443 protein-coding genes, 1 tRNA gene, 4 pseudogenes and 1 riboswitch (1 of these 449 running past the window's edge) are annotated in these 452,396 nt (G+C 59.6%); of the genes and pseudogenes, 257 read left to right on the top strand and 191 right to left on the bottom strand.

Annotated elements, in window-relative coordinates:
- Positions 1-70, top strand: partial view of a hypothetical protein gene (locus ACXHRN_RS19530; protein WP_488637968.1) — the 3' portion only. Its footprint begins 215 nt before the window's first position; 70 of the gene's 285 nt are visible here — the last part of the coding sequence; its start codon lies off the left edge, out of view; it ends in the stop codon at positions 68-70.
- A gap of 320 nt (positions 71-390) precedes the next feature.
- Here the strand turns inward: ACXHRN_RS19530 and ACXHRN_RS19525 are convergent, their stop codons facing one another.
- Together ACXHRN_RS19525 and ACXHRN_RS19520 are read right to left on the bottom strand one after the other, a co-directional pair.
- A complete protein-coding gene (locus tag ACXHRN_RS19525; RefSeq protein WP_488637967.1) occupies positions 391-1,524 on the bottom strand; it encodes a hypothetical protein in 1,134 nt (377 codons plus the stop codon).
- Positions 1,525-1,590: 66 nt separating this feature from the next.
- Positions 1,591-2,670 (bottom strand): winged helix-turn-helix domain-containing protein, encoded by a 1,080-nt coding sequence (locus ACXHRN_RS19520; protein ID WP_488637966.1) that lies wholly within the window; start codon positions 2,668-2,670, stop codon positions 1,591-1,593.
- A gap of 149 nt (positions 2,671-2,819) precedes the next feature.
- Here ACXHRN_RS19520 and ACXHRN_RS19515 point away from each other — a divergent pair, with 149 nt between their 5' ends.
- Both ACXHRN_RS19515 and ACXHRN_RS19510 read left to right on the top strand, forming a co-directional pair.
- Positions 2,820-3,089 carry a winged helix-turn-helix domain-containing protein gene (locus ACXHRN_RS19515; protein WP_488637965.1) on the top strand — a complete coding sequence of 90 codons (270 nt, stop codon included), beginning with the start codon at positions 2,820-2,822 and terminating at the stop codon, positions 3,087-3,089.
- Between the two features lie 23 nt (positions 3,090-3,112).
- Positions 3,113-4,339: a tetratricopeptide repeat protein gene (locus ACXHRN_RS19510; protein WP_488637964.1), complete on the top strand. Its 1,227-nt coding sequence runs from the start codon at positions 3,113-3,115 to the stop codon at positions 4,337-4,339.
- Here the strand turns inward: ACXHRN_RS19510 and ACXHRN_RS19505 are convergent.
- Positions 4,272-5,009: a gamma-glutamylcyclotransferase gene (locus ACXHRN_RS19505; RefSeq protein ID WP_488637963.1), complete on the bottom strand. Its 738-nt coding sequence runs from the start codon at positions 5,007-5,009 to the stop codon at positions 4,272-4,274. The two genes, ACXHRN_RS19510 and ACXHRN_RS19505, sit on opposite strands and share 68 nt — an antisense overlap.
- Before the next feature lie 572 nt (positions 5,010-5,581).
- On the opposite strand from ACXHRN_RS19505, the gene ACXHRN_RS19500 reads away from it, so the two are divergent.
- On the top strand, positions 5,582-6,793 hold the full coding sequence (locus tag ACXHRN_RS19500) for a reprolysin-like metallopeptidase (RefSeq protein WP_488637962.1): 1,212 nt from the start codon (positions 5,582-5,584) through the stop codon (positions 6,791-6,793).
- Positions 6,794-7,140: 347 nt separating this feature from the next.
- Here the strand turns inward: ACXHRN_RS19500 and ACXHRN_RS19495 are convergent, their stop codons facing one another.
- Together ACXHRN_RS19495 and ACXHRN_RS19490 are read right to left on the bottom strand one after the other, a co-directional pair.
- Positions 7,141-8,277 carry an alpha-hydroxy acid oxidase gene (locus ACXHRN_RS19495; protein WP_488641951.1) on the bottom strand — a complete coding sequence of 379 codons (1,137 nt, stop codon included), beginning with the start codon at positions 8,275-8,277 and terminating at the stop codon, positions 7,141-7,143.
- A gap of 185 nt (positions 8,278-8,462) precedes the next feature.
- Complete coding sequence (locus tag ACXHRN_RS19490; protein ID WP_488637961.1) at positions 8,463-9,287, bottom strand: FadR/GntR family transcriptional regulator; 825 nt, start codon at positions 9,285-9,287, stop codon at positions 8,463-8,465.
- A gap of 264 nt (positions 9,288-9,551) precedes the next feature.
- Here ACXHRN_RS19490 and ACXHRN_RS19485 point away from each other — a divergent pair, with 264 nt between their 5' ends.
- Both ACXHRN_RS19485 and ACXHRN_RS19480 read left to right on the top strand, forming a co-directional pair.
- A complete protein-coding gene (locus ACXHRN_RS19485) occupies positions 9,552-10,817 on the top strand; it encodes a DUF3422 family protein (protein ID WP_488637960.1) in 1,266 nt (421 codons plus the stop codon).
- Between the two features lie 26 nt (positions 10,818-10,843).
- Positions 10,844-12,253, top strand: a complete 1,410-nt coding sequence (locus ACXHRN_RS19480) for a DUF6880 family protein (RefSeq protein ID WP_488637959.1) — start codon at positions 10,844-10,846, stop codon at positions 12,251-12,253.
- Here the strand turns inward: ACXHRN_RS19480 and ACXHRN_RS19475 are convergent.
- Positions 12,250-13,146 (bottom strand): LysR family transcriptional regulator, encoded by an 897-nt coding sequence (locus ACXHRN_RS19475; protein ID WP_488637958.1) that lies wholly within the window; start codon positions 13,144-13,146, stop codon positions 12,250-12,252. The two genes, ACXHRN_RS19480 and ACXHRN_RS19475, sit on opposite strands and share 4 nt — an antisense overlap.
- 162 nt (positions 13,147-13,308) lie before the next feature.
- Between ACXHRN_RS19475 and ACXHRN_RS19470 the strand changes: the two genes are divergently transcribed.
- The 6 genes from ACXHRN_RS19470 (at position 13,309) to ACXHRN_RS19445 (ending at position 18,792) form a co-directional block, all read left to right on the top strand.
- Positions 13,309-14,748: an FAD-binding oxidoreductase gene (locus ACXHRN_RS19470; RefSeq protein WP_488637957.1), complete on the top strand. Its 1,440-nt coding sequence runs from the start codon at positions 13,309-13,311 to the stop codon at positions 14,746-14,748.
- A gap of 202 nt (positions 14,749-14,950) precedes the next feature.
- Positions 14,951-16,144, top strand: coding sequence for a glycolate oxidase subunit GlcE (gene glcE, locus ACXHRN_RS19465; protein WP_488637956.1), 1,194 nt, complete (start codon positions 14,951-14,953; stop codon positions 16,142-16,144).
- Positions 16,145-16,147: 3 nt separating this feature from the next.
- Entirely contained in the window at positions 16,148-17,446 is a 1,299-nt protein-coding gene (gene glcF, locus ACXHRN_RS19460; RefSeq protein WP_488637955.1) for a glycolate oxidase subunit GlcF, read from the top strand.
- Between the two features lie 54 nt (positions 17,447-17,500).
- A complete protein-coding gene (locus ACXHRN_RS19455; RefSeq protein WP_488637954.1) occupies positions 17,501-17,968 on the top strand; it encodes a hypothetical protein in 468 nt (155 codons plus the stop codon).
- Positions 17,969-17,980: 12 nt separating this feature from the next.
- Positions 17,981-18,424: a hypothetical protein gene (locus ACXHRN_RS19450; protein ID WP_488637953.1), complete on the top strand. Its 444-nt coding sequence runs from the start codon at positions 17,981-17,983 to the stop codon at positions 18,422-18,424.
- A gap of 131 nt (positions 18,425-18,555) precedes the next feature.
- Entirely contained in the window at positions 18,556-18,792 is a 237-nt protein-coding gene (locus ACXHRN_RS19445) for a hypothetical protein (RefSeq protein ID WP_488637952.1), read from the top strand.
- 119 nt (positions 18,793-18,911) lie between these two features.
- Here the strand turns inward: ACXHRN_RS19445 and ACXHRN_RS19440 are convergent, their stop codons facing one another.
- The 3 genes from ACXHRN_RS19440 to ACXHRN_RS19430 all read right to left on the bottom strand — a co-directional run bounded on the left by ACXHRN_RS19440 (position 18,912) and on the right by ACXHRN_RS19430 (position 21,325).
- Positions 18,912-19,577 carry an outer membrane protein gene (locus ACXHRN_RS19440; protein ID WP_488637951.1) on the bottom strand — a complete coding sequence of 222 codons (666 nt, stop codon included), beginning with the start codon at positions 19,575-19,577 and terminating at the stop codon, positions 18,912-18,914.
- 163 nt (positions 19,578-19,740) lie between these two features.
- A complete protein-coding gene (locus ACXHRN_RS19435) occupies positions 19,741-20,439 on the bottom strand; it encodes a L,D-transpeptidase (RefSeq protein ID WP_488637950.1) in 699 nt (232 codons plus the stop codon).
- A 139-nt stretch (positions 20,440-20,578) separates the two neighbouring features.
- The gene (locus ACXHRN_RS19430) at positions 20,579-21,325 is read right to left on the bottom strand and encodes a L,D-transpeptidase (RefSeq protein ID WP_488637949.1); all 747 of its coding nucleotides are present in this window, start codon (positions 21,323-21,325) and stop codon (positions 20,579-20,581) included.
- Between the two features lie 211 nt (positions 21,326-21,536).
- Here ACXHRN_RS19430 and ACXHRN_RS19425 point away from each other — a divergent pair, with 211 nt between their 5' ends.
- Entirely contained in the window at positions 21,537-22,148 is a 612-nt protein-coding gene (locus ACXHRN_RS19425) for a DNA-3-methyladenine glycosylase I (RefSeq protein WP_488637948.1), read from the top strand.
- 9 nt (positions 22,149-22,157) lie between these two features.
- The gene (gene recO / locus ACXHRN_RS19420; protein ID WP_488637947.1) at positions 22,158-22,889 is read left to right on the top strand and encodes a DNA repair protein RecO; all 732 of its coding nucleotides are present in this window, start codon (positions 22,158-22,160) and stop codon (positions 22,887-22,889) included.
- 42 nt (positions 22,890-22,931) lie between these two features.
- Here recO and ACXHRN_RS19415 read toward each other — a convergent pair whose 3' ends face one another.
- Positions 22,932-24,932: a PhoX family protein gene (locus ACXHRN_RS19415; RefSeq protein ID WP_488637946.1), complete on the bottom strand. Its 2,001-nt coding sequence runs from the start codon at positions 24,930-24,932 to the stop codon at positions 22,932-22,934.
- Positions 24,933-25,090: 158 nt separating this feature from the next.
- On the opposite strand from ACXHRN_RS19415, the gene ACXHRN_RS19410 reads away from it, so the two are divergent.
- The 4 genes from ACXHRN_RS19410 to ACXHRN_RS19395 all read left to right on the top strand — a co-directional run bounded on the left by ACXHRN_RS19410 (position 25,091) and on the right by ACXHRN_RS19395 (position 30,546).
- Positions 25,091-27,919, top strand: coding sequence for a DUF2339 domain-containing protein (locus ACXHRN_RS19410; protein WP_488637945.1), 2,829 nt, complete (start codon positions 25,091-25,093; stop codon positions 27,917-27,919).
- A gap of 96 nt (positions 27,920-28,015) precedes the next feature.
- Positions 28,016-29,020 (top strand): acyltransferase family protein, encoded by a 1,005-nt coding sequence (locus ACXHRN_RS19405; protein WP_488637944.1) that lies wholly within the window; start codon positions 28,016-28,018, stop codon positions 29,018-29,020.
- A 21-nt stretch (positions 29,021-29,041) separates the two neighbouring features.
- Entirely contained in the window at positions 29,042-29,701 is a 660-nt protein-coding gene (locus ACXHRN_RS19400) for an HD domain-containing protein (protein WP_488637943.1), read from the top strand.
- The gene (locus ACXHRN_RS19395; protein WP_488637942.1) at positions 29,698-30,546 is read left to right on the top strand and encodes an MOSC domain-containing protein; all 849 of its coding nucleotides are present in this window, start codon (positions 29,698-29,700) and stop codon (positions 30,544-30,546) included. Before ACXHRN_RS19400 ends, ACXHRN_RS19395 begins: the two co-directional genes overlap by 4 nt.
- On the opposite strand, the gene ACXHRN_RS19390 is transcribed toward ACXHRN_RS19395, so the two are convergent.
- Positions 30,533-31,531, bottom strand: coding sequence for an aldo/keto reductase (locus tag ACXHRN_RS19390; RefSeq protein ID WP_488637941.1), 999 nt, complete (start codon positions 31,529-31,531; stop codon positions 30,533-30,535). The genes ACXHRN_RS19395 and ACXHRN_RS19390 overlap by 14 nt on opposite strands.
- A 202-nt stretch (positions 31,532-31,733) precedes the next feature.
- On the opposite strand from ACXHRN_RS19390, the gene ACXHRN_RS19385 reads away from it, so the two are divergent.
- Positions 31,734-32,954 carry an MFS transporter gene (locus ACXHRN_RS19385; protein WP_488637940.1) on the top strand — a complete coding sequence of 407 codons (1,221 nt, stop codon included), beginning with the start codon at positions 31,734-31,736 and terminating at the stop codon, positions 32,952-32,954.
- Here ACXHRN_RS19385 and ACXHRN_RS19380 read toward each other — a convergent pair.
- Both ACXHRN_RS19380 and ACXHRN_RS19375 read right to left on the bottom strand, forming a co-directional pair.
- Complete coding sequence (locus ACXHRN_RS19380) at positions 32,923-33,702, bottom strand: hypothetical protein (protein WP_488637939.1); 780 nt, start codon at positions 33,700-33,702, stop codon at positions 32,923-32,925. The two genes, ACXHRN_RS19385 and ACXHRN_RS19380, sit on opposite strands and share 32 nt — an antisense overlap.
- A gap of 1 nt (position 33,703) precedes the next feature.
- On the bottom strand, positions 33,704-34,147 hold the full coding sequence (locus ACXHRN_RS19375; protein ID WP_488637938.1) for a GyrI-like domain-containing protein: 444 nt from the start codon (positions 34,145-34,147) through the stop codon (positions 33,704-33,706).
- A gap of 187 nt (positions 34,148-34,334) precedes the next feature.
- Between ACXHRN_RS19375 and hisS the strand changes: the two genes are divergently transcribed.
- From hisS to hisG, 3 genes are all read left to right on the top strand, one after another.
- The gene (gene hisS / locus ACXHRN_RS19370) at positions 34,335-35,912 is read left to right on the top strand and encodes a histidine--tRNA ligase (RefSeq protein ID WP_488637937.1); all 1,578 of its coding nucleotides are present in this window, start codon (positions 34,335-34,337) and stop codon (positions 35,910-35,912) included.
- 294 nt (positions 35,913-36,206) lie between these two features.
- Entirely contained in the window at positions 36,207-37,331 is a 1,125-nt protein-coding gene (locus tag ACXHRN_RS19365) for an ATP phosphoribosyltransferase regulatory subunit (protein WP_488637936.1), read from the top strand.
- Complete coding sequence (hisG, locus tag ACXHRN_RS19360) at positions 37,328-38,020, top strand: ATP phosphoribosyltransferase (RefSeq protein ID WP_488637935.1); 693 nt, start codon at positions 37,328-37,330, stop codon at positions 38,018-38,020. Before ACXHRN_RS19365 ends, hisG begins: the two co-directional genes overlap by 4 nt.
- Here the strand turns inward: hisG and ACXHRN_RS19355 are convergent.
- Positions 38,017-38,457, bottom strand: coding sequence for a MarR family winged helix-turn-helix transcriptional regulator (locus tag ACXHRN_RS19355; RefSeq protein WP_488637934.1), 441 nt, complete (start codon positions 38,455-38,457; stop codon positions 38,017-38,019). The two genes, hisG and ACXHRN_RS19355, sit on opposite strands and share 4 nt — an antisense overlap.
- Positions 38,458-38,588: 131 nt before the next feature.
- Here ACXHRN_RS19355 and ACXHRN_RS19350 point away from each other — a divergent pair, with 131 nt between their 5' ends.
- The 3 genes from ACXHRN_RS19350 (at position 38,589) to ACXHRN_RS19340 (ending at position 41,930) form a co-directional block, all read left to right on the top strand.
- Positions 38,589-39,299 carry a DUF1428 domain-containing protein gene (locus ACXHRN_RS19350; RefSeq protein WP_488637933.1) on the top strand — a complete coding sequence of 237 codons (711 nt, stop codon included), beginning with the start codon at positions 38,589-38,591 and terminating at the stop codon, positions 39,297-39,299.
- Between the two features lie 334 nt (positions 39,300-39,633).
- On the top strand, positions 39,634-40,713 hold the full coding sequence (locus ACXHRN_RS19345; protein ID WP_488637932.1) for a radical SAM/SPASM domain-containing protein: 1,080 nt from the start codon (positions 39,634-39,636) through the stop codon (positions 40,711-40,713).
- Complete coding sequence (locus ACXHRN_RS19340; protein ID WP_488637931.1) at positions 40,713-41,930, top strand: glycosyltransferase; 1,218 nt, start codon at positions 40,713-40,715, stop codon at positions 41,928-41,930. Before ACXHRN_RS19345 ends, ACXHRN_RS19340 begins: the two co-directional genes overlap by 1 nt.
- Here ACXHRN_RS19340 and ACXHRN_RS19335 read toward each other — a convergent pair whose 3' ends face one another.
- The 3 genes from ACXHRN_RS19335 to ACXHRN_RS19325 form a co-directional block, all read right to left on the bottom strand.
- Positions 41,931-43,046 (bottom strand): glycosyltransferase family protein, encoded by a 1,116-nt coding sequence (locus tag ACXHRN_RS19335; protein ID WP_488637930.1) that lies wholly within the window; start codon positions 43,044-43,046, stop codon positions 41,931-41,933.
- 181 nt (positions 43,047-43,227) lie between these two features.
- On the bottom strand, positions 43,228-44,208 hold the full coding sequence (locus tag ACXHRN_RS19330) for a bifunctional riboflavin kinase/FAD synthetase (protein WP_488637929.1): 981 nt from the start codon (positions 44,206-44,208) through the stop codon (positions 43,228-43,230).
- An 18-nt stretch (positions 44,209-44,226) separates the two neighbouring features.
- Positions 44,227-45,075: a TIGR01459 family HAD-type hydrolase gene (locus ACXHRN_RS19325; RefSeq protein ID WP_488637928.1), complete on the bottom strand. Its 849-nt coding sequence runs from the start codon at positions 45,073-45,075 to the stop codon at positions 44,227-44,229.
- Here ACXHRN_RS19325 and ACXHRN_RS19320 point away from each other — a divergent pair.
- On the top strand, positions 45,034-45,498 hold the full coding sequence (locus ACXHRN_RS19320; RefSeq protein ID WP_488637927.1) for a hypothetical protein: 465 nt from the start codon (positions 45,034-45,036) through the stop codon (positions 45,496-45,498). The two genes, ACXHRN_RS19325 and ACXHRN_RS19320, sit on opposite strands and share 42 nt — an antisense overlap.
- Before the next feature lie 7 nt (positions 45,499-45,505).
- On the opposite strand, the gene ACXHRN_RS19315 is transcribed toward ACXHRN_RS19320, so the two are convergent.
- From ACXHRN_RS19315 to ACXHRN_RS19295, 5 genes are all read right to left on the bottom strand, one after another.
- Positions 45,506-45,631 carry a hypothetical protein gene (locus ACXHRN_RS19315; RefSeq protein ID WP_488637926.1) on the bottom strand — a complete coding sequence of 42 codons (126 nt, stop codon included), beginning with the start codon at positions 45,629-45,631 and terminating at the stop codon, positions 45,506-45,508.
- A 107-nt stretch (positions 45,632-45,738) separates the two neighbouring features.
- Positions 45,739-46,074 (bottom strand): DUF982 domain-containing protein, encoded by a 336-nt coding sequence (locus ACXHRN_RS19310; RefSeq protein ID WP_488637925.1) that lies wholly within the window; start codon positions 46,072-46,074, stop codon positions 45,739-45,741.
- A 153-nt stretch (positions 46,075-46,227) separates the two neighbouring features.
- Positions 46,228-47,607: a chromate efflux transporter gene (gene chrA, locus ACXHRN_RS19305; RefSeq protein WP_488637924.1), complete on the bottom strand. Its 1,380-nt coding sequence runs from the start codon at positions 47,605-47,607 to the stop codon at positions 46,228-46,230.
- A complete protein-coding gene (locus ACXHRN_RS19300) occupies positions 47,604-48,431 on the bottom strand; it encodes a chromate resistance protein ChrB domain-containing protein (RefSeq protein ID WP_488637923.1) in 828 nt (275 codons plus the stop codon). The genes chrA and ACXHRN_RS19300 overlap by 4 nt, the downstream gene beginning before the upstream one ends.
- A 109-nt stretch (positions 48,432-48,540) precedes the next feature.
- Positions 48,541-49,560, bottom strand: a complete 1,020-nt coding sequence (locus ACXHRN_RS19295; RefSeq protein WP_488637922.1) for an SDR family oxidoreductase — start codon at positions 49,558-49,560, stop codon at positions 48,541-48,543.
- 106 nt (positions 49,561-49,666) lie between these two features.
- Here ACXHRN_RS19295 and ACXHRN_RS19290 point away from each other — a divergent pair, with 106 nt between their 5' ends.
- From ACXHRN_RS19290 to ACXHRN_RS19275, 4 genes are all read left to right on the top strand, one after another.
- A complete protein-coding gene (locus ACXHRN_RS19290) occupies positions 49,667-50,245 on the top strand; it encodes a TetR/AcrR family transcriptional regulator (protein ID WP_488637921.1) in 579 nt (192 codons plus the stop codon).
- Between the two features lie 162 nt (positions 50,246-50,407).
- Positions 50,408-50,704, top strand: coding sequence for a co-chaperone GroES (groES, locus tag ACXHRN_RS19285; protein ID WP_488637920.1), 297 nt, complete (start codon positions 50,408-50,410; stop codon positions 50,702-50,704).
- Positions 50,705-50,764: 60 nt separating this feature from the next.
- On the top strand, positions 50,765-52,402 hold the full coding sequence (gene groL, locus ACXHRN_RS19280) for a chaperonin GroEL (RefSeq protein WP_488637919.1): 1,638 nt from the start codon (positions 50,765-50,767) through the stop codon (positions 52,400-52,402).
- A gap of 673 nt (positions 52,403-53,075) precedes the next feature.
- The gene (locus ACXHRN_RS19275) at positions 53,076-53,492 is read left to right on the top strand and encodes a hypothetical protein (RefSeq protein WP_488637918.1); all 417 of its coding nucleotides are present in this window, start codon (positions 53,076-53,078) and stop codon (positions 53,490-53,492) included.
- Positions 53,493-53,551: 59 nt separating this feature from the next.
- Here the strand turns inward: ACXHRN_RS19275 and ACXHRN_RS19270 are convergent, their stop codons facing one another.
- A complete protein-coding gene (locus ACXHRN_RS19270; RefSeq protein ID WP_488637917.1) occupies positions 53,552-54,256 on the bottom strand; it encodes a glutathione S-transferase family protein in 705 nt (234 codons plus the stop codon).
- 237 nt (positions 54,257-54,493) lie between these two features.
- On the opposite strand from ACXHRN_RS19270, the gene ACXHRN_RS19265 reads away from it, so the two are divergent.
- Positions 54,494-54,943 carry a DoxX family protein gene (locus tag ACXHRN_RS19265; RefSeq protein ID WP_488637916.1) on the top strand — a complete coding sequence of 150 codons (450 nt, stop codon included), beginning with the start codon at positions 54,494-54,496 and terminating at the stop codon, positions 54,941-54,943.
- Positions 54,944-54,996: 53 nt separating this feature from the next.
- Here ACXHRN_RS19265 and ACXHRN_RS19260 read toward each other — a convergent pair whose 3' ends face one another.
- Positions 54,997-55,839 (bottom strand): NAD-dependent epimerase/dehydratase family protein, encoded by an 843-nt coding sequence (locus ACXHRN_RS19260; RefSeq protein WP_488637915.1) that lies wholly within the window; start codon positions 55,837-55,839, stop codon positions 54,997-54,999.
- A 325-nt stretch (positions 55,840-56,164) separates the two neighbouring features.
- On the opposite strand from ACXHRN_RS19260, the gene ACXHRN_RS19255 reads away from it, so the two are divergent.
- Genes ACXHRN_RS19255 through ACXHRN_RS19245 form a run of 3 tightly spaced genes read left to right on the top strand, consistent with a single transcriptional unit; the run spans position 56,165 to position 59,294 of the window.
- The gene (locus ACXHRN_RS19255; RefSeq protein ID WP_488641950.1) at positions 56,165-57,385 is read left to right on the top strand and encodes an FkbM family methyltransferase; all 1,221 of its coding nucleotides are present in this window, start codon (positions 56,165-56,167) and stop codon (positions 57,383-57,385) included.
- The gene (locus ACXHRN_RS19250) at positions 57,382-58,467 is read left to right on the top strand and encodes an FkbM family methyltransferase (protein ID WP_488637914.1); all 1,086 of its coding nucleotides are present in this window, start codon (positions 57,382-57,384) and stop codon (positions 58,465-58,467) included. Before ACXHRN_RS19255 ends, ACXHRN_RS19250 begins: the two co-directional genes overlap by 4 nt.
- Positions 58,468-58,481: 14 nt before the next feature.
- Complete coding sequence (locus ACXHRN_RS19245) at positions 58,482-59,294, top strand: cephalosporin hydroxylase family protein (protein ID WP_488637913.1); 813 nt, start codon at positions 58,482-58,484, stop codon at positions 59,292-59,294.
- Positions 59,295-59,536: 242 nt separating this feature from the next.
- Here the strand turns inward: ACXHRN_RS19245 and ACXHRN_RS19240 are convergent, their stop codons facing one another.
- The 12 genes from ACXHRN_RS19240 to ACXHRN_RS19185 form a co-directional block, all read right to left on the bottom strand.
- Positions 59,537-60,616, bottom strand: coding sequence for a radical SAM/SPASM domain-containing protein (locus tag ACXHRN_RS19240; protein WP_488637912.1), 1,080 nt, complete (start codon positions 60,614-60,616; stop codon positions 59,537-59,539).
- A 106-nt stretch (positions 60,617-60,722) separates the two neighbouring features.
- Positions 60,723-61,955 (bottom strand): glycosyltransferase family 2 protein, encoded by a 1,233-nt coding sequence (locus ACXHRN_RS19235; protein ID WP_488637911.1) that lies wholly within the window; start codon positions 61,953-61,955, stop codon positions 60,723-60,725.
- Positions 61,956-62,049: 94 nt separating this feature from the next.
- Complete coding sequence (locus ACXHRN_RS19230) at positions 62,050-63,264, bottom strand: glycosyltransferase family 2 protein (protein WP_488637910.1); 1,215 nt, start codon at positions 63,262-63,264, stop codon at positions 62,050-62,052.
- A gap of 69 nt (positions 63,265-63,333) precedes the next feature.
- A complete protein-coding gene (locus ACXHRN_RS19225; RefSeq protein ID WP_488637909.1) occupies positions 63,334-64,530 on the bottom strand; it encodes a glycosyltransferase family 2 protein in 1,197 nt (398 codons plus the stop codon).
- Positions 64,531-64,614: 84 nt separating this feature from the next.
- A complete protein-coding gene (locus tag ACXHRN_RS19220; protein WP_488637908.1) occupies positions 64,615-65,841 on the bottom strand; it encodes a methyltransferase domain-containing protein in 1,227 nt (408 codons plus the stop codon).
- Positions 65,838-66,401 (bottom strand): dTDP-4-dehydrorhamnose 3,5-epimerase family protein, encoded by a 564-nt coding sequence (locus ACXHRN_RS19215; protein WP_488637907.1) that lies wholly within the window; start codon positions 66,399-66,401, stop codon positions 65,838-65,840. The genes ACXHRN_RS19220 and ACXHRN_RS19215 overlap by 4 nt, the downstream gene beginning before the upstream one ends.
- On the bottom strand, positions 66,398-67,471 hold the full coding sequence (rfbG, locus tag ACXHRN_RS19210) for a CDP-glucose 4,6-dehydratase (RefSeq protein ID WP_488637906.1): 1,074 nt from the start codon (positions 67,469-67,471) through the stop codon (positions 66,398-66,400). The genes ACXHRN_RS19215 and rfbG overlap by 4 nt, the downstream gene beginning before the upstream one ends.
- Before the next feature lie 5 nt (positions 67,472-67,476).
- Positions 67,477-68,247, bottom strand: coding sequence for a glucose-1-phosphate cytidylyltransferase (rfbF, locus tag ACXHRN_RS19205; RefSeq protein ID WP_488637905.1), 771 nt, complete (start codon positions 68,245-68,247; stop codon positions 67,477-67,479).
- Positions 68,248-68,400: 153 nt separating this feature from the next.
- Positions 68,401-68,682: a DUF7957 family protein gene (locus tag ACXHRN_RS19200; protein ID WP_488637904.1), complete on the bottom strand. Its 282-nt coding sequence runs from the start codon at positions 68,680-68,682 to the stop codon at positions 68,401-68,403.
- 45 nt (positions 68,683-68,727) lie between these two features.
- Positions 68,728-69,894 carry a pyridoxal phosphate-dependent aminotransferase gene (locus tag ACXHRN_RS19195; RefSeq protein WP_488637903.1) on the bottom strand — a complete coding sequence of 389 codons (1,167 nt, stop codon included), beginning with the start codon at positions 69,892-69,894 and terminating at the stop codon, positions 68,728-68,730.
- Positions 69,895-69,989: 95 nt separating this feature from the next.
- On the bottom strand, positions 69,990-72,038 hold the full coding sequence (locus ACXHRN_RS19190; RefSeq protein WP_488637902.1) for an oxidoreductase: 2,049 nt from the start codon (positions 72,036-72,038) through the stop codon (positions 69,990-69,992).
- A 261-nt stretch (positions 72,039-72,299) separates the two neighbouring features.
- Positions 72,300-73,853, bottom strand: a complete 1,554-nt coding sequence (locus tag ACXHRN_RS19185) for a trimethylamine methyltransferase family protein (RefSeq protein ID WP_488637901.1) — start codon at positions 73,851-73,853, stop codon at positions 72,300-72,302.
- Positions 73,854-73,947: 94 nt separating this feature from the next.
- On the opposite strand from ACXHRN_RS19185, the gene ACXHRN_RS19180 reads away from it, so the two are divergent.
- Both ACXHRN_RS19180 and ACXHRN_RS19175 read left to right on the top strand, forming a co-directional pair.
- Complete coding sequence (locus ACXHRN_RS19180; protein WP_488637900.1) at positions 73,948-74,859, top strand: LysR substrate-binding domain-containing protein; 912 nt, start codon at positions 73,948-73,950, stop codon at positions 74,857-74,859.
- Positions 74,860-74,969: 110 nt separating this feature from the next.
- Positions 74,970-75,209: a porin gene (locus ACXHRN_RS19175; protein ID WP_488637899.1), complete on the top strand. Its 240-nt coding sequence runs from the start codon at positions 74,970-74,972 to the stop codon at positions 75,207-75,209.
- Between the two features lie 40 nt (positions 75,210-75,249).
- Here the strand turns inward: ACXHRN_RS19175 and ACXHRN_RS19170 are convergent, their stop codons facing one another.
- From ACXHRN_RS19170 to ACXHRN_RS19155, 4 genes are all read right to left on the bottom strand, one after another.
- Positions 75,250-75,471, bottom strand: coding sequence for a hypothetical protein (locus ACXHRN_RS19170; RefSeq protein WP_488637898.1), 222 nt, complete (start codon positions 75,469-75,471; stop codon positions 75,250-75,252).
- 262 nt (positions 75,472-75,733) lie between these two features.
- Positions 75,734-77,104, bottom strand: a complete 1,371-nt coding sequence (locus tag ACXHRN_RS19165) for a putative bifunctional diguanylate cyclase/phosphodiesterase (protein ID WP_488637897.1) — start codon at positions 77,102-77,104, stop codon at positions 75,734-75,736.
- A 133-nt stretch (positions 77,105-77,237) separates the two neighbouring features.
- A complete protein-coding gene (locus ACXHRN_RS19160; RefSeq protein WP_488637896.1) occupies positions 77,238-78,869 on the bottom strand; it encodes a PAS domain-containing protein in 1,632 nt (543 codons plus the stop codon).
- A gap of 228 nt (positions 78,870-79,097) precedes the next feature.
- Positions 79,098-80,864 (bottom strand): monovalent cation:proton antiporter-2 (CPA2) family protein, encoded by a 1,767-nt coding sequence (locus ACXHRN_RS19155; RefSeq protein ID WP_488637895.1) that lies wholly within the window; start codon positions 80,862-80,864, stop codon positions 79,098-79,100.
- Between the two features lie 130 nt (positions 80,865-80,994).
- On the opposite strand from ACXHRN_RS19155, the gene ACXHRN_RS19150 reads away from it, so the two are divergent.
- The 8 genes from ACXHRN_RS19150 to ACXHRN_RS19115 all read left to right on the top strand — a co-directional run bounded on the left by ACXHRN_RS19150 (position 80,995) and on the right by ACXHRN_RS19115 (position 87,409).
- Positions 80,995-82,341, top strand: coding sequence for a TldD/PmbA family protein (locus ACXHRN_RS19150; RefSeq protein ID WP_488637894.1), 1,347 nt, complete (start codon positions 80,995-80,997; stop codon positions 82,339-82,341).
- A gap of 11 nt (positions 82,342-82,352) precedes the next feature.
- On the top strand, positions 82,353-83,162 hold the full coding sequence (locus ACXHRN_RS19145; RefSeq protein WP_488637893.1) for a 3'(2'),5'-bisphosphate nucleotidase CysQ: 810 nt from the start codon (positions 82,353-82,355) through the stop codon (positions 83,160-83,162).
- Between the two features lie 118 nt (positions 83,163-83,280).
- Positions 83,281-83,523, top strand: coding sequence for a DUF4170 domain-containing protein (locus tag ACXHRN_RS19140; protein ID WP_488637892.1), 243 nt, complete (start codon positions 83,281-83,283; stop codon positions 83,521-83,523).
- Between the two features lie 21 nt (positions 83,524-83,544).
- The gene (gene waaA / locus ACXHRN_RS19135; RefSeq protein ID WP_488637891.1) at positions 83,545-84,870 is read left to right on the top strand and encodes a lipid IV(A) 3-deoxy-D-manno-octulosonic acid transferase; all 1,326 of its coding nucleotides are present in this window, start codon (positions 83,545-83,547) and stop codon (positions 84,868-84,870) included.
- Between the two features lie 5 nt (positions 84,871-84,875).
- A complete protein-coding gene (locus ACXHRN_RS19130; RefSeq protein WP_488637890.1) occupies positions 84,876-85,589 on the top strand; it encodes an HAD family hydrolase in 714 nt (237 codons plus the stop codon).
- Positions 85,590-85,695: 106 nt separating this feature from the next.
- The gene (gene lpxK / locus ACXHRN_RS19125; RefSeq protein WP_488637889.1) at positions 85,696-86,733 is read left to right on the top strand and encodes a tetraacyldisaccharide 4'-kinase; all 1,038 of its coding nucleotides are present in this window, start codon (positions 85,696-85,698) and stop codon (positions 86,731-86,733) included.
- Between the two features lie 62 nt (positions 86,734-86,795).
- Complete coding sequence (locus tag ACXHRN_RS19120) at positions 86,796-87,113, top strand: type II toxin-antitoxin system RelE/ParE family toxin (protein ID WP_488637888.1); 318 nt, start codon at positions 86,796-86,798, stop codon at positions 87,111-87,113.
- Positions 87,110-87,409, top strand: coding sequence for a helix-turn-helix domain-containing protein (locus ACXHRN_RS19115; RefSeq protein ID WP_488637887.1), 300 nt, complete (start codon positions 87,110-87,112; stop codon positions 87,407-87,409). Before ACXHRN_RS19120 ends, ACXHRN_RS19115 begins: the two co-directional genes overlap by 4 nt.
- Positions 87,410-87,451: 42 nt before the next feature.
- Here the strand turns inward: ACXHRN_RS19115 and ACXHRN_RS19110 are convergent, their stop codons facing one another.
- On the bottom strand, positions 87,452-88,057 hold the full coding sequence (locus ACXHRN_RS19110) for a TetR/AcrR family transcriptional regulator (RefSeq protein WP_488637886.1): 606 nt from the start codon (positions 88,055-88,057) through the stop codon (positions 87,452-87,454).
- 72 nt (positions 88,058-88,129) lie between these two features.
- On the opposite strand from ACXHRN_RS19110, the gene ACXHRN_RS19105 reads away from it, so the two are divergent.
- Positions 88,130-88,582, top strand: coding sequence for a VOC family protein (locus ACXHRN_RS19105; RefSeq protein ID WP_488637885.1), 453 nt, complete (start codon positions 88,130-88,132; stop codon positions 88,580-88,582).
- Positions 88,579-88,959: a nuclear transport factor 2 family protein gene (locus tag ACXHRN_RS19100; protein WP_488637884.1), complete on the top strand. Its 381-nt coding sequence runs from the start codon at positions 88,579-88,581 to the stop codon at positions 88,957-88,959. Before ACXHRN_RS19105 ends, ACXHRN_RS19100 begins: the two co-directional genes overlap by 4 nt.
- Before the next feature lie 15 nt (positions 88,960-88,974).
- Here the strand turns inward: ACXHRN_RS19100 and ACXHRN_RS19095 are convergent, their stop codons facing one another.
- From ACXHRN_RS19095 to ACXHRN_RS19085, 3 genes are all read right to left on the bottom strand, one after another.
- Positions 88,975-89,208 carry a DUF2093 domain-containing protein gene (locus ACXHRN_RS19095; protein WP_488641949.1) on the bottom strand — a complete coding sequence of 78 codons (234 nt, stop codon included), beginning with the start codon at positions 89,206-89,208 and terminating at the stop codon, positions 88,975-88,977.
- Positions 89,209-89,275: 67 nt separating this feature from the next.
- Positions 89,276-91,078, bottom strand: a complete 1,803-nt coding sequence (gene mutL / locus ACXHRN_RS19090; protein ID WP_488637883.1) for a DNA mismatch repair endonuclease MutL — start codon at positions 91,076-91,078, stop codon at positions 89,276-89,278.
- A 44-nt stretch (positions 91,079-91,122) separates the two neighbouring features.
- The gene (locus ACXHRN_RS19085; protein WP_488637882.1) at positions 91,123-94,620 is read right to left on the bottom strand and encodes a hybrid sensor histidine kinase/response regulator; all 3,498 of its coding nucleotides are present in this window, start codon (positions 94,618-94,620) and stop codon (positions 91,123-91,125) included.
- A gap of 225 nt (positions 94,621-94,845) precedes the next feature.
- On the opposite strand from ACXHRN_RS19085, the gene mscL reads away from it, so the two are divergent.
- Positions 94,846-95,256, top strand: coding sequence for a large conductance mechanosensitive channel protein MscL (gene mscL, locus ACXHRN_RS19080; RefSeq protein WP_488637881.1), 411 nt, complete (start codon positions 94,846-94,848; stop codon positions 95,254-95,256).
- A 6-nt stretch (positions 95,257-95,262) separates the two neighbouring features.
- Here mscL and ACXHRN_RS19075 read toward each other — a convergent pair whose 3' ends face one another.
- The 3 genes from ACXHRN_RS19075 to ACXHRN_RS19065 form a co-directional block, all read right to left on the bottom strand.
- Positions 95,263-96,144: a patatin-like phospholipase family protein gene (locus ACXHRN_RS19075; protein ID WP_488637880.1), complete on the bottom strand. Its 882-nt coding sequence runs from the start codon at positions 96,142-96,144 to the stop codon at positions 95,263-95,265.
- Between the two features lie 227 nt (positions 96,145-96,371).
- Positions 96,372-96,929, bottom strand: coding sequence for a 16S rRNA (guanine(966)-N(2))-methyltransferase RsmD (gene rsmD, locus ACXHRN_RS19070; RefSeq protein ID WP_488637879.1), 558 nt, complete (start codon positions 96,927-96,929; stop codon positions 96,372-96,374).
- A complete protein-coding gene (locus tag ACXHRN_RS19065; protein ID WP_488637878.1) occupies positions 96,910-98,775 on the bottom strand; it encodes a pseudouridine synthase in 1,866 nt (621 codons plus the stop codon). Before ACXHRN_RS19065 ends, rsmD begins: the two co-directional genes overlap by 20 nt.
- Positions 98,776-98,862: 87 nt before the next feature.
- On the opposite strand from ACXHRN_RS19065, the gene ACXHRN_RS19060 reads away from it, so the two are divergent.
- Entirely contained in the window at positions 98,863-99,294 is a 432-nt protein-coding gene (locus ACXHRN_RS19060) for a nucleoside deaminase (protein WP_488641948.1), read from the top strand.
- Here the strand turns inward: ACXHRN_RS19060 and ACXHRN_RS19055 are convergent, their stop codons facing one another.
- From ACXHRN_RS19055 to ACXHRN_RS19045, 3 genes are all read right to left on the bottom strand, one after another.
- Complete coding sequence (locus ACXHRN_RS19055; protein ID WP_488637877.1) at positions 99,295-100,101, bottom strand: GGDEF domain-containing protein; 807 nt, start codon at positions 100,099-100,101, stop codon at positions 99,295-99,297.
- A 101-nt stretch (positions 100,102-100,202) separates the two neighbouring features.
- Entirely contained in the window at positions 100,203-100,670 is a 468-nt protein-coding gene (locus ACXHRN_RS19050; protein ID WP_488637876.1) for a hypothetical protein, read from the bottom strand.
- Between the two features lie 44 nt (positions 100,671-100,714).
- A complete protein-coding gene (locus tag ACXHRN_RS19045) occupies positions 100,715-101,323 on the bottom strand; it encodes a hypothetical protein (RefSeq protein WP_488637875.1) in 609 nt (202 codons plus the stop codon).
- Positions 101,324-101,379: 56 nt separating this feature from the next.
- On the opposite strand from ACXHRN_RS19045, the gene ACXHRN_RS19040 reads away from it, so the two are divergent.
- Positions 101,380-101,502 carry a hypothetical protein gene (locus tag ACXHRN_RS19040; protein ID WP_488637874.1) on the top strand — a complete coding sequence of 41 codons (123 nt, stop codon included), beginning with the start codon at positions 101,380-101,382 and terminating at the stop codon, positions 101,500-101,502.
- A gap of 41 nt (positions 101,503-101,543) precedes the next feature.
- Here the strand turns inward: ACXHRN_RS19040 and ileS are convergent, their stop codons facing one another.
- Complete coding sequence (gene ileS / locus ACXHRN_RS19035) at positions 101,544-104,405, bottom strand: isoleucine--tRNA ligase (protein ID WP_488641947.1); 2,862 nt, start codon at positions 104,403-104,405, stop codon at positions 101,544-101,546.
- 429 nt (positions 104,406-104,834) lie between these two features.
- Between ileS and parS the strand changes: the two genes are divergently transcribed.
- Both parS and ACXHRN_RS19025 read left to right on the top strand, forming a co-directional pair.
- Complete coding sequence (gene parS, locus ACXHRN_RS19030) at positions 104,835-105,248, top strand: type II RES/Xre toxin-antitoxin system antitoxin (protein WP_488637873.1); 414 nt, start codon at positions 104,835-104,837, stop codon at positions 105,246-105,248.
- Positions 105,249-105,680 (top strand): RES family NAD+ phosphorylase, encoded by a 432-nt coding sequence (locus ACXHRN_RS19025; RefSeq protein ID WP_488637872.1) that lies wholly within the window; start codon positions 105,249-105,251, stop codon positions 105,678-105,680. It begins immediately after the preceding gene.
- Positions 105,681-105,704: 24 nt separating this feature from the next.
- Here ACXHRN_RS19025 and ACXHRN_RS19020 read toward each other — a convergent pair whose 3' ends face one another.
- The 3 genes from ACXHRN_RS19020 to ACXHRN_RS19010 are packed head-to-tail and all read right to left on the bottom strand — an operon-like array spanning position 105,705 to position 107,508.
- Positions 105,705-106,145 carry a DUF6691 family protein gene (locus ACXHRN_RS19020; RefSeq protein WP_488637871.1) on the bottom strand — a complete coding sequence of 147 codons (441 nt, stop codon included), beginning with the start codon at positions 106,143-106,145 and terminating at the stop codon, positions 105,705-105,707.
- 9 nt (positions 106,146-106,154) lie between these two features.
- Positions 106,155-106,571, bottom strand: a complete 417-nt coding sequence (locus tag ACXHRN_RS19015; protein WP_488637870.1) for a YeeE/YedE family protein — start codon at positions 106,569-106,571, stop codon at positions 106,155-106,157.
- 58 nt (positions 106,572-106,629) lie between these two features.
- Positions 106,630-107,508: an AraC family transcriptional regulator gene (locus ACXHRN_RS19010; protein WP_488637869.1), complete on the bottom strand. Its 879-nt coding sequence runs from the start codon at positions 107,506-107,508 to the stop codon at positions 106,630-106,632.
- Positions 107,509-107,536: 28 nt separating this feature from the next.
- Here ACXHRN_RS19010 and ACXHRN_RS19005 point away from each other — a divergent pair, with 28 nt between their 5' ends.
- Positions 107,537-107,944 (top strand): DUF2000 family protein, encoded by a 408-nt coding sequence (locus ACXHRN_RS19005; protein WP_488637868.1) that lies wholly within the window; start codon positions 107,537-107,539, stop codon positions 107,942-107,944.
- Here ACXHRN_RS19005 and ACXHRN_RS19000 read toward each other — a convergent pair whose 3' ends face one another.
- Positions 107,945-108,784, bottom strand: coding sequence for a DUF6030 family protein (locus ACXHRN_RS19000; protein ID WP_488637867.1), 840 nt, complete (start codon positions 108,782-108,784; stop codon positions 107,945-107,947).
- Positions 108,785-108,979: 195 nt separating this feature from the next.
- On the opposite strand from ACXHRN_RS19000, the gene ACXHRN_RS18995 reads away from it, so the two are divergent.
- Positions 108,980-111,892, top strand: a complete 2,913-nt coding sequence (locus ACXHRN_RS18995) for an aminotransferase (RefSeq protein WP_488637866.1) — start codon at positions 108,980-108,982, stop codon at positions 111,890-111,892.
- 39 nt (positions 111,893-111,931) lie between these two features.
- Here the strand turns inward: ACXHRN_RS18995 and ACXHRN_RS18990 are convergent, their stop codons facing one another.
- The 7 genes from ACXHRN_RS18990 to ACXHRN_RS18960 form a co-directional block, all read right to left on the bottom strand.
- Positions 111,932-112,429: a hypothetical protein gene (locus tag ACXHRN_RS18990; RefSeq protein ID WP_488637865.1), complete on the bottom strand. Its 498-nt coding sequence runs from the start codon at positions 112,427-112,429 to the stop codon at positions 111,932-111,934.
- 148 nt (positions 112,430-112,577) lie between these two features.
- Positions 112,578-113,216 (bottom strand): TetR/AcrR family transcriptional regulator, encoded by a 639-nt coding sequence (locus ACXHRN_RS18985; RefSeq protein WP_488637864.1) that lies wholly within the window; start codon positions 113,214-113,216, stop codon positions 112,578-112,580.
- Positions 113,213-113,725, bottom strand: coding sequence for a hypothetical protein (locus tag ACXHRN_RS18980; protein WP_488637863.1), 513 nt, complete (start codon positions 113,723-113,725; stop codon positions 113,213-113,215). The genes ACXHRN_RS18985 and ACXHRN_RS18980 overlap by 4 nt, the downstream gene beginning before the upstream one ends.
- Entirely contained in the window at positions 113,718-116,570 is a 2,853-nt protein-coding gene (locus tag ACXHRN_RS18975) for a 2Fe-2S iron-sulfur cluster-binding protein (RefSeq protein ID WP_488637862.1), read from the bottom strand. Before ACXHRN_RS18975 ends, ACXHRN_RS18980 begins: the two co-directional genes overlap by 8 nt.
- On the bottom strand, positions 116,567-116,839 hold the full coding sequence (locus ACXHRN_RS18970; RefSeq protein ID WP_488637861.1) for a sarcosine oxidase subunit delta: 273 nt from the start codon (positions 116,837-116,839) through the stop codon (positions 116,567-116,569). Before ACXHRN_RS18970 ends, ACXHRN_RS18975 begins: the two co-directional genes overlap by 4 nt.
- 14 nt (positions 116,840-116,853) lie before the next feature.
- Positions 116,854-118,107 (bottom strand): sarcosine oxidase subunit beta family protein, encoded by a 1,254-nt coding sequence (locus tag ACXHRN_RS18965; protein ID WP_488637860.1) that lies wholly within the window; start codon positions 118,105-118,107, stop codon positions 116,854-116,856.
- Positions 118,108-118,347: 240 nt separating this feature from the next.
- Positions 118,348-120,762 carry a GcvT family protein gene (locus ACXHRN_RS18960; RefSeq protein ID WP_488637859.1) on the bottom strand — a complete coding sequence of 805 codons (2,415 nt, stop codon included), beginning with the start codon at positions 120,760-120,762 and terminating at the stop codon, positions 118,348-118,350.
- A gap of 443 nt (positions 120,763-121,205) precedes the next feature.
- Between ACXHRN_RS18960 and ACXHRN_RS18955 the strand changes: the two genes are divergently transcribed.
- The 7 genes from ACXHRN_RS18955 to ACXHRN_RS18925 all read left to right on the top strand — a co-directional run bounded on the left by ACXHRN_RS18955 (position 121,206) and on the right by ACXHRN_RS18925 (position 128,620).
- Positions 121,206-122,486, top strand: coding sequence for an NAD(P)/FAD-dependent oxidoreductase (locus ACXHRN_RS18955; RefSeq protein ID WP_488637858.1), 1,281 nt, complete (start codon positions 121,206-121,208; stop codon positions 122,484-122,486).
- A gap of 86 nt (positions 122,487-122,572) precedes the next feature.
- Positions 122,573-123,460 carry an ABC transporter permease gene (locus ACXHRN_RS18950; protein ID WP_488637857.1) on the top strand — a complete coding sequence of 296 codons (888 nt, stop codon included), beginning with the start codon at positions 122,573-122,575 and terminating at the stop codon, positions 123,458-123,460.
- The gene (locus ACXHRN_RS18945; RefSeq protein ID WP_488637856.1) at positions 123,457-124,269 is read left to right on the top strand and encodes an ABC transporter permease; all 813 of its coding nucleotides are present in this window, start codon (positions 123,457-123,459) and stop codon (positions 124,267-124,269) included. The genes ACXHRN_RS18950 and ACXHRN_RS18945 overlap by 4 nt, the downstream gene beginning before the upstream one ends.
- Positions 124,270-124,310: 41 nt before the next feature.
- The gene (locus tag ACXHRN_RS18940) at positions 124,311-125,387 is read left to right on the top strand and encodes an ABC transporter substrate-binding protein (protein ID WP_488637855.1); all 1,077 of its coding nucleotides are present in this window, start codon (positions 124,311-124,313) and stop codon (positions 125,385-125,387) included.
- Positions 125,388-125,459: 72 nt separating this feature from the next.
- A complete protein-coding gene (locus tag ACXHRN_RS18935) occupies positions 125,460-126,080 on the top strand; it encodes a cupin domain-containing protein (RefSeq protein ID WP_488637854.1) in 621 nt (206 codons plus the stop codon).
- Positions 126,073-127,152: an ABC transporter ATP-binding protein gene (locus ACXHRN_RS18930; protein ID WP_488637853.1), complete on the top strand. Its 1,080-nt coding sequence runs from the start codon at positions 126,073-126,075 to the stop codon at positions 127,150-127,152. Before ACXHRN_RS18935 ends, ACXHRN_RS18930 begins: the two co-directional genes overlap by 8 nt.
- Before the next feature lie 40 nt (positions 127,153-127,192).
- On the top strand, positions 127,193-128,620 hold the full coding sequence (locus ACXHRN_RS18925) for an aldehyde dehydrogenase family protein (RefSeq protein WP_488637852.1): 1,428 nt from the start codon (positions 127,193-127,195) through the stop codon (positions 128,618-128,620).
- A gap of 38 nt (positions 128,621-128,658) precedes the next feature.
- On the opposite strand, the gene ACXHRN_RS18920 is transcribed toward ACXHRN_RS18925, so the two are convergent.
- Positions 128,659-131,211: an EAL domain-containing protein gene (locus ACXHRN_RS18920; protein ID WP_488637851.1), complete on the bottom strand. Its 2,553-nt coding sequence runs from the start codon at positions 131,209-131,211 to the stop codon at positions 128,659-128,661.
- A 239-nt stretch (positions 131,212-131,450) separates the two neighbouring features.
- On the opposite strand from ACXHRN_RS18920, the gene ACXHRN_RS18915 reads away from it, so the two are divergent.
- From ACXHRN_RS18915 to ACXHRN_RS18900, 4 genes are all read left to right on the top strand, one after another.
- A complete protein-coding gene (locus ACXHRN_RS18915) occupies positions 131,451-132,497 on the top strand; it encodes a LacI family DNA-binding transcriptional regulator (protein ID WP_488637850.1) in 1,047 nt (348 codons plus the stop codon).
- 136 nt (positions 132,498-132,633) lie between these two features.
- A complete protein-coding gene (locus ACXHRN_RS18910) occupies positions 132,634-133,827 on the top strand; it encodes a CaiB/BaiF CoA transferase family protein (protein WP_488637849.1) in 1,194 nt (397 codons plus the stop codon).
- Positions 133,828-133,932: 105 nt separating this feature from the next.
- The gene (locus ACXHRN_RS18905; protein WP_488637848.1) at positions 133,933-134,241 is read left to right on the top strand and encodes a Dabb family protein; all 309 of its coding nucleotides are present in this window, start codon (positions 133,933-133,935) and stop codon (positions 134,239-134,241) included.
- Between the two features lie 3 nt (positions 134,242-134,244).
- The gene (locus ACXHRN_RS18900) at positions 134,245-135,504 is read left to right on the top strand and encodes a glycerate kinase type-2 family protein (RefSeq protein ID WP_488637847.1); all 1,260 of its coding nucleotides are present in this window, start codon (positions 134,245-134,247) and stop codon (positions 135,502-135,504) included.
- Between the two features lie 7 nt (positions 135,505-135,511).
- Here ACXHRN_RS18900 and ACXHRN_RS18895 read toward each other — a convergent pair whose 3' ends face one another.
- Positions 135,512-136,198: a TetR/AcrR family transcriptional regulator gene (locus tag ACXHRN_RS18895; protein WP_488637846.1), complete on the bottom strand. Its 687-nt coding sequence runs from the start codon at positions 136,196-136,198 to the stop codon at positions 135,512-135,514.
- Between the two features lie 152 nt (positions 136,199-136,350).
- On the opposite strand from ACXHRN_RS18895, the gene ACXHRN_RS18890 reads away from it, so the two are divergent.
- The 6 genes from ACXHRN_RS18890 to ACXHRN_RS18865 all read left to right on the top strand — a co-directional run bounded on the left by ACXHRN_RS18890 (position 136,351) and on the right by ACXHRN_RS18865 (position 145,581).
- Positions 136,351-137,565: an efflux RND transporter periplasmic adaptor subunit gene (locus tag ACXHRN_RS18890; protein WP_488637845.1), complete on the top strand. Its 1,215-nt coding sequence runs from the start codon at positions 136,351-136,353 to the stop codon at positions 137,563-137,565.
- Positions 137,562-140,711: an efflux RND transporter permease subunit gene (locus tag ACXHRN_RS18885; RefSeq protein WP_488637844.1), complete on the top strand. Its 3,150-nt coding sequence runs from the start codon at positions 137,562-137,564 to the stop codon at positions 140,709-140,711. The genes ACXHRN_RS18890 and ACXHRN_RS18885 overlap by 4 nt, the downstream gene beginning before the upstream one ends.
- A gap of 56 nt (positions 140,712-140,767) precedes the next feature.
- A complete protein-coding gene (locus ACXHRN_RS18880) occupies positions 140,768-141,439 on the top strand; it encodes a TetR/AcrR family transcriptional regulator (RefSeq protein ID WP_488637843.1) in 672 nt (223 codons plus the stop codon).
- A gap of 119 nt (positions 141,440-141,558) precedes the next feature.
- Positions 141,559-141,885: an SH3 domain-containing protein gene (locus ACXHRN_RS18875; RefSeq protein ID WP_488637842.1), complete on the top strand. Its 327-nt coding sequence runs from the start codon at positions 141,559-141,561 to the stop codon at positions 141,883-141,885.
- A 92-nt stretch (positions 141,886-141,977) separates the two neighbouring features.
- Entirely contained in the window at positions 141,978-142,724 is a 747-nt protein-coding gene (locus tag ACXHRN_RS18870; RefSeq protein WP_488637841.1) for a creatininase family protein, read from the top strand.
- Positions 142,725-142,977: 253 nt separating this feature from the next.
- On the top strand, positions 142,978-145,581 hold the full coding sequence (locus ACXHRN_RS18865; protein ID WP_488637840.1) for a bifunctional diguanylate cyclase/phosphodiesterase: 2,604 nt from the start codon (positions 142,978-142,980) through the stop codon (positions 145,579-145,581).
- 52 nt (positions 145,582-145,633) lie between these two features.
- Here ACXHRN_RS18865 and ACXHRN_RS18860 read toward each other — a convergent pair whose 3' ends face one another.
- Together ACXHRN_RS18860 and ACXHRN_RS18855 are read right to left on the bottom strand one after the other, a co-directional pair.
- Positions 145,634-146,200, bottom strand: a complete 567-nt coding sequence (locus tag ACXHRN_RS18860) for an RNA polymerase sigma factor (RefSeq protein WP_488637839.1) — start codon at positions 146,198-146,200, stop codon at positions 145,634-145,636.
- A gap of 1 nt (position 146,201) precedes the next feature.
- Positions 146,202-146,405 carry a NepR family anti-sigma factor gene (locus tag ACXHRN_RS18855; RefSeq protein ID WP_488637838.1) on the bottom strand — a complete coding sequence of 68 codons (204 nt, stop codon included), beginning with the start codon at positions 146,403-146,405 and terminating at the stop codon, positions 146,202-146,204.
- Between the two features lie 215 nt (positions 146,406-146,620).
- Here ACXHRN_RS18855 and ACXHRN_RS18850 point away from each other — a divergent pair, with 215 nt between their 5' ends.
- From ACXHRN_RS18850 to ACXHRN_RS18820, 7 genes are all read left to right on the top strand, one after another.
- A complete protein-coding gene (locus ACXHRN_RS18850) occupies positions 146,621-146,785 on the top strand; it encodes a DUF1328 domain-containing protein (RefSeq protein WP_488637837.1) in 165 nt (54 codons plus the stop codon).
- 456 nt (positions 146,786-147,241) lie between these two features.
- Complete coding sequence (locus tag ACXHRN_RS18845; RefSeq protein WP_488637836.1) at positions 147,242-147,400, top strand: DUF3309 family protein; 159 nt, start codon at positions 147,242-147,244, stop codon at positions 147,398-147,400.
- A gap of 81 nt (positions 147,401-147,481) precedes the next feature.
- Positions 147,482-147,829 carry an ElaB/YgaM/YqjD family protein gene (locus tag ACXHRN_RS18840; RefSeq protein WP_488637835.1) on the top strand — a complete coding sequence of 116 codons (348 nt, stop codon included), beginning with the start codon at positions 147,482-147,484 and terminating at the stop codon, positions 147,827-147,829.
- 2 nt (positions 147,830-147,831) lie between these two features.
- Positions 147,832-148,239, top strand: coding sequence for a hypothetical protein (locus tag ACXHRN_RS18835; protein WP_488637834.1), 408 nt, complete (start codon positions 147,832-147,834; stop codon positions 148,237-148,239).
- Positions 148,240-148,277: 38 nt separating this feature from the next.
- Positions 148,278-148,526, top strand: coding sequence for a hypothetical protein (locus ACXHRN_RS18830; RefSeq protein WP_488637833.1), 249 nt, complete (start codon positions 148,278-148,280; stop codon positions 148,524-148,526).
- Positions 148,527-148,677: 151 nt separating this feature from the next.
- On the top strand, positions 148,678-149,487 hold the full coding sequence (locus tag ACXHRN_RS18825; protein ID WP_488637832.1) for a response regulator: 810 nt from the start codon (positions 148,678-148,680) through the stop codon (positions 149,485-149,487).
- A 99-nt stretch (positions 149,488-149,586) separates the two neighbouring features.
- Positions 149,587-150,597, top strand: a complete 1,011-nt coding sequence (locus ACXHRN_RS18820) for a sensor histidine kinase (RefSeq protein WP_488637831.1) — start codon at positions 149,587-149,589, stop codon at positions 150,595-150,597.
- Between the two features lie 87 nt (positions 150,598-150,684).
- Here the strand turns inward: ACXHRN_RS18820 and ACXHRN_RS18815 are convergent, their stop codons facing one another.
- Both ACXHRN_RS18815 and ACXHRN_RS18810 read right to left on the bottom strand, forming a co-directional pair.
- Complete coding sequence (locus ACXHRN_RS18815) at positions 150,685-150,984, bottom strand: helix-turn-helix domain-containing protein (RefSeq protein ID WP_488637830.1); 300 nt, start codon at positions 150,982-150,984, stop codon at positions 150,685-150,687.
- 35 nt (positions 150,985-151,019) lie between these two features.
- A complete protein-coding gene (locus ACXHRN_RS18810; protein WP_488637829.1) occupies positions 151,020-151,478 on the bottom strand; it encodes a YbaK/EbsC family protein in 459 nt (152 codons plus the stop codon).
- 321 nt (positions 151,479-151,799) lie between these two features.
- Between ACXHRN_RS18810 and ACXHRN_RS18805 the strand changes: the two genes are divergently transcribed.
- From ACXHRN_RS18805 to visR, 27 genes are all read left to right on the top strand, one after another.
- Positions 151,800-152,549, top strand: a complete 750-nt coding sequence (locus ACXHRN_RS18805) for a FadR/GntR family transcriptional regulator (RefSeq protein ID WP_488637828.1) — start codon at positions 151,800-151,802, stop codon at positions 152,547-152,549.
- A 341-nt stretch (positions 152,550-152,890) separates the two neighbouring features.
- The gene (locus ACXHRN_RS18800) at positions 152,891-153,982 is read left to right on the top strand and encodes an LLM class flavin-dependent oxidoreductase (protein WP_488637827.1); all 1,092 of its coding nucleotides are present in this window, start codon (positions 152,891-152,893) and stop codon (positions 153,980-153,982) included.
- 88 nt (positions 153,983-154,070) lie between these two features.
- Positions 154,071-155,675, top strand: coding sequence for an extracellular solute-binding protein (locus tag ACXHRN_RS18795; protein WP_488637826.1), 1,605 nt, complete (start codon positions 154,071-154,073; stop codon positions 155,673-155,675).
- Between the two features lie 75 nt (positions 155,676-155,750).
- Positions 155,751-156,608, top strand: a complete 858-nt coding sequence (locus tag ACXHRN_RS18790; protein ID WP_488637825.1) for a carbohydrate ABC transporter permease — start codon at positions 155,751-155,753, stop codon at positions 156,606-156,608.
- The gene (locus ACXHRN_RS18785; RefSeq protein ID WP_488637824.1) at positions 156,605-157,585 is read left to right on the top strand and encodes a carbohydrate ABC transporter permease; all 981 of its coding nucleotides are present in this window, start codon (positions 156,605-156,607) and stop codon (positions 157,583-157,585) included. Before ACXHRN_RS18790 ends, ACXHRN_RS18785 begins: the two co-directional genes overlap by 4 nt.
- Positions 157,586-157,599: 14 nt before the next feature.
- On the top strand, positions 157,600-158,724 hold the full coding sequence (locus ACXHRN_RS18780) for an ABC transporter ATP-binding protein (RefSeq protein WP_488637823.1): 1,125 nt from the start codon (positions 157,600-157,602) through the stop codon (positions 158,722-158,724).
- Positions 158,711-159,793, top strand: a complete 1,083-nt coding sequence (locus ACXHRN_RS18775) for an ABC transporter ATP-binding protein (RefSeq protein WP_488637822.1) — start codon at positions 158,711-158,713, stop codon at positions 159,791-159,793. Before ACXHRN_RS18780 ends, ACXHRN_RS18775 begins: the two co-directional genes overlap by 14 nt.
- Before the next feature lie 20 nt (positions 159,794-159,813).
- On the top strand, positions 159,814-160,350 hold the full coding sequence (locus ACXHRN_RS18770) for a flavin reductase family protein (RefSeq protein WP_488637821.1): 537 nt from the start codon (positions 159,814-159,816) through the stop codon (positions 160,348-160,350).
- Between the two features lie 32 nt (positions 160,351-160,382).
- On the top strand, positions 160,383-162,338 hold the full coding sequence (locus ACXHRN_RS18765) for an acetoacetate--CoA ligase (protein WP_488637820.1): 1,956 nt from the start codon (positions 160,383-160,385) through the stop codon (positions 162,336-162,338).
- Positions 162,339-162,360: 22 nt separating this feature from the next.
- Positions 162,361-163,563 carry a beta-ketothiolase BktB gene (gene bktB / locus ACXHRN_RS18760; protein WP_488637819.1) on the top strand — a complete coding sequence of 401 codons (1,203 nt, stop codon included), beginning with the start codon at positions 162,361-162,363 and terminating at the stop codon, positions 163,561-163,563.
- On the top strand, positions 163,556-164,308 hold the full coding sequence (locus tag ACXHRN_RS18755; protein ID WP_488637818.1) for an SDR family NAD(P)-dependent oxidoreductase: 753 nt from the start codon (positions 163,556-163,558) through the stop codon (positions 164,306-164,308). Before bktB ends, ACXHRN_RS18755 begins: the two co-directional genes overlap by 8 nt.
- A 7-nt stretch (positions 164,309-164,315) precedes the next feature.
- The gene (locus ACXHRN_RS18750; protein WP_488637817.1) at positions 164,316-165,521 is read left to right on the top strand and encodes an acyl-CoA dehydrogenase family protein; all 1,206 of its coding nucleotides are present in this window, start codon (positions 164,316-164,318) and stop codon (positions 165,519-165,521) included.
- Positions 165,518-166,564, top strand: a complete 1,047-nt coding sequence (locus tag ACXHRN_RS18745) for a phosphotransferase family protein (RefSeq protein ID WP_488637816.1) — start codon at positions 165,518-165,520, stop codon at positions 166,562-166,564. Before ACXHRN_RS18750 ends, ACXHRN_RS18745 begins: the two co-directional genes overlap by 4 nt.
- A 121-nt stretch (positions 166,565-166,685) precedes the next feature.
- Positions 166,686-167,324: a glutathione S-transferase family protein gene (locus ACXHRN_RS18740; protein WP_488641946.1), complete on the top strand. Its 639-nt coding sequence runs from the start codon at positions 166,686-166,688 to the stop codon at positions 167,322-167,324.
- Positions 167,325-167,918: 594 nt separating this feature from the next.
- Complete coding sequence (locus ACXHRN_RS18735; RefSeq protein ID WP_488637815.1) at positions 167,919-169,568, top strand: methyl-accepting chemotaxis protein; 1,650 nt, start codon at positions 167,919-167,921, stop codon at positions 169,566-169,568.
- Between the two features lie 145 nt (positions 169,569-169,713).
- Positions 169,714-170,013 carry an STAS domain-containing protein gene (locus tag ACXHRN_RS18730; RefSeq protein WP_488637814.1) on the top strand — a complete coding sequence of 100 codons (300 nt, stop codon included), beginning with the start codon at positions 169,714-169,716 and terminating at the stop codon, positions 170,011-170,013.
- Complete coding sequence (cheY1, locus tag ACXHRN_RS18725) at positions 170,010-170,375, top strand: chemotaxis response regulator CheY1 (RefSeq protein ID WP_477877580.1); 366 nt, start codon at positions 170,010-170,012, stop codon at positions 170,373-170,375. Before ACXHRN_RS18730 ends, cheY1 begins: the two co-directional genes overlap by 4 nt.
- Positions 170,376-170,389: 14 nt before the next feature.
- On the top strand, positions 170,390-172,675 hold the full coding sequence (locus ACXHRN_RS18720; protein WP_488637813.1) for a chemotaxis protein CheA: 2,286 nt from the start codon (positions 170,390-170,392) through the stop codon (positions 172,673-172,675).
- Between the two features lie 34 nt (positions 172,676-172,709).
- Positions 172,710-173,177 carry a chemotaxis protein CheW gene (locus ACXHRN_RS18715; RefSeq protein ID WP_488637812.1) on the top strand — a complete coding sequence of 156 codons (468 nt, stop codon included), beginning with the start codon at positions 172,710-172,712 and terminating at the stop codon, positions 173,175-173,177.
- 2 nt (positions 173,178-173,179) lie between these two features.
- Positions 173,180-174,082: a protein-glutamate O-methyltransferase gene (locus ACXHRN_RS18710; RefSeq protein ID WP_488641945.1), complete on the top strand. Its 903-nt coding sequence runs from the start codon at positions 173,180-173,182 to the stop codon at positions 174,080-174,082.
- A complete protein-coding gene (gene cheB, locus ACXHRN_RS18705) occupies positions 174,079-175,143 on the top strand; it encodes a protein-glutamate O-methylesterase CheB (RefSeq protein WP_488641944.1) in 1,065 nt (354 codons plus the stop codon). Before ACXHRN_RS18710 ends, cheB begins: the two co-directional genes overlap by 4 nt.
- On the top strand, positions 175,144-175,533 hold the full coding sequence (locus ACXHRN_RS18700) for a response regulator (protein WP_488637811.1): 390 nt from the start codon (positions 175,144-175,146) through the stop codon (positions 175,531-175,533). It abuts the gene before it with no gap.
- Complete coding sequence (cheD, locus tag ACXHRN_RS18695; RefSeq protein ID WP_488637810.1) at positions 175,530-176,081, top strand: chemoreceptor glutamine deamidase CheD; 552 nt, start codon at positions 175,530-175,532, stop codon at positions 176,079-176,081. Before ACXHRN_RS18700 ends, cheD begins: the two co-directional genes overlap by 4 nt.
- Before the next feature lie 19 nt (positions 176,082-176,100).
- Positions 176,101-176,493, top strand: a complete 393-nt coding sequence (gene cheT / locus ACXHRN_RS18690) for a chemotaxis protein CheT (RefSeq protein ID WP_488637809.1) — start codon at positions 176,101-176,103, stop codon at positions 176,491-176,493.
- 223 nt (positions 176,494-176,716) lie between these two features.
- Positions 176,717-178,426 (top strand): flagellar basal-body MS-ring/collar protein FliF, encoded by a 1,710-nt coding sequence (gene fliF / locus ACXHRN_RS18685; RefSeq protein ID WP_488637808.1) that lies wholly within the window; start codon positions 176,717-176,719, stop codon positions 178,424-178,426.
- A 597-nt stretch (positions 178,427-179,023) separates the two neighbouring features.
- Positions 179,024-179,749, top strand: a complete 726-nt coding sequence (gene visN / locus ACXHRN_RS18680) for a transcriptional regulator VisN (protein ID WP_488641943.1) — start codon at positions 179,024-179,026, stop codon at positions 179,747-179,749.
- A 16-nt stretch (positions 179,750-179,765) separates the two neighbouring features.
- Positions 179,766-180,494 (top strand): transcriptional regulator VisR, encoded by a 729-nt coding sequence (gene visR, locus ACXHRN_RS18675; protein WP_488637807.1) that lies wholly within the window; start codon positions 179,766-179,768, stop codon positions 180,492-180,494.
- Here the strand turns inward: visR and ACXHRN_RS18670 are convergent.
- The 6 genes from ACXHRN_RS18670 to motA are packed head-to-tail and all read right to left on the bottom strand — an operon-like array spanning position 180,482 to position 185,621.
- Positions 180,482-180,943, bottom strand: a complete 462-nt coding sequence (locus ACXHRN_RS18670) for a hypothetical protein (RefSeq protein WP_488637806.1) — start codon at positions 180,941-180,943, stop codon at positions 180,482-180,484. The genes visR and ACXHRN_RS18670 overlap by 13 nt on opposite strands.
- Before the next feature lie 5 nt (positions 180,944-180,948).
- Entirely contained in the window at positions 180,949-182,031 is a 1,083-nt protein-coding gene (gene flhB, locus ACXHRN_RS18665; protein ID WP_488637805.1) for a flagellar biosynthesis protein FlhB, read from the bottom strand.
- 35 nt (positions 182,032-182,066) lie between these two features.
- A complete protein-coding gene (locus tag ACXHRN_RS18660; RefSeq protein WP_488637804.1) occupies positions 182,067-183,101 on the bottom strand; it encodes a flagellar motor switch protein FliG in 1,035 nt (344 codons plus the stop codon).
- 42 nt (positions 183,102-183,143) lie between these two features.
- Positions 183,144-183,746 (bottom strand): flagellar motor switch protein FliN, encoded by a 603-nt coding sequence (gene fliN / locus ACXHRN_RS18655; RefSeq protein ID WP_488637803.1) that lies wholly within the window; start codon positions 183,744-183,746, stop codon positions 183,144-183,146.
- Positions 183,747-183,795: 49 nt separating this feature from the next.
- Positions 183,796-184,746: a FliM/FliN family flagellar motor switch protein gene (locus tag ACXHRN_RS18650; RefSeq protein WP_488637802.1), complete on the bottom strand. Its 951-nt coding sequence runs from the start codon at positions 184,744-184,746 to the stop codon at positions 183,796-183,798.
- 2 nt (positions 184,747-184,748) lie between these two features.
- Positions 184,749-185,621, bottom strand: a complete 873-nt coding sequence (motA, locus tag ACXHRN_RS18645; protein ID WP_488637801.1) for a flagellar motor stator protein MotA — start codon at positions 185,619-185,621, stop codon at positions 184,749-184,751.
- Positions 185,622-185,859: 238 nt separating this feature from the next.
- Here motA and flgF point away from each other — a divergent pair, with 238 nt between their 5' ends.
- From flgF to ACXHRN_RS18455, 38 genes are all read left to right on the top strand, one after another.
- The gene (gene flgF, locus ACXHRN_RS18640) at positions 185,860-186,585 is read left to right on the top strand and encodes a flagellar basal-body rod protein FlgF (RefSeq protein ID WP_488637800.1); all 726 of its coding nucleotides are present in this window, start codon (positions 185,860-185,862) and stop codon (positions 186,583-186,585) included.
- Between the two features lie 48 nt (positions 186,586-186,633).
- Positions 186,634-188,007, top strand: a complete 1,374-nt coding sequence (gene fliI / locus ACXHRN_RS18635) for a flagellar protein export ATPase FliI (protein ID WP_488641942.1) — start codon at positions 186,634-186,636, stop codon at positions 188,005-188,007.
- Position 188,008: 1 nt separating this feature from the next.
- Positions 188,009-188,584: a flagellar protein gene (locus ACXHRN_RS18630; protein ID WP_488637799.1), complete on the top strand. Its 576-nt coding sequence runs from the start codon at positions 188,009-188,011 to the stop codon at positions 188,582-188,584.
- 92 nt (positions 188,585-188,676) lie between these two features.
- Positions 188,677-189,060, top strand: coding sequence for a flagellar basal body rod protein FlgB (flgB, locus tag ACXHRN_RS18625; protein ID WP_488637798.1), 384 nt, complete (start codon positions 188,677-188,679; stop codon positions 189,058-189,060).
- A gap of 3 nt (positions 189,061-189,063) precedes the next feature.
- Entirely contained in the window at positions 189,064-189,483 is a 420-nt protein-coding gene (flgC, locus tag ACXHRN_RS18620) for a flagellar basal body rod protein FlgC (protein WP_488637797.1), read from the top strand.
- Positions 189,480-189,803: a flagellar hook-basal body complex protein FliE gene (gene fliE / locus ACXHRN_RS18615; protein ID WP_488637796.1), complete on the top strand. Its 324-nt coding sequence runs from the start codon at positions 189,480-189,482 to the stop codon at positions 189,801-189,803. Before flgC ends, fliE begins: the two co-directional genes overlap by 4 nt.
- Before the next feature lie 9 nt (positions 189,804-189,812).
- Positions 189,813-190,601 carry a flagellar basal-body rod protein FlgG gene (gene flgG / locus ACXHRN_RS18610; protein WP_488637795.1) on the top strand — a complete coding sequence of 263 codons (789 nt, stop codon included), beginning with the start codon at positions 189,813-189,815 and terminating at the stop codon, positions 190,599-190,601.
- Positions 190,602-190,617: 16 nt separating this feature from the next.
- Positions 190,618-191,106, top strand: coding sequence for a flagellar basal body P-ring formation chaperone FlgA (flgA, locus tag ACXHRN_RS18605; protein ID WP_488637794.1), 489 nt, complete (start codon positions 190,618-190,620; stop codon positions 191,104-191,106).
- Positions 191,103-192,221: a flagellar basal body P-ring protein FlgI gene (locus ACXHRN_RS18600; protein WP_488637793.1), complete on the top strand. Its 1,119-nt coding sequence runs from the start codon at positions 191,103-191,105 to the stop codon at positions 192,219-192,221. The genes flgA and ACXHRN_RS18600 overlap by 4 nt, the downstream gene beginning before the upstream one ends.
- On the top strand, positions 192,218-192,751 hold the full coding sequence (locus ACXHRN_RS18595; protein ID WP_488637792.1) for a MotE family protein: 534 nt from the start codon (positions 192,218-192,220) through the stop codon (positions 192,749-192,751). The genes ACXHRN_RS18600 and ACXHRN_RS18595 overlap by 4 nt, the downstream gene beginning before the upstream one ends.
- The gene (gene flgH / locus ACXHRN_RS18590) at positions 192,748-193,464 is read left to right on the top strand and encodes a flagellar basal body L-ring protein FlgH (protein WP_488637791.1); all 717 of its coding nucleotides are present in this window, start codon (positions 192,748-192,750) and stop codon (positions 193,462-193,464) included. Before ACXHRN_RS18595 ends, flgH begins: the two co-directional genes overlap by 4 nt.
- A gap of 15 nt (positions 193,465-193,479) precedes the next feature.
- Positions 193,480-194,001: a flagellar basal body-associated FliL family protein gene (locus ACXHRN_RS18585; protein ID WP_488637790.1), complete on the top strand. Its 522-nt coding sequence runs from the start codon at positions 193,480-193,482 to the stop codon at positions 193,999-194,001.
- A 2-nt stretch (positions 194,002-194,003) separates the two neighbouring features.
- Positions 194,004-194,759 carry a flagellar type III secretion system pore protein FliP gene (fliP, locus tag ACXHRN_RS18580; RefSeq protein ID WP_488641941.1) on the top strand — a complete coding sequence of 252 codons (756 nt, stop codon included), beginning with the start codon at positions 194,004-194,006 and terminating at the stop codon, positions 194,757-194,759.
- 326 nt (positions 194,760-195,085) lie between these two features.
- Positions 195,086-196,048 (top strand): flagellin N-terminal helical domain-containing protein, encoded by a 963-nt coding sequence (locus ACXHRN_RS18575; protein WP_488637789.1) that lies wholly within the window; start codon positions 195,086-195,088, stop codon positions 196,046-196,048.
- A 367-nt stretch (positions 196,049-196,415) separates the two neighbouring features.
- Positions 196,416-197,378 (top strand): flagellin N-terminal helical domain-containing protein, encoded by a 963-nt coding sequence (locus ACXHRN_RS18570; protein ID WP_488637788.1) that lies wholly within the window; start codon positions 196,416-196,418, stop codon positions 197,376-197,378.
- Positions 197,379-197,756: 378 nt separating this feature from the next.
- Positions 197,757-198,719 (top strand): flagellin N-terminal helical domain-containing protein, encoded by a 963-nt coding sequence (locus ACXHRN_RS18565; protein WP_488637787.1) that lies wholly within the window; start codon positions 197,757-197,759, stop codon positions 198,717-198,719.
- A 307-nt stretch (positions 198,720-199,026) separates the two neighbouring features.
- Positions 199,027-199,674, top strand: coding sequence for a hypothetical protein (locus ACXHRN_RS18560; RefSeq protein ID WP_488637786.1), 648 nt, complete (start codon positions 199,027-199,029; stop codon positions 199,672-199,674).
- Positions 199,671-201,080, top strand: a complete 1,410-nt coding sequence (locus ACXHRN_RS18555; RefSeq protein WP_488637785.1) for a MotB family protein — start codon at positions 199,671-199,673, stop codon at positions 201,078-201,080. The genes ACXHRN_RS18560 and ACXHRN_RS18555 overlap by 4 nt, the downstream gene beginning before the upstream one ends.
- A gap of 2 nt (positions 201,081-201,082) precedes the next feature.
- On the top strand, positions 201,083-202,384 hold the full coding sequence (motC, locus tag ACXHRN_RS18550) for a chemotaxis protein MotC (protein ID WP_488637784.1): 1,302 nt from the start codon (positions 201,083-201,085) through the stop codon (positions 202,382-202,384).
- Entirely contained in the window at positions 202,381-203,775 is a 1,395-nt protein-coding gene (locus tag ACXHRN_RS18545; RefSeq protein WP_488637783.1) for a flagellar hook-length control protein FliK, read from the top strand. Before motC ends, ACXHRN_RS18545 begins: the two co-directional genes overlap by 4 nt.
- A complete protein-coding gene (locus ACXHRN_RS18540) occupies positions 203,702-204,280 on the top strand; it encodes a transglycosylase SLT domain-containing protein (RefSeq protein WP_488637782.1) in 579 nt (192 codons plus the stop codon). Before ACXHRN_RS18545 ends, ACXHRN_RS18540 begins: the two co-directional genes overlap by 74 nt.
- A 281-nt stretch (positions 204,281-204,561) precedes the next feature.
- The gene (locus ACXHRN_RS18535; RefSeq protein WP_488637781.1) at positions 204,562-205,233 is read left to right on the top strand and encodes a response regulator transcription factor; all 672 of its coding nucleotides are present in this window, start codon (positions 204,562-204,564) and stop codon (positions 205,231-205,233) included.
- 119 nt (positions 205,234-205,352) lie between these two features.
- Positions 205,353-206,648: a flagellar hook protein FlgE gene (locus ACXHRN_RS18530; protein ID WP_488637780.1), complete on the top strand. Its 1,296-nt coding sequence runs from the start codon at positions 205,353-205,355 to the stop codon at positions 206,646-206,648.
- 22 nt (positions 206,649-206,670) lie between these two features.
- Positions 206,671-208,164: a flagellar hook-associated protein FlgK gene (gene flgK / locus ACXHRN_RS18525; protein ID WP_488637779.1), complete on the top strand. Its 1,494-nt coding sequence runs from the start codon at positions 206,671-206,673 to the stop codon at positions 208,162-208,164.
- A 6-nt stretch (positions 208,165-208,170) separates the two neighbouring features.
- Complete coding sequence (locus ACXHRN_RS18520; protein ID WP_488637778.1) at positions 208,171-209,223, top strand: flagellar hook-associated family protein; 1,053 nt, start codon at positions 208,171-208,173, stop codon at positions 209,221-209,223.
- 132 nt (positions 209,224-209,355) lie between these two features.
- On the top strand, positions 209,356-209,703 hold the full coding sequence (gene flaF / locus ACXHRN_RS18515; RefSeq protein WP_488637777.1) for a flagellar biosynthesis regulator FlaF: 348 nt from the start codon (positions 209,356-209,358) through the stop codon (positions 209,701-209,703).
- Positions 209,700-210,149, top strand: a complete 450-nt coding sequence (gene flbT, locus ACXHRN_RS18510) for a flagellar biosynthesis repressor FlbT (protein ID WP_488637776.1) — start codon at positions 209,700-209,702, stop codon at positions 210,147-210,149. The genes flaF and flbT overlap by 4 nt, the downstream gene beginning before the upstream one ends.
- Positions 210,140-210,580 (top strand): flagellar hook assembly protein FlgD, encoded by a 441-nt coding sequence (gene flgD, locus ACXHRN_RS18505; RefSeq protein WP_488637775.1) that lies wholly within the window; start codon positions 210,140-210,142, stop codon positions 210,578-210,580. Before flbT ends, flgD begins: the two co-directional genes overlap by 10 nt.
- Before the next feature lie 143 nt (positions 210,581-210,723).
- Positions 210,724-210,990: a flagellar biosynthesis protein FliQ gene (fliQ, locus tag ACXHRN_RS18500; RefSeq protein WP_488637774.1), complete on the top strand. Its 267-nt coding sequence runs from the start codon at positions 210,724-210,726 to the stop codon at positions 210,988-210,990.
- A gap of 127 nt (positions 210,991-211,117) precedes the next feature.
- Positions 211,118-213,208, top strand: a complete 2,091-nt coding sequence (gene flhA, locus ACXHRN_RS18495) for a flagellar biosynthesis protein FlhA (RefSeq protein WP_488637773.1) — start codon at positions 211,118-211,120, stop codon at positions 213,206-213,208.
- The gene (locus tag ACXHRN_RS18490) at positions 213,205-213,951 is read left to right on the top strand and encodes a flagellar biosynthetic protein FliR (RefSeq protein ID WP_488637772.1); all 747 of its coding nucleotides are present in this window, start codon (positions 213,205-213,207) and stop codon (positions 213,949-213,951) included. The genes flhA and ACXHRN_RS18490 overlap by 4 nt, the downstream gene beginning before the upstream one ends.
- A gap of 4 nt (positions 213,952-213,955) precedes the next feature.
- The gene (locus ACXHRN_RS18485) at positions 213,956-214,363 is read left to right on the top strand and encodes a hypothetical protein (protein WP_488637771.1); all 408 of its coding nucleotides are present in this window, start codon (positions 213,956-213,958) and stop codon (positions 214,361-214,363) included.
- A 92-nt stretch (positions 214,364-214,455) separates the two neighbouring features.
- Positions 214,456-215,007, top strand: a complete 552-nt coding sequence (locus ACXHRN_RS18480) for a rod-binding protein (protein WP_488637770.1) — start codon at positions 214,456-214,458, stop codon at positions 215,005-215,007.
- Between the two features lie 52 nt (positions 215,008-215,059).
- Complete coding sequence (locus ACXHRN_RS18475) at positions 215,060-215,440, top strand: hypothetical protein (RefSeq protein WP_488637769.1); 381 nt, start codon at positions 215,060-215,062, stop codon at positions 215,438-215,440.
- A gap of 6 nt (positions 215,441-215,446) precedes the next feature.
- A complete protein-coding gene (locus ACXHRN_RS18470; RefSeq protein WP_488637768.1) occupies positions 215,447-216,004 on the top strand; it encodes a hypothetical protein in 558 nt (185 codons plus the stop codon).
- A 465-nt stretch (positions 216,005-216,469) separates the two neighbouring features.
- A complete protein-coding gene (locus ACXHRN_RS18465) occupies positions 216,470-217,282 on the top strand; it encodes a WecB/TagA/CpsF family glycosyltransferase (protein ID WP_488637767.1) in 813 nt (270 codons plus the stop codon).
- A gap of 126 nt (positions 217,283-217,408) precedes the next feature.
- Positions 217,409-218,137, top strand: a complete 729-nt coding sequence (locus ACXHRN_RS18460; protein ID WP_488637766.1) for a hypothetical protein — start codon at positions 217,409-217,411, stop codon at positions 218,135-218,137.
- Between the two features lie 207 nt (positions 218,138-218,344).
- Positions 218,345-219,244: a bifunctional methylenetetrahydrofolate dehydrogenase/methenyltetrahydrofolate cyclohydrolase gene (locus ACXHRN_RS18455; protein ID WP_488637765.1), complete on the top strand. Its 900-nt coding sequence runs from the start codon at positions 218,345-218,347 to the stop codon at positions 219,242-219,244.
- A 7-nt stretch (positions 219,245-219,251) separates the two neighbouring features.
- On the opposite strand, the gene ACXHRN_RS18450 is transcribed toward ACXHRN_RS18455, so the two are convergent.
- The 13 genes from ACXHRN_RS18450 to ACXHRN_RS18390 all read right to left on the bottom strand — a co-directional run bounded on the left by ACXHRN_RS18450 (position 219,252) and on the right by ACXHRN_RS18390 (position 235,449).
- Positions 219,252-219,512, bottom strand: a complete 261-nt coding sequence (locus ACXHRN_RS18450; RefSeq protein WP_488637764.1) for a type II toxin-antitoxin system RelE/ParE family toxin — start codon at positions 219,510-219,512, stop codon at positions 219,252-219,254.
- Positions 219,513-219,537: 25 nt separating this feature from the next.
- Positions 219,538-219,795 (bottom strand): ribbon-helix-helix domain-containing protein, encoded by a 258-nt coding sequence (locus ACXHRN_RS18445; RefSeq protein ID WP_488637763.1) that lies wholly within the window; start codon positions 219,793-219,795, stop codon positions 219,538-219,540.
- Between the two features lie 65 nt (positions 219,796-219,860).
- Positions 219,861-220,376 carry a GNAT family N-acetyltransferase gene (locus ACXHRN_RS18440; protein ID WP_488637762.1) on the bottom strand — a complete coding sequence of 172 codons (516 nt, stop codon included), beginning with the start codon at positions 220,374-220,376 and terminating at the stop codon, positions 219,861-219,863.
- A gap of 37 nt (positions 220,377-220,413) precedes the next feature.
- Complete coding sequence (locus tag ACXHRN_RS18435) at positions 220,414-220,902, bottom strand: GNAT family N-acetyltransferase (protein ID WP_488637761.1); 489 nt, start codon at positions 220,900-220,902, stop codon at positions 220,414-220,416.
- Complete coding sequence (gene edd / locus ACXHRN_RS18430; RefSeq protein ID WP_488637760.1) at positions 220,903-222,720, bottom strand: phosphogluconate dehydratase; 1,818 nt, start codon at positions 222,718-222,720, stop codon at positions 220,903-220,905.
- 63 nt (positions 222,721-222,783) lie between these two features.
- Complete coding sequence (gene pgl, locus ACXHRN_RS18425) at positions 222,784-223,482, bottom strand: 6-phosphogluconolactonase (protein ID WP_488637759.1); 699 nt, start codon at positions 223,480-223,482, stop codon at positions 222,784-222,786.
- 29 nt (positions 223,483-223,511) lie between these two features.
- Positions 223,512-224,981: a glucose-6-phosphate dehydrogenase gene (gene zwf / locus ACXHRN_RS18420; RefSeq protein WP_488637758.1), complete on the bottom strand. Its 1,470-nt coding sequence runs from the start codon at positions 224,979-224,981 to the stop codon at positions 223,512-223,514.
- Positions 224,982-225,127: 146 nt separating this feature from the next.
- Positions 225,128-226,414, bottom strand: a complete 1,287-nt coding sequence (locus ACXHRN_RS18415) for an NAD(P)/FAD-dependent oxidoreductase (protein ID WP_488637757.1) — start codon at positions 226,412-226,414, stop codon at positions 225,128-225,130.
- Positions 226,415-226,514: 100 nt separating this feature from the next.
- Entirely contained in the window at positions 226,515-226,859 is a 345-nt protein-coding gene (locus tag ACXHRN_RS18410) for a type II toxin-antitoxin system RelE/ParE family toxin (RefSeq protein ID WP_488637756.1), read from the bottom strand.
- Positions 226,846-227,136: a ribbon-helix-helix domain-containing protein gene (locus tag ACXHRN_RS18405; protein WP_488637755.1), complete on the bottom strand. Its 291-nt coding sequence runs from the start codon at positions 227,134-227,136 to the stop codon at positions 226,846-226,848. The genes ACXHRN_RS18410 and ACXHRN_RS18405 overlap by 14 nt, the downstream gene beginning before the upstream one ends.
- Positions 227,137-227,229: 93 nt before the next feature.
- Positions 227,230-229,749, bottom strand: a complete 2,520-nt coding sequence (locus ACXHRN_RS18400; protein ID WP_488637754.1) for a methyl-accepting chemotaxis protein — start codon at positions 229,747-229,749, stop codon at positions 227,230-227,232.
- A 287-nt stretch (positions 229,750-230,036) separates the two neighbouring features.
- Positions 230,037-232,571, bottom strand: a complete 2,535-nt coding sequence (locus ACXHRN_RS18395; RefSeq protein ID WP_488637753.1) for a methyl-accepting chemotaxis protein — start codon at positions 232,569-232,571, stop codon at positions 230,037-230,039.
- Between the two features lie 346 nt (positions 232,572-232,917).
- Entirely contained in the window at positions 232,918-235,449 is a 2,532-nt protein-coding gene (locus tag ACXHRN_RS18390; RefSeq protein WP_488637752.1) for a methyl-accepting chemotaxis protein, read from the bottom strand.
- Between the two features lie 28 nt (positions 235,450-235,477).
- Here ACXHRN_RS18390 and ACXHRN_RS18385 point away from each other — a divergent pair, with 28 nt between their 5' ends.
- Entirely contained in the window at positions 235,478-235,780 is a 303-nt protein-coding gene (locus ACXHRN_RS18385) for a hypothetical protein (RefSeq protein WP_488637751.1), read from the top strand.
- 10 nt (positions 235,781-235,790) lie between these two features.
- On the opposite strand, the gene ACXHRN_RS18380 is transcribed toward ACXHRN_RS18385, so the two are convergent.
- Complete coding sequence (locus ACXHRN_RS18380) at positions 235,791-235,940, bottom strand: hypothetical protein (protein ID WP_488637750.1); 150 nt, start codon at positions 235,938-235,940, stop codon at positions 235,791-235,793.
- A 154-nt stretch (positions 235,941-236,094) separates the two neighbouring features.
- On the opposite strand from ACXHRN_RS18380, the gene ACXHRN_RS18375 reads away from it, so the two are divergent.
- On the top strand, positions 236,095-237,537 hold the full coding sequence (locus tag ACXHRN_RS18375; RefSeq protein ID WP_488641940.1) for a glutamine synthetase family protein: 1,443 nt from the start codon (positions 236,095-236,097) through the stop codon (positions 237,535-237,537).
- A 389-nt stretch (positions 237,538-237,926) separates the two neighbouring features.
- On the top strand, positions 237,927-238,796 hold the full coding sequence (locus tag ACXHRN_RS18370; protein ID WP_488637749.1) for a LysR family transcriptional regulator: 870 nt from the start codon (positions 237,927-237,929) through the stop codon (positions 238,794-238,796).
- A gap of 117 nt (positions 238,797-238,913) precedes the next feature.
- Here the strand turns inward: ACXHRN_RS18370 and ACXHRN_RS18365 are convergent, their stop codons facing one another.
- Complete coding sequence (locus tag ACXHRN_RS18365; protein ID WP_488637748.1) at positions 238,914-240,158, bottom strand: flavin-containing monooxygenase; 1,245 nt, start codon at positions 240,156-240,158, stop codon at positions 238,914-238,916.
- A 214-nt stretch (positions 240,159-240,372) separates the two neighbouring features.
- On the opposite strand from ACXHRN_RS18365, the pseudogene ACXHRN_RS18360 reads away from it, so the two are divergent.
- Positions 240,373-240,621: pseudogene (locus ACXHRN_RS18360) on the top strand (LysR family transcriptional regulator); the annotation flags it as partial.
- Here the strand turns inward: ACXHRN_RS18360 and ACXHRN_RS18355 are convergent.
- The 4 genes from ACXHRN_RS18355 to aceA all read right to left on the bottom strand — a co-directional run bounded on the left by ACXHRN_RS18355 (position 240,622) and on the right by aceA (position 243,861).
- Complete coding sequence (locus ACXHRN_RS18355) at positions 240,622-241,104, bottom strand: cupin domain-containing protein (RefSeq protein WP_488637747.1); 483 nt, start codon at positions 241,102-241,104, stop codon at positions 240,622-240,624.
- A 164-nt stretch (positions 241,105-241,268) separates the two neighbouring features.
- Positions 241,269-241,991, bottom strand: a complete 723-nt coding sequence (locus tag ACXHRN_RS18350; protein WP_488637746.1) for a pentapeptide repeat-containing protein — start codon at positions 241,989-241,991, stop codon at positions 241,269-241,271.
- Positions 241,992-242,279: 288 nt separating this feature from the next.
- The gene (locus tag ACXHRN_RS18345) at positions 242,280-242,516 is read right to left on the bottom strand and encodes an SMc00767 family acetate metabolism repressor (RefSeq protein ID WP_488637745.1); all 237 of its coding nucleotides are present in this window, start codon (positions 242,514-242,516) and stop codon (positions 242,280-242,282) included.
- Between the two features lie 55 nt (positions 242,517-242,571).
- Positions 242,572-243,861, bottom strand: coding sequence for an isocitrate lyase (gene aceA / locus ACXHRN_RS18340; RefSeq protein ID WP_488637744.1), 1,290 nt, complete (start codon positions 243,859-243,861; stop codon positions 242,572-242,574).
- Between the two features lie 239 nt (positions 243,862-244,100).
- Here aceA and ACXHRN_RS18335 point away from each other — a divergent pair, with 239 nt between their 5' ends.
- The 5 genes from ACXHRN_RS18335 (at position 244,101) to ACXHRN_RS18315 (ending at position 249,780) form a co-directional block, all read left to right on the top strand.
- Entirely contained in the window at positions 244,101-245,522 is a 1,422-nt protein-coding gene (locus ACXHRN_RS18335; protein ID WP_488637743.1) for a helix-turn-helix domain-containing protein, read from the top strand.
- A 129-nt stretch (positions 245,523-245,651) separates the two neighbouring features.
- On the top strand, positions 245,652-246,749 hold the full coding sequence (locus ACXHRN_RS18330; RefSeq protein ID WP_488637742.1) for a polyamine ABC transporter substrate-binding protein: 1,098 nt from the start codon (positions 245,652-245,654) through the stop codon (positions 246,747-246,749).
- Positions 246,750-246,885: 136 nt separating this feature from the next.
- Complete coding sequence (locus ACXHRN_RS18325; protein WP_488637741.1) at positions 246,886-248,043, top strand: ABC transporter ATP-binding protein; 1,158 nt, start codon at positions 246,886-246,888, stop codon at positions 248,041-248,043.
- 11 nt (positions 248,044-248,054) lie between these two features.
- The gene (locus ACXHRN_RS18320; protein ID WP_488637740.1) at positions 248,055-248,954 is read left to right on the top strand and encodes an ABC transporter permease; all 900 of its coding nucleotides are present in this window, start codon (positions 248,055-248,057) and stop codon (positions 248,952-248,954) included.
- Between the two features lie 10 nt (positions 248,955-248,964).
- Positions 248,965-249,780: an ABC transporter permease gene (locus ACXHRN_RS18315; protein WP_488637739.1), complete on the top strand. Its 816-nt coding sequence runs from the start codon at positions 248,965-248,967 to the stop codon at positions 249,778-249,780.
- 9 nt (positions 249,781-249,789) lie between these two features.
- Here ACXHRN_RS18315 and ACXHRN_RS18310 read toward each other — a convergent pair whose 3' ends face one another.
- Positions 249,790-250,071 (bottom strand): DUF6460 domain-containing protein, encoded by a 282-nt coding sequence (locus ACXHRN_RS18310; RefSeq protein ID WP_488637738.1) that lies wholly within the window; start codon positions 250,069-250,071, stop codon positions 249,790-249,792.
- A gap of 132 nt (positions 250,072-250,203) precedes the next feature.
- On the opposite strand from ACXHRN_RS18310, the gene ACXHRN_RS18305 reads away from it, so the two are divergent.
- Entirely contained in the window at positions 250,204-252,156 is a 1,953-nt protein-coding gene (locus tag ACXHRN_RS18305; protein WP_488637737.1) for an acetoacetate--CoA ligase, read from the top strand.
- Between the two features lie 15 nt (positions 252,157-252,171).
- Here ACXHRN_RS18305 and ACXHRN_RS18300 read toward each other — a convergent pair whose 3' ends face one another.
- The 3 genes from ACXHRN_RS18300 to ACXHRN_RS18290 form a co-directional block, all read right to left on the bottom strand.
- Positions 252,172-252,699 carry a hypothetical protein gene (locus ACXHRN_RS18300; protein ID WP_488637736.1) on the bottom strand — a complete coding sequence of 176 codons (528 nt, stop codon included), beginning with the start codon at positions 252,697-252,699 and terminating at the stop codon, positions 252,172-252,174.
- A 156-nt stretch (positions 252,700-252,855) separates the two neighbouring features.
- Positions 252,856-253,149: a hypothetical protein gene (locus ACXHRN_RS18295; RefSeq protein ID WP_488637735.1), complete on the bottom strand. Its 294-nt coding sequence runs from the start codon at positions 253,147-253,149 to the stop codon at positions 252,856-252,858.
- Between the two features lie 134 nt (positions 253,150-253,283).
- Positions 253,284-254,567: a YbfB/YjiJ family MFS transporter gene (locus ACXHRN_RS18290; RefSeq protein ID WP_488637734.1), complete on the bottom strand. Its 1,284-nt coding sequence runs from the start codon at positions 254,565-254,567 to the stop codon at positions 253,284-253,286.
- Between the two features lie 70 nt (positions 254,568-254,637).
- Between ACXHRN_RS18290 and ACXHRN_RS18285 the strand changes: the two genes are divergently transcribed.
- On the top strand, positions 254,638-255,576 hold the full coding sequence (locus ACXHRN_RS18285; protein ID WP_488637733.1) for a LysR family transcriptional regulator: 939 nt from the start codon (positions 254,638-254,640) through the stop codon (positions 255,574-255,576).
- Here the strand turns inward: ACXHRN_RS18285 and ACXHRN_RS18280 are convergent.
- On the bottom strand, positions 255,573-256,028 hold the full coding sequence (locus ACXHRN_RS18280; protein ID WP_488637732.1) for a GFA family protein: 456 nt from the start codon (positions 256,026-256,028) through the stop codon (positions 255,573-255,575). The two genes, ACXHRN_RS18285 and ACXHRN_RS18280, sit on opposite strands and share 4 nt — an antisense overlap.
- Positions 256,029-256,234: 206 nt before the next feature.
- On the opposite strand from ACXHRN_RS18280, the gene ACXHRN_RS18275 reads away from it, so the two are divergent.
- Together ACXHRN_RS18275 and ACXHRN_RS18270 are read left to right on the top strand one after the other, a co-directional pair.
- A complete protein-coding gene (locus ACXHRN_RS18275; protein WP_488637731.1) occupies positions 256,235-256,585 on the top strand; it encodes a hypothetical protein in 351 nt (116 codons plus the stop codon).
- Between the two features lie 237 nt (positions 256,586-256,822).
- The gene (locus tag ACXHRN_RS18270; protein ID WP_488637730.1) at positions 256,823-257,632 is read left to right on the top strand and encodes an endonuclease/exonuclease/phosphatase family protein; all 810 of its coding nucleotides are present in this window, start codon (positions 256,823-256,825) and stop codon (positions 257,630-257,632) included.
- A gap of 163 nt (positions 257,633-257,795) precedes the next feature.
- Here the strand turns inward: ACXHRN_RS18270 and ACXHRN_RS18265 are convergent, their stop codons facing one another.
- The 4 genes from ACXHRN_RS18265 to ACXHRN_RS18250 are packed head-to-tail and all read right to left on the bottom strand — an operon-like array spanning position 257,796 to position 261,028.
- Positions 257,796-258,689, bottom strand: coding sequence for an SMP-30/gluconolactonase/LRE family protein (locus ACXHRN_RS18265; RefSeq protein ID WP_488637729.1), 894 nt, complete (start codon positions 258,687-258,689; stop codon positions 257,796-257,798).
- 1 nt (position 258,690) lies between these two features.
- Entirely contained in the window at positions 258,691-259,323 is a 633-nt protein-coding gene (locus ACXHRN_RS18260) for a 2-dehydro-3-deoxy-6-phosphogalactonate aldolase (RefSeq protein ID WP_488637728.1), read from the bottom strand.
- Between the two features lie 14 nt (positions 259,324-259,337).
- On the bottom strand, positions 259,338-260,258 hold the full coding sequence (locus ACXHRN_RS18255) for a 2-dehydro-3-deoxygalactonokinase (protein WP_488637727.1): 921 nt from the start codon (positions 260,256-260,258) through the stop codon (positions 259,338-259,340).
- The gene (locus ACXHRN_RS18250; RefSeq protein WP_488637726.1) at positions 260,258-261,028 is read right to left on the bottom strand and encodes an SDR family NAD(P)-dependent oxidoreductase; all 771 of its coding nucleotides are present in this window, start codon (positions 261,026-261,028) and stop codon (positions 260,258-260,260) included. Before ACXHRN_RS18250 ends, ACXHRN_RS18255 begins: the two co-directional genes overlap by 1 nt.
- Before the next feature lie 479 nt (positions 261,029-261,507).
- On the opposite strand from ACXHRN_RS18250, the gene ACXHRN_RS18245 reads away from it, so the two are divergent.
- The 5 genes from ACXHRN_RS18245 to ACXHRN_RS18225 all read left to right on the top strand — a co-directional run bounded on the left by ACXHRN_RS18245 (position 261,508) and on the right by ACXHRN_RS18225 (position 267,958).
- On the top strand, positions 261,508-262,278 hold the full coding sequence (locus ACXHRN_RS18245; protein ID WP_488637725.1) for a LuxR family transcriptional regulator: 771 nt from the start codon (positions 261,508-261,510) through the stop codon (positions 262,276-262,278).
- 629 nt (positions 262,279-262,907) lie between these two features.
- Positions 262,908-263,249 carry a hypothetical protein gene (locus ACXHRN_RS18240; RefSeq protein ID WP_488637724.1) on the top strand — a complete coding sequence of 114 codons (342 nt, stop codon included), beginning with the start codon at positions 262,908-262,910 and terminating at the stop codon, positions 263,247-263,249.
- Between the two features lie 424 nt (positions 263,250-263,673).
- A complete protein-coding gene (gene apbC / locus ACXHRN_RS18235) occupies positions 263,674-264,843 on the top strand; it encodes an iron-sulfur cluster carrier protein ApbC (RefSeq protein ID WP_488637723.1) in 1,170 nt (389 codons plus the stop codon).
- Between the two features lie 211 nt (positions 264,844-265,054).
- Entirely contained in the window at positions 265,055-266,035 is a 981-nt protein-coding gene (locus ACXHRN_RS18230; protein WP_488637722.1) for a magnesium transporter CorA family protein, read from the top strand.
- A gap of 15 nt (positions 266,036-266,050) precedes the next feature.
- Positions 266,051-267,958 carry a potassium transporter Kup gene (locus ACXHRN_RS18225; RefSeq protein ID WP_488637721.1) on the top strand — a complete coding sequence of 636 codons (1,908 nt, stop codon included), beginning with the start codon at positions 266,051-266,053 and terminating at the stop codon, positions 267,956-267,958.
- A 589-nt stretch (positions 267,959-268,547) separates the two neighbouring features.
- Here the strand turns inward: ACXHRN_RS18225 and ACXHRN_RS18220 are convergent.
- Positions 268,548-268,736 carry a hypothetical protein gene (locus ACXHRN_RS18220; protein WP_488637720.1) on the bottom strand — a complete coding sequence of 63 codons (189 nt, stop codon included), beginning with the start codon at positions 268,734-268,736 and terminating at the stop codon, positions 268,548-268,550.
- A 317-nt stretch (positions 268,737-269,053) separates the two neighbouring features.
- On the opposite strand from ACXHRN_RS18220, the gene ACXHRN_RS18215 reads away from it, so the two are divergent.
- The 6 genes from ACXHRN_RS18215 to ACXHRN_RS18190 all read left to right on the top strand — a co-directional run bounded on the left by ACXHRN_RS18215 (position 269,054) and on the right by ACXHRN_RS18190 (position 273,190).
- Positions 269,054-270,283, top strand: coding sequence for a cell wall hydrolase (locus tag ACXHRN_RS18215; protein ID WP_488637719.1), 1,230 nt, complete (start codon positions 269,054-269,056; stop codon positions 270,281-270,283).
- Positions 270,284-270,553: 270 nt separating this feature from the next.
- A complete protein-coding gene (locus ACXHRN_RS18210; protein WP_488637718.1) occupies positions 270,554-270,910 on the top strand; it encodes an AtpZ/AtpI family protein in 357 nt (118 codons plus the stop codon).
- Between the two features lie 42 nt (positions 270,911-270,952).
- The gene (locus tag ACXHRN_RS18205; protein ID WP_488637717.1) at positions 270,953-271,714 is read left to right on the top strand and encodes a F0F1 ATP synthase subunit A; all 762 of its coding nucleotides are present in this window, start codon (positions 270,953-270,955) and stop codon (positions 271,712-271,714) included.
- A 73-nt stretch (positions 271,715-271,787) separates the two neighbouring features.
- Positions 271,788-272,012: a F0F1 ATP synthase subunit C gene (locus tag ACXHRN_RS18200; RefSeq protein ID WP_487384469.1), complete on the top strand. Its 225-nt coding sequence runs from the start codon at positions 271,788-271,790 to the stop codon at positions 272,010-272,012.
- A gap of 78 nt (positions 272,013-272,090) precedes the next feature.
- Positions 272,091-272,684, top strand: coding sequence for a F0F1 ATP synthase subunit B (locus ACXHRN_RS18195; protein WP_488637716.1), 594 nt, complete (start codon positions 272,091-272,093; stop codon positions 272,682-272,684).
- A 14-nt stretch (positions 272,685-272,698) separates the two neighbouring features.
- A complete protein-coding gene (locus ACXHRN_RS18190) occupies positions 272,699-273,190 on the top strand; it encodes a F0F1 ATP synthase subunit B (RefSeq protein ID WP_488637715.1) in 492 nt (163 codons plus the stop codon).
- Between the two features lie 66 nt (positions 273,191-273,256).
- Here ACXHRN_RS18190 and bluB read toward each other — a convergent pair whose 3' ends face one another.
- From bluB to ACXHRN_RS18175, 3 genes are all read right to left on the bottom strand, one after another.
- Positions 273,257-273,982 (bottom strand): 5,6-dimethylbenzimidazole synthase, encoded by a 726-nt coding sequence (bluB, locus tag ACXHRN_RS18185; RefSeq protein ID WP_488637714.1) that lies wholly within the window; start codon positions 273,980-273,982, stop codon positions 273,257-273,259.
- Positions 273,983-274,026: 44 nt separating this feature from the next.
- Positions 274,027-274,206, bottom strand: a riboswitch (cobalamin riboswitch).
- A 48-nt stretch (positions 274,207-274,254) separates the two neighbouring features.
- The gene (rnhB, locus tag ACXHRN_RS18180; RefSeq protein ID WP_488637713.1) at positions 274,255-274,905 is read right to left on the bottom strand and encodes a ribonuclease HII; all 651 of its coding nucleotides are present in this window, start codon (positions 274,903-274,905) and stop codon (positions 274,255-274,257) included.
- 170 nt (positions 274,906-275,075) lie between these two features.
- A complete protein-coding gene (locus ACXHRN_RS18175; protein ID WP_488637712.1) occupies positions 275,076-276,233 on the bottom strand; it encodes a PA0069 family radical SAM protein in 1,158 nt (385 codons plus the stop codon).
- Between the two features lie 123 nt (positions 276,234-276,356).
- Between ACXHRN_RS18175 and ACXHRN_RS18170 the strand changes: the two genes are divergently transcribed.
- A complete protein-coding gene (locus tag ACXHRN_RS18170; RefSeq protein ID WP_488637711.1) occupies positions 276,357-276,875 on the top strand; it encodes a glycosyl transferase in 519 nt (172 codons plus the stop codon).
- 2 nt (positions 276,876-276,877) lie between these two features.
- Here the strand turns inward: ACXHRN_RS18170 and ACXHRN_RS18165 are convergent, their stop codons facing one another.
- The 5 genes from ACXHRN_RS18165 to ACXHRN_RS18145 form a co-directional block, all read right to left on the bottom strand.
- Positions 276,878-277,195, bottom strand: a complete 318-nt coding sequence (locus ACXHRN_RS18165) for a transcriptional regulator (protein WP_488637710.1) — start codon at positions 277,193-277,195, stop codon at positions 276,878-276,880.
- Between the two features lie 173 nt (positions 277,196-277,368).
- The gene (gene glyS / locus ACXHRN_RS18160; protein ID WP_488637709.1) at positions 277,369-279,573 is read right to left on the bottom strand and encodes a glycine--tRNA ligase subunit beta; all 2,205 of its coding nucleotides are present in this window, start codon (positions 279,571-279,573) and stop codon (positions 277,369-277,371) included.
- Positions 279,574-279,721: 148 nt separating this feature from the next.
- Positions 279,722-281,032: a GGDEF domain-containing protein gene (locus ACXHRN_RS18155; RefSeq protein WP_488637708.1), complete on the bottom strand. Its 1,311-nt coding sequence runs from the start codon at positions 281,030-281,032 to the stop codon at positions 279,722-279,724.
- Between the two features lie 234 nt (positions 281,033-281,266).
- Complete coding sequence (locus tag ACXHRN_RS18150) at positions 281,267-283,228, bottom strand: DUF2207 domain-containing protein (RefSeq protein WP_488637707.1); 1,962 nt, start codon at positions 283,226-283,228, stop codon at positions 281,267-281,269.
- A gap of 16 nt (positions 283,229-283,244) precedes the next feature.
- The gene (locus ACXHRN_RS18145) at positions 283,245-283,799 is read right to left on the bottom strand and encodes a LemA family protein (RefSeq protein ID WP_488637706.1); all 555 of its coding nucleotides are present in this window, start codon (positions 283,797-283,799) and stop codon (positions 283,245-283,247) included.
- Positions 283,800-283,997: 198 nt separating this feature from the next.
- Here ACXHRN_RS18145 and ACXHRN_RS18140 point away from each other — a divergent pair, with 198 nt between their 5' ends.
- Both ACXHRN_RS18140 and ACXHRN_RS18135 read left to right on the top strand, forming a co-directional pair.
- Positions 283,998-284,195: a hypothetical protein gene (locus tag ACXHRN_RS18140; RefSeq protein ID WP_488637705.1), complete on the top strand. Its 198-nt coding sequence runs from the start codon at positions 283,998-284,000 to the stop codon at positions 284,193-284,195.
- A gap of 105 nt (positions 284,196-284,300) precedes the next feature.
- Complete coding sequence (locus ACXHRN_RS18135; RefSeq protein ID WP_488637704.1) at positions 284,301-285,158, top strand: carbon-nitrogen hydrolase family protein; 858 nt, start codon at positions 284,301-284,303, stop codon at positions 285,156-285,158.
- 6 nt (positions 285,159-285,164) lie between these two features.
- Here ACXHRN_RS18135 and ACXHRN_RS18130 read toward each other — a convergent pair whose 3' ends face one another.
- The gene (locus ACXHRN_RS18130) at positions 285,165-286,118 is read right to left on the bottom strand and encodes a glycine--tRNA ligase subunit alpha (RefSeq protein ID WP_488637703.1); all 954 of its coding nucleotides are present in this window, start codon (positions 286,116-286,118) and stop codon (positions 285,165-285,167) included.
- Positions 286,119-286,271: 153 nt separating this feature from the next.
- Between ACXHRN_RS18130 and ACXHRN_RS18125 the strand changes: the two genes are divergently transcribed.
- Positions 286,272-286,565, top strand: a complete 294-nt coding sequence (locus tag ACXHRN_RS18125) for a ribbon-helix-helix domain-containing protein (protein ID WP_488637702.1) — start codon at positions 286,272-286,274, stop codon at positions 286,563-286,565.
- Between the two features lie 317 nt (positions 286,566-286,882).
- Here the strand turns inward: ACXHRN_RS18125 and ACXHRN_RS18120 are convergent, their stop codons facing one another.
- The 5 genes from ACXHRN_RS18120 to ACXHRN_RS18100 all read right to left on the bottom strand — a co-directional run bounded on the left by ACXHRN_RS18120 (position 286,883) and on the right by ACXHRN_RS18100 (position 289,432).
- Positions 286,883-287,083, bottom strand: a complete 201-nt coding sequence (locus ACXHRN_RS18120) for a hypothetical protein (protein ID WP_488637701.1) — start codon at positions 287,081-287,083, stop codon at positions 286,883-286,885.
- Positions 287,084-287,092: 9 nt separating this feature from the next.
- On the bottom strand, positions 287,093-287,959 hold the full coding sequence (locus tag ACXHRN_RS18115; protein ID WP_488641939.1) for a S49 family peptidase: 867 nt from the start codon (positions 287,957-287,959) through the stop codon (positions 287,093-287,095).
- Positions 287,960-288,033: 74 nt separating this feature from the next.
- Entirely contained in the window at positions 288,034-288,405 is a 372-nt protein-coding gene (locus ACXHRN_RS18110) for a hypothetical protein (RefSeq protein ID WP_488637700.1), read from the bottom strand.
- On the bottom strand, positions 288,402-289,217 hold the full coding sequence (locus ACXHRN_RS18105; protein WP_488637699.1) for a tRNA1(Val) (adenine(37)-N6)-methyltransferase: 816 nt from the start codon (positions 289,215-289,217) through the stop codon (positions 288,402-288,404). The genes ACXHRN_RS18110 and ACXHRN_RS18105 overlap by 4 nt, the downstream gene beginning before the upstream one ends.
- A complete protein-coding gene (locus ACXHRN_RS18100; protein WP_488637698.1) occupies positions 289,214-289,432 on the bottom strand; it encodes a putative signal transducing protein in 219 nt (72 codons plus the stop codon). The genes ACXHRN_RS18105 and ACXHRN_RS18100 overlap by 4 nt, the downstream gene beginning before the upstream one ends.
- A 109-nt stretch (positions 289,433-289,541) precedes the next feature.
- On the opposite strand from ACXHRN_RS18100, the gene ACXHRN_RS18095 reads away from it, so the two are divergent.
- The 5 genes and pseudogenes from ACXHRN_RS18095 (at position 289,542) to ACXHRN_RS18075 (ending at position 294,912) form a co-directional block, all read left to right on the top strand.
- Positions 289,542-290,558 carry a polyprenyl synthetase family protein gene (locus ACXHRN_RS18095; RefSeq protein WP_488637697.1) on the top strand — a complete coding sequence of 339 codons (1,017 nt, stop codon included), beginning with the start codon at positions 289,542-289,544 and terminating at the stop codon, positions 290,556-290,558.
- Positions 290,559-290,671: 113 nt separating this feature from the next.
- Positions 290,672-292,540 (top strand): annotated as a pseudogene (locus tag ACXHRN_RS18090) (tetratricopeptide repeat protein); the annotation flags it as partial.
- A gap of 485 nt (positions 292,541-293,025) precedes the next feature.
- A complete protein-coding gene (locus ACXHRN_RS18085; RefSeq protein ID WP_488637696.1) occupies positions 293,026-293,901 on the top strand; it encodes a 4-(cytidine 5'-diphospho)-2-C-methyl-D-erythritol kinase in 876 nt (291 codons plus the stop codon).
- 9 nt (positions 293,902-293,910) lie between these two features.
- Positions 293,911-294,459, top strand: a complete 549-nt coding sequence (gene moaB, locus ACXHRN_RS18080; RefSeq protein WP_488637695.1) for a molybdenum cofactor biosynthesis protein B — start codon at positions 293,911-293,913, stop codon at positions 294,457-294,459.
- A pseudogene (locus tag ACXHRN_RS18075) lies at positions 294,456-294,912 on the top strand (2-thiouracil desulfurase family protein). The gene moaB and the pseudogene ACXHRN_RS18075 overlap by 4 nt, the downstream one beginning before the upstream one ends.
- Here ACXHRN_RS18075 and ACXHRN_RS18070 read toward each other — a convergent pair.
- Both ACXHRN_RS18070 and purD read right to left on the bottom strand, forming a co-directional pair.
- Positions 294,899-295,357, bottom strand: coding sequence for a plant virulence effector HPE1-like domain-containing protein (locus ACXHRN_RS18070; protein WP_488637694.1), 459 nt, complete (start codon positions 295,355-295,357; stop codon positions 294,899-294,901). The pseudogene ACXHRN_RS18075 and the gene ACXHRN_RS18070 overlap by 14 nt on opposite strands.
- An 83-nt stretch (positions 295,358-295,440) precedes the next feature.
- Positions 295,441-296,718, bottom strand: a complete 1,278-nt coding sequence (purD, locus tag ACXHRN_RS18065; protein WP_488637693.1) for a phosphoribosylamine--glycine ligase — start codon at positions 296,716-296,718, stop codon at positions 295,441-295,443.
- A 214-nt stretch (positions 296,719-296,932) separates the two neighbouring features.
- On the opposite strand from purD, the gene ACXHRN_RS18060 reads away from it, so the two are divergent.
- From ACXHRN_RS18060 to ACXHRN_RS18050, 3 genes are all read left to right on the top strand, one after another.
- Entirely contained in the window at positions 296,933-297,736 is an 804-nt protein-coding gene (locus tag ACXHRN_RS18060) for a MipA/OmpV family protein (protein WP_488637692.1), read from the top strand.
- 54 nt (positions 297,737-297,790) lie between these two features.
- Complete coding sequence (gene ubiA / locus ACXHRN_RS18055; protein WP_488637691.1) at positions 297,791-298,747, top strand: 4-hydroxybenzoate octaprenyltransferase; 957 nt, start codon at positions 297,791-297,793, stop codon at positions 298,745-298,747.
- A 294-nt stretch (positions 298,748-299,041) separates the two neighbouring features.
- Entirely contained in the window at positions 299,042-301,078 is a 2,037-nt protein-coding gene (locus ACXHRN_RS18050; protein WP_488637690.1) for a calcium-binding protein, read from the top strand.
- Between the two features lie 65 nt (positions 301,079-301,143).
- Here ACXHRN_RS18050 and ACXHRN_RS18045 read toward each other — a convergent pair whose 3' ends face one another.
- Positions 301,144-301,710 (bottom strand): DUF6101 family protein, encoded by a 567-nt coding sequence (locus ACXHRN_RS18045; RefSeq protein WP_488637689.1) that lies wholly within the window; start codon positions 301,708-301,710, stop codon positions 301,144-301,146.
- Positions 301,711-302,005: 295 nt separating this feature from the next.
- On the opposite strand from ACXHRN_RS18045, the gene ACXHRN_RS18040 reads away from it, so the two are divergent.
- From ACXHRN_RS18040 to modC, 4 genes are all read left to right on the top strand, one after another.
- Positions 302,006-304,171: a DUF1217 domain-containing protein gene (locus tag ACXHRN_RS18040; protein ID WP_488637688.1), complete on the top strand. Its 2,166-nt coding sequence runs from the start codon at positions 302,006-302,008 to the stop codon at positions 304,169-304,171.
- Between the two features lie 185 nt (positions 304,172-304,356).
- On the top strand, positions 304,357-305,142 hold the full coding sequence (gene modA / locus ACXHRN_RS18035) for a molybdate ABC transporter substrate-binding protein (RefSeq protein ID WP_488637687.1): 786 nt from the start codon (positions 304,357-304,359) through the stop codon (positions 305,140-305,142).
- Between the two features lie 12 nt (positions 305,143-305,154).
- Entirely contained in the window at positions 305,155-305,847 is a 693-nt protein-coding gene (gene modB / locus ACXHRN_RS18030) for a molybdate ABC transporter permease subunit (protein WP_488637686.1), read from the top strand.
- On the top strand, positions 305,844-306,938 hold the full coding sequence (modC, locus tag ACXHRN_RS18025; protein ID WP_488637685.1) for a molybdenum ABC transporter ATP-binding protein: 1,095 nt from the start codon (positions 305,844-305,846) through the stop codon (positions 306,936-306,938). The genes modB and modC overlap by 4 nt, the downstream gene beginning before the upstream one ends.
- Here modC and ACXHRN_RS18020 read toward each other — a convergent pair.
- From ACXHRN_RS18020 to ACXHRN_RS17995, 6 genes are all read right to left on the bottom strand, one after another.
- The gene (locus tag ACXHRN_RS18020; protein ID WP_488637684.1) at positions 306,914-307,285 is read right to left on the bottom strand and encodes a winged helix-turn-helix domain-containing protein; all 372 of its coding nucleotides are present in this window, start codon (positions 307,283-307,285) and stop codon (positions 306,914-306,916) included. The genes modC and ACXHRN_RS18020 overlap by 25 nt on opposite strands.
- Positions 307,285-308,700, bottom strand: a complete 1,416-nt coding sequence (locus ACXHRN_RS18015; RefSeq protein WP_488637683.1) for an FAD-binding oxidoreductase — start codon at positions 308,698-308,700, stop codon at positions 307,285-307,287. Before ACXHRN_RS18015 ends, ACXHRN_RS18020 begins: the two co-directional genes overlap by 1 nt.
- A 10-nt stretch (positions 308,701-308,710) precedes the next feature.
- Positions 308,711-309,688 carry an L-threonylcarbamoyladenylate synthase gene (locus tag ACXHRN_RS18010; protein ID WP_488637682.1) on the bottom strand — a complete coding sequence of 326 codons (978 nt, stop codon included), beginning with the start codon at positions 309,686-309,688 and terminating at the stop codon, positions 308,711-308,713.
- Between the two features lie 87 nt (positions 309,689-309,775).
- Entirely contained in the window at positions 309,776-310,387 is a 612-nt protein-coding gene (locus ACXHRN_RS18005) for a DUF6656 family protein (RefSeq protein WP_488641938.1), read from the bottom strand.
- Positions 310,388-310,503: 116 nt separating this feature from the next.
- Positions 310,504-311,469, bottom strand: coding sequence for a glycoside hydrolase family 25 protein (locus ACXHRN_RS18000; protein WP_488637681.1), 966 nt, complete (start codon positions 311,467-311,469; stop codon positions 310,504-310,506).
- A gap of 167 nt (positions 311,470-311,636) precedes the next feature.
- Complete coding sequence (locus ACXHRN_RS17995; RefSeq protein WP_488637680.1) at positions 311,637-312,140, bottom strand: cupin domain-containing protein; 504 nt, start codon at positions 312,138-312,140, stop codon at positions 311,637-311,639.
- A gap of 123 nt (positions 312,141-312,263) precedes the next feature.
- Between ACXHRN_RS17995 and ACXHRN_RS17990 the strand changes: the two genes are divergently transcribed.
- On the top strand, positions 312,264-312,863 hold the full coding sequence (locus tag ACXHRN_RS17990) for a short chain dehydrogenase (RefSeq protein WP_488637679.1): 600 nt from the start codon (positions 312,264-312,266) through the stop codon (positions 312,861-312,863).
- Positions 312,864-312,939: 76 nt separating this feature from the next.
- On the opposite strand, the gene ACXHRN_RS17985 is transcribed toward ACXHRN_RS17990, so the two are convergent.
- Positions 312,940-313,932 (bottom strand): transporter, encoded by a 993-nt coding sequence (locus ACXHRN_RS17985; RefSeq protein ID WP_488637678.1) that lies wholly within the window; start codon positions 313,930-313,932, stop codon positions 312,940-312,942.
- A 200-nt stretch (positions 313,933-314,132) separates the two neighbouring features.
- Here ACXHRN_RS17985 and ACXHRN_RS17980 point away from each other — a divergent pair, with 200 nt between their 5' ends.
- From ACXHRN_RS17980 to ACXHRN_RS17965, 4 genes are all read left to right on the top strand, one after another.
- Entirely contained in the window at positions 314,133-315,914 is a 1,782-nt protein-coding gene (locus tag ACXHRN_RS17980; protein WP_488637677.1) for an acyl-CoA dehydrogenase, read from the top strand.
- Positions 315,915-315,924: 10 nt separating this feature from the next.
- Positions 315,925-316,683: a crotonase/enoyl-CoA hydratase family protein gene (locus ACXHRN_RS17975; protein WP_488637676.1), complete on the top strand. Its 759-nt coding sequence runs from the start codon at positions 315,925-315,927 to the stop codon at positions 316,681-316,683.
- Positions 316,684-316,756: 73 nt separating this feature from the next.
- On the top strand, positions 316,757-317,014 hold the full coding sequence (locus ACXHRN_RS17970; RefSeq protein ID WP_488637675.1) for a type II toxin-antitoxin system RelB/DinJ family antitoxin: 258 nt from the start codon (positions 316,757-316,759) through the stop codon (positions 317,012-317,014).
- 1 nt (position 317,015) lies between these two features.
- Positions 317,016-317,288, top strand: coding sequence for a type II toxin-antitoxin system YafQ family toxin (locus ACXHRN_RS17965; RefSeq protein WP_488637674.1), 273 nt, complete (start codon positions 317,016-317,018; stop codon positions 317,286-317,288).
- 3 nt (positions 317,289-317,291) lie between these two features.
- Here the strand turns inward: ACXHRN_RS17965 and ACXHRN_RS17960 are convergent, their stop codons facing one another.
- Both ACXHRN_RS17960 and ACXHRN_RS17955 read right to left on the bottom strand, forming a co-directional pair.
- On the bottom strand, positions 317,292-318,542 hold the full coding sequence (locus ACXHRN_RS17960; protein WP_488637673.1) for a class I SAM-dependent RNA methyltransferase: 1,251 nt from the start codon (positions 318,540-318,542) through the stop codon (positions 317,292-317,294).
- Complete coding sequence (locus ACXHRN_RS17955) at positions 318,539-319,282, bottom strand: TlyA family RNA methyltransferase (protein ID WP_488637672.1); 744 nt, start codon at positions 319,280-319,282, stop codon at positions 318,539-318,541. Before ACXHRN_RS17955 ends, ACXHRN_RS17960 begins: the two co-directional genes overlap by 4 nt.
- Before the next feature lie 387 nt (positions 319,283-319,669).
- On the opposite strand from ACXHRN_RS17955, the gene ACXHRN_RS17950 reads away from it, so the two are divergent.
- The 4 genes from ACXHRN_RS17950 (at position 319,670) to dxs (ending at position 325,329) form a co-directional block, all read left to right on the top strand.
- A complete protein-coding gene (locus ACXHRN_RS17950; protein ID WP_488637671.1) occupies positions 319,670-320,755 on the top strand; it encodes a calcium-binding protein in 1,086 nt (361 codons plus the stop codon).
- A gap of 158 nt (positions 320,756-320,913) precedes the next feature.
- On the top strand, positions 320,914-321,837 hold the full coding sequence (locus ACXHRN_RS17945) for a pirin family protein (RefSeq protein ID WP_488637670.1): 924 nt from the start codon (positions 320,914-320,916) through the stop codon (positions 321,835-321,837).
- Between the two features lie 194 nt (positions 321,838-322,031).
- The gene (locus tag ACXHRN_RS17940; RefSeq protein WP_488637669.1) at positions 322,032-323,219 is read left to right on the top strand and encodes a serine hydrolase domain-containing protein; all 1,188 of its coding nucleotides are present in this window, start codon (positions 322,032-322,034) and stop codon (positions 323,217-323,219) included.
- Positions 323,220-323,412: 193 nt separating this feature from the next.
- A complete protein-coding gene (dxs, locus tag ACXHRN_RS17935) occupies positions 323,413-325,329 on the top strand; it encodes a 1-deoxy-D-xylulose-5-phosphate synthase (protein WP_488641937.1) in 1,917 nt (638 codons plus the stop codon).
- A gap of 46 nt (positions 325,330-325,375) precedes the next feature.
- On the opposite strand, the gene ACXHRN_RS17930 is transcribed toward dxs, so the two are convergent.
- The 5 genes from ACXHRN_RS17930 to ACXHRN_RS17910 all read right to left on the bottom strand — a co-directional run bounded on the left by ACXHRN_RS17930 (position 325,376) and on the right by ACXHRN_RS17910 (position 330,363).
- Positions 325,376-325,771 carry a hypothetical protein gene (locus ACXHRN_RS17930; RefSeq protein WP_488637668.1) on the bottom strand — a complete coding sequence of 132 codons (396 nt, stop codon included), beginning with the start codon at positions 325,769-325,771 and terminating at the stop codon, positions 325,376-325,378.
- A 117-nt stretch (positions 325,772-325,888) separates the two neighbouring features.
- Positions 325,889-326,896 (bottom strand): DUF4424 domain-containing protein, encoded by a 1,008-nt coding sequence (locus ACXHRN_RS17925; RefSeq protein ID WP_488637667.1) that lies wholly within the window; start codon positions 326,894-326,896, stop codon positions 325,889-325,891.
- 127 nt (positions 326,897-327,023) lie between these two features.
- Positions 327,024-328,952: a methyl-accepting chemotaxis protein gene (locus ACXHRN_RS17920; protein ID WP_488637666.1), complete on the bottom strand. Its 1,929-nt coding sequence runs from the start codon at positions 328,950-328,952 to the stop codon at positions 327,024-327,026.
- A gap of 222 nt (positions 328,953-329,174) precedes the next feature.
- A complete protein-coding gene (locus ACXHRN_RS17915) occupies positions 329,175-329,429 on the bottom strand; it encodes an exodeoxyribonuclease VII small subunit (RefSeq protein WP_488637665.1) in 255 nt (84 codons plus the stop codon).
- 7 nt (positions 329,430-329,436) lie between these two features.
- Positions 329,437-330,363, bottom strand: coding sequence for a histone deacetylase family protein (locus ACXHRN_RS17910; RefSeq protein WP_488637664.1), 927 nt, complete (start codon positions 330,361-330,363; stop codon positions 329,437-329,439).
- A 197-nt stretch (positions 330,364-330,560) separates the two neighbouring features.
- On the opposite strand from ACXHRN_RS17910, the gene ACXHRN_RS17905 reads away from it, so the two are divergent.
- Positions 330,561-331,145 carry a biotin transporter BioY gene (locus ACXHRN_RS17905; protein ID WP_488637663.1) on the top strand — a complete coding sequence of 195 codons (585 nt, stop codon included), beginning with the start codon at positions 330,561-330,563 and terminating at the stop codon, positions 331,143-331,145.
- Positions 331,146-331,173: 28 nt separating this feature from the next.
- The gene (locus ACXHRN_RS17900) at positions 331,174-331,611 is read left to right on the top strand and encodes a DUF1284 domain-containing protein (RefSeq protein ID WP_488637662.1); all 438 of its coding nucleotides are present in this window, start codon (positions 331,174-331,176) and stop codon (positions 331,609-331,611) included.
- On the opposite strand, the gene ACXHRN_RS17895 is transcribed toward ACXHRN_RS17900, so the two are convergent.
- The 4 genes from ACXHRN_RS17895 to ACXHRN_RS17880 form a co-directional block, all read right to left on the bottom strand.
- Positions 331,589-332,203 (bottom strand): histidine phosphatase family protein, encoded by a 615-nt coding sequence (locus ACXHRN_RS17895; protein ID WP_488637661.1) that lies wholly within the window; start codon positions 332,201-332,203, stop codon positions 331,589-331,591. The genes ACXHRN_RS17900 and ACXHRN_RS17895 overlap by 23 nt on opposite strands.
- A gap of 13 nt (positions 332,204-332,216) precedes the next feature.
- Entirely contained in the window at positions 332,217-333,035 is an 819-nt protein-coding gene (gene fabI / locus ACXHRN_RS17890; RefSeq protein WP_488637660.1) for an enoyl-ACP reductase FabI, read from the bottom strand.
- A gap of 167 nt (positions 333,036-333,202) precedes the next feature.
- Positions 333,203-334,378 (bottom strand): DnaJ C-terminal domain-containing protein, encoded by a 1,176-nt coding sequence (locus ACXHRN_RS17885; RefSeq protein WP_488637659.1) that lies wholly within the window; start codon positions 334,376-334,378, stop codon positions 333,203-333,205.
- 65 nt (positions 334,379-334,443) lie between these two features.
- Entirely contained in the window at positions 334,444-334,800 is a 357-nt protein-coding gene (locus ACXHRN_RS17880; protein ID WP_488637658.1) for an RT0821/Lpp0805 family surface protein, read from the bottom strand.
- A 148-nt stretch (positions 334,801-334,948) separates the two neighbouring features.
- Here ACXHRN_RS17880 and pdxH point away from each other — a divergent pair, with 148 nt between their 5' ends.
- A complete protein-coding gene (gene pdxH / locus ACXHRN_RS17875) occupies positions 334,949-335,563 on the top strand; it encodes a pyridoxamine 5'-phosphate oxidase (RefSeq protein ID WP_488637657.1) in 615 nt (204 codons plus the stop codon).
- Positions 335,564-335,622: 59 nt separating this feature from the next.
- Here pdxH and ACXHRN_RS17870 read toward each other — a convergent pair whose 3' ends face one another.
- The 4 genes from ACXHRN_RS17870 to ACXHRN_RS17855 form a co-directional block, all read right to left on the bottom strand.
- Entirely contained in the window at positions 335,623-337,392 is a 1,770-nt protein-coding gene (locus tag ACXHRN_RS17870) for an adenylate/guanylate cyclase domain-containing protein (RefSeq protein ID WP_488637656.1), read from the bottom strand.
- Between the two features lie 169 nt (positions 337,393-337,561).
- Positions 337,562-338,980, bottom strand: coding sequence for a DUF1254 domain-containing protein (locus ACXHRN_RS17865; RefSeq protein WP_488637655.1), 1,419 nt, complete (start codon positions 338,978-338,980; stop codon positions 337,562-337,564).
- Positions 338,981-339,141: 161 nt separating this feature from the next.
- Positions 339,142-340,194, bottom strand: coding sequence for a polysaccharide deacetylase family protein (locus ACXHRN_RS17860; RefSeq protein ID WP_488637654.1), 1,053 nt, complete (start codon positions 340,192-340,194; stop codon positions 339,142-339,144).
- Positions 340,195-340,265: 71 nt separating this feature from the next.
- The gene (locus ACXHRN_RS17855; RefSeq protein ID WP_488637653.1) at positions 340,266-340,526 is read right to left on the bottom strand and encodes a DUF1344 domain-containing protein; all 261 of its coding nucleotides are present in this window, start codon (positions 340,524-340,526) and stop codon (positions 340,266-340,268) included.
- Positions 340,527-340,870: 344 nt separating this feature from the next.
- Between ACXHRN_RS17855 and aroC the strand changes: the two genes are divergently transcribed.
- From aroC to ACXHRN_RS17835, 4 genes are all read left to right on the top strand, one after another.
- Positions 340,871-341,968, top strand: a complete 1,098-nt coding sequence (gene aroC, locus ACXHRN_RS17850) for a chorismate synthase (protein ID WP_488637652.1) — start codon at positions 340,871-340,873, stop codon at positions 341,966-341,968.
- A 12-nt stretch (positions 341,969-341,980) separates the two neighbouring features.
- The gene (gene ribB, locus ACXHRN_RS17845) at positions 341,981-343,090 is read left to right on the top strand and encodes a 3,4-dihydroxy-2-butanone-4-phosphate synthase (RefSeq protein WP_488637651.1); all 1,110 of its coding nucleotides are present in this window, start codon (positions 341,981-341,983) and stop codon (positions 343,088-343,090) included.
- 2 nt (positions 343,091-343,092) lie between these two features.
- The gene (locus tag ACXHRN_RS17840) at positions 343,093-344,181 is read left to right on the top strand and encodes a sulfotransferase domain-containing protein (RefSeq protein ID WP_488637650.1); all 1,089 of its coding nucleotides are present in this window, start codon (positions 343,093-343,095) and stop codon (positions 344,179-344,181) included.
- Positions 344,182-344,376: 195 nt separating this feature from the next.
- Entirely contained in the window at positions 344,377-345,327 is a 951-nt protein-coding gene (locus ACXHRN_RS17835; protein ID WP_488637649.1) for a hypothetical protein, read from the top strand.
- A 14-nt stretch (positions 345,328-345,341) separates the two neighbouring features.
- On the opposite strand, the gene ACXHRN_RS17830 is transcribed toward ACXHRN_RS17835, so the two are convergent.
- The 3 genes from ACXHRN_RS17830 to ACXHRN_RS17820 all read right to left on the bottom strand — a co-directional run bounded on the left by ACXHRN_RS17830 (position 345,342) and on the right by ACXHRN_RS17820 (position 347,926).
- Positions 345,342-345,881 carry a hypothetical protein gene (locus tag ACXHRN_RS17830; protein ID WP_488637648.1) on the bottom strand — a complete coding sequence of 180 codons (540 nt, stop codon included), beginning with the start codon at positions 345,879-345,881 and terminating at the stop codon, positions 345,342-345,344.
- A 25-nt stretch (positions 345,882-345,906) separates the two neighbouring features.
- Positions 345,907-347,322: a metalloprotease TldD gene (gene tldD / locus ACXHRN_RS17825; RefSeq protein WP_488637647.1), complete on the bottom strand. Its 1,416-nt coding sequence runs from the start codon at positions 347,320-347,322 to the stop codon at positions 345,907-345,909.
- Positions 347,323-347,404: 82 nt separating this feature from the next.
- The gene (locus ACXHRN_RS17820) at positions 347,405-347,926 is read right to left on the bottom strand and encodes an invasion associated locus B family protein (RefSeq protein WP_488637646.1); all 522 of its coding nucleotides are present in this window, start codon (positions 347,924-347,926) and stop codon (positions 347,405-347,407) included.
- A 322-nt stretch (positions 347,927-348,248) separates the two neighbouring features.
- On the opposite strand from ACXHRN_RS17820, the gene coxB reads away from it, so the two are divergent.
- The 13 genes and pseudogenes from coxB (at position 348,249) to rnhA (ending at position 357,988) form a co-directional block, all read left to right on the top strand.
- Positions 348,249-349,133, top strand: a complete 885-nt coding sequence (gene coxB / locus ACXHRN_RS17815) for a cytochrome c oxidase subunit II (protein ID WP_488637645.1) — start codon at positions 348,249-348,251, stop codon at positions 349,131-349,133.
- Positions 349,134-349,159: 26 nt separating this feature from the next.
- Positions 349,160-350,863 carry a cytochrome c oxidase subunit I gene (ctaD, locus tag ACXHRN_RS17810; protein ID WP_488637644.1) on the top strand — a complete coding sequence of 568 codons (1,704 nt, stop codon included), beginning with the start codon at positions 349,160-349,162 and terminating at the stop codon, positions 350,861-350,863.
- A gap of 63 nt (positions 350,864-350,926) precedes the next feature.
- A complete protein-coding gene (locus tag ACXHRN_RS17805) occupies positions 350,927-351,886 on the top strand; it encodes a heme o synthase (protein WP_488637643.1) in 960 nt (319 codons plus the stop codon).
- A gap of 2 nt (positions 351,887-351,888) precedes the next feature.
- Positions 351,889-352,026: a hypothetical protein gene (locus ACXHRN_RS17800; protein WP_488637642.1), complete on the top strand. Its 138-nt coding sequence runs from the start codon at positions 351,889-351,891 to the stop codon at positions 352,024-352,026.
- A 2-nt stretch (positions 352,027-352,028) separates the two neighbouring features.
- Positions 352,029-352,637 (top strand): cytochrome c oxidase assembly protein, encoded by a 609-nt coding sequence (locus ACXHRN_RS17795; RefSeq protein ID WP_488641936.1) that lies wholly within the window; start codon positions 352,029-352,031, stop codon positions 352,635-352,637.
- 54 nt (positions 352,638-352,691) lie between these two features.
- On the top strand, positions 352,692-353,576 hold the full coding sequence (locus tag ACXHRN_RS17790) for a cytochrome c oxidase subunit 3 (protein WP_488637641.1): 885 nt from the start codon (positions 352,692-352,694) through the stop codon (positions 353,574-353,576).
- A gap of 80 nt (positions 353,577-353,656) precedes the next feature.
- Positions 353,657-353,938 carry a GNAT family N-acetyltransferase gene (locus ACXHRN_RS17785; RefSeq protein ID WP_488637640.1) on the top strand — a complete coding sequence of 94 codons (282 nt, stop codon included), beginning with the start codon at positions 353,657-353,659 and terminating at the stop codon, positions 353,936-353,938.
- Between the two features lie 37 nt (positions 353,939-353,975).
- Positions 353,976-354,359, top strand: coding sequence for a DUF983 domain-containing protein (locus tag ACXHRN_RS17780; protein ID WP_488637639.1), 384 nt, complete (start codon positions 353,976-353,978; stop codon positions 354,357-354,359).
- Between the two features lie 31 nt (positions 354,360-354,390).
- Positions 354,391-355,092, top strand: coding sequence for an SURF1 family protein (locus ACXHRN_RS17775; RefSeq protein ID WP_488641935.1), 702 nt, complete (start codon positions 354,391-354,393; stop codon positions 355,090-355,092).
- A 40-nt stretch (positions 355,093-355,132) separates the two neighbouring features.
- Positions 355,133-355,480: pseudogene (locus tag ACXHRN_RS17770) on the top strand (DUF1304 domain-containing protein); the annotation flags it as partial.
- 95 nt (positions 355,481-355,575) lie between these two features.
- Positions 355,576-356,568, top strand: a complete 993-nt coding sequence (gene ispH, locus ACXHRN_RS17765) for a 4-hydroxy-3-methylbut-2-enyl diphosphate reductase (RefSeq protein ID WP_488637638.1) — start codon at positions 355,576-355,578, stop codon at positions 356,566-356,568.
- A gap of 5 nt (positions 356,569-356,573) precedes the next feature.
- Positions 356,574-357,551, top strand: coding sequence for a homoserine kinase (locus ACXHRN_RS17760; protein WP_488637637.1), 978 nt, complete (start codon positions 356,574-356,576; stop codon positions 357,549-357,551).
- On the top strand, positions 357,548-357,988 hold the full coding sequence (gene rnhA, locus ACXHRN_RS17755) for a ribonuclease HI (RefSeq protein ID WP_488637636.1): 441 nt from the start codon (positions 357,548-357,550) through the stop codon (positions 357,986-357,988). The genes ACXHRN_RS17760 and rnhA overlap by 4 nt, the downstream gene beginning before the upstream one ends.
- On the opposite strand, the gene ACXHRN_RS17750 is transcribed toward rnhA, so the two are convergent.
- Positions 357,975-358,361: a helix-turn-helix domain-containing protein gene (locus ACXHRN_RS17750; protein ID WP_488637635.1), complete on the bottom strand. Its 387-nt coding sequence runs from the start codon at positions 358,359-358,361 to the stop codon at positions 357,975-357,977. The two genes, rnhA and ACXHRN_RS17750, sit on opposite strands and share 14 nt — an antisense overlap.
- Positions 358,349-358,678 (bottom strand): type II toxin-antitoxin system HigB family toxin, encoded by a 330-nt coding sequence (locus ACXHRN_RS17745; protein WP_488637634.1) that lies wholly within the window; start codon positions 358,676-358,678, stop codon positions 358,349-358,351. Before ACXHRN_RS17745 ends, ACXHRN_RS17750 begins: the two co-directional genes overlap by 13 nt.
- A gap of 115 nt (positions 358,679-358,793) precedes the next feature.
- Here ACXHRN_RS17745 and ACXHRN_RS17740 point away from each other — a divergent pair, with 115 nt between their 5' ends.
- The gene (locus tag ACXHRN_RS17740; protein ID WP_488637633.1) at positions 358,794-360,986 is read left to right on the top strand and encodes an esterase-like activity of phytase family protein; all 2,193 of its coding nucleotides are present in this window, start codon (positions 358,794-358,796) and stop codon (positions 360,984-360,986) included.
- 64 nt (positions 360,987-361,050) lie between these two features.
- Here the strand turns inward: ACXHRN_RS17740 and ACXHRN_RS17735 are convergent, their stop codons facing one another.
- The 4 genes from ACXHRN_RS17735 to ACXHRN_RS17720 form a co-directional block, all read right to left on the bottom strand.
- Positions 361,051-363,141, bottom strand: a complete 2,091-nt coding sequence (locus ACXHRN_RS17735) for a putative bifunctional diguanylate cyclase/phosphodiesterase (protein WP_488637632.1) — start codon at positions 363,139-363,141, stop codon at positions 361,051-361,053.
- Between the two features lie 179 nt (positions 363,142-363,320).
- Positions 363,321-364,595 carry a flavin monoamine oxidase family protein gene (locus ACXHRN_RS17730; protein WP_488637631.1) on the bottom strand — a complete coding sequence of 425 codons (1,275 nt, stop codon included), beginning with the start codon at positions 364,593-364,595 and terminating at the stop codon, positions 363,321-363,323.
- A 155-nt stretch (positions 364,596-364,750) separates the two neighbouring features.
- Complete coding sequence (locus ACXHRN_RS17725; protein ID WP_488637630.1) at positions 364,751-365,236, bottom strand: redoxin family protein; 486 nt, start codon at positions 365,234-365,236, stop codon at positions 364,751-364,753.
- Positions 365,237-365,280: 44 nt separating this feature from the next.
- On the bottom strand, positions 365,281-366,090 hold the full coding sequence (locus tag ACXHRN_RS17720; protein ID WP_488637629.1) for a protein-disulfide reductase DsbD domain-containing protein: 810 nt from the start codon (positions 366,088-366,090) through the stop codon (positions 365,281-365,283).
- Positions 366,091-366,213: 123 nt separating this feature from the next.
- On the opposite strand from ACXHRN_RS17720, the gene ACXHRN_RS17715 reads away from it, so the two are divergent.
- Positions 366,214-366,822 carry a YqgE/AlgH family protein gene (locus ACXHRN_RS17715; protein ID WP_488637628.1) on the top strand — a complete coding sequence of 203 codons (609 nt, stop codon included), beginning with the start codon at positions 366,214-366,216 and terminating at the stop codon, positions 366,820-366,822.
- Positions 366,823-366,870: 48 nt separating this feature from the next.
- Here ACXHRN_RS17715 and ACXHRN_RS17710 read toward each other — a convergent pair whose 3' ends face one another.
- From ACXHRN_RS17710 to thrC, 6 genes are all read right to left on the bottom strand, one after another.
- Positions 366,871-367,497, bottom strand: coding sequence for a KTSC domain-containing protein (locus ACXHRN_RS17710; protein ID WP_488637627.1), 627 nt, complete (start codon positions 367,495-367,497; stop codon positions 366,871-366,873).
- Between the two features lie 84 nt (positions 367,498-367,581).
- A complete protein-coding gene (locus ACXHRN_RS17705) occupies positions 367,582-368,289 on the bottom strand; it encodes an LAPAL motif-containing putative phage structural protein (RefSeq protein WP_488637626.1) in 708 nt (235 codons plus the stop codon).
- A 179-nt stretch (positions 368,290-368,468) separates the two neighbouring features.
- On the bottom strand, positions 368,469-371,318 hold the full coding sequence (locus tag ACXHRN_RS17700) for an EAL domain-containing protein (protein ID WP_488641934.1): 2,850 nt from the start codon (positions 371,316-371,318) through the stop codon (positions 368,469-368,471).
- 62 nt (positions 371,319-371,380) lie between these two features.
- Positions 371,381-371,992, bottom strand: coding sequence for a GNAT family N-acetyltransferase (locus ACXHRN_RS17695; protein WP_488637625.1), 612 nt, complete (start codon positions 371,990-371,992; stop codon positions 371,381-371,383).
- A gap of 28 nt (positions 371,993-372,020) precedes the next feature.
- On the bottom strand, positions 372,021-373,316 hold the full coding sequence (locus ACXHRN_RS17690) for a M16 family metallopeptidase (RefSeq protein ID WP_488637624.1): 1,296 nt from the start codon (positions 373,314-373,316) through the stop codon (positions 372,021-372,023).
- A gap of 19 nt (positions 373,317-373,335) precedes the next feature.
- Complete coding sequence (thrC, locus tag ACXHRN_RS17685; protein ID WP_488637623.1) at positions 373,336-374,733, bottom strand: threonine synthase; 1,398 nt, start codon at positions 374,731-374,733, stop codon at positions 373,336-373,338.
- Between the two features lie 244 nt (positions 374,734-374,977).
- Here thrC and ACXHRN_RS17680 point away from each other — a divergent pair, with 244 nt between their 5' ends.
- A complete protein-coding gene (locus ACXHRN_RS17680) occupies positions 374,978-375,550 on the top strand; it encodes a hypothetical protein (RefSeq protein ID WP_488637622.1) in 573 nt (190 codons plus the stop codon).
- Positions 375,551-375,841: 291 nt separating this feature from the next.
- On the opposite strand, the gene ACXHRN_RS17675 is transcribed toward ACXHRN_RS17680, so the two are convergent.
- A complete protein-coding gene (locus ACXHRN_RS17675; protein ID WP_488637621.1) occupies positions 375,842-376,531 on the bottom strand; it encodes an HAD family hydrolase in 690 nt (229 codons plus the stop codon).
- Positions 376,532-376,724: 193 nt separating this feature from the next.
- Here ACXHRN_RS17675 and ACXHRN_RS17670 point away from each other — a divergent pair, with 193 nt between their 5' ends.
- Positions 376,725-378,353, top strand: a complete 1,629-nt coding sequence (locus ACXHRN_RS17670; protein ID WP_488637620.1) for an acyl-CoA synthetase — start codon at positions 376,725-376,727, stop codon at positions 378,351-378,353.
- A gap of 1 nt (position 378,354) precedes the next feature.
- A complete protein-coding gene (locus ACXHRN_RS17665) occupies positions 378,355-379,110 on the top strand; it encodes an enoyl-CoA hydratase (RefSeq protein ID WP_488637619.1) in 756 nt (251 codons plus the stop codon).
- 229 nt (positions 379,111-379,339) lie between these two features.
- Here ACXHRN_RS17665 and ACXHRN_RS17660 read toward each other — a convergent pair whose 3' ends face one another.
- Positions 379,340-380,341, bottom strand: coding sequence for an NAD(P)H-quinone oxidoreductase (locus ACXHRN_RS17660; RefSeq protein ID WP_488637618.1), 1,002 nt, complete (start codon positions 380,339-380,341; stop codon positions 379,340-379,342).
- Between the two features lie 64 nt (positions 380,342-380,405).
- Positions 380,406-382,220 (bottom strand): EAL domain-containing protein, encoded by a 1,815-nt coding sequence (locus ACXHRN_RS17655; protein WP_488637617.1) that lies wholly within the window; start codon positions 382,218-382,220, stop codon positions 380,406-380,408.
- A gap of 247 nt (positions 382,221-382,467) precedes the next feature.
- Here ACXHRN_RS17655 and betC point away from each other — a divergent pair, with 247 nt between their 5' ends.
- The 4 genes from betC to betA all read left to right on the top strand — a co-directional run bounded on the left by betC (position 382,468) and on the right by betA (position 388,201).
- Positions 382,468-383,997, top strand: a complete 1,530-nt coding sequence (gene betC, locus ACXHRN_RS17650) for a choline-sulfatase (RefSeq protein WP_488637616.1) — start codon at positions 382,468-382,470, stop codon at positions 383,995-383,997.
- A 290-nt stretch (positions 383,998-384,287) separates the two neighbouring features.
- A complete protein-coding gene (locus tag ACXHRN_RS17645) occupies positions 384,288-384,548 on the top strand; it encodes a DUF1344 domain-containing protein (RefSeq protein WP_488637615.1) in 261 nt (86 codons plus the stop codon).
- A 253-nt stretch (positions 384,549-384,801) separates the two neighbouring features.
- Entirely contained in the window at positions 384,802-386,265 is a 1,464-nt protein-coding gene (gene betB / locus ACXHRN_RS17640) for a betaine-aldehyde dehydrogenase (RefSeq protein WP_488637614.1), read from the top strand.
- A gap of 286 nt (positions 386,266-386,551) precedes the next feature.
- Positions 386,552-388,201 carry a choline dehydrogenase gene (gene betA / locus ACXHRN_RS17635; RefSeq protein ID WP_488637613.1) on the top strand — a complete coding sequence of 550 codons (1,650 nt, stop codon included), beginning with the start codon at positions 386,552-386,554 and terminating at the stop codon, positions 388,199-388,201.
- Positions 388,202-388,205: 4 nt separating this feature from the next.
- Here the strand turns inward: betA and ACXHRN_RS17630 are convergent, their stop codons facing one another.
- The 5 genes from ACXHRN_RS17630 to ACXHRN_RS17610 all read right to left on the bottom strand — a co-directional run bounded on the left by ACXHRN_RS17630 (position 388,206) and on the right by ACXHRN_RS17610 (position 392,475).
- Positions 388,206-388,502 (bottom strand): type II toxin-antitoxin system RelE/ParE family toxin, encoded by a 297-nt coding sequence (locus tag ACXHRN_RS17630; protein ID WP_488637612.1) that lies wholly within the window; start codon positions 388,500-388,502, stop codon positions 388,206-388,208.
- Complete coding sequence (locus ACXHRN_RS17625) at positions 388,499-388,771, bottom strand: YlcI/YnfO family protein (protein WP_488637611.1); 273 nt, start codon at positions 388,769-388,771, stop codon at positions 388,499-388,501. Before ACXHRN_RS17625 ends, ACXHRN_RS17630 begins: the two co-directional genes overlap by 4 nt.
- 102 nt (positions 388,772-388,873) lie before the next feature.
- A complete protein-coding gene (locus ACXHRN_RS17620; RefSeq protein WP_488637610.1) occupies positions 388,874-390,292 on the bottom strand; it encodes an MFS transporter in 1,419 nt (472 codons plus the stop codon).
- Between the two features lie 200 nt (positions 390,293-390,492).
- The gene (locus ACXHRN_RS17615) at positions 390,493-391,572 is read right to left on the bottom strand and encodes a hypothetical protein (RefSeq protein WP_488637609.1); all 1,080 of its coding nucleotides are present in this window, start codon (positions 391,570-391,572) and stop codon (positions 390,493-390,495) included.
- A 147-nt stretch (positions 391,573-391,719) separates the two neighbouring features.
- On the bottom strand, positions 391,720-392,475 hold the full coding sequence (locus ACXHRN_RS17610; protein ID WP_488637608.1) for a DeoR/GlpR family DNA-binding transcription regulator: 756 nt from the start codon (positions 392,473-392,475) through the stop codon (positions 391,720-391,722).
- A 137-nt stretch (positions 392,476-392,612) separates the two neighbouring features.
- Here ACXHRN_RS17610 and ACXHRN_RS17605 point away from each other — a divergent pair, with 137 nt between their 5' ends.
- Positions 392,613-392,972: a DUF4406 domain-containing protein gene (locus tag ACXHRN_RS17605; protein WP_488637607.1), complete on the top strand. Its 360-nt coding sequence runs from the start codon at positions 392,613-392,615 to the stop codon at positions 392,970-392,972.
- Positions 392,973-393,031: 59 nt separating this feature from the next.
- Here ACXHRN_RS17605 and ACXHRN_RS17600 read toward each other — a convergent pair whose 3' ends face one another.
- Both ACXHRN_RS17600 and ACXHRN_RS17595 read right to left on the bottom strand, forming a co-directional pair.
- Positions 393,032-393,688 carry a glutathione S-transferase family protein gene (locus ACXHRN_RS17600; RefSeq protein ID WP_488637606.1) on the bottom strand — a complete coding sequence of 219 codons (657 nt, stop codon included), beginning with the start codon at positions 393,686-393,688 and terminating at the stop codon, positions 393,032-393,034.
- Positions 393,689-394,093: 405 nt separating this feature from the next.
- Complete coding sequence (locus ACXHRN_RS17595; protein WP_488637605.1) at positions 394,094-394,774, bottom strand: ArsR/SmtB family transcription factor; 681 nt, start codon at positions 394,772-394,774, stop codon at positions 394,094-394,096.
- Positions 394,775-394,846: 72 nt separating this feature from the next.
- On the opposite strand from ACXHRN_RS17595, the gene ACXHRN_RS17590 reads away from it, so the two are divergent.
- The 4 genes from ACXHRN_RS17590 to ACXHRN_RS17575 all read left to right on the top strand — a co-directional run bounded on the left by ACXHRN_RS17590 (position 394,847) and on the right by ACXHRN_RS17575 (position 398,334).
- Positions 394,847-395,176, top strand: coding sequence for an NIPSNAP family protein (locus ACXHRN_RS17590; protein ID WP_488637604.1), 330 nt, complete (start codon positions 394,847-394,849; stop codon positions 395,174-395,176).
- Positions 395,173-395,520 (top strand): antibiotic biosynthesis monooxygenase family protein, encoded by a 348-nt coding sequence (locus ACXHRN_RS17585; RefSeq protein ID WP_488637603.1) that lies wholly within the window; start codon positions 395,173-395,175, stop codon positions 395,518-395,520. Before ACXHRN_RS17590 ends, ACXHRN_RS17585 begins: the two co-directional genes overlap by 4 nt.
- A gap of 115 nt (positions 395,521-395,635) precedes the next feature.
- On the top strand, positions 395,636-397,081 hold the full coding sequence (locus tag ACXHRN_RS17580; RefSeq protein ID WP_488637602.1) for a hypothetical protein: 1,446 nt from the start codon (positions 395,636-395,638) through the stop codon (positions 397,079-397,081).
- 119 nt (positions 397,082-397,200) lie between these two features.
- Complete coding sequence (locus ACXHRN_RS17575; RefSeq protein WP_488637601.1) at positions 397,201-398,334, top strand: DNA methyltransferase; 1,134 nt, start codon at positions 397,201-397,203, stop codon at positions 398,332-398,334.
- Between the two features lie 127 nt (positions 398,335-398,461).
- On the opposite strand, the gene ACXHRN_RS17570 is transcribed toward ACXHRN_RS17575, so the two are convergent.
- Entirely contained in the window at positions 398,462-399,649 is a 1,188-nt protein-coding gene (locus ACXHRN_RS17570; protein WP_488637600.1) for an MFS transporter, read from the bottom strand.
- Positions 399,650-399,801: 152 nt separating this feature from the next.
- Entirely contained in the window at positions 399,802-400,818 is a 1,017-nt protein-coding gene (locus ACXHRN_RS17565; RefSeq protein ID WP_488637599.1) for a CorA family divalent cation transporter, read from the bottom strand.
- 168 nt (positions 400,819-400,986) lie between these two features.
- Here ACXHRN_RS17565 and ACXHRN_RS17560 point away from each other — a divergent pair, with 168 nt between their 5' ends.
- Entirely contained in the window at positions 400,987-401,976 is a 990-nt protein-coding gene (locus tag ACXHRN_RS17560; RefSeq protein ID WP_488637598.1) for a bile acid:sodium symporter family protein, read from the top strand.
- 173 nt (positions 401,977-402,149) lie between these two features.
- Here ACXHRN_RS17560 and ACXHRN_RS17555 read toward each other — a convergent pair whose 3' ends face one another.
- Positions 402,150-403,010, bottom strand: a complete 861-nt coding sequence (locus tag ACXHRN_RS17555; RefSeq protein ID WP_488637597.1) for a LysR family transcriptional regulator — start codon at positions 403,008-403,010, stop codon at positions 402,150-402,152.
- A gap of 143 nt (positions 403,011-403,153) precedes the next feature.
- Between ACXHRN_RS17555 and ACXHRN_RS17550 the strand changes: the two genes are divergently transcribed.
- A complete protein-coding gene (locus ACXHRN_RS17550; RefSeq protein WP_488637596.1) occupies positions 403,154-403,303 on the top strand; it encodes a hypothetical protein in 150 nt (49 codons plus the stop codon).
- A 202-nt stretch (positions 403,304-403,505) separates the two neighbouring features.
- Here ACXHRN_RS17550 and ACXHRN_RS17545 read toward each other — a convergent pair whose 3' ends face one another.
- From ACXHRN_RS17545 to ACXHRN_RS17525, 5 genes are all read right to left on the bottom strand, one after another.
- Complete coding sequence (locus ACXHRN_RS17545) at positions 403,506-404,744, bottom strand: glycosyltransferase family 4 protein (RefSeq protein ID WP_488637595.1); 1,239 nt, start codon at positions 404,742-404,744, stop codon at positions 403,506-403,508.
- A gap of 71 nt (positions 404,745-404,815) precedes the next feature.
- Positions 404,816-406,081 carry a nucleotide sugar dehydrogenase gene (locus ACXHRN_RS17540; RefSeq protein ID WP_488637594.1) on the bottom strand — a complete coding sequence of 422 codons (1,266 nt, stop codon included), beginning with the start codon at positions 406,079-406,081 and terminating at the stop codon, positions 404,816-404,818.
- Positions 406,082-406,837: 756 nt separating this feature from the next.
- A complete protein-coding gene (gene smc / locus ACXHRN_RS17535; protein ID WP_488637593.1) occupies positions 406,838-410,296 on the bottom strand; it encodes a chromosome segregation protein SMC in 3,459 nt (1,152 codons plus the stop codon).
- 84 nt (positions 410,297-410,380) lie between these two features.
- On the bottom strand, positions 410,381-411,148 hold the full coding sequence (locus tag ACXHRN_RS17530; protein ID WP_488637592.1) for a DsbA family protein: 768 nt from the start codon (positions 411,146-411,148) through the stop codon (positions 410,381-410,383).
- 158 nt (positions 411,149-411,306) lie between these two features.
- A complete protein-coding gene (locus ACXHRN_RS17525; RefSeq protein WP_488637591.1) occupies positions 411,307-411,813 on the bottom strand; it encodes a DUF721 domain-containing protein in 507 nt (168 codons plus the stop codon).
- A 299-nt stretch (positions 411,814-412,112) separates the two neighbouring features.
- Here ACXHRN_RS17525 and mutY point away from each other — a divergent pair, with 299 nt between their 5' ends.
- The 3 genes from mutY to ACXHRN_RS17510 are packed head-to-tail and all read left to right on the top strand — an operon-like array spanning position 412,113 to position 414,185.
- The gene (gene mutY / locus ACXHRN_RS17520; RefSeq protein ID WP_488637590.1) at positions 412,113-413,207 is read left to right on the top strand and encodes an A/G-specific adenine glycosylase; all 1,095 of its coding nucleotides are present in this window, start codon (positions 412,113-412,115) and stop codon (positions 413,205-413,207) included.
- Between the two features lies 1 nt (position 413,208).
- Entirely contained in the window at positions 413,209-413,820 is a 612-nt protein-coding gene (locus ACXHRN_RS17515; protein ID WP_488637589.1) for an HAD family hydrolase, read from the top strand.
- The gene (locus tag ACXHRN_RS17510) at positions 413,817-414,185 is read left to right on the top strand and encodes a nuclear transport factor 2 family protein (protein ID WP_488637588.1); all 369 of its coding nucleotides are present in this window, start codon (positions 413,817-413,819) and stop codon (positions 414,183-414,185) included. Before ACXHRN_RS17515 ends, ACXHRN_RS17510 begins: the two co-directional genes overlap by 4 nt.
- Before the next feature lie 35 nt (positions 414,186-414,220).
- On the opposite strand, the gene ACXHRN_RS17505 is transcribed toward ACXHRN_RS17510, so the two are convergent.
- The gene (locus tag ACXHRN_RS17505; RefSeq protein WP_488637587.1) at positions 414,221-414,526 is read right to left on the bottom strand and encodes a type II toxin-antitoxin system RelE/ParE family toxin; all 306 of its coding nucleotides are present in this window, start codon (positions 414,524-414,526) and stop codon (positions 414,221-414,223) included.
- Position 414,527: 1 nt separating this feature from the next.
- The gene (locus ACXHRN_RS17500; RefSeq protein ID WP_488637586.1) at positions 414,528-414,809 is read right to left on the bottom strand and encodes a type II toxin-antitoxin system ParD family antitoxin; all 282 of its coding nucleotides are present in this window, start codon (positions 414,807-414,809) and stop codon (positions 414,528-414,530) included.
- Positions 414,810-415,036: 227 nt separating this feature from the next.
- Here ACXHRN_RS17500 and ppdK point away from each other — a divergent pair, with 227 nt between their 5' ends.
- Both ppdK and ACXHRN_RS17490 read left to right on the top strand, forming a co-directional pair.
- The gene (gene ppdK, locus ACXHRN_RS17495; protein ID WP_488637585.1) at positions 415,037-417,709 is read left to right on the top strand and encodes a pyruvate, phosphate dikinase; all 2,673 of its coding nucleotides are present in this window, start codon (positions 415,037-415,039) and stop codon (positions 417,707-417,709) included.
- Positions 417,706-418,347: a hypothetical protein gene (locus tag ACXHRN_RS17490; protein ID WP_488637584.1), complete on the top strand. Its 642-nt coding sequence runs from the start codon at positions 417,706-417,708 to the stop codon at positions 418,345-418,347. Before ppdK ends, ACXHRN_RS17490 begins: the two co-directional genes overlap by 4 nt.
- A gap of 24 nt (positions 418,348-418,371) precedes the next feature.
- Here the strand turns inward: ACXHRN_RS17490 and ACXHRN_RS17485 are convergent, their stop codons facing one another.
- The gene (locus ACXHRN_RS17485) at positions 418,372-419,268 is read right to left on the bottom strand and encodes a DMT family transporter (RefSeq protein ID WP_488637583.1); all 897 of its coding nucleotides are present in this window, start codon (positions 419,266-419,268) and stop codon (positions 418,372-418,374) included.
- 188 nt (positions 419,269-419,456) lie between these two features.
- Between ACXHRN_RS17485 and ACXHRN_RS17480 the strand changes: the two genes are divergently transcribed.
- The 3 genes from ACXHRN_RS17480 (at position 419,457) to ACXHRN_RS17470 (ending at position 421,348) form a co-directional block, all read left to right on the top strand.
- Positions 419,457-420,059, top strand: a complete 603-nt coding sequence (locus tag ACXHRN_RS17480) for a T6SS immunity protein Tdi1 domain-containing protein (protein WP_488637582.1) — start codon at positions 419,457-419,459, stop codon at positions 420,057-420,059.
- 263 nt (positions 420,060-420,322) lie between these two features.
- Positions 420,323-420,748 (top strand): hypothetical protein, encoded by a 426-nt coding sequence (locus tag ACXHRN_RS17475; protein WP_488637581.1) that lies wholly within the window; start codon positions 420,323-420,325, stop codon positions 420,746-420,748.
- A 21-nt stretch (positions 420,749-420,769) separates the two neighbouring features.
- On the top strand, positions 420,770-421,348 hold the full coding sequence (locus ACXHRN_RS17470) for an OmpA family protein (protein ID WP_488637580.1): 579 nt from the start codon (positions 420,770-420,772) through the stop codon (positions 421,346-421,348).
- 32 nt (positions 421,349-421,380) lie between these two features.
- Here ACXHRN_RS17470 and ACXHRN_RS17465 read toward each other — a convergent pair whose 3' ends face one another.
- Positions 421,381-422,304: an AraC family transcriptional regulator gene (locus ACXHRN_RS17465; RefSeq protein WP_488641933.1), complete on the bottom strand. Its 924-nt coding sequence runs from the start codon at positions 422,302-422,304 to the stop codon at positions 421,381-421,383.
- 156 nt (positions 422,305-422,460) lie between these two features.
- Between ACXHRN_RS17465 and ACXHRN_RS17460 the strand changes: the two genes are divergently transcribed.
- From ACXHRN_RS17460 to ACXHRN_RS17445, 4 genes are all read left to right on the top strand, one after another.
- On the top strand, positions 422,461-423,189 hold the full coding sequence (locus tag ACXHRN_RS17460) for an SDR family oxidoreductase (protein WP_488637579.1): 729 nt from the start codon (positions 422,461-422,463) through the stop codon (positions 423,187-423,189).
- Between the two features lie 89 nt (positions 423,190-423,278).
- Positions 423,279-423,587, top strand: a complete 309-nt coding sequence (locus tag ACXHRN_RS17455) for an SDR family NAD(P)-dependent oxidoreductase (protein ID WP_488637578.1) — start codon at positions 423,279-423,281, stop codon at positions 423,585-423,587.
- Positions 423,588-423,715: 128 nt separating this feature from the next.
- Positions 423,716-424,300, top strand: a complete 585-nt coding sequence (locus tag ACXHRN_RS17450; protein ID WP_488637577.1) for a TetR/AcrR family transcriptional regulator — start codon at positions 423,716-423,718, stop codon at positions 424,298-424,300.
- On the top strand, positions 424,297-425,133 hold the full coding sequence (locus ACXHRN_RS17445; protein ID WP_488637576.1) for an EamA family transporter: 837 nt from the start codon (positions 424,297-424,299) through the stop codon (positions 425,131-425,133). Before ACXHRN_RS17450 ends, ACXHRN_RS17445 begins: the two co-directional genes overlap by 4 nt.
- A 14-nt stretch (positions 425,134-425,147) precedes the next feature.
- On the opposite strand, the gene ACXHRN_RS17440 is transcribed toward ACXHRN_RS17445, so the two are convergent.
- A complete protein-coding gene (locus ACXHRN_RS17440; RefSeq protein WP_488637575.1) occupies positions 425,148-425,546 on the bottom strand; it encodes a hypothetical protein in 399 nt (132 codons plus the stop codon).
- Positions 425,547-425,928: 382 nt separating this feature from the next.
- On the opposite strand from ACXHRN_RS17440, the gene ACXHRN_RS17435 reads away from it, so the two are divergent.
- Positions 425,929-426,834 (top strand): DUF1499 domain-containing protein, encoded by a 906-nt coding sequence (locus tag ACXHRN_RS17435; protein ID WP_488637574.1) that lies wholly within the window; start codon positions 425,929-425,931, stop codon positions 426,832-426,834.
- 6 nt (positions 426,835-426,840) lie between these two features.
- On the opposite strand, the gene ACXHRN_RS17430 is transcribed toward ACXHRN_RS17435, so the two are convergent.
- From ACXHRN_RS17430 to ACXHRN_RS17420, 3 genes are all read right to left on the bottom strand, one after another.
- Entirely contained in the window at positions 426,841-428,061 is a 1,221-nt protein-coding gene (locus ACXHRN_RS17430) for a glycosyltransferase (protein WP_488637573.1), read from the bottom strand.
- Between the two features lie 64 nt (positions 428,062-428,125).
- Positions 428,126-429,034: an MBL fold metallo-hydrolase gene (locus ACXHRN_RS17425; RefSeq protein ID WP_488641932.1), complete on the bottom strand. Its 909-nt coding sequence runs from the start codon at positions 429,032-429,034 to the stop codon at positions 428,126-428,128.
- 2 nt (positions 429,035-429,036) lie between these two features.
- Positions 429,037-429,333, bottom strand: a complete 297-nt coding sequence (locus ACXHRN_RS17420; RefSeq protein ID WP_488637572.1) for a cupin domain-containing protein — start codon at positions 429,331-429,333, stop codon at positions 429,037-429,039.
- Between the two features lie 190 nt (positions 429,334-429,523).
- On the opposite strand from ACXHRN_RS17420, the gene ACXHRN_RS17415 reads away from it, so the two are divergent.
- Positions 429,524-429,597 (top strand) — tRNA-Gln (locus ACXHRN_RS17415).
- Between the two features lie 92 nt (positions 429,598-429,689).
- On the opposite strand, the gene ACXHRN_RS17410 is transcribed toward ACXHRN_RS17415, so the two are convergent.
- The 3 genes from ACXHRN_RS17410 to ACXHRN_RS17400 all read right to left on the bottom strand — a co-directional run bounded on the left by ACXHRN_RS17410 (position 429,690) and on the right by ACXHRN_RS17400 (position 431,502).
- A complete protein-coding gene (locus ACXHRN_RS17410; protein ID WP_488637571.1) occupies positions 429,690-430,289 on the bottom strand; it encodes a hypothetical protein in 600 nt (199 codons plus the stop codon).
- Between the two features lie 9 nt (positions 430,290-430,298).
- Positions 430,299-431,033 carry a GIY-YIG nuclease family protein gene (locus ACXHRN_RS17405; RefSeq protein ID WP_488637570.1) on the bottom strand — a complete coding sequence of 245 codons (735 nt, stop codon included), beginning with the start codon at positions 431,031-431,033 and terminating at the stop codon, positions 430,299-430,301.
- A 163-nt stretch (positions 431,034-431,196) separates the two neighbouring features.
- Positions 431,197-431,502, bottom strand: coding sequence for a hypothetical protein (locus ACXHRN_RS17400; protein WP_488637569.1), 306 nt, complete (start codon positions 431,500-431,502; stop codon positions 431,197-431,199).
- A gap of 313 nt (positions 431,503-431,815) precedes the next feature.
- Here ACXHRN_RS17400 and ACXHRN_RS17395 point away from each other — a divergent pair, with 313 nt between their 5' ends.
- Positions 431,816-432,712, top strand: a complete 897-nt coding sequence (locus ACXHRN_RS17395) for a fructose bisphosphate aldolase (RefSeq protein ID WP_488641931.1) — start codon at positions 431,816-431,818, stop codon at positions 432,710-432,712.
- Positions 432,713-432,874: 162 nt separating this feature from the next.
- On the opposite strand, the gene ACXHRN_RS17390 is transcribed toward ACXHRN_RS17395, so the two are convergent.
- The gene (locus tag ACXHRN_RS17390; protein ID WP_488637568.1) at positions 432,875-433,594 is read right to left on the bottom strand and encodes a GntR family transcriptional regulator; all 720 of its coding nucleotides are present in this window, start codon (positions 433,592-433,594) and stop codon (positions 432,875-432,877) included.
- 381 nt (positions 433,595-433,975) lie between these two features.
- Between ACXHRN_RS17390 and ACXHRN_RS17385 the strand changes: the two genes are divergently transcribed.
- The 14 genes from ACXHRN_RS17385 (at position 433,976) to ACXHRN_RS17320 (ending at position 447,941) form a co-directional block, all read left to right on the top strand.
- Positions 433,976-434,686 (top strand): GntR family transcriptional regulator, encoded by a 711-nt coding sequence (locus ACXHRN_RS17385; RefSeq protein WP_488637567.1) that lies wholly within the window; start codon positions 433,976-433,978, stop codon positions 434,684-434,686.
- Positions 434,683-435,594, top strand: coding sequence for a dihydrodipicolinate synthase family protein (locus ACXHRN_RS17380; RefSeq protein ID WP_488637566.1), 912 nt, complete (start codon positions 434,683-434,685; stop codon positions 435,592-435,594). Before ACXHRN_RS17385 ends, ACXHRN_RS17380 begins: the two co-directional genes overlap by 4 nt.
- Positions 435,587-437,104 (top strand): aldehyde dehydrogenase, encoded by a 1,518-nt coding sequence (locus ACXHRN_RS17375; RefSeq protein WP_488637565.1) that lies wholly within the window; start codon positions 435,587-435,589, stop codon positions 437,102-437,104. Before ACXHRN_RS17380 ends, ACXHRN_RS17375 begins: the two co-directional genes overlap by 8 nt.
- The gene (locus ACXHRN_RS17370; protein WP_488637564.1) at positions 437,101-438,447 is read left to right on the top strand and encodes an NAD(P)/FAD-dependent oxidoreductase; all 1,347 of its coding nucleotides are present in this window, start codon (positions 437,101-437,103) and stop codon (positions 438,445-438,447) included. The genes ACXHRN_RS17375 and ACXHRN_RS17370 overlap by 4 nt, the downstream gene beginning before the upstream one ends.
- A 78-nt stretch (positions 438,448-438,525) precedes the next feature.
- Positions 438,526-439,377, top strand: a complete 852-nt coding sequence (locus ACXHRN_RS17365; RefSeq protein WP_488637563.1) for a glycine betaine ABC transporter substrate-binding protein — start codon at positions 438,526-438,528, stop codon at positions 439,375-439,377.
- 91 nt (positions 439,378-439,468) lie between these two features.
- Entirely contained in the window at positions 439,469-440,572 is a 1,104-nt protein-coding gene (locus tag ACXHRN_RS17360; RefSeq protein ID WP_488637562.1) for a quaternary amine ABC transporter ATP-binding protein, read from the top strand.
- Positions 440,573-440,582: 10 nt separating this feature from the next.
- Positions 440,583-441,428, top strand: coding sequence for an ABC transporter permease (locus ACXHRN_RS17355; protein ID WP_488637561.1), 846 nt, complete (start codon positions 440,583-440,585; stop codon positions 441,426-441,428).
- The gene (locus ACXHRN_RS17350) at positions 441,428-442,276 is read left to right on the top strand and encodes an ABC transporter permease (RefSeq protein WP_488641930.1); all 849 of its coding nucleotides are present in this window, start codon (positions 441,428-441,430) and stop codon (positions 442,274-442,276) included. The genes ACXHRN_RS17355 and ACXHRN_RS17350 overlap by 1 nt, the downstream gene beginning before the upstream one ends.
- 27 nt (positions 442,277-442,303) lie before the next feature.
- On the top strand, positions 442,304-443,302 hold the full coding sequence (locus tag ACXHRN_RS17345; protein WP_488637560.1) for a 4-hydroxyproline epimerase: 999 nt from the start codon (positions 442,304-442,306) through the stop codon (positions 443,300-443,302).
- On the top strand, positions 443,262-444,098 hold the full coding sequence (locus tag ACXHRN_RS17340; protein ID WP_488637559.1) for a pyrroline-5-carboxylate reductase family protein: 837 nt from the start codon (positions 443,262-443,264) through the stop codon (positions 444,096-444,098). The genes ACXHRN_RS17345 and ACXHRN_RS17340 overlap by 41 nt, the downstream gene beginning before the upstream one ends.
- Before the next feature lie 15 nt (positions 444,099-444,113).
- Positions 444,114-445,115, top strand: coding sequence for a GlxA family transcriptional regulator (locus ACXHRN_RS17335; protein ID WP_488637558.1), 1,002 nt, complete (start codon positions 444,114-444,116; stop codon positions 445,113-445,115).
- Between the two features lie 333 nt (positions 445,116-445,448).
- Positions 445,449-445,676 carry a hypothetical protein gene (locus ACXHRN_RS17330; RefSeq protein WP_488637557.1) on the top strand — a complete coding sequence of 76 codons (228 nt, stop codon included), beginning with the start codon at positions 445,449-445,451 and terminating at the stop codon, positions 445,674-445,676.
- 241 nt (positions 445,677-445,917) lie between these two features.
- Positions 445,918-446,898: a cyclic di-GMP phosphodiesterase gene (locus tag ACXHRN_RS17325; RefSeq protein ID WP_488637556.1), complete on the top strand. Its 981-nt coding sequence runs from the start codon at positions 445,918-445,920 to the stop codon at positions 446,896-446,898.
- A gap of 278 nt (positions 446,899-447,176) precedes the next feature.
- Positions 447,177-447,941, top strand: coding sequence for a transporter (locus ACXHRN_RS17320; RefSeq protein ID WP_488641929.1), 765 nt, complete (start codon positions 447,177-447,179; stop codon positions 447,939-447,941).
- A 307-nt stretch (positions 447,942-448,248) separates the two neighbouring features.
- On the opposite strand, the gene ACXHRN_RS17315 is transcribed toward ACXHRN_RS17320, so the two are convergent.
- From ACXHRN_RS17315 to ACXHRN_RS17305, 3 genes are all read right to left on the bottom strand, one after another.
- Positions 448,249-449,013, bottom strand: a complete 765-nt coding sequence (locus tag ACXHRN_RS17315) for a hypothetical protein (RefSeq protein WP_488637555.1) — start codon at positions 449,011-449,013, stop codon at positions 448,249-448,251.
- A gap of 123 nt (positions 449,014-449,136) precedes the next feature.
- Positions 449,137-449,565: a DUF4864 domain-containing protein gene (locus ACXHRN_RS17310; RefSeq protein WP_488637554.1), complete on the bottom strand. Its 429-nt coding sequence runs from the start codon at positions 449,563-449,565 to the stop codon at positions 449,137-449,139.
- A gap of 189 nt (positions 449,566-449,754) precedes the next feature.
- Positions 449,755-450,750, bottom strand: a complete 996-nt coding sequence (locus ACXHRN_RS17305; protein ID WP_488637553.1) for an aldo/keto reductase — start codon at positions 450,748-450,750, stop codon at positions 449,755-449,757.
- A gap of 120 nt (positions 450,751-450,870) precedes the next feature.
- Here ACXHRN_RS17305 and ACXHRN_RS17300 point away from each other — a divergent pair, with 120 nt between their 5' ends.
- Positions 450,871-451,929: a DMT family transporter gene (locus tag ACXHRN_RS17300; protein ID WP_488637552.1), complete on the top strand. Its 1,059-nt coding sequence runs from the start codon at positions 450,871-450,873 to the stop codon at positions 451,927-451,929.
- Between the two features lie 47 nt (positions 451,930-451,976).
- Here the strand turns inward: ACXHRN_RS17300 and ACXHRN_RS17295 are convergent, their stop codons facing one another.
- Positions 451,977-452,327, bottom strand: a complete 351-nt coding sequence (locus ACXHRN_RS17295; protein ID WP_488637551.1) for a hypothetical protein — start codon at positions 452,325-452,327, stop codon at positions 451,977-451,979.
- Positions 452,328-452,396 lie beyond the last annotated feature (69 nt).

Raw genomic sequence — 452,396 nt, 5'->3', positions numbered from 1 at the left:
TGATGTCGTGGGGGCGAGGCAACCGTCCGAAGCGCTGCAATACCATCTGGTCCGGGGTTTCTCGTCATGATGACGGGAGAGCTTAGCGGTCTGAGCGTCGGGCTCGCAATGGGGGCGGCTTCAATGATCTCAGTGGGTCCGAACAACCTCATGCTCTTGAGAGAGGGATTTGTCGGCGGACGCAACATCCTCGTGGCTTTTGTTGTTATGTCGAGCTACATTGCGCTGGTGGTAGCTGCACTTTGGCTGGCCTCCACCTCGACGCAAGTTCAAGGCGGGGTCCGCTCGATGCTGTCGTGGGGCGGCTTGGGGGCTTTGACCGTAAGCGGTGTGCCACTCACACCTGGGCGGATAAGCCGGGCACTCGAACCGATCTGGTCGTCCGGCAATTCATCTCAGGCACCCGGCTGCTCGCGCATCGGTCCTCTGGACCAAGAGGAAAAGTCCCTTCTTTCCGTTGACCAACAAGGCTCGATTTTCGATGGGGAGCTGAAAGAGGTAGATGACATTCCCCGCGATCTCGCGGCTCTGGTCGACCAAATCCCAGCTGTTCTCGGCGTTCAACGTGTAAAGACCGTCGTTACCCGCGTTTGCCACCATAACGCCATCCGGAAACTCCGTCGGCGAGTTGTAAACTCGCGAGGGCAAGTCGACAGACATTTGCCTGTCGTGTACCTTGACCAAAGTGCGGAAGGAAGTCTCGACGCCTTCAAAGTTTTCTTCGGTGCTAGCTCCTTGCTGGGCCGGAGGGCGTGTCGGGTCCTCAGGAGGCCACGGCACGATAAGGTTTTGCCCATTCCGCTTCAGGAAGATTCTGCCGTCCGCAGTGACACGAGCGGCCTGAAGGCCTCCAAAACCTTTGTCGAAAATCGTCAAGTTGCCGCTATCGTCCCTCGCGTAGATATAACCTTCGGCGGTGAACAAAAGCAGCTTCAGTTCGGGCAGGTCGAACACTCGTCCCGGCGACTTCCCACCGACGCGCGTATCCCAGTACAGCCGCTTGATCTCCCCAGTGGGCCTGAGCAGATAAAGGCCCGAGTTGTCCGAGATGACCGTGCCTCCGAAACGTGCCACGTACGCCGCTGAAAAAGGATGAACGAACGGCTTTCCGTCGGCCGCGTAGAGGCGCTCGAACTGGGTCTCACCTGGTCGAAGCCTGAAAACTCCGAGTTTCCAGCTCACGCCAATCACGTCTCCTGTCGATGTGTCGGAGGCATACTGGTCTTGATAATGGTTGGGGAAATCACCTCCGAACGGGACGTACGCCCCTGCCGCGTCGATCGTCCATACACCACCACGGTTTAATGGGAAAATAATCGGATGATCCAAGCCACGCACGGCGACGACCTTCGACGTCAGCCGAAACGACTGGTAGATGTCGGCTTTGGTTGGCTCGCCGTGTTTGACTGGAACGAGACATAGCGTCGATGAGTTGCCCGATAAAATACTGGTGGAAATTGCCTGCGTTGGCAGCAGAACCGCGATGATGGCGGCAATGAAGAAGGCTTCTCGACGGCGTATCAATCTGAGCACCTCGGGGTCACAAGCGGCATGCCAGCGTTGTCGCATAAGTCTGGCGGGCGGCGTCCGTCACGCTACACCGGTTGGCATCACACGCCATGGGCATAATTTACTTATGGTTGATGCAAGGAATAGTCGACGATCGCGCGACGAAAGCCGGAGAGGGTCAAAAAAGAGCGATCTGCGCAGATGTCGACAAAAATAAGGACTCGGTATCAAATGCCACCAGCCGTACAGCGTTATGGCAACTATGGGGCCGACAGCGGTCATTGGCGGAAGCATGCGATAGCATTCTTGTTGGCATCCACGCAAGAAGCGTTTCCCACGGATCAACATATCGAGCGCCTGAAGGCTTGTTGTCGGTTTTCTCGCAATAGATCGAAGCGCAGACTCTTCGATGCCTCCAACCAGACGCGTTACAATCCGACGCGCGATCACAGCATCGATTTGGGTTAGTTCCTCGACCGGGCATTCGAATTGCTCGACCCACATCTGTTTACAAGTCGAAGCATGTGTCAGCGACACCGATATCCGGCATCGGGACTCGATCACCCCGAAATTTCTCTCCGCGAGGTATTCGGCTCCAAGTCGATCACCAACAATGTTGGGAGGCGGCCGATTGGACGGCGGGAATTGAGACGTCGACGCTCTTGCGATGACCGCCATCGTCTTGAAACCTGCTAATCCGTGGATGATCTCTTCGACGATGCCATCGATCAGTACAGGATCGAGATCGCCTTGGGCGGAGAACGGAAGAACCGCCAGGGTCTGTTCATGATGCGAGTGGCCACCGCCGTCACCGGGCCTGGTGTTGGTCGTATCGGGAGCGGCATTGGTCGTGCCGTCAGGTTCGACCAGAATGTACCCCCGTTTATAAACATTCTTGTTCAGCCGTTGATTCATATCGCCCAGAACGACACGAAGATCGCGGATGCACTGGGTGAGAGAATCCTCCGATACGATGACATCAGGCCAAACTATGCTGAGCAGTTCGTCCTTGGAAACAACGCGCCCGCAGTTGTTGGAGAGATGAATTAGTAGGCTCAACGTTTTGGGTCGAACATCCACCAGTCTGCCATCGCTGGTTAGCGTGCCTCGATTGAGATCAAGAATGCATGATCCGATCCGACGTGTTGCATCCTCGTTCATCTTCAATCTGCTCCTTGGAAGCTTCGAGATAGTCTAGCCTTCCTGCGCTAAGACGAAAGGACCATCGCGTATCCCACGCAGCATTCCATATCGCGGGATTGACGATCTTTTGAACCTCGGTCATTTTCGATGGAACCAGGATTGTCACGATGTCCAATCAAGCCACATCGCAAATCCACGCTTTCGGACGCTTCCAGTTTGACCGGGAGCGAGGATTGTTGCTGGAACAGGGTATTCCGGTAAGTTTGCGGCCTAAAGCAATGCTGCTACTGACGACTCTTCTGGAGAAGTCAGGCACTGTAGTTTCCAAGGGTGACCTGATGGAAACCCTTTGGCCAAATGTGTATGTCGGCGAAGATTCCCTGACACAGGCGGTCCGGGACCTGCGCAAGACGATCAGCACGACGGCGCTGTTATAAAGACCGTTCCAAAGCGTGGATATATGTTCGCAACGGCAACGAAAAATTCGCCAACTTTCGAGCCGGAGCCGAAGGTCGCAGTCCTTCGATTTTCAAACCTCGGGCCTGAATCCGACACGCCAATTGTTGACGGCATTGCGGAAGATATTCTGAACGCCCTCGCGAAGTTCGGCACCTTCGGTGTTCTCGGCCGGAATACCAGCTTTTCCTTGGGAACTTCAGAACTTTCTGACGAAAACAACATCGCAAGGCGGGCCGGTGCCAGATATTACGTCAGCGGTAGCGTCAGGGTTGGAGAACGCCTGACAGTTTCAGTCAGTCTGTTAAACGTGCAATCCGGTGACGTTCTGTGGAATGATCGCTTTTCGGCAAGCGGACCAGACATTTTCGAAGTTGTCGAACAGGTTGCGCTCCGCGTCGTCAACAGGCTCGTTGCACGCTTGGCCGACGTCACGATCACAAAGGCTTCCCCGGTTCCTACTAAAAACCTGGCTGCCTATGAGCTTCTTCTCAGGGGACTTGCAAAGCTGCGGGGTTATGCCGATGGAGATAATGAAGCTGCCCGAGATTACTTCTTGCGTGCTTTGGAGAGCGACGCCGAGTACGCAATAGCGCACGCCCATCTCGCACTTACCGAGGTGGTGATAGCGGGCTATTCTCGTGCGGGACCGACGGTGATACAGGAGGCTACCAAGCGGGCGCAGCACGCTGTTACGCTGCGGCCTGAAGAGCCGCGATGCCAACGAATACTCGGCCTGATATCGGCGATTGCCCGTCGTTTTGAAGCCGCAGAACATCATATCCGGATTTCTTTGAGCCTTAACCCTTACGATGCAAACACAATCTGCGACCTTGGCTATCTGCTAACGGTTCGCGGGCGAGCATCGGACGGGATTGCGGCAATCGAAAGGGCGATTGCCATAAACCCGGTTCACCCATCCTGGTATTTTGACGACCTTTCACTTGCGCAATATTCGGCTGGCCAATACGCGGAAGCTGCTGCGACAATCAGAAAAATCCAGGATGTACCGCTTTGGATGATGCCCCGCTTAGCGGCCGCCTATGCGCAGGCCGCGCAAATTGACCGGGCAAATGAGGTGATTGAAGATATCTTGTCCCAGTCCCCCAATTTTTCCTTTGCGAATTTCGCCCAAGAAGTGGCGTTCGAGCATGAAGCCGACCTCAAACGGCTGGAACAAGGTCTGTCGCTTGCGCTGGATGCGTGGAGAGATCGAGCCTCGCCGTCTTAACCAGGCCGTTCTCGATCTGCTCAGCGACCAGTTCCTGCAATCTCCATAGATTTCGGTCTCGAATCTTCAATTGTTCCAAATGATAGACAGTTTGATAGAGATACTCCGCTCCGGAGCCAATATGGCCGCATGCGGACGAGAGCGCTTCCGCGATTTTCTCAAGAGATTGTTTGGGTGCGAGATACTCACCTCCTGGATTAACCCAGAAACACAGTGCCGTAAGTTGATTGCCGCCAATGGTGCAATTAATCCAGCGAACGAAGTTCAAGCCTGCATGGTCATCGACCTCTCTCGTTAAAAGATCGACCAGAGTGTTGTGCTGGTTATGGTCTGGCAGCCGATATGCGATGCCACGACATTTGCCGCCGGGACGTAGCCCCATCATCAGCCCTGGCTGAGCAGGGCTTCCGCGCCATCGAGTAAGCGGAATACAGAACGACCGATGAAATCCGCAGGCAATTGCTGGCCTCGTCTCAACAGCTTCAAAAGTCGGTTTCCAGATCAGCGAGCCGTATGCAAAAACCCATAATGCCTGATCTCTCCGCTGGCCCGTCAGGCGTTCGGCGGTCGCCGCGAAATCGGCCTCAGTAAGGAGATTTGTAGCGGAGTCAGGGCCTGGATCAGCCTCCGCTCTCATAGTCCGGGCCACCAGTATAGGTGTGAGCTTCAAATGAGTTTCTCCGTCGATCTACGTTCGGTAGAGATAACCCCATAGGGTTACGTGAATCCTGAAGGAAAAATGATGTTACTCTGAAAGCTGTTGTTTGGGTGCAGAGAAACTCGCCGAGGCAATGGGCGGGCGGTTCGTCTACCAGACTTTGCTCCACACGTAAAAGTCTACGTCACTTCAAGCTTATCGCAATCCTCTGCATGCCGTTCGTGAGATGATCTGTGAACCATCCCTCAACTGGAATTTCCACGAGGTTGTGCCATGATGGTTCCGCTTATAGGGAGTTGCCGCGTCAACGATTGCTCTTGATTGCATCAATGTAAGCGGCGGAGCCAAAGTGTGAAAGACCGATTGATTTGGCAATGCAAAGCGTTGTCATCGGCCTAATTGAGATTTGTCGATCATCGTATACCGAGCAGGCGACGGCGTTACTCAGCATAACTCTGAGCGCTTCATTTGTTGCGCACCATATCAGTCGCAATCTTACCCGCCGTTCGGAGCGGCAGTAGCATTCTCATACTCTCTTCTTTGTACAGCATGCAAATCAGCGGAACAAAAAGGAGGATATTACAATGCCAACAGGTAGCCAGAAACTAGCGGTCCTTCTCTGCAAATTTGACGATACGGCGGACATCGAGCCGGAACCCGTCGACTATTTCACTGATCTGTTCGTGACCAAAGGAACAGGTGGTCTGAACGACTATTGGACAGATGCCTCGCTTGGCGGGATCAATCTGGACACGACGGAGGTCTTCGGATGGCGGACGTTTCAACAAAGTAAGGACGATTTTCTCAGCACCAGGCCTGACCGGTGGAGCAAGATTCAGGGAGCCATAGATGCTTTTGGCATCGATACCAGCGAGTTCGATGGATTTGTCGCCTTGTACAACGTGAGTGTGGGCGATGGCGGCAATGCTGGTAGCGGAGTGCTTGGCGGACCCGGAGACTACAATGTGACATTTCTCGCTCATGAAACAGGGCACGTTTTCGGCCTCGATCACTCATATGATCAGTCGACGCGCAAGACCAACACCTGGTCCGCGCCCGGTGAATACTGGGACCAGTACGACATCATGAGCGCCATGAATGTGTTCTCCCACAATCACCCACGCTTTGGTCAGCGCGGGCCTTTGCTTTGCGCGCCCAATTTAGACAGGATGGCTTGGCTCCCGCGTTCGAGAGTGTGGACCAAGCCCAACAACGGCAGTTTTTCGGAATGTATCGACCTGGTTCCTCTGGGCCACCCGGAGATTCCGGGTTACCTCGCGGCACAAATTGGCCAGTTCTATATTGAACTGCGCATTCCAGACCGGTGGGATGCCGGAATTCCGCAGAGAGCGAGCGTGCTTATTCACTCCCTGTATGGCAGCAACGCAAAAGTAATCGCATCGGATGCTGCAAACTTTGTGAATGACTGGCAGGCGGGCCAAACGTTCGGGCCGCCGCAGTTGGAGATGGTTATCGCAGGAGGTACTCGCATCCAAATCGCCAATATCGACCCCATTAACATGAGGGCTCGAATCTGTATTACCCATCAAGTGGGACGCGATGACAAGGAAGGCGTCTTGTTTGTTGGGAGGCTTGCTGTCGGGGATGGATGGGTCTTGCTGAAGGATGTGCTCTTCAGAATACCGCCGAAAGGAGGACCGCTTCGAGAACTGCTCGACCAAGCAGTCCAGATCGGCTCTCAAGGCATGCGCAGCGATGTCGCGAGGAGCGGACTGTCAGACGATATTGAGTCTATCGCAAAGTTAATCGCGGCGGCAGAGAGAGGGAGCACCTAGGGCTCATCTACGATGAAACAGTCAACTTTAAACGAAGACGGCGCTGCCGTCTCGTAAAAGCATCTCTGCTCTGCATCGCGTTTCTCGCTCATCGGCTCCGATTTCGCCTACGGCCTGCCCTTTTTCGAACAAGTGTATCAGCCTCTGTGCAAAGGTCGCTCAGAAATCCTGCCAATAGCCGCGTTTGGAAGAGCGCATACTGATCGCAAAGCAACCGACAAACCCATCGTGTGCCAGACGGTTGAAAAGCTCCTCTTCAGGGGCCGTGTCGTCAATGACTCAGCCATTGTGACACGAAACCTGGGATTCGTGACTTTTCTAAGCAGGCGTCTCAGCGCGTGGGAATATCAATCTGCAAGAATGTCGCGGTTAATCTCGCTGATGTTGCGCTTGCCGCACAGCGCCATGGTGATGTCCATCTCGCGCTGGATGATTTCCAGCACCCGCGTGACGCCCGCCTTGCCGCCGGCACCGAGGCCGTAGAGGAACGGCCGGCCGATATAGGTGCCCTTGGCGCCGAGCGCGACCGCCTTCAGCACGTCCTGGCCGGAACGGATGCCGCCATCGACATGCACCTCGATCTTGTCACCAACGGCATCGACGATCCTCGGCAGCATCGAGATGGAGGAATGCGCGCCATCGAGCTGACGGCCGCCATGGTTCGACACGATCACGGCATCGGCGCCGCTGTCGGCCGCGGCGCGCGCATCTTCGACATCCAGCACACCCTTGAGAATCAGCGGATCGCCCCACTTTTCCTTGATCCAGGCCACGTCCTTCCAGGAAAGCTGCGGGTCGAACTGCTCGGCGGTCCAGGCGGATAGCGACGAAAGATCCGATACATTCTTGGCGTGGCCAGCGATGTTGCGGAAGGTACGGCGCTGGGTCTGCAGCATTTCCAGACACCAGAACGGTCGCGTCGCCATCTGCCAGATATGCTTGGGCGTGAATTTCGGCGGCGCAGACAAGCCGTTGCGGATGTCCTTGTGGCGCTGGCCGAGGATCTGCAGGTCGAGCGTCAGCACCAGCGCCGAGCATTTCGCCGCCTTGGCGCGGTTGATGAGGTTCTCGACGAACTCGCGGTCCTTCATCACATAGAGCTGGAACCAGAACGGCTTCTTGGTGACCGAAGCGACATCTTCGATCGAGCAGATGCTCATGGTCGACAGCGTAAACGGCACGCCGAACTCTTCCGCCGCCCGTGCCGCCAGCATCTCGCCATCGGCATGCTGCATGCCGGTCAAGCCGGTAGGCGAAAGCGCCACGGGCATCGACACTTTCTGGCCGATCATTGTCGACTCGAGTGACCGGCCGGTCATGTCGACCAGCACGCGCTGGCGAAGCTTGATCTTGGCGTAATCGTCCTCGTTGGCCCGATAAGTGCTCTCGGTCCAGGCGCCGCTGTCGGCATAATCGAAGAACATCTTCGGCACCCGCCTGCGCGCGCGTTCCTTCATTTCGGCGATGGTGAGGACCGATTTCATATCTCTGCTTCCTATCGAGTCTTGTGGCCCGCCATCTGGCGCGGTGCCGTTCTGGGATGGTGTGAGTTCGTGGCCCATCGGCGCAAGCGCAATGGCGCGGCTGGTATCAAGGCTGACGGCCTCTTCGAAGAGCATGTCGCGGGCAGGCGTATCAGCATTCACGTCATCGATTTTCACGGTCGATTTCATGTCTGTGCTCCTTTTGCGCTTCTCTTGTCCGGCGATGGGCCGGGCTTGGTTGCCTCTCTCTGGATTTTCCTCAAATTGGCGACTTGCTGCCTTTCCTGCGAAAGCAAGGCATCTGTGGCCGATACTGCCACATAGTCGATATGCGCTTCTGCCGCCTGCCTCGCGGCGGCGGGATCGCCCGCGACGATCGCCGCAACGATGGCTTCATGCTGGGCCAGCAGCTTTTCGCGCGCGCCCGGCAGATCGAAGATCAGCCGGCGATGATGGAAGATCCCCTCGCTCAACAGCCGGTAACAGGCGCGCAGCGTGTGCATGAGAATGAGATTGTGCGCGGCTTCGCCGATGGCATTGTGCAGGTCGACGTCGGCGTCCATTTCACCGTCGAAATCGCCGCTTTCATGCACCGTCTTCATCTCGGCGATAATTGCGGCCAGCCTTTCGCGATCGGCAGGCGTTGCGCGGCGCGCCGCAAGCTCCGAGGCGTGCCCTTCAAGCTCGCGCCTATACTCCAGATAGTCACGCGTGGCCCGCTCATGGCGGGAGACGAGCTGGGCGACAGGCTTGGAAAACACTTGGCCGATGAGATCGGCAACATAGGTACCGCCGCCGTGGCGGCTGACGATCAGCTGCCGGTTTTCGAGCTCCTTCAGCGCATCGCGCAGCACGGGCCGTGATATGTCGAGCTTCTCGGCCAACTCCCGCTCGCTCGGCAGCCGGTCGCCACTCGAAAGCACACCGTCGAGCAACAGCAATTCGATCTGCTGCACGGCCTCGTCGGCCGTCCGCATATGATCGATCCCCTGGAACAGCTCTTCGCCCATCGTCATCTCCTGCGACAGTTTTTAGCAGGAAATGGAAAAGTGGTCAATTTATTTGTCCACTTGTTGGATTGGCGTCGATCCTTGCAGATTTAACATCCATATTAAAATTGCATGGTTGTTATCGATCCTTCCGCCAATCCTACGGATTTTTCCGCTAATCCTGCGGCAAAGCGCCGCTTTTCTTTTGCCATGTTCTTCGCCAGACTATGCTCGGGGAACTCGGGCCAATCGCGCTCGCTAAAATTCGCTCTGGGGGCAGTGCATATGGGCAATCGTGCCTTTTCTTTTCCGCAAGCGCCGGATCGGGCGCGGGCACTGGGTGAAATTCACGCTCGGCCCTATGTGCTGGTCACGGCGCCGCGTGTCATCATCCAGCTGGCCTTCATGATGGATGGCGGCTCGGGTGTCGACCATGCTGTCATGGCGGAGATGTCGCGGCAGCGTGGTGTCACGCCTCCCGGACGCGATGCGCGCCACCATGCGATGGCTTGGGGACCGGGTACTTTGCGCTGGGAGCAACATACCGAATTCTCGACCTGGTTCTGGGATGGGCCACTGCCGGACAAGTTCGGCGGCGAGGTGATCTCGCATCCCTTTGGCGATGGCTTCCAGCCGCCGGGATCGCTGATCTCCGGCATCAGGCTGGAAATCCGCCCGGATGGACCTGAAGTGGAAACGGCAATCGCCGCCTTCGATCCCGCCAGCCTCTGTTACAGCCAGGTCAAGGATGGCCAGGCGCTGATCTACACCGACTTCCGTCAGAACGGCGATGGCCTGACGCAGATCCTCGTCGTTGACCGCGGCATGACGCAACTCGGCACCGGCGCGCTGGTTCAACGTTTGCTGGAGATCGAGACCTATCGGACGCTGGCGATGCTCGGGCTGCCGCTGGCGCAGACGTTGTCGCCGGAAATCCGCCGCATCGAGGACGGTCTGACGGCGATCACCCAGAAGATGAAGTCGGAAGCCCGCGAAGAAGCCGATAAGATGCTATCGGAAATCACTCGCATGGCTGCCGATCTGGAAGCCAATGCAGCGCTGGCGCTTTATCGCTTTGGTGCGTCGCGTGCCTATTACGGTATCGTCCAGGAACGCATCAAGACGCTCGCCGAAACCTCCATGCCGGGCTTCGAAACGCTGGGCGCCTTCCTCGAACGGCGGCTGGCGCCGGCGATGCGCACCTGCCAATCGGTGGAGGAGCGGCAGGCCAACCTGTCGCGCAAGCTGACCCGCGCCAATGCTCTGGTGCGCAGTTGGATCGATGTCGAGCTGGAGCGCCAGAATGGCGCGCTGCTGGGGGCGATGAACCGCCGAGCCGAGATGCAGCTTCGCTTGCAACAGACGGTCGAAGGCCTGTCGGTGGCCGCGATTTCCTATTATGTGGTGGGGCTGTTCGGCTATCTGGCGAAGTCGTTGAGCCATTTCCTGCCGCTTGACCCCGGTACGCTCACCGGCTTTTTCGTGCCTGTCGCCGTGCTGGCCGTCTGGTATGTTGTGCGCCGAATCCGTAAGGGTCACGATAGCGGCTGAGGCGGCTCAGGGGATTGTTCGGCGGCATGGCAAAAAAGGTGAAGGCGAGGCTCGACGCCAAGGGCCTGACGGGGCTCGGGATCGAGAAGCTCGTCGATATACTGCTTGAGGAGTCCGTCGCCAACAAGGCGCTGAAGGCCCGGTTGCAAGCCGCGCTCGCAGGTATCTCGGGGCCGGAAGACATCATCCTCCTGATCGACAGACGGCTTGATGCGCTCGAGACGGCGCGGACCTCGATCAACAGCGCGCGGGCGCGTGACCTCACGGTCGAACTCGCTGCCTTCATCCGCAACATCCAGTCGGAGCTCGGCAGCATCGATCAGTTCGCGGCTTTCGAACGGCTGATGCGCGTCATGGCCTTGCGCACAGCGATTGAGCACCGCCTCAAGTCTGACAGCGCCCGGCTGATGAAAGTGTTTTCCGATCTTGAAACTGTGATCGCCGAGCTTGTGCCGACGCTGCCGGAAGAGGCACAGGCGAACGCTGTTGCGATCTTGGAGAAAGAGCGAAAGCGAGATCGCTACGGCGAGCGCAGCGAATTCTTCGGTGTCGTGCTTTGCGGCATCGCCAAACCAGCCGCCGATGTCTGGCAGGCGGTTCTCGAAGGCCAGTTGCAAGCGGGCGAGACCGGGCCGTTCCTGTCGCGACTGCTGCAGCGGCTTTATCTCAGGAACGGTGATCTCGACGCCTATATCGCTCTGGAAAAAGCGAGGCCGGACAACCGTCAGGATAGTTTTGCCGTCGCCGCGATGCTCCATCAGGCCGGGCGGCTCGGCGAAGCACTCGACTGGGCGCGCAAGAAGACGACGGGAATTCGCACGCTGCCAGTCAATGGCGTCGCCACCAGCGTCGGGCCGGATTACCAGGCGCGGGAACGCAGGCTGCTTGAGGCCGAAATTCTTGATGGGTTGAAGCAACGTGATGCAGCCCAGGCGATCCGTTGGCAGGAATTCCTCAAGACACTCGATGCGTCGATCCTGCGTCGCTACATCGCCAAGCTCGACGATTTCGCCGAGTTCGACGAACTCGACAAGGCGTTTGCTGCCGCGCTGGAAAGCCAGGAGATCTATGCGGCGCTGGATTTTCTGGTCGAATGGCCAAGGCTTGATCTCGCAGCCGGACATGTGCGGAAACATGCCAAGAAATGGGATGGACGGGAATACGAGTATCTCATGCCTGCAGCCGATGCGCTTGTCAGCAACGACCCCGTCGCCGCGACCATTCTCTATCGTGCCTTGCTTAACGCCATCCTGATCCCCAGCAATGGCGAAGCCTATCCGCATGCCGCGCGCTACTTCACAGCACTTGCAGACTTGTCATCCCTACTGCCGGAGCAACTGCCGTTCGAGGCCCACTCGACTTTCGTCGACGATATAAGACGGCGGCATGGGCGGAAGCATTCGTTTTGGGAACTGCTGCCTGCGCAACTTCGCTAGGTTTCCCAATAGGGCTCCGGCCCATAGAGATCGGCCAGGAAATCGATGAACACGCGCACCTTGGCGGCCAGGAATTGCCGCGAGGGATAGACGGCATAAAGCCCGACACTGGCCGAGCCCTCCCATTGCGGCAGCACCCGCACTAACTGCCCCGACCTCAGCTCCGGTCCGATATCCCAGGTCGAGCGCAGCGCGATGCCGAGACCGGCCAGCACCGTTTCGCGGATCACCTCGCTGGAATTGGTGGCAAGCGGCCCCTCCGGCTTCAATGTCACCGGACCGTCCGGCCCGATCAGTTGCCAATGGGCATTGTTGTGGGCGGCAATGCAGACATGTTTTTCCAGATCGGCAATCGCCGTCGGCATGCCATTCGCCCGTACATAGTCGGCACTGGCGCAAAGGACGCGCTTCACCGGCGCCAGCCTGCGGGCAACGAGGCTGGAATCACCGAGTTCGGCGATGCGGATCGCCACGTCGAAGCCCTCGGCAACGATATCCTGGAACTCGTCGGTGAGTATGAGTTGGACCCGCAGCGCCGGATAGAGATCGAAAAAGGCCTTGAGATGCGGGGCGATATGCATGCGGCCGAAGGACGTCGGCGCCGAGATCTTCAGCCTCCCGCGCACCTCGCCGGATTTTCCGGAAACGAAAGCCTCGGCGTCCTCCAGCCCTGCGAGTGCCGCCACCACGCGCTCATGAAAGCCTTCGCCTGCCTCGGTGAGCGATATCTGCCGCGTCGTGCGCTGGAAGAGCCGTGTGCCCAGCCGTTCTTCGAGTCGTTTGATGCGCTTGGAGATGATCGCCGGCTGAAGTCCGAGTTCGCGGCCCGCCGCCGACATTGAGCCGCTCGCGACCACACGCGCAAAAATTTCCAGATCCGCGAGATTTGCCATGCCGCCCCTTGCTCTAAAGTGGCATAATCAATGCAGATTTGTTCCTGTTCATGCAAGAGTGTTGAGCCGAGAAAAAGAGACGCAAGGATAGGCACAAGGGGATATAATCATTGACGAAACAGGCCGGATCAGGAAACTGGCTGATACGAGGGAGGCAGAGACATGAATGAAGCACTGGCGTTCCTGCCGCCCGACGCGAGGGTTCTCGCTCGCCGCGACATCATCATAGCTGATCTCAGCGAACTGGTCGGTCCGGAGGGTATCGTCTCCGATGCTTTCGAGCTGGTGCCTTTCGAGACCGATGGCTTCATTGCCGTTCGCAACCTGCCGCTCGCCGTCGCCCTGCCGCGCACCACGGCGGAGGTCTCCGAACTGCTCAAATATTGCGCCCGCTACGACATCCCCGTTGTGCCGCGTGGGGCAGGGACCTCGCTTTCCGGTGGAGCGATCCCCCAGGCGGATGCGCTGGTCATCGCGCTCACCCGAATGAACCGCATCTTGGAGGTCGATTTCGAAAACCGTGCTGCGGTCGTTCAGGCCGGGGTTACCAATCTGGCGATATCCGATGCGGTGGCCGCCGACGGCTTCTTCTATGCGCCCGATCCCAGCTCGCAGCTCGCCTGTACGATCGGCGGCAATGTCGGCATGAATTCCGGCGGCGCCCACTGCCTGAAATACGGTGTCACCACCAACAATCTGCTGGGTGTCAAGCTGGTGTTGTTCGATGGCACCATCATTGATCTAGGCGGCAAGGCTCTGGATGCGAGCGGCCTTGATATGCTCGGCGTCGTCTGTGGCTCGGAAGGCCAGCTTGGCATCGTCACCGAGGCAACAGTGCGGTTGCTTGCCAAGCCGGAAGGTGTCAGGCCGGTGCTGTTCGGCTTCGAGACGGCGGAAGGCGCAAGCGCCTGCGTGTCCGATATCATCGGCGCCGGCGTCATTCCTGTCGCCATCGAATTCATGGACAAGCCGGCAATCGAGATCTGCGAGGCCTTCGCTCATGCCGGCTATCCCATGGATGTCGAGGCGCTGCTGATTGTCGAGGTCGAGGGTTCCGAGACCGAGATGGACATGATGCTCAAGGGCATCATCGACATCGCCCGCCGCCACGGTGTCAAGGCCATCAAGGAAAGCCAGTCGGCCATGGAGGCTGCCGCCATCTGGAAAGGCCGCAAATCCGCCTTTGGTGCTACCGGCCGCATTGCCGACTATATCTGCATGGACGGCACCGTGCCGCTATCGGAGCTGACGGCAGTGCTGAAAGGCACCTACGAAATCTGCGAGCGTCATGGCCTGCGCGTCGCCAATGTCTTCCACGCCGGCGATGGCAACATGCATCCGCTGATCCTCTACAACATCAACGATCCCCTTGAGTCCGCCGCCGCCGAGGCCGCGGGCAACGATATCCTGCGGCTCTGCGTCGATCACGGCGGCTGCCTGACCGGCGAGCACGGCGTCGGCATCGAAAAGCGCGACCTGATGCGGCACCAATACTCGGAAGCCGATCTTGCCCAGCAGATGCGGCTGCGCGCGGCGTTTGATCCGAAATGGATATTGAACCCGTCCAAGGTGTTCCCGCTTGAAGGGCGGACGGCGGGATGAGAGCAAAACACTCCCTCATTCCTGTGCTTGTCACAGGAATCCAGCCGGCTTGCGTCGGCAAGCCGAAAAGGTTCTTTGCATCTCACACGTTGCAAGCGGCAATTACGCCGGTCCTCAAGGCTTCCTTCGTGGCGCGGACGCGCCACTGCTGGATTCCTGTGACAAGCACAGGAATGAGGGAGTTTGTGGAAGGGGCAATGCCATGCTAACCCCCCATACCGAATCCGAAGCCGCCGACCTCATCCGCGCCGCCTCCGCTGCAAATACATCCATCGAAATCATCGGTTCCGGCACCAAACGTGGTCTCGGCAAGCCAGTCGAGGCGCAGGAGACACTGTCTTCCTCCGCTCTCGCCGGCATCACATCCTATAACCCCGCCGAAATGGTGATCTCGGCCAGATCCGGCACACTTCTCTCGACCATCACCGCAGCGCTCGATGAAAACCGCCAGATGTTGGCTTTCGAGCCGCCCGACTACCGCGGCATTCTCGGCACGGAAGGCGAGGCGACGATCGGCGGTCTGTTTGCCTGCAACCTGTCCGGCCCCCGGCGCTTCCAGGCCGGCGCGGCGCGTGATCATCTGCTCGGCGTTCGTTTCGTCAATGGCCACAACGACGTGGTCAAGGCCGGCGGCCGGGTGATGAAGAATGTCACCGGCCTCGACCTCGTCAAGCTGATGGCCGGATCGTTCGGCACGCTCGGTTTCATGACCGAACTCACCTTCAAGGTCTTGCCGAGACCCGAGACGTCGGCGACCGTCGTCATGTCGGGCCTCGATGACGAGGACTCCAGCTGGGCGATGTCGCACGCGCTGTCGAAATCCGTGGAAGTCTCGGGTGCCGCACATTTGCCGGACAGCTGCAAATGGCGTTTTCTGGGCAATCGGTTGCCGGAGGGTGCAGCCACAGTGCTGCGGCTCGAAGGTCTTGCTTTTTCAGTTGCGGAACGGGTGGAAAGGCTGAAGGCCCTTCTCAAGGGCGCGCCGGTGACGGTGCTTGCACAGGACGAGAGCACCGCGCTCTGGCAAGAGATTGCCGACGTCAAACCTTTCCATGCCGATGGCAGGAACCGGCCATTGTGGAAAATCTCGGTTCCTCCGACCTCGGGCCATCAATTGCTGTCGGCGCTACGCATGGAAACCGGCGTTGACGGCTATTATGACTGGCAGGGCGGGCTGCTCTGGCTGCGGATGGAGGCCGAACCGGAAGCCGAGATGCTGCGCGACATGATCCGCCATTTCGGCGGCGGCCACGCGACGCTGGTTGCCGCGACCGATGAACAGCGTAAAACCGTCCCGGTATTCGAGCCTGCACCAGTCGCCGTGGCGGCATTGAACGCCCGCATCCGGGAAAAATTCGACCCGGCGAGCATCTTCAATCCGGGGCGGATGGGGTAACACATGCAAACCAATTTTTCCCCCGCGCAACTCACCGATCCGAAGACTGCCGAAGCCGAAGGCATTCTGCGCAAATGCGTCCATTGCGGCTTCTGCACGGCGACCTGTCCCACCTATGTGACGCTCGGTAACGAACTCGATAGCCCGCGCGGCCGCATCTATCTCATCAAGGACATGCTGGAGAACGATCGGCCGGCGGACGAGAAGGTGGCGCTGCACATCGATCGCTGTCTGTCCTGCCTTGCCTGCGTGACGACCTGTCCGTCCGGCGTCGATTACATGCATCTGATCGACCACGCCCGCATCCATGTCGAAAAGACCTACAAGCGGCCGCCGATGAAGCGGCTGCAGCGGGCGCTGCTGGCTTTCTTCATGCCTTCGGCCAGCCGGTTCCGTTTCGCCATGACGCTTGCCAAGCTCGGTCGGCCCTTCGCCCCGCTCATGAAGCGCGTGCCGGCGTTCAAGGCTTTCGGAGCCATGGTCGAGCTTGCCCCGCGCTCGCTGCCGCCGAAGTCGCGGTTTTCCGAACCTGGCACCTTTCCAGCCAAGGGCGCCAGAAAGAAGCGCGTGGCCATGCTGACTGGCTGCGTCCAGCCGGTCATCGATCCCGGCATCAACGAAGCCTCGATCGAGTTGCTCACCAATCTCGGCATCGAGGTGGTGCTGCCCAAGGGGGAGGCCTGCTGCGGCTCGTTGCGCCATCATATGGGCCATGAGCAGCCGGCGCTCGCCTCGGCCCGCAACAACATCGACGCGTGGATCGCAGAAATGGATGGAGCCGGCCTCGATGCGATCGTCATCACGGCGTCGGGCTGCGGCAACACGATCAAGGACTACGCCCACATGTTCAAGGCCGACCCCGCATATGCCGAAAAGGCAAAACGCGTTTCGGCGATCGCGCGCGACGTGGCGGAATATGTCGATGGCCTCGATCTGCCTGAACAGCCCTCCAAGGGTCTGGTCGTCGCCTATCATGCGGCCTGTTCGCTGCAACATGGCCAGCGTATCACGGTCCAGCCCAAGGCGCTGCTGCGCAAGGCGGGTTTTACGGTGCGCGATCCGGCGGAGGGGCATCTCTGTTGCGGCTCCGCCGGCACCTACAACATGCTGCAATCCGATATCGCGGACCAGCTCAAGGCCCGCAAGGTGAAGAATATTGAGGCGCTCAAGCCGGATATCATTGCCGCCGGCAATCTTGGCTGCCTTACCCAGATCGGCACCTCGACGAACATCCCGGCCGTGCATACGATCGAGCTTCTCAATTGGGCCTATGGCGGCAAGAAGCCTGCAAAGTTGAATTAATTGCGCGTGTCGCACGTGTTACCGGCAATCACTTCGATTGAACGGGACGTGAAGATGAAATCGTCACTGACATATTGCGCGCTGGCGCTGGGCATCGCCTGCATTCCACTAAAGGCATCAGCGACCGGCAATCTCGATTGCATGATCAATGACGAGAATCTCGATTTCACCTTCGAGTCGCTGTTCAGCTACTCCGGCAGCAGCCCGCTGTTTCAATCAAAGGTCAGCTTCGAATCCAAGCATCCCCAAACTTTCGCGTCGCTGAAGAAGCTGGAAATGGACGCTCTGCCGGTGATCCAGCAATGGTTCGAAGGCAAGGATCTCCGACTGCAGTTCTACAAGGAGACCGAGGGCGACGACGTGCCCTTTGCGGCCGTGAAACTGACGATCCAAACCGTCGTCGGTGAGGACGGGAACAGCTACAGCGGCACATACAAGCTCGAGATCACGCCCGCCGTCGTGCCCGGCAAGGAGAGCGAAGTCATCAAGATCGAGGGGCCGGCATCCTGCTCGGCCGGCTGAGGAGATCAAGTGATGAAGTATCTGGCCGCAGCCATTTTCGGGGCAGGGCTCCTTGCCACGCCACTGCATGCCTTTGCTACCGGCGGCGTCTGGTGCGACGTCGAGGATAAGAACGTCAAGTTCCATTTCAAGGCATCCCAGGCCCGCGACGGCACAGGTGGCTGGTGGGGTATCGAGGGCGGAGTGGAGAGCCTGAACACGACGCTGCCGACGGATATCGCCAAGTTCACTATCAAGGACGAGAATCTTACCGAGCGCTGGTGGGATGGCGATGACGTGCGGCTCATCGTGCAGAAGAACAATGCCGACAATCAGCCGTGGGCCAGCATCCGCGTGACCGTGCTCGCCAAGGCTTACGAGGAAGCCACCTACCGCGGGCCTTACACGCTTGAAATATGGAATGCGGACGGGAGCCATATCACCAGGACGGGCGTTGTCGAATGTTCTGCGGACTAACGAATGTCGAGCCTGTTCCCGTGGAAACAGCGCGGGCAGTGTGGGTGTGGGAAAAAGGTTTCAACGGATGGAAATGACCATCCAGACAAATGAAACCAGAAGCAAATCAAATCACTCCGAGGAGAACTCAAATGAAAAAGTACATCATCGCTGCCGTTGCCGCAGTCGTCGCCACCGTATCGCTGTCGTCCGTTGCCGAAGCCGGCTGGCGCCGCCATCATGGCTGGTATGGCCATCACCACTACTGGGGCGGCCCGCGCATCGTCATCCGCCCGGCCTACTACAACGACTATTGCTTCATCAAGAAGGTCCGCCGCTACGACGATTGGGGCAACGTCTACATCAAGCGCGTTCGCATCTGCGGCTGATGTCTACCCCTTCGCATACCTGACCATCCGGCGCTTCCCCTGCAACCCGGATGGTCAGCGCTCTGATCCTCCCCAGAACTCGCCCGGTTCCTCCAGAACCGGGCTTTTTCATTCAGGTCTCAGAAATGATAGGATACGCCGAGATTGAGGGCATGCGTCAGGATGTTGGTCTTCAGCTGGTCGCCAGAGTCGATGTCGACATTGACGCGGGAATAATTGAGCTTGTATTCGCTGAAGGCAGAGATGTGATTGGTGAATTTGTAGTCGATGCCGGCCATCAGCTGGCCTGTGACGCCGCCGACCTGGTAATTCCAGGTCTTGCCGGAAGGACGGATGACCTCGACATGTGGCACGTTGGCACCGACGCCGATGCCGAGATAAGGCGTCCAGGCGCGATCGGGTGACTTGAAGCGATAAAGCACGTTGGCGGTGACGAGATTCAGCCCATCGGTGAATTCGAAATGCGTCCAACCGGGAGTCTTGGTCTTGAGCGTTTCCTTGTCGGCATAGACCTTGCTGTGGCTGTAATCGAGCGCCAGGCCGATATTGTCGTAGCCGAAATCCTCCAGCCAATAGGTTCCGCGAACACCCCAGTAGGGCGGCATGGAGAAGGATTTGCCCTGCCAGCCACTGACGAATTCGGTGCCGTCGGTCACGGTAACCGTGCTGTGGGGTGCGGTCTGATAACCGCCGTAAACAGACAGGACAGGATCGGCAGATGCACTCTGGGCGGCAAACAGAAACGGCGCGACGGCAAGCGCACCCAAAGATAGAATACGACGCATGACGTTGCTTTCCCCTTCTCCAGTTTCGAAGCCGCCCGATATGGACGTCTATTGATACAGCCATGTGTCAGGCTGCCGAATCGAAATTGGCCCCAATTAGAATCGTAGTAAAAAAGGCTCCGGACGCAAGCGCCGGAGCCCCGATATCATCGTAAAATTTACCTCAGTCGAAAGACGAGAACAACGTGCGGAAGTAGTCCACGCCGTGGTCGGCAAATTGCACGTTGCCCTGGCGATTGCCGGGGCCGACGACGATCACCTTGGCACCGAGTCGGGCCTTGTCGTAGAGGTTCTCGACATCCTTGTTCATCATGCGGATGCAGCCGGACGACATGTTGAGGCCGATCGACCAAGGCTGGTTGGTGCCATGGATTCGGAAGCCCGAATCGTTGCGGCCCTTGTAGAGGTAGAGTGCGCGTGCGCCGAGCGGGTTGTCGATGCCGCCTTCCTGATAGTCGGGCAGCATGTGACCCTTGGCGGCTTCGCGGCGGATCATTTCCTTCGGCGGTGTCCAGCCCGGCCATTCGGCCTTGCGCTGCACTTTGACGACACCCGACCAGCCAAAGCCTTCGCGGCCGACGCCGATGCCGTAGCGCGTCGCCTTGTTGTTGCCCTCGACATAGTAGAGAAACTTGTTGTTGGTATCGACGATGATCGTGCCCGGCCTTTCGTTGGTCACGAGCTTGACGACCCGGCGCTTGAACTTCGCGGCGACCGGCTTCTGGATGGCAACCAGCGTGACGTCGCTCTGGACCGCGCCGGCGGGTGCATTGGAATTGGTGAATGCGCTCGCGTCCTGCACGGTGATAAAACCGGTTGCAGCAATGACGCCGGCAGCGATGACGTGTTTCAGTCCGAGCATGCGGAGATCCCCTCAAATCGATATCGACCGAAACTACCGGCTTTGCCGATAATTTCAAGAACGCTTACGTTTCAGACGCCCCAAGCAATCACTCACATTGACGTGAAATCGCGATTTTGCTCCGACTTGTTGGCTGGTGTCACATTACGATCACACGTGTGCCCACGTTGACACGCTCGTATAGATCGACGACGTCCTGGTTGCGCATGCGAATGCAGCCCGAGGAAACGGCATACCCGATCGTCCAGGGCGCGTTGGTACCGTGGATCCGGTAGAGCGAGGAGCCAAGATACATGGCGCGCGCGCCGAGCGGGTTGGCTTCGCCGCCTTCCATATGGTCGGGAAGGTAATGTCCCTTGGCGGCCTCGCGGCTGATCATTTCTTTCGGCGGCGTCCATTCCGGCCATTCCGACTTGCGGGTGATCTTGTGGGAGCCGGCCCACTCGAAGCCCGGCTTGCCGACGCCGACGCCATAGCGCCGTGCCTTGCCATCGCCGAGGACGAGGTAGAGGAAGCGGTTGTTGGTGTCGATCACGATCGTGCCAGCTTTCTGCTCGGTCGGATATTCGACCATCTGCGGCAGATATTGCGGGTCGATCTTGCTGTAATCCTGCTGCTGCTCGGTGCTATAAGAGACCTGCTGAACCTGCGACTGGTCGGCCTGCTGGCGCTGGCGGGCGAGGCGGCGCTGCAGGCGATAATCCTGAACCTTTTGTATCCGGCGGACGACCACCGGGCGCACCGGACCGGCCAACTGAGTGACCCACTGGCCGGCCACGCCGGACTCGATCAGCACCGGCCGCACGACCTTGTAGCGATCGTCGGCATGGGCCGATGTCGCGAGCACCAGAACGCTGGAAGCAAGAAGAAGCAATCTTTTCATCATCGGGCCTACTCTATACTTGGGAGCCTGAATACTTGGGGAGCCTGAAGTCATGAACTGACCTTGCACGCGGATCGGCAAGCGAATGGTAAACGATCGTTCATTAAACCCCGCGGCAAAAGGGAAACCTTTTGTCAGGGTTACTGCCAGGTTTGGAAATACGGTTAGGCAATGGTAAATCCGGGCGGAGCGAGAAAAGTGAATTGGATTCGGCATGAGCGACAGCGGTTTGATCACCAGCGATGACGGCAAGACGCGCTGCTTCTGGCACGGCGGATTAGAGGACTACCAGCGCTACCACGACGAGGAATGGGGCTATCCCGTCCACGATGACCGCCGGCTGTTCGAGAAGATCTGCCTCGAGGGTTTTCAGTCCGGCCTTTCCTGGCTGACGATCCTGCGCAAGCGCGAGAATTTTCGCGCCGGATTTGCCAATTTCGAGATCGACAAGGTCGCGGCTTTCGACGACGGCGATATCGAGCGGTTGCTCGGCGACAAGGGCATCGTCCGTCATCGCGGCAAGATCGTCTCGACGATCAACAACGCCAGGCGGGCGATTGAACTGAGACAGGAATTCGGCACGCTCGACGCCTTTTTCTGGAAACATGCACCGCTGCCGGGCGAGCGGCCCGACCTGATCGACCTCACCTGGCTGCGCGCCAATCCGGTGTCGCCGGCCTCGACACGCCTTTCCAAGGACCTGAAGAAACGTGGCTGGAGCTTCGTCGGTCCGACGACGGTCTATGCTTTCATGCAGGCGATGGGGCTGGTCAACGACCACCTCGAGGGCTGTTTCTGCCGTGCCAAAGCGCTTGACATGAAGTAAGATAGAGCCATGCAATGGCAGGACGAGGCGATCATTCTGGGCATAAGGCGGCATGGCGAAACCAGCGTCATCGCCGAGGTGATGACCCGTGGCCGTGGCCGCCATCTCGGACTGGTGCGCAATGGCCGCTCGCGGACCATGCAGCCAGTGCTGCAGCCCGGCAATCTGGTCGAAGTGACCTGGCGCGCGAGGCTCGACGAGCATCTCGGCAATTTCTCCCTCGAACCGCTGAATTTCCGCGCCGCGGTGCTGATGGAAAATGCCGCCAGCCTGCACGGCGTCCAGGCGTTGGCGGCGCTTCTCAGGCTGCTGCCGGAGCGCGACCCGCATCCACATCTCTTCGACATGCTCAACATCGTGCTCGATCACCTGAACGAGCCGACCGGCGCCGGTGAGCTTTACGTGCGCTTCGAGCTTGCCGTGCTCAACGATCTCGGCTTCGGCCTTGACCTCTTGGAATGCGCCGCCACGGGCTCGCGCGAACAGCTGGAATATGTCTCGCCGAAATCCGGCCGCGCCGTCAGCCGGGAAGCGGGACTTCCCTACAAGGACAAGCTCTTTCACCTGCCGGAATTTTTGCGTGACACCTCGCACGAGGCAGCCAACCGCGACAGCCTGATAGAGGCTTTCCGTCTGACCCGCTATTTTCTCGACCGCCACGTCTATGGCCCGCGCGGGCTGGAACCGGGCACGGCGCGAGAGGGGTTCATGAGGGCTGTGCTGGATAGTTTGGCGGCCTGATCTCCCCGCCGAAGCGGGGAGAATGGACACAGAGCAAGAGGATCAGGCGATCTTGCCGCCGCCCTGCTTGGTGATAGCCACGACGGATGGACGTGGCTGCATGCCGTCCTTGAAGTCCGGCCAGCGGGTGGCAGGCGTCTCGAAGGTCGGCAGACCAGCGTCACCCGGATGCTGGACAGACACGAAGAACGTGTCCGAGGTCGGGTTGAAGCAGGGACCGCACATCTCAGCACCCACCGGCACGCGGAAGAACAGTTTCGAGGTGCCGCGCAATTCGCCTTCGGTCTCGATTGCCCAGATACCATCCGTGCGACCGGTCTCCTTCTTGTTGTTGCCGTCGGTGGCGACCCAGAGACGGCCTTCGGCGTCGACGGCGCAATTATCCGGCATGCCGAACCAGCCGTTCTTGGTCGTTGAGGTCGAGAAGGATGCGCCGACATCGGCAACCGAAGGATCGCCGCATTTCAACAGCACTTCCCAGGTCGACTTGGTCGAGGCGAAATCGCTGTCGGTCTCGGTGATTTCGATGATGTGGCCGAACTTGTTCTTGGCGCGTGGATTGGCGGCATCGAGCTGCTCGTCCTTGCGCTTGGAGTTGTTGGTCAGCATGCAATAGACCTTGCCGGTCTTCGGGTTGGGCTGCACGTCTTCCGGCCGGTCCATCTTGGTGGCGCCGAGCAGGTCAGATGCCAGGCGGGCATGGATCACCACATCGGCCTGCGAGGCAAAGCCGTTCTCCGCCGTCAACGGTCCCTGGCCGTGGACCAGCGGCATCCACTCCATCGTGCCGTCTTCGCTGAACTTCGCGACATGCAAGGTGCCGTCGTCGAGCAGCTTCATATTGGCGGCGCGGTCGTCCGGGTTGAACTTGCCTGCACTGACGAACTTGTAGACATAGTCGAAGCGTTCGTCGTCACCGCAATAGACGACAACGCGGCCGTCCTTATTGACGATCGACTCGCAGCCTTCATGCTTGAAGCGACCGAGTGCTGTGTGCTTGACCGGCTTGGATGTCGGATCGAATGGATCGACTTCCATCACCCAGCCGAAGCGGTTGGCTTCGTTGGGCTCCTTCTCGATGTCGAAGCGATCGTAGAACTGGCTCCATTTGTATTCGTTGCCGGGAATGCCGAGCCGCTTGTAGGCGGCATATTCCGGATGGCCTTCCTTGAGTTCGCCGGCGAAGTAGTTGTTGATGTTCTCTTCCGACATCAGCCAAGTGCCCCAGGCGGTGACGCCGCCGGCGCAATTGTTGATCGTGCCGAGCACGGCGGTGCCGGTGGGATCGGCCTTGGTCTTCATGCGGTCATGGCCGGCGGCCGGACCGGCAATGCTGATCTCGGTCTTTGAGGTGATGCGGCGATTGAACTTGCCGTCCAGCACCGGTTGCCATTTGCCGTCGACCTTCTTGATTTCGACGATGGTGCCGCCATGCGCGGCCATCTCGATATCCACGAGGTCCTTTGTATGCTCACCCATGATGACGGCGTCTTCTTCCTTGCCGTCGACAGTATGCTTGCCGATCGTTGCCCAGGCGGGGAACATCAGTTCGGCATTGGTATATTCATGATTGACGACCAGCAGGCCGTGGTCGGGATTGCCCTCGAGCGGAATGAAGCCGACATAGTCGTTATTGTAGCCGAACAGCTTTTCCTGGTCGGCGGCGCTCTGCTTCAGCGGGTCGAATTCCGGGCTGTCGGCAAACAACTTGTCGCCCCAGCGCAGCAGCACATCGGCGTCATAGCCGGGCGCGACATGGTGCTTTTCATCGATACCGACTTCGATTTCCTCGAAGTCGAAAGCAGGCTTGGTCGCTGCGCGGGCCTGGTCTGCGGCAATCAGCGCCAGCGGGCTAACGGTCGTGGCGATTGCGGCGACGGCCAGCGAACCGCCGATAAAGCCGCGACGCGAGAAGCGACGGTTGATGATGTCGCCCATGGTCGGGTTGGTGGAACAGTTCGAGCCGTAATCTTCCTTGGCTTCGCGCAGGTCTTGCGGGGTCTGGGAAAAGTCGAGATTGTGGTCATTGGCGAGATGGTCCATGATATCGCTCCTGTGGGGGAAGTTTACCAAAACCTTCTATGCGTTGCCGGGTGACACCTGTGTGACGGGTGGCTAAATAAATACCATCCGTCAAACGTCTCCCGCTTGAAAATTGATAATGCGCGCATTGCGCATTTCCGGAAAGTGCGCCCGCCGTCATGTTCGAACTCATTGCCCTGATTTCCATCGTCCTTGCCATCGCAGCCATATCGAGTGCACGCGGCGCCCGGGCCCGGCTCGATACCGAGCTCGCCACGATCAAGCTTGAATTGAAGCGGTTGGAGGGACTTGTCGGCACTGCGCCTGCACGCGAACCCGCCGCCGAGACGGTGGAAGAGATTGCCGATGCAGTGACGAGCCCCGAAGCCGGGGCCGCACTCGCTGCTGAGATCCCTGCCGAACAGATCACCGACGCTGTCGATGCACAGGAAGCGCTAGAGACGCCCGGCGAAGAGCCACAGCCGATCGCTGCCGCCGTCGCTGCACCGGCCAAACCCAAGGAATCCTTCGAGTCGAAGCTCGCCGCCCGCTGGAGCGTCTGGGTCGGCGGGCTCGCACTGGCTTTCGCCGGTATCTTTGCAGTCAAGTATTCCATCGATCAGGGTCTTCTGAGCCCTCAGGTTCGCCTGACCCTTGCCGCACTCTTCGGCGTCGTGCTGATGGGCGTGGGCGAGTGGGTGCGTCGCCGCACCGACACGACCACCGTCAAGACATTCGCCAATGCGATGATCCCGGGCATCCTGACCGCCGCCGGTACACTAACGCTGATGGGCGCGGTGTTCGTCGCGCATGGCGTCTATGAGTTCATCGGCCCTGCTGCGGCCTTCCTTCTGCTCAGCCTGATTTCGCTCGCCACGCTGGCGCTGTCACTGCTGCACGGGCAGGGGCTTGCGGGTCTCGGCCTGGTCGCCTCCTTCGTCACGCCGCTTCTTGTCACTTCCGCAGCGCCGAGCCCTTGGCCGCTGTTCGGGTTCCTGTCCGTCGCCTGGATCGCCAGCACGTTTGCCGCCAAAATTCGCCATTGGCGCGTCACGCCGGCCATCGCCAATGTCGGCCTGTCCGCCTGGGCATTCCTTTATACCGTTGGTTCCAAGCCGTTCGAGGTCGCCCCGGTCGCACTGGCGATGCTGATCATGATCGCCGGCCTTGCCTTCATCTGGCCCGGGCGCTGGGTGTTCGTTTCCGCCGAACCCGATGTCGACCCGATCGACGGGCAGGTGCCTGCAGCCAAGCCTGCGCGCGTGCCGGGCCCATGGGAGCAGGTGTTGCTGCCGCGCCATATCGCCAATACGTTGACCGCAGCGCTCGGGGCGATGGTCGTTGCCGTCGTCTTCCTGGCACCGGATCTGTTCAGCACCGGCTACATCTTTGCGGGGTTCATAGCTCTCATCGTCGCGCTCGCGCTGTTCGGCGCTTCGCGCAGCTATGCCACCTATCCGGCCATCGGCTCGGCGCTCGCGGCGATTGGTGGCATTCGCATCGTCATTTTCGGCACGGCATCGATGGGGTTCAATGCACCGGATGCCAACGGCCTGCCGGCCTATATCGATCCGACCTGCGTGTCGTGGATCGCGCTGGGGCTCGGCCTGTTTTTCGCCGCGCTCGGCATAGCGGTCAATGTTCTCAAACATGGCGAGCAGTCACCGCATGCAAAAATCTGGACGGCCATCGCGACCGTGACGCCCTTGCTGCTGGCGACCATAAGCTTCGTGTTCTTCGGCAACTACAGCTTCGACCTCAAGCATGGTCTGTTTGCCATCGTCCTCGGCATCTTCTATCTCGGCGCCGCGCAAATCGCCTTCCGCGGATCGGAATTCGAGGACCGCTACGTCTTCACCCGCGATCTGTTCGTTGCCGCATCCTGGGCTGCATTCGTCTATGCGCTGATTGTCATGACCAACGATATGGTGACCACGATTGGCGCAGCCGTGCTTGGCTTCGTCTATCTGCTGGCGCAGCGTGTCCGCAATTGGCCGATCCTGCCCTGGGCGATGGCGGCAGCGGCGATCTTCGTTGCAGGCCGCATCGCCTGGCAGCCCACCATCGTCGGCGTCGATCATCTCGGCAAGACGCCGGTCTTCAATGCGTTGCTGGCCGGCTACGGCATCCCGTCACTGTTGCTGATCATCTCCGCATGGATGCTGCGCGACAGCAAGGACGGCCGCATCCGCAGCGTCATGGAAGCGCTTGCCAGCCTGTTCAGCCTGCTGACCATCGGCATTCTCGTCCGCCACGCCATGAATGGCGGCACGCTGAACGACGCCGTGCCGACGCTTGCCGAGCAGGCGATCTACACGCTGCTGACCGTTGGCGCGTCGGCCACGCTGATGGCCATCGACCTCAGGCGGCCCAGCATCGTCTTCCGCACCGGCTCGATGGCGGTCGGCTATATCTCGATGCTGTCTGTGATCTCCGCGCACTATGTCGGCCTCAATCCGTACTTTACTGGCGAGCTGACCGGCAAGATCCCGTTCTTCAACCTGCTGTTCCTCGCCTATCTTCTGCCCGGCCTCGCCTATGGTCTCACAGCGTGGTTCGCGCGGGGCCGTCGTCCGATGCATTATGTCATCGCGCTGGCTTTGACGGGGGCGAGCCTGCTGTTTGCCTATGTCACGCTCTCGGTCCGGCGCGTCTTCCACGGAGACGGCATTGCTGACTGGAAGGGCTTCCTGCAGCCGGAGCTCTACACCTATTCCGTCGTCTGGCTATTGCTGGGTGTGGCGCTGCTGGTGGTCGGCTATCGGTTCCGCGCCAAAAGCATCCGCATCGCCTCAGCCGCCCTGGTGCTGATTGCGGTGGTCAAGGTCTTCCTGGTCGATATGTCCAATCTCGAAGGCCTGTTCCGGGTCCTGTCCTTCATCGGGCTCGGTGTCGCGCTCATCGGCATCGGCCGCTTTTACCAGACGATCCTGTCGGGCCTCGCCGCGGAGGCCCCCAAGACGACCGATATCGAACCACCTGCGGAGCAGGAGCACGGCGCCGGTTGACCGGACGTTAACCCGCGCGGGTTTAGTCTGCCCTGAACAAATGACCGCGCCTTCATGCGCGAATGGCAAGCAGGGTTTCGATCGATGGCTCGGGATATGCGGATTGCAAGCCTCGACGGCTTGCGGGGCCTGGCGGCATCTGCCGTCGTCTATGCGCATGTCGAGTTCTTCTATCCGACCACCAATCCCTGGCTGAAGCTCGACACGGGCGACGAAGCCGTGGCGATCTTTTTTGCGTTGAGCGGCTTTCTGATGGCGCTGCTTTATGGTGATCGCCAGTTCAACGCCAAGGACTACCTCGTTCATCGCTTCGCGCGCATTTATCCGGTCTATCTCGCATCGGTACTGGTCGTGGTGTTGCTTTCAGCGATCTATGGCAGCGCGTATCTCTATCCGATCGACGGCGCGGAACAGGTCATGCGCCACATCCTGATGTTCGGCTCGACCGGCGTCTTCTGGTCGATCCCGCCGGAGATCCAGTTCTATCTATTCTTTCTGCTCATCTGGCTGTGGTTTCTCGACCCGAAAAAATATCAATGGATCGCGGTGGCGACCGCAGCATTGCTGATCATTGACTCCTATTTCGGTTTTCCCGGACCCGGTATCTTGCTCAGCTCGAAACTGCCCTACTTCCTGTTCGGGACTTTGGCCGGCAGGCTGTATGCCCACCAGAAAAGCCATCCCGATGGCGCCTTGACGGGCATCGTCACGCTGGGACTGCTGGTATTCTTCTTGCTGGCGCGCGGCTTCTTCCCGCTGACGACGTCTTTCTGGGGGCTGTCCTCGGCCTTGACGGGTGCTGTGATCGTCTATCTTGCCGCCTGCGGCTCGCCGGTCTCCGCCTTTGTCCTGGCTTCCCGGCCGCTGACATTCGTCGGCAAGATCAGCTTTTCGCTCTACCTCTTCCATCTGCCGGTAATCTTCCTCGGCATGCGCGTCCTCGATGGCCTGATGCCTCTGGAGGCGTCCTTGATCCTCTCGATTGCTCTCGCCTACGCCTTCGCCTGGTTGAGCTACATGGTCATCGAGGATCCCGCACGCCGTTTCTTCACCGGCCTCTGGCGCACGCGGCGGCAAAGATTGCCGGTTGCGGCAGAATAGCTTTCCGGTAAAACATCGCTCATGCAGAGTGATGACATCTCCCGAATCTTCGCGCCGTTCGAAGACCTCGCCCGAAGGCTGATGCCATACGCCGTCGCCACGGACGATGGCGCGCATGATATCGGCCATATCGGACGGGTGTTTGCCAACGCCATGCGCATCCACGCCAGCGAAGGTGGCGATGCGGAAGTGCTGGCGGCGGCCGTGCTTCTGCATGATTGCGTTTCAGTCGAGAAGAACTCGCCGCTGCGTGCCCAGGCTTCGCGCCTTGCCGCCGAGAAAGCCAGCGGCATCCTGGCCGACATGGGGTGGCAGCCCAGCAGGATCGAAGCCTGCGCGCACGCCATCACCACGCACAGTTTCTCCGCCGGCATTCCACCCGAGACCACCGAGGCAAAAATCCTGCAGGATGCAGATCGGCTGGATGCGATAGGGATGATCGGCGTTGCACGTCTTTTCTACATCGGCGGCCGCATGGGGTCGACGCTCTATGATCCGGCAGACCCGAGGGCCGACGGTCGCGAACTTGACGACAAGACTTTCGCACTCGACCACTTTGCGGCCAAGCTCTTCAAGCTTGCCGATGGTTTCCAGACCGTGACCGGCCGCGCATTCGCCGAAGAGCGGCACCGGCGGCTGGTTCATTTTCACGACCTCATGCTCGAGGAAATAGGCATATGAAGGTTTCATCTCTCCATATCTACCCGCTGAAAAGCGGCCGCGTCATCGACCGTACCGAGGCAGAGGTGACGCCGTGGGGGCTCGCCGGCGACCGCCGCTACATGATCACCGACCCGGACGGCCGGTTCATCACCCAGCGCGAATTGCAGCCGCTGGCGCAAGTCACAGCAACCGCTCATGACGGTGTCCTGACGCTTTCCAAGGTTGGCGAGGCGCAAAGCATCCTGGCCTCGTTCGATCCGAGCCGCCGCATCGACGTCGATATCTGGGACAGCAAATTGACAGCGGCCGTGGCGCTGGACGGCGTCAATCATGCGCTCAGCAAATGGTTCGGTATTCCCGTCCTGCTTGTGCATGCCGACGATATCAGCAACCGCCAATGCAGCCCTGGCTGGGCGGGCGTAGGCGTGTCGACCGGTTTTGCCGACGGCTATCCGGTTCTGATCACCACGACCGGCTCGCTGAACGCGCTGAACGAAGCAACACTCGCCGCCGGTGATGCAGGGTTCGGCATGGACCGGTTTCGCCCCAATATCGTTATCGAGGATGACCGGCCCTTCGCCGACGATCGGTGGGCATCTGTCGAGATCGGCGGTATCCGCTTTGATCTCGTCAAACCCTGTGCCCGCTGCATCATGACCACGCAGGACCAATTGACCGGCGACCGGGGCGGCCCCGACCCGATGCCGGCGATGCGCAAGCTGCGCGTGTCGATGGATCGCCGCGTGCCTGGCGTGCTGTTCGGCTGGAATGCAGTCGCACGCAGCACCGGCCGCCTGGCTGTCGGCGACACGGCAACTGTGATTGCCGATCGTCCCGAGGGCTGGCCGCTCAGGCAGCGTTAGAAAATGGCCTGAGCGCCGCATCGATCTCGGACATCACGCCGGACGGAAGCGGACCCTTGTCCAGCGCGCCGGCATTTTCCTCGACCTGAGCGACGGTGCGGAAGCCCGGTATCGGCAAGGTCCTGGCTGATTTTGCCCACAGCCAGCCAAGCGCACCCTGCGTCAAGGTGCGGCCGCCAGTTCGCAGAAGTTCGCGAACCGCATCCAGCCGTGCCGCAAATTCCGGCGCGATCCTGCCATCTTTGAAGTAGGTCATCCAGTCGAGAGCAGCGCCGCGCACGTCCTTTTCACCCACCACCTGGTCGGATTTGAACTTGCCGCTCAGCAGTCCCATCGCCAATGGACCGCGATTGATCGAAATCAGCCCACGCTCTTCGATAATCTTGAGGAGGTCGCTGGCGGGCTCGAAGACGTTCATGGTGTGTTGCACCGACACGAAGCCATCGCGGGTGGCATGTCGAGTCGCGCGGTCGGGATAGTCGGTGCTCCAGCCGAAGGCATCGATCTTGCCTTCGCTGCGGAGTGCTCCAAGCGTGTCGAAGACGCCGTCCGACTGCTCCAGTGGAAAGTCGTTGAGATGGAATTGCAGCAGGTCGAGCCGCTCGCGACGCAAGCGACGAAGCGAAGTCTCGACCGAGGCACGGATAAAAGCCTCGTCGGCAAATGCGCCTGTCGCCTGCTTGGTCGTGGCATCCGTGGCGAAACCGAATTTGGTGGCAACGAAAATGTCGTCGCGCCCGGCCAGCGCCTGGCCGAGCACCTCCTCGGAGTGACCGGCGCCATAATTCGACGCGGTGTCGAAGAAGCGGATACCGAGATCGACGGCGCGATGGATCGCAGCGATCGATTCCTGATCATCGACCTCACCCCAGCCAAGCGGCACGTCGCCGGCAAAGAAAGGCCCGCCAATGGCCCAGCAACCCATGCCGAGGCGTGGGATCGGTGTGCCGTTCCAGAGGGTGATGTTGTTTTCCAGTGGGGTCATGGTGGGTGTCCTTCGTTCGTGTCGGCGCACCCTAGGCGGTCGCCCGTTCTGCTGGAACGGCCAAATTCGCAACGCGTTTTTCAAAATTGAAAAGCGCCATCAAGTCGATCCATCAGCGAAACTGATTTTGGTCTTCAGAAAAACTTGCTTTTCTGGTTGTCGCTCACCGCCTATGGATGACGGCTGAACATCGGAGAACTGCATGAACGCTGCGAGCCGCACCCAAACCCTGCCATGGGCAATTATTGTCGCCGGCTCCATCATCGCCATGATCACCTTTGGGCCACGCTCGGCTATGGGCTTCTTCCAGTTGCCGTTGCTCGGTGATACCGGCTGGGATCGCGAGACATTCGGCCTGACGCTCGCGCTGCAGAATCTCTTCTGGGGGCTCGGTCAGCCATTCTTCGGCGCGTTTGCCGACAAGTTTGGCACGGCCAAGGTGCTGGTGATGTCGGCGGTGCTCTATGCCTGTGGTCTTCTACTGATGGCCCATCCCGCCAGCCCGGCGATGCTGCATCTCGGCGGCGGCGTGCTGATCGGCCTTGGTGTGGCGGCGGGCTCCTTCAGCGTCATCCTCTCGTCCTTCGCCCGCAATGTGACGCCCGCTCAGCGTTCGATGGCCTTCGGTATTGCCACCGCTGCCGGTTCGGCTGGTATGTTCGTCTTCGCACCGCTGGCGCAGGGGTTGATCACCACCGTCGGCTGGCGCGAGGCGCTGACGATCATGGCGGTGCTGATGATCGCCGTTCCCTTCCTTGGTATCGTGCTGCGCGGCAATGCCCAATCCGGTTCGCAAAGCCATGCCGCTTTCCAGCAGACGGCCGGCGCCGCCATGCGCGAGGCGCTGGGACATCGCTCCTATCTGCTGCTGATCTCGGGTTTCTTCGTCTGTGGCTTCCAGGTGGCATTCATCACGGCGCATTTTCCGGCATACCTGCTGGATATCGGCATCGACAAGACCTATGCGGTGATCGGCATGGCGCTGATCGGTGCCTTCAACATCATCGGTTCGCTCGCCGCCGGCGTCATCGGCCAGTCCTATTCCAAGCCGTGGTTTCTGGCGCTGATCTATCTCGGCCGCTCGATCGCGGTGACCATCTTCATCCTGCTGCCGATCACACCGGCTTCGGTGATCATCTTCTCAGCTGTTATGGGCCTGCTCTGGCTGTCGACCGTGCCGCCGACCAACGGTCTGGTCGCCACCATGTTCGGCACACGCCACCTCGGCCTCTTGGGCGGCATCGTGTTCTTCTCCCACCAGATCGGCTCGTTTCTGGGCGTATGGCTGGGCGGTTACCTCTATGATCGCTTCGGCACCTACGACCCCGTCTGGTGGCTGGGCGTGGCGCTGGGCCTGTTTGCCGCCGTCGTTCACATCCCGATCAAGGAAGCTATTGTGCCGGGCCGGCCGGTGGCAGCCTGATCGCCATCACACGGTGCACCGCCTTGTAGGTCGGATCCAACTCCCCGAATGGCGCGACGGTCCAAGGCCATTCGGCTTCAGGCGCGGGGAGGGCGATGCCGTGCATCAGGTCGTCTCGCTCCAGAATTTGGCCGGACCGATCGATGATCTCGTAAGAGATGTCGGCGAGCAAACAGGTGGTCGCCTCCAGCGATGAAAGCCCGTCGATATGAGCGCGGAGAAGGCGTGGGACGATGCCTTCCGACTTGCCGTCTGCCTTCACCATGCGTCCCACTCCGACCCCAATCTGCGACAAAAGATTGGCGGAGATGACCAGATCGAGGTCGGCGATGTCGTGCAGGAATGCCAGCGGCTGCGGCTCCGAACTCTTATCAGCGTGGAACTCGCGATATCCTGAAAGATCCCGAGACTCGAATGTGAGGTTTCTCAGCCCCTTCATCGCCACCCACGCTCGGACGCTTGCAAGGTGCTGCAGGTCGTAAAGCCTCACCTCATCGAAATGCCGAGACAGTGTCTCGATCGGCACGTCTCGCAATAGGCCGGACCCGAGCACGACAGCCACGCGGTTGCTCGCCAAGCTCTCGATCGTGCGCAGGACCACCTTTTTACAATTGCTCTCGTGCTCGGCCCAATCGCGGGCACAGCGACGTGCGCGCGCCCAGAGCCTGACGGACGAGTTGATCTCCGCGGCATGCTTGCGCGGCGAGACAAGATAGGACGCGGCAAAATTGATCGCTTCGAGGAGCATCTCAGGCGAGCCGCAGCACATCCGGCGCCAGCGCGACGTGCAATTCGTGGCGCCCGGCGGGCAGGTCGCGCATATAGCCGAAGTCGAGCTTGAAATCCGTTGGACGAAGCCCGGCTTTCTCCGCATAAGCGTAGAGGGTGCCAAAGGCGGCGGCAATTTCCTGCAATGGCCCGTCATGGATGAGCCTGACATAGCGCTGCGCCGGGATGACAAGCCGGCTCATGCCGTCAGGTGTTCTCGTGCGCGATGCAGCGAGGAAGCCCACGAACTCGCGATAGACGCCGTCCATTCGTCCCAGGGACACCTCAAGGAACGATGTCGCATCGGTTTCGGCCGCAAACAGCCTTGCCCATGCTGCCGGCACCTGATGCCGCAACTCTTCCCAGCCCGCCCTTACCTCGATGCCGATGGCAACGAGTTCCGGAAGCTCGACGATCTCGATCATGGATTTGGGTCTTTCAAGTGAACGGCATTGAGTCGAACCTTTGTGCGACGCTAGGCGGGCTGCGTTGCCGCCGTCAAGCATCAATCTGGCTTGCGGCGGCGATGGCGCGATCTATCCCCTTGCCGCATATTCCTCAATCCGTTAGAGCAAACCGCAAAACATCACTGAATTTCCCGGATTGCCCGCCATGAATGACAAGCCCAAGAAACCGCAGAAGCTCAAGGCCCGCCTGCCGCGTGGTTTCGCCGATCGCGAGGCGTCCGACATCCGCGCCGTCAACGAGATGACCGCCAAGATCCGCGAAGTCTATGAGCGCTACGGTTTCGATCCGGTCGAGACCCCGCTATTCGAATATACCGATGCGCTGGGCAAGTTCCTGCCGGACGCCGACCGCCCCAACGAGGGCGTGTTTTCGCTGCAGGATGACGACGAACAGTGGATGAGCCTGCGCTACGATCTGACGGCGCCGCTCGCCCGCCATGTCGCTGAGAATTTCCAGGAAATCCAGCTGCCCTACCGTACCTATCGTGCCGGCTATGTCTTCCGCAACGAAAAGCCAGGCCCCGGCCGCTTCCGCCAGTTCATGCAGTTCGACGCCGATACGGTGGGCGCCGCCGGCGTCCAGGCCGATGCCGAGATGTGCATGATGATGGCCGATACGCTGGAAGCACTGGGCATCAAGCGCGGGGATTATGTGATCCGGGTGAATAACCGCAAGGTGCTGGATGGCGTGCTCGAAGCCATCGGATTGGGTGGTGAAGACAAGGCCGGTGCTCGCCTCAACGTCCTGCGCGCCATCGACAAACTCGACAAGTTCGGCCCCGAAGGCGTAACACTCCTGCTCGGCGCTGGCCGCAAGGATGAGTCCGGTGACTTCACCAAGGGTGCGGGGCTGGACGACGCACAGAGCGCATCGGTACTTCACTATGTCCAGTCTGCGCCCATGCAATTGGTGAGCGGACGTGGTTCGGAAATGCGATATGAAAGAGACACAGAGTCTCGCAATACGGATGTCGTTCGTCGCATAAGGGAAACATTCGGAGAAGACAACGAACTGCTGGCTCAAGGTCTGAACGAGCTAGAATCCATTTCTGAAATGGCCGCGATAGCAGGCTATGATCGCCGCAGAATTCAGATCGACCCCTCCGTCGTGCGTGGCCTCGAATACTACACCGGCCCGGTCTACGAAGCCGAACTCCTCTTCGACGTCACCAACGAAAAAGGTGAAAAGGTCGTGTTCGGCTCGGTCGGCGGCGGTGGTCGTTATGATGGCCTCGTGTCGCGCTTCATGGGGCAGCCAGTTCCGGCAACCGGTTTTTCCATTGGCGTCTCGCGCCTGATGACGGCGCTGAAGAATCTCGGCAAACTAGGTGCGGATGAAATCATCGCACCCGTCGTCGTCTGCGTCATGGACCGCGATACAGAAAGCCTCGGCCGCTACCAGAAAATGGTGCAGGAGCTTCGCCACGCCGGCATCCGCGCCGAGATGTATCAGGGCAATCCGAAGAATTTCGGCAACCAGCTGAAATATGCCGACCGTCGCGGTTCGCCCTTGGCGATCATCCAGGGCGACGACGAGCGTGCCCAGGGGCTGGTGCAGATCAAGGACCTGATCGAGGGCAAGCGGCTCTCGGGCGAGATCACCGACAATGTTGCATGGCGTGAGGCGCGCGTTGCGCAGGTCTCGGTGCCGGAAAGCGATCTGGTCGCCAGGGTTCGTAAGATGCTGGCGGAGCAGGCGGAAGACCGGAAGCGAGCCGGGTGAGATGCGGATCGCAGGTTTCCAAGATTGCGGTTCGTTGACCAGCCTCTCGTTGGTTATGGTGTGCCACCCCTCACCAACTTCGGCCAAGCGATCAGCTTCGCCTCTCGCGGCCTGCGTATCCTCTCCCACAAGGGGAGAGGTAAACGCGCGGCAGCGCTTCGCCTTAGGCGGAGCTGGCGATTGTGCCACCCTACCTCTTCCCCTGTGGGAGAGGATAGCAAGCCCATGCGAAGCAGCGCTGAGCATCTGGGCGCGCTTGGTGAGGGGTGGACTCACGGTCAATAGGAGCTCGCCATGCCCCTGATCAACCTCCCCACCTTCGCCCCAGACCTGCTCGCCCTCTTCGAAACATTGAAGACCGAGCGCGTTGACACACCAGTCATCCAGCCCGCTGAACCATTCCTCAACATGGCGGGTGAGGATCTGCGTCGCCGCATCTTCATGACTGAGAGCGAGACAGGCGAGAGCCTGTGCCTTCGCCCGGAATTCACCATCCCGGTCTGCCTGCGGCATATCGAGACTGCCACCGGCACGCCGAAACGCTACTCCTATCTCGGCGAAGTGTTTCGCCAGCGCCGTGAAGGCGGCAATGAGTTTTACCAGGCAGGTATCGAGGATCTCGGCACCAAGGACGTTGCCAGCGCCGATGCCCGCGCTGTTTCCGATGCGATTACGACGCTGAAGACACTGCTGCCCGGCCGTCCGCTCGCCGTCGTCATGGGCGACCAGTCGGTGTTCGAGGCGGTTGTCGAAGCGCTCGGCCTGCCTTCGGGTTGGCAGCGCCGCATGATCCACGCTTTCGGTGAGGCAAGCAAGCTGGATGCCTTGATCGCCCGGCTGGCAAAGCCTGAGAGCGTCAGCGATCTCGGCCCGGATGTCGAGGCAATGCTCGCGTCGAACGACGAAACAGCGCTTGTCTCCCATATCGACCAGATCATGCAGCAGACCGGCTATTCCAGCAATGCCAGCCGCTCGCCGACATCGATTGCGCGCCGCCTGCGCGAGAAGCGCGCACTGGCGCGCACCGCGCTCGATCCCGCCAAGCTCGACGTGCTCAAGGAATTCCTGTCGCTGAATGTCAGCCTCAAATATGCACCTGACGTGTTTGCGAGTTTTGCCCGCAGCGCCCGCCTGACCCTCGATGGCGCGGTCAATCGCTTCGACGCGCGGGTGGCGGCACTCGCCAATATTGGCGTCGATCTGTCGACGGTCACATGGCGCGCCGCCTTCGGCCGTCCGCTCGATTACTACACGGGTCTCGTCTTTGAAGTGACGATGCGGGACGATCACAATGTGCTCGCCGGCGGCGGCCGTTTCGACCGGATGATGACACTGCTCGGTGCCGAGGAGGTAATCCCGGCGGTCGGTTTCTCGCTCTGGCTGGACCGGATCGAGACGGCGAGGGGAGACCGCATATGATCACCATCGCACTGCCTTCCAAGGGCCGCATGAAGGATGACGCCTCGGCGATCTTCGAACGCGCAGGCATGAAGATCGTGGCCGTCGGCAATGATCGCTCTTATCGCGGCCGGGTCGAAGGTGTCGATGATATCGAGATCGCCTTTCTGTCAGCTTCCGAGATTGCCCGCGAACTGGGCGCCGGCTCGATCGATTTCGGCGTCACCGGCGAGGATCTCGTCCGCGAGGACCTGGCCGAGGCCGACAAGCGGGCCGAATTCTGCGCGCGACTGGGCTTCGGCCATGCTGATGTCGTGGTGGCGGTGCCCGAGATCTGGCTCGATGTCGACACGATGGCCGATCTCGGCGATGTGGCCGCCGATTTCCGCGCGCGCCACGGCCGCAGGCTGGCCATCGCCACCAAATACTGGCGGCTGACCCAGCAGTTTTTCTCGTCGCAACATGGTATCCAGCTTTACCGGATCGTCGAAAGCCTCGGCGCCACCGAGGGCGCTCCCGCCGCCGGGCAGGCTGATATCATCGTCGATATCACCTCCACCGGCTCGACGCTGACGGCCAATCACCTGAAGATCCTGTCGGACGGCATCATCCTCAGGTCCGAGGCCTGCCTCGTGCGCTCGCGCAAAGCGGAACATGAGGGCAATGCGCGGATTGCCGAGATCGTTGCTGCGGTGAACGCAGCGATCTAGGCCAGCGCGCGCAAACCGGAGCGCAGCAGAGCCGGGTCCGTATCGACCAGCGACCGGTCCACCTCTTCATGCGTGCGGATCCAGATAGGCAGTGCTGCTTTGAGCGTCGCACTTCCGGCTTCCGTCAGTTTCAGCAGCCGGCTGCGACGGTCTTCCGGATCGACCTCCGTTTTCAGCAATCCTCGGCTCTCAAGCGGCTTCAGATTGGCCGTCAGTGTTGTGCGGTCCATGGCGAGCAGTGACGCGACCGATCCCATGGAAGGCGGCTTCGGGCGGTTCAATGACATCAGCAAAGAGAACTGGCCACTCGTCAGGCCGACCGGCTTGAGCACAAGGTCGAAGCGCCGTGCAAGCGCCCGTGCTGCACGTTGCGTGGCAAGGCACAGGCAGTGATCGCGGACATGAATAGTGGTTTCGAACGGGACGTGATTTGACATGCCGGAATTATGTTGATATCAACCCATTCTGTCAAGACTACCCCCCGAAAGGGAAGATATCGGGCTTTGCCATCCCGCGCGTTGCCCGAACATCACCAAGCCGAACTCTCTCGGCCTCAAAGGAGGAAAGCATGACTTACGTAGATGGTTTCGTCGTGGCTGTGCCCGCGGCCAACAAGGAACTCTATCGCCAGCAGGCGACAGCGGCGCTTGAGCTCTTCAAGGAATATGGCGTTACGCGCATGGTCGAGAACTGGGGCGACGACGTGCCCGACGGAAAAGTCACCGACTTCAAGGGTGCGGTGAAAGCCAAGGAGGACGAGGTAGTCGTGTTCTCGTGGCTCGAATATCCGAGCAAGGCGGTTCGCGACAAGGCGAACGAGAAGATGATGAGTGATCCCCGCATGCAGAATTTCGGCGACATGCCCTTCGACGGCAAACGCATGATCTACGGTGGCTTCAGCACGATCATTGAAGAAAGCGGAACGGGCAAGGTTGGCTATGTCGATGGAGCACTCTTGCCGGTGTCCGCGAGCAAGAAGGACGCCTATCTTGCCCTTGCCGCAGAGCAGGCGGCCGTGATCAAGGAGTGCGGCGCCACCCGTGTCGTGGAGGCCTGGGGCGACGATGTCCCCGACGGCAAGATCACCGACTACAAGGGGGCAGTGAAGGCAAGCGGCGACGAGAAAGTCGTCTATTGCTGGGTCGAGTGGCCCTCAAAGCAGGTGCGTGACGACGGTTGGAAGAAGATATTTGCCGATCCCCGCATGCATCCTGCAAGTGTTCCCTATGACGAGCAGCGCCGCGTCTTCGGCGGGTTCTCACCGATTTTGGATGCATAAATTACTGCAGACCTGATATTCCCGCGCGCTGGTGGCGGCGAGACCTCCATGGGTTTCGTCGCCGCTGGGGATTCTGGCAATAGTGCCACCGGGTGATTTCCCACCCTCCAAAATTTACCAAAAAATAACCATATCGTCTCAGATTGTACTCAACGCGAATGACCGCGGACTCTCTTTCCAGAAGGCGCATCAGGCGGCCGTAGAATGGATGCGGAACGTTCCGTTCGGTCAGCTTCGCACCATCGTCTCCTGCCTAGATATGCTCCACTGAGAATATTGAAGCATTGTATCGATTCGGCCTTGAACCGCATCGAAACCAGAGACGGACAGGCCCATGAAAGCTGCACTGAAGCCTCGAATCAACATGGAAGGGCGCACCGCCCTCGAGACCGTCATTCCGATCGAAACGCCGTTCATCGTCTTCATCGACCCGGCGAGTTCGTGCAATTTCAAATGCACCTTCTGCCCCACCGGCCATCGCGGCCTGATCGCCGAGACCGGCCGTTATCAGGGCGCGATGAAATATGAGGTGTTCACCAAGGCGATCGACGACCTCGCCGCCTTCGGCAAGCCGATCAAGGTGCTGCGCATGTATAAGGATGGCGAGCCCTTCCTCAACAAGCGCCTCGCCGACATGATCAGATATGCCAAGCAGAGCGGCTATGTCGATTACATCGACACGACGACGAACGGCACTTTCCTGACGCCGGAGCGCCTCGCGCCGGTCATCGAGGCAGGCCTCGACAAGATCAACATCTCCGTCGACGGCATGACCAAGGAAACTTATCAGGAATTCACCGGCTTCAACTTCGACTTCCAGAAGTTCATCGAAGGCGTCAAGTGGCTCGACGCCAACAAGGGCAACATGGAAGTGTCGATCAAGATCCCAGGCGAACTGATCACCGAAGATCAGCGCCAGGAATTCTTCGACACGTTCGGCGACTATTGCGATCGTATTTTCATCGAGAACTTTGCGCCTTGCTGGCCGAACTTCGATGTCGAGGAACGCTCGGGCATCAAGATCGGCGAGAAGGGTATCTATCAGCAGACCTTGAAGCCCACCGATACCTGCCCCTACATCTTCTACGCCATGAGCGTGAATGCCGACGGCCTGGTCTCGTCCTGCTTCCTCGATTGGGGCCGCAAGCTGATCATCGGCGATGTCCGCACGGAATCGCTCAAGGAGATCTGGAACTCCGACAAGATGAACGCGCTGCGCCTTCAGCACCTCGAAGGCCGCCGCTGCGAAAACAAGGTCTGCGGCTCGTGCGGCCAGCTGACCCACTGCCTGCCGGACAATATCGACGACCATCGCGACATGCTGCTCGACAAGTTCCGCAGCCTCGTCACGATCAATCCGAACGTTCCTGCTCCGGGTGGTCTGGTCATGCCGGTGCCGGTCGCGGCTGAGTAATGCATGTCCTGCATGTAACCGCCCATCTGGGCGGCGGGGTCGGCAAGGCCCACGCCGCGCTCAGGGCGGCCATGCCCGCGGGTATCCGCCAGACCTATCTGCTGTTGGAAGAACCGCGCGACCGCCGCTATGCCGATGAAATTTCGGCCCATGGCGGCGAAATCGTCTTTGCGCATGACCTGGGACATGTGGCCGAATTTTGCGCCGCAGCCGATATCGTCCAGTTCGAATTCTGGAACCACCCGAAGCTGTTCGAATGCCTGGCACTGACGGATTTTCCTCCGATGCGTTCGGTGTTCTGGTCGCATATTTCAGGCCTGTTCAAGCCGGTCATCGCGCCCGAGTTCCTCACGGCTGCGGATCGGTTCGTGTTTACGACGCCGGCATCGATGGTGCTGGGCGAGGGGCTGTCTGAGGCTCAACGCTTGAGCCTGTCGAGCATTGGTAGCGGGTTCGGGTTTGAAGCCGGCAGGGCAGAGGGGGGTAACAACGGCACAACGGCGCATCATCCCATTGCCTACCTCGGCACCGTCGACTTCATCAAAATGTATCCCGGCTTCTTCGACGCCATCGCCGCGCTACAGCACGAAACGTCCGCTGCCATCTGGGGCGGCTACGATCCCGAGGGCGAAGTCGCCTCAAAGGCCAAGGCGATGCGCCACCCCGAGCGGATTCACTTCATGGGGCAGACCGCCGACCCACAGGCGGCCCTCCTGCAAGCCAGCATCTTCTTCTATCCGCTCCAGCCGGATCACTACGGCACAGCAGAAAATGCACTGATCGAGGCGATGTCTCTGGGGCTCGTGCCCGTCGTGCTGGCCAACCCGGCGGAGTGCGCTATCATCGAACACGGCGTCACAGGCTTCATCGGCCACACGATTGCCGAATGCGTCGAAATCCTCGACGTGCTGCTCGCGTCGCCAGACACATTGGTCAGAGTGGGGAAGGCGGCCGCAGCCCATATCGCTGCTCATTACACCGCCGAACGTTCTGCCAGCGCCTTTGCAGGTCTCTGGCAGGAGGTAGTGGCGGGGCCGAAACGCCAACCGCAGTTTGGCGGCATTGTCGGCGTCACACCGCTCGACTGGTTCCTCGCCAGTCAGTATCTGCCGGGAGAAGCGCGCGCTTCGATTGCCGACACCGGCAAGCTGTCGAAGGGCACGCTCTCGCATTTCAGGTCAGCGTTTCTGCATCATCCGTGCTGGAATACGGGCTGATCAGATTGCCTTGGCGCCGCAGATAATGCCGACAGGCACGAGGAAGTTGCGGATCACCTTGTAGAATTCCTGCGCGTCCGCTGCACCGGCAATATGCCGGTCGATCATCAGCACATTGCCATGCAGGCCGCGGCGCTTGTCGAGCGGCCGCTCACCGGCGAATTGCGGTCGGAAAAGCTGGGCGTGTGCGCCGCCTTCCCACTGCTGCAGGCCCTGGAAATAGGCGTTGCACTTGTTGTTGAAGGCTTGGGGGTCGGTCTCGAACATGCAGTCGTAAATGCAGGCGCGGATGAAGTTCTCTTGCGCGCCGGTCCAGAGCGCACCCATTTCTCCAAACACAGCATGCTGGATTTCGGCGATTGCCGCCGTCAGGCCGATGCCCGGATGGAATGGGAAATCGGCGCGCCGGAAGGGCTCGGCGGGCGCTTTGTACGGCTTGATGTTGATGACAGAGAGCGGGCGCGAGCAGAAGGCAAATTTCTCGCCCATCAATACGGCGCGTGCGGTCCACTCCCACTGCGCCACCGCATGCTCGCGACCGGAAGCACCTATCGTCTGGGCGATGCTCTGTGCAAGTTCACGGTTGAGGACGCCGTGGTACAGGCCAAACGGCACCTTCGGCGCGTTGCCGCTGTTTTCCCAGAGGAAGAAGGATTTCAGGATTTCGGTCTTGTCGAACTCGACAATATCATACTTGGTCGGGATGGCGACCGACGACGCCTTGCCGGGCTCGGCGAAGGGCGAAATCTGCAGAGCATTCCAGGCAACGGCATCAAGGGTACCGAGGCCAGCCTTGGCGAAGTCGGCGACATTCAGGGTTTCTGGCTCGAAGATGTCATCCGGACGGATCAGCGTCAGCCAGGTGCCGGAAGCGGAGGTGACCGCCTTGTTCCAGAGCGCCAGCGTCGGCAGATCTTCGCTGCCAGCTGCAACCACTTTCACCCTCGGGTCGAGTGTCGCAAGCGCGTCGAGTTCGAGCTGCTCGGCAATGCTTGCGGCGGCAGGAGCAACCAGGACTTCGATATCGAGGCCCGGCTTGGCCGCGACCGCCTCGATGATGGCAACCGGGCTCTTCTCGTGAGCTTCGATTGGTATCAGGATGGAAAGGCCTGTCATGTCAAGCACTCCTTTGTAAGGTTGGGCAGAAGTGTGAAAATCGGGATCCGGAAGGCGGTCCGTCTCACCGATATTCCGGGAGGTACGCCCGGTTCACATCAACTGCCCATGCTATCTCCCTAAAGAGGAAATCTTGAGCGAGGCTTTTCGAAACGATTTAAGCTGAAAAAACAAAGGATTCTTAGAAGGCCAGGGTCTGGTCGATGATGCTGAGCGGGCTCACGCCGGAGAGCAATGCCCTGGCTTCCTCGACATCACGGTTCATCTGCTCGACCAGAGGATCGAGCCCATCGAACTTCATCTCCGGTCGCAGAAACCCAAAGAACGACACCGAACATTGCTGGCCGTAGAGGTCGCCGGAATAGTCGAACAGCATGGTTTCCAGCAGCGCCGCGCCGTGGTCGGTGACCGTCGGCCGATAGCCGAAACTCGCAACCCCGTCATAGAGCCGTCCGTCCTCAAGGCGAAAGCGCACGGCGTAAATTCCGGCACGCAACTGCACCTCGGGCGGCAGCGCCATGTTGGCGGTTGGGAAACCAAGAGTACGGCCGAGTTTCTTGCCGTGGATGACTTCGGACTGCACCGTGTAGCGATAGCCGAGTTGGCCGGCCGCCTCGGCCACTTCTCCATCGGCGATCAGCACCCTGATATGGCTCGATGAGATCACGTCGGTATTTTCGTCGCGGAAGGCGTCGATCAGGCTGACGCCGAAACCATGCCGGCCGCCCGATTGCAGCAGGAAGGCCGGACCACCCTCGCGTCCATTGCCGAAATGGAAGTCGAAACCGGTGACGATTTCCTTGGCATCGATCCAGTCGATCAGGATCGACTGGATGAATTCTTCCGCCGATCGCGAAGAAAAGGCGCGATCGAAAGGATATTCGAGCACAGCGTTGAAGCCTAGGCTTTCGAGAATGCGGGCTTTCAGCGGCGCGGGTGTCAGCCGGAAGACCGGCTTTTCCGGCGTGAAGACGCTGCGCGGATGCGGTTCGAAAGTCAGCACGAGTGAGGGAATATTCTTGTCGGCTGCAATTTCGAGCGCGCGCGACAGCACGGCCTGGTGGCCACGATGAACGCCGTCGAAATTGCCGATCGCCAGCACGCCGCCGCGAAGAGAGTCCGGCAGTTCGCCTCTTTGTTCATTGCGGTGAAAAACCGTCATCGGTGCGTCTCCCGGCGATTACTGAAGCCGCGGGATCCACCAGCGCGGATACGCCTGATGGCTTTGCAGAAAGATGTCGAGCGCATTCTCATCGGTCTTGTCGCCGTTCATGTAGTCGCGGGCATGGATACCGGCCGATATATAGAGCAGTTCGAGTCCCTCGGAAATCGCGCCCTTCACATCAGTCGGCATGCCGTCGCCGACTGCCAGCACGCGCGCCTTGTCGAACGGACCGCGATGGCCACGCGCTTCTTCAAGCGCTGCCGTATAGATGGGTGTATAGGGCTTGCCCGCGATGCGGACCGTGCCGCCCAGTTGTTCGAAAAGTGCTGCGACCGAGCCGGCGCACGGGATCAGCCGGTGGCCGCGCTCGACGACGAGGTCTGGATTGGCGCAGATCATCGGGATGCCGCGGGCGACGAGGCGCGTCAGCAGGTCGCGATACATTTCCGGTGTTTCGTTCTCGTCGTCATAAAGGCCGGCGAGGACGATGATTTCTGCCTCGTCTTCGCCGACGAGCTCGGTGCCGAGGCCTTCGAGCAACGGCGTGTCGCGATCGGCGCCGATGAAGAAAACCTTCTTCGGCCCCTCGGCGATCAGCTTGCGGGTCACATCGCCCGACGTGACGATGCGGTCATACGCTTCGCGCAAAACCCCCAATCCATCGAGCTGGATGGAGACGCCTTTGTTGGGGCGCGGTGAATTGGTGATCAGCACGACGGTGAGGCCGGCTTCGCGTGCTGCCTGCAGCGCCAGCGATGCTTCTGGAAAGCCGCTGATGCCATTGTGAAGCACTCCCCAGACATCGCATAGGATGACATCGTAATGGGACACGATGTCTCTGATAGATCCAATGCGCTCTGCCATGAATTGCTCCGGGTGTTCTGTGCGCTCCAAATCGCAAAATGGAGCGGCGATGACAAGGGAGAAAGTGGCAGTGCAGCAATAAAAGGCCCGAAGCCGGGAGAGAAGTCTGAAATACGCTTGCTCCGACTGGAGCGCCCGACTTATGCTCCTGCCATGAGATTGATCCGGATCGTATTCTTGCTGGCCTTTGCAGTCGTTCCGGCTTTTGGCGCGTACGCTCAGAATCCCTGCGGCATGTCGCCGGATGATTGGTGCACCAAGTCTGAAGATGGGGCCTGTGGAAAGCATCTGACGGCCGAACAGTGTCGCAACGACAAAGCCTGCATCGGCATGCGCTATTCCGGAGAGTCCGTCATCGCATGCCATTGGGACGAACGCGGTTTTGCCGATAACTGCCCGACGGTCGGCTGCATCGCCAGGTAACGAGCGTCTAGGAGATTTTCGCCGCCATGCGCTGGACGAAGTTGCCGACCTTGTGGAGCAAGCGGGAATCGTTCTGTGTGACGTCCCACGTAACAAACACGGCGATTAGAACGATCAAAATAACGTACCTCATCCGAGCCTCCAATCACGTTGCTGCGCTTTTTCAAGATTAGCGCTCATATCGACTGCCGGAAAACGTGTTTCCACCTCCCGATAGAGTAAGCCTGAAGTTTAGAATGCCTATGTCTCCGGCTTCTCGCGGTTGGAAAACGCCAGTTCATCACAAATCGCGGCAATTTCATATTCGAATTCAGTCAACACGGATGGACCAAGCGACACTTGAACATTCAGCGCCGCATCTCGTGCTGCGTCAATCAGATAAAAGCGCGCATCATCGTCGTCGAGTTCGCCTTTCAAGGCTCTCGCACATCCCTTAAGCGCACGAATGTAATAATAGCCCGCCTTTTTTGGCCAGTCGCGTAGAAGGCACATCGCAGCATCACGTGTGTCGGCAATGCGCCTGACCTGTCTTTGTCGTCCGATTATTTCCAGAGTAACAACTCTATTCCATCCCATCCGACACCTGCTTCCGCTCGTACGACTCGAACAACAGTGACGGAAGCATATGTAGCAGTTTTAACTTGCGCGAAGATGTGTATTTAAGCTGGAGTAAGTTGAAATACTTAAGTGCGCGTGGCTAAACTCCAATCGAGTTTCGCGGAAGATGCTTCAAATCCCAGCGCTGTGCGCTGCAAGCCCCAAAGCTGCGCAAACGGCCAGCGTGACGAAGGCACCCACCTTGAAACGAAACAGCAGCAAAGCTGCAAGCGCGGTCAATCCGCAGGCCGTGGGATCTATCGACTGCCATTCCGGCCAGAGCATTTGCAGTGGTCCGGATGATACAGTCGTTACCCGGGCAAACAGCGTGTGCACGCCGAACCAGATGGCCAGATTGAGGATGACACCGGTGACGGCCGCCGAGATTGCGGCGAGCGCACCGGACAGCGCGAGGTTTTTCCGCAGCTTCTCGATCCATGGCGCGCCGAGGAATATCCACAGGAAGCAGGGCACGAATGTCACCCAGGTTGTCAGCACCGCGCCCGCAACGCCGCCGGCCAAAGGTGCAAGCGCTCCAGGCGAACGGTAGGCGGCCATGAAGCCGACGAAGGTCAGCACCAGCACCAGCGGCCCTGGCGTGGTCTCGGCGAGGCCCAGCCCATCCAGCATCTCGCCGGGTTGCAGCCAGTGATAGTGATCGACCGCCTGCTGGGCGACGTAGGAGAGCACTGCATAGGCGCCGCCGAAGGTCACGACTGCCATCTTCGAGAAGAATGTACCTATGCTCCAGTAGCTGCTGCTGGCCGCACCCAGGCCCGCCAGCAGGATGAAGGGCAACACCCACAGAACCAGCCAGAGCAAGGTCGCGCGCAGGGCCGATGCCAAGCTGGCCGGGCTTTCGGGCGTATGCGCGTCGATGACGGCGGGCAGATCCGGGGCGGCAGACTTGTGGCCGGCGGGAGAAAAGCGGTTGGGCGCATAGCGAAAGCCGAGATAGCCGATAATGCCGGCCGCCAGCACGACAAGCGGAAAGGGGACCGCAAAGAAGAACAGCGAAATGAAGGCCGCAAGCGCCAGAAGCTGCATCACCCGGTTTTTCAGCGAGCGCTTGCCGACGCGCACCACTGCCTCAAGCACGATCGCCAGCACCGCGGCCTTGAGGCCGTAGAACAATCCCACGAGCAGGTCGGTCTGTCCCCACAATGCGTAACTGGTGGAAAGGCCAAGGATGACCAGAAAACCGGGCAGCACGAAGAGCAGGCCCGCCACCAGTCCGCCGCGCCATCCGTGCAGCAGCCAGCCGATATAGGTGGCGAGTTGCTGCGCTTCCGGTCCGGGCAGCAGCATGCAGAAATTCAGCGCATGCAGGAACCGGCTTTCGGAGATCCAGCGTCGTTCGTCAACGAGCTCTCGATGCATGAGGGCGATCTGACCGGCCGGACCACCGAAGCTCAGGCAGCCGATCTTCGCCCAGACTTTGAACGCCTCGGCGAATGTCGGATAGGCCGGCGGTGCGTCCGCTACGGCAGCGACAGGGCTGGACTCGTTCATGGTCGCGCGCCTTTGCCGCCATGAGATACCCAATTGTGTTTCTCGTCCATTGCGTCCCGCGCCCAGCGATAGAGGGCGTCGTAGATCAGCATGCCATCCTCGAGTTGCTCTAGATCTGAGGAATGCATTCGCGACAGGCCAAGCGAGATGGCAAGCAGGCCCGCCGATTGGGGGCTGAGATCAAGCCGGTCGGTATCCGCCCCGCGCACGATCTCCGCAAGAGTGAGCAGTGCCGGTGTCTTCAGCCCGAATTCCTCCAGCATCATGTCGAATGTGCAGGTGTCGCCACGATGGCTCCAGTAGGTTCCGTCTATGTCGAACGGCGTCGCATCGAATTTTTCGGCAACGGCCTCCACTTCGCTCGCCGAGACGAACAGGAACCGGGCGAGCGGATCGACAAACCTGCGGATCAGCCAGGGACAGGCGATGCGGTCGATCTTTGGCCGTGACCGGGTGACCCACAGAGTGCGGCCGGTTGGCTTGCTCCCCGGCAGGCTGGAGATCGGCACCAGCGGGAGGTCGGCCGCCGCCCACGCCTCGATGCCACCCTCGAGGATCTCCGCTTGTGAGCCGAGAATGCGCAGATGGGCTGCGACGCCTTCGCTGAGCTTCTTGCCCTTGCTGCACACCACGATGACCTGAACCTGCGCGAACTCTTCACCCCAGTCGCTGGTCTCGCGATAATCGCGGTGAAACGAGGATGGCACGAGAAACGGGCGTTCGTCGATGCCATCGGCATCGCGCACGTCGATGAGGGTGGGGGCCTGGGAAGAGCCGAGAAGCCGGAAGAGTTTTTCGGACGAAATTGCGCCAAAGGATGCCATGGTTTTGCTCCGTGTAAAGTTGGTCGAACGGATGCGAAACTGTGGCATGGCGCCTCGTGGAGCGCTCGCGAACTCCATGATGTATTTGTGCCGAAATGCCGGAGGGTTGTCAATGTGTGGCTGGCATCTCGATCAGGCTTTCCGCACAGTCGATGATCGTCTCAGGGCCAGGGCGCGGCGAGAAGTCCAGCACGCGACGCGCCTTGTCCGAGTTCAGGAGAAACTTGCGCCCGATCAGCGGCGCAAGTGTTCTCAATTGCGGCAGGAATGGCAAAAACAGTTTGACGAGGAAATTCGGCAGGCGGCGTGTCGGTGTTTTCGAGCCGAGACTACCCGGATGCCCGCGCAGGGTTTTGGCGATCTCTTCCATCCACATGAAATCACCGGCCGCGATGAAGCGTTCGCCTGCCGCTTCCGGTGAGATCATGGCGCGGATATGCAGGTCGGCAAGATCCCGCACATCCACCACCCAAAAGCCCAGTCTCGGCATTGCTGCCGGGCGCCCCTCAAGCAGGTCCCTGATGATCTTGACCGAGCCGAGATTGTCGGCGGAGAGAACCGGACCGAAAACCGCGCCGGGAAGCACTGTGGCCAACTCCGTGGCCCCGCCATTTCGTTCCATGAAGTCCCAGGCGGCGCGTTCGGCAAGGATTTTCGACACGCGGTAGGCGTCGAATTGCCGGTCGTCGTGATCGGCCCAGATCGTTTCGTCACTGACGAGGCCGGAATCAAGCGGAGGCCTGGCCGCCGCCGCTGCCGATGTCATCACGACGCGTTTTACGTCAGCCTTTACGGCAGCCCGCAGCACGCGCCGGGTACCCTCTCGTGCCGGCCCGACAAAAGCATCCCTGTCGCCTGGTTTCCCATCTCCGAGCGGCGATGCGACATGGAGAACGTAGTGACATCCAGCCATTGCCACATCCCAACCCGCGTCGTCGAGCAGGTCAGCGGCGAAGAAGGAAAGGCCGTCCGTATGTCCTGCCGCAGAGGCGATCTCGACCCGGATCGCTGGCTCTTTCGACAGATTGCGCAGTGTGGACCGCACAGCGTAGCCACGCTTCAGCAATTCGACGATGCACCATTTGGCGATGAAGCCACTGCCGCCTGTAACCAGAACCATTTCCTGCATCTCAACTCCTCAGTCTGCTGGGCCGCGCATTGACCCCATGTATGCGGGTGTATACTCTGTAAGATCGACAAAGTCTACACTTGTATATTTATGATTGGACCTCCCTATGGAAGAGACCTCGCATCGTCCGCGAAATGCTGCAGCGACACGGCTGGCGATTCTGGAATCGGCACGCGCCGCCTTCATAAAATCCGGCTACGAGGGGGCCGGTGTCCGCGAGATTGCAGAAGGCGCCGGTGTAACAGCCATGCTGATCAACCGCTATTTTGGTTCGAAGGAAGGACTATTTGCCGAAGTGCTGGCGCGGGCCAACGAGAACCCGATCATCGCCACGCCTGAAACGTTGCGTGCACCCGACCGCGCGCGCAAGATCGCCAACGCATTGGTTGATGTAACAGCACCCGGCGCGACTGCGCTCGATGGCTTTCTGATCATGCTGCGCTCGGTCTCCAACGAACGGGCGCTGGAGATCGCGCGGTACGTCATCGAGAGCCATCATCAGATGAACGTCACTTCGGCACTTCAAGGAAAATTGGCGCCGCAGCGAGCTGCCATACTTTTGTCGTTGGTCGCGGGCATTCAGATCATGCGGCAGATGATCAGCCTGCCGGCATTGGGCGCGGAGGCTGACGATGACCTGGCGCAAATACTCGAGCCGCTGATTGCAAAGCTGATAGACGGCTAACCTCCGCTTCATTCACCAATCCCAATTTTTTGTGGGGGCCATCCTTGACTCTCATTCGGGCCGGTCCTAAATCCACCCCGCTAGCACTCCAAGGAGAGGAGTGCTAACAAACCCATCCTCCGGGTCACCCCCGGCAATGTCATTCGATCGAGGAAACAGACAATGGCAAGCATCAATTTCCGTCCGCTTCATGACCGCGTGGTCGTACGTCGCGTCGAGTCCGAAGAAAAGACCAAGGGCGGGATCATCATCCCTGACACCGCCAAGGAAAAGCCGCAGGAAGGCGAAATCGTCGCCGTCGGCACCGGCGTTCGTGACGACAAGGGTGCGCTCGTTGCACTCGACGTCAAGGCTGGCGACCGCGTCCTGTTCGGCAAGTGGTCGGGCACCGAAGTCAAGCTCAATGGCGAAGACCTTCTGATCATGAAGGAATCCGACATCATGGGCGTCATCGGCTGATTGCCGGTTACCCTTTATTCCATGACAACCAATGGGCAATGAGCCCAGGAGTTTCGTAAAATGGCTGCAAAAGAAATCAAGTTTGGCCGTACCGCACGCGAAAAGATGCTGCGCGGCGTCGACATTCTCGCTGACGCGGTGAAGGTCACCCTCGGCCCGAAGGGTCGTAACGTTATCATCGACAAGTCCTTCGGCGCTCCGCGCATCACCAAGGACGGTGTTTCGGTCGCCAAGGAAATCGAACTCGAAGACAAGTTCGAAAACATGGGCGCCCAGATGGTCCGCGAAGTTGCTTCGAAGACCAACGACATCGCCGGCGACGGCACCACGACTGCAACCGTTCTGGCCCAGGCGATCGTTCGCGAAGGCGCCAAGGCCGTTGCTGCCGGCATGAACCCGATGGATCTGAAGCGCGGTATCGACCTCGCTGTTTCGGAAGTCGTCAAGGATCTCCAGGCCAAGGCCAAGAAGATCAACACGTCTGAAGAAGTCGCACAGGTCGGCACGATCTCCGCAAACGGCGAAAAGCAGGTCGGTCTCGACATTGCTGAAGCCATGCAGAAGGTCGGCAATGAAGGCGTCATCACGGTTGAAGAAGCCAAGACTGCCGAAACCGAACTCGAAGTCGTCGAAGGCATGCAGTTCGACCGCGGCTACCTCTCGCCGTATTTCGTCACCAACGCCGAGAAGATGATTGCAGACCTCGAAGACGTCTACATCCTCCTTCACGAAAAGAAGCTCTCGAACCTCCAGGCCATGCTGCCGGTTCTCGAAGCTGTCGTTCAGACCGGCAAGCCGCTGGTGATCATCGCTGAAGACGTCGAAGGCGAAGCTCTTGCTACGCTCGTCGTCAACAAGCTGCGTGGCGGCCTCAAGATTGCTGCCGTCAAGGCTCCGGGCTTCGGCGATCGCCGCAAGGCCATGCTCGAAGACATCGCCATCCTGACGGGCGGCACCGTGATCTCCGAAGACATCGGCATCAAACTCGAAAACGTCACCCTCGACATGCTCGGCCGTTCCAAGAAGGTCTCGATCTCCAAGGAAAACACCACGATCGTCGACGGCGCCGGCAAGAAGTCGGACATCGAAGGCCGCGTTGCCCAGATCAAGGCTCAGATCGAAGAAACCACCTCTGACTACGACCGCGAAAAGCTGCAGGAACGTCTTGCCAAGCTCGCCGGTGGCGTTGCCGTGATCCGCGTTGGCGGCTCGACGGAAATCGAAGTCAAGGAAAAGAAGGACCGCATCGACGACGCGCTCAACGCGACGCGCGCTGCTGTTCAGGAAGGCATCGTCCCGGGCGGCGGTACCGCTCTGCTGCGTTCTTCCGTCAAGATCACCGCAAAGGGTGCAAACGACGACCAGGAAGCCGGCATCAACATCATCCGCCGCGCTCTGCAGTCGCTGGTTCGCCAGATCGCTGAAAACGCAGGCGACGAAGCCTCGATCGTTGTCGGCAAGATCCTCGACAAGAACGAAGACAACTGGGGCTACAACGCCCAGACGTCTGAATATGGCGACATGATTGCCATGGGCATCGTCGACCCGGTCAAGGTTGTTCGCACGGCCCTGCAGAACGCAGCTTCGGTTGCTTCGCTGCTGATCACCACCGAAGCCATGATCGCCGAGCTTCCGAAGAAGGATGCTCCGATGGGCGGCGGCATGCCGGGCGGCATGGGTGGAATGGACATGATGTAATAAGGCGTCAGCCTTATCTTCATGCTAGATTGAAGGGCGCCTCAAAAGGGCGCCCTTTTTCGCAGGAATTGTCTGCAGGTGTATTTTCGGACTCCACGAGTTTTGTAAATATGCAGCGCTGCCGGCAAATATTAGTCGGCCTATATCTCAGATTTTATCTATACTTAGTCTTTATATCACTGGTTGAATTGCATGCATGCGAATGATTTTGCGTGAAATGATCTAAGGCAACCGTGAAATCGGTTCATCAATTCAGCAAAGAATAAACGTTTACGATGATGGTTTCGTACGGACCGGAATGAAGTTCAAAGCGTGCTATTCACAGTGTGGCTGAAACTACATTGGCTTTTCCACATGAATTATGTGGAATTACAATTTATGTTGCTGTTAATGAAAAAGGTCTTATAAAGAAAAGTCGCGAATCGAGGGGGAAATAGGGCGTTTCAAGTTCGTCGGGCTCGCGCTCTGAAGTCGACTTTCCACCACGTTATCGAAGAGGATCGATGCTCTGTCGACGACATGGATCCAAAGAATAGAGGGATTGTCGACTTCGACGCAGTTTATGATCGCGTCAGAAAATGCCTTGTAGTCATATTCTTCTTGCCGACGGTTTGCCTGGCCAATTGGGGCCGAAACCTAGTGACAGGTATTTGAAGTGTTTAGAATATCAAAAATGAAAGCGCCTTCAACCGCCGGCCAGGCCCGCCCCACTTCCGATTTGGCAGAAGGGCTGGAAGTTTTGAATTTCTGTGTGACCGAAAACTGGACGGGGGACCTGGGCAACGGCTTGTTCCAGATCGGCAGGATCGGCGGCTATTTTCACGGTCTGCAGGAAGGCGAGTGCGGCCTGCTGACGCTGCTGCGTTGCTACGAGCCCAATGACCGGGTCAACATTCTCGAGCTTCTGGAAAACGCCTCATCTTCGCCGTCGTCTTTCTGCTTTTCCACCTACATTGTCTGCGGCCCGGGCGAACGCCAGCCGCTGATGTGCGTCGGCGAGTCCGGTGGCTTTGGCGAAAGCAGCAACGGCACGATGCGCGGTATCTTCATCTTCCCGCGCATGGCACCGGATATTCACGGAACCCATTGAACGTCCGGAAATGAAAAATCCCCGAGTGGGGATTTTCCTTTTGTGGAGTATAGGGTGGCTCAGCCGCGCGCCGGGATGTTGACGGCCTTCTGGCTTGCCGGACGTTCCTGGCAGCGGTCGACATAGGCCAGTACTTTCGGAAAACGGTTGATGCCAACCAGGTCGCCGGCCTCATAGAAGCCATTGATCGTCCGCAGCCACGGCCAGAGTGCAATATCGGCGATCGTGTAGTCTTCGCCCATCATATAGGTCCGGCCGGTCAGTCGACCCTCGATGACGCCGAGCAGGCGAACGGCCTCGTCGATGTAACGCTGGCGCGGGCGAGGATCCTCGATATCCTTGCCGGCGAACTTGACGAAGAAACCGACCTGACCGAACATCGGGCCAACGCCACCCATCTGGAAGAACACCCACTGCAGCGTCTCGTAACGGCCGGCAGCGTCGGCGGGCAGAAACTTGCCGGTCTTCTCGGCAAGATATTGCAGAATTACGCCCGACTCGAACAGGCTGATCGGCTTGCCGTCCGGGCCATTCGGATCGACGATCGCCGGGATCTTGTTGTTCGGATTCAGCGACAGGAATTCCGGCGTCATCTGGTCGTTTTTGCCGAAATCGACGAGATGCGGCTCGTAGGCGAGGCCGGTCTCTTCCAGCATCGCGGAAACCTTGATGCCGTTTGGTGTGGGAAGCGAATAGAGTTGGATGGCATCCGGGTTGGTTGCGGGCCAGCGCTTGGAAATTGGAAAAGCGGAAAGATCAGCCATAAAATCAGATCCTTGAGGGGGTTGAGCGGACATAGAAGGAGAAGATGGAAAAAGGTGTGGCGCTCAGAGAGATAGGCGCAGGTCCAGCGGCTCGCAAGGATAGGGAATGTAAAATTCACAAATAAGCAAGTCGAAGATCGTTCGCTATTGCTTGACAATATGTGCACATTCGACGGTCTATCGGTTACAATGAGAAAATGCTTATCTCCCGTCATCAACTCAACGGGAGCTACCCCAGTGTCCAAGTCCATTATCATTCTCATCGCTCGCATCCTTCTTTCGTTCATCTTCATTCTTTCCGGCTTCGGTAAGCTCACTGATCCTGCTGCCACTGCCGGCATGATCACCGGTGCCGGCCTGCCAGCAGCAACTGCGCTCACCTATCTCGCCGGCATTTTCGAACTCGTCACCGGCCTCGCGGTGCTCGTCGGCTTCCAGACCAAGATTGTTGGCTGGGCACTTGCCGCGTTCTGTGTGTTCACCGGCGTTGTCTTCCATAGCGGCACCGTCAACATTCCTGGCTGGCCGGAAGGCGCCCTGGGCTGGATCAACACGCTGAACCAGATCATGATGATGAAGAACTTCACGCTGGCTGGTGCTTACATCCTGCTCGCCACTGTCGGTGCAGGCAGCATCTCGGTCGACGCCCGCCTCGGCCTCGGCAACCGCGACGCCGTCACTGCGTAATTGAGATCGAAACCTGAACCAAGGCCTGCCGGCCAGAAACCGGCGGGCTTTCTTTATTTCTGCAATTTCACATTGGGAATACCGACGACAACTTCTGGATCGCGCGGATGGGCGACGGCATGGCCGAATTCCAGGAGGTCGCGCCGGCCATAGATATCGGCGATCCCTTCGGCGATCTCCCGGATCGTCACCGCTTTGCCCGAACAGACATTGGCAATGCCCGTCTGGCCAGTGCAGGCGAGCGTGGCGATCAACTCACCGGCGCGTTGCACGTCGAGAAAATCCCTGACCTTGTCGCCCGATGACAGTTGCATCGGCTCGCCACTGGAGAGCTTGCGGTGTAACGCCGGGAAAAGCCGCGCCGGATGTTCGCCCTCGCCATAGAGATAGAAGAGCCGCGCCCAGGTAAGCGCCGTCGACGTGCCCGCGAACCGTCGTTTCAAAATATGATAGAGCGCAAGCTTTGCCGCCGCATAGAGCGTCACCGGTCCGACCTCAGATTGCGCGCTGATCGCCCCATTTGGCAGCCGGTACTCGAAGCATGTACCCACACCAATGAAATGCCCTACGCCGGCTTTCACGCAGCCTTCTGCGAGCAGCACCGTGCCGAGCACGCAATCGACGTTACGCGCTGAATCCAGATATTTGCCCGGCTCGACATACCAGGCCGAGTGGATGACGGTATCGATGCCTTCGAGATGAGCCGCCCACCAGTCCGCGGTCTCACCGAACACATCAGCGGTTTCGACCACCGCGACATTCTCATGCGCCAGCCCCGCACGCTCCAGCCCGCCCGGCCGCAGCACAAGCGTCAGTCGGTGTCCTTGGGCGAGCAGCGCCTTGGCGATCTGCCGGCCAACAAAGCCGGATGCCCCGGTCAGGAGGATGTGCGTCATATGCTGTCTCGCGCCGCTAGTCGTTTTCTGATGGCGAAGCGATAATCTCCTCCGTCATTCCTGTGCTTGTCACAGGAATCCAGCACGCTCAAGTCCTTGAGCGCGAGAGACTCCTTTCACGGCGCGGACGCGCCGCTGCTGGATCGCCTGCATGATCCCCTGGAACAAGTCCGAGGAGGCAGTGACGGAAGAGAGATTTGCGCCAGCAGCATAGCGTATCCCCAAAAAAACGCCCTTCTGGCGTCATGTAGCCATTTCACATTAGCTCCGGGCAAGCGTTGCTGGAATATTCCATTAGACGAAGCAGGGAAAGATTCGGGTGCGCATGCCGGCAAAGGCAAAAAGGCAGCAGCAAGCAACGACGTGGCATGTCGCGCGGCATTTCTATGCCTTGCCTGACGTGGCGCGCTCACGCGAGTTGCTGGAGGAGATCGATGCCGACGTGCCAACGCGCGTTCCGGTCTCGCTCGACATGCCGATCGGCCTCTATGGCGCCGGAAATCTAGGCCGGATGGCACGCGATTTCCTCAAGGCGGTCTGGTACGACTTCGACTTCGTCGTTGACCGCAACGCTGATAGCCTTCGCGATGACCCCGCCTGGGATGGCAAGCCGATCTATCGTCCAGAGGATGTTCCCGAGACGCTGAAGCGCAGTCATCAGGTGCTGGTGACGGTGGCAACCGCGCCGCAGGCGCCGCTCGAAACCTATCTAGCCGAACTCGGTTTCCAGCACATCGTGCCGTTTTATGACTTCTCCGAACGCTTCCGGCATCTGCATCCGCTGTCGAACGGCTGGCTCGCACAAGCATTCTCGGAGACAGACAAGGAGATGGCCGGCGCCGCCCTTGCAGGCTTTGCCGATGACATCTCGCGCGCCCACCACCTGCAGTTCCTGGCTTGGCGCCGGCTGCGCCAGGAGTGGACATTCGAGCCTGCAGCCGTCACCGGCAACGACCGCTTCTTCATCCCTGAGGTGATCGACAGTCTTCGCGCCGGTGAGGTGTTTCTCGATGCCGGCGCCCATCACGGCTCGGTATCGCTGGACTTCGATCGCCGACGCCCTGACTGGACGCGGATAGTGGCAATCGAACCAGACCCGGCCAATGGCGAGGTGCTCGAGCAGGCCTTTGCCGAGCGCTGGCCGGCTGAGCAGGGCAGGCGGCCGACCATTTTGTCGCCCGCGCTTGGTGCTCACAGGCACAAGGCGGCGTTTCACGACGGCCTCGGCTATGCCTCGCAACTCTCGGATTCCGGCCGGTCGCAGGTCGAGGTGACGACAATCGACGCGCTCGGCATCGAACCGACCTTCATCAAGCTGCATCTCGAAGGCGCCGAACTGCCGGTGCTCAAGGGTGGCTGGCAGACCATTCGCGAGCACCGGCCGATCATCGCGGCAACCATCTACCACAATGACGACGGCATCTGGAAAACCCCGATCTGGCTGATGCAAGCAGTGGAGAACTATCGCTTCCTCTTCCGGCTGCACAGCTGGTGCGGTACTGGTGCGGTACTCTATGCGATTCCGAATGAAAGGATCTCATCATGATCCCGGAAATCGAAGCACTGGCGGCCAAGGCCGCATCGACGCTGGCATCGGTACCCGCAGGCATTCTCTCGGGCGCGCAGGCGGCTGCGCTTTATGGCATGGGCTTTCTCGGCCGTTGGGCGCTGCCGGATCTCACTGGTGGCGGCATTCGTTTTGACCGTTGCTACGACGGCAACCCGGCTATGGCAGGCAAGTCGATCGAGGGTGTGCCGGTCCACTCTGCCGATGCGGTCGATGTCGAAAAGCCGGGCTTCGTGTTCATCTCGGCGAGGCATGCGGTGCTGCCGATCTCGGCGCGGCTTGAAGAACTGGGCATCGCCCATATCTCCTGCGATGCCTTTTACGTGGCGCGCGATTTCGGTGATTTCCGCGATATCCACGACGGAATGCTGGATGACGAAAGCTCACGGCTGGTGCTGCGTGCCGTGCTGTCGACCATGCTGACCGGCGACCGCACCTATGTCATGTCGATTTTCGAGAAGGACCAGTACTTCGCTCTGCCGCAATTCTCAGGCACTGAGAAGGAAACCTTTGTCGATGCCGGCGCCTATGTCGGCGACAGTCTGGAACGGTTCGTGTGGACGCAATACGGCATCTTCAACAAGGTCATAGCCTTCGAACCCGGCCCAAAACAATTCCGGGCGCTCAAGACACGTGCGCGACGACTGATGACCGAATGGGCGCTCGACGAAGACCAGATCATCCTCGTGCCCGCGGCGCTGGGTGAAGCCGTCGCTGTCGCCAAGGCCGAAAGCCAGAGCGGCCAAATGACCAGCCTGGCGCTCGAAAAAACCGGCGACCAGGAAATCCGCATCGAGACGCTCGATGGTTTCCTTCAGGGAGAGGCCATCACATTCCTCAAGGCCGATGTCGAGGGCATGGAAATGCCGCTGCTGCGCGGCGCTGCGGAGATGATCCGCACATGCCGCCCGAAACTCGCCATCTGCGTCTACCACTATCCATCGGATATTCCGGTGATCAGCCATTATTTGAAATCGCTCGTGCCGGAGTATCGTTTCGCGCTGCGCCATCATTCGCCGCAGTTCATGGAAACGGTGCTCTATGCATGGGTCGATGCTTGAAAGGGAGAATGAACATGGATCCTGTCGAACATTTCCGCGAACTCGTCGCCAACAACATCAAGAGTATCGGCGAGGACCGCGATTTTCTCGGCCTGTCCAATATCTGGGTGCGGGAATCGATCCGCCACGGCTATGCGCAGAATTTCACCTGGCTCGGCCGCCCGGTCATCCAGGTGCCGCAGGATCTCTATGCGATTCAGGAGATCATCTGGTCGTACCGTCCGGATCTGATCATCGAGACGGGCATCGCTCATGGCGGTTCGCTGATCACCTCGGCCTCGATGCTGGCCATGCTCGATTATTGCGACGCGGTGGTCGCGGGCACCACGCTCGACCCGAGGGCCAGCCGCCGCAAAGTGGTGGGCGTCGATATCGACATCCGCCCGCACAATCGCTCGGCGATCGACGCCCATCCAATGAGCCACAAGATTCACCTGCTGCAGGGCTCGTCGGTCGCGCCGGAGATCATGGAGCAGATCGCCAAGCATGCCGAGGGCTACAATCGCATCATGGTGTTCCTCGATTCCAACCACACCCATGAACACGTGCTGGAAGAACTCGAACTCTACGCACCCTACGTGACCAAGGGGTCCTACTGCGTCGTCTGGGATACCGGCGTCGAAGACCTGCCGGACGAAATGTGCAACGATCGTCCCTGGGGCAAGGGCGACAACCCGAAGACCGCGGTCTGGGAATATATGAAGCGCCTCTCCGGCGAAGGCCGTACGGCCAAGGATGGCGAAAAGCTGATCCTTGAGATCGACCACACGATCGAACACAAGATCGCCATCACCGCCTCGCCGGACGGGTTCTTGAAACGGCTGTGATTGCAGAGGGCAAGGCGGTCCGCCGACTTGCAGCGCAAACGAAAAGCCTGGATCTCGCCGATCCAGGCTTTTTTCGTCCTGCCCAAACAAACCCCTCACCCCGCCTCCGCTTCGCTCGGCGGACCTCTCCCCAAGGGGAGAGGAGGACGGCGAAGGTCCGGCATACTCCCTCTTCTCCCCTTGGGGAGAAGGTGGCGCGAAGCGCCGGATGAGGGCTTCACGCGTAGGTCGAGGAAAAACGACTACTCCGCAGCAATCAGCGCCTGCGCTGGCGGGATAATCGCCAGATTGAGTTCGTCCACCGTCGTCGACGGCAGCTGCGAGAGATCGACCGCCGTGCGGTTGCCGCAGCCGGCGCAGAGCTTGATGTCGCCGCAGCGGCCGTTCAGGTGCTTCTTGCGGATCTCATAAAGCGCGATGGAATCGACCACTTCCAGCAGCGAGCCGCCAAGATGGCTCTTCTCCGCCGGGATCTCGTCCATGATATGGCCCACAGTCAGGCCATTGAAGACGTCGGAGCAGCAGCCCGAAACCTTGCCATTGTGCATGACATAGAGAAGGTAGAACGGGATCTCGCAAGGCGCTGCCATGCCGTCCTTGCCATCGAGCATGCCCTTGCCGACATCGACCAGCGGCTGCTGCTTGAGGTGCACGAAATTCGAGCTGCGGGCTGCGGCAGCAAATTCGTTGAACACCGACTCCGAGTCCGCTTCCGTGATGCCGTAGGAATTATCCTCCTCGGCCTGGAAATACTTGATGTAGAGCCCGGCTGTCTGCCGCTCCTCGATGACCGGAATGACGGCTTTCAGGTTGTCGAGCACGCGCATTGCATAGTCGCCGACCTTGACCTCACGATACTTGTCGCGATCCAGCGTATCGACGCTGATATGGAACTCGTCGATGCCGGCATCGATCAGCTCGTTGGTCTTCTTGACGTCGAGCAGGATGCCGTTGGTGATGACGCGCACCTTGGTCGCCAGGCCCTCGCGTTTGACGCGGGAAATCATCGCGGCCAGCTTCTTGTTGAGCAGCGGTTCGCCATTGCCGTGGAATTGCAGCATCGCCAGCGGCCCGCGCTCGGCGACATAGATCCTGAGGTCGTCAACCAGCTTTTCCCAGGTCTCTTCCTTCATCACACCGGCATGTTCGCGGAATTTCGGCGCCCGGCCCGAATGGGCATCGCAGAACGAACATTTGAGATTGCAGGAGGAGGCAGCCTCGACCACCAGCGTCAGGATCTGGCGATTCCTCAGCGACACTGTGAGGTTCTTGGCTCGGATCGCCATATAGTCGGGATCTTTGGCCTGTTGGAATGTCAGCATGTCCTGCGCCCCTTCGAGAATGAAGGTGCCTTGCACCCTGCTTCTGCCTGCGTCTCGGCTGCGATCATAGGCATCAAATTGCGAATAAACCTTTTAGAAAGCATGCTCATGCGCGTCTTTTCTCAGCCGGCGCAACGCGATAACGCTGCAGATCGACGACGAGGTCGGCCACTGGCTCGATCATGGTGGAGGCAAGCTCATAGTAGGACCTGCAACTATCGAAAGCCGGGTGATCGTCGGTCACGAAAATGCTCTCGTTGAGATAGCCGCAAAACGTCGGAGCGGTGGGCTTCGGCTGATAGACGGGCTTGAAATGCTTGAGATATTTGCCGCCCTTCCAGGTCCCCAGGGCTTGGCGATAGCCGTTGGCAATCAGATCGAATTGCGCCCGATCATCAATCCTGTTGCATTGAATTTCGCATGAATTGACGAAGTTCCGCTCATAGCCGTGGAAGCTGTGGCCATAGCGCTCTGCAAACCAGTGCTGCGTCATCAGGATGCAGGCCGCGAGACCCAGCCGGGAGCTGAAGGGATAGCCTTCATAGCACGCCATGCGGTCCATCGGTGTCGCATGCTCCTTGTCGAAGATGTCCTGCTTCTTGCGCATCATTTCGGGGTTGGAGGTGGCGGCGGAATTGCTTTCCGGGCACACGCCCATCACCGACAGGGGGCGGCGGCAATGCACGAAGCGCTTGCCATGCATGATCACCTTGAAAATGTTGTCGTAGTCGATCACCGGATGCTCGAAGTATCTGCCACCGCCGAGCGCCTTGATACGATCAAGCAGCGGGCGCGACAGCGCTCCGTGATAGATACCGAAGCCGCAGCCGAGCACCTCGCGTGCATTCTCCCAGCGAAAGGCACGCTCCATCAGGTGCGCCTTCGGCACCTCATGAAGCTCCGACTTCATATGCACCGGATTGGAAAGAACAGGCTTATCTTCGTAAGGCCAGGTGTAATAGAGTTTCGTCCAATCGATCGCCTCGACGTCGGGAGCCTGCTCCTCGATCCGAGCAATCAAATCGGCGATCTCCGGATCGGCATAATCGTCGTCGCCGATCACCATCGCCCAGCGGGCGGTTGTGGCTTCAAGTGCTACTTCCCAATTTTCCATCATTGGGCGAACGACCGGTCCTGCGGAGACGTATCTTACGCGCGGATCGGCGAGGTAGGGTTCGATGAAGCGGTCCATCACCGATGGATCATCGGAATTATCAACGAACACGAATTCGACATCGGCGCGCAGCGAAGCCGTCAGCGCCTTGATCGTCGCCTGGAAATAGACTTGCCGGTTGCGCGATGGCACGCAGATGGACAGAACGGGCGTGGTGGCCTGCATGAAAGAGCTCCGATAGAGCCGGAGAATAGGAAGGCAGGCTTATGTGAACCTGTAGGTGCCGTTGTTGGTGCCGTGTTGCTTCGAGGTGCCGACGTCATGCCGCTTCGACCATCTTCGATTGACCGAGATGGTAAGTCAGATCGCTCATTGGCACGATCATCGATTGCGCAATCGAATAGAGCTCCGCAGGCGTCTGGCAGTTGCCGATATCCTCGTGGACGAAGATGCTCGATCCCGCCAGACCCGTAAACACGCCCGCCGTCCGGCGTTCCAGAAAACGCGGTGCGAAGGCTGCGAGGTATTTGCCGCCTTTCCAGGCGGCAAAAGCACGACGGCAGAGTTCGACATGCTGATCGAAGGTCTGCCGTTCCATCGCATGGCTGCAGTCATTGGCCAGCGCGAGCGCGAAATTCTCTTCCCAGCCGTCGATCGTCACGCCGTATTTGTTCTTGAACCAGTGCTGGGCCGCCAAGATGGAGCAGGCGACGCCAAGATTTGCCTTGAATGGAAAGTTGAGCATGAAGTCATCGGATTCGAAGACGTTGCCCTTCTCCTTGACGAAGGTTTCGTAGTTTTCGAGGGCCTTCTCGAACCGCCCGACGGCGGCCGAATTGCTGCTGGCGGTCGCGCCCATCACCGATACGGGCCGGGCGATATAGACAAAGGCATTTGCCGTGAACAGCAGCTTGAAGGAGCAATCGAAATCAACGGTCGGATGCTCAAAATAGCGACCGCAATATTTCGCCTTGATGCGTTCCATCGCCGGCCGGGCAACGGCACCATGGTAGATGGTGAAGGGCGACGCGGGCACATGCGAGGCGCCTCTCCACTCGAACATATCCTTGATCAGGTCATCGCGTTTTGCCACCTGCACAATGCTTTTCAGCGACAGCGCCAAATTGCCGGGATAGGGGCGGTAATCCGGCCACTTGTAGGTTAGTCGGTTCCAACCGATCACCTCAGCCGCAGGCTTCCTCGCGACGATCTCCTTGATAACATCGACGACTTCGGGGTCGACGAAATCATCGTCGCCGATGAAGATGATCCAGTCGCCCGATGTCGCCTGCATCGCCCGTTCCCAGTTGTCCTGCATCGGCAGGACCTCCGGGACCGACGGCAGGTAGTGCACGCGCGGGTCATCGATCTCAGCCATGAAGGCGTCCATGAGAGACGGGTCATCGGAATTGTCGGCAAACACGAATTCGATGTCCGGCCGCGTATGGGAGATCAGGTCGCGGATCGTCTGCTGAAAATAGACCTGACGGTTGCGTGACGGGACGCAAATGGAAAGGACAGGGGACGTAATCATGATGAGGCTCCGTTGTCTCATCCTATGGAGGCAGCCTTTACTGAAACTGAAGCTGCCCGTGTCCGGGCCTCACACCTGGAACTCAAATTCTACGGTAGCGGGGTCGGGCAATATCTGCTGCGCAATCGCATAGAATTGCGCCGGCGTCACGACGTCGGCGATCTCCAGGTTGATGGAGATGTCGCGCCTATTCACACCAAAAAAGCAGAGATCACTTTTAGGCTCGGCGTAAACGGGCTTGAAGTAACGCAGGTACTTTCCGCCTTCCCACGCTTCAAAGGCCGCACGACAGATTTCGACATGCCGTTCGAACTCCTGCCGATCGCGAAAGAGCTTGCACTCGGCCGCCATGGCCCGAATGAAGTTGCCCTCCCAGTTCTCGAACCTGAAACCGTACTTCCGCTTGAACCACTGCTGTGCCGACATGATGCTGCCGGCGACGCCTGTCTTCTGCGTGAAAGGAAAACCGGCTTCGATCGCGGCCAAATCGAAAACATCGCCGTTTTCCTTGAGATAGGCCTCGCGCGCTGCCTCCGAGGCCTTTGCGTTGCCGACCGCCGCCGAATTGCTTTCCTTGCACACGCCGAGCACCGACATCGGCCTGTCGATGAAGATCAGGCTGCTGGATGAGGCGAGCAGCTTGTGGGAAAAGTCGTAATCCACGACCGGATGTTCGAAGCACCTGTTCGAGTATTGCGCCTTGATGCGCAGGATTGAATTGCGATGGACGGCGCCGTGATAGATTCCATACGGACAGTGCAGGACATGGCTTGCCCCCAGCCAGCCGAACAACCTGTCCATCATCGCGTGATGAGGACTGCGGACGACCCGGTTGGCCATTGAAAACGTTGCCGTCTGCATCTCGCGGCGCGGCTCGCCACCCCAGGCGAACGCTGTGCGGTTCCAGGCAATGGCGTCGACCTTTTCGGCGCGTTGCTCGATCCGTTCGATAAGATCCACGAGATCCAGATCGATGTAGTCATCGTCGCCGATGACGCATACCCATTCGCCGCTGGCGACATCGACTGTCCGTTCCCAATTGTCCATCATCGACAGCGTCCGCTCCGCCGACGGCAGGTAGCGAATGCGCGCATCGGCGGTCCCGGCCATAAAATTGTTCATGATCGAGGCATTGTCCGAATTGTCGGTGAACACGAATTCGATATCGGTGCGGTCGCTGCGGATCAGATCGCAAATGGTCTGCTGGAAACACATCTGCCGATTGCGCGACGGCACGCAGATCGTAAGTTTTGGTGTCTCAGACATCGCTTGGCGTGCGGGGCTCCCCGGCAGCGGCGGCATCCGCCGCTTCGTCGGTCACCACGCGTTCGCCGAGATCGATCGGCTGCGTCAGTGCTCCGTCAGCACCGGCACTGCTGTCACGAACTTCCCACCCCAACCGCTGATATAGGAAAGCTGGTTGATTATTTCGCTCTGGATATTCCATGGCAGTATGACCACCCTGTCCGGTTTTTCGGCTTTGAGCCGTGTTTCATCAGCGATCGGGATGCGGCTTCCCGGTAGATAGAGCCCCTGCTTGGCAGGGTTCTTGTCCACCACGAAAGACAGCAGGTCCGGCTTGATGCCGGCGAAGTTGAGGAGCGTGTTGCCCTTGGCGGCTGCGCCATAGGCTGCGACCCTCAAACCTTTTCCGTGGCATTCGATCAGGTAGGACACGAAGTCGTCCCGGACCTTCTGGGCCTCGGTCTGGAAATTCGTGTAGAAGGACTTGCTCAGAATGCCGGCCGTTTCCTCGGTCGCCATCATGCTAGCCACCGACGCTTGCACCGGCCTTGTTTGCGCGTCCGCGCGAGCCGCAAACACTCTGAGGCTGCCGCCGTGCCAGGGCGTCGTCTCGACATCAAAGACCTTCAGCCCATTGGCCTCGAAGATCCGCCGGACAGATGTCAGCGACAGATAGGAATAGTGCTCGTGATAGGCCGTATCGAACTGGCGCTCGGTGACCATGTTCATCAGATGCGGGAACTCGAACGTCGCCACGCCTTCGGCTGCGAGCAGATGCGCAAAGCCGGCCACGAAATCGTTGATGTCAGGCACATGGGCGAGCACATTGTTGGCGGCCATCAAGTCCGCTCGCCAGCCCTTGGCGACAAGTTCGTCGGCAAGGGCGACACCGAAGAAATCCTCGACGATCTCGATGCCTTTTTCACACGCCGCGGCCGCCGTGCTGGCGGTGGGCTCGACGCCAAGGCATTGAATGCCACGCGCCTTGGCAAACTGTAGCAGGTAGCCGTCGTTGGCTGCGATTTCGATGATCCGCGAGTTCTGATCGAGCGAGAACCGCTCGGCCATATCGTTGACATACGCCTTGGCGTGATTGAGCCATGATGTCGAAAACGAGCTGAAATACGCGTAGCTGTCGGAGAAGAACGTTTCCCGCGAGGCGAAATCCTCGGTCTGAACCAGCAGGCAGTGGCTGCAGGTGCGGATGACCAGCGGGTACCAGAGTTCCGGGCGCGACAGCCCCTCGGCGCTGACATAAGAGTTGGACGGCGGCGCTGTCCCCAGATCCAGGAACGGCCAGAAGTCGCTGTGACCGCAGTGACGGCATTTCATAGTGTCAGTCCCGTAAATGCATCGTCGATCAAGGCGTGCGCCTGATCGCGTGGTGAAAGGTTCTCGATTGGCCGCGGCCAGGCGATGTCGAGGCGCGGATCGAGCGGATTGAGCCCGCCTTCGGCATCGGCGCGATATGGTGCAGAATGCGTGTAGATCAGCGTTGTGTTGTCTTCCAGCGTCTGGAAGCCGTGTGCAAAGCCTTCGGGGATCAGCAGCGAGCAGCTGTTTTCTGACGAAAGCTCAACTGCGAAGGACCGCAGGAATGTCGGCGAGCCCTTTCGGATATCGATCGCGATATCGACGATTTTTCCAGCGATGCAAGTCACGAGCTTGGCCTCTGCAAACGGAGGATGCTGGAAGTGAAAGCCGCGCACCGTTCCCGCTTTGGCCGTCTGCGTCTCATTGACCTGGAACACGCCACCTGGCCAGCGGAGGCCTATCATATCCTCGGCATCGAACAGTCGTGAGAGATGCCCGCGGGCATCTCCGATTACCCGACGCTTCAGAAGCAGCAGTCCGGCAAGCGGCGTCTCAGTCCGTTGGAAGCGGTCGCTCAAGCGATCGCCTTTCTGAGGGCCGGCTCGACATAAGCCTCGAATGCGTCGATATCGGCGTGGCAGAGGTCGAGCGCCGAACGCCCCGACTGGAAACCTTTGTACCATTTCCACGTCCGGTCGATTGTCTCCTCAAGCGAAAAGCGGCTTTCGAAGCCGAGTTCCCGTTCGGCCTTGGAACTGTCCAGCGTGAGCAGGCCCGCCTCATGCGGCCCTTCCTGCCCATCGCCCCAGACGATGTTGGAAATGTCGAAATGGTTCTGCGAAAGTTCGAGCAGGCGGCGCACGGTCGCAGCATTGGCGGCATCCGGGCCGAAATTATAGGCCGGTCCGACGTCCGGCTGGTGCCAGAGCTTTTCCGCGAGCTGGATGTAGCCCCACAGCGGATCGAGCACATGTTGCCAAGGGCGAATGGCGCCGGGACGACGAATATCGAGTGGCTTGTTCAGCGCGAAGGCGCGAATCGCATCCGGGATCAGCCGGTCTTCAGCCCAGTCGCCGCCGCCAATGACATTGCCGGCGCGTGCCGACGCCAGGCCTGTGCCGCACGGCAGGAAGTAAGAGCGACGATAGCTCGCGGTGACGATGTCCGCGGCTGCCTTGGATGCACTGTAGGGATCGTGGCCGCCGAGGGGATCGGTTTCGCTGAAGGCGTTGCCGCTTTCCGGATTTTCATAGACCTTGTCGGTGGTGACGATGACGATCGACCGGATATCCGCCGTGCCACGCAGAGCGTCGAGCAGGTTGACCGTACCCTGCACATTGGTCTCGAATGTGTCCAACGGTTCGCGATAACCGGCCCGCACCAGCGGCTGGGCGGCAAGATGCAGCACGATCTCGGGCTTGACGTTGAGCACACGGTTGAGAACCGCATGCCGGTCGCGGATGTTGACGATGTCGTCGCGATTGCCGCGCCCTTCCGAGAGAGTGCGCGTTAGCGCCGGTCCTTTCGGCGGATCGAGCGACAGGCCATGCACATCGGCGCCAAGCCGCGTCAGCCAGAGCTTTAACCACGCGCCCTTGAAGCCTGTATGGCCGGTGAGCAGGACGCGCTTGCCGTTCCAGAAGCTCATGGCGCTCACCATACCTTCCAGGGCGGCTTACCGGACGCCCAGAGATTTTCGAGCTGGATCTTGTCGCGCAGCGTGTCCATCGGCTGCCAGAAACCCTCATGGAACCAGGCCTTCAACTGGCCTTCGTCGGCCAGTCCGCCCAAAGGCTCGGCCTCGAAGCTGGTCGAGTCTTCTGCAATGCGCGAAATCACCTTCGGGTTGAGTACGAAGAAGCCACCGTTGATGAAGCCGCCTTCGCCCTCGGGCTTTTCGACAAAGCCGTTGACATCGTCGCCGTCGAAACGCAGCGCGCCAAAGCGCGCCGGTGGCCGAACGGCAGTCACCGTGGCGAGCTTGCCATGCTTCTTGTGGAAGGCGATGGTCGCCGAGACATCGGTATCGGAGACGCCGTCGCCGTAGGTGAAGCAGAAATCCTCGTCCGGATCGAGATAGGAAGCAACCCGCTTCAGGCGGCCGCCGGTCATCGAATTCTCGCCGGTGTCGACGAGCGTCACGCGCCAGGCTTCGGCGTTCTGGCGATGAAATTCCAGGCGATTGGCGGCCAGGTCGAAGGTGATGTCGGACATGTGAAGTCCGTAATTGGCGAAATATTCCTTGATCATGTAGCCCTTGAAGCCGCAGCAGATCACGAAATCGCGGATGCCATGGGCGTAGTAGATCTTCATGATGTGCCAGAGGATCGGGCGCGAACCGATTTCCACCATCGGTTTCGGGCGCGTCTGCGTTTCCTCGGCCAACCGGGAGCCCAAACCACCTGCCAGGATTACCGCCTTCATCTACGCCTCTTCATGCCGAATCGTTCCCCGCGGTCATGCGGGGTCTTTTCAGCACTTTGGCGGGTGAAGCTTTCGCGGGACTAGAGACGGCTCAGTAGTCCTGTCTGCAGTTGGGTAGTCGTTTTGCGGTCGCCGTGCTTGCTCGGATACAACTTATTTCGTGAAAACGGCCTCGCCGATTTTGCCTGTGTGTATGTCGATATCGACTATGTAGCCGCTCCAAGTGTGAGCTGTCAGGATACCGCCGCTGAAGTTCGCTGACGTAAAGCAGTCCGTCCATCCTCCGGGCGGAATTGCTGTCCACTCAATTTTGTGGTCTCTACTCATTTTTACGAGATTGGCGCTATCTGAAGGGTCGGTGTCTGACCAAGCATAAAGGACGATTGTTCCCGCTTCGTTTGGCAGACTTATTTGAGCAATAATCTCTTTGGGCATGTGATGCTCTCGGCAGTCAAAACCAATATCGAAAAGCACAATTCACTAGATTCGCCTTATGTAATCCGCCAGCCGCTCCGCCGCGACCCGGACCTGCGCGGGATCCCTCAAAAAGCACGCCCGCAAGAACATCTCGCCGCCAGGCCCAAATGCCGTGCCCGGCGCGAGTCCGACGCCCGCCCGGTCGACGATGTCGAACGCAGCCTTCTTCGCATCGCTGACGCCATCGATCTTCAGGAATGCATAAAGCGCGCCATCGGGCTTCAGCGTTTCCACCCGGTTGGTCGAGATCAGCGCATCGCAAAGGATGTCGCGCGAGGTCTTGGCCTTGTCGAAATTGCCCTGGATCAGGCTGTCGCCGTGATCGAGCGCTGCAATGGCGCCCTTCTGCATGAACTCGGCGACGCCCGAAGTGGCGTATTGCACGAGGTTTTCGAAGACCTGTCCTGTTTCGGGCGGTGCGACGATCCAGCCGACCCGCCAGCCGGTCATCGACCAGTTCTTGGAGAAGGAGTTGACGAACAGGATCTTGTCGTCCGCGTCCATGACATCAAGAAAGGATGGTGCGCGGGTGCCGGCGAAGGAATAGAGCGCATAGATTTCGTCTGCGATGATCCAGAGATTGTGCTTGCGTGCCAGCGCGAGGATTTCGCGGAGGTCGTCGTGGGTTGCGGTCCATCCGGTGGGATTGGATGGCGTGTTGATGAACAGTGCCTTGGTCCTGGCTGTGATCGCCGACTTGATCCGGTCGATGTCGAGGCTCCAGCGTCCATTGCCGAACTGCAACCGCGCAGGAACAGCGCGAGAGCCCGAAACTTCGATGGCGGCGGCAAAATTCGGCCAGGCGGGGGAGAGATAGACAGCCTCGTCGCCGGGCTGGCAGACCGCCTCGATCGACAGCTTGATGGCCTGCATGCCGGAGCCGACGACGTAGAAATGCTCAGCCGACAGGCGCTTGCCGAAATGCCTGAAGTAGTAATCCGAAAGCGCCCGGCGCAGATCCGGAATGCCGCGATTATAGGTGTAGAATGTATCACCGGCCGAAAGCGAGGCAGCGGCAGCATCGGTAATGAACTTCGGCGTCGCCATGTCGCCCTCGCCGACCCAGAGCGGGATGAGCCCGTCGCGGCCACGGGCATAATTGACGATTTCGACGATGCCGCTCTCGGGTGCGAGGCGGGCTTGCGGGCTCAGACTTTCGAGGAGGGGCATGCAGGGGCTCCGGAGATGATGTCCCCTGATAACGCGATTTCCGCACAAAATCCCATGAGAAATGTTGAAGGGATCGTCAGCAGTGTGAATAGACGCTACACCAGCGAACAGATCCTCAGCGCTTCGTAAATCCCGGCATGGATATTGCGACTGGCCACCGCGTCACCGATCCGCACAAGATCGAACTTGCCTTCCGGATTTCGGTCTTCAATCGGATATTTCCGTGCGATCAAGGCCTTGTAATCCAAGGCGCCGAGATTACGCGACAGCGGCTTCAGCGCCTTGTAGAGCCCGTCATTGGCCTCTGTGGCATGTTCGACCGCCACCTGCGCGACGCGCCGCTCGATCCGTGATGCCCGGTCGTAGTCGGAGCCCAGCGTGGCGACCAGGCTGTTGCCGTCACGGCGCACGGCAAGCAGCCGCGTGTTGATCGTTACCCGTACATTCGGCTTGGCGAAGGCCCGTGCATAGGGCACGTGGTTCATGCCACCCATTTCAGGCGCAAAGAAGCGCTCCGGCGATACGACTTCCAGTTCGATGCCCTGGTTGGCGATCAGTTCTGCAGCGGTCATGCCAGCATGCGCGCCGTTGTCGTCGAACAGGAGGACAGGCCCTTCCGGCTTCACTGTGCCGGCGATGATATCCCAGCTGGAAACAACGAGCCCGTCGCCTTCCGATAGCGGTGGGTTCTGCGGCATGCCGCCGGTGGCGATGACAACGAGATCGGCATCGCGGGACAGCACGTCGTCTTCCTCGGCATAGGTGTTGTAGTGGATAGGAACGCCCAGCCGGGCGAGTTCCTCGACGCGCCAGTCGACGATGCCAATCATCTCCTTGCGGCGCGGGTTGCGGGCCAGCAGCTGTATCTGGCCGCCGGCCTCGTCCATCGCTTCCAGCACCTCGACCGCATGGCCGCGCGAGGCGAGGACGCGGGCGGCCTCAAGTCCAGCAGGGCCGGCACCGATCACCAGTGCCTTGCGGATCTTGCCCTCGGTCCTGGTAATGACTTGCGGGATCAGCGCTTCGCGGCCGGTCGCCGCATTGTGAATACAGAGCGCCTCGCCACCTTCATAGATTCTGTCCAGACAGTATGTCGCGCCGACGCAGGGACGGATCTCGGCTTCGCGGCCCGATCTGATCTTGTTGACGATATGCGGGTCTGCGATATGGGCGCGCGTCATGCCCACCATGTCGAGCTTGCCCTCAGCAATTGCGTGACGGGCAGTGGCGACATCGGCGATGCGTGCGGCATGGAAGACCGGGAATTTCGTCTCCGCACGCACTTCGCCTGCAAAGTCCAGATGCGGCGCCGAGCGCATGCCCTGGATCGGGATCACCTCGTTCAAATCAGCGTCGTGGTCGATGTGGCCCTTGATGATGTTGAGGAAATCGATCTTACCCGATTTGGCAAACCGCTTGGCGATCTCGACGCCCTCGGCGCGCGACAGCCCGATATCCCAATCCTCGTCCGCCACCATGCGGATGCCGACGATGAATTCCGGTCCGACGCGCTTGCGCACGGCATCGACCACCAGATTGGAAAAACGCATCCGGTTGTCGAGCGAACCGCCGAATTCGTCGTCACGCTTGTTGGTGGCCGGCGACCAGAACTGGTCCATCAGGTGGCCGTAGGCTTCGAACTCGATGCCATCCAAACCCGCGGCCTGCATGCGCTCGGCCGCATCGGCATAGTCAGAGATGATCCGCTCGATATCCCAGTCCTCGATCTCCTTTGGAAAGGCGCGGTGTGCGGGCTCGCGAATAGGCGAGGGGGCTAGCACGGGCAGCCAGTCACCCTTGTTCCAGCCGGTGCGGCGGCCGAGATGGGTGAGCTGGATCATTACAGCGCAATCGTGCTCATGACAGTCGTCGGTCAGCTTCTTCAGCCATGGCACGATCTCGTCCTTGTAGGCCAGCAGGTTGCCGAAGGCGGGTGGCGAATCCGGCGCGACGCTGGCCGACCCGGCCGTCATCGTCATTGCGATGCCGCCCTTGGCCTTTTCGAGGTGATAAAGCCGGTAGCGGTCCTTCGGCATGCCATCATCGGAATAGGCCGGCTCATGCGCCGTCGACATGATGCGGTTCTTGAGCGTGAGGTGCTTGAGCTTGTAGGGCTGCAGGAGGGGGTCGTTGGATTGGGTCATGTCTTGGCTCAAGTTTCATTTATGCGTGAGGATTTCACCCCTCACCAACTTCGGCCAAGGGCTCGCGACGCTCGCCCGGCCTGCGTATCCTCTCCCACAAGGGGAGAGGTAGACTTGCCGTAAGGCTTGCCACGAATGAAAGCGATGCTGGTGGCACTCTGCCTCTCCCCTTGTGGGAGAGGATAGCAAGCCCGTGAGAGGCGTAGCCGATCACTTGGGTGCGCTTGGTGAGGGGTAAATCCCGCACAAGTTCACTTCAAATCAATGCCATGCATCCGCCACATCGTTCTTCTTTCTATTCATATAGTCCTGCAATTCGTCGTCGATGGCGATGTCCAAAGGCGGCGCTTCGTATTCGGCTAGCGTCCGCTTCCATTTCTTGTTGGCGCGGGTGGCCATGTCGGTCGAGCCGCCTTTGTCGCTCCATTTCTCGAACGGTTCGTTGTCGGAAAGCTCGGTGTCCCAGAAGGCTGTCTGGTAGTTGCGCAATGTGTGCTGGCTGCCTAGGAAATGGCTGCCGGGGCCGACCTCCTGGAAGGCGTCGAAGGCCAGCGCATTGTCGTCGAACTCCACCCCCTTGAGATAGGCATGCAGCGCGCCGCAGAAATCCGCATCCATGACGAATTTCTCGTAGGACATCGACAGCAATCCGTCGAGAAAGCCCGCTGAATGCAGGATGAAGTTGGCGCCACAATGCACGGCCGACAGCATCGAAACGACGCCTTCCTGCATCGCCTGGCCATCGGGAAGCTTGGAGTTGGAGAAATTGCCCGCGCATCGGAGCGGCAGCTTGAGCCGCCGCGCCAGTTGACCCACCACCATCGATCCGATCGCGGGCTCGGGGGTGCCGAAGGTTGGCGATCCCGACCGGAGCGACATGGAGGACAGGAAATTGCCGAAGATCACCGGCGCACCTTTGCGCTCGAGCTGCGTCAGGGCACAACCGACGAGAGTCTCGGCCCAGCTCTGGGCGATTGCGCCGGCATTGGTCACAGGACCCATGGCGCCGCCCAGAATGAACGGCACGATCACGGCTGCCTGGTTGGCGCGGGCATAGGCGCGCATTGCCTTGGTCATCGTGCCGTCCCAGACCAGCGGCGAGTTGACATTGACGTTGCCGAGGATGACGCAATTCTTGTCGACGAAATCGCGGCCGAACACGATCCGCGCCATGTCGATGGATTCGTCGGCGCGATTTTCCGCCGTCACCGAGCCCATGAAGGCACGGTCGGAATACTTTATGTGGGAATAGACCATGTCGAGATGGCGCTTGTTGACAGGCAGGTCGACCGGCTCGCAGATCGTGCCGCCGGAATGGTGCAGCCATGGGCTTGAATAAGCCAGCTTGATGAAGTTCTGGAAGTCCTCGATCGTGCCGTAGCGGCGGCCCTTGTCGAGATCCATCACAAAAGGAGAGCCATAGGCGGGCGAGAAAATCACCGACTTGCCGCCGATCTCGACGCTGCGGGCAGGGTTACGGGCATGCTGGGTGAAGGAGGCGGGCGCCGAGGAGACGATTTCGCGCAGCATAGCCGGCTCGAACTTGACGTTCAACCCGTTGATCTTGGCGCCGGCCTTGCGCCAGAGCTCGAGCGCTGCCGGATCGTCGCGGAACTCGATGCCGATTTCGGCGAGGATCCGCTCGCCGGTCTTCTCGACCCGCTGCAAGCCTTCTTCGCCCAATATGTCATAGGTGGGGATGTTGCGGACAATGTAAGGCACGCCGATCGGCTTGGCGGAGGGATCGCGCCGTTTGCCACGTTCGCGCCGGGTTGGTGCCGCCTCGATGGTTTTGTCCGCTTCAGCTACCGTCATGGCGATAAACTCCCCTGTTGTTGACCGGGAGATTATCGGCGTTTCCCACCGATGTATCCTTCCAATTTTTGGGGAGAAGATATAAATTCTCCTTATGCAAAACCTTAAGAGACTGCTGCCCTCCGCATCCTCGCTCGTCGTCTTCGAGGCCGCTGGCCGGCATGAGAATTTCACCCGCGCTGCCGACGAGCTAGGCATGACCCAAGCAGCAGTTTCGTATGCGATCCGGACGATGGAGGATCAGCTCGGCGTGCCGCTGTTTCATCGCAGCCATCGGGCCGTGGAATTGACGGAAGCTGGCGCCCGCTTTCATGCCGATGTCTCGGCGGGGCTGACGCGGATCCAGAAATCCGCAGAAACCATCCGTGCCAAGGGCCGCGAGACCAACGTCACGCTGGCTGCCTCAACGGCCTTCGCCTCGATGTGGATGCTGCCACGTATCAACCTGTTGCGTGAGGACCTGCCGGAGATCGACCTGCGCATCCAGACGTCGGTGCGTGATCTCGATCTGGAGGAAGAGGCGATTCCGCTCGGTATCCGCGGAGGTGACCCCGCAAATTGGCCGCAATACCATACGGCGATCATCGCGCCGGAGGTGGTCAATGCTGTCGCCAGTCCCGCCTACTTCGATGCGCTCAGGGCGTCGCCGTCGCTTTCCGAGATGACCGATCTGCGGCTGATCCACCTGGAGGAACCGGTGCGAGAGGCCTGCGATTGGAAGGAGTGGTTCGAAAGTGCCGGCATCGAGTATCGGCGGCCGTATCGCCCGCTTGTCATCAACGACTATGTGCTGGTCATCCAGGCGGCGTTGGCGGGCGAGGGGATCGCACTCGGCTGGCAGCACCTCATCGATCCGCAGATCAGATCCGGCGCGCTGGTGCCGGTCGGCAATTATGTGCTGGAAACCGGCAATGCCTTCTATGTCGTCTGGCCGCGATCACGCGAACTCAGTTCGCCGGCAAGGAAGGTACGCGATTGGCTCGTCCAGCAAGGGGCAGGGCAATGATGATCGGCCTTTCCTCAACCATCAGATTGCCCTATTCTGACCAATACTGATGACCTTCTCTTTGCCTGAGGGCTGACATGCACATCAAAAGTCTTTTACTCGGCAGCGTAATGGCTCTCGTTGCCCTCTGCGGCGCAAGTGCCGAAGACGCTGTTGTGGCCGATGACCCGCTAGGCACCGGAACGGTCAACGTCTGCGATGCCTACGGAACGGGCTACACCCATGTTGCCGGTGCGGGAACCTGTGTGAAAGCCAGCGGCCAGGTCCGATATGAAAAGAGCTTTGGTTCGCGCACAACGCGTGGAAGCCATGGTCGCGTGACGCTGGATTTTGAAACCCGCAGTGACTGAGTGATGGCTGGGCTTGGCGATCCGAAATATCAACGCCAGCTCAATTGCTGTTGGCAGCCTTGATATGCTTTTTCGGCTTTTCGGCCAGGTAGATCACGTAATTCTCCGCAGCATCGGCGATTGCAATCGCTGCTTCCGCTTCTCGCCATCCGGCTCTGACTGCCTGGACCACGAGGTCGCGCATTGCCGCCTGGAATACAAACTCGCAGTCGCGGGCTCGCTCGCTTTGATAGACGGAAAATTTTGGTGCCCTGATCTCCATGGCCAAATCCTGCCAGCAAGGACGAGAAATGCAAGAAAGAGCTAATAAAACGGTTACCAGGCACGGTTACCGCGCACGTATGTGCCAAAAACGTGTCACGGCCGGCCTTTGGGCCGGATGAATTTGCTTCATTATGGGCGGCTTTTGGCTTGGTGATACATTTTGACACGACACGGGCCAAAAGCCGTGGTCCTGACGAAAATTCCGGCGAGCTAACAGTAAAACGCTTTGGAGGAAGTTTGGCACACTCGCTGGAGTGACATCAGGCGCTCTTCGCCGTTTGCTCTTCCGCGCCCTCTCCGTCGATATATTTGCGGGCGATGTAATCCAGCGTTGCCTCTGCATCGACGGGGCGGCCGTAGAAATAGCCCTGGCCCATGCCGCAACCGAGTGCCTTGAGGCGCAGTGCTTCGGAAAAATCCTCGATACCTTCTGCGACCACTTCCAGTTCCAGGCCGCGGCACATGGCGATGATCGCCTTGACGATGTGCTCCGAGGCATTGTCGGTGGTGATGCGCGAGACGAAGGCGCGGTCGATCTTGACCTTGTCGAAGGCGAAGTCGCGCAGGCGGCCAAGGCTCGACTGTCCCGTGCCGAAATCGTCGAGCGCGATGCGGACGCCGGCGGCACGCAACTCGGTGACGATCTTGTGGGCCGTGTCCGGGTCGGTCATCATCGCCGTCTCGGTGATTTCGAGTTCAAGGCGGCGAAGGTCGAGGCCGGTGCGGTTGATGATGGCGAGAATGTTGAAGGCCGTAGACGGATCCATCAGCTGCGCCGAGGATAGGTTGAAGGACAGGAACAGTTCCTTGGGCCAGGAGAGGGCGGCTTCTGCCGCCTTGCGCAGCAGCGTCTCCGACAGCGCATCAATGAACCCGCGTTCTTCCGCCAGCGGTACGAAGACCGAAGGCGAGACAAAGCCGAGGTCGCGGTCGATCCAGCGCGCCAATGCCTCGAAGCCCACGACCGTGTCATTCATCAGGTCGACGATCGGCTGGAAATGTACGTCGACTTCATCGGCGATGATGGCGTTGCGCAATGCTTGTTCGAGCTGCGTCGCACGCTTCATCTGTTCGGCGATTTCGGTGGAATAGACAGTGATCTGGCTGCGGCCGCGACGTTTGGAACGATAGAGCGCGGTCTCGGCGCTTTTGACGAGATCGTCGAAATCTTCGCCGGCAAACGGGTGGATGGAAAAGCCGAACGAAGCGGAAAGCCGGACATTGCGCTCGCCGAGGTCGTAGGGCGCCGAGAGCACTTCCTTCAACATCATGCCGGTCTTTTCGGCGCTGCGGCGTTCGAACACCAGCGGGAAGAGAAATGCGAATTCATCGCCCTCATAGCGCACCACGGTCGCGCCATCGGGGATGCAGGCCTTGAGGCGGTGAGCGACCTGACAAAGGATCTGGTCGCCGGAGGATGGTCCGAAGAGGTCGTTGATGGGCTTGAAGCCGTCGAGATTGGCGATGCAGATGGTGAAAGGGGCAGGATCGTCGGCACGTTCGGTGATCAGCTGGCGAACTTTTTCACGGAATCTGTAGCGATTTCCAAGCCCCGTCAATGGATCGGTGAACGCCAATGTCTGTAGTTCATTCTGGCTTGCCGGCGATATGCCCGCATCAGCGACAGTCATCTGCAAATTCCCTGCAAGCAATTCATTTCAATTTTAAAGAGTGGTACGAAAGTATTAAAAATTGCCTTTCCCGGAACACCTATTTTTCCGGGCGCGGCTCAAAAAAATCTGGAAATCCGTAAAATATGCAATCTCAGGCGGCCGTTTTTGTGGATGCTGCCGCCAAATTGCGAAACTCGAACAGATGCTTGCGGATCATTGCGTCCACGGCGTCAGGGCTGAGCGGCTTGACCATCACATCCGTGAAATCTGAGGACCCGCACTGCTGCTCGCCCTCGATCGCGCGTTTGGAGAGCAGGGCGATCATCGCAGGCTTTTTGGGCGCGCGGAGATAGGCCTCGGTTACCTGCCCGGCAAATGCATCGAACGCCATGTCTGGCAGGGTGACATCGGCAAAGATCATCGATGGACGAACTTCCGCAATTCGCGCAAGCCCTTCCTCGCCATTGGCCGCAAGCACGTAGTCTAGGCCGAGGCTGCCGAAAATCTGTTCGACGGCCAACTGGTTGATCGGGTTGTCCTCCACGACGAGGATTTCGATTTTCGGCGGGCTAGCCGCCGCACTTTCGCCGGCTGTTACCTGCGGCTGGCTCGCACCGGTCAGGGACGCCGGTGCTGTGGAAAAGACGGCGTCTTCGTCGGCGCGGAGGGTCTTGTGCTTGATGCCGAACTGTTCGGCGATATCTGCAAAACCGCTGCCGGCATCTGCGGTAATAACGATGAGATCGATATCGAGCCCCGCGGCACGCGCCGCCGGCACAAACGCAGACAGTTCGGCCTCGCTACGGACGACACAGGTGTCTGCGTTGTCATGTTTCCTTGCAGTCGCAGGTATCTCCCCCGTGGCCGAAACATAGACGATCCGTTTGCGCTCGATGATAGCGGGCTCCTTGCCTTCGATCGTGACCTGTTCACCGACGGCGCCGACGCGCAATGCGAGGTCAGCGCGAGGCGGAGTTGACCCGGCCCACTCGCCGCCGGTTGGAATTTCCTCGAAACTCATGGCGAGGTAGGGTTGACCCGGTTTGCCGATCCGCCGTGCGCGATGCAGGATCGTCCTCACCCCGCCTTCGGGATGACTGACGGTCATGACGACCTGCCGCTCGTTGCCGCTGGCAAACAGCATGCGGTCGTCGGCATCGAGCGATGTCGCCAGATCGTGTTCGAACAGGTCCCAGATGCCGCGACCGAGCACGGCCTCGGGCGTGGTGTTCAGCATCGCGCAGAAGCGCTGGTTGACGGCGGCGAAATTGAGATGGCGATCCTTGACGGCAATGGCGACCGGCAGCGCGTCGAGGACCTCTTCGGTCAGCCTCACACGCTCCTGCTCCTGCCGCCAGAGAATTTCCTTCTTCTTGTACTCGGAAACATCGAGCAGGATCGTCAGGCCGAGGCCCGAGGGAAACCGGCGGCTGACCATGCGTAGCCAGCGGCCAGGACCACACTGCTCGATCGTGTCGACCCGTTCCTTCCAGGCGACGGCGACCCGCTCGGCGATCCAATCGTCGCGGTTGACGGACGGCTTCTGGACATCGGCAATGCCGAGGCGGCAGCCGGCGTCGAAGAGTGCACTGTAGAGGTCGCGTGCCCGCTTGCCGGGCTTGATGGCTTCGTCGGGAATGGGGAAGAGATGTTGCAGGCGGACGCTGGCAAAACTCACCTCGTCACGCTTGTCGGTCACAAACAGGGCAGCGCCCAAGGCTTCGCAGAAGACCTCAAGCAAATTGCATTGCATGATGGCGTCAAATGACGCGGCATCGCTCATCGCGGGGGCTCCCTGTTGCCCATAGGCTATTCTTATGAATGTTGCATGCTGGGTTGGGCCTGAAGCGGGAAACGGCAGGCCGAATACAGGATCACCCCAGCTGGTGGTCCAAGCCTGAACGGGAGTAAGGCGTCCCGTTTCCTGCGGTCATTTCAAGTTGCCTTATAAATTACATGATAAAATTAATCTCGGTTTAATAAAACCATCGCGCGAACAAGAAAGAGATGTCTACTCCGCGGCTTCCTGGCGCGGCTTGATCAAGGGCTCGGGCTGCACAGGCTGGTTGAACAGCATTTCGCGGCCGGCGCTGATGCCTTCCACGGATTGGAGCTGCAGGCGTGCTTCGTCCCGCTTGCGGATATCGTCGGTGAACTCCGCCGCTTCGGATTCGGCAATGCCGAGTCCCTCAAGCGTTTTCTGGCCGAACAGCAGCCCCGATTCCAGTGTTTCGCGCAGCTCATATTCGACGCCCTTGGCTCTCAGCGCCAAGGCATGGACGCGGTCATAGGCGCGCACGAAAAGTCGTGCGTCCGGATATTCGGACTGAACGAGATCGACGATACGATCGGTCACCTCGACCTTTTGAGTACAGACCGCGATGATCTTTGCCTTCTCGATACCACCGGCCACCAACACGTCCTTGCGGGTGCCATCGCCAAAATAGATACGAAACCCGAAGCGCGAGGCCTGGCGGATACGATCGGCGGATTGATCGATGATCGTCACGCTGCGGCCGCCGGCCAGCAGGATCTGCGCCGCGATCTGGCCGAAGCGCGAAAAGCCGATCATGAACACGTCGGCACCTGCGCCCTCGAAATCCTCGTCGAGTTCCTCGCGACTTTCCGGCTTTGCAAAGAAGGCGGGAATGGCCGCGACCAGCGGCGTCAGAGCCATGGTGACGGTGACGATGGCGATCAGCAGCGAGGCGGTCGCCTGCGGGAACACGCCGGATGCGGCGGCGGCCGTAAACAGCACGAAACCGAATTCACCACCTTGGCTCAGCAGGGTCGCATTCTTGAGCGCGTTGACGGGTGGCGAGCCGGCAATGCGGCAGATCAGGTAAATCACCAGCGTCTTGGCAAGCATGATCAACGGCACCGCGATCAGGATGAGCAGCCAGTTGTCCAGCACCACCTGCAATTCCAGCGATAGGCCCACGGCCATGAAGAACAGGCCGAGCAGGATACCGCGGAACGGCTCGATGTCGGCTTCCAACTCATGGCGATAGGAGGATTCGGCGAGCATTAGCCCGGCGAGGAAGGCGCCCATCGCCATCGATAGCCCAGCCATTTCCATGACCGTCGCCGCGCCCAGCACGACGAAAAGAGCGGCGGCGATCATCGCCTCGCGCGCGCCGGTGCGGCCGATGATCTGGAAAAGCGGCGTCAGCAGGTAGCGCCCGACCAGAACGAGACCGATCACGGCGCCGATGGCGATGCCGGCACTGACAAGGCTGAAGCCACCATGCTCGCTTTGCGGGGCGATGAACGCAGTCAGCGCCAGCAGCGGCACGATGGCAAGATCTTGAAACAGCAGGATCGAAAACGACCGTTGCCCATAATGAGTATTGAGGTCGCCTCGATCTTCGAGGATCTGCAGCGCGAACGCGGTCGAGGAAAGGGCCAAGCCGAAGCCTGCGACCACCGCGCCTCGCCAATCAAGCAATCCGGAATAATAGGCAAGGGCAGTCAGCAATGCGCCGGAAATCAGCACCTGCGCCGTACCAAGACCAAAAATATCCCTCCGCAACTGCCAGAGCCGCGAGAGCTTCAGTTCCAGACCGATGATGAACAGCAGGAAGACGACGCCCAATTCGGCGACCGAGAGGATTTCACCTCCACCACTGATCGCATGCGCGATCGGGCCGATCACGACGCCCGCGGCGATATAGCCAAGCACCGTGCCAAGGCCAAGTCTCTTGAACAGCGGAGCCGACACGACGGCACCCCCAAGCAGGAGCAGGGCTTCGCTGAAGAGTGCATGCGGCTCGGACATCAGGCGGTGTTATCCCCAAAAACAGAGTAATGTGAGCTCCGGCACTGGCGCAGGCCGAGAAAGATAAGTAGTGCGACCCTTGATGATTTTGCAAGCGCACAATAAATGAAATGCATGAGAAAGGCCTTCCATGCTTGAGCCCATTGATTCCCAGAATTTGATTTCCCGCGCATCAGAGCTTGTCGACCTCGCCCGCAAGGCGGGCGCGACGGCTGCCGATGCCGTCGTCGTTCGTTCCAAGTCGCGCTCGGTCTCCGTCCGCCTCGGCAAGGTGGAAGGCGTCGATGCCTCCGAAAGCGATGACTTTTCGCTACGCGTCTTCGTCGGCTCCCGCGTCGCCAGCGTCTCGGCCAATCCGGGCTTTGACCTGACGGTGCTGGCCGAACGCGCCGTGGCGATGGCCAAGGCCTCGCCTGAAGATCCATTCGCCTGCCTCGCCGATGCCGCCGACCTGTCGCACAACCATCCCGATCTCGGCCTCTTCGATCCCACAGAGGTCTCTTCGGCTGAATTGACCGATGCCGCGCTCGAAATGGAAAGCGCGGCACTGGCGGTAAAAGGCGTGACCAATTCCGCTGGTGCCGGCACGTCCGCCTCCATGGGCGGCTTGGTGCTGGTCACCTCGCACGGCTTTTCCGGCTCCTACATGGCAACGCGCTTTGGCCGCGGGATCAGCGTCATCGCCGGCGAGGGCACGGGGATGGAGCGCGACTACGAAGGCGATTCCCGCCTACATTTCGCCGATCTCGATCCGTCCGACGAAATCGGCCGCAAGGCCGCCGAGCGCGCCGTCAAGCGGCTCAATCCGCGCAAGGCCGATACCGGCACCGGCATCACCGTGATCTACGATCCGCGCGTGTCGCGCGGCCTCGTCTCGCATGTGGCGTCCGCCATCAATGGCGCGTCGATCGCCCGCAAGACATCCTTCCTCAAGGACCGGATGGGAGAGCAGATCCTGCGGCGCGGCCTGGTGATCAGCGACAATCCACTGATCTACAAGGGCTCCTCGTCCCGCCCCTTCGATGGCGAAGGCGTGCAGGGCCAGCCGATGCTGATGGTGGAGGACGGCGTGCTCAAGCATTGGTTCCTGGCAACCTCGGCAGCCCACGAACTTGGCCTGAAAACCAATGGGCGCGGTGTTCGCGGCGGCACATCGGTCTCGCCGTCGTCGACCAACCTGGCGCTCGAGCCGGGTGAAGCAAGTCCGGAAGAAATGATTGCGTCTGTCAAAAACGGCTTTTATCTCACCGAACTGATCGGCCATGGCGCCAATGTGGTCACCGGCGAATATTCGCGTGGCGCTTCCGGCTATTGGATCGAGAACGGCGAGCTGACCTATCCGGTCTCGGAAATCACCATTGCCTCGAACATGAAGGACATGTTCCTCAACATGATCCCGGCCAACGACATCGACCGAAAATTCGGCACAGCCGCCCCGACAGTGATGATCGAGAACATGACCATCGCCGGACGGTGAGAAAGACCAATGTGACCTTGAGCCCATCCTTCGCTGACGCGCGCGAAAGCGCCGATATCGCTATATTGGTCGATGCGGCGCTGGCGGCCGGGCGCGAGGCGATGAAGTTCTTCAAGAACGACGTGAAGATCTGGTGGAAGAACGAAGGCACATCGCCGGTCACGGCGGCGGACCATGCGGCCAACGATATCCTCGAGGCGCAACTGCGCGGCGCGCGGCCCGATTACGGCTGGCTGTCGGAAGAAAGCGAGGACGCCAAGGCACGGCTCTCTGCACACCGCGTGTTCATCGTCGATCCGATTGACGGCACGCGCGCTTTCATGACCGGCAAGGACACCTGGGTCGTCAGCGTTGCCGTCACCGAGGCGGGCCGTTCCGTGGCGGGCGTGCTCTATGCGCCTGCACTTGATGAGCTTTACGTCGCAACATCGGACGGCCTGGTCGAGAAGAACGGCAAGCCGCTGGTCCTCTCACCGTCGGCTGGTGCCATCCGCATCAGCGGCGCCGATGACAGCATCAATTCGCTGAGCTTGCCGTCCAATGCTCCACTGGAGCGCATCGGTCGTATTCCATCGCTTGCCTATCGCCTGGCGATGATTGCCGATGGCCGTCTTGACGCGACCATCGTCAAGCCGAGTGCTCATGATTGGGACCTGGCTGCAGCCCACCTGATCCTCGCCAACGCCGGCGGTCGGCTGACGGATCGTGCCAATATCGAACCGCTTTACAATCTGGCTGTGCCGAAACACGGCACCCTCGTGGCCTCCCGCGCCGACCTGCACGATACGCTTTTGGCAGCGCTTCCCCCGCACAAAGGCTGAAAATCTGGGACTTGTGGGCGTGGCGACCTGATTTCGTAGACTTGGCCATTGACCCCAACTTACGAATGCCGCAATTCCATGAGGAAAGAGCCGCTTCCCGGACTACAAGGCAAATACTATGACCGAAACCCCAAAACCCAAACAATTGCTACATCTCGTCTTTGGTGGCGAACTGACCAAGCTTGGCTCCACCGAGTTCAAGAATCTCGACGAACTCGACATCGTCGGCATCTATCCGGATTACGCCTCGGCCCACATCGCCTGGAAGTCCAAGGCGCAGCAGACGGTCGACAACGCCCATATGCGCTATTATATCGTGCACATGCACAAGCTCCTCAATCCGGACAGCGGCAAGTCCTGATCCGGGCGAGAAAGGCATTTCATGAGCAGTCTTCGCGCGCGCTTCGCACTTTCGGCCTATCGTTGGGCCGGTGTTGCCGCCTATCCGGCGATCAACACGATGATGGCGTTGCGCACGGCTCGTGGCAAGGAGCAGCGTAGCCGCAAATCCGAGCGCTACGGCTATCCGAGCGCCGGCCGCCCGGAAGGGCCGCTGGTATGGATCCATGCGGCCAGCGTTGGCGAAACCAATGCCGTCGTGCCGCTGATCAAGGAAATCTCGCGCCGAGGCATCACGGTGCTGCTGACAACGGGGACCGTGTCGTCTGCCAAGGTTGCGCATTCCAGGCTCGACGCGGATGTCATCCACCAGTATGTGCCGATCGATCTCTTGCCCGTTGTCCGCCGCTTTCTCGAGTATTGGCAGCCCGATCTGGCATTGTTTGCCGAATCCGAGATCTGGCCGGTGACGATCACCGAGCTCGGCCGTCGCCATATCCCGCAGATCCTCGTCAACGCCCGCATGTCTGATCGCTCGTTCCGCCGCTGGTCTTCGGTCAAGAACATCGCCTCGACGCTGTTTGAAAATCTGGCGCTTGTGATTGCCCAATCCGAACTCGATGCCAGCCGTTTCCAAGAGCTTGGCGCGCTGCCGGTGCTGGTCTCGGGCAATCTCAAGGCCGATAGCGGCCTGCCCGAGCCCGATCAACTGTCGTTGGCGCGCTGCCACCAGCAGATCGGCAAGCGCCAGACATGGGCGGCGATCTCCACCTTCGATGGCGAGGAAAAGGCGGCAGCCTTCGTCCATCGCGCGCTGAAATCCCGCCTCGACATGCTGACCATTATCGTTCCCCGGCATCCCGAGCGCGGCGACGACATCGAAAAGATGTTGATCGAGGAAGGGCTGAACGTCGCCCGCCGCAGCCGCAACGATACGATCGTCGCTGATACGGATGTCTATCTCGGCGACACGATTGGCGAAATGAGTCTTTATCTCAACCTCACCGAGGTCGCCTTCGTTGGTCGCTCGCTGACAGCTGAAGGCGGGCAAAACCCGCTGGAGCCGGCGATGATGGGCTGCGCGATCCTGTCGGGCGGCCATGTCGGCAATTTCCGCGACAGCTACCAGATGCTGGCCCGCAACGGCTCCGCCCGCATGGTGCGTGATACCGAAATGCTGGCCAAGGGCGTCTACTACCTGATGACCAACGAGCCGGCCCGCCACCAGATGATCGACGCCGGCCTTCAAACGGTCCACCAGATGCGCGGCGCGCTGAACGCGACCTTGCGCGGCCTGGAACCCTACATCAACCCGCTGACCATGAAAGCCCGGCTGATGCCGCGCAATGGCGCAGCCGCAGGACGCTGAGACTGATGGCGAAGATTTCCGCAATTTTGTTCGACAAGGACGGCACGCTGCTCGATTTCGACAAGAGCTGGGAGCCGGTCAACCGCAAGGCGGCGCTTTATGCCGCCCGTGGCGACCAGGCGCTTGCCGATCGGCTGATGATCGTCTGTGGCATGGATCCGATCACCGGCAAGACCGAAGGTGGAAGTTTGTTTGCCGCTGCTGCTCCCAGCGAGATTGTCGAGGCGATGATCGCTGCCGGCGCCCCCTTTACAGCCGAAGAATTGACCCGAGACCTCGATAAGATTTACGCCGAAGGTGCTGTGGACGCTGTCGCGGTTACCGATCTTCAGGCTCTGTTTTCACGCCTTAAGGGCAGGGGACTCGTGCTCGGCATTGCCTCCTCCGACAACGAGGCCTCCATCCGCAGGATGGCCGAGGGCATGGGCATCATGCCCTATCTCGATTACATCGCCGGCTACGACAGCGGCCATGGCGTCAAGCCCGACCGCGGCATGATCGATGGCTTTGCCACGGGCCACGGTCTCGAGCATGCGGCGATTGCGATGGTGGGTGACAATACCCACGACCTGCATATGGCCCGAAATGCCAAGGCGGGGCTCGCGGTTGGCGTGCTCTCCGGCACCAGCGGCCATGACTTGCTCGCGCCGCACGCAGATCACGTGCTCGCCAGCATTGATGAACTTGAGGCGCTTCTCGACAGTCTTGCCGCTGCCTGAGTAACCCTAATCCGCCAAGCACCTTGCATTGTTTCGTTTTTTCGCGTTTTGTCGCGTAAACGAACGGCTAACTATCAAGGGGCGCCGCATCTCGCGGGGCGGAGTCATGGTATCTGACGCACCACCATTCTGGTGGAAGAAGAAAGCGGACTGGCGGGCCTGGCTGATGGCGCCAGCCTCATGGATCTACGGCGCGATCGCCGGCCGCAATCTCAAGAAAGCCAAGCGGCTGGAAATCGAAGTGCCGGTCATCTGCGTCGGAAACTTCACCGTCGGTGGTGCCGGCAAGACGCCCACCGTGATCACGCTCGCCCGCGCGGCCGCCGCCAAGGGTCTCAAGCCCGGCGTTCTCAGCCGCGGCTATGGCGGCGGCATCGACAAGACGACGATCGTCGATCCACATCATCATCGCGCCAGGGATGTCGGCGACGAACCCTTGTTGATTGCTCGCGAAGCACTGACCGTGATCTCTCGCAAGCGGGTCGAGGGCGCCCGACTGTTGATCAAGGAAGGCGCTGACATCATCATCATGGATGACGGCTTCCAGAGCGCCAAGCTGCATTTCGATTATGCGTTGATGGTGATCGACACCGTTCGCGGCATCGGCAATGGCCTCATCGTGCCGGCGGGGCCCGTGCGTGCGCCGACCAAGCTGCAGCTCAAATATGCCACGGCACTCCTCAAGGTCGGCAAGGGCGAAGCCGCCGATCCTTTCATCCGCATCGCGGCGCGCTCCGGCAAGGCAGTCTACGAAAGCCTGATCAAGCCCGTGGGGACCGCGGGTGATGTTGTGGGCAAAAAGGTGCTGGCCTTTGCCGGTATTGCCGATCCGCAGAAGTTCTACCGCACGGTCGAGGAATGCGGCGGCGAGATTGTCGTCAAGCAATCCTTCGGCGATCATCATCATTTGAGCGACGACGAGATCGAAGACATCTTGGCAACGGCCGAAACCGAGCAGTTGGAGATCGTCACCACGGCCAAGGATGCGGTGCGCTTGATCGGCCATCATGGCCCGGCCCAGACCCTGCTGGCCAAGGCGCGCGTGATCGATGTGGAAATGGCGTTCGAGTCTCCCGGGATACCAGCCCAGATCATCCGCGAAGCAATCGCCGCATTCAGGAAGCGGCGCGTGCTGCGGGCTTAACCCATCCGGGACGGAATTAGACATCGAGATAGACGCGACTTAACATTTTTGCTAAGGTTCCTATGTGGGTTGTCGAGTATATTCCCAGCGCTGCGCAGGAGCGTGCCGAGCTTCCGGCGGATATGCGTGCCAGATTGTTCCGTATGGTGGAAGCGATCGGTGCGAAGGGTTTTGCCAGTTTACCACGAGACTGGATAAAGCCGCTCGGCGACAAGCTTTGGGAATTGAGAATTACGGGCAAGGACGGAATTGCTCGCGCAATCTACGTTACTGCGAGTGGACAGCGAATTGTCATACTCAGAATTTTCATCAAGAAAACTCAGAAAACGCCACCGCGGGAGATCGCACTTGCGCGGCAAAGAGCGAAGGAAGTGCAATGAGAACGGTTAAGGCGGAAGATATCCACGCCAAGGAGATGGCCGAGGATCCCGAGTATCGGGCGGCCTACGAGGCGCTCGAGGAAGAATTTGCCTTGGTCAATGAAATGATCAAGGCACGCGCACGTTCACGACTTTCGCAGGCGGAAATCGCAAGCCGGATGGGCACGACTGAAAGTGCCGTTTCGAGGCTCGAAAGTGGTAGGGTCAAACCTTCGACCCGAACCCTGGAGCGCTATGCGCGCGCAACGGGGCACAAACTGCATATCAGCTTCGAGCCTGTCTCCAACGATGGATGAAATTGCCGTTGGGGCCGGCAAGTCGCAAGAAACGGCGCGGGCCTAGTCGGTCGGCGCCAGCGAGGACCACAACGTATCGATAATCGCCTGGCCGAACGATGGCGACAAGGGTTGATGGCCGACCAGCAGCCGATAGAAGACCGGCGCATCGAGCATGTCGAGCACAACCTCGACATCCACCTTCAGCGCGATTTCGCCCTTGGCCTGTGCCTCGACCAAAATCGTCCGGGCCTTTTCCCGATATTGCAGGATGACGCGTGACCGGAAGGCTTTGGCCAGCTCGCTTTCCTGGTCCGCCGCCGCCATGGCATGCGCAATCTGGCGGCCTCGCATCGTGGTGAAGGTCTCCAGGAGCTGTTCAACATGCGCCCGCAGGCGCATCTTCGCCGTGCCACCCTTTTCGACTGCCGGCTCCAGCGGCGTATCCGCCATCAGCGCGGCCATAGCGAGTTCCTGGGCGTTTCGCCAATAGCGATAGATTGTCGGCTTGCCGACGCGTGCGCGTTCGGCGACGGCCTCGATCGTCAGCCGGCCCAGTCCATCGGCCATCAGCATCTCATGCGCCGTCTTCAGGATCGCCTTTCGTGCGACTTCGCTTCGTGGGCGGCCGGGCTTTGAAACAGATGGTTCTGAATGATCTTGACTCATTATAAAACGTACCGTAACGTAATTATATTCAACATTCAAGGTGCTGATATGACCCAAATGGTTGTGCGGAGCATGAGTGCATATCTTGCCATCAAGGGCGCATCGGAGGCGATTGAATTCTATAAGCGCGCTTTCGGAGCTGTGGAGGAGTTTCGCCTGATCGATCCGGTCGACGGTCGGGTCGGCCACGCAGAATTGTCGCTCGGTGGATATCGCCTCTTCCTCAGCGACGAATATCCCGATTTTGGCGCCCTGAGTCCCGACACGCTCGGCGGCACGTCGGTGAAATTTCATCTCGATGTCGATGATGTCGATGGCTTCACCGCCCACGCCGTCACTTGCGGTGCCATTCTCTTGCGCCAGCCGAAGGACGAGTTCCATGGCTACCGCACCGGCATGATCACCGATCCGTTCGGCTACAGCTGGTTCGTTGCGACCAAGGTGAAAGATATCAGCGCTGAAGACATGCAGCGCCAATGGAACAACATGGCCACGGAACATGGCTTCGACACGGAGAAAGCATGATGAGCTCGGCTTCGTTTGATGAATTCGTGGCGATCGAGAACGCCTTCAATGCTGCGATGGTCTCCAACGATATCAGTGAGATTGCGGATTGCATCGCTGATGAGTGGGTGCTGGTGACGCCCGAAGTCGGGCCCGTCAGTAGAGACGGCATGCTCGCGGCGATCGGCGGTGGCTTGCTCAGTCACGACACGATGACCAAGGAGATCGTGCGGGTTGAGGTCTATGGCGATGTCGCTGTTGTCACCGGCCGAGGTCGCAATACCGGTATGTTCAAGGGCCAGCCGATCAAGGCCGATGAATGGATCACTGATGTCTATCGCAAGGTCGAAAGCCGGTGGTTATGCGTTCTAACTCACCTGACGCCCGCTAAGAGCTGACCCAGAAGCGTGTTACTATGCGTGCTGGGTTGGCAGGTTGCCGGCCCGGCGCTCCGCTTCGAGCGAGGCTTCGGCATCAGCATAGGGCTGCTGGCGATCGACACTCCAGTATTTGAGTTCGTCGATCGGGATCACCTTGCCGGTCACCGCGCAGGTGACGAAACCGCCGGGCAGCAGGATCTGGAAATCGCCGTCGAGATACCGGATCTTGGCCTCGCGGCTGCCGCTTCCTTCGTGACGGTTCATCATCATTCTTCCTCTGATCTGCTGGTTCGGTCGGTATACCGCCGCCAAATGCGGATTGCAAATCTGTGCTCTAGCTGCGGCCAAACAGTCTCTCAATGTCCGACAGCTTCAGCTTGATATAGGTGGGCCGTCCGTGGTTGCACTGTCCGGAGCCCGGCGTGGCCTCCATCTGCCGCAACAGCGCATTCATCTCCTCGACCCTGAGCCGCCGGCCTGAACGCACCGAGCCGTGGCAGGCCATTGTGGCGGCGACGTGTTCGAGCCGCGCATGCAGCGTTGACGATGTGTCCCATTCGCCAATCTCGTCGGCAAGTTCGCGGATCAGTCCCTGCGCATCGACCTCGCCCAGCATCGACGGCGTCTCGCGGATCAGGATCGCGCCAGGGCCGAAGCGTTCGTAGTGCAGGCCCAGCGACTTGAGGCTTTCGGCATGCTCCATCAGCCGGTCGCAATCCTCCTCGGGAAGATCGGCGATTTCGGGGATGAGCAGCGCCTGCGACGGCACCGCCTTGGCAGCCAGCGCCTTGCGCATGTCTTCGAACACCAGCCGCTCATGGGCAGCGTGTTGGTCGACGATGACCATGCCGTCATCGGTCTGGGCGATAATGTAGTTTTCATGCACCTGCGCCCGTGCGGCGCCCAGCGGATGGCTCTCGACGGGCTCGGCAACTGTTTCGGCCACGGTGACCGATGCCGCATCGGCGCGCGCAGAGGGTGTTGCCATGTCGGCAAACATCGGCGCTATGGCTTCCATCAGACCGCCGGCCGTGGCTGCTGAAAACGGCCGGAAAGGCGATGCCGAGGGCTGCCAGTTCTGCGCCGGCTGCGGCCGGAAGCCGGGCCGGAAGGCGCCCATCATCGACCGTGCCGCCGTTGTAGAGGAGCGGTCACCATCGCGTGCCAGCGCTTCGCGGATTGCGCCGACGATCAGCCCGCGCACGAGGCCCGGATCGCGGAAGCGCACGTCGGATTTCGCCGGATGCACATTGACGTCGACCAGTGCGGGGTCGAGCTGGATGTCCAGCACCGCCACCGGATAGCGGCCCGAGGGGATTGTCTCGGCATAGGCGCCGCGCAGCGCCGACGCGATCAGCTTGTCGGCGACCGGCCTACCGTTGACGAAGGCGAACTGATGGGCGGCGTTTCCGCGATTGAACACCGGCAATCCGGCATAGCCCGTCAGCCTGATGTCTTCGCGCTCGGCATCCAACGCAATGGCGTTTTCCTCGAAATCCTTGCCGATCACCTGGGCGATGCGGGCGAGTCTGTCGTCGCCGGTTGCTGCAAATTCGAGCGTCGCGCGGTCTGTCCCTGACAGGGTGAAGCGAACATGCGGAAAGGCAATCGCCATCCGGCGGGTGATTTCAGTGATGGCGCCGGCCTCGGCTTTCTCCGTCTTGAGAAATTTCAGCCGCGCTGGTGTCGCAAAGAACAGGTCACGTACTTCTACGATCGTGCCGGTGTTGGCCGCACGCGGCCGTAGTTCCGAAACCTTGCCGCCGGTCACGGTAATTTCGGCGCCATCGGCGTCATCGCGCGTGCGGCTGGTGATCGACAGCTTGGCGACCGAACCGATCGATGGCAGTGCCTCGCCACGAAAACCCAGCGTGCGGATATTGTCGAGGCCATTGTCGAGCTTGGAGGTGCAGTGCCGACGTACGGCAAGCTCGAGGTCGCCGCGCGACATGCCGGAGCCGTTGTCGGTAACACGAAGAAGGCTCTTGCCGCCGCCGGATGTGGCGATCTCGACGCGCGTGGCACCGGCATCGACGGCGTTTTCGATCAATTCCTTGGCAGCACTGGCGGGTCGCTCGATGACCTCGCCGGCGGCAATCTGGTTGATCAGTGTTTCGGGCAGCAGCTTGATTTGCATCCACTCATTTTCGCGGATTCGCGACCATAAGCATAGCGGCAATTTCACTCCGCCGCCGCTTTCCCCAGGCTGGCGAAGCGGCTGAGTGCGGCACGCAAGGCGGCGGGCTTGATCGGCTTGTTGAGCAGGTTGATACCAGCCCGTTCCGCTTCGGCGCACACCTCGGCCGTGCGGTCGGCGGTGATCAGGATCGCCGGCACTTGACCAAGGGCCTGGCGCATCGCCGCGATCACCTCGATGCCGGTTGCCTTGTCGAGGTGGTAGTCGGCGATCACCACGCCGAACCGCTTGCCAGACGCGACAAGGGCATCCGCCTGCTCTCGCCCGGTGGCAGTCTCGACCGCACATCCCCAGCCGGTGAGCAGGATCCGCATGCCATCGAGAATGCTCTGTTCGTTGTCGATGCAAAGCACTGAAAGTTGATCGAGCTTGGCGATCGGCCCGGGAGGTGCAGCAGGAATCACATCCGCCACCTGCGGCGCCGACTCCGAACGATCGAGGGGAATACGCACCCGAAACACCGTGCCCTTGCCAAGTGTCGACTGTAGCTCGACGGGATGATTGAGCACGCGGGCGATGCGATCGACAATGGAAAGACCCAACCCGAGTCCTGCCGATGTCCTAGCGCCTTCATCCAGCCGGGCGAATTCCTTGAACACTGTCTTGAACTTCGATTGCGGGATACCGATGCCAGTATCATGGACCTGGATCCACGCCTCGCTGCCGCGCCGCCGCACGCCGACCAGTACCTTGCCATCGACCGTGTATTTGATGGCGTTGGATACGAGATTCTGCACCAGCCGGCGCAATAGCGTCGGATCGGACCGGACCCTGAGCGTGCTCGGCAGGACCACCAAGTCGAGGTTCCTCGCCCGCGCTAGAGGCTGATAGTCGGTCTCGATCCGCTTGAGGAAAGTGCCGAGCGGCACAGCAGCTAATCGCGGCTTCATCGCGCCGGTATCGAGGCGCGATATGTCGAGCACCGCGCCGAGAATGGTTTCTACCGATTCAAGCGCCGAGTCGATGTTGAGCACCAGGTCGCTGTTCTGCGAATGGCCCAGCCGCTCCACCAGCGACGACGAGTAGAGGCGTGCGGCATTCAGCGGCTGCAGGATGTCGTGGCCTGCAGCCGAGAAGAACCGCGTCTTGCCGATATTGGCGTCCTCGGCGGCGGCGCGCGCTTCGGCAAGCTGGCGGTTGACATCGGTCAGTTCGCGCGTCCGCTCATCGACCCGCTGCTCCAGCGTCTCGTTGGCCACCTCCAGCGCGCGGCTTGCCCGCACCCGCTCGGTGATATCGGTGCAGGTAGCCACCACGCCGCGATCGGGCATCGGGTTGGAGCGCAGCTCGACGATCCGTGCGCCGCCATCGAGATAGAGCTGGAACGGTGTGTCGGGCGTCAGGATCTGCTCCATGACATCGACTTCCTCTCCTTCACGGACATCGCCGCGCTCGGCGAGCAGCATGATGATGCCGGACAAGGGAAAGCCGACTTGTCCAACGGACTCCGGCAGATCGAGCAAGGCACGGAAGCGCCTGTTCCAGATCGACAGCCGATTTTCGCCATCGAATACCGCGATCCCCTGGTCCATCTGCGAAAGCGCTGTCTGCAGCACGCCCTGATTATATTGCAGGGCCTCGCTGGCTTGGTCGAGCAGTTGCGCCGTCTCCGAGGGATGCTCGTCCATGCGCCGCATGGTCAGCGAGAGCACCAGCCGTGCCGACGACGAGCCGATCGCCGAGCCGAGCAACTGCTCGGCGAAATTCAGCAGGTCGGAATCGGCATAGCGGCGATCGTTCAGCACCTTGCCGGTGGAATATTCGTAGCTCGCGAAGGACCGTGCCATCCGTTCCTCGCCGAGATAGCGGCCGATCGCGGTCTTGAGATCGCCCACGGTCAAGTTGGTGCGCCAGCTTCGCAGCAGCGGTTTGGCATTGGCGTCGCGCGGAATGAACACGGCGGCTTGCTGGCGCTCGATCAGGTTGGAGTTGCGCGTCATCGATGCCAGAACAAAGGCGGCGATATTGGCGAGGAGGCTGAGCAACGCCGAATTGATGAATGGATCGCTGCCCGATCCCGAGAAGAAATTGGAGGATGGCAACAGGGTATCGAGGATGGCGCCGGCATCTCTGGATGTGTCGGTGCCGCCGAGGCTGGGGATGAACAGCAACCATGCCCAGACAGTGAAACCGGCGATCAAACCGGCAATCGCACCGCGCGCATTCGCCCGCCGCCAGATCAGTCCTCCCAGCATCGCCGGGGCAATCTGCGAGATCGCGGCAAAGGCGATCAGGCCGATCGAGGCAAGTCCGTTCTCCGAAGCGGAAGAGCGATAGTAGCCGTAGCCGAGCAACAGCACCGCAAAGATTGCGCCGCGCCGCACCGAAAGCACAAGCCGACCGAGGTCTTCGCCCGCGCCGATGAGATTGCGACGCAGCAGGATGGGCATGACGATGTCGTTGGAGACCATGATGGCCAGCGCTACAGATTCGACAATCACCATGGCGGTGGCCGCCGAGAATCCGCCGATGAAGGCGATCAGCGTCACGGTCGACATATTGGCTTTGAGGGGCACTGTCAGGATGTAGAGATCGACGTCGCCCACGCCGTTGAACAAGATCACGCCGCCGATCGCGATCGGCAGCACGAACAGGTTGATGGCGATGAGATAGAGCGGGAAGAACAGCCGGGCGAGTTTGAGTTCGCTGGTGGTGCGGTTTTCGACCACCATAACATGGAACTGCCGGGGCAGCATGATAATGGCGAAGGCGGAGAGCGCCGTGATCATGATCCATCGGCTGAGCGGCGTCTGGTGAAATAGCGCCTCGGCGGCCGGCGCATGCGCTTTGGCCATTTCTAAGAGATGCGCAGGCCCGTCGAACAGGCTGTAGACGACGGTGATGCCCACCGTCAGCACCGCCACCAGCTTGATCACCGACTCGGTGGCGATGGCCAGTATCAACCCGTCCTGGTGCTCTGTGGCGTCTGCATGCCGCGTGCCGAACACCACGGCGAAGAAGGCCAGCGACAGCGACACAAGCAGCGGCAGGTCGATGAGTTGGTGATTATCGAGGCCAATCGCATAGCCTGACGTATCGACGAGCGCCGCCACGGAATTGGACACCGCCTTCAGCTGCAGCGCGATATAGGGCACCGCGCCGGCCAGCGCGATGATGGCGACGATCATCGCCACGACGGGGTTTTTGCCATAGCGGGCGGCGACGAAATCGGCGACCGAAGTCAGCTTTTCGGCCTTGGCGATAGCAGTCATTCGCCTGAGCAGCGGCAGGCCAATGGTGAACATCAGCACCGGGCCGATATAGATCGCCGCGAATTCGAAACCCTTGCCGGCCGCCAGCCCGACGCCGCCGAAATAGGTCCAGGAGGTGCAGTAGATGGCAAGACTTAGCGCATAGACCACAGGACGGCCGCGGCCAGCACCGCCGCTCGCTTTGGCCCTGCGGTCGCCGATCGAGGCCACCGCGAACAGCAGCGCGAGATAGGCGAATGCCGAGCCGAAGATGACCCAGCCTGGCAGCATGAAACCTCCCTTGGCGAGAACACTCTACGCTCGCTTCGGAAACAATAGAGGCAACAATGCCAACTGCAAAGCCATGCTTTGGTCGAGGACGGTAGGTCGAAATTATCGCTATGTCTTTGATAGTCGTAAAAGATCGGCCACATCGCGCGTTTTGCTTGCGATGGCCTTGCTTATACGCTTTACTTCACACGGGTAGGTAGCCCGGACCAATAGCAGGAGAGCCTTATGTTGAATGAATTCAAGGCGTTCATCGCGCGCGGAAATGTTCTGGACCTGGCAGTCGGTGTGATTATCGGTGCAGCTTTTGGCGCAATCGTCAAGTCGCTGACAGAGGATTTGATCATGCCGATCATTGGTGCGATCACTGGCGGCGGCTTTGATTTTTCCAACTATTTCATTCCCCTGTCGAGCAAGGTCACGGCACTATCACTGGCTGCCGCGCGCCAACAAGGCGCCGTCTTCGCCTACGGCAGCTTCATTACTGTCTTGATCAATTTCCTGATCGTCGCATGGTGCATCTTCCTCCTCATCAAAGCCGTCAACCGTGCCATGCCCAAGAAGGAGGCCGAAGCGCCGACCGGCCCGGCCGAAGAAATCGTGTTGCTGACTGAAATTCGCGACGCGCTGCGGAAGTAAGCTTTTTCAGATGCCAGCGGGCGAGAGGCGTGCGGACATCTCCGCGTCGATCGCCCGCTTCACGTCATCCTTGATCCCGGCGGAGATTTCCAGCACTTCGCCGGCCTTCATGAAATCCATGACAGCAAATCTGCCGACATTCGGACGCAGGAAAATGTCGGGCGCCTGGCTCTTCAGCTTTTCTGATATGATCGACTGCATCATCAACTGGCTGGCGCCGAACAGGCTTTCGATGCGGTTGGGCATGCGATCGATCTCGCCTTCCGGACCACCGACGACATCGATGCCGATGATGATATCGGCCCGGCCGAACAGGTGCTCGAACGGCACGGGGTTGAAAATGCCGCCATCGATCATGATGCGACCCTTGTGCCTGACTGGCATGAACACCGCGGGAATGGCAGCGGAGGCAGCCAGCGCTTCGATCAGGTCTCCGGTGCCGATGACAGTCTCGCACTGGCCGTAGTAGTCGGTCGCGGTCACCTGCAGCGGGATCGACAGTTCTTCAAACGTTTTGGGCAGAGTATCGGGCAGGAAGGCATTCAGCACGCGCTCCAGATTGTACTGGCCGAGCCGGAAGCCATTGGTCACCATCTCCTTGACGGTGGTCGGCCGCATCGACCAGATGCGGTTCATCACCTCGCGAGGCTTGCCGACCGATTGCAGCGTGAATTCACGGATCTCGCTGCCAGTCATCCCGGCTGCCATGCCGGCGCCCATGATAGCTCCGATCGATGAGCCTGCGATCGCCACGGGCACGATGCCGAGTTCATCAAGCGCTTCAATCACATGGATGTGGGCCAGTCCGCGCGCACCGCCGCCGCCAAAAGCGATGGCGACCGTGGGCGAAGGCGAGGAGGCGTTGGTTGCTGGAATATCTATCTTCATTCGCGCTGGCTGCAACTCTCTCGACGATGCCGTTTAGTGCGCCGAAAGCCCCTCATCCGGCCTTTCGGGCCACCTTCTCACCGTTGGAGAGAAGAGGAAACTGACGGTCGCGTCCAGCTTACACAACTTTGCGCAAGTGTGAACTCAGTTGTTGCCTGGTACGGTCGTTGCATATTTCTCTTCTCCTCAGCGGTGAGAAGCTGGCCGAAGGCCGGACGGGCGGGCGCTTAAATGCTGTACCGGTAGAAATGCATCCGCGTGTCACCGAATTCTCTGACATCCTTCAAGACGAAAGGTGCTGCCACATCTGGTTCAATATTGGCGCGCTCCTCCAGGATTGCGAGCGCACCGTCCACCAGCCAGCCACCCGAGGCTGCCGCGTGGAAGCATTTCTCGCCCATTCCGTGGCCATAGGGAGGATCAGCGAACAGGAAATCGAACGGATCCATCGTACCGACGACACCAAGATCTATGGCATCGCGGCGGAAGATCCTGGCGCGGCCTTGAAGGCCCAGCGTTTCGATATTGGTTCTCAGCAGGCCGCGGCCTTCAACCGAGGTCTCGACGAACAGTGCCTGTGCTGCACCACGCGATAGCGCTTCGAGCCCGACGGCGCCGGTGCCGGCGAAACAGTCGATCACCCTGCCTCCGTCGAGCACATCCGCGTAGCTGTGGCTCAGGATGTTGAACAGGCTTTCGCGCGTCCGATCGGTGGTCGGACGAATGTCGCTGCTTTTGGGTGTTGCGAGCGGCCGCCCGCGGAACTCACCCCCGACGATCCGCACTGTTCTTCTTTCCTCTGCCGCCCGCAGGTCCCTTGCGGGGCCCATCGCCGCCACGGGGAGCGTCGCCGCGCGGGCGATCACCAGCCGGCTTGCCGCCGCGCGGGCCGTTGCCCGCAGGCTTGCCCGAAAATGCGCGTGGACCCTTCGGAGCACCTTCACGCTTTTCCCCGAACGGCTTGTCGCCGCGTGGAGGCCGCGCTTCGGCACGCTTGCTATCGGTGGAGCGCTCCGGACGGGCGCGGCCGCCTTCTGATCTGGCGTCATCCCGCTTACCTTCGAACGGCTTCCGACCTGCCGGCTTACCGGCGGGGCGTTCGCCACGTTCCGGGCGATCGGATCTTTCTGGACGCTCCGGTCGGCCAGCGCCGGCGCGGGCCGGGCGGGCTGATCTTTCGCGGGCGGGTGCCTCTGCTACACTGTCGCCATCCTTGCGCAGGCGCAGCACCTTGCGGCGTGTGCCAGTCGTGTCTGCCGCAGCTTCCTCACTGGCTTTTTTCACGGCGACGGGACGGGCACCGGGCGCCATCCATACATTGGCGGTGCGGGTGGTGCCGAGCGGCAGCCGCTTCTGCTTCTTGTCGTCATCGCGGCCTTGCGGGGCACCGCCCTTGCGATCTCCATCGCGGCCACGCGCCTCATCCCGGTCGCGTCCGCGCGGCGGACCCTTGCGGTCACCGTCGCCGTCGCGGCTGCGGGGCGGGCGATCGGCACGATCCGGACGCTCGGAGCGCTCAGGACGCTTGGTGTCGATGCGGGAAAGATCGCGCTCGCGGCGATCTCCTCTATCGCCCCTGTCTTCACGGCTCTCGCGCTTGGGACGTTCGGTCTTTTCGGCGCGTTCGCCTCGCTGCCAGGTCTGGGCAGGCTCATTGTCTTCCCGCTGGGCCGGATCGTGGATTGGCGCTTCGAAATTGGCGTTGGCTTCGGCGATCAGACGAGGGCCGAGCTGGTCGCGCAGCGTCCGGCTCTTGATTTCGACGACTTCGCCGTCATTGAGTTCGCCCAGCTGAAACGGGCCGTAGGAAATGCGGATCAGCCGGTTGACGTCGAGGCCGAGCGCACCGAGCACATTCTTGATCTCGCGGTTCTTGCCTTCGCGAAGACCCATGGTGATCCAGACATTGTGGCCCTGCTGGCGGTCCAGAGTTGCTTCGATGGCGCCGTAGAACACGCCCTCAACTGCGATGCCTTCCTTGAGCTCATCGAGCTTGGCCTGGTCGATCTCGCCATAAGCGCGGACGCGGTAGCGGCGCAGCCAGCCGGTGGTCGGCAGTTCCAGCATGCGCGCCAGCCCGCCATCATTGGTCAGCAGCAACAGGCCTTCCGTGTTGATGTCGAGGCGACCGACCGAGATCACCCGTGGCAATTCAGCCGGCAGGTTGTCGAATACGGTGGGGCGGCCTTCGGGATCGTGATTGGTGGTCACCAGGCCAGCAGGCTTGTAATAGATCCACAGGCGCGTGCGCTCGATGGAGCCAATCTGCTGGCCGTCGACTTCGATCATGTCGGACGGCGTGCAGTTGATCGCTGGGCTGTCGAGTACCTTGCCATTCAGCGACACGCGACCTTCAAGGATCATCCGCTCGCAATCGCGGCGCGAGGCGACGCCGGCGCGCGCCATGATCTTGGAGATGCGTTCGCCTTCGCCGGAGACCTCGATATGGGCCGGGTTCTTTTCAGGCGCAGATCGTGGCTTTGCGCCAAAGCTTTTCTTTGCCGGGGGCTTGCCGCCGGGCCGTGCGCCGCGTGCGGGTTCCTTGCCGTCAGCCCGAAAGGGCTTGCGACCTTCGCCGTCGCCCTTGAAGGGTTTGCGGCCGCCTTCACCCGGTGTTCTCGTATTTTTCATTTCACTTGCCTCTTAGTTACTCGTCTCCTATCAGGACATGAGGTCGGGGTTAAGAGGAAATACCGCGTGAAACCGGCAAATCGCTTCATGGAAATGGCTTTGGACGAAGCGCGAGCGGCTGCAAGCCGTGGCGAAGTGCCGATCGGCGCGGTCATCGTCCATCAGGATCGAGTTTTGGCGCGCGCCGGAAACCGCACCCGCGAACTCAGTGACATCACTGCGCATGCGGAAATCGAGGTGATCCGTGCCGCCGCAAAAGTCATCGGCAGCGAGCGATTGGTGGATGCCGATCTCTATGTAACGCTCGAGCCCTGCACGATGTGCGCGGCCGCGATCTCGTTTGCCCGGGTCCGGCGGCTCTATTATGGTGCGGGCGATCCCAAGGGTGGCGCGGTCGACAACGGCGTGCGGTTCTATCAGTCGCCCACCTGCCATCACGTGCCGGAGATCTATGGTGGTATCGCGGAGATAGAAGCGGGCGATATCCTCAAGAGTTTTTTTCATGAACGGCGAGACTGATCAGGCAGCTTCCGAGTCTTGGCTATCCGCTTCGGGATCGTTCATGACGACCGTGTTGCGACCGCTGCGTTTGGCGACGTACAGGCGGCGGTCCGCTTCACTTGCAGCATGTGTGGCGTCGAAGCGCGATGACAGGCAAATTCCGCCAATGCTGAGGGTGACGGGGATGGCAACCCCCTCGGCGTCCAGTGCAATGGCTTCCGCGGCAGCACGCAGCCGCTCGGCGATCGCACCTGCCTCGCCCTCGTTGGCGCGGTCGAGGTAGATGGCGAATTCCTCGCCGCCGATCCGGCCCCAGAAATCCTGCGGACGCAGCACCGAACCGACCGCCTGGGCTATTTCCTTCAGAGCAGCATCGCCGTAGCGATGGCCAAAGCTGTCATTGATGCGCTTGAAGTGGTCGGCATCGGCAATCAGCAGGGCGCTCGGGCGATTGTCCTGGCTGGCGGCATCCAACAGCGAGAAGAAGGTCTCGCGGTTGAGCGCGCCCGTCATGGCATCGCGGCGGGCCTGTTCCTTGAGTATCGCATGAGTCTGCATCAGCTCGTTGTGCATGATGTCGAGATCGGAATGCAGTCTGGCGAGTTCGTCGCGGGCGTTCGTCAGCATTTCCTGCTGGTGGAATTGCCAGGCGCTGGCCGGAAAGGCGATGGCCAGCGGGCAGATCACGCTCATCCAGAAGCCGGGGCCATCAGGATGGCCGCCCAGAATGGGTACGAGGATCAACGCGGCCGCAAGCGACACGGCCATCGATGCAATTGCGGCCAGGCTGGCCTTCCAGACAGTTTTCTTGCTGATCCCGAACATATCAGGCAGCCTAAAATGCGAGTGTTAACAGCAAGTATCCAGCACGAGAATGCAGCGCTGATTTAGGGGCGTTCCATGCAATTTTCCGTGAACGCCATTCGTTACTGGCGCCGCAGACATGACTGGCCTGAGATCGGCACGATGCCTGCCGGCTTGTACTTTTCGATCGCGCTGCGAGCGGCCAATCCGATCAGGCAGGCAAGCTCATCCTCGCGGTCGCCATTCGGGGTAACGAGCGACGCGGCAACACCGAATTTCGGCGTTCCTTCGTAGGGGATATCGTAGTTCTCGGGGCTGATGCCGACGGTGATGGTCACGGTATAGAGCCATTCCTTGCCCTTGGCGGTCTGCACCCATCGGCCGACATCGGAACTGGTTGTGATGTTGACGACGATATCAGCGCCCGGACCGCGCATCGCCTTGAAACCGGCGTCGTCAAAAACCTTGGCAAGCGGCGGCACGAGGTAATTGGCGTAGCCACTTGCCATCTGACTGCTGCTCATCTGGATGATGTATTTCTTGCCGTCCAGCGGTCCCGCCGAGGCGGCGGGAGCAAAAAGCGAAAGCATGGCGGCAACGACCGCTAATCCGGGGATAAATTCCCCGGCACGCATCAATCCCAGACCTGCCACCACTTGCGGCCGGTACCGGCAACCTCAGCTTCTTTCTTGCGGCGCGCATCCTTTGCGCGTTCGGATTCGCCGAGATTCTGCAGCTTCGCCGGGTCATCGACCTTGCGGTAGTCGAGCGGGGGATCGCTCATGAAGCGACGGCGGTCGGAATAGCGGCCATCCTGGATCGCACGCGCATCACGATAGGCAGCACGCTGCTGCTCGGGCGAAAGAGCCTTGCCCTCGGTGACCGAGACGGCGAGCGGCGAACGATAGTTGCCGTTATTGGCGTTGTCGTCAGCTTCCTTCTTCAGGCGCGAGCGTGCCTGTTCGGGGCTTTCCAACCATTGTGGATTGTCCTTCGACGCCAGATTTTCCGCTGGCGCCACCAGCACCGTTTCATCCGCGGGCTTCACGAGTGAGCCGCGCGGCTGATAGGCCAGCGCCTGTGGACGCTTCGGCGAAAGCGACGCTGCATCGCCGAGATCGTCGACCAGCTGTTCGGTGGCGTTCTTGTCGGTGCCGTATTTCGGGCCCATGCAGCTCGACATACTTAGTGTGGCAGCAGCAAGCACGACAAACGAGCCAGCCACGCGATACATCTGTTTCATGCTCTACAAGCCTTTCCGGCGCGAGAAGCGCAAGATCCATAGGTTCCGATTTTGCGGTGAAGCAGAAATCCGGCCAATTTCAGGCAGCTTTTACCGGAGATGGGGAAAAAGCGCAATTCTTTCCGTCCGACTATCTGCCGCCTGTCCCCGGTCGCGAGGCCGATCTGCTGCATTTTTGACAGCGGATGCGCCTGTCGCGCACCCGCTTATCTCTTTCATATCAGACGGCAAGTGCCGCCAGTTCCCTCAGTGCTGCCGCATCGCGCGCGGAAACATCCGGGTACTCCGGATCGGAACCGACGTCCTGCGTGATCCGCCAGGAGCGGGCGCATTTTGTGCCTTCGGCGAGTGCGGGGACAACGCTGACCTGCGAATTGTCTTCACCGCGGAATGCATCGGCCGGGCCTTCGCCCAACACGACCCGGATATCCGAAGTGATGCAGATCTCGGCGAAATCGAGATCCTCAAGCGCGTTGTGCAGGTCGGCGCTGGCGACATAGACGATCGGCGCCGCTTCCAGCGACGAACCGATGCGCTTGTCCTTGCGTTCGATTTCCAGTGCTCCCGTGACGGCACGGCGAACGGTGCGAACCTTCTTCCACTTCTCGGCCAAGGCTTCGTTCATCCAATTGGCCGGAATTTCCGGGAACTGTTCGAGATGCACCGACACAGCCGACGGGTCTCGCGACAGCCACGCTTCTTCGGTGGTGAACGGCATCATCGGCGCAAACCATAGCACCAGGCAGTCGAATAGCTTGCGGATCACATAGAGTGCCGAACGACGGCGCAGGCTCGATGGCGCGTCGCAATAGAGCGTGTCCTTGCGGATGTCGAAATAGAAGGCCGACAGCTCGACATTGGCAAAATCGGTCAGCGCGCGGGCGATCCGCTTGAAATCGAAATCGTCATAGCCTTCGCGAACCATGGCGTCGAGTTCGGCCAGCCGATGCAGCATCAGCTTTTCGAGTTCCGGCAGATCGGTATAGGCAATCTCGTCGCCATGGTCGTGGGCGAGCGTACCCAGCATCCAGCGGACGGTGTTGCGGATCTTGCGGTAGTTGTCGATGTTGGTCTGCAGGATTGTCTTGCCGAGGCGCTGGTCTTCCCAATAGTCGGTGTTCATCACCCACAGGCGCAGGATATCGGCGCCGGACTGTGCCATGACGTCCTGCGGGAACACCTGATTGCCGAGCGATTTCGACTGCTTGCGGCCGTCTTCCGCCATGGTGAAGCCATGGGTGACGACAGCATCGTAGGGCGCACGGCCGCGCGTCGCGCAGCTTTCGAGCAGCGACGAATGGAACCAGCCGCGATGCTGGTCTGAGCCTTCGAGATAGACATCGGCCGGCCACTTCAGGTCGGGACGGTCTTCGAGCGTGAATGTGTGCGTCGAGCCCGAATCGAACCAGACGTCGAGAATGTCGGTGACCATCTGCCACTGCTCGCCGTCATGCTCGTTGCCGAGGAAACGCTCCTTGGCGCCGGCGGCAAACCAGGCATCGGCACCTTCGTTTTCGAAGGCTTCGAGGATGCGGGCATTGACCTTCTCGTCTTTCAGCACATTGCCCTGCGCGTCGGCAAACACGCAGATCGGCACACCCCAGGCGCGTTGACGCGACAGAACCCAGTCCGGGCGCTGCTCGATCATGGCGCGAAGGCGGTTCTGGCCAGCCGGCGGCACGAAGCGGGTCGCGTCGATCGCCGAAAGTGCGCGCGAACGCAACGTCGTGCCGTCGCCGAGTTCCTTGTCCATATAGACGAACCACTGCGGCGTGTTGCGGAAGATAACCGGCTTCTTGGAGCGCCAGGAATGCGGATACTCGTGCTTCAGGCGGCCTCGTGCGAACAGCGCGTTGCGCTCGATCAGCTTCTCGATGACCCGCTTGTTGGCGTCGCCCTTCTTGCCGTTGTCATCGATGACGCGGGCCGCCGGCAGATCACCTTCAGCTGTGAAGCCGGGAGCGTCCTCGGTGAGGAAGCCGGCGTCATCGACGGTGAAGGGGATACGCGATGAGATGCCGCGTGCTTCAAGGTCGCGGGAGTGATGGGTCCAGATCTCGAAGTCGTCGCGGCCGTGGCCGGGTGCGGTGTGGACAAAGCCGGTGCCGGCATCGTCGGTGACATGGTCGCCATCGAGAAGCGGCACGTCGAATTCATAGCCGCCGCCGAGGCCCTTGAAGGGGTGGGCGCAGGTGATCGCAGCCAGTTCATTACCAGTCACGTCGCGAACCAGATTGAGCGTGATCTTGGCCTTGGTAGCACAATCCTCGGCAAGCCGCTTCGCGAAGATCAGCTTTTCGCCCGGACGCGGGCCGAAATCATTTTCGGCGGCCGTCACTTCATAAAGGCCGTATTCGACACGGTTGGAGTAGGAGATCGCGCGGTTGCCGGGGATCGTCCAAGGGGTTGTGGTCCAGATGACGACGGATGCTGAGAGCAGGTCGCCAACCTCATCCGGCACCGTCATCGAAGGAACTGTGTCGCGTGCTATAGGCAAGTTGTCCAAAGCATTAGCAGAACTTGGATCCACCGGAAACTTCACCCAGATCGTGTCGCTCTCATATTCCTGATACTCGACCTCAGCCTCGGCCAGCGCGGTGCGCTCGACCACCGACCACATGATTGGCTTGGAGCCGCGATAAAGCTGGCCGCTCATGGCGATTTTGATCAGTTCGCCAGCGATGCGCGACTCGGAATGGAAGGCCATGGTCGTGTAGGGGTTTTCGAAATCACCCTCGATGCCCAGGCGCTTGAATTCCGACGACTGCTTGTCGATCCAGCCTTGCGCAAATTCGCGGCATTCCTGGCGGAACTCGTTGACCGGAACCTCGTCCTTGTTCTTGCCCTTGGCGCGATAGGCTTCCTCGATCTTCCATTCGATCGGCAGGCCGTGGCAATCCCAGCCGGGCACGTAGTTGGAATCGTAGCCGCGCATCTGAAACGAGCGGGTGATGACGTCCTTCAGCACTTTGTTCAGCGCGTGCCCGATATGGATGTTGCCGTTGGCATAGGGAGGGCCGTCATGCAGCACGAATTTCTCGCGGCCGGCCGCCGAGGCGCGCAATTTTTTGTAGAGGCCCATCTGCTGCCAGCGAGCCACCAGTTCGGGCTCTTTCTGCGGCAGGCCGCCGCGCATCGGAAAATCCGTCTGCGGCAGGTAAAGGGTGGAGGAATAGTCGTTCTTGTCGGCGGAATCGTTCATGGTCATACCGTGGCTTGTGCGGCACCCCTATCGGGCGCGCGAAAAATCTGAAATCTCGGGATTTCGGCTTCGTGTGGCGTAACGCCAATCGGCCCGGACCTTTGCGCTGAGCCGATCAGGCAGCAAAGGCCGGGCTAATAATTCGGGATATGATCCAAAGCCGCGCGCTATTCATGGGGCGGGTATTTATGCGGTTTTGACGGCAAAGGGAAGAGGTATCGTGATTTCGGAATTATCGAAAATCTTCGGCAACTTGCTTGCCGGGCCATTTGCGCATATATTCTTGGGCATGTGGCCATGGAGGATCACTTGGACAGAGTCGATGTAGGCGCGGAACGCACAGCTGATATCGGTGACTTGCTTAGCAGGGCTGCAGGCGGCCAAATTGAAAACTTTAATGGGCGATCGATCGAAAAGCTGAAATCCTTCGGTTTCTCGATGGATGAGCTGTATCGGTTTGTCGCGCCGCGTCGAACACTTGCGCGGAGAATACAGAAGAATGAGGCTCTCTCTTTGAGAGAAAACGATAGCGCCCAGCGCATTATACGGATCAGCGAGCTTGCCGAGCGGGTCTTCGGCAATACCGAGAAGGCGCAGCGTTGGCTGCGCAAGCCCAGTCGCGCGCTCAACGGCGTTGTTCCGATCGATCTGTTGGAATCGGAAACTGGCGCTCATCTCGTCGAGGAGGAACTCTATCGTATCGACTTCGGAATATATGCCTGAATGTACCTCTGGCGGATCTCCAATTATGTCGACTTGTCAGGCAGGGGCGGCGTCATAGCCGCTGGACGTTGGCACAATGTCGGTCAACCCGTCGTCTATTGCTCGGATCATCCGGCAACAGCATTGTTGGAAGTCCTCGTTCATGTCGACGCGGAAGACCTGCCCGATCAATATCAGCTTCTGAAAATCCATTGCCCTGATGAGATCTTCGTCATCGACGCAGAGATCAACGCGTCGGACATCGACGACATATCAAAAACACGTGCCTATGGCTCACGCTTCCTCGCTGACGATCAGCTATGCATCCTTTCTATCCCCTCAGTTGTAATGCCTGCGGCACGCAATTATCTCATAAACCCGGCATCAAGGCAGGCGGGCCTGATCACGATCGAGACCGCACAACGCTACTTCTTCGACAAACGCCTGAAATGAAAACATGGCTGCGGGGCCTCACACTCAGCTAAACCCTTGCCATCCTGCCGACTCGCGTCGCATCGATCCCCCGGCAATCAGCATCCCAACGATCATCGCCGCGACGAATACGACGCTGTCGAGATTGAACAGACCGAGCGCTGGGATCGCCCCGCCCGGGCAGAAGCCGGCAATGCCCCAGCCGATGCCGAAAACGGCTGCGCCGCCGATTAGTCTGGTGTCGATGAGCTTGCTCTTGGGCAGGTGAAATTCAACGCCCAGCACCGGTGCCTTTCGGCTGCGAAAAATCCAGAAATAGCCGGGGATCGCCACTGCAAGGCCGCCGCCCATCACGAAGGCAAGGCTGGGGTCCCAATTGCCGGCGATATCGAAGAAATTCAACACTTTGGCCGGATTGATCATGCCGGAGATTGCGATGCCGAGGCCGAAGAGGGCGCCGAACAGCAGTGCGGATAAGATCTTCATTGTCGTGCCTTAAATTAGATGCCGGATGACGAACACGGTGATGAATGCCGTGGCCATGAAGGTGACGACGGCTGCCAGCGAACGCCGTGAAAACCGCGCCAGGCCGCAAATACCATGACCGGACGGGCAGCCGGCGCCGAAGGTGACGCCGATGCCGACGAGAATGCCGCCGCCGATCAGCATCACGGGTGTCGCGGGCACGGCGAACTCGATCGTGCCGCCGAGCTGCCGATACGCGAAAGGCGCGATCACGGCGCCGAGCAGAAACGCTGCACGCCACGCCCAGTCCTTGGCCACAGGCGGCACGATGCCACCGAGTATGCCGGTCATGCCGGCGATGCGGCCGTGGAACGCCATCAACAGCACGGCGGAGAGGCCGATCAGCGCGCCGCCGAGCGCGGAATAAAGTGGGGTAAACTCAGTCATGTCCATTCCCGAAGCCATTCTTGCTTATCTACATTATACTAATTATCGAGAAAGTGGACTATCCCGCTTTCAGCCCCTTGGACGCAAGCGCCGCCCAGCGCCCCGGCGTCATGCCGTAGGTCTTCTTGAAATGCCGGGTGAGATGCGCCTGATCGGCAAAACCGGTCTCGGCCGCAATGTCGGCCAGCGGCATGCCGCGACCGATTTTCTCGCGTGCTGACGCCAGCCGGCGCATGATCATGAAACGATGCGGCGTCGTGCCATAGAGCGCGCGGAAATGCCGGGCAAGTGCGAAGCGGTCGAGGCCGGATATGTCTTCCAACTGGCTCGAGGCGATATTCTCATTGGCATGCGCGGCGAGGAAGTCTCGCACCTTCATAAGTTCGCGCACCGGTAACAGCGGTGCACTCTTCGCGAGCTCGGAGGACAGTTCGGTCAGCATCGGCGCAAGCAGCGCCAAAAAACCGTCGGCTTCGAGGTCTTCCAGCCGGTCATCCATCGTCGAAAGCACCGAGGCGAGCAGGCGTGCAAGACGCGGATGGCTGACGACGGGATCGGCGATAAACGGCAGGCTGCGTCCGCCGTTGGCAAGCGCTGGCGCCAGCAGCGCCGGTTCGAGATATAGCATGCGGTATTTCAGCCCCGCCTCGTCACCGGCGGCACCGTCATGCACCTCGTCGGGATGTAGGATGATGCAGTCTCCCGGCAGGCTGAAGCGCTTTTCGCCGCGGTAGCGAAAGGTCTGCACGCCGGACATAGTGATCCCCAGCGCATAAGTGTCGTGACGATGCGGCGCAAAGGCCTCGCCCTCGAACTGCGCCTCCATGCGCTCCAGACCGGGCAGGCTGAAGTCATGGATGATGTGCTCGCGCCCGCCATTCGTGCACAAACGTTCAAGACCGCTTTCGCCGCTGTGGACTAGCTTGGCGTCATCCATCGGCAGACCCAATTGGAGTGTTCATTTCGTGTTCGATACCAAAATCGTCGTCATCTTGCGGGACAATCTCGCGACTTGGCAAGCCTTGAATGTCACGGCCTTCCTGATGACCGGCATTGTCTCGCAAAATCCCAAGTTGCTCGGCGAGCCCTATCGCGACCGCGCAGGCCACATCTACAATCCGATGAGCATACAGCCCGTCGTCGTCCTCTCCGGCGATCAGGCTGTGCTTGCCAATGCCCAGCGCCGCTGCCTCGAACAGGAGATCGTTGCATCGGCCTATGTCGAGGAGATGTTCTCGACAGGACATGATGTTGCCAACCGCGAGGTTTTCGCGCAGTTTTCGCCTGATGATGCCAAGCTGGTGGGGCTCGCTTTCCGCGCGCCGAAGAAGATTGCCGACAAGATCAGCAAGGGCGCGAAAATGCACGCCTGATCAGGTCTTGGCTTTGGCTTTGGGCTCCGGTTGGGCGATCGCCGGCCCGCCATATTCCGGCAGCAGCGGATAGAACTTCTCGCGGTCGAAGAAGGCATCGGTGCGCCGTTGCGCCGGGTTCAGCGCTGCCTTGCCGAAGATTAGATTGTAACGTCCGGCATCAGAGAACTCACTGGAAAACTTGGCGCTGACGCCTGAGATATTGGATGCAAAAGGTGTCAGCGCCGCAATCTTGTGCTTCTCGTCATCGATCTCCTTCCAGCCGGTCGCCTTGGCAAACTCCGTCAGCACATTGGTGGCCATGGCTGTCAGCTCTTTGCGCGCAGCCTCGGATGTGAAGATGAACTTGACCCTGGCAGAAAGAAGCGTGCCATCCGGCGCGCCCTTGATCATCAAAAAGAAGCTTGAGGGATCATCGGGCTTTTCAGCATTCGGGATCATCTTCTCGTTCCAGCACTCATTGACCTTCTTGGAGTAGCTGCCGGGCTGCCATTTGCTCATCGGGAAGCCGGAGCGATTGAAGAGTTCGCAGAGGCTTTCACCATCCTTGTGCATGTTCCGCAGGAAGCCGCTGTCCTTGCCCTTGATTTCGGGCATGAAGACATAGGTATCGAGCATCACCTCGACACCCTTCAGCCGCTTGCCCTTGAATTTCTCCATGGTGCCGGGCTTGGGGATCACCATTGTCTGCATCACCGGGATACCCAGCGCCCGCGCCAGCCGGTTGTAGTTGCGATGATTGTTGGCAAGCAGAACGGTTGCCGCGATGGCCGCGCCAATAACAAGAAACAGGAACCAGAAGAACAGGGTCCCGCGTTTGCGCCGAGGTATGCTTTCCATGGTTCTTTCGACGGGATTCATGCAGACCGGACGTTTGGCAGCTGCATAAGTCTAAAGTCGCCTCGGAAAGATGACAAGCTGCGAACAGATTTTAATGTGCGTTGCAGCATGGGCATCGGTTGCTCTCCAATCGTGCTTTGCTCTAACATCGCAATTCATTCTAAAAAGATAATTGTGGCGGGAGCGAAACCAATCATGCTGGAAAAGAGTGCCTTTGGACGTGCGGAACTGCCTCGGCCAGACGTAAGCGCCGCCGATGCCGAAGCTATTTTCCGCAACGACTACGGCCTCGAAGGCAAAATCGTCGAACTCGGCAGCCAGCAGGACCGCAATTTCCGCATCGATACCGGCAAGGGCCGCTATGTCCTGAAGATTTGCCACGCCGAATATCGCAAGGTCGAACTCGAAGCGCAGAACGCCGCCATGCGCCATCTTTCCGGAGTCAGAGGCGCCCCCTCGGTGCCGCAGCCGATCGTGGCAAAGGATGGTTCGGAGATCCTGTCGCTCGACATCAAGGGCCAGCCCTGCCAGGTCCGGCTGCTGACCTATCTGGAAGGCGAGCCGCTGACCCGCCGCAAGTTCCTTCCCGAAGCAAGCGTTGCGGCCTTGGGTCGTGTCTGCGGCGAGACAGCAAGAGGGCTGGAGACGTTCCGCCATCCCGGGCTTGACCGGCAGATCCAGTGGGATCTTCGCCATGCAATCACCATTGCCGATGCGCTGATGGCCTCGGTTCCCGATCAGGCAAAGCGCGCGCGGATCATGCAAGTTCTCGTGGCGGCTGACGAACTGGTGAAGCCGCATTCGCCAGACTTTCGCTCTCAGGCTATCCACCAGGATATCACCGACGACAACGTGGTGGCGGTGATGGATGCTGACGGCCGGCCCATCCCCAATGGCGTCATCGATTTCGGCGACCTGATGACGGGCTGGCTGATCGCCGATCTCGCCGTCTGCTGCGCATCGCTGCTGCATCATGCCGGCGGCGATCCGTTCTTCATCCTGCCGGCGGTCAAGGCCTTTCACGAGGCCCATCCGCTCAACGAAGCCGAAGCGGCCGCGCTCTGGCCGCTGATCGTGCAGCGCGCGGGCGTGCTAATTGCCTCGAGCGAGCAGCAATTGGTGCTGGAACCGGACAACGATTATGTCCTCGGCAATATCGACCACGAACGGATGATCTTCGAGGTCGCGACCTCGCTGCCGATGGGCGTGATGCAGGCTGCAATCCTCGATGCTGTCGGTCTATCGAGGGCCGCAAAGCTGCCGCAATTGCATCGACTGCTGCCTGATGTCGACCCAGCCAGAATCGACATCGTGCCGCTTGATCCATTGAGTCCGCATTTCGATCAGGGCAACTGGCATCAGCCGGGAATCGATCAAAGAGTTCTGCATGAGACCGCTGGAGAAACCGGTGTCGCGCTCGCTCGCTACGGCGAGTACCGCCTTTCGCAGACCCGCCATCACAGTGACACCCCTTCGGCAACCCAGTCGCTGTTCATCGAACTGGCGCTGCCGGCCGCAACGCGCATCTCGGCGCCTTTTTCCGGTGCCATCGAGTTCGATGGCGGACAGCTGCGCCTCGTCAGCCATGATCTGGTGCTGATCCTTCAGGGCGTCGACACTGTCTTGGAGACCGGCATGAAGGTTGCCGCCGGGCTTGAACTGGCCGTCGCCGCCGGCGCCGGGCATCTGAAAATCCAGCTATGCACCGACCCGTCGATTGTTCCGCCTGAATTCGTCATGCCGCATCAGGGCAAGGCATGGTCGGTACTCTGCCCGTCACCCTCGGCCCTGTTGGGTGGCGATTTCGACGCGCCGAAACTTCAGAGCGAAGCACTGCTGGAAACACGCCAGGCACATTTCGCCAAGCCGCAGAAGAACTATTACCGGCGCCCGCCGCAAATAGAGCGCGGCTATCGCGAGCAAATGTATGCCATGGATGGCCGCACCTATCTCGACATGGTCAACAATGTTGCGATAGCGGGCCATGGTCATCCAAGGCTGGCGCAGGCGGCTGGCCGGCAGTGGTCGCTGCTCAACACCAATTCGCGCTTCCACTACGCTGCGGTGGCCGAATTCTCCAAGCGGCTGGCCGATCTGGCGCCGGAAGGTCTGGATACGGTCTTCCTCGTCAATTCGGGCTCCGAGGCGGTCGACCTGGCATTGCGGCTCGCCTGGGCACATTCGGGCGCGCGCAATATGCTCAGCCTGCTCGAGGCCTATCACGGCTGGACCATGGCGAGTGACGCCGTCTCGACCTCCATCGCCGACAATCCGCAGGCGCTGACGACGCGGCCAGCTTGGGTGCACGCGGTCATGTCGCCCAACACCTATCGCGGCCCGTTCCGCGGGCCGGATTCCGCCCTGGGATACATTGCGGCGGCGGAAGCTGCCCTGAAGAATATCGATGCCAAGGGCGAGAAGCTCGCCGGCTTCATCTGCGAAACCGTCTATGGCAATTCCGGCGGCATCCCGCTGCCCAAAGGCTATCTGAGGGAAGTCTACCGCATGGTCCGCGAGCGCGGCGGTGTTGCTATCGCCGACGAAGTGCAGGTCGGCTATGGCCGCCTCGGGCATTACTTCTGGGGTTTCGACGAACAGGGCGTGACGCCGGATATCATCACCATTGCCAAGGGCATGGGCAATGGCCAGCCGCTGGGCGCGGTGATCACGTCAAGGGCGATCGCTGACTCTTTGGAGCGCGAAGGCTACTTCTTCTCCTCGGCCGGCGGCAGCCCGGTTAGCTCGGTGGTCGGCATGACGGTGCTCGACATCATGCGCGACGAGAAGCTGCAGGAAAACGCCCGCGATGTCGGCGACCACCTCAAGGGCCGGCTCGAAGCGCTGGGACAGCGCTTCCCGATCATTGGCGCCGTGCACGGCATGGGGCTTTATCTCGGTCTCGAATTCGTCCGCGACCGCCAGACGCTGGAGCCGGCGAGGATGGAGACGGCAGGCATCTGCGACCGCCTGCTCGACCTCGGCGTGATCATGCAGCCGACCGGCGATCACCTCAACGTACTGAAGATCAAGCCACCGCTCTGCCTGAGCAAGGAAAGTGCGGATTTCTTTGCCGATATGCTGGCGAAGGTGCTGGACGAGGGGTGGTGACCCGTCCTCCCCGATTGCAGCCAACCCACGAGTTTTCAACTAGGGACGAATTCCCAGAATTCCGTAGAGTCTGTCCCGCACTTTCTGTGGGTTTTTCATCGCTTCAACATAGGCGCTGCGCTCTTTCAACAAAATCTTAGTCCGGGCCATTCGTTCGGGACCGCAGGTCTTGTCTTTGTTTTTCTGTGCCTCTTCCAGCGCCTTGGAGAAGATGGCTGATTGATCCGCGGCCTGGCCGAAGCATTCTGCAATCGGCTTCTTAATCTCGATCATTCCGTACTCAACCTGATCAAGTTGCTCCGCGAGCTTGGCATATCCGCATGCACGAAGTACGAAATGATCGTCGGCGATCCTGTAAGCGCGTCCTTTACTGTATCTCTCAAAGCAACCTTGCTTCCAGTTGGTCGGGTCGCCACACAATAGGCTATGAATGGATAGCAGTTGTTTCTCAGAGACATCACACTCCACTCCGTGAGAGGATGTGGCGCCGATTAATGAAAAGAGCATCAGGAGTAAGAAGAACAATTTTGTCCGCATAACAGCTTCCGGCTCCAGAGCTTTTGTTTGATGTCATAACAGGGCTGGACAGCCGGCCGCGAATATCTGCCGGTTCACTTGCAGCCGTTGATGTCTTTGGCGGTCGAAATTCCGGGCCTTCGCTAGTATGTGCGCGGTCGCTTTGAGTCTACCCTTGAATCCGAAGAGTCAGCCTTCTTGACACTTCGATATCCTCTGGCGTCGGCTCCTGGCCGCTGAAACTCCTGAGATAGGCGGTCACATGGAAATGGCGGGTTTCGAGGTCCTCATCGATTTCAAGGAAATAGTGGCCGATTTGGGTGAAGTAGAGCACCCGAGCGCGAATTAGCGCATCCTCATCCTCGTAGCCGTGCCGACGGTACATAGCCGCAATCGCCTCCAGCCGTTGCGCGTCGCCCTGTTTGACCACCTCCTTCACGGCATCTGAGCGCCGTGCCCAAAGCCGGACCGCCATGTCAAGCTTGTGGTCGAATAGATTCTCATCGGTCCAGCATTCGAAGACGTTGACAATGCCGCGAATGATGTTCGGCGCCGGCCGCATGGCGCGTTCGATGATCGGTCCGGTATTTTCTTCCAACCAGTGTTCCAGCAACTGGTCGTGCAGGTCCTGCAGGCTTTCGAAGAACCAGTAGAAGCTCGAACGCGAGACGTTGAGCTCCTTGGCGATCACCTGGATCTTCACATGGTCGATGCCGTCCGTCACCAGCGTGGCGATGGCGTGGTTGAGCCAATCCTCCTTGGTGGATTTGCCCTGCACTTCGCCTGAGGTGACAGCGAGCGTCGTCAATCCCGCGCCTCCAGCCACTGCCAGATGAAAGGCGCAAAACCGCGCTCGACATGCAGGCGCAGCTTGCCTTCGTGGTAATAAACGATCGCCGCCTGTCCGGCAAACGTGGTCGCGGCGCTTGGGCTCTGGATGCTCGGATCGACGAACATCGCCTCCTGCAGCAGCGCCTCGATGCCATCACCTTCGAATTCGAAGACATGATAGGTGGCGCTGACATCGGTTGCGGCATAGCCCTCCGGATGCCAGCCGGGACCGAGCGCATCGGCCGAGCCGTTGACGACCAGCACGCGGTCACGCGCCACCCGCAGCGAATAGCTCTGGCCCGAAACCTCCTGAAACAGTCCCGCGTCAGTGTCCGGCAGCCCAGCCTTGGCGGCAAACGCCGCAAGATTGCCGCTGACGAGATGCTGGCTTTGCAAGGCCACGGTCTTCGCAGTCAAGTTTTCACGGTCCAGTGAAACATCTGTCCACGCGGGAACGGCCGGCCAGCTTGAAGTCAAATCACGCATTGAGGCGTCCTCCTTCCGGATCGAAGGCGCAGGGGCCTGTTATGCGGGCCTTCCGCATCTCGCCGAAATGCCTGATATCGATGATCTCGCCGTGGCGAGCAATGCCGCGCTCGATCAGCGCCAGCGCAATCGGCCGTCCCAGCGTCGGGCTCATGTAGCTCGACGTGACATAGCCGATAGAGCGGTTCTTGCCGCGCTCCCATTCGACGCCATGTCCACCCGCCGGCAACGGTGGGCCGTCGTCGATGACTTCGAGGCCGATAAGCTCCTTGCGGTCGGTGCGCTGCGCATCTTCCAGCATCAGCGAGCGCTTGCCGATGAACTCGACCTTCTTGTTCTTGAGCGGACCATGCAGCCCCATGTCGGCAGGCCGTGTCAGGCCGTCGGTGTCCTTGCCGACGATGATGTAGCCCTTTTCGGCACGCAGCAGCAGCAGCGCTTCCGAGCCCAGCAGCACGGCGTCGAATGCCTGACCGTTTGCCTTCAATTCGGCCCACAGCGTCTCGGCGCGGTCGGCTCGAATGGTGATTTCATACGAGCGGTCGCCTGTGAAGCTGACGCGGGTGATGCGGATCGGATCACCATGGTAGCTGCCATGGGTCAGCGACATATGCGGCAGGGTCTCGTCATCGAGCGCGGCGGCGCCGAAGTCGATCATCGACAGCAGGTCGCGCGAGCGCGGCCCGGTCACGGTCAGCGTGGCGTAGTTTGCCGTGGCGTTGTGGATGAACACACGCGTGCGATCGAAGCGATCCTGCCGCCAGTCTTCGAGCATCGAATAGACGCCAGCGACATGCGAGGATGAGCAGGAGACGACGAAGTGGTCGTCGGCCAGTCGCACCAGCACACCGTCGTCGTAGACGATGCCGGTCTCGGTGAGGATGAAGCAGTACCGGCATTTGCCCGGCTTCAAGGTCGAGACCGTGTTGTAGAACATGAAATCAAGGAATTCAGCTGCTTGCGGGCCGATCACCTCGATCTTGCCGAGTGTCGAGCCGTCGAACAGTGCCACTGACGCGCGCGCCGCCAGCACTTCGCGGGCGATCTCGTCGTCGGCAGTGCCGGTGCCGAAATAGGCCGGGCGCAGCCAGCCGCCGTAATCCCAGAACACCGCGCCATCGGCACGATGGACATTTTCAAGCGGCAGGCGCTTGACCGGATTGAAGAAGTTGCCCGAGCGTTTGCCGGTAAAGCTGGCCAGCGGCACCGGCGTAAAGGGCGGCCGATAGGTGGTGGTGCCGACTTCAGGAATGGTTCGGTTGGTCAGCGTTGCCATCAGTGCAAGACCATTGAGGTTGGATGTCTTGCCCTGGTCGGTGGCCATGCCGAGCGTTGTGTAGCGCTTGAGATGTTCCACCGAGGTGAAATTTTCACGCGCGGCGAGTTCGACATCCTTGGCGGTCACGTCGTTCTGGAAGTCGATCCAGACGCGGCCTTTTTGGCCGGGCTCGGGCCATGCGGGCGAGATGGCATAGTTTTCAGCCTTATCCGTCGAGACGATGTCAGAGAGCAACAGCTTGCCATTCGCCGCACCCACCACCGTCAACCCGCTGACTTCCGTACCCGGCACGAAGGTCTGCAGGTTCTCATCCCAATTCAGCTTGCCCCTGGCCTGCCCATAGAGATGGATCGTCGGCGTCCAGCCGCCTGAAACCAGCACGGCATCGGCAGAAATCCTCGTGCCATCGTCCAGCACCACGCCGACGACCTCCCTCTTGCCGAGGGCCTGCACGACGCGTTTTCCCGCAATCAAGGTAAGTCCAGGCTGACCATGGGCAAGCTTGGCGTCGGTGCGATGATCCACGATCGTCACCTTGGCGCCGGCTGCGGCAAGTGCCACACCGACTTCAATAGCGGAGGAATTGTTGCTGGCGATGACGACATTCTTGCCGACCGCGACCGCTTGCTGACGCAGGTAGTAGAGACCAGCATCCGCCGACATGATGCCGGGGAGGTCGTTATTGACAAAGGGCATGGGACGCTCGATGGCACCTGTCGCGAGCACGACCTGCTTCGGCCGGACACGCCATAGCGTATCCCGCCTGATAACATCGGGCTGCTTGCCATCGGAATGCCGCTGGTTGAGACCAACAGTATTGTGGTCATAGATGCCGAACGCAGTCGTATCGGTCAAAAACACGGCGCCTAGCGCCTTCAGTCGGTCGACCGTCGCAGCGACCCACTCGGCAACCGATTTGCCGTCGATCCTGGCATCCTGATCCCGATGCAGCAGCGAACCGCCGGCAACCGGCTTCTCGTCGGCGATCATCACCTTCTGGCCGGCTTCGGCTGCCGCCAGCGCAGCCCTCAAGCCGGCAGGCCCCATGCCGATCACCAGCAAGTCCGGATGCGCGTTACGCTGCGTTGCCAAGCCTGTTCTTTGCCATTTGGTATCGACCTTGCCGAGGCCCGCCATTTCGCGGATGCGCGGCTCGAACAGGTGCCAGTTCGGAAACATGAAGGTCTTGTAGTAGAAGGCGGCCGGAATGAAGCGCGAGAACCGGTCGAGATAGGCAAACTTGTCGCCCGCCGCATCCGGCGCATTGTTCACGCTGCGGACCACGAGACCATTCTTCGCAGCGACCACCGTGGCGCGATTGTTGGGCGAGCCGCTGATGCTGCCGGACAGGTCGATCAGCGCATTCGGCTCCTCCGAGCCATGACCCCAGATGCCGCGCGGCCGATGATACTTGAAACTGCGACCGATGAGCTTGATGTTGTCGGCAATCAGCGCCGAGGCGACGGTATCACCTTCGAAACCCTCAACGATCTGACCGTCGAACATGAACCTCAGTGGACGAGAACGATCGATCGAGCCGCCCGTGGACAAACGAAACGCACTCATGCGGCGTCTCCTTCCGGCAGAAGAGCGGTCGAGGAGGTGACTGCGTGTGTCACGGTATCGCGCGTCATCGTGAAAACTTCCATGCAGGTGAGATGCTTCCAGATTTCCTTCGCTTCGCCGCGCGGATTGTTGTGGGCAAAGAGATAGTCGGTCCAGGTCTCTGTGGTCACGTCCGTGAAACCTTCGGGCCGCAGGTTGCCGAGATCACCGGCGAAGTGGAATTCGACTTCGGGCCGCAGGCCGCAGAAAGGGCAGGGGAAGAGTTGCATCCTATTGTCCTTTCTCAGTGCGCGATGCCGGAGCCGGCGGCTTCGTCGATCAGCCGTCCGGTGCGGAAGCGGTCGAGGTCGAAGGGTCGGGACAGGTCGTGGTGCTTGCCGGTTGCCATCAGGTGCGCAAGCGTCACCCCGCCGCCCGGAATGGCCTTGAAGCCGCCCGTGCCCCAGCCGCAATTCAGATAGAGGCCCGGCAGCGGGCTTTCGCCGATGATCGGCGAGGAATCCGGCGTCACGTCGACAACGCCGCCCCATTGCCGCATCAGCTTGAGCTGGCCGAGCGCCGGGAACATCTCCAGAAGGCCCGAGATCACCGTTTCAAGCGCCGGCATGTTGCCGCGCTGGGCATAGGACGGCACGCGGTCGATGCCGCCGCCGATCACGAACTCGCCCTTGGCCGACTGGTTGACATAGGTGGCGGTGGCAGGCGCCAGCACGGTGCAGCCGAGCGCCGGCTTGACGGGTTCGGAGACACAGGCCTGCAGCGTGTAGGAAATGATCGGCACGCGGAACCCTGCTTTCGCGGCCATTTGCGATGAGTGGCCGGCAACGGCGAGGCCGACGCGATCCGAAAGGATACGGCCCTTCGGCGTCACCACGCCGCGGCAACGCCCGCCCTCGATGATGAAGTCCAGCACCTCGCAATTCTGGATGATATCGACTTTGAGCCTGTCGGCGGCGCGGGCATAACCCCAGGCGATTGCGTCGTGGCGAGCGGAGCCGGCGCGACCCTGCCAGACGCCGCCCAGTACCTGGAAGCGGGCATTCGGCGAAAGGTCGTAGAGCGGCACCAGCCTTTTGATATCCGCGACGCTGAGCAGTTCGGAATCGATGCCATTGATCTGCATGGCATTGACAAGGCGGGAGGCAATTTCCATCTCGCCCTTGGAATGCACCATGGTCAGCACGCCGTGCTGCGAGAACATGATGTTGTAGTTGAGTTCCCTGGACAGGTCCTCGTAGAGCTTCAGCGAATATTCGTAGAGCGCCGCGCTCTCGGGATAGAAGTAGTTCGAGCGGATCGTCGTCGTGTTGCGGCCCGTATTGCCGCCGCCGAGCCAGCCCTTGTCGATGACGGCGACATTGGTCATGCCATGGTTCTTGGCGAGGTAATAGGCCGTGGCCAATCCGTGGCCGCCTGCGCCGACAATGATGGCGTCATAGCGCGATTTTGGCTCAGGCGAACGCCAGGCCTGCTCCCAGCCCTTCTGGTTGGCGAGGCCTTCCTTGATCAGGGAGAGGGCTGAGTAGTGTTTTGTCATGAGCGGGCCTCACTGGCGTGCAATTCGGCGAGGCGTCTTTCACCCCTCACCAACTTCGGCCAGGGGCTCGCGATGCTCGCCCGGCCTGCATATCCTCTCCCACAAGGGGAGAGGTAGATTTGCGGCGGTGTCTGATCTTTGCCTCTCCCCTTGTGGGAGAGGATAGCAAGCCCATGCGAAGCAAAGCTGAGCATCTGGGCGCGCTTGGTGAGGGGTAAGCTCCAACGCTGGCCGGCCATCTTAAGCCCGCAGCACTTTCCCCATCGGGTCATAAGGCGACGGCTCGATGATGCGGCAGCCACGCTCCTCGCCGACGATATGCGTCAGGAATTCCGTGCCCGGCACAGCAAATTCGCGATCGACCAGCGCCATGGCGATCGACTTGCCGATCGTGTAGCCGTAGCCACCCGAGGTGACGTAACCGACCAGCTTGCCGTCCTTCCATATCGGCTCGTAGCCCGACGCATCCGCATCGACGGCATCGACCTCGATCGTCACCTGCAATTGCTTGGCCGACTGCGTTTCCTTCTCGGCGACCGCTGCCTGCTTGCCGACGAAATCGGCCTTGTCGAAATCGATGAAACGATCGAACAGCGTCATCTGCGGCGTATAGCCCTGCGTGAATTCCCGGGACCAGATACCGTAGCTCTTCTCCAGACGCATCGACAGCGATGCGCCAAAACCGATGTCGCGCAGGCCGAGGTCGGCGCCGGCCTTCATCAGTGTCTCACGTACCGTGCGGTGCTGGCTCGCCGGAACGTTGATCTCGTAGCCCATCTCGCCGGTCACCGACATGCGGCCGACCTTGGCGCGGACGAGACCGATATCGATGGTCTTGGCGGCGAGGAACTTGAAGTTGGCGTTGGACACATCGTCCTCAGTCGTGCGCTGCAACACCTCGCGCGAAAGAGGCCCGCAGAGCGAGAAGCCGACCCAGGCATCGGAGAGGTCGTTGACCACGACGCCTTCCATCGGGAACAGGTCGAACCAGCGCATGTGCCATTCGCGCAGGTAATAGGAGCCCATGATCCAGTAGGTATCATCGCCCCAGTTGAAGATGGTCAGGTCGCCCTTGAGCTTGCCGTTGGGCGCCAGCATCGGTGCCAGCACCGAGCGGCCCGGCTTGGGGATCTTGCAGGCAAACACCTTGTCGAGCCATTCGAACGCCTTCGGCCCCTTCACCTCGTAGCGGGAGTAGCCCGAAATATCGATCAGCCCGACCTTTTCGCGCGTATGCAGCACTTCCTGGCCGACGATATCGAAGGCGGTCGAGCGGCGCAGCGTGTGGTTTTCGACATAGTCCTTCGGGGCATAATAGAGCGGCACTTCGAGGCCCCAGGAGGAGCCCCAGCGTGCGCCGGCCTCGGTCATCACGTCATAGGAGGGCGAGACCTTTAGCGGTCGGCCGGCCGGAAGCTGCTGGTTGGGATAGGTCATCACGAACCGGCGGGAGTAGAACTGACCGGTGGTTTCCTTGATATATTGGCGGTTGGCGGTGTGGGCGCCGTAGCGGGCGATATCCATGCCGAAGATGTCGTCTTCCGGCTCGCCATGGATCATCCATTCGGCGAGCGCCTTGCCGACGCCGCCACCCTGCATGAAGCCGGCCATGACGCCGCAGGCCAGCCAGTAGTTCGGCACGCCACGCGACGGGCCGACCAGCGGGTTGCCGTCGGGCGTGAAGGTGAACGCACCATTGACCCAGCGCTTGATACCAGCACGTTCGAGGATCGGATAACGCTCGTAGGACAGCGTCAGTTCGTGCTCGATGCGGTCTGCGTCTTCCTGGATCAGGTCGAAACCATAATCCCACGGCGCGCCGTCCATATTCCAGTGGCGGTGGTCGAGCTCGTAGATGCCGAGCAGGATGCCCTTCTGCTCCTGGCGGAGATAGGAGAATCCGTCGAGGTCGACCATGGTCGGCAGCTCTTGCTTCAGTTCCGCGACCTCAGGGATCGCCTCTGTCACCAGATACATGTGTTCGAGCGGAGATACCGGCAGCTCCAACCCAGCCATGCGGCCGACCTGCTTGGCCCAGAGACCGCCGGCATTGACGACATGCTCGGCATTGACCGTACCCTGCTCGGTGACGACATCCCAGGAATTGTCCGGGAGTTGCTTGAGTTCGATGACGCGGTTCTTCTCGACGATCGAGGCGCCGCGCATGCGGGCAGCCTTGGCATAGGCGTGCACGACGGCTGACGGATCGATATGGCCTTCGCGATCGGCATAGAGGCCGCCGATGATGCCGTCCGGCTTGACGATCGGGCAGCGGTCGAGGATCTCCTCGACCGAGATCATCCGCACGTCATCGATGCCGGTCGACTGGAAAACACGGTAGGACGCTTTCAGCGCATCCCAGCGGTCCGGGTTGCAGGCATAGGAAATGCCGCCGGTCGTGTGCATGCCGATATTGACGCCGGATTCCTTTTCGACCTCGCTCAAGAGATCGATCGTGTAAGCGTGCAGCGTCGCGACATTGGGATTGGAATTGAGTGCATGGAAGCCGCCGGCCGCGTGCCAGCTGGAGCCCGAGGTCAGAACATTGCGCTCGATCAGCAGCGTGTCGTTCCAGCCATACTTGGCGAGATGATAGAGAACCGAGGCGCCAACCACGCCGCCACCAATGACCACGACCTTGTAATGCGACTTCACGACATGCTCCCTCTGCGCCCGTATGGCGGCAATTCGTAGAATATATGTACATGGATGTCTACAAAGATTCCGACCCAGAGGCTGTCCTATTTCGGACGGTTTAATGACGCTGGCGGCGTCGTCGGTCAACATGGCCGCAGACCAGCAAAGAATAACGGTAATGCCGGAGCCATTTATGGACATATATGTCCAAGTGCTGAAGAACTGATATGGTGAAATGCGAAAGATGTCCGGCATTCGCGTTCCAGCCCGAATGAATTTTGAAGTTCAGCACAAAGCGCGGGTTGAGTAACCGATATTCAGAATTGCAATCCGTGTTTTTTGCGGGTGTGTCGGCGACTCGACTCTTCGGTTCTGCCGGTTTAAACTGAAGCTATCTTTTCAGAATTGTGAAATTGCACTATCATTTCTGCATATTTTAATCCGTTTTGGAGAACTGCGCCGTGCCCGCGTTTAGCGAACCAGTATGGGCGGAACTGACCAAACCCACTCATGTCGATGCATCTGCAAAGACAGGACACCCTGTCGATCTTGCCGTCGTCGGCGGTGGGATCATGGGGTTGGCGACGGCTTTCCATGCTGCCAGGAGCGGTCTTAGGGTTCAGGTTCTCGAGGCCGGAACGATGGGTGAAGGCGCCAGCGGATTGAATGGCGGCCAGGTGATTCCCGGACTCAAATATGATCCGGAAACACTGATCGAAAAGTTTGGGCAAAAACGAGGCGAGGCACTGGTCGATTTTGCCTCTCGCACTGCGGATGCAGTCTTCGATCTGATCCGCGATGAAAAATTGGAGGTGCCGCACAACCGCAACGGCTGGATCCAGGCATGCCACACCGAGACGGCGCTCAAAGCAGCGGAGTCACGCTTCCGGCAATGGAATGCGCGGGGCGCCGATGTCGCAATGCTCGACGATGCCGGCATGGAGAAGCTGATCGGCACCAGCAACTATCATGGCGGCTTTCTCGATCGCCGGGCGGGCGTCATCAACCCGCTTGCCTACGTCTTCGAATTGGCACGCATTGCCCGCGCTGCTGGTGCCGATATCAGTGAAAATGTCGAAGTGCGCAGACTTGAGAAGCGCGCCGACGGCTGGACGCTGACCCTTTCCGACGGCCATGAGATGCGGGCAAGATCCGTCGTGGTGGCGACCAACGCCTATTCCGGCCGCCTTATTCCCGGCCTTGCCCGCAGTCTGGTGGCGCTGCATTCCTTCCAGATCGCCACGGAACCGCTTTCGGAGCATGTCGCCCGCGATATTCTCCCGCAGGGCCAGGCCGTGTCGGATTCCCGGCGCATCCTCGTCTATTTTCGCAGGACACAGGATCGCCGCCTGATCATTGGCGGCCGTGGACCGATGTCGCGGCCACGGCATATCGACGACTGGGCGCATCTCGAGCGTGCCATGTCGCGGCTGTTTCCGTCACTCTCCGATGTCGTCGTAGACAAGCGCTGGTATGGCCGCGTGGCGATGACATCAGACCATCTGCCGCATCTGCACGAGCCGGAAAAGGGCCTGCTGACCTTCGTCGGTTGCCAGGGTCGCGGTGTCGGCCTGATGACGGCGATGAGCAAGCGCATCGTCGATTACATCGTATCGGGCGATCCGGCCACGTTGCCGTTCGCCATCACCCCGATCAAGCCCATCCCGTTTCATTTTCTCAGGAATGTCGGCGTGGCCGGCATGATCGCCTGGTACCGCATGCTGGATGCGATCGAACAATAACCGGGGCTAAGACGCCAGCGAATTTTCTTGACAGTTTCTCAGAAATGAAAATGATGGTTTGAATTTCATTTTTCAGAAATTCCACCATGGCAAATGTCGAGACATCGTCTTCGAAAATATCGAGCGGATCGCGGGCCGGGTTTCTGCTTGGCATGACGCTGCCCGGTGGCATTGTCACCTTCATCCTCATCCTGTTCGCACTCGGCCTCGTGGTCTTCCTCGGCTTCCGTATCAATGGCGGCGCATTGATGGGCGATGGTTTCACGCTCTCGAACTTCGTGACCGTCGTCAGCGATCCGCTTTATGTCACCGTCACGTTACGCTCGCTGCTGATTGCCGGACTGGTCACGATCGCAACGGTGGTGACGGCTTATCCGGTCGCCTATTACCTCGCCTTTCACGCCGGACGCCGGCGCAGCCTGATCCTGTTTCTCGTCACGCTGCCCTTCTGGACGAGCTATCTGCTCAGGGTCTTCGCCTGGAAGATCGTGCTCGCCTATAACGGCGTGCTCAATTCCTTCCTGACCGGCACCGGCCTTCTCAGCGAGCCGTCACTCGCCTTCCTCAACACCCCGGCGGCGGTGATTATAACGTTAGCACATGCTTACGCACCATTTGCCATCCTGCCGATCTATGTTGCGCTCGAGACGATGCCGAAATCACTGATCGAGGCGGCGGCCGATCTCGGCGCCAAGCCGATGCAGGCCTTCCGCCGGGTGGTGCTGCCTTATTCCATGCCGGGCGTGCTGGCCGGGGCGCTGGTGGTGTTCGTGCCGACGATCGGCGATTACGTCACTCCGGCGCTGGTCGGTGGGCCGTCGAGCACCATGATCGGTTCGCTGATCCAGGCGCAGTTCGGCAAGGCCAATGATTGGCCCTTCGGTGCCGCGCTGTCGGTCTCGGTCATGCTGATGATCCTGGTCGTGCTGGTGGTGATCCGCAGCGCCGACAGAAAATTCGGGAGCCGGGCATGAGCGCGCGGGCAATGGGCGAGGGCAGCGGACGCTGGTGGCTGAGCGCTTATGTGATCGGCTACCTGATATTCCTCTATTTACCAGTCGCGCTCATTCCGCTGTTTTCATTTAATAATTCCATTCAGGCGGCGTTTCCGCTCCAGGGTTTCACGCTCGAATGGTATCGCACGCTGGCCAGCGACGAGGCGCTGCAGAATGCGCTCATGAACAGCATCGGCGTCGGCGTCGCGGCAGCCACAATCGCCACGCTCTGCGGCACCACCATCGCCTACATGGATGTGTTTGTCCGCACGCCGCTGGCCAGGACAATCTCCGGCATCGCGCGGCTGCCGATCCTCATCCCGGGTGTGATTATCGGCATTGCATTGCTCATTCTCGTCAACCTCGCCGGGCTCGGCCCGTCGCGCATTGCCATCGTTGCCGGCCATGTTTTGGCGGGGTTGCCAACCACGGTGGTGATCATGCGTGGCCGCTTCGCTGGCATTCCGCGTAGCATTGCAGAGGCGGCCGAGGATCTTGGCGCCAGGGAAGCGCTTGTGTTCTTCCGCATCCTGCTGCCGCTGAGCCTGCCGGCAATCGGCTCGGCCTTCATGCTCGCCTTTCTCACCAGCTTCGACGAGTTTATAATCGCCTTCTTCCTGGCCGGCACGGAGCCCACCCTGCCGCTCTACATCTGGGCGCAGCTGAGATTTCCGAAATCGCTGCCGATCGTCATGGCACTCGGCAGCGCCATCCTGGCGACTTCGGTCGTCATCGTCGCGCTGGCCGAATGGCTGCGCCAACGGGGCATGACCACCAAGACCAAGTGACAGCACATAACAATAACAAAACCACCAAGAGGAGAATGAAAATGAACAGGGAAAAAGCAGACAAAAAGGGCCTCGTCCGCAAGACTGGCCTCAGCATCCTCGCTGCCGTCATCGCCTCGGTCTCCGGCCCGGCGCTGGCCGACGGCAAGCTTAAATACTTCACATGGTCGGGCTATGAGCTGCCCGAATTCAACAAGAGTTTCCTCGCTGCCCACCCGGATGGCGTCGAGTTCTCGATGTTCGGCGACGACGACGACGCCTTCACCAAGGTGAAGGCCGGCTTCCGGCCCGACGTCGCCCACCCCTGCTATGACAAGGTGGCGCGATGGAACAAGGAAGGGTTGTTGCAGCCGATCGACACCAAGCGCATCAAGAACTGGGACAGCATCTTCCCGACCTTCCGCAACCTGCCCGACATCCAGGCTGGTGACGGCAAGGTGTGGATGGTGCCCTGGGACTGGGGCAACACGTCGATCCTTTATCGCACCGATCTGGTCAAGAACCCGGAAAAAAGCTGGAACCTGCTGTGGGACAAGCAATATGCCGGCCGCATGGCGACGATCGATGCCGTCCACGACACGCCGCTGGTTGCCGCTGTGCTGGCGGGCGTCAATCCGTTCGACATGAGCGCGGCTGACATGGACAAGGTCGCCGACAAGCTGCGCGAACAGCGGCCGCTTTTGACCAACTACACCACCGACATGACGTCGGTCGAGCAGTCGCTGGCCAGCGGCGCCTTGGTCGCCGCCATGACCTGGAATGCGTCTGCCGTCGCGCTTAAGAAACAGGGCGTGCCGGTCGAATTCATGAAGCCCAAGGAAGGCATGCTGACCTGGACCTGCGGTTACGTGCTCCTGAAGGACGCGACCAATGTCGACCTCGCCTATGACTTCATCAACAGCCGTCTGGAAACCGATGCGGGCAAATACCTCATCGAAGCCTATGGTTACGGCAGTTCGACAAGCACGGCTTTTGCGGCGGTGCCGAAAGCAACTCTCGACAATCTGCAACTGCCCGCAAATCCCGATGAAATGCTGAAAGGCACGATCTTCACGGGGCCGATGAAGCAGGCCGGCGAACTCGCCAAGATGTTCGAAAAGGTCAAGGCTGGCGGTTGATTCAAAGCGGCCGCGCGGGCAACCGTCCGCGCGGTCACATATATCCAGAAGAAACCAGGCGGTTGGGTGTGAATGAGTGATGACATGGCAGATGTGGTCGAAAAGCCGGGCCGCGATATCAGCGAAGCCGATATTCGGGTCGGGCGCCGCGTGCGTGCATTGCGTCTCGAGCGGAACCTTTCGCTCAGCGATCTCGGCGCCAAGGCCGGCATATCGATCGGCGCCCTCAGCCAGATCGAGCGAGGCCTCTCGTCGCTCAGGGTCAAGGTGATCTGGCCCTTGGCGGCAGCTCTTTCGGTCGAGCCAAGTGCATTGATTGGCGACGGCAACGAGTCCTCCAGCGATCTCTATTGCGTCCGCGCCCATGCGCGCCGGTCGCTTCCAGTCCATTCCGAAGGCATCGCCAAACAGCTTCTGTCACCTCCGGGCGCGACGCTGACCGGCATGATCGTCACTGTCGAGCCCGGCGGCGGCACGGCCGAGGCCTATGCCCATGCCGGCCATGAATTCGGCATCGTGATGACCGGCGAAGTGGAATTGACCGTTGATGGCACGACATACACACTGAAGCAGGGCGATAGCTTTGCTTTCAAAAGCACGCTGATGCACGCCTTCCGCAACAACGGGCGGGTACGAGGTGAAATCCTCTGGGTCAATACGACCAAACCATCAGAGGTGCGAGACAATGCCTGATAGCCTCTTGCGGTTGAAGTCCGTACGGAAGGAGTTTCCCGGCGGTGTGATCGGTCTGGACTCCATCGACCTCGACATTGCGACGGGTGAGTTCCTCACCCTGCTCGGTCCGTCCGGCTGCGGCAAGACCACCACGCTACGCGTGATCGCCGGCTTCGAAAGTCCTTCCAGCGGCGAGGTTCTGCTCGACAACCGGGATATCACCCCGCTGCGCGCCTATGACCGGCCGGTCAATACGGTCTTCCAGGACTACGCGTTGTTTCCACACATGGACGTCTCGGAAAACATCGAATTCGGTCTGTCGCTCAGGAAGATTCCCGCCGCCGACCGTGCCAGAAAAGTCACCTCGGCGTTGGACATGGTCGGTCTTGGAGACAAGAAGAAGGCGCGGGTTTCGGAGCTGTCGGGCGGCCAGCGCCAACGTGTCGCACTTGCCCGCGCTATCGTCTGCGAGCCGCGCGTGCTGCTGCTCGATGAGCCGCTCTCGGCGCTTGATGCCCATCTGCGCGAACAGATGCAGGTGGAACTGAAGCGACTGCAGACCAGTCTTGGCACCACGTTCGTGATGGTCACTCACGACCAGACCGAGGCTTTGTCGATCTCCGACCGCATTGTCGTCATGAACAAGGGACGCATCGACCAGATCGCCTCGCCGGCGGAGCTCTATGACCGGCCGGCTACGAAATTCGTGGCGGGCTTCATCGGCACAATGAACCTGCTTCCCGCCCGTTTTGTCGGCATAAGTGATGGCCGGATGCGGTTCGAAGCCGATGGGCTGAACGTTTTGACACCGGCAGAAGGCCCGCCACCGGCGCAGGGTGAGAGGCTCACCATTGGCATTCGGCCGGAAGATTTGATTGCCGTACCGGAAGCCTCGCCGGAGACCACGGAGGCGCACATTGTCAGCGTCGTCTTCCACGGCAAGACACTGAGGATGCATGCGGAAATCGGCAAAGGCACCAAAATCGTCATCGACATGCCACGCCAGGGCGAGATCGCAACGGCCGCTGCAGGCACCGTCTTAAACATCGCTTTGAGGCAGGGCGCCACTTGCCCGGTGCTCAGAGCCTGATACAAGATCCAACCATAATCAAGAAAATGGGAGTTTTCGCATGTCCAATCACCTGAAATTCTACATCAACGGCGAGTGGGTGTCGCCTGTCGTACCGGCAACGCTGGACGTCATCAATCCGGCCACGGAAGAGGCCTACACGCAGATTTCGATGGGCACGAAGGCGGATGTGGACAAGGCCGTTGCTGCCGCCAAGGCCGCTTTCCCGACGTTCTCCAAGACCTCGCATGCTGATCGCATCAAGCTCCTGAAGCGCATTCTTGAAGTCTACAACGAGCGTTTCGAAGATATCGCTGCGGCGGTTTCCGACGAAATGGGCGCGCCGATGAGCTTTGCGCTTGAGGCACAGGCCTGGGCCGGCCGCGCGCACATGGAAGCGACGATTGCCGCACTGGAAAACTACAGCTTTTCTGAAAAGCGTGGCTCGACCATGGTGGTCAAGGAGCCGATCGGCGTCTGCGCGCTGATCACGCCGTGGAACTGGCCGCTCAACCAGATCGTCTGCAAGGTTGCGCCCGCGCTCGCCGCCGGCTGCACTGTCGTGCTCAAGCCTTCCGAAATCGCCCCGATCAGCGGCATCGTGTTTGCCGAAGTCATGCATGCGGCGGGCGTGCCGAAGGGCGTGTTCAACCTCGTCAACGGCAACGGCCCTGACGTCGGCCAGGTCATGTCCGGCCATCCGGACGTCGACATGGTGTCGTTCACCGGTTCGACCCGCGCCGGCATCATCGTCGCCAAGACCGCGGCCGATACCGTCAAGCGCGTTGCTCAGGAACTCGGCGGCAAGTCGGCCAACATCATTCTCGAAGATGCCGATTTCGAGACCGCCGTGGCCAAGGGCGTCGAGGGCTGCTTCGGCAACACCGGGCAGTCCTGCGACGCGCCGACCCGCATGCTGGTGCCCAAGGCGCGCCACGATGAAGCACTCAAGATCGCCAAGGTCGCGGCCGAAGGCTTCAAGACCGGTGACCCCAAGGCGGACGACACCAATCTCGGCCCGGTCGTCAGCCAGTTGCAGTATGACAAGATCCAGCGCCTGATCCAGACCGGCATCGACGAAGGCGCAACAGTCGTGACCGGCGGCGTTGGCCGTCCGGAAAACCTCAACCGTGGCTACTACATCCGTCCGACCGTGTTCGGCCACGTGACACCTGACATGACCGTTGCCCGCGAGGAGATCTTCGGACCGGTTCTGTCGGTCATTTCTTACGAAGATGACGCCGACGCCATCCGCATCGCCAATGACACGGTCTATGGTCTGGCTGCCTACATCCAGTCGGAAAACATCGAGCATGCTCGCGCTGTCGCCAAGGAAATGCGCGCCGGCACGGTCAACCTCAACTACCCGGATTGGGATACGTTCTCGTCCTTCGGCGGCTACAAGCAGTCGGGCAACGGCCGCGAATATGCCGATTTCGGCATCCATGATTTCCTGGAAATCAAGAGCATCGTCGGCTACGGCGATTGATCTGATGTGATTGGTGGCGGGTGGGAAACTGCCCGCCGCTAGCTTTCCGTCCGCCATTTCTGTTGGCAGACGAAGCTTTCGATGCCGGCAAACGGCATCGGCCGGGCAAGCGCATAGCCCTGCAATATGTCGCAGCCGAGATCCTGCAGGATGCGGATATGCTCCCAGCTTTCGACGCCCTCTGCGACAACCTTGATCCCCAGTGACCTGCCGATCTCGATGATCGAGCCCACCAGCCGGCGCTGCTCGGGCGTCTCGACCAGCGGCTTGATCAGCGCACGGTCGATCTTCAACGTTCCCGGCCCGACCTTTAGCAGACTCATGATCGAGGCATGCCCGGTGCCGAAATCGTCGATCTCGATGCTGATGCCCATCGAACGCATAGCCTCGAGGTTCTTGAGCACCACATCGTCGCAGTCATCGAGGAAGATGGTTTCCAGCAGCTCGAAAGACACGGTGCCCGGTTCGATCTTCAGGCTAGACAGCTTGGATGCCAGGTTTGCGTCGTAGAGCCGGCGGGTGGAAACGTTGGCCGAAATTCTCGGCACCGGAATGCCAAGCTTCTGCCATATCGCAAAATCGTCGAGCGCTTTTTGCAGGATCATGCTGTCGATCGACTCCACGGCATCGAGGTCCTCCGCGATGGCCAGGAAGCGGTCCGGTGTCAGGATGCCCTTGACCGGATGGTTCCAGCGCGCCAGCGTCTCGGCGCCGACGATGTCGAGATTCTCGGCGAAGAACTGCAGCTGGTAATAGGGAATGAATTCCGAGTTTTCCAATGCCACCAAAATCTCGTCGGAGATGCGCTTGGTGTTGAGGACGTGGTTCTGGATGTCGATCGAAAAGAACTCGTGCCGATTTCGGCCGCTGCCCTTGGCGCGATAAAGCGCGATATCCGCATTGAGCAGCAGCTGCCTTGCATCGGCAGCCGGATCGCGGTCGAATGCGATGCCGATGCTGGCGCCGATGCGGCAGGTCATGCCGTTAAAATGCACCGGCTCGCGCATGCGATGAATGATCTTGTCGGCCAGCCGCGCGAGCTTGTCCTGGGCGCCGTCAAAATCGGCGAGGATGACGAACTCGTCGCCGCCGATACGCGCGACAAATCCTTCAGGCCCGACATTCTCACGTAAGACCTTGGCCGCGTGCAGCAGCATGGAATCGCCGGCCTGGTGGCCGAGCGTATCGTTGATCTGCTTGAAGCGGTCGAGATCGATATGCAGGATGGCGAGGCCAAGTCCGGATTGCGGGTCGCGATGGGCAAGCTTATCATCGAGGTAGCGGCGGTTCGGCAGGTCGGTCAGGAAATCGTGCAACGCGTTGTGCTCGATCTTCGCCTTTGCCGTTTCCAGTTCGGAGTTGCGCGCCTCGGCCAACAGCTTGGCGCGTTCGAGTTCCTGGCGGATGGTGATGTCGTCGGTCACATCCCAGTTGGCGCCGATCAGCTTCAGATGGCCGGAATTGTCCTCGAAGGGCGCGACGCGGGCGCGAATATGCCGGATCGCGCCATCCTTGCGAATGATGCGGAACTGGTTGGAGAAGTCGTTCCTGTCGTTGACACCATCATCGATGTGCTCTAGCGCCAGCGCGCGATCTTCCGGATGGATGATGTATTGCCAGTCATCCGCGCCCTGCAGATTCGGGGCACCTTCCATGTCCATGATCTGAAGCAGACGGTCATCAATCAGCACGGTCTGCTCGGTCAGGTCGGCCTCGAAGACACCGATGCGGGTGACTTCGAAGGCCAGTTCCAGCCGACGCGAGACATGGGCGAACTGTTCCTCGATCTGTTTGCGGGCGGTGATATCGAGGTCGGTGCCGACGACGCGGCTCGGCTTGCCGTCAGCATCCCATTCGATGCAGGAACCGCGGCATTCGATCCAGACCCAGCGGCCACTCTTGTGCCATTCGCGATATTCAAAAATGGAGGAGGAGATTTCGCCGTCGTTTTGCCTGCGGATGCACTCCAGCACATGCTCGCGATCGTCGGGATGCACCGATTGCAGCCATTGGTCGGTCTCGGCGCTCACCTCTTCGTGCGGTTCCATGCCGCGCAGCAGCTTCCACGTATCGGAATAATACATGGTGCCTTTCTTGAAATCGTGATCCCAGACGCCGAGCGTCGAAGACACCAGCGCACTGTTCCAGCGCTCTTCCCAGATGTGACGCTCAAGTTCCTCGCGCTTGCACTGGTCGATATCGGTCAACTGCACAAGCATGTCGGCAACGAAATCGGCGCCGACCCAATGCACCGCTGAAACGTTGACTTGCATCCACACCGGCATGCCATTGCGGATGAAACGGATCTCGGCGCTCAGCGCCTTGCGATCCGTGAGCTTGTGGCGGGTCAGGGTGAAATGCAGCCGGCCGGCATCTTCGGCAAAGGCCAGTGCGTGAAGCTGCGCATGCGGAGCCGACGCAAGGGCTTCGCCTACGAGCTCGGAGGCCATGACATTGGCATAGCGGATGCGGAAATCGGAAGAGAGCAGTATGGTGCCGACGGGCGCGTTTTCGATCAGCGTCGCAAGAAAAGTCTCGCCGCCGGGCACGCTGCTCGAGATTTGCTCCGTCTTAACGCTTGGCGACGACAATCTACTCTCACTGTCAGGTTTGACGCGGTTATATGTTGAATCGTTTAAGTTCGTCTTAACCGCATGTTATATCTATTGGAAAAAGCCGACATTGTTCGTCCGGTATCATCGCTGCAAACATCGGGATTTTAACCTCACGCCGTATTTTTTCTTGCCTATATGATGAATATCCTGATGATCACACGTGATTTGGACATGGCATCCGAATGCACGACGTCATGCTGGAGGCCCCGATCGCAGTGAGTGAAGTTCCCATCGTTCCCCGCAAAGCCCGGCGGAAATCTTCCGGTGTGACGATGGCGGAAGTTGCCGCCGCCGCCGGTGTTTCCATGCAGACGGTTTCCCGTTTCCTGCGCTTTCCCGATACGGTGACGGCTGAGACCAGCCGATCGATAAAGCAGGCGATCGACAAGACCCACTACGTCCACAATCTTGCCGCCAGCCATTTGGCATCGGCGCGCAGCAATGCGGTGGCGGCAATCATCCCGACACTCTCGGCCTCGGTGTTTGCCGAGACTATCCAGCATTTTTCCGAGTGCTTGCATGCTGCCGGCTACCAGATCTTCCTGGGAAACACCGACTACAGTTCCGACCGAGAGGAAGAAGTTATCCGCAGCCTGCTCGGGCGTCGTCCGGACGGCCTCTTCGTCATTGGCACAAGACATACCAAGTCGGGCACCGAGCTATTGAAACGGGCCGGCATCCCGGTTGTCGAAGGCTGGGACATGACCTCGCGACCGGTCGACCGGCTGGTGGGTTTTTCCAATTCCGATGCGATCGCCGAGATGGCGCGTTATCTCAACGAAAGCGGCCGGCGACGGATCGTTTTTGCCGGCGTCTTGCGGCGTGGTGACAACAGAGCCAGCGAGCGCAGGGACGGTTTCGTCGAGGCCATGCAGGGGCTTTGCCCCGGCGAGCCACCGCGTCTCGTCATTGCCCATGAATCCGACCTCGGCATGGCAGCCGGCGTGAACCTGCTGCTGGAATGCCGCAAGCAATATCCGGACGCCGACGCCATCATGTTCTCAAGCGACGTTCTGGCTTCGGGTGCGGTGCTCGAATGCGCGCGTTGCGGCATAGATGTCCCCGGCGAGATCGCCATCACCGGTTTCGGTGATTTCGAGCTGGCGCGTCATCTCAATCCCTCGCTGACGACAGTTGCCATTCCCGCCGCAGAGATCGGCCGCGAGGCTGGCCGGCTCTTGCTCGAAGGTATTCAAGGCAAGCTGTCGACCGACAAGCGCATCGATGTCGGCTTTCAACTGATGATCCGCCAAAGCTCATAGAACGATAGCCGTTGCTTACCTAGGAATGTTCTTCGTGAGAAAATGTTAGCGCTCACTCTTGACTTGATCTCTGCTTGTCGTACCCTGCTGAAAAACTGGGGGCTCAGCCTCTCGACAAGATTTGGAGGAAATATCGATGGGTGTATTGTCGGGATATCGCGTGCTGGATTGCTCGATTGCCATGGCGGGTCCGTTTGCGGCCCAGCGGCTGGGTGATCTCGGCGCCGATGTCGTCAAGGTCGAGCCGGTAACCGGCGAGTGGCAGCGGCATGTGGCGGCAGGCGGTGCGACCGGCAACAAGGTCAATGTGTCGTTCCTGTCGCTCAACCGCAACAAGCGCTCGCTGGCCATCGATCTGAAGGCCCCCGAAGGCAAGAAGATCCTGATGGAACTGGTCAAGACAGCCGACGTCTTCCTGCAGAACTATCGGCCCGGTGTCGCTCAGCGGCTCGGTGTCGATTATGACAGCCTTTCGGCGATCAATCCCAAGCTCGTCTATGCCTCGATTTCGGGCTATGGCGAATCCGGCCCTTATGTGAACTGGCCGGGACAGGATCTTGTGCTGCAGGGCCTTTCGGGCGCCATGCTGTCGGCCGGCCGCGAAGGCGAACCGCCAACGGCGGCCGGACAATATCTCGTTGACGCGATCACCGCCTACACAGCCTTCGAAGGCGTGTTGGCCGCGCTCCTACACCGTGAACGGACGGGCGAGGGGCAACTGGTTCAGGTCAACATGCTCGACGCGATCACCACGATCCAGATGCAGGAGCTCTCGGTCTTCACCGTCGGGGGGAAGCAGCAGAAGCGCTCGGCCGAGCCGCATGCGCATGTCTTCATCCGCGCGCCTTATGGTGCTTTCGCGACGACCGACGGGTTCATCATCATCTCGTTTCCGAAGCTGAAGACGCTGGGCGAGGTCATTGGCGAGGAGAGCTTCCTCGCCATGAATGACGAGGTCGACACCTGGACCCGTCGCGACGAGATTTTCGCCAAGACCCGCGACAAGATCAAGACGAAAAGCTCGGCCGAATGGCTGGCCGCCCTGCGCGCCGCCGACATCTGGTGCGGCCCGGTCTATGGCTATGCCGATCTCGTCAAGGATCCGCAGATCGTCCACAACGGTACGTTTGTTGAATACGACCATCCGACCGAAGGCCACGTGAAGACGCCGGGCTTTCCGATCAACTTCTCCAAGACGCCGTCCACGGTCGATCGCGGGGCGCCGGTCACCGGACAGGATTCCAGCGATATCCTCAGGGAAGCCGGCTATGACCAGGCAACAATTGATCGGCTAGCGGCTGAAGGCGTGATTGCCATGGGCGAGGTTTGATCAAGCGGCGGATAATTTTGACGCTCGCGACACTTCGCGCGCGATCAAAGCTTGACTGATAAGGCGGATCGGATGGACTCACCGACAGGATTTCGGGAGGGAAACATGATTCGCCATTTCGTCGCCGTAAGATTCAAGGACAGCGTCACTCCAGAGACCAAGGCCGCCTTGTTCAGCGAGCTTGACGCTCTGCGCCAGCATGTCGAGGTCAAGGCTTTCCATGCCGGGCCGAACATCTCGCCGGAAACGCCTGTGGTGCATGGCTTTCTCGATGCCTTCTGGTTCGATTTTGCCGATGAGGCGGCGCGCGACGCTTATCTCGTCCACCCCGCCCATCAGGTGGTGGGCGCGAAACTAGTCGCCAACGCCGTCGATGGCCCCAACGGCATCCTCGTCGTCGATATGAAGGTCTGACCGATGCTCGAGGCGAAACCATTCCTGACTTCTCTTTTTAACAAAGCGGTGGAGGCTGCTGATCCCGAACGGGCCATCTTGCCCTTCCTGCCCGAAAAGCCAAAGGGCCGCACTGTCGTCATCGGTGCCGGCAAGGGCTCGGCGCAGCTTGCCGCTGCACTCGAAAAGCATTGGGATGCACCACTCGAAGGCATGGTCGTCACCCGCTACGGCTATGGCTGCCCGACCAGTCGTATCAAGGTTTTCGAATCCGCCCATCCGGCACCCGACGAGAACGGCATCGAAGGAGCGCGGCTTCTATTTAAGACACTGGAAGGCCTGACGGCGGACGATCTGGTGATTGCGCTGATATCGGGTGGAGGTTCGGCACTATTGCCATCGCCGCCGGAAGGGCTGACGCTGGCTGACGAGATCGCGCTCAACAAGGCACTCTTGGCATCCGGCGCGCCCATCTCCGCAATGAATACCATCCGCAAGCATGTTTCCGGCATCAAGGGCGGCAGGCTGGCCAAGGCTGCGTATCCCGCCCAAGTCGTGTCCCTTATTGTGTCGGACATTCCGGGAGACAATCCTGCGCATGTTGCCTCGGGTCCAACGGTGCCGGATCTTTCGACGCCGGAAGATGCGCTGGTTGAGATCAGCCGCTATCGCATCGAGCTGCCCGAAGCGGTGCTCGCACACATCGCCTCTGCACGCTCGCACGCGCCTCTACCTTCCGATCCGGCCTTCAGCCGCAACACCTATCATCTCGTCGCTTCCGCCGCCGTGTCGCTGGAAGCCGCTGCTGCCGAGGCCGAAAGGCAGGGCATCTCGGCCCATATTCTGTCCGATGCGATCGAAGGCGAGGCGCGGGAAGCCGGCCGCATGCATGCCGCGATCGCCCGCGAGGTGCTCAATCGCGACCGGCCGTTCAACAAGCCGACGCTGCTGCTTTCGGGGGGAGAGACCACAGTCACCCTGCGTGGCAAGGGCAAGGGCGGCCGCAACTCGGAATTCCTGCTGGCTTTCGCGCTTGGTATCGCAGGGTTTCAAGGCATCGAGGCGATGGCCGCCGACACCGATGGTATCGATGGCAGCGAGGACAATGCCGGAGCCTTTGCCGACAGTACGACTGTCGCGCGATTGATCGCCGCCGGGCAGAACCCGGCCGGATTGCTCGACAACAACAATGCCTGGACTGCTTTCAACGCCATCGGTGACCTCTTCGTGCCGGGGCCGACCGGCACGAATGTCAACGACTTCAGGGCGATCCTGATCCGTTAGCCGGCCCTTATGCCCCGGCCTTTATACCATTGACGAAGTAGCGAATGCACTGGCGCATATAGGCCTTGCGATCGCCATGGTCGGGCCACTCGGCCCCGGTCCCGGTCTTCAATGCCACGGCTCCGAACATCATATCCATCAGGATCGATGCCGCAGCGGTGGGGTCGGCGACCTTGATCATCCCGAGTTCGTTCGCCTTTGCGAGCCACGTCGTCAGCTGTGCCTTGGTTCGGTCGGCCCCATGCGAGCGCACGATTGCCCCAAGTTCCGGCGATTGCCGCGCCTCGATGATTGCCAGCTGGATGAAGCCGATCCGCTGGCGCTCGAGTTCCGGATCGATATCGATCAGGAAGACCTTTTCAAGCTGCTCCTCGATCGATTTCGCCGGATCATGTTCGGGAAAGCTCAGCATCATGTGTCGATGCGCCTCGACCATTCCGGCAAACAGATCCGTCTTGCCCGGAAAAAGCCGATATAGTGTGCGTTTCGATACGTGGCACTCGGCGGCGATGTCGTTCATCGTGGTTGCGGCATAGCCGTGGCGGACGAACAGCGCGAGCGCGGAGTGGACGATGAGGGTTCTTTGCGCCTCATCGGACCGAACCTTCGGGCGTCCGCGACCGCGTCGCGGCTCGCCCTCCTCGATCGGGAGTGTATCTATGGGTACTTCAATTTCATCATGTGCCAGCTTCATGCTGCGCGCCCCCAAGGCCATTGACAACTAATCTTCATCGATTAATAACGGTACTCGCAGGTTTCGTAAATCATGTTTTCACGGAACGAAGCTTGCGGGCCCTGCGTCACGTATAATCGCGTATGGTTAATGGCAGGTATCTGAAGGAATTTATGATGTCGCGACTGATGAAACTCTCGGCGATTGTTCTTTTGATGGCAGCATCGGCCTGCAGCGACCAGGCCACGACACCCAAGGGATCACCCGGCTTCGATCCGAATGCCGCCATCGAAGTCGGCGTCGTAACGCTGAAGGCGCAGTCGGTGGCGCGCTTCACCGAACTGCCGGGCAGGGCCGTTTCTTTTGCGACAGCGGAGATCCGGCCCCAGGTCGACGGCATCGTCCGCGAGCGTCTCTTCAAGGAAGGCGGGCCGGTCAAGGCCGGCGATACGCTGTTCATGCTCGACGATGCGAAATTCCGGGCGACCTACGCCGCTGCCGCCGCCGTCGTCCAGAAAGCGGAGGCCAGTTTGCAGGGGGCCAATGACACATTGGCCCGCAATGAGGCGCTGGCGCAATCCAACGCTGTCAGCACCCAGGTCTTGCAGGATGCCAAGACCGCGCAACTTCAGGCCAACGCCGATGTCGAATCCGCCAAGGCTGCTCTCGAGACGGCGCGCATCAACCTCGATGATGCGACGATCACGGCGCCGATTCCCGGCATCATCGGCAAGTCGAGCGTCAGCGTCGGCGCGCTCGTCACCGCAAACCAGACGGATGCGCTGGCAACCATTCGCCAGGTCGATCCGATCTACGTCGATCTGGTCGACAGCAGCGCCAACCTTCTGCGCATTCGCGACCTCGTCCGGGCCGGTAAGCTCGCCCGGCTATATGACACGCCGCCCAAGGTGACTTTCATGCTGGAAAATGGCGAGACCTATGACAAGCAGGGCGAAATGTCGCTTTTCGATATTGTCGTCAGCGAGACGACGGGAACGTTCTCACTGCGAGCGACAGTCGCAAATCCGGATCGTGTCATCATGCCGGGCATGTTCCTGCGTGCCAGCGTTGATCTTGGTCTGATGCCCGGTGCGTTCGTTGTGCCGCAACGCGCGGTCAGCCGCGATGCTGCCGGCGAGGCAACCGCCTTTTTCGTCGGCAAGGATGGCAGGGCGCAGCAGCGCGTGCTGGAGACCGACGGCGTTGCCGGCAATGACTGGATCGTTTCCAAGGGTATAGCCGACGGCGACAAGTTGATCGTCGATGGCTTCCAGAAGATCCGCACCGGCTCTCTCGTCAAGCCGCTGGAAGTGGAAATCGATGCCGATGGCGTCATCAAGCAGACCCTGCCTGCCGCCGCAGCCGACGACAGCGAGGCCGGCAAATGACCTTGGAGAACACGTCCCAGCCGTTCCGCAAGAACGCGCTTGCAAGCTTTTTCATTGCCCGGCCGATCTTCGCGATCGTGCTGGCCGTAGCCACGCTGCTTTCGGGCGTGCTTGGCATCTATTCGCTTTCGATTTCCCAATATCCGGACATCGCCCCGATCACCGTGCGCATTAGCGCCACGTATACAGGCGCGACCGCCGAAGCGGTCGAGAATTCGGTAACGACCAAGATCGAAAACGCAATGACCGGCCTCGACGGCCTGCTCTATATGGAATCGAGCTCCACCACCGGTTCGGCATCCGTATCGCTGACCTTTGACAACACTGCCGATCCGGAATTCGCCCAGGTCGAAGTACAGAACAAGTTGGCCCGCATCCAGTCGCAATTGCCCGACGCGGTGCAGACGGCGGGTGTCACTGTCTCCCGCGCGCCCTCGGGCATCCTGATGATTGGCAATATCGTTTCCACCGATGGGCGCTACACGTCTGCCCAACTCGCCGATATCATGTCGAGCCGCATCGAGGATCAAATCCAGCGTGTCGAGGGCGTCGGTTCCATCCAGTCATTTTCATCAAGCTATGCCATGCGCATCTGGCTCGATCCGATGGCGATGCAGAAATACCAGTTGATCCCGAGCGACGTATTGTCGGCGATCTCGGGTCAGAATGTTCAGGTCTCGGCCGGCTCGATCGGCGCGACGCCAGTCGTCAAGGGCCAGCAACTCACTGCGACCGTTGTCGCCCAGACCCAGCTCGATACGGTTGACAAGTTCAAGACGATCCGCCTGAAAACGGCAACCGACGGCTCGATCGTACGCCTGCGGGATGTCGCTCGCGTCGAACTCGGGCTGGAAACCTACGGCAAGACCGCCACCTTCAACGGCAAGCCGGCATCCGGCTTCGGCGTCCAGCTCGCGAGCGGCGCCAATGCGATTACCACGGCGCGGGCTGTGCATGCCGAGCTCGACAAGCTCGCACCGTCGCTGCCCGAGGGCGTCGAAGTCGCTTATTCCTACGAGACGACGCCATTTGTCGAACTGTCGATCGAAAAGGTGGTCGAGACGCTGATCGAGGCGATCGTGCTCGTCTTCATCGTGTTGCTGGTCTTCCTGCAGAATTTCCGCGCTACCCTCATTCCGATGATTGCTGTACCGGTGGTGCTGCTGGGGACTTTCGGCGTGCTCGCGGCGTTTGGTTACTCCATCAACATGCTAACGATGTTTGCGATGGTGCTGGCGATCGGCCTGCTCGTCGACGATGCAATCGTCGTTGTCGAGAATGTCGAACGCATCATGACCGCTGAAGGGCTCTCCGCGCGCGAGGCGACCGAGAAGTCGATGGGCGAGATCACCAGCGCGCTCATCGGTGTCGCGCTGGTCCTGACCGCAGTTTTCATCCCCATGGCATTCTTCTCAGGTTCCGTCGGCGTCATCTACCGGCAGTTCTCGATGACCATCGCCAGCGCCATGATTCTCTCGGTGCTTGTCGCCATCATCCTGACGCCGGCCTTGTGCGCTATGATGCTGAAGCCGAGTCACGGCACCGGCATTTCACGCTGGTTCGGCTGGTTCAACCGCGGTTTCGAACGCGCGACCAATGGCTATGTCGCAACGGCACATTCGGCAATCCGTCGGCCGCTGCGTTCCTTTCTCATCTTTGCAATTCTGCTGGGCGGGGCCTATGCGCTGTTCACCAAGCTGCCGACCTCGTTTCTGCCGGAAGAAGACCAGGGCGTGCTGATGACCCAGATCGCCCTGCCGTCCGGCGCCAATGCGGCCCGCACCCAGGCGGTCATCAACATGGTCGAAAAATACTATCTCGAACAGGAAAAGGATGCCGTCCAGAGCGTGTTCATGACGCTCGGCTTCAGCTTCAATGGTACTGGCGAGAATGCCGCCATGGGTTTCGTGCGGTTGAAGGATTTCTCCCTGCGCACCGATAGCAGGCTTTCGGCAGCGGCGGTCTCGGCGCGTGCCTCGGCGTATTTCAGCAAGATCCGCGACGCCCAGATTTTCGCACTCGCTCCACCTGCCATCCAGGGTCTCGGCCAGACCAATGGCTTCTCCATGTATCTGGTGGATAGTGGCAATCTCGGGCGTGCAGCCCTGACTGAGGCCAGCGCGAAGCTCTTAGAGAAGGCCGGCAATACGACGACCGTTGCCAATGCCCGCACCAATACGCGCGAACCCGAAAGCCAGCTGAAGATCGACATCGACCAGGAAAAGGCCGGCGCGATGGGCGTTGACATCGCTGCGGCCAATGCACTGCTCTCGACCGCCTTCTCCGGTACCTATATCAACGACTTCGTCTACAATGGCGAGATCAAACCGGTCTATGTTCAGTCGGACGCACCTTACCGCATGCAGCCGGATGACATCTATCGTTGGTATGCCCGCAACATGTCAGGCGAAATGGTTCCTTTCTCTGCCTTCACCACCACGAGCTGGATGGAGGGCCCCACGTCGCTTTCGCGCTTCAATGGCACGGTAGCAATCGGCATCAGCGGCTCTGCAGCCCAGAATGCCAGTTCGGGCGATGCGATGTCGACCATGGTGGGCTTGGTAAACGAGATCGAGGGTGGTTTTACATCCTCATGGACGGGGCTCTCGTTCCAGGAAAACCTGGCTGGCTCCCAGGCGACCATGCTCTACGCTGTCTCGCTGCTCGTCGTCTTCCTGTGCCTGGCGGCCCTCTACGAGAGCTGGTCAATCCCGCTTGCCGTACTGGCCGCGGTACCGATTGGCGTGTTCGGCGCGTTGCTGGCGGCATGGCTGTTCGATCAATCCAACGACGTCTACTTCAAGGTCGGCCTGCTCACGACGATCGGGCTGAGCGCCAAGAACGCCATTCTGGTCGTGGAGTTTGCCCGTGAGCTGCAACACGGCGGCAAATCAGTGCTGGATGCTGCGTTGGCGGCCGCGCGCATCCGTCTCCGGCCGATCATCATGACATCGCTTGCCTTCATCCTCGGCGTGCTGCCACTGGCAATCGCCTCCGGTGCCAGTTCGGGAGCCCAGAACGCCATCGGCATCGCCGTGATGGGCGGCATGATCGCGGCCACGGTGATCGGAATCTTCTTCGTTCCGCTGCTGTTCGTCTCGGTGTCGTGGCTGTTTGGCCGACGGGAAGCTGTCATCAACAAATGATGCGGGAAACCGCAGCAGGCGGTTTCCATCGCCTGCTTTTCATGCCACACAGAATCATGGTGAAACGGACTGAGCCACAGAGGGAAGGGCTCGCCGTCAGGAGGAACCTTCCCGCACATGAGCGTAAGCAGGCGATGCTGGATGCTGCACTGGATATTTTTTCCGAAAAGGGCATGAGCATCACCGTCCAGGAGCTGGCAGACCGGGTCAAAGTCACCCAGCCCCTTGTCCATCGCTACTTTCCTGCCAAGACCGATCTCATTGCCGCGGTCATGGATACGCTTCAGAATGCGCATTGGGACCCCGAATGGAATGCGACGTTGACCGATCGCACCCGTCCCCTCAATGAGCGCATCGTCACCTTCTACCGCAGCTATCTGCCGCATATCTTCAACGATCGCTGGTATCGCGGCTTTCTCTTTGCGGCGCTCGAGGATCCGGTCTTTGCGCAAACCTACATCGCCCACATGAGCGGCGAGTTGTTTGACGTCATCATCAGCGAGACCCGCATCCATTTCGGATTTCCGTCCGTGCAGGAGGTTCCGGTTTGCGAGCGCGAGATAGAGCTGGTCTGGGGCATGCATTCGACATCCGTCTATGTCGGCATCCGCCGCCACGTCTATCACGTGGCGGTATGCGCCGATATCGATACGACGGTCTATGACCAGATGCGCGCCTACCTGATGATCGCGCCCGTGGTCATGGCAGAGATCATGCCGAAGGGCTGATGTCGTCGGCTGGAAGAATCTTCGCTCATGGAACCATTTCCTCCTGTCAAGCATTCTTGTCGCAGAAATTGCGAATTCGCTGAACTGACGGGAAACGTCGGTCATCGGGAGAAACGAAGATGCTTATCCGTACGCTCTCTGCATCGATTCTGGGTATCGCATTGCTGGCCAGCGCAGCACACACCGAAGATTCCGTTCGCTCGGAAGACATCGCGCTGGCGAAGAATTCCATGCGCCTGCTGGGCGGTCCGTCGATGGACTATCCGCGCATCGGCATCATCACCTGGGGCCAGGGTGTCACGGTGTTGGGTTGTCAGGCCGGCGGCGAATGGTGCGAGGTTATCGCCGATGGCCAGCGCGGCTGGGTGCCCGGTGCAAAGCTGACCTGGCCGACCAACGCACGTAAACAGATGGATCCGGCGAGCGAGCTTCGGGTGACCATCTGACGCGATCAGATCCACACTATTAATCTTGACGTGGGCACACCCTTCCGTGAGGCTGAAGCTGATACTGTTTCAGTCTTATTGAGGAGATTTTCATGCGTTTCGAATTGATGCTTCCACACCAGATCCGCCAGGCGATATCGGAGGACTGGCCGGTCGTCATGCAACTCGGCGTGCTCGAATATCACGGCGAGCATATGGCGGTCGGCATGGACACGCTCGCCGTCACCAAGATCATCGACATCCTCGAACGCGAAATGCCGATGGTGGTGATGCCAGCCTGGTATTATGGCGCGGCGAGCTATGCGGTCGCCGGCCCGGAGGGCAAGGGCTCCCTGCATGTGGATGCCGAGAAGATCGTGCCGGTGGCGAAGGAAATATTCACGGGCTTGCTGCGTATCGGCTTTCGCAATATCCATGGTTTCATTCATCACCAGACCGAGAATTTCCTCACCGGCATGCCGACCGATCTTGCCTTCAAGTTCGCCGCACGACAGGCGATCTTCACATTTCTCGAGCGCGAGTGCGGCGAGGGTTGGTGGGGCGATGAAAAGCTCGCCGACTATTATGCCAAACAGGCAACCGGCAGCGATCCGTTCAACTGGATCAAGTTCCGCCCGTTGCTGACCCCGGAAATCAAGAAACACTATCCTTTCGACCACGCCGGCATCGGCGAGACATCGCTGATGATGTCGCTTTGCCCCGAGGCGGTCGATATGTCGAAATTCTCCGACAGCGAATGGTATACGCGCAGCGCCGCCGAAGCCTCGGTTGAATTGGGCGACAAGGGACGTGATCTCATCCTCGCCGAATTGCGCGATGTTTTGTCCGCGAAAGGCTGATTGCCAGCCAACGCCCGCAAACGCGTGGTTTCGGGCGTTTCTCCTTATTTTTCTTATATCTAACGCAAGGGATTCTTAAGGGAACTGTGTCAAATTCGTGACTGGGACGCTCTCATTGGGCCTGCATTTTTAAGTTTAGCGTGGTGCGGTCGCGTAAATGTCTAAGACAAATGTGTTACGGGGTAACGGTCCATCACCGTTCCAGCGTTTTTTTGCGTTACAGTATTTACCGGCGATCATAGCCATTATCGCAATGATCGGCATCCTCGTATACGCCGATTGGCTGAACCAGAACGGCGCGATCCGCAACAAGCGCAATGCAGTCGCCGAACAGATCGGCTTGATCCGCACCAAGCTCGAAGGCAATATCAACGGCAACATCCAACTGGTACGCGGCCTCGTCGGCGCACTCGAAGTCGATCCGGACATGGATCAAGGCGGCTTCACGCGCCTTGCCAGTAACGTGTTGGAAGGCACCTCACAATTTCGCAATATTGCCGTCGCCCCGAACTTCGTCGTGACGATGGTCTATCCCTATGGCGAAAACCAGAAAGTCATCGGCCTCGACTATATGAAGAACGACAGCCAGCGCGCCGCGGCGCTGCAGGTCAAGAGAACCGGCAAAGTCGTGGTGACCGGCCCGGTGAAGCTGGTACAGGGTGGTGATGGCCTGATCGCGCGTTTTCCCATCAACACGCGTGCCGCCTATGGCCAGACCCAGTTCTACGGCATCGCGTCGGCGGTCATGGATCTGAATACGCTCTACAGCGACAGTGGACTTCTGTCGTCGCAGCTTCCCGTCGATGTTGCGCTTTCCGTCATAAACAGCGCTGGAGAAACGACCCGGACTTTCTTTGGTGAACCTGCGGTGCTGAGAAGCGATCCTGTTCTTGCCACGATTCATATCGGTCATGAGAATTGGCAACTGGCGGCCGTGCCCAAGGCTGGCTGGGACCTGTCGCTCTATGAAATCTGGCGCTTCCGGCTGCTGTTGCTGTTCGGAGAACTCATCATCGTCCTGCCGATGCTGTGGGCTGGACGACTGATCGAGGAACGCCAGCGCAACGTCCACAAGCTTGCGCTGCATGAAGATGAAATGAAGGCGTTGTCCCATCGGCTGGAGACCGCGCTGGAAACCTCCAAGATCGGCGTTTGGGACTTCAATGTCACCACAGACCAACTGATCTGGGATGAACGCATGCGCGTTCTCTACGACGTGCCCCCTGCGCAGGCTGCGGTCGGCTATGAGGATTGGCGCAGCGTACTGCATCCCGATGACCTGCCTGCGGCGCAAAGCGAGTTCGCTCGGGCGATCGACACGGAAAGCAATTACCGCAGCGAATTCCGCGTGGTCTGGCGCGACGGCACTACCCATAACATCAGGGCGATCGGCACGGCCTATCGCGACATCCGCGGCAACCAGAAGATCGTCGGGGTCAATTGGGATGTCACCGAGGACTTCAAGCTGCAGGCCGATCTGCGCAGCGCCAAGCGTCAATCCGACGAGCAGAACAAGGAACTGGAACTGGCCCGGATGCGGATGGAAAGTGCAGCATTGCACGACGCGCTGACTGGTCTGCCCAACCGCCGCTATCTCGACCAGGTCATGCTCGAGGCGGATGGCGCGCATGGCGGCGCGACAGACATCACAGTCCTGCACATCGACCTCGACCGCTTCAAGGATATCAACGATACGCTTGGCCATGCCGCCGGCGACCTCATCCTGCGCCACGCAGCGAGTACGCTGCGCCAGAATATCCGCGACGACGACTTCCTCGCACGCATCGGTGGCGATGAATTCGTCGTCGTTTCCCGCAGCGAGCCGAAGGGGGACTATTTCGCTGATATGGCCGCGCGCCTGATCGAGGCCATTTCCAAGCCTGTCGACTACGAGGGCCACGAATGTCGCATCGGTGCCAGCATCGGTATCGCCTCGCGGCTGGACGAAAACGAGCGCGTCGAGCAACTGCTCGTCAACGCCGATATTGCGCTCTATGAAGCCAAGCGCCGTGGCCGCAATCGCGTCGAACGCTTTACCGATTCGCTGCGGCTGGTCGCCGTCAACACCAAGAAGACGGCCGATGAGATCCTGCGCGGCCTCGAGCAGAACGAGTTCGTCGCCTATTTCCAACCGCAATTCGATGCCCATACATTGGAGATCGTCGGTATCGAGGCGCTGGCGCGCTGGGATCATCCGACCAAGGGCATCCTGGGACCGGACGCCTTCCTCAGCATCGCCGAAAGCCTCAAGGTGGTCGCTGCTATCGACGATATCATTCTCAACCAGGCGCTCCTGCAGCATTATCGTCTGACGGCCAACGGCCTCGATATCCCGAAAGTGTCGGTCAATGTCTCGGCCCAGCGGCTGCGCGACGAAACCCTGATCGACCGTATCAAGGCCACCAATTTCCGCCCGGGGACACTGTCTTTCGAACTGCTGGAATCGATATCGCTCGACGGTCATGACGGCGAGCTGATCCCGCAGATCGAGAAGATCCGTGCGCTGGGCATCGAGATCGATATCGACGATTTCGGCACCGGCTACGCGTCCATCGTCACCCTCTTGAAGCTGACGCCACGCCGGCTGAAAATCGATAGGCAGCTGATTTCGCCGATCGTCGATTCACCGGCGCAACAGCAACTGGTGAGTTCGATCATCGATATCGGCCGTTCGCGGGGCATCGAGATCGTTGCCGAAGGTGTGGAAACCATGGAGCATGCTGCGATCCTGCGCGATCTCGGCTGCCATGTCCTGCAGGGCTATGCGCTCAGCCGACCGCTAAGCCCGGCCGCGCTTCTGACCTTTGCCAAGGAGCGCCGTTGGCTCGAAGGCCGGGTAGTGGCCAGAACCGGCTAAGGGCTTTTATTTTCGTTGGAACCGAACCGCGTCGCACGTTTAAGCGTAACGATCAGCCGACGAAGGTACGGCCGGTCACGGCGAGCGAACCTGAATCCGGCCCGAAGTCGGACTCTCCCTCGACATTCAGCAATTCGGCGAGACGGGTGCGCGCGCGATTGACGCGACTTTTGATCGTGCCGATGGCGCATCCGCAGATTTCCGCCGCTTCCTCATAGGAAAAGCCGGAAGCGCCGATGAGAATAATCGCTTCCTTCTGGTCGTCCGGCAACTTGTCGAGCGCCACCTTGAAATCCTGGAGATCGAGCGCGCCATACTGTCCCGGATGGCTCGAAAGCTGTTCGGTATAATATCCGTCGGAATCCTGGATTTCGCGGCCGCTTTTGCGGATCTGGCTGTAGAACTCGTTGCGCAGGATGGTAAACAGCCACGCCTTCATGTTGGTGCCGGGTTCGAAGGATGTCTTCTTGGCCCAGGCCTTCATGATCGTGTCCTGCACAAGATCGTCGGCGCGGTCATGCCGACCGGTAAGCGACACAGCGAAGGCGCGGAGGCTGCCGAGGCACCCCAGCATTGCCCGCTTGAAGTCCCTTTCAACGGCATCTTCCACTTCAGCCATTCTATTTGAGCTCCTCGACAGAGGGTTCCCTGATATCAAGTCGCTGGGCGCGTTCCGCTTGATCGAGTTTTTCAAGCAGGTCGAGAAGGCGCTCAGGGATCGCCTCCTCCTGCAGGGAGTCATAGTATTGACGTAGTTTCTTGGGGATTTCTCCCATCGGGCCGGGCAGTCCGGTTCCCTCCAATTCTCTAAAATCATCGGTCATTGCGTCTCTTGCTCGCAGTTCTGCCAAGTTATTTTTCGCTGAGGAACGTACTAGTCATCGAATGGTTCCACGCGCGGTCGCGTTCGTGTTAAAAAATCCCATGGAAAGGTAGGGGGTAAAAAACAGAGCCTGCGGCATGAGGCATATTGCTTGTAAACGGGAACCATAGCGTAGCTGGTGCATTTTGTCTCCGACAGTGATGAAAGGAGACGACCATGCTTTACTATGCGCTTTTATTCCTCGTGGTTGCAATCATTGCCGGTGTCCTCGGTCTTTCAGGCGTGGCCGGCGCTTCAGCGGGTATCGCCCAGATTCTATTCTTCCTGTTCCTCGCCTTCCTCGTCGTGTCCCTGATCGTCAGGGCGATCCGCAGCGTCTGACGAAGGTAAGGCAGGTTCGATAAAGGCCGGGCACTTCGCTCGGCCTTTCTGTTTGGCCTCGGCGATCCCGTAAAACTTGACATTCGAAGCGAGCGCTTCAGAGGACAAGCGACGCATCGGGCATGACAGTTCCCAAGTAGGAGGGAATCCCGCTGGAAAAAATTCCGATCTTTTTTGAGGTGGCGGAACCTTTTTCTCGACGGGCCGTTTTGGCAACAGCAAGCCGCAGATTCCCCTCATCTTCCGCTTGCTCAGGCGCCTCCTCCGCCCCGCCCCTTGCACTGTAGGCGCCTTATTGAGTGAACCGCTCCCGTCCCGCGGAGCGGTTCTCTCCTTCCTTTCCAAATCCAACAGTTCGATCTCGATCGTCGCGGTCGCTGCAGGGGAACAAAACTCCGGTCTCCGCGTTTCCGTTACCTCAACTGGCGGATGAATTTCTGAAGATGGAGCAACGCCGTGGCGGTTTCGACATTGCTTATTGTTGTGCTGATCCTATTGTTGATCGGTGTCCTGCCGGCATGGCCGCACTCGCGCAATTGGAACTACGGTCCCACCGGAATTGTTGGTGTTCTGCTGGTGGTCGTCGTCGTGCTGATGTTGATGAGGGTTGTCTAGCAACGCCCGACGCACGCACCAGATTTCGAAGCAGGCCGGCGCCCCAGACCGGTTGAAGCAACAACGAGCAAGGAGAAAGACATGGCAACGCCCACCAAGATTTTGCAGGACGCAATCAAGTCCAGCGGCACTCGCACCACGTCTGAAGATGTCGATGAGCGGATCGAAGAACTTCGCAACGAAATTGCAGCGCTCACCAAGACGCTCGCCTCTTTTGGCGCAACCAAGGTCGACGACTACAAGGCCGGTCTCGACCGGCTGGCTGCGGACGCAGCTGCCACCTCGGCGCGTGCATTTGAAGCTGCACGCAGCGAGGCAGTATCGCTTGAGGAGAGTCTCGAAACCCAGATCCGCGCCCGTCCGCTGCAGGCCGTCGGCATTGCCGTTGGCATCGGTTTTCTCGCAGCGCTCCTGACCAGGCGCGGCTGACCATGGGCGCACTCATTTCTGCGCTGACGTCTCGGCTTGAGTCATCCGGTGAACGGGTGATGCTGACTGTGGTGGGATATCTGGCGGTTATGCTGCTGCTTGTCGCCGCCTTCATCGCCCTGGTCTATGCCGGGGCGACGGCGGTGTCCCAGGCCTATGGCCCTGTGATCGCCGCATTGACGGTGGCCGGCTGTGCGATTCTGGGAGCACTGGTGATCATGGCCTGGCTCAACATGCGCAGAAGGCGGCTTGCGAGGCAGGCTCGGCTTCGTCATGGAATTGAGCCCGCCACTTTGACTGCGGCAACCACCGTCTTGCCCATGTTGGTTCGGGCCAGCCCGATGGGAACGCTGATTGCGGTCGCTGCAGCCGCCTACGTTATTTCGAAAGCCAGCCAGCGGCCCGATTGATCGGGCTTGATTGGCGCGTATCTCGAAAGGAAAGCAAGATGCTTAAGAAATTCAAGAATGAGCAGGTCGTCTCGATCCTGAAGAACCCTGAACTGTCGCGTTCGGACCGGATCAGGAAGCTGATGAAGTTGCGGGACGATGCGCGCGCCGAACAAAGGCTCGCATCTGAAGGCGGCGCGATCGATGATGACGGCCTCAACTCCAACCTTCGCGACGTCGAACTGGCCCTCGACCGGCTCGGCGAGACGCCGGCGGAAGCCGAAGGCAAGGGGCCGGCAACGCTCTGATGGCGGCATCCCGCAGATGGCGGATAGACCGAGGCGCGGCCGGCGATATTTGCCGGTCGCCAAAAAATTCGCAAGTGTTGGAACCCGATGAGAATCCACGCGTTGTGGATCGAGTAAAAGTGAGTTTCAGTTTCTTCACGGGAGAAATTTTATGACGCTGACTGAGCGCGTAGCCGCCCACCTGCCATTCTTGCGGCGCTTTTCTCGTGCGATTACGGGTAGCCAGACGTCAGGCGACGCATTTGTCGCTGCAACGCTCGAGGCCCTGATCGCCGACCTTTCGATTTTCCCCATGGCATCCTCCGATCGCGTGGCGCTTTACAAGCTCTACGTGCACATCCTGAAGTCTGCATCGATCGAGGTTCCGCAAACCCTTTCACCCTATGCCTGGGAAAAGAAGGCGATGGCCAATCTTTCCTCGCTGCCGACCGCCGCGCGGAATGCCTTCCTGCTGGTGTCCGTCGAGGATTTTTCGCGAGGCGAGACCGCAGAAATTCTTGGCGTCTCGCTCCATGAGGTGAAGAAACTGCTCGAAGAGGCGTCGAACGAGATTTCCGCCCATATCGCCACGGAGATCATGATCATCGAGGACGAGCCGCTGATCGCGCTCGACATCGAGCAGATCGTCATGGATCTCGGTCACACAGTCGGTGGCATCGCACGCACCCACAGCGAGGCGCTGGAACTCTATCGCAGGACCAGTCCGGGCATGATCCTCGCCGACATTCATCTCGCCGACGGCAGTTCGGGCATCGATGCGATCAACGATATCCTGAAGGTAGCAAGTATTCCGGTGATCTTCATCACCGCATTTCCCGAGCGCCTGTTGACGGGCGAACGGGCCGAGCCGACATTCCTGGTCACCAAGCCCTACAATCCCGACATGCTCAAAGCCTTGATCAGCCAGGCACTGTTCTTCAAGGAGAGTGCGTCATCGGCGCAGCGAGCATTGTCTGCCTGAGTGCAGTGTTTTTGGGGCGAATGCGGCGACCATCCGGATGCCGCACAAAAGGAATACCGGCAACCTGGCAAAACAGCAGGGGTGGTTTCGAGGTGGGTTGTGGTACAACGATTTCTCTGGCACGCAAAGCATCTGAATGCGGATGCGTTGAACCCGTTTTTCATCAAAGCCCTGCTTGACATGAATGCCAGCCTGATCTTGCAGGACTCCGACGATGCCTATCTATGCGTGACCGGCCTTCCCGACATCTGGAAGGTCCACACCACGGACACCCCCGCCGACCGGACTATTTTTGGCGAAGCGATCGCCGATATGCTCAACAGCGCCAAGTGCCGTGTGCGCCAGACGGGCCAGACCGAAACGATCGAGATATCGCTCGATGAGAACAGGGTGTTCGAGTTTCGCATCGTCGTGTTCCTTGTTGGCGATGACCACCCGCAGATCATCACCATCATCATCGACCGGTCTGAGGAAAGGCGGCGCGAAAAGGTGCTTCAGTCGCTGCTGAGGGATGTCAGCCATCGATCGAAGAACCTGCTTGCCATTATCCAGAGCATCGTCACCCAGACCTCGCAATATACTCACTCCATTGACTCCTATGTCCAAAAGCTGAGGGGGCGGATATTCTCGCTTTCGCGCTCGCAGGATCTGGTAACCGACTCCGGCTGGCGTGGTGCCTTCGTCCAGGATCTGCTCAATCAGCAGGTTTCCGCCTATATGCCCGGCGGGCAGGAACTGGTGGCGTTCGAGGGTGACAACATCCTGCTGTCGCCGAATGTCTCGATGCATCTCGGCCTTGCGTTCCACGAACTGCTGATCAATGCGATCAACTACGGCACGTTCCTTGCGGCCGGCGATACGATCCGTGTTGTCTGTTCGATTTTCGAGCAGAACGACAGCCGCCACATCAGTATGGATTGGGACGAGCCGGTCAATCCCCGCTATCAGACAGTCGCCGTCGAGCAACTGATTCCGGTGAGGCGGCTGGGCACTGCGATCCTGGAGCGTGTCGTGCCGGCTTCGGTCAACGGACGTGCCGAATATTCGATCTCCGGGTTGAATGTGCATTACGGGCTGGTGTTTCCCGCCGAGACGGCGAGCATCAACTGAGACCGCCGATCAGCCAGTCTCGTCTTTCCTATTCGCAAACGTCAGATAAACGGCCGGTTGCGAACTTCGCTCAGGCAAGCTCTGAATTCAGGGAACCTCGTCAAAGCCGGTCGGACCGCCTTCGTTTTCGAGGTTGGAAATACGACGCTGCTCCGAGCCGGTGAATTTCAGCCGCACGCCGATGCCGCCGCCGTTTTCGGGGATGAACAAGGCCCCAAGCGATTCCAGCGCGGCTTCGAGCGCCTTGATGGTCGCCTCGTCGGGTTCCGACAGCTTGTTCTCGAACTCGCGGATGGCGTCTTCACTGATGCCAGAGGTCTCGGAGAGAATGGCACGCGATACGTCGGTCAGGGCGCGCGCAGCACGGCATTGCGAGGCGGTGATCATTTTATCTCTCCATTGCAGTCGAGGCCCGCCACGCTTTATTGGCAGACATCGATCCATTCGGCGCCAGCCAGCGTCGCCAGCCGGCTCGGTGAAATCCGCACTGCGGCGTTGGTGCCACCCGCAGCCGGCACGACCTCATCATAGGCCTGAAGCGAGGTGTCGCAAAACACCTTCATCGGCTTCGGCAGACCAAACGGGCAGACGCCGCCAACCGGATGGCTGGTTTCCATCTCCACCTCGTCGAAGCCGAGCATGCGGGGCTTGGTGGCAAACCGTGCCTTGAATTTCTTGTTGTCCAGCCGCGCCGTACCATTGGCAACCACCAGCACGATCTCGTCGCCGATCCTGACTGCCAGCGTCTTGGCGATCTGTCCGGGTTCGACGCCATGGCCCTGCGCAGCAAGCTCGACCGTCGCGGTGGAGACGTCGAGTTCGATGACTTCAAGATCGGGGGCGTGTTCTGCGAAAAAGGCCTTGACGGATGCGACGCTCATGAAAAATCAATCGGCATGAAAGTTGGCGTTGGAAAATCTATAGCCGCAATTGAGAAATGCGCCAACCGGGAAAGCTGGCACATTTTCTGGAACTGTTCACGGCAGTGGACGGTCAGGCGACAAGGCCAGACGAGGTGTTCTCCGCGAGGCCGCTGCCGGGATGCGACGAGCCACGCAAGAATAGGTCCTGCTCCCATCCTCTATCGAGGACCGGGGGATTTGCAGCGTAACTTTCAATGTATTATCAACTGCACCTATGACGCATTGCGACCAATAGATGCTATTATCATCATGACGAATTCGGGAATCTCAGGCGGTATTATGGAAGTAAAGACGCTTTTCGGCGCAATCGACGCAATGCCGAATTACAAGCGGGTTACACTCGCCATTGAAGAGCAGATCATCAGCGGGAATATCAAGCCGGGAGACGCGTTACCAACGGAACATGTCCTGGCCGAGCAGCTCGGCGTCAATCGTTCGACGTTGCGCGAGGGCTTGAGGGCACTGGAAAATGCCGGTTTCATCAAGCGTGCGGGCGCCAAAAAACTGATCGTCAGCATTCCCGAAAGCTCCGAGATCGCGCAATATACCAGTCGCGCGATGAGCTTGTTCAGCGTCACCTTCGCCGAGCTTTGGGAAATGTTGATCGCGCTCGAACCGCTTTCTGCGCGCTATGCAGCCGAGCGCGCTCCAAAGGAGATTCTCGCCCTGCTTGCAAGAAATGTGCAGCAGACGGAAGAACTGCTGCACGACGATGCTGCAATCATCCGCCTCGATGTCGAGTTCCACAGCCTCGTATCGCAAGCCACCCGGAACCGGGTTCTGGTACTGTCGGAAGAGCCGCTCGGCCTGCTGCTCTATTCTTCGACCAAGCGCCTCTATCGCAGCTCGCCCAAGGCGCGTTACCGGCTGCTCGAAGCGCACCGCAAGATTTATGAGGCGATCGCCAGCGGCGATGCCGAGACGGCCGAAATCTGGATGCGCAAGCATATCGAGGATTTCAAGCGCGGTCATGTGATCGCCGGCTTCGATTTCCATGGGCCGGTGCGGTTGCCCGCCATCGACAACTAAAGCATGTTGCGCAAAAGTGTGCAGCGGTTTTGCGCTTAAAACATGCGTCAAAACCAAGAACTAAAGTGCCACAAGCGAATCCGAAGGATCGCGACGCACTTTAGCGCCGCGCCAAGCGCTTAATCTCCTATCAAATCTTCCCGACATCGGATGCTCAGCCTTGCTTTGGCAGGCGAGGGCGCGACCGCATTTTCGCCTTCAGCGTTGCGACGCGAAAAGTCGTTGTCGGCAGAATTTTCCGTATTGACCCATTGTCGGACAATGGGAATGTGTGATAATGGAATTTCCACGAGTTGAGGAGCTCGCGGAGATTTCAGTAGTCGCATAGGGAGGAACGCGCGATGAACCTTGGCTATTTCATGATGCCTAACCATCCGGAGCATCGGCGCTATGCGGATGCGCACGCGCACAATCTCGATACTTTGGAATTCATCGACGGCATGGGCTACAGCGAGGCTTGGGTCGGCGAGCATTATACTTGCAAGCGCGAGCCGCTTTCCTGCCCTGACATCCTGATTGCCCAGGCTTTCGTCAAGACCAAGCAGATCAGGCTGGGTGCGGGCGCATTCCTGCTGCCATATCATCTGCCGGCGGAACTGGCGCATCGTATCATGTGGCTCGATCACATCTCGGGCGGTCGCTTCATGGTCGGCATCGGCGCAGGTGGCCTGCCAACCGACTGCGACTTGTTTGGCGTCGATGGCGCTGCGGGTGAAAATCGCGACATGATGGTCGAGGCTTTCGATCTGATGGTGAAGTTCTGGACCAGCGACGGTCCGTTCCAGCACGTCGGCACCTACTACAAGGGTGGTCGTCCCAAAGGCATGCCGGAAATGGGTCTTGCCTATCACATGGAGCCGCTCACCAAGCCCTATCCAGATATCGCCATCGCCGGCCTCAGTGCTTCGTCGCCGACACTACGGTTTGCCGGCCTGCGTGGCTTCCTGCCGATGAGCCTGGCCTGGAGCCCTGATTATCTCGTCTCGCATTGGAAGGCTTTCGAGGAGGGCGCGGAAGCTTCCGGCAAGGCTGCCGATCGCTCGCGCTGGCGCATCGGTGTTGAAATGTACGTCGCCGACACCGATGCCGAAGCCCGCAAACGCTGCCTCAACGGCTCGATGGGCGAAAGCTGGAGGAACTACATGCTGCCGCTGCTTGCCAAGCTCGGCGCGATCGGTGCCTGCAAGCACGATCAGTCGGTTCCGGATTCCGATGTCACTGTCGAATATCTTGCCGACCATGTCTGGGCCGTGGGAAGTCCGAAAACGGTTGCCGACAGGCTTGCGCGCCTGCGCGACAAGGTCGGCGATTTCGGCACCCTCCTGCATGTCGGCTATGACCATCTGGAGGAGATGTCGTCGTATCGCGAGTCGCTCACGGCATTGAAAACCGAAGTACTTCCTGAGCTTAACAAAGAAGCGAAGGCTGCCTGACAATCCGCTCGTCGACCGGGAGGAGCATTGCTGGAGGGCGGTGCCGGTCGAGGCTGGTTGTGAACCAACTTAACCACGGGAGGAACTAATGAGTGATTCTAAGAGCATAACCAGCGTGCTGCGGCCAAGCCGGCGCACCTTTATGGCCAGCACCGGCGCGGTCGCGCTTGGCGCCTTCGCGCCGCCAGGACTGTTCAGTGCCCGCAACGCCTATGCCGAGGGCCTCGGCTCCGGCATGACCGGCGGCCCGACCAATTTTGCCGGCTCCGAACTCTACCAATACAATTCCGGCATGTCCGAAGGCCGCGCGATCGACGGTATCAAGGCGCTCAAGGCTGCCGGCAAAGCGCCGGAAAAGCTGACTTTGCTGTTCGTCGCATCCTGCGTGCCGCAGCTCGTTAGCCCGCCGCCCGGTGGCGGCGAATCCGTCAAGGAGACCTGGGAGCGCGAAACGGGCATCAAGCTCGATATCGTCAGCACCGAAGCAGGCGAGATCTGGAAGAAGGTCCTGCAGGACGTCACCACCGGCGACGGCACCTATGACCTCTATACCCATTCATGGAACAATGTTGGCGACCTCGTCAGCTCCAAGGGCGCACTCAACCTCGACGAATATGTCGCGAAGTACCAGCCGGATTGGGGTGACCCGGAGCGCGGCACGCCGACACCGCAAATCCGTGAACTGCTCTACAAATACAACGGCTCGAACTACGTGGCGTCTCTTGATGGGGATTTTGTCTGCTGGCAGTACCGCAAGGACCTGATGACAGACGCGACCCACATGGCAGCATTCAAGTCCAAGTTCGGCTATGACATTCCCGCCCAACCGACCACCTGGGACGAGATCGACAACATTTCCGAATATTTCCACGGCCAGGGCATGGGGCACGCCAACCTGCTTGGACCGTTCTGGGGCCTGTCGAACTTCTATGCCCGCTTCGCCTCGATGAAGGCGCCTAACAACCATTGGCTCGATGAAGACGCCAACCCGACGCTGACGACGCCCGAAGGCATCAAGGCAGCCGAAGCCCACATCAAAAGCGCCCAGTGGACATCAAAGGACAACCTCACCTGGGGTTGGGCCGAGCAGTATGGTGCCATGGCCAATCTCAAGGCCTGCATGGCCATGACCTATTCCAACATGGCCGCCATCAACGACAAGATGAAGGATGGCAAGCCGGCCACGCCGCTGACCGGAAAGCTCTCGGCGTGGAAGCCGGTCGGCAGCAAGGTCGATGGCAAGCTGGTGCGCCGATCGGTCATCTACTTCAACGTCACCGCGTCGATCGCGTCGAAGTCCAAGAACCCGGAAGCCGCCTATCTCTTCCTGCAATATATCAGCTCGACCCGCACCTACGGTCGCCTGTGCGGCAATCCCGTAGGCGGTTGCGATCCGTTCCAGCTGGCCAACCTTGCGGATCCGAATGTCCGCAAGAACGTCAACGAGTACATGATGGAGCCGATCAAGGACACGATCGCCCACGCGGTGCCGTCGATCAACTTTGCTGGCCAGGCAGCGCTCGACAACGCGCTCGACGAGAACCTGCAGGCCGCGTTGACCGGCAAGATGACTGCGGAAGAAGCAATGGTCGCGACCGAGAAAGCCTGGAAGAAGATCATCTCCAAGCGCAAGGACGAGACCGTTGCGGCAATCCGCGCGCAGGCGGCGGCATGGCCGACATCTGTCGAATAGCACGAACAGCAAATGGTGGCCGCGCTCTCCAAGGCGCGGCCCTCTTTCAGTCTATGCAGCCGGAGCGGGTCGCCGATGAAAGTTAGAGATATATTGCGCCATGTGGTGATCGTGCTCGCGATTTTGGTAGCGCTTTTTCCGATCGCCTGGATGGCCAGCATGGCCTTCAAGCCGCCGCTGGAATGGACCAGCGCGGCCGGCACCGTAACATGGCTGCCCAAGGCGCCGACATTGGCAAATTTCGAATACATCTTTACCGGCAAGAGCGAGGCCTATGGCACATCGACCATGATGGAGCGCACGGCGCTGCGTCCGCTCCTGGCCAGCGTACTGGTCTCTTCCGTTGCCACCCTCATCGCCACCGTCGTCGGCTCTCTTGCTGCCTATGGCTTTTCCCGCCACAGATGGGGCAAGAACCTGCCGTTTTCGCTGATACAGCTCAGGATGTTTCCGCCGCTGGCGGTGATGATCCCGATCATGATCATGTGGGCCTATCTCGACCTGATAGACACCTGGTGGGGCCTGGCTCTGATCTACGGGATCGTGACACTGCCCTTCGGATTCTGGCTGATGCTGACTTTTCTCGATGAGGTTCCGGTCGAGCTCGAAGAAGCAGCGATGATCGAGGGCGCGAGCCCCTGGGGCATTTTCTACAAGATCACGCTGCCGCTGGTGAAGCCGGCGATTGCCACCACGGCGCTGTTCGTCTTCATCCTCAACTGGTCGGACTACATCATGGCGCTGCTGCTGACGCGCAAGGAGTGGATCACCATTCCGGTGTTCATGAATGATCTGAACACCGCCCAGACCGGCCAGCTCTACGGCGCCAAGGCTGCGCTCGGCCTCATTGCGATCGTTCCACCATTGATCCTGGGCATCCTGATCCAGAAGCATCTCGTCCGCGGTCTGACATTCGGAGCGCTGAAGCAATGAGCAGCACGAGCACGACCAACACAGTCACCGCCGGCAAGCTCGTCGAGGCGATGGGCAAGAAGAAGAGCGACCAGATCGGCTTGCTCACCACCTTGCCTGCTCAGCTGCTGTTGATCTTCATCATCGTCTTTCCGACCATTGTCACGGTCTATATCAGTCTGACCTGGTGGACGCCGCTTGATGGTATTCCATGGACGGAGGCCTATCAATCCTTTGCCTGGTTCGACAACTACGTCGAGCTTTTCAGTGATCAGAAGCTGATCAATGCGCTGCTGCGCACGCTGTTCATCGTTTGCATCGCCGTTGCTTTCGAGTTCGTGCTCGGCTTCGGACTGGCCTTGCTGTTCGTCGACAAATTCAGGATGCGCCCACTCTATTATACGCTGATCCTCATGCCGATGATGGTCGTCCCGGCCGTCGCGGGCTACATGTTCCTGATGCTGTTCCAGAGCACGGGGCCGATCAACCAGATCGTTTCAGCGGTCATTGGCCATCCCTTCGAGGTGGTCTGGCTCGCCGACGAGAACCTCGCGCTCGTCGCCGTCATCGTCGGCGAGGTCTGGCAGTGGACGCCGATGGTGTTCCTGATCCTTCTCGCTGGCCTGATGTCGGTGCCGGAAGACCAGATCAAGGCCGCCCGTCTTCTCGGCGCCAATACCGGTCAGGTGCTGTGGCGGATCTCGATCCCGCGCATCAAGGCAGTCATGGCAATCGCCATCGGCATCCGCTTCATCGAAGGCCTGAAGCTGTTCGACATCATGTACATCATGACCAAGGGCGGCCCGGGTGTCGCGACTGAAACCCTGTCGCTCTACATCTACAAGCGCACCTATGGCGATCTCGAATGGGCCTATGTCTCGGCGCTGGGTCTGGCGATCGTGCTGACCATGTCGCTGATCGCATTGGGCCTGGTCGCCACGGTCAAGGCGAATAACCGGCGGCGGGCCCTGGGCCTCACGCCAGCCGGCAACGCGTAGGAATTTGCAAGACAATGGCCTCCATTGAACTCATCAATCTCAGCAAGACCTTTGGCGCTGCCACTGCCGTCGACAATCTCACGCTGAATGTTCGCGATAACGAATTCGTGGCGCTGCTTGGGCCTTCCGGCTGCGGCAAGTCGACGACCATGAACATGATCGCCGGCATTGAACATCCGACGTCTGGCGAAATCCGCTTCGACGGACGCGACATCTCTGGTTTGCCCGCCAACAAGCGGGGCATAGGTTTCGTCTTCCAGAACTATGCGATCTTCACCCATCTCAGCGTCAGGGAGAACCTGGCTTTTGCGTTGAGAGTGCGCGGAATTCCGCGCCCGGAGATCAACAGGCGCGTGGCCGACATCGCCGAACTCATGCGGCTGTCCGACAAGCTCGACAGGCCGTCGTCACGACTAAGCGTCAACGAGATGCAGAAGCTGGCGATCGGTCGCTCTGCCATTGCCGAGCCGGCGATCTTCCTGCTCGACGAGCCGCTTTCGAATGTGGATGCCGCATTCCGCGCCTTCATGCGCACGGAGTTGAAGCATCTGCAGCACGCACTCAAGCAGACGATGGTGTACGTCACCCATGACCAGATCGAGGCCATGAGTCTGGCGGACCGGATTGCCGTCATGAACAACGGCGTGCTGCAGCAATTCGGCACGCCCGAGGAAGTCTATAACGCGCCCGCCAATACATTCGTCGCCAATTTCATGGGCAGCCCGAGCATGAACCTCATTCCCGCCTCGGCAGGCGAGGCGAATGGCAACCTGGAGCTCTCCTTCGAGGATGCGGGTACATTGGCGCTCACTGCGGGCGGGGCGCTTGCGGCGCGCCTCCAGTCGTCCCGCATGAAGGGCGTCACCTTCGGCGTCCGGCCCGAGGATGCGGAGCTCGCAAATGTCGACGATCCTCGGCCCGGGCTGGCGCTGCCCGCCACCTTCGTCGAGCCGATCGGGCCGCGCACGACAATTCATTTTGGAGACGGCAGCGTGCGCATGAAGGTCATCACCGAAAAGCGCTTCAGGACGGGGCTTGGCGAGATGCACAAGATCGTCATGCCGGAAGGCAAATGCCATCTTTTCGACCGGCAGAGCGGCTTGGCGCTTCAATCGGGAGCCCAGCATGTCAACGCTTGAGCTTATCGGTGTCACCAAGGCATTCGGCAGCACGATTGCAGTCGATGCCATCGACCTGAAGATTGAAAACAACGAATTCTTCTGCATCTTCGGCCCGCCGAGTTCTGGCAAGAGCACGATTCTGCGGTTGCTGCTGGGGCTCGCGCATGCCGATCAAGGGCAGGTGCTGATCGGCGGCAAGGACGTCACCGACGTGCCCCCGGCGGCCCGCGATCTCGCCATGGTGTTCCAGAATCTCGCGCTCTTTCCGCATCTGACGGCGCGACAGAACATGGAATTCCCGCTCCGGGAGCGTCATGAGCCACAGGCCGTCATCGACGCCCAGATCAAGAATGTCGCCGCAAAGCTGCACATCACTCCGTTGCTCGAGAAGCTGCCGGGTCAGCTGTCCGGCGGCGAGCGCCAGCGGGTCGCCATCGGCCGGGCGCTGGTACGCAAACCGAGCGCCTATTTGATGGACGAACCGATTGCGGCGCTTGATGCACGCTTGCGCGAGGAAATGCGTGTCGAGCTCAAGCGCTTGCAACGTGAGGTCGGCCATACGCTGGTTTATGTGACGCATGACCAGGAAGAGGCGATGTCGATCGCCGACCGGATGGCGATCGTACAGAACGGCCGGATCGCACAGATCGGTTCGCCCGATGAGATCTACAATCAGCCAGCTTCGCGCTATGTGGCAGAACTCGTCGGCTCGCCGCCGATGAATTTCGTCGAAGGCAAGATCATGTCAGGCCTCTTCCGCGCCGACAAGCTCGATCTGGAGGTCAAGCTCGACAATGGCTTGCCGGACCGGGACATCGTCCTCGGCATCCGGCCTGAGGATCTTTCGCTCTCGGACGGCATCGGTGTTCAAGGCGTAAGCTCGAGCTTTGCCGTCTACGAGATGGAGCCGCTCGGCGCCTATTCCATCGTCGACATCATCGCCGGCGACACCATTTTCAAGGCACAGGTGCGCGGCCACGCAAAATTCGAACTCGGCCAGAAAGTGGCGCTGCGCGTCGAGCCAGCACATTGCCACGCGTTCGATCCGGCGAGCGGCGTCAACCTTCTTCGCAAGGTGCCGGCATGATCAATGTTCGGGAGGTAGCGATGGACATGCAAGAACAGCCGAAACCTGCCGCAGTGCTGCAGACCGATTTCAAAAAAGGGATGCGCAGGCTTTCCTCGTCTGTATCGATCATCACCGCAGGCGGTGCTGAAGGCCGCAACGGCATGACCGCGACGGCCGTCTGCTCCGTCAGTGCCGAGCCGCCCATCCTGCTTGTCGGCATCAATCTTGGCGCCAGTATTCACGACCAGATCGTTCGGACCGGCAGCTTCGGCGTCAACATCCTGCGGCCAAAGCATCGCTATCTCGCAGACCGGTTTTCCTCGGGCCTATCGGGGGAGGCCCGCTTCGAGCTGGGGCAATGGTCGCACGGTGCGCTCGGCGTGCCGGTCATGGCCGATGCGCTTGCGAGTTTTGCCTGCGAAGTCATCAACGTAGTCACTGTCGGGACTCATGATATCTTCTTCGGCCAGGTGGTCGGCATCGACGTATCCGAGGGTACGCCGCTTCTTTATGGGGGCGGGCAATATGAGATCTCCCTCGCGGTGACACCGCTCGCCTATCACGCAACACTCTGACAACCCAGTCAACGCCCGAGGTCATCATCGATATGCCAGCCAAGCAGCCATTGTGGACACCCTCCGCCGAACGTGTGCGGTCCACCGCCATGTCGGATTTCATGAGGGTTGCCTGCGGCACGGCGGGCACGACGTTCTCCGACTACGAGGCGTTGCATGCCTGGTCGATCGAGGATCGCGAGTCTTTCTGGTCGCTGGTCTGGGATTACTGCGGCATTCGCGGCGAAAAAGGTGATGTCGTTCTTGTCGATGGCGACCAGATGCCCGGAGCCTCGTTCTTTCCCGGTGCCCAATTGAACTTCGCCGAGAACCTTCTCTGGAAAACCGGGCCCGGTGACGCGATCGTCTTTCGTGGCGAAGACAAAGTCACGCGACGTCTTTCCTGGGATGAATTGCGCACGCTGGTCTCGCGACTCCAGCAGGCTTTTGCTCAAGCCGGTGTCGGCGTCGGTGACCGGGTGGCGGCCATGCTGCCGAATATGCCGGAGGCGATCGCCTGCATGCTGGCAGCCGCTTCGCTCGGTGCGATCTGGTCGTCCTGTTCTCCGGATTTCGGCAAGCAGGGTGTGCTCGACCGCTTTGCGCAGATCGAGCCGAAGCTGTTTATCGCCTGCGACGGCTATCACTACAATGGCGCGACTTTCGAGGTAACCGACAAGGTGGCTGCGATTGCAGCCGAGCTGAAGCCGCAGCAGACGATCCTCGTCTCGTGTGTCGGTGATGCCAGCGCGGTTGCCGCCACTATCCCTGGCGCAATCGGTCTTGATGGATTGATCGCCCCGTTCGCCGCGGCGCCGTTGCGCTTTGAGCGCCTGCCATTTGCCCATCCGCTTTACATCCTGTTCTCGTCGGGCACGACGGGCATTCCCAAATGCATCGTCCATTCGGCCGGCGGCACGCTGATCCAGCACGTCAAGGAACATCGGCTGCATGCCGATATTCATGACGGCGACAAGCTCTTCTACTTCACCACCCTCGGCTGGATGATGTGGAACTGGCTGGCGACAGCGCTCGCGTCGGGTGCGACGATCTTCCTTTACGACGGCTCGCCGACCTATCCCGATGCGAGTGCGCTGTTCGATTATGCCGACGCGGAAGCGATTACCCATTTCGGCACCTCGGCCAAGTTTCTCGATGCCCTGCGCAAGACCAACTGGCGGCCGATCGACAGCCACAGCCTCGCGTCGATCCGGACGATCTTCTCGACCGGCTCGCCGCTATCGTCGCTGTCGTTCGACTATGTCTACGCCGCCGTGAAGAGGGACGTGCATCTCGCCTCCATATCCGGCGGGACCGACATCGTGTCCGGCTTCGTGGTCGGCGTGCCGATAAAACCCGTCTGGAGCGGCGAGATACAGGGTGCCGGTCTCGGCATGGCGATGGATGTCTGGAATGATAGCGGCGTGCCTGTCACGGCGGACAAGGGCGAACTGGTCTGCACCAAGGCATTCCCTTGCATGCCGGTGATGTTCTGGAACGATCCCGGCGGCACCAAGTATCACGACGCCTATTTCGACAACTTCGACAATGTCTGGTGCCACGGAGATTTCGCCGAATGGACCGAACATGGCGGCATGATCATCCACGGCCGCTCCGACACCACGCTCAACCCGGGCGGCGTCAGGATCGGCACGGCCGAGATCTACAGCCAGGTCGAGCAAATCCCTCAGGTCATGGAGGCCGTGTGTATAGGCCAGGCCTGGGATAATGACGTTCGTACGGTGCTGTTCGTCCGGCTCGCTGCGGGCATCGCTCTCGACGACGCGCTTCGCAACACGATCCGTCGAACGATTCGGGACAACCTGTCGCCACGGCATGTGCCGGCCCGCATTGTCGCGGTGGCGGACATTCCGCGCACCAAATCCGGCAAGATCAGCGAGCTCGCCGTGCGCAACATCGTCCACGGGCTTGCGGTCAAGAATCAGGATGCCCTCGCCAATCCGGAAGCTTTGAAACTGTTTGAAGGTCTCGCTGATCTCAGCGCCTGATCTTTTCTAGGAAGGAAATGCAATGGACCGCCAAGTTGTCATCGTTTCAGGAGTTCGCACCGCCATCGGCAGTTTCGGTGGCTCGCTTGCCGAGAAGCCGCCGACGGAACTGGCTGCTGCAGTGGCGAGAGAGGCGATTGCGCGCGCCGGATGCCAGCCATCGGATATCCAGCAGACGGTATTCGGCAATGTCATCCACACCGAGCCGAAGGACATGTATCTTTCCCGCGTCGCGGCGATCCATGCAGGCATTCCTGAAACGTCGCCGGCGCTGACGGTCAACCGCCTTTGCGGCAGCGGGCTGCAAGCGGTCGTCACGGCTGCCGAACAGATCATGCTTGGCAATGCCGATATCGTGGTGGCGGGCGGTGTGGAAAGCATGAGTCGGACGGGTCACCTGCTGAGCAAAGCCCGCTTCGGCGCCAAGATGGGCGACGTCACCGCGGTCGACATGATGCTTGGCGCCTTGCAGGACCCTTTCGGCGCGGGCCATATGGGCAATACCGGTGAGAATGTCGCCGAGTGCATCGGCATTTCACGGGCTGAGCAGGATGCGGTGGCGCTCGCCTCGCAGCAGCGCGCGGCCAAGGCGATTGCCGAGGGGCGTTTTCGCGACCAGATCCTGCCGCTGACGATCGGCCAGGGCAAGAAGGAACGTGTCTTCGACACTGACGAACATGTCCGAGGCAATGTCAGCGAAGACGACCTTGCGGGCTTGCGGCCGGTGTTCAAGAAGGACGGCACGGTCACGGCAGGCAATTCTTCCGGCATCAACGATGCCGCCGCGGCACTGGTATTGATGGACAGCGATACAGCCGAGGCGAGAGGGGTCTCGCCGCTGGCACGGATCGTTTCCTACGGGCTTGGCGGCGTGGCGCCCGAGGTCATGGGCCTCGGGCCGATACCGGCCGTCAAGCAGGCGCTGGCGCGGGCGAAATTGACGGTTGCCGATCTCGACGTCATCGAATCCAACGAAGCCTTCGCGGCGCAGGCTTGTGCCGTGGCCAAAGAACTCGGATTTCCCGCTGAGAAAACCAACCCGAATGGCGGAGCGATTGCCCTCGGCCATCCCGTCGGCGCGTCCGGCGCAATCATCCTCATCAAGCTTGTCTATGAACTGCAGCGCATCAACGGCCGCTATGGGCTGGCAACGATGTGCATCGGCGGCGGCCAGGGTATTGCTGTCATCGTCGAGAACCCACACGCTGGAGGCAGTCGTGTTTGAGGATCTCGCCGGCAAGACAGCGCTTGTGACCGGTGCCTCCGGTGGCCTCGGCTTGCATTTCGCTGAGGTGCTGGCCCGGCAGAAGGTACATGTGATCCTTGCCGCTCGCAATCTGGCTGCGATAGAGCGGGCAGTTCAGGCGATCAAGGCCGGGGGCGGGAGTGCCGAAGGCGTCGCGCTCGATGTTACCGATGGCGAGAGTGTTACGGAGATATTCGCGTCACTCACGCGCAGCATCGACATCGTCATCAACAATGCCGGCATCAGTGGCGCCGCCGCGGCGATCGACCAGAGCGAGGCCGATTTCGACGCCGTGATCACGACCAATTTGAAGGGCACGTTTCTTATCGCGCAGGCCGCGGCCAAGCGGATGCGCGAGCAGGCAAAGGGTGGTGCGATCGTCAATATCGCCTCTATCCTCGGGCTGCGCGTTGCGGGCCACCTTTCCGCCTATGCCGCATCAAAGGCGGCGGTCATCCAGCTGACGAAATCCATGGCGGTCGAATGGGCGCGCTACGGCATAAGGGTCAATGCACTCTGCCCCGGCTATATCGAAACGCCGATCAACCGTGATTTCTTCCAAACAGAGGCCGGCAAGGCGCTGATCAACCGCATTCCCAGCCGGCGTCTCGGACTGCCACAAGAACTCGACGGACCATTGCTGCTGCTGTGTTCCAACGCCGGCAGCTACATGACCGGCTCCGCACTCGTGGTCGATGGCGGCCACCTTGTTTCATCCTTGTGAGGGCCAGATGAATTTCGACATTTCACCCATGGTCGAGGACTTGAGAGCGAGAATCGGCCGGTTCGTCGAGACGGAAATCTTGCCGCTCGAAAGCGACCGTGCCTCCTTCGACGAACATGGCAACATCACCCTCGCATTGCTCGACAAGACAAGGAGCAAGGCGAAGGCCGAAGGCCTCTGGACGCTGCAGCTCGAACGCCCCGGCAAGCCGTCGATCGGCAAGATCGGCATGGCGGTCTGCTACGAGGAGATGAACCGCTCGATCTTCGGCCCGGCGTGCTTCAATTCTGCCGCCCCAGATGACGGCAACATGATGGTGCTCGATCGGGTGGCGACACCGGAGCAGAAGGAGCGTTGGCTTCAGCCGGTCGAAGACGGTTTGGTGAAATCGGCTTTCGCCATGACCGAACCGCATCCGGGCGGCGGCTCCGATCCCTCGATGATCCAGACCCGTGCCGAAAAGGTGGGCGACAAATACGTCGTCCATGGCCGCAAGTGGTTCATCACTGGTGCAGGGGAGGCGAGCCACTTCATCCTGATTGCCCGGACATCGGATGATCCGCGCCACGGCCTGACGGCATTCCTGTTTCACAAAGACCAGCCGGGCTGGAAGATTGTCCGGCGCATCGGCATCATGGGGCCGGAAGAACATGGCGGCCATTGCGAGCTGGAATTCGACGGATTGGAAATCCCTGCCCAAAACGTGTTGCTGGGCGAAGGGCAGGGGATGAAGCTCACTCAGATTCGCCTTGGCCCCGCGCGGCTTACGCATTGCATGCGCTGGCTTGGTCTTTCCAGGCGCTGCGTCGAGATTGCCACGGCCTATGCCGCCGAACGTCATGGTTTTGGCGTTCGCCTCGCAGACCGCGAGAGCATCCAGATGATGCTCGGTGATCTCGCCATGGGCATCGAGATTGGCAGGTTGCTGGTCATGAAGGCGGCGTGGGAACTCGATCGCGGCGGTTTTGCCCGCAAGGAAGTGTCCATGGCCAAGGTCCATGTCGCCAACCTGCTGCACAAGGCGGCGGACACGGCGATCCAGATCAATGGCGCGCGCGGCTATTCTACCGACACGGTGCTCGAATGGATCTACCGCTATGCGCGGCAGGCGCGGCTGGTCGATGGCGCCGACGAAGTCCACAAGATGGTGCTGAGCCGGTATCTCGAAACGGAGGGTCGGTCGTTCTGGCATTGGAATGTGGGGGCTGCGTGACACAGGTTGACGCCCTCGCTCCGTTAGTGGATTTCGATCCGGCGAAACTGCGTGCTTTCCTCGCGCAGCGCTTCGGCAATAGTGAAGCATTTTCGATCGAGCGCGTTAGTGGCGGTCAATCGAACCCGACCTATTTCGTGACATTCGGCGCCCGGCGGATGGTGCTGCGCAAGAAACCCCAGGGGCACATTCTTCCAGGCGCACACGCGATAGAGCGCGAATTCCGGATCCTGAGCGCGCTTCATTCCACCGATGTTCCGGTGCCACGGCCGATCCTGCTGCATGAGGACCGGCATCTGCTTGGAACCCCGTTCTACCTGATGGATCGGGTCGACGGGCGGGTTTTCAGCGATTGCGCGCTGCCGGAACTGCAACGCGAGGAGCGCAAGGCAATCTACTTCGGCATGGCCGACGCGCTGGCAAAACTGCATGCGCTTCGACCCGGAGATATGGGGCTTGGAGATTATGGCAGACCGGGCAATTATTTCGAGCGCCAGATCAAGCGCTGGAGCCGGCAATGGCGGGAGTCTCCAAGCGCGCGGATCTCGGCGCTCGACCGGCTGGCCCAGTGGCTGCCGCATAACCTGCCGGCCGATGATGGCGCCGTCTCCATCGCGCATGGTGATTTCAGGCTCGGCAACATGCTGTTTCATCCGTGGGAACCGCGCGTCGTCGCGATTCTTGACTGGGAACTTTCAACGCTGGGCCATCCCCTGGCCGATCTCGGCTTCGCCGCCATGCCTTGGCACACATCGTCAGGCGAATACGGAGGTATCCTCGGGCTTGATCTTCAAGACCTGGGGCTGCCTACGGAGACCGAGTTTGTCGAGCGCTATTACGCTTCGGCGATGCCGACGGCAGAATTGAAGCCGTTCCATGTCGCGTTTGCGCTCTTTCGCTTTGCGGTCATCTTCATCGGTATTGCCGATCGGTCGCGCGCGGGCAATGCTGCAGCGACAAATGCGGCTGAAGTCGCGCCGCTTGCCGAGCGCTTTGCCAAGCGCGCCATTGACCTTATCGAAGGTAAAAAATCGTCGCGCTGACAAGGCAAGCCGGTGCAATGTCGGGCGGCCAGGACTCATTGACCAAACCAAAAGAGGTGAGTTCGCCTTGACAGATTGCCAGCCCCGCGGCCAATGATGTCAGCCAAGGGGGAGCCTGATGATGACCATCACCATTACTGCCTTTGAGCGGTCACCTGATGGCGGCAGGGGACTGGCGCGTGATACGCGCGTTCGCTGGGCTCTTGAAGAGGTCGGCCAACCCTATGAGGTTCGCCTTGTTTCGTTTGGTGCGATGAAGGAACCTGCGCATCTGGCGCTTCATCCTTTCGGCCAGATTCCGACCTACGAGGAAGGCGATCTCGCCTTGTTCGAGACAGGGTCGATCGTCTTCCATATCGCCGAGCGCCATTCGGGCCTGCTGCCGGACGATGCCGATGCGCGGGCGCGGGCGATCACATGGATGTTTGCCGCGCTCAACACGGTGGAGCCGACGATCCTTGAACTCGCAACCGCCAGGGTCTTGGAGGGCGATAAGCCTTGGAGTAGGGAGCGCCTGCCTCTGGTCCAGGATCGCGTCCGCGATCGGTTGAAGCAACTTTCCGCCCGCCTTGGCAGTGCCGACTGGCTCGATGGTGGGTTCAGCGCGGGCGACCTGCTGATGGTGTCAGTGCTGCTCAGGCTGAGATTATCGGGTATTCTGGACGAATATCCGAACCTGGCCGCCTATGTCGCCCGCGGCGAAGCGCGGCCCGCCTACATCAGGGCTTTCGCCGCCCAATTGGCAGCCAACACCCGCTAGCCACCGACCGGCTGATTGAGGTCCGTCCTGGGCTCGAAGTCGTCACCCGAGTTTTTCCGCGGTCGATCGAACCGATTTACTTCGCTTTCAATCCATGCAAGCCGTCAGAATACCCGTGCTGGGGTATTTTTCCGGCCGAAATCGATATTCAGAAGAAGGGTTATGGCTACCAGAGTAAAAGTGGCGATAAGCGAAGCGCTCAGTCCAAGAACAATCATTGCTCTACCTTACGTGACGTCATTGTCATCTGCGGTGGTGACAATATCCGAGCTTACTTGCTTGTGGCTTACCAGTTGCGGCAATGCCGGGAAGAAGAACCCGATCCTTTAAGGAAAATAAAAAGTTACCGTTCTCATTTAATTGTCGGAAACCAAAACTCAGTACCCTCCGTTAACCTTCAGGCAAGGAATTAACCATAAACATTGTTACTACGCCGGAATGGGATTGTTGGGTCGATCCATAGGCATGATGCCGCTTCGCCGTGCCGGTACACAAAACCCGGAATTCATTGATAATTTGGCCTTGTGGCCAAGCCGCTTCCGTCCGTTCGCAAAGTCTATGGCGAAAAGGCGGAAGGGACACGGATTTTGGGGAATGTCAGTCCGTCGACTGGCGTCGTGCGTACGGGGAACGGAATTGGTCGAGGCGGATACAGCGGGGGACAAGGAGCGGCGCGAGGGCGGTGGCCTCAGCGGACGCCTGCGTTTTGCCGGCCTGCAGGCCGCAGACGCCGAACTCGTGCGCGGCAACCGCAATCTTCTGCTCCCGCATGTCAAGCTTGCACTGCGCGATCTCTTCCAGCGCTTCCAGACCTTTCCCGAAGCCGCCCGCAATTTCCAGAGCGAGGCACAGGTCGAGCGCTTGCACGATCTCACCCAGTCGCATTGGGATGTGCTGACGGATGCACGCTTTGACAGCCTCTATGCCGAACGCGTCAAGGTCATTGCCGATACCGAGAGCCGAATGGGCCTCGATCCCCGCTGGCACATTGCCGGCCATGCCGTCGTGCTCGAACATATCATCGGCGGACTGATCGAGGAATTCTGGCCAAAATCCTGGCTGCGAAACACCAGTCGCCAGCGCGACGCGGCAGTCGCACTTGCCCGTTCCGTCGTCCGAGCTGTCATGGTCGATCTCGAAATCTCGGTCTCGCTGCGCTTCAACGAGACGCGCCTCTCGCACCAGCAGACACTGGCTGCCGCCAATTCGGCTCACCATGCCGAGACCAAGGCGCTGCTCGATGCAATCGCCGACCGGCTGCGCAGTCGCGACTTCTCCGGCCCGCTGGATGTCGAGGGCCGTGAAGATCACGCCGGTTCCATCGATGAGCTCGATGCCGCCTTCGAAGATATCCGCACTTCGCTGACGTCTGCGCAGGACGGCGCTGAGCGCATGGACCGCTTCGCCGGCCGCATTTCACTTTCTGCCGAAGCATTTGCCGGTCGCGGCGCGCGTGCCTCGCAGGCATTGGACCAGATTGCCGCCGACATGGGCGATGCCTCACGCGGTGCCCGCAAGAGTGCCGAAGGCGCCAATCTTGCCGAAACCGCCACTGCCACTGCCCGCCAGGCGGCGATTTCCAGCGGCGTGATCGCCAAGGAAGCAATTACCGCGATGGCCGGCATCGAACAGTCCGCCGAGAAGATCGGCCAGATCATTGGCGTGATCGACGAAATCGCCTTCCAGACAAACCTCTTGGCCCTGAATGCCGGCATCGAAGCTGCCCGCGCCGGCGAATCCGGCCGCGGTTTCGCAGTTGTCGCCCAGGAAGTCCGGGCGCTTGCCCAGCGTTCCGCCGATGCGGCCCGCGAGATCAAGGATCTGGTCAGCGGCACCAAGGCCCAAGTCGACGGTGGCGTTGCCGTGGTTGCCAAGACCCAGACGGCGATCGACGCAATCGTCACGCAGGTCACCGGCGTCAATGAGGCCATCGCGGTACTGGTGCGCGAGACCAACCAGTCCGCCGCTGCTATCGACCAGATCTCGAAATCCACGACATCCGTTTCCGACGACCTCAAGGCAGGCGCAGCGAACGCAGGCGAAGCCGCCAGCGACAGCGCCGACCTGCAAGCGGTGATCCTCGAACTCGGCCAGACGATCCGGGAATTTCGCCTCCAGCGCTATCACGGCGGTGAGCAGGCACGGCCGGCAGCTCAGGTCGCGCGCAGCCAGGCGCTTGCCGGCAATAGCGCCAATGGCGCTGTGGCTTATCTCATGCCCGCACGGGGAGGGGCTTCCCGATGAGCGGATCGACATTCAGGGCGACGCACGGTCGCACAGTCCGGCAGAGGTGGCAAGGATGCCATGAAGTCCTCCATCCCGAACCGCGGCTGAATATCGGAAGTAGTGCAGAATTGTTCCACAAAACCAAACAACAGGGGACGATGAAATGAGTGGCAAGTCCAGCGCAGCGAAGAAATTGAGCCTCGATAAGGTCCTCGACCTCAACGAAGCCAGCGCCCTTCATACGAAATTGATGGCATTGCGCGGCAGCAATCTGACTATTGACGGTTCGTCCGTCGAACGGGTCGGCGCGCTTTGCATCCAGGTGCTCATGTCCGCAGCAAAGTGCTGGGAAGAAGACAAGCACACATTCGGTTTTTCCAAAATCTCTGACGCCCTTGGCAAGACGATGCAGCTCATCGGGGTCAATTACGATCATCTGCTCGCAAAGGAGAGCAAGTCATGAAGAAGAAAGTACTGACAGTCGATGACTCCAGAACCATCCGCAACATGTTGCTGGTGACGCTGAACAATGCCGGCTTTGAAACGATCCAGGCCGAAGACGGTGTCGAGGGGCTCGAAGTTCTCGAACAGTGTAATCCTGATGTGATCGTCACGGATATCAACATGCCGCGTCTCGATGGCTTCGGCTTCATCGAAGGCGTTCGCCGCAACGACAAGTACCGCGCCATCCCGATCCTCGTGCTGACCACTGAAAGCGACGCCGAGAAGAAGAACCGGGCGCGCCAGGCCGGTGCCACCGGCTGGATCGTCAAGCCGTTTGATCCGACCAAGCTTATTGATGCCATCGAGCGCGTGACCGCTTAACGGGAATTCATCCTATGGATATGAACGAAATCAAAGAGATCTTTTTTCAGGAATGCGAGGAACAGCTCGCGGAACTGGAATCCGGTCTGCTGAAAATGAATGATGGCGAGACGGATTCGGAGACGGTCAACGCCGTGTTCCGCGCCGTTCATTCCATCAAGGGCGGTGCCGGAGCCTTCGGGCTCGACGACCTGGTCGCTTTTGCCCATGTCTTCGAGACCACGCTCGATTGCGTTCGTTCCAACAAACTCGATCCCGGGCCTGACGTGATGAAGGTCATGCTCAAGTCGGCCGACGTGCTGGCCGACCTGACCAATGCCGCTCGTGACGGCGGCAAGATCGATCCGAGCCGTACCACCGGCCTCGTCAAGGATCTCGAACTGCTCGCCAACGGCGAGGCACCCACCGGCGCCTCTTCGGCACCCGAGCCGGTCGCCAAGGCTGCTCCGGCGCCGGCGCCTGTTGCAGCCGCAGCACCCGCACCGTCTGACGACAGCGGCTTCCAGCCGATCCCGTTCTCGTTTGACGATTTTGGTGACGATGAAGCAGCGCCTGCAGACGTCCCTTCGTTCGAGGTAACGTTCAAGCCGCGCTCGGATCTCTACGCCAAGGGCAATGATGCAGCGCTCTTGCTGCGCGACTTGCATCGCCTCGGCGAAATGAGCATCAATTGCGATATGTCCGCGCTGCCGCCGCTCGACCAGCTCGATCCGGAAGCCGCCTACTTCAAGTGGACGATCTGGATCAAGACGGACAAGGGCGAAGAGGGCATTCGCCAGGTCTTCGAATTTGCCGAATGGGATTGCGAACTCGAAATCAAGGCGCATGACGCAGCGCCGCAAGCCACCGAAGAGCTGCCGATGCAGCCGATCCCGTTCGACCTCAGCATGCTGGACGAAGGTTCCGCCATGGAGGAGACCGCGTCGGTCGAAGACGTGGCTGGCGCTGCAGCCACAGCCGTGGCAACCGCCAAAGCGACCGCACAGATCGTTCAAGTCGCCGCAACCGCTTCTGCGCCTGCAGCGGAACGCCGCGACGGTGGTGACCGCCGCGAAAATGCCGCAGCCGCAAAGGCAGACACGTCCGGTGGCGCCAACCCCACCATCCGCGTCGATCTCGACCGCGTCGACCGCCTGATCAACCTGGTGGGCGAATTGGTCATCAACCAGGCGATGCTTGCACAGAGCGTCATCGAAAACGACCAGAGCGGCACGCAGGGCATCAATATGGGTCTCGATGAGCTGCAGCAGCTCACCCGCGAGATCCAGGATTCCGTCATGGCAATCCGCGCCCAGCCAGTGAAGCCCGTCTTCCAGCGCATGTCGCGCATCGTTCGCGAAGTCGCTGACATGGTCGGCAAGTCGGTCCGCCTGGTCACTGAAGGTGAAAACACCGAAGTCGACAAGACGGTCATCGACAAGCTCGCCGAGCCGCTGACCCACATGATCCGAAACTCGGTCGACCACGGCATTGAGTCGCCGGAAAAGCGGGCCGCCCTCGGAAAGCCCGCCGAAGGCACCGTGAAGCTGACGGCAAAGCATCGCTCGGGCCGCATCGTCATCGAACTCTCCGACGACGGCGCGGGCATCAATCGCGAGCGTGTCCGTCAGAAGGCGATCGACAACGATCTCATCCCGGCCGACGCCAGCCTGTCGGATGAGGAAATCGACAACCTGATCTTCGCGCCGGGCTTCTCTACCGCCGACAAGATCACCGACGTGTCGGGCCGTGGCGTCGGCATGGACGTGGTCAAGCGCTCGATCCAGGCGCTTGGCGGACGCATCTCGATCCAGTCCCGCCCCGGCCAGGGCTCCAGCTTTATCATGAGCCTGCCGCTGACGCTCGCAGTCCTCGATGGCATGGTGGTGACAGTCGCAAACCAGACCCTCGTTGTGCCGCTGACCGCGATCGTCGAGACCTTGCAGCCTGAAGCAAACGCCATCCATTCGTTCGGCGCGAGCCAGAAGCTGATTGCCATCCGCAATTCCTTCTGCCCGCTGGTCGATGTCGGCCGCATCCTCAACTATCGCGGGACGGCGGCCAATCCGGTCGATGGTGTCGCGCTGCTAGTGGAATCGGAAGGCGGTGGCCAGCGTGCCCTCATGGTCGATGCGATCCAGGGGCAGCGTCAGGTCGTCATCAAGAGCCTCGAAGCCAACTACACCCATGTACCGGGCATCGCCGCGGCGACCATTCTCGGCGATGGTCGCGTGGCCCTCATTCTGGACGTGGACTCGGTGGTTGCCGCGTCCCGCGGTCAGGCATTGAAAATCGACGGCGCTTTGGCAGCCACAGGCTGAGCGAACGAGAAAGGCATCACGGGGGTAGCGCATCATGACGTTAATCGCAAAAACCATATTGCAGAGCGGTCGCGAACTCATCGCATTCCGGATCGGCGAGCAGGAATTTACCGTAAACGTCATGAATGTGCGTGAAATTCGCGGCTGGACACCCGCGACCCCGATGCCGCACTCGCCACCTTACATGCTCGGCGTGATCAATCTTCGCGGCGTCGTGCTGCCGATCATCGATCTCTCCGCCCGGCTCGGCATGAAGTCAGCCGAGCCCTCGGCCCGCCACGTCATCATCGTTGCCCAGGTGCGCGACAAGTTCGTCGGCCTGCTCGTCGATGCCGTTTCCGACATCTTGACGGTAACCGAGGAAAACATCCAGCCGACACCGGAGGTCGCTTCCGACCACGAACGGTCCTTCGCGCGGGGCATCCTCGCGATCGACAACCGAATGATCTGCCTTGTCGAACTTGAGGCAATCTTCCCAGACAGCGAAAGCGAAGCGGCTTGACCATGACACTTGCCTTCGATCCCCGCCGCAATCAGGACGAGATCCTCGCAGGAGGCGAATTTCCGCTGATGCGTCGTGATCTCGCCGAGATCGCGGCGATGATCTATTCCGACGCCGGTATCTATCTCAACGAGACCAAGGCGTCGCTGGTCTATTCGCGCCTGTCCAAGCATATCAGACAACTTGGCCTGAAGGACTTTCGCGGCTACTGCGAACTCGTCTCCTCGCAGGCTGGAGCGGCGGAGCGCCGCGAGATGCTGTCGCATCTGACCACCAATTTCACCCGCTTCTTCCGCGAAAACCACCACTTCGATCATCTCCGCACCGAGGTGTTGCCAGGTCTGGTCTCGCGCCTCAAAGCCGGCGGCCGCGTCCGCATCTGGTCGGCAGCGTCATCGGACGGGCAGGAGCCCTATTCGATCGCCTTGACGTGTCTCTCCGTCATGCAGAACATCGCCGACTACGACTTCAAGATCCTGGCCACCGACATCGATCCGAAAATTCTCGCGATTGCCCGACAGGGTGCCTATGACGCGGCGGCGCTGGAGTCCGTCAGCCCGCAGATGCGCAAGCAGTGGTTTACCGAGGTTTCGGTGGGTGGCAAGCCGAAGTGGCAGGTCGCCGATGCCGTCAAGCGGCTAATCACCTACAACGAACTCAACTTAATGGGTGCCTGGCCGTTCAAGGGCAAGTTCGACGTGATCTTCTGTCGCAACGTTGTCATCTACTTCGACGAGCCGACACAGATGCGCATCTGGTCGCGTTTCTCCGAACTCTTGCCGGAAAATGGCCACCTTTATATCGGCCACTCCGAGCGGGTTTCGGGCGAGGCCAAGGCGCTGTTCGATAATACCGGCATCACCACCTACAAGTTCACTGGCAAGCACAGCGGGAGGAAAGCCTGATGGCAGCCGCTAGGGTTCTTGTCGTCGATGACTCCGCCACCATGCGTGGCCTGATCTCGGCCGTCCTCAATTCGGATCCGGATGTCACGGTCGTCGGCCAGGCGGGCGACGCCATGGAGGCGCGTGCCGCCATCAAGGAACTCAACCCGGATGTCGTGACGCTCGACATCGAGATGCCGAACATGAACGGCCTCGAATTTCTCGAGAAGATCATGAAGCTGAGGCCGATGCCGGTGATTATGGTTTCGTCCCTGACCCATCGTGGCGGCGAGGCAACCATTGCAGCGCTCGAAATCGGCGCCTTCGATTGTGTCGGCAAGCCGGTGCCCGGCGACGCGCGGCCTTTCCACGAACTGATCGACAAGGTCAAGGCGGCGGCCCGCTCGGCCTCTCGCTACCAGTCGATGCGCACGCCCCAGCCGACGCCTGCGACTGCTGCCAACGCCAATGTTCCGAAGGCCGACTATCGCGTCGGACGCAAGATCGTGGCGATCGGCTCGTCCACAGGCGGGGTCGAGGCGCTGATAGAAGTTCTTAAGAATTTTCCGGTTAATTGCCCTCCGACTGTCATCACGCAACACATGCCTGCGACGTTCACCAAGAGCTTTGCGGAAAGGCTCAACCGGCTCTGTGCACCGCAGGTGCAGGAAGCCACGGATGGCGCACGGCTGGAGATCGGTCGGATCTATCTGGCGCCCGGCGGCGAACGGCACATGGTTGTCGCCAATCCGCATGGCCCGATCGTCCGGCTTCTCGACAAGCCGCCTGTCAATGGCCATCGCCCATCGGTGGATGTGTTGTTTGACTCGGTCGCGGAACTGGCCGGCCGCAATGCCGTCGGGGCAATCCTGACGGGCATGGGCCGCGATGGTGCCGCGGGACTGTTGAAGATGCGGCATTCAGGCGCCCGGACTGTCGGGCAGAATGAAAAGACCTGCGTCGTTTATGGAATGCCTCGCGTGGCGTTCGAACTTGGCGGTGTGGAAACACAGTTGCCATTGAACGCCATCGGGGAAGAAATTTTGAAACTTACTGCCGCCCGCAAGGAAGGGAACGACTAAATGTCTATCGCTGAAAAAATCAAGGTCCTCATCGTGGATGATCAGGTCACCAGTCGATTGCTGCTGAGCGATGCACTCACCCAGCTGGGCTTCAAGCAGATCACCTCTGCCGGCGATGGCCAGCAGGGCGCACAGATCATGGCGCAGCAGCCGCATCATCTGGTCATCTCGGACTTCAACATGCCGAAGATGGATGGCCTGGGGCTGCTGCAGGCCGTGCGCGCCAATCCGGCGACCAAGAAAGCGGCCTTCATCATCCTGACGGCGCAAGGCGACCGGGCGCTGGTGCAGAAGGCTGCCCAGATGGGTGCCAACAACGTGCTCGCCAAGCCCTTCACCATCGACAAAATGCGTGCGGCCATCGAAGCCGTCTTTGGATCCCTAAAATGAATATAGATGGCTTCCGGCGGATGCATGTCATTCAGGGCGAGTGGAAGGTCTCGAACGATCCGAACGTCGTCCTGTCGACAGTGCTTGGATCCTGCGTGGCGGCCTGTCTTCGCGACCCGGTTCTCGGTGTCGGTGGAATGAATCACTTCCTGCTTCCTGGCTCGGTCGAGGCCATGGCCCAGGGTGGCGACGTCTCGCGCTACGGCGTGCATCTGATGGAGTTGCTGATCAACGGTCTCCTCAAGCAGGGCGCGCGGCGCGACCGGCTCGAAGCCAAGATCTTCGGGGGAGCCAAGACCATCGCGACGTTCTCGAATGTCGGCCAGCAGAACGCGGAGTTCGCGACGAAGTTCCTCAAGGACGAAGGGATCAGTCTCGTCGGATCCTCCACGGGCGGCGATGCGGGCCGCAAACTGGAATTCTGGCCGGTCTCCGGTCGGGCCCGGCAATTCGCGCTGTCCGGGGCAGAAACACAGCGCACGGTACAATTGGAGACGCGTCCCGTCGTGGCGCCGAAGCCGGTCGAAAGTTCAATCGAGTTTTTCTGAGTGTGAAGGGTTTGAGTCCATGTCGTCCAGTTTCGCGTCCCATATGCCCGTGACAGAGCAGGCGCTACCAGAAATACTCATGCGGGTTGTCTCGGAGTTGCATGACGTCGCCTACCTGATCGAACGGATTGAACCGTTCCTGTCGGACAAGGAAGGCGAGGGGATCATCGAAACCGCCGACCGGATGATGGTCATGCAGGGCATCGATCTCGCTGTGCAGAAGGCGCGGGGGCTCGCTGAATTCATCGATACTTTCACCGCCGCCATTCCCGAGGAAATCCTCGTCGACATCACCACCGCACTCAATCTCGTCAAGCTAGCCGACATGCAGAAATCCCTTTCGGGCGGAATGCATCGCCACGGCCACTCGCAGCCGCTCAGCCGCGCTGCAGGCGATTTCGATTTGTTCTAGAAATCGGGTTTGCAGTTAGGGCGTCATCTGTCTCCGAAATCTCGGGCGATTGATGGCGCCTTTTTCTATTCTGGCGTGTGAGTTCGCCCGACTGTGCCGTCCGCTTTGCAGCGCAAAATCCCGCCCCACACAGCATGAGAGAAAACCTACGCGCAAGCTTGGCTGCGTAAGGTGCTATCGGGACATGAATGCCCGGATACTTCTGCAAACGCGCGGGAACAGAATGAATCTGTTGAATCAGCTTACGGCCATCATGAAAAATCTGATGGCGCTTGGAACGGGCAGACTGCTTGCCCTCGGTGCTGTGGGTGCAATCACACTCCTCGCCATCTTGATCGGTACATATTATGTGAACCGGCCGGGCTACGAGAGCCTCTATGTGGGCCTTGATAGCAGCGATCTCAACCAGATCGGTATCGCGCTTTCCGAAAACGGCATGAACTTTCAGGTCGGCGCGGACGGAACATCGCTTTCGGTGCCCGTCGGCCAGACCGGCAAGGCTCGTCTGTTCCTCGCCGAACGCGGCCTGCCAAACTCCAACAATGCCGGCTACGAGTTGTTCGACAACGTCGGCTCGCTCGGCCTCACGTCGTTCATGCAGGAAGTCACGCGTGTTCGAGCCCTCGAGGGTGAGATCGCCAGGACGATCCAGACGATCAACGGCATATCGAGCGCCCGCGTCCACATCGTCATGGCGGACCGCGGTTCGTTCCGCCAAGCCGAGCAGAAGCCGACAGCGTCGGTCATGATCCGGGCCACGGCCGCGGCCGGACGGCAATCCGCAGCTTCCATTCGCCATCTCGTCGCCTCGGCCGTGCCGGGGCTTTCGATCGATGATGTGACCATCCTGGATTCAGCGGGCCAGTTGCTTGCATCGGGCGACGATCCGTCAAACAGCACGATGAACCGCTCGCTGGGTATCGTCCAGAACGTCCAGAGCGAGATGGAAAGCAAGATCGACAACGCGCTTGCGCCTTTCCTCGGCATGGACAATTTCCGCACCTCGGTGTCGGCAAAGCTCAACACTGACGCCCAGCAGATCCAGGAAACCACCTACGACCCGGAATCGAAGGTCGAGCGCTCGGTGCGGGTGACCAAGGAAAACCAGAAGTCGGAGCAGGTCTCCCAGGACCAGGCGACGACCGTCGAACAGAACGTTCCGCAGGGCAACAACAGCGTCGCATCCGGCCCGAAATCCTCGGACCAGAACGACAAGAAGGAAGAGCAGACCAACTTCGAAATCAATTCGAAGACGGTCGCAACCGTCCGCAACGGCTACACGGTCGACAAGTTGTCCGTCGCGGTCGTCGTCAACAAGGGACGCGTTGCCAAGCTGATTGGCGAGCCCTTCAACCAGGCCAAGTATGATGCCTTCATCACCGAGATGCAGGCGATCGTTGCATCTGCGGCCGGCATCGACAGCACGCGCGGCGACGTCGTCAATGTGACCGCAATCGACTTCCTTGAAAACGAACTGCTGCCCGACACTGCGTCCGGCGACTCGTTCCTCGATATCTTCATGCGCAACATGGGCAGCATGATCAATGCAGGGGCTTTCGTCCTCGTCGCCTTCCTGATCGTCTGGCTTGGCTTCCGCCCGCTGATCAAGGCGATCGGTGGACCGGAACTCGCGGCCGCTGGCATCGGCTCTCCCAGTGCCCTGCCGATCGGCGAGAGCGTCGGCCTCGAACTCCCCGACTTCTCGCCCCCGGCCATCAACGGCGCCGGCGGTGGGCTCATGGAGGGCTTCGGTTCGGACTTTGGCTTCGACTCGACAGATGACCTGCTGTCGATGGGCGAGGACAGCGGAACCTCACTGTCCAAGCGCGTCAAGGAAGGCCCGGAACGCCGGCTCGCCCGCATGGTCGATCTCAGCGAAGAACGGGCTGCGAAGATCCTTCGCAAATGGGCTGCAGCAGAAGAAGCGGCCTAGGCAGAGCGAATGCAAATCAGGACATAAACAAAGGGCGCGCCGCAAGACGCGCCCTTTTCGCTTGTGCGCTGCAGCGAATCGCATTTTGTTACTTCGGCTCAGCCTCGCTTTGCCGCATTTTCCGAGACCTCAAACCCTGTCGCGTTAATGGTTGCGGATTCTCGTCGGGACAACAGCAAGCGCTATCTTGGGCAATTTCCCTGGAGGCCACCATAAACTCGGCGAATTTTGCTGTTGAAATCGCTGCTCCCATAAGATGCGTTTATCTCTGAGTACACCTCAAGAACATCTCGGTAAAGGTGCAAAAAATGCTAATAAAGCGTAAATAAGCCGGCGAAATGGGCTTGTATGACTATTTCCATCGATACGCTGCTCCGCAGGGCTTTGGCGCGCTTTTCAGCGATCCGCCAATCAACGCGGGTTACCGTTGAAAACGGGCAATTAATATTTGTCTTTAGTCTCGAATCAGCACATGCACATGAAGTGTTTTCAGTTTTAGAAGTACACAGTAAGTTTTCGCCATTGAAGGTTGGCATTTGCTAATTTGATTGGCATTTGATCGCTTCGGTTCAGGTGGGCAGCGTGACCAGTGCGAATATGGACAGGGACTACCATGACCAGCCTGCGGCGCGGGCCCCGGGCGGTCATCATGAGATGTCATCTGAACAGCTTGTCGAGCGCCTGAGACTAAGCGCTGAGGCGGGCGATATCGCAGACGGGCTGGAAACGCTTTCCGCCTATGTCGGGGCAGACGGCTATCTGCTGGCTCGCCACGAACTCAGCGGCGAAAGCGGCCTGGACAATATCATCTCTTCCGATTGGCCTTTCGACCTAGTGCGCAAGCGCGGCGCCGAACTCATTGCCAAGCTTTCCCGTGCGACGGAACTCGAGAAGTGCCTTTCGGTGTTGCAGCCGGCATTCTCCGTGGTGGCGGACAAGGAAGGCGTCGAGATGGGCCGCTCGCGCGAGTACTGCACGATCATCTTCAGCGCCGGCCGCAATCGCTATTGCCTGGTGTTCATCTGTCCAGCCGACATCATCCTGTCGCAGCAGCGGCTCCGGGAAACCGGTGTCGTTGCCGGCTACTTCGCAAGCCTGCTGTTTCACGATGTCACCAAGGTTTCGCGCGACATGGAACTGACCGAGCGCGAACTCGAATGTCTCTATTGGATCGCCGAAGGCAAGACCAGCGACGAGATCGCAACGATCATCGGCATCTCCAAAAATACCATCAACAACTACATTACCAGTGTCATGCGCAAGACAGCGACCCGGACCCGTTCCGAAGCGATTGCCTATGCGGTGCGGCACAATTTAGTATAGGTCTGGAACTCGGGGCATGAAATTAGGCAGAAGCGTTGCAGACCCGACCAAGAGACATAGCAAAGCCATAAGCCGGTCGGATTTTTTTCCGCGATTGGTGGCGATGCAGCGCTTTGCCCATGCGCGCAATTTCGCGGTGTTCAAGACGAACAATTCCGGCCTGGCCAGCCGTCGCAAGCTCAGTTGTATCCTCGATAACTTTCCCACCGACAGCGAAGTGACCGCAGCGGCAATTCTTGCTGAATACGGTCCTATCCTGCTCGACCATCTGGAAACGTCCTCGCTGCCCTTGTTCTGGAACGGCATCGATGATGCGCAGACGGCCGAAACTCCGGATTTTGCTGCTTTCGTGACGCGATTGAAGAGCCGCGCGCTGCCGGTCTGCGGTATCGCCATGCCGGTGCGCCTGGGCTCCATGGGCAATGGCTACACCGTGTTTGCCGCCAACTACCTCGACATCACCAGCGAAATCATCATCGACCTGCACGCGCGCAGCCATCAGATGATGATGGATCTGCTGGTGCTCGACGAGCGGCGTTCGGCGCCAGACGAAGTATTGAGCAATCGCGAGATTGCCTGCCTGCAATTGGCAGGCGACGGCCTGGTCAGCGAAGAGATTGCAGGGCAGCTGGGCCTGTCGGTGCACACCGTCAACGCCTATCTGGCGTCAGCGACCGTCAAGCTCGATTCCGTCAACCGGATACAGACTATCGCCAAGGCGATCCGGCTGGGCTACATCGCCTGAGTGCCGGTATTGGAAGCGCTGTTTGCCGGCGGCATCACGATGAAACGCGATTCCATCAGGCTGCGGGTCAGGAAAGCCGTGTTCTCCGCGGGATCGAGCGACGGCTCGTCAAAAGCGATATGCGAGATTTCCAACGCCGCCTGCACGTCGGCAAGCGAAAGCTTGGCGTAAATCGTCACGCCGCGTGGCTTCACCTCAAGGTCGAGCATGATCTCGGGCAGTTTGTCCCAATCCAGATGGAAATCGCCACCCACGCCGAAACGAACCGTCCCCGGCAGGAAATATAGCTCCGCTGCAGAGGACACGAGATCGGAAAGATTGCCCCAGCGTTCATAACGCAGCAGCGCCACGAGATCGGCAGCATCGATCAGGCGCAACTCGGTCGCGACCGGGCGGAGCGCATCGGCGACGATTTTTTCGCGTTCGGCGGTGTGGGGGCACTTTTTCATGTGTGTCACTTAACCCGTCTGTTTTTGTTTTTTGACGCGTAGATTCGCTGGATAAGCTCCGCGACTGCCTTGTAAAATGCAGGCGGAATCACACTATCCACCGAGACTTGCGCAAACATGGAGCGAGCCAGAGGCGGGTCTTCGAACACCGGTATGCCGTGCTTCTCGGCAATTTCACGGATTTTGAGGGCGATCAGGTCCTGGCCCTTGGCGATAACCACCGGGGCCGCATCCTCTTCCTTCACATAGCGTAGCGCTACGGCGAAGTGGGTCGGGTTGGCAATCACCAGTGTAGCGCGGGGCACGGACGCGATCATGCGCTTGCGGGAGAGGTCGCGTGCAAACGAGCGCTGGCGCTGCTTCATGATCGGGTCGCCGTCGCTCTGCTTGCGCTCTTCCTTGACCTCCTCCTTGGTCATCTTCAGCTCTTCGAACCACTGGTGGTGGGTCCAGAAATAATCGGCGATGCCAATGATGGCGGAGGCGAACAGAATGATGATCAGGACTGTCTTCACATCCGCGGTGAGCCGTCCGAGCAGATACGACGGATCGGCATACATCGCATCGAGCGAGGTGAAGAACTCCGACTTGAGCGACAGCACGATCACCAGGCCGACGATCAAGACCTTGAAAAGCGACTTTCCGAATTCTACCATGCCGGGAAGCCCGAACATCCGGTTGAGCCCAGCGACGGGATTGAGCCGCGAAGCCTTCGGCATGATCCGGTCCAGCACCGGGCTCGGCAGGTTCTGCATGATCGACGAGCCGACGCCAAAAGCGGCCATCAGGATGAAGGCGGGAAAGACAACGGCGCTCGAATCCCAGGCGAGGCGCATGAACAGGGCGACGACATCGGGTCCACTGTCGAAGCGCCATTGTTCCGGCTTGTCAAAGAGATCGCGCAGCGTCTCCCAGAGATGGGAAATTCCCGGCGGCAGGTAGAAAAGAAGATAGACGTAGATGCCGAGCGTGGAGGCGAAGACGGTAATCTCGCGCGAAAAGGGCACATTGCCCTTCTCCGCGGCGTCAGTGTAGCGCTTCGCTGTCGGGGCTTCTGTTTTACTGTCTTTATCCGCGCCATCCGCCATCGGCAGTAGCCCCTATCGTGACCGAATCGGCCCGACTATGCGGCTTGGGCCTGATCGCTTTCCTTTAGCTGAATCTGCCCTGCAGCCGCAAGGCGGATCGCTTCCTGGGCAACGGAGCGTCGGGCAACCGCAATCGCCCTGGGTGTCGCACCGGTATCGGGAGCAGTCAGATCCGATTCGATCATGCGGCGCTGGCGTGCGCCGATTGAGGATAGCACCGCTTCGCGGATATCCATCGCCGAGCCGCGCAGCGCCATGGTGATGACGTCGCCCGAAATGTCGTTGAACAAAAGCACGCGGCTCTTCTGCGGCATGATGAGCAGGTCTTCGAACAGGAAGATGCGCGGGCGGACCTTCTTGGCGGCTTCCTTGCTGAGCACTTCCAGCGATTCGAGCAGCGTATCGACGTCGTTCTTCTCGAGTTCGTTCATCAGCTCGGCGGCCTTGACCGTGCCCGTCGAGTTGCGCTCTGTGTCGAGATCCCGGAGAATTTCGCGTACGCGGTCCTCGATGATCTTCGTCGCTTTCGGATTGACTTCCTTGAGCGAGACCGTCCGGTTGAGGATGTCGGCCCTGCGGCGCTCCGGCATTTCCATGAGCACGCGCGCGCCGGCGGAGGAGGGGATCATCGACAGCACATAGGCGATGGTCTGAGGATGCTCGTTGATCAGGTATTTTGCCACGAAAGCCGGCTCGGCGCTTTCGAGCTGGTCCCAGATGGACGCTTCATAAGCCTCGAAGGCCGCGCGGCGGCCGAGCAGGCCATCGACCTCCTCAGGCGTCAGGCCTTCTTCGAGGATGTCCTCGATGGCCTTGGCATTGTCCATGAGGCCGGCGCCTTCGGTAAACAGGTCCTCGAACTCGTTGACGAGATCGACAAGTTCCTGGGGCGGGACGCTTCTCAGCCGCTGGGCCGAGTGAATGATGGCCTGCAATTCGGCCTGGGTAAAATATTTAAGCAAGCGGCCGGCCACCGGCCGGCCCATGGCGAGAAGCACTGCCGCAGCCTTGTCCGATGGACTGAGGTTGACGGTGGGCGCTGTGTCGCCAAAATTATCAAAATCAAACATTCTTGAGGCCTCCCCGGAATCATTCCGGCTGATTGCGGCTTCTTACTGCGGCTTACTCACGGACTTGACTTCGATCAGCTTGATACCGAACCTCGTCTCGTCGTTTTCCATCACGGTGATCTCCCCCCGCCCGATCAACCGGCCATTGACGATGAGATCCACCGGCTCGCCGATCTTCCGATCGAGGGAAATAATTGCACCTTCAGTTAGGTTCATAAGGCTCGAAACTTGCATGCGGCTGGAGCCTAGGATGATTTGAACATCAATCGGGATGTCCATGATCAGGTCCATGTTCGCATGCATGGCGCTGCCTGGGACCGAAGTCATCTCGGCCGGTGCATTGCCAAAGTCGCTCGAGCCGAAATCCGAGGCGCCAAATTCAGAAGTTCCGTCGGAAATTCCGAATGTGTCGCCGCCGAAATCGCCCCCGCCGAAGCTGGTATCGCTGCTGGATGCATCGATACCGAAATCGCTGTCGAAGCTCGAAGCCTCGCCGGTGGCGGGGAAATCCGACTCGAAGCTGTTCACTCCGTTTTCGTCGGCCTTCAATACGCCACGCAGATCGTCAATTGCCTGATCGAGTTCGGCGCTGCTGTCGCCGACCTCCAGTTCCAGTTCCGCCGCTTTTGCTTTCTTGGGTGCCATGATTCGAATATTCCAGTTATAACTTGCGCAGGGCTTTTCTCAAAATGTTCTAGCCGAGAATATCCCGGATAAGAATCTCGTCGGTACCCGCCGTGTCCTTGACGCGAACCGTATACTGTTCTCCCGCACGTCCGAATTCGCAGGAGTAGAGATCGCGACCGTTGGCGCTGACCGAAACGCATTCGTCGCCTGTCTGCAGGAAGGGAATGACGTCGCCGGGCTGCAGCCTGGCAATGGTATTGAGGGTCAGGGGCGTAAGCTGAATACGTGCCTCGACCTTGACTTCTGAACGGCGAACCTGCTGCTGCAGATGCTCGGTCCATTCCTCGGGAACTTTGCCCGCCGTTGCTGATGCCGTCGGCGTCTTGACCACGGTCTTCAGCAATGTCTTCTGCGGGATGATCACGGCGAACTGCGTCTTCAGCATGCCGAACTCGATCTTCATCACCAGCGCGCAGGCGTGCATGTCGACATAGTCTTCGGCAGGCTTCGGCCGTTTGGCTGCATCATACGGCTTGGTCAGGATCGGCTCGTAATTGCCAGGTGCGTTGACCGCCGACTTTATCACCGAAGCGATCTTGTCGATGATCAATGGCGCCATCTGCAGCTCGATGCTCGAGGCGGGTCGAGCTTCGGGTTCGACGAGCGAATCCCTGTCGCCACCCATCAGGCATTCGACCATTGCGACGATCGCGGTCGATGCACAGGCGATGGTGAAATCCGGGCACCAGTTCTTCAATGAGCCGTCCGACAGCACCATGAAGTCGTCGAGATCGGCGATCAGGTCGTTCTTGTAGCCGGTGTCGAAGCCTTCATAGACAAAGGAGAAGCGCAGCCGTGTCTCCGATTCGATGAGATCGGGAAGGAATTCCGACAGCACGTGACCGAGATCCGAACAGACCTTGCCGACCGCCTGGTTGCTGCCGAGATCGCCCACGAGCAACGCCTTGAGCTTTGGATCGATTGCCGGTGCCTTCTTGTTCATAGCAGCGCGTTCCATGCTCAAGCCGCCCTCTCGCCGCCGCCCGGATTCATCATTTCCTGCTCGACGGCGTCGATCGACGGACGCTCATAGGAGGAGATGGTCTTGCGGCCGTATTCAAGCGCCACCTGCGGCACGGAGCCGTTCATGTAGGCAATCAGCGTTTGCTTGACGATGACATACTGGCGGTTCTGCTTGGAGCGGACAGCCTTGATCATCGAGCAGAGCGGATTGACGATGCAGTAGGAGATCAAAATACCGGCAAACGTACCCACGAGAGCGGCACCGATCAGGTGGCCGAGCACCTCGGGTGGCTCGCTGATCGCGCCCATGGCGTGGATGACGCCGAGAACGGCGGCGACGATACCGATGGCCGGGAAGGCGTCGCCCATGGATTGCAGCGAATTGTAGGCCTTCATCTTGTCATGCGAGATGGTCTCGATTTCCTCGTCCATCAGCGCTTCGATCTCGTGGCTGCGCGCATTGCCGATGATGATCAGGCGGACGTAGTCGCAGATGAAGGCCGTCAGTTCCTTGTTTTTCAGGATCGTCGGGGCCGTCTGGAAGATCGGCGATTCCTCGGGATTGTCGATATGGGCTTCGATCTCGTTGCGCGACTTGGTGCGCAGGTCGCGCATCAGTGCGTAAAGCACACCGAGCGTGTCGAGATAGTTGCGCTCCTTGGGCACCGCGTTCTTGAATGCTTCGCCGATTGCCTTGCCGGCGTCCTTGGTGACCTTCATCGGGTTGGCGGCGATGAACGCACCGATGCCCGCACCGATGATGATGAGGTATTCATAGGGCTGCCACAACACATTGATGTGTCCGCCCTGGGCCATGAAGCTGCCAATGATGCAGCCACCGACGATGAGAAAACCAATAATAATATTCATGCCAAGCTGCCCGATCTTACCGCCCGTAATCTCTCATTGGGATACGGTTGTAGCCTTGCGTGAGGCTGTTGAACCGCCTGATTCCGTCCGGTTTTGATCGACAGGTTCGCACAAGCAAATCCGGCCAGTATCGCCATTGAAAGCGGGGAATCCGTCGAGTTCCACGACGGCTGAAAAGCCCCCACATGTTCAATGACTGCAATGCCGGGAATGAATCCCTGGCCGGGGGTAAGCCGAAATGCAATCGGGTCTCTATGTCGCGCTGTCGTCGCAGATTTCGCTGGAAAAGCGCCTCAACACCATCGCTGACAACCTGGCGAACATGAATACCGTGGGCTTTCGCGCCACGCAGCTCAAGTTCGACGATGTCGCAACCCAGGCGGATGGCACCAAGGTCGATTACGTCTCGACCGGGGAGGAATATCTCTCGGATGCCAATGGCGGCCTCATGCAGACCAAGAATCCGCTCGACTTCGCGGCCAAGGGCAACACCTGGTTTTCGATCGATACGCCATCGGGCAATGCGATTACCAAGGATGGCAGGTTCACGATGCTGGAAAGCGGCTCGCTTGTGACTCTCGAAGGCTATCCGGTGCTCGATGCTGGCGGTGGTCCGATCCAGCTCAACCCGCAGGAAGGCCCGCCGACGTCCTCTCAGGATGGCATCCTCTACCAGAACAACAAGCCCGTCGCCACGCTCGGCCTGTTCGAGGCCAATGTCGGTCCGAACTTCACGCGCGTTGGCAATTCGGCGGTCATTCCGAACGAGACGCCGCAAGCGGTTGTCAATCGCATCGATGCCGGTGTCGTTCAGGGCTTTGTCGAGGAGTCCAACGTCAATCCCGTGCTCTCGATGACGCAGATGATGACCATCTCCCGCACCTTCGACTACGTCACGCAGCTGATGCGCGACGGCGAAGCGTCTATCGGCGATGCGATCAAGACCCTTGGCGGCGCGAAGTAAGCAGCAGGAAAGCAGCTTGACATGCAGACTGCAGAAGCACCCAGCACGATGGACCGGAAGATGGCCGACTTGGCCGCCGTCCTCAAGCGCCATTGTCGTCCCGAAGCTCTCGTCGCCCATGGCGGCAGGGTGAAGACCATCGCGTCCGGCCACTACACGGTCACCGGACTTTCGCGGCATGTGCGGCTCGGCGATTTCGTCGCCCATCAGAGCGCCACCGGCGTGCATCTGGGCGAAGTCGTGCGCATCGAGCCCGATATCATTTTCGTCTGCCCGATTGAACCCGGCGAGCCGATCGGCATCGGCGACCTGATCCTGCGGCGTGGCGCCTTCCGGCTGTCGCCGGATGACAGCTGGTGCGGGCGCACGATCAATTCGCTGGGCCAGCCGATCGACGGCCTGGGACCGCTCGAGCATGGGCCGGTGGCCCTGCCGATCTCCAATACCGCTCCGCCGTCGATGACCCGTCAGCGCGTCACCAAGGGTTTCAAGACCGGGGTGAGGGCGATCGATATTTTCTCGCCGCTCTGCCTCGGCCAGCGCCTGGGCATTTTCGCCGGTTCCGGCGTCGGCAAATCGACGTTACTGTCGATGCTGGCGCGCGCCGATGCCTTCGACAAGGTGGTGATCGCGCTGGTCGGCGAACGTGGCCGTGAAGTGCGCGAATTCATCGAGGATACGCTTGGCGCCAATATCAGCAAATCGGTCGCCGTCGTCGCGACGTCGGACGAAAGCCCGATGTTGAGAAAGATGGCGCCGTTATCGGCGGTCACGATCGCCGAGCATTTTCGCGGCGAGGGTCACAACGTCCTGCTGATCGTCGACAGCGTCACCCGCTTTGCCCATGCGATCCGCGAAGTCGCGACCGCATCCGGCGAGCCACCGGTCGCGCGCGGCTATCCGGCTTCGGTGTTCACCGAGATGCCGAAACTGCTGGAGCGCGCCGGCCCCGGTCCGGAGGGAACAGGCAGCATCACGGCGATCATCTCCATCCTCGTCGACGGCGACAATCACAATGATCCGATCGCCGACTCTACACGTGGTATTCTTGACGGCCATATCGTGCTCGACCGCTCGCTGGCGGAAGAGGGGCGTTATCCGCCGATCGATCCGCTGGCATCGATCTCGCGTCTTGCGCGCAAGGCCTGGACGCCGGACGAGGAAAAGCTGGTTGGACGACTGAAATCGCTGATTCATCGGTTTGAGGAAACACGGGATCTGCGGCTGATCGGCGGTTATCGTCCCGGTGCCGACCCCGACCTCGACATGGCGGTCAAGCAGGTGCCGCCGATCTACGAAATCCTCAAGCAGACACCGGGCGAAAGACCGGCTCGCGATGCATTCGCCGATCTTGCGACCGCCTTGAAGGCTGCGAACGCGCCGCAGGGCCAGGTCGGCGTCAACATAAACCGGCAGAGGTAACATGACCGACTTCGATGCAGATGAACCCGTCGCGCCGGTAAAGAAGGAGCGCCGCTCCGGCCTCCTGACTTCGGACCGCTTCCTCGGCTGGTCCGGCGCCGCGCTTGCCATCACCGCAGCCTTCTTCCCCTGGTATGTTTTCTTCAACGAAGACAAGTTCGGCATCGATGTGGCGACATCCATCCTGTCGCGCGACCTGCCGGAATGGGTTGGCCGGGCGAAGGTCAATCCTTCTCCCAGTGCGATCGGCGACAACGACGATCTCGCCGCCCTGCCGAAGCCTGAAGAACAGATCGTTACCGGCGCCGTGCCGACCGACCAGGCCAAGCCCGAGGACAAGGCCGGCATGGATGACGCAGACCAGCCGTTTCCGTCCGACGCGGTCGAATTCCACCTGCTGCACGCTGCCGGCGGCAAGGCGATGATCGAGGACAAGAACGGCATTTATGTCGTGACGCCCGGATCGATGCTGCCGGACCTTTCCCACGTCGCCAAGGTCGAAGAACAGGCCGGCGAATGGGTGCTCGTCACCGACAAGGGCGACATCTACGACACCTCGGGCAAGCGCCAGCAATAGTAAACAAAAGGTTAAGTCCCGCACAAGTTTATCTCCCTAGTGTGCGGGTCAGTCATGAAGACTCATGATCGGTCATGAAGACGGAGACAGACATGCAACCCATCCAGCTTTTTGAGCTGACGTCAAAACAGGCGGAGTGGCTCCAAGCCCGCCAGAGCGTGGTGTCAGGCAATATCGCAAACGCCAATACCCCTGGCTTTCGTGCCAAGGACGTTTCGCCGTTCGAAAGCGTGTTGCGCGAAAATACCCTTCCCATGGCGGCGACCAATCCACTGCATTTCACCGATTCCCCGGCCGACACCTATGTGGTCGAATCCGGCGTGGACAAGGGTTCTGCAGCCCAGCTTTCGGGCAACTCGGTCGATCTCGCCAACGAGCTGATGAAGGAAGGTATGGTCAAGCGCGACTATGACCTCAACACCGGTATCGTCAAGGCATTCAACAAGATGATGTTGAACGCGGTGAGGAAGGGCTAAGCCATGGATCCGTTGAGCGCATCTCTCAAGATTTCATCCTCCGGCCTTTCCGCCCAGTCCGCCCGTCTCCGGGTGGTTTCGGAAAACCTCGCCAACGCCCGTTCCACGGCCGACACGCCAGGCGCCGATCCCTATCAGCGCAAGACGATCTCGTTCACCGACGAGATGGATCGCTCCACCGGCGTTGCCACGGTCGAGATCAAGCGCATCGGCCTCGACAAGACGGCTTTCCAGACCGAATACGATCCGGGCAATCCTGCGGCCGACCAGAAGGGCATCGTCAAGTACCCGAACGTCAACGTCATGGTTGAAATGGCCGACATGCGGGAAGCGAACCGCTCCTACGAGGCCAATCTCCAGTCCATTCGTCAGGCACGCGACCTGATTTCCTCTACCATCGATCTGCTGAGGTCGCCGACATGATAACTGGTATTACACCGCTTGATTCCGCTGGTCTCGCCGCAGAAATGCGCAAAGCCGCAGCCACCGACAAGACTGCGCCCGTCGCCGATGCCGAGCATGCAAGCGCCAGCTTCGCCGACTTCATGAGTTCGATGGGCACGACCTTCGTCGACAACCTCAAGGCGGCCGAGAAGACATCCGTTGATGGCGTGATGGGCAAAGCCAGCGTTCGCGAGGTCGTTGAGTCCGTCATGACCGCCGACCAGACGCTCCAGACTGCCATGGCATTCCGCGACAAAATCGTTTCCGCGTATCTTGAAGTCGTCAAGATGCCAATCTGAGGATAGAACATGAGAGCTCTTGCCATTGCAGCGACGGGCATGGATGCCCAGCAGACCAATCTTGAAGTGATCGCGAACAACATCGCGAACATCAACACCACGGGCTACAAGCGGGCAAGAGCGGAGTTCACCGACCTTCTCTACCAGACCGACCGTGCCGCCGGTGTGCCCAATCAGAACAACACCTCGATCGTCCCCGAGGGCATCAATATCGGCCTCGGCGTCAAGACGGCCGCCGTCCGCAATCTTCACACCGAAGGCGACCTGGTCTCGACCGGCAACAGCCTTGATGTGGCGATCATGGGCCGCGGCTTCTTCCAAGTCGAGTCCCCGGATGGCACCACGGTCTACACACGTGACGGCGCCTTCAACAAGAACGCCGACGGCGATCTCGTCACGCTCAACGGCAACAAGGTGATCCCGAACATCAACATCCCTGTCGATGCCAAGGATATCACCATCAATCGCTCCGGCCAGGTGTTTGCAACGGTCGGCACCGACACGACGCCGACCTCGCTTGGTCAGCTGCAGATCGCCAACTTCGTCAACGAAGCCGGTCTCAAGGAACTGGGCGACAACCTCTTCCAGCAGACCGACGCTTCGGGCGATCCGATTGTCGCCGCTCCTGACGATCCGTCCTTCGGCTACATCCAGCAGGGTTATCTCGAAGGTTCCAACGTCGACCCGGTCAAGGAAATCACCGACCTGATCTCGGCGCAGCGTGCCTACGAGATGAACTCCAAGGTCATCACCACAGCAGACGAAATGGCGCAGACCGTCAGCAAGAACATGAGATAGTGAAAGGCAGACAAACATGATGTTTGGTCCCTCGCATTCCCACCTCGCAAGAAGGATCGCTCTCGCAGCGGTCCTACCGCTCTTTCTGTCGGCATCGACGGCAGCCTTCGCCGGCGAATACGGCAAGGCAGTTGTTCCGGTGACCATCATCTATCCCGGCCAGGAAATCGAAACCGGCCAGGTCCAGGCCATCGACGTCACCAATCCCAATCTGATCGAGGGCTATGCTCGGTCGGTGAAGGAAGTGACGGGCATGGTCACCACCAAGACCCTGCTGCCAGGCCGCACCATCATGGTGTCAGCGCTTCGCCAGCCCTACACGGTCAGGCGCGGCGACAAGATCATCCTACTCTACGACAATGGCGGGCTGCGGATCACAGCATCCGGAACCCCGCTTGCAGATGCGATCACCGGTGATCTCATCAAGGCACGCAATACCGATACCGGCGTCATCATCTCCGGCACAGTCATGGCCGACGGCTCGATACTGGTAGCGCAAAAATGAGAATAGTCTCGACCCTGCTGATCGCTCTTCTGACCTTCTGCACGATCGCGCCGCAGAATGCCTCTGCTTCGGCGATTGCCCGCATCAAGGACGTCGCGTCGCTGCAGGCGGGGCGAGACAACCAGCTGATCGGTTACGGCCTCGTGGTCGGCCTGCAGGGGACCGGCGACAGCCTGCGCTCGTCGCCCTTCACCCAGCAATCGCTCAAAGCAATGCTGCAGAATCTCGGCATCTCGACCGTGGGCGGTGAGAACCGTTCCAAGAACATCGCAGCTGTTATGGTCACCGCGACGCTGCCGCCTTTCGCAAGTCCCGGCAGCCGCATGGACGTGTCGGTAAGTTCGCTCGGCGATGCAACGTCGCTCCGCGGCGGCACGCTGGTCATGACTTCGCTGACCGGTGCCGACGGCCAGATCTATGCCGTGGCCCAGGGCGCGATCATCGTTTCCGGCTTCTCGGCAACGGGCGACGCGGCCCAGATCACACAAGGCGTGACGACTGCCGGCCGCGTGCCGAACGGCGCCATCATCGAGCGTCCGCTGCCCTCGCGCTTCAAGGATTCGATCAATCTGGTGCTGCAGCTTCGCAATCCGGATTTCTCGACCGCCGTGCGCATGACCGATGCCATCAACCAGTTCGCACGGGCCGCCTATGGCGGGCCTATCGCCAGCGTCAACGATTCCCAGGAAGTCGTCATCGAAAAGCCCAAGCGTGCCGATCTCGCGCGCCTGATGGCCGAGGTGGAAAACCTGACGATCGAGACCGATACGCCGGCCAAGGTGGTCGTCAACGAACGCACCGGCACCATCGTTATCGGTGCAGATGTTCGCATCTCGGAAGTTGCGGTCAGCTACGGCACTCTGACGGTGCAGGTCACCGAGAACCCGATGATCGTCCAGCCATTGCCGTTCACCGATGGCCAGACTGCGGTGCAGCCATCGACGGATATCGTTGCCCAGCAGGCGAGCAGCAAGGTGGCGATCCTCAAGGGCTCGAACCTCAAGACGCTGGTCTCTGGTCTCAACAGCATCGGCGTCAAGCCTGACGGCATCATCGCCATCCTGCAGGGCATCAAGTCCGCGGGCGCACTTCAAGCGGAGCTCGTACTGCAATGATGGAGCGTTTGACCGGAAGAAACATGCTGATGCGCTTTGCTGTTATCGCAGGCGTATGCGCCGCCGTCTCGCCGATCTCCGGCGCACTCGCCGAAGACAAGCCGAAGCCGGTGGCAAAGACTGCCCGCGAGGAGATCAAGGCCTTCTGCGCCAATATCGCCGACGCGGCGAGAGATCAGCGCTATCTCCTGCAGAAGGAAGAGCTGGAGAAACTCCAGAGCCAGGTCGACGAGCGGATTGCCGTGCTTGAAACCCGTAAGTCCGAATACGAAGACTGGCTGAAGAAGCGCAACGAGTTTCTCAAGCAGGCCGAGGCCGGCTTGACAGACATCTACAAGAAGATGAAGCCGGACGCGGCAGCCGCACAGCTTGAGTTGCTCGACCCGAACCTGGCGTCGGCCATTATCATGAAACTCGCGCCGCGCCAGTCGAGCCTCATCCTCACGGAAATGGAAGCGAAGAAAGCGGCCATGGTCGCCGCAATCATGTCCGCAGCCAGCAATCGCAACACATCAAGGAACCCGTCATGAAGGCAAAGTACCTAGCACTGGCGGCGGCGACCTTGCTTGCAGGATGTGGCGGCACGAACCAGACACTCAAGGAGGTCAATCGCGCGCCTGCAATGAGCCCCATCGGCACCGGCCTGCAATATACCCAGCAGAACGAACTGGCGATGTATCCGAAGCAGCCGGCGCAGTCGGCGACGGGTTACTCTCTCTGGAGTGACCAGAAGGCAGACTTGTTCAAGGACGCGCGCGCGCTCAAGATCGGCGACATCCTGACCGTCACGATCAATATCGACGATCAGGCGAAGTTCGACAACACCACGGACCGTAGCCGCGATACGTCCTGGAGCAAGAAGTTCGGGCTGAACGGTGACGACAGCACCAACACCATCGGCTTAAGCGCCGATATCAGCAATGAATCCAAGACTTCGACCAAGGGCGACGGCTCCATCGAGCGCAAGGAAAAGCTGACGCTGCAAGTCGCGGTCGTGGTCACCGGCGTGCTCGAGAACGGCAACCTGCTGATCAGCGGCTCGCAGGAAGTGCGCGTCAACCAGGAACTGCGCGTCCTGAACCTGGCCGGTATCGCCCGTCCGCTTGACGTTGATGCCGACAACAAGATTTCCTATGAGAAGATCGCCGAAGCGCGCATCTCCTATGGCGGCCGTGGCCGCTTGTCGGAAGTGCAGAACGCTCCGGTCGGGCAGCAGATGCTCGATATCTTCTCGCCACTCTGATACCGGACAACAAGCATGGTTGATATCGCCGAGACAGAGCAGCCGCCCAAGAAGCGGTCAGCATTGGTCATGACCATCGCTGCGGTCGCGGTCGTGACCTTGATCGCAGGGGCGGGTGGCTGGTTCCTCGGCGGACTGGTATCGCCGATCCTCGACGCGTCCAAGAAGACCATACAAGCCGAGCAGGCCAAGGAAGCCGGCGCGGCCGAGGGCAAAAAGGCCGATGAGGGGCTGCCGACGCTTGCCACCGCAGAGAACGGCGTGGTGCAGTTGGAGCCGATCACCACCAATCTGGCCTTCCCGACCGATCGCTGGATCCGACTTGAAGTGGCGCTGCTTTTCAAGGATAAGGCTGATGAGAAGACCGCCGAAGCGATTCATCAGGATATTCTCGCTTACCTGCGCACCGTGACTCTGCAGCAGATCGAAGGACCTCGTGGGTTTCAATACCTCAAGGAAGACCTGGAAGAGCGCGCCGATCTGATCTCGGAAGGGCGCGTATCCAGAATGCTGTTCAGGACTTTTGTAATCGAATGACCATGCCCACCGCGCGACGCCTGCTGACAATCCTGGCCGCCCTCCTTGTGATGGGCTTGGCTGGCGCCGCGCACGCCCAGACCACCACGACGCCCGACATCCTCAACACGCCGATCAGCGGTTCCGTAGCAAGCTGGATCATCCGCACCTTCGGCCTGTTGACGATCCTGTCGATCGCACCGGGCATCCTGGTGATGGTCACGAGTTTTCCGCGCTTTATCATCGCGTTCTCCATCCTGCGTTCGGGCATGGGTCTTTCTTCGACGCCGTCCAACATGATCCTGACGTCGCTGGCGCTGTTCATGACCTTCTTCGTCATGTCGCCAACGCTTGAGAAAGCCTGGACGACCGGTGCCCAGCCGCTGCTGGCCGAACAGATCACCGAGACCGAGGCGCTTAAGCGCATTTCAGTTCCGTTCCGCGACTTCATGGCCGTCAATACCCGCGACAAGGATCTCAAGCTGTTTGCAGATATTGCCGCCGAGAAGGGCCAGCAGGCTGTCACCGACGGCCAGGTCGACCTTCGCGTCCTCGTACCGGCCTTCATGATCTCGGAAATCCGCCGTGGTTTCGAGATCGGCTTCCTGATCGTGCTACCGTTTCTCGTCATCGACCTCATCGTCGCCACCATTACCATGGCCATGGGCATGATGATGCTGCCGCCGACTTCGATCTCGCTACCGTTCAAGATTCTGTTCTTCGTGTTGATCGATGGCTGGAACCTGCTTGTCGGCAGCTTGGTGCGTTCGTTCAACTGACGAATTGCATCCGCCGGAATCCTCCAGCACTGACTCCGTTTTGCCGAGATTTTGAGCCGGTTCCTACCGGCCCTTCGTGCGTCTAGTAGTTTTCGACGTACCCGCTCGTTGCCCCCATTAACACCCGGTTATCTATAGACTCTCGTGCTTGGCGCGCGGGCCCCGGAATTAATGAGTTGGCAAGCTCTGGCACCAATATTGGGCCTCACACGACGGGCGGTTCCACACAGAAAAGAACCGAATGGCATGACGCCGAACGCCGTGACCGGTAAGACTTTCGAACCCGGCATGTCCCTACTTTTGTAACTCGTAAAAGGGACGCTCCCATGACTTCTATCATGACCAACAACAATGCTATCGCTGCATTGAACACCCTGCGCTCGATCTCGGGCGATCTCGAAAAGACGCAGAACAACATCTCCACCGGTTACCGCGTCAACGATGCCAGCGACAATGCTGCTTACTGGTCGATCGCCACCACGATGCGTTCGGACAAGTCTGCCATGAGCACCGTCCAGGACGCTCTCGGCCTGGCCGCCGCCAAGACCGATACTGCCTATACCGGCCTGAACGCGGCTATCGACGTCGTCACCGAAATCAAGTCCAAGCTCGTTGCTGCCCGCGAACCGGGCGTTGACAAGCTCAAGATCAACGCCGAACTGACGGAACTCAAGAACCAGCTGGTTTCGGTTTCCGAATCGGCTTCGTTCTCGGGCCAGAATTGGCTGTACAACGACGACAACACCGCCAATGGTTCGGTCGAAATGGTTGGCTCGTTCAACCGCAGCGCAACCGGCTCCGTTTCCGTCGGCGTGCTGAAGTTCGACACTGCCGACTCCACGCTGATCGACACCAAGGACGTCCAGCTCGGCCTGCTGACCAAGGATGTCGTGGTTACGGCGCCGAAGGGCACGATCACCACTAGCGCGACCTACTTCCTGGTCAACACCGGTGCTGCCACGGGTGCTTCCGGCACGGAAATCCAGCTCGACGCTTCCACGTCTTCGGATGCTATCGACGGCATGATCTCGGCCGTTGACTCGATGCTCGGTTCGATGACCGATACTGCTGCTACCCTCGGCGCCACCAATTCGCGCATCGACATGCAGAATGAATTCGTTGCAGATCTCATGGACACGATCGACAAGGGCGTTGGCCGCCTGGTCGATGCCGACATGAACCAGGAATCGACGAAGCTGAAAGCCTTGCAGACACAGCAACAGCTGGGCATCCAGTCGCTCTCGATTGCGAATTCGGACAGCCAGAACATCCTGTCGCTCTTCCGTTAATCGCAAGTCTTCGATTAAAAGATCGAAAAGGAGGCCGCCCCGAAAATCGGGGCGGCCTTTCTCGTTGTACCGATTTTGGTGGGTGGCTTCGTCTGACGCATTCAGTTTCCGGCCTTTCACAGGGCTTTGGCGCCGATCTTGCGGGCAACCGTCACGTTGTCACCCTCTCAAAAACGTGGTGAATCGACGTGGTTAAATTGCTGTCGCCGTAAGAACTTCTTTAACCATATGCGTGTCTATTGGTCCTCATAGACGCGACGGGCTAGCCGAAGATGACGCTAGCAAGCATGAAGCCTACCGCCGTTACCGGTTGAAAATACCGGAATGTCCCTTCCATTTTTCCCGTTCCTAGAGGGGCAGTACAACTATGACTAGCATTATCACGAACAGCTCTGCAATGGCAGCACTCAACACGCTGCGTTCGATCAACCAGAACATGGAAGAAACGCAGGCCCACGTATCGTCGGGCTATCGCGTCGACAAGGCATCCGACAACGCCGCTTACTGGTCGATCGCAACAACCATGCGCTCGGACAACAAGGCTCTTTCCACTGTTCAGGACGCCCTCGGCCTCGGCGCTGCCAAGACCGATACCGCATACACCGGTTTGAATTCAGCGATCGACGTTGTCACCGAAATCAAGGCCAAGCTGGTTGCCGCACGCGAACCGGGCGTCGACAAGCTGAAGATCAATTCCGAACTGACGGAACTCAAGAACCAGCTGGTATCGATCTCCGAATCCGCTTCGTTCTCCGGCCAGAATTGGCTTTACAACGACGATTCTTCCATCAACACCACTGTCGAAATGGTTGGTTCGTTCAACCGCGCTTCCGACAACACCGTTTCGGTCGGTATCCTGCAGTTCGACACGGCGACCTCCACGCTCGTCGACACTTGGAATGTCCAGAACGGCCTGCTGACCAAGGATATCGTCGTCACCGCTCCCGCGGGCACAATCACGACCTCCGCGACCTACTTCCTCCTCAACACCGGTTCTGCGACCGGCGCTTCGGGCACGGAAATCAAGCTCGATGCAACCACGTCTTCGGATGCGATCGACGGCATGATCTCTTCGGTTGAAGTGATGCTCTCCAGCATGACGGACTCCGCCGCGATCATCGGCTCGACCAACATGCGCATTGACCTGCAGAACAACTTCGTCGCCGACCTCATGGACGTGATCGACAAGGGCGTTGGCCGCCTCGTCGATGCCGACATGAACGAAGAGTCGACGAAACTGAAAGCGCTGCAGACGCAGCAGCAGCTGGGTATCCAGTCGCTCTCGATCGCCAACTCGAACTCGGAAAGCATCCTCTCGCTCTTCCGTTAAGCGCGAATCACTTCGATCAAAAAAACAAGCCGCCGGTTGCATTGCACCCGGCGGTTTTTTGATTCTTGGCATATTTCATTTTTTGCACTTTTTCGCCCAGCTTTCCCGACGGCAGACTTGATTCCTAAGAGGCTGTATTTGCGATTAGATTCGCAGGCTCTAATGAGCGGGCTGGCAAAAACCTATCAGAACTTGCAGGTGAAAATTAACAAAACCTTTCTGCCGTTAACCATTGATTAACCATGTCGCTTTACATAAAATTAATGAATGGCAGGTTGTCGCCCAGGGCAAAAATGGCGACGACGAGCATGATGCGCTACTGCTATTGCCGGCAAGATGTTCCGGAATGTCCGCGAAACTCGATTTGAGGCAATACCCATGACAAGTATGATGACCAATGCCGCGGCGATGGCCGCGCTGCAGACCCTTCGCGATATCAACGACAAGATGGACACGACGCAACAGCGCATTTCCTCGGGTTACCGGGTGGAGACGGCGTCTGACAATGCGGCCTACTGGTCCATCGCCACCACCATGCGCTCGGACAACAAGGCGCTGTCGACAGTTCAGGATGCCCTCGGCCTTGGCGCCGCGAAAACCGATACGGCCTATACGGGCCTCGAATCGACGATCGACGTGGTCACCGAGATCAAGTCCAAGCTGGTGGCCGCGCGCGAACCGGGCGTCGACCAGAACAAGATCAATGAAGAACTGAAAGAACTCAAGAACCAGTTGCAGTCGATCGCCGAATCTGCATCCTTCTCGGGCGAGAACTGGCTTTACAACGACACCGGCGTGCCGCCGACAACCGTCGAGATGGTCGGCTCGTTCAACCGGGCCTCGGACGGCACGGTCTCCGTCGAAACGCTCGAATTCGATACGTCAACATCGATGCTTATCGACATGAGCAACGCGCAGAATGGCGCGCTCACCGCCGACATCGTTGTGACTGCTCCAAGTGGTACCATCACGACGTCTGCAACATATTTTCTCCTTGCCTCCGGCTCTGCCACCGGCGCATCGGGCACCGAAATCCAGCTTACCGGCACGACCAGCGACGACGCGATCGATGGTATGATCTCGGCGGTCGATGCGATTCTAAGCGGCCTGACCGACTCAGCGGCAACTCTCGGCTCGATCAATTCGCGTATCGACATGCAGGATGACTTTGTCGCAACCCTGATGGACGTGATCGACAAGGGCATCGGCCGCCTCGTCGATGCCGATATGAACGAGGAATCGACCAAGCTTAAAGCGCTGCAGACACAGCAGCAGTTGGGCATCCAGGCCTTGTCGATCGCCAATTCCAACGCGGAAAACATCCTGCAGCTCTTCAAGTAAGATCTGCGAATGCTTCCTTGGGGCCGGCCGGATAGGCGGCGGCCTCACCATGACCGGAGAAATCCACACCGTCAGGCTTGTTTCATTGGCTGGACTGCGAAGCGATTTCAGGAAGCATATGCCATTCCTCCGTGCTGCCGGTCATCGGCACGGTTTTGGAAAGTTGGGCCGCGTTATTGCCCTGACGCGGCCCGACGCATTCATTCATTCTCGCACAAGATTGCACATCTAGTTTTCCGTCAATGCACCGTATTTCCGGCTCCTGCCGGCAATTACTTTTTTCTGGCTCTGTCCCGGCGGCTTTGCGATGAATGCTATGATTGCCAAATATCTCAAGGACTTCAGTACTCCAGCGCCCGCAGAAGCGGCCGGTGGCGACATTCTGGAAAGCCTCGCCGGATCGTCGTTCGGCGATCTTGACTTTGGAGCCCCGCAAGCGCCGGAGATCGACATCGAGGAAGAGCGGCAAGCCTCCTACGGCATGGGTTTTCGGGCAGCGACCCAGGAAGCCGAGATCAAGCACGAGGAAGAACTGACTGAGATTGCGCAAGCACATGCGGCCGACATCGAGCAGATGGCCGCCGTCCATGAGGACGAGGTGATCGCTATGATCCATCGCCGTTTTCAGGAAATGACGCAGGCCCTTTCGCAATCGCTCGCCGAACAGACGCTTCAGGTCTTGCTGCCCGTTTTCGACGAGGAACTCTGCCGCCGCTCGATCGCAACTCTTGCCGCATCGGTGCACGACGCCTTGCAGGAGACCGGAATCAGCGCGGTCGTCGTGCGAGGACCGGCCAATCTCTATCAGCGACTCAAGCCGCTGTTTGACGATGATGGCGTCGAGAGCCGCTTCGTCGAGACCAGCTCGGTCGATATCTCGGTGGAAATTAATGAAACTGTTCTCGTCACCCGCCTTGCAGCCTGGACGCAATCGCTCTCCGAGGTAACCGGATGAGCGAGACTGAAAGCCATCACCACGGCAAAAGCGAAATCATCATCGTCAAGCGTCACAAGGGTGACCACGATGGTCATCACGGCGGCGCCTGGAAAATTGCCTATGCCGACTTCATGACCGCCATGATGGCCTTCTTTCTCATCATGTGGCTGGTCAACGCTGCCAATGAGGAAACCAAGGCCGCTGTCGCCAGTTATTTCAATCCGATCAAGCTGACCGATCCGTCGCCGGCGGAGAAGGGGCTGAAGAAGCCCGCCAAGGAAGCTGACGGCGAAAATGAGCAGGACAAGTCCAAGTCCGAAGGTCAGGAAAAATCCCCCGGCCAGTCCGCTGAGGAAGGCAAGGACAAGAGCGCGACAGTCGGCCAGGAAGTCCAGTATTCCGAGGCGGACTATTTCGAAAATCCGTATTCGGTGATTGCCGAGATCGCTCAGGAAACTGACGACAAGGCCAATGTCAGCGCCAAGGGCGACGGTGGCAAGCAGGATGCAGGTCCGGGCACCGGTGCCGATGGCGGCGAAGCGTTCCGCGATCCTTTCGATCCTGACTTCTGGACGCAGCAGGTGGAAGTTTCCCGTACCAGCCCCGCAAGCTCCGATCAGCCTGCCGAGACGGCCGGCTTGCCGGGCGACGGCATGGTGGTGGACGCCGAGAACCCCAAGACGGCCTTCACAGGTGAAGCCGACAAGGGCGACAAGAAAAGTGGCGAGCAAAAGACTGGCGACCTCAAGGCGGGCGAGGGCCTGACCGACAAGAACGGCATGACCGATCACGCCGAGGCCGGCAAGGCCGACAAGCCGAAGGACGGCAAGACCGCCCTCGACAAGAATGGTGTCACCGACAAGGACAAAGCCGGAAAGACCACTTTTGCCAAGGACGGCACGACTGAGCAGGACAAATCAGGTCTCAGCGATGCCGAGCTCAAGAAGCTTGCGGAAAACGAAAAGCTCGCCAAGCAACTGGAAGCTGACCTCAAGAAGGACCTCAAGGGCAAGATCGGCTATCTCGCCGAAGGTCTCGTCGTCACGCCGGCCGAGGGCGGTGTGCTGATCAGCATCAGCGACCAGATCAAGACGCCGATGTTCCAGGTCGGCTCCTCAGTTCCGACGCGCGAGACTGTCGTCGCCATGACCCAGATCGGTGAATTGCTGAAGTCGCGCAAGGGGCAGATTGCCATTCGCGGCCATACCGATGCGCGGCCCTACAAGACCAATGGCTATGACAATTGGCGGCTTTCGGCAGATCGCGCGCAGAGCGCCTACTTCATGCTGAAGCGCGCCGGCGTCGCCGAAGATCGCATCTCGCAGATTTCGGGCTATGCCGATCACCGGCTGAAGTTCCCGGCCAAGCCGCTGGATGCAAGCAATCGTCGCATCGAGATTCTCATTCAGGCTGACGAGGGCTGATAATGAGGCCACGCATCGCCCTCGCATGCATGATGCTCGCACTCGGTGCCACGCTCTGCCTTCCGGCTCTCGCCGAGGTCAAGAGCGCCGACAGCGTGTCGGTCTATCGGATGGTGCGCAGTCTGCAGAACATCCAGGACCAGGTCATCAATGGCGACCTGAACTCGGTCGATATGCAGCGCTTCCTGTTGGGTGAGATCGACAAGCGCCTGCGTGCCGCTGATCCTGCCGTTTTCGATGATCCGCGCAATGTCGATGCGGCATTGATCTATGCGATGAGCGGCGGCAATCCCGAAACGCTCGACCTGCTCGCCAACCGCGACATCGCCGGCAATTTCGACAATCGCGTTACCAGCATCCTCAGGCGCTATCTTTCGGGGAAGGGGGCTTCGGCCACCAAGCAGCTCGAGACGGTCGTGCCGGAATATCGCAACACAACCATCGGTCCTTATCTCCAGCTCATCGGTGCCAATGCACTGATGGAGAAGGACGCCGATACGGCGCTGAAATTCTTCGATTGGGCACGCATTGAAGCTCCCGGCTCGATCATTGAGGAGGCGGCCCTTCGGCGCTCGCTGAGTCTCGCTTCGAGAAAAGGCGATACGGCCCGGGCGCTCCCGTATGCGCGTCGTTATGCGCGGCGCTACATGAGCTCGCCTTATGCATCCCAGTTCGCCGACGTTTTTGTTGGTCTGGCTCTCGACCACGAAGACGCGCTTCCGCCCAGTGAAATCAAGGAAGTGCTGTCGCTGGTCGAGCGCAAGCGCCAGCGCGAGATCTACCTGCGCCTGGCGCGGCGGGCGGCAATTGCCGGCAACAAGCATCTGACCGATTTTGCCTCGCTCGAAGCCCGACGTCTGTCGGAGCAACAGGACAAGTCGCAGCTGGCGCTCGCCGAGCTCTATTCCGGCATCGTCAATATTCCGAGCGACGGCGTCAACGACATCCTTGATCGACTGGCAGGCATTCCGGACACAGAACTCTCGCCCAAGGATCGGTTTCTCAGGGATGCTGCGCGCGTTGTTGCAGAAGAAGTCACCAATGCTCCGAGTGAAGATAGCTTGACGCAAGTAAAGCGGGATATGGTCGATAAAGAATACAGGGACAGAATGTCCGATCTTGCAGTCGATGCTGCCAATACTTCATCCACGGCTCCGCTGGGTCAGCTAGACCAGAAAGATGCCAATGAAGCGACCCACAAGCAGGCATTGGACGCGCGGATCGGACAGGTCGAGAGTTTCGTGAGTGTCGGTCGGACGAAGCTCAACGATATCGATCTGCTCCTTTCGGGGGATAGCAAATGACGGCAATAGATCAGTCGATGTTGGGCCAACCAATTGTCCCCAAAGCCAAGCAGGCTATCGGAAACGACCATGGCCACGGCAATGGCTCTGCCAAGCACGGCCAGGATGCCAAGAGTTTTGACGATCTGGTTTCGGAAGCGGAACAGAAGCTGGGTACCGGACTTGCCGTCGATGATGATGCACTCCAGAACCTCGATGATACGGATGCTCTGTCCGCTGATGCCGGCCAGAAGGTCGGCGCGGACGCAACAGGCCGGGTGCGGATTGCCACCAATTTCCAGCAGATGCTGAAGGCAAGCAACGACGGTCGTGCAACCCTTGCTGCGGCAAATGCCCAGCAGGGCGAAAAGCCCGCTGCAAAAGCGGACAGGAATGCCGACACGCAGAAAATCAAGGTCGCCGACGCCGGCAACGACAAAGCCGCGATCAGCCTGTCCGAACTGCTCGGCCTGACGGCTTCGGATGACGCGGATGTTGCCGAAGGCACGGATACTGCGCCGGTGGCGACTGTAAAGAAGACCAAATCGGAGGATAAGCCGGAACATGCCGAGGCCAAAGGCGCGGCATCCGACAGCAGCGCTGTGTCCATGGCGATCGATGTCTTGAAGGATGCGGCTGCCCAGGTCCATGCGGCATCCCAAGGCGGCCAGCATGCCGAGAGCAAGACTGACGATGACGATGCGAAGTCGGGTGATGATACCAACGACATCGTGCGGCTGGTCAGCAAGGACGGCAAGGGCGCACCTGTCGATGTGCCGCTCGTTGACAAGGCAGATGATGCAGAGGCGCCCAAGCAATCTTCCAGCAAGACCGATTTCGTCACCGTGCTTGAATCGCGCCGCTATCTCGGCTTCTCCAGCGACACCAATGCGACGACGCTCGCCAGCGCGATCAAGGCCGATCCGACCTGGTCGCAGGCGCTCCAGTCCGTTACCGCGGCCCAGAACGCCATCGATGGCAATACATCGACCACGGTCAATACGCTGAAGCTGCAGATGAACCCGGAAAACCTGGGTAACATGACTGCCTCGCTTCGCCTGAAGGGCGAGGAACTGACAGTGGAAGTCAAGGTCGAGACCATCGAGGCCTACCGGCACCTTTCCAACGACCATGACTCGATCTTGAAGTCGCTGAAGGATCAGGGCTTCTCGATCGACCAGGTTTCGATCCAGCTCAGCGCGCCGGAAAAATCCGCGGCCAGTCAGGATGGCAACCAGTCGTCGAACGGCCAGGATCAGCGCGACAATCTCGGGCAGAACGCCAGGCAGCGCGAAGAAAATGAACGTCGCACCGGAAACCAGAACCTTTGGCGGAATAATGATCAAGCGTCATCTCAAGGCGATCTCGGCGGCAGCTCTGACGACAGCGACTCTGGCAATATCTACCTCTGAGGCGCTGGCCTCGGCGGGGATTTGCGAACGGGAGATCTCCGCTGCCGCCATCAAATATCACGTACCGGAAGGCATTCTCTATTCAGTCGGTTTGACCGAAACCGGCCGGCGCGGATCTCTTCAGCCGTGGTCTCTGAATATCGAAGGCAAGGCGAAATTCACCCAGTCCGCCACTGATGCCCTGCTCGCTTTTCAGGATGCACAAAGCCAGGGTGCCGTGCTCATCGATTTGGGTTGCATGCAGATCAATCATCACTTCCACGGAGAGCATTTTGCGAGTGTTGCAGAAATGTTAAATCCCCGCAAAAATGTAGAATATGCCGCGAAGTTCCTCGCGCAGCTGCACGCGAAGCATGTTACATGGACCATGGCCGTCGCGCGTTATCACGCGGGACCCAACAACGATCCGGCGCAAAAACAGTATGTCTGTCGGGTCATTTCGAACCTGGTTGCGACCGGGTATGGAAACTGGACGCCCCAGGCCAAAACTTTCTGCTACAACTAAATAGTGCAAAACGCCAAGTTGATTCCCGCTTGAATCATTGTGGCGAGAATGTGCGCGTGGACAACGAGTCAAGAGGGCATTTTTGACCCGTTAACCATGCGTTAACGATTGCGTATAAAAAATTGTGCCAATTTTTTACTGACATACTACATATAGATCAAATCGGGCCGCAATGGTTAATCAACTGTTAATTCTTACCCGTCGGAAAGTCTAGTATTCGCCGAGTCAACCGATTCGTATCAATAAGTCGTTGTTTCACTACACTGATTCGGAGGCGGCTGATGATCGTAGTGGTAGATGAGCGTACGCTCGTAAAAGATGGATATACTTCACTTTTTTATCGCGAAGGAGTGCCCTCCACGGGCTTCGATCCCGGTGAATTTGGGGAGTGGGTATTGACGGCGGCAGACACTGATATTGACGCAGTGGAAGCCTTCCTGATTGGGCAATCCGAACTCGCTTTGGATCTCCCGAGAGCCATTCGCGACAGGAGCCAGGCACCGGTAATTGCGGTCTCTGATTCGCCCTCTCTCGAAATGACTCTTGCATTCTTTGATTGTGGTGTGGACGATGTCGTCCGCAAACCAGTCCACCCCAGGGAAATCCTGGCGCGGGCCGCGGCAATTCGCCGGCGATACAAGCCTGTCAACAACTTTACCGATGTCGGCGCCGTCAGGGTGTTCTCTGATGGGCGTGATCCGGAAATCAGTGGCGAGGTCTTCCCGCTGCCCCGGCGCGAACGGCGCATCCTGGAATACTTGGTCTCCAATCGTGGACGCCGGGTTTCAAAAACGCAGATCTTCAATGCGATCTACGGCATTTTCGACGAGGACGTCGAAGAGAATGTGGTTGAAAGCCACATCTCGAAGCTGCGCAAGAAGTTGCGGAAGCGGCTGGGTTTCGACCCGATCGATTCCAAGCGCTTCCTCGGTTACTGCATCGATTGGCAGTAACCGCACGATATGTGCCCTGCTGGGGCGGTGTGGCAATCAGTTAATATTTTGTTAATCCGCAAAGGTTCACGCAAGGCACATATCCTACTCTGTAATCAATACGGAAACGAGGATCCGAAATGAGCCTTTACGGAATGATGAGAACCGGCTCGTCAGGCATGAATGCCCAGGCGAGCCGACTGAGCGCGGTGGCGGACAATATCGCCAACACAAGCACGACCGGCTACAAGGCTGCGTCGACCGAATTTTCCTCCCTTTTGCTCCCTTCCAGCGGCGGAAACTACAATTCCGGCGCTGTTGAGGCGCAGACTCGCTACAGCATCAGCGAGCAGGGCGCACTTCAGTACACGTCATCCTCCACGGACCTCGCTATCAATGGCGATGGTTTCTTTGTGGTTCAGGATCCAAGCGGTCAGCCCTTCATGACGCGGGCGGGCGCCTTCACTCCAAATGCGGACGGTGAGCTCGTAAATACGGGCGGCTATAAGCTCCTGGGTTATCCCTACACGACGGATGATCCCGCGCCGGTGGTCAACGGCTTCGACGGCCTGCAGCCCGTTACGGTTGGCACAGACTCGCTGATCGCCAATGCGTCGACGCAGGCGGTTTTCTCGGCGAACCTCGATTCCGGTGAGGATATCCTGACCGGCGACCTGCCGTCGGGGAACCTGGCGACTTCGGAATATACCCATAAAAGCTCCTTGAAAGCTTACGACACGCTCGGCAATGAGGTGCTCTACGACATCTACTATGCCAAGACGGCCGACAATGAGTGGGAAGTCACGATGTACAACGCGGCAGACCGCGATACGACGTCTGGCGGCTTCCCGTACGCCAGTAGCGCGCTTATAAGCGAGACGCTGGTTTTCGATCCGGCAACGGGCAATCTCGATCTGTCGTCGATGACGGACAATTCGGACAGTGTGGTCGATGGTGTCTACACACTTGCTGCTGGCTCTGTCGCGAACATGCCTGAGTTGACTATCGACTTCTCTAGCATGACGCAGCTGTCCTATGACTTCTCGGTCCAGGACGCGAGCGTTAACGGCAATGCGCCGAGCGAAGTCGATTCGATCCAGATTTCGGGCGACGGCATCGTCTATGCGCAGTACGAGAACGGCGACCTGCTGCCGATCTACCGCATTGCCATGGCGACCGTGGAGAGCCCGGACAAGCTCAATGTCATCTCCGGCAACGTCTATTCGCAGAGCGTGGATTCCGGCGTCGTCATCCTCGGTTTCGCCGGCAATTCCGGCTTCGGCGAAATCGTCTCCGGTGCGCTCGAGAATTCCAATGTCGACCTCGCCGAGGAACTGACCACGATGATCGAGTCCCAGCGGACATACACCGCGAACTCGAAAGTGTTTCAGACCGGCTCGGACCTCATGGATGTCCTCGTCAATCTGAAACGGTAGTGAAAGTTAAAAGGGGCGCTCGATGTCGCTATCTTCTGCCATCAGTACGGCACAGTCCATCTTCTCCAATACCGGCTTGCAAAGCTCGGCATTGGCGCAGAACATTGCCAACGCATCCAACCCGGACTACGCGCGCCGGGTTGGCACGCTGACGATTGATGCCGCCGGCGGACAGCAGCTCAAGGTCGAGCGCACCTACGACAACGGCCTGGTCAAGCAGACGATGTATTCGACTGCCGACTCGACCGGACAGGATACGCTGCAGGAAAAGCTGGAGCGTATCCGTTCGCTGCTGGGGGGCAACGACTACGAAACGTCGCCTTCCACTTACATCTCGACCCTGCGTGACAATCTGCAGGCCTACGCGACCAAGCCGAACGAATCGACACTTGCCTCGACCGTGATCTCCAGCGCGCAGGATGTCAGCAACTCGCTGAACTCCATATCGTCGGAAATCCAGTCCATGCGTGGGCAGATCGACCAGGAAATCGACGACAAGGTCGAGGAACTCAATGGCCTGCTGAAGCAGTTCGAAGGCGTCAACAACGCCATCAAGGCTGGCACGGCCACCGGCGCTGATGTCAACAACGAACTGGATATGCGTGAGCGCTACCTCAAGCAGATCTCCAAGACCGTGGGTATTCGCTCATTCACCCGCGGCGAAAACGACATGGTACTCTACACCAGCGACGGCACGATGCTGTTCGACGTCAACGCCCGCGATATTCTCTTCTCGCCCAACGCAGCCTATGACGCCTCGACGGCCGGCAACCCGCTGATCATCGACGGCGTTGCCATGGAAGCCGGCGAAAATGGCAACACCACGGCCAAGGGCAGCCTTCAGGCGCTGCTGCAGGTGCGTGACTCCGTCATTCCGACCTACCAGTCGCAACTCGATGAAACATCGCGCGGCCTGGTCGAAATGTTTGCCCAGCAAGACCAGACCGCATCGGGTGTTGATCCGATACCCGGCCTTTTCACCTATGAAGGCTACGCAGCCGGCGACACGCTGCCGGCGAGCGGCACCGTAGTGGATGGGCTTGCTGCAAAGATCAAGGTCAACGACAACCTCGTCAAGAACAAGGGCGGCGATCCGACCCTGCTCAGGGATGGCGGCTATGATGTCGACAATCTGGGCGTCGCATCGACGGACTACCTGTCCAACGTCAACGGCGACGCCAGCTACTCGACGCTGCTGGACGGCCTCGTCGGCAAGTTCGAGAGCGACCTGACCTTCGATTCGGCGACGATGCTGGATGTGTCCACGCCGATCTCGGAATATGCGACAGGATCGGTCGGCTGGCTGGAGCAGATGATCTCCGAAAGCGCGACCGCCAAGGACAACAAGGCCGCACAGCTTTCGCGTGTCGCCGAAGCGCTTTCCAACACGACCGGCGTCAGCCTCGACGAGGAAATGTCGCTGATGCTCGACCTCGAGCAAAGCTACAAGGCATCAAGCAAGCTGGTGACGGCCGTTGATCAGATGATCGACTCGCTGCTCACGGCTGTGGGGTAATTTGCTATGAAAACATCGTTCATCTCGAACCTTTCCGTGCAGTCGGCCATGCGTGCCACCGTCAATCAGGTGCAGAACGAACTGATCGACTCCCAGAAGGAAGTCGTCTCTGGGCGCTACAGCAATATCGGCGAACAGCTTGGCGCCACGACCTCGCGCAGCCTGAACCTGCACCGCGACCTGGCAATGATGGACAATCTGCTCTCGACCAATTCGGTGGTGACGCAGCGTCTGTCCTCGACACAGATGGCGATGGAAACGATCTCCAATGCCGGTCAGACCGGGCTGAACACGCTTGTGGCGCTTTCGGGCTCCACCGACAGCACGCAGCTGGCGACCGCCGCGCAGACGCTGACCGACGTGCTCGACCAGTTCACGGACGCAGCCAACACTTCGGTCAATGGCGAATACGTGCTTGCCGGCATCAACACCGACAACAAGCCGGTCAATAGCTACATGACCGACGAAGGCGGCGCGAGAACTGCCTTCAATGACGCATTCACCGGCTATTTCGGTTTTGCGCAGACGGACCCGGCCACGATCAACATCACGCCGACCGACATGCAGGATTTCATGGACACCGTCGTCGAGCCGATGTTTACCGGCGCCGACTGGAACACCTATTGGTCGACCGCCTCGGATACGCCGGTCACCAGCCGCATTTCCAAGACCGAGGTCGTCCAGACATCGGCGACCGCCAATGCCGACGGCTTCCGCAACATCGCGATGGCCTCGGTTATCGGCATCGAGCTTCTGAACGCCAAGTTGACCAGCGACACGCGCGCCATCGTCAGCGATACGGCGATCAAGCATATGGGCCTGGCGATCAACGGGGTGGACGGACAACGAAGCGAACTCGGTCTTTCCGAGAATCGTGTGGCCATCGCCAATACGACTTTGCAGGCGCAGATCGACATCATCAAGCTCAACCTTGATGATCTCGAAGGGGTGGATGTCTACGAGGCGTCGACGCGGATCACCGCGCTGACGAACCAGATGGAGATCTCCTACAATTTGACAGCCAGGATTTCTCAGTTGAGCCTCGTTAACGAGCTCTAATCCTGGTTGAGAACGTCAAGGCATTGAATTTTCGAATAAATTTGGCCTGGGTGGAGAAACGGACATGGAGCGTAAGCCTGGGTTCAGGCACAATATGTAAGCTCCAAGAATGACCGGAATATGAGGGACTGAATGTACCAGTTTTCCTACGCAGAAATCATGGCGGATGATATCGCCGGGTCGCGTGACCGAGAGAAGCAAGTTTTGGACCGCGCCGTCGAACTCTTGCGGTCTGCGACGCAGAAGGGGCGCGAGTCGCGGGATGCCGTCGAGGCGCTCTACTACACAAGACGTGTATGGACGGCGTTCATCGAGGATCTTCGCAATCCCGACAACCAATTGCCACCCAATGTCAGGGCGGACCTAATTTCCATCGGTATCTGGATCCTCAAGGAGTCAGATCGGATACGCTTGCGTCAATCCGAAAACTTCAAGGGCATCGCCGATATCATAACCATCATTAGGGATGGATTGAAATGAAGAGCACTTTGCGTATTTCGCTCAAATCCGGAGAACGGATTTTCATCAATGGCGCCGTTCTGCGAGTTGATCGCAAAGTTGCTGTCGAATTTCTGAATGATGTGACTTTCCTTCTGGAAAACCACGTGCTGCAGCCGGAGAGCGCCAACACGCCGCTGCGTCAGCTCTATTTCATCGTGCAGATGATGCTGATCAATCCGGAAGGCGCCGAGCAGTCCAAGATCATGTTCAAGAAGTCCATAATCATGCTGCTGGCAAGCTTCCAGCATGATGAGATCCTTGCCGAACTGAAGCGGATCGACGCCGTTGTCATATCGGGCCGTCCGTTCGATGCGCTCAAGGCCATCCGTTCGCTCTATCCGCTTGAAGAGAAAATCCTCTCTGCCCAGGAAATCACCCCGGCAGCTCGTGAACACATGCGCCGGGAGATGGCACCATGGCAATAAGCGCACTGAATTCGTTGGCAGCCGCCGCGACCAGCACCACCAGCACGACGACGACCCAGTCGACCAGTGATGCCAAGGACGCGACACTCAACTACGAGAGCTTCCTGAAGCTGCTTGTCGCTCAAATGCAGAATCAGGATCCGACCGACCCGGTCGATGCGACCGAGCAGATGTCGCAGCTGGCTTCGTTCTCGAATGTCGAACAGGCGATCAAGACCAACACCCACCTCGAGAGCCTGATCCAGGAGACCTCGCTGTCGCAGGCAACCAACCTGATCGGCAAGACCATCACCAGCGCCGACGAGAAGACCACGGGCGTTGTCGCCTCGGTGGAAGTCAATTCCGACGGCCTGACAGCGGTCCTGGAAGATGGCAGCAAGGTCGTGGTTCAGTCTGGCATCGTCGTTGCCGCAACAAAGACGGACGACTAGACCGAGAGCGATTGATCCACGACACCCAGAATGCAGGGGATCGGCAACATTGCCGCCATGCAATCTGCGCATTTGGGTATAATATCACGATCACGCCGCGTCTGATTCCGGATGCGGCGTCATGCTTCAAGTGAGAACAGCAGATGAATGAGGCCGATGCACTGGATATGGTCCAGGCTGCGATCTGGACAGTGCTCGCAGCATCGGGCCCCGCAGTTCTTGCGGCGATGATCGTCGGTGTCACCGTCGCGCTCCTGCAGGCGCTGACGCAGGTTCAGGAAATCACCCTGACATTCGTCCCGAAAATCCTTGCGGTGTTTGCCGCAGTGGCGATTTCGGCACCCTTCATCGGCTCGCAGATTTCCGTGTTCACCAACCTGGTCTTTTCGCGCGTCCAAAGCGGCTTTTAAATCCGGGCGCGCCTGCTCCACACCCCTCGCACAAGTTTCGAAAGCTAGGTTGGCTAGGCGCGAATTCTTTGCGCAGGCGCGATATTTCTCGCTCCGATATGACGGCTCATGAAGAGGCGGGTGGTTTATGGCGGATGTAACGTCGCTGGTTGTTCCAAAGGTTGCGCCCAAGGGGCGCGATATCGGTTTTGCGATCGGTATCATCTTCATCTTGGCGACTTTGTTCCTGCCGCTTCCGCCGTTTCTCATCGATCTCGGTCTGGCATTCTCGATTTCGTTCTCGGTGCTCATCCTCATGGTGTCACTGTGGATCCAGAAGCCTCTGGATTTCTCCTCGTTCCCGACCATTCTGCTGATCGCGACGATGACACGATTGGCGCTGAACATCGCCACGACACGCGTCATCCTCAGCCACGGCAATGAGGGGCACGAGGCCGCGGGCCATGTGATCGCGGGCTTTGCCAGCCTCGTCATGTCGGGCGACTTCGTCATCGGTCTGATCGTCTTCCTGATCCTCGTCGTGGTGAACTTCATCGTCATCACCAAGGGTGCTACGCGTATCGCTGAAGTTGGTGCACGTTTCACCCTGGACGCCATCCCCGGCAAGCAGATGTCGATCGACGCCGACCTTTCCGCTGGGATGATCGACGAGCATGAAGCTCGCCGCCGGCGCAAGGAGCTGGAAGACGAAAGCTCGTTCTTCGGGGCGATGGACGGTGCGTCCAAGTTCGTTCGTGGTGACGCGGTCGCCGGTTTGCTGATCACCGCGATTAACATCTTCGGCGGTATCATCATCGGTTATTTCCGTCACGGTATGGAAATCAAAGAAGCCGCCGACGTCTTCGTCAAGCTTTCGGTCGGTGACGGTCTCGTCTCGCAGATCCCGGCGCTGATCATCTCTCTCGCCGCCGGCCTGTTGGTCTCGCGCGGCGGCCAGACCGGCACGACCGACAAGGCGGTTGTCGATCAGCTCGCCGGCTATCCGCGTGCGCTGGCCATGTCGTCGGGTCTGGTCTTCGTGCTGGCCTTGATGCCCGGCCTGCCGTTCTTCCCGTTCGTGACGCTGGGCGGCATCATGGCATTCGCCGGCTGGGCCATTCCGCGCCGTCTCGAAGCGGAGAACCAGGCCAAGCGAACGGCCGAGGAACAGAAGAAGGCCGCTGACGTCAAGGCCGAGGACAAGGACTCCGTCAAGCAGGCACTCAAGACGCCGGAGATCGAGCTGGCGCTCGGCAAGCAGGTTTCGACACGCTTGCTCGGCGCCCATCAGGAACTCGCCTTCCGCGTCGGCAAGATGCGCAAGAAGTTTGCCAGCCAATACGGCTTCGTGGTTCCGGAAATCAAGGTTGCCGACGAGCTCGGCATTGCCGACAAGTCCTACCACATTCGTATTCACGGTACGACGGTTGCGTCCAATATGCTGCGAGTCGGCGAAGTGCTTGTTATCACCGGTGGCGGACGCAAGCCGTCCGTGCCCGGCGACGAGGTTCGCGAACCCGCTTTCGGCATGCCGGCCGTCTCTGTGGTCGAAACCTTCACGGAAGAACTGAAGCGCGAAGGCTTCCATCCGATCGACAACGTCTCGGTGGTGCTGACGCATCTGTCGGAAGTCATCCGCAACAATCTGCCGCAGCTTCTGTCCTACAAGGACGTCAAGATCCTCATCGACAGGCTCGACCCGGAATACAAGAAGCTCGCCGACGAGATCTGCACGACGCATATGTCCTATTCGGGCCTGCAGGCGGTGCTCAAGCTGCTGTTGGCCGAGCGTGTCTCGATCCGCAACCTGCATCTCATCCTCGAAGCGGTGGCCGAACTTGCCCCGCATGTCAGGAAGACCGAGCAGATCGTCGAGCACGTCCGTGTGCGCATGTCCCAGCAGATCTGCGGCGACCTCTCGGACAACGGCTTGCTGCGCGTGCTGCGCCTTGGTAACAAATGGGACATGGTCTTCCACCAGGCAATCAAGCGAGACGCCAAGGGCGAAATCGTCGAATTCGACATCGATCCGCGCATGCTCGAGGAATTCTCCGAACAGGCTACGAAGGTCGTGCGCGAATATCTCGATCGCGGCGTGCCGTTCGTTCTCGTCACCTCGCCAGAGACGCGCTCCTATGTGCGGATGATTATCGAGCGACTGTTCGCCACCCTTCCGGTGCTCTCGCATGTCGAACTCGCCAAGGGTATCGAAATCAAGATCCTCGGAACCATTTCATGATCGAGGATCCACAGGGCCTTGTTTTGGCGCTGTTGCTGGTCTTCTGCCGGATCGGCGGCTGCATCATGGTTCTTCCCGGCTTCTCGACGGCGCGCGTGCCGGTGCCGTTCCGGCTGTTCGTGGCGCTGACAGTATCGCTCGCCATGCTGCCGATGATGTGGGACACGATCTATCCCAAGGTGGCAGGCGGCACGCCGGACTACATTCTGATGATCGGCGTGGAGACGCTGACCGGTACGGTTCTCGGTCTCGTGACGCGCTTCTATACGCTCGGACTTCAGTTCCTGGGCACGGTTATCACCATGATGGTCGGCCTCAACACGCCTCCAGCCGGCGATATCCTGGAAGACAGCAGTGAAGGCCAGCTGACCAATCTCCTGACCTTTGCCGGCCTGATGGTCCTGTTCATGCTGGATTTCCATCATCAGGTATTCCTGGCGGTCGCCCAATCCTACAAGACCTGGCCGCCGGGCATGGCGTTTGATCCGCAGAAGGCGCTGGTGACGCTGGTCGACACGCTTGCTGCGACCTTTACCATCATGCTCCGGCTGGCAAGCCCTTTCATCCTCTTCAACGTGCTGTTCAACGTGGCGATCGGCTTCATCAACAAGCTGGCGCCGATCGTGCCCGTCTACTTCATCTCGACGCCGTATATGGTGATGGGCGGCTTGCTGCTCTTCTACTTCGGTATCTCGTCGCTTTTGCAGCTGTTTGCCGACGGCTTCGGCACGGTTTTCAGGTAGGGCGATGGCGAAGCAAACCCGGTCTCAAAAACTCCAGCGGCTCGTCAAGGTGCAGCGTCACCTTGAGCACATGGCCGAGAACGAACTCGCCGCCACGACGCAGGCGCGCAGGGAAGTGTTGGACAATCTCGATGCCGTGGTCGAGGCGATCGGTTCGCTGACGCCTGTGCATCAGATCTTCGCCGGCCTCTATTCCAACCAGATCACCCGCCTCAGCGCCAAGGACCAGCACCTGCAATTGCAGCAGCAGATCCACGAAAACAGGATGATGCGCGAAAAAGCCAAGGGCGACCGCCTGGAAGAAAACATGCGCGATGCCCGCACCGCCGAGAACCGAGAAGCGGAAGATACGGCGATCTACGATCTGCTCGACCAGCGCATGGCGGCGGGACGGAAGGACGATGGCATCTGACCCTGGCCCGACGCCTGTCACAAGCCACGGTCAAGCTTAAACAACGATGATCTTACAAAGGCCGAAAGGCCACGTTACCAACGGATTTCCCCATGGCAATCAGCACCCCAACCGATATCGTCTCCGACGTTCTCAATGCTGCGGACCCGGCTGCGGTGGAAACCGCGCGCGCTCGGCTTAATGCAGGCCAGGCCGCGCTGCAGGCACAACGTCTCGAAAACACCGATCAGGCCTTCAGCGCCCAGATCGCCATGAACCAGCTTCGCGACGACACCAGCCTGCATGCAGGCAAGAAGGACGTGCCGGAATCGTATCGCAAGTTCGAATCGATGGTGCTCGGCAACTTCCTGAAGACGATGATGCCGGACAGCGAGGAACTCTACGGCAAGGGCGCGACGGGCGAGATCTGGAAGGGCATGATGGCCGAGCAGATCGCCAACGAGATCTCCAAGACCGGCGGCATCGGTATTGCCGACAAGCTCGCCGAGCACGGCGCGACCCGCGTTCGCGACAAGACCGTCGAGGACGCCAATCGCAGTGGCCGCATGCATATGGCGACGCAGCTGATCGAAGAGCAGCAGATGAAGGCGCTGGACAAGTTCTTGCCAGGCGCAGACGTCAAGAAGGCAGACGCGAAAGCATGATCCCGCTTTCCGGTAACAGCGACATAGAGTGGGCACGGGCGGAGTGAGCGGGATGACAGTGGCGATTACCGAAGAGAATTTCAGGGATGTACGGCTCAAGACGGTTCTGGGCCGGCTTGAACTGATCATCGACAATGAGAATGACCGGATCGGCAAGGATTCGATGTTCGACATCAAGACGTCGAACGCGCACAAGAGCCGTTGCCTCTACGAACTGACCATGCTGTGCAGGGATACGACCCCGGAAGAATTTCCCACGGGCTTTTCCTCGCAGATGAAGTTCCTCAAGCAGAAGCTGATGTTGAATGCCCGCAAGCTCGAGGCGCATCTCAATGCCGTGCGTACCGTGACGGATATCCTCCGCAGCGCTGCACAGGAAAGCGACGGCGACGGAACCTACACCCAGGAACAATTCCGCTACAGCGAGATCTAAATCCCGATGCTCAAGCTCATCCTCACAGGCGTCTGGGTCGCCGTCGTCACGCTGGGATCGGTGTATTTCTCGATCCAGATGTCGAAGGCGCCCGATCCTGCCGACGAGGCAGCCAAGAAGAAGGCTATCCAGGAACTCGTGCGCGGTGAGGTGACAACGTTTCCGGTGATTGCGGATGGCCATGTCGATGGCTATTTCCTGACCCGGACATCCTACATCGTCGACAAGACGAAGATGCCTCTCGTCACCATGCCGATCTCGGTGTTGCTGACCGACGAGCTCTACACCGCCCTTGTCGGCGACAAGGTCATCCGCGTTGGCGAAAATAAGAATTTCGATCTCAAGGCTTTCCGCGAACGGGTCAAGGAAACGCTGAACAAGCGCCTCGGCCAGGACGTTGTCATGGACATCGTCGTCGAGCAGGTCGATTACCTCTCCAAGGACGATATCCGCACCAGCATGTCGCAGAAGCAGATGACACTGAAGAGCGGCAAGCAGATCATCGCCGAAAAAGTGCCGACCGACATCCAGGAAGAGTCGAGCACCATGGCGAACTCCCATTAGAGCTGTTTGAGCGCATCCGCAAAAGTTAACAAATGGTCGCCAAACGGCGGCAGCGGCTCCATATGAGCGCTCACGCACATACGTTGATCCCAGTCTGATACAGACATGTCTTCGCATTCTGTTCCACTATGGATCGAAATCGACCGTCTACCCCCTCCTCGCCACATTTTCGTCACAGACACACCCAGATTTTTACTTGCGAAATCTTGGTTATTTCGACGTTTTTCTACCCCCAATTCCTTGAAAAACAATGGCTTTCAGGCATCCGGTTAACACTTCGTTAATCGGTATTTATTGTTTTGAATGAATGACTTAAAGGCCATTTCAGCCCTCCCTGCTACTTCTCGTCGTCAAGGGTAATCAATCGAGCGCGAACCAGGACTGCCACACCGGCGGTACGGATCTTGCTGTGCTCGAATTACCGGGCTCGGAAAAACCGGGCTTTGTAACGGGGGAATTTCGGGAATGAATATCGTTTCCAATATGGCGGTTTTCAGCTCGCATCGGCAGGTCTTCGGCCTGCCGGTTTGCGATCTGGGATGGTCTGAGGCGTTCAGTTTTGTCAGCGCGCTTGCCGATATGCCGATCGGCCAGACCGTCATATCGTTTCTGAATGCGCATAATGCCAATGTGCTGGTGAGGGACCCTGAATACCGCCAGGCACTCGAGCGCCACCTCGTGCTCCCCGACGGCGTCGGTGTCGATGTCGCCTCGCTTGCGACTTTCGGCACATTTTTTCCAGCCAATCTCAACGGCACGGATTTCGTGCCGGCGCTGTTGACCTACATGACCACCCCGAAGCGAATCGGCTTGGTCGGTGCCAAGCCGGAGACGCTTGCCAAGGCCCGCGAGCAGTTCGCCGCCCACGCTCCCTGGCATGAAATTATTGCTATCCACGACGGCTATTTCACCGAGCAGCAATCGCCCGACGTGGCACGCGAGATCGCTCGTCACAAGGTCGATATTCTGCTTGTCGCGATGGGCACGCCGAAGCAGGAGAAATGGGTTGACCGCTATATCAGGCCCGAGCATGCGCGATTGGTGATCACGGTCGGCGCGCTGTTCGATTTCGTCGCCGGCGACGTGCCGCGCGCGCCCGAGATGGTCCGGCGTTTCCGCATGGAGTGGCTGTTCCGGTTCATGCAGGAACCCCGCCGGCTGGCAGGCCGGTATTTCCTGGGCGGCCCGATCTTCCTCGGCCATGTCGCAGCCTATGCCGCCTGGCAGCGTTTCGGTGCCGGCAGGCGTGGCTTCCCGCATCTTGGGCCGACGGCCTGACAGTGGGCAAATTAACCATTTGTTAGCCATAAAGTTCTAGGGTCGCGGTAGGCCACAAGGCCGAACCGTGGCCGCGACATTTCTGCAGTTCGCCTGGCTAAAATCCACGAATGATGGTTGGCTGATATGACGAACCGCTCGCTTCTCGATTATCTCGGTGAACATTTCGAACCGGCACAGGAACCGCGCGACGAAATGTACCCCGTCGACCAGCTGAGAGCGCGGCTTGCCGAATTGGAGAGCAAGCTTACCGCTGCCGCCAACGTCGTTCCACCGCCCGCCCCGGTGACGGTGCCCGAGCCGCCGCTTTCCAGCCAGATCGAATCCATCCTCAAGCGCCGTGACGGGCTGTCGCCCGACCGCATCGAGCCGAGGCAGGAACAGCTCCGTGAAGCTGTCCGAGGCATCGAGCGCCACCACGAACGCATCGCCATGCAAGCGCCGCCACTGGCGCCGGAAGCTGCCGCTGCCAGCGGTGACTTCGGCCGCTTCGTCGATGCCGTCCAGTTGATCGCCCAGGCCGCCAGTCGCTATCTGCAGCAGTCGCAGGGCGAACCTGTAGCGGTGCGTCGCGAAATCGCTCCGCCTGCCGCTGCTCCCGAGATCTCTGTCCTTTCTGAAGGCCTCAAGCAGGTGTTGGGTGCCTTGCACGACATGACCGACGAGTTCCGCTCCGCCACGGAGGAAATGCGTCGCGGTTCCAACGAGGCCCGCAAATCACCTGAAGACCGGCATGCCGCACCACGCCGCATCAGTCGCGACGACGCCGAACTCTTCCGTCTCCAGGACGATCTCGATGATCTGCGCGAACGACTGGGTTCGCTTACCCGCCATCGCAGCCGCAATCCGTATTGATCCCACCAATCACCATTGGTCCCGACCAATCACTATTGGTCCCGGTCAATGCCTATTGATCCCGGTCAATCGCTATTGATCTCGTTCAATTCTCCCCATAATCGTGTTGAATGCGCGCCTTACGGAGGCGTGCAAAGACGATTGCCAAGGACGGTCCAGCGATAGGATCGCCGCAAAATGAGCTAGGGATTCAGAGGAGGCCTAAGGGTGGCAACAATAATCAACGGAACTGAAGTCGCGGCATCGGTGATCGAGCAGGTCAAGTCGTCAGCGTCCAAGCTTCAGGCCGATACCGGCGTCCAGACCGGCCTTGCAGTGGTCATCGTCGGTTCAGATCCCGCCAGCCAGGCCTATGTTGGCTCGAAGAGCAAGATGGCCAAGGACTGCGGCTTCAAGTCGGTACAGCATTCGCTACCGGAAGACACCACCCAGGAAGCGCTGCTGGCGCTCGTTGCCGAACTCAATGCCGATCCGAGCATCCACGGCATTCTCGTGCAGCTGCCGCTGCCCAAGCATCTCGATTCCGAGCCCGTCATCCAGTCGATCCTGCCGGAAAAGGACGTCGACGGCCTGCATGTCGTCAATGCCGGCAAGCTGGCCACGGGCGATATCGAAACCGGCCTGATTTCCTGCACGCCGGCCGGCTCGTTGATCCTCGTGCGCACCATCCGCGGCGAAGACCTGTCCGGCCTCACTGCCGTCGTCATCGGCCGCTCCAACCTGTTCGGCAAGCCGATGGGCCAATTGCTGCTGTCGCGCAATGCCACGGTCACCATGGCGCATTCGCGCACCAAGGATCTCGCAGCCGTTGCCCGCACCGCCGATATCCTCGTGGCCGCCGTTGGCCGCCCCGAGATGGTCAAGGGCGATTGGGTCAAGCCGGGCGCGACCGTCATCGATGTCGGCATCAACCGCGTGCCTGCGCCTGAAAAGGGCGAAGGCAAGTTCAAGCTGGTCGGCGATTGCGACTTCGCATCCTGCGAGCCCGTCGCCGGCGCCATCAGCCCGGTGCCAAAGGGCGTCGGCCCGATGACCATCGCCATGCTGATGGCCAACACCGTCATCGCCGCCTATCGCAGGGCTGGCAAGACAGCGCCGAAGTTCTGATACAGGATTAAAGGTTAGGCAGGATGCGCCGCCAGTTTCGGCGCATCGACAGAACTCTTGCAATCAGCACATGCGTTGTTGCGACCTGATAAACGATAACGTGGCTTTCATGGAAAAAGACGCGAACCTGTTGCGTAGCGATGCCGTATCGCTGCCCCAATCCGGGCTGGCTTGCAAGGAGCTCGAAGCAAGTTTGGAGCCTTCCATGATACGCATCGGCGTGGTGCGCGCCAAAAATTTCCAAGCCATAGCTGTAGATGTCGATCACATCTCGGTCAGCCTGCTTGGCGAGCCTATAACTTCGCATTCATGCGATCTTTGGCTTGCCGTCTAGCGTCCGCGAGTATTTCATCCATTGTACGATCGCTGATGCCGCTATCGAGACCTTCCTGGACCAGCCGGTCGAACTCTTCGATAGCCTCTTGTCGTTCTCTCTCATTGAGCAGAACGCTTTCGACGTAGTCGCCGACGCTATTGAAATTGTTGTTGGCGGCTTGCTTTTCAGCCCATTCGCCGAGCGGATCTGGCAGCGAGAGCAGCACTTTTGTCATCGGAACTTCCGTAGAAATGTTCAATCATCCTCGCAATTATGGAATTCAATTCCAGATTTGCAAGGTTAATCTGGATTTCTCTCGGCCCAATCCTCGTAGGTTATCGACATCAGCAGCAGGTTGACGCGCTTGCCGTCCGGCGTCGTGCCGGCTTGAGGGAGCTTTCGCTCTACTGTGAAACCATGTGCCTGATAGAGGTGCAACGCGCGCTCATTTTCCGGCCTGACCCGCAGCCAGAGCTTGGATGTCGGCGCGCCATCGAACACGACAGCCATGATCTCCCGCAGGAACAGCCTGCCGGTGCCCATGCCGGGTGTTCTCACGATCAGGCGGTTGATCAGCACTTCACCTTTGGAATCACCCATGCCACTGAGCGCCGCAAAGGCGATCGGCGCGCTCTCGCGGCCGTCATGGACCAAGTAGAGGTAGCCGGGCTTGGAGATATTCTCGAGATGCTGCTCGGCATTCCAGCGACCCACGAGTTGGTCGAAGCCCGGCTGCCGTTCGATTTCCATGATGGCGGGAATATCGGCGGCCGAGGCTCTGCGCAGAACGGTCTGTTGGGTCCAGATTCGGGTCATCTCTGAAATTAGGGAATGCACACCCCGATTTGCAAGATCAAGGTTGGCGCGGAAACCATTCTGGCTTCAGGATCGACATGACCGCGAGGTCGACGCGGGTGCCATCCGGCAGTGCATAGGCCTGCCGGAAGATGCCTTCTCGCGTAAGGCCGCTCTGCTCGTAGACATGGCGGGCGCGGTCATTGCTGATAATGTGGTCGAGCCAGAAGCGGTGGGTGCTCGTCTGCATAAAGGCCCACTCGATGACCTCCAGCAGGAAGGGCTTGCCGAAGCCGCTGCCGGGCGTCCGCGCTGCCAGCCGCTTGAGGCAGGTATTGCCCATCGGATTGGTCAGGTCGCGCAGGATCGCAAAACCGGCGATCACGCCATCCGCATTCAATCCCACCAGATAGGCGTAGTCCGGGTCAACCATTGCCCGCGCATGGAACTCCGCCGACGAGCGGCCGACGAAGTTCTCGAAACCGGGCTGCCGCTCGATCTCCATGATCTCCGGCAGATCGGCCGATGTGGCAACCCGTAGCGCCATTTAGAACAGCACGCTGCCGCCCTGGTCGGCGGCGCCGGCGTTCTGCCGGAACACGGCAAACAGTTCGCGGCCCATGCCGAACTCGTTGCCGGACAGATCGGCCTCGACCGGCAGGCGTGCATCGAATTCCGTGGCTTCCACCAGCACGTCGATTTTGCCATGCGTTGCATCGAGACGAATGATGTCGCCGTCGCGGATCTTGGCGATGGCGCCGCCATCCTTGGCTTCCGGCGTAAAGTGGATTGCCGCCGGCACCTTGCCAGAGGCGCCCGACATGCGGCCATCGGTCAAGAGTGCCACGCGCTGGCCACGATCCTGCAGCACGCCGAGCACGGTGGTCAGCTTGTGCAGTTCCGGCATGCCGTTGGCCTTCGGGCCTTGAAAGCGGACCACAGCGACGAAATCGCCGGTCAACTCGCCATTCTTGAAGGCATTGTTCAGCCCGGCCTGATCGTGGAAGACCTTTGCAGGCGCCTCGATGATATGCCGCTCCGGCTTGACCGCCGAAATCTTGATGACGCCGGTGCCGATATTGCCGGTCAGCATCTTGAGACCACCAGACGTCTGGAAAGGTGTCTCGACCTTGCTCAGCACCTTGTCGTCGCCACTCTTTTCCGGAACCGGCACGCGGATGACCTGACGGTTCTCGCCGAGCTTGGCTTCGACGGTGTAGGCATCGAGCCCATGGCCGAACACGGTGCGCACATCGTCGTGCAGCAGGCCTTGCTTGAGCAGTTCGCGGATCAGGAAGCCAATGCCGCCAGCCGCGTTGAAATGGTTCACGTCGGCGAGGCCGTTCGGATAAACGCGGGCGAGCAGGGGGATGGCGTCGGAAAGATCGGAAATATCCTGCCATGTCAGGTGGATGCCGGCCGCACGGGCAATGGCCACCAGATGCAGCGTATGGTTCGTCGAACCGCCGGTGGCATGCAGGCCGATGACGCCGTTGACGATCGAGCGCTCGTCGATCATTTCCCCGGCCGGTGTGAATTCGTTGCCCATGGCGGTGATCGCCAGCGCCCGCTTGGCGGCTTCCTTGGTCAATGCATCGCGCAGCGGCGTGCCCGGATTGACGAAGGACGAACCGGGCATATGGAAGCCCATGACTTCCATCAGCATCTGGTTGGAATTCGCCGTGCCGTAGAAGGTGCAGGTGCCGGGACCGTGGTAGGACTTGGATTCGGCTTCCAGCAGCGCCTCGCGGCCAACCTTGCCTTCGGCAAACAGCTGGCGAACACGGGATTTCTCGTCATTCGGAAGGCCGGAGGTCATCGGACCGGCCGGAATGAAGACGGCGGGAAGATGGCCGAAGGTCAGCGCCGCAATGGCAAGGCCCGGGACGATCTTGTCGCAGACGCCGAGGTAAACCACGGAGTCGAACATGTTGTGCGACAGGCCGATGCCGGCCGCCATGGCGATCAGGTCGCGTGAGAACAGCGAAAGCTCCATGCCCGGCTGGCCCTGGGTGACGCCATCGCACATGGCGGGCACGCCCCCGGCCACCTGTGCCACGCCGCCGGCTTCGTGCGCCGCTTCTCGGATCAGCGCCGGATAAGTCTCGAAGGGCTGGTGGGCCGACAGCATGTCATTGTAGGACGTGATAATGCCGAGGTTCGGCACACGGTCGCCGGCGAGCATGTCCTTCTCGGAGGGGGAACAGACCGCAAAGCCATGGGCGAGATTGCCGCAGGAGAGCACCGAGCGGTGCGGGCCGCGCGTGGCGGCTTCGCGGACCCGGCCGAGATAGGCTTGCCGCGAGGGCTTGGAACGTTCGACGATGCGCGCGGTGATTCCAGCGATTCTCTTGTCAGCTGCCATGGCTGTTCCTTTCGATGTCATGCCGCCGGGAGGGTGCGGCATCGGTGGCGCGAGGATCGGTCCTCAGGGCGCCCAGTAAATTTCGGTCTCGGATGTCGCATTGCCGATGACGCGGCCGACCGGCAGGGAGCTGTCCTTGCCTTCCGCCAGCGCCTTGTCGATCACCGGCTTCTTCGAGGCGGTTTCGATATGCAGCACGAGCAGCCGGGCATCCTGCAATGCCGAGAAGGTGAAAGTGAGACGCGGCTCGCCGGCGCCCTCTGCTTGCATGGTGATCACGCTGCGAGGCGTCGCCGGATCGAGGGCTTTTTCAAGGTTGTTGCCGCCTGGAAAGAATGACGCCGTGTGGCCATCGCCGCCCATGCCGAGGATAACGACGTCGAAGGGATGACAGACATCCCTGGTTGCGCCCGTGGCAAGGCGCGCGGCATCCTCAGCCGAGACGTCGGAATGATAAAGCGGAATGAACCGTGCACTCACAGCGTTATCCTGCAGTAGGCCGGACGAGACCAGTGCATGGTTCGACCGCTCATTGCTTTCCGGCACGAAGCGCTCGTCGACCAGTGTCACCGTCACGCGGCTCCAGTCGATGTCGAAGGCCGACAGCGCCTTGAAGAAGGCCTTCGGCGTCGAGCCGCCGGAAACAGCGATCGAGGCATGGCCACGCATCGCTACGGCCTCGGCGAGCACGCCTGCGACCCGTTCGGCAAGTGCCTGCGCAAGGGCAGCACCATTGTCGAAGATGTTGAAACGATACGCCATGTCTTGCCCCGAAGTCGCTTCTACTCTGCCTATTCGTGCCAGGTGCGGCCGTCGCGCTCGATGAGAGCGATCGACTGGCTCGGACCCCATGTGCCCGACGTATAGCCTTGCACCGGCTGTCCGGTCTCTTCCCAGGCCTTGAGGATCGGATCGACCCAGCGCCATGCGGCTTCCACTTCGTCGCGGCGCATGAACAGTGTCTGGTTGGAGCGGATGACGTCGAGCAACAAGCGCTCATAGGCATCGGCATTGCGGCTATCGAAGGCCTCGGCAAAGCTCATGTCGAGCGATACTTCGCGCAGGCGCATGCCGCCGGGACCCGGATCCTTGATCATCAGCGACTGCTTGACGCCTTCGTCTGGCTGCAGGCGAATGATGAGTTGGTTCTGGCCGATGCGACCGGCCGAGGCATCGAAGATCGAATGCGGTATCGCCTTGAAGGTGATGACGATCTCCGATACGCGGCTTGCCAGCCGCTTGCCGGTGCGGATGTAGAACGGCACGCCGGCCCAGCGCCAGTTGCCGATTTCCGCCTTGATTGCCACGTAGGTTTCGGTGTTGGAAACACCGCCTTCGAGTTCCTCGAGATAACCCTTGACGGCGCCCTTGTCGGACGCGCCGGCGCGATATTGGCCGCGCACGGTGAACTTGTCAGCATTGGTGGCGTCGATGCGCTTCAGCGAGCGCAGTACCTTGAGTTTTTCGTCGCGCACGGCTTCGGCGCCCATCGAGGCCGGGGCTTCCATCGCCACGAGGCAGAGAAGCTGCAGGATATGGTTCTGCACCATGTCACGCAGCGCGCCGGCCTTGTCGTAGTAACCGGCACGGCCTTCGAGGCCGACGGATTCCGCGACGGTGATCTGCACATGGTCGATATGGGCGGAATTCCACAGCGGCTCGTAAAGCGCATTGGCAAACCTGAGCGCCATCAGGTTTTGCACCGTCTCTTTGCCGAGATAGTGGTCGATGCGGTAGATCTGCTCTTCGCGGAACACCTTGCCGATTGTGTCGTTGAGATCCAGCGCGGAAGCCAGGTCTCGGCCGATCGGCTTTTCAACGACGATGCGGGTGTTCTTGGTGATCAGCTTGTGATCGCGGATCTTTTCGCTGATCGAGCCGAAGATGGCCGGACCGACGGCGAGATAGAAGGCGCGGACGCGTTCCTTGCCTTCGCTCAGCAGCTCATGCAGCTTGTCCCAACCCTTGTCCGATGATGCATCGACGGGCACGTAGAACAGTCGGGCGGTGAAGCGCGAAACCGCTTCTTCGCCATATTCGCCGGGCTTAAGGAATTTCTTCAGCGCATCGGCTGCGAACTTGCGGTATTCCTCATGGCTGAGCGCCGCGCGTGAGGCACCGATGATGCGCGTCGGCTCGGTGAACTGCCCGGCTTCCTGGCGATGAAACAGCGCCGGAAGCAGCTTGCGCTCCGCAAGGTCGCCCGTGCCGCCGAAGACGACATAGTCAAAAGGTTCGACGGGGATTATCTGGCTGCTCATGGGATCATCTTTCATCTCTGGCGGACGCAGGTGTTCATAATCTAATCGATTTAAAAAAGCCAGTGGCTGTTACCCGGAATATGGACTTTTTCTATTCTGTTGCAAGTGCGAACAACACCCCAAGGGCATTGCCCGCCCCGCAATCCTCACATCCTGTCCACCATCGAAAACCAGGTCAGTGCCAGAAACAGCAGCGGCGCCTTGAATTTCTGCCCACCGGGGAAGGGGGGGACCTTGAGCGAACGGAAGAGTTCGAGGTCGGGTGCCTTGCCCGTCAACATCTCGGCATAAAGCCTGCCGCAGTAATTGGCTAGCATGACGCCGTGGCCGGAATAGCCGCCAATCGTCGTCACGCCGGGCATGACCTCGCGCACAAACGGCTCACGATTGAAGGTGATGCCGACATAGCCGCCCCAGCCATGTGTAAAATCGATATCCTTGAGGTCGGGGTAGATCTCGCTGACCTGCCTGCGGATATGCGCCGTGATGTCGCGCGGGCTTGCAGATGTATAGGCCTCCCGACCGCCGAACAGCAGGCGGTTGTCTTTGGTCTTGCGCCAATAACGGACGACAAAACGCGAATCGGCCACCGATTCGCCCCCTTTCAGCACCTTGGGGAAATCGTCGAGCGGCGGTGTGGCGCCGATGAAGGAGCCGATCGGCATGATATGCGCCGAGGTCTGCTTCTCAAGGCCGTTGGTATAGGCGTCGGTCGCCACAAGCGCCTTGTCCGCGGTGATCGTTCCGCGTGGCGTCTCGATTGTGACTTTGCCACCTTCCGATTTGATGGATGTCGCCTTGGTCATCTCGTAGACCTTGGCGCCAGAGCGCTGGGCTGATTTCGCCAGCCCGACCATCAACTTCATCGGATGGATGTGACCGGTTTCCTTGTCGTAGATGCCGAAATGGAAACGCGACGTGCCAACCCGCTCTGCGGTTTCCTCACGCTCCATGAAATGCTGGTGCGGATAGCCATAGCGTGTTGCGGCGATTTCCGGGCTTTCGCGGAAGGCCCTCTCGTAGCGCGGCTTGTGCGCCACCACCATGTGGCCTTTCAGGTAGTCGATCTCGATATTCTCTTCGGCAGCGAAACCGATGAGATTGGCCTTTGCCCTCTCGCCCATATCGAACAGCGCCTTGGACGCCTCGAAGCCGAGCTCGCTCTCATATTCCTCCGGCCATGAGCGCTGGCCGGTGCCCAGCTGGCCGCCATTGCGTCCCGACGCCCCATCGCCGAAGCGGTTGGCATCGATCAAAACGACATCGACGCCGGCGCGCGCCAGATGACAGGCGGCCTGCAGGCCAGTGAAGCCGCCGCCGATAATTGCTACACTGGTTTTGACCGAGCCATCGAGGGGAGGGTATTCCGGACGCTCGCCAATCGAGGATTCATACCAGGAAATTCCTGGCGATATCGGGCTCTGCCATGCCATTTACGATCACCTTGATGCTCAAAACCCGAAGACCGGGCGGCGAAGTGATAGCGCACCAAATGCGTGAGAGGCAAGCCGGGGCGGTGAGGGCCTAACCTGTTCATTGTTCGTTTTGGGTTTCCTCGTCGGCGTCGGATACGTCGTGGAAGAGAGCTTCATAATCTCTGCCACCATAAAATACATTGGTTATGAGAACGCGATCAGGCTCCACTTTGTAGAGAATAACGGCGGAATGCTCAAACGGCACCATGCGCAATCCTTGTTCGAGATAATCGCGAGCCGGGCCGCCATATGGCGCAAGGCCAATCTTGCTGCAGCGACTTTTGATTCTTCGCACAAAGTCCTTGGCTATGGTCCTGTTTTGAGTTTTGGAAGCGACATAGCGATAGATCGTTTCGAGATCGTTGAAGGCCTCTGGCTGGTATCGGACCTTAAGATGACGCATGGCCAAGTTCTTTATCAACTCTCTCGAACATCTCCTCGAGAGCTGCGTCAGCCTCCTCTTCGCTTAGGCTCGGTCTCGGATCGTCCAAAGACTTGCGAATACGCGCCTTGATCGCCTTGATCCGCTCGGCGTGCTCCTCGCGCTGCCTCTGCCAAACGCGCATTGCGTCCCGGATGACTTCGCTCGTAGACGCATATTCACCCGCGTCAACGCTTTCGCGGATGACGCGTAGCATTTCGGGTGTCATGGTGATGCTGATTTTCTCGGCCGATTGCATGTCGCTCACCTCGGATCATTGGTCTAGGCGAGAGAGTAGCATAAAATCATACTCGCGCCAACGTGATCACGGCGCGAGTTGGATATGAGATAATCAGGCAGCCCGCCGACCCCGCGTCGCATCCTCATCCAGCTGGAACCGACCCACCAGATCCATCAGCAAATCTACCTCGTCGGAGAGCTGGCGGGTGGCGGCATTGGTTTCCTCGACCATCGCCGCGTTGCGCTGAGTCATCTGGTCCATCTGGTTGACGGTCGAATTGACTTCGGAGAGCGACACGGACTGCTCGCGGCTAGACGTGGCGATGAGTTCGACATGGCCAGAGATATCGACGATCTGACGCGAGATCTCCATCAGCGCGTTGCCAGTTTCCTCGACATAGCGGGATCCGGTGGCGACCTCGGTGGCAGAATTGCTGATCAGCCCGCCGATTTCCTTGGCGGCCTGGGCCGAGCGCTGGGCGAGTTCCCGCACCTCCTGTGCGACAACGGCAAAGCCCTTGCCGGCGTCGCCGGCGCGTGCCGCCTCGACGCCGGCATTGAGCGCCAGCAGGTTGGTCTGGAAGGCGATGCCATCGATGACGTCGATGATCTGGCTGATCTTGTCGGAAGCGCCCTTGATCCGCGACATCGCGGCAATGGCGTTCTGCACCACGCCGGAGGAATTGTCGGCGTTCTTCTTGGCGGTAGCGACGATCTCCTTGGTCTCCTGGGCACGGGCCGAGGCTGTCCGGGTCGTTGCCGTGATCTCTTCGACGGCGGCCGCGGTTTCTTCGAGCGAAGCAGCCTGCTGCTCGGTGCGCTTGGCGAGATCGTCGGCGGCTTCGGCCATCTGGCGGCCATTGTCCTGGATCATGCCCGACGCATTGCGAATCTCGCTGAGCGTATCGCGTAGACCAGCGACGGAGCGGTTGAAATCGCTGCGCAGCGTGTCGAGATCGCCGGCAAATGGCGTGTCGATCGTGTAGCGCAACTCACCTTGGGCGAGATTGCCGAGGCCTTCGGCAATGGCCGAGACCGCAAACTGGATCTGGCGTGCCATTTCCTGCTTTTCCGCCTCGTTGCGCTGGCGTTCCACTTCGGTGGAAAGGCGCGACGCCTCGGCCTCTTCCTCCATCGTCACTTTGGCCAGCGCATTGTCCTTGAAGATGGCAAGCGCACGCGCCATGTCGCCGATTTCGTCGGGACGCTTGTCGCCGGAAATCGACGTATCGAGCAGGCCGTCGGCGATCCGCCGCATGGCTGATGTCACCTGGCCGATCGGACCCTTGAGTGTGATTACCAGTGCCGCACCTGCCGCCATGGCAATAGCAATCCCGGCCAGCACGGCGCCGATCGAGATCGTGTTGGCCTGGTCGCGCTCGACGCTGGCACTGGCCTTCTGGCTCTCGGCGAACTGGGTCAGCAGGTTCCAGGTGTCGTCGATCTGCTTGGACGCAGCGGCAAACTCGGCAGCCTTCTGCTCGGAATTCTCAGCAAGATCGGCAGCATTCTTGCCCAACCCGTCAAGGATCGGCTGCAGCTTGCCCGGGAGCTCCGCGAAGAATGGATCGCCCTTGACGGCCTTCGAAAGGCCCGAGACTTCGGCGCCATACATGTAAAGCGATTGCTGGACTTTCTTGACGCCCTCGAGCGTCGGGTTGGCGAGAAGCTCTGCGAAGACGACGCGGATCTCATTGTTGTTGCTGACGATGGCGCGCAGCTTGTTGGCGACATTGTCGGCCTTGGAAATTTCGGCGTCGGCGGCGGCGAGGTTGAGGATCGACTGGCGCATCAAGTCGCCGCCGATCTGCTTGAACATCGATCCAGTGGCGCGGAAGCTGTTGAGCGTGGTGTTGGCCTTCGACATCGCATCTTCAGAGAGATCGTTGGCCTTGATCTGCGCGAGCAGCGCCTTCACCTGCTTTTCGAACTTCTTGCCATAAGGGATCTTCTGCTTCGGAAGTGCCGTGAGCACCTTGTTGACGCCCTTTTCAAGATTGGGCGCGTATTTGGCAAAAACCTTGAACTTGTCTTCCGGCGTCAGCACCTTGCCATAGTCGACCACCATCGCATCGAGCAGCACGGAGACGCCATCGAGTTCCATGCCACTGGTCAGACCCTTCTTCTCTGCCTTTTCCTTCTTCTTGGCGGCTGCGATCAGCTGAAACGAGCGCTTGCCGGTCTGGCCCTGCATGTCGAGCAGCGCTTCCTGCGCTTTGCCGACCTGCGCGAGGATATCTTCCTGCTGTTTCTGCAAGCCCCAGATCGTGTCGATATTGGTCGAGATGGTCTGCGACTGGGTGACGGCCGTGTCGAGCAGGCTCACGTCGGTTTCCTTGCGCAGGCCCTCGGTCGTGTCCTTCAACAGTGCCAGCTGGTCGATGGCATCCTTGGCGGCGATGTCATGCTTTTCCTGGGTGGGCTTCATCAGGAAGTCGCTCATGCTGGCAAACGCCTGCTTGAAGCCCGACAGCGATTGCAGCACGCTGTTGGAGATTTCCATGCGCCCTTGCAGCATGCCCGAGGCATAGAGGCCGGTCAGTCCCACGGCGGAAATACTGGCAACGAATGGCAGAACCAGCACGATGACTTTCGTCTGGATCTTGAAACGGGACATAAGCTTGTCAATCAACGGTAGACCCCCCAGGAGATGGATACTGCGGTCCAATCCTCTGAGGCTTCAAGCCGATGCGGAAGATCAGCCGGGCTCGATCAGAAGACGGGGTGCGCGGAATTCACGGATTCTCTCGCGGATCGTGGCATGTTGGTCTTAACGTCCGATAAAAACATTTGAATCGAAGTTTAATTATTCGGGAGGCAATCTTAACCAATTGAATTAAATGAGATTTATGCACGTCTCTGAAAACGAAAACGCGGAGGTGATGAGCCTCCGCGTTCGATTTCGATACGTCGCCTCTATTAGGCGGCGTGGCGCGCGCCGTGGTCCGCGACATGCCGGTTCGACAGCTTGAACTGTTCGACCAGCGACATGAGGATATCGGCTTCCTCGGCGAGCTGTCTTGTTGCGGCATTGGTTTCCTCGACCATGGCGGCATTGCGCTGGGTCATCTGGTCCATCTGGTTGACCGCCGAATTGACCTCGCCAAGCGCATTGGACTGGTCGCGGCTGGCCATGGCGATCATCTCGACCCGCTCGGAGACGGTGACGATCTTGACCGAGATTTCCGACAGCACCACGCCGGTCTGCTGCACCAGGCGTGAGCCGGACGACACTTCCTCGCTCGACTTGTTGATCAGGCTCTTGATCTCCTTGGCGGCTTCCGCCGAGCGCTGTGCGAGCTCGCGGACTTCCTGGGCGACGACGGCAAAGCCCTTGCCGGCGTCCCCGGCACGGGCCGCTTCGATACCGGCATTCAGTGCCAGCAGATTGGTCTGGAAGGCGATCTCGTCGATGACGTCGATGATCTGGACGATCTTGCCCGAGGCATCCTCGATGCGGCCCATGGCGTCGATGGCGTTGGCGACGACGGCGGAGGACTGGTCGGCGGCGCGCTTGGTCTCGCCGACGATGCTGTTGGCCTCCTCGGCCCGTTCGGCCGAGGACTTGACGGTGACGGTGATCTCCTCGACGGCGGCGGCGGTCTGTTCGAGCGAGGCGGCCTGCTGCTCGGTGCGCTTGGACAGCTCATCCGACGACGAACTCATCTCGCCGGCATTGCGCTGGATCATGAAGACGTTGTTGCGGATCTGGCTCATGGTGTCCTGCAGGCGCAGCAGCGAGCCGTTGAAGTCGTTGCGAAGCTGTTCGAGGCGGCCGAAGAACGGCGTCTCGATGGTCTGCGAGATGTCGCCCTGCGACAGCCGGCCAAGACCGGCAGCCAGTGCATTGACGGCAAAGTCGATCTGCCGGTCGACATCGAGCTTTTCCTGGTCGTTGCGACGGCGTTCGTCTTCTGCGGCGGCGCGTTCGGTCTCGCTCTGGCGCTCGATCTCGATCTTCGACAGCGCGTTCTGCTTGAAGACGCCGAGCGCGCGGGCCATTTCGCCGATCTCGTCGATGCGGGCTTCGCCATTGATCTTGGTGTCGAGCACGCCTTCGGCCAGCCTGCGCATGGCCGAGGTGATCTGGCCGATCGGGCCCTTGAAGGTCATTACCAGGCCGATGCCGGCAAAGATGGCGATGACGATGCCGAGCACGGTGGCGCCGACCGAAATGGTGTTGGCATTATCACGCTCGACGCCGGCGCTCTGCTTCTGCAGCTCGGCAAACGCGGTCAGCTGCTTCCAGATCGTGTCGATCTCAGCGGCAGCGGCGGCAAAGTCATTGTGGCGCTGCTCGGAGACCTTCACCAAAGCCTGGCTGTCCTTGTCCATCCCCTCAATCGCCGGGATGAAGGTCTTCTTCAACTCGGTGAAAAAGGCAAGCCCCTCGGCATTGGCACCGAGAGCGTCCATGTCCTTGTGGACCTGGGCGAACTGCTTTGCGAGAACGGCACGATTGTCTTCGGCTGGCGCCAAAAGGAAGCGTGCGAGTTCGATCTGGATGGCATAGGCAGTGTCGACGACCTTGCGGCTACCCGCCAGCACGGTCTGCGATTTGATCAGCGGCCCCTTGAGCTCGGCAAACTTCTTCGTGGCTTCCTGCATCTTCTGCTGGGTTGCCAGGCCGAGATAGATCGACAGCTGGCGCAGCGGCGTCAACTTGTTGGCCAGTAGCGCGACATTGATGTCAGACTTGTCCTTGCTGTCGATGATCGCCTTGACGTCCTTGAGTGCGGCATCGAGCGTCTTGAGCGTGGAGGCGCTTTTCGCAGACAGCAGCTTCGCGAGGATTTCCCGCTGCTTGGCGAGCTCAGGCAGACTTTGGCTGACGAAATCGAACTTTGCTTCGGGAGTTGGCTTGAGGGTGAAATTCTTGGCGGTATCGGCAATGATCTTTGCTGCAGCGGTAATACTGCCGGCATCGTCGAGCATGGATTTTGCCGCATCGTCATCCCGGCGCACGGTCGCCTGAAGACCGGCCGCCGTGCGGTTCAGTCGAAGCTGGCTGTAGGTGACGATCCGCAGCCGTTCCTGGATATCGGTATTGAGGTCGGTTTCCTGCTCGTGTAACGACCACAGGCCATCGAAGCGCTTCAGAACGCCGTCGATCGACTGGGCGGCATTAGTGAGATCGGCCCGGCCTTCAGCGTCCGGACCGAGCTGGGCCAGCATGTCGTTGAGCAGGTCACGTTGGGTTTGCAATTGCTTGGAAACGGCATCGCGGCGCTCGGCAGTCGTATCGTCCAGGAAGGCGCTCATCGCCGCCGACACGTCGCGGAATCCGGAAAGCGACTGCAGCACGCTGTTGGAGACTTCCATCCGTCCCTGCAGCAGGCCCGAGGCATAGAGCCCCGTGATGCCAACCGCCGTGATGCTGACCACGAATGGCAGAATGAAAATCAGGACCTTCGTCTGGATCCTGAAGCGCGACAATATCCTGTCGATCCCCATGCTAGAGCCTTCCCCTTATGCTGAACGGGGCGGGCAGGAACGATGATCGCCGGAGAATATGTGCGCTGGTGGCACCCTGTCCTGCGATCACAACCTGCCTCCGCCCGAATTCAAAGATTATGATGCTGCAAGACTTGCATTGGAGGATTAATCAGACGCTAATTTCCGCCGGCTTCATTCAATTTTGAACGAAAAATCATTCACTTTAGTAGGGGCTTGGGAAGGATCTACTTTCCGATGATTCGGAAGCGACATTCCATCTCTGAAAAGCGACGAGGCGCGGGAAGTGATTCTTCCCGCGCCTCGCTCATTCCAGGGGTAATTGCTTGCCGATCCGGCAGCGTTGCTACGCCGCGTGCCGGGTCTGGCTGGAGGAAGACTGGTTCGACAGTTTGAACTGTTCGACCAGCGACATGAGGATATCGGCTTCCTCGGCGAGCTGTCTTGTTGCGGCGTTGGTTTCCTCGACCATGGCGGCATTGCGCTGGGTCATCTGGTCCATCTGGTTGACGGCGGAGTTGACCTCGCCAAGCGCGTTGGACTGGTCGCGGCTGGCCATGGCGATCATCTCGACCCGCTCGGAGACGGTGACGATCTTGACCGAGATCTCCGACAGCACAACGCCGGTCTGCTGCACCAGCCGCGAGCCGGACGAGACTTCCTCGCTCGACTTGTTGATCAGGCTCTTGATCTCCTTGGCGGCTTCCGCCGAGCGCTGGGCAAGCTCGCGGACTTCCTGGGCAACGACGGCAAAACCCTTGCCGGCGTCCCCGGCACGCGCCGCCTCGATGCCTGCGTTCAGCGCCAGGAGGTTGGTCTGGAAGGCGATCTCGTCGATGACGTCGATGATCTGGACGATCTTGCCCGAGGCATCCTCGATGCGGCCCATGGCGTCGATGGCATTGGCCACGACGGCGGAGGACTGGTCGGCGGCGCGCTTGGTCTCACCGACAATGCCGTTGGCTTCTTCCGCACGCTCGGCCGACGACTTGACGGTGACGGTGATCTCCTCGACGGCGGCGGCGGTCTGTTCGAGCGATGCCGCCTGCTGCTCGGTGCGCTTGGAAAGCTCGTCGGACGACGAACTCATCTCGCCGGCATTGCGCTGGATCATGAAGACATTGTTGCGGATCTGGCTCATCGTGTCCTGCAGGCGCAGCAGCGAGCCGTTGAAGTCGTTTCTGAGTTGCTCGAGGCGGCCGAAGAACGGCGTCTCGATGGTCTGCGAGATATCGCCCTGCGACAGCCGACCAAGACCGGCAGCCAATGCATTGACGGCAAAGTCGATCTGCCGGTCGACGTCGAGCTTTTCCTGGTCGTTGCGGCGGCGTTCGTCTTCGGCTTGCGCCCGTTCGGTCTCGCTCTGGCGCTCGATCTCGATCTTCGACAGCGCGTTCTGCTTGAAGACGCCGAGGGCGCGGGCCATTTCGCCGATTTCGTCGATACGGGCCTCGCCGTTGATCTTGGTGTCGAGCACGCCTTCGGCGAGGCGGCGCATGGCCAAGGTGATCTGGCCGATCGGCCCCTTGAAGGTCATCACCAGGCCGATGCCGGCAAAGATGGCGATGACGATGCCGAGCACGGTGGCGCCGACCGAAATGGTGTTGGCATTGTCACGCTCGACGCCGGCGCTCTGCTTCTGGAGCTCGGCAAACGCGGTCAACTGCTTCCAGATCGTGTCGATCTCGGCGGCGGCGGCGGCAAAGTCATTGTGGCGCTGCTCGGAGACCTTGACCAGCGCCTGGCTGTCCTTGTCCATCCCCTCGATCGCCGGGATGAAGGTCTTCTCAAGGTCTGCATAGAAGGGTAGGTCCTTTGCCGAGCCACCCAGCGCTATCATGTCCTTATGGACGATCTGGAAGTCGTCAGATAGGCGCTTGCGGTTCTGCTCGTCGGGCGCCAGCATGAAGCGGGCCAGCAGGATCTGGATGGAATAGCCGGAATTGACCAGCTTGCGACTGTCGCCCAGTACGCCCTCGGCCTTGACCAGGGGAGCATCGAGCTCGGCGAATTTCTGCGTGGCTTCCTTCATCTTCTGGGAAGCGGCAAGTCCGAGATAGACATTCAGCTGCCGGAAGGATGCGAGCTTGGTCGACATCTTGGCGATGTTGTCATCCGACATGTCGTTGGTGGCGATGACATTGGTGAGTTCCTGGGTTGCGACGGAAAGGGACTTGGCAACCGCCTTGTTCTTTTCCGGCAATGCCGAGGTGAGGATGCGCTGGCGCTTCTTCAATTCGCCGAGGTTCTTCTTGACGACGGCGAACTTTTCTTCCGGCGTCTTTGCCTTGCCGTATTCTGACGAGAGACCGGTCAGATAGGCCGCGGCACTGGTGATGCGGTCGGCTTCGCGCAGCTTGGTCTTGGCGGCGTTCTGATCGTTGCCGATCGTGCGCTGCAATGTCGTGGTGGCTTCGGTCACTTTCATCTGCGAGCCGACGACGACGGCGAGGCCCTTTTGCAGCTTGCCCTTCAACTCGGTCTCGGATTCGTGCAGGGTCCAGAGGCCGCTCATATGGCCGACGATGCTGTCGATGGATTGTGCAGCTTCTGCCAGCTCAGCGCGCCCCTCCGCATCGCTGCCGAGCTGGGCGAGCGTATCCTTGAGGACGGATTGCTGCTCGGTCAGCTTCTGGGTGACCATGTCGCGATTTTCCGGGGTGGCGCTGTCGAGGAACTTGCCCATCGCGGCCGAAACGTCCTTGAAACCTGACAATGATTGCAACACGCTGTTGGAGACTTCCATGCGCCCTTGCAGCAGACCCGAGGCATAGAGCCCGGTGATGCCGACCGCGGTGATGCTGACCACGAATGGTGCGATGAATATCAGGACCTTCGTCTGTATCTTGAAACGGGACAGTATCCTGTCGATATTCATTGCCTAAGCCTCCTCGCGAGTGGTCGTGATGGGTGCGGCAATCATCAATAGATCATGCCGAAACGTCGCCCGTCAGGCGCTGTCATCGCGCCTGATCGGTCTTCCCTTTATTGATAGCTGGTATGACTATTTATTCCGCGGCGTTAATATTGAATTACCGTTACTTAAACCGGTTCAATTTTATGCGGTTTGGAGTCAATTGACGACGCGCAGAACGGTGTTTTCTAGACTCAATTTAAAATACTTAAAATATTCAGGGAAGTTCCTGGGCCGCCCAGCACCGGCCAGGCCAACCTGGCCTGCGCTTTGGCGACGATTCTCTCTTGCTTGAGGGTAGGCGCTTAGGAAACGAGCGCTGTAAGGATGTAGGCCAGAGCGGTCGCGATGCCAGCCGCGGCCCCGAGAGTGAGCATCACCTTGGTCCTGACTTCCGTATCCCGGGTGGCTGCTATGGCAATGGCGCGGGCACGGCGGGGAGGGGTGGAACGCATTATGAAAACTCCTCAGTCAGGCTGTCCTGGAATGATCGGACGATTTTATTAACAAACACTGAAATGGAGTGTTTGTCGCGAAAAACAACGCCACCCCCTCGCCATTTATACGGGAAACGGTATGATCGCCGTCATTATCAACAAAATACGGTGCATCATGGCCGCTAGGAAAGCGCATTCGAGGACAACCAAGGCAACTACAGCAATTCCTCCGAAGCCCTCGCCCTTCCTGTCCCGCGCCCGTGGTGTCGACAATTGGAAAGAAGCTGCGGAGTGGCTGCGCGCCAGGGGCATTGAAGACATCGAATGCATCACGCCTGACCTTGCCGGTGTGCCGCGCGGCAAGATGATGCCGACCTCGAAATTCACATCCAACACCTCGCTGGCGCTGCCATCGGCAATCTTCCGCCACACGATTTCAGGCGAATATCCCGATGAGACCGAAGAGTTCCGCTATGATTCGCGTGACAGCGACATCAAACTGGTGCCGGATCTTTCAACGCTCTCCGTCGTGCCATGGGAAAGCGATCCCACCGCGCAGGTGATCTGCGATATCGTCGATACCGACGGCAAGGCGGTACGCTACACGCCGCGTAATTTGCTCAAGCACGTGCTGTCGCTGTACACGGAGCGCGGCTGGAAGCCTGTCGTCGCGCCCGAGATCGAATTCTATCTGGTTGCCAAAAATGAAGACCCCGACTATCCGCTGAAGCCGCCGCAGGGCCGCTCCGGCCGTTCGATCCAGGGCGGGCAGGGCTATTCTATCGCCGGCATCAATGAATTCGACGAGTTGATCGACGACATCTATCATTTCTCGGCGGCCCAGGGTCTCGAGATCGATACGCTGATCCATGAAGAAGGGCCTGCGCAGCTGGAAATCAACCTGCGCCACGGCGATCCGGTCGAGCTTGCCGACCAGGTGTTCCTGTTCAAGCGCACCATTCGCGAGGCCGCCCTCGGCCACGGCATCTATGCCACTTTCATGGCCAAGCCGATGCAGGGCCAGGCGGGTTCGGCCATGCATATCCACCAGTCGGTCGTTGATGCCAAGACCGGCAAGAACATCTTCTCGAATGCCGATGGATCTCCTTCCAAGGAGTTCTTCAACTTCATCGGCGGCCAGCAATACTACGTGCCGAAGACGCTGGTGATGATGGCGCCCTATGTGAACTCCTATCGACGGCTGACACCCGGAATGGCCGCCCCCGTCAACAATGCCTGGGGCAACGACAACCGCACGACGGCATTCCGGGTGCCGGTGTCGGATGCCGCCGCACGCCGCGTGGAAAACCGGCTGCCCAGTTCGGATGCCAATCCGTACCTTGCACTGGCTGCGTCACTCGCGGCTGGTTGGCTCGGTATCATGAAGGGCCTGCAGCCGACCCCACCTTCGGATGGCACCGCAAATGAAGGTTCGGTGGAACTGCCGCGTGACCTTCTGGAAGGGGTGTCGCTGCTCGAAAACGAACCGGCCTTGCGCGAAGTGTTCGGTGACGAATTCGTCGGCATGTATGCGGGCGTCAAGCGCGGCGAGTTCGAGACCTTCATGCAGGTGATCAGCCCCTGGGAGCGGGAATACCTGCTGCTGAATGTTTGATACTCAGACATAGAGCGAAAAGCCGCCGATGCCATCGGCGGCTTTTTCTTTTCCGGAACAACCGCTTATCTCCTGCGTATCGCACGCAGCCTGCGAAACAGTCGTATGCCCAGTGAAGGGCCTGTCTCAGGCATGACCTCCCGGTAGGGCTGCCGTTCCCTTTCGAGCAGTTCGAAATGTCTGACGAGATGAAATGCGGTGAGCATGTCGTTCATGATAGCCTCCTCTTGAGGGCGGTTGTCGCTTTGAATGGCTTGGTCTGGGCGTGGCCGGCTTGGGTCGCCGCGCGGATCCAACGAAATCGCCGCGTCCGGCTGCATTGGATGATCGATTTTTACACTACAAATTTTGCTTTATATACGCACGAATTCGAACTACATTTTTCAGCTATGAAAAATGTCAGCTGGGATGCCTACCAGATTTTCCTCATTGTCGCCCGCCAAGGGGGCCTCACCGGCGCCGCCTTGGTGACTGGCTTGAGCCCCGCAACTGTTGGCCGGCGCATCCTGCAGCTGGAGGAGGCGACGGGCCTGTCGCTCTTCAATCGCAGCCAGAACGGCTACAGCCTGACTGTAGATGGCAATGCGCTGTTTGCCGAGCTGCGCGAAATGGAATCCGCGGTTCGACGCGTCGAAACCTGGCGGCAGGTCAGCGGCGGGCAGGTGACGGTGCGCATCGCCGTCGGCACCTGGATTGGCTGGTTGCTGATGGAGAACTTTCGTGCGCTCTGCACCGAGCGCGATCCGTTTCGCATCGAGTTTACCGTCGGCGAGCGGCGCGCCCAGCTTTCGCACCGTGAAAACGACATCGGCATCCGCGCTTTCCAGCCGGAGGAACCCAATCTCGCCGCGCGCTATCTCAGCGAAACCGCCTATGCCGCCTATCGCCAGAAGAATGGCGCCAATGACGAGCGCTGGATCGCCGTCGGCGAAAGCGATGCCATTTCAAACTACCTGCGCTGGCCGCACCAGAACAATTCGAGCCAGATCGTCGCCACGGTGGATCGCCCGCGCTCCATGCTCGACCTCGCGCGCGCCGGTGCCGGCATCGCCGTGCTGCCCTGCTTCATCGGCGATCTCGACCCGATGCTGGAGCGGGTCGGCAGCGAGATCACCGAACTCCGCCACAAGCAGTGGCTCGTCACCCACAGCGACGACCGCTCCCGCCGCGAAATCCGCACCATCTCCGATCGCATGGCCAAACTGTTGAAAAGTCATGCGGATGTATTTGCGGGAAAACGGCCGAGCAAGGCGGGATGATCGCAAGCCAGCCTGCGCGGCTCTCAATAGCCGATCGACATTGCCGACGTGGCGCTACATCAATTGAGCGCCTACCGGATGATATTCGCTTACCGTCGGCATCGCTGAATCGGGACGTCAGAGACAGGTGTCTAAACGACGCTGGATATCTTCGGCCAACAGGGCTGCTTCTCCCGCGATTGCCAATATTGTGCCCGACCGTCGCGAGATCGCGAAAGGCAGGCCAGCGAAATACACGCCGGGGACACCAGCGAAGCCGTTCTCGTATGATGGCTGGCCCTGTGCATCGACCACATTGGGAACGCGCACCCATTCGAAATCCCCTTTGAACCCGGTGCACCAGATCACCGTCGTGATCCCCTGCGCGGCGAGATCAATGGATCGGATTGGTGGATTCGGCAGAACCGCGGCAATCACCTCCGCCGCGTCCGGCTCAGCGCTCGGGGCATCGATCCCGTTGCGCGCGATGTAGTCGTCGATCTGGCTTCGAATTCTAGCGGAGCCCTCGTCCGCATGGCGAACATGCGCTTCTGCCTCATCGCCGAACGAGAGGCGGCCGTCTTCGACGCCCGTGAGCCGACCCAGCAAGATAACGCCTTGCGCACTGAGGGATTGTAGGCTGATCGTATGCAGCGCTCCTGTCAGCGCCCTTCCAGGGATAGGCCCCTGTTGAAGCAATTCCCCGCGCGTCACATCCATCAGTCCGGTAAGAACCATCCAGACACTGATGTGAGTACCCCTATACATTCGGGGCAACCGGCCGACCCGGCCCGTTGAAAGAAACACGGTTCGTCCCGCCTGGACCAGGTCCTCGGCGATCTGGCCGCCCGACTGGGCGCTCCCGACCACCAGCACGGCTCCACGGTCGAGTGCCGATGCGTTGCGGTAGGCTGATGCATCCATCTGTTGGACTTCGGGCGGCAACAAAGCAGAGACAGTCGGGCGCGTCGGGCAATTCTGGTTGCTGCTGGCGATCACCACATTCCTCGCCCATACGGGGCCGTTCGGAATGGCCAGCCGGTAGAGGCCATCGCTTGCGACAAGGTCGGTCACCGGTGTCGCGGTTTCCACCGGGAGGTCATTCCGGCGGGCATAGTCCTCCAACAGCGCGACGAACTCGCCGCTTGTCATTGCACCGTCGGGATCGGGGCCGACATAGGTGTCCCCCGGCATGACTGTTTGGCTGTTGGGTGTGTTTATCCGAAAGGAGTCCCAGCGCTGGGTCCGCCAAGTCTCACCGATGCGACCTCGCTCCAACACTCTATGACGCAAGCCTCGCTCGGCCAGCGCACGACTGACGCCTAGCCCCGCCCAACCGGCACCGACGACAACGGCATCAAGAACGTCCGTTCCGCTCGTCATTACGTTTCCCTCTGATTGCAACGCTATTATACTTCGTGAAATCAGTAAATGGTCCGCTTTCCAGTATGGCATTGCTCTCACGCATGACAAAATCGAAGATGCCAGCGCTTGGCGAGGTGATGACCAAGAACTTGCGTCTCATGTAAGCCGAGCCTCTATGGACGTCTGTCAACTAAACGCCCGCCATTGGCGCAACGGAGCCGGGTTGACCGTGCGCGCGATGCTCGACCTCGCGCGTGCCGGTGCCGGCATCGCCGTGCTGCCCTGCTTCATCGGCGATCTCGACCCGACGCGGGAGCGGAACGGCAGCGAGATCACGGAACTCCGTCACAAGCAGTGGCTCGTCACCCACAGCGACGACCGCTCACGCCGCGAAATCCGCACCATCTCCGATCGCATGACCAAGCTGTTGAAAAGCCATGCCGATGTGTTTGCAGGCAAGCGGCCGAGCAAGACGGGGTGATCAGAAATCCGCCTGTTCTCCGCGCAGTGGCGGCCCGACATTGATGATGTCGTGCGCCCTGTGTAGCGCCTCGAATTCCGCCGATGCCGCCGAATCCGGACCAAGCCCGGCGCGGAAGAACTCTTCCATCTTCGCCGCCGGTGTATAGGCAATCAGCATCCGGGCCGGAGCCGTGAGGTTCCTGAAGGCATGCGGCACCATCCGCGGCCCGAAGATGGAATCTCCGCGGCCGAGCCGGTGGAAACCATCGCCGACTTGAAACAGGAAGTCTCCTTCCAGCACCATGAACCACTCGTCCTGGAATTTGTGATAATGCAGCGGCGGACCGCCCACCTTGTCGCGAAAGGTGTCGAATATGCACATCGCACCGTTGGTGTCGGAAGCGGAGACCTTGCAGTCGAAGCGGCCGTTGAGGAAGCGGGCCGCGTTGTTGTAACGGTCTTCGCCGAATGCGACCTTGCCTGTAATGCTCTGCATGTCCATTGGGCGCCCCCACAGTGAACAGATCCTGCATTCACGTTTCCAGCCTAGATTGCAAATGGGAATGCGTCAATCCAGCTGCCAACCGGTACTGCAGATGAAATGCTGTTTCAGGCGACGGTTCGTGGCGGCCCAGGACAGACCTGCTATATAGCCCTTTGGCAATCTTACTCTTGCTGGAATTGGCAGGGCCAGCTCTGGGGCTTTTTCAGGCCGGACGGCAGCATGGTCCGGTCGTCTCCACAAGCCATGTCCACCTGCCATTGAGTAAGCCCCGTCGCGGCAGCAAGGTTGACGCCTTCGATACGGGTCAGAAACAGGAAGGCGCGGTCGAAATCAACCGGTGCGCCGAATGTCGCCCCGCGGAAATCGGCGCGGGCCAGGCTGGCCAGGGAGAAGCGGCTGCCGCCGACTTCCGCTCCATCGAACTGCGAGCGACCGAGGTCGGCCTTTGTGAAATCCGCATTTGCAAGCTTGGCCCCCTGAAATTTTGAACGCTGCAATTCGGCGCTTTGGAAGCTCGCGCCCTGCGCATCCATTCCGCTGAAATCCGTTCTGTAAGCCTCAATCCTCGCGAAGCGTGCGCGCGTGGCCGTGGAACCCGCGAGGCTGGCGCGCACAAGTGTCGCTTTCTCCAGGTTTGCCGCGAGCAAGTTGGAGTTCGTGAAATCGGTAGAGCTGAAATTAGCCCCCGACATGTTTGCGCCGCCGAGATCGCTGTCCTCCAGAACGAGGAGTGTCTTGTCGCAGTTCTGCCAGTTGACGCCCGGCGTCGGCTCCGCGCGGCAATCATCAGCCAGGGCATTTTGCCACGAAAATGCGACGAACGCCGCAAAGACCAGCAAGCAATAACCAATGGAGTTCCTGCGAGCCATGAACGCTGGATACATGCTATCATCCCCATCCGCCAACCATGGCAGGTCGTTCTTCACCTGGACCGATGGGCATCACCTCGCCCAGTGTCGCTGATCCTAAGCGTACCGGGGAGATAACGAAAGGGCCAATGCGCGAAGTTTTTCCAAGTGCGTTTCTAGTTGGAGCCGGTGGCGTTCGCCGCATGGCCCGCAAATAAAATGCCCGGATCGTCCTCCACGATCCGGGCAGATGCCAAGCGTTTCGCAATGGCGTGATGCTTGGCTGGGCATCGCCGTGCTGCGGGGGTGGCGATGCGGGGACCTCTATTGTTGACCCTGCGTGACGATCACCGGGATCATCAGGTCACCCCAGTTGCCTTCGTTGTGATGGCGGGCCGAGCGGATCAGCTCGACCGACACACCGGCATCGACGGCCTTCATGACAGCATGGTTGAGGCGATGCAGGTCGTTGGCGACCATACGGATCGCGGCCTGCTGCTCGGCCGTCATGGCTGACGCCTGTTCCTCGGCACGTTCCTTGACGTGGGTCTGGATATTCATGGCATTTCTCCTCTCTGGGGTTCTTGAAGGTCCCTCCCACGCGGGGAGGGGCGTATTACTCCGCCGCTGGGCGGAACTGGTCGTGCTCGGTGGATTCCTTCATCGCGGTGGTCGAGGACTTGCCGCCCGAGATGGCTACGGAGACGGCATCGAAATAGCCGGTGCCGACTTCGCGCTGGTGCTTGGTTGCCGTGTAGCCGTTGGCTTCGGCGGCAAACTCCGCTTCCTGCAGCTCAGAATAGGCTGACATCTGCCGGTCCTTATAGCCGCGTGCCAGTTCAAACATGCCGTAGTTCAACTGATGGAAGCCGGCCAGCGTGATGAACTGGAACTTGTAGCCCATGGCGCCGAGTTCCTTCTGATACTTGGCGATCGTCGCGTCATCGAGGTTCTTCTTCCAGTTGAACGACGGCGAGCAATTGTAGGCGAGTTTCTTGCCGGGATGGGCCTTGTGCACCGCCTCGGCAAATTTTCTGGCCTGGCCGAGATCGGGCTTGGAGGTTTCCATCCAGATCATGTCGCAATAGGGCGCATAGGCGATCGCGCGGGCGATGCAGGGCTCGATGCCATTCTTGACCTGGTAGAAGCCTTCGACAGTGCGGCCGGCGTCGTAATCGACGAAGGGCTGGTCGCGCTCATCGATATCAGAGGTCAGGAGCTTGGCGGCTTCCGCGTCGGTGCGGGCGATGATCAGCGTCGGCGTGCCCATCACGTCGGCGGCCAGACGCGCGGCGGTCAGGTTGCGGATATGCGCCGCCGTCGGGATCAGCACCTTGCCGCCGAGATGGCCGCACTTCTTTTCAGACGCCAGCTGGTCTTCATAATGGACGCCGGCAGCACCCGCTTCGATGAAGGCCTTCATGATCTCGAACGCATTCAGCGGCCCGCCGAAACCGGCTTCGGCATCGGCGACGATCGGTGCAAACCAGGTGTCGACCGACAGGCCCTTGCCCTCTTGCGTTTCGATCTGGTCGGCGCGCTGCAGCGTCTTGTTGATGCGCTTGGCGAGCTCGGGCGCGGCGTTGGCCGGATAGAGCGACTGGTCGGGATACATCGAGGATGCAGTGTTGGCGTCGGCGGCAACCTGCCAGCCCGAAAGATAGATCGCCTTCAGTCCAGCGCGGACCATCTGCATGGCCTGGTTGCCCGAGAGCGCGCCCAGCGCGTTGACGAAATCTTCCTCGTGGATCAGTTTCCACAACCGGTTCGCACCCATCTCGGCGAGCGAATGCTTGATCTCCACAGATCCGCGCAGCCGCTTCACATCCTCGGCGGAATAGGAACGCTCGATGCCGTCGTAACGGCCCTTGGGTGCGTTGGGAACGAGGTTGTAAAAATCAGTCACAGTCAGTCTCCTCAGATGCTTTGGCAATCCGGATTGGCTCTCTCTGGGCTTCCGAATGGCCGACTTTCGATATGACTGAATTTACATTGCGCTGCAAAATAGTCCACGAGAATGCGAGGAATGTGGCCGGAAATCGAGTTATGGTGTCTTGATTTTGACGAAAGCCAATTGTAAAATTGTAAATCTTGTAAATGCGAGATATGCGGAACTGGCGCGTCGCGCTGTAAAAGGATTGACTGATGGCGGAGGTAAAGATCTTTGCGGGCCCAAAGGTTCGCCGTATCCGCAACGGCCTCGGCATCACCCAGACGGCCATGGCCGAAGGCCTCGGCATCTCCCCTTCCTACCTCAATCTCATCGAGCGCAATCAACGGCCGCTGACCGTCCAGCTGATTCTCAAACTCGCTGCCGTCTACAAGATCGACGTCGAAGCCTTGCAGGGCGAAACCGGCAGCGCTGCCGGCGAATTGCGTGAAGTGTTTTCCGACCCGTTGCTCTCCGGCGAGATCCCCGGCGGCGAGGAGTTGCTCGAAGTCGCCGAGGCCGCGCCCAATGTCGCGCTCGGTCTCACGAAGCTTTACCGCGCTTACAAGGAGCAGGCCGCCCGGCTGACCGATCTCGCCGGGTTCCTAGCCCAGTCCGGCCACGAGACCACGCTGTCGGCCGCCAAGCTGCCAATGGATGAGGTTCGCGAAACCTTCGCAGCCCGGCCGAATTACTTCACTGCAATCGACGAGGCTGCAGAAGCGTTCCATTCACGTCTTGATCCTAACGAGGATCTGGCGGCCGCACTGCGCAACTGGTTGCGCACGGAGCACGGCATCGTTGTTCGCACGCTTCCAATTCATGCAATGCCCAACCTGCGCCGCCGTTATGACCGGCATTCAATGCGGCTGTTTTTGTCGGAGAGACTCTATCCGCACGACCAGTTGAGGGAAATGGCGCAGGAAGCCTGTCAGATCGCGCTGCACGAGGAGATCTCCTCGACGCTTGCCAGTCTTGGCCTGACCTCGGCGGAAGCACAGCGCATCGGCCGTTTCGAGCTGGCCCGTTACGCAGCGCTGGCGCTGATGATGCCCTACGGTGCGTTTCTCGCGGCCGCCCAGCGCGCCCGCTATGATATCGGCATCCTTTGCGCACGCTTCCGCGTGTCTTTTGAGCAGGCGGCGAACCGACTCACCAGCTTGCAGCGTCCGGGCGCGGTGGGAATTCCATTCTTCCTACTGGAGATCGATATCGCCGGAAACCGCATCCGTCGTGCCGGCGCCCAGGGCTATCCGCAGGCGCGTTTTGGCGGTCACTGTCCCAAGCTGGGTGTGCATGCCGCGTTCTCGGCCCCGGGGCAGGTGTTTTCAGAATGTGGAGAGATGCTGGATGGTGCACAGTATCTACTGGTGTCGCGAACGCTTGAAGGACCGATCGCAGGCTTCGAGGAGCGGGTGCGGCGCACGGCGCTGCTTATCGGCTGCGATGCGGCGCATGCTGGGCAGGTGGTCTATGGCGATGGCGTGGTTCGCGAGGGTGGCGTCAGGCTCGGCATCGGCACGGCCTGTCGGCTTTGCGAGCGACCGGGGTGTCTGGCGCGCGCCGAGCCGCCCGTAACCCGGCCCCTGGGCCTTGATGAAATGGTTGCGGGATTGAGCGTGTTTGATTTCCAGTAGAAATATGATCTGAAAAGATTCGCAAAATTTTAGTTGTGGGCCGTTCGAAACCTTTCTAAGCTCTTACAGAGAGTGGAACTCCGGACCTAGACCAACAAGCACGTGCCGGGACAAACAGGAGAAAGATGCATGAAGAAACAGCTATTTGGCTTGGCTGTCACGATGACGGCTGCGCTGATTTTCGGCGCTCCGGCCAAGGCCGAGGACAAGGTTGTCAACGTCTACAACTGGTCCGACTATATCGATAGCACCATCCTGGAAGACTTCACCAAGGAGACCGGCATCAAGGTCGTCTATGACGTCTTCGACTCCAACGAGATCCTCGAGACCAAGCTTCTCGCCGGCGGTTCCGGCTATGACGTCGTGGTGCCCACCGGCCCGTTCCTGGCGCGCCAGATCTCGGCTGGGGTGTTCATGAAGCTCGACAAGTCGAAGTTGCCGAACCTCACGAACATGTGGCCCGATGTCATGGAGCGCCTGGCCAAATACGATCCGGGCAATCAGTATGCCGTCAACTATATGTGGGGCACCACCGGCATCGGCTACAACGTCGCCAAGGTGAAGGCCGCGCTCGGTGACGTGCCGATCGACAGCTGGGACATTCTCTTCAAGCCGGAAAATGCTGCCAAGCTCAAGGATTGCGGCATCAGCATCCTCGATGCGTCTGACGAGACCTTCGCGATTGCCATGAATTATCTCGGCAAGCCGGGCGACAGCAAGGATACCGCCGACCTGCAGGCTGGCGGCGAAGTCTATTCCAAGATCCGCCCCTATGTCCGCACGTTCAATTCGTCGGCCTATATCGATGAGCTCGCCAATGGCGACAGCTGCATTGCCCTGGGCTGGTCGGGTGACGTGCTGCAGGCCAAGAACCGTGCGGTCGAGGCCAAGAATGGTATTGAGATCAATTACGTGATCCCCAAGGAAGGCACGTATATGTGGTTCGACAACCTGGCGATCCCGGCCGATGCCAAGCATGTCGACGAGGCCCATGCCTTCATCAACTACCTGATGAAGCCCGAAGTCATCGCCAAGGCATCGAACTACGTCCAGTATGCCAACGGCAACCTGGCCTCGCAGAAGTTCATCGATGAAGCAGTATTCAAGAATCCTGCGGTCTATCCGACGCCCGAGACGGTCAAGAAACTCTTCACCATCTCGCCCTATGGGCCGAAAGAGCAGCGCGTGCTCAACCGGCTCTGGACGCAGATCAAGACCGGCAGTTAATCACATCCAGATGGGGCGGTCATACCGCCCCATTTTTTACTGGCAGGAAGCATGCCGCCGCAAGCGCGGAGCCCTGCCCACAAAAAGTCATCCGATCAAGAAAAGCCGATCAATAAATTAAGGTGGCATAGGGGACATGGCAAAAACTCTCGGGCCGGTACGACGCAAATTCACTCCCTGGACGGATCCGGCTTCGGCGCCGTTCATTCGTTTCGAGGGTATCACCAAGCGCTTTGGTGATTTCGTCGCCGTCAAGGACCTCACTCTGAACATCTACGAGCGCGAGTTCTTCTCGCTGCTTGGTCCGTCCGGCTGCGGCAAGACGACCCTGATGCGCATGCTGGCGGGCTTCGAAGAGCCGACACAAGGCCGTATTCTGCTGCAGGGCAAGGATATTTCCGGTGTGCCGCCCTATAAGCGTCCGACCAATATGATGTTTCAGAGTTATGCGCTGTTTCCGCACATGAGCGTCGCCAAGAATGTCGCCTTCGGCCTCGAGCAGGACAATTTGCCGAGGGGCGAAATCGATGCCCGCGTCGAGGAAATGCTGAAGCTCGTCAAGCTCAGTGAATTTGCCAAGCGCAAGCCCAGCCAGCTCTCCGGCGGCCAGCGCCAGCGCGTGGCACTTGCCCGCTCGCTCGCCAAACGGCCGAAGGTGCTGCTGCTCGACGAGCCGCTCGGCGCGCTTGATCGCAAGCTGCGCGAGGAAACCCAGTTCGAACTTATGGATATCCAGCACACGCTGGGCCTGACCTTCCTGATCGTCACCCACGACCAGGAAGAAGCGATGACGGTTTCGGATCGTATCGCCGTCATGGACAAGGGCGAGATCGTCCAGGTGGCGACGCCGGCGGAGATCTATGAAGCCCCGAATTCCCGCTATGTCGCCGACTTCATCGGCGACATCAACATCCTTGAGGGCAACGTCGTTTCCAACACCGGTGGCCCCAACCAGTCAGGCCTGGTGACCATGGACTGCGCAGGACTGAAGGTGACGGTCGAGCAGGAATGCCCCGCAGCTCCCGGCAATCAGGCCGCCTTTGCCATCCGCCCCGAGAAAGTCCGCATCTCGCCGGACGCGCCCGCCGATCCCAGCTTCAATTCGGCGCATGGCGAAGTCTTCGACATCGGCTATCTCGGCGATTTCTCGGTGTTCCTTGTCAAGCTTGACGACGGTCGCGTGTTGCGCGCCGCCCAAGCCAACGTCTCGCGCCTTGTCGACCGTCCGATTACATTCGGCGACTTGGTCTGGCTCACCTGGCCGGCCGAAGCCGGCCTCGTGCTGACGAGATAGGGGGCACGCACATGGCCGAAGCCGACACACGCAAAAATCCGGCCAGATGGCTGGTGGTCATCGTTCCCTATCTCTGGCTGGCACTGTTCTTTTTGGCGCCCTTCTACATCATCCTGAAGATATCGTTCTCGGACTCGGCGATCTCCATGCCGCCCTACACACCGGTCTTCCAGGGCTTTTCCACGATCGGCAACTTTCTCTCGCAGCTTGATTTCGAGAACTACACCTTCCTCACGGAGGATCCCCTTTACATCAAGGCCTATCTGAACTCGCTGCGGATTGCCCTGATCTCGACCTTGCTGCTGCTGCTGATCGGCTATCCCATCGCCCTGACGATGGCACGCGCGCCGGCGGGCCTCCGGCCGACGCTATTGATGCTGGTGATCCTGCCGTTCTGGACGTCGTTCCTCATCCGGGTCTATGCCTGGATCGGCATCCTCAAGCCCGAGGGGTTGCTGACGCTGCTATTGCAATCGATCGGGCTTTACGGCCCCGACCAGCAGGTCAACATCTTCCGTACCGATACAGCTGTTTTCATCGGCATAGTCTATTCCTACCTGCCGTTCATGATCCTGCCGCTCTATGCAGCGCTCGAAAAGATGGATGGCACATTGCTGGAGGCTGCGAGCGATCTCGGCTGCCCACCATGGAAAGCGTTCTGGAAGATCACCTTCCCGCTGTCGTTGCCCGGCGTCATCGCTGGCTCGATGATCTGCTTCATCCCGATCACCGGCGAATTCGTCATCCCGGACCTTCTCGGAGGGGCCGACACCTTGATGATCGGCAAGACGCTGTGGACGGAGTTCTTCGGCAATCGCGATTGGCCGCTCGCCTCAGCGGTGGCCGTCATCCTGCTCCTTGTTCTGGTGGTGCCCATCGCAATCTTCCAGAACCAGCAGCAGAAAGCGTGAGGAAAAGACCATGAAATCTGCGCGCTTCGATCCCGTCGTCCTCACCTTGGGCTTTGCCTTTCTCTATATCCCGATACTGATACTGGTCATATATTCCTTCAACGACTCGAAACTAGTCACTGTATGGGGCGGCTTTTCGACACGCTGGTATAGCCAGATGTGGTCGAACAAGGCTTTGATGGACGCCGCGTGGGTCACTATTCGCGTCGGACTGCTCAGCGCCACGCTCGGTACCATACTCGGCACGCTCGCCGCATTGGCGATGGTGCGGTTCGCTCGGTTCCCGGGCCGCATGCTGTTTTCAGGAATGATCTATGCGCCTCTGGTCATGCCCGAGGTCATCACCGGCCTGGCGATGTTGCTGCTATTCGTTGGCGTCGGCGTCGATCGCGGTTTCTGGACGCTGACGATCGCCCACATCACGTTTACCATGTGCTACGTGGCGATCGTGGTGCAATCCAGGCTGATCACCTTCGACCGCAGTCTCGAGGAGGCCGCGCTCGATCTCGGTTGCCCGCCGGTCAAGACCTTCTTCAAGATCACCCTGCCGCTGATATCGCCCGCCGTCATCTCCGGCTGGATGCTGGCTTTCACGCTTTCGATCGATGATCTGGTGATTTCGGCCTTTACAACAGGTCCGGGCGCCACGACGTTGCCGATCAAGATCTACAGCCAGGTGCGATTGGGCGTGACGCCGGAAATCAACGCGGCCTGCACGATCCTGATCGGCATCGTGGCGATTGGCGTGATGATCGCCTCGATCAGTACCAAGCGTGCCGAGGTGCAGCGCCAGCGGGATGAGCGTGCGGCGATGGCCCAGGGCTGATCGCGTTGATCAGTCGTCGGCGCTGCCGCGCGGCGGCACGAAAAGATAGGCGAAGAACCACAGCGGCAGGATGATCACGGCCCCCAGCACGATGTTGGGGATCGCCCATATTACAAAGTCGTTGATATGTGTCCAAAGCTCGGCCGGCGTCAGCCCGATGCCCGCGAGCAATCGTTCCGCCGAAAGCCCGAACAGGTTCATCAGCGCCCCCGCAATCAGCGAGGCGAGGACGAGTTTCAGTAGAGCTGTGAGGAATTGACCCAATTGCTGCATTCCGATGTTGGACATCATTAGAATTATCGAAAAATGGTAAACAATTGGCTGCCTCAGATGTCGCGAAGCGACAACCATCTGGCAAACGCTCTCTGTTGCGGTGCAACGAAAGTTTGGCTACAAAATCGCGTGGAATTCTGGGAGGCATGAATGGCAGACAACTCACCGCTTTGGGCACCATCGGAGGCGCAGGTCGCCGCAAGTGCGATGACCGGGTTCCGGCTCTGGTGTGCGGAGAAATTCGGCGCTGATCTGCCGGATCATGATGCGTTTCACCAATGGTCGATCACCGAGCGGGGAGACTTCTGGTCGGCGGTCTGGGACTATTGCGGCGTCAAGGGTTCCAAGGGTGCGCGTGAGCTGATCAACGGCGACATCATGCTTGATGCACGGTTCTTTCCGGATGCCGAGCTGAATTTCGCTGAAAATCTGCTGGCCTCGACCGGCAGCGGCGACGCCATGATCTTCCGCGGCGAGGACAAGGTCGATTGTCGCTGGTCTTGGGATCATCTTCACCAGATGGTGTCGCGTCTTCAGCAGGCCTATCGCGCCATGGGCATCGGCAAGGGTGACCGCATCTCGGCGATGATGCCCAACATGCCGGAAACCATCGCCTGCATGCTCGCAGCGAGCGCCATCGGTGCGATCTGGTCGTCTTGTTCCCCTGATTTCGGCGAACAGGGCGTCATCGATCGCTTCGGACAGATCGAGCCAAAACTGTTCATCAGCTGCGACGGCTACTGGTATAATGGCAAGCTGCAGGATGTCTCGGCCAAGGTTCGCGCTGTCGAACCTGCCCTGAAGGCGCCGGTTCTGGTCGTGCCCTATGCTGGCGAGGCCGCCGCACTGGCCGGCTCGCTCAAGGATGGCCGGACGCTTGATGCGTTCATCGCGCCATTCGCTGCAAAGCCGGTGGAATTCACTGCCCTGCCATTCAGCCACCCGCTCTACATCCTGTTCTCCTCGGGCACGACAGGCGTGCCGAAATGCATCGTTCATTCGGCCGGCGGCACGCTGCTGCAGCACCTCAAGGAACAGCGCTTCCACAGCGACCTTAAGGCCGGCGATCGTCTGTTCTACTTCACCACCTGCGGCTGGATGATGTGGAACTGGCTGGTGTCGGGTCTTGCAAGCGGCGCAACGCTCTGCCTGTTCGACGGATCGCCCTTTGCGCCGGATGGCAATGTGCTCTGGGATTATGCGGCGGACGAGAAATTCGCCATCTTCGGCACATCGGCGAAATATATCGACGCCGTGCGCAAGGGCGGTATCGAGCCGAAGAAGACGCATGATCTCTCCGAGCTCAGGCTGATCACCTCGACAGGCTCGCCGTTGTCGCCGGAAGGCTTTTCCTTCGTCTATGAGGGCATCAAGTCCGACGTCCAGCTTGCCTCGATCTCGGGCGGCACGGATATCGTCTCCTGCTTCGTGCTTGGCAACCCGGTCAAGCCGGTCTGGAAAGGCGAGATCCAGGGACCGGGCCTCGGCCTTGCCGTCGATGTCTGGGACGATGACGGCCAGCCGGTGCGCGGCGAGAAGGGCGAACTGGTCTGCACAAAGGCGTTCCCCGCCATGCCGATCGGCTTCTGGAACGATCCCGAGGGTGCCAAGTACAAGGCTGCTTATTTCGAGCGCTTCGACAATATCTGGTGCCACGGCGATTTCGCCGAATGGACCGAGCATGGCGGGTTGATCATTCATGGCCGTTCGGACGCAACGCTCAATCCGGGCGGCGTGCGCATCGGTACGGCCGAGATCTACAATCAGGTCGAACAGCTCGATGAAGTGGCCGAGGCCATCTGCATCGGCCAGGATTTCGATGACGATGTCCGTGTCATCCTGTTCGTGCGGCTGGCGCCAGGCCTGACGCTGGATGCCGACCTCGACAAGAAGATCAAGACCAAGATCCGCATCGGAGCCTCGCCACGGCATGTGCCGGCCAAGGTGATCCAGGTCGCTGACATTCCGCGCACCAAGTCCGGCAAGATCGTCGAGCTTGCCGTCCGCGAGGTCGTGCATGGCCGGCCGGTCAAGAACAAGGAGGCGCTTGCCAACCCGGAGGCGCTGGACCTGTTTGCCGGATTGGAAGCGCTCAGGAGCTGATCTCGGCGATCGCGCTCAATCGATCCGTTGGGATCGCTCGTCGAGGATGAAGAACTTGTATCCCTGTGCGACATGGACGTCGCCGGCGGGGCAGACCGATGGAGTGCCATAGGCATCGATCATGCAATGGCATTTGTTGCAGTATCTGAACTGCGCGCCGCCGTCGCGTACGCCGTGGGTGATGACGAATTCGTAGCCTTGGGCGCGATGGCCGCCACCGGCCGGGCAGACACCCTTGTCCGGATAGCCGTCGAAAAATAGGGCGCTGCACTGGTTGCAGAAGCGCCATGCGCCCTGCCGACGCGGCCCCTCGGAGATGTTGTAGGACAGCTGGTAGCTCATTTCGCCGCGGATATGCGTCCCGCCCGCAGCACACATGCCCTTGTTGTTGCGATAGCCGTTGTAAAACAGCACCTGACACTTCCTGCAGGAGGGCCAGCGCTTTTGCATCTCTTCGGCGCGTGCACCGTAGGTGGGGAGGAGGATGAAGGACGCGCCCGTTGCAAGCAGTGCACGGCGCTTGATCAAGCTGGATTGTGGCATGATGCATCTCCTGTCTGTTCGTTCGTATACGCGCTGGCTGGTAGGCTTGCTGATCCTCATATGCAGAGAAAAAGGCTATAGCCCATCGCACGGAAACCATGCACGGCAGCGCCCATTGCCAGCCCGAGGTGAAGCCCTCGATCCCGGCAGCTGCGCTCACGGCCGATCCTCGGCGTCAATGGCTGCGGCCTGCTTCCAGCGATAGTCCCACTGCGGCGCAGGTCGGCGCAGGCTCCAATGCGCTGCAGGTCGGGCGACCCGCTCCAGGCCGATATCATCGAGCTGGAAGCCATCCAACCGATCAAGTGACCGGCGCAGTTCGTCGGTTTGCAGCTGCGTCCGCCGGCTTTCCATGATCTGCGTCGGCAGGTCTGCAAACTGGCGCAGACCTTCGATGAAACGATTTGAAGAGAGACGCGCATTCTCGGTGAAAATCTCGAACGTAGCCATCGGGGCCTCCGTGCTGGCGCGTTGATGTTGCGACAGCAGGATCATTGCACCGGTTACAGGGATAGTCCGGATGACATGCTGAAATTGTCCTGAAATTTCACTGACAGGATTTCAGCGATCGGGAGGCAGGCTGATCAGGCGCAATCCGCCGAAGCCTGTGCGCCAGTGGGGAGCCCGGAATTGCGGCGAAACAGGCGCATCTGTGCGGCATAGAGGGCAGCACCCACGACCAGCGACGTCGAGGCAATGATCAGCGACGTCGCAAAGCCCGCAGCGTGGCTCTGGCTATGGGCGAGGATGAAAGCGACCAGCGGCGGGCCGGCAATCTGGCCGATGCCATAGGCGGCCGTCATCAGCGCCATGAAGCCGGTGACGTGTCCGGGTGCCAGCCGGCGCACTTCCTGCATGGCAAACAGCGTGATGGCGGTGAAGGGCATGCCGACCAGCAGGCTGCCGAGGATGAAGCCGCCAATGCTGGGCAGCAACAGGCTGGCAATCACGCCCACCGCCTGCACGAGATAGCAGACAACCAGCAACAGCCGGCGGTCGATGCGCATCGGCACGCGCTGTGTCAACAGCGCGCCAGCCATGACGGCGAGGCCGAATATCGGCCAGAACAGATCGATCCACATCGAGCCGGGCAGGGCTTCCCGTGCAATCACGGGCAGGAAGGTGGCGGTGATGATATAGCCGAAGCCTGCAAGCCCGTAGGCCAGTGTCAGCAGCATCGATTGGGCTGTCCAGAGCGGCGCCTTGGCGGCGCGTCCGATGTTGATACCGGGTGTTGCCTTGTGTGCGGCCGGCGTACCGTGGGAAAAAATCCGCCACACCAGAGCAGTCAGCAGGCTGGCGAGAATACCGAAGCCGATCCACGTGACCGTCGATGAGCCGCCGCCAAGCGCGATCGCATAGCCCGCGCCGCCGGAAAGCGCGATGCCGGCACCGGGGCCGGTGAAGATGATGCCGCCCAAAGACGGCGTGCCGAGTTCTTCCAGTCGACCGAGGCACCAGCCGGCGGTGTAGACGAAGCCGCCGGCGGAAATCACGCCGGACAGAAAGCGCAGCACAGGCCAGGCATAGGGCACGTCGAGTGCCATGCCGATTGTCAGCAGTGTGGTCGCAATCAGCGCACCGCGCACCATCACCGAATTGACAATCGGCCGATGCGTAAACAGCTTCAGCAGGCGCGGCAGCACCATGCAGAACAGCGCGCCGGCGAGGTAGCCCACGTAGTTCGCGGTTGCCAGCAGACTGCCGCCATTGATGTCGATCAGTCCGTCATGCAACATCATCGGCAGAAGCGGCGTGAATGCAAAACGGCCGATGCCCATGGCCACCGACAGCGACACCGCGCCCGCAATGGCCACGGCGATGGGCGAATCCGAGAGCTTTGCGGCGGGTGAAAAGACGGCGGACATGCGAGGCATCCTGATTGTGATCGCGGACACCTTGCGTCGAAAGTCATTATCGATCAAATTGCATTTTTAGATGAGTAATATCAAGCTGAGTGATATTGGCAGGCTGGATTTCAATCTGGCGATCACGTTCCTGGCCATCTGGCAGGAGCGCAGCGTTTCGCGTGCGGCGCTTCGGCTGTCGCTCAGCCAGTCCGCTGTCAGTGCCGCATTGGCGCGACTGCGCGACGCGACCAATGATCCGCTGTTCATTCGCACCAAGGGCGGCATGGAACCCACGGCCCGGGCGATCTCCATGGCGGGGCAGATCCACGAGGGCGTCGAGCTGCTGCGGCAGGCACTGATTGTCGAGGATCGGTTCGATCCGGCAAAGAGCGAGCGGCATTTTTCGCTGGGCATGTCCGACGATTTCGAGGTGGCGCTGGGGCCTGGCATCGCTGCGCGGCTGTTGGCCAATGCGCCGAACATCTCTGTCGTCTTCCGACAGGCAAACCGTCACACGGTCGAACAGATGCTGGAGGCACGCGAGATCGATCTGGCCATCGCCTCGGGCGCGCCGGTTCGCAGCTGGTTGGTGACCGAAGATCTCGGCCGCTCCGGCTACGCCTCGCTGCTCAACAATAGGCTCTGCAACCTGGCCCTGCCGCTGTCGCTCGAGGACTTTCTCAGCCTGCCGCACATTCTGATCTCGTTTCTCGGCCGCGAAGGCATCGTCGATGGTGCGCTCAAGACGATCGGCCGCAATCGCAAGATCCACACTGCACTCACCCACTTCTCATCGCTGCCGGCCTATCTCGGTTCTATGCGGGTGATCGCCAGCCTGCCGTCGCATGCAGGGCGGGCACTTTCCGCTAATACCGGCCTCGACCTCTCGCCGGTGCCGCTTGACCTCGGCACCTACATGGTTTCCATGCACCATCGCCGCGATGTGGCGGAAGATCCGGCGATCCGCTGGATCAAGGGCGTTATCCGCGAGGCCTTCGAGGCTTCGGTGCCGCAGGATGAGATTTAGACTGGAAGAGCGGCATATTCCTGCATCAGCCGGGGAAAATCCTCCATCGGCGGAAACTTGTCATAGCTGTGAACCGCTGATGTCGTCGCCCAGGCGAGTTTCTCGCTCATATAGGTCTCGACGAACGGCGCGAACCTGCCGGGATCGGCGAGCATCGTCGGTCGGACATTGACGAAGAAATCCGCGCCATCGGGGCGCGTGAACATCCAGCTCATGCAATAGGGGCAGAAATAGTGTTTCGCCGCACCATGCAGGCCGCCGATCACCGGCTCGCCTTCGGTGGCGGCAAAGCCCTGGGTCGGGATTGCGGCGCTGAGCGAAAAGGCGCTGGAGCTCATCTTCTGGCAGCCGGTGCAATGGCACGCCATGGTGATCAGCGGCCTGGCGCTGATACGGATTTTCACGCGCCCGCAGCGGCAGCTGCCATCCATGGTGTTGATGTCGTTGGGCATTTTATGTCTCCTTTTTGTGCCCGGCATCTAAAAGTGCAGGCCAAAGAGCGTCAACGCTGCGGTTCAGTTCGTGGGCAGCATGCCGCCGGTTGATAGGGATTGCGGCGGTATCAACAAGTAAAAGAACACGGAAAGATATGCCGACATCAATGGCTTGCACAACCAAACATATGATAATGTCCTTTATCATGTATAGAGAGAAGCGAATGGACGAAGATATTGAGCGGCGAAACAAGGAGTGGGAGGAAACGCTCAAACGCATCCCTCCTATGGACGCCGACAAGCAGAAATGGCCTGATCACGTGCGCCCCCTGACATGGGACGAGACAGGCCTGCTCGGCGTGGACAAGGACGGTGTATTTTACTGGAACGGCAAAGCCGTCACGGTGCAAAAGCACTTCACGCTGACGTGGGGGCAGAAAATTTGGGCTGGCGTCGTTGGGCTGGCATCCATTCTTGTTTTCATCAGCACAGTTGCCCAAGGCATTGCCAGCTATAATCAATGGGCCTGCACAGTGAATTGGTACGCCATATGTCCGCCTCCAGCCTCGAAATAGTGCCCAGCGGCTGCAGGCTTGCCCCAGTTGGTCACGCGGCGGCGCCGGCTGCACGGCTTCGGTTTCTGGAGTTCTTCACTGTCAACATCCGCAACCCCAACACCCGCAAAGCCTATACCCGCGCGGCGGGGATCTTCTGTACTGGTGCGCCGTCCGGGGGTACCGTCGCCTTACATTCCTCCCCCCCCCCCAGGAATCAGATAGCCCCTTCCTCACAACTCTCATGAGGAAGATTTCATGCCATTACGCATCGTATCGCTGAATGCCTGGGGCGGCAGGGTGCATGCGCCGTTGATGCGATATCTCGTCGATGTCGATGCGGATGTGCTTTGCCTGCAGGAAGTCGTGCGCACGCCTGCGTCCCGCACCGATTGGCTCGTCTATCGCGATCACAATATCGAACTGCCCCAGCGCGCTAATCTCTTCGAGGAAATTCGCGCGGCGCTGCCGGATCACGATGCCTATTTCGCACCCGTTGCGCGTGGTGAACTCTTCGATGGGCAACAATCCGTGCCCTCGGAGTTCGGGCTGGCGACCTTCGTGCGTAGGTCAAAGGCGGTGATCGGTCAGGCCCAAGGTTTCGTTCACGGAAGCTTCCTGCACGATCAGTGGGGACCGCACCCCAGGGCGCGCAATGCGCATGCGATCCGTGTCTTCGACTATGACGCCGGTGCCTCGATCACCATTGTTCAATTGCATGGCCTGCGAGACCCTGCCGGCAAGCATGACACGCCGGCGCGCTTGGCGCAGGCCGATGCACTTTTGGGGCTCATCGGAAAACTCTGGAACGGCGATGAGCGGCTGGTGGTCTGTGGTGACCTGAATGTCCTGCCGGACAGCATCACATTCGAAAAGCTCGCAAAGCTGGGTCTCACCGACCTCGTGATCGGGCGCGGATTTACCGATACGCGCACATCGCTCTATGAAAAGCCGGGACGCTTCGCTGATTACATGCTGGTGACATCTGACGTAAACGTCACTTACTTCGAGCCGGCCGCGGCGCCTGAAGTCTCCGATCATCGGGCACTGGTGCTGGATATCGCGTAGAGACGCCCGCCACGCGTCATGCTCGGGCTCGTCCCGAGCATCTGCCACATGAAATATAGTCATTATTTTCAACTATTTAATGAGTCATGGGCAGATCCTCGGGACGAGCCCGAGGATGACGATTGAGAGGTTCTCACCCGGAAAACCCAGGTAATAGGCGGGTCTAGATCCGATAGGCCGGGTCGAACACGCCCTTGACCGCGACACCCAGATCATAGGTGTAGCCCGCTTCCGGATCGGTCTTCAGCGCCTCTGCATCGTAGCCTTCAGCCGCCGATGTCACCAGCAGCCGGTCGGCTGATTTGCCGATGAAGGCGGGGCACGTGGTCAGCTTGGCGGGCAGCGAATAGATCGCGGTCTTTTCGCCATTCGGTGAGTAGCGATGGATTTCGCCAATGCCCCAATGGGCGTTCCAGATATTGCCGTCGGCATCGCAAACCGAGCCGTCGATGCCGCCGTCCTGGCCGGTTTCGTCGACGAAGATCTGCGGTTCGGCAATCGGCAGGCCGTTCTGCGGGTCGAGCAGCACGCGCATGTAGCGGTTTTCCATCGTGTCGACGTAGTAGCCAATCGTGCCGTCCGGCGAAAAGCAGATGCCGTTGGGAATGGAAATGTTCGGGAAGATCTTGGTCACCACGCCCTTGGCGACATGATAGATCGCACCCGCGCCCTTGCGACCCTCATGGCCCTTTTTCATCGTGCCGAACCAAAGCGCACCGGAGGGATGCACGCGGCCGTCGTTGGAGCGCATGTCGGGGCGGTCCTGCTCGATCGGTGTCATCAGTTCCATCGCACCCGATGCCACGTCCCTGACATAGAGACCGTTTTCCGAGACGATCAGCTGGCGGCTGCCGTCGATCCGGGCAAACACGCTCGACATGGCGGGCAGCTTGTGGACGCTTTTCTTGCCGGTCGTCAGGTTCAGCTCGTGCAGGGTGGATTCGAGGATGCTGAACCAATAGGCTGTGTCGGTGGCCGGATCGTAGCTCGGGCCTTCGCCCAACTCGATATTGTTGGGATCAAGCGCCTTGCCGTTGAAGGGAATGGCTGTGGTCATGTCAGGCTCCGAACACGCTGTCATAGGCTTCGACGGTGGCTTTGGCGCGCACGGCGATATCGGCGGCGCTCATGCCCGGCTTGTAGATGCTAGAGCCAAGGCCGAATGCCTTGACGCCCGCCTTGGCATATTCGCCGAAATTCTGGTCTGAAACGCCGCCGACGGCCGCGATCAGCAGATCAGCCGGCAACACGGCACGAATGGCTGTGATGCCCGAAGGCCCGAGCACCCCAGCCGGGAAGAACTTCAGGCCGGTGGCGCCAGTCGCGGCGGCGGCGAGCGCTTCGGTGGGCGTAAACACGCCCGGCAGCGTTATCATCTTCTTGGCGACGGCAGCAGAAAGCACGGGAACATCGACATTCGGGCTGACGAATAGTCGTCCGCCCGTTGAATCCAGTCGCTCGACATCGGCGACGGTCAGCACCGTTCCGGCACCGATCAGCGCGTCAGCGGGTGCCATCTTGGCAGCAATCTCGATCGACGTGAAAGCGTTGGGAGAATTCAGCGGGATTTCGATCGCCCGGAAGCCGGCATCGAGTAGCGCGCCGACAGCTGCGGGAGTCTCCTCCGGTGTCAGCCCGCGCAGGATGGCGACGAGCGGATACTTCATCTCCGGAAATGGTATGCGGTTCATGTCTTTTGCTTTCGTCAGAATTGCCAGATGGTGCGCGCCGATTGGGTCAGGCCCTGCCGGACGGCTTCATCTGCATCGATGGTGGAAAATTTGCGCCCGACGCGATGAAGAGCGGCTTCGTAGAGCCCGCGCAGCTTGCCCGAGACGACGAGGATCACTGGCGTGTCCTTTGGGGCCGAATGCAGCGCGCCTGCAAGCTCAAGCCCGATCATCCCGCCGGATAGCGTGGCTTCCGCTTCGACATTGGTGAGCGAAAACAGCAGGCCGCGCGCGCGAACGCCCGAAAACAGACGGTTGGAGGCAAGCTGCGGCTCGCGATAGGCGGAATAAACGGCATTGACGAAGGCGGGATCGGCAGCGTCGAAACCCGGTGAATCCTTCAGCGAATGATTGAGGATCGTGTGCTTGGAAATCGCGTCGAACAACTCTCCGGTCATGAAGGTGGCAAAGCCGAGCGCCTCGTCGCGGACGATCCGCACCCATTTCGAATGCGTGCCGGGCATTGCCACCAGGCAATCGCTGCTCTTCATGCTCTGCGAACAGCCGAGCAACTGTGTTTCCTCGCCTCGGATGACGTCGGCCGCATGCGGGTCGCGCTGGGCGAGCCCCGGCAGGATGCGGATATCGCGGCCTTCGCCTTCGACCTTGACGGCCATGTCGGGAATGGTCGAGAGTTTCGCCGGCACGTCGATATAGCCGGCCTCTTTCCAGCCCTGCTTGGCGCCTGCCATGCCGCAGATGATCACCGGAATATCGGCTGGCGCATCGACCTTGCCGAGATGGTGGTTCAGCACCGCCGGAAATCCGGTCTCGCGCGCCGTGGTCATGCCTTCGCCGGAGCGGCTTTCGCCGAGGATGACATCCCCTTCGCCGATCAGCCAGAGGCGGAAGCTCGATGTGCCCCAATCGACTGCGGCAAATTGCGGTTTCGTCATCAGATACAACCTCCATCGACGATCAGGGATTGGGCGCTGATGGCACCCGATGTGCTGGACGCGAGAAACAGGCAGGGTCCCACCATGTCTTCCGCCGTCAGCGAGAATTTCAGTGCCTGCCGCGCCTTGTGCGCCTCGGCATCCGCATCGGAGACCCAAAGCTGTTTCTGGCGCTCGGTGAGCACCATGCCCGGCAGCAGCGTGTTGACGCGAATATTGTCTGACCCAAGCTTGCTGGCCAGCGCTCGAGTGAGGCCGATTATGCCTGCCTTTGCCGTGGAATAGGCCGGCATGTCGGGCAGGTTCATCATGAAGGCGATCGATGAGAAATTGATGACGGAGCCACCGCCCGATGCCTTGAGATAGGGGAGGGCGGCCTGTGTCACGAAGAATGTGGGCTTCAGATTGATCGACAGGCTGAGATCCCAGTATTCCGGCGTGGTGGTCTCAAAATCGTGCCGGTCGTCCCAGGCCGCATTGTTGACGACGACCTTGATGCCGCCGAGTTTGCTGGCTGCGTTGTCGACCGCCTTGCGGGTCGCCTCGATATCTCTGAGATCGACGGTTTCGAGGATGGGCGTATGTTTCGCGCCCCCGGAAATGCGCTCGATTGTCTTCTCGGCCGCCACTTTGTCGATGTCGAGGATAGCAACGCGCGCACCTTGTGCGGCAAATCCTTCGACCAGCGCTGCACCTATGCCCGATGCGCCCCCGGTGACCAGCACGCCCACATCGTCGAGATCCGAATATTTTGCTGTTGGCATCGCCATGCCGAACTATCTCCCCGCCAACCCGACCGGAATGAATCCGGGCTGCCGCTACCAAGTGTATGATCAACTGGAAATCGCCGATCTGCCGCGACCGGCTCCGCCGTCATTTCGTGGATTTGTATAGGACGGAACCGAAGGCCAGAAAACCCCCTATTATAAAAATCATACTTATAAGATGAATATATCATACCTATGGTTCTCTTCGCATTTTTGACGCCTATCACACGTTCCCGAAATGTGAGCGCTAAAGCGAAAATTCGCGATTGCATAAATTTTAATGCGTTGAAATTACGTGAGAAAATAGGCAGTTTGTGCCTGCTTCTCCTACAGGCTCTCTGGCGAATCATTGAATTGTCTGCCATCTTTTCCAGCGAAAAGTTGCTTTTTCCAGCAGGTTCGGGAACTTCTCCCTGCAAACGGGAGTTGAACATCACGGGCCATCGCGTTGATGGCGCATTCCAACCGGAAAGGCCGAGATCATGGACCAGGCGGCAACACGGACGAATGAAAGTGCGATACCCTTGGATGACGTGCGGGTGGTGGACTACGATCAATTGCTGAATGACGTACGGGCTGCGTCTTCCCAGTTTGATGTGCTTCGCTTTCTCAAGCGAGTTACCGAACTTTACCGTGCTCGCGCCTTCATCGTGCTGAAGGTTCCAAACGGTACAGCGACCGCCCTGCAGTCCGTCTCTGTCATTACCAGTTGGCCGACGGACCTTCTCACCCAATATGACGCGGAAGGCCTGTTCGAGGATAGCCCGACGATGCTCCATATCCGTACCTCGAGCCTGCCGATCGCCTTTGACATCAAGGAGATCAGCAAGACGCGAAAGGATAACACGAAGGAAAAGGCGATCGACCTTTTCGAACGCTACAATATGCAGCGTGGCGCGTTCTTTCCGGCTTGCGATCCGACTGGCGAACGCGGTGGCATCGCCTTTTCCGGCGACCGGGAACTGTTCACCAGCGCCGAGATGCTGCAATTGCACATGATCTGCTCTCACACTTTCGAACGGCTTTACCAGGTCGCGCGCCACGACAGCAAGGTCGGCGCCGATCTGACGGCGCGTGAAATCGATTGCCTGAACTGGACTGCGGCCGGCAAGACCAGCGCCGAAATCGCCAACATCCTCAACCTGTCGGAACATACGGTCAACCACTACCTCAATCGTGCAACCAAGAAGCTCGATACCGTCAATCGGACGCAGGCAGTAGCAAAGGCTCTGCGAATGGGCATCATCACCTGATTGTCTTGTAAATCCTGTATACAATAAGAGCCGCCCCACCACGGCGCGGCCAGGGGTTCCCATCGGGGTTCAACCCAAGGCAGCGTCTGCGATGAAGCCGCTACACCGGATAATTTTTTTCCACATACCCCAAATGGGGGATACACTTCGCCGCAACCCGGTGTAGATGTTTGATTATGTTCGGTGAAATGTCTGACGGACACCTATTGAGTCTGGCATGGCGGACCCCGCTTCGGTAAAGCTTTCGAGCCAAACGAAGTCGCTTGCTGGTAAAACCCGCCCGCAGCCCTGCCGGGCGGGTTTCCTTTTTTGACTTTGTTTTTTGGCCCGAGATGGCCGGTTATCAAAACCGAGCTTATCCAGCGTTGGGCATTGCACAGTTTTTCAGCAAGCCAGCGCGACCTTCGTCCTTGCGCGCACGCCTGTTTGCAGACGGACAAGCACACCGCACGCGTCCCCCATGGGCTGGCGACGTGCGGCAGATACTGGCTGCAAAGACGCCCATGAGGGACCGATAAATTCGCACCATGGCACCGAATGGAACCTGAGACGTTCACGATGCGTTCAGAAAGAAACCGCTAATATATCGCCATAGAGCGGCTCCCGCTCAAGCCACAGGGAGAAGGTTCATGAAGAAGATCATTGTTGCGGCGCTCGCCGCAGCGGTCGCCACCTTATCGTTCACCGCTGACGCCGACGCCCGAAACCGCGGATTCCAATGGCACAATCACGGTTGGCATCATGGCTACCACAGCGGTTGGCATGGCCGCCACTACGCTTGGCGTCACAATGGATGGCGTCACAATGGCTGGTATGGCGGCTATTGGGGGCCCGGCTGGGGCTATTGGGGCGGACCGACCATCGTTATCGGCGGCCCTGCCTATTATGACGACTATTGCTTCGTGAGGAAAGTTCGGCGCCACGATCACAACGGCAACGTTTATATCAGGCGAGTACGCGTTTGCCGTTAAATTGGAGACCTCTCGAAAGAAGGCCGCCCCTACGGGCGGCCAGCAAGGTTTGAGCGCGTTTGCTGCTCAAAAATTGTGCCCTGCACGATAATTATTCATCGGGCGTGTGGCTCTCCGAAGTGCCTGGAAGTGCTGAATCCACATAAGTATCTGGAAAATATTGATAATATTACAAATTTCTGACTTGGCACGCTTCCTGCTTCCTAATTGGCAGGTCCAGAGGGGACTGCAAACATAGCACCCGCCAAAGGGTGCAGTTGAAGGCAAAGCCGCCCTCCACGTCTTGAACCGATTGCGGCGAGACGTGGAGGGCGTTTCTCATTTCAGGCGCGCCTTGTCGCAAATTGCCGAATAATTGTACCCGGAGCAGGTTGGCGACCCGGCACTCATCCACTATCTAGAGCGGAGAGTAAGGGATGAGAAAATGGCAGAGATCACCGGCAAGGACGTATTGGAAAAGCTCAGGACCGTGCGCGGCCCCGATATGGAGGGCAATATCGTCGATCTCGGCTTGGTATCCGATGTGTTTATTTCCGATGGCAAAGCCTACTTTTCGATCACCGTGCCGGCCGAGCGCGCCAAGGAACTCGAGCCGCTACGGCAGGCTGCCGAGCGGGCCGTCAAGGACATTCCGGGCATGAAGGGCGCGCTCGCGGCGCTGACTGCCGACAAGAAAGCCGGCTCCGGCCAGGCACCCGTCAGCAGGCCGTCGCCCGCTGCACCATCGCACGGCCATTCCCATCCGCACCCGCATCCCCCGCGCGGAGCAGCCGCGCCTGCGCCCAAACCCGGCATTCCGGGCGTCAAGCACATCATAGCCGTCGCCTCCGGCAAGGGCGGCGTCGGCAAGTCGACGACTGCGGTGAACATCGCCCTCGGCCTGCAGTCGCTAGGTCTCAAGACCGCGATTCTCGATGCCGATATCTACGGCCCGTCGGTTCCACGGCTACTGGGCATTTCCGGTCGGCCGGAACAGATCGACGGCAAGCTCATCAAGCCGATGGAAAATTTTGGCCTGAAGGCGATGTCCATGGGCTTCCTCGTCGATGAGGAGGTGGCGATGATCTGGCGTGGCCCGATGATTCAGTCGGCGCTGCTGCAGATGTTGCGCGAGGTCGCCTGGGGCGATCTCGATGTTCTGGTCGTCGACATGCCGCCTGGCACGGGTGACGCTCAGCTGACTATGGCCCAGCAGGTGCCGCTCTCCGGCGCGGTTATCGTTTCGACGCCGCAGGACCTGGCGCTGATCGATGCGCGCAAGGCAGTCACCATGTTCAAGAAGGTGGAGATCCCGCTGCTAGGGATCGTCGAGAACATGAGCCATTTCGTTTGCCCGAACTGCGGCACATCGCACGATATCTTTGGCCACGGCGGCGCACGGCAGGAGGCCGGGAAGATCGGCGTGCCGTTCCTGGGCGAAGTGCCGTTGGCCATGACCATCCGCGAAAACTCCGATTCGGGCACGCCGGTGATGATTTCCGCTGCCGATGGGCCACATGCCCGGGTCTATCGCGAAATTGCCACAAAGATTTCCGAACAGCTGTTTGCTGGCTCCAAAGCGGTTCGCGAGGCGCCGGCCATCATTTTTGAATGAGCACCATTGATCGGCTGCGTCCTGGAATCTTGCATGTCAAGGTTCCGGGTATTTCGCGCTGCAATATTCTTTTCTTGATTCCTAAAGCGATTTGGGCAATATCACCGCCCACGCCGGTTGCGGTTTAGGAACAATTGCTCGCGAATTCCTTGATAGGACGGAGTTTGACTGGCTTGGGGCGCATGATGAATTTCTTCGGAGCGTTGGCCTGATGATAACTGCTTACCGTTCCCACGGTGAGGCTGTTGTGCTCGATGTTGCAAACCAACTCGCCGCGCTGCCCGACGATATCATTTGGCTCGATCTTGCGAGCCCCACCCGGGAAGAAGACCAATACACCGAGAGGCTGACCTCGATCGAGGTGCCCACGCGTGAAGACCTCCGCGATATCGAACCTTCGAGCCGCCTCTATTCCGATGGCAAGGCGACCTACCTCACCGGCTCGCTGCTCTGCAACGCCGATTCGCCGACGCCGATCATCAGCGACGTCGCTTTCGTGCTGGCGAACAAATGCCTGGTCACCGTCCGCTATGCCAATCCGAAAGCCTTTGCACTGTTTGCGAATTCGATCTGCCGGATGCCGGAAGGGCTGACATCAGCACATATGGCGTTGGCCCGGTTGATGGAAACCATCACCGACCGCACCGCGGAAGTCCTCGAAAATGCTGAGGTGAAGGGCGATTCCCTCCTGCTGAAGATCTTTGGTAACGAGGAGGACGGCAAGACACGTCGGCCGCCGCGCTTCCTCGAGAAATTGCTTATCGAAATTGCTCATCACCACCGGCTGATTTCCAAGGCACGCGACAGTTTGGCCTCGCTCTCCCGGGTGATGACCTTCCTCTACAATGTGCCGACGATCCAGGCCGATCAGGAAGCCAAGGAACTGTGCCGCTCGATCTCCAGGGACGTGCAGTCGCTTTCAGAGCACGCCGCCTTCATTTCGGGTAACATAACCTTCCTGCTCGACGCATCGCTGGGCCTGATCAATGTGGAACAGAATGCGATCATCAAGATTTTCTCGATTGCGTCGGTGGTCTTCCTGCCGCCGACACTGGTGGCTTCCGCCTATGGCATGAATTTCAAGTTCATGCCCGAACTTGATTGGGCATGGGGTTATCCGGCATCGGTCGCGGCGATGGTCGTGTCCGCCGTCATCCCGTTCCTTTTCTTCCGCTGGAAAGGCTGGCTCTGAAGCCGGAACGTATGTATGGCAGAAAAAATGCACACCAGCGGCCATTCCGGTCCGATGTCGGGGAAGAAGCTAGCGGCGCTCGCCCTTGGTTCGGTTGGTGTTGTTTATGGCGATATCGGCACAAGCCCACTCTATGCCTTCCGTGAATCTTTGCGCCCTGTTTCCCACGACGGCGTCGATCGCTTTGAAATCATCGGGCTGATCTCGCTGCTGTTCTGGACGCTGGCGATCATTGTCACGCTGAAATACGTGATCTTCCTGCTGAAGGCGGACAATGACGGCGAAGGCGGCACGCTGGCGCTGCTGTCGCTGGTCATCAAGAACGTTTCTGAGAAGCGTGCGGGGATCTTCTTCCTGATCGGCGTTATCGGCGCCTCACTGTTCCTCGGCGATGCGATGATCACGCCGGCGCTGTCGGTGCTTTCGGCCGTCGAAGGTCTGAAGATCGTCGCACCGGGCCTGCATCAATATGTCGTGCCAATCTCGGTCGTCATCCTGGTGATGCTGTTCGCTGTCCAGTCGCGCGGAACAGGTGCCGTGTCGGTGTTTTTCGGCCCAATCATGGTCCTGTGGTTCCTGACCATGGCCTCGGTCGGCATCTACCATATCTCCGACGATCTCGGCATCCTTGCGGCTTTCAACCCCTATTACGGCGTCTGGTTCCTGGCTCACAGCGGCCTTGTCGGCTTCATCGTGTTGGGCTCGGTTTTCCTGGCTGTAACGGGTGCCGAAGCGCTCTATGCCGACTTAGGCCATTTCGGCAAGGCACCGATCCGGCTTGCCTGGTTCGGTCTGATCTTTCCGGCGCTGATCCTGAATTACCTGGGGCAGGGCGCCTATGTCCTTCGCCATCCTGAAGGCCTTTCGGATCCGTTCTTCCTGATGTTTCCCGAATGGACGCGTCTGCCGGTTGTCATCCTTGCCACCATTGCCACGATCATTGCCAGCCAGGCAGTCATCACCGGCGCCTTCTCGCTCGCTCGCCAGGCGATCCATCTCGGCTTCCTGCCGCGCATGGAAATCTACCACACGTCGGAATCCAACACCGGCCAGATCTACCTGCCGGCGGTCAACACTATCCTGCTGTTCGGCGTCATGGCGCTTGTGCTGATGTTCCGTTCGTCCGAGTCGCTCGCGGTCGCCTATGGTATCGCGGTCACCGGCGACATGGTCGTCTCCACCATTCTGCTCTATAACTTCGTGCGGATATTCTGGAAGTGGAACCGCTTCCAGACCTTGCTGGTCATCGCACCGCTGTTCTTCGTCGAATCGATCTTCCTCGGCTCGAACCTCACCAAGCTGCATCATGGCGGCTACGTGCCGGTGCTGATCGCCTCCTGCTTCATCGTCATCATGTGGACGTGGCGGCGCGGCACCCGTATCCTGTTCGACAAGACCCGGCGAACGAACATTCCGCTCGCAAGCTTCGTAAAATCGTTGGAAAAGAAATCCGAGCATGGACCGATCGAGGTGCCGGGCACCGCGATCTTCCTGACCTCTGATCCGAGTTCGACGCCGGCGGCGCTGCTGCACAATCTCAAGCACAACCACGTCATCCACAGCCAGAACATCATCCTGACGATCAAGACGCAAAACCGGCCGCGCGTGCCGATCGAAGAGCGTGGCAGGATCGAACGGCTGTCCGAGCATTTCCAGTTGCTGGAGTTGAATTTCGGCTTCCAGGAGACACAAAATGTCTCCCAGGCGCTGGCCCATCTCAGGAAGGCCGGGCTGAAATTCGACATCATGTCGACGTCGTTCTATCTCGGCCGGCGCAAGCTCATTCCGGATGCGAATTCCGGCATGCCGGCGTGGCAGGACAGGCTTTTCATCGCACTGGCAACCGCGGCGACCGATCCGTCGGATTACTTCCGCCTGCCGGCAAACCGGGTGGTCGAGCTCGGCGCCCATGTGACGGTCTAGTGATCGTCCGGAGATCAGCCGCCCGATCCTCACGCGAAGAGGACGGCTATTCCGCCGATTATTGCAAGCGCGATGAACATGATCATGGCGATCGAGATCATCTCCCGGACTTTTCGGGAAAGCGCGTTTGCGAGCTCTGTCCCCGCCTTCGCTGAATTTTGCCGCTGATGATTGGGCTTTTGCCCTGTCTGTGGAGTGCGCATCGGTGCCTCGTATGCGGGAGCGAAAAGATCCCGGCGCGTGCCATGGTGCTTGCAGCGGCCGGGATCTCCAACCGGGTTGGGCCCAAAGGCGGTCCCGGTTTATGGGGTGTCACAGGCGTCGGCCTGCGGGAGCCGGTACGGCTTTCCGCCTGACATGGAAAAGTGGATCCGCCGTGAGCGTTGTTTCTTCCGGCAAACAGTGAACAGCCGCCGGCGCATAGTCGCACTGGACCATGGCGAAATGGATCGCTGAGGCGCGATCGGCGAAGCATTGGGACAAGAGTCCGCTGTCGTCAGATGCAGTCCAGCGTCCCTGGGTGTCCCTGCCTATCGTGAAGTGGCATCTTGCTGCGGATGCCGGCGCGTCAATCCTCCTGCCCATCGGATCAGTGCGCCGCCCACAGAATGCACGCAAGCGCAGCAGAAAATACTGCGGTCACCGCACCCAGTCGCACGAACATGGCAATCTCGGCGGATGCCGTCGGCGCTGCCGCCGTAGTCTCTCGCGGGACCGATGCCTTTTTCTGTGTGATCTGGTGGGCAACGTCATAGGCGCCGTAACGGGAAAACATCATCTCGATCCTTCTATTGCATGCGAACATGATCCGCACCGGCGCAAACTAGACGGATCCGGCATCTGGTTTCGATCTGAGATTTGGGGCTCACGCATAAAGTTCGCATATGGAAAAATTTCGTGTGGCGACCCTGACCTTAGGCGGAGCAAGGGGTTTTGGCGGGCCTCTTAGCAAGCAGAATCAAGGCCCTTGCCCGATTTCGAAGTCGGCTGGGCAGTTCAGCGTCCCCGACGGGCCGTCGCCGCCCGTTTGTTTCCCGCGACTAAATTAGCCTTTCAAACGCCACAAATGCACGTGTTAACCACTCATCAAGGTTAATGGTTCATTTTCGGGAAACTGTTCCTGCATTGAAATCGTGGAGTAGCGTTCCCGTGTTGAAGCGTAAATTGGCGTCCCATCGCGCGCGCCTCAGTGTTTCCAAATGGGCCACGCCCACCGTCTTCGCCCTGGCCGGCGTCTTCATCTTCCCCAACATCGCAGCCCAGGCCGACGTCTCGGCCATGTTGTCGAGCAAGACGGCAGGCACCCAGAGCTGGCGCCAATATATGGTGAGCGCTGCGGCCGGATCGATCCATTCCGAGGAACTGATCTACGGCCAGCCGCTCAAGGGCCAGTTCAATCCGGCCGGTCGAGGCATCGTTCTTGAGAACGGCAAGCGCATCGCAGTCAGCCTCGAAGCAAAGCCGGTTCCCGATACGCCGGACGAAGCGCGTGTCACCCGTCACCTCAAGAAGGGCCGCGTCGTATCGGTTGAGCGCGCGGTTCCGCCGAAGTTCTTCAATGCCGGCAGCATTCTTGACCGCCAGGCCAACCTGCTCGACCCCATGCGCTCCGAAACCCAGCTGACGGCTTTCGTCAAGCCGGAGATCAAGGGCAAGGAACTCGATATCGCCATGGCCTTCCATGAGCTCAAGGCGAAGACCCGCGATTTCGGCGTGCCGGTGATGCTCGCGAGCCTGGTGACCTCGGACAAGGCCGACAGTCTGGCAACCGCCTATGCCAATCCCGAACCGGACTACGCCAATATCTCTCCATTCGATTCGATTCTCGCCAACAAGACAGAGGATCGCTTTATCCCGCAGATCAGCAAGGACGACCATTCCTGGGCTGCCAATGTCCTGCCCGCATCGGTGTTTACCGCCAAGGAGCAGAAGTGCCTGGCAAACGCCATCTATTTCGAATCCGCCAATGAGCCTCTGAAGGGCCAAGCCGCCGTCGCGCAGGTCGTGCTCAACCGCGTCCGCAATCCGACCTATCCGAAGAGCATCTGTGGTGTCGTTTACCAGAACGAAGACTGGCGCAACCGCTGCCAGTTCTCCTTTGCCTGCGATCGCATTCCGGACATCGTCTGGTCGCGCTTCAAGTACAAGACCGCCCAGGAAATCGCGCTCGCCGTGACCGCCGGCAAGATTTATCTCGACGATGTGGCGGATTCGACCCACTATCATGCCGTCTATGTGCGTCCCAACTGGGCCCCGACCATGAAGCGGGTCAGCAAGATCGGCCTGCACATCTTCTACCGCACCTATGGCGGCGGCTGGAGCTGATCTTTGCAGCCAGACGCGAGCGATTCCTGCCCGTCTTCCAGATTTGTTGAGCCACAAATCCCACAAAAGATTTAAGTGGTCTCTAAGTCATTGTTTTATATTGGTTAAAATCCTAAAATTAACATCCTCTCTTTGCCTTGACTATCACGAAGTGTGAAACTATGTTGCACGCGGCTTGAAGGCGGGGGTCTGCAAGTTTCCGAATTGGCTCATGTCGGCCTTGCGTGGCTGTAAATGCTGGGTTAATCCCCGGTAGGTGAGGAGACAAGGATGGAGACCGACCGCAAGGACAGTCTGGAAGAACGCCGGAACCGACTGAGTGACCAGTTAGGGAAGGCGCGGACGGATGGGGTAGGCAAGGACGACGCTACCGCGGATGATGCTCGCAAGGGCTATTCGCAGGCGCTCAAACTCTCCTCGGAATTCGTCGGTGCCGTCATTGCGGGTGCAATGATTGGCTATCTTCTGGATCTGGTGCTTTCGACCAAGCCGTGGGGGTTGATCGTTTTTCTTCTCCTTGGATTTTGTGCAGGCGTCCTCAACGTGTTGCGATCGGCTGGTGTGGTGAATTCGCCACATCCCGTGGACAGGCTGGGGGAAAGTCGCAAACGGAATAACGAGCGCTGACGCGAAAGCGAGCGCGTGGGATACAAGTGAGAGAGAGCAGACGTGGCGAGCCCCGACAAGGTAGATCCGATCCACCAGTTCCATATCAACCCGATTGTTGAGCTGGGCAACTATGATTTCACCAATTCTGCATTGTTCATGGTTCTGACCGTTCTGGTCTCCGTGACCTTTCTTATGTGGGCCTCGTCGGCCAAGGCTGTGATCCCGGGTCGCGCCCAGTCGATCGCCGAGCTTTCCTACGAATTTATCGCCAAGATGCTCAAGGATGGTGCCGGCAGTGGTGGCATGCGGTTCTTTCCGCTTGTCTTCTCGCTCTTCATATTTGTGCTTGTGTCCAACCTTCTGGGCATGATTCCCGGCTTCTTTACTGTCGCTTCGCAGATCATTGTCACCTTCGCGCTGGCAATGCTGGTGATTCTGACGGTCGTGATCTATGGCGTCTACAAGCACGGCTTTCATTTCTTCGGCATTTTCGTGCCGTCGGGCGTTCCTATGATCCTGATCCCGCTGGTCACAGCGATCGAGATAATCTCGTTCCTCTCCCGTCCGATCAGCCTCTCGGTTCGTCTCTTCGCGAATATGCTCGCGGGTCACATCACGCTGAAGGTCTTTGCAGGCTTCGTCTTCACGCTGGGAACCTTGGAACACGTACCCGCTGTCGTAGGTTATCTCGGCGCAATCCTGCCTCTCGCCATGGCGGTGGCTTTGACCGCTCTCGAGTTCCTGGTGGCCTTTTTGCAGGCCTATGTCTTCGCAGTTCTCACCTGCTTGTATCTCAACGATGCACTGCATCCGGGGCACTGAGTATTGAAAAACCGGCGGGTTTGCGCCCGCCATTGGAATAAGCCGCAACAACTGAAAATTGAAGGAGTTCAAAATGGACGCGGAAGCAGCAAAGTACATCGGCGCAGGTATCGCTTGCCTCGGCATGGGTGGCGCAGGTATTGGTCTCGGCACCATCTTCGGCAACTACCTGGCTGGCGCACTGCGCAATCCGTCGGCAGCTGACGGCCAGTTCGGCCGCCTGATCTTCGGCTTCGCCGTTACGGAAGCTCTGGGCATCTTCTCGCTGCTCGTCGCTCTGCTCGCCCTCTTCGGCTGATCGGCTCTTCAAGCATTGGGTCACGAGGGATTCTCTCGTGACCCGTTTTGATACCGTATCCTTGCCTTGGAGGTAGGAATGTTTGTGACGACAGCCTATGCTCTGTCAGCCACGGCCGCAGAAGGCGAGGCGGCAACGCACGCTGCTGATGCGACACATACCGAAACCGGTGTGCCGCATAAGGAGTCGTTCCCGCCGTTCGACCCAAGCCATTTTCCATCGCAGCTGCTTTGGCTGGCGATTACATTTGGTGTTTTCTATTACCTCGTTGCCAAGTTCGTGACCCCGCGCCTCAGCGGCATCATCGCCGTACGCGAAGGACGCATTTCTGCCGATCTCGCCGAAGCGAATCGTATGAAGATCGAGGCCGACGCTGCCGTTGCGAAATACCAGCAGGAACTGGCCGAGGCCCGCGCCAAGGCACAGGCGATCGCTGCTCAGGCACGCGATGCTGAAAAGGCCAAGGCCAGTGCGGAGCGCACCGCGCTCGAAGCCGATCTGGCCAAGAAAATTGCCGGTGCTGAAGCCAGCATCGCCGAGATCAAGACCAGGGCGCTTTCCGAGGTCGAAACCGTCGCCCAAGACACTGCCGCGGAAATCGTCGAGCAGTTGACTGGTGTAAGTGTAACCAAGGCCGATGCCGCGTCTGCGGTCAAGGCTGTCAAGGGCTGACCGGAGGGTTCATCATGGATGCAACAGCATGGGCCCAGCTTTGGGCACAGGTGGCACTGGTCATTTTCCTCGGGGTAATCTTTTACCTCAAGGTTCCGAACCTGATCACCAAGAGCCTCGACGAGCGCGCCGGCAAGATCGCAGGCGAACTCAATTCTGCCAAGCAGCTTCGTGACGAAGCCCAGGCGCTTCTGGCTGAATACCAGAAGAAGCGCAAGGATGCGGAAGCGGAAGCTGCCGAGATCGTTGCCGCCGCCAAGCGCGAGGCCGACCTGATCGCAGCGGATGCCAAGCAGAAAACAGCGGAATATGTAGCCCGTCGCACGGCGCTTTCCGAGCAGAAGATTAAGCACGCCGAGACCGAAGCTGTGAACGCCGTGCGCGCCGCAGCTGTCGATCTGGCAGTCGCTGCCGCCGAGAAACTGATCTCGAGCAATGTCGACAGCAAGATCTCCGGTGGCCTGTTCAACGACGCCGTCAGCCAGGTGAAGACCCGCCTGAACTGATCTCGATCTGGTTCTGGAAATGAACTGACCCCGCCCTGTCCGCAAGGCGGGGTTTTTCTTGCCGTTTTACGTCCTGCAGGCGATTTCTCGGTAGAACCCCAGGACATGAGAGGCTTCCGGCCAGCGTTCCTCAAAGATCAGCTTTTCCAGCGCGATCTTCTCACGCCAGCCTTTCACGGCCAGTTCGGGTTTGACGTAGAGCTGATCGACATAGCCGACACAGAGATAGGCGACGATCTCGACGCTGTCTGGAACGCCGAGATGCTGTTTCAGCCGCTCGTGATCGAAGATGCTGACCCAGCCGACACCGATCCCTTCGGCCCGCGCCGCGAGCCAGAAATTCTGCACCGCGCAAACGGTGCTGTAGAGATCCATCTGCGGATTGTGGGTGCGACCCAGCACGAAATCGCCGCCGCGCTTGCGATCGCAGGTGATGCAGATGTTCAATGGCGCTTTGAGAATTCCTTCGAGCTTAAGCGCCATGTAGCTGCGCTTCTGATCGCCCTGCAATTGGTCGGCCGCCTCGTCGTTGGCATCCTGGAAGATCTTGTGGACCGCCTCGCGATTGGCCTCGTCGCGGATCAGCATGAAATTCCACGGCTGCATATAGCCCACCGATGGCGCGGCATGGGCTGCCGTCAGCAGCCGTTGGATCACCGCGTCCGGCACGGGATCGGCTAGGAATTCATTCCGCACGTCTCGGCGCGAATGAATGGCGCGATAGACGGCCGCCGTCTCGGATTCGGAAAATGGACCGGCCATCGAAAGATGGCGCGCATGATTGCCTTGCATTGTCTTACCCCGACAATTGGCTGCTGTGAAAGCCGTCCGCGCTTTCAAGCCTGATATGTCCGGCCGGTCTTCTGGCTCGGGTTCATCCGGAGATCGCCGCCTTCCCGGTTTCCCAGTGGCATATCAGCGAACTCCGTCCCCCTTACAGCGTTGGGCACGCGCGGGATTTGCACCCGCTTCCCGATTCTCCCATTCACATGGGCACCGAACAATTGTTGTCTAGCAGGTTTGAGACTGGAAGGGCAATCTGCCGGCGGCGCCTTATGACGCGATCAATCCTTGCGCAGTGGCCGGAATGTCATCCTGTGGATGCCACAGGGGCCGAGTTCTACAATGGCGTTGCGATGGAACTCGGTGGCATAGCCGGCATGGAACTCGAAGCCGTAACCCGGAAAGCGATTGCCGGCTGCGGCCATGATCCGGTCGCGCGTCACTTTGGCGACGATCGAGGCAGCTGCGATCGAGAAGGAGCGGGCATCGCCCTTCACTAGCGCTTTGGCCGGACAGGGCAGGCCGGGTGCGACATCGCGGCCGTCGATCAGCGCAAACTTCGGTCGACGGTGCAACGAATGTGCGGCACGGCGCATCGCCTCCAGGCTGGCCTTGAGAATGTTGGTCCTATCGATCTCGGCGGCACTGACCGAGGCAATGGCAACTTCCGACGTCGCCAGAATCAATTCAAACAGCTCTTCGCGCCTCGCGGCCGTCAACTGCTTGGAATCATGCAGTCCCTCGGGAATGTTGCGCGGGTCGAGGATCACCGCACTGGCGACCACCGGACCGGCAAGCGGCCCACGGCCGGCTTCGTCGAGACCGCAGACATATTCATATCCGTCCCGCACCAGGCCTTCCTCGATCAGGAAAGTCGGCTGCGGGTCTTCCTCCAGAAAGGGGAGGGAATCGGTGAGAGCGTGCCGTTTCATGCGGGTGGTTTGACACGTTCTCCCGATTCCCTGCAAGTCCTGGAATGAGGGCGGCATTCCAGAACAGGGGCGCGGCCGGCCAAGGCGGGGGATGGCGGGCCGCACGGTCATTCAGCGCCGGTGCTCGCGGGGCAGGGATGGAGCCCGGGCGCTGAAGAGCTTTAAATCAGTTACAGCAGGCTGAGCTGCACGCCTGCGCCACTCGGCGGCACGAACAGATCGGTATTCAGCTGAATGCCGCGTCTGCGCATGTCGAGCTTCTTCATCACCAGTTCGAACCTGCGATTGAGTTGCCACGCATAGGGGCCTTCGCCCTTCATGCGCTTGCCGAACTCGGCGTCGTAATCCTTGCCGCCGCGCATCGAACGTATCAGGCTCATCACATGCCGGTAGCGGTCGGGATAATTCCTCAGCAGCCAGTCGCGGAACAACGGACTCACCTCCAGCGGCAGCCTGAGCAGGATATAGTTTGCCTCAGTCGCACCGGCCGCCTTGCCGGAATCGAGGATGCGCTCCAATTCGTGATCGTTGAGCGCCGGGATCATCGGTGCAGCCATGACAGCAGTCGGCACGCCGGCCGAACTGAGCGCCCTGATCGCCTCCAGCCGCCGGGCGGGCGTCGAGGCACGCGGCTCCATCAGCCGCGCCAGCTTGCGGTCGAGCGTCGTCACCGACAGCGCCACCTTGGCAAGCCCGCGCTCGGCCATCCCGCTGAGAATATCGATGTCGCGCATGATCAGCGCCGATTTCGTCACGATCGAAACGGGATGGTTGGCAGCGGCCAGCACTTCGAGAATCTGCCGCATGATCCGCCATTCCTTCTCGATCGGCTGATAAGGATCGGTGTTGGTGCCGATGGCAATCGTCTTCGGCTTGTAGCCCGGCTTGGAAAGCTCGCGCTCCAGAAGCCTGGCCGCGTCCGGCTTGGCAAACAGCTTGGCCTCGAAATCCAGTCCTGCAGACAGGCCCATATAGGAATGCGTCGGCCGCGCGAAGCAATAGATGCAGCCATGTTCGCAGCCGCGATAGGGATTGATCGAACGGTCGAAAGGGATGTCCGGACTGTCGTTGCGGGCGATGATGCTGCGCGGCTTTTCCACCTGCACTTCAGTCTTGAATGGATCGAGGCTTTCCAGCGTCTGCCAGCCATCGTCGAGCACTTCACGTTCCTGCGGCTCGAAGCGGCCTGCCGGATTGATGCCGGCAGCGCGCCCGCGACGGCGGTCGATCTCGATCCTGAGGCCGCTTTCGGTGAGAAGACTATCGGCAATCTCTGCCGTATTGGCAGGCGCAAAAGCAGCCTGCCGCGCAAGCGACATGTTGATCATGGGTGTCTCCAGTGAGGCGATTCCTTGCCTCGTCCTGATTATTTTCCTATCGTGAAAAAGAGAACATTGCAAGAACAAAATCCATGACTCGCATTTTTCAAATCCTTCCTCTAAAGGTAAGCAATGCTGACTGTTTTGCTGGAATGCCGGGATAACGAGCCGGAACTCGCCTATACGCTCGCCGTGCTGGTGTCGGGTGCGGTGGATGGATTGGTGAGCGACGTGATCGTACTCGATCACGGTTCGCGCGATGGCTCGGCGGCCGTCGCCGATGCCGCCGGCTGCAAATTCCTGGAGAAATGGGACCTGCACGAAACGCTGCGCGCAGCGCGCGGCGAGTGGGTCATGCTGCTCGAACCCGGTGCGCGGCCGCAATCCGGCTGGATCGAGGAAATCCTCGAATATGCGTCCCTTGGCAAGTCGCCGGCGCGCTTTTCCCCGTCGCGCCGCTTCCGCCGGCCGTTCTTCAAGCGGCTGACATCGAGGGCAGGTGTGCTGGAACTCGGCTTCCTGATGCCAAAGCGCCAGGCTGCATCGCTCGCGCGGCCCGGCATGGACCTGACGGCGCTCGCCAGGGCATCATCGGTGAAAAAACTGCGTTCGGAACTGATCCCCGCCTGGGTCATCCGGCAGGGTCGTTAGGCTTAGGCCGCCGCGTCGACCGCGAGGTGGATGCCCTGTGTTTTCTGCAGCACGGCCAGCACCTTGAACAGACTTGTTGCGCGCGGATTACCGCTTTCGCTGAACATCCACATCAGGCTTTTCTCCGGCAATCCGGTCTGCGAAGAGAGGTCCGCAAAGCCGATCGTGGCGTCGATATAATCCCACAACACGCTCTTTGCAGTGAGCAGATCGTTGCTCAACAACGCTTCGACTGCTTCGGACAGCAGCGCGAACCGGAACGCATAGTCGGACTGCAGGCGGGCCCTGATTGTATTTTTAACGTCATTTGGCAGCGCCATCGCGATCATCCTGCGAGCAAATCATTTCATCCTCAGCACATATAGGTGCGAGTTGGTCGCATTCACGGCAGCATTGTAAAAAAATGTAACTTATCTGGGCGAATTATCGCAGCGCGCTGGTGCCTGTGGCCATCGCGCTACACCTCAAGACCGGCGGTGCCGCGGGACTTGTATCATCCCGAAATCTTCGAGAAATCCGCCACCGCACCCGTCGCGCTGCGAATTGCCGCCAGCAGAGCCAGGCGGTTGGCGCGGATATCGGCGTTGTCGTCATTAACGAGCACATCGTTGAAGAACGTGTCGACCGGTCCGCGCAGCTTCGAGAGTGCTTCCATTGCGCCTTCGAAGTCTTCACGGGCCACGGCTTCTGCCGCACCCTGCGAGGCCACGACGATGGCCGAATGCAGCGCCTTTTCGGCGGGTAGCGTCAGCAGCGACAGATCGATGCGATCGGCGACCACGGTGCCCTTCTTCTCCTCGGCGGCCAGCAGCTGTGTCGCGCGCTTGGTGCCTGCCAGCAGGTTCTTGCCGTCTTCTGTGTTTATGAATGCTGCCAATGCCTGTGCACGAAGAGTAATCGACAAAATGCGCTTGGTATTTTCCATACCAGGCATCATCTGTTCACGCCGCGTGCCCATATCGAGCACAGCATCAACGAAGTCCGGGCGAATGCCATCATCCTTTAGCTGGACTTTCAGCCGCTCCCCAAAAAATACAGCAAGTTCGAAGGAGACCATGACCGGATCACATGCCGGAAATTGCTTCGCGTGGTGGAATGCGACCAGCAGAATATCGAGATCGATGCGATTATCAAGAATCAAGCTAATCACACCCAGCGCCGCTCTTCTCAGTGCATAGGGATCCTTCGAGCCGGTCGGCTTTTCGTCAATCGCCCAGAAGCCCACCAGCGTATCCAGCTTGTCAGCGAGTGCGACTGTGATAGACACCGGATCGGTCGGCACGCGGTCGGACGGGCCATTAGGCTTCCAGTGTTCTTCGATCGCTGCTGCCACCGATGTATCTTCGCCCTGCAGCAGCGCGTATTTGCGGCCCATCAGGCCCTGTAGCTCAGGGAATTCACCGACGGCTTCGGTGCGCAGGTCGGCCTTGGCAAGTACCGCGGCGCGATCAACCTTGATCGGGTCGGCCTTGGTCACTTTGGCGAGTTCCGCCGCCAGGCCGCGAATGCGTTCGACGCGGGCGCCCTGGGTGCCCAGCTTCGCCTGGAACGTGACATTGAGGAAGTCGAGCTTAGCCATCCGCTGGTCGAGCGGCTTCTTGAGATCGAGGCCGAATTTGGCGGCCGATGCGGCGAGATCCTGAAGATCCGGCAGATCCCCCTGGTCGCGCTTGTAGAAATGCAGCGCATCCGACAGACGCGCACGCACGACCTTGCCATTGCCGTGGACAATTTCCGCGCCGCCATCCTTGGCCTCGATGTTGGCGATCAGGATGAAGTGGTTGGACAGTTCGAGGTGTTCGCCCGATGCGCCCGGCTTGGCGACGACGAAACACTTCTGGTTGGTCTTGATCGTCAGGCGGATTATCTCAGCCGGGATCTTGAGGTAGTCTTCCTCAAACGTGCCCATCAGCACTTGCGGATATTCGACGAGGCCCGAGACCTCTTCCAGCAGACCTTCGTCCTCGACCAGTTCAAGACCGGAGGCGAAGGTGATGTTGCGGGCGTCGGTGAGGATGATCTCCTTGCGACGTTCGGCATCGAGAATGACCTTGGCCTTTTCGAGGCTCGAAACGTAGTCGGAGAACCGTTTGACGGTGATCGCGCCCGGTGCATGGAAGCGGTGGCCGTAGGTGATGTTCGACGCAACGATGCCGTCGACCTCGAAGGGGATCACAGTGGGCTCGTCGTGTTCCGCGCCAAAGGTGCAGATGATCGATTGCAGCGGCCGCACCCAGCGCAGGCTGCCGGGCCTGGCGGAAGCGGCGCCGGAGCGCATTGCTTTTGGCCAGGGGAAATTGCGGATGATGCCGGGCATCACATCGGTGATGATCTCTTCGGTCGAGCGGCCCGGTTTGGAAATGATGGCGACGTAGAAGTCGCCCTTCTTCGGGGCGTTGCGCGTCTCTGCCTGGTCGAGCGAGGTGAGCCCGGCACTGCGCAAAAAGCCGTCGATCGCCTGTTGCGGTGCCGATGTGCTCGGCCCCTTCTTTTCTTCGCGCACTTCGGCGGAGCGGGCTGTCAGGCCACGAATATCCAGCGTCAGCCGGCGCGGCGTCCAATATTCGCGCGCACCCTCATAGGTCAGTCCTGCCTCGACCAGCGCATCCGTGAGCAGCTTCTTGAGGTCGCCGGCAGCCTTGCGCTGCATGCGGGCCGGGATTTCCTCGGAGCGGAGTTCAAGCAGAAGATCGGGCATGGGAAAGAGCTTTCGGTCGGACATCACTTCAGGAGCCGGAACTAGCAAGTTCCGGCGTCAATGTCATCCGGGAATTCGCGACAGTGCGGGTTGGCGTAAGGCCGCTGGTGATGTCCCTGATGTCGATCGCTCGGATCGCAAAAGCGGCTTAAATGACAAGTCGGTTGCGACCGGCATTCTTGGCGGCATAGAGCGCCTTGTCTGCGCGCGAAACCGTGGCTTCGACGGTGGCTTCATCAGAATCGCGCATCGCTCCACCAACACTCACGGTGACCTGTAACTGGACATCCCCAATCTCGAAGGGCACGCAGTTCACTTCTGCCAGCAGCCGTTCCCCGACATCTCTCGCCACGCTTGGCGTGGCACCCTTCAGCAGGATAGCGAACTCCTCGCCCCCAAGGCGCACCAGCAGATCGTCAGGCCTGATGGCGTTGCGACACCGGCGCGTGAACTCGCTCAGCACCAGGTCGCCCGCACCATGCCCATGGGTATCGTTGATCTTCTTGAAGTGATCTATGTCCAGCATCAGGACCGCGCCCGATGCGGACGAAAGAGAATCTGCCGCGTAAACCCTCTCGGCCTCTTCAAAGAACCGGCGGCGGTTCATCGCCCCAGTCAAAGGATCGGTTTCCGCCAGCGTTTTCAGCTCCCGCGCATAGGCACGTTCCGTGGTCACATCGAGATAGAGATTGACGTTGAAGTTGCCGATGGTGCGGTGACGGAACTGGATCGTGCGGCGCCCGCCGCCCTTGACGGCCACGTCGAGATCGAACGGCGTCATCTCGCGATCTTCGGCTCTCGCTGCAGCGATCGACGTTTCCCATTGCGACTTTGCAAACTCACGATAGTCCGGGTCGGGATAGGCAAGCCGCCACCAATCCTCGATGCTTTCGATCTCGTCGGGAGAATAGCCGAACAGTTCGCAGAAATGCGAGTTGGCAAATTGAATCTGGTCTTCGGTACTGGAAATTTCAAAGCCGAACGGCACCCAGTTCAGCATGGCTATGATATTTTCCTGCCAACCCGCCAGTGCGACCGACCCTTGCGGTGGCGCATCGGTGAAGGTGAAGAGGCGCACGGCTTCGCCCTCGACGACCAGCTTGGTGACCTGCACCATCAACAGCCGCTCCTGCTGGTCGATGACGGCGCGCACGAGGAAGGGCTCGCCGGGTGCGCCCACCGGCGCGTTGCTCCAGATCTGGCCCAGCATCTGCGTCGCTTCGTTGCCAACCAGAAGCTCCACGGATGCTCCGGCAAAGGCGTCTGCGTCGATGCCAAAGAACACTGCGGCATTGCGGTTGGCGCCGCGAATCACCAGCGCCTGCTTTTCGACCACCACCAATGGGGCGCCGACACAGTTGATCCAAAAATCGAGTTCCTCACGCGTCTTGCCGAACAGCTCGGAGCCTGCCTCGCGCGCGATGTCGGCCTGGCTGGCAGCTGTACTCGATACACTCATTCTGGGTCATCCTGCCGAAACGCAAAGTATTTCTACGAAAGCGCTGTCGCGCTTCATTGCCCATGCTCTAGTCGCGAGAGGTTCGCGTGGCCATGCAGTCTTGCGCTGAAGAGTGGCCGAAGGGAACCCTGAGGTTGTAGTTTAGGCCATCAACGTAACCAAACAGTATATTGCAAGTCGAAAGTCAGGTATTTCGGAACACTAAGCTACCAATAGGCAATCTTCCTTGGACGTTCACCAGCCTCCGCCACCGCCGCCGCCGCCGCCGGAGCCAGACGATCCGCTGCTGCTGCTCGAGGAGGAGGAAAATCCCGACGACGAGCTTGAGGGCGGAGGAGGCAATGTCGAGGACACTGTGGATGACAGCGACGACGAGAAGCTCGACATCGTCTGGCCGAAATTGTGCTGGTTGAAGTCGTTGCCGGCATACCATGTCGGCGCATATCCGGCCGCAGCCGTTCCTGCCGCGTTCAGCCAGGTCTGGAAATGTTCCGACCATGGCTCCTCGACACCCAGCGCCACGGCATAGGGCAGCAGCGTCTCATAATGCTTGGGCGACATCTGCGGGGCGCCAGCCATGTTCATGCGGTTCTTCTCGGCGACCGTCAGATAGAGCCGCAAGCCTTCGATGCCGTCCCGCAGCTCGCGGCCGAGTGGTGTCGCGGCGCCCATGATGGTGATGAAGAAGGTGGCGATGACGACCATGCCGCCGCTGGCCGCCAGCGCAAGGATATCGCTCGGCGACTGGGCCAGCTTGGCGGTTTCGAGCGCACTGGCCAGCAACACAAGTGCCATGGCGCTCCAGAAGATGATGAGGAAGATCCAGGCGACAATGCGGACTACCGTCGATGGCGAGGAAAGGGCCGCGCCCGCCAGAATGGCCGAGAAGATGGCGACGAACAGGAAGACTACCGCCGGCACCACCAGCAGGCCCAGCATGTCCTGGGTGAAGTCGCCGATCATGATCACCGCGACATAGGCGATGATGGTCAGGAAAATGCCGCCGGTGATGATGCCGAGATTGTATTTGTAGTATTTGCCGCTGTGCTCTCTGTCGATTGCAGCACGAAAATCGTTGCCCATCTTCTGGACCCTGGTGCCGTTTTCCTTGTTGATGGCGAACGATCCGCTGCCCTTGACCTGATTGTAGATAATGTCCTCGCCGAGCGGCAGCTTGCTGTCGGGTTTGACGCTGGTGCGCTTCAGGCTGACGGCTTTTGTCAGATCCTCGAGCGTTATCAGGCCCTTGACGGCAAGATCAATCATCGACGCGGAAAACGCCGTCCAGCCACCATTGGAAAAGCCTTTGTTGTCGACATAATTCACGAGCGCAGGAGACAGGCCAGCCGGGGGATCCCAGCGCGGCACGACAACGCCTTTGGACGGATCGCGGCCGACGCGGAACCAGTGGATCGAGAAGTAAACCAGAACGACAAGCAAGCCGATGCCGGCGGCGATGGCATTCATTCGGTCATGCACCCACCACCAGAATTCGTCGCTCTTCGTCGGCGGATCGATCGCGCCCTTGGCGAATTTGATGCCGATCGTCAGGCCCTCATGCCGGTCCAGCGGAATGGTGGTCGCGAAGTTCAGCCAGCCATTGTCGTTGCTGACCCGCGCATGCTGCTGGGTGGAACCCAGCGGCCCGGTGTAGAATGTGGTTGCGGTCGGCTTGACGCCCTGCGGCAGCGTCACAGCAGCCGATGCCTCGCTGATCGGGAAGTCCCAGCCATTGCCGGTGACGTTCCAGAACAGTTCGTCGTGGTTGTCGAAGTAGCGGATCTGGCGGCCGGTCTCGTAGGTGATCTTGAATGTGTGCTCGCCGCCATTCAGATACACGTCTTTCTTGCCGATGTAGATGCGCGTTCCGTGGTCGATCGATTCCGTACGATAGTCTTCCTCGAGGCCGTCCCGTTCGATGCGCTTGATCGAGAAATCCACCCGGTGTAACTGTCCATCATTACCTTCGAAGGTCAGCGGAAAGTCGCGGAAGATACCGCGCCTGATCTTGTCTCCCTCGGCATTGACCCGGATCGTTTCGGTGACGGTCAGCACGCCGGATTTCGCGACGCTGATATCGGCGTGATAGAAACGAACGAGTTCTTCGGCTTGGGCGGGCAGGGCTAGGAGGATAGTCGAAAGTAGAAAGGCGATAAGCGCAAGGATCCGGCTGAAACGTACCTTTGGAAGGAACATAGGTTTTCCCCGAATCTCAAAACTTCACTTGCGGCACGGCGCGGTCCGCGGGGTTGTCAATCTCGAAGAATGTCCGCTTCACAAAGCCGAAAGGGCCCGCCAGCAGGTTGGAGGGAAAGCTCTCGACCTTGATATTGAGGTCGCGGGCAGCGCCATTGTAATAGCGGCGCGCCATCTGAAGCTCGCCCTCGATGCCATCGAGGGAGCTTTGCAGCTCGGAGAAATTCTGGTTGGCCTTGAGATCCGGATAGGCTTCCGCGAGCGCCATCACACGACCGAGTGCCTGGCCAAGCAAGCCCTCTGCCGCGCTACGACCGGCAACATCGCCTGCGGGGACGGCTTGCGCCCTGTTGCGAAGCTCGACGATCTCGGCAAGCGTCGATTTTTCGTGCGTCGCATAGCCCTTCACCGTCTCGATCAGGTTGGGGATCAGATCGGCGCGGCGCTTGAGCTGCACGTCGATGCCGGACCACGCTTCCTCCGCCATCTGCCGGGCGCGCACCAGGCCGTTATAGAGCAGGACGACCAATAGAGCGACGACGACGATAATGGCAATGACAGCATAAGACATAGTGTTCCCCCGAACCATGAAAGCAGACGAAAGGGTAACGTTTCAGCCTGTCAAAGTCATGGGAGATTCTTTTTCTTTCAAGCGGGGATCGCTCATTCTGCTGCCCCAGTGAAAAAGTGTGTCACCCCGGAAACTGCCGATCGGCCGGAAAGATGAGAACTTGGTCTCAAGTTAAACATCCGACCCGGACAGACTGCCATGAAGACCACCAAACTCATCATCAACCTGTTAGCCTTCGCGGTCCTGTTCTTCGACTACGCCGTGGCCATGGAGCCCCCGCAACCGGCCGGCACCCGCCGCTTCCTGCAGACCTATGCTGGCCAGCATCCCACAGGCACCTATCCGACGCTGAAGCCGGTATGGGAGCTGGGCGTGAAGTGGGGCGATAGGGTGTGAGTTATGCGGCTGGAATGGCAACTGTTCGCTGATGTCGATAGCGATCGGTCTTGACGGCCGATAGCCCTAGCCGCAGACTGCTCCTGCAACCCAGGAGGTATGCTGTTGGCGAGATCGAAGACTTACACTTGGGATACTCCTCCTTCCACAACAAGTGCACCGTCTCGTTTGAGCGTGGCGACCTGCCAGATCCCGGTGACGAGCAACATCGCGCAAAACCTTTCCCTGACAGTCGACCTTGTTCGTAAAGCAGCAGCATCAGGTGCCGACGTTGCCCATTTTCCCGAATGCGCTCTCTCCGGATACGGTCCGATGGACGATTGGCCGAATTGGGCCTCCTTTGACTGGCAGGCATGCGAAACTGCTATCGATGCGGTGAGGGCTGCAGCTATCGAGGAAAAGATTTGGATTGTCATCGGTTCAGTCCACAAAGGCGAAAAGGGAAAGGGACCAACGAATTCGCTATCTGTGATCAATCGCGAGGGCCAGATTGCTGGCCGCTATGATAAGCGACGCTGCTCCAAAAACGATTTGCGGGCGTTTTCCCCTGGGACGTCCGCGCTGACCCTTGAGATTGATGGTGTTCGTTGCGGCTTTCTGATTTGCCTTGACTGGTCTTTTCCCGAACTTTGGCTGGCCTATGCCGGGGAGGTGGAACTGGTTTTCCACTCGTGCGTCAGCGACAACGTGCAGCGTGACCGCATCGAGGCGCATGTCATCCAGCCTTTGTTGCGAAGCTACGCCTGGCTTCACCAATACGCTGTCAGCTCATCGAACTCCTGCCGGAGCCATCAGAATTTCTCAAGTTTCTGGATCGAACGGAGCGGGCATCTTGGAAATCAGCCGAAGCTGGACGAGCCCGGGTTTGCTATCAACGAATTGATTGCAGATGACGAGCAGGACCAGTTTTTTCAGATGGTGCGCGACTTCCGGGCATCCGCGCGGAAACATGAAACAACCTGAAGTGTTTCAAGCCGCCTTCACCCAATTGACGCCACCTGCCTCGGTCAGCAGGAAAGCTTCACCACAAGCCTTGGCGAGCGTGCGGACGCGCAGGATATAGCCCTGCCGTTCCGTGACCGAAATCACACCGCGTGCATCGAGCAGGTTGAAAACGTGACTCGCCTTGATGCACTGGTCATAGGCCGGTAGCACGCATTTGTGCAGGCGTTGGTTATCCGCGTCGCCCGGCGCTCCTGCCGCCAGCAATGCCTGGCATTCCTTCTCGGCGTCGACGAAATGCCGGTGCAGCATTTCGGTATTGGCGAATTCGAAATTATGGCGCGAATATTCCTGCTCGGCCTGCAGGAAGACATCGCCATAGGTGATCTTGTCTTCGCCTTCGCGACCGTTGAAATTCAGATCATAGACGTTGTCGACGCCCTGCACATACATGGCGAGGCGTTCCAGACCATAGGTCAGTTCGCCTGCAACAGGTGCGCATTCGATGCCGCAGACCTGCTGGAAATAGGTGAATTGCGAGACTTCCATGCCGTCGCACCAGCATTCCCAGCCGAGGCCCCAGGCACCGAGTGTCGGGCTTTCCCAGTCGTCCTCGACAAAGCGCACGTCATGCAGCAAAGGATCGAGCCCGATTGCGGCGAGCGAGCCGAGATAGAGTTCCTGCAGGTTCGACGGGTTAGGCTTCAGGATCACCTGATACTGATAGTAGTGTTGCAGGCGGTTGGGATTCTCGCCATAGCGGCCATCCGACGGGCGACGCGACGGCTGCACATAGGCGGCTTTCCACGGCTTGGGGCCGAGCGCACGCAATGTGGTCGCCGGATGGAAGGTACCGGCGCCGACTTCCATGTCATAGGGCTGCAGAACCGCACAACCCTTGTCCGCCCAATAGTTATGGAGCGTCAGGATCAGCCCCTGGAAGGAGCGGGTAGGGTGCATATGATCGGGAAGTGCGGACATTTGGGCTACCATCGGCTGGATTTCTCGGGCGCTGAGTGCCATGGCGGGACGGAAGGGTCAAGGATTTTTGAATGCTGGCGAGCGTCGGTTGAAGCCGTTGGCGATGTCGTATATTTTAGATGCGATCAATCGAAGCGGAAGCAAGAGCTTGCCATGAACGTCAAAATCTCGATCGAGCTACCGGAGCGACAGGTGGAGTTCATCGAACGCAAGGTGCGGGAGGGCACGTATGCCTCGCCGTCCGACTTCTTTGCCGAGCAGGTGCGGGATATCATGCTGGCGGAAAGCGACGCCGTTTCGGACGGCGATCCCGTTCTGGCGACGAAGGACGAGATTCTACGGCGCATGCAGTTGCCGGACGATCAGTGGATCGTCATGGACGAGAACGATACCATGTTTGATGACCTGCGCCGTTATGCGGATGATCAAATCAAAGCGGGACGATAGTGCGCTACAAAATTACGCGCCATGACGACGTTCGATTTGACCTCGCATCCATTCTTGATTTTGTCGGCAACTATGCAGGCTTCAAAATAGGCAGGCAGAAAGTCGACGAAATCGAAGATGCTCTCTCAAAATTGCGCGATTTCCCTCATATGGGGGCGCCGCGCGGCTACATCGCGCCCCGGCCTCCGCGCTCTGCCATCTGCCGAAAAAGGCGTCATCTGCTTCACCGTCGACGACGAAGCGCGGATTGTGAGAATTATCTGCGTCACCTACGCCGGCCAGGACTGGCAGACAATCGCCGGCCAGCGCTCGGAACCTTAATTCTCTTTCTTCCGCCTCAGCCGGTATTCGCCGGTGATCGGATCCTGCACCAGGGTGCCCTGCGCGCCGGTGCTCTGCTCCTTGCGCTTGGCCTCGGATGCCTTGGCAAGCTTGGTCGCATCAGCCACGAACTTGCGGTAGAGATACCAGCCTGCGAAGACCACGAGGCCGAAAAATATCAGTTTGGTTAGACCCACTTTCGTCCCCTAGAGACCGTAACGGCTCCACCAGAGCCGCTCTTCCGCCGTATCGACAATGCCTTTCGCGATGCCTTCGCCGAGCGTCACCTGCGGCTGCGGGCGCGAAAGGGAACCCGAAATCATCCGGCCGATAAAGCCCTTGGACTGCTCGATCAGCTCGATCTTGACCTTCTCGCCATAGCGCCGGCGGAGTTCGATCGTCATGTCGCCGATATCGTCGACCAGACCAAGCTCCTTGCCTTTTTCGCCGGACCAGAAGAGGCCGCTGAACAACTCGTCGACGTCGGCGAGCTTGCCGGCGCGGCGCTCCTTGACCATGTCGATGAACACCTTGTGCACGTCGAGTTGCAAGGATTTCAGGTGATTTATATCACTTTGCTTCTCGGGCATGAATGGGTCGAGCACAGATTTGTTCTCGCCGGCGGTATAAACCCGGCGTTCGACGCCAATTTTCTTCAAGAGTTCGGGGAAACCGAAGCCGCCTGAGATGACGCCGATCGAGCCGACGATCGATGTCGGATCGGCGATGATCTCATCGCCGGCCAGCGCGATCAGATAGCCGCCGGATGCTGCAACATCCTCGACGAATACCAGCACCTTCTTTTCTTTTTCCCGAGCCAGCGCCCGGATGCGATTGAAGATCGCCCGCGACTGCACCGGCGAGCCGCCCGGCGAGTTGATCGCGATGGCCACGGCCGGCGCCTTCTTGTAATCGAACGCTTCTTCCAGCAGGTCCTCGACGCTCTCGATATTGAGCGACGAACGGAAGCGGCTGCCACCGGCCTGGATCACGCCGGAAAGTCGGACGAGCGGGATGATGGTCTTCGACTCGCGGAACTTCTTCGGAATCAGGCGTTTGAAAAATTTCAGCATCATTCTTCCAGATTATGACAGTCAGTTGCGAGATGTAATGCGCTTTGGGGGAAACGCAATGGCCTGGGTGCATTTCAGGCTTCCAGGGTGAAGTTAAGCCGGACGCATGCGAACCACTCTTGTTCGATTAGTTTGTCGAGTGCCACGCCGGAAATTTCTTCGGCCGCTTGATCCCGGTTTCCTGTGCCGGAAACCGCAGAAAGTGTCGATGATCCGCATACGGGTATAAGGCCGCACCAATGTCCGTGGCGTGGCACCGGCCATAGGGATTGCCCGTCCAACATATGGTCGACCAGCCACACCTCCCATCCTAAAATATCTAGGCCGTCCTCTCGGCAAGCATGCAGAAATGTCTGGGCATCGGCTGGAAAAATTCCGATTTCACCGTTGGCCGCCACGAAGGCGCGCGCCAGCACATCATCCGTCAGCGATGGAGGGTAGTTCATGTCGCAACCTCTTGCAGTCTTACTATTCGAGCCGTTTGGCTACGCCGCGAATAGCCCCTCCGTCCATTATTAAGGTCATCCACCAGCGGGAGGAACTTATGCGATCCTTCGTGATGCATGAACAGCGGCGACCGGAACACCAGCCGCGCCCGCGAACCCTTGATGGCGCTGACCAGCACACGGATCGCGCTTTCACCTTCCCGCGGATGAACAAGAGTGATCTCGACACCGCCAAAGCGCCTGCCGCAAGCAAGAATGATCTCGGCGATCGATTCCGGGCGGGCGATCAATGACATCTGACCACCGGGCTTCAGGATTGCTCCCGCAGTCCGTATCCATGCTTCGAAGAGATCCTCATGCATGGCATGCGCGGCAGCCTTCAGGTCGTCGGGCGCCTTTCGGTCGCTGGCATCGTTGAAGGGCGGGTTCATGATCACATGGTTGTAGATATCATCGGGCAAACCGGCGGCAACGCGTGCCTTGCCCTTCAGCGTCACGTCGGCTTCGATCAGCCTCAGACGTGGCGCGATGGCGGCATTCTCCGGCAGGGCGATGCTCTTGCGGGCATATTTGGCCATCTCGACGGATTTTTCGACCAGCGCAATCTCGGCCTGCGCGAGCCGCGCGGCCACGCCCATGCCTGCGGCGCCGGCGCCGGCGCCGAGGTCGGCAACCCGGATCGGTCCCTCTGTCACCACCATCGACGCTAGCAGCATTGCGTCCATGCCGGCACGATGGCCGCGACCCTTGGGCTGGACGATATGAAAGCCGCCGAAATGGAAGGCATCGACGGTCTCGGTGATCTCGGTCATTTCAGTTCCGCGCCGAGCCCGGCGTCCCTCAAAAGAGTGCGTGCTTCCTCGACGCGTTCGCTGTCGACCAGTAGCCGGCGCGGCAAGAGACCGATCGATCCTTCGAGAATACTCATGCTCTGGTCGGCGATCATGCAGTGGATTCCCTGGTCCTTCAGAAGGCTCTGGGCGAAGGAAAGACCGACTGCATCGTTCGTCCGCATGATCTCAATCACTTTTCCGTTCCTTTTTCGCCATTTTTGACGGGGAGGGACAATTCGCCCCTTGCCCGGCTGCTCGCCTGTTTTTATGGTCAAACAATGTAAATGAACAGGAGCCAGTTCCTTGGGCGTCGTGATACCGCTTGATGAAAGCAAAAACAAACAGGCATCAATCAAGCCGTTAGTGGGTCTGACCAAGCCTGACATGGAGCGCGTCAATCAGCTGATTCTTGCCAAGGCAGGCTCCGATGTGCAGATGATTCCCGAAGTGGCCAACCACCTCATTTCCTCGGGCGGCAAGCGTTTGCGGCCGATGCTGACCATCGCCACCGCCAACATGTTCGGCTACGAGGGCGATCATCAGGTCAAGCTCGCCGCCAGCGTCGAATTCATGCACACCGCAACGCTTCTGCATGACGACGTGGTCGACGAAAGCGACTTGCGCCGCGGCCGTAAGACCGCACGAATCCTCTGGGGCAACCAGGCAAGCGTGCTGGTGGGCGACTTCCTGCTCGGCCAGGCCTTCAAGATGATGGTCGAGGTCGGCTCGCTCGATGCACTGGACGTTCTCTCCACTGCCGCGACCGTGATTGCCGAGGGCGAAGTCCTGCAGCTTTCCGTCGCCAAGAACATGGAAACGACCGAGGACGACTACCTGCAGGTCATCCGCGCCAAGACCGCAGCGCTATTTGCCGCGGCTGCTGAAGTCGGCCCAATCATTGCCGGTACCAGCAAGGCCGATCGCGCCGCGCTCAAGTCTTTCGGCATGAATCTCGGCCTGGCATTCCAGCTCGTCGACGATGCGCTGGACTATGGTGGCAAGGCCGCCGAACTCGGCAAGAACACCGGTGACGATTTCCGCGAAGGCAAGATCACCCTGCCGGTCATTCTCGCCTGGCGTCGCGGCACCGCCGAAGACCGGCTGTTCTGGCGCGAAGCAATCGAGGGCGGCAAGAACGACGATGCCAATCTCGAACGCGCATTCGGCCTGATCATGAAGTATGGCTCGCTGAGCGATACGATCGGCCGTGCCAACCATTACGGCACGATCGCCCGTGATGCGCTGGCGCCGCTGCCAGCGTCGCCCTGGAAAGACGCGTTGATGGAAGTCATCGATTTCTGTATCGCGCGCGTCAACTAAAAGCCTGACTTCAGCGTTATCCCTGCGAGCTGTTCCGTCTTGTGACGGAAACCGTTTTGTGATCTTAAGAAGGCGACGATGTGCGCCTACGTGCTCCTTTGAAAGGCTGTCGAATGGCTTTTTTGACTAACCGCCGACTCCGTTTCGGCACCGCGATCGGCCTGATTCTGGCCGTTGCGGGTCCTGTTCTTGCTGAAGATGCAAAGCCAAAAGACGCAGTGCCCGCGCCGATTGCCTTCGATATCGCCTCTGTCGACACGTTTGCGGGGGCGTTTCTCGCAGCCCGCACGGCCGACAACGACTACGACTATGAGTCGGCCGTAAAACTCTATCGGACCGCGCTGAAATTCGAGCCAGACAATATTGAAGTTCGCGAACGGTTGATGGTCTGCCTGTTCATGAACGGCAATTTCGACGAAGGCGTCGTCGAAGCGAATCGCCTCAAGGACGATCCGGCCGTCGAACGTATCGGCATTATCGCCCGCGGCATCGATGCGATTCGTCACGAAAAGTACGATGAAGCAGCCAAGCTTCTCAAATATGATGGTCCAAACGAGCTGGACCGCATGGTCAACACGCTCCTGACTGCCTGGAGCCAATATGGCGCCGGCAAGCCCAAGGATGCGTTGGCCACCATCGACCAGATGAAAGGCCCGGATTGGTATTCGGTATTCCGCAATTACAGCGCCGGCATGATTGCCGCAGCTTCGGGCGACATCGAAACGGCGCGCAAGCGCCTCAATGACACGATCGCCAACCGCGACGAAGGTTCTGCCGCGAGCGACACCTATATGCGCGCAGTCACCGCGCTGGCTTCGATTGAAGCCGCTGCCGGCAACCAGCGCAAGGCGCTCGACGCAGTTTCCGCGGGCGAGCTCTTCGCACCGGGCTATATGCCGCTGCAGGCATTCCGCAAGCAGATCGAGGCAGGTCAAAAGCCGGACTTGCTGGTGAAAAATGCCGACGAAGGCGTGGCCTCCGTGTTGTTCTCGGTCGGTGGCGCGCTCAACCAGTCGCTGACCAACGCACCCGATCGGCAGGGCGCTCAGGACATCGTCAATTTCTATCTCGTGACCTCGTTTGCCCTGGCACCCAACAGCGCCGATACGGCCGTTCTGCTCGGCGGTCTGGCCGAAGGGCTCGATCAGCCGCAACGCGCGATCTACTGGTACAGCAAGGTGCCGGCCAATTCGCCGCTCCGTCGCGTATCCGAATTGCAGCTCGGCCTCAATCTCGCCAATACCGGCAAGGCCGAAGAGGCGCGCACCCATCTCAAGGCAGCGATCACAGCGGATCCACGTGATATTCGCGGCTATGTCGCCTATGGCAGCCTCCTTTCCGATAACAAGGAATATGAGGAGATGGCCAAGAATTACGACAAGGCCATCGAAATCATCGGACAGTTGCCGAAACGTTCGGATTGGTCCGTGTTCTTCCAGCGCGGCATTGCCTACGAGCGCCTGAAGAAGTGGGATATTGCCGAGCCGAACTTCAAGAAGGCGCTGGAGCTCTATCCCGACCAGCCGCAGGTGCTGAATTACCTCGGCTATTCCTGGGTTGACATGAACATGCACCTCGACGAGGGCCTAGGCATGATCCGCAAGGCCGTCGATCTCCGTCCCGATGATGGCTACATCGTCGATTCGCTCGGCTGGGCCTATTTCCGCCTGAACCGCTTCGATGACGCTGTCGGCGAACTGGAGCGCGCGGTGGAACTCAAGGCCGCCGACTCGACGATCAACGACCATCTGGGCGATGCCTACTGGCGCGTTGGCCGCAAGTTGGAAGCGATTTTCCAGTGGCAGACCGCGCTTGAAGTGAAGCCGGAAGCGACAGAAATTCCGAAGATCAAGAAGAAGATCAAGGAAGGCCTGCCGCCGATCGAGATAAAGGCCGGTGAGGTCACCGACAACCTGACGAAGGGTGTCGCGGTCGCCCAGGCCGATCCGGTCAAGCAGCCGGAGATCAAGCCTGTCGAGCCCGCCAAGCAGGAGACGCAGCCCGCCGCCGAAGAAAAGCCTGCGGTAACCGAAGAGAAGCCAGCTGTGACGGAGGAGAAGCCCGTTCAGCCCGTGACCGAGGAAAAGCCTGCCCTGCCTGTCACCGAAGAGAAGCCGGCAGAGCCCACCGAGGACGTGCAGGAAAAGCCGGCTGATGCCAAGGTCGTGGAGCCTGCTGCAGATGCCTCGTCGCATACGGTAATCAAGGGCGATTCGCTCTGGAACATCGCCAAGGACGCTTTGGGTGATGGCATGCGCTATCACCAGCTCATCGAGCTCAATCCGGAGTTCAAGCGTCATCCGGATCGCCTGCAGCCTGGCCAGGTATTGAAACTGCCGGACGCGAAGAACTAAGATTGTCGGGCCCGCGAGTCCGTAAGCCTTGAATGGCGTCATCCTCGGGCTTGTCCCGAGGATCTGCTGCAAGATTACGTCGCCACAATAGGCCTCTATTGCCTCAGGTCTCCATGCTTATCCGCGAAAACGCCCCCGCCAAGATCAATCTCGCGCTGCATGTGACGGGGCAGCGCGCGGATGGCTATCATCTGCTCGATACGCTTGTGACCTTCACCGAAGCCGGCGACCGGCTGAGTTTCGCTGACGCCGAGAAAGACACCTTCACCGTCTCCGGCCGCTTTTCCGACGGTCTGCCGACAGACGCTGCGGCCAAGACTGGCAACCTGGTTCTTCGCGCCCGCGACCTGCTTCGCGCTCATGCCGAAGGGCAGGGGATCGGCCTGCCGCCGGTTCATATCCATCTCGAAAAGAACCTGCCGATCGCGTCCGGCATCGGCGGCGGTTCGGCAGATTCTGCGGCCACGTTGCGCGGCCTGGTGCGCATGTGGAACTTGGAGATCACTGCGCGGAAGCTGCGGGAGATTGCGCTTGAGCTTGGCGCCGACGTGCCGATGTGCCTCGAAAGCCGCCCGCTGGTGGCTCGCGGCATTGGCGAGGATATCCGTGTCCTCAACGGTTTCCCCAAGCTTCACCTACTGCTCGTCAATCCGTTGGTGGAGGTCCCCACACCGACGATCTTCAAGCTGCTAACGGAGAAGAACAATCCACCGCTGGCGATTCCGTCGGACGGCGCAGGTTCTGCCGAGTGGCTTGCCGCCTTGCAACGCGCTCGCAACGATCTACAGCCGCCGGCAGAAAAGTTGGAGCCGAAAATCACTGAGGCACTAGCGCTCTTGGCCGACACGAAGCCGGTGCTCGCCCGAATGTCTGGGTCGGGAGCAACCTGTTTCGGCGTTTATGAAGCTGCCTCAGACCGCGATGCCGCCCTTGCCGTGCTTGAGAGCAAGCAGCCAGAATGGTATCTGGAAGCGACCGCCACGCTTTAGGAAGTCCCGATGCCCAGATCAGACGAACCTCGTCCCTTCATTCCGGTCGGCATTGCCGTTCTGACGGTGTCGGACACACGCACTGCGGCTGATGATAAATCGGGTGACACGCTGGCGGCAAGGATCGCCGAGGCTGGACATAGGCTCGAAGCACGGGCCATTTGCAAGGACGACAGGCAGGCGATCTTCGATCAGGTGAAGGCCTGGACCATGCTCGACAATATCGACGTGGTGATCACCACGGGCGGCACGGGTTTTACCGGCCGCGATGTGACGCCAGAGGCGCTGGAGCCGTTGTTCGAGAAGCGCATGGATGGCTTCTCCGAAGTCTTCCATCGCATTTCCTACGATAAGATCGGCACCTCGACGATCCAGTCGCGCGCCACCGGCGGGGTTGCCAATGCCACTTTCATTTTCGTGCTTCCCGGCTCGCCCGGCGCCTGCAAGGACGCCTGGGATGGCATCCTGAAGGCCCAGCTCGATTACCGCCACATGCCGTGCAATTTCGTCGAGATCATGCCACGGCTCGATGAGCATCTGAGGCGCGGCGGCGGATGACGGGCAGGATCCTCATCAGCGCCTGCCTTATGGGCCAGCCGGTGCGCTACGATGGCAAGGGCAAATTGCTGAGCCACGATCTCATCGAACGCTGGCGGTTTTTCGGTGCCACGCCCGCCGGCGGAGATTGCCGATGGCAAGACCGGCGTCGATGTGCTCTCGGGCGAGGCCTCGGTGATCGAACTCGGCGGTGCCGATGTGACCAACCAGTTCATCAAGGGCGCGGAAAAGGCACTCGCTTTGGCGCGCGCCGAAAGCTGTGATTTTGCATTGCTGATCGACGGCAGCCCGTCCTGTGGTTCCGGCTTTGTCCATGACGGCAGTTTTTCGGGTGAGCAGCATCCCGGCCGCGGGGTCACCGCAGCCTTGCTGATCGACAATGGGATTGAAGTCTATACGCCTGACCAGATCGAGGCGCTCGCTGACCGGATTGGCGGCGTTACTTCAGCCTGAGTTGCAGCTGTTCCGGGTCGAACGCCTTGGCTTCGGCCTTGTCGGCTTCGGGCTTCGCTTCGCCTGACATATCGGCGTTGACCGATGTTGTCTGGTTCGGATCGATTGCGATTGGCTCCGCCTGGTCTGTGTCCGCCGTCAGGCTGTCAGGTGCTTGATCCAGCGCTTTGGAAACGACGACGACCGGTGATCCGCCGAACCACGCTTCGGTGCGAAAGACCTTCTTCTCTCCATTGACGTCGCGGATCTCGATTTTCTGTTGGCCGGGCGCGAGCACGATGTCAGGCGTTTCTTCCTCGACTTTGGGATTGTACGGACCGCAGGCCTCGCAGGTGATCGTCTCGATGCTGGGATCGTTGGTGCTCGTCTGGACGAAATCGATGGAAGAGGCGTGGGCGGCCGCTGCCCCGAGCAATACAGTGCCTGCCAGCAAAACTACGCGCATCGAATCGTACTCCCGGATTGGACCAGCCGGAAGTTTATGAAAAATTCCCTAAGATAGGGTCAGGGAAGCTGGTTAAGAAAGGCTTACTTTCCAGACGCTTCGCGCTCAATCGCGCGCCAGCCGATATCCCGCCGGCAGAAGCCGTTTTCCCATTTGACCGCATCGACCGCCCGATAGGCCGCAGCCTGTGCGTCCGACACGGTCTTGCCGCGCGCGGTCACGTTGAGCACCCGGCCGCCGGTAGCGACCAGTGTGCCATCCTTCAGCGCGGTGCCGGCGTGGAATGTCATCGCATCATCGCTATCTGCAGGCAGGGCCGCAATCGGCGTGCCCTTCCGGTAGGCACCGGGATAGCCCTTGGCCGCCATGACCACGGTTAGCGCAGCGTCATCGCGCCATTCGGCGCTGGCCTGGTCGAGCGTGCCATTCGCCGTGGCGAGCAGCAGCGGCAGCAAATCGGATTTCAGCCGCATCATCAACACCTGGCATTCCGGATCGCCGAAGCGGACGTTGTATTCGATCAGTTCCGGTCCCTTGTCGGTGATCATCAGCCCGGCAAACAGCACGCCAGTAAAGGGATGGCCCATCTCCGCCATGCCAGCGATCGTCGGCGCGATGATCTCTTTCATCGTGCGGGAAATCATTGCCTCGGTCATCACTTCTGCCGGAGAATAGGCACCCATGCCGCCGGTATTCGGGCCGGTATCGCCATCGCCAACCCGCTTGTGGTCCTGCGCAGAGACCAGCGCCAGACCATGCTTGCCATCGGACAGCACGAAAAAACTTGCCTCTTCGCCATCCAGAAACGCCTCGACCACCACTTCGGCACCGGCCGAGCCGAACGCACCCTCGAAGCAATCGTCGATCGCGGCACAGGCTTCCTCGACCGTCATCGCCACGGTCACGCCCTTGCCGGCGGCCAGCCCGTCAGCCTTAACGACGATTGGCGCGCCTTGCGCACGGACATAGGCTTTGGCCTTGGGACCGTTGTTGAAGCGTTGGTAAGCTCCGGTGGGAATGTCGAAACGCGCGCAGAAATCCTTGGTGAAGCCCTTGGAGCCCTCAAGCTGGGCGGCTGCGGCCGATGGCCCGAAGACGAGGAAGCCAGCTTCCCGCAGCTTGTCGCCGAGGCCAGCGACGAGTGGTGCCTCCGGTCCGAAGACAATGAAATCGATCGCTTGCGTCTTGCAGAAGTCGAGCACTGCGGCGTGGTCTTCGACATCTAGCGCCACCAGTTCGGCATGCTTGGAAATGCCGGGATTGCCGGGAGCGGCATAGAGCTTGGTCAGCACGGGAGATTGTGCGATCTTCCACGCCAATGCGTGTTCGCGTCCGCCCGATCCAATCAGCAGTACCTTCATCGCCAAGCCCTCATAACCTTGATGCTCGCGGGTTAAGGGGCAAGGGCAAAAAGGTCAAGTCCGAATGCTTTGGAGGTTTGCATGCAGCGTCGTTAATGCAATGGTAACGCTGCTTCTTGTTGAAGCGCTAACCAAACGCCGCTAGTCTCCGGCGCAGATCAAATGAATCAGTTTGGCCGGATTGTTGATGTTCGGCATGAATTTGGAGCCTGCCTTGCGTTTAACAACTCTTTCGGCGCTGTCCGTCGGTCTAATGCTCGCCGCCCCCTCCATGGCGCTTGCTGGAGATTATTGGTGGTCGGGCGACTGGTATCTCAAGGTGGGAGCCACGGGTTTCGTCGCCCCGCGCTATGAAGGTTCCAAGAGCTACTTGTTGCAGGGCCTGCCGCTGATCTCGCTTGGCAAGGCGGGCGACCTGGTGCGGTTCACATCCCGCAACGACGACCCATCCTTTTCGCTTTATGAATCCGGGCCCATGCGCCTCGGTGCCGTCGGCAAGCTGATCATGCCGCGCGACCGCGATGATTCCGGTGACCTCAAGGGCCTGAGCCCAGTCAAGTTTGGCGTCGAGGTTGGTGGCTTTGCAGAGCTTTATCCCACCGACTGGGTCCGCTTGCGCGCCGAAGTCCGCCAAGGTATTCGCAGCCACACAGGGGTTGTCGCGGACATTTCGGCAGATGCATTCAAGGATGTGACGCCGACCATACGCGTTTCCGCTGGACCGCGTCTGACCTTCGCGAGCGAAGATTACGTGGAAGCCTATTACGGGGTCGACGCGAAGGAATCGGCGAAGACCGGCCTCAAGCCCTTCAAGCCGGAGGGCGGTTTGCATTCGGTCGGCTTTGGCGGCGAAGTCACCTGGAAGACCACAGACAAGATCGATACGGGTGTCTTTGCCGAATACAAGCGTCTGGTTGGATCAGCCGGAGATTCGAGCCTTGTCAACCAGCGCGGTTCCGCCAATCAGTATCTCCTCGGCGTCTCGGCTAGCTACAAGTTCGGCTTCACGCTGCCCTGATCAAGCGGCCACGGGTCCCTTGACTGGCGAAAAATTTTGGGCTCATTGCAAGCAATGAGCAATCATCTCCCCCCCGACAACGGGCGCGTCGCCGATGCGCCTTCCGGAAATTTCGTCTACCGCGTGCTGCCGCGCTGGCTGTGGCCCTATGCGCAGTTGGCGCGATGGGACCGGCCGATCGGCTGGCAGCTCCTGATGTGGCCATGCTTCTGGTCGGCGGCGCTGGCTGCCAACGCCGCAGCACCTTTCCAGCCGGTGCTCGGCCAGTTCGCCGGGCATCTCATTCTGTTCTTTATCGGCTCGGTCGCCATGCGCGGCGCTGGCTGCACTTATAACGATCTCGTCGATGAGAAGATCGACATGGCGGTTGCGCGAACCCGCTCGCGGCCGTTGCCCTCGGGCCGCGTCACCCGCCGCCAGGCGCAGATATTCCTGCTGCTGCAGGCGTTGGTAGGCCTGCTGGTGCTGCTCTCCTTCAATCTGTTCACTATCGTGCTCGGCATCCTGTCGCTGGCGATCGTGGCGATCTATCCGTTTGCCAAGCGCTTCACCGACTGGCCGCAATTCTTCCTCGGCCTCGCCTTTTCCTGGGGAGGCCTCGTCGGCTGGGCTGCCGTGTTCGGCTCGCTGTCGTTCTCCGCAATACTGGTCTATGTGGCGGCTGTTGCCTGGACGATCGGCTATGACACGATCTATGCGCACCAGGACAAGGAAGATGACGAGTTGATCGGCGTGCGCTCGACGGCTCGGCTGTTCGGTGACAGCACCAAGGGCTGGCTCGTTGCCTTCTTCAGCGTAACGCTGGTTCTGCTGGGCTTTGCTTTCATTGGGGTCGGTGTGGGTTTCGTGGCCTGGCTAGGCCTGCTGGCCGCCGCCATTCTGTTCGGCTGGCAACTGCTGGTGCTCGACATCAACGATGCGGCGCAGTGCCTGGCGCTCTTCAAGCTGAATTCGGTTGTTGGTGCAGCTATATTTGCCGGCCTCGCAATTGGGTTGCCCTTTGCGGGGTAGGAAAGCCCGGCTGCGGGACAAAGTCAGCCGGACTTTCCTTGGGCACAGCGAAAAGCCGCAGCCCATGGGATAGCAACCTATGAAGCGATCGTCCGCGTGGCTGTTACTTCGGTAACAACCGTGTTTGTCGCCACATCCTAGGCTGCTGTACTCGCAGGCGAATATAGGTGTGTGAAAGCGGGCACTTAGTTTCTAAATCGTACGGGTAGTCCTCAGGTCAAATTGACACCGGAACGGGCATATGAAACATACCCTCAATGATTTGCCTCTTGAGTGCCCGGAGCTATACTTCCGATGTCCGATAACTCGACGTTTATGGTCTCGCTGATGAAGATTCCTTATTTTGCGCAACTTGCGGTCGACAAAGGCCAGGACTGGTTGACGGACGTCTTCAGTACGCTTGAGACGTCAGACTATGATTTCTCTCAGTTCGACGGCCTCGATTTCAATTTCGCGGACGCTTCGACCATTAGCCCGGACATATCAGCGGATGGCGCCCTGGCCGTAGAAGTTGCGGCGACGGATACATCCACGGAAGATGAGTCGAGCAGCGATAAAGACGATTCCAGCACCAAGATCGCGGCGGCGGATTCGATCGCTTTCGATGCGACCGCCGCCGAGAGCGCAGAAACGTCCGACGCTGCCGCAGCCAGCGATGACGACAGCACCGGCTGGACGCATGGATTCGACAACCAAGGCACCCCGATGCCCGAGTGGGGCAACCTGGATTCAAATAGATATTTCGGCCTGCTCTTCACGTATCTACGCGGGCTACAGGTTGGCGGGCACTATGGCGACGATGTCAATCACGTGGGCTTGAATGGTTACTACAAGGAGTTGAGGCTCGGCGGGGGCGATGATGAGATCTACGCCACGACAGCCAGCTCGGACAGGTTCAAGCACTATGACAAAACCGGCGTCAACGGCGGCGAAGGTATTGATACGCTGCATCTGCAGGGCGATTCCGACTACAAGATCGTTCTTGGCGATGTCAGCGATCTCGGCAAGTTCGGCGGCAAGGTCTTCATCGAAGGCGTCGAAAACGTTACCGGCGCGGACGGCAACGACAAGATCACCGGAACAGCCCTGAACAATTTCCTGAAGGGCATGGCCGGCGATGACACGCTCGATGGCCGCAACGGCAACGACACGCTCGACGGTGGCGATGGCAACGACAACATTTTTGGCGGCGCGGGCACGGATTCCATCGTTGGCGGCCTGGGCAACGACGCGCTCGACGGCGGCGCCGACAACGACACCATTCTTGGCGGCGACGGCAACGACACGATTTCCGGCGGTCTTGGCGATGACACGATCAACGGTGGCGACGGCAACGATACGATCTTCGGCAATGACGGCAAGAACCAGCTGAATGGCGGCCTTGGAGCCGACATCATCAATGGTGGCGACGGCGTCGATGTGATCGATGGTGGCGACGGCAGTGACGATATCGATGGCCGCGGCGGCAACGATACGATCGACGGTGGTGACGGCGACGACTCGGTCGACGCAGGCGAGGGCAACGACAGCGTTACCGGCGGCGATGGCGACGATGCACTTTACGGCGAGGCCGGCAATGATAACATCGATGGCGGCAAGGGCGACGATGTGATAGATGGCGGCGCAGGCAATGATGTCATCACCGCCGGTGCCGGTAGTGACGACATCAATGGCGGCCTTGGCAACGACACGATCGATGGCGGCGCGGGCGATGACCAGATCGCGGGCGACGAAGGCAATGACAGTCTGACGGGCGGAACGGGCGATGACACGATCACCGGCGACGCTGGCAACGACGATATATCCGGTGATGCAGGCAACGATTCCCTGAGCGGCGGTACCGGCGACGATACGATCGACGGCGGCGCGGGCAATGACACTATCACCGGCGGCGCCGGTGTTGACGAACTGCTCGGCGGCGACGGCAAGGACGACATCAGCGGCGGTGCGGGCAACGATACGATCAATGGCGGTGCCGCCCATGACGTCATCGATGGTGGCGCGGGCGTCGACAATCTCACCGGCGGTGCTGGCGAGGATACCTTCGTCTACAACAGCGTCAGCGACACCGGAGAGACCGACGATTTCGACTTCATCACCGATTTCGACGTTGCCAATGACAAGTTCGATCTCACCGACCTGAGCGCCAGCGACGAGTTCATCTTCAATGGCACCGCAGCCTTCACCAACACCGGCAACCCCCAGGTTCGCTACGAGCAGAGTAGCGGCGACACCATGGTTCAGATCGATACGGACGGCGATGGCACCGTGGACATGCAGATTCAGCTGGATGGCACAAAGGTTCTGACGTCTACGAATTTTGATCTATAATGGCATCCTAATGGAATGAAAAATGGCGCCGCAAGGCGCCATTTTTGTTTGTTAGGCTGGGGCTGTTAATCCTGCGGGAAGATCTCGCGGCCTTCGATGCGCATCTTGATGCCCATCGATCCGGTCTTGCGACGGACGAGAAAACGCGGGCGGCGATCGACGAAGTAGGAATGGCGCCGGCGCGGCTTCGGTGGCTTGGAACCGGCTGTCAGCAGGTGCTCGTCCAACTGGCGGGCAACACCGTCGGCTTCGACCATCAGCATCGGGATTTTGTAGGCTTCAGACCATGCGCGCCAGTCCGCTGCGATGTCGAAGAGGTCGTGGGCGACCAGCAACGGAATGCACAGGCTGGGATCGGTGTGGTGCAGTTCGAGGGTCACCGTGACCTCGCCGTTGCCGTGATCGATGGCGCGGGCGGCGATACCGGCAAAGGCTCGCGATGGCAGCGCCACGGTCAGCGGCAGGCCGCTCGACTTGAGGACCCGGCGCATGACTGCGCCGCGTTCATCCAGCGTAATGGTGATCACTTCGCCGGAATCCACGAGCTTGTAGGTCAGCTGTTGCGGAAACAGACCGGGATCGAGCCTCAGTATGTTTGTTGCCCAGGATGGCTGCTTGACGGTGTTCGGCATTGTTTTCGACCCTGTTTTACGTGAGAGCTGGTGCTCTTCTTCAGCGAGGACTTTTCGTCCCTTTGATGAGGTCAGAATAATCCGCCGCCGTGTGAGGCCGCTTAAAAAGCTCGGTTAAGAAACCTTTGCCTGTTCTGATGGTTAGCGATTTGCCAGAAGGTTCGGTTTGCAAAAGGTGAAGAGAAAATCGAAAATTCGATCGGTGCGCTTGAGCCTTGGCAAGCAACGTCGGGTAAGTTTCGGATAAGATGTTTCTGTTATCCTGCCGGCACACGACGGAAGCGGCAGCACATCCATGGTCTCGACATTTCTCAGCTACAACTCGGTCAGCCGCGATTATAAGGGCAACCTGGACCGGATCCGCATCACCCCGGAAGTCTCGCGAGATGAAAAATACTACGACGAACATATCGGCAAGGTAACGACTGTCGAAGAGTTCATGAGCGACTACAAGCTCTATTCCTATGCGATGCAGGCGCATGGTCTTGAGGATATGACCTACGCCAAGGCCTTCATGAAGAAGGTGCTCGAAAGCGACCTGTCGGACACCAATTCGTTTGCCAACAAGCTGACTGACGAACGCTACCGCAACTTCGCGTCCTCATTCCAGTTTTCCGCCGAGCTTTCGACCACCCAGACCACCGGCCAGGTCCAGGATGTGATCGACCACTACCAGAAGACAGTCGATGCCGAAGGCGAGGCCGTCGCTACGGAGAATGCCTATTTCAAGACAACCATCGGCACGGTCACGTCGGTGGATCAGCTGCTGGGCAACGAGCGGCTGCGGAACTATGCGCTGAGTGCGCTCGGTCTCGACACGAAATACTGGGATCGCGACTTCCTGACGAAGGTTCTGACGAGCGACGTCAACGACGCCTCGAGCTATGTCAACACCCTGACGGTCGTCAACAAGTCGGACTACGTCGCGCTCGCCTCGTCATTCAACTTCAATGCGACGGGGGGCCTCGATGCCGGCGTTACGGCGCAGGATGCCAGCCAGACAGACTCCCTTGTGACACGATACACTTTCACGGTGCCGGACCGGCTGGTGCCGGCGGCAGCTGACCTGAACAAGCAGTATTTCGAGGCCACGATCGGCTCCGTGACGTCGGTCGACGACCTGGTCAACGATGCCCGCATGCTCAGCATCGTCAAGACAGCCTATGGCTTTCCCAGCACCATGCTGAAAAGCACCGTCAAGAATATCCTGACGAGCGATCTCTCCGATCCCAACAATTATGCGACGACATTCGGCGGTGCCAGTTACGAGGCGCTGACCAAGGGCTTCAACTTTCAGCCAGATGGTTCGATCACCAGCGGCGCGACGGCGCAAACCACGGCACAGACGGCAACCACGTCCAGTCAATACATGTCGCTCTATGACGACAAGCAGGATGCCGACGACGAGGGTCTTTACACCTATTATCGCACCTACATCGGTCAAGTCGATAATTTCGACGATCTCAAGAGCACTGCGAAACTCTATAATTTTGTGCTGGCCGCTTTTGGTTTCGACCCCTCCACCACCAAGGAATCGACGATCAAGAAGACGTTGACCAGCGACCTCGCCGATCCCAAGAGCTTTGCCAACCTGCAGAAAGACAGCCGCTATACCGAGTTGGCTGCCGCCTTCAATTTCGATGCCAAGGGAGAAAAGACCGCGCCATTGTTGGCCCAGTCGCAAACGGTGATGACCGAGACCGCCAAGGACTACGTTATCCGCAAGACGCGCTACGGCCACGATGACGAGAAGGAAAAGGCGACCGCGGAGGCAAGCTACTACACCAAGCAGATGCAGGATGTGAAAACCGTTTCCGAGTTTCTATCCGACAGCCGGCTGGTGAACTTCGTCCTGGAGTCCAGGGGTATCGACCCCAAGGATGTCCCCGCCGACTTCATGAAGCAAGCTTTCGCCTCGGACCTCGACGATCCCAAGAGCTTCGTCAATCTGCAGGATGACCATCGCTTCGCCGAGATCGTCGCCTCGTTCAACTTCGACACCAAGGGCAACATCGCCAATCGCGAGACCGGAGCGCAGGGACGCTACGGCCAGATGATGACCGATTATCTCTATCTGCAGCAAAATCTCGAAGAGCAGACGGGCGACGACAGCAATGGCGTGCGGCTGGCCCTGTATTTCAAGCGCAAGATGCCGGAGATCAACTCGGCTTATGATATTCTTGGCGATACCGCGTTGCTCGAAGTGTTCCGTACCACCTTCAGCCTGCCCGCCGAAATGTCCAGCATGGACCTCGAAAAGCAGAAGGCTCTGGTCGAGAAGAACATGGATTTCGAGGAACTTCAGGATCCCGCCAAGCTCGAGAAATTCATCAGCCGCTTCACGGCCATGTATGACCTGGAAAATGACACCACGTCATCGCCGATCCTGTCGCTGTTTTCGAGTTCGACCGCCAGCATCAGCGCAGACACGCTGCTTTCCATCGCCCAGCTGAAAAGTTGATGTAAGCGCCCACTGCATAATTTTATCCTTTAACCGGAATCGGTTTAAGGACAAAATTATGCAGCAGATTCAAAATTCTACAGCGTCCTTTGCGCGTCATATCTGACGCGCGGCGCTGTAATCTTCACATTGCTTTTGCATTCCAGTCGTTATATCTCGTCAGATATCACGTTTGGGAGATTTTCATGTTTCGTCGCTCGTTTCTCGTTTCCGTCGTTGCCGCCGTGTCGTTCTGCGCGGCATCCTTCCTTCCAGTACATGCCGAAGACAAGACGCTCACCGTCTTCGCCGCCGCCAGCATGAAGGGCTCGCTGGACAAGGTCGCAGGTCTTTATGAAAAGAAGAGCGGCGTGAAGGTGGCGATCTCGTTTGCTGCAAGCTCAGCGCTCGCCAAGCAGATCGAAGCCGCAGCACCCGCGGATGTGTTCATTTCGGCCGACACCAAATGGATGGGCTACCTCGTCGACAAGAAGCTGGTGAACAGGGCGGAGGTCGTCAACCTGCTGGGCAATCGCCTCGTGCTGGTCGCCGAGAAGGATTCGGCCATCAGCCTCAAGATCGAGAAGGGCTTTGCGCTCGCCAAGACGCTGGGCGATGGCCGCCTCGCCATGGGCGAAGTCAAGAGCGTTCCCGCTGGCAAGTACGGCAAGGAATCGCTGGAATTCTACGGCGTCTGGAAGGATGTCGAGGCTAAGGTTGCTGGTGCTGAAAATGTTCGCGCGGCTCTGCAGCTCGTGACCCGCGGCGAAGCGCCGCTCGGCATCGTCTACGAAACCGACGCCAAGGCCGAGAAGGGTGTTAAAGTCGTCGATACGTTCGGCGAAGACAGCCATGCGCCGATCGTCTACCCGGTCGCACCCGTCGCCGCATCGACCAAGGCTCAAGCCAAGGATTTCGTATCCTTCATGAACAGCGCCGACGCACAGGCAGTCTTCAAGCAAGCCGGCTTTACCGTGCTCGCGGGCTCCTGATATCAAGCGCAAATGTTCAGTGCCGAAGAATGGGTAGCAATCACTCTAAGTCTTAAAGTGGCAGGTCTGGCGGTTGCCGTTAGCCTGCCGATCGGCATTGCAATCGCCTATCTCCTGGCGCGGCGTGAATTCCCTGGCAAGTCCCTTCTCTCAGCCGTCATATCCCTGCCGCTGATCCTGCCGCCGGTGGTCACCGGCTATCTGCTGCTCGTTGCCTTCGGGCGCAGGGGCGTGCTGGGCATTTTCTTCGCCGATGTCTTCGGCCTGGTTTTCTCCTTTCGCTGGACGGGTGCAGCACTTGCCGCTGCGGTCATGGGCTTTCCGCTGCTGGTGCAGGCGATCCGCATCTCCATGGAAGCGATCGATCACCGATTGGAAGCGGCGTCTGCCACGCTTGGCGCCAATCCGCTGATGGTGTTTCTGACGGTCACGCTGCCGCTCAGCCTGCCGGGAATCCTGGCCGGCACCGTGCTGGCATTCGCCCGTTCACTGGGCGAGTTCGGCGCGACGATCACCTTCGTCTCTGCCATTCCCGGCGAGACCCAGACCTTGGCCTCGGCCATCTCATCGGCACTTCAGGATCCTGACGGCGAGGCGACCGCCTACCGGCTGACGCTGCTGTCGATCCTTATTTCGTTTGCCGCCATCTTCCTCTCCGGGTTCTTGTCGCGCTATCTCGCGCGGCGACTGGGGGCAAACAGATGATTTCGGTTTCGGTCACCCACACGCAAGGCGACTTCGACCTTGAGGCGAATTTCGAGGCGGGCGAGGGCGTGACCGCTCTGTTTGGCGCGTCCGGTTCCGGCAAGACGACGCTGGTGCAGATCATCGCCGGCCTGACCCGCCCGCAGAAGGCGCTGATCCGCTTTGACGGCGTGGTGTGGAATGACACGGAGAAGCGGATCTTCGTGGCACCTCACAAGCGCCGCATCGGCTACATCTTCCAGGAAGGCCGGCTGTTTCCGCACCTCACTGCACGCCAGAACCTGCTCTACGGCCGCTTCTTCGCGCCGAAGGAGGTGCGTAGCATCTCCGAGGCCGACGTGATCGCTCTGCTCGGCATCGGCCGACTGCTGGAACAGCGCCCGTCGACGCTTTCGGGTGGCGAGAAACAACGCGTTGCGATCGGCAGGGCACTGCTGGCGGCACCACGGCTGATGCTGATGGACGAGCCGCTTTCGGCGCTCGATCGCTCCCGCAAGCAGGAAATCCTGCCCTACATCGAACGCATCCGCGACGAGTTCAAGATTCCCGTCATCTATGTCAGCCACGCCATGGACGAGGTCGCGCGACTGGCAAACAAGGTCGTGCTGCTGGACGAGGGCCGGATCAAGGCTGCCGGCCGGCCGGACGAAGTTTTCGGAGCGAGCCTCAATCTCTCGGAGAACTTCGCGCCGCAGTCGATTCTCGAGGGCAAGCTGATCGGCCACGAACCCTATTATGGCTTGAGCATTGCCGAAATGGGCAGCGAGATTATCACGCTTCAACCGGTCGACTTGCCGGAAGGCACGCTGGTGCGCATGCGGGTGGCGGCAACCGACGTGATTCTTGCGCTGGACCGGCCCGACAATATCAGTGCGCTCAACCATCTCTCTGGCACGATCACCGAGTTCGCCGCCGATGGCCCACATATCCTCGTCAGCCTAGATTGTTCCGGCCAGCGGCTGTTGTCGCGGATCACGCTCCTGTCGATGGAGCGTCTGGGGCTGAAACTCGGAATGCAGGTGCATGCGCTGTTCAAGGCCGTCACGGTCGACAGCGGCAGCGTCTATCATGTTTCCCCAGGCGGTTCCTGAGCAGGGCTGGCATTCGCCGCCAGCCATTCGAGATCGGTCTTCAGCGTCTTTTGCGTCTTGGCTTCCATTCCCCGAAAGCGGGCGAGCAGCGCTTCGCCAAAAGTCGTCAACCCTGCGCCGCCACCGGCCTTGCCACCATGCTTGGTGGAGATCACCGGCTCGAGGAACATACGGTTGAGCTCGTCGGCGAGTAACCAGCCGCGGCGATAGGACATGTCCATCCGTTGCGCCGCCTGACGGATCGAGCCGGTCTCGCGGATCAATTCCATCAACTCGGCCTTGCCGTGGCTGAGAGGTGCTCCGCCCGGAAAAGTCAGCCTGAGATTGGTTTTGATCACGCGGTGCATCAGATCTTGACCACCTTGTCGGGGTTCATGATATCAGCAGGGTCGAAAGCGCGCTTGATCCGCCGCATCAGGTCCATTTCGATCGCCGGACGGATTTCCGAGAGTTCGTCGCGCTTCAACTGACCGATGCCATGTTCGGCCGAGATCGATCCGCCAAATTCAAGCACCAGGCCGTGGACGATCTTGTTGACCTCGCGCCAGCGGCCGATGAACTGCTGCTTGTCGGCACCGACCGGCTGGGAGATGTTGTAATGGATATTGCCGTCGCCCATATGGCCGAACGCGCAGATACGGGCACCTGGAACGTCGGCAAGCACAGCTTTCTCCGCCTTGGCCATGAATGCGGGAATGGAAGACACCGGCACAGACACGTCGTGCTTGATCGATCCACCCTCGGGCTTCTGTGCCTCCGACATGCTTTCACGCAAATGCCAGAAGGCGCGGGCCTGCGCGGTCGAGGCGGCAATCGTGGCATCCTGGATGACGCCCTTCGAAAAGGCTTCCTCCAGCAGTGACTGCATCATCCGCTCGGCGCTCTCGGCACTGTCGGAGGTCGAGATATCGACCAGCACATACCAGGGATGACTGCTCGCAAGCGGATCGCGAACGCCGGGAATATGCTTCGCCGTGAACTCGACGCCGAGCCGCACCATCAGCTCGAAGCCGGTGAGCGACGTGCCGCAAATGTTCGAGGCCATGCCGAGCAGGGTGAGTGCGTCCTCAGCCGAATTCAGTCCGGCAAACGCCACCTGATGGCCACGCGGCCGCGGAAACAGCTTCAGCACCGCGCCAGTAATCACCCCCAGCGTGCCCTCCGCGCCGATGAACAGGTCGCGCAGGTCGTAGCCGGTATTGTCTTTCTTGAGCTTGCGCAGCCCATCCCAGATCTCGCCGGTCGGCAGAACCACCTCGAGCCCGAGGCAAAGCTGGCGCGTATTGCCATAAGCGAGCACCTGCGTGCCACCGGCATTGGTCGAGAGGTTGCCGCCGATCTGGCAGCTTCCCTGCGAGCCCAGCGACAACGGAAACAACCGATCGTGTTTTTCCGCGACCTGGTGGATGGCATCGAGGATGCAGCCGGCATCGGCAACGATCACATTGGCCGAGATATCCACTTCGCGGATGCGATTCATGCGGCCGAGCGACAGCAGCACATCGCTCTTGCCTTCCCGCGGCGTCTGCCCACCGACATGGCCGGTATTGCCCGACTGTGGCACGATCGCGGTGCCGGTCTCGGTGGCGAGCTTAAGGATGGCGGAGACTTCCTGCGTGTTTGCGGGCTTCAGCAACAGCGGCGAGGCGCCATGGTAGAGACCGCGCGTCTCGACGAGATGCGGTGCAATCTCCTTCTGGTCCGTGACGGCATTGGCATCGCCGACAATGGCGGCAAAGCGGGAGATGAGAGTGTGGTCCATGTTCTCTTCTTTACTCCCTCGGTGCCGCCGCGCGCGCCAACCGGTCGTTGATCGCCTCGCCCAGTCCCTCGTTCGGGATCGGCGCAAAGGCGATCCGCCGGGCCGAAAGCGCATCGGCCTTCTTCATGATGGCGAACAGATTGGCGGCCGCCTCGCGCAGATCGCCAATCGGGCTGAGATCAAATATGGCCGCGGCATTCTCCAAGCCGGCCACCTTTTGCGCACCAAAATTCACAAGGATCTCTTCGCTCTCGACCGACGTCGCATCGAGCCGCACTGGCGCATTGGGTGCATAGTGCGAAGCCAGCATCCCGGGCGCTTCGATGGCCTCGAGCGCGGCATTCTCCGAGCGTACGACGCTCTGGCCAAGCACCGCTTCGATCTCGGCAACATCGAGCCCGCCGGGACGCAGCAGGCGGGCCTCGCCATTCTCGACCTTGATGATCGTGCTCTCGACGCCGACACCGCTCGCGCCACCATCGAGGATCAGCTGGATCTGATCCCCGAGATCGGCAGCGACATGTGCTGCCGAGGTGGGACTGATGCGGCCGGACAGATTGGCACTCGGCGCGGCCAGCGGCTTGCCATAGGCGGCAATCAACGTGCCCGCAAAGCCCTCCGGCACCCGCACGCCGACGGTCGGCAAGCCTGCGGTGCAAAGCTCATGGATCGTGCTGGTATCCTTCAGCGGCAGCACAAGCGTCAGCGGTCCCGGCCAGAAGGCATGCGCGAGCGTCAGCGACAGCGGATCAAAATCGGCATGCGCCATCGCCATGTCGAGCCCCGACATATGTGCGATCAACGGGTTGAAGCGCGGCCGGCCCTTGACTTCATAGATGCGGGTGATTGCCAAGGGATTGGTGGCATCGGCCGCCAGCCCATAGACGGTCTCGGTCGGCATCGCGATCGGTTCGCCGGATTCCAACGCGGCGCAGCCGGCCTCGAGCGCCCGCTGCGGCTCCATATGAATGTCGATCAGTTCGGCCATTGTTTTTGCCGGTGGGATAAGCATATCGCCCTATACAGCGGCATGCAGGGCTTGCCAAGGCGGGCACGTGGTACGAGAGGGCTCGATCTATCCCAGCTGGATGGCGCGAATGACCCGGCGCTGTGCCTCATGCTTGGCCCCGAGCAACAGCACGTTCTTCATGGCCAGCTTGGGATCGTGGGTGCGAAACAGCAGGCCGTTGCCCCGGATAGCCCGGTTGATGGCCAGCTTCTTCTTTTCCTCGTCCTTCTGCAGGGCAATGGCAAAATACATCCGTTCGGCGCGCATATTGATATTGTCGAAGGCCATGTCCTCGGGGGCGATCTCGGCAAAGAAATTGGCGATGTAGAAAGCCCAGCGCACATCCTTGAATTCGTGGAAATCCGACTTTGCCGCCGTCACATGGCAGTAACCGAGATGCGGCGTGCCCTTCAGAGTGCGATGAAAGACCAGACGGGGAAACTGGATCGACTGGTGAAAGCCATTCAGCCGGTCATGCGTTTTCTCGCCGGCGGAGTTGAGAAACTTGCCCGTGCGTTCGGCCACCTCCTCATAGCTCAGATAGCGCTTTTCGAGTGGAGCCCAACTCGGCCGCGAACGATCGATGCGGCCGTTGCGGAGGAAATCGACATGCGGCGTGGCTCTGCCGGCGATGTTTGCCCTTGCTGTCTCATCCGCGAAATACTGCAATTTCGACATGGCAGAAAGGTCTTCCGAAATATCTGGCTGCATGAGCGTACTCTAAAACTGGTTAACGTGTTTTTAACGCTAACGCAGCTGCATGTCCCGAGGCTTGCCGCAGGTGCGAAGAGCGCTTAATTTTCCTGATAATTCAAGGCTGTTTCAACCGGCTTGACGCGCGAATGTGCCAATGCCGAACCATAGCCGAGCCCCGCAAGCGCCGATGTGCCGACTGCGCCCTGGACACTGACCAGATACTGCAGCGCCGGTGGTTTTTCGGGCAGCAATCCGCCGCTTTTCCACAGGCGCGCCAACTCGGTGCGAGCCATCGGCACGGTGTTAACGTCGATGTCATCGAGTGTGCCCTCGATCCGCATCGGGCAGGTGCGGTCGCCGCAATTGGAGGCGGATGAGAACTGCCAAAGGAAATAATTATCCCAGTTGCCCATCGGGAAAACGCCCTTGATCTCGGGCTTGTAGCGGGCATACCACAGCGGCAGGCGCGACAGCAGAGCGTAGTTTTCGCGCCGGCTGGCAATGTAGCGGGCCGTGTCGTGATTGGTGTAGAGCACCGGATAGCGGCCGGTGCGGGTCTTGATGTGCTGGACGAAGATTTCCGCGTCGTCGAGCGACATGAACTTGGTGGAATCGAGACTCTCGATATCCAGCACCATCAGGTCGTCGGCACCGGGCGTGGCATAGTCGAGAAAATGATTGGCCTGATCGACCGGATCACCGGGCCGGCCGAGATGATAGGCGCCCCAGAGCAGGCCGTTGGCCTTGGCGAGCAGCTTGCGGGTCTGGTAGAGCTCGCGGCTGACCGCGTATTTGCGCCACATCGTCTTGCAGTGATTGACCGTGTCGCCATTGTGCTTGCCGCGACAGTCATAGATTTCGGGCAGCCCATCGGAGGCCTTGGAGATGAAGCCGGCAATCCGCTTGTTGGCGACCAGCTTTTCCCATTCGATGATGTTCATCTCGTAGGCGTCGATCACCAGCGACGTCGTCTTGTTCTTCCAAGGCTCGTCATCGGCGGCTTGTGCAGTGCAAAAGCCGGAGAACGTCAGAAGGCCGAGAGCGAGCGCGAGCAATGACTTCATACACACCATACCGTAGGATCAAATTTCAATCCTGGGCGAATATGGTGAACAATAGGTTAATTTGAGGCATTGCTAAAGTACGCGCGCGCTAAATAGTCGCAGTGCAACATTTATGTCGCATCGGCAGCGCTGCGTGCAGCGCTCCCAAAAGGGATGGGTGGGCAATGTCAGAGCGGCAGCATTGCCGCCAGCGCTCCGAGGAAGGATGGCTTGGCGATACCAGGCAGTTCGGCTCGTTTCATACGACCAAGAACGGTGCGCAGTGCCTGGACCTGCGCGGAGTAGCGTCGGCGGAGAAAAGCGATCTTGCGCACGTGGTCGTCGATTTCCCACAGTGCTTTCGTGCCAGCTGCGAAATAGGCGATGTCGCCGGAGGCGAGCGTCTTCACAACGCCGCTTTCAGATGTGACCCGCACGGACCCGTCAAGAATGAACACGGTCTCTTCGTCATGGAAGGTCCACCAAAAGCTGCCGGCGCTGCATTCCCAAATATGGGTCGAGGACTTTCCGTCGACGCTGGGGGAGTGCAATCCCGCGCGCGCCACCGGGGTGCCGGAGATGATCCAGTCCGGATTGATCGGCGCATCCTGCATCACAACGTCTTCCGAGCGACCCGCGATGAAATTCGGATCCATGGCCACGAATGACTGTGCAGTGCCACCAAAAGACATAAAACTCTCCCATTCCCCAGTGGCTTCTCTTTGACACGAAATTTTTGGGGAACGGTTGAACGAAAGCCTAAAATTTGATCGAACCTGTGCCATAGCTGAAAGAAAAGCGAAGAAGGAACGAAGATGAAGATTCTGGTTGTGGGCGCGAGCGGCCTCTTGGGCAGCGCCGTGGTTGCCGAACTCTCCAAGCGCAATGAGGTGATTGCGGCCTCGCGCAACAGCGATGTCTCCGTCGATATCAAGGATGTGGCGAGCATTCGCGCCATGTTCGAGAAGGTCGGCAAGCTCGACGCTATCGTCTGCACGGCCGGTAAGGCGCATTTCGGCCCGCTCGCCGAGATCACCGAGGAGAAGATGGCTGTCGGCATCAAGGACAAGCTCATGGGCCAGGTCAACCTCGTGCTCGAGGGCACGAAGCATCTCAACGATGGCGGTTCCTTCACGCTGGTCAGCGGCATTTTGGGTGATGAGCCGATCAAGGCCGGCGCCAATGCGAGCATGGTCAACGGTGCGATCGATGCCTTCGTGAGATCGGCGGCAATCGAGTTACCGCGTGGCATCCGTATCAACTCGGTCAGCGCCACCGTGTTCGAGGAAGCGCTCGGCCACTACGGTCCGTTCTTCCGCGGCTTCAAGCCCATCCCGGTTGCAGACGCAGCACTGGCCTTCTCGCGCAGCGTCGAAGGCGCCGGCACCGGCCAGGTCTACAAGGTCGGGTATTGATCTGGACAAGGCCCCGTTCCGGTCAGTTGTAATCGAAGCCAAAACCTCTCCCCCCGTCATCGCGGGGGAGACAACATCAAAGTATCCGTGCCTTCTTGAGCAGCATCCAGGCAAGCCCGATCGACAGCGCGATCAGGATGCCGGCAAACACGGTGCCGCCATCCGTGTGGGCGAATGGCAGGTTCTCGGTGTTCATGCCGAAGAAGCCGGTCACCAGCGTCGGCGGCATCAGGAAGGCCGTCAGCAGCGAGAGGATATAGAGGTGGCGGTTGGTTTCCGACGATGCGCGGGAATCGATATCTTCATGCAGCAGCCGGGCTCGCTCCTGGAGCGAAAACACGTCGCGCTCCACCGTCTCGATCCGGTCGGTCAGCCGCCGGGCGATATCCTCGAACCCGTCCGGCATTTCGTCGTCGTCAAGCGCACCGGCGCGCCGCAACAAGGCGAGCTCGGTGCGCAGATGCCGGTGTAGCTTGACGATCGTCCGGCGGGCAGGGGCCAGCTTGTGGCGTTCGTCGCGGGCTGCATTTTCGTAGACGAAGTCCTCGATGATGTTGAGTTCCTCGTTAATCTCCAGCACCAAGGCCATGACAGTACGCTGGAATTCAACGACAAGCGTGCCAAGCACATCAAGCGGCGCATTGATCTTGTTGCTTTTCTCCATCGCGGTGCGGGCGCGATCGACGCTGCGTAGCGGATGCAGCCGGGTGGTGACGATCATCCTGTCCGTCACCGCGAAATGCAGCCAGCCGATCTCGGACGTCATCTCGTCAAAGCCGCGCTGGAAATCGACCAGCGTGCCGCAGACCAGATCGCGCGACACCGACAACACCGCATGCGGATCGCGGCTGGTCAGCGCCTGGATCGCTTCCGCCGACAGGCCTGGCAGCTTTTCCAGCAGCGACGGCACGCGCGCGTCACTTAAGCCCAGATGGAGCCAGATGAAGCCGTTCGCGGCCAGCACCTCGTCGATGCCGACATTGGCCGGCAATCGCTCGGATTGTCCCTGGTCGGCTGAGAAGCAATGTGCCCAGACGAAGCCGGGAATGGTTGATGTCGTCAGTTCCATGCGGCCCCGGGGCTTTTGTTCTCCAGAGCCATAGGCCTGATTTATGACAGTTGTGTAACAATCAAAGGGCGGCTCCGGACCGGCTATTGGCACGATTGACGTTTACGTAAAAATCAATTAGCGATTTTCCCGACCCGGCTGTGGATTTGCTAACCGACAGCCCGTAGTCTGGGCGAGATTGCCATGTGGGAGGAGAGCACATGTATAAGGCACCGGTCGAAGAGATCGTCTTTACCCTCAAGCATGTGGCAGGCCTCGACGCCGCACTCGGCGCGGGCCGCTTCAGCGATCTGACCGAAGATCTGGCCGAAGCGATTCTCTCCGAAGCCGGTCGTTTCGCCACCGAGGAAGTCGCGCCACTCGCCGATATCGGCGACAAGCAGGGCGCGCGACTTGCCGACGCCAAGATCAAGACGCCGGACGGCTGGGCCGATCTTTATCGCCGCTGGGCGGAAGGCGGCTGGAACGGGCTGACGGCACCCGAGGAATTCGGCGGCCAGAGTCTGCCGCACATGCTGCTGGTGTCGACCTTCGAGATGTGGAACGGCGGCTCGATGGGCTTTGCTATCGGCCCGACCTTGACGATCGGTGCAATTGAAGCAATCGACGCGCATGCCTCCGATGCACTGAAGCAGAAATACCTGCCGAAGATGGTTTCGGGCGAGTGGATGGGGTCGATGAACCTCACCGAATCGCATTCCGGCTCCGATCTTGGGGTAATGAAAACCCGCGCCGAGCGGCGCGATGACGGCACCTACCGCATCTTCGGCCAGAAGATCTTCATCACCTATGGCGAGCACGATTTCACCGACAACATCGTCCATCTGGTGCTGGCGCGCCTGCCGGATGCGCCGGCGGGTTCGCGCGGCATCTCGCTGTTCATCGTGCCGAAATTCCTGGTCAACGACGATGGTTCGCTCGGCGACCGCAATGACGTCTACTGCCATTCCATCGAGCACAAGCTTGGCATCCACGCCTCGCCGACCTGCACGATGATCTATGGCGACGGCAAGTTCGGCGCGGAAAAGGGCGCCGTCGGCTGGCTGGTCGGTGAGGAAAACAAGGGCCTCGCCTGCATGTTCACGATGATGAACAACGCCCGGCTGTCCGTCGGCATGCAGGGTGTGGCGATCTGCGAGGCCGCCACGCAAAAGGCCATCCAGTATGCTCATGAGCGCACGCAGGGTCGCGCCGTCGGCTGGAAGGGCGAGGGCATGAGCCCGATCATCGAGCATCCCGATATCCAGCGCATGCTGGTAACGATGAAGGCGCTGACCCAGGGCGCGCGCTCGATCGCCTATGCCTGCGCACATGCCGTCGATATGGCGCATGTTTCCGAGAGTGCTGACCGCGCCTTCTGGGAGGCGCGCGCCAACCTGCTGACGCCGCTCGCCAAAAGCATCCCCACGGATGCCGGCGTCGAGGTTTCCTCGCTTGGCGTGCAGGTGCATGGCGGCATGGGCTATATCGAGGAAACCGGCGCCGCGCGGCTTTATCGCGATGCGCGCATCGCACCGATCTATGAAGGCACCAATGGCATCCAGGCCATCGACCTGATCGGCCGCAAGCTGCCGCAATCCGGCGGCGCGCATGTCAGGGGCTTTATTGGTGAGCTCAAGGCGGTGGTCGAGGATGTCAGGCAGTCCAATCGACCGGGCTTCGGCCGCACCGCCGACAAACTGACCGAGGCAATCGCCGATCTCGAAGAAGCCACCGAGTGGCTGCTGGCCAGCGTCGGCGGCGGCCGTATGAATGAAGCACTATCGGGCGCAACCCCCTATCAGCGTCAATTCGGGTTGACACTGACCGGTATCTACCTCGCCAAGGCAGGTCTTGCCGAAGGTGGTGACGGCAAGGACGATGCGCGCATCGCGCTCGCGCGGTTTGCTGCTGAAAACCTGCTGTCGGAAACCACAGCCCTCAAGGATCGCGTCATCAACGGCGCCGAAAGCCTCGCCGCAGCCCGCGCTGTATTGGCATAAAGGAATTTAAATGACCGATCTCGTCCTGCTCGAACGTCCGGCAAACCATCCCGGCATTCTCGTCATCCGCATGAACCGGCCCGACAAGAAAAACGCCATCACCCGCGAAATGTACGGCGCGATGGCTCTGGCGCTGGCGGATGCCAATGATGACGACAGCATCGCGGCCGCGGTGCTGTTCGGCGTGCCGGGCTGCTTCTCTTCGGGCAACGACCTCACCGACTTCATGGAGATCGCCAAGGAAAAGTCCGAGGCGAAAAACGTGCTGGCTTTCATCCACGAACTCGCTCGGTTTACAAAACCGCTGCTCTCCGGCGTCGACGGCATCGCCATCGGCATCGGCGTCACGATGAATTTCCATTGCGACCTGACCTTCGCCACGGCACGCTCCGTGTTCCGCACGCCATTCACCGATCTCGCCGTTGTTCCGGAGGCGGGATCGAGCCTGCTCGGCCCGCGCATCATGGGCGCCCAACGCGCCTTCGCCATGCTGGTCAACGGTTTGCCCTTCACCGCCGAGGACGCGAAAGACGCCGGCGTGATCTGGAAGATCGTCGGCGAAGATGAACTCGAAGAGACGGTGCTCGCCGCTGCCTCCAACCTCGCGGCCCGGCCACATAACTCGCTGATGCTGTCGCGCAAGCTGGTCAAGGGCGATGTCAACGAGATCCTGACGCGCATGGACGAGGAGATGGAGCACTTCCTCGCGCAGTTGCAGTCGAAGGAAGCCGCTGGTGTTTATGAGGCGTTTTTTACCCGAAGGAAGTAACGCACAAGCCTAGCAGTCGGGACTTGAATTTTCAAAAAATGTAGCTACATTGATGCTACATATGGAGTTTCAAATGACATCGGATGCAGTGGTGCGCGCGCGGATTGATTCCGCCACGAAGGATAAGGCGACAGAGGCCCTTGCGAAGATGGGCCTGTCTGTTTCCGATGCCATTCGGCTTCTGCTGGTGCGGATTGCCTCCGACGAGGAATTTCCATTTCCGATCAAGACGCCGAATGCCGCGACCCGTGCTGCCATGAGCGAGCTTGAAGACGGCAAGGGCAAGCGCTTCAACACGGCTGACGAACTCTTCAAGGATTTGGGTATCTGATGTGTTGACGCCGGTCCGTTCCGCGCAGTTCCGCAGAGATGTGGAGCGCGTGGAAAAGCGCGGCAAGGATATGACCAAGCTACGAAACGTGCTGGTCTTGTTGCTCGAAAGCAGTGCCTTGCCGGAACGCTTGCAGGATCATCCGTTGCGCGGCGACTGGAAAGGTTACCGCGATCTGCATATCGAGCCAGATTGGCTGCTGATTTATAGGGTCGCGGGCGAAGAGTTGCATCTGGCCCGAACAGGTTCCCATGCAGACCTCTTCGACGAGTAGCCTTTACCGCTCCAGCAGCGCCACGGCTTCCACATGCGATGACCACAGGAACTGGTCGATCGGCACAACCGATTTCAGCTTGTAGCCACCGGCGATCAGGATTTCGAGATCGCGCGCCAGCGTCACCGGATTGCACGAAACGGCCGCGATGCGGGCGACTTTCGACTTTGCGATCTCGTGACATTGGGCCTCCGCGCCGGCGCGCGGCGGGTCGAAGACCAGTGCATCGGTGTATTTCATTTCGAGCGGCTGCAGTGGCCTACGATAGAGATCACGGCGCTCGACGCTGACGGGTTTCAAACCCTGTGCGTGGCGGGCGGCGTAATCGAGTGAAGCCAGCGCCGGCGCCTCGAATTCCACTGCATGCACCGCCGCCGTTCGGGCAAGCCGCAATGAGAATGTGCCACAGCCGGCAAACAGGTCGGAGACGCGCTTGGCCTTGCCGATGTGGCCGACGACCAATTCTGCCATGGCATTTTCGGCACGGACGGTCGCCTGCATGAAGCTGCCGGGCGGCAGCACGACCTGCACACCACCGAACTCGACCAGCGGCTTGTGCGGTTCGACGAGGATTTCGCTGGCAAGCGAGACACGTGCCACACCCCTCTCACGCATGGCGAGGTCTGTGGCGGCCTGGCGCTTGCGGGCATCCGGCTTCTTGAGATCGGTGAAATTGAGGTCGAGGCCAGACGACGTCACCTGGATGGTGATGCGGAACGGCTCGGAGCCGGCGGCAAGAGCCGAGGCCAACCGCTTCACCATCGGCAGGCTGGCGACGATGGCCGGATGGGCGATGGGACATTCCTCGACAGGTACGATGTTGTGGCTCGATGCCTGCATGAAGCCAAGCGCCACGCCCTTGTCGGTCAGCCTTCCGGTCATCGTCACGCGACGGCGTTCGGCAGGCGCGCAAGCGACCAACGACGCAACCTCGGTTTCGATATTGCGCGACTTCAGTGCGTCGATCACCAGTTCGCGCTTATAGGCCTGATAGGGTGCATCCGCCCAATGCTGCAGCGAGCAGCCGCCGCAGGCGCCGCCCTTGCCCTCGGGTCCGAAGTGCCGACACTTCGGAGCAACGCGATCGGGTGATGTGGTTGCCCAGGACATGACAGTGCCCTGGCTCTTGACGCGGGCGATTGCCACTTCTTCCGCGGGCAGGGTGAAGGGCACGAAGACAGGACCGCCCGGGGTGCGGGCAATGCCGTCGCCTTCTGCGCCTACCGCGTGGATCGTGACAGTCTCGGTGCTCATGATTTTCTTCCAGCCAAAAGGAATTCGCTATTCCCGTCGCCGCCGGAAATTGGAGAGGGGATTACACCGAGGCTTTGCCAACCGCCAAGCGAATTCAACCAGAGTTCGAGATCTTCAGCGATTTTCGGCGCGGAAGAGGGGTCCTTGAGCATGCCGCCCTTGCCGACATTGTCACGGCCGGCCTCAAACTGTGGCTTGACCAGCAATACGCACCAGGAGCCTGTTTCCGCGAGTTCGAGTGCGGAAGGTGCTGCGAGCTTCAGCGAAATGAAGGAAACATCCGAAACAACGGCCTTGATCGTGCGCTCGTCCAGATGGTCGGCATCGAGCACGCGAGCATTCAATCCTTCGAGGTTGGTGATGCGTCTGTCCTCACGCAGGCGCCGGTCCATCTGGTCATGGCCGACATCGACGGCGACGACGTGGGTCGCGCCGCGCTCCAGCAGTACCTGGGTGAAACCGCCAGTGGATGCACCGATATCGAGACAATCGAGACCGTTCGGTGAGAGATCAAAATGGTCCAGTGCCGCGATCAGCTTCAGGGCAGCGCGGGACACATAGGACTGGGCCGGGTCGTCAACGGTGATCTTGGCCTCGAGCGGCGTCAACATGCCTGCCTTGGTGACGATTTCGCCATCGACCCGCACGGTGCCGCGCTGAATGGCGTCGCGTCCCCGCGAGCGGCTCTCGAACAGGCCACGGGCGATGAGCAGTTGGTCGAGGCGGGAGGCTTCTGGCATGTCATTTTTCTCGATGGTTGCGCGTTAACGCTCTGGTTGCTATTTGATGTGGTATTGAGTAAGTATGCGTGAATGCCTTTTAAGATGTTCGGAGGCGGCTGTGGCAAATATATTTACATCGAATATGGATGTAGCGTTCAATTCTGACCACCTGTTCGGCCTTGGAACCTTAAACGGCACTTTTTTTCCAGTCTTGAATGGACCTATGTTGACGACATTACCCGCAAGGTAACTTTTGATACAGCTGGCTCGAATTTAATTGGGAGCTACAGCGGTGGAATCCTGACAATTACAGTTTCCTCAGGGACAAGTTTGGGACTCACGCTTGAATTTGATCCACCCTATCATGTGGAGTGGACATCCAGCCTAATCGATTTTTACAACCAGTTGTACGAAAGTGTTGTTCCGGGCACCACTGCCAACTTTCTTTCCGGCGACGATACGTTTAGCGGCAGCGATCTGGGCGACATCATCAAATCTTATGCCGGCAACGACAGGCTTGACGGCGGCACCGGCACGGACACGATGATCGGCGGTGTCGGCGACGATATTTACATCGTCGATGATGCGGGTGACATCGTCACCGAAGCCACGGGAGAGGGCTTTGACATCGTCTATGCCTCCGCCGACTATACGATCGCAGCGAATGTCGAGCGCCTGACGCTGGTCGGTACCGCCGTCACCGCCACCGGCAATGAGGATGACAACGATCTGCGCGGCAATTCCCTCGACAACATGCTCCTCGGCATGGACGGCCAAGATCGTCTCAGCGGCGGCAACGGCAACGATACGCTGGTCGGCGGCGCCGGCGACGACCGCTATGTCATATGGGCATCCGGTGACGTCATCGTCGAAGAGAGCGGCGCGGGCAAGGATGTCGTTCTTTCCGCGGTGGATTTCACGCTCGCAGCCAACGTCGACAATCTGAGGCTTCGAGGCGCCGCCATATTCGGCATCGGCAATGGGCTGGAGAACACCTTATTTGGCTCGGCCGGCGCCAACACGCTATCGGGCTTGAACGGCGACGATCGCCTGTGGGGCATGGACGGCGACGACGTCCTGCTGGGCGGGCGCGGCGATGATCGCCTTGGCGGCGGAGCCGGCGATGACCGGCTGAGCGGCGGCGCTGGTGCGGACCGGCTGCAGGGCGGCGCAGGCGCCGATACCTTTTTCTTCGCTGCTCTCCAGGAGCGCGGCGACCGGATATGGGATTTCGAGGCCGGCACCGATTTCATCGGCCTGAGCCTCAGCCTGTTCGATGCACCTTTGCCTTCGCCCGGCGTGTTGAAAGCATCGATGTTCCGGGCGAACGCGCATGGCGATGCCCTGGATGCCAACGATCGGGTGATCTACAACACCGAGACCGGCGCCTTATGGTTCGATGCCGACGGTTCGGGTTCGAAGGATGCCGTGCTGCTCGCCCGGCTGGCAGGCACCCCCGATCTCCATGCTTCGGATTTCCTGGTGATCTGAGCCATGCGGTCTGAGCCGTCTGCGCGTTCGCCAGCCATGTTGTCGAATCCGGAATGGCGGTGCCGATTTTTGAACGATGTGGTCGCAACCGCAGCGCTTGAATTCGCCCGGCTTTGCTTCATAGTGGGTAGCTGATCCAGTTCTGGCAGGTGCGCCCCATGTCCTTCTTCCCATGTCCAGATCCCGTTGCCGGCGACAGCGCTTCCATCGACCAGGTGGAGATGCTGATCATCCCGCGCACGTCGGACATCGGCAACTTCGAAGTTCGCCGCGCTTTGCCGACGGCCAAGCGAAGACTAGTCGGACCGTTCATCTTTTTCGATCGCATGGGCCCGGCACTGCTGAAGGCAGGGCAGGCCGTGGATGTCCGTCCGCATCCGCATATCGGCCTTTCCACCGTCACCTACCTGTTTGACGGCGAGATGACCCATAAGGACAGCCTCGGCAACGGCATGGTCATCAAGCCCGGCGATCTCAACCTGATGACGGCAGGCCGCGGCATCGTCCATTCCGAGCGGACGCCGGAAAACCTGCGTGGCCACGAATTCTCCCTGTCAGGGCTGCAGACATGGCTGGCTCTGCCCGACAGCCATGAGGAAATGGACCCCGCCTTCCTGCATGCAGAGGTCGAGACGATGCCGGAATTTTCCGATCGCGGCTATGCCGGTCGCGTTGTGATCGGCAAGTGGCAGGGGCTGACCTCGCCGGTGCCGGTGCCGACCGACACGCTTTACGTCGATCTCCGCATCGAGCCGCATTCCTCCTGTCCGTTCCACGCAGGCGCCGATGAGCGCGCGGCCTATATCCTGTCCGGCTCGCTCTTGGTCTCGGGAATCCGGCATGAGGCCGACCAGCTGCTGGTCTTCAGGCCGGGCGATACGGTCGATCTCGTGACCGGCGATGAACCATGCCACGTCATGTTGTTTGGCGGCGAGACCATGTCGTCAAAACGCTATATCTGGTGGAACTTCGTCTCCTCCTCCAAGGAGCGCATCGAACAGGCCAAGGAGGAATGGCGCACCGGCCGGTTCGACATCGTCCCGGGCGACGAGGAAGAGTTCATTCCGCTGCCGGCCAGCTGATTTTTTGCCCCTCACCCCAGCCCTCTCCCCGCCAAAGGGGAGAGGGAGTCTTGTCCCATATGCCTTGCTCTTAGCGCATCTCTCAATCTTCGAAAAATACTCTCGTGGAGAACTGTACTCGGGGCGGATTCCCTCTCCCCGTTCTTATGGGGAGAGGGCTAGGGTGAGGGGCAGATTCGAATTGGGAGAGAGCCGTGACTGTCGAACAAATCTACCGCGACCCCAAAAATCCCGGCGCGCCGATCATTCCGCGCGCCGAATGGGATCTCGGTCCCTATAATCGCTGGTCTTTCCTGAATGTCCGCGATCTCACCCCGACCACCCGCGTATGGCGTGGCGCTGGTGGAGCCTCGGCGCTGCCCGAAACGATCGAGCATATCGGTGGGTTGCGTTTCACCCATGAGGGCGTCGAGCGCAGCGTTGACAATGTCCTGGCCAACACGTTCACCGACGGCTTTCTGGTCATGCATCGCGGCGCGGTGGTTTCCGAGACTTATTTGAACGGTATGCAGCGGCAGACGCCGCATCTGTCGCAATCCGTGGCCAAATCGGTGACTGGCACTGTGGCCGGCATCCTGATTCATAAGGGGCTGATCGATCCCCAAGCGCTGGTGACGCAATACCTGCCCGAGCTCGAAGCAACCGCCTATCGCGGCGCGAAAGTGCAGCATGTCCTCGACATGACCAGCGGCGTGCTGTTCGACGAGTCCTATACATCCCCTGATTCCCACATGGCCAAGGTCGATATCGCCTGCGGCTGGAAAGATCTCAGGGACCCCACCTGGCCGACGACGATGTGGGACTTCATCCTGACCTTGACCGAACTGGAAATGCCGCATGGCGAGGCTTTCCGCTATCGGTCCATCGAGACCGATGTGCTGGCATTCGTCATGCAGCGCGCCACTGGCAAGATGCTCGCCGATCTCGTCAGCGAACATCTCTGGGCACCCCTCGGCGCCGAGGAAGACGCATACTTTACGGTCGATCGCGGCGGCTATGCGCTGGCCGATGGCGGCTTTAACGCGACGCTGCGGGACTATGGCCGCTTTGCCCAGATGATCACCAATGGCGGCAGTTTCAACGGCAAGCAGATCGTGCCGGCAGAATGGATCGCGACATCCAAGGCGGCAAACCATGCCATTTTTGGCCCCGTTTACCAGGTCGTGCTGCCCAACGGCGCCTATCACAACCAGTTCTGGATCGAGGATGTCGATCGTCCCGTTCTCGTCGGGCGCGGCGTGTTCGGACAGATCCTATACATGGATCAGGATGCCGAATTTACGGCTGTCAAACTGTCGAGCTGGCCGGAATTCCTCAATGCCGATCGCACCAAGCTGACGCTGGCGATGATCCGCGCCATCCGCGAAGCGCTTGCCTCCTGACGGGGGGAAGTGCTGCAAATCGACACAATCACTGGGAAATGAACGGTTTGTCTTTGCCCTGTTGGCGGAATAACTGTAATTTGGATACTTGCGCCTTAATTTACCCGCCCTTTGCGATTGAAAAAGGTGCCAAGACCGATAATAAAGCCGGATCAATATGATGTCCGGCAAACAGGACCAAATCGTGAGTCAAATGCCCCAGACGCCGCTTCTCGATCAGGTGAAATATCCTGACGATCTCCGGAAGCTCGATGACAAGGATATGCCGCAGCTGGCCGAAGAGCTGCGCGCGGAAATGATCGATGCAGTGTCGAAGACCGGCGGCCATCTGGGTGCTGGTCTGGGCGTGGTGGAACTGACGATTGCCATCCACAAGGTGTTCAATACACCCTATGACCGGGTGATCTTCGACGTCGGCCACCAGTGTTATCCGCACAAGATCCTCACCGGTCGCCGCGATCGCATCCGCACGCTGCGCCAGGAAAACGGGCTTTCCGGCTTCACCAAGCGAGCCGAAAGCGAATACGATCCGTTTGGTGCCGCCCATTCCTCAACCTCGATTTCCGCTGGCCTCGGCATGGCGGTCGCAGCCGAGATGGATCAATCCAAGCGCAACGTCATCGCCATCATCGGCGACGGCGCGATGTCCGGCGGCATGGCGTTCGAAGCGCTCAACAATGCCGGTTCGCTCGACGCGCGGCTGATCGTCATCCTCAACGACAACGACATGTCGATCGCCCAACCCACGGGCGCCATGAGCGCCTATCTGGCGCGTCTGGCATCGGGCCGCACCTATCTCGGTTTCCGCGAAATCGGCAAGAAGCTCACCGCCTATCTCGGCAAGAAGGTCGACCGCGCCATCACCCGCGCTGTCGAGCATGCGCGTGGCTACGTGACCGGCGGCACGCTGTTCGAAGAGCTCGGCTTTTACCACATCGGCCCGATCGACGGCCATTCCTTCGAGCATCTGCTGCCCGTGCTGCGCAATGTCCGCGATAATGGCAACGGCCCGGTGCTGATCCATATCGTCACCCAGAAGGGCAAGGGCTACGCGCCCGCAGAAGCCGCTGCCGACAAGTATCACGGTGTCAACAAGTTCGACGTCATCACCGGCACCCAGGCCAAAGCCAAGCCGAACGCGCCCGCCTACACCTCTGTCTTCGCCGAAGCGCTGATCGAGGAAGCCAGGCACGACCCGAAGATCGTCGGCGTCACTGCTGCCATGCCGACCGGCACCGGCCTTGATAAGTTCTCGGAGATCTTCCCGGCCCGCACCTTCGATGTCGGTATCGCGGAGCAGCATGGCGTGACCTTTGCGGCTGGCCTCGCCGCCGAAGGCTACAAACCGTTTGTGGCGATCTATTCGACCTTCCTGCAGCGCGCCTATGACCAGGTGGTACATGACGTGGCGATCCAGGGCCTGCCGGTTCGCTTCGCCATCGACCGCGCCGGCTATGTCGGTGCCGATGGCCCCACCCATGCCGGATCGTTCGACACGACCTATCTCGCGACCCTTCCCGGTTTCGTGGTCATGGCGGCGGCCGATGAGGCCGAGCTCAAGCATATGGTCCGCACCGCCGCAGCCTATGACGACGGTCCGATCTCCTTCCGCTATCCGCGCGGCGAGGGCGTCGGCGTCGACATGCCGGCGCGTGGCGAAATCCTTGAGATCGGCAAGGGCAGGGTGGTCAAGCAAGGCACGAAGGTGGCCTTGCTCTCCTTCGGTACCCGGCTTGCCGACTGCCTGATGGCGGCAGAAGACCTCGACGCCGCAGGACTGTCAACGACGGTGGCTGACGCCCGCTTTGCCAAGCCGCTGGATCTCGACCTGATCCGCCAGCTTGCCCGCAATCACGAAGTGTTGCTGACGGTCGAGGAAGGCGCAATCGGCGGCTTCGGCGCCCATGTACTGCATTTCCTCGCTCATGAAGGCTTCCTCGACGGACGCCTGAAGGTGCGACCGCTGGTCATGCCGGATACGTTCATGGACCAGGCCAAGCCCGAGGTCATGAACGCCCTCGCCGGCATCGACCGGAAGGGAATCGTGACGACCGTGTTCAACATGCTCGGTCAACCGGTTAATGAAGCGCAAGGTATTTCAATAAGATAGCGCGACGGTTTTCAGATTTGCCAATCGGGTCTGTGTAGATCCACTTTCATTTGTTGGTTTGCCTGAGAGCTCTGAAATAATGTTTGCTGTATCGATCGTACCATGCGGACGACCATTCGTAGATCGCGGCCTCTTCGCTTGTGACCGGCCGCCTGTATCTTTTGCTATACGTGACGCCATTGTCCGAAACAGTGGGCGCGTGAATTTCTGCGGGGCTCGCATCTGAGAAGCGCAGATACATGTAGGCAAAAACTAAGACTTGCTGTTTGTTGTGAGCCTTCACATAGCTCTCGATGTGGAGCATGCGGGATTGGACGGTCGCAAAATCTCCTAAGCGCCGCGCCCGCTCCAGTTTGACGAACAGAAGTAATAGCTGCTTGTCTTCAAGAACTGTCCTGCTTTCAGGATTACGCTTAACGCCATGACCTATCAATTTACTCACTGTATATTCATAAATTGACATATGTACGAGATCTGGCCTCATATTATAAATCAGATGTGCTTTTGATAGTTCTGTGGTCATGGTGATATATACAAAAAATCTATCAATTTTATTTATTTAAGGCGCCCCGGTCGGCACCAGCAGCAAGATCTCCAGGTCATTCTCCGGATAGAAGTCCGTCGCGGTCATCTCGAAGGTCGTGTCGCCGGTCTTCTTGACGCCGGTGCCGCAGAAGCTGACGAAATTGTCGTGTTCGCCTTTGTCGATGATCAGGGTGAATTTCTTGATCGGCCCGAGCCAGTTGGAGCCGGTCGTCAGGACATAGGAGATCCAGTTTTCGACCAGATAGGGCTTGCCTGCATTCATGTCTGCGTTGGATTGTTTTGCCAGTTTGACGAAGGCGTCATCGACGCAATATTTCTTCTTGTACTCGGCAAACCGATCACCCTTCGGCTCATTGTTCTCATCGAGGAAGGTCGTGGCCACCGTGCCGCCGATGCTCGGATGATATTTGTGCGAGACGTGGATATCCATGCCGGTCGGGAAGCTGGTCTTCCACCAATAGGCTGATTTCAGCGTCCAGAGCGGTACATATTCCTTTTTCTCGCCGGAACCATCGTCGTAGATGTCGGCCATGATCAAGCCGCGTACCTGCCAGTCGTCAAGTGTCTCTTGCGGTAGTTTCGAAAGAGCTGCGCGCGCCTCGTCGCTCTGCGGGTTCATCGGTATTTTGGCTGCTGCGACGACATCGGTCATGTCGATGTCGCCGGAATAGGCCCGCTGCTGCAGGTCCGGCTTGATGTCGACGCCATCCTGCACCACTGAAAAGCCGAGGAAATTGTCACTGGCCGTGTTGCCGGCATCGACATTCTGCTCCGGGCCGCCCTCGATATCCGGCATCGGGAAGGCGACATAGGTCTCGACGGGCTTGTCCGAGGTGTTGCGGAAGGTATAGTCTACGCGCACTTCCTTGGGAGAAATGTAGAGCTTCTCCTCATCCATCGAAATCGAGTCAGTACGCGTGAATTCCAGCCCGCCGGTTTCCAACTGGGCCGTCGTGTCATTGGCGTATGCCGGCAGCGCGGCAACGCTCAAGAGCAGGGCTGTGGTGACGGACCGGATCATGCATGCCTCCCAAACAACATTGACGGCAGGCTATGTGGCGACCCCGTCAATGGTCACTCATTTCAGGCCCACAAATAAAACGCCCCCGGATTTCTCCGGGGGCGTGTGGCATTCGAAGTTGTTAGGATTAGAATTCCTGCCAGTCGCCGCCCGAAGGAGCGGCACCACCGGAGGCGACCTTTCGCGGTGCGACCGGCTGGCGAACGGGGGCGTGGCGCACCGGCTCGGCCATGGCGCGCGCGGCTTGGCGCAGTGCTGAAGAGGTCACCGAAGCCGTCGACTGCAGCTTGAACTGCGACACCAGTTCGCGGAGCTTGGCCGCTTCCATCGCCAGGCTCGCAGAGGCTGCAGTGGATTGCTCGACCATCGCAGCGTTCTGCTGCGTGGTCTGGTCCATCGAGTTGACGGCGGTGTTGACTTCAGCCAGGCCGGTCGACTGTTCCTTGGCCGAGGTGGCGATCGCATTCATATGCTGGTTGATATCGGCGATCTGTTCGCTGATCGTCTTCAGCGCCACGCCGGTTTCGCGCACCAGCCTGACGCCGCTGCCGACTTCGGTCGTGGAGTTCTGGATCAGCCCCTTGATTTCCTTGGCGGCCTTGGCGGAGCGCTGGGCGAGTTCTCGGACTTCCTGGGCAACGACGGCAAACCCCTTGCCGGCTTCGCCGGCGCGGGCCGCTTCGACGCCGGCATTCAATGCCAAGAGGTTGGTCTGGAAGGCGATCTCGTCGATGACGCCGATAATATTGGAGATCTGCTGCGAGGAGGCCTCGATGCGTTCCATGGCTTCTTCGGCATGACCGACGACTTCGGCGGATTTGGCAGCACTGCTGTTGGCGTCGGTGGCTGCCGTGCGGGCCTCGTCGGTGCGCTTGCTGGAGCTCGTGACGTTTGCGGTGATTTCGTCGAGTGCGGCAGCCGTCTCTTCGAGCGAGGCGGCCTGCTGCTCGGTGCGGCGCGACAGATCGTTGGCGCCGGAGGAGATTTCCTGTGTACCGTTGTCGATCGCCGAAATGCCCATTGAGATCGCCGACATCGTGTCGCCGAGCTGCTTGACCGAACTGTTGAAGTCGTGGCGCAGGGCTTCGAAATCTGGCGCGAAGGCTTCGTCGATCTGGAAGGCCAGATCGCCTGCCGCCAGCCGTTGCAATCCGGCAGCGAGGCCGGACGTGGCAATCTTCAGGCGCTCGGTGGCATCGGCTTCGGCGCGCTGCTGGTCGGCAATGCGGTCACGGTCAGCCTGCTCGCGTGCGGCTGTACTGTCGTGTTCAAGACGTTTGTTGGAAATCGCTGCCTGTCGGAACACTTCGACGGCGGCGGCCATGGAGCCAATCTCGTCCTTGCGTCCCTTGCCGGTGCAATCGATGTCGGTCTGGCCGCTTGCCAGCTTCTGCATGTCGCCGGAGAGTGCGCGCAGCGGTTTGGTGACAGTCTTCCGTGTCAGGAGATAGAGGCCAATTGAAAAGACCACGGTCAGGCCGAAAATGACCTCCAGAAGGATGTTGATGATACTCTGGATGGCGGCGCTTTGCTGGGACACGGCTTCGGACGCGGCCTGGATCTGGTCACCCGCCGCCTCCATCCCCGATTCAAGGATGGAGAATTGTGTCAAAAAATCGGGCAGATCTTTCAACGCTGCAGCTGAATCGCTTTCTGCCTGGGCAACCATCTTGGTCGCGCTCTCGATATATTTTAGCAAGGGTGGCTCGACATCCGCGAGCACTTTCTGAGTTGCCGTATCAGTAGCGAGTGTCTTGTTGGCTGCAACCATCTCTCGAAATGTAGTCTCATGTTCAGCGAGGTCGGCCTTGACGTCAGCCATCTTGATCCCCGCTGCGGGATTGGCAGCGAGTAGCGCGGCAAGCACATCGGCCCTCAGCGCGTCATGCATCATGTCGGCCTGCATGTGGTTGCGCAGCACCTGCGCCGAGCGAGTGACGATGGCACTGTTTTCCATCAGGGTCGCCGCCGACCATATGCCGACGCCCGTCGCGCCTCCGGAAAGTGCAAAAATAGCGATGCTGGCGACTACAATTTTATGCTGAATTGATGCCATTGTTTTTGGATCTCGATTGACGATGTCTGATCGAGAAAGTAACAAAATCGTGCTTAATTAACTGTCAATGGAATTCGATTTTCGGCAATTTTGCGCCAGATTTGGGCATGTCCAACGATTTTCCGATATATTGGCAGTAGAGCGGTCGTGCGTTTGCCACCCTGAGCATGCTTCCGTGTACTTGGGCCGGGAACCCGAATCGCCGTAGCTTTTGAGAATTGCTCAACTGCGATCGAGCGGTTCGGTGCCGGTAGGCTTGCCGTTTCGGTCGAGGCGGATCTTCTCGATACGGGCTTCGGCCGCACTCAGGAGCGTCTCGCAATGCTTCTTGAGCGCTTCGCCGCGCTCATAGATGGCGATCGACTGGTCGAGCGCCACGTCGCCGCGTTCGAGGCGCGCAACGATGGTCTCCAACTCGGCGACCGCCTGTTCGAACGACAGGCCAGAGACCTCGGCTGTTTCCGCTGCTCCAGTCATGCTCACATCAACCCTTCATCAATCGCGCAATATGCAGGCCAGCCGATTCGGCCAGCCCTTCGAGATCATAGCCGCCTTCCAGAACGCTGACGAGACGGTTGCCGGCATATTTGGCCGCGATGTCCATCAGCTTGCCCGTGATCCAGTCGAAATCATCGCCGACCAGGTTGATCTGCGCGAGCGGATCGCGATGGTGGGCGTCGAAACCGGCGGAGACCAGCACCAGATCCGGCCGGAAATTCTCGAGCGCCGGCAGCACCCGGGAATTGACCGCCTCGCGAAAGGCGTCACCTTCGGCATAGGGGCGGAGAGGGGCGTTGACGATATTGCCAACCCCGGTCTCGCCCTTGGCGCCAGTGCCCGGATAAAGCGGCATCTGGTGAGTCGAGCAATAGAGCACGCTCGGATCGTTGTAGAAGATGTCCTGGGTGCCATTGCCGTGGTGAACATCGAAATCGACGATCGCCACACGCTCGGCACCGTGCACCTTTTGGGCATGACGGGCGGCAATCGCCACCGTGTTGAACAGGCAAAAGCCCATCACCTTGTCATGCTCGGCATGATGGCCCGGCGGCCGCCCGGCGACGAAACCATTGTCAGCCTTGCCCGAAAACACGTCATCGACTGCTTCCATGGCGCCGCCGATGGCCGTCAGCGCAGCCTGCAGGCTCTTGGGGCCGGCATGGGTGTCGGCTTCGATCTGCCGGACGCCTTCTTCCGGCATCGAACGCATCACGAAAGTCAGGTGGGATTCCGGATGGGCGAGCAGCACCGCATCCTCATTGGCAATCCTGGCCTCGACCCTCTCGAGACCCGCAAAATGCGGATGCTCCAGCGCAGCGTTGAGCGCCCGGAGGCGGTCCGGACGCTCCGGATGTCCCTCGGGAACCTGATGCTGCAGGAAGACGGAATGTTCATAGAGCCGGGTTGTCATGAAAAATGGTATAGCCTCTCGGTCTGTGGCGGTCCATCTGCGGGAACGCGATGTCAACAGATGCTTGTCGGCAAGGAAATGCTGCAAGGCAAAATGAAGTTCCGCATAAATCGATTGAGAAAAATATTGCTGATTGACATTGGATGGGTGGTTTGTGACAGAGGAAGTCTTGGATCACACATGAGGGGAGTTACCCGATGGCTGATATAGCAATCAAATCCGGCGCTGAAACACTCGAGAACATGCTCGGCGGCACATTCGCCCGCAAGGCTGCGATCACCGTTCTCGGTTCGCTGTTCCTGGCGGCAATGTCGCAGATACAGGTGCCATTCTTCCCGGTTCCGATGACGCTGCAGACGCTCGCCGTCATGCTGATCGGCATCACCTTCGGCTTCCGCCTGGCGACCGCGACCGTGGCGCTCTACCTCATCGAAGGCCTGATCGGCTTGCCGGTCTTCGCCGGCTTCTCTTCGGGTCCGGCCGTTTTCATCGGCGGCACCGCCGGCTACCTCTTCGGCTTTCTCGGCGCCGCTGCATTGATGGGCTTCATGGCCGATCGCGGCATCACCAAGTCCTGGCCGGGGATGGTGGCGACGCTGGTTGCCGGTGAAGTCGTAATCTTCGGCCTCGGCATTGCCTACCTCGCTTATCTCTACGGCTTCGACAAGGCGCTGGAATACGGCCTCTATCCGTTCGTGCTTGGCGATCTCTTGAAGATGGCGCTCGCGCTGCTGCTGGGCAAGGGCGTTCTCAAGGGTGCCTCGCACTTTGCCAAGCTCTGATCTCTCAGAGAGCAAACTGACATCCCAGATGGTGCCCGTGCGTTTGCGCGGGCACCATTTTTTATGCATCCTGACCTATCGTGGTTTCGGCTACACCAAGCCTTTCGTCGACAACATGACCGATATCGTCGGCCAGATCGACGCGGGACGGCCGGTGGTGCTGTGCGAGGGCCCGGACGATATCTGCGGCGGCTTCACCGCCCACTGTCGCACCGTCTGCGACCATGATTGCGCCAAGGCCGAAACGGCTGAAATGGATATCGCCGCCATAGAAGCTATTCGCAGCCGGCTAGAACTCGGCGCCGACATGCCGCTTGTTCTGGACAAGGCTGCGATCACGCAACTGCGCGAGGGCTTTGCCGATGGCTCGATCCGCAAGGCCTGCATCCGCTGTTCATGGAATGAATTCTGTACGGAAATCGCGGCCGAGGATTACTCCGGCGTCAGGCTGTTTGCGCCGAACTGACCTCTGCACTCGCGATCCACTCCAGCTTGCCGTTCTGATATTTCAGGATCTGGTCCTGAGGGATATCGAGATTGGCTGCCTGCGCGGTGCTCAGCGTGGCCGTCAGGGTGAACAGGCAGCGCATGACGCCGCCATGGCAGACGGCGACCGTTGGGCCTTCGACGCTCTTTAGCCAGTCATCGACGCGTCGGGAGAGAATCTCGTAGCTCTCGGCATTCTTGCCCGGTGCCACGAAATGCCATTTGTCGGCGTTGCGCTCCTCGAGCTTTTCGGGGGTGACAAGGCGGATTTCGTCGATCGTCTGGCCTTCCCAATCACCGAAGCAGATTTCGCGCAGTCGCTCATCGAGTTCATAGGCCCTGGCATCGAGACCGGCAGCAGCGCGAACACGCTCCATGGTCTCGCGGGCGCGGGCAAGCGGGCTCGATACGAAGCGGTAGCGCGCGAGATCGCTGGCGAGTCGGCTGAGCAACACGCCGTTTTCGGTCGCCTGGCTGCGGCCGAGTGCATTGAGCGGAATATCCTTCTGGCCCTGCAGACGATACTCGGCGTTCCAGTCCGTCTGGCCATGGCGGATGATGTAGAGGGTCAAGGAGAGATCCTGATCATTCCCTGGCGACGGCGATATCCGGCGCATCGACGGCCTTCATGCCCACCACGTGGTAGCCACTGTCGGCGTGATGGACTTCGCCGGTCACCGATCGCGACAGGTCCGAAAGCATGTAGAGGCCGACATCGCCGACTTCTTCGATGGTCACGGTCCGGCGCAGTGGCGCGTTGTACTCGTTCCACTTGAGGATATAGCGGAAGTCGCCGATGCCGGAAGCGGCAAGCGTTTTGATCGGGCCGGCCGAGATCGCATTGACGCGAATGTTCTTCGGTCCAAGATCAACCGCGAGGTACTTCACGCTTGCCTCGAGTGCCGCCTTCGCGACGCCCATGACATTGTAGTTCGGCATGACCTTCTCGGCGCCATAATAGGTGAGCGTCAGCATCGAGCCGCCATCGGTCATCAGCTTTTCAGCTCGACGCGCCACGGAAGTGAACGAGAACACCGAGATCTGCATTGTCTTGGCGAAGTTCTCGGGCGTGGTATCGACATACCGCCCCGTCAACTCGTCCTTGTCGGAAAAGCCGATGGCATGCACCAGGAAGTCGATCTTGCCCCAGATCTTTTCGATTTCCGCAAATGCGGAGTCGATGCTGGCTTCGTCGCTGACATCGCAATCGCCAGCAACAATGGCGCCGATTTCGGCAGCCAGCGGCTCGACGCGCTTCTTCAGCGCTTCGCCCTGATAGGTGAATGCGATCTCGCCACCCTGTGCGTGGATGGCCTTGGCAATGCCCCAGGCGATCGAACGATTGTTGGCAACGCCCATAATGACGCCGCGCTTGCCCGCCATCAATCCGGCAGTCTGAGCCATGAAGGTCACTCCAGAAACTGAAAATCTAGGGTGCGCTATCGCACAGGCTGACCGACGGTTCAAGCGCGGGCAAATCATCAAATGTTAGCAACGGCAAGATTTGGTGTAGTGATCGCGGGATTCGGACAGATCCACGGCCATTTCATGTGAATATCGTCATCGGATCGTCACAAATACAGCCCGTCGCGCAGCGAGCGCATCAGGTCGACCAGTTTCTGGTCAGGGCGATCCCAGAGCAGGACCCGGACTTCGGCGATCAGATCGCCGCGGATTCCCGCGCCTTTCGGCAGTCCGCCATTGGCAATCCGGGCAGTATATTGCGAACCGGACCAGGGCGGAATGGTAATTTTCTGCGTCCCGTCGGGCGTTTCCACCTTCACTTCGCCGCCGAGCACGGCCTTGTCGATGTCGATATCGACCGAGGTGTGAAGATCATGGCCGTCGACGCGGTACCAGCGGTGCGGCTTGATTCGCACCGTTGCTATCACATCGCCGCGCTTCAGGCCGGGCAGACGATAGCCATAGCCTTCGACACGAATCTGCGTTCCGTCCTTGACCGCATCCGGCAGGGGAATGGAAAGCAGCTTGCCGTCCTGCAGCGTGACGGTCGGGTTGATGCGGTTGAGGATGTCCTCGATCGACAGGGTGGCATCGATGTTGAGATCGGGCGCGCGCTCCGGCGGTGGGATCTGCCGCGTCAGCCGCTTCAGCAGATAGGCGACGAGTTCGCGGGCCGGTGAAGGCTGTGGCTCATGGCTGCTGGTCTTCGGCTCGGGAGCCTTTTCGGGAGCCCGGTCGTAAGCGGAATAGGTTTGCTCTTCGGATCTGGCGGCTTGCGGCGGTTCTGGTTGTGGCGGTGGTGGAGCCGAGGCCGAGGCCTGGGCGCCGTCAGCGGAATCGGTGGATTTGCGGGTGCCGAAGATTTTGGAGACGACCTCTTCGGCGTTGTCCTTCTTTTGGGCTGCGTTCGCGGCATTCTTGGCGTCGACGGCAGCCGCCGCAGCGGCCGCGCGGGCTTCCGCGGAGGCGCGGGCAAGGGCTGCAGCCTTGGCTTCAGCCTCGGCACGTGCCCGCTCGGCCCGCTGCTCCATGAAGGTGGCTTCCTTGCCAGGACGTCCCGTGGCGCCAGCGGCGCGCGCGCGCGCTTCATCGAACAGGCGGCGCTTTTCGGGGTCCTTCAGCAGGTCATAGGCGCGGCCCGCTTCGGTGAAGCGGCCGACGGCGCGGGGATCGTCAGGGTTCTGGTCGGGATGAAGCGTCTTGGCGGTTGCCCGCCACGCTGCTTTTATTTCCTTTTGGTCAGCATTCTTGCTGACACCGAGAATCGAGTAGGGATCGCGCATCGCAGCCTACCGTCCCAGTCCATGTATGGCATATCGGTTAGTCACGATCCTTCCCCCCTGGCTTCTCAACCGACTTCCTTGAAATTGACCAACTGCCACTCGCCGCTGCCGACGAGGCACGCCTTGCCCTCGAAATTGGAAATCCCGCGATAGGAGTGGCGCGTGGTCACAAAGATGCGGCAGACGTAACTGCCGTTATTTTCCTCACGAATCGAATTGATGACCCCCGCGCTGCCGGTGCTGGTATTGGCCCAGGGGATTGTTGTCGGCTCGGGCTTGGAAATATCGGCGGAACTCACCGCGTTGCGCACCGTCTGCTCGTCGGATACGGTGTCCGGCGGGGCGGTGTAGCTGCTGACGGCGCTGGTGGTGAGTTTTTTGTCGGCGGAATTGAAGCCCGGCATATCGAGGCCATCGCCCATGCAACTGGCCAGAAAAACGGGCAGCACTGCGACTACGGCAAAGCGCGCCGCTGTTGCAACATTCCCCTTTTTGGTACCAGTCGGCTTTGATATGTGTCGCAAAGATACGGCCCGATAACTCTAACACTGACAAGGCATTTGGCGGAATATGAGCGAGAATGAGTTAAGAAGCGGTGACTTTACCGAGGCAAATCAGCCGATTTCTCTTTTTGGCACATGGCTGAAAGACGCCGAAGCCAGCGAGCCGAACGACCCCAACGCGGTGGCTTTGGCCACTGTTGATGCCGATGGCATGCCGAATGTGCGGATGGTTCTACTCAAGGATTTCGATGCCGACGGTTTCGTTTTCTACACAAATTTCGAGAGCCAGAAGGGGCAGGAACTTCTCGGCCAGAAAAAGGCAGCGATGGTTTTTCATTGGAAATCGTTGCGCCGGCAGGTGCGGATCCGCGGCAATGTGGAGACCGTTTCGGCCGAGGAGGCCAATGCCTATTACGAAAGCCGCCCGCGTGGCAGCCGCATCGGCGCCTGGGCGTCCAAACAATCCCGGCCGCTCGAAAGCCGCTTCGCGCTGGAAAAGGCGGTGGCTGAATACACAATGAAGTTCGGCATCGGCTCCATTCCCCGCCCTGAATACTGGTCGGGCTTTCGCCTCAAGCCCGTGTCGATCGAGTTCTGGCACGACCGGCCGTTCCGCCTACACGACCGGATGGAATTCCGCCGCAACGGCGACGGCTGGGACAAGGTGCGGATGTATCCGTAGCGTAGGCTGCTCTCCAGCGATGCTGGAAACTTGCCTCGGCGGACGCCGCAGACAAAGCTCTATTGTGCCGCGATGTCGTCTGCAGACGAACCGTCGTCCGCTCCCGCTTTGACAAGCCCTTCGCGGATGTGCTGTGCGTCGGCGTCTTGAGCGTAATGCAGGGTGGCGAGAAAGGGCTCGATGGCGAAGTCGGTGGCGAGCGTTTTGACCTTTTTCATGTGCCCGGAAGCAGCAATATCGTCGCCAAGCCAGCCGTAGCAGGCCGCGACGAAAGCGTGCTGGACATGATCCATTGCGGACAGGTGCATGAATGCCTCGATCGCTTCGCCGTACTGCCGCGCGGCGAAATGGGCCTTTCCGAGATGGCTCCAGAATCGCTCTGGATGATGCGGGTTGAGCCGCATGGCCTTGCGAATCCACTCAATTCCCTCTTCCGGCCGCCCGAGCCAGGTCAACAACTCGCCCTGCTGGACAACCACCAGATCATAGTTGGGATTGAGGGAGAGGGCACGTTCCTGGTGATACCGTGCCGTTGTCAGCTCGTTGTTGTTTACATTCACCGCCGCGAGAATGCGATGCACGTCGGCATCGTTGTCGTCGATCGCCAGTGCCTGTTCGAGCTCGGAACTGATCATAGCCCAGAGCGCATCCTTGTTTTCGCACCAGCCATGCACCCACGCTTGCCCGAGGATGCAGGCCCGCCAGGCATGGGCATGCGCATAACCGGGGTCGAGCATGATCGCCCTCTCTATCAGCGCCTGTGCCTGCGCGTTATCTGCGGCGGTGCTTCGGTGATGCAGTACCTTGGCTGTGAGTGCACACTCGTAGGCGGCCATGTTCGCGGGCTTGGTGCGCGTGAGCAGGTCTCGCTGGGCCGCCTCTACGCGGCCGGGCAGTGTGGCTGCGATGGCTGACGTTACCTCGTCCTGGATGGCGAAAATGTCGTCCAGCTTGCGGTCGTATTTGTCGGCCCAGACATGCGCATCGTTGATCGCGTCGATGAGCTGGACGGTGACACGCACCCTGTCCCCGCTCTTGCGGACGCTGCCTTCCACCAGATACTGGGCTCCCAGCTTCTCGGCCACCTCACGCACGTTGACGGACTTGTTCTTGTAGACGAAACTCGAGTTGCGCGAGATGACGAAGAGTTCGTGACGACGAGACAGCTCGGTGATGATGTCTTCCGTCAGGCCGTCGGCGAAAAACTCCTGCTCGGGGTCGCCGCTCATATTGTCGAAAGGCAGCACGACGATCGAGGGCTTGGCGGCAGCCCGCTTCGTGTCCGTCTCTTCCGGAGGAGCCGGCAGGACGGAGCCGTCGAGCCCAACCCGGAACAGGCGCACAGGGCGACTGATGTTCTTCAGCATCTTCTCGCCCAGGTCCTCGAAGGGAACGTCGAGGCGGTCGGAAATCTGCGCGGCCACCGCTGCCGTGACGCAGATGCCTCCCACATCTGCCAACTGCTCGACTCGCGCGGCAATGTTCACACCATCACCAAAAATGTCGCCGTCGTCGAAAATGATCTCGCCCAGATTGATGCCGATCCTGAATTCGATCCGCCGATCCTGAGACACATCCGAATTGCGCCGTTTCATGCGCTGTTGGACTTCCACGGCGCATTTTACGGCGTCGGTCACGCTCTGGAACTCGACGAGCATACCGTCGCCGGTCGTCTTGATGATGCTGCCATTGTTCTTTGCGATGGCGGGATCGATCAACTCGATGCGGTGGGTCTTGAGACGTGCATGCGTACCTGCTTCGTCGGCTTCCATCAGTCGACTATAGCCTGCCATATCGGCTGCAAGGACTGCGGCTAATCTCTGTTTCATTGTTTGCCAACAAATGATGCGCCATCCCCGGACGGGGATATCAGCGATCCCAGGGCATTCTAGCGCACCTTGAGGCGATCACCTATCTGATTCAGAGCCTTTCATTGCTAAATGGAAGCAGTTTTGCCGAGGCAGGTGTTCGCGCATCGCCATGGGATAACCGCTCCTGTCAATTGGCCTTGTTGACCGGAGGCGGCGCCCAGTTGCCTTCGAGGAATACCTCTTGCGGTGAATAGAGGCGCATCAACAGCGTGAATGGTCCCTTCGCAACCGGAAGCCAATTGACCTCCTTGTCTTTTCCGGGAGATTCCGACTGGAGGTAGATGTCGGTTGAGCCATCCGCGTTGGTCGTAAGCTTGTCGCGATCGCCAATTGCGGAGCGATTCAGTGGATTGGCCATGAAATAGCCTTCGATGTCATAGGCCGTCACTGACCAGAAGCCGTCGACGGGCGGCAACTTGCCCTTGTCGAAATGAAGAACATAGCTGTTGTTCCCGTCCAGCGGCTGGCCTTCGCTGTCGCTCGACGCCGCCGGATAGACCGCATCCTGCGCCAGATTTTCGCCGACGCAGCATTGCGCAATGGCGGCGCGATACAAATAGTCTACGCCATAGGCGCCGCTTCTCGTCGTGTAGATCCAGCCCTTGCCGCCAATGCCCGCAGCCTTCTGCCCTTCGGCGGCCACGAGGGCCTTTCCATCGGTGTAGGCCTGTTCAAACGCCTTCCGAACGTTTGGGATCGCAGCGTTGAGGTCGAAGCTCCGGCCGGCGTGAAATCCCACTCGCTCCAAGCGATGCAGAATGGGATAATCCACCTGGTTCGGCGGATTGTCTTTCAGGAGTTCCGCAAACTTGCTGAAATAGGCCGCTGCGTCCATCCTGTCGACGATGACCGGCGGCGGCGTCTTCATGTCCACTGACGGGTCAACGACACCTTTCGGCGGCAGATACCCGCCCTTTCCCCACGCAGAAAGCGGCGTCAGCTTGTAGCCGTCCTGGACCTTGTGGACGTTTTCGTAGTCGGCCGTGCCATTGGTCTTGGTTCGACCGATGATCCAGACATAGCGGGTAGGACTTCTTATCACCTCAAGACCAGAGGGCGCGTCACCGGTCCATTGCGGACCAACGACAAGGAAGTCGCGAGCGCTATTCCTGCCAGTGGTGCGCGTGCCGGGAACGGCAAACACATCCGTCCAGAGGCTCAGCATGGGCAGCATGAAATAGTGGTCCGTCGCCGGAACGGATAGCACCATCGGTTCGGCTTTGAGATCGAGCGTTGCCGCCGAATAGAGGGTGTCGACATTCTCGCGGATGACGATCTTGTCGGCCGGATTGGGAAAAGCACGCGCGTAATGGAACTGGTTCGGCGGCCCGAATGCATCGCCGTCAATCGGCTCTGCGAAGTTGCTCAGCTTTTGCAGCGTCGTGTAGGTGAGCATCATTGGATATGCGTAGACATACGCATCCTTGGCGATAGCGTAGGCTTCCTGATCTGAAATGATCTCTTGATCCTCAGCGCGAGCAAGGCTCGACTGACCAAGCACGACAAGCGCGGCGATACCCAACGCGACAGACCATCTTCCAAACACCGGCAGTCCTCCTTGACCTTGGCCAGGGTCTCATGGGGGACACAATCTGCCGGTCGCTGAAAGTACGTTACGGTAACATTGAGCGTATTGTGGTCGTTTTCGGGCAGGACGTCGGCACCGTCCCAAAGGCGGCAGAACATAATATCCGCGCTAGCTTGCGCTTATCCCATCACCTTGAACGGAATCCCCGAAGCCAGCGCCCGCACATATCTGGCCTTCTGATAGTGCCCGTTGAGCGAGATGCGCGGCAAGGCCGTCATATCCTGCGCATGCTTCGAATTCAGCGTGCCAGCTTTGGTCGTCACGGCGATATCCACTCCAGCTCTCTTCAGGATGCTTCGCTCACGCGGCGATACCGAGCGATCATCGCCATAGGGATAGGCAAAGCTTGCCGGCGCCTCGCCGGTAATCCGCGCCACGCGCTCAATGGACTGAGCGATTTCCTGCTCGGAATCATGCGTGGAAAGTCGCGCCAGGCCACGATGGCTGACCGTATGGGCGCCAAACGAGACCAGCGGATTGGCGAGGAGTGCCTTCAGGTCATCCTCGCGCATGGTCAGTGATCGAGTGATGTCGAGCGGATTGATGCCGGCACGGGTTGCCACGTGATCAAGTTGCTTTACCGCTTGCGCCTCATCGGTCGAATTGACGAAGTCAGCGAGACGATTGAACGCCTTGCGCTTCTGGGCTCCGGTCTGCGCCGCAAGCCTCTCCGCACCGCGGCCGAAATCGAATTCCAGCTGGTCAACCCGGTTGAGAAGCGCATCGAGCGTTTCCCACCACATCGACTGGGTGGCATCGATAAAACCTTTGGTCAGGAAGATCGTGAAGGGGACATTGTGCCGGGTGAAAATCGGCGCCGCGAATTCGGCATTGTCGCGATAGCCGTCGTCCAGAGTGAAGCAGGCGAAAGGCGGGTTCTGGCCACCGCTCAGCCGGACGGGCAAATCTTCAAGCCGAATGAATTCGTAGCCCTCGCTTTCGAGCGTCAGGATCGCGGTCTCGAGAAACTCCGGCGTGATGTCGAGAATGTCGTTGGGCTGGAACGCAGTCGTGGCTCGAGGGCGGACATGATGCAGGGTAAAGATCGCACCAAGGCCACGCGCGGCGCGAGAAGGCAGGACGCCGTTGATCAGCGGCGTCACTTCGAGCCCGGCGGTAATGATGGCCCGCTTGATCAGCGGCTTGGCAATTGTTTTCAGTTCGGAGAGCATCCGGCAACCCGCTCAAACGACATTATCGTTCGACCCTACCAGCGGCCTGTTAATCCAAGCTGAATCCCGACCTATTCGACGACCTGCAGATCGTTGATGACACGCTTGCCGTCGGTGTCGGTATAGAAGACCACGACCTTGACGCCCTTCTTGAGGCCGTCGAAATTGAATTCCTCGGGTGCCTGGTACTTCTTGCCGTCGTCGAGCACCAGCGTCAGATGATCCTCGTCGACACCCTCGATCACGCCTTCGACATCAGCGCTTTCGGCAAAACCGATGGCCGGAAACAGCAGGCTTGATATCCCCAGGAAAAGGGCGAGGAGAATACGCATGGTCGTTCCCTTGAAATGATCTTTATCGATTCTCAGCGTCTTCACTATGTGTCCCCCGAATGTGGCAAAATTTTTCCCAACTGTATTTTTCCGACCTCTGCCCAAGGCCCGTTTTGCCGAACAACTATCAGGAAAAAAGTCGTTTTTAAACGGTCAAGTTGGGTGAACTCGCGGCTTTAGGGTTTCAGCATCCAGGATAAGGGAAATCCCCGCGGTACGGAATCTGCCCGGATTGGCCGCAATCATGCGATTGGTGCTTCATTTTTATTTCAACAGGCACTATGAGTCCCGCCGGAGTTTAGAGAAGGGTGCCGGCCGCGTCACCCGCCTGCCGGAACGGATTCATGTCGCATAACACCTTCGGTCATCTTTTCCGCGTCACCACCTGGGGCGAAAGCCATGGCCCGGCGCTTGGGTGTGTCGTCGACGGTTGCCCTCCCGGCCTGCGCCTGACGCTGGCTGAGATCCAGCACTGGATGGACAAGCGCAAACCCGGCCAGTCGAGCTTCGTCACCCAGCGCCGCGAGGATGATATCGTCAAGCTTCTGTCCGGCGTGATGCCCGATGCCGACGGCGAGACCTATACGACGACGGGCACGCCGATCCAGATGCTGATCGAGAACACCGACCAGCGCTCGAAGGATTATGGCGAGATCGCCCGTCAGTTCCGCCCCGGCCATGCCGACTTCACATATGACCTGAAATACGGCATCCGCGATTATCGCGGCGGCGGCCGCTCGTCTGCGCGCGAGACCGCAGCACGCGTTGCCGCTGGCAGCATCGCTCGCAAGGTGGTGCCGGGCCTTATCGTCCGTGGCGCGCTGGTGCAGATCGGCATTCACAAGATCAACCGCAAGAATTGGGATTGGTCGGAAGTCGACAACAATCCGTTCTTTGCGCCCGACAAGGAAATCGTCCCGGTCTGGGAGGAATACCTCTCCGGCATCCGCAAGAAGGGTTCGTCCGTTGGCGCGGTGATCGAGGTCGTGGCTGAAAACGTGCCAGCCGGCATCGGCGCACCGATTTACGCCAAGCTTGACCAGGATATTGCCGCCGGCCTGATGTCGATCAACGCCGTCAAGGGCGTCGAGATTGGCAATGGCTTTGGCGCCGCCGAAATCACCGGCGAGGAAAATGCCGACGAGATGCGCATGGGCAATGACGGCGTTCCGATCTTCCTGTCCAACAATGCCGGGGGCATCCTGGGCGGCATATCGACCGGCCAACCGGTCATCGCCCGTTTCGCGGTCAAGCCGACATCCTCGATCCTGACCGAGCGTCAGTCGATCGACGTCGATGGGCGCAATGTTGATATCCGCACCAAGGGGCGCCACGATCCTTGTGTCGGTATTCGCGCAGTGCCTGTCGGCGAGGCGATGCTGGCATGCACGATTGCGGATCATTATCTAAGAGACCGCGGCCAGACCGGCCGTCTGAAATAGGACATTTGGAATATGGCATACGACCAGAAGCGCGTCGTCGACGCGATCCGCGCCTTCGAAAATGGCGAGATGATTGTCGTCACCGACGATGACGACCGCGAGAACGAAGGCGACCTGATCGTTGCCGCCGTCCATTGCACGCCGGAAAAGATGGCGTTCATGATCCGCTATACCTCCGGCATCGTCTGCACGCCCATGCCGAAGGAAGAGGCAAAGCGCCTCAACCTCAACGCCATGGTCGCCGAAAACGACTCGGCCCATACGACCGCCTTCACCGTGTCGGTCGACTTCAAGCACGGCACGACGACCGGCATCTCGGCAGATGACAGGACGCTGACGGTCCGTAACTTGGCCAATCCCAATGCCAGCGGCTTTGATTTCGTCCGCCCGGGCCACATCTTCCCGCTCGTCGCGCGCGAAGGTGGCGTGCTGATGCGCTCGGGTCACACCGAAGCGGCCGTCGATCTTTGCAAGCTCGCCGGCTTGCCACCAATCGGCGTGATCTCCGAACTGGTCAATGACGACGGCACGGTCAAGCGCGGCCCCGATGTCGCAGCCTTTGCAGTCGAGCATGGCCTCAAGCAGGTGTCGGTTGCCGATCTCATCGCCTATCGCCAGCGCAAGGAAACGCTGGTCAATCGCGTCGCAAGCTTCCCGGTCGAGACGGATTTCGGTCCTGCCAAGGCCCACACATTCTCGCTGCCCTGGGATCCAATGCAGCATCTTGCCGTGGTCTTCGGCGATATCAGAGATGGCGAGGACGTACTGGTTCGCCTGCATATGGAAAATGTCGCCGGCGACGTGTTCTCCAAGGGCCGTGCGGTCGAGAAATACATGAAGCGCATCGGCGAAGAGCGCCGCGGCGTCATCATCTATCTGCGCGAAGGCTCGGTCGGCGTCGGCGCTGCAGAGCATAACCGTAAGATGGGCCACGGTCGCGACGGCAACGAGGGCCACGCGCAGGCACGCGAACGCGAAAGCGAATGGCTGGAAATCGGCCTCGGCGCGCAGATCCTCAAGGATCTCGGCATCTCGTCGATCCGCATTCTCTCCTCGCGCGAACGTCATTATGTCGGCCTCGAAGGCTTTGGCATCCAGATCGCCAACACGGAAATTATCTAAACATGTTCCTGCTGCATGTCGGGCCACACAAGACTGCCACGACCTGGCTGCAGCAGAATTTCCATCACAACATCAAAGCCTTGGAAAAGGCTGGGTGGTATTACCCGCAGACCGGCGAACGGGTGCGGGTCGCCCACCACGACCTCTCTGACGACCCCGACGATATCCTCGATCCCAAGAGCCGCAAGGTGCGCGAGCTCAAGGCGATCGCCAGGAAATCCCGCGACAAGGGGCTGAATGTCCTCCTGTCGTCGGAAGGTTTCCGCAACTGGAAGCCCCAGCACCTCGAGGTGCTCCAGGCGATCATGGCGCCGCATGAAATGCATATCGTCTATTGCCTGCGCGACCCGGCGACCCGCTTCTATTCGTTCTGGGCCCAGCAGATCAAGACAGGTTCCAAGCTGTCATTTCCCGAATTCAGTCAGCGCCAACTTAGGCGCCCGCTTGTTTCACGAATTCTCAATCCGGGACTCGAGATCGACGCACTCGTGTCACTGAAGGGCGCATCGGTGACGCTGCTGCTTTACGATGAGATCCGCCGCCAGAAACGCGACATTTTCGACGTGTTCACCGCAGATGTGCTCAAGATCGAGCCATTGGAGCATGTGAGCGACGTGCCGATCAACGAGCGCCAACCAATGGAAATGACCGAGTTCATGCGGTTGATGTTGGTGCGCGTCGGCACGTGGAGGGAAGAGGCGGAGGTCAATATTGGCCGCGTCTTTCACTACATGCTCGGCGCCCGCAGCCGCGAAAAGATCATCCGCATCGTCGGAAAGGTCGAGCACGCCCGCAAGGTCATCACCATCCATCGTGACAGGCCGACTTTTCGCAAGGTCGAAAAGCGACTGCTCAAGAAGTACCGGCAGTTGATGGTGCCTCAGCCAGTGGACGATAGTCTTTTTCTGAATGGCGACGAACGTTGTGCCTATTATGACGGCGCAATCCTGGAGGCGGATCCCGCAGTCAAGCGCCTGCTCGATGACTTTTCCGTCAAGTTCCGTCCCGGCGGCCCGCGCCTGTGGGTGATGGGCTGGTCACGCTTCTGGCTGACTCTGTGGCGGCGGATCGTGAAATTCTTCCGGCGTTAGATGTGCCGGTCTGCCTCCGGTGCGGTTTCCGTGCAGTGTGCCATAAGTGCGCTTGCGCAAGTGCCGGAAATCGGAAATCTTCCCGATGAACCCTGGCAGGGGATGACGGGGTGGGACTGCGTTCATGTACGACCGCGTTGCCTGCACATGGCGATATCTACGAAGGTTTGATTTCCGTCCAACCGGAGAATGTGCATGTGGGATTTCTCGATCGGTCGATCCGTCGGCCTGATGATGCAGACGTTGCCTTTCATTCTGATGCGCATGGTTGTCTATTTCGGCATCACCATCGCCTATCTCATTGCTTCGGGTGCCGGCGCGACGATCGGTTATGGTGTCGGTCACGTCAGCGATGATCCCGGCAGCTTCGCCATTTGGGGCGGCGTCATCGGCTTTGGTGTCGTCTCGATCGGCGTTTACTGGATCCGCGAATACGTCCTCTACATCCTCAAGGCCGGTCACATTGCTGTCATGGTCGAATTGATGCAGGGCAAACCTTTGCCCGAGGGCAGCGGGCAGATCGAGCATGCCAAGCAGGTGGTCACGGCGCGCTTCGGCGAGGCCAATGTGCTGTTTGTGCTGGATCAACTCATCAAGGGCGTCATCCGAGCGATCACCGGCCTGATCGGCGGCATCGCCGTCTTCCTGCCGTTGCCCGGCTTGCAGGGGCTGCTCGGTTTCATCAACACGGTCATCCGGATGTCGCTGACCTATGTCGACGAGATCATCCTTGGCTACAATATCAAGGTCAACAGCCAGAATGCCTGGGAGACATCACGCCAAGGGCTCGTTCTCCATGCGCAGAACGGCAAGACGATGGTCAAGAACGCCATCTGGCTGAGCGTGTTTCTCTGGATCATCGCGATCGTGATCTTCATCGTCATGCTGGCGCCGATGGCGACGTTGTTCTACATCCTGCCGAGCGAGATTGCCGGCTGGTCGTTCGTCGCCGCGATCGTGTTTGCATGGGCGTTCAAGGCGGCGTTCCTTGAGCCTTTCGCCATTGCTGCGCTGATGGACGTCTATTTCCGGGCGATCGAAGGCCAGGTGCCAAACCCGGATTGGGATCGCAAGCTTTCCGAGGCTTCAGGCAAGTTCCGCGAGATCAAGGAAAAGGCGTTGGGTGGTGGCGCTGTGGCTGTGTGAGGCGACCGCTGCGCTTAGTCATCTTCCACTTTTCCACCTGCGATTACGAGATGTTGGCTGTCTGGCTCTTCAATCAACATGAAGCGCCAGTCTTCGTCTCGTGAGCAGTCCGGGAAGGCCTGCAATCGCGTCCCGTCCGAGAACGTGATATCAAGACTATGAAATTGATCGACCGCAATTGAAGAAACGACATGTCGACCTGTCGTATCGACGGGAGATTTCGTCTTCTCGTCAAACTCACCCAGATATTCCAGAAGTCTACCGCGCTGAAGGTTGCCGAAACGCATGTCCTCGGTATCGACCTCTTCTCGGTCGGGATCAAAGGGCGTCATGCTGTCGCACAAACCGGTTATGATTCCATCAGGTCCGACAAGGCGCCACGAGCATTGGATGTGCAGAGCGTGGCTTCCCACGGTACCCTTGCCCTTGGGGCTCGGGCGAATGGGGCCGAAGTGAAAGACACCCATCCCGATGATATCGCGCGCTATCGAGAGCGGTAAACCTACGAGTTCTTCAAGAATACTCTGCACTGAGCGTGTTGCCGGATACTTCAAATGCCCTCGCTACCTGTAATCCAAGTCAAGTCTTCGTCCCGCCCACCGTCACGTTGTTCATCCTCAGATGCGGCTGGCCGACGCCGACTGGCACCCACTGGCCACCCTTGCCGCAATTGCCTACGCCGGTGTCGAGCTTGGAATCGTTGCCGACCATGGTGATGCCGCGCATCGCCTCCGGGCCGTTGCCGATCAGCATCGCGCCCTTGACCGGGGCCGTGATCTTGCCATTCTCGATCAGGTACGCCTCGGTGCAGCCGAACACGAATTTGCCCGAGGTGATATCCACCTGGCCGCCGCCAAACGACACAGCATAGAGGCCGCGCTTGACCGAAGCGATGATCTCTTCCGGTGTCTTGTCGCCCGACAGCATGTAGGTGTTGGTCATGCGCGGCATCGGCGCATGCTGGTAGGATTCGCGGCGGCCATTGCCGGTGGCCTTCATGCCCATCAGACGGGCATTCTGGCGGTCCTGCATGTAGCCGACCAGCCTGCCATCATCGATCAGCACGTTGTAGCCGGCGGCGGTGCCCTCGTCGTCAATGGTGATGGAGCCGCGCGCGCCATCGATCGTGCCGTCGTCCACGACGGTGACACCCTTGGCGGCGACCATCTCACCCATCAGGCCGGCAAAGGCCGATGTCTTCTTGCGGTTGAAATCGCCCTCGAGTCCGTGGCCGACAGCCTCATGCAGCATGACGCCCGGCCAGCCGGAACCGAGCACGACATCCATCGAGCCAGCCGGCGCATCCTCGGCGCTGAGATTGACGAGCGCTTGGCGCAGCGCTTCGTCGGCGCCGTATTTCCAGCTCTCGGTGGTCAGGAATTCGCCAAATGGCCGACGTCCGCCAACGCCATAGGAGCCTGACTCCTGCCGGTCGCCGTCGCCGGTCACTACGGAAATGTTGAGCCGCGTCATCGGCCTGATGTCACGCATGCGGGTGCCATCGGCGCGCAGGATCTCAACGACTTTCCACGATGCGCTGACGGAGGCCGAGACCTGGCGGACCTTGGGATCCTTGTCACGTAGATACGCGTCGATCTCGGTCAACAGCGCGACCTTCTCCTCGAAGCTCGGCGCGCCGATCGGATTGTCTTCGCCATAGCGTTTCGAGTTGGTCCGCTGCGGCGCGTCCGCATAGGTGCCGGTATGCCCGCGTGTCACCGCAGTCACGGCATCCGCAGCCCGCTTCAGGGCGCCCTCGGACATCTCGCCGGAATGCGCGTAGCCCACCGCTTCGCCCGCCACCGCCCGCAGGCCAAACCCCTGGTCGGTATTGAAGCTACCGCCCTTCAAGCGGCCATTGTCGAAGGTCAGCGATTCTGCCTCGCCATATTCGACATAGAGTTCCCCGTCATCGGCGCCCTTGAGCGTCGTTTCGACGAAGGACTGGAGCTGGGAATCGGAAAGGTCGAACGTGGAGAGAAGGTCGGTTTTCATCAAATGCGCTTTCGTGGGGCGGAGAAGAGAAGCTTAAAGTAAGAGTTCGTGTGCCCCACAGCAATAGCCAGATGCGGCCACCTCACGGCAGTGCGTCGTAGCCCTCGCCGAATCCCGACAGATCCACCGGGATGCCGATACCCTCTTCCGGAGACTGGAAGACGATGAAGGTTGCCTGCTTGCCGGCGCGCAGGGTTTTCAGCAGCACGTCCTCGAGCACGACTTCGGCATAGCAGCCGTCAGAGAAGCAACGCACGAAATAGGCGCGGCCGATATCCTTGCCGTCGACGTTGAGGCCGAGGCCGTTGGGCAGGAGAACGCCGAGAGGGGCGAGCACGCGCAGGATCTTCGCCTTGCGGTCGGCCGTCTTCAGAATCACAACGGAAAGGCCGACTTCCGGCCGGTCGTCGGCAATGACGTTCTGCATCAGCGCGCATTGCTCTTCGGCGGCGCCGGCAGGCTTGTCACAGACGATCGACCACGCACCGTGGTTGGACTTGACGACCCCCGGCTGCGTCGGTTGTTGGGATTGCGCCGGCGCAACCAGCGACATCACGATTACGGCTGACAGCGCTGCAAGCCGCATGGGGACGCGGAAATCCATGTAAACCTCGGGTTCGAATCAAATGCGCCTTGGGCACATCGAAGTGTCTAGAACGAAACACGTCTGGGGTAAACGCGATCAGCGGATTTCAAAACCCCGACTGCGGCGAAAGCGCGGCAAGCCGTTGCAGTGCTTGAAGAAAATCTCCCTGCTATTAAAATCACAGGGATTTTTCTCCTCGGCAGTAGATATTGCGCAAAAATGCCGCATGAAACGACGCCCGCGCCTGTTGCGGCAGGCTCTAAACTGTGGTTTTAAGGAGGCCGATAGCAGGGATTCTGCATTCCGTTTGATCTAGATCAAACATCTGGGGAGAAAATTCGTGAGGAACAAAGCTCTAGCAGCGCTGGCCACGGTTTCGTGTCTTGTGTCTGCCTCAAGCGCCTTTGCCGACAAGCCGGTCGATTGGCAAATCGACCTGCAGCAAGCCGCTACACCGATCATGGAAGAAGTACGCTGGTTCAACCACTACACCTTGTGGTTTGTCGTGCCGATTACGCTTATCGTTCTCGCGCTGCTTCTCTATGTGATGTACCGCTTCCGCGCCAGCAAGAACCCCGTTCCCTCACGGACCAGCCACAACACCATCATTGAAGTCGTCTGGACTGTCGCACCAGTCGTCATCCTGTTGTTCTTCGCCATTCCCTCGTTCCAACTGCTGACCAATGAGCTGACGCAGCCGGAAAACCCGGACGTCACCATCAAGGCGACGGCGACCCAGTGGAAATGGACCTACGAGTATCCCTCAGCCAATCCTGTGTCGTTCGATTCGCTGATCCTTGAAGACAAGGATCGCGCCGGCCTCGGCAAGGAAGACAAGGCTGTCTATCCGCGCCTGCTTGCCGTCGACAACGAACTCGTCGTACCGCTCGGCAAGACTGTTCGCGTCATCGTGACTGCCGAACCCTCCGATGTCATCCATGCATTCTCCATGCAGTCTTTCGGCATCAAGGTCGACGCCGTGCCCGGCCGCATGAACGAAACGTGGTTCAAGGCCGAGAGGGAAGGTCTCTTCTACGGGCAGTGTTCCGAGTTGTGCGGCAAGGACCATGCGTTCATGCCGATCGCCATCCGAGTCGTTCCGGAAGACAAGTACAAGGCATGGCTGGCTGCCGCCGCGACCGATCTTCCGTCCGCTTACAAGGCTCTGCTTGCTGCGGTTGATGGTCCCAAGACCGTCGATGTTGCCGAAAACGGCGCGAACTGAACAAGATTCTAGGGAAAGCGACCACAATGGCTGGACATTCCGCACACGACACGCACGCCGGGCATGATCATGCCCATGACGACCACGCACATGACGAGCACCATGCCCATGCCCATAAGCCGGGCTTCGCTTCGCGCTGGCTGTTTTCGACCAATCACAAGGACATCGGTACGCTCTATCTGATCTTCGCGATCTTCGCCGGCGTCGTCGGCGGGTTCCTGTCGGTCATGATGCGCATCGAGCTTCAGGAGCCTGGCATCCAGATCTTCCACGGCCTCGCACAGATGGTCTATGGAGTTCCGGAAAGCGCCGCACTCGATGCCGGCAAGCAGATGTTCAACGTCTTCACGACGGCGCATGCTCTGATCATGATCTTCTTCATGGTCATGCCGGCGCTGATCGGCGGCTTTGCCAACTGGATGATCCCGATCATGATCGGCGCGCCTGACATGGCGTTCCCGCGTATGAACAACATCTCCTTCTGGCTGATCCCTCCGGCCTTCCTGCTGCTGTTGCTGTCGATGTTCGCCGATGGCACCTCGGGTTTCCACGGCGTCGGCGGTGGCTGGACGATCTATCCGCCGCTATCGACCACCGGTTCGTCCGGTCCGGCGGTGGACCTTGCGATCTTCGCGCTGCACATTGCCGGTGCATCCTCGATCCTCGGTGCGATCAACTTCATCACCACGATCCTCAACATGCGCGCGCCTGGCATGACCATCCACAAGATGCCGCTGTTTGCCTGGTCCGTGCTGATCACCGCCTTCCTGCTGCTGTTGTCGCTGCCGGTTCTGGCGGGTGGCATCACCATGTTGCTGACCGACCGCAATTTCGGCACCACCTTCTTCTCGCCTGAAGGCGGCGGTGACCCGATCCTGTTCCAGCATCTGTTCTGGTTCTTCGGTCACCCGGAAGTCTACATCCTGATCCTGCCGGGCTTCGGCATCGTCAGCCACATCATCTCGACCTTCTCGAAGAAGCCGGTCTTCGGTTATCTCGGCATGGCCTATGCCATGGCTGCGATCGGCGCCGTCGGCTTCATCGTCTGGGCCCACCACATGTATACGGTCGGCCTGTCGCTGCAGGCACAGCGTTACTTCGTATTCGCCACCATGGTCATCGCTGTTCCGACCGGCGTGAAGATCTTCTCCTGGATCGCAACGATGTGGGGTGGCTCGCTTGAGTTCCGCACGCCGATGCTCTGGGCGATCGGCTTCATCTTCCTGTTCACCGTTGGTGGCGTCACCGGCGTGCAGCTGGCCAACGCCGGTCTCGACCGCGTCGTCCACGACACCTACTATGTGGTTGCCCACTTCCACTACGTGCTGTCGCTGGGCGCCGTCTTCGCCATCTTCGCCGCCTGGTACTACTGGTTCCCGAAGATGACTGGCTACATGTACAATGAGTTCCTCGGCAGCCTGCATTTCTGGGTGATGTTCGTCGGTGTGAACCTGGTGTTCTTCCCGCAGCATTTCCTCGGCCTTGCCGGCATGCCGCGCCGCTATATCGACTATCCGGATGCCTATGCCGGCTGGAACTATGTGTCTTCCATCGGTTCCTACATCTCGGTTGTCGGCGTTGCGATCTTCTTCATCTGTATCATCGAGGCCTTCATCAAGAAGCGTGCTGCGGGCGACAATCCTTGGGGCGTGGGCGCCGATACGCTGGAATGGCAGCTCTCTTCGCCGCCGCCTTACCACCAGTGGGAACAGCTGCCGCGCATCAAGTAAGCGCCGCACATCAAGGAGAACCGCCACATGGCGGTTTTCCCAATGAACCGAATTGGAATTGAAATGCCTATAGCGCTGAGTGAAAGCGAGAAACGAGTGACCGGGACGGAGCCGCTGAAAATCTCAGAGGCGACGTTCAAGGACTTTTTTGCGCTTTTGAAGCCGCGCGTCATGTCGCTCGTCGTCTTCACGGCGGTTGCCGGCATGGTCGTCGCGCCGGGCCATATCAATCCGGTCATCGGCCTTATCGCCATCCTGGCGATTGCCGTCGGCGCCGGTGCGTCGGGCGCGCTCAACATGTGGTACGACGCCGATATCGACGCGATCATGACCCGCACGGCCAACCGGCCGATCCCTGCAGGCCGCATTCTTCCAAGTGAGGCGCTGGCCTTCGGCATCGTCCTTTCTGGCTTCTCGGTCGTCGTGCTCGGGCTTGCGGTCAACGCGCTTGCTGCCGGGCTGCTGGCCTTCACGATCTTCTTCTATGCCGTCATCTACACGATGTGGCTGAAGCGCTGGACGCCGCAAAACATCGTCATCGGCGGTGCGGCTGGCGCGTTTCCGCCGATGATCGGCTGGGCTGCGGTCACCAACAGCGTGACGCCGGAAAGCATCGTCCTGTTCCTGATCATCTTCCTCTGGACACCAGCGCATTTCTGGGCGCTGGCGCTGTTCAAGATGCGGGACTACGAATCCGTTGGCGTGCCGATGCTGCCGAATGTCGCGGGCGTCAAGGTCACCAAGGACCAGATCCTGGTCTACGCTGTGCTGACCGCCATTTGTGGCGCAACGCCCGCGATCATGGGCTTTGCCTCGCCGGTTTATGGCGTGGTGTCGGGGCTGCTCGGTGCAGGCTTTGTCTGGTATTCGGTACTCTGTTGGCGCATGCCGGAGAGTGATCCGGCAATGAAGCCTGCCAAAAAACTGTTTGCCTATTCGATCGTCTATCTCTTTGCGATCTTCTCGTGCCTGATGCTCGATCATCTGGCGATGCGGCTTCTGCCGATGTTCCAGGGAGCGTGAGCATGGAAAAGATCGAACTGACCGAACCGCAGAAGAAGTCCCGCCGCAACCGCAACGTCGCGCTGGGCATCGTTCTGGCGCTGCTGGTGGTGATGTTCTATGCGATCACCATCATCAAGATGGTGCCTCCGGGGAGCTGATGATGAGCAACGAGGCTACAGAGGGCAAGAAGGGCAAGCGCGGCAATCTGGCCGTGCTGATCGCCTGTGGCGCCTTCGTCGCCGGCATGGTCGGCATGAGCTATGCCGCCGTGCCGCTCTACAGCCTCTATTGCAAGGTGACGGGCTACAACGGCACGACGCAGCGCGTCGAGCAGGCCTCGGACGTCATTCTCGATGAGAAGATCCGCGTCGAGATGGACACCAACACCGCCGCTGACCTCAACTGGGATTTCAAGCCGGTTGATTTCTCCGTTGATCCCAAGATCGGTGAGACGGTCAAGGTCAATTTCAAGGTGACCAACAATTCGGCCCGCGAAAAGACGGGGCAGGCTGTGTTCAACGTCAGCCCGATGGTCGCCGGAGCCTACTTCAACAAGCTCGAGTGCTTCTGCTTCACCGATGTGACGCTGAAGCCGGGCGAGACGCGCATTATGCCTGTGGTTTTCTTTGTCGATCCCGACATCGTCAACCATCAGGAGACCAAGGACATGAAGGTATTGACGCTTTCCTACACCTTTTACAGCCGCGCCAAGGACAAGCCTGTCGCGGATGCAAAAGACTTGAACGAAGGCGACGCTAAAAAGCTGTAATGAGGCTGTGACCGTTGAGGGCGGAGCAGCATGGGATCGGAGTCGGGGAAGACCATGGCAAGTGCACACCAAAAGAATCATGACTATCACATCATCGATCCGAGCCCCTGGCCGATCCTGAGCTCGTTCGGAGCGCTGCTGCTGATGTTCGGCGGCGTGTGCTTCATGCGCTGGATTCACGGCAACCCGTTCCATATGTTCGGCTGGGATCTTGCCAATCTCAAGTTCTGGCCCTTTGCCATCGGCTTGGTGATTACGCTCTATTCGATGTTTGCCTGGTGGGCCGACACGATCAAGGAGGGCCATCAGGGCCACCACACCAAGGTCGTTTCGATCCATTTGCGCTACGGCATGATCATGTTCATCGCTTCCGAAGTGATGTTCTTCGTTGCCTGGTTCTGGGCCTTCTTCGATGCCAGCCTCTTTCCGGGCGAAGCCATCCAGGCGAGCCGCACCGCCTTCACCGGCGGCCAGTGGCCTCCGCAGGGCGTCGAAGTGCTCGATCCCTGGCACCTGCCGATCTACAACACCGTGATCCTGCTGCTCTCGGGTACGACGGTCACCTGGGCACACCATGCGCTGCTGCACAATGACCGCAAGGGCCTGATCCAGGGCCTGACGCTGACGGTGTTGCTCGGTCTGCTGTTCACCTCGGTGCAGGCTTACGAATACATCCACGCTCCCTTCGGCTTCTCCGAGTCGATCTACGGCGCGACATTCTTCATGGCCACCGGCTTCCACGGTTTCCACGTGATCATCGGCACGATCTTCCTGCTGGTCTGCCTGCTCCGCGCGATCGGCGGCGATTTCACCCCGAAGGCGCATTTCGGCTTCGAGGCGGCCGCCTGGTACTGGCACTTCGTCGACGTCGTCTGGCTGTTCCTGTTCTTCTCGATCTACGTCTGGGGCGGCTTTGGCGCACCGATCGCGCACGGTTGATTTCGACGCGAATTTGGTTTCCGATGAGGCGTCCGGGAAACCGGGCGCCTTTTTGATTTGTAAGTTGGGAAAGAGCAGCCATGGACATTCGTGACGAAGACGGCCCGAAGGGCGGGCGCTATGCGACCGGCGAGCAGGGCCAGGAAGCGATCATGACCTTTTCGCGCGCCTCGCCGAAGCTGATCATCATTGACCACACCGAGGTGCCGGACGTCTATCGCGGCCAGGGTGTCGGCCGCGAGCTCGCGCTGCATGCCGTGGAGGAAGCCCGCAAGGGTGGCTGGAAGATCATCCCGCTCTGCCCGTTCTTCAAGGCCCAGGTCGACCGCCATCCGGACTGGCAAGATGTGATTGCGCATTGAGGCACGGGAGCTTCCCGCCAGCAGTTGGACAATTCAAATGAATGAAGACAAAGCCCTTTACGCGCCGGTCGACCCTTTCAAGGCGGGGCTTGCCTGCGCTTGCCCGCGCTGCGGCCAGGGACGCTTGTTCGACGGTCTGTTGAAGGTCAAGCCGGTCTGCTCGAATTGCGGGCTGGATTATTCCTTTGCCGATTCCGGCGATGGGCCGGCGGTGTTCGTGATCCTGATCATCGGCTTTCTGGTCGTCGGTCTGGCGCTGTGGACGGAGGTCAATTACAGCCCGCCGCTGTGGCTGCATTTCATCATCTGGATCCCGCTGGCAATCGGCCTCAGCCTGTGGCTGCTCAGGGTCATGAAGGCGATACTGATTGCGCTGCAATACAAGCACAGCGCCCATCAGGGCGAGATCGATCGTGGCTGAGGCGAAGAAGGCAAAGGCCTCGCGGGGCCGGATGATCGCTACCCTCGTGGCGCTCGGTGTGGCGTTTGTCATCCTGCTGTCGCTCGGCACCTGGCAGGTCGAACGTCTGCAATGGAAAGAGGCCCTGATCGCGGAGATCGAGGCGCGCCGCACTGCGCCGCCAATGTCCGTCGATGCCGCCGCCGATATCGTCAACAGGGGCGGGGACGTCGACTACGCCGCCATCACCGCGACCGGCACATTCGACAACGCCCATGAGTTTTATTTTCTGGCAACGCAGGATGGCCAGCCGGGCTTCTATGTCTACACACCGTTGCACGCTGCCAGCGGCAAGGCCGTGCTGGTCAATCGCGGCTTCGTGCCCGAGGAGCTGAAGGACCCCGCAAAGCGCCTCAAGGGCCAGCTGGAGGGCGAGGTGACTCTCGTCGGCCTTGCCCGCGCCAAGCTGGCGGAAAAACCATCCTCGCTCGTGCCGGATAACGAGCCCGCCAAGGATCTTTACTTCTGGAAGGATATCGACGCGATGGCGGCCGGCGCCGGCATCGACAAGGCCAGCCTGCTGCCCTTCTTCATCGATGCCGGCAATGCGCCCAATCCGGGCGGCTATCCGCAGGGCGGCGTCACCCAGATCGATCTCCCCAACAATCATCTGAGCTACGCCGTCACATGGTATGGCCTGGCAGCGGCGATGGTCGTGATTGCCGCACTGGCGTTCCGTAAGCGGGCGCGCTAGAAATTTTCTGTTGCAACTCCCTTGGGTGAGGATACCGAATATGGACGTGATTTCCGATGTGCTGGTCTTCGTTGTCGCGCTCCTGCATTTCGGATTTCTTTATCTGGAAATGTTCCTGTGGACCAAGCCGCGCGGGCTGAAGGCCTTTGGCAACACGCCCGAACAGGCCAAGACGATGAAGGTGCTTGCCGCCAACCAGGGGCTCTACAACGGCTTTCTCGGCGCGGGCCTGCTGTGGTCGCTGCTGGTCAACAGCGAGATCTTCGAGTTCGATATCAAGATGTTCTTCCTCGGCTGCGTCATTCTCGCTGCGCTGTTTGGCGCTGTCACCGTGTCGCGCCGCATCCTTTTCATTCAGGGCTTGCCCGCTATAACAGCACTGGCTATTACCCTGGCCTTCGCCAATCCCTATTTGAACATGGATTGCTGCGCCAAGCCGCAAACCGCTCAAAACAGCACGCTGAACGAGGTCCTGATCCGCTGATGAAGCAACCGCTTTCCATACGCCTCTGCGCCCCGCGCGGTTTCTGCGCCGGTGTCGATCGTGCGATCCAGATTGTGGTTCTGGCGCTGAAGGCCTATGGCGCGCCGGTCTATGTCCGCCATGAGATCGTTCACAATCGTTTCGTGGTCGAAGGCCTCGAAGCCAAGGGCGCGATCTTCGTCGAGGAACTCGATGAGATCCCCGATGAGCATCGCGCACAGCCCGTAGTGTTCTCCGCCCATGGCGTGCCGAAGTCGGTGCCGCAGGATGCCATAGCCCGCAATCTGTTTTATCTCGATGCGACGTGTCCGCTCGTGTCGAAAGTCCACAAGCAGGCGCTTCGCCACCAGCGGCTCGGCCGGCATGTGATCCTGATCGGCCACGACGGCCATCCTGAAGTCATCGGCACGATGGGCCAGATGGTTGAAGGCAGCATGTCGCTGGTCGAGACGGTCGAGGATGCCGAACGCTATCAACCCGCCGATCCCAACAAGCTCGGCTATGTCACGCAGACGACACTGTCGGTGGACGACATGGAAGATGTCATCGCCAAGCTGAAAGAGCGGTTCCCGAACCTGCACGATCCAATGGCTGAATCGATCTGCTATGCCACCACCAATCGCCAGGAAGCAGTCAAGCTGGCTTCACCCGGCTGCGATCTCTTCCTGATCGTCGGCTCGCCGAACTCGTCCAATTCCAAACGTTTGGTCGAAGTGGCGCTGAAGTCCGGCGCCCGGCATGCCGAACTCGTGCAGCGTGCCTCGGAAATCGATTGGGATGCCTATGGCCCGCTGGCGACGGTCGGACTTTCGGCAGGGGCATCTGCGCCTGAAGTGGTCGTCAACGAGATCATCGATGCGTTCCGTCAACGCTATGACGCGACCGTCGAACTTGCCGAGATGGCCGAGGAAAACGAACACTTTCCGGTCAACCGGGAACTCAGGAAAATTGAACTGACGACGGCCGACATGGCCTTCGTGAATGGAGAGTAAGGTCCGTGGCCGTCTATACCGATATCAACGAAGACGACCTGGCCGCCTTCCTGTCGCATTATGATGCCGGCAACCTGATGTCCTACAAGGGCATTGCCGAGGGTGTGGAGAATTCCAACTTCCTGCTGCATACCGACAAGGCACCCTACATCCTGACGCTCTATGAGAAGCGCGTCGATCCGAACGACCTGCCGTTCTTTCTCGGCCTGATGCAGCATCTGGCGGCCGGTGGGCTTTCCTGCCCTCTGCCGGTGGTGCGCGAGGATGGCGGATTGCTCGGTGAACTCGCCAGCCGCCCCGCTGCCCTGATTTCCTTTCTCGAGGGCATGTGGTTGCGCAAGCCGGAGGCGCGCCATTGCCGCGACGTCGGTATAGCGCTCGCCAAGATGCATCTCGCCGGAGAAGGCTTTGAGATCACCCGCAAGAACGCACTGTCGGTCGAAGGCTGGCGGCCGCTATGGGACAAGTCCGTCGGTCGCGCTGACGAGGTCGAGGTCGGGCTTGCCGGCGAGATCGGTGCTGAGCTTTCCTTCCTGGAAGAGAACTGGCCGCAAGGTCTGCCCTCCGGCGTCATCCATGCCGATCTGTTCCCGGACAATGTCTTCTTTCTCGACGACAAGCTGTCGGGCCTGATTGATTTCTATTTCGCCTGCAACGACTATTTCGCCTATGATCTCTCGGTGTGCCTCAATGCCTGGTGCTTCGAGAAGGACTGGTCCTATAACATCACCAAGGGAATGGCGTTGATCGCCGGCTACCAGTCGGTGCGGCCGCTTTCCCGGGCCGAGATTGATGCGCTGCCGATTTTTGCGCGCGGTTCGGCACTGCGTTTCTTCCTCACCCGTCTTTACGACTGGCTGATGACGCCCCCCGGCGCCATGGTCACCAAGAAGGACCCGAAGGAGTACCTGCGCAAGCTGCGCTTCCACCAGCACATCCGGAGCGCTGCCGAATACGGCCTGGAAATGCCGGTGACCGCATGAAGCATGTTGATGTGTTTACCGACGGCGCCTGCTCCGGCAATCCCGGACCTGGCGGCTGGGGCGCGGTTCTTCGCTACGGAGAAACCGAAAAGGAACTGTTCGGCGGCGAGGCCGATACCACCAACAACCGTATGGAACTGACGGCGGCGATCTCGGCTCTCACGGCGCTCAAGACGCCCTGCGAAGTCGACCTCTACACCGACAGCAAGTATGTAATGGATGGCATCGGCAAGTGGATCTTCGGCTGGAAGAAAAACGGCTGGAAGACCGCCGACAAGAAGCCGGTCAAGAATGGCGAACTCTGGCAGGCGCTTGATGCCGCCAACCAGCGCCACAAGGTGACCTGGCATTGGGTCAAGGGCCATGCCGGCCATCCGGAAAACGAGCGCGCCGACGAATTGGCACGCAAGGGCATGGAGCCGTTCAAGAAGCGCTGAGCGGTTCGCGTCCAATCAGGATGTCTGACGGAATGCCGAGCTTGTCGTGCAGCACGCGGATCATATCCAGCGTCAGCGAACGCTTGCCATTGAGCAGCTCCGAAATGCGGGATTTGGGTAATCCAGTCAAATCAGCGAGCGCCGTCTGGTTCAAATCCATCTGATCCATGCGAAAGCGAATGGCATCGGCAGGACTCGGATGCTCCATCGGGAAGGCGCTCTCCTCATAGCGCTCGACCAGAATGCCAAGCGTCTCCAGCATGGCAATATCCGCGTCATCCGGCGCATCAAGCTTCATGACGGTGCTGATCATATCGATCGCATTGGCATGCTCTTCTGCCGTATGGATTGCTTTGATCGTCACTCTTTCCATGTCACATTCTCCGCAATGACCCTGTCATACTCTCTGTGCGTACCGATCCACTCGATGAGTATCACTTTAGCCTGATAGTTGATCCGGGTGATCAGTCTGAACTCATTGCCCTTGATGTTGAAGATAACCACGCCACCCCTGAGGACACTGGCTTTCGGATAGCGCAGTTTCAAATCATGCGGACTGTTCCATTCGGCCGCCTTTGCTTCCCAGTACCAGGAAAGCAGATCGGTTTTGGCGTCCAGCCCTCGCTTGTGACGCTTGATGAAGGTGTGAATGCGATCAAGCGAGACAATGATCATAGGTAAAGTTACCATGGCGGTAACTTTCCTGCAACGTCGTCGTTGATCTAATCATTCACGTCGTTGTCATCTCCCTGTCATCCGTATGCGCGAGGAGTGCCTTCTCTTTATCACCATGGAGGGATTTCCAATGACGCTTCGCTTTTCAACCACGGCGCTTGCCGTGCTGCTGGCTTCGACATCAGCCATTGCCTATGCCGAACCCGTTTTCAATCGCATCGCCTCGTTTCCGGTGGCAACCAACACGCCTGCCGACATTGATGTGAACAAGCCGACATCGGCCGAGATCATCGCCGCAACCGAAGACGGCATGACGCTGGCCTATACGTCGAGCCCGCTCAAGGCGCTGGGCCTCATCGATATCACTGACGCCAAGAACCCCAAGCCGCTTGGCTCGGTCATGCTGGATGGTGAGCCGACATCTGTCGCCATCATCGGCGGCAAGGCGCTGACGGCGGTCAACACCGAGAAGGACAAGCAGCACCCGACCGGCAAGCTGGAAGTCATCGACATCAAGTCCAAGACGGTCGAGGCGTCCTGCGATCTCGGCGGTCAGCCTGATTCCATCGCCATTTCGCCCGACAAGAGCTTTGCCGCGATCGCCATCGAGAACGAGCGCGATGAAGAGCTCAACGATGGCGCTCTGCCGCAGATGCCGGCTGGCGACCTCGTCATCGTGCCGATCAAGGATGGCGCCGCTGATTGCTCCGGCCTCAAGCATGTCGCCATGACTGGTCTTGCCGAAATCGCACCGGAAGATCCGGAGCCGGAATTTGTCTCGATCAACGCCAAGGGCGAGATCGCCGTCACGCTGCAGGAAAACAACCATATCGTCATCGTCGACGGCAAGACCGGTACAGTGACGTCGCATTTCTCGGCCGGCAAGGTCGATATCTCCGGCACGGACGTCAAGACCAATGGCTCGCTCGATTTCAATGGCAAGCTGGAAGGTGTTGTGCGCGAGCCGGACGCCATCAAGTGGCTGGATGACAATCGACTTGTTGTCGCCAATGAAGGCGACTGGAACGGCGGCGCCCGCAGCGTCACCGTCTTCGACACCAAGGGCAAGGTGCTGTTCGACAGCGGCGTCGAGCTGGAACTCGCCGCTGCCCGCATCGGCCACTATCCCGAAAAGCGCGCCGGCAAGAAGGGCGTCGAGGCCGAAGGCTTGGAAACCGCAACCTTTGGCGGCCAGAAATACGTCTTCGTGCTGCTTGAACGCGCTTCGCTCGCTGCCGTCTACAAGGACAATGGCGACAAGCTCGAACTCGTGCAGATGCTGCCGTCGGGCATTTCGCCGGAGGGCGGCGTGGCGATCCCGTCGCGCAATCTTTTCGCCTCCGCCAACGAGGTCGATCTGGTCGAGGATGGTGCTGCCCGCTCCCATGTGATGCTTTATGAACTCGGCGAGGACAAGCAGGCCTATCCGCAGATCGAGTCGGTGGACAAGGACGGCGAAGTTCTCGGCTGGGCGGCCCTTTCTGGACTTGCCGCCGTGCCGGAAAAGCCGGGTCATCTCTACGCGATCAGCGATTCTGTGCTCGGCATGCAGCCGTCGATCTATACGATCGATGCCACCCAAAGCCCGGCCAAGATCACCGATCGGATGGTCGTCAAGCGCAATGGCGAACGGGCCCAGAAGCTCGACATCGAAGGCGTAGCCGTGGACGAGGAAGGTTGGTTCTGGCTGGCGTCCGAAGGCAATGCCGACAAGCTCGTGCCGCATGCGCTCTACCACGTCAACAAGAAGGGCGAAATCAAGGACGAGATTGCACTGCCTGAAGACCTGCTGAAAGGCTCAACCCGCTTCGGTTTCGAAGGCATCGCCATCAGCGGCAAGGGCGATGACACCGTGCTCTGGATGGCCGTGCAGCGCGAATGGAAGGATGACCCGAAGGGCATGGTCAAGCTCCTCTCCTACAAGCCGTCGTCGAAGGAATGGGGCGCCGTGCACTATCCGCTCGACAAGACGAAAGAGGGCTGGGTCGGTCTATCGGAACTGACATTCAACGGCGATTTCGCCTATGTCATCGAGCGCGACAACCAGATCGGCGACAAGGCAAAGCTCAAGAAGCTCTATCGCATCGCGCTTTCGGAGCTGAAGCCTGCAAAGCTTGGCGGCGAACTTCCGGTCGTCAACAAGGAAGAAGTCCATGACTTCCTCGGCGACCTCGCCAGCCAGCACGGCTACATCGTCGACAAGCTCGAGGGCTTCGCGTTCGACGCCGAGGGCAAGGCATTTGCCGTCACCGACAACGACGGCACCGACGATTCCTCGGGCGAGACGATGTTCTTCGCCGTCGATATCAAGGGCACCAACTGATATCTGCAAAACAGAAGGAGCGGGTTCTGCCCGCTCCTTCTATCGATCTCGAATGATCGGCCTGTCAGGCCGCCGCGGATTTGACGTCGTCTTCGTCGCCCAACGCCTCAAGCACCGCTTTCAGCTGTCCCACCTCATCCACCTTTTCCGTCAGCGAGGAGAGGATGCTGGACATCGGCGCCGGTCTGCCGAGCAGGTAGCCCTGAGCTGCGTCACAGCCTTCCGCGGCAAGAATTGCCAGCTGATCCTTGGTTTCAATGCCTTCGGCAAGCACCGGGATATCCAGGCTTTTGCCAAGTGACAGCACCGCGCGGATGATCGACCGTGCCTGGTCGCTGGTTTCCAGCTCGTCCATGAAGGTGCGATCGAGCTTGATCTTGTCGAACGGGAAAGCGCGGAGCGTATCGAGCGAGGAATAGCCGGTGCCGAAATCATCGAGCGCAATGGTCACGCCGAGCTTGCGGATTGCCTGCAACTGCGTCAGCGTGCGCTCCTTGTCGTGGATGATGGCGGACTCGGTCAGCTCCAGTTCGAGATATTCTGCCAGCATGCCGGTCTCGGCGAGGATGTCGGCCACCAGACCCGGCAGGTTGGGGTGCAGGAACTGGATCGGCGACAGGTTGACCGCGACCTTCATGGCGAAAGGCGCACATTGGACGCAAGCGGTGCGCAGCACCCATTCGCCGAGCTGCAGGATCAGGCCGTTCTCTTCGGCGAGCGGAATGAACTCGCTTGGCGGGATCGTGCCGCGGTTCGGATGGTGCCAGCGCAGCAACGCCTCGTAGCCGGTAACGACACTGTCGGAAATCGAGGTCTGGACCTGGTAGTAGACTTCGAGCTCGTTGCGCTCGATTGCCTGACGAAGGTCGGCGGCGAGTTCGCGCCGATACTTCACGGCTTCGTCCATCACATTGTCGAAGAAGCAGATCTTGTCGGCAATCTCGGTCTTGGCGCGATAAAGCGCCAGGTCGGTATGGTTGATCAGCGCGGTTTTCTCGCTCGCGTCGGTGGGAAACACACAGGCGCCGATACTTGCGCCGACCGAGAGTTCGACACCATCGATGTAGAAGGGCTTGATCAGCTCTTCGCGCAGCCGGGCGAGCCGCTTATGCGCATTCTTGCGCTCTTCGAATGCCATGATGATAGCGAATTCATCGCCACCGACCCGGGCAACGAACAGCCCACCATCGTCGAAGTCTTTCATGCGCTTGGAAAGCGTCTGCAAGGCGGTATCGCCGGCCGAATGGCCGCGGATGTCGTTGATTTCCTTGAAGCGGTCGAGATCGATCGCAGCCAGCATGAACTTGCTGCCATCCCTCAGGGAGGCTTCGATGGCATCGTCCATGTGATCGCCGAACGACGCGCGATTGGCGAGGCCTGTCAGCGCATCGCTGAGCGCCATATGGCGTAGCTGGCGCATCGACCGGCTGCGGGTCTGGTCGTCGATCAGGTAGCTCGCGAGTACGGAGCCGACAATGATGAGCCCGACAAGCGCAATGGCCAGCGCCATGGCCTGCATCGCGCCCGGATTGGTGAAATCGCTCTCGATTTGCAGCGGCGTTATCTGGACGGCGGTCATGCCGGTAAAGTGCAGGCTGACGATTGCGCCGGTCAGCAACCCGACCGAGAGCACCTTGCTGCGGACGCCACTGTCCATGCTGGCAAAGTGGATCGCGAGCGTCGAAATCGACACAGCCAGAATGACCGAGGCGACGAGATAGGTGAGGTTCCATTCGACATTGCCTTCGACAATGTAGGCGCGCATGCCGGTGTAATGCATGATAGCGACCGCCAGGCCGACGATGCCGCCACCGACGGCCGGGCTCCACGCGGTGCGGATCGAGCTTGCGACGACGAAGCCGCTGAATGACCCGACCATTGCCACCAGCAGCGAAACAATCGTCAGGGTAGGATCGAAGGTCACCGGCGTGCCGGGCTCGTAGGCCAGTATGGCGACGAAATGTGTCGACCAGATCGATGATCCTGCGGCGGTTGCCGCAAGGAACTGCCAGCCGAATGTCTCGACACCGCTTGCCGATCGACTGCGCCGGTAAAGGCGGACAACCGCCCAGCAGCCGGAAACGCAAATCAAGGCAGCCACGAGAACAAGCCAGATGTTGTGCTTGTCGGTTATGCAGTTGACGACTGAGATCATGGGAAAACTTAACTGGCCTGGTGAACTATCTCGGCCAGCATCTGGATTTGTTATTGAAATATAATTAATCCAGCCGTGAAGTATTTAGTATGATTAATAGTCTATGTCGGAATAAAACCGGAGCGAGATGGTCGGCATCGGCACAATTCGGGAAGCGATTTGAAAGGCCTTTCAGCCTGTTACCGCCTCGATAATCCGGCTAGAACTTCTCCGGCTGCCTGCCGTCCGGCAACGATTGCGCCCTCGATATAGCCGGGAAATGAAGGGGACAATTCCGACGCTGCAAAACGTATCGATGGCACGCCAGCGAGGATAACCTGCTCGGCAACGACCGCCGTGACATCAACGATTGAATCGCTGTAGGCGCCGCCGCTCCACTGGTCGTCCGTCCAGTCGCGAAGGCTGATCTCGACAGGGCGGCCGGCATCTTCGCCCAGCGCAGCAACGAGTTTCTCCACGATGAACTGCTTGACGGTGCTCTCATCCCGGTCATGCCATGCCGCGGCAAGCGGACCGCCAACGAAGACCACCAGTGCTGCGTCGTCCGTGCGGCGGCTGACGTCACACGCATAAAGGCCCTGTGGTTCGCTCCACATCACCGTACCGCTCAGTCCGTGCGCTCGCCAGAATGGCCTTTCGTAGCGAACCAGCAGCTTGATCACCGTGCCACTCGCCCATGCCGCAAAGGCGCGTTCGAGCCTGGCAGGGAGGGCAGGGACGAACTCGAGCTTCCGTGCCATCACCGGGGGCAGGGCGATGACAAGCTGACGCGCGGCAAATTCCTTGCCACCGGCGAGCACTTTGACACCGCTTCTGGAGTGCTCGACCTTCGTGACTGGTGAACTGAGCAGCACATGGTCTCCGAGCCCCTCAGCGAGATTTTCCGCCAGCGAATGCATGGTCTCGGCGAGGAAGAACTCCAGTTCGAAATGCGTATTGGTGATGCGCTTGTCGGTGGATGCGAGATAGACGAAGGAAATCTCGTCGGGCGACCGGCACCAGAGCCCGTCGACGAGGGCCAGGAACCCTCGCTTGGCCTCGGCACTTGCCTCCTGCCTTGCCACCCAATCGGACACGGTCAGGTCAGCGAGGGCAGGATCATTGAGATCGACGCTCCGCTCGAGCTCACGCAGCGCCTCGATCTCATCGCCGATAGCGTAGCCTTGCTCGACAGGCATGAACGGCTGGAAGACCGCGTCGCCGTCGTCATAGGATCGAACCAGCGTCTTGCCGTTCGCCTTCGCCAGCGCCATCACCTCCGGCATGTCTCGGCAGAGAAATTGACCGCCGGTATCGACGCGCAGTCCATCCGCCAGAACAGCGGATTCCACCCGCCCGCCGACACGGTCGCGGGCTTCGAGCAGCACCACATCCACGCCGGCATCGGCAAGCACCTTGGCGGCCGAGAGGCCTGTAAAGCCGGCGCCAACAACGATAACATCGCGCTGAGACATGGGAGATTCCTTTGCAGGCTCAATCAGATCAGCCAACTATATTGAATGAATGTTCAATCAGCAATATAGAAGAAAGGCAATTGTTTCCGCTACATCTAAAGAAAGGGCCTCGCGATTTCTCGCAAGGCCCTCTGTTCAATCGGCATTGAAGAATATCAGAGCTGGCCAAGCAGCGTCGCGGCGCCTGACGTTTCAGCCTTGCCTGTCGTGTCTTCGATATTCAGCTGGACGACGGTGCCATCGTTGATCAGCATCGAAAAGCGCTTCGAGCGCAACCCGAGACCGCTGCCGGAAAGATCCGCTTCAAGACCCAGCGCCTTGGCGAAATTGCCGTTGCCATCGGCGAGAAAGCGAATCTTGCCTTCGCCGCCCGAAGCCTTGGCCCAGGCATTCATCACGTGATGGTCGTTGACGGCGACTACGGCGATCTCTTCGACGCCCTTGGCATAGAAAGCATCGCGGTTTTCCAGGAAGCCCGGAAGATGGTTGGTGGAGCAGGTGGGTGTAAAGGCACCCGGCACCGCAAACAGCACGATCGTGCGACCCTTGAGGAAATCCTCTGTCTTGATTTCCGCCACGCCGTCGGCCGTCTTTTCCTTCAGCGTTGCAGCCGGAACCTTGTCACCAATGGCAATCGTCACGTGTCATCTCCAAATTGATTTGAGGCATTTTGCTATCGCGCGCGTCACTCAATGGCAAGCGTGGTTTCGATCGAGCGGCCGGCAGCCTTGACGAGCAGCGTCACGGTCGCCCCCTTCATTGAGGCGGGCAGGCGTTTGACAGGATAGCGTATATGGGTGCGTCCGTCCTTTTGTATGATCTCCGGCTTGCCACCCAGCAATATGCCATGCGAGGGCGCGACTGCAATTTCCGGCATCGCATCGCCGGGGCTGGCAATCGTTGCCTCGAAGTAGGCCTTGTCAGCCGTCAGCCCAGAGTTGGTGATCTCGAAGGCAGGCGAAGGCTGCTCGGGCAACTCGGCCTTGGCCATCTGGATCTTCATGAATTCGTCGCCCTGCGGTTGGTCGATATTGTCGAGCGGCAGGGTGAATGTGGATTGAAACGGCAGGCAGATGTCCTTGCAAAGCCCCACAAGCACGTTGGCATTCAGCTCCGATTCCTGGCTCGGATCCGGCTTTTCGAGCTCCAGAACCAGGGTGACCGAACGATGATAGCCGAGAAAGCGGCCCCCTTCATCCTGCGAAATTTCGGGCGCGGGATAGGAAATTTTCAATAGCTTCAGATTGCGGCCGGCGGACAGGTCGATTTCCGGCGGTACGCCGGCATCACCGGGATCGCGCCAATAGGTCTTCCAGCCGGGCGCCGGGTCGATTTCGAGGATTGCGGTCACCTTGTCGGCACCGTCGGCAAGCGCTGACAGACGCATCTTGCCGCCCTCGGAATAGGCCCACGGGCTGATGGCAGCGTCAGCCGCGACGGCGCTGGCTCCGAGCAAGCCCATGCCGAGAAGTATAAATTTGAGCCGCTTTGTCATGCTATGCGATAATCCTCGTCCAAGATCGTGGCGCAATCTGATGCACTATCAGCTTCTACGAAAAAAGCGGCCGAATTGCATGTAAACACTTTTCATTTCACCGTGAATTGATAGGCTGTTCGGATGGTTGATCTAAAGTCGCTAAAGAGCAAGGGCGAACGCGGGTTTCTTGACGGTCAGTTCCTGATCGCCATGCCAGGCATCGCTGACACCAATTTTTCGCGCGCGGTCGTCTATATCTGCGCCCATTCGGCCGAAGGCGCCATGGGTTTCGTCATCAACCAGCCGCAGCAATTGACCTTCGTCGATATCCTCGTGCACCTCAAGGTGATCGGCGACGAGGATGCGATCCTTCTACCGGATGAAACCCGTGAATTCCCGATCCGCAAGGGTGGTCCGGTCGAAACCGGCCGTGGTTTCGTGCTGCATTCCGATGATTATCTCACCCAGTCCTCGATCCCGGTCAGCGAGGAAATCTGCCTGACGGCGACTGTGGATATCATCCGCGCCATGTCGCGCGGCAAAGGCCCGGTCAAGGCCGCCCTGATGCTCGGTTATGCGGGCTGGGGGGCAGGGCAGATCGAAAGCGAGATCGCCAACAATGGCTGGCTGACCTGCCCGGCCGACGAAGCGCTGATCTTCGAAAAATGCCTGGATGACAAATACAATCGGGCACTCGGCCTGATGGGCATCCATCCAGCCATGCTGTCGATGCAGGCGGGACACGGCTAACGCCACCCACGACCCATCCGGCCCTCGTGTGAGGCGAACCTCCTCGGATCAAGCCGCGATCTTGGTGTAATTCGGCCGGATCTTTTCAGCATAAAAGCGCCCCGGCGATGGCGATTGCGTCATGGCCAGAACTTCCGTGTATGGCACGCCCTCGAACAGCCGTTCCTCGCCGTTCTTGAAACGTAGCCGCAGCAGGCCGTCTTCCGTGCTGAAATAGACCGCCTCGATCATTCGCGAGGTGACAGGCAGCGTCTGCATGGCCGCTGGGTTCGGCTTCTTGCGGGGACGATAAGTCGATGTGACCAACCGCGGCCGGTAACGGGAGCCACCCGCGCGATCCAGTTTAAGCGCGCTGGCAAGCAAAGCTCCAAAGGTAACCCCAATGAACGCCCCCATGGCTTTGACCAGGGCATCATCGATCCGCGCGTGGCGCGTCGGCGACAGTTCCTGTAGCAACTCGATGAGCCCGGCACCAACCACCATCACCGCGCCCACCCAGGGCCACTGCCGCGGATAGGCCAGAACAAACAAGCCGGCGAAAACAGCGCAGGCGAGCGCCCGGTCAACGTCGACCGGCAGCACGTCAGGAGGCCGCCAATCGATCGGCGAGACGGTCACGAAAATGATGACGGCCAGGGCGGTCCAGGCGAGATATCGGAACGGGTTGTGCTTCATGCCCAAAGCCTAGCAGGCGGAGTTGGGAAATTGGCATATTCTTGAAGATGGTATGAAGCGTCGGTTAATGACCGGGCGAAGCATCTATGTCATCGATCCCGTCAAATCCGGTTTGATGACCTCGATGACCTTGAACACCTCTTCGATCCGCTCGATCAGGTCACCGCTTTCATCATGGCTGCAGATGCATTTCAGTTCGACGCGCAATGCATCGCCCGGGCTGAGTGGGTACCGGCCTTTTCGGAACGCCTCAAGCCAGGCTTGATCGGCGATGGGCAGGCTGAGGGTCGACTTCCCGGATTTGAACTGCCATTTTCCCCTGCCGGACAGCACCGATTTCTTGATGGGGAGAACCCGCTCGACAATTCTCGTGAACTCCTGCTCATCAGCCGGTGGACGGTTCGGCTGAGGCTCGATCGCACTTTGGTCCCCCGGTGCTTCCTTGCCGTCAGTTTCATCGGCAGACGGCCCGGCGTCGATCAATGCGTGTTCTTCAATGTACTTTGCAAAGCAGGCGAAGCCGGGACTTGGGTGGCGGTCTGATAGAAAGACCAGACTCTTTCCGTCGGAGAACTCAACGGCATACTTATGCTGCTGCCAGCCAGAAGTGCCTTCGCCATGAACAGGCTGCTCCATTGCGGATCTGGCGACCCGTCGTATGTCGGTGGAATCGTAGCTTGCACCGGCGGCTACATGAATGCCCAGAAAATCCGATGCCCTCACTTCGAGCCAAAGCTCGGCCGTGCGGAACATAAATATTCCTCTGAAGTCACCGCCAACAATACGTGTCATTGCAGCCCCTCATACTCGCACTGAAAATAATGCGGAGAAGATGATTTGGCAATTACTATCGATGTCTGAGAGGGAGGCGTACTATTTGTCGATATTGCTCTGCGGGGAAGTCATTCAACTGTCATATGACGATATTTATAGGTTCGTATGCCGTGAGTTGTTTCGCCGCGCGCCACGGCTTACCCGCGCTTCATCAGCGGAAACCGCTCCGTCAGCAATCGCTGTACCGAATCCGCACCGATGGGCGGGCCGAAATGGTAGCTCTGGCCGTATTGGCAGCCCATCTCGCCGAGTTTGATCGCATCTTCCTCGGTCTCGATGCCTTCGGCCACCAAGGTCATGCCCAGTTCCGTCGCCATGGAGATGATCGAACGAAGCAGCACGTCGCGCTTCTCGCTCTTGTCGCGGATCAACATCTTGTCGATCTTCACGGTGTCGAAGGGGAAGCGGGTGATATAGCCGAGTGACGAGAAGCCGGCGCCGAAATCGTCGAGCGCCAGGCCGATGCCGAGCTCGCGCAGTTTCTCCAGCACCAGTCGCGACTGTTCCGGGTTCTCCATCACCATGGTCTCGGTGAGTTCCAGCTTGAACCGGCCCGGCTGGTTGTCGGAGCGGTTCAGCGCCCGCTTGATGTCCTCGATCAGGGTGGAGTTGATCAGCTGCGCGCTCGACAGATTGACCGAGACGAAGAACGGCACTTCGCCGGTATTGGCCAGCCAAGCCGCCAGATCGGTCGTCGCGCGCTCGAAGGCGAACAGGCCAAGTTCGTTGATGAAGCTCGAGCTTTCCGCCAGCGGAATGAACTCATCAGGTGGCACGTTGCCGCGCTTGGGATGATCCCAGCGCATCAGGGCCTCGAAGCCGGCGATCTCGGCATCGTCCAGCCGCACGATCGGCTGGTAGACCATCGATAGCTCCTTGCGCTCAATGGCGCGGCGAAGGTCGGATTCGAGCTGCAGGCGATCGGAGACGGCCATGCGGAAAGCCGGCTGGAACGGCTCGACCCGGTCGCCGCCGCTCTTCTTGGCGCGGTACATGGCCAGTTCGGCGTCGTTCAGCAGGCCTTCGCCGGAGGTCGACTGGTCGGTCCAGGAAACGATGCCGATTGACGAGGTCAGGATGATTTCCTGGTTGGCGAAATTGATCGGCACGGAAACGGCCTTGGCCACCATGTCAGCGAAATCGGCAATCCGCGCAGGGTCCGTTTCCGACATCAGCACGATGCCGAATTCGTCGCCTGCAAGCCTGCCCAGCGTGTCCTGCGGCTTCAGCAGACGGCGCAGACGGCGGGTCAGGGCGATGAGGATGTTGTCGCCGGCAGCGATGCCCAGCGAGTCATTCACTTGCTTATAGCGGTCGATGTCGATCGTCATCACCGTTGGCCGCATGCTCTCGTCCTGGCTGGCGAGCGACAGCAGCGACTGCAGGCGATCAAGGAACAGCTGGCGATTGGGCAAGCCGGTCAGGTTGTCGTTGAGCGCATCGCTGAGCAGCCGGTCGACAATGTTCTTCTGCTCGGTGACATCGGCGACGATGCCGACGCAACGGGCGATCTCGCCATTGCCGGCGAGCACCGGCCGCGCCCGGATCGACAGCCAGTGATATTGTCCATCCTCGGCGCGCAGGCGGAAATCATGCGCCAGCCGACCGCGTTTCTGCGCCAGCAGGATATCGAGCGTGGCGCGAAACCGATCGCGGTCGTCGGGATGCAATCGCGGCAGCCAGTTGCGTGCCGGACCATGCAGCGTACCGGGCATGGCGCCAAGCTTCGTCGCAATATCGGGGATGGTGGTGACGCGGTCGCGGCTGACATCCCAGTCGAAGATCGTGTCGCCAGAGCCGGTCAGCGCCAGCGATTGCCGCTCGAGATCGGAGAACAGGCCTTGCTGATAGGCACCACCAGAGAAGGCATGCTGCATGACCGTAAAGGCGATTAGCAGCACGATCAGCACCAGGCCGAAGGCAAGCGCCGGCTGGACGATGTCGTTGTCGAGCTTGCCGGTGACCGTCAGCCAAGCCCCGAACAACCAGACAAGAATGACGATCCAGGATGGTATCAGCAGGATTGCCCGATCATACCTCCGGAAGCCGAGGAAGACGATCAGGACGATGCCGACCAATGCGGTCAGCGCAAACGACAGGCGGGCGATGCCGGCGGCGATCGACGGATCATAGATGGCCACGCCGAACAACGTGCCCAGCCCAAGCACCCAGGCGAGCGTCGCATAAGCGAGGTTCGCATGCCATCGACTGAGATTGAGATAGGTAAACAGAAAGATCACCAGGCCGGACGCGAGCGCCACTTCAGCGCCGGCTCGCCATATTCGCTCATCCAGCGTGTTGTCGCCGAACAGCTGCTCGAGAAAGCCGAAATCGACGCAGATATAGCCGAGCACCGCCCAGGCCAGAGCCGCCGTCGCCGGCAGCATCGACGTGCCCTTGATGACGAACAGATTGGTGAGGAACACCGCCAGCAGCCCGGCGATGCCGAGCACGATGCCGTGGTAGAGCGTAAAGGCGTTGATCGTGTCCTTGTAGGTCTCCGGCTCCCAGAGATAGAGCTGCGGCAGCTGCGGCGAGGTGATTTCGGCAACGAAGGTGATCACGGCGCCCGGATTGAGCGTGATCGAGAACACGTCGGCATCGTTGCTGGCCACGCGGTCGAGCGCAAAACCTTCGCTCGGGGTGATGGCGATGATGCGGTCCGAGCCAAGATCGGGCCAGAAGATATTGGAATTCACCAGCCGGTAATGCGGTGCCACAATCAGCCTCTCGAGCTGTTCGTCGGAGACGTTGGCGAGCGCGAAGACCGCCCAGTCGCCATTGTGGTTTGTCGAACTTGCCCGCACTTCGATGCGGCGGACGATGCCGTCGGTGCCCGCAGCGGTCGAAACCTGGAAGGCCTCGCCCTGGTTGGCATAGATCTCGGCGACGGCGGTGAGATCAAGCGCCTTGTCCTCGCGGGAAATCTTCACGGGTTCGAGCGCAAGCGCCAGCGACGGCAGAAACAGCGCAGCAAAAAACAGCAAGGCGCCGAAGCAGGCGCCGAACGGGCCCAGGCCGAGCGGGCGCGGCTTGTGAATTCTCGCTGTCAAATGCTTAATGCCCCGTACCTGTTATTCTTATTGGAGACGAGCGCATAGAGAAGGTGGTCACGCCATTCGCCCCGGATCTTCAAATAGTCGTGCATATAGCCTTCGCGCTGGAATCCGGCTTTTTCAAGCAAGCGGATTGACCGTTCGTTCTCCGGAATACAGGCAGCTTCGATCCGGTGCAAGTTAAGCCGTTCAAAGATATGGTGGACAGCCAGGCCGATCGCCGCCGACATGTGACCCTGGCCGGCATGGCGCTCGCCCATCCAGTAGCCGATCATGCAGGATTGCGAGGCGCCGCGGCGGATATGGCCGATCGTCAGGCCACCGAGCAGCGTGTCGCTCTTGCGATGAAAGAGAAAAAGCGGCAGCGCGACACCGGAGGCGAATTCCTGATTGCAGCGGATGACGCGGGCGCGGAAGGCGCTTTCGGTCAGCGCGTCCCCCTCCCAGGCTGGCTCCCAGCGTTCCAGGAAGGTGCGGCTTTCGCTGCGCAGCCGGTACCATTCACGGTAATCGGAATTGCGCGGCAAGCGGTAATAGTATTCGGATCCCGAAATCTCCTCGGCAATCGCCTGCTTTGACAAGAAGCCGAACACTGATCTTGACATCCCGTAAGATCCCAGTGCCGTCAGAGGGTTATTCTGCCGCAGTCTTGTGCGCCTGCGCGCTGGAAAGCGACTGGATGATGTCTTCGTAGCGGGTCAGGTCATCGACCGGGCCGATCGCGGAAAGCGTCGGTACCTGGTTGAAGAACAGCCGCCCTGCAAGGTCGGTCAGCCGATCGGTTGTTATGTCGGACAGCCGCTGCATCAACTCGTTGTTGGGGATCGGACGTCCGTAAAGCATCATCTGCCGGGCGATCTGGCCGGCGCGGGCTGCCGGGCTTTCCTGGCCCATCAACAGCTGGGCGCGGATCTGGGCGCGAGCGCGGTCGATTTCCTCTTGCCGGATATTCTCCGAGGATTTCTTGAGTTCATTGATGATGACCGGAATGAGGTCCGGAAGGTTTTCACTGCCGGTCGCCGCATGGATGCCGAATATGCCGGTGTCCGAGAAGCCCCAATGGAAGGCATAGACCGAGTAACAGAGACCGCGGATCTCGCGCACTTCCTGGAACAGCCGTGACGACATGCCGCCACCCAGCACGTTGGCGAGGATCTGCGAGCAATAGAAATCGCGCACGTGATAGGCCTTGCCCTCGAAGCCGAGCAGGATCTGCGCATCCATCAGGTCACGGTTTTCGCGGATATGCCCGCCGGTATATTTGGCAGGCTCCATGATCATCGCGGCATTGGGTACGGTTGGCAGCCCGGCAAAGCGCTTTTCGACCTCGCGGACGAATTCGTCATGCTTGACGGCGCCGGCGGCGACCACGAACATCCGGTCGGCAACATAGTTGCGGCCGAGATAGCGGCGGATTTCGTCGGGATTGAACGCCATCACCGACTCGGGCGTGCCGAGAATGGGCCGGCCGATCGTCTGGTTCAGGAAGGCTTTTTCGGTGAATTTGTCGAAGACGATGTCATCGGGCGTATCATTGGCCGCGCCAATTTCCTGCAGGATGACATTCTTTTCGCGCTCGAGTTCTTCCTCGTCGAAGGCCGACTCGATCAGGATGTCGGCAAGAATATCGACGGCGAGCGGCACGTCATCCTTGAGAACGCGGGCATAGTAGGAAGTGGTTTCGGTCGAGGTGGCGGCGTTGACCTCGCCGCCGACATTCTCGATTTGCTCGGCGATCTGGCGGGCTGTTCGTCGCGCCGTGCCTTTGAAGGCCATGTGCTCGAGGAGGTGGGCAACGCCATGCTCATCTTCCGCTTCGTTGCGTGATCCGGATTTGACCCACACGCCGAGAGCGACGCTCTCCAGATGTGGCATTTCTTCCGTAACGACCGTCAACCCCGAGGGAAGCCTGGTGGACTCTACATTCATGAGCAACTCTGACGCCCGATCAGCTCTTGATCCGGGCATGTTGGGCGATGAAGGCTTCCACCGTCTTTATGTCCGCATCCAGCACCGCGAAGCGTTCCTCCCTTTGCATAAGATCAGCAAGCCACGATGGCAGCGGCGGATTAATACCGCAAGCGGATTCTACAGCCAAGGGAAATTTTGCCGGGTGCGCAGTGGCCAAAATGACCATCGGAGCGTTGGTTTTCTCGAACTTTCTGGCCGTGAAGACGCCGATCGCCGAATGCGGGTCGAGCAGGTATGCCGTCTCGCTCATCGTCGTCTTGATGGTTTTCGCGACCTGGGACTCACTGACCCGACCCGCCTTGAAATCCTTGGAGATCGCCGCAAGCGCCTTCTTCTCGATCTCGAAAGAGCCAGATTGCTTCAGTCCCTGCATGGCCGAACGAACCTTGGCGGGATCGCGATCGTAGGCTTCGAACAGCAGCCGTTCGAAGTTTGAGGAGATCTGGATGTCCATCGACGGCGAGGTCGTCGCCTTGACGCCCTTCATCTCGTAGCGTCCGCTCTTGAGTGTCCGGGCTAGGATGTCGTTTTCGTTGGTGGCGACCACCAGCTTGCTGATCGGCAGGCCCATGCGCTTGGCCGCATAACCCGCAAAGATGTCGCCGAAATTGCCGGTCGGCACTGTAAACGATACCTTACGGTCTGGCCCGCCAAGCGCGATGGCCGAGGTGAAGTAATAGACGATCTGGGCCATGATGCGTGCCCAGTTGATTGAGTTGACGCCAGCGAGATGCATGCCGTCGCGGAACTTGGTGTCGTTGAACATCGCTTTGACGAGGTCCTGGCAATCATCGAACGTGCCGTTGACGGCAATTGCATGCACATTGGCATGCGCAGTCGTTGTCATCTGCCGCTGCTGCACCGGCGAAACCTTGCCATGCGGAAACAGGATAAACACATCGGTGCGATCACGGCCGCCAAACGCGTCGATGGCAGCGCCACCGGTGTCGCCGGATGTCGCGCCGACGATGGTCGAGCGCTCGTCGCGCTGGGTCAGCGCGTGGTCCATCAGGCGGGCTAGCAGCTGCATCGCCACGTCCTTGAACGCCAGCGTCGTGCCGTGGAAGAGTTCGAGGATGAAGGAGTTGGCGCCATTCTGCACCAGCGGCGCCACGGCCGGATGGCGGAAGGTCGCGTAGGCCTCGTCGATCATCCGCTTGAGATCGTCATGGGCGATTTCGCCGTCGGTAAACGGCGTCAGCACCGCTAGCGCGATCTCCTGATAGGATTTGCCGCGCCAGGAGCGGATTTCCTTCTTGGAAAAATGCGGCCAGGCTTCGGGAACATAGAGGCCGCCATCGCGCGCCAGACCGGTCAGCAGCGCATCGCAGAAACCCAATACCGGAGCCTCGCCCCGCGTCGAAACATATTGCACTCGTCTACCTCTGATGATGGCGGTTGCGTCTGGTCAAAAGACTATCAGCCACGTTAGTGACCGATTGTTCCCTTTGCGTCCGCAAGGCCCTGGAAAATGGCTGAATCTTTATCTTGGCCAATCGATTTTTTATTTTGCGGCTGATATAGACCAACTCAACGGGCCATGAAAAGGTCTGATTTCGCATAGCAAAAGTGGCGGCAACAAATTGCCGCAATCGACTTCAATAGGGTGGGGCGTAACAGTGTCCGGTCAATTCCTTCGAATTCTTACTCCGCTCGCGGTCGCCGCAATGGCCGCCGGTTGCAGCACGTCAGATCTTTCCACAACCTTTTCCAGCAAGCCAAAAGTCGAAACCGTCGATGCGGTCGAAAAGCCCGTCGTCGTGCAGGGCGCCTGCCCGCAGGTCTATCTGCGCGAGGGAACGGCGATCTACCGGCAGTATGCCAAGGGCGTCAAGAAGGACGAGAAGGGGATGGGCGATCCCGACAAGCTGATCATGCAGGCAACGATCGACCAGACCACGCGCCAGTGCATCCAGTCTGACCAGGGGCTGAAGGTCACGGTGGTGGCGCGCGTCCGCGTCGTGCTCGGTCCTGCTGGGCAGCCAGGCACCTACACCTTGCCGATCCGGGTAGCCGCCACCGATGGCGATACGACGCTCTATTCAGAGCTCACCAAATTCGAGGCGTCTGTGCCGCCGGGACAGGGCTCGGGCCAATTCATATTCACCAAGCCCGACGTGCTGCTGACTAGCGCTTCCGGCCTGACCCGCCTCTTCGCCGGCATCGACGAAGGTCCGTATAATACGAAGTGACGTTGGGGTTTTACCCCTCACCAACTTCGGCCAAGGCTCGCCTTGCTCGCCCGGCCTTCGTATCCTCTCCCACAAGGGGAGAGGTAGGGTGCCACGCTCGTCGTCGCATAATCAAGGCGAGGCCGTGCCGCGATTTACCTCGCCCCTTGTGGGAGAGGAAGCAAAATCAAGACCTTAGGAAATGCGCACGCAATCTTGCTAAAATCCGATGCCGGTCAGCGCATTTTCTAAGTCTTAGATTTTGCAGGTGAGGGGTTCATTTCAGACCACATGCTGGAACTCCGCACGCAATCAGGCCAATTCCGTCCAGTTCTTCAGCGCGTCCACCATCTGTGGCAATTCCACCATCCGCGAAATCACCGTCTCGGCGCCCGCATCCGTCAGGCGGTCGGCATGGGTGGGATATGTATGGCTGCCACCGGTAAAGCCGATGACCCGCATGCCGGCTGCGCGCGCCGCATGCACGCCATGCACCGAATCCTCGATCACCAGGCAACGCGACGGTTCGACATTGAACTGCTTGGCGCCATGTAGATAGATATCCGGCTTGGGCTTTGTGCGCCCCGGCCCAAGGTCGATGGCGGAATAGATATGACCCTCGAAATACGGCTTGAGGCCTACTTTGTTCAGCTCCAGCTCCAGCCGCGGCGACGACGAGTTGGAGCAGATGCAGCGCTGCTCGGTGATCTTGGAAAGCGCGTAGCGCACGCCGTCAATGATCTTGAGGCGCCTGGCCAATGCCGCATCCAGCAGCTTTTCTGATTTGTCGATCAGGCTCGCCGAAAGCGGTAGCTCAGATTCCTTCTCGATCGTCAGCAGGATGCTCTTCCAGTCCATGCCGGCAAAACGGACGCACATGTCTTCCGCCGTTATCTCGACACCCGCTTCGCGAAGCAGCTTGGACTCGACCTCGGCGGCGATGATTTCGGAATCGACGAGCACGCCGTCGCAGTCAAAAAGGATGAGGTCAAAGCCGGACATTGTCGAACGATCTCTTTAATTTGGGGGAGAATGGCATTTCCGGCTGCCTACACGATTGCGCCCTTTGAAGCAATGCCGCTGCCTGCATGGCCGGTATTCCGTGGGGTCGCGGCGGCATGCTCGTCAGACCTTTGGCGAACTTTCCAAGCCCTGGCAATTGCCCTAGAGTTTGTTGCAGGGGAGGAGCCCGGCCATGAACAATTCAATCTACGATACGGATCTCGACAGAAATCCGGCTAACTTTCAGCCGTTGACCCCGCTCACGTTTCTGGAGCGGGCTGCTGAAACGTTTCCCGATAGACCGGCCATTATTCACGGCCGCCAGCGCGCCACTTATCGCGAGCTTCGACAGCGCAGTCGAAAGCTTGCCTCAGCCCTGTCGCGGCGCGGTATCGGCAAGGGTGACACTGTCGCCGTGATGCTGGCCAATACGCCGCCGATGATTGAGTGCCACTACGGTGTCCCGCTGATTGGTGCGGTGCTCAACACCATGAACACCAGGCTCGACGCGGCGACGATTTCATTTATCCTCGATCACGGCGAAGCAAAGGTATTGATCACTGACCGGGAATTCGCCCCGACCATCAAGGCTGCACTCGCGACTGCGAGGGCAAAACCGTTGGTGATCGATTACGACGATCCCGAATTTGCCCAGACCGGCGAGCGCCTCGGCGAGATCGACTATGAAGCTTTCATCTCCGGCGGCGATGAAAAACATCCGTATCGCGCACCCGATGACGAATGGGATGCGATCTCGCTCAACTATACCTCGGGCACCACGTCCAATCCGAAAGGTGTCGTCTATCATCACAGAGGCGCCCACTTGCTGGCGCTCGGCAATATCCTGACGAGTTCGATGCCGAGCGGTGCCGTCTATCTCTGGACCCTGCCGATGTTTCATTGCAACGGCTGGTGCTTTCCATGGTCGATTTCGGTCGTCGGCGGCACGCATGTGTGCCTGCGTCAGGTGCGCGCCTCGGCGATCTACGAGGCGATTGCCGCCCATGGTGTGACGCATATGTGTGGCGCCCCGATCGTCATGTCGACGATTCTCAACGCTACGGAAGCCGAGAAGCGGCCGGTGGCAAAGCGCATCACATTCATGACGGCTGCGGCTCCGCCACCTGAGGCCGTGTTGGGGGCGATGAAGCAGTCGGGCTTCGAGGTAATACATCTCTACGGTTTGACCGAGACCTATGGACCTTCCGTCGTCAACGAATGGCAGGGCCATTGGGACGATCTCGACCCGTCCAACTGGGCCCGAATGAAGGCCCGCCAAGGCGTTCCCTATACGACGCTAGAACGGCTTGACGTCATGGATCCGGAAACGATGGAGCCGGTCCCGCGCGATGGCGAGACTATCGGCGAAGTGATGTTTTCCGGCAATGTGGTGATGAAGGGCTATCTCAAGAATGCCAAGGCGTCCGAGGCAGCATTTGCCGGTGGCTGGTTCCATTCCGGCGATCTCGGCGTGATGCATACGGATGGTTACATCCAGCTCAAGGACCGGTCGAAGGACATCATCATCTCGGGCGGAGAGAATATTTCGTCCATCGAGGTCGAGGATGCACTCTACAAGCATCCAGCGGTAGCCAACGCGGCCGTAGTGGCCAAGCCGGATGACAAATGGGGCGAAACGCCCTGTGCCTTCATCGAGCTGAGAGCCGGCATGTCGGCGACCGAGGAAGAACTCGGCGAGTGGTGCCGCAAGCACCTCGCGGGCTTCAAGGTGCCGCGCTACTTCGTGTTCTCGGAACTGCCACGCACCTCGACCGGCAAGATCCAGAAGTTCAAGCTGCGCGATCGCTTCAAGGAGCAATGACATGGGCGTCGAACTGGTGCAGCTGCAGATCGCCGACGGGATTGCCACTCTCACGCTCAATCGACCGGACAAGGGCAACGCGCTTTCCGCCGAAATGATGGGTGCTCTGGAGAACGGGATTGCCGAGGTCAGCGCAAACGACGACGCGCGGGTCATCGTGCTCGCGGCCAACGGCAAGATTTTCTGCGCTGGCCACGATCTGGAAGAGATGCTGGCGCATGAGGATCACGCCTGGCAGCGGGCGCATTTCGATCGTTGCTCGCGGCTGATGCTGTCGATCCGAAATTCTCCGAAGCCGTTCATCGCTCGCGTTCAGGGCGCTGCTGTCGCCGCCGGCTGCCAGCTTGTCGCCACCTGCGATCTTGCCTATGCCGTCGAAACCGCCAAGTTTGGCATCAACGGCATCAATCTCGGCCTGTTCTGCTCGACGCCATCTGTGGCGCTGTCGCGCGCCGTTCACCCTAAGCAGGCGCTGGACCTGGCGCTGACCGGGCGGCTAATTCTGGCGCCGCGCGCCGCCGAGATCGGCTTGATCAATGCGGCGGTGCCTTTGGAAAAGCTTGATGACGTGGTGATGGAGGCAGCCCGCGCGATTTCGGCAAAATTGCCCGATGCAATCGGGCTGGGAAAAGCGCTGTTCTATCGCCAGGCGGAGATGGATATCGCCGACGCCTATGCTGAGGCAGCGGCAGCAATGGCGGATAATATGGAGATGCTGGAGACGCGGGAGAAGATAGCGGGGTTCGTGAAACGATAGGATCACCGAATGCTACAGCCCCCTCATCCGGCCTACGGCCACCCTCTCCCCGCTGGGGAGAAGAGGGAATAGACGACTCCTACGTTCCACAGGTGGCTTTGCGGTAGGTGAATTCCAGATGTAGCGCGATCGGATCAAGATCGCTCTTCTCCCCCAGCGGGGAGAAGGTGGCCGTAGGCCGGATGAGGGGGCTGCTGGGCGATCGCCCGTCAGCACTGCGCCTCAAATATCAACTCACCCGCAGCACAATCTTGCCGATGTGATCGCTCGATTCCATCAGCCGATGTGCATCCACCACCTCTTCGAAATCAAATACCTTGTTGATCACCGGCGCCACATCACCAGCCTCAATCAACGGCCACACCTTGTCGAACAGCTGATTGCGAATCGCGCCCTTTTCAGCAGCCGTACGCGGCCGCATCGTTGAGCCCATCACCCGTAATCGCTTGACCATGATCGGTGTCAGATTGGCTTTCTCCGCCACTGCGCCGCCGAGAAAGGCGATGATGGACAGGCGTCCATCGCGGGCGAGGCATGCGAGGTTGCGGTCGAAATAGGCAGCGCCGATCATGTCGAGAATGACATCCACGCCGCGTTTTCCCGTTTCAGATTTGACGACTTCGGCGAAATCTTCAGTCTTGTAATTGATCGCCCGCGTAGCGCCGAGATTGAGGCAGGCCTCAGCCTTTTCGTCGTTGCCGACGGTGACATAGACGGCCGCGCCGCGCGCCTTGGCAAGCTGGATGGCTGTCGTTCCGATGCCGCTGGAGCCGCCATGGATCAGCACGCTCTCGCCCGCCTTCAGCCCGGCCATCATGAACAGGTTGGCCCATACGGTGAAAAACGTCTCGGGCAGAGCCGCGGCCCGGATCGCATCATATCCCTTGGGCCAGGGCAACGCCTGCGTGGCCGGCGCAGCGCAATATTCGGCATACGCCCCGCCATTGGCCAGCGCGCAGACCTTGTCGCCAATCGAAAAGCCCGAGGCTCCTTCGCCCAACGCGACGATTTCGCCGGCGACCTCCAGCCCGAGGATGGGGCTGGCATCCGGCGGTGGTGGATAGTGGCCTTGCCGTTGCGCGACATCCGGCCGGTTGACGCCGATGGCCTCCGAACGGATGAGAATGTCGCCAGGCTTCAGCACCGGCAACGGCCCGCGTGCAATCGTCATCGCCTCCGGCTCGCCGGGCTTCGGCAGATCGACAAAACGCATTTCGGTGGGAAGAGTCATTGGCGGCCTCCATCAGGGATCGACAGATTCCATAAGGGTTTGTGCCCGATAATGTAAGCCGGAACTATGCCGCAGCGATCGTTTCGCTGAGCTCGACGAAACTCATGCCGCCTTCGCTCTTCTTGGCACGTGATTTCACGTGGGCGATCTCGGCGCTGATGCGGTTGAGGTCGCTGATGATCAGCCCTTCCGGTATTTCCAGCACCCCGATCGAGCAACGCATCAGCGGCAATTGCCGCTCGACGCCGTCGCGATCAAGGCTGACCATATGGCCGCGCAGCCGGTCTTCGGCGGAATAGAGCTGCCGCGCTTCGCCGTTGAATTCGGCCAGCAACGTCGTCAGCATGCCTTCGGTCGCAACGCGCGAGTGACCGTCGAGGCCGATGAAGAAGTCGTCGCCGCCGACATGGCCGATGAAATCGTGGCCGGAAAAGGCATGCTTGCGCATCAGCGTCGCAAATAGCGTGATCGCCTTGTCGCCGGCGTGGAAGCCGTAGTGATCGTTGAACGGCTTGAAATTGTCGAAGTCGCAATAGCAAAGGTGGCGGCTGCGCTCGCCATCAACCACGGCACCGCGCAAGTGGTTTAGGATAGCGAGATTTCCGGGAAGTCCGGTCAGCGGGTTCTGGTCGATAGCGATCTTCAGTTGCTTCTCATTGAGGATTTTGATCAGCGAGGTCGCCGAGATGACGCCGGAGAAGCGCATGTTCTCCGTCAGCAACACACATTGACCGCCATCCATGTTGGCGAAGGCCGTGACCAGGTCGCCGGTGTCGGAATCGAGGCTGACGGTCGGTGCTGGCACGACGAAGTAGGAGACCGAGCGCAGGTAGTCGCGGTTCTTCAGCAGGTCGCGGCCGAAGGGGTGATAGATATATTCCTTGAGCTGGTTTTCCGGGATGATCCCGCGCGGCTCGCCATTGGCGTTCAATACCGGGAAATAGGCGCTTTCCGGATTCTGCCGGAACATCTCGAATACTCGCTCGATGGAGTCATCCTCATAGACGACGGGCGGGTTTTCGATCTGGCGGCGGATCAGCAATTCATCGAGCGACGGCCCCGTCATCCGCACCTTGGAGCCGCTGGCGATATGCGGATAGCTGGTCTGCAATTCGCTGACATTGACGCTGGGCCGGGCGATGTGCCAGCCCTGCACCATGTCGACACCGTACTCGCGGCAAGCGAGGAATTCGGATTCGGTCTCCACGCCTTCGGCAATCACGCGGATCCCCAGCGCGTGAGCAATGCCGACGATATTGCGCACCAGATGCTGCTTGCGCGGCGCAGTCGCGATGCTGGTGATGAAGTGACGATCGATCTTGACGTAGTCGACGGGGTAATCGCACAGCAGCTTGAACTCGGCGCGGCCGACGCCAAAATCGTCGATGGCAATCTTGAAGCCGGATTTGCGCATCTTGGCGATCAGCGGGCCGAACTCGGCGATGGCGGTATTGTCGAAGCGCTCCGAGAGCTCGAAGCAGATCGACGAGGGGGGAATGGAATGCATCTGCAGATAGCGCAGCAGCATGTCCAGCAGCGCCTGTCCCTCGGGGATCAGCCGTCCGTCGAGATTGATGAACAGGGTGGCTGAGCGATAATCCGGCAGCGACGCAAATTTGGTCAGCGCGCGTGCCGCCATCATCTGGTCCAGCGCCACGAGCTGGCCGGCCTCCGCCATCCGGTCGATCAGGTCGAGCGGCGAGGCAAAGCCCATCTGTTCCTGGCCGCGCATCAGCGATTCATACCCGAAGGCTGCGCCGGTATTGATTTCAACGATCGGCTGAAAGGCCGGCTCGAGCACCAGCTTGGACAGCGAGAGCAGCTTTTCGCCCGCATACCTCAATGGGAAGGAAATTTTTTCGGGCGAAACGGCAGGCATCTTAAAGCTCCAAACGGAAACGTCTTTTGCCGGCAATGTCACTGAAATTGTTGAAAAAAACCTTTTCCCAATATGATAGTTTTGTGACGGAGCGAGGCGGATCGCTAATGCATGCAGGGGTAGTGAAGGAGCATAAGGCGACGGCCGTCGCAAACAGGATCAAAAATCGTTCGGGGAAGGTGGCGGTATCGGCGCTGTTTCTGTCTATATGGTCCGAGAATTCGGCAACGCACTGGAACGGTTTGAGATGTCTGTTGAAAAGCCCAATATCCTCATCATCATGGTCGACCAGCTGAACGGCACGTTCTTTCCCGATGGGCCGGCTGATTTCCTGCATGCGCCTAATCTCAAGGCGCTTGCCGCCCGCTCCGCCCGCTTCGTCAACAATTACACCTCGTCGCCGCTCTGCGCGCCGGCTCGCGCCTCGATGATGGCAGGGCAACTGCCAAGCCGCACCGCGGTCTATGACAATGCTGCCGAATACGCCTCGGCGATCCCGACTTACGCGCATCACCTGAGACGGTTGAGCTACTACACGTGCCTCTCGGGCAAGATGCATTTTGTCGGTCCCGACCAGCTGCATGGCTTCGAGGAGCGTCTGACGACCGACATCTATCCTGCCGACTTCGGCTGGACGCCGGACTACCGCAAGCCCGGTGAACGGATCGATTGGTGGTATCACAATCTCGGCTCGGTGACCGGGGCAGGGGTGGCCGAGATCACCAACCAGATGGAATATGACGACGAGGTCGCCTTCTTCGCCAACCAGAAGATCTACCAGCTGGCGCGCGACAATGACGACAAGGATCGCCGCCCCTGGTGCGTCACCGCATCCTTCACCCATCCGCACGATCCCTATGTGGCGCGCCGCAAGTTCTGGGATCTCTATGAAGGTTGCGAGCACCTCGACCCTGTTGTTGCGCCGATCCCGTTTGACGAGCAGGACCCGCATTCCCAGCGGCTGATGCTTGCTTGCGACTACACCGCCTTCGACCTCACCGAAGACAATGTCCGCCGTTCGCGTCGCGCCTATTTCGCCAACATTTCCTATATCGACGAAAAGGTCGGCGAACTCATCGACACGCTGACGCGCACCCGCCAGCTCGACAATACCGTCATTCTGTTCTGCTCGGATCACGGCGACATGCTGGGCGAACGAGGACTGTGGTTCAAGATGAACTTCTTCGAGGGTTCCGCCCGCGTGCCGCTGATGATCGCCGGCCCGGGAATTGCACCCAAGACCCATCTGGCGCCGGTTTCGAACCTCGATATCGTGCCGACGCTTGCCGATCTCGCTGGCGTGCCGATGAGCGAGATGATGCCCTGGACAGATGGTGAAAGCCTGTTGCCGGTCATCAATGGCAGCCCGCGCACCGCGCCGGTGCTGATGGAATACGCTGCAGAGGGTTCCTATGCGCCACTGGTCGGCATCCGCGAAGGCAAGTGGAAATACATCCACTGCCTGCTCGACCCCGACCAGCTCTACGATCTCGATGCCGATCCGCTTGAGCGCAACAATCTTGCCAGCAACCCTGCGCATGCCGAAACGCTGGCGCGTTTTCAGGCCTTTGCGCACGAGCGCTGGGACATGCACCGCTTCGATTCAGAAGTCCGCGAAAGCCAGGCGCGCCGCTGGGTCGTTTATGAAGCGCTGCGCAATGGCGCCTACTTTCCTTGGGATTATCAACCCTTGCAGAAGGCGTCGGAGCGCTACATGCGCAACCACATGAACCTGGACAATCTTGAAGATTCAAAGCGTTATCCTCGCGGCGAGTGATATTGCCGCAGGCAGAAAACTTGCACGTTTTTGCCGCAATCGAGGCTAATCTTCGAGATTGCGGCAATTGTGGCAAATTCGAACATTAAATTTAAAGGAATAAAACGAGAACACATGAACATCATTTAAGTTGAGTTCAGGTGAAATCATTCTAAAACTGATTTTCGGAAACGGGAATTGCCGGCACCGAAAGTATATCGGCGCGACGCGACAATTCCGGACGTTTCTGGTTCAGGTTATCACACGAAACAAAAGAGAATTCGTGTGGTAATATTAAGAGGAAAACGCCAATGCGCGCTCTTTTTGCTTCCGTCGCTCTCCTGTCTGCAATCGCAATTGTTCCCGCTGCTTACGCTGCCAGCATGACGATGACCGGCACGGTCAAGTCTATCGACACCGCGAAAAAGCAGTTGAAGCTCTCCAATGGCGACACCTTCGTGCTGCCGGCGAACTTCAAGGACGCTGGGATCAAGGCCGGTGAAAAGGTCAAGGTCTCCTACCAGAAGTCCGGCAAGAATCTCGAAGCTGAGATGGTAACGATCGCCAAGTAATTTGCCCAGCGGCTGCGCATGGTCCGTCCCTGCGCAGCCCGCTGTCTCCATTGAAGTTGCACTTCTGAGCCTTTTTCCTTTTCTCTGCTCCGCTCGCAGGGCTGTTGTTCTGCCAAAATCGCCGTTGCGAAAATTCTTCGTCGCAAACAAGATAGAAATGTGGTCTCCATAAAGGGGAGCGCAGCGCGGCTTCGCGCTTATATGCTCGCAACAATCATCATACCGGGCGCCAGCGACCCGGCAGGGGTACGATATGCGCGCACAGCCGAAAGCCAGCCATTTCATCGATGGCGAATATGTCGAGGATACTGCGGGCACGCCGTTCGACAGCGTTTATCCCGCCACCGGCGAAGTCATCGCCAGACTCCATGCGGCGACACCGGCGATCGTCGAGAGGGCCATTGCCAGCGCAAAGCGCGCCCAGGTCGAATGGGCAAAAACCAGCCCGACCGCGCGTGGCCGCATTCTCAAGCGCGCTGCCGAGATCATGCGCGAGAAGAACCGCGAACTCTCCGAACTCGAAACGCTCGACACCGGCAAGCCGATCCAGGAAACCATCGTCGCCGACCCGACTTCGGGTGCGGACTCCTTCGAATTCTTCGGCGGCATTGCAGCCACCGCTCTCAATGGCGAACACATCCAGCTGGGTGCCGACTGGGCCTATACCAAGCGCATTCCGATCGGCGTGTGCGTCGGCATCGGTGCCTGGAACTATCCCCAGCAGATCGCCTGCTGGAAGGGCGCGCCGGCACTGATCTGCGGCAATGCCATGGTCTTCAAACCGTCGGAAAACACGCCGCTCGGCGCGCTGAAGATCGCCGAAATTCTCATCGAGGCCGGTTTGCCCAAGGGGCTCTACAACGTCATCCAGGGTGATCGCACGACCGGGCCGCTGCTGGTCAACCATCCCGACGTCGGCAAGGTGTCGCTGACCGGCTCGGTTCCGACCGGCCGCAAGGTCTATGAGGCCGCCGCCGCCGGCCTGCGCCACGTGACGATGGAATTGGGCGGCAAGTCGCCGCTGGTTGTGTTCGACGACGCCGACATTGACTCGGCCATCGGTGGTGCGATGCTGGGCAATTTCTATTCGACCGGCCAGGTCTGCTCCAACGGCACCCGCGTCTTCGTCCACACGAAGGTCAAGACCGAATTCCTCAAGCGCCTCAAGGTGCGTACTGAAGCCATCAAGATCGGCGACCCGATGGACGAGGCAACACAGCTTGGCCCGGTCATCAACCGCGCCCAACAGGAGAAAATCCTCGGCTACATCGCCAAGGGCAAGGCCGAGGGTGCCACGTTGCTCACCGGCGGTGCGATCCCCAACGATGTGTCCGCCGAGGGCTGCTACATCCAGCCGACGGTGTTTGCCGACGTCACCGACGACATGACCATCGCCCGCGAAGAGATTTTCGGGCCGGTGATGTGCGTGCTGGATTTCGACCACGAGGACGAAGTCATCGAGCGCGCCAACTCCACCGAATTCGGCCTGTCGGCCGGCGTTTTCACCTCAGACATCAGCCGCGCCCACCGCGTCGTCGATCGGCTGGAGGCGGGCACGCTGTGGATCAACACCTACAATCTCTGCCCGGTGGAAATCCCGTTCGGCGGCGTCAAGTCCTCGGGCTTCGGCCGCGAGAATTCCGCTGCGGCCATCCAGCATTATTCGGATATCAAGACGGTCTATGTGGCGATGGGCAAGGTGGACGCGCCTTATTGATCGAAGCGACGTAGGCGTTTTCACCCCTCACCAAGCGCGTCCATGCACTCAACTTCGTTTCGTGCGGACTTGCTATCCTCTCCCACAAGGGGAGAGGCAGGGTGCCTCAATCGCCTCGCTTGCTTGAGGCAAAATGGATTCTAAGGGTTTGCCTCTCCCCTTGTGGGAGAGGATAGTTCATCCCCAAGAGGCGCAGCCGATTGGCTGGATGAACTTGGTGAGGGGTAAACCTTAGCCCAATACGAGTTAACGCGCGGTCTTGTAGAATTTGAGTCAGGGGAATTGGATGCAGGCGGATTTCATCATCATCGGTTCGGGTTCGGCAGGCTCCGCCTTGGCGAGCCGGCTTTCCGAGGACGGCAAGAATACGGTTCTGGTGCTGGAATTCGGCGGCTCGGATTTCGGTCCGTTCATCCAGATGCCGGCGGCACTCGCCTGGCCGATGAGCATGAAGCGCTACAATTGGGGCTATCTCTCCGAGCCGGAGCCCAACCTCAACAATCGCCGCATCACGGCGCCGCGTGGAAAAGTCATCGGCGGCTCTTCATCCATCAACGGCCTGGTCTATGTTCGCGGCCATGCCGAAGATTTCAACCGCTGGGAAGAACTCGGCGCCCGCGGCTGGTCCTATGCCGACGTGCTGCCCTACTACAAGCGTCTGGAGACATCGCTCGGTGGCCAGGAAGGCTGGCGCGGCACCGATGGCCCGCTGCATGTCCGCCGTGGGCCAGTCACGAACCCGCTGTTTCATGCCTTCATCCAGGCAGGCAAGCAGGCAGGCTTTGAAGTCACCGAGGACTATAACGGCGAAAAGCAGGAAGGCTTCGGCCTGATGGAGCAGACCATCTACAATGGTCGCCGCTGGTCCGCCGCCAATGCCTATCTGAAGCCAGCGCTGAAGCGGCCGAATGTCGATCTCATGCATTGCTATGCGCGCCGCATCATCATCGAAAACGGCCGCGCCGTGGGCGTCGAAGTCGAACGCGGCGGCAACATCGAAGTGGTCAAGGCCAAGCGCGAAGTCATCGTCTCGGCATCGTCCTTTAACTCGCCGAAGCTGTTGATGCTTTCCGGCATCGGCCCCGGCGCACATCTCCAGGACAAGGGCATCGAGGTCAAGGCAGACCGCCCCGGCGTCGGTGCCAACCTGCAGGACCATATGGAGTTCTATTTCCAGCAGGTTTCGACCAAGCCTGTGTCGCTCTATTCCTGGCTGCCATGGTTCTGGCAGGGCGTGGCTGGCGCACAATGGATGTTCACCAAGACGGGTCTCGGCACATCGAACCAGTTCGAGGCCTGCGCCTTCCTGCGCTCGGCGCCGGGCGTGAAGCAGCCCGATATCCAGTATCACTTCCTGCCCGTCGCCATTTCCTATGACGGCAAGGCCGCCGCCAAGAGCCACGGCTTCCAGGTGCATGTCGGCTATAACCTGTCGAAATCGCGCGGCAATGTGACGCTCGCATCCAATGATCCGAAGGCCGATCCAAAAATCCAGTTCAACTACATGAGCCATTCCGAGGACTGGGAGAAGTTCCGGCATTGCGTGCGGCTGACGCGCGAAATCTTCGGCCAGCAGGCCTTCGACCAGTTCCGCGGTGCAGAAATCCAGCCGGGCGAAGGCGTCCTGACCGACGACGAGATCGATGCCTTCCTGCGCGAGCACCTGGAAAGCGCCTATCATCCCTGCGGTACCTGCCGGATGGGCGACAGCAACGACCCTATGGCCGTCGTCGATCCACAAACCCGCGTCATCGGCGTCGATGGCCTGCGTGTCGCTGACTCCTCGATCTTCCCGCATGTCACCAACGGCAATCTCAACGCGCCGTCGATCATGACCGGCGAAAAGGCCGCCGACCACATTCTCGGCAAGCAGCCGCTGGCGCGCAGCAACCAGCAGCCATGGATCAATCCGAGGTGGGAGACGTCGGATCGGTGAGTTGCTAGAGATAGTCCTCCTCGAGTTGGTGGCGAACTGCAAGGATCGTGACGTGCCGTTTTTCGATTTCGAAAAGCGCCACATATCCTGAAGCTCCAAAGGAGATCAGTAACTCGCGAAGCAACGGGTCGTCCGGTTTCGCCTTGCGGCAGGAAAAGGGGAAATCCTCAAGGATCTTCATCGCGCTGGCGATCGCTCGGAGTGCACTTTCGGTCGCGCCAATATCCCTCAGAAGCAAAAACTTATACAGGCGCCTCAGGTCCGCTCGTGCTTGGCGGGTGTAGCGAACCTCATAGCTCATCCGCGCTTGTTCGCCTTTGCCTCTACAAGCATGGCGGCAAGCTCTGCCAACACATCATCAGCGGCATAATATTCGCCAGTGTCATGGGCTTCGTCACGCGCGGCAATGCTGCGGACGAGGAAGTCCTGACGGATTTCCCGGGATCGGATCGTGTCGCGCACCGCCTGTTCCATAAACGCAGACAACGTTTCGCCATCGCGCAGAACATTCTCGGCCTTTTGGCGCAGTTCCGGTTCGACCCGGAGAGATGGAAGGGATGCGGTTTTCACTGGATATAGCCTTGCATCGCAATTGCAACGCAGATTCGTACCAACCTTAGTACCGCATGTCAAACATGCTCTAACCCGTCATAGAACAAATGGCGACAGCACCTATCTCTCCACCCTTAGCAGGCTAATCATGCCGCCCGCGAGCGCCAGCATTGCTGCAAGCCCCAACCCGACGCGTGGTGCGATGTCGGCCGGGATTTGTGTGAACAGCAGTGCCATGATCACCGCGCCCACCGTCTGGCCCGTCAGGCGGGCCGTGCTTTGCATACCGCCGGCCGCGCCGCTGCGCGCCGTTGGCGCCGAAAGCAGCATGTTGCGATTGTTGGGTGTCTGAAAGAAACCGAAGCCAAGCCCGCACAGTATCGAAAGCGGGATGAATGGCGTGAGATTGTCGTGCAACGGCCACAGCGCGCAACCGAGCAGTCCGACCGCCAGGCAGATCCCGCCGGCGGCACACAGCCATGCCGTGGGCACGCGGTTCGACAGATGCCCCGATATCGGCGCAGCAAGCGCAACGGCGAGCGGCCATGGCGTCATATAGAGCCCCGTCTCAAAAGCCGGCAGGCCGAGTCCATGCTGGAGATAGAAGGGCAGAGCGATGTAGCTCAGCATCTGCGCAATGAAACAGCATACCGATGCGATGACGGAGATGCGGAACGGAATGGTGCGCAGCAGATCGAGCGGAATGAGCGGCGCTTCGCGATGCATTTCCCTGCGGATGAGAGCGACGAGGCTCGAGACCGCCACGACCAGCAGCAGGACGCCGATGACGGGACGCGTCGTCAGCATATCGACGCCGAAGACAAGCGGCGCGAAGAAGCCGGCATTCAGCGCCACGCTCCCGACGTCGAGACTGCGGCCCGTGCCACGGTGCATCGGCAGAAAGCGCGACGCTATGAGCACGAGCACACCAACCGGGATGTTGACCGCGAAAAGCCAGGGCCACTCGGCAACGGCCAGGACTGCGGCACCGATCGTCGGACCGGCAGCAGACGACAGCGCGACCGCCAATGCATTCCATCCGATTGCAGTTCCCAGAAGCCTTTTCGGGTAGGTCAGGCGAAGGAGTGCGGCAATCAGCGACATGATGGCGGCGCCGCCGAAGCCCTGCAGGAAGCGGGCGGCGATCAGCCAGTCAAGCGAAGGCGAGAGCGCGCAAAGCGCCGAGGCAAGCGTGAAGATGATCACGCCGATGGTGAACACCCGGCGATAGCCGAAGCTTTCCCCCAGCGCGGCACAGGGCAATAGCGCCATGACCAGCGCCACCTGATAACTCGAGACCACCCAGACCGTCGCTGACGGCGACACATTGAGGGTTTGAGATATCGTCGGCAGGGCGACATTGGCAATGGCACCATCCAACACAGCCAGCACAATTGCGGCCAGCACCGCAGCCGCCGCGATGTATCGCTGTGGAAGCGGCAGGCCGTCTTCCGCAGTTTCGCGTGGCTGCGAAGGCTCCGCACCCATTTGCACGGGCTCGGCCAAGAGGGGACGCTCCGCTTCGGGGCGGAATTGCATTGTCGGTCTCCGTGATGGATGCTCGCGCTGGACGGCGACAAGAAGTGAGGCGTCGTTTGACGTCTATCGGTCCATAAACCGAAATTCCGGACTTCTCAATCTCGTGGATCGCATCTGCGTCGAAAAGCGCGCATGGCGAGCGAGGCCTGTCACCTGCCAGCGAGAGCGGCAATCAACCCCCAAAACAGGTTATACGGCCGCTAAACAGCCGTCGCGTGATATGGCCGAAGCCGCGCCAAAGCGGGCGGCAGGTTCTGGTCCAGGGCGGCGGCGATCTTCTCGCGATTGCGGTGAAACAGCAGGCCGAGGCCGATCACGGCGAGGCCGATGCCCGACAGCGCGAAGGAAAACAGGATCACGTCGTTGAAGACGTTGTAGGAGAGGTAGCCGAGATAGGTGGCGACGCCCAGGGCGCCGAACACCGCGTAGACGCGCCGATTGAGGAAGACACTGAGGCCGATCATCCCGACATTGATCAGGCAATACAAGGCCTTCTGTAATTCGGTGCCGCCGTCATGCATCGTCATCCCGCCCCAGAAAGCCATGACGCCGAAGATGTGGATCCAGAACGGGAAGTCGGGGCCGTCATGACGCAGGACATCTATTGCCCAGGCAGTGATGATCATGACGATACCGAAATACATCGACACTTGCCTGCGGATTTCCCAATCACTTGAGTAGCTGTCCGACGTGCGGGTGAACCACTCCGCCAGATCCATCGACATGAACCAGAGCGCGACTGCCGCGACCAGCAATATGAAGGGGAAGGGGTAGCGCCAGACGGCCACCAGTGCGGCCAGTATCGCGCCGGCCTCCATGTAGACCCAGCTGCCATTCACGTAGGGGAAGAAATTCTTGTAGTCGCCGGGATTGCCCTGCGCATATTTCCACAGGTCCAGCGCGTCCTGCGCGCCATAAATGATTAGCGGCACCATCGAAACGGCAACGGTGATCAGCAGGCCAGCCGGCACGCGCAACCCCTTGTCCCGCCAGAGATAGTGGCCGGCTCCGAGGAAGACCACGGCATAGATGCCGCCACAGGCCGCGAGCGCCCAGCCGCCCATGCGGTTGAATGCCTCGTTGGTGAACAGGCCCATGGCGCCGATGATGATCAGCGCGCCCGCATACCAGAGCACATGGGTGAGATCGAAGCGCGGTGCGGTCTCGGCTGTAGGTGAGGCCTGCTTGCGGGCAGCGAGAAACGCGGAAATCTCCGCCAGCTTGGCGTCATCGATCAGGCCAGCGTCGCGGATTGAAACAAGATCGGCATCTCTAAGCATGAAATTCCCCGGCGCGTGGCCATTCTGTCTATGAGTGTGTCTGCAAGACGCTTGGCGCCCGTCGCTTATTCAAACCGGCATGCGACAAGCTCGCTCACCCAGACTGCGGCATTCTATCTGACCAGAGCTGCCGGCGACAAGGAGAGGTTACGCCACCTCCAGCCGCAAGCCCGCGCCCTCCAGCATGTCGCGTTGGTCCCGGCCGATATCGCTTGGCACGACCACGCCGGTCGCGGCTTCCAGTGGCATGATCGTGACCGGAGAGGCGGCATCGAGCTTTTCCTTCGTCGCCAGTATCCAGGTCTCGGCCGCTTGGGATGCCACCTGCCGCTTGATCGCAGCCTCCTCGAAATCGCCGGTCGAGAAACCGTGGCGTGGATGGATCGCCGTGGCACCGAGGAAGAAGATGTCGGGCCGGATTGCCGATACTGCGGCGGATGCCACCGCACCGACCGCCACCATCGAATGCTTGTAAAGCCGGCCGCCGATCAGCATCACCTCCACTGTCGGATGATGCTCGAGTTCGGCTGCGATCGTCGGACTGTGGGTGACAATGGTGAAGCCGAAGCTCTTGGGCAGGGCACGGGCGAGCTCGGCATTGGTCGTGCCGCCGTCGAGGAAAACGATCTGCCCGGGCTTGACCATTCCAGCGGCCTTTGCGCCCAGCCGTTGCTTCTCGCTGGATGCGACGCCTCGACGCGCCGTGAAATCCGGCAGATCCGGCTGGATCGGCAGCGCCCCGCCATGCACGCGGGTCAGCAAGCCCTCGGCCGCCATGTCCCTGAGGTCGCGTCGAACCGTGTCTTCGGAGAGCGAGAACTCCTCGGCGAATTCCTTGGCGACCAGCCGCCCGCCCTTGCGGATGCGGTCGAGGATAAGCGCCTTGCGTTCGGTCGTCAGCATTTTTCAAATTTCCGTCTTGACATTGCGCGAAATTGCACGATTATTTACGAATGTATCTGATTATTATCCAAATTCAAGTGAATTATTGGGTATTCGTGCAGATATGTGTAATTTCACTGAGGTAAGGAGTATTTGAAATGTTGATCCTGATTGCAGGCCCGTATCGCTCGGGCACCGGCGATGATCCGGCCAAGATGGCGGCCAATCTGAAGGTGCTGGAAGCGCCGTCGCACGCGCTGTTCGAGGCAGGTCATGTGCCGATGATTGGCGAATGGGTAGCACTGCCGGTGTGGAATGCTGCCGGCGGCAAGCATATCGGTGATGATCTCTACGAAGAGATATTCCACCCCGTCGCGCACCGGCTGCTCGCTCTGTGCGAGGGCGTGCTGCGCCTGCCGGGCGCCTCAAAGGGTGCGGATAACGACGTGAAGATCGCCAACGAGCGCGGCATCCCGGTCTGGTACGATCTGAGGGATGTGCCGGGCGTGGCGGCGTAACTAGGCGTCCGTGACGAACGCCGCGAGTCCGAGGTATCGGGCTCGCGGAAACGGCATGCTCACCCCTCGCTAGCCCGTCCCGCCATCATCTTGCGGAACGCGTCGCGGTCGTGGCAGCGCTCGATCCATTCCTGAATATGCGGATTGGCGGTGAACAGCGACTTTTCCGTCATGGCGTAGCGGATAATCTCAACAGTGTTGAGGTCGGCCACCGTGAAGCGGTCGCCCACCAGGTAGTTGTTCTCGGCGAGGTGGGCATTGAGGATTTCGAACGGCTTTTTCAGAATTCTGGTCGCCACCGCGATCTGTTCCTTGCCGCCGGGCGTTTCCTCGAGGTGATTGTCGTAGGTCTTGACGATTTTGATCGTATGCGGCTCCAGTTCGGTGACTGCCCAGAAGGCCCAATTGGTGATCGCGCCCTCTTCGAACAAGCTGCCAGCGGCGAGTGGTCCTCTATGCTTACTGGCAAGATAGAGATTTGTGGCGCCGGACTCCCACAGCACCAGGCCGTCGTCTTCGACGGCAGGAATCTGGCCGTTCGGATTGATTTTCAGGAACTCGGGCGATTGCGTGTTGAGCCGCGCGTCCTTTGCGAGTGGGTCGGTAAGCGCCGACGCCTGGATGACTGGAATGCTCTCGAATTCGATGCCAAGCTCGAGCGCCATCCAGTAGACCCGTGAGGCGCGTGATTGATAAACACCATAAATTGTCAGCATATCGTCTCTCCCCTATTGCACTGCAGGATCATGTTTTGCGCCGCATTCGTCAACCCAAGGCCGCGGAAAATCTCGCGGCGCACGGCCATGCGTTGGAATCCCGAGGTCCCGATTTCCAGGGGCACACCTGGTTGTTTAGGCACGGGTGGAATCATTTCATCGACCGTGGGAACGGCTCCCGGCAACCCGATACAGATGAAAATGGCCAGTCTTTTCATAGGCAGGCGCAATTCCGATCCTGGCGTTGACGAGTTGGGTCATCAACGCGACGATAGCATTCCAGCCAGTGATTTTGATGACAGGCTGACAATGGGCAATTGTTGTTTCACAATGGCGACGCGCGCTCAGCGGCGGTAAGGATTGTCTTCGGGCCGAATGGCAACGCCAAGGCAGAGGCCGGGCTTTCTAAGTTGCGAACAGCGCCTTGAAAGCCGTCTCGCCCTTGGGCGTGAAATGAACAGCGCGGCCTTGCTTGTCGCGCTTTGCCCAGCCTGCATCGAGGATGTGGTTGAATAGCGCCGCACCCAGTGACCCCGCGAGGTGATCGCGACGCTCGCTCCAGTCGAGGCAGCAGCGGCAAAGCGGACGTCGCATCGATTTCAACGAGGAAACATCGATGCCGGTGTCGGAGAGGAAACGTTCGCCGGCTGTCGTCAGCTCCAGCCGGTCATTCCGGTTTGCAAGACGCCTCGCCGCCACCAGACCGTCGAACATCTCGACACCAAGGCTGCCGGCGAGATGATCGTAGCAGATCCGCGCTTTCCTCAGCGCTTCGTCCTTTGGGCCGGGTCGATGCCGGAGATGGCCGCGATCGGCGGCGAGATCCATCAGCGCCTCCAGCATGCTAGCGACCTTTGGTCCGGCGAGCGAAAAATACTTGTGACGCCCCTGCTTTTGCTGGGTGAGCAAGCCACCGCCTTCAAGCTTCTGCAGATGTGAACTCGCCGTCTGGGCGGTGATGCCACCGATCTCGGCGAGTTCGGCCGCCGTCAGCGCACGCCCATCCATCAGCGCCGCCAGCATGTTGGCGCGTGCTGGGTCGCCGATCAGCGCGCCAATTTGGGATATGTCCGGTCCGTCTTTCATAGTTCGATCTTAGTCGAAGCATTCCGGTGAAGCAATGTGCAAAAACAGGCTCATCAACAAGGAGCAAAGACTGTGATTACCTGTTTCATCCGCTACGAGATCAACCCGTTTCGCAAGGACGCCTTTGCGCAATATGCCGCGGCCTGGGGCCAGTCGATTCCACGCTGCGGCGCCGATCTCATCGGTTATTTCGCCCCGCATGAAGGTTCGGCGACCACGGCCTATGGCGTATACAACATCGAAAGCCTTGCTGCTTATGAAGCGTATCGCGCCCGCTTGGCGAACGATCTGCTCGGTCGCGAGAACTATGAATTTGCCAGGCGTGAGAAGTTCATCCTCAAGGAGGACAGGATATTCCTGAAGAACGTGTCGCTGCCGCACGGCGCGTGGATACAGCCATGATCGCCGTCATCTTCGAGGCAACGCCCTTTCTTGGCCAGACCAGCATCTACATGGACCTTGCAAGCAAGCTGCGTCCAAAACTCGAAAAGATCGACGGCTTCATCTCCATCGAACGTTTCGAGAGCCTGACCTTGCCCGGCAAGATCCTGTCTCTATCCTTCTGGCGCGATGAGGAGGCGGTGCGCGAGTGGCGCAATCTCGAACATCATCGCTGTGCCCAGGCGGCCGGCCGGGGCGGGGTGTTTGCAGACTACCGGCTGCGCGTTGCACATGTGCTGCGCGACTACGGCTTGAACGATCGGGAGCAAGCCCCGGCCGATAGTCTAATGCGCCACACCGGATAGTATTTTTCGACCATCTCGATATTGGGCACCCGAGTTTACTTGAACCCGCCGCATTTGTTTGCCACACCCGAATCAAGTGCTTGGGAATGTGGGTTCCCGGGCCGGAGATAACTTGATGAGCTTGTTCGGCGACCTCGGTATCCAGGAATTTGCAGCAGTTTTGCGCACTGCGGTGGCGGCCTTCGGCAAGGCCAGTCCACCCAAGGGCTGGGACGAACTGAAAATGTCCGAGCTGCATCTGGACGACCACGGAACGACGTTCACCAGCAAGAACGGTCGCGGCAAGGCGATCGTGGTGGAAGCCGGCGACCAGCTGATCGTCGCGTTTCGCGGATCGGACAAGTTCAACGATTACAAGGATTATGGCGACATTTCCTTGAATCATTCTTACTTCAAACAGTTCCAGCCGCTGCTCAAGCAGGTGGCGAAATATGCCGAGAAACACGATTCCGAAGTGACCTTCACTGGCATCAGCCTCGGCGCAGCCGTCGTCAACATCATCGCCGACAGGTCGGATACGTTGTTGGGAAAGGCATTCCAGGATGCGCGTTTCGTCGGTATCTCCAGCCCCTACCTGTCCGGCAGTCACAAGGCGGATGTCTACAATTTCGGTTTTGGCAACGATGCGGTCTATCATGTTTCGCCGCACAGCTGGGGCAGTGGCGCTCGCCAGAATGCCACCAAGCACCTGTTTGTCTATGAAAACCACAAACATTTCAAAACTGACAATCTCGATGATCGCCTGTCGGTGCACAGCACCGGCAATGTCGCCGATGCCGTCAGGTCACTGGCCGACCTGACGCTCGAAGACGGCCGGATGCTGGTCGACAAGCTCAATCAGCATAGCTACGTGCTTTTCGACGATACCAGGGAAAACCTGCACGCCGGGCGCTTGACGCATCCGCATGGCACGCCGCTGACAGTGGTCGGTGAGGACCGCGGCGACCGGCTGACCGGCGCAACCGAAAAGAGCGGCGGCGGAACTATCGAATGGTTCTTCGGTCGCGGCGGCAGCGACAGGATTTCGGCGCATGGCGGCAACGACAAGCTGTTCGGCGGCGGCGGCGATGATTACCTCGTCGGTGGCGCGGGCGCCGACTACATGTCCGGCAGTTTCGGCGAGGACACGATCTTTTTCGAGACGCATCGCGACCGCGCCTCGGGCGGCGGCGGTGCGGACAGGTTCATGGTCCGCGATATCCTGCCCCTGAGCGACCACGGCAATCCTTCGATCGGTGGCAAGAACGCCGCGCGGCTGTTCATCGAGGATTTCCAGATCGGCAACGATGTGCTCAACCTTCGGACCATTGACGGCGACCTTTCGAAACTAGGCGACCAGCCGCTGCATTTTGCCGGATATTTTCGTTATGATTCGGCCGATGGCCTGGATGATCTTGAAGAGGGCTTCGTCAATGACAGATCAGCGGGATCGGTCACCATTTTCGAAGATCAGCATGGCGATACACGCGTGATCATCAATCGTGACGAGGACCGGGGACGCGAGCTGGAGATCGTGCTTACGGGCGATATCGGCGACATCCACCACGACATCCTCCTCTGACAAATTAAGTGCCTGGAAAAAATAAATTTCCCGAAATGATACCCGCCTTCAAGCTTTGGTAACCAAGATCGGTAACCATAACGCTCAGTAAATGAGTAAGCGTATTGGGTGAGTATCACATGGCGGCAGTTCTATCGCTCAGGGAGGCTACGTCTGGCCTCGCCGGCAATTCTTGGCTTAACTCCATCATCAAGGGCGATTGCGTTGCCGCCCTCGAAGCACTTCCCGATAAATCCGTCGACGTGATTTTCGCCGACCCGCCCTACAACCTCCAGCTCGGCGGTGCGCTGCATCGTCCGGACCAGAGCCTGGTAGACGCCTGCGACGATGACTGGGATCAGTTCGCCTCATTCGAGGCTTATGATGCCTTCACCCGCGCCTGGCTGCTGGCCTGCCGTCGTGTGCTGAAGCCGACCGGCTCGATCTGGGTCATCGGCTCCTATCACAACATTTTCCGCGTCGGCACGACCCTGCAGGATCTTAACTTCTGGATCCTCAACGACATCATCTGGCGCAAGACCAACCCAATGCCGAACTTCAAGGGCCGCCGGTTCCAGAACGCCCATGAGACGATGATCTGGGCGAGCCGCGATCCGCAGTCGAAGAGCTACACCTTCAACTACGATGCGATGAAGGCGGCCAATGACGATGTGCAGATGCGCTCGGATTGGCTGTTCCCGATCTGCTCGGGCGGCGAACGCCTGAAGGGCGACGACGGCAAGAAGGTTCATCCGACCCAGAAGCCGGAAGCGCTTCTCGCACGCATCCTGATGGCATCATCCAAGCCGGGTGATGTGGTGCTCGACCCGTTCTTCGGTTCCGGCACGACGGGTGCAGTCGCCAAGCGCCTCGGCCGCAATTTTGTCGGCATCGAGCGCGAGCAGGATTACATCGATGCGGCGCAGGCGCGCATTGCGGCCGTCGAGCCGCTCACGGGTGCTGAATTAACCGTCATGACCGGCAAGCGCGCCGAGCCGCGCGTCGCCTTCAACACGCTGGTTGAAAGCGGTCTGATCAAGCCGGGCCAGGTGCTGACCGATGCGCGCCGCAAGCATGCCGCAATCGTCCGCGCCGATGGCACGCTGGCCTCGGGCGGTGACGCAGGATCCATCCATCGTCTCGGTGCGAAAGTGCAGGGCCTGGATGCATGTAACGGATGGACGTTCTGGCATGTCGAAGAGGGCTCTTCCCTGCGCCCGATCGACGATCTCAGGGCCATCATCCGCAAGGGGATGGAGGGAGCGGGCGGCTGACCTCCAGACGCTTCCTCCACCCTTCTTTCTTCCTTCCTGCGGTTTAGTACCTTCAGTCCCGCAAGAAGATAAACGGCCCGGGAAGCGGCAATGCTTCCCGGGCTGATTTTGTTTTGGGTGATTTCTCTTACCCGCCGAGCGACGAGACCGGAGCAGTTGCAGCAGGCTCGACGCCTCGACGTGTGCTCAGCGCCTTGACGGAAAACAGCGCATAGACGATCAGCGGCAGGCAGACGAGATAGGCTGTCCTGATACCCGCATGCTCGGCCACGAAACCGAGCAACGGCGGGGCGAGAAAGAAGATCACGAACGACATCTGGCCGAGTGCCGCGACATTGAGATGCGCAGGTCTGTCGGTACGTTGGGCCGCCGCGGAGACAGCCAACGGATAGACGGCACTGCAGCCGGCGCCCATCAGCCCAAAGCCGATCAGCGCGACGGCAGGATGAGGCGCCAGCCACACCGCAGCGAGCCCGACAATAGCGAGGGACAGCAGCACGGCGGCAACGTTGCGCGCACCAAACCGATCGACCAGCGGATCGACGAATAGCCGCGCCAAGGTCATGAACAGGGTAAACAGCGTCAGCCCCAGCCCGCCGATCAACGGCTGGACTGAAAACACGTCGCGCATGTAGATCGCCGACCAGTCGATCCCGGCGCCTTCGACCAGAAAGGCCGCGACGCCGATGACGCAAAGCGGCATCAGTCCCCAGGTCGGAAGCGCGACCAGTGGCTCCTTTGCTTCTTCGCCTGACGTTGATCGGGGCGGCGCATTACGCATGCCGGCGATTGCCCATGTGCCAACAATCAGGACAATAGCGAAGGTCACGCCAAGATGAACCTGCATCGACACACCCGCCTGCCGGATCACCGACGCCAGCGCCGCCGTCACGAAGAAGCCGAGGCTCCAGAAGCCATGTGCCCTGTTCATGACGCCCCGGCCCAATTGGGCCTCGATGCGATCGATCTCGACATTCAGATTGATTTCAAGCGCACCCGCCAGCAGCCCCTCGCAGAGCAGTACACCGAACACAACAGGCGCGGACCCAAGCCAGGGGACCAGCGTCAGAAGCGCCGATGTTCCGAGAACGGTGACGAACGCCGTCGTCCGAGCACCAAGACGCGCAATCAGCGGCGAGGCGAATGTCAGCGAGACCAGCGCGCCAACCGCCATGCCGATCAGCGTCAACCCCAGTTCGGATTTGTTGACCTGAAGCTCCGCCTGCAGATCCGGCATTCGCGCCAGCAAGGCCCCAAGCGATACGGCAAACAGAAAGAAACAGACATAAATGCGATGTTGCGGCGCTAAAGACATGAAACGACTCGGGGGAAGGGCTCTTGATTTTCAACGCTTAGCCGACAATCCAGGGTGGCGAAACGACTTTTGTTGAAAAATCAATCATTTGTCGACCACGCATAACAGGTTGTTGCCTGCCTGCAATCGCCACCGAGCGGCGGTCGAAACACTCACAGCCAGTTGATCCGTTTCAGGATGTACAATGTGGCGACCGATGTAACGATCACAAAGCCGACGATGATCACGAATGCCCAGGTCTCGTTGACACCGGGTATGCCGCCGACATTCATGCCGAACAGTCCCGCGACCACGCTGGGTGGCAACAACAGCGCGGCGAGGGCGGCGAGGCGGTTGGAATTGCGGGCGATGCGCTCTGAGATGACGGTGGAAAGGTCGTCATGCAAAATGCCGGTGCGATCGCGAATGGCATCGAGATACTCGATGAAGCGCATCAACTTATCGATCACTTCGCGGAAGCGCAGCTTGTCGCGCTCCCTGAGCCAAGGCGCATCGTCGTGTTCGATGCGGTTGAGCGCGTCGCGCTGCGGCGCGAGATAGCGGCGCAGTTGCACCGATCGCCTGCGAAGCTGTTTCAACCGCTCGCGCACTTCGCTGGCTTCTCCGTGGAAGATCAGATCGTCGAGATCATCGACTTCCTCGTCCATGGCATCGAGCACCGGCTCCAGATCGCGCACCAGCTTGTCGCTCACCAGCGCCAGCAATTCCCCCGTCTGCTTCGGTCCCTTTCCTTTCTCAAGCGCCAGGCGAATATCCCTGAGGGCGGTGATGTAATGGCCGCGGTCGCGCAACGTCACAACCCGGTGCTGGTCGACCCAGATGTGAATCGGAACCAGATCTATTTCGGCGGGTGGGTTTTCCAACTCTTCCGGCGGCGCGGCGCACACCCCGCGCAGGATGATCAGCAAGCCATCGTCAATCGGCTCCACGCGTGGCCGGGAATCTTCCGCCAGCAGGGCTTCTGCGACAAGCGGATCAAAGCCGCCCCTTGTCGTCACCCAATCGGCCGTCGCCGGGTGGTTACGCTCGAAATGCAGCCAGACGATCCCGTCCTCCGGCTTCCATTCGCACATCATCGCCGTATTGAGCGTCTTGCAGCCGCCATGTCCGTCAAACAACAGCGCGAATCGCAGACCGGGTTCGTCGCCATAGCTTACGGACGTCTTCATCTGTTGCTGCATGCTGAAATGGCTCCGAAAAAGGCGTCGAATGGTCCCGGAAACGGGTGGGTGACCCTACGGCATGATCCTATCAGCAAATACTTCCGGGGCGAAGGGTCTTGCCCGCCTGCAATTCTGCGCTTATCACAAAAGTCCCAATCCAAAAGCGACAGTGCGATGCGGCGTTACCTCCCAGATACATTCACCATTCTTCTTGTGCTGACCGTGGTGCTGGCCAGCATCCTGCCAGCACAGGGCGTTTTTGCCGGCTATTTCGCTGTTGCAACCAACATTGCCATCGGCCTGCTGTTCTTCCTGCATGGCGCGCGCCTGTCGCGCGATGTGGTGATCGCCGGCATCCTGCACTGGCGGCTGCATCTGGTCATTCTGCTGACGACCTTCGCGGTGTTTCCGGTGCTGGGCGTGGCGCTCGGCTTCATTCCGCATTCGATTCTGCCGCAGCCGCTTTATCTCGGCATTCTTTTCCTCTGCGTGCTTCCGTCGACGGTACAGTCCTCCATCGCCTTCACCTCGATGGCCGGGGGCAATGTGCCGGCTGCGATCTGCGCGGCCTCCGCGTCCAATATCTTCGGCATGTTCCTGACGCCGCTGCTGGTTGGCGTACTGTTCGGCGCCGGCGGGCATGGCCAGTTCTCGTGGGATGTGCTGCAGCAGATCCTTCTACAGCTGCTGGCGCCATTCATCGCCGGCCAGATTCTGCAGCCATGGATCGGCGACTGGATCCGCGCGCGTAAGAAACTGCTGATGCCGGTGGATCGCGGCTCGATCCTGATGGTCGTCTATCTCGCTTTCAGCAAGGCAGTGGTCGAAGGCATGTGGCACAAATTCTCGATCGCCGATATCGCGGTGGTTGTCGTCGTCGATATCGTGCTGCTCGCCTTCGTGCTGCTGTTTACGATGTATGGCAGCAAGCTGCTGGGCTTCAACCGCGCCGACCAGATCACCATCACCTTCTGCGGTTCCAAGAAGAGCCTGGCGAGCGGCGTGCCGATGGCCAATGTCATTTTCGCCGGCCAGAGTATTGGCGCGATCGTCCTGCCTTTGATGCTGTTTCACCAGATACAGCTGATGATCTGCGCCTATCTCGCCCAGAAATTCGCGAGCAATGCGGCAAAGCAGCAAGCAGCATTGAAGGCTGCGGAGTAGCTCCGCTGAGCCAAAATCGCCCAATCAGAAAATCTAATTGCTGACATCAGCGGATTTTGTTGGCCACCAAACCTTGGCACCGGTAGCGTTGCGGGTACTACTGTTCCCCGCTACCGGTCCTCTCGTCGTTCCGTCTCCCGACGCTTCGAGGGACCGGAGTTTTTTCAACAGAATCAATCGCTGCTGTTGAACGCTTCGCGGATTGCGCTGGCCATGCCGGTGACGGCGGGGTCGCCCTTGCGGTTGTTGACGCGCAACGTGACATTCGAATGGTCGATGACGGCAAAGCCGTCTTCAAGCGTCAGCTCGCGGCAATTGACCGGGATGGTGCTGCGCGAAATGGGTGCTACTCCAAGTCCTGCCTGGACCGCGGCCAGCAAGCCATTGCTGGTGTCACTGATATAGGCGAAGCGGTAGCCGTTTTCGAAATCCTTGAGCGTCGCCAGCGCCTGCGTCCTGCACCAGCCGACACCCGAATACATGGCGACCGGCAGGGGCGTGCGAAGATGCGTCTCGTGCAGATCGGACGTCACCCAGACGGTGGGATCAGTGCGCAAGATCTCGCCTGTCGTGTAGTCGCCTTGTTCATAGGCAACCGCGAGATCGAGCTTGCCGGCATTCAGGGCGTCGATATTGGCGGCCGAGCGGCCGAAATTGGCAATGATCTCGACGCCGGGATGCAACTGGTCGAAATTCCGCAAGGCCCTAGGCAGAACCGACGAGCCGAACTCTTCCGGAAGCCCGACCCGCACGACGCCGCTCAGGCTTGGCTGGCGCATGCTGGCCGCGGTCTCGTCCAGTAGCATGACGACGCGGCGCGCCTTCAGCAGCAATGTGTTGCCTTGCTTGGTCAGTGTGACGCCGCGCGAGCCACGGTCGAACAGCGCACTGCCGATGCCGTCCTCCAGCTTCTTGATTTGCATACTGACGGCCGATTGCGTGCGGCCGACCATATCGGCGGCCTTGGTAAAATTGTTGGTTTCGGCAACCGCGATGAAGGTGCGCAGAAGATCACTTTCCAGATAAGTCATCATCGCTCCAGTCATTCGAAATTCGCATGGCAGGCATTAAAACAATTCGTTTCACTTATGTCAATGCGATGGATAATGTGAGGTCAATAAGAAATTTAGAGTTCGAGGAAGCACACATCATGTGGAAGACACTGCGTGGATATGGAATGAAGTCTGGTCTGATGAACAATGCCGGCCTGCGCGATCTGGCCCGCAAGAACGACGGTCATCTGTTCGATGATATCGGCCTGAGCCGCGACGCCTTCGTCAATTCAACCGAAGAGCAGATGCGCAACCGCTACTGGTGGTACCAGTAAGCTAAAGCATGTTGCGCAAAAGTGTGCAGCGGTTTTGCGTTTAAAACATGCGTCAAAACAAAGAGCTAAAGTGCGATAGCGAATCCGACGGATCGCGACGCGCTTTAGTATCGCGTTCATTCGCATGCCCATATAATTTGACAGGAAAGCCCGGGAACGACAGCGTTCCCGGGCTTTCTGATTTCGAACTCGATTCAATCGATCAGGCCTGAACGCCGGCAGCTTTCTGATAGGCGGCGATGAGATTGTCGATCTGGTAGGGCCATGCGAGTTTCGTCGCCACCCTGGCACGGCCGACTTCGCCCATCCGCGCACGGACCTCCGGCTTTTCCAGCAACTCGATGATCTTCTCGGCAAAATCGACCGGATCGTTGGCTTTCGCATAGAGCGATGCTGTCTCGGCGCTGCGGCGTCCCTCCGTCACGTCGAACTGCACGATCGGCTTTCCGAGTGCCATATATTCGATGATCTTGTTCATCGTCGACTTGTCGTTCATCGGATTGACGCGATCAGGATTGACGCAGACATCCGAGGTCGACAGCGCCTCGAGCAGATCGTGGTCGGATACGCGTCCGGTGAACGTGATGTAGTCGGCCAGGTTCAACCGTTCGACTTCGGCAATCAGGCTCTTGACACTCGGGCCGCCGCCGACCAGCACGAACTGGATATCGTGGCGATCGAGCTTATGGACGATGTGGCTGACGGACTGGATCAGCAGATCGACGCCCTCCTGGGCGCCCATCACCCCGACATAGCCGACGACGTGCCGGCGGCCGTTGCGAAGCTTCGGATTTGGCTCCACGGCCACGAAGCGCGACAGGTCCGGGCCGCTGCGCACCACGAAGATGTCATCGGCGCGCTTGCCGCCACGCGTCTCGGCGATCTCGCGATAGCTCTCGTTGGTGGAGATCACCACACGCGCCGACTTGAAGGTCAACCATTCGAGCGCCCGCATCATCTGCCAGAGAAGGCCACGCTTTTCGTACTTGGCCTCATAGAGTTCCGGGTTGATGTCGTGATGATCGAAGATGAACGCCTTGCCGAACAGCTTGAACTGCCATGCCACCAGGAAAATCAGGTCAGGCGGATTGCAGCCGTGCACGGTATCGAAACCGTGCTTGAACAGGATTTTCCAGGCAAGCACCGTCTCCCAGAACAGCGCCGCACCATATTCCGCCACATAGCCCATAAGGCCACTGGCATCCAGCGGCAGCGGATGCCGGTAGACGTGGATATCCTCGATGCACTCGTAGCGCTCCTGGAAACCCTTGCCGGTCGGGCAGATCACGCAGACCTGCGCGCCGGCATCCCTGAGGGTTCGTGCTTCCTGCCAAACGCGCCGATCGAAGGGGACCGGCAAATTCTCGACGATTATCAATACCTTGCGGTTTGCCAGCGGCAAAGCGGAGATGTCCTCCGCGCCAAGTTCAAGGACTGCCATAACTATCTCTTTCGCGGTTAAATTGTCCCAACCGTTTTCTGCTTGTCAGAGGCGGCATCCTCCAATGCCGGCTATGACAGGGTATGCGTATGAACCACCTTCGACGGCTTCAGCGTCACGTTCGACAGGCTGCCATTCGTGTCGATCACCAGATCGAAGTCCTGGGTTTCCGCTTGCGCCCGATCAACCATGACATCGGAGATCGATGGCAGGTGCGAGAAGGCGTAGCCCATGTTCTGGCCGAGCAACTGCGTCGGCTTGACCGCCGGATCGTAGATGCTGAGCTTGTAGCCGGATGTGATAAGCCGCTGCGCAAGGTTGAGCTGCGGGCTTTCGCGGAGATCGTCGCTTTCCGCCTTGAAGGCCAGGCCCAGCATTAGGATGCGTGCGTCTGCGGCGATGTCACGCGTCACATAGTCGAACAAAAAGCGCTTATGCGCTTCGTTCGAGCGAAGCAGCGAATCGACCAGATGGTTGAAAGCGCCAACCTCTTCGGAGATGTGGGCGAGCGCGCGCACATCCTTCGGCAGGCACGAACCGCCAAAGGCGCCGCCCGGGCGCATGTAATAGGGCGATATGTTCAGCTTGCGGTCCGAGACGAAGATCTCGTGCACCTTCTTGGCGCTGATGCCGAGCTGAACGCAGACGCGGCCAATCTCGTTTGCGAACGACACTTTGACGGCATGCCACGTATTGTCGACGAATTTGGTAAATTCCGCCTCACGATATCCCGTGACGAAAGTCGGGGCGGCAATATTGCCGTAGAGCGCAGTCATCGTCTCCGATGGTGTGCCGTCCTGGGTGCCGATAACGATCTTGGGAGGGTTGAAGTAGTCGTTGATGGCGACCGACTCCCGCAGGAACTCCGGATTGTAGACGATCTCGACGGCTTGGTTGAGCTTGTCTTTGAGATGCGCCCTGAAAATCGGAGCGATCAGATTATCGACCGAACCGGGCCGAATGGTGCTGCGGTAAACGACGGTCAACGGCTTTGGTCTATCGACGGAGACCGCGATGGCGATCTGGCGCGATACCTCGGCGATGTAGGTCATGTTGTGGGAGCCGTCAGCAGCGCTCGGGGTTCCCACGCAGACGATCGCAAGATCACAATCGGCGAGTACGCTGCCAATCTGCGTGACGACCGTCAGTCGGCCTTCGGCCAGGCCAGTTGCCAAAAGTTCGTCCAGTCCAGGCTCATAAATCGGTGAGTGACCAGACAGGATCATCTTCACTTTATCTTCATGTGGCTCGACGCCGACGATGGAATGGCCTTCCTTGAGGAGGCAGCCGGCACCCGTCAGCCCAACATAGCCGAGACCAAAAATGGCAATCTTCATTCGCGAACTCCTGAGTGCAACAATGGAAGGCTATGGCATTTTTTGCTGCACCGCAACCTAAATATTGCCCGAAATCGACCTCAAACCACTGGTCCAAAGCATGCCAAGAATAGGATAAAATACCTACAAACAAATATAGCTGGGGGGTTCCTGCGGCCTTTCCCTGTGCTCGCCGGTCGCTTGAAATATATCCTGGAGGGCGCATACATCCACATTCGCTCGGCGATAATCAATGGATCTCGTTGCTTGACCTTATAGAATACGTTCCATGGAAAATTGCGAACTTTTTTTGGGGGCATATGAATAAAGACGGCCGTCGCGATCTGGCCCTCGATATTATTGAGCAAGTGCGAAGGCGAAGTGCTCTATTAAAAGTTTAGCAAGTCAATCGAGCTTCTTGAACTTTTTGCACACGGTGTCAACGCTGCGTCTTGCCTTCTGCGTCACAGCGCCAAACTTTCGTCAAGACTTGTTGCACAAGCTTATTGCTGAAATTGCTATGTATTCATCAAGAAGCAAAGCGTCAACAAACGTCACTCCACCAATTTTCCATTTAGAGTTACTTTAGAATATTCGAATTTAGTCATGCTTGGCGTCATTTTCGGGCGCCCCCATAAGAACCGGCAACGAGTCAGAATTTCGACCTCGCCCAGCCTCTGGTGTCACTTTGAGGGATGATGACCACACTTGCCGTCACTGCAACTGCGATCCACCACGAACATCTGCGGCCAATATTCCACGACCGCAATCGTCAGCTCACGCCACTTCAACCAAACGTTCCGCCGTCTGCAGATCGACGCTGACCAACTGGCTGACGCCCTGTTCGGCCATGGTGACGCCGTAGAGGCGGTTCATGCGGGCCATGGTGATGGGGTTGTGGGTGATGATCAGGAAGCGGGTGGCAGTGGTCGCGGCCATCTCGTCCATCAGGTTGCAGTAGCGCTCGACATTGTGGTCGTCGAGCGGTGCGTCGACTTCGTCGAGCACGCAGATCGGCGCCGGATTGGTCAGAAACACCGCGAAAATCAAGGCCATGGCCGTCAGCGCCTGCTCGCCGCCGGACAGCAGCGTCATTGTCTGCGGCTTCTTGCCGGGCGGCCGGGCGAGGATTTCAAGGCCGGCTTCCAGCGGGTCGTCGCTCTCCACCAGCTGCAGTTCCGCCTCGCCGCCGTTGAAGAGATGGGTAAACAGCCGCTTGAACTGCACGTTGACCGCATCGAAGGCGGTCATAAGGCGTTCGCGGCCCTCACGGTTGAGATTTTGGATTGCGGTGCGCAACTTGCGGATGGCGTCGATCACGTCGTCACGCTCGGTCACCAGCGTGTCGAGCTTTTCGGTGAGTTCCGTCTGTTCTTCCTCGGCCCGCAGGTTGACGGCGCCGAGTCGTTCGCGCTCCATCTTCAGCCGCTCGAGCTCGATTTCGGTGACACGCGTTTCCGGCAATGCTTCGTCCGGACGCAATCCCGTCAGCCGCATCACTTCATGCGGTTCGCATGATAGCGTCTCACGAATGCGCGCTTCGGCGGCGACGCGCCACTCGCGCGACGACAGCAGGCGCTCCTCTGAGCGGCCGCGCTTTTCGCGTGCCTCGGCGAGACCCGTCAGAGCTTGTGCTGCGGCCCGATCGGCCTCGCGTTCGAGGTTTTCTTGCGCGGCCAACCGGTCGGCGGCATCCTTGCGGGCGGCCTCGGCCTTGGTGATTTCGTTGAGCAGACCACGGCGCTTGTCCTCGAATTCTTCGGGGGCGGCGAGCAGGTCTTCCAGCTCGATTCGCGCTTCCTCCTCGCGGGAGGCCAGCGTTTCGATCTGGCGGCCGGCGGAGTGCTCGCGGTCCTTCCACACCTGCCGTTCGGCTGCGATCGCGGTGATCCGCCGGCGCCGCGCATCGTTCTCTCGGGCTTCGGAATCGTGGTTGGCGCGTGCCTCGGCAAGCCCCGCGCGGCGCTGGGCGACGAGCAGGCCCTGTTCGCGAAGCGTGCTGTCAAGAAGCGAGAGGTCGGGTGCATCGGCGAGCGTGATGCGTGCATCCTCCTCGGCAATCGCCATCTCTTCCAACTGGCCAGCGTAACCCGAAATCTGGCTTTCAGCGGCGTCCTTCTGGCGCAACAACTCGCCGCTGGCGCGTTCGGCCTGAAGAAGGGCCTCGCGGGCTTCGGTCAGCTTGCGTGCCAGCAGGCGTTCCATGTCGCGGTTGCTCTGCAGGCGGGCCTCGTCGCGGCGAACGGCATCGACTGCCTCGCCATGACGCGTTTCGCAATCTTCGACCTGGATTTCCGCCTCTTCCTTCTCGGCCTCAAGTGCGGCGAGCCGGTTCTTTTGCTGGAGACGGAGGGCGGCGGCACTAGGCGCGCCAGCCTTGGCGGTATGGCCATCCCAGCGCCATACCATGCCTTCGCGGCTCACCAGCCGCTGCCCTGGCTTGAGCTCAAGCCGCAGGTGGTTGCCCGCACTTTCCTCGACAAGGGCTATCTGCCGCAGGCCGCGTTGCAGTTCCTTGGGCGCACGAACAAAGTCGCTGAGCGGTCTGGTGCTCGCAGGCAAAGCGAGATCGTTGGAGGCGTCGCCCGGCATCGACCAGTAGGAGGGTGCAGCATCGTCTAGCGCCGAATCGAGATCGTCGCCCAGCACGGCCCCAAGCGCCGTCTCCAGCCCGTCATCGGCAGAAATCATCTCGGAGACCGGCGTCTGCGCCTGCGTGCCACCGGCGGCCAGCATCTTTGCGATCGTCCGCGCTTCGGTATCCAGCATCTGCAATCGCGCGCGCGCGGCATCCAGAGGCTTGCGCGCATCGGCCTCGGCATTGCGCGCGGTGGTCAACGCGCGCTCCGAGGCCGCAACGGCGGTGACGCCATCCTCGTGGGCGATTTCGGCCGCCTCGAGTTCCTCGCGCTTGGCGTCCGGATCGGGCAGGGCAGCAAGCTTGCCTTCGACCGCAGCGAGATCGTTGCGTGCCTCGCCGATCTGTCGCTCGATGCGCTGGCGGCGCTGGGCGAGGTCGGCGAGAAAACGCTCGGTCTGCTGACGGCCGGCAGCGGCTTCAGCACGTTCCGAAGTCAGCACCTGCATCCGCGCCTCGGCCTCAGCGACTTCAGCGGTTGCAGATTGCAAGAACTCCGACAGCTCGGCAGCTCGTTCGGCGGAGCTTTCCAGGGTTTCCTTGAGATCAAGCTCCTCGTCGTCCAGCCGTGCGAGGATCTGGCTGTTACCGGCGATCATCTGCCGCTCGCGCTCGATATCGGCGGCCAGCTGGGTAATCCGGCGCTCAAGTTCATGCCGCCGCACGTCCAGCCGGCGGGCATCTTCCTCGAGTTGGGTGCGGGCGATCGTCAGCCGTTGCAGGGCTGCGGCGGCGCGTGCCTCGACGTCGCGTAGTTCTGGCAATCGCAGGCCCTCGATGGCCTGCTGCTTGGCAGCTTCCATCTGCGCCTGCGCGCGCTCGGCAACGAGATTGGTCGCCTGGTTCAGGGAGCTTTCGGCCTCGCCCTCGGCGGACTTTGCCTCCGACCAGCGGATGTGCAGCAGCTTGGCTTCCTCGGCGCGGATCGCGGCGGATAGCTGTTTGAACCGATTGGCTTGGCGCGCCTGGCGCTTCAGGCTCTCGATCTGGGTGGAAAGGGTCGTCGTGACGTCTTCGAGCCGTTCGAGATTGGTCTCTGCGGCGCGAAGTCGAAGCTCGGCATCGTGCCGGCGCGAATGCAGGCCGGAAATCCCGGCGGCTTCTTCGAGCAATTGCCGCCGCGCCTGTGGCTTGGCCTGGATCAGTTCACCGATCCGGCCCTGGCCAACCATGGCCGGCGAGCGGGCGCCTGTCGAGGCGTCGGCGAAAAGCAACTGCACATCGCGGGCGCGGGCCTCCTTGCCGTTGATGCGGTAAACGGAGCCCTGTTCGCGTTCGATGCGGCGGGTGACCTGCAACTCGTCGGCATCGTTGAAGGCAGCCGGCGCGGTGCGGTCGGAATTGTCGATGAACAAGCCGACCTCGGCCGAGTTGCGGGCAGGGCGCTGGCCGGAACCGGAGAAGATCACGTCGTCCATGCCAGAGGCGCGCATGTTCTTGTAGGAGTTCTCGCCCATCACCCAGCGCAGCGATTCCGTCAGGTTGGATTTGCCGCAGCCGTTCGGGCCGACGACGCCGGTCAGGCCGGGCTCGATGAGGAATTCCGACGGCTCCACGAAGGACTTGAAGCCGGTAATGCGCAGTTTGGTGAATCTCATGCGGCGCGCCCCGGCTCACGCACTCCGCAAACAAAAACAGGCGGCAGCCGATGGCCACCGCCCGTCCGAACGAGGGTTCTGATGTTACTCAGCGGCGTCGATGATGGCCGACATTTCCTCAACGCTCATTTCCCCGGCATAGCGATTGCCATTGATAAAGAAGGTCGGGGTGGAATCCACGCCATAGTCCTTGGAAGCCTTGTCCCGCACGCTATTCACATCATCCAGAAGCTTCTGGTTCGTCAAGCAGGCTTCGAAGCTCTCCTGTGTAAAACCGGCAAGTTTGGCCATCTGCAACAAGGCTGCACGGCCGTCTTCGGCGGTCGCCCAGGTCATCTGGCTCTTGAAGAGAGCGGAGACCATCGGGAAATACTGTTCCTTCGGTGCGCAGCGTGCCAGCATGATGGCCGCGGCAGCACGTGCATCGAGCGGGAATTCGCGCAGGATGAACTTCACCTTGCCGGTTTCGACATACTTCGCCTTGATGGATTCGAAGATGTCATTGTGGAAGCGGGCGCAATGCGGGCAGGTCATCGACATATATTCGACGATCGTGACCTTGGCATCGTCCTTGCCGATCGACACATCCGGCAGCGCGCCGGGTTCCAGCAGCTTTTCAATATCGACCTTCCCCTCAGGCGTCGGGACCTTGACGTCCGGCGTGGTTGCAGCCGTCTTGATCGGATCGACGGCCTGCATGGTGGAGGACTTGGCCATCTCGGAGGTGGTCGCCTGGGTCTTGCTGGCTTCCTTGTCCGTACCGTCGCTGCAGGCTGAAAGGGCAGCGCCCAGCCCGGCAATGGCAACAGCGGCGAGAAGGCGAATGGAAATGGTCGTCAGGGGGATCGGCATGGTTGCTCCTGGCAATTCGGATCTGCAATCGGGATATACTGTGGCAAATCTGGCCGCAAGCCCCCGGTCGGCGCATCTGTTCAAAGGCCCATCTGTTCAAGCAATTGTGACTGGCAAATGGCGGGGTCGCACCAACTTGTGAACGGATTACCGATTATTCACTTGCGTTTGCTGCCGATCACCGCCCGCCCCAGCTTGTCGAGCGCCGCCTTGAGACCCTCGTTCTCGATTTCGCTTGTGATCGTGGCCAACCGGGCATTTTCGGACGCCGAGAGAGCGCGCGGCTTGCGACGGAGCTTGTGAAGCGGCGTCACGGGCTTCTGGACGATGCGGATCTGGCGGATCGCCGGATAGCCGAAGAAGCCGTTGATCCGCTGGATCAACTCACCTTGAGCATGGGTGAGGAAAAGCGCGCGAGCCCCTTCGCAGGCAATGGTCAGCATGCCGGGTTCGACGCCGCCGCTCTCGCCGGTCATCTCTGAATTGCGGCGCGGCCAGGTGATTTTCTCCGGCCGTGTGCAATCTGCAAAATCAGCACCGGCAATCTCATCCCACGAGCCGATCAGCGCGGTGTTGATACCGGCCTTGCGCGCCAGCACCGGATCGATCAGCCGATTGGCAACCTCGGCGATCTGAAACGCGCCTTTTCGTTGAAATGTGGACATCAGGCTTCCGGCGAGCGGTGAAGATTGTTAGTCCTTGAATCATAGCCCTGATCCGTCCTACCAGCAATGGATGACGTTCATTCAATCAGACGCCTGTTTTGCGGCGCCCCCTCATCCGACCCTTCGGGCCACCTTCTCCCCGCTGGGGAGAAGAGGAAGAGCGTGCCCGCCGTCCATGTTCAACTTGGCGCTCAAAACGATTGGGTCGTTGCTTTTTCGAGAGGCGGCTCAGCAAGCCTCCTCTTCTCCCCAGCGGGGAGAAGGTGGCCCGAAGGGTCGGATGAGGGGGCCTTATCTCGGTGCCTGACGTTCTTCACCCGAAATCCGCCGATCTCCTCGCATGGTACGACCGCCACCACCGCGATCTGCCCTGGCGCGTCAGCCCCGCTGCTCATGCGCGCGGAAAGCGCCCCGACCCCTATCACATCTGGATGTCGGAGGTGATGCTGCAGCAGACCACCGTGCAGGCGGTGAAGGCTTATTTCGAGAAGTTCCTAAACCTCTGGCCGACAGTTGGCAACCTTGCCGCAGCCGACACCGAGGATGTCATGAAAGCCTGGGCAGGACTCGGATACTATGCCCGCGCCCGCAATCTGAAGAAATGCGCCGAGGCCGTCGTTGCAGAGCATGGTGGCGTGTTCCCAAGCACGCTCGAAGGGCTGCAGAGTCTGCCGGGCATTGGTGACTATACATCTGCCGCCATATCCGCGATTGCCTTCGATATCCGTGCATTGGTGATGGACGGCAATGTCGAGCGCGTCGTCTCGCGGCTATTTGCCGTGAAGGAAGCACTGCCCGGCGCCAAACCCATCCTCAAGGCGCATCTGGAAACGATGACGCCTGAGGCGCGGCCCGGCGATTTTGCCCAGGCGATGATGGATCTCGGCGCGACGATCTGCACGCCACGCCGGCCGACCTGTTCGCTCTGTCCCTGGCGCGAGAATTGTCTCGCGCTTCACACGGATGATCCGGAGAATTTCCCGGTCAAAGCCGCCAAGAAGGAAAAGCCGGTCAGGGTTGGGGCGGCCTTTGTCGCGATCGACCGGCACGAGCGCGTGCTGCTGAGAAAGCGCATCGACAGCGGCCTGCTTGGTGGCATGACCGAAGTGCCGACCACGGGCTGGACAGCAAGCCGCGACGGCGAGACTGGTCGCGACGCCGCCCCCTTTGTCGCCGACTGGAAGCCAGCGGGGACGATCACGCATGTGTTCACGCATTTCGAGTTGAGGCTGACGATCTATCGGGCGGAGGTTCAAGCCGGTAGCCACACGAACAGCACTAATGACTGGTGGGAGCCGGTTGCAAATCTTGATGGTGAGGCCTTGCCGACTGTCATGAAAAAAGCAATTGCCGCCGCTATTCCACACGCATTCTTGAAAGCCAGAAGGAAGTAACATGCCCGTTGAAATCCGCCATATCGTCTTCGATATCGGCAAGGTTCTCATTCATTACGATCCCGATCTTCCCTACGCCAAATTGATTCCGGACGCCGACGAGCGCAAATGGTTCTTCGAAAATGTCTGCACCCACGACTGGAATGTCGAGCAGGACCGTGGTCGCACGTGGCTCGAAGCTGAAGCTTTGCTGTTGGAAAAATTCCCGGAAAAGGAAGAGCATATCCGCGCCTTTCGCAAGTACTGGCATGAAATGGTGCCTTACGCACACGAGCGCAGCGTAGCCCATCTCGAGCGCTTCATCGCCGAGGGTCGCGATGTGACCTTGCTCACCAATTTCGCCGACGACACATTCGACCAAGCCTGCGAGATCTTCCCATTTCTCAAGAAGCCGCGCGGCGTCACTGTCTCGGCACGCGTCAGGCTGATCAAGCCGGACCCGGCGATCTACGATACCCATACGAAGACATTCCATCTCGACCCCAGCCACACGCTTTTCATCGACGACGCCTTTGCTAATATAGAGGCAGCGCGGGCCTATGGCTGGAACGCGATTCACTACACCGGCGCCGATGCGCTTGATGCCGAACTCAAGACCTATGGACTAGCATGATGACTGAAACCTTCGACCCCGCAGCACACTTGGCAATCTTCCACAACGCCATCAATACGCTCGATTATGACACGATCGCGCGCTACTTCGCCGATGATGCGATCTATGTCTCCGGCGGCGTTGGTGGCCGGATCGATGGACGCGATGCGATCATGGTGGCATTTCGCAAGTATTTCGACGCCTATCCCAACCAGGTCGCCGAAGACACGTTGGTGGAGGCGCTTGCCCCGCGCGTGGCCCGCTCCGTTTGGAAACTCAATGCCATCAACAGCCAGACCGGCGAAAGGCTCATCCGCACCGGCGAGGAAACGCTGACCTTCGATGAGGAAGGCCACATTTCGCGGATTGACGTGACGGATTATTGATCGGCTTACGAGATTGGGATGGGCACAAGTCGACCCTACTCTTGATCGCTTTCAAATAGTTGTCCTGCATAGAGAATACGCAGGACAACGACTTCGCTGTCTTCCACGATGAATGCCACGCTGACGCGGCGTTCGCAGCCTACAATCCGTAGGCCCTCTCGAATATGGTTCCGTACCGTGCCGCGCTCGGGAAAAGTTTCAAACTCGGCTAGGAATGTCCGGACGCGCGCCGTGTAGTCACGCGCGATTGTAGGGGATGCCGATTTGCGGCGAACATAGCGATAGATATTTACGAGATCCAGTTCGGCTTCAGTCGTGAGGCGAACATCATATCGCTTCATCTCAAGACTGTTCTCTATCAATCTCGTCCATACGAGCTTCCAGCCGCTTCCAAGCGTCGTCCAGCGATGTTGTACGTGTAGGATCGGCTTTATAGGCGTCGTAGGAGGCTGTCACTTCTGTGCTTAACCAACGGTCAACCGCATTTTCCCGTTCTTGCAAGGCGCGCAGACCCTCGCGGATAACCTCGCTCTCGGACGCGTAGTCACCACTTGCCACCCGCTTTTTCACGAGATTGGCCATTTCCAAGGGAAGCGTGATACTCATCTGCTGTGTGGAACGCATAGACGCTCTCCGATCTCCAGATATCTCATAGCACGTGATAGGATAGAATCCTACCCGGCATGCGACCGGACAATCGTAGAAGCGCCGAAACCTGAGCCGCTGGTTGAGAAATCATACTTTTGTGCGTCGCAGCATTTTATTTTAGCCATCTGTTTTCAAAGCGTTGGGAATAGGATAGCAATGTCTGTGACAGTTTTTTGAATTCCGCGCAGGGGAAGAGGGCCGGGGTGACGAAGTGGGTTTACAGTTTCGGTGGCGGCAAGGCCGATGGCCGCACCGACCTCGCTGACAAGCTGGGAGGCAAGGGCGCCAACCTCGCCGAGATGAGTTTTCTCGGCCTGCCGGTGCCGCCGGGGCTGACCGTGGTGTCGGACGCCTGCACCCATTATTACAAGCACGACAAGAGCTTTCCGGATGGACTCAAAGGTGAAGTCGTCGAGGGCCTGCAGAAGATCGAGGCGCTGACCGGCCGCAAATTCGGAGGCAAGACCAATCCGCTATTGCTGGCCGTTCGCTCCGGCGCCCGCGTCTCGATGCCAGGCATGATGGACACAGTGCTCAATCTCGGCCTTAACGACGAGACGGTGCAGGCGCTGGCTGCCGATACTGGCGACGCCCGCTTTGCCTGGGATTCCTATCGCCGCTTCATCGAAATGTATTGCGGCGTGGTCATGGGTCTCGGCCACGATATCTTTGAGGAAATTCTCGAGGACGAGAAGGCGCGGCTGGGGCGTGAGCTCGATCCGGACATGACATCCGAGGAATGGCAGGGCGTTGTCGCCCGCTACAAGGAAATGCTCGACGAAGAGGTTGGCCAATCCTTCCCCGAAGATCCGATGTTGCAGCTCTGGGGAGCGGTCGGCGCCATCTTCGCCAGCTGGATGAACCCGCGTGCCATGACCTATCGGCTGATGCACAACATTCCGTCGGACTGGGGCACTGCGGTCAATATCCAGGCGATGGTGTTCGGCAACCTTGGCAATTCTTCAGCCACCGGCGTCGCCTTCACGCGCAACCCCTCGACCGGCATCAAGGAACTCTACGGCGAGTTCCTGGTCAATGCGCAGGGCGAGGACGTGGTCGCCGGTATCCGCACGCCGCAAAGCATCACCGAGCGCGCCCGCATCGAGACAGGCTCAGACCGGCCGTCGCTGGAAAAACTGATGCCGGATGCGTTTGCCGATTTCATCGCCGTCTGCAATCGGCTCGAGGCGCATTATCGCGACATGCTCGATCTCGAATTCACCATCGAGCGCGGCAAGCTGTGGATGCTACAGGTTCGCCCCGGCAAGCGCACGGCCAAGGCAGCGATCAAGATCGCCGTCGATATGGTCGATCAGGGATTGATCACCGCGGCCGACGCGGTCGATCGCATCGATCCGTCCAGCCTCGACCAGCTGCTGCATCCGACCATCGATCCCTCGGCGCGTCGCAACGTCATCGGCACCGGCCTGCCGGCGTCCCCGGGCGCCGCATCCGGCGAGATCGTCTTCACCTCGGAAGGCGCCATCGCCGCTGACAAGGAGGGCCGCAAGGTCATCCTCGTCCGCACCGAAACCAGCCCTGAAGACATCCACGGCATGCAGGCGGCACAAGGGATCCTGACGACTCGCGGCGGCATGACCAGCCATGCTGCAGTGGTCGCGCGAGGCATGGGCCTGCCCTGCGTTTGCGGCGTCGGCTCGCTACGCGTCGACATGCGCAATCGCGAGCTTGTGGCGCAGGGCGTCAAGCTCAAGGAAGGCGACATCATCTCCATCGATGGCTCGTCCGGCCATGTGCTGAAAGGCTTCCAGCCGATGTTGCAGCCGGAGCTTTCCGGCGATTTCGAGCGCATCATGGGCTGGGCCGACCGCATCCGCCGCATGAAGGTGCGCACCAATGCCGAGACACCGTCGGATGCCCGCGCGGCCCGCGCTTTCGGCGCCGAGGGTATTGGACTTTGCCGCACGGAGCATATGTTCTTCGAGGGCGGGCGCATCAATGTCATGCGCGAGATGATCCTGGCCGAGTCGATCGAGGAACGCCGCGCCGCGCTGAACCTGCTGCTGCCGATGCAGCGTGACGATTTCGTCGAGCTTTTCGAGATCATGCACGGCCTGCCTGTCACCATCCGCCTACTCGATCCGCCGTTGCATGAATTCTTGCCCAAATCCGAAGAGGAAATCGAGGAGGTCGCCGGCCGCATCGGCATGGCCTCGGCACATCTGCGCGAACGCATCGACGCATTGCACGAATTCAACCCGATGCTCGGCCATCGCGGCTGCCGGCTGCACATCTCCCATCCGGAGATCGTCGAGATGCAGGCGCGCGCCATCTTCGAGGCGGCTGTCATCGCCGCCCGCAAGACAGGCTCGGCCGTCGTTCCCGAAATCATGGTGCCGGTGGTCGGCCTAAAAGCCGAACTCGATTACGTAAAGGCTCGCATCGACGAGGTCGCGGGCTCTGTCATCGCGGAAACCGGCATGCAGATCGACTATCTCGTCGGCACGATGATCGAACTGCCGCGCGCCGCCCTTCGCGCCCACGTGATCGCCGAGGTGGCGGAATTCTTCTCCTACGGCACCAATGACCTCACGCAGACCACCTTCGGCATGTCGCGCGACGACGCCTCGGCGTTCCTGCCGACTTATATGCAGAAGGGCATCATAGAACGCGACCCCTTCGTCAATCTCGATTTCGATGGCGTCGGTGAACTGATCAAGATCGCCGCTGAACGCGGTCGCCGTACGCGACCCGGCCTCAAACTCGGCATCTGCGGCGAACACGGCGGCGATCCCTCATCGATCGCCTTCTGCGAGGAATCCGGCCTAGATTACGTCTCCTGCTCCCCCTTCCGCGTGCCCATCGCCAAGCTGGCGGCGGCGCAGGCGACGATCAGGAACGAGAAGAAGCGGTGACCGCCAAACCGGATATTCGCCGTATCGCTCTCGGAATCTTGACGCCGATGTTCGAAGCGATTGGTTTCAGGAAACGAGAACGCGGCATCTTTACCATAGACCTGGGCGACGAATTCCTGGGCTGGATAGGATTGCCGGATGCTGTTCGAAAGGGAGAGATTGCCATCAATCCTGTCATCGGTCTTCGGCATCAGGGAGCTCAGGAGCTCATCGCACACTTCACCGATAGAAAGCTGCACTCTTACATTCCTCCGACGGTAACAACCGCGCTTGGCTTTCTCCTACCAGAGCAAAAGTGGCGCGAATGGTACTTTGACAGCTCCCATCTGACGGAAGATTATCAAGGGCTTGCGAACATCATACGCGATGTCGCCTTGCCCTTCATGCGCGAACACGCAAACCTCGCGTCGCTGAAGATGATGCTTGAGGAATACAAATACGTGAAATTCAGGATGGATCAACACGAACGATTGCCGATCATCGAATGCTTGCAAGGCGATTTCGCAGGCGCAATCGCTAGCGCTGAGCAGTACTCAGGGGAAGTAAGAGAGGGAGGCGATCAACGTTCTCATGAATATCGGACCAAATATGTACCCAAGCTGATCGAATATTGTCGCACTATTCAAGAGAGGGGCTAGGAGCGCGATCCTCTCAGTTCTTCGCTACGCCCTCGGCCGCGCCACCCAGATCCCGGCGATAATCACCAATCCACCGAGCGCCTGAACGAGCGATACGGGTTCACCCAGCAGCACCCAGGCAAAGCCGGCTGCGGCGATGGCTTCGAGGAAGATCACCAGCGATGAGAAGGTCGTCGGCAGTCTGCCGAGCGCGACCGACAGCAGGCCCTGTCCGCCGGCATGGCTGACAAAGGCGAGCGCAAAGAGCACGCCCCAGCCGAGCGTGGTTTTCGGCAGGATGTTGCCCTCGATCGCCACGGCGCAAACCAGCAGGATAGCAACCGCCACTACGCTCATCTCGAAGGTGACACGCGCGGCACCCGTGCCTTTGCGCGCAGCGCCCACTGCCAGGAAATAGAGCCCGAAGAACACGCCGGTGCCGATGCCGAGCGCATCACCCAGCGCATGCGCCGGATTGAGCGCCAGGCTCTGGGCTACGAGTGCCGCACCACCGACGAGGCAGAGTCCGAGGCCCGCAAGCGTGCTCTTTTCGGCCTTGTGCCTGAACAGCAGCCAGCCGAACACCACCACCCACAGCGGCGCCATCGTCGCGAAAAACGTGGCATTGGCGATGCTGGTCTGCATGATGGCAAGATGCCAGAGCAGGAGATCTCCCGCGAAAGACACACCCGCCAGCACGATCGGCAGCGACCAACTCCTGGCAGGCGCTGCAGGGTTCTGCCTTTCTTCGCCGCGCATCCACATATAGAGGATCGGCAGGGCCAGGAAGACGCGCCAGAACGCGCTGGCCAGCGGCCCAACATCGGCAAACCGCACAAGGCTAGGCGAAATGCTCATGGCAAGTGCCGCCGCAATCATAGCAACGATGCCGGTAGCGAGATCCGATTTTCGTCGGGCGTGGTCGATTGTGGTTTCGGACATAGGGCCTGACTGGAAAATGCAATCGCTACGTGGTCGCGCGGCTTTGCGGGACAATGGGATACGCTAGCGTCTACCGCGATGCGCCGGGCAAAGGCAAGGAGCTACGAAGCAATCGTTGTTCGCCCGTACTGACAAAATGATCTTGTACGGGCAGTATGAGCTTATTGCGCCGTCTGGGAGAGATTGCCGTGTTTGAGAGATTTCTATCCGAATTTGTCCTGGACAGTTCCGAGCCGCAGGTAATCATTCCACCCGCGCAGATCTCTGAAGGCCTAAAGGAGCTTTTCTCTGCGTTTGGTGGTCGATCGTTCAACACTGGCCTTTATCGTGTCATCAACCCCACTGATTTGCCGATATGGCAGGCCCGCATCCACTCCGCTTTTCCAGAGTTTGCCGGGCGCATTGTTTGTTTTGGATATGATTGGCTGGGACGGGCATTTGCAGTTGATACTCAACGGCTGGAGGACGGCGAGCCTGGTGTGGTGCTTTTCGAGCCAGGCACTGGTGAGGCCCTTGAAGTGCCATGCGATCTCAAGACGTTTCACAACGTGGAACTGATCGAGGAGAGCGATGCTGCCTTGGCCTCAAGCTTTTACGAGCGCTGGTTGGCGGCGGGTGGTAGCGCGCCGTCTCATCACAAATGTGTCGGCTACAAGGTTCCTTTGTTCCTTGGTGGTAGGGACAGTATTGAGAATTTCGAAATTTCCGATCTCGATGTCTATTGGAACCTGATGGCCCAACTGATCGAACAAACCAGAGGCTTGCCAGTAGGCAGCAAGGTGGTCGTTTAATAATCGACTAGGTCGCTCGCAGCTCAACCGTCATGAGCGATTGTAGCCTGGCGAGCTGATATTTCCGGAACAGCCCGAATGCCTGCTCGGATGCCGCCTCCTGCCATGGAGAACGACCGGTGCTCAGCGCTCGTGTTGCGTCTTGGTTACCGTAACGTACTTGTATTCCGGATCCTTTGCGTGATCGCTGTCCGCGGGTCGTCGTGCAAACTCCTTTGGCACGAGACAGGCTCATGGCTTTTAAGGTGGGGAGGGATTCATCGATGCCGAACACACGTGGTTTTTGGGGATGGGCCGTGTTGGTCGCCTGTCTTACATTCGCAGGCGCCGTCAGGGCGGATACGATCAGTTATGCCGATGCAGTCACCGTCCTCGCCAAGGATTGTGGTTCCGACATCAAGAAGCTCTGCAAGGGTCTCAATCTTGGCAACGGAGCAATCCAGAGCTGCCTCGAACAGAAGGCCGCCAAGGTGTCGCCGACATGCACGGCGTCGCTTGCCAGCGTCGTGACGTCGATCGGGCAGCGACAGGCGGCCCAGACGAACTATGCCAAGATCTGCAGACACGCCATTGCCCAGCGTTGCAAGGGCATGCGGGGCGACGGCAACATTCTCGGCTGCCTGATCAAATCGACGAAGCACATCAGCGATGAGTGCAACCAGGCAATCACAGATGCGGGATGGCGGTGAGCCATGGACGGGAGCAAGACAATGAAGAAATACATTCGCGCGCTTGGTGGTGCGGCCCTGGCTCTGAGCATCGTTGCCCTGCCCGGCCTCGCCGCTACGCAGGAGCTTAGTCGCCAACAGATCGTGACGACGCTGGGACGGGTCACGAATAATGCGCCCGCCATCGATGTCGTGGTCCTCGCGCAGGAGGCTGAAGCCAATGTCGGCAAGGGTGTCGCCAACCTGCCGGATTATGCCAACCTGGCGAAGCTATCGCAGCTGGTTGTCGAGATAAACTTCGAGAACGATTCGGTCGCCATGGAGCCCGTATCGTATCGGACAATCGGCCTGATTGCCGATGCGCTTCACCACCCCAACCTGTTTCGCTACAAGTTCCTGGTGGTCGGCCATAGCAGCTCGACGGGCGATGCGTTGCATAATCTCAAGCTTAGCCAGCAACGCGCCGACGCGATCCGGGTGGCGCTGGCGACAACCTTCGCAGTTCCAGCAGACCGCCTGTTCTCAGTCGGCGTGGGGCAAGAATGGCCGATCGATCCCGCCAATCCGAAGGGCGCGATCAATCGCAGAGTCAACTTGATCAATCTCGGCATCGTGAAGTGATGCAGCTAGCATCCGCGTGAGAAAAGCGGATGCTAGGCGAGTTCCTCGACCGGATCCCTGGCGCTGATCGCGCCGCCACGCAGCCGGCCGGCATCGCGCGCCGGCGGCGTTCCAAACAGCCGGGTGTATTCCCGGCTGAACTGCGTGGCGCTTTCATAGCCGACCGAGAAGGCGACGCGCGCCACATCGCCCGCCTCGGCGATCAGCCGGCGGCGGGCGACGTGGAGCCTGAGCCGCTTCTGGTACTGGACCGGGCTCATCGCCGTCACCGCCTTGAAGTGGCGATGGAACGCCGATGCACTCATGCAGGCATGGGCGGCGAGATCCTCGACCTGGAAGGGTTCGGCGAGATTGTCGCGAATCCAGCCGATCGCCCGGCGCACCTGGGCGAGGCGGCTGTCGCCGGTGGCGAGCTGGCGCAGCATGCCGCCGCAGGGGCCACCGAGGAGGCGATAGATAATCTCGCGCTCGATCAGCGGGCCGAGCACGGCAATGTCTTTCGGCGAGTCGAGCAGGCGCAGCAGCCTCAGCCATGAATCGAGCAACTCCGGCGTTACCGACGAAATACCGAAGCCGGAGCCGGGCTCGGTCGATGCCGCAGGCGCATTGTCGTTCATGCTGAGAAGGACATCCGAGATGAGCGTTGCGTCGAACCTCAGCGTGATCGAAAGATAGGGCCGTCCAGGCCCGTCACGATAGACTTCGCCGGTCGCCGGTACGTCGATCGTGGAGATAAAGTAACTCGGTTGGTCGTAATGCAGCGCCCTGTCGCCGATCAGGATGCATTTGGCGCCTTGCAGGATCAGGCAGATCATCGGCTCGCAGAAGGCGGGCACCGGACCGGCCTCGCAGTGGTCGCAGCGGGAAATGACGACGCGCGGGATCGCTGTTTCCGTTTCGCGACTTCTCGCATGCGTGAGTGCCAGTTGGCGCAATTCCGTGATCGTGTCTTGCATGAACATAAGATGGCAATCGCAGCTTTGCTGGTCAAGCGCCACCCGATCCTTGGGAGAAGATCAGGCAGGATTGGGCAGGAATCCGCCACGATCCGGCTCACACCCCCGCGCCATAACGCACCATTTTCCGCTTCGTCTTCAACAGGAGTACGGACAATGACGACGACAAAAACAGCGCTGGTCACTGGCGCCAACAGAGGCATCGGCCATGAAATCGCCCGACAGCTCGCCGAAGCGGGCCACGAAGTCTGGCTGGGCTGCCGCGACGAGAAACGGGGAGAAGAGGCTGCGGCAAAGCTTCGGGCGCTTGGCCTCAAGGCCCATGTGCTGCCGCTCGATGTCACCGACGATGCGAGCGTTGCGCAAGCCGCGAAATCCCTCGCGGCCCAGACCGGGAAGCTCGACGTGCTGGTCAACAATGCCGGCATCGCCCAAGGCTTCGACAATGCCCCGGCCGACGAGCCGATCGCCAATGTGAAGCAGGTCTACGAGGTCAACGTCTTCGGGCCCATCCGCGTGACGCAGGCCTTCATCCCGCTGCTCAAGGCGGCGTCAGGCGCCCAGGTGGTGATGATCAGCAGCGAACTCGGATCGATTTCCGCTTTGCTCGATACCGGCAGCGAGTTCTACGGGGTCAATGCATTGGGTTACAACAGCTCGAAGACGGCGCTTAATGCAGCCGTGATTTCATTCGCGAAAGCGCTCGAGCCGCATGGCATCAAGGTCAACGCCGTCGATCCCGGCTTTACAGCCACTGATATGAATGGCGGACAAGGCTACCGCAGCGTGGCGCAGGCGGCCGAGATTCCCATTGCGCTTGCCAACGACAGGATGAACGGCGTTACCGCCGCCTTCCTCAATCACAATGGCACGCTGGGTTGGTAGGGTCAGAAGCAGAAGTTCGGCGCGTCAATGCGCGCCGGTCTTCTCCAGCCGTTCCAGCACATCGACCAAGGTTCGGCGAAAGTGGTGAGGTGCTCGGGCTGGGCTCGATTTTCGCAGCACTCGATCCCGCCAACGAGTTCTATGCCAACAATTTTCTTGGCCATAACAGTTCAAAGACGGCGCTCAATGCGGTGACCGTTTCCATGGCCAAGACATGCGAGCCGTGGGGCATCAAGGTCAATGCCGTCGATCCTGGCTATACGGCCACTGACATGAATGGCGGCACAGGCTACAGAACAGTCGAGCAGGCTGCCGAGGTCGCAGTCAAACTTGCTCAAGCTGGCATCGATGGCCCAACCGCCGGCTTCTTCAATCACAACGGCGTCGTGGCCTGGTAAGGGCACGGGTTGGCCAGCCGACTTCGCATCATCCTGGCTAGCACAATGCCGGCCGGGATGATGCGACCTTGACGGCATCTCTCAAAAGTGCAAAGAGACAGACCTGTCTCACCTTTTCGGGAAACGTCATGCCGCCAGCCAGTGGAAATTCAGACAAACGTCAGCAGATCGTTGAAACAGCTTATTGCCTGTTCAAGCGCGACGGCTTTCATGCCACGGGCATCGACCGGATCATTGCCGAGGCTGATGTGGCGAAGATGACTATGTACCGGCATTTTCCCAGCAAGGATGGGCTGATCTTGGCGGTGCTCGATTGGCGTGCCGAGCGCTTCGAGCGGCAACTGCTGCAATTGGTCGAAGGAGCGGGGCCGCCGCAACAGAAGGTCGAGGCGCTCTTCGACTGGTATGAGCGCTGGTTCCGAAGCGACGATTTTTACGGCTGCCTATTTGCCCATGCCATTGCTGAATATGGCGCGCCGTCACATTTGATCTTCAAGGCGGCGACGCAGCAGAAGCTGCGAATGCGGGCGTGTCTGCTTGCTCTTCTGCAAAGCGCTGGTTTCGGCGAGCGCGCCGCGACTCTGGCCACGACACTGCTGATGCTGATCGAGGGCGCGACGCTGCTTGCCCAGATCGGCGAGGGCGAAATGGCAATCCGCGATGCGAAGCTGGCCGCACGCGAGCTTATGGGTGAAGAGGCGACAGCGACATGAGCGCGACAGTGATCGCTCTGGCCCTGTTTGCGGCGCTGTTGCATGCGGGATGGAACGCCCTGTTGCGCACCGGCGGCGACCGGCTGTGGACGGTGACGGTCATGAGCTTCGCCAGCACCGTGGTTTCGCTGCCGCTGGTGATGATCTATCCGTTGCCGGCGTCGCCCGCCTGGCTGTTCATTTTGCTCTCCGCCTGCCTGCAGGTCGGCTACAGTGTTTTCCTTGTCGCTGCTTATCGCTATGGCGAGCTCGGCCAGGTCTATCCCATCGTCCGTGGCACAGTGCCGCTGCTTGTCACATCAGGTGGTTTTCTGATCGCCGGTGACAAGGTCACGGGCCTGCAAATGGTCGGTGTCGCACTCGTGGCCATCGGCATTGCCAGCCTGTCGCTGGGCAAGGGGAGGGCGGCGGGCATATCGATCCTGTTCGCGCTTCTGACCGGTGCGATCATCGCCGGCTATGCGACCGTAGATGCAATCGGTGTGCGCCAGTCAGGTCATGCCACCGCTTACACCGCATGGGTGCTGCTGCTTTACGGTCTTCTGTTGCCGACAGCCTTCATGCTGATGCGCGGGCCACTTCGTGTCGATCTAAAGGCGGCTGAAACTTGGAAGGCGTTTGCCGGCGGCGTGGTGGCGATGCTTGCCTATGGGGTGGTGGTGGCGGCTTTTTCGCTTGGCCCGGCCGGCCCGATTACCGCGCTCAGGGAAACCAGCGTGGTGTTTGCGGCGCTTATCGGCTGGCTGCTCTTATCGGAGGCGATGACGAAGCGGCGCATCGCGGCCTGCCTGATTGTCGCCATCGGGGCTATCTGCCTCGGCTGGAAAATCTGAGACCGGCGCATTCCTCAATGCTGGCCGATCTTCTCCAGCACATCAACGAAAGATTTCGCGAAATTGGTGAGATGCTCGGCTTGGCCCTCGGCGGCTTCGACCTTGGTTTCCAGCGCGTCGTCGGACAGAAACACGAAAACGAGCTTCTGTTCGTGCGATCCGGCATAGGCGAGGCGCACGGCGGCGACGCGGCCCTTGCCGTCTGGCTTGTCGCCGTGTGGCAGTTCGAAAAGGAACTCGCCGTCGAGCGGCATGATCGCGGCCTTGACGGCATCGCTGAACACGGGATGGGTTTCGAGCAGCAGTTCCAGCGCCAGCCCGAGTTCGATGAATTCCACCGGCGCGGCTTTGCCGGCCTGCGGCGCGGATACAGATTTCGGCGCTTTGCCGAGATGCTTTTCGGGCGTCTGCATTGTGCTGTTCTCCAGTTCGCGACCCCCCGCTTATGGTTAACTCTAGGACAAACCTAGGCAATTGTGAGGCGAGGCGGTTCTCGGGCTGGTCGCGCGCTACATGCCACAGCCCAAATTGGCCTGTTGGAGCCCCGAAATGCACCCAAAAGAGGTCCGCATTTTCCGACGCCATTCAGCCCTTGAACTTGACATCGCGCTTTTATCCGTGCTCGCTCCGGTCATACTTTGATGATGTTTTGGAGCAGCAATCGGATGTTGAAAACGGAGTTGTGGCAAAACCTATCGACCTGCGCGCTGTTTTCCACCGAGGCCATTGCCCGCAACCGCGAGGCAGCGTATTTCGACATGATTGGCAAATAAGCATGGTCGCCCAGAGGTATAGATGACCGTCCGGTATGAACGTCCCGTTTCCCGCTCGGCCTATCTCGCCCGCAGGCTGGCACTGCTCGCCTTCGTGATGTTCGTGCTGGCCTGGATACTGCACCGCTTCGGGCCGCTCGAAACGCCTTATTTTCTGGCGATCGGCTTGGTGGCCGGCGGGCTGTCGGCAATGGCACTCTATCTTGCAATGCTGGGCTTCATCATGCTCTGGACCAAGGGCGCCCGCGGCGGCAAGGCGTCGGCGCAAACTCTGGTGCTGGTCGTCCTGCCTTTGCTGCCGGTGGTGATGGGCGCGTCGAGCTATGTGTCGCTGCCTGAGCTTTACGATATCAGCAGTGATCTCGTCGATCCGCCGAAATGGATCGATGAGGTGCAAGCCGACCAATCCTGGCTCGGCGCCCGGCCACCCGCGGCCGCAAAGGAGCGCGAGGCGCAGATGATCGCCTATCGCGACGTCACCGGCCGCCGCTACGAAGGCGCGCTCGACCGCGTCTACACGGCAGCGCTCAAGGTTGCCCAGGACACCGGCATCACGGTCACCGACGAACGCGGAGCGCCGGACGCCAATCTTCTTGAAGTGCCCATACCCGCTTCCAAGAACCCCAATGAGGCCGTGCCGGATGCGCTTGATAATGTCCCCATTCCGCTGCCGCGACCGGACAATGAAATCACCGAGGGCGAGGAATATCCGGTCGGTGACGCCTATATTCAGGGCGTGCATCGCACGCTGGTCTTCGGCTTTCGCCAGGACGTGGTGATCCGGCTGCGCGAGGAGGCGGAGACGACGCTGGTCGATATCAGGGTCGAGACCCGCTACGGCCGCCATGATCTCGGCTCGGGCGCGGCCTTCATCACAAGATATTTGCGGGCGCTGGACGCCGAATTGCTGGGTATTGCCGGCAGATGAGAAATGTCAGGCGGCGCGGGGTACCTGTCTTGCGCTATGCATCTCGGCTGCGAGCTGATCCGGCCGTTCGAGCAGGCCGTTGATCGCTCGATAGAAACTCGCCGGTGACGTTGCCCCGCCGATCCGGTCGGAAACGTAGAGGCTGTCCTCCACGAGGCCGGTAAACACCTCGCCATGGACGACAGGCACATGCACCGGCTCGAAACAGCGCAGGAATGCGCCGCCTTTCCAGCTCTTCAGTGCATTCCGGTACTGGCTGACGGCCAAATCGAATTCTTCCCGCTCGCCAAACCCGCCGCAATTCCTGGCGCAGGCACGAACGAAATTGGCTTCCCAGCCCGGCTGCATGGCAATGCCGTGCTGATGGCCGAGCCATTGCTGCACCTGGCCGACGACAGCCGTCAGACCGAGGCTTGCGGAAAACGGAAATCCCTTCATCCAAGGATCGGTGTCGGTGTCGTGGCCGGTCTCCCGGGTGAACTGGTCCTGGGACGCCTTGAGTTTCTTGAGATTATAAAGCGCCGAGGAATTGGCTTCCGGGCAGGCGCCGAAGATCGAGAACGGCCGATTGCAATAGACGAAGGAGCGGCCGAGCGCGGCCGCCTTGAGCGCATTGTCATAATCGACGACCGGATGACCGAAATATGATCCGCCGAACCGCGCCCGCATCCGCTCCAGCAACGGGCGCGACAGCGCCGCATGATAGATCGAAAAGCCCGATGTGATCGAGGCGCCCGCATCGTCCCAACGAAAGGCTCGACGCTGTACAAGTTCAGACGGCATCTCATGGAAGGTACCGGTGAGCGGAATGCGCACATTGTGAATGCGCGATTCCGCACTCACCCACGAATAGCGCGGGTTGTTCCAGGCAAACCCCTCAAGGTCCGGCTTCATGCTTTTGGCGATCTTCAGCGCATCGATGAGGTCGGGGTCGATGAGGTCGTCGTCGCCGACAACGCTGACCCAGTCGCCTGTCGTTGCCGCGACCGACCGTTCCCAGTTCTCCTGCATGGAAAGGGTGCGCTCTTGCGATGGCAAGTATCGTATGCGCGGATCGGCCTCGTGTGCCGCCATGAAGGTGTTCATCACCGAGGCGTCATCGGAATTGTCGGCAAACACGAATTCCACGTCGTCGCGCGGATTGGACAGCAGGAAAGCGATGGTTTCCTTGAAGTATTTCTGGCGGTTGCGCGACGGGACGCAGATGGACAGGACGGGCGTGCTCAAGCCGAAACTCCGGATGGGATGTGCCTGAACCTATGCCGACCGGCTTTCCCGAAGCTTACAGACGTTATGCGGGAAGATAGACGCCAGCCAGCAGCGGTGGGCCTTCGGTGGTGACCACGCCGCGCCCGACGAGATCCTCGAGATGAGCAAGCACCGAGAGCGCCGCCGCACCGTGCAGCCGGCGGTCGGTGTCGCGATAAATCGCCTCGACCATTTCCGGAATATGCCGGTCGCCGGCCTTGATGCGTTCCAGAATCGCCCTCTCACGCATCCGGCGGTGCGTGCGGATGCCGCGACAGAACGAGGCAGGGTCGGTGACCGGTCCGCCATGGCCGGGAAAATAGATCCGGTCGTCCCGCTGCAACAGCACTTCGAGCGAGGCCATGTAATCGGTCATCGAGCCGTCCGGGGGTGCGACGATCGATGTTGCCCAGGCCATGACGTGGTCGGCTGAAAACACCACGCCATCGTCATCGAGCGCAAATGCCGCATGATTGGCGGCATGGCCCGGCGTCAAAAGCGCGGTCAGCGCCCAACCGTCGCCCTCGATCCTCTGGCCGTGAGCGAGCCGAATGTCCGGTATGAAGTCCATATCGGAACTCTCGGCAAACGGATTGACCTCGCCATTGTGCAGCGGCCGGGCCGAGCGATGCGGGCCTTCGGCAATGGTGATCGCGCCGGTTTCGGCTTTCAGGCGTTTCGTCAGCGGCGAATGATCGCGATGCGTATGGCTCACCGCGATATGTGTCACTTCGCGGCCTTTGAGTGTCGCCATCAGCGCCTCGAAATGCGCATCGTTGTCAGGGCCTGGATCGATCACGCAGACCGAACGGTCGCCGACAATGTAGGAGTTGGTGCCGTAGAAAGTGAAAGGCGAGGGGTTGTTGACGGTAATCCGCTGGACGTTCCGCGCCACCGGCACGGCCTCGCCATAGGCGGGTGTAAACTCCCTGTTGAACTCGGCATCCGGCATTGTCACTTGTACTCGATTTCGATGAAGGACATGAATTCCGTGCCGCGGTTGACGACGTTGTGCGTGGCGCCGGCCTCGCGCCGATATGCCGCGCCCTTGGCGATATCGACCTCGCGGTTGCCCGCCTCTTCCTCGATCAGGAACTTGCAGTCCGTCATCGGTACGACGACGTAGCCCATGCCATGGGTGTGCACGCCGGTATCGGCGCCCGGCGCAAAATCCCAGCGGATGATGCGCACCACGGCGTCGTCGAGCAGCAAGGTCGGTTCTGCGGGCGGGCGGGCATTGAATCCGGGCATGTCATTCTCCTGATGCGTTGCACCAGATTTAGAAAGCTTTGCCGCCGCGTCCAGTCAAATGTTGATATCGGTCGGTGAAAGCCGGTGAAGGATGTCTGTGTTTTTTCAAAGACAGACGTTGCCGGGCTGGCAGGCTTTTGCTATGAGCACACCGCGCGGCCCGATCTCTTGTTCGGGCCACCCGCAATGCTGGGGCGTAGCCAAGCGGTAAGGCAGTGGTTTTTGGTACCGCCATCCCTGGTTCGAATCCAGGCGCCCCAGCCATACTAAAATTATGCAGTAATTTCAATCGCTTACGCGTAAATCAATTTTCTGATGTAGGCGATTCTAGGGGAGTGTTTTAGGGCTGCTGCGAGCTAATTCGTCGCATCGGCAATGAAAGCGCTCCTATGGCGTAGATCGACAAAAATTGCCTTCTCGTGTCCCTGCATCACTATCGCGTGGCAGGTGAGAAGATTCACAATCATTTGCGCATGGTGAACTACATCGCTAATCCATCCATGATCGACCGCTTCCCCATCAACGATGTTGTTCGGCTTTCCACGGTGCAGGATACCGCCGCACTTATTGTAAAGCTTCTTGAGGTCGTCTTGCGTCAGGTGTGGCAACTTACTGTCTTCTAAGTGCTTTTGACCGGGCGCAATCTCTGTCACGTCATAGGGCGTGGGGAAGAATTTATCGTAAGCATGCTTCATGTTGTTGATGATGTAGTCGGCAGCATATTGGCCCATTAGCTTCTGAACCTGAACCTTAGAAAGCCCGCCATGAACAATAACGCAACCGATCGCGATTGATTCGCATATCATCCGCAACTGAAGGTATGCTAATTCCCGAGCGATGCGCGCTGGGAGTTTTAATTCGTTGTTTACGCATTGCATAACCACCGAAATCCGATCTGAATTTTCGAACATTAGATCGCGATAAACAACTAGAATCTCTTGTTCATTCTTCGCCAAAGAAACCTCCTACCAAATCTTCGACCACTTTTTGAACGCCGCAACGTCGGCCTTCGTCAGCTTGAACCATTCACCACGCGTTCGCTTATCCGCGAATCTGCGATGCCAGTAGCCTTCTACGCCGGCCGGGTCGTCGGTCAGGATGGAATGCACAAGCTCGATTTCCTGTGGTAGCTCGATCTGGATTTGCCGGCCGCGCTTGTTTAGGGAATTCGTGTAGCCGACCTTATAGTCGGTGCCGTGGCGCTGCATGTAGACATAGCCCAATGATCCTGTCGCTTGCGAGCCATCGAAATCTCTACCCGAAGCCGGCGGCCGCCTGAGCGGGACATAGTTGCTCGCGAGCGTGGCAACTGCATGCTCACCATGGTCGGCCGCATACCTACGAAGGTTGTCCGCGAGATCGCCCATTTTCCATCGAGCGAGGATCGTCTTTGCGCCGGGTGTCTGCCCATGGAGTTCAAAAGTTATGTCACCCGAAGAGGGAAAGCGATCGAGATTCTTGGCGATCTGCATTACCGATTGAAGCAACTCGTCATCAGAAAACGATCCCTGCAACTCATTCGGCGTAAGTCCTGCTTCGATAAGTGCATCGCCCCAGCTTCTCCAAAATTTTCCTTGCCAAAGATGCGGCTTGATCCCGGTTTCAGCTAAAAACCTGTCCCGACTAGGTGCCTTGCCTGTTTCAGAAGCGATCAGCCTGATCTTATCAAGAATGTCCTGCTTGATTTGCTCTTTACTCATGTGATTCTTTCGCTCGTCGTGTGCTCGAACAACGATACAACCCGGTCGCACAAATACAATATCCGGTGGTGAGCAGCTGGCGCATCTGTTGCGAACTGCCAACTGCCGAAACGTTTTTGTTACAGCAGCTTTGTGGCTTAACGGAACTTCGCAATGCGAATTCTCAAATCCCCGACCCGTCGAGCTCTTGGGCGTCTTCGCCCTCCCAAGGAGAGGGCAACGTCATCCGATCGAGATTGGCTGAAGGCATCGGCATCCAGCACTTCAATTCCGGCTCGGCATATTCGATGATCCGGCCCGGCGTGGAGTCAGAAGAGCGCCAGGCTTCTCCGCCGAATTGATCACCATTCGACCAATACGCGAGGTCAACTGCTCCTGGCCCCTGTTCGGACGGACGGATCGTAACAAGGATACGACTGCCGTCCCTCGGTGCGCTTCGCATATGTCGCCAGCGGTCTGGTGCGTCCATCTTTCCCTCCTGTCTTACTACAGGCTGGAGTGTCGCCTCCCGGATTAGAACGGTCAACGCAAACTTTGCACAGAAGCTCAGCCATGACGCCACCACAGCCATGCAGAGAACAGTCCTTTTCGCCTCCGGGCACTGCGGTTCGGCCGAACCTTTAATGGACCAGAGCTTCCGCTCTTGGCGCAAACCGACTGTGACGTCTTGGCGGCTCTTGGCCCGAAACAGTCCTTGTACCGACGATCGGCTTTGCGATCAGGACAAAGGCAGAGTAGTCTGGACTGAGCAATAAATGGCAAGCGACAGCATGGAGGAAAGCATGGGGGACGTATCGATGATGTCTCAGATGACCAGCAAACTCGGCTTTATCGCCGCGCTCGATCAGAGCGGAGGTTCGACACCGGCGGCCCTGCGTATCTATGGCATCGCAGATTCCGACTATGATGGTGAGGAGGCCATGTTTCGCCTGATGCATGAGATGCGCGTCCGTATCATGACGGCCGCCGCATTCTCTGGCGACAAGGTGATCGGTGCCATTTTGTTCGAGCGGACGATGGAGGGTGAGGCGAAGGGCAAGGCGGTCCCATCTTACCTTTGGGAGGATCGCGGCGTGGTGCCTTTCCTCAAAATCGACAAGGGCCTCGCGGCCGAGGAAAACGGGGCGCAAGCCATGAAGCCGATGCCTGAACTCGACGCGCTGCTCGTTCGAGCGGTGAAGAAAGGCATCTTTGGCACCAAAATGCGATCCGTGATCGCCGAGGCCAACACGGTTGGTATCGCGACAGTCGTGAAGCAGCAATTCCAGGTGGCCCGGCAAATTCTCGGCCACGGCCTTGTCCCAATCGTCGAGCCGGAGGTTTCCATCAAGAGCGCAACCAAACGGGAATCTGAGGCGATCCTTCGCGAGGAGATCGCCCGCGAGCTCGATGCCTTGCCGACGGGCGAGAAGGTGATGCTCAAACTCACCATCCCCACGGACGCGGATTTCTACAAGCCTTTGGTGGATCACAAAGCGGTCGCACGTGTCGTGGCCCTGTCCGGCGGCTATAGTCGAAAGGATGCCTGCGAAAAGCTTCGCCACAACCACGGCATGATCGCAAGCTTCTCCAGGGCTTTGACCGAGGATTTGCGCCTTGGAATGAGCGACGCGGACTTCGACGCGAGTCTCGAAAGGACGATCGACGAGATTTATCAGGCGAGTGCAGTGAAAACTTGATTAGTCTTACATCGCTCGCAGGGGAATTGGCGCGACCGCCGCGGGCGACACTTATTTAGAGTCCGATGTCCGCTACTGGCGCGAAACTGCCATCAGATCGAAGCTACAATCTGGTCCAGCCGCTTTTAACTAACCTTCAGGGTGGTCCTGGGCGGCAACTCTTTAAACACCATTTGGCGCGTCCGCCAACGATGGTTCGGGTGTCTGGACGAGCGCATCGGCTCTCATTCCTTCCGGCACGATGTAGACTTCCATATTTTCGCGCGACAATTCCCAGTGCTTGAACACCAGGTCAACGACAGTGTGTTCGTCGTGCGCGTTGATAGCCGCGATGAAGCCGTCGTGATGATCGACCGCCAAACGAAGGCGCTGCCGCATGTCGTCGTTGCGTGGTTGGAAGAATGTGTGCCCAATACGCGCGTGGTCCACGAGGAGGCGTCCGAGGCTTGGCTGGAGATAAACGTTACCGGACATCTCTCCCATGATCTCGTGGAACCTGTTGTTCTCCAGCACCATGGCAAGTGTATCGCCGCTCACGCTCGCTGCGCGAAATTTCTCCTGCGTGTTCTTCAAATCCGACAGTTGCTTTGGTTTGAAATTCTGGACTGCCAGTCGGCCGATCGCCGCGTAGATCATCGGAGCGACGAGGAAGAAATGCCGCATCGTGGCATGGTTCATCGGAATGACCCGCGCGCCTCTGTTTTCGCGGATGTCGATATAGCCTTCGCCTGCCAGGCGACGGAAAATTTCCCGAACCGGTGTCCGTGACAGACCATACTTCTCACTGATGCTGACCTCATCAAGGTCTTCATCCGGATCAAGCTCCATCGTTAGAATCTGACGCTTGAGATCGTCGTAGAGGCTGTTCTTGCCACTCTTCATGTGAATTCTCTCAAAAAATATCCGGTGCTCTGTACTCGCTACTTCGGCTTGTCGGAGGTCTGCGTCTCCAGGATGTCAACGAGGTATTGCATTCTATTGGTATACAACATTTGCACCGAGAAAATACCGCGTTTCGAATGCTTTAGCGTCCGGCTTCCCCAATAGCAATGCATCAGCTTCGACGACTTGAAACCAAACCGGGCAACGCTTGTGCGTGGCCTGTTAGCCGTTTCGTTCGTCGATATTGTATCCTGTGGGTGCAATATTTGTGTACATAGAAAATACAATCCTGTTGACTCGCTATAAATCTCGTGCAAATTTTGCGTCCATCAGCCGATGCGCTGGCTGCCGGCGGACGAAATTCAGCTTCGGAGACGTGGGATGAAGGGTGGCAAGAGCGATCTTTACGACGATCTCAAGCGTCAAATCCTGACGATGGAACTCGACCCCGACGAAGACCTCGACGAGGTGACGCTCAGCGAGAAATATGGTCTGTCGCGGACACCGGTTCGGGAAGTTTTTCGGCGCCTTGAGGGCGAAGGCTACGTCGATATTCGAGCCAACCGCGGCGCACGCGTCATCCCGATGAACCATTCGACGCTTCGACATTTCTTCCTGGTTGCACCGATGATCTACGCGGCGATCGGACGGCTGGCTGTGCAGAACTTCAAGCCGAAGCAGCTTGTAGACCTTCAGGAAGCGCAAGTGCGGTTCCGCAGCGCGAGTGTCTCGCAAGATGCACTTTCCATGACGCTGGAAAACAACCGCTTTCATGAAATCATCGGCGAAATGTCGGGCAATGCCTACCTACAGCCGAGCCTTGGCCGATTGCTGATCGACCATGCACGCATCGGCCACACATTCTTTCGACCCCGCAATGAAGACATGCACAAACGGCTTCAAATGGCTGTCGAGCACCATGACGGCTTCATCGCGGCGATCGGAGCGCGCGACGAGGACGCGGTTGTCGATCTGGTGTTCGAACACTGGGAATTGTCGCGCGAGAACATGGAAATGTTCATCGCCCCCCAAGCACTCAAGGCGGACGCATTGGTCATGACGCCGACGCAATCGATGGAGCAATCATCATGAAATTCGAAGGCATTTACACTCCGGCGATCACGCCGCTCGGCCCGGACGGGCAAATTGACCGTGAAGGATTTGCGGCCGTCCTGGAGTCGCTGATCGAAGCCGGGGTACATGGCATCATCGTCGGCGGTTCGACGGGCGAATACTATGCCCAGAGCGCGCAGGAACGCTACGAGCTGGCAGCCTATGCCAAGAAAGTAATTGGCAGTCGCATTGCCCTGATCATCGGCACGGGTGCAACCAGAACCGAAGACTCTGTCGCCTACGCCAGGCACGCCAAGGAAATTGGAGCGGACGCCATTCTGGTCTCGTCGCCGCCTTACGCGCTGCCGACCGAGAAGGAAAACGCTGTTCATGCCTTGACGATCGACCGCGCTGCCAACCTGCCGATCATGCTCTACAATTATCCTGCTCGTATGGGTGTCACGATGCGGGAAGACTATTTCTCCCGCGTTGGCAAGTCTAGGAACGTCGTGGCGATCAAGGAAAGCTCCGGCGAGATGGCCAATGTCCATCTGCTGGCCCGCAAGTTTCCACACATCGGCCTGTCCTGCGGTTGGGACGACCAGGCGTTGGAGTTCTTTGCCTGGGGTGCCAAGAGCTGGGTCTGCGCCGGCTCCAACTTCCTGCCGCGTGAGCATGTCGCACTCTATGAAGCTTGTGTGCTCGAAAAGAATTTCGACAAGGGTCGCGCGATCATGACCGCGATGCTGCCGCTGATGGACTTCCTCGAATGTGGAAAGTTCGTCCAGTCGATCAAGCACGGCTGCGAGATCATCGGCCTGAAAACCGGATCGGTGCGTGCACCGCTGCGCCCTCTCAATTCCGAAGAGAAGCGAACCCTCCAGACTGTTGTCGCCAATGTGAAGCGCACGGTCGCCCAGATCACGTCGGGAGCCAACCATGCATGAACCTTTGACCGCGGCCGAATACAAGGCCATCGCCGCCAACCTGCAGCTGCCCACAAATGCCTTTATCGACGGCTCCTTCAGCCCCGCCAAGTCCGGCAAGACGTTCACGTCGGTCAATCCGGCAACGGGTGAAGCGCTGGCCGAGATCGCAGCCTGCGACGCATCCGACGTCGACTTCGCGGTCGCCAAGGCAAAGGACGCCTTCAGCGACGGTCGCTGGCATCTGCAGTCGCCTGGCGACCGTAAGAGCGTGCTGCTCAAGTTTGCCAAGCTGCTGGAAGATAACCGGCACGAATTGGCCGTGATGGAAAGCCTCGACAGCGGCAAGCCTGTGCGCGAATGCCAGACCGTGGATGTGCCCGACACCATCCACACCCTTCGTTGGCACGCCGAAGCCATCGACAAGCTTTACGACAACACGAATCCGGTTGGGCCGAACGCCCTGGCAATGGTGGTCCGTGAGCCGATCGGTGTGGTCGGCTGCGTCCTGCCCTGGAATTTTCCGTTGCTGATGCTTGCCTGGAAGATTGGCCCGGCGCTTGCCGCAGGTTGCTCCGTGGTCGTCAAGCCCGCGCAGGAAACGACGCTGACGACGCTGCGCGTTGCCGAGCTTGCCCGTGAGGCAGGCATCCCGGCTGGGGTGTTCAATGTCGTGACCGGAAGCGGCAAGGAGGTCGGCGAGCCGATCGGCATGCATATGGACGTCGACATGGTCGCGTTTACGGGATCGACGCCGACGGGCAGACGCTTCCTGCACTATGCAGCAGACTCCAACCTCAAAAAGGTCGTGCTTGAATGCGGCGGCAAGAACCCCGCCGTCGTCCTCGAAGATGCGGAAGACCTCGATCTTGTCGCCGAGCAGGTCGTCAACGGCGCGTTCTGGAACATGGGTGAAAACTGCAGCGCATCGTCGCGGCTCATCGTTCACGCCAGCATCAAGGACGAACTGCTCAAGCGCATTGGTGCCTATATGCGAGACTGGAAAACGGGCGACCCGCTCGATCCCGAAAACCGCATCGGCGCCCTGGTCAGCAAGACCCATTTCGACAAGGTCAACTCGTTCCTCGCCGACGTGAAGAAGGAAAAGCTGTCGATTGCCCACGGTGGGGAGACGCATGACGGCATTTTCATCGAACCGACCGTTGTCGATGGCGTCACATCGTCCAGTCGTCTTTTCAAAGAGGAGATTTTCGGACCGATCCTGTCGGTGACGACGTTCGAGACCCTGGCGCAGGCCGTGGCCCTGGCGAACGACACCAACTATGGCCTGACGGCGTCCGTCTACACGGGAAGCCTGCGCAACGCCATCAGGGTGTCGCGCGAAATCCGTGCTGGTCTGGTCACCGTCAACTGCTTCGGCGAAGGCGACGCGACCACTCCCTTTGGCGGCTACAAGGAGTCCGGTTTCGGAGGACGCGACAAGTCGATCTTCGCCCACGACAACTATTGCGAACTCAAGACGATCTGGATCGATGTCTCCGATCGTTCCGTGGACGAGACGGTGCGATGAACGCGACGGTTGTCAGACGGTTGCCGGTCGAGAATGGCAGGTCGGGATGGGAAGCGATAAGCGATCGCACCTTCCCGGTGCGCTGCCTCGACGACAATGTCACGGCTGACTGGCTGATAGTCGGTGCGGGCTTTGCCGGGCTCTCCGCGGCGCGTCGCCTGCATCAGCTTCGGCCCGACGACAAGATCGTGTTGCTCGACGCCAGCGAAGTCGGCAAAGGCACGTCGGGCCGCAATTCCGGCTTCATGATCGACGTGCCGCACAATCTGGCATCAAGCGAATATTCCAGCGGCAGTGCCAGCGCCACCCAGCTGGAGATGGCCCAGAACCGTTCAGCGATCGCATTCGCGGCGGAAGCTGCGGCCGAATATGGAATGTCGAAGGAGACTTTCGACCGCTCGGGAAAGACCAACGCCGCTGCAACGGAACGCGGGTTGGACCTCAACAACGCCTTCGGCCAATCTTTGAGGGGCGCGGGCGAGCCACATACATTCCTTGACGCGGCGCAAATGCGTGACCTCACGGGATCGGATTACTATCTCGGCGGGCTCTACACACCGGGCGCGGCGCTGATCCAGCCGGCGGACTACATTCGTGGTCTAGCCTCAGGGCTCGCGCCGAAGGTGGACATTTTCGAGCGTTCGCCCGTCATATCGCTGAAGCGCGAGAACGGGACCTGGACTGCGGTCTCGCCTCGCGGAACGGTCACTGCGCCCAAAGTCATCCTCGGCGTCAACGGTCACATCGACGACTTCGGTCACTTCCGCGGCAGGTTGATGCACATCTTTGCCTATGCCTCGATGACGGCTCCTGTTGCGGCCGACGACGTTGGGTCAAGGTTCTCGGGGCAGGACAGATGGGCGTTGCTCCCGGCCGACGCAATGGGCGCAACGATACGCAAGATCACGTCGAACGGTCAGTCGCGCATCGTCATCCGCACAAAATACACCTACGAGACGACGCTCAAGACGACCGAAAAGCGCATGGCCAAGATGGCCGATGAGCATAGAAGCTCGCTCAATGTACGCTTTCCCGGTCTCAAGAACATCCCGTTCGAGTTCAGCTGGTCCGGGCGGCTGTGCCTCAGCCGCAACCATGTGCCGGCCTTTGGCGAAGTCGATGAGGGCCTTTACTCGGCATGCTGCGAAAACGGCCTCGGCACAGTGAAGAGCACGTTGGCGGGCTTGATGGCCGCTGAGCTGGCGACCGAAACCCGGTCGCAACAACTTGATCAATTCATGGATCATCCGAAGCCGAGCAGGCTTCCGCCGGAGCCCTTTGCGTGGCTCGGCGTCAACGCGGTGATCAAATGGCAGGAATTGCGTGCAGGCCGCGAGGGATGAACCTTCGCCGCGCAATCACGAGGTCTAGGCGCACCGCCAGACCTTCGTGAAAGGGAACGAAAACTAGGAGCAAAAGAAATGAAGACGTTGTGGAAAGCGCTCTGCGCCGCCGCCATGGTTGGAATGACCATGATCTCCGCGCATGCGGAAGAAAAGACCATCACCATCGGCACCATGTCGTGGGAAGACCTGACGCCGATCACCGGCATCACCAAGAAGGTGCTGGAAGACTCCGGCTACACGGTGAAAGTCGTGCCGTTCTCCGAATGGGGCATCGCCTATGCCGCACTGACCAAGGGCGACATCCAGATGCTGGCCTCGCAGACCGACTACGTGGCGCAGGACTACTGGGACAAGAACAAGAAGAAGCTCGAGAAGATTTCTCCGGTCTCTCACGGCCTGTACCAGGCAATCGCCGTGCCGAAATACGTCACCATCAATTCGATGGATGAGCTCAATGCCAATGCCGATAAGTTCGGCGGCAAGATCATCGGCATCGAGCCGGGCTCCGGCCTGATGCGCGATGCTGGCAACGCCGTCAAGGCTTATGACCTCAAGCTTCAGCTTCTCGAAGGCAGCACCGCCGCCATGACGGCTGCCCTCAAGTCGGCCATCGACCGCAAAGAATGGATCGCCGTGACGGTGTGGGAACCTTCGTGGATGATGCAGAAATACGATGTGAAGTTCCTGACCGATCCGAAGGCCATATTCGCGCCGGCACAGAGCTACTACTGGATCGGCAAGAAGGGCTTTTCGGCCGAGAACCCCCATGCCCGTGAAGTCATCGCCAGTGTCTACGTGCCGCTCGCTGACATCACTTCCATCAATGGTGAAGTCAAGGACGGCAAGACCATGGACGAGGCCGTCAACGCTTGGACCGACAGCCACGCCGATCTCCTGAAGCGTTGGGAAAACATCAAGAGCGAATAACTTTCGACCCGCCGGGCGGCTGTCGAAAGCATTCGCCCGGCTCCACACTTCAACGACGAGAAAGCCAGAAAACTGGTTTGCGGGGAACGCAATGAACACAGCCATTCATGATGCCAGCGATATCCTGATCGACTGCCAGTCTGTCTGGAAAATCTTCGGCGCACGATCGAATGCTGCCGTGAAGGCGGTGAAGGAACGGGGCCTGTCAAAGAAGCAGGTTCTCAACGACTTCAATTGCGTGGTCGGCGTGTCGGAAGCGAGCCTTCAGGTCCGCCGCGGCGAGATTTTCTGTATCATGGGACTGTCCGGCAGCGGCAAGTCGACCCTGATACGCCTGCTCAACAGGCTGATCGAACCAAGCCTTGGCAAGATCATCGTCAAGGGCAAGGACATCTCGGCGTTGAATGCAGCCCAGCTGCGAGACATTCGCGCACGCAATATCGGCATGGTGTTCCAGAGTGTCGCGCTTCTGCCGAACCGCACGGTGCTGGAAAATGCCGCCTTCGGATTGGAAGTTCGCGGCGTGGCCAAGGAGGAGCGCTTCGCAACCGCTCGAGCGGCACTCGACAAGGTCGGGCTCTCCGATTGGACCGCGCGATATCCATCCGAATTGTCCGGCGGCATGCAGCAGCGCGTCGGTCTGGCGCGCGCCATTGCCGCCGATCCGGAGATCATTCTTATGGACGAACCGTTCAGCGCGCTCGACCCTTTGATCCGCCGCCAGCTGCAGGACGAGTTCCGGCAACTGACCAAATCGCTCGGAAAGTCTGCCGTCTTCATCACCCACGATCTTGAGGAAGCCATCCGCATCGGCGACCGCATCGCCATCATGAAAGACGGCGTCATCGTCCAAGTGGGCAATGCCGAGGAGATCGTCACCAAGCCTGCGGACGACTATGTCGCCGAGTTCGTGGCGGGCATTTCCAGACTCCATCTCGTCAAGGCGCACACGGTGATGCAGCCGGTCGCCGCCTATCTGGCGACAGAAGGTCATCGCGACGTCGATACTCTGCTGCGTACCACGCCCGAGGCCGACATCAGCGCGCTCATCGATTTGACCATGCAGTCCGAACATGACGCCGTTGCGGTGGTCGACGATGGCAAAGTCGTTGGTATCGTTACCACCCGTGGGCTGCTGCAGGGTGTCGCCGGGATGCCCGTCGCCTCACAGGCAGCCGCGACGGTTGCGGCATAGGAGGATCGACATGGATACCTCTGTTATCACAGACACGTTCGACGAAAAGACGGACGATGCGCTGAGCTGGATCGGCGACAACGGCGCATGGTTGTTCGACTCTATCAGGGCGATACTCGAGGGCACTTACGACGGCGTCCTCTGGCTCGTACAGCTGCCGCCATTCTATGTCGTCGCGATCATTGGCGCATTTATGGGTTGGCGCTTGATCAATATCGCCGCCGGGCTGCTGGTCGGCGTGGGCTTGATCGCCTGCGCGCTCATGGGACTTTGGTCCGAGACAATGAGCACGTTGGCTCTGGTCATCACGGCGACGATGATGGCCCTGGTCGTAGGCATTCCGATCGGCGTCGTGGCCGGTTTCGTGAAGACGTTCGACAAAATCCTCCAGCCCGTCCTAGACCTGATCCAGACGCTGCCGCCCTATATCTACCTTCTTCCCGCAATTGCGCTGATGGGCTACGGACCTGCGACCGCATTGATGGCGACCTTCATCGTCGCCATGCCCCCGGCCATCCGATTGACGTCTCTCGGTATCCGCCGGACGCCGAACGAGTTCATCGAACTCGGCCAGGCCAGCGGCCTGACGCCGTGGCAGATGTTTACGAAAATCAGACTGCCGTTTGCAATTCCCAGTGTCATGGCCGGGATCAACCAGAGCCTGATGATGGCCTTCGGAATGGTGGTCATCGCCGGCATCGTCGGTTCCGGTGGCCTCGGTGAGACCATCTATGGCGCTGTCCGTACCCTCGATATCGCCACATCGATCAACGCGGCCATCGCCATCGTCATTCTGACAATGGTGCTCGATCGTCTGACACAAAGCGCAGCCCGTCGCGCCAATGGAGGCAAATGATGGATCTCTCCACTATTCGGTTCTCGCCGGGCGCTTACCTTGCTCCGGTCGTCGATTGGCTCAACACCAATTTCCACCCGTTCTTCGACATTATCACCAAGATCGTTGAAGCTGTCCTTGGCGGCATCGAATCCGCGCTGCTCTTTCCGCCATTCTACGTCATCATCGCCATTGTCGTCGGCCTCGCGGCCGCGTTTGTGAACGTTCGGGTGGCAATCACCAGTGCTGTCGCCTTGGCATTCTGCTTCCTGGCGGGCCTCTGGGAAGCGTCTATGCAGACGCTGGCTCTGGTTACGGTCGCAGTCTTTGTCGCTGTCCTGATCGGGTTTCCCCTCGGTGTCCTGGCGTCCCGGCACAAAAAGCTCGAGGCTGCCATCCGTCCGGTGCTCGACGTCATGCAGACGGTGCCGCCGTGGGTCTATTTGATCCCGGCGGTGATGGTGTTCAGCCTGGGGCGCGTGCCTGCGATCATCGCCACGATCGTTTACGGCGTGCCGCCGATGCTGCGGCTGACAACGCTTGCCTTCAACCAGGTCCCGAGGGACCTTCTCGAACTCGGACAAGCCACGGGCGCTTCGCCGCGCTCCATCCTGCTCAAGATTGAAATACCCTCGGCGACCCCGACACTGCTCGTGGGATTGAACCAGTGCATCCTGCTTTCGCTCGCCATCGTCGTGCTTGCAGGCCTGGTTGGAGCTGGCGGTTTGGGGGCCGAGGTCACGCGTGGCTTGACCCGAATGGAAATGGGTTTGGGCTTGCGCGCGGGGCTGGCGATCGTTGCGGTAGCGATATTGCTCGACAGGCTTTCGCGTGGTGCGCTTCAGGGCCGGACACCCGGTCGCCTTTGATTTGCCGGGAATACCGAAAGGACCACCATGCGGCGTAGCTTCTTTTGCATCGATTCCCACACATGCGGCAATCCTGTCAGACTGGTTGCTGGGGGAGGGCCTTTGCTGCCGCATCTGCCGATATCGGAGCGCCGGGACATATTCGTTCGTGACCACGATTGGGTGCGGCGGGCCCTGATGTTTGAACCTCGCGGCCATGACATCATGTCCGGTGCGATCATCTACCCGGCGTACCGACAGGACTGTGACTTTGCCGTTATCTTCATTGAAGTCAGCGGATGTCTCCCAATGTGCGGTGCTGGAACGATCGGTCTGGTGACGGCCGCTATCGAGGAAGGTCTTGTCACACCGCGTGTGCCCGGAAAGCTTTCGATCGAGACGCCTGCGGGAAAGGTGGACATTCAATACGACAAGCCGGACGAGTTCGTGGAATCTGTTCGCATATACAACGTGGCGAGCTATCTACACGCAGCAGACGTCGCCGTGAAGGTTCCCGGCATAGGCGAACTGATCGTCGATATCTCGTATGGTGGCAACTATTATGCCGTTGTCGAGCCGCAGGCCAATTGGCTGGGGCTCGACGGTTTATCCGCGAGTGATATCGTCGATCTGAGCCGGAAGCTGCGGGATGCGCTTGAGCCGATCTGCAATCCAATCCATCCGGGCGACGACAGGATTTCCGGCGTGCACCATGCGCTGTGGTGCGACAGCCCGACCAGCGATGGTGCCGATGGACGAGGGGCGGTTTTCTATGGCGACAAGGCCATCGATCGTTCACCGGGCGGCACGGGAACATCCGCTCGCATGGCCCAGCTACATGGCAAAGGCCGTTTGAAGGTTGGCGACGCCTTCCGTCAGGAAAGCTTGATCGGCACGGTGTTCGAGGGGCGCATCGAAGCGGAAACCGATATCGGACCGTTCAAAGGTATCAAGCCCAGCGTCGGCGGGTGGGCACGGATCATTGGCCACAACACGATCTTCGTGGATGATCGCGATCCGCTCGCGCATGGATTTCAGATCAAGTGAGGAGCAGGTCATGGGCGACATAGGTCGGGTAGGCATAATCGGCGGGGGTGGCTGGCTTGGGTCTGCGCTTGCAAAGGCAATGGTCAAATCTGGCACGGTCGCAGCCGACCGCCTGACTTGCTCGTTCAGGAGTGGAATGCCAGCCAATGACCTGGGATGTGCCTGGACACAGGACAACAAGGAACTGGTCGGGAATTCCGAAATCGTAATTCTGTGCGTGCGACCTGGCGACTGGACTTCCATTGATGTCGATGCTTCCGGAAAGCTCGTGATCTCGGTGATGGCCGGGGTGAGCGTTGAACATATCAAGAAACGATCAGGGAGCTCGCGCGTCGCCCGGGCGCTGCCAAATGCAGCAGCCGAGATCGGCTTTTCCTACACGCCATATTTCGTCGACTCTTCGGAGTCCGGCGACCAGGAGACTGTTGGCATCCTGTTTCGCAGTTGTGGAGTGGTCGATGCCGTGTTGCAGGAGGATCATATTGACTACTTCACAGCAATGTCCGGATCGGGTGCGGCGTTTCCGGCTCTGCTCGCCGAGGCAATGAGGAATGACGCGATCAGCCGAGGCGTTCCCGCCGACATCGCGTTGCGCGCTGCACAACAGGTCACTATCGGGGCCGGACGGCTGCAGGAACACTATCGAGCGCCGCCGGGCGAAACGGTTAAGTCATTCGTCGACTACAAGGGCACGACCGCCGCTGGAATCAACAAAATGCAGCAGGATGGGTTCGATGCCATCATCAGCGCGGGCCTCGATGCTGCGTATCAAAAAGCCCGTTCGCTATCGGATTAGCACCAGGAGGCAAGCATGAACGCCAGGACCCAAACAATGAAGGCCAAGCGGCTCAGGGTCGGATTCGTGCTCGCGCGATCGTTTACGCTGTCGGCATTCGCGATGTTCGTCGATACCCTTCGCCTGGCCAGTGACCATGCCGACAAGTCGGGTAGGCGCTTGGCAGACTGGCAGGTGATCGGCAACACCCGTCATCTGATCACGTCGAGTTGCGGCCTGCAAGTTGCGCCGACGTCCGATCTGGTCGATCCCACCGAATTCGACTACATCGTCGTGGTTGGAGGGCTCCTCAACTGCGAGTCTCCGGTCGACAACGCGACCGTGGCTTACCTCAAAAAGGCAGCAGCACGGAACGTTCCACTGATCGGCGTTTGCACGGGAACGTTTATCCTGGCGGAAGCGGGATTGATGACGGATCATGAGACCTGCGTCAGTTGGCTTCACTATGATGCGTTCAGGGAGCGCTTTCCGGATCACGAAGTCAGGGCGGACCGCATCTACAATCTCGATGCGAGCCGCGGATCGTGTGCTGGCGGAAGCAGCGCAGCCGACATCGCAGCATTCATCGTGCGACGTCACATTGGCAGGGACGCGGAGAGGAACGCATTGGAAGTTTTGCAGATCGAGCGGGCCCGCGCCGCATCGGAGATTCAGCCACGTCGACCCCTTTCCCTTGATTATGGCGACGCGACGCTCAGGGCGGCGATCATAGTGATGGAGCAAAATATCGAGAATGCGCTTTCGGTCACCGAGCTGGCCGAGGCGATAGGCGTGTCACGGCGACAGCTGGAGCGGCTGTTCCTGAAGAAGGCCAACAGTTCGCCTGGTGCCATCTATCGGCGCGTTCGCCTCGAGCGTGCCCGGCATCTCGTGTTGCAGACCAAGGCACCGCTGATCGAGATCGCCATCGAAGTGGGATTCGAGAATGCGTCGCATTTTGCACGGCTCTTCCGAAAAGCCTATGGCCATTCGCCCACCACGTTGCGGACGTCTGTGGCCAATGTCGTAGCGGCCTGAGCGGCTCAGGAGAGGTTCTGCAGATTTTGGGGCTCAATCGTAAAATTCTGCCGCATGAAGCACATGAACAGACGTGAAGCCGCGTATCGGGTAGGCGCCCCAGCCAAGCTATCCGAACATACACATCTGCGTGAGTTCGGCTGCGCGAGACAAGTCGTGCCAGTCACTCTCCGCTGGCCGCAAGATGAATCCGCTGGCTGATTGGATTCATCTACAGGCGCGATACCCCGCGACAAACATTTCTTCTTGGATTTCCTAAAATGTGATGTAATTATGAGTATAGAGCTGATTCGAGTTTGCTTAAGACTAAATGATTTAGTTGGCGGGGCTGACATGGATGAACAGCGGGATTTCGAGGCCTGGGCCTTGGCGCGAGCCCATAACATCATGCTGAACGAGGGTCTGCAACTGGCGATCGCAGCACAAAACCTCGACAAGCGGCGAACAAAACTGAATGTTTACCAGCTTAGGCAGGCGATCGCGGATTCTTTATTGGAAGTCGCCGTCGGACAGTTTTCAAAACGGCGCAATGACGTTTTTCCTCCCACAGTTGAAGCTTAGTTCGAAACAGGCCTTTTCATGGAACATGGCGTCTCGGGTCGCTAAAGCGGCGGACGCGCAGATTCGGATTGGCATTTGCATCTTCACTGGCTGATTTTATGAATATGGCCGCACTTTCTGTATTTCCTCCATGTATACACAGGGTTGTCGTTCTTTAACGTGTAGATAACCTATGGAATGTTAGCATTGCATAATGATATTGGCTGTCACGTCACCGGTAGGGCAATAAAACCGTGCAGATATGCTGAAACGTATAGACAAATCGCTGTTACGCTCTGGCATGTTCATTGAGGACCTCGAAGGTTCCTGGTCCGATAATCCGTTTTCCAGCCGGCGTTTCCTGCTGGAAGGCGCCGAGAACGTGGAAAAACTCAAGCGCAGCAATGTCAGCGGCATCATCATCAACACGTCAATGGGGCTCGATGTAGTCGATCCCGCCGCCGCCGCGCCGCGCCAGGCTGCGAAGAAGCCCCAGCAGCCTGCGTCGCCGTCTCTTTCGTTCGAAGAGCGACAAAAGATTGCCGCACAAGCCATCCTGCAATCGGAAGCCATCGTCGCGGGATTGTTCAAGGGTGTCCGCTCGGGCGGCGATATCAAGGTTGCGCAAGTTACGCCGGTCGTAAAACAGATTTCCGGCGTGATGCGGCGCGAGCCGCTGATCCTGCTCAACCTGACGCGGCTGAAGTCGAAGGATGAGACGACCTTCGTCCACTCGATTGCGGTCAGTGCTTTGATGGTGCAGTTCGCGCGCTATCTCAAGCTCGACGAAAAGATCGTTCAGGTGCTTGGGGTTGGTGGTCTTCTGCATGATGTCGGCAAGATGAAGATTCCCGATGATGTGCTGACCAAGGAGGGCCAGCTTACCGATGGCGAGTTCGAGTTGATCCGCAACCATCCGGAGCTGGGGCACGCCATCCTGTCGCTGCAGTCCGACATGCCGGAGATCGCGCTCGACGTCTGCCTTAATCATCATGAGCGGCTGGATGGCAAGGGCTATCCCAACGGCAAGGCCGCCGACCAGCTGAGCCTCTATGCGCGGATTTGCGCGATCTGCGATGTCTACGAGGCCATCACCTCCGTGCGCCCCTACAAACAGCCCTGGAAACACGCCGACGCCATCGCCTGGATGCTGGATCGGCAGGGTCATTTCGACAGGGCCCTGCTGCGGGAGTTTGTGTCCAGCCTGGAAATGACCGCAAGGAATCATGCCGAGGTGAAGTGAGGGGCGGGGAAGTTCGCGCCTTCGCGGCGACCTGAAACCCGCGGGTTCGGGACGAAAAAGAGCCTGCTTTCAGGAGGTTTTGCAATCCCCGTATGATCCAGGTCGTTGGACATTTGCTAGCGAATGTTACCGTAACGCGCTTCCCTAAATTAGAAAAATCATGTTCTCATGCCGGCCACTCAGCAAGCCGCGCAAAAGATGTAAATGCGCCGGAAAGATGAACATGGGGCATCACAATGGCCAGTCAGTTTAGAACCTATGTTTTGGGGCTTTCGGCGATGGTGCTTTCGGCATCATCGGCCGTCGCCCAGGAATCCAGCGCCGATCTCGCCAAGAAGCTTTCCAATCCGATCGCGTCGATGATCAGCGTGCCCTTCCAGTTCAATTACGATCATGGCTATGGACCCAGTGACGGTGACAAGACGGTTCTCAATATCCAGCCTGTCATTCCATTTGAGCTGAACGACGATTGGAATGTGATCTCTCGAACGATCGTTCCTGTGATCTGGCAGAATGACATTGCCGGCCCGTCCGGTACGCAGTTCGGGCTTGGCGATACCCTGCAGAGTTTCTTCTTCTCGCCGTCCAAGCCAACCGACAGCGGCATAATCTGGGGCGCAGGTCCGGCATTCCTGCTGCCAACCGGCACAGATGACCTTCTTGGCTCCGGCAAATGGGGCATCGGCCCGACAGCCGTCGCACTTAAGCAGGTGGGACCGTGGACTGTGGGCGGGCTTGCCAACCACATCTGGTCTGTCGCCGGTGACAGCGATCGCCCCGACGTCAGCTCGACCTTCCTGCAGCCTTTCGTATCCTACACGACGCCCGAGGCCTGGACCTTCGGCCTCAATACCGAATCGACCTATGACTGGAAGAACAAGGACTGGTCGGTGCCGCTGAACCTGACGGTCTCAAAGCTTGTCGTGGTCGACAAACAGCCGATCAGCCTCGGCGCCGGCGTCCGCTACTGGGTCACGTCGCCGGAGCAGGGCCCCAAGGGCGTGGGCTTCCGCGTGAACCTGACATTCCTGTTCCCGAAGTGAGCCGACCCTTCGCTTTTGGATCAAGGCGCGCGAGAGTGTGTCCCAAAGAAGAGCGAAATGCGTCACACACTGTTGGACCTTACCATCGCTGCAGGATTGAGTCGTGGGTGCCTCACGACCATTGCGGAACGCTGCTGACGAAGCCATCACCTCGGTGCGACCCTACAAGCAGCCCTGGAAACACGCCGACGCCATCGCCTGGATGCTGGATCGGCAGGGTCGTTTCGACCGGTCGCTGCTGCGGGAGTTTGTGTCCAGCCTGGAAATGACGGCGAGGAATCATGCTGAGGTGAGGGGTTGGCAGCAGTCAGGTTGGCTCTATTGCCTCAGTGAAGTCCCGATCATCTTGAGAAGGCAGCGTAATGCCCTCGGCCTTCAGGAATTGGCGACTTATGGCGACATTGGTCAAAGTCAACGCAAAGAGATCGACGAGGTAGATGACCAAGATGAAAATTGAGGTCACGATATTTATGTTGCCGTCGTCCGCAAACACCAAAGCCTTCGGTGCCCTGCCGAAGGCAGATTGAAGGATACCGAATATTAGCCTCAAAAAGATATTGACGAAGGCAACGAGCGCGAGCCGCCACGCCAGCGGAATAAAGACTTTCCCGCTACGACGAAGCGCATCTGTAAATCCCGTGCTCATGTCGAAAACTGTCGCGGCAAGCCATGTGCCCAAAAAGGCCAAAGCCAAGGGCAGGGTCACGAGCTGAACGAAATGACTTACAGCGAAGTCACTGGATAGCCTCGGCATATCCTCTGGCGCTGACAGTACCAAAGCGATTGGCGGTAGCAGTGCGATCACCATGATGGCAAGATACTTCAAACCATACCGCCAAAATCGCGCCCAGGGTGCCGGCCATGCGCGGATTGCAGCGGCAAACGGCATGCCGAAAGAGGCGGAGGCCAAGATGAGAAACGACAGCACCAAAAGGAGGACAACATCGAACAGGCTGTTGATTTCCGAGGGCATGCCGATCTCTGTGAGCGCCTCAAATGCAAGAAGCAACAGGCCGGCGCCTGCGAAGTAACGGAAATTCTGCTTGAATATCAGTTTGCTCGCTAAATACATCTAAATGCCTTGACGCTGAAAATTTCAGCCTCAGGCTTAGCTATTGTAAAGGCGGGTGTCCATGCACATCGGGCGTTGATGTCGAAGTTGAGGGACACAGCAGATGAGCTCGTCAGTCCCCCCTCAGATCGCCTTGCTCACCATATCCGGCAGGATCAGCACGCCCTCGATCTTGTAGCTGCCATCGGGTTGGCGGGCCATTTTGTAGATGGCTTTCCAGTTCTTGCCGTCTTGGCCGGTAATCGTCACTTCGTGCAGGATCATGGCGCCGTCGGCGATCGATTTGCTGCGGCCGAAGGCATAGTTGCCGGGGCGATAGACCGGCTGATAGCTCTTCTTGACCATGGCGAAGAAGGCTGCTTTGTCGGGATAACGCGCCTTGATGCCGGGCGCTGCAAATGAATAGGCGGTCTCGGCATCGTCCTTGAGGAAGGCATCGATCTGCTGCTCGATCACATGTCTTGAAATGTCGATCGGATCCTCGGCGCGCACGGGCGTCGAGGCGAGAAGGCAGGCGGTGAAAGCAATCGTGATGGCAGGCACTGCGCGCATGGCAAACCCTCCGCATTCGTCCGGCTACTTCAAAGTGCCACAGCGACCTTTGCGCGTCTTTGAAGATGCGCGGCGCTGTAGAGCCGGATGTTTCTGTCGCTTCCTTCAATACGCAGCGGCGGGGCGGCCGGGCCACTTCAGGCGAAAATTTTCCGCCAAGGCCAGGCCGCAGCAAGCATATCCGGTCGGTCAGCGATTGATAATCGCCATCATCGGCTCGCCGTAACGCGGGCCAGACACTTTTCCCGGTGCCAGCGCATCATCAAGCTCGGCCACCTGCTCGGCGCTGAGCGAGATTGCCACCGCGGCGACATTCTCCTCGAGATACTTGCGGCGCTTGGTGCCGGGAATCGGCGCGATGTCATCGCCCTTGTGCAGGATCCAGGCCAGCGCGACCTGTCCCGGCTTGGCGCCTATGCTGGAGGCGATGTCGCGCACCACTTCTGCCGCCTTGACATTGGCGTCGTAGTTCTCGCCCTGGTAGCGCGGATCGCCGCGGCGGAAATCACCTTCCGGATAGTCCTCGGCCCGCTTGACCTCGCCGGTCAGGAAGCCGCGCCCGAGCGGGCTGAAGGGCACGAGGCTAATGCCGAGTTCGCGGAGCGCAGGCAGCACATCCTCTTCGAGGTTGCGTTCCCACAGCGAATACTCGCTCTGCACCGCCGAGACCGGGAATTCGGCATGCGCGCGGCGGATATTGGCAACGCCCGCCTCCGACAGGCCGAAATACTTGACCTTGCCTTCGCGCACGAGATCGCCCACCGTGCCGGCAACCTCTTCCATCGGCACGTCGGGATCGACGCGATGCTGGTAAAGGAGATCGATATGGTCGGTCGCCAGCCGCTTCAGGCTGCCTTCGACCGCCTTGCGGATGGTCTTCGGCCGGCTGTCGAGCTCGGTGCCAATCTGCCTGCCGTCCTCCAGGCGAAAGCCGAATTTGGTCGCCAGGACCACTTCACCGCGGCGTCCCTTCAGTGCGCGGCCGAGCAGGTCCTCGTTGGTGTAGGGTCCGTAGACTTCGGCAGTATCGAAGAAGTTGCAGCCGAGCTCGATGGCGCGGTTGAGCGTTGCGATCGACTCGACCTCGTCGGCCGGACCGTAGGATTGGCTCATGCCCATGCAGCCAAGCCCGATTGCGGAGACTTCCAGACCCTGTTTACCCAGTTTGCGCGTGCTCAATGTCATCGTCGGCCTCTTTCCTGTCGATTCAGTTATCCCAGTCTATGCCCATAGGCCCTGCACGAATAGCCCTGATGTTTTCGCATATCGCTTCCTGCGGGCCATGCGATGTTGTAATGCTGGTTCATGACAAACAATCATGCCCATCTCTGGCCCGGTGTGCCGCTCGCTCTGGCGTCGGCAGTTTTGTTCGGCGCATCGGCGCCGCTGTCAAAGCTGTTGATGGGGTCGATCGATCCCTGGCTTCTGGCAGGCATCCTCTATCTGGGGGCAGGGGTTGGGCTGGCGATCGTGCATTGGGGGCGGCCGTTGATCGGCCTGCCCAACGTCGAGGCGCCGCTGCAAAGATCGGATCTGCCCTGGCTGGCGGCGGTGGTGGTGTTCGGCGGCATGCTGGGGCCGCTGCTGCTGATGCTCGGCCTGTCGCTGACATCGGCGTCTTCCGGCTCGCTGCTGCTCAATCTCGAAGGTCTGGCGACGATGGCGATCGCCTGGATCGTCTTCCGCGAGAATGTCGATCGGCGGCTGCTGGTCGGGGCCGCCGCCATCCTCGCCGGGGCAATCCTGCTGTCGTGGAATGGTCAGGCGCTGCGGCTCGACGCCGGCGGGCTGTTCATCGCCGCTGCCTGCCTTTGCTGGGGTATCGACAACAACCTGACGCGAAAATTGTCGTCGGCCGATCCGGTGCAGATATCGATGATCAAGGGGTTGGTGGCCGGCAGCGTCAATTTCGCGATTGCGCTCGCGCTCGGCGCGTCACTGCCAAGCCTTGGCCTTATTGGCGCAGGCGCGCTAGTCGGCTTCCTGGGCATCGGCGTCAGCCTGGCAATGTTCATTGTCGCGCTGCGTCATCTGGGTACGGCGCGTACAGGCGCTTACTACTCGCTCGCCCCGTTTATCGGCGCGTTGCTGGCCGTGGCATTGCTGGGTGAGTCGTTGACCGCCAGGTTGGCTCTGGCTGGCGCATTGATGGCGGTCGGCCTGTGGCTGCATCTGACCGAGCGGCATTCGCACACCCACGACCACGAGGAAATGGAGCACGAGCACAGCCATGTCCACGATGCGCATCACCAGCATGCCCATGACGGCCTTGTGACCGAGCCGCATTCACATTGGCATCGGCACGAGAAGATGACGCATCGGCACGCGCATTATCCGGACATGCACCATCGGCATGACCATTGAAAACCCGCCGGCTTTGCACCGGCGGGGTAAACACGCTTTGAGGCCCCTTACATCGCAGCCGGGCTTTCCTCATGCTTCTTCTTGGACGCCTTTTCCTTCTTCGGCTTGGCCTCGACAATTATCTGTTCCGGAAGCGCTTCCTCGACAGCGGCTTCTTCCGTGTCGTCCTTGCTCACCGGGTCCAGCCGATGCTTGATGGCGAGCGCATAGATGACCTGCAGGATCGTGCCGTCCTTGACGTCCGGATCAGAAAGCGCCAGCAGCGACGCCTTGACGATCTTCTTGCTGGTCGCCTTCGGGCATTCTGCCTTGACATGCTTGTAAAGCGCCACGTCGGACAGGCCTGCCGTCGCACCGGCAATCAGCACTTCGTAGAGTTTCTTGATCTTGTCGGTCACCGCGGTGTCTCCATAATAATTGTGAATCAATGCAATTTTCTCGAAAGATGTCATTTCACTGTCATAATC

The organism is Shinella sp. OV683 (genome assembly GCF_057787725.1).
This window is presented reverse-complemented; position numbering and strand designations above follow the sequence as displayed.

Coding starts and splice junctions, on each gene's coding strand:
- ACXHRN_RS19520 (WP_488637966.1), bottom strand. CDS start 2,670: ATGAACGAGGATGCAACACGTCGGATCGGATCATGCATTCTTGATCTC.
- ACXHRN_RS19515 (WP_488637965.1), top strand. CDS start 2,820: ATGTCCAATCAAGCCACATCGCAAATCCACGCTTTCGGACGCTTCCAG.
- ACXHRN_RS19510 (WP_488637964.1), top strand. CDS start 3,113: ATGTTCGCAACGGCAACGAAAAATTCGCCAACTTTCGAGCCGGAGCCG.
- ACXHRN_RS19500 (WP_488637962.1), top strand. CDS start 5,582: ATGCCAACAGGTAGCCAGAAACTAGCGGTCCTTCTCTGCAAATTTGAC.
- ACXHRN_RS19495 (WP_488641951.1), bottom strand. CDS start 8,277: ATGAAATCGGTCCTCACCATCGCCGAAATGAAGGAACGCGCGCGCAGG.
- ACXHRN_RS19490 (WP_488637961.1), bottom strand. CDS start 9,287: ATGGGCGAAGAGCTGTTCCAGGGGATCGATCATATGCGGACGGCCGAC.
- ACXHRN_RS19485 (WP_488637960.1), top strand. CDS start 9,552: ATGGGCAATCGTGCCTTTTCTTTTCCGCAAGCGCCGGATCGGGCGCGG.
- ACXHRN_RS19480 (WP_488637959.1), top strand. CDS start 10,844: ATGGCAAAAAAGGTGAAGGCGAGGCTCGACGCCAAGGGCCTGACGGGG.
- ACXHRN_RS19475 (WP_488637958.1), bottom strand. CDS start 13,146: ATGGCAAATCTCGCGGATCTGGAAATTTTTGCGCGTGTGGTCGCGAGC.
- ACXHRN_RS19470 (WP_488637957.1), top strand. CDS start 13,309: ATGAATGAAGCACTGGCGTTCCTGCCGCCCGACGCGAGGGTTCTCGCT.
- glcE (WP_488637956.1), top strand. CDS start 14,951: ATGCTAACCCCCCATACCGAATCCGAAGCCGCCGACCTCATCCGCGCC.
- glcF (WP_488637955.1), top strand. CDS start 16,148: ATGCAAACCAATTTTTCCCCCGCGCAACTCACCGATCCGAAGACTGCC.
- ACXHRN_RS19455 (WP_488637954.1), top strand. CDS start 17,501: ATGAAATCGTCACTGACATATTGCGCGCTGGCGCTGGGCATCGCCTGC.
- ACXHRN_RS19450 (WP_488637953.1), top strand. CDS start 17,981: ATGAAGTATCTGGCCGCAGCCATTTTCGGGGCAGGGCTCCTTGCCACG.
- ACXHRN_RS19445 (WP_488637952.1), top strand. CDS start 18,556: ATGAAAAAGTACATCATCGCTGCCGTTGCCGCAGTCGTCGCCACCGTA.
- ACXHRN_RS19440 (WP_488637951.1), bottom strand. CDS start 19,577: ATGCGTCGTATTCTATCTTTGGGTGCGCTTGCCGTCGCGCCGTTTCTG.
- ACXHRN_RS19435 (WP_488637950.1), bottom strand. CDS start 20,439: ATGCTCGGACTGAAACACGTCATCGCTGCCGGCGTCATTGCTGCAACC.
- ACXHRN_RS19430 (WP_488637949.1), bottom strand. CDS start 21,325: ATGATGAAAAGATTGCTTCTTCTTGCTTCCAGCGTTCTGGTGCTCGCG.
- ACXHRN_RS19425 (WP_488637948.1), top strand. CDS start 21,537: ATGAGCGACAGCGGTTTGATCACCAGCGATGACGGCAAGACGCGCTGC.
- recO (WP_488637947.1), top strand. CDS start 22,158: ATGCAATGGCAGGACGAGGCGATCATTCTGGGCATAAGGCGGCATGGC.
- ACXHRN_RS19415 (WP_488637946.1), bottom strand. CDS start 24,932: ATGGACCATCTCGCCAATGACCACAATCTCGACTTTTCCCAGACCCCG.
- ACXHRN_RS19410 (WP_488637945.1), top strand. CDS start 25,091: ATGTTCGAACTCATTGCCCTGATTTCCATCGTCCTTGCCATCGCAGCC.
- ACXHRN_RS19405 (WP_488637944.1), top strand. CDS start 28,016: ATGCGGATTGCAAGCCTCGACGGCTTGCGGGGCCTGGCGGCATCTGCC.
- ACXHRN_RS19400 (WP_488637943.1), top strand. CDS start 29,042: ATGCAGAGTGATGACATCTCCCGAATCTTCGCGCCGTTCGAAGACCTC.
- ACXHRN_RS19395 (WP_488637942.1), top strand. CDS start 29,698: ATGAAGGTTTCATCTCTCCATATCTACCCGCTGAAAAGCGGCCGCGTC.
- ACXHRN_RS19390 (WP_488637941.1), bottom strand. CDS start 31,531: ATGACCCCACTGGAAAACAACATCACCCTCTGGAACGGCACACCGATC.
- ACXHRN_RS19385 (WP_488637940.1), top strand. CDS start 31,734: ATGAACGCTGCGAGCCGCACCCAAACCCTGCCATGGGCAATTATTGTC.
- ACXHRN_RS19380 (WP_488637939.1), bottom strand. CDS start 33,702: ATGCTCCTCGAAGCGATCAATTTTGCCGCGTCCTATCTTGTCTCGCCG.
- ACXHRN_RS19375 (WP_488637938.1), bottom strand. CDS start 34,147: ATGATCGAGATCGTCGAGCTTCCGGAACTCGTTGCCATCGGCATCGAG.
- hisS (WP_488637937.1), top strand. CDS start 34,335: ATGAATGACAAGCCCAAGAAACCGCAGAAGCTCAAGGCCCGCCTGCCG.
- ACXHRN_RS19365 (WP_488637936.1), top strand. CDS start 36,207: ATGCCCCTGATCAACCTCCCCACCTTCGCCCCAGACCTGCTCGCCCTC.
- hisG (WP_488637935.1), top strand. CDS start 37,328: ATGATCACCATCGCACTGCCTTCCAAGGGCCGCATGAAGGATGACGCC.
- ACXHRN_RS19355 (WP_488637934.1), bottom strand. CDS start 38,457: ATGTCAAATCACGTCCCGTTCGAAACCACTATTCATGTCCGCGATCAC.
- ACXHRN_RS19350 (WP_488637933.1), top strand. CDS start 38,589: ATGACTTACGTAGATGGTTTCGTCGTGGCTGTGCCCGCGGCCAACAAG.
- ACXHRN_RS19345 (WP_488637932.1), top strand. CDS start 39,634: ATGAAAGCTGCACTGAAGCCTCGAATCAACATGGAAGGGCGCACCGCC.
- ACXHRN_RS19340 (WP_488637931.1), top strand. CDS start 40,713: ATGCATGTCCTGCATGTAACCGCCCATCTGGGCGGCGGGGTCGGCAAG.
- ACXHRN_RS19335 (WP_488637930.1), bottom strand. CDS start 43,046: ATGACAGGCCTTTCCATCCTGATACCAATCGAAGCTCACGAGAAGAGC.
- ACXHRN_RS19330 (WP_488637929.1), bottom strand. CDS start 44,208: ATGACGGTTTTTCACCGCAATGAACAAAGAGGCGAACTGCCGGACTCT.
- ACXHRN_RS19320 (WP_488637927.1), top strand. CDS start 45,034: ATGGGACACGATGTCTCTGATAGATCCAATGCGCTCTGCCATGAATTG.
- ACXHRN_RS19325 (WP_488637928.1), bottom strand. CDS start 45,075: ATGGCAGAGCGCATTGGATCTATCAGAGACATCGTGTCCCATTACGAT.
- ACXHRN_RS19315 (WP_488637926.1), bottom strand. CDS start 45,631: ATGAGGTACGTTATTTTGATCGTTCTAATCGCCGTGTTTGTTACGTGG.
- ACXHRN_RS19310 (WP_488637925.1), bottom strand. CDS start 46,074: ATGGGATGGAATAGAGTTGTTACTCTGGAAATAATCGGACGACAAAGA.
- chrA (WP_488637924.1), bottom strand. CDS start 47,607: ATGAACGAGTCCAGCCCTGTCGCTGCCGTAGCGGACGCACCGCCGGCC.
- ACXHRN_RS19300 (WP_488637923.1), bottom strand. CDS start 48,431: ATGGCATCCTTTGGCGCAATTTCGTCCGAAAAACTCTTCCGGCTTCTC.
- ACXHRN_RS19295 (WP_488637922.1), bottom strand. CDS start 49,560: ATGCAGGAAATGGTTCTGGTTACAGGCGGCAGTGGCTTCATCGCCAAA.
- ACXHRN_RS19290 (WP_488637921.1), top strand. CDS start 49,667: ATGGAAGAGACCTCGCATCGTCCGCGAAATGCTGCAGCGACACGGCTG.
- groES (WP_488637920.1), top strand. CDS start 50,408: ATGGCAAGCATCAATTTCCGTCCGCTTCATGACCGCGTGGTCGTACGT.
- groL (WP_488637919.1), top strand. CDS start 50,765: ATGGCTGCAAAAGAAATCAAGTTTGGCCGTACCGCACGCGAAAAGATG.
- ACXHRN_RS19275 (WP_488637918.1), top strand. CDS start 53,076: ATGAAAGCGCCTTCAACCGCCGGCCAGGCCCGCCCCACTTCCGATTTG.
- ACXHRN_RS19270 (WP_488637917.1), bottom strand. CDS start 54,256: ATGGCTGATCTTTCCGCTTTTCCAATTTCCAAGCGCTGGCCCGCAACC.
- ACXHRN_RS19260 (WP_488637915.1), bottom strand. CDS start 55,839: ATGACGCACATCCTCCTGACCGGGGCATCCGGCTTTGTTGGCCGGCAG.
- ACXHRN_RS19255 (WP_488641950.1), top strand. CDS start 56,165: ATGCCGGCAAAGGCAAAAAGGCAGCAGCAAGCAACGACGTGGCATGTC.
- ACXHRN_RS19250 (WP_488637914.1), top strand. CDS start 57,382: ATGATCCCGGAAATCGAAGCACTGGCGGCCAAGGCCGCATCGACGCTG.
- ACXHRN_RS19245 (WP_488637913.1), top strand. CDS start 58,482: ATGGATCCTGTCGAACATTTCCGCGAACTCGTCGCCAACAACATCAAG.
- ACXHRN_RS19240 (WP_488637912.1), bottom strand. CDS start 60,616: ATGCTGACATTCCAACAGGCCAAAGATCCCGACTATATGGCGATCCGA.
- ACXHRN_RS19235 (WP_488637911.1), bottom strand. CDS start 61,955: ATGCAGGCCACCACGCCCGTTCTGTCCATCTGCGTGCCATCGCGCAAC.
- ACXHRN_RS19230 (WP_488637910.1), bottom strand. CDS start 63,264: ATGATTACGTCCCCTGTCCTTTCCATTTGCGTCCCGTCACGCAACCGT.
- ACXHRN_RS19225 (WP_488637909.1), bottom strand. CDS start 64,530: ATGTCTGAGACACCAAAACTTACGATCTGCGTGCCGTCGCGCAATCGG.
- ACXHRN_RS19220 (WP_488637908.1), bottom strand. CDS start 65,841: ATGAAATGCCGTCACTGCGGTCACAGCGACTTCTGGCCGTTCCTGGAT.
- rfbG (WP_488637906.1), bottom strand. CDS start 67,471: ATGAGCTTCTGGAACGGCAAGCGCGTCCTGCTCACCGGCCATACAGGC.
- rfbF (WP_488637905.1), bottom strand. CDS start 68,247: ATGAAGGCGGTAATCCTGGCAGGTGGTTTGGGCTCCCGGTTGGCCGAG.
- ACXHRN_RS19200 (WP_488637904.1), bottom strand. CDS start 68,682: ATGCCCAAAGAGATTATTGCTCAAATAAGTCTGCCAAACGAAGCGGGA.
- ACXHRN_RS19195 (WP_488637903.1), bottom strand. CDS start 69,894: ATGCCCCTCCTCGAAAGTCTGAGCCCGCAAGCCCGCCTCGCACCCGAG.
- ACXHRN_RS19190 (WP_488637902.1), bottom strand. CDS start 72,038: ATGACCCAATCCAACGACCCCCTCCTGCAGCCCTACAAGCTCAAGCAC.
- ACXHRN_RS19185 (WP_488637901.1), bottom strand. CDS start 73,853: ATGACGGTAGCTGAAGCGGACAAAACCATCGAGGCGGCACCAACCCGG.
- ACXHRN_RS19180 (WP_488637900.1), top strand. CDS start 73,948: ATGCAAAACCTTAAGAGACTGCTGCCCTCCGCATCCTCGCTCGTCGTC.
- ACXHRN_RS19175 (WP_488637899.1), top strand. CDS start 74,970: ATGGCTCTCGTTGCCCTCTGCGGCGCAAGTGCCGAAGACGCTGTTGTG.
- ACXHRN_RS19170 (WP_488637898.1), bottom strand. CDS start 75,471: ATGGAGATCAGGGCACCAAAATTTTCCGTCTATCAAAGCGAGCGAGCC.
- ACXHRN_RS19165 (WP_488637897.1), bottom strand. CDS start 77,104: ATGACTGTCGCTGATGCGGGCATATCGCCGGCAAGCCAGAATGAACTA.
- ACXHRN_RS19160 (WP_488637896.1), bottom strand. CDS start 78,869: ATGAGCGATGCCGCGTCATTTGACGCCATCATGCAATGCAATTTGCTT.
- ACXHRN_RS19155 (WP_488637895.1), bottom strand. CDS start 80,864: ATGTCCGAGCCGCATGCACTCTTCAGCGAAGCCCTGCTCCTGCTTGGG.
- ACXHRN_RS19150 (WP_488637894.1), top strand. CDS start 80,995: ATGCTTGAGCCCATTGATTCCCAGAATTTGATTTCCCGCGCATCAGAG.
- ACXHRN_RS19140 (WP_488637892.1), top strand. CDS start 83,281: ATGACCGAAACCCCAAAACCCAAACAATTGCTACATCTCGTCTTTGGT.
- waaA (WP_488637891.1), top strand. CDS start 83,545: ATGAGCAGTCTTCGCGCGCGCTTCGCACTTTCGGCCTATCGTTGGGCC.
- ACXHRN_RS19130 (WP_488637890.1), top strand. CDS start 84,876: ATGGCGAAGATTTCCGCAATTTTGTTCGACAAGGACGGCACGCTGCTC.
- lpxK (WP_488637889.1), top strand. CDS start 85,696: ATGGTATCTGACGCACCACCATTCTGGTGGAAGAAGAAAGCGGACTGG.
- ACXHRN_RS19120 (WP_488637888.1), top strand. CDS start 86,796: ATGTGGGTTGTCGAGTATATTCCCAGCGCTGCGCAGGAGCGTGCCGAG.
- ACXHRN_RS19115 (WP_488637887.1), top strand. CDS start 87,110: ATGAGAACGGTTAAGGCGGAAGATATCCACGCCAAGGAGATGGCCGAG.
- ACXHRN_RS19110 (WP_488637886.1), bottom strand. CDS start 88,057: ATGAGTCAAGATCATTCAGAACCATCTGTTTCAAAGCCCGGCCGCCCA.
- ACXHRN_RS19105 (WP_488637885.1), top strand. CDS start 88,130: ATGAGTGCATATCTTGCCATCAAGGGCGCATCGGAGGCGATTGAATTC.
- ACXHRN_RS19100 (WP_488637884.1), top strand. CDS start 88,579: ATGATGAGCTCGGCTTCGTTTGATGAATTCGTGGCGATCGAGAACGCC.
- ACXHRN_RS19095 (WP_488641949.1), bottom strand. CDS start 89,208: ATGATGAACCGTCACGAAGGAAGCGGCAGCCGCGAGGCCAAGATCCGG.
- mutL (WP_488637883.1), bottom strand. CDS start 91,078: ATGCAAATCAAGCTGCTGCCCGAAACACTGATCAACCAGATTGCCGCC.
- ACXHRN_RS19085 (WP_488637882.1), bottom strand. CDS start 94,620: ATGCTGCCAGGCTGGGTCATCTTCGGCTCGGCATTCGCCTATCTCGCG.
- mscL (WP_488637881.1), top strand. CDS start 94,846: ATGTTGAATGAATTCAAGGCGTTCATCGCGCGCGGAAATGTTCTGGAC.
- ACXHRN_RS19075 (WP_488637880.1), bottom strand. CDS start 96,144: ATGAAGATAGATATTCCAGCAACCAACGCCTCCTCGCCTTCGCCCACG.
- ACXHRN_RS19065 (WP_488637878.1), bottom strand. CDS start 98,775: ATGAAAAATACGAGAACACCGGGTGAAGGCGGCCGCAAACCCTTCAAG.
- ACXHRN_RS19060 (WP_488641948.1), top strand. CDS start 98,863: ATGGAAATGGCTTTGGACGAAGCGCGAGCGGCTGCAAGCCGTGGCGAA.
- ACXHRN_RS19055 (WP_488637877.1), bottom strand. CDS start 100,101: ATGTTCGGGATCAGCAAGAAAACTGTCTGGAAGGCCAGCCTGGCCGCA.
- ACXHRN_RS19050 (WP_488637876.1), bottom strand. CDS start 100,670: ATGCTTTCGCTTTTTGCTCCCGCCGCCTCGGCGGGACCGCTGGACGGC.
- ACXHRN_RS19045 (WP_488637875.1), bottom strand. CDS start 101,323: ATGAAACAGATGTATCGCGTGGCTGGCTCGTTTGTCGTGCTTGCTGCT.
- ileS (WP_488641947.1), bottom strand. CDS start 104,405: ATGGGCCTCTACAAAAAATTGCGCGCCTCGGCGGCCGGCCGCGAGAAA.
- ACXHRN_RS19025 (WP_488637872.1), top strand. CDS start 105,249: ATGTACCTCTGGCGGATCTCCAATTATGTCGACTTGTCAGGCAGGGGC.
- ACXHRN_RS19020 (WP_488637871.1), bottom strand. CDS start 106,145: ATGAAGATCTTATCCGCACTGCTGTTCGGCGCCCTCTTCGGCCTCGGC.
- ACXHRN_RS19015 (WP_488637870.1), bottom strand. CDS start 106,571: ATGACTGAGTTTACCCCACTTTATTCCGCGCTCGGCGGCGCGCTGATC.
- ACXHRN_RS19010 (WP_488637869.1), bottom strand. CDS start 107,508: ATGGATGACGCCAAGCTAGTCCACAGCGGCGAAAGCGGTCTTGAACGT.
- ACXHRN_RS19000 (WP_488637867.1), bottom strand. CDS start 108,784: ATGGAAAGCATACCTCGGCGCAAACGCGGGACCCTGTTCTTCTGGTTC.
- ACXHRN_RS18995 (WP_488637866.1), top strand. CDS start 108,980: ATGCTGGAAAAGAGTGCCTTTGGACGTGCGGAACTGCCTCGGCCAGAC.
- ACXHRN_RS18990 (WP_488637865.1), bottom strand. CDS start 112,429: ATGCGGACAAAATTGTTCTTCTTACTCCTGATGCTCTTTTCATTAATC.
- ACXHRN_RS18980 (WP_488637863.1), bottom strand. CDS start 113,725: ATGCGTGATTTGACTTCAAGCTGGCCGGCCGTTCCCGCGTGGACAGAT.
- ACXHRN_RS18975 (WP_488637862.1), bottom strand. CDS start 116,570: ATGAGTGCGTTTCGTTTGTCCACGGGCGGCTCGATCGATCGTTCTCGT.
- ACXHRN_RS18970 (WP_488637861.1), bottom strand. CDS start 116,839: ATGCAACTCTTCCCCTGCCCTTTCTGCGGCCTGCGGCCCGAAGTCGAA.
- ACXHRN_RS18965 (WP_488637860.1), bottom strand. CDS start 118,107: ATGACAAAACACTACTCAGCCCTCTCCCTGATCAAGGAAGGCCTCGCC.
- ACXHRN_RS18950 (WP_488637857.1), top strand. CDS start 122,573: ATGGCAAATGTCGAGACATCGTCTTCGAAAATATCGAGCGGATCGCGG.
- ACXHRN_RS18945 (WP_488637856.1), top strand. CDS start 123,457: ATGAGCGCGCGGGCAATGGGCGAGGGCAGCGGACGCTGGTGGCTGAGC.
- ACXHRN_RS18940 (WP_488637855.1), top strand. CDS start 124,311: ATGAACAGGGAAAAAGCAGACAAAAAGGGCCTCGTCCGCAAGACTGGC.
- ACXHRN_RS18935 (WP_488637854.1), top strand. CDS start 125,460: ATGAGTGATGACATGGCAGATGTGGTCGAAAAGCCGGGCCGCGATATC.
- ACXHRN_RS18930 (WP_488637853.1), top strand. CDS start 126,073: ATGCCTGATAGCCTCTTGCGGTTGAAGTCCGTACGGAAGGAGTTTCCC.
- ACXHRN_RS18925 (WP_488637852.1), top strand. CDS start 127,193: ATGTCCAATCACCTGAAATTCTACATCAACGGCGAGTGGGTGTCGCCT.
- ACXHRN_RS18910 (WP_488637849.1), top strand. CDS start 132,634: ATGGGTGTATTGTCGGGATATCGCGTGCTGGATTGCTCGATTGCCATG.
- ACXHRN_RS18905 (WP_488637848.1), top strand. CDS start 133,933: ATGATTCGCCATTTCGTCGCCGTAAGATTCAAGGACAGCGTCACTCCA.
- ACXHRN_RS18900 (WP_488637847.1), top strand. CDS start 134,245: ATGCTCGAGGCGAAACCATTCCTGACTTCTCTTTTTAACAAAGCGGTG.
- ACXHRN_RS18895 (WP_488637846.1), bottom strand. CDS start 136,198: ATGAAGCTGGCACATGATGAAATTGAAGTACCCATAGATACACTCCCG.
- ACXHRN_RS18890 (WP_488637845.1), top strand. CDS start 136,351: ATGATGTCGCGACTGATGAAACTCTCGGCGATTGTTCTTTTGATGGCA.
- ACXHRN_RS18885 (WP_488637844.1), top strand. CDS start 137,562: ATGACCTTGGAGAACACGTCCCAGCCGTTCCGCAAGAACGCGCTTGCA.
- ACXHRN_RS18880 (WP_488637843.1), top strand. CDS start 140,768: ATGGTGAAACGGACTGAGCCACAGAGGGAAGGGCTCGCCGTCAGGAGG.
- ACXHRN_RS18875 (WP_488637842.1), top strand. CDS start 141,559: ATGCTTATCCGTACGCTCTCTGCATCGATTCTGGGTATCGCATTGCTG.
- ACXHRN_RS18870 (WP_488637841.1), top strand. CDS start 141,978: ATGCGTTTCGAATTGATGCTTCCACACCAGATCCGCCAGGCGATATCG.
- ACXHRN_RS18865 (WP_488637840.1), top strand. CDS start 142,978: ATGATCGGCATCCTCGTATACGCCGATTGGCTGAACCAGAACGGCGCG.
- ACXHRN_RS18860 (WP_488637839.1), bottom strand. CDS start 146,200: ATGGCTGAAGTGGAAGATGCCGTTGAAAGGGACTTCAAGCGGGCAATG.
- ACXHRN_RS18855 (WP_488637838.1), bottom strand. CDS start 146,405: ATGACCGATGATTTTAGAGAATTGGAGGGAACCGGACTGCCCGGCCCG.
- ACXHRN_RS18850 (WP_488637837.1), top strand. CDS start 146,621: ATGCTTTACTATGCGCTTTTATTCCTCGTGGTTGCAATCATTGCCGGT.
- ACXHRN_RS18840 (WP_488637835.1), top strand. CDS start 147,482: ATGGCAACGCCCACCAAGATTTTGCAGGACGCAATCAAGTCCAGCGGC.
- ACXHRN_RS18835 (WP_488637834.1), top strand. CDS start 147,832: ATGGGCGCACTCATTTCTGCGCTGACGTCTCGGCTTGAGTCATCCGGT.
- ACXHRN_RS18830 (WP_488637833.1), top strand. CDS start 148,278: ATGCTTAAGAAATTCAAGAATGAGCAGGTCGTCTCGATCCTGAAGAAC.
- ACXHRN_RS18825 (WP_488637832.1), top strand. CDS start 148,678: ATGACGCTGACTGAGCGCGTAGCCGCCCACCTGCCATTCTTGCGGCGC.
- ACXHRN_RS18815 (WP_488637830.1), bottom strand. CDS start 150,984: ATGATCACCGCCTCGCAATGCCGTGCTGCGCGCGCCCTGACCGACGTA.
- ACXHRN_RS18810 (WP_488637829.1), bottom strand. CDS start 151,478: ATGAGCGTCGCATCCGTCAAGGCCTTTTTCGCAGAACACGCCCCCGAT.
- ACXHRN_RS18805 (WP_488637828.1), top strand. CDS start 151,800: ATGGAAGTAAAGACGCTTTTCGGCGCAATCGACGCAATGCCGAATTAC.
- ACXHRN_RS18800 (WP_488637827.1), top strand. CDS start 152,891: ATGAACCTTGGCTATTTCATGATGCCTAACCATCCGGAGCATCGGCGC.
- ACXHRN_RS18795 (WP_488637826.1), top strand. CDS start 154,071: ATGAGTGATTCTAAGAGCATAACCAGCGTGCTGCGGCCAAGCCGGCGC.
- ACXHRN_RS18790 (WP_488637825.1), top strand. CDS start 155,751: ATGAAAGTTAGAGATATATTGCGCCATGTGGTGATCGTGCTCGCGATT.
- ACXHRN_RS18785 (WP_488637824.1), top strand. CDS start 156,605: ATGAGCAGCACGAGCACGACCAACACAGTCACCGCCGGCAAGCTCGTC.
- ACXHRN_RS18780 (WP_488637823.1), top strand. CDS start 157,600: ATGGCCTCCATTGAACTCATCAATCTCAGCAAGACCTTTGGCGCTGCC.
- ACXHRN_RS18775 (WP_488637822.1), top strand. CDS start 158,711: ATGTCAACGCTTGAGCTTATCGGTGTCACCAAGGCATTCGGCAGCACG.
- ACXHRN_RS18770 (WP_488637821.1), top strand. CDS start 159,814: ATGGACATGCAAGAACAGCCGAAACCTGCCGCAGTGCTGCAGACCGAT.
- ACXHRN_RS18765 (WP_488637820.1), top strand. CDS start 160,383: ATGCCAGCCAAGCAGCCATTGTGGACACCCTCCGCCGAACGTGTGCGG.
- bktB (WP_488637819.1), top strand. CDS start 162,361: ATGGACCGCCAAGTTGTCATCGTTTCAGGAGTTCGCACCGCCATCGGC.
- ACXHRN_RS18750 (WP_488637817.1), top strand. CDS start 164,316: ATGAATTTCGACATTTCACCCATGGTCGAGGACTTGAGAGCGAGAATC.
- ACXHRN_RS18740 (WP_488641946.1), top strand. CDS start 166,686: ATGACCATCACCATTACTGCCTTTGAGCGGTCACCTGATGGCGGCAGG.
- ACXHRN_RS18735 (WP_488637815.1), top strand. CDS start 167,919: ATGTCAGTCCGTCGACTGGCGTCGTGCGTACGGGGAACGGAATTGGTC.
- ACXHRN_RS18730 (WP_488637814.1), top strand. CDS start 169,714: ATGAGTGGCAAGTCCAGCGCAGCGAAGAAATTGAGCCTCGATAAGGTC.
- cheY1 (WP_477877580.1), top strand. CDS start 170,010: ATGAAGAAGAAAGTACTGACAGTCGATGACTCCAGAACCATCCGCAAC.
- ACXHRN_RS18720 (WP_488637813.1), top strand. CDS start 170,390: ATGGATATGAACGAAATCAAAGAGATCTTTTTTCAGGAATGCGAGGAA.
- ACXHRN_RS18715 (WP_488637812.1), top strand. CDS start 172,710: ATGACGTTAATCGCAAAAACCATATTGCAGAGCGGTCGCGAACTCATC.
- ACXHRN_RS18710 (WP_488641945.1), top strand. CDS start 173,180: ATGACACTTGCCTTCGATCCCCGCCGCAATCAGGACGAGATCCTCGCA.
- ACXHRN_RS18700 (WP_488637811.1), top strand. CDS start 175,144: ATGTCTATCGCTGAAAAAATCAAGGTCCTCATCGTGGATGATCAGGTC.
- cheD (WP_488637810.1), top strand. CDS start 175,530: ATGAATATAGATGGCTTCCGGCGGATGCATGTCATTCAGGGCGAGTGG.
- cheT (WP_488637809.1), top strand. CDS start 176,101: ATGTCGTCCAGTTTCGCGTCCCATATGCCCGTGACAGAGCAGGCGCTA.
- fliF (WP_488637808.1), top strand. CDS start 176,717: ATGAATCTGTTGAATCAGCTTACGGCCATCATGAAAAATCTGATGGCG.
- visN (WP_488641943.1), top strand. CDS start 179,024: ATGGACAGGGACTACCATGACCAGCCTGCGGCGCGGGCCCCGGGCGGT.
- visR (WP_488637807.1), top strand. CDS start 179,766: ATGAAATTAGGCAGAAGCGTTGCAGACCCGACCAAGAGACATAGCAAA.
- ACXHRN_RS18670 (WP_488637806.1), bottom strand. CDS start 180,943: ATGAAAAAGTGCCCCCACACCGCCGAACGCGAAAAAATCGTCGCCGAT.
- flhB (WP_488637805.1), bottom strand. CDS start 182,031: ATGGCGGATGGCGCGGATAAAGACAGTAAAACAGAAGCCCCGACAGCG.
- ACXHRN_RS18660 (WP_488637804.1), bottom strand. CDS start 183,101: ATGTTTGATTTTGATAATTTTGGCGACACAGCGCCCACCGTCAACCTC.
- fliN (WP_488637803.1), bottom strand. CDS start 183,746: ATGGCACCCAAGAAAGCAAAAGCGGCGGAACTGGAACTGGAGGTCGGC.
- ACXHRN_RS18650 (WP_488637802.1), bottom strand. CDS start 184,746: ATGGAACGCGCTGCTATGAACAAGAAGGCACCGGCAATCGATCCAAAG.
- motA (WP_488637801.1), bottom strand. CDS start 185,621: ATGAATATTATTATTGGTTTTCTCATCGTCGGTGGCTGCATCATTGGC.
- flgF (WP_488637800.1), top strand. CDS start 185,860: ATGCAATCGGGTCTCTATGTCGCGCTGTCGTCGCAGATTTCGCTGGAA.
- fliI (WP_488641942.1), top strand. CDS start 186,634: ATGGACCGGAAGATGGCCGACTTGGCCGCCGTCCTCAAGCGCCATTGT.
- ACXHRN_RS18630 (WP_488637799.1), top strand. CDS start 188,009: ATGACCGACTTCGATGCAGATGAACCCGTCGCGCCGGTAAAGAAGGAG.
- flgB (WP_488637798.1), top strand. CDS start 188,677: ATGCAACCCATCCAGCTTTTTGAGCTGACGTCAAAACAGGCGGAGTGG.
- flgC (WP_488637797.1), top strand. CDS start 189,064: ATGGATCCGTTGAGCGCATCTCTCAAGATTTCATCCTCCGGCCTTTCC.
- fliE (WP_488637796.1), top strand. CDS start 189,480: ATGATAACTGGTATTACACCGCTTGATTCCGCTGGTCTCGCCGCAGAA.
- flgG (WP_488637795.1), top strand. CDS start 189,813: ATGAGAGCTCTTGCCATTGCAGCGACGGGCATGGATGCCCAGCAGACC.
- flgA (WP_488637794.1), top strand. CDS start 190,618: ATGATGTTTGGTCCCTCGCATTCCCACCTCGCAAGAAGGATCGCTCTC.
- ACXHRN_RS18600 (WP_488637793.1), top strand. CDS start 191,103: ATGAGAATAGTCTCGACCCTGCTGATCGCTCTTCTGACCTTCTGCACG.
- ACXHRN_RS18595 (WP_488637792.1), top strand. CDS start 192,218: ATGATGGAGCGTTTGACCGGAAGAAACATGCTGATGCGCTTTGCTGTT.
- flgH (WP_488637791.1), top strand. CDS start 192,748: ATGAAGGCAAAGTACCTAGCACTGGCGGCGGCGACCTTGCTTGCAGGA.
- ACXHRN_RS18585 (WP_488637790.1), top strand. CDS start 193,480: ATGGTTGATATCGCCGAGACAGAGCAGCCGCCCAAGAAGCGGTCAGCA.
- fliP (WP_488641941.1), top strand. CDS start 194,004: ATGCCCACCGCGCGACGCCTGCTGACAATCCTGGCCGCCCTCCTTGTG.
- ACXHRN_RS18575 (WP_488637789.1), top strand. CDS start 195,086: ATGACTTCTATCATGACCAACAACAATGCTATCGCTGCATTGAACACC.
- ACXHRN_RS18570 (WP_488637788.1), top strand. CDS start 196,416: ATGACTAGCATTATCACGAACAGCTCTGCAATGGCAGCACTCAACACG.
- ACXHRN_RS18565 (WP_488637787.1), top strand. CDS start 197,757: ATGACAAGTATGATGACCAATGCCGCGGCGATGGCCGCGCTGCAGACC.
- ACXHRN_RS18560 (WP_488637786.1), top strand. CDS start 199,027: ATGAATGCTATGATTGCCAAATATCTCAAGGACTTCAGTACTCCAGCG.
- ACXHRN_RS18555 (WP_488637785.1), top strand. CDS start 199,671: ATGAGCGAGACTGAAAGCCATCACCACGGCAAAAGCGAAATCATCATC.
- motC (WP_488637784.1), top strand. CDS start 201,083: ATGAGGCCACGCATCGCCCTCGCATGCATGATGCTCGCACTCGGTGCC.
- ACXHRN_RS18545 (WP_488637783.1), top strand. CDS start 202,381: ATGACGGCAATAGATCAGTCGATGTTGGGCCAACCAATTGTCCCCAAA.
- ACXHRN_RS18540 (WP_488637782.1), top strand. CDS start 203,702: ATGATCAAGCGTCATCTCAAGGCGATCTCGGCGGCAGCTCTGACGACA.
- ACXHRN_RS18535 (WP_488637781.1), top strand. CDS start 204,562: ATGATCGTAGTGGTAGATGAGCGTACGCTCGTAAAAGATGGATATACT.
- ACXHRN_RS18530 (WP_488637780.1), top strand. CDS start 205,353: ATGAGCCTTTACGGAATGATGAGAACCGGCTCGTCAGGCATGAATGCC.
- flgK (WP_488637779.1), top strand. CDS start 206,671: ATGTCGCTATCTTCTGCCATCAGTACGGCACAGTCCATCTTCTCCAAT.
- ACXHRN_RS18520 (WP_488637778.1), top strand. CDS start 208,171: ATGAAAACATCGTTCATCTCGAACCTTTCCGTGCAGTCGGCCATGCGT.
- flaF (WP_488637777.1), top strand. CDS start 209,356: ATGTACCAGTTTTCCTACGCAGAAATCATGGCGGATGATATCGCCGGG.
- flbT (WP_488637776.1), top strand. CDS start 209,700: ATGAAGAGCACTTTGCGTATTTCGCTCAAATCCGGAGAACGGATTTTC.
- flgD (WP_488637775.1), top strand. CDS start 210,140: ATGGCAATAAGCGCACTGAATTCGTTGGCAGCCGCCGCGACCAGCACC.
- fliQ (WP_488637774.1), top strand. CDS start 210,724: ATGAATGAGGCCGATGCACTGGATATGGTCCAGGCTGCGATCTGGACA.
- flhA (WP_488637773.1), top strand. CDS start 211,118: ATGGCGGATGTAACGTCGCTGGTTGTTCCAAAGGTTGCGCCCAAGGGG.
- ACXHRN_RS18490 (WP_488637772.1), top strand. CDS start 213,205: ATGATCGAGGATCCACAGGGCCTTGTTTTGGCGCTGTTGCTGGTCTTC.
- ACXHRN_RS18485 (WP_488637771.1), top strand. CDS start 213,956: ATGGCGAAGCAAACCCGGTCTCAAAAACTCCAGCGGCTCGTCAAGGTG.
- ACXHRN_RS18480 (WP_488637770.1), top strand. CDS start 214,456: ATGGCAATCAGCACCCCAACCGATATCGTCTCCGACGTTCTCAATGCT.
- ACXHRN_RS18475 (WP_488637769.1), top strand. CDS start 215,060: ATGACAGTGGCGATTACCGAAGAGAATTTCAGGGATGTACGGCTCAAG.
- ACXHRN_RS18470 (WP_488637768.1), top strand. CDS start 215,447: ATGCTCAAGCTCATCCTCACAGGCGTCTGGGTCGCCGTCGTCACGCTG.
- ACXHRN_RS18465 (WP_488637767.1), top strand. CDS start 216,470: ATGAATATCGTTTCCAATATGGCGGTTTTCAGCTCGCATCGGCAGGTC.
- ACXHRN_RS18460 (WP_488637766.1), top strand. CDS start 217,409: ATGACGAACCGCTCGCTTCTCGATTATCTCGGTGAACATTTCGAACCG.
- ACXHRN_RS18445 (WP_488637763.1), bottom strand. CDS start 219,795: ATGACAAAAGTGCTGCTCTCGCTGCCAGATCCGCTCGGCGAATGGGCT.
- ACXHRN_RS18440 (WP_488637762.1), bottom strand. CDS start 220,376: ATGACCCGAATCTGGACCCAACAGACCGTTCTGCGCAGAGCCTCGGCC.
- ACXHRN_RS18435 (WP_488637761.1), bottom strand. CDS start 220,902: ATGGCGCTACGGGTTGCCACATCGGCCGATCTGCCGGAGATCATGGAG.
- edd (WP_488637760.1), bottom strand. CDS start 222,720: ATGGCAGCTGACAAGAGAATCGCTGGAATCACCGCGCGCATCGTCGAA.
- pgl (WP_488637759.1), bottom strand. CDS start 223,482: ATGGCGTATCGTTTCAACATCTTCGACAATGGTGCTGCCCTTGCGCAG.
- zwf (WP_488637758.1), bottom strand. CDS start 224,981: ATGAGCAGCCAGATAATCCCCGTCGAACCTTTTGACTATGTCGTCTTC.
- ACXHRN_RS18415 (WP_488637757.1), bottom strand. CDS start 226,414: ATGGCATGGCAGAGCCCGATATCGCCAGGAATTTCCTGGTATGAATCC.
- ACXHRN_RS18410 (WP_488637756.1), bottom strand. CDS start 226,859: ATGCGTCATCTTAAGGTCCGATACCAGCCAGAGGCCTTCAACGATCTC.
- ACXHRN_RS18405 (WP_488637755.1), bottom strand. CDS start 227,136: ATGCAATCGGCCGAGAAAATCAGCATCACCATGACACCCGAAATGCTA.
- ACXHRN_RS18395 (WP_488637753.1), bottom strand. CDS start 232,571: ATGGGGATCGACAGGATATTGTCGCGCTTCAGGATCCAGACGAAGGTC.
- ACXHRN_RS18390 (WP_488637752.1), bottom strand. CDS start 235,449: ATGAATATCGACAGGATACTGTCCCGTTTCAAGATACAGACGAAGGTC.
- ACXHRN_RS18385 (WP_488637751.1), top strand. CDS start 235,478: ATGGGTGCGGCAATCATCAATAGATCATGCCGAAACGTCGCCCGTCAG.
- ACXHRN_RS18380 (WP_488637750.1), bottom strand. CDS start 235,940: ATGCGTTCCACCCCTCCCCGCCGTGCCCGCGCCATTGCCATAGCAGCC.
- ACXHRN_RS18370 (WP_488637749.1), top strand. CDS start 237,927: ATGAAAAATGTCAGCTGGGATGCCTACCAGATTTTCCTCATTGTCGCC.
- ACXHRN_RS18365 (WP_488637748.1), bottom strand. CDS start 240,158: ATGACGAGCGGAACGGACGTTCTTGATGCCGTTGTCGTCGGTGCCGGT.
- ACXHRN_RS18355 (WP_488637747.1), bottom strand. CDS start 241,104: ATGGACATGCAGAGCATTACAGGCAAGGTCGCATTCGGCGAAGACCGT.
- ACXHRN_RS18350 (WP_488637746.1), bottom strand. CDS start 241,991: ATGTATCCAGCGTTCATGGCTCGCAGGAACTCCATTGGTTATTGCTTG.
- ACXHRN_RS18345 (WP_488637745.1), bottom strand. CDS start 242,516: ATGAATATCCAGACCCACGTCAAGGAACGTGCCGAGGAACAGGCGTCA.
- ACXHRN_RS18335 (WP_488637743.1), top strand. CDS start 244,101: ATGGCGGAGGTAAAGATCTTTGCGGGCCCAAAGGTTCGCCGTATCCGC.
- ACXHRN_RS18330 (WP_488637742.1), top strand. CDS start 245,652: ATGAAGAAACAGCTATTTGGCTTGGCTGTCACGATGACGGCTGCGCTG.
- ACXHRN_RS18325 (WP_488637741.1), top strand. CDS start 246,886: ATGGCAAAAACTCTCGGGCCGGTACGACGCAAATTCACTCCCTGGACG.
- ACXHRN_RS18320 (WP_488637740.1), top strand. CDS start 248,055: ATGGCCGAAGCCGACACACGCAAAAATCCGGCCAGATGGCTGGTGGTC.
- ACXHRN_RS18315 (WP_488637739.1), top strand. CDS start 248,965: ATGAAATCTGCGCGCTTCGATCCCGTCGTCCTCACCTTGGGCTTTGCC.
- ACXHRN_RS18310 (WP_488637738.1), bottom strand. CDS start 250,071: ATGATGTCCAACATCGGAATGCAGCAATTGGGTCAATTCCTCACAGCT.
- ACXHRN_RS18305 (WP_488637737.1), top strand. CDS start 250,204: ATGGCAGACAACTCACCGCTTTGGGCACCATCGGAGGCGCAGGTCGCC.
- ACXHRN_RS18300 (WP_488637736.1), bottom strand. CDS start 252,699: ATGCCACAATCCAGCTTGATCAAGCGCCGTGCACTGCTTGCAACGGGC.
- ACXHRN_RS18295 (WP_488637735.1), bottom strand. CDS start 253,149: ATGGCTACGTTCGAGATTTTCACCGAGAATGCGCGTCTCTCTTCAAAT.
- ACXHRN_RS18290 (WP_488637734.1), bottom strand. CDS start 254,567: ATGTCCGCCGTCTTTTCACCCGCCGCAAAGCTCTCGGATTCGCCCATC.
- ACXHRN_RS18285 (WP_488637733.1), top strand. CDS start 254,638: ATGAGTAATATCAAGCTGAGTGATATTGGCAGGCTGGATTTCAATCTG.
- ACXHRN_RS18280 (WP_488637732.1), bottom strand. CDS start 256,028: ATGCCCAACGACATCAACACCATGGATGGCAGCTGCCGCTGCGGGCGC.
- ACXHRN_RS18275 (WP_488637731.1), top strand. CDS start 256,235: ATGGACGAAGATATTGAGCGGCGAAACAAGGAGTGGGAGGAAACGCTC.
- ACXHRN_RS18270 (WP_488637730.1), top strand. CDS start 256,823: ATGCCATTACGCATCGTATCGCTGAATGCCTGGGGCGGCAGGGTGCAT.
- ACXHRN_RS18265 (WP_488637729.1), bottom strand. CDS start 258,689: ATGACCACAGCCATTCCCTTCAACGGCAAGGCGCTTGATCCCAACAAT.
- ACXHRN_RS18260 (WP_488637728.1), bottom strand. CDS start 259,323: ATGAACCGCATACCATTTCCGGAGATGAAGTATCCGCTCGTCGCCATC.
- ACXHRN_RS18255 (WP_488637727.1), bottom strand. CDS start 260,258: ATGACGAAACCGCAATTTGCCGCAGTCGATTGGGGCACATCGAGCTTC.
- ACXHRN_RS18250 (WP_488637726.1), bottom strand. CDS start 261,028: ATGGCGATGCCAACAGCAAAATATTCGGATCTCGACGATGTGGGCGTG.
- ACXHRN_RS18245 (WP_488637725.1), top strand. CDS start 261,508: ATGGACCAGGCGGCAACACGGACGAATGAAAGTGCGATACCCTTGGAT.
- ACXHRN_RS18240 (WP_488637724.1), top strand. CDS start 262,908: ATGAAGAAGATCATTGTTGCGGCGCTCGCCGCAGCGGTCGCCACCTTA.
- apbC (WP_488637723.1), top strand. CDS start 263,674: ATGGCAGAGATCACCGGCAAGGACGTATTGGAAAAGCTCAGGACCGTG.
- ACXHRN_RS18230 (WP_488637722.1), top strand. CDS start 265,055: ATGATAACTGCTTACCGTTCCCACGGTGAGGCTGTTGTGCTCGATGTT.
- ACXHRN_RS18225 (WP_488637721.1), top strand. CDS start 266,051: ATGGCAGAAAAAATGCACACCAGCGGCCATTCCGGTCCGATGTCGGGG.
- ACXHRN_RS18220 (WP_488637720.1), bottom strand. CDS start 268,736: ATGATGTTTTCCCGTTACGGCGCCTATGACGTTGCCCACCAGATCACA.
- ACXHRN_RS18215 (WP_488637719.1), top strand. CDS start 269,054: ATGGTTCATTTTCGGGAAACTGTTCCTGCATTGAAATCGTGGAGTAGC.
- ACXHRN_RS18210 (WP_488637718.1), top strand. CDS start 270,554: ATGGAGACCGACCGCAAGGACAGTCTGGAAGAACGCCGGAACCGACTG.
- ACXHRN_RS18200 (WP_487384469.1), top strand. CDS start 271,788: ATGGACGCGGAAGCAGCAAAGTACATCGGCGCAGGTATCGCTTGCCTC.
- ACXHRN_RS18195 (WP_488637716.1), top strand. CDS start 272,091: ATGTTTGTGACGACAGCCTATGCTCTGTCAGCCACGGCCGCAGAAGGC.
- ACXHRN_RS18190 (WP_488637715.1), top strand. CDS start 272,699: ATGGATGCAACAGCATGGGCCCAGCTTTGGGCACAGGTGGCACTGGTC.
- bluB (WP_488637714.1), bottom strand. CDS start 273,982: ATGCAAGGCAATCATGCGCGCCATCTTTCGATGGCCGGTCCATTTTCC.
- rnhB (WP_488637713.1), bottom strand. CDS start 274,905: ATGAAACGGCACGCTCTCACCGATTCCCTCCCCTTTCTGGAGGAAGAC.
- ACXHRN_RS18175 (WP_488637712.1), bottom strand. CDS start 276,233: ATGATCAACATGTCGCTTGCGCGGCAGGCTGCTTTTGCGCCTGCCAAT.
- ACXHRN_RS18170 (WP_488637711.1), top strand. CDS start 276,357: ATGCTGACTGTTTTGCTGGAATGCCGGGATAACGAGCCGGAACTCGCC.
- ACXHRN_RS18165 (WP_488637710.1), bottom strand. CDS start 277,195: ATGGCGCTGCCAAATGACGTTAAAAATACAATCAGGGCCCGCCTGCAG.
- glyS (WP_488637709.1), bottom strand. CDS start 279,573: ATGCCCGATCTTCTGCTTGAACTCCGCTCCGAGGAAATCCCGGCCCGC.
- ACXHRN_RS18155 (WP_488637708.1), bottom strand. CDS start 281,032: ATGAGTGTATCGAGTACAGCTGCCAGCCAGGCCGACATCGCGCGCGAG.
- ACXHRN_RS18150 (WP_488637707.1), bottom strand. CDS start 283,228: ATGTTCCTTCCAAAGGTACGTTTCAGCCGGATCCTTGCGCTTATCGCC.
- ACXHRN_RS18145 (WP_488637706.1), bottom strand. CDS start 283,799: ATGTCTTATGCTGTCATTGCCATTATCGTCGTCGTCGCTCTATTGGTC.
- ACXHRN_RS18140 (WP_488637705.1), top strand. CDS start 283,998: ATGAAGACCACCAAACTCATCATCAACCTGTTAGCCTTCGCGGTCCTG.
- ACXHRN_RS18130 (WP_488637703.1), bottom strand. CDS start 286,118: ATGTCCGCACTTCCCGATCATATGCACCCTACCCGCTCCTTCCAGGGG.
- ACXHRN_RS18125 (WP_488637702.1), top strand. CDS start 286,272: ATGAACGTCAAAATCTCGATCGAGCTACCGGAGCGACAGGTGGAGTTC.
- ACXHRN_RS18115 (WP_488641939.1), bottom strand. CDS start 287,959: ATGCTGAAATTTTTCAAACGCCTGATTCCGAAGAAGTTCCGCGAGTCG.
- ACXHRN_RS18110 (WP_488637700.1), bottom strand. CDS start 288,405: ATGAACTACCCTCCATCGCTGACGGATGATGTGCTGGCGCGCGCCTTC.
- ACXHRN_RS18105 (WP_488637699.1), bottom strand. CDS start 289,217: ATGACCGAGATCACCGAGACCGTCGATGCCTTCCATTTCGGCGGCTTT.
- ACXHRN_RS18085 (WP_488637696.1), top strand. CDS start 293,026: ATGCTTATCCGCGAAAACGCCCCCGCCAAGATCAATCTCGCGCTGCAT.
- moaB (WP_488637695.1), top strand. CDS start 293,911: ATGCCCAGATCAGACGAACCTCGTCCCTTCATTCCGGTCGGCATTGCC.
- ACXHRN_RS18070 (WP_488637694.1), bottom strand. CDS start 295,357: ATGCGCGTAGTTTTGCTGGCAGGCACTGTATTGCTCGGGGCAGCGGCC.
- purD (WP_488637693.1), bottom strand. CDS start 296,718: ATGAAGGTACTGCTGATTGGATCGGGCGGACGCGAACACGCATTGGCG.
- ubiA (WP_488637691.1), top strand. CDS start 297,791: ATGAGCAATCATCTCCCCCCCGACAACGGGCGCGTCGCCGATGCGCCT.
- ACXHRN_RS18050 (WP_488637690.1), top strand. CDS start 299,042: ATGTCCGATAACTCGACGTTTATGGTCTCGCTGATGAAGATTCCTTAT.
- ACXHRN_RS18045 (WP_488637689.1), bottom strand. CDS start 301,710: ATGCCGAACACCGTCAAGCAGCCATCCTGGGCAACAAACATACTGAGG.
- ACXHRN_RS18040 (WP_488637688.1), top strand. CDS start 302,006: ATGGTCTCGACATTTCTCAGCTACAACTCGGTCAGCCGCGATTATAAG.
- modA (WP_488637687.1), top strand. CDS start 304,357: ATGTTTCGTCGCTCGTTTCTCGTTTCCGTCGTTGCCGCCGTGTCGTTC.
- modB (WP_488637686.1), top strand. CDS start 305,155: ATGTTCAGTGCCGAAGAATGGGTAGCAATCACTCTAAGTCTTAAAGTG.
- modC (WP_488637685.1), top strand. CDS start 305,844: ATGATTTCGGTTTCGGTCACCCACACGCAAGGCGACTTCGACCTTGAG.
- ACXHRN_RS18020 (WP_488637684.1), bottom strand. CDS start 307,285: ATGCACCGCGTGATCAAAACCAATCTCAGGCTGACTTTTCCGGGCGGA.
- ACXHRN_RS18015 (WP_488637683.1), bottom strand. CDS start 308,700: ATGGACCACACTCTCATCTCCCGCTTTGCCGCCATTGTCGGCGATGCC.
- ACXHRN_RS18010 (WP_488637682.1), bottom strand. CDS start 309,688: ATGGCCGAACTGATCGACATTCATATGGAGCCGCAGCGGGCGCTCGAG.
- ACXHRN_RS18005 (WP_488641938.1), bottom strand. CDS start 310,387: ATGTCGAAATTGCAGTATTTCGCGGATGAGACAGCAAGGGCAAACATC.
- ACXHRN_RS18000 (WP_488637681.1), bottom strand. CDS start 311,469: ATGAAGTCATTGCTCGCGCTCGCTCTCGGCCTTCTGACGTTCTCCGGC.
- ACXHRN_RS17995 (WP_488637680.1), bottom strand. CDS start 312,140: ATGTCTTTTGGTGGCACTGCACAGTCATTCGTGGCCATGGATCCGAAT.
- ACXHRN_RS17990 (WP_488637679.1), top strand. CDS start 312,264: ATGAAGATTCTGGTTGTGGGCGCGAGCGGCCTCTTGGGCAGCGCCGTG.
- ACXHRN_RS17985 (WP_488637678.1), bottom strand. CDS start 313,932: ATGGAACTGACGACATCAACCATTCCCGGCTTCGTCTGGGCACATTGC.
- ACXHRN_RS17980 (WP_488637677.1), top strand. CDS start 314,133: ATGTATAAGGCACCGGTCGAAGAGATCGTCTTTACCCTCAAGCATGTG.
- ACXHRN_RS17975 (WP_488637676.1), top strand. CDS start 315,925: ATGACCGATCTCGTCCTGCTCGAACGTCCGGCAAACCATCCCGGCATT.
- ACXHRN_RS17970 (WP_488637675.1), top strand. CDS start 316,757: ATGACATCGGATGCAGTGGTGCGCGCGCGGATTGATTCCGCCACGAAG.
- ACXHRN_RS17960 (WP_488637673.1), bottom strand. CDS start 318,542: ATGAGCACCGAGACTGTCACGATCCACGCGGTAGGCGCAGAAGGCGAC.
- ACXHRN_RS17955 (WP_488637672.1), bottom strand. CDS start 319,282: ATGCCAGAAGCCTCCCGCCTCGACCAACTGCTCATCGCCCGTGGCCTG.
- ACXHRN_RS17945 (WP_488637670.1), top strand. CDS start 320,914: ATGTCCTTCTTCCCATGTCCAGATCCCGTTGCCGGCGACAGCGCTTCC.
- dxs (WP_488641937.1), top strand. CDS start 323,413: ATGCCCCAGACGCCGCTTCTCGATCAGGTGAAATATCCTGACGATCTC.
- ACXHRN_RS17925 (WP_488637667.1), bottom strand. CDS start 326,896: ATGATCCGGTCCGTCACCACAGCCCTGCTCTTGAGCGTTGCCGCGCTG.
- ACXHRN_RS17920 (WP_488637666.1), bottom strand. CDS start 328,952: ATGGCATCAATTCAGCATAAAATTGTAGTCGCCAGCATCGCTATTTTT.
- ACXHRN_RS17915 (WP_488637665.1), bottom strand. CDS start 329,429: ATGACTGGAGCAGCGGAAACAGCCGAGGTCTCTGGCCTGTCGTTCGAA.
- ACXHRN_RS17910 (WP_488637664.1), bottom strand. CDS start 330,363: ATGACAACCCGGCTCTATGAACATTCCGTCTTCCTGCAGCATCAGGTT.
- ACXHRN_RS17905 (WP_488637663.1), top strand. CDS start 330,561: ATGGCTGATATAGCAATCAAATCCGGCGCTGAAACACTCGAGAACATG.
- ACXHRN_RS17900 (WP_488637662.1), top strand. CDS start 331,174: ATGGTGCCCGTGCGTTTGCGCGGGCACCATTTTTTATGCATCCTGACC.
- fabI (WP_488637660.1), bottom strand. CDS start 333,035: ATGGCTCAGACTGCCGGATTGATGGCGGGCAAGCGCGGCGTCATTATG.
- ACXHRN_RS17885 (WP_488637659.1), bottom strand. CDS start 334,378: ATGCGCGATCCCTACTCGATTCTCGGTGTCAGCAAGAATGCTGACCAA.
- ACXHRN_RS17880 (WP_488637658.1), bottom strand. CDS start 334,800: ATGGGCGATGGCCTCGATATGCCGGGCTTCAATTCCGCCGACAAAAAA.
- pdxH (WP_488637657.1), top strand. CDS start 334,949: ATGAGCGAGAATGAGTTAAGAAGCGGTGACTTTACCGAGGCAAATCAG.
- ACXHRN_RS17870 (WP_488637656.1), bottom strand. CDS start 337,392: ATGAAACAGAGATTAGCCGCAGTCCTTGCAGCCGATATGGCAGGCTAT.
- ACXHRN_RS17860 (WP_488637654.1), bottom strand. CDS start 340,194: ATGCTCTCCGAACTGAAAACAATTGCCAAGCCGCTGATCAAGCGGGCC.
- ACXHRN_RS17855 (WP_488637653.1), bottom strand. CDS start 340,526: ATGCGTATTCTCCTCGCCCTTTTCCTGGGGATATCAAGCCTGCTGTTT.
- aroC (WP_488637652.1), top strand. CDS start 340,871: ATGTCGCATAACACCTTCGGTCATCTTTTCCGCGTCACCACCTGGGGC.
- ribB (WP_488637651.1), top strand. CDS start 341,981: ATGGCATACGACCAGAAGCGCGTCGTCGACGCGATCCGCGCCTTCGAA.
- ACXHRN_RS17840 (WP_488637650.1), top strand. CDS start 343,093: ATGTTCCTGCTGCATGTCGGGCCACACAAGACTGCCACGACCTGGCTG.
- ACXHRN_RS17835 (WP_488637649.1), top strand. CDS start 344,377: ATGTGGGATTTCTCGATCGGTCGATCCGTCGGCCTGATGATGCAGACG.
- tldD (WP_488637647.1), bottom strand. CDS start 347,322: ATGAAAACCGACCTTCTCTCCACGTTCGACCTTTCCGATTCCCAGCTC.
- ACXHRN_RS17820 (WP_488637646.1), bottom strand. CDS start 347,926: ATGGATTTCCGCGTCCCCATGCGGCTTGCAGCGCTGTCAGCCGTAATC.
- ctaD (WP_488637644.1), top strand. CDS start 349,160: ATGGCTGGACATTCCGCACACGACACGCACGCCGGGCATGATCATGCC.
- ACXHRN_RS17805 (WP_488637643.1), top strand. CDS start 350,927: ATGCCTATAGCGCTGAGTGAAAGCGAGAAACGAGTGACCGGGACGGAG.
- ACXHRN_RS17800 (WP_488637642.1), top strand. CDS start 351,889: ATGGAAAAGATCGAACTGACCGAACCGCAGAAGAAGTCCCGCCGCAAC.
- ACXHRN_RS17795 (WP_488641936.1), top strand. CDS start 352,029: ATGAGCAACGAGGCTACAGAGGGCAAGAAGGGCAAGCGCGGCAATCTG.
- ACXHRN_RS17790 (WP_488637641.1), top strand. CDS start 352,692: ATGGCAAGTGCACACCAAAAGAATCATGACTATCACATCATCGATCCG.
- ACXHRN_RS17785 (WP_488637640.1), top strand. CDS start 353,657: ATGGACATTCGTGACGAAGACGGCCCGAAGGGCGGGCGCTATGCGACC.
- ACXHRN_RS17780 (WP_488637639.1), top strand. CDS start 353,976: ATGAATGAAGACAAAGCCCTTTACGCGCCGGTCGACCCTTTCAAGGCG.
- ACXHRN_RS17775 (WP_488641935.1), top strand. CDS start 354,391: ATGATCGCTACCCTCGTGGCGCTCGGTGTGGCGTTTGTCATCCTGCTG.
- ispH (WP_488637638.1), top strand. CDS start 355,576: ATGAAGCAACCGCTTTCCATACGCCTCTGCGCCCCGCGCGGTTTCTGC.
- rnhA (WP_488637636.1), top strand. CDS start 357,548: ATGAAGCATGTTGATGTGTTTACCGACGGCGCCTGCTCCGGCAATCCC.
- ACXHRN_RS17750 (WP_488637635.1), bottom strand. CDS start 358,361: ATGGAAAGAGTGACGATCAAAGCAATCCATACGGCAGAAGAGCATGCC.
- ACXHRN_RS17745 (WP_488637634.1), bottom strand. CDS start 358,678: ATGGTAACTTTACCTATGATCATTGTCTCGCTTGATCGCATTCACACC.
- ACXHRN_RS17740 (WP_488637633.1), top strand. CDS start 358,794: ATGACGCTTCGCTTTTCAACCACGGCGCTTGCCGTGCTGCTGGCTTCG.
- ACXHRN_RS17735 (WP_488637632.1), bottom strand. CDS start 363,141: ATGATCTCAGTCGTCAACTGCATAACCGACAAGCACAACATCTGGCTT.
- ACXHRN_RS17730 (WP_488637631.1), bottom strand. CDS start 364,595: ATGTCTCAGCGCGATGTTATCGTTGTTGGCGCCGGCTTTACAGGCCTC.
- ACXHRN_RS17720 (WP_488637629.1), bottom strand. CDS start 366,090: ATGACAAAGCGGCTCAAATTTATACTTCTCGGCATGGGCTTGCTCGGA.
- ACXHRN_RS17715 (WP_488637628.1), top strand. CDS start 366,214: ATGGTTGATCTAAAGTCGCTAAAGAGCAAGGGCGAACGCGGGTTTCTT.
- ACXHRN_RS17710 (WP_488637627.1), bottom strand. CDS start 367,497: ATGAAGCACAACCCGTTCCGATATCTCGCCTGGACCGCCCTGGCCGTC.
- ACXHRN_RS17705 (WP_488637626.1), bottom strand. CDS start 368,289: ATGACACGTATTGTTGGCGGTGACTTCAGAGGAATATTTATGTTCCGC.
- ACXHRN_RS17695 (WP_488637625.1), bottom strand. CDS start 371,992: ATGTCAAGATCAGTGTTCGGCTTCTTGTCAAAGCAGGCGATTGCCGAG.
- ACXHRN_RS17690 (WP_488637624.1), bottom strand. CDS start 373,316: ATGAATGTAGAGTCCACCAGGCTTCCCTCGGGGTTGACGGTCGTTACG.
- ACXHRN_RS17675 (WP_488637621.1), bottom strand. CDS start 376,531: ATGTCCGGCTTTGACCTCATCCTTTTTGACTGCGACGGCGTGCTCGTC.
- ACXHRN_RS17670 (WP_488637620.1), top strand. CDS start 376,725: ATGAACAATTCAATCTACGATACGGATCTCGACAGAAATCCGGCTAAC.
- ACXHRN_RS17665 (WP_488637619.1), top strand. CDS start 378,355: ATGGGCGTCGAACTGGTGCAGCTGCAGATCGCCGACGGGATTGCCACT.
- ACXHRN_RS17660 (WP_488637618.1), bottom strand. CDS start 380,341: ATGACTCTTCCCACCGAAATGCGTTTTGTCGATCTGCCGAAGCCCGGC.
- ACXHRN_RS17655 (WP_488637617.1), bottom strand. CDS start 382,220: ATGCCTGCCGTTTCGCCCGAAAAAATTTCCTTCCCATTGAGGTATGCG.
- betC (WP_488637616.1), top strand. CDS start 382,468: ATGTCTGTTGAAAAGCCCAATATCCTCATCATCATGGTCGACCAGCTG.
- ACXHRN_RS17645 (WP_488637615.1), top strand. CDS start 384,288: ATGCGCGCTCTTTTTGCTTCCGTCGCTCTCCTGTCTGCAATCGCAATT.
- betB (WP_488637614.1), top strand. CDS start 384,802: ATGCGCGCACAGCCGAAAGCCAGCCATTTCATCGATGGCGAATATGTC.
- betA (WP_488637613.1), top strand. CDS start 386,552: ATGCAGGCGGATTTCATCATCATCGGTTCGGGTTCGGCAGGCTCCGCC.
- ACXHRN_RS17630 (WP_488637612.1), bottom strand. CDS start 388,502: ATGAGCTATGAGGTTCGCTACACCCGCCAAGCACGAGCGGACCTGAGG.
- ACXHRN_RS17620 (WP_488637610.1), bottom strand. CDS start 390,292: ATGCAATTCCGCCCCGAAGCGGAGCGTCCCCTCTTGGCCGAGCCCGTG.
- ACXHRN_RS17615 (WP_488637609.1), bottom strand. CDS start 391,572: ATGCTTAGAGATGCCGATCTTGTTTCAATCCGCGACGCTGGCCTGATC.
- ACXHRN_RS17610 (WP_488637608.1), bottom strand. CDS start 392,475: ATGCTGACGACCGAACGCAAGGCGCTTATCCTCGACCGCATCCGCAAG.
- ACXHRN_RS17605 (WP_488637607.1), top strand. CDS start 392,613: ATGTTGATCCTGATTGCAGGCCCGTATCGCTCGGGCACCGGCGATGAT.
- ACXHRN_RS17600 (WP_488637606.1), bottom strand. CDS start 393,688: ATGCTGACAATTTATGGTGTTTATCAATCACGCGCCTCACGGGTCTAC.
- ACXHRN_RS17595 (WP_488637605.1), bottom strand. CDS start 394,774: ATGAAAGACGGACCGGACATATCCCAAATTGGCGCGCTGATCGGCGAC.
- ACXHRN_RS17585 (WP_488637603.1), top strand. CDS start 395,173: ATGATCGCCGTCATCTTCGAGGCAACGCCCTTTCTTGGCCAGACCAGC.
- ACXHRN_RS17580 (WP_488637602.1), top strand. CDS start 395,636: ATGAGCTTGTTCGGCGACCTCGGTATCCAGGAATTTGCAGCAGTTTTG.
- ACXHRN_RS17575 (WP_488637601.1), top strand. CDS start 397,201: ATGGCGGCAGTTCTATCGCTCAGGGAGGCTACGTCTGGCCTCGCCGGC.
- ACXHRN_RS17570 (WP_488637600.1), bottom strand. CDS start 399,649: ATGTCTTTAGCGCCGCAACATCGCATTTATGTCTGTTTCTTTCTGTTT.
- ACXHRN_RS17565 (WP_488637599.1), bottom strand. CDS start 400,818: ATGAAGACGTCCGTAAGCTATGGCGACGAACCCGGTCTGCGATTCGCG.
- ACXHRN_RS17560 (WP_488637598.1), top strand. CDS start 400,987: ATGCGGCGTTACCTCCCAGATACATTCACCATTCTTCTTGTGCTGACC.
- ACXHRN_RS17555 (WP_488637597.1), bottom strand. CDS start 403,010: ATGATGACTTATCTGGAAAGTGATCTTCTGCGCACCTTCATCGCGGTT.
- ACXHRN_RS17550 (WP_488637596.1), top strand. CDS start 403,154: ATGAAGTCTGGTCTGATGAACAATGCCGGCCTGCGCGATCTGGCCCGC.
- ACXHRN_RS17545 (WP_488637595.1), bottom strand. CDS start 404,744: ATGGCAGTCCTTGAACTTGGCGCGGAGGACATCTCCGCTTTGCCGCTG.
- ACXHRN_RS17540 (WP_488637594.1), bottom strand. CDS start 406,081: ATGAAGATTGCCATTTTTGGTCTCGGCTATGTTGGGCTGACGGGTGCC.
- smc (WP_488637593.1), bottom strand. CDS start 410,296: ATGAGATTCACCAAACTGCGCATTACCGGCTTCAAGTCCTTCGTGGAG.
- ACXHRN_RS17530 (WP_488637592.1), bottom strand. CDS start 411,148: ATGCCGATCCCCCTGACGACCATTTCCATTCGCCTTCTCGCCGCTGTT.
- ACXHRN_RS17525 (WP_488637591.1), bottom strand. CDS start 411,813: ATGTCCACATTTCAACGAAAAGGCGCGTTTCAGATCGCCGAGGTTGCC.
- ACXHRN_RS17515 (WP_488637589.1), top strand. CDS start 413,209: ATGCCCGTTGAAATCCGCCATATCGTCTTCGATATCGGCAAGGTTCTC.
- ACXHRN_RS17510 (WP_488637588.1), top strand. CDS start 413,817: ATGATGACTGAAACCTTCGACCCCGCAGCACACTTGGCAATCTTCCAC.
- ACXHRN_RS17505 (WP_488637587.1), bottom strand. CDS start 414,526: ATGAAGCGATATGATGTTCGCCTCACGACTGAAGCCGAACTGGATCTC.
- ACXHRN_RS17500 (WP_488637586.1), bottom strand. CDS start 414,809: ATGCGTTCCACACAGCAGATGAGTATCACGCTTCCCTTGGAAATGGCC.
- ACXHRN_RS17485 (WP_488637583.1), bottom strand. CDS start 419,268: ATGTCCGAAACCACAATCGACCACGCCCGACGAAAATCGGATCTCGCT.
- ACXHRN_RS17475 (WP_488637581.1), top strand. CDS start 420,323: ATGCCGAACACACGTGGTTTTTGGGGATGGGCCGTGTTGGTCGCCTGT.
- ACXHRN_RS17470 (WP_488637580.1), top strand. CDS start 420,770: ATGAAGAAATACATTCGCGCGCTTGGTGGTGCGGCCCTGGCTCTGAGC.
- ACXHRN_RS17465 (WP_488641933.1), bottom strand. CDS start 422,304: ATGCAAGACACGATCACGGAATTGCGCCAACTGGCACTCACGCATGCG.
- ACXHRN_RS17460 (WP_488637579.1), top strand. CDS start 422,461: ATGACGACGACAAAAACAGCGCTGGTCACTGGCGCCAACAGAGGCATC.
- ACXHRN_RS17450 (WP_488637577.1), top strand. CDS start 423,716: ATGCCGCCAGCCAGTGGAAATTCAGACAAACGTCAGCAGATCGTTGAA.
- ACXHRN_RS17445 (WP_488637576.1), top strand. CDS start 424,297: ATGAGCGCGACAGTGATCGCTCTGGCCCTGTTTGCGGCGCTGTTGCAT.
- ACXHRN_RS17440 (WP_488637575.1), bottom strand. CDS start 425,546: ATGCAGACGCCCGAAAAGCATCTCGGCAAAGCGCCGAAATCTGTATCC.
- ACXHRN_RS17435 (WP_488637574.1), top strand. CDS start 425,929: ATGACCGTCCGGTATGAACGTCCCGTTTCCCGCTCGGCCTATCTCGCC.
- ACXHRN_RS17425 (WP_488641932.1), bottom strand. CDS start 429,034: ATGCCGGATGCCGAGTTCAACAGGGAGTTTACACCCGCCTATGGCGAG.
- ACXHRN_RS17420 (WP_488637572.1), bottom strand. CDS start 429,333: ATGCCCGGATTCAATGCCCGCCCGCCCGCAGAACCGACCTTGCTGCTC.
- ACXHRN_RS17405 (WP_488637570.1), bottom strand. CDS start 431,033: ATGAGTAAAGAGCAAATCAAGCAGGACATTCTTGATAAGATCAGGCTG.
- ACXHRN_RS17400 (WP_488637569.1), bottom strand. CDS start 431,502: ATGGACGCACCAGACCGCTGGCGACATATGCGAAGCGCACCGAGGGAC.
- ACXHRN_RS17395 (WP_488641931.1), top strand. CDS start 431,816: ATGGGGGACGTATCGATGATGTCTCAGATGACCAGCAAACTCGGCTTT.
- ACXHRN_RS17390 (WP_488637568.1), bottom strand. CDS start 433,594: ATGAAGAGTGGCAAGAACAGCCTCTACGACGATCTCAAGCGTCAGATT.
- ACXHRN_RS17385 (WP_488637567.1), top strand. CDS start 433,976: ATGAAGGGTGGCAAGAGCGATCTTTACGACGATCTCAAGCGTCAAATC.
- ACXHRN_RS17380 (WP_488637566.1), top strand. CDS start 434,683: ATGAAATTCGAAGGCATTTACACTCCGGCGATCACGCCGCTCGGCCCG.
- ACXHRN_RS17375 (WP_488637565.1), top strand. CDS start 435,587: ATGCATGAACCTTTGACCGCGGCCGAATACAAGGCCATCGCCGCCAAC.
- ACXHRN_RS17370 (WP_488637564.1), top strand. CDS start 437,101: ATGAACGCGACGGTTGTCAGACGGTTGCCGGTCGAGAATGGCAGGTCG.
- ACXHRN_RS17365 (WP_488637563.1), top strand. CDS start 438,526: ATGAAGACGTTGTGGAAAGCGCTCTGCGCCGCCGCCATGGTTGGAATG.
- ACXHRN_RS17360 (WP_488637562.1), top strand. CDS start 439,469: ATGAACACAGCCATTCATGATGCCAGCGATATCCTGATCGACTGCCAG.
- ACXHRN_RS17355 (WP_488637561.1), top strand. CDS start 440,583: ATGGATACCTCTGTTATCACAGACACGTTCGACGAAAAGACGGACGAT.
- ACXHRN_RS17350 (WP_488641930.1), top strand. CDS start 441,428: ATGGATCTCTCCACTATTCGGTTCTCGCCGGGCGCTTACCTTGCTCCG.
- ACXHRN_RS17345 (WP_488637560.1), top strand. CDS start 442,304: ATGCGGCGTAGCTTCTTTTGCATCGATTCCCACACATGCGGCAATCCT.
- ACXHRN_RS17340 (WP_488637559.1), top strand. CDS start 443,262: ATGATCGCGATCCGCTCGCGCATGGATTTCAGATCAAGTGAGGAGCAG.
- ACXHRN_RS17335 (WP_488637558.1), top strand. CDS start 444,114: ATGAACGCCAGGACCCAAACAATGAAGGCCAAGCGGCTCAGGGTCGGA.
- ACXHRN_RS17330 (WP_488637557.1), top strand. CDS start 445,449: ATGGATGAACAGCGGGATTTCGAGGCCTGGGCCTTGGCGCGAGCCCAT.
- ACXHRN_RS17325 (WP_488637556.1), top strand. CDS start 445,918: ATGCTGAAACGTATAGACAAATCGCTGTTACGCTCTGGCATGTTCATT.
- ACXHRN_RS17320 (WP_488641929.1), top strand. CDS start 447,177: ATGGTGCTTTCGGCATCATCGGCCGTCGCCCAGGAATCCAGCGCCGAT.
- ACXHRN_RS17315 (WP_488637555.1), bottom strand. CDS start 449,013: ATGTATTTAGCGAGCAAACTGATATTCAAGCAGAATTTCCGTTACTTC.
- ACXHRN_RS17310 (WP_488637554.1), bottom strand. CDS start 449,565: ATGCGCGCAGTGCCTGCCATCACGATTGCTTTCACCGCCTGCCTTCTC.
- ACXHRN_RS17305 (WP_488637553.1), bottom strand. CDS start 450,750: ATGACATTGAGCACGCGCAAACTGGGTAAACAGGGTCTGGAAGTCTCC.
- ACXHRN_RS17300 (WP_488637552.1), top strand. CDS start 450,871: ATGACAAACAATCATGCCCATCTCTGGCCCGGTGTGCCGCTCGCTCTG.